This window comes from Nocardioides bizhenqiangii, assembly GCF_034661235.1.
Taxonomy (GTDB): Bacteria; Actinomycetota; Actinomycetes; order Propionibacteriales; family Nocardioidaceae; genus Nocardioides; species Nocardioides bizhenqiangii.
The window spans coordinates 2,644,691-3,098,462 of record NZ_CP141059.1; the positions used below are offsets into that span (position 1 = coordinate 2,644,691).

Here is a 453,772-nt window from a genome sequence, read left to right on the forward strand (position 1 = left end):
GATCATGAAGGCGACGAACATCGTGGCCACCACCCGGGGCGCGACCAGCCGCTCGAGCGGGTCGATGCCGAGGACCTCCATCGCATCGATCTCCTCGCGGATCTTCCGCGCGCCGAGATCGGAGCAGATGGCGGAGCCGGCGGCACCGGCGATGATCATGGCCGCGGCGATCGGCGCGGCTTCGCGGACCGTGGCGAGCACGGCCGTGGCGCCGGCGAAGGACTGAGCACCCAGCTGCCCGGTCAGGTTGCCGACCTGGAGCGAGATCACCGCCCCGAACGGGATCGAGACCAGGATCGTGGGCATCAGGGTCACGCTGGTCACGAACCAGGCCTGCTCGACGAACTCACGGAACTGGAACGGCCGGGTGAAGATCCGCTTGGTCACCTCGACCGTCATCAGTGCCAGTTCGCCGGGACCACGAATGACCGAAGCAGCGCTGAACGCCAACCCGGTCACCTCCCCCGTCGCCCGACGGGCACAATAGTAGAACGTGTTCTCGTTACGTGGTCAACGAACCATACTGTGACCCGTTACACAACCGCTAACGACCCCGGCTCGGCGTCCGTCACGCTAGCGGGACGAATGACCTGGATCCCCTGTTCCCGGGAACCGGATGTGATCACCGTTAGCATCTCCGAGCGTGAGCACTCCGACGACTGAGGGGCTACGGACGCTCGGGCGGCATCCCTCCGCGATCCTGCTCGCCGCGCAGCTCCTCGTCGTGCTGATCTACCCGTTCCTCGAGGACTCGACCGCGGGTCGCGCCGTCGTCGGCGTGGTGCAGATGTGCGTCGTGTTCGTTGCCGCCTGGGCGGTGCGCGCCACCCCCGTGCTGAGTTGGGTCGCCGTCGTCCTCGGGCTCCCTGCCATGGTGTTCTCGGTCCTCGAGGCGGTCAGCCGGGACTCCGACTGGATCGTGCTGACCTCAGCCGTGTTCCACGTGCCGTTCTACCTCTTCGTCTCCTACGCGATGATCCGCTACCTGTTCCACGACGACGTCGTCACCCGCGACGAGCTGTACGCCGTCGGCGCCGCCTTCACCGTCGTCGCCTGGGCCTTCGCCTACCTGTACGCCGCCGCCCAGGTCCTCTGGCCGGGGTCGTTCGTCGCGTACGGCGTCGAGGCCGGGACGGACGTCGACTGGTTCGAGCTGCTCTTCCTGTCCTTCACCACGCTCACCAGCGTGGGGCTGTCGGACGTCTACCCGGTCCTCGACAACGCCCGGTCGCTGGTCATGATCGAGCAGGTCGCGGGTGTGCTCTACGTGGCGCTGGTGATCGCTCGCCTGGTCGGGCTCAGCCAGCTGCGCAAGCTCAAGCGCTGATGGGCGCTCGCGCCGTCACTTCGTCGCCAAGAGCTCGCTGCGCTCGCTCTGGCTCCCGCGCTCGCGTTCAGCGCTTCGAGCTCGTTCCTCGCTCGGCGCCGACGCTCACTTGGTCGCCTCGACCATCTGGCGGAGCTCCTTGCGGAGGTCGGAGATCTCGTCGCGGAGCCGGGCGGCCAGCTCGAACTGGAGCTCCGCCGCCGCACCCTTCATCTGGTCGGTGAGGTCCTGGATCAGCTCGGCGAGGTCGGAGCTGGGAAGCCCGGCCAGCTGGGTGGCGTGCTCGCCTGCGGCCCGCTCGCCGAGCGTGGGCACCGGCGCCCTCCGTCCCTTCACCCCGCCGGCGCGGCCACTGACGCCGGCGTCGGCCCACGTCTGGAGCAGTGCCTGGGTCGTCTCGTCCTCGCGGGCCAGCATCTCGGTGATGTCGGCGATCTTCTTCCGCAGCGGCTGCGGGTCGACGCCGTGGGCCTTGTTGTAGGCGATCTGCTTGTCGCGCCGCCGGTTGGTCTCGTCGACCGCGGCCGCCATCGACGGCGTGATCCGGTCGGCGTACATGTGCACCTGCCCGGAGACGTTGCGGGCGGCGCGGCCGATGGTCTGGATGAGGGACTTGTCGGAGCGCAGGAAGCCCTCCTTGTCGGCATCGAGGATCGCGACCAGCGAGACCTCCGGAAGGTCGAGGCCCTCGCGGAGCAGGTTGATGCCGACCAGCACGTCGTAGGCCCCGAGCCGCAGGTCGCGCAGCAGCTCGATCCGCTTGAGCGTGTCGACCTCGGAGTGCAGGTAGCGGGTGCGGACGCCGGCGTCGAGCAGGTAGTCGGTGAGGTCCTCCGACATCTTCTTGGTCAGCGTGGTGACCAGCACCCGCTCGTTGCGATCGGTGCGCAGCCGGATCTCGTGGATGAGGTCGTCGATCTGGCCCTTGGTCGGCTTGATGACGACCTCCGGGTCGACCAGTCCGGTCGGCCGGATGATCTGCTCGACGACGTCGCCCTGGACCTTGTCGAGCTCGTAATCGCCGGGGGTCGCCGAGAGGTAGATGGTCTGGCCGACCCGGTCGAGGAACTCCTCCCACCGCAGCGGTCGGTTGTCCATGGCGCTCGGCAGCCGGAAGCCGTGCTCGACCAGGTTGCGCTTGCGGGACATGTCGCCCTCGTACATCCCGCCGATCTGCGGCACCGCCACGTGCGACTCGTCGATCACCAGGAGGAAGTCCTCGGGGAAGTAGTCGAGCAGGCAGTTGGGAGCCGAACCGCGGGACCGGCCGTCGATGTGCATCGAGTAGTTCTCGATGCCCGAGCAGGTGCCGATCTGGCGCATCATCTCGATGTCGTAGGTCGTCCGCATCCGCAGCCGCTGCGCCTCGAGCATCTTGCCCTGCCGCTCGAACGTCGCCAGCTGCTCCGTCAGCTCGGCCTCGATGCCGTTGATCGCGCGCTCCATCCGCTGCGGACCGGCGACGTAGTGGCTCGCAGGGAAGATGTAGAGCTCGTGGTCCTCGGTGAGCACCTCCCCGGTGACGGGGTGCAGCGTCATCAGCCGCTCGATCTCGTCGCCGAAGAACTCGACCCGGACCGCCAGCTCCTCGTAGACCGGGAAGATCTCGAGCGTGTCGCCCCGCACGCGAAACGTGCCGCGGGTGAACGACAGGTCGTTGCGGGTGTACTGGATCTCGACCAGGCGCCGGAGCACGGAGTCGCGGTCGTGCTCGTCGCCGACCTTCAGCCGCACCATCCGGTCGACGTACTCCTGCGGGGTGCCGAGGCCGTAGATGCACGACACCGTCGACACCACGATCACATCGCGTCGCGTGAGCAGGCTGTTGGTGGCCGAGTGCCGCAGCCGCTCGACCTCCTCGTTGATCGAGCTGTCCTTCTCGATGTAGGTGTCGGTCTGCGGGACGTAGGCCTCGGGTTGGTAGTAGTCGTAGTAGGAGACGAAGTACTCGATCGCGTTGTTCGGGAACAGCTGGCGCAGCTCGTTGGCGAACTGCGCCGCGAGGGTCTTGTTGGGCTGCATCACCAGCACCGGCCGCTGCACCTGCTCGGCGACCCACGCGACGGTCGCCGTCTTGCCCGTGCCGGTCGCACCGAGGAGCACGACGTCCTGGGTGCTGGCCTGCAGGCGACGGGTGATCTCGGCGATCGCTGCCGGCTGGTCGCCGGACGGCTGGTAGTCGGACTCCACCTTGAACGGAGCAACCCGACGCTCGAGGTCGGTGATCGGACGCATGCGACGAGCGTACGGGCGCCCGCCGACATCCGAGTCCAGCGGGCGCGAGCTTGCTCGCGGCCGCGTCGGACGAGGAGGTCGAGTGGCCGCTCGGCTGAGCTTGTGAAGCCGAGACCGGCTGTATCGAGACCCGGTGAGCCGAAAAACTGCCGTCAGCGCCGCGGTCGGTCCGGCCGGACCCGCAGGGTGTGCAGGACGGTCGCGAGCATGCGGTAGTGACCGACGAGCATCAGGACCTCGATGGCGATCCGCTCGTCGTGCTCCTGGCGCAGCGCGGCCCAGGTGGCGTCGGTGACGTCCTCGGTCGACAGCAGCTCGTCGGCGGCGGCCAGCAGGACCCGGTCGGCACCGGTCCAGCCGTCCAGGCCGCCGGCCTCGACCCGGGCGATCTCATCCGCGCTCAGCCCGGACCGGCGTCCGATCCGGCGGTGCTGGGTGAGCTCGTAGTCCGACCCGCAGGTCGCGGCGACCCGCAGGATCAGCAGCTCGGTCTGGCGGCGCGGCAGCCGACCGCCCGGCATCAGCCGGCCGGCGAAGTGCAGCCACCCCCAGAACAGCCGCCGGTTGCGCCCGAGGGTCAGGAACACGGCCGGCGGCTCGGTGCCGGACACCCGGCCGAAGACCCGCGAGAGGAGCGCGATGTCCGGGCCGACGTCTCGCCAGCCACCAGGAGTGATTCGCGGCTCGCCGCCGCTCATTTCGGGGTCCCTGCGAAGTTGTTCGGGGGAGCGAAGCGGAGGAGAAGAACTTCGTGGGGTGAGTTCATGCCAGGTCCGACCGGCGGGCCTGGTCGACCGCGGGCAGCACCCGGTGCGCACCCCAGCTGAAGATCCGCATGGCCAGCGCGTAGCCGGGCGGGTAGTAGCGCTGCAGCCAGTGCACGAGGCGGATGTCGGCCGAGGTGTAGACCCAGTAGCGGTTGCGGCGGACGCCCTTCCAGATCGCATCGGCCGCCCGCTCGGGCGAGACCGCATGGTGCTGGAACCTGCGCCGCGCCCGCACGAACCGCCGGTCCTGGGCGTCGACACCGGCGATCCGGATCGTCTGGACCAGGCCCGTGTCCACGCCACCGGGACACACCAGGGTCACGCCGATCCGGTGCCGCCGGAGGTCGTAGCGCAGCACCTCCGAGATGCCCCGCAGGCCGAACTTGGTCGCGCTGTAGGCGGCGTGCCACGGCATCGCGATGATGCCCGCGGCCGACGACACGTTGACCAGCTGGCCGCCGCGCCCGGCGTCGATCATCGGGGGCAGGAGCTCCTCGATGACGTGGATCGGTCCCATCAGGTTGACCTCGACCAGGGAGCGCCAGTGCTCGTGCTCGAGGCCGCGCACCGTGCCCCAGATCGCGATGCCGGCCACGTTGAGGACGACGTCCATCGGACCGGACGCCTCGGTCACCCGCGCGGCGAGGCGTCGTACGGCGTCGCGGTCGGTGATGTCGGCGGGCTCGGCGAGGGCCACCCGCCCGCCGGCGGCGGTCGCCTCCTCGGCGACCTCGGCGAGCAGGTCGGCCTGGATGTCGGTGAGGTGGAGCACCGCACCCTCGGCGGCCGCCTGGAGGGCGACCGCTCGGCCGATGCCGCTGGCAGCCCCGGTGACGAAGACGTTCTTGCCGGAGAGGTCCTTGACCGGCCTCACAACAGCGTCCTCAACGGCTTGAGGAAGGCCTCGGTGAACTTGCGGTGCAGGTCGCGCGCCTCCCACTCCTCGCTGGTGAGCTCGAGGCAGTTGGTCTCGTCGACGAGGAAGACCTCCTCGAGCTGCTTGGCCAGGTCCTTGTCGATCGCCTCCAGGTTGATCTCGTAGTTGCCCTGGAGGCTGAGGCGGTCGATGTTCGCCGTACCGACGGTGCACCACGTGCCGTCGACGGTGGCCGTCTTCGCGTGCACCATGGCGTCGCGGTAGCGCAGCACCCGGACCCCGGCGTCGAGGAGCTGGCTGAAGTATCCGCGGGAGATCCAGTCCGCGACGATGTGGTTGGACTTGAGCGGCATGAGGAGCCGCACGTCCACCCCGCGCCGGGCGGCATCCTTGAGAGCGTCGACGAAGTCCTGGTCGGGCATGAAGTAGGCCTGGGTCAGCCACACGTTGGTGCTCGCCCGGTTGATCGCCTCGAGGTACATCCCCCGGATCGGGAAGACCCACAGCCGCGGGATGTTGCGCTGGATGCGGATCAACGGCTCCCACGTCGATGCGGTCTCCAGGAGCAGCGGCCGCTCGGAGGCGCGGAGCCGGCGGCGCCGGTTGAGGTTCCAGAAGTCCGCGAACGCGCGCTTGAGGTCCCACACGGCGGGTCCGGTCACGCGGACGTGGGTGTCGCGCCACTCCGTCTCGTAGGCCGACCCGATGTTGTAGCCGCCGATGAAGCCGGTGCGGTCGTCGACGACCAGGATCTTGCGGTGGTCGCGGCCGTAGCGCCGGAGGTCGAAGAACCGCCAGCCGGCCGCGTAGACGGGGTAGCGCAGCACCTTCATCGAGGCCGGGAAGCGCTTGAACGTCGGTGCGACCACCAGGTTCGCGAACCCGTCGTAGATGCAGTAGACCTCGACGCCCCGGTCCGCCGCAGCCGCCAGGGCGCGCTTGAACCGCTCTCCGGTGGCGTCGCCCTTCCAGATGTAGGTCTCGAAGAGGATCTGCCGCTGGGCGCCGTCGATCGCCGCGATCATGTCTTCGTACAGGTCGCGACCGTAGGTGTACGTCGTCACCTCGCCGTCGCCCACCGTGACCGTCGCGGGCGCCCTCGTCGGGAACGGCTTGGGCCGTTTCCCGCGCCGACGGTAGGAGTCGACCAGCGACATCGTGACCGCGAGCCCGATCTGGATCCCGAGGACGGTCAGCAGCACTCGGCGGAGCAACCGAGGCAGCCTCAGGCCGTCGCGCTGTCCGTCCCGCCGTCCCACGGCAGTCAATCTAGTCGGAGACCGATTTGAGGTGGCGGTGCGACCCGCGGGTCACCGCATCACGACGACGGTGGCGGGACGTTCAGTGGCGTGATCATCTCGATCAGCCAGGTGTCACCGTCGCGGACCATCGTGAGCGAGGTCCACTGCTCGTCCAGGACGCCCTTGCGGTTGTCCTCGTTGGAGAGGCTCTGCCTCACGAACGCGATCACCTGGACCGTTCCGCTGTCGACGATGTCGTAGGCGGACTCCGCGACCTCACCCTCGGCGGTCATCCGAAACCGCCGGATCACCTTGCGGAACGTGGGGACGAGGTCGTCCTCGTACTGCGTGCGCAGCTCGCCCGCGAAGTGCTGGGTCCAGTCGAACTCGTCGTCGAGATCGCGGTAGTCGTACGAGATGATCTCGCCGAGAGCCTTCTCGGCGGCGGCGAGCGCATCGGGTCCCTCGGCGTACGACGCGACGTCGGCCTCGGCCTGGTCCAGGTCGTCCTGGAGGCTGTTGTTGCCCTGGACCAACCAGACCACGGCCGCCAGGGTCGCGACGAGCGCGCCGACGAGCATGAGGATGACCAGCCGCAAGACCTTCTCGCGCTGCTGGTGATCCTCGGCGGTGGTCTCCACCCTCGTGACGCTCATCGGACCGGTCCAGGAGCGTGCGCGGCGCCGCGTTGGAGGCGGGCGAACGAGGCCGCGCACCGGCCGTCGGTCTGGAAGGCGTGACGCTCCGGGTCGAAGCCGTCGCGCCGAGTCGTGCCGTAGTCGCACCGGGCGGTGCGGACAGGGATCAGGTGGAGATTGATGCGCTCGTTCCTGATGGCGGAGGCCAACGCTCCGATACCGGGCGCGTACTCCCGCAGCAGGGTCCGCAGGTGCGGCTCGTAGGCCATCGCGATGTCGGTGAAGCTCACTCCCGTGTCGAGGAAACCGGGGAGCACGTCCTCGGCGTCGCGGATCAGCGCCTTCAGGTCCTCGATCTGGCCGGGGGTCCGGTCGAGGACCTGCTGCCACTCGGGCTCGTAGCTGCGCAGGAACGCCGCGAACTGCTTGGCCCGGTTGCCGAGGACGCGCAGGCTGCCCTCGTTGTCGCTGACGATCCGGAGGACGGTGCCGGCGTTGGTGATCACGCGGTCGGTCTCGGGCCACACCTCGTCGAGGGTAGCGAGCAGGTCCGTGCCCTGGTCGAGGATCCTCCCGATGTCGTCGCCGGTGCCGGCCAGCGCTGTGCTGAGCTCGCGGAGCACGACCCGGAGCTTCTTGTCGTCGATCTGGCGGAGCACGTCGTTGACCGCGACCACCGTCTCGCTCAGGCTCTCCGGCAGGTCCGTCGACTCGGCCGCGACGGTGTCGCCACTCTCCAGGAAGGGGCCGTCGGGCGAGTCCGGCTGGAAGTCGAGGTACTGCTCGCCGACCGGCGACAGGCTGCGCACGCGGGCGAGCGAGTCCTTGGGGATGTCCGTACCCGCGTTGATGCGGATGCTGGCGAGGACGCCCTCGTCGGTGGGCACGATCGTGGTCACCTTGCCGACCTTGATGCCGCGGTAGGTGACCGCGGACCCTTCGAACAGGCCGCCGGTCTGCTCGAGCTCGACGTCGACGTTGACCGGTCGCGACGTCAGCGGCTGGTCGAGAACCGCGGCGAAAAGGTAGGCGACCGCGATCAGGAACACCACGACGATGCCGACCGCGCTGAGGTAGAGGCGGTCGCTGAGGATGCTGCGCACGCTCGTCATGTCAGCCCCCTCCCCCGAGCACGCCACCGAGCATGCCGTCGAGCGACAGCAGGTGGGGTGGACGTTCCCGGCCGCCGCGGCCACCGGGTGGGGTGGTGTCGGACGACGAGCCGGGATCCGTGGTGGCCTGGCGCGGGAGGAGGCCGCCGCCGAGCAGGTCGCCGAGCCCGAGCTCGTCGATCACGTCAGCGATCGGGGCCGTGATGCCGATCAGGTCGAGCAGACCCTGGAGCGCCGGCAGGTTGCCGGCCTGGATCCGGTCGAGGTGGAGGTCGATGGAGATCGACGCGTAGTCACCGGGGACGACCTCGCGGAGGGCACCGGCCGCCTTAACGAGCCGCTGCATCATGTAGCCGAACCGCTTCCGGTTGGACGCGAGCTCCGCGAGCACCGGCTCGGTCTCCGCGAGCAGCGCGAACAGCTGCGACCGGGTGGCGGTGACGGTGTCGTTCGCCGCCGACGAGAACCGCTCGACCGCCTTCAGCAGCGCCGTCAGCTCCGGGGTCGCCCGGCGCAGCACCGCCGCTGCGGGCCGGATCTCCTTCATCGCCCGGTTGATGACCTGCTCCCGGTCGCTCAGCGTGCCCGACAGCGAGTTAAGCGAGGTGAGGACGGCGTCGATGCTCGCCGTCGTGGCGTTCGCCTGGGTGAGGAACGTCGCCGCCTGGTCCAGCAGCAGCCGCAGGTCGTCCTCGTTGCCGCCGAGAGCGGTGTTGAGCTCCTCGGTGATGGTCTGCAGCTGGTCGAGCCCCCCGCCGTTGATGAGCAGCGACGCCTGCGCGAGTGCGTCCTCGACCGTCGGAGCCGTCTCGGTCTCCTTGAGGGTCAGGATCGTTCCTTCCTCGATCTCCTCACCTTCGGCCGGGTTGGTCACGTCGACGAAGAGCTCCCCCAGCGGTGTGGTGTAGCGAAGCCGGGCGGTGGCGCCCTCGTGCAGCTCGGCGTCGGTGCGGATGTCCATCGTGACGACCGCCGTGTAGTCGTCGATGGTGATCGAGGTGACCTTGCCGCTGTCGACACCGTTGACCTTGACGGGTGCGCCCTCGGCGAGGTTGAGCGCCTCGTCGAACTTCGCCTTGATCTCGATCGTGTCGCCCGACACCCCCGTGCCGGGGATCGGCAGGTCGCGCATGGTGGTCGAGCATCCGGTCGCGGCGCACAGCACGACAGTGGTCGCGGCGGCAGCCGCGGCGGCCCGGATGGCGCGGCGGCTCATCAGTTGCCTCCGAGCGGGTCGGTCCCGAACAGCTGACAGATAGCCGGAGGCAACCGGTCGCAGACCTGGTTGATCGTCTTGCCCAACGGGGTCAGGACGACCGGGTCGAACGTCACGGGGATCCGGTCGCCGATGCGAGCCCGCTGGAGGTTCTGGAGGGTGAGCGGCATGACCCGGAGGATCTCGGTCAGGTTGCGCTGTTTCTGCAGGATGGTGCGCATCAGCCGCGTCGACCCGTTGACGGCCTCGACGATCTGGTCGCGGTTGTCGACGGCGAACTCCGCGACGACCGTCACGGCGTCGTCCAGCGAGCGCAGCGCGGTGGCGAAGTTCTCCCGCTCGTCGGCCAGCAGGTCGGCGGCCTCGGTCACCCGGCGGATGAACTCCCGCGCCGTCGACTCGTTGGCCGAGACCGCGGCGAGCAGCACGTCCAGGGATCGCAGGGTGGATGTGATGCTGCCGCGCTGGGCATGGATGCCGCTGACGCCCTCCTGCAGGGCGTGGATCGTCTGGTTGATCAGCGGCCCGTTGCCCCTGAGCGCCTCGGTGCCCTGGTCGACGAACCGCTCGATCGCCTTCGTGGCCTTCTTCGAGCTTGCGATCCCCGTCGCGAAGTCGTTGAGCGAGGCCAGGACCTGGTCGAAGTCCACCGGGGCGCGGGTGCGGTCGATCGGGATCTCGTCGCCGTCCTCGAGGGTCGGGCCCTTGGAGTAGACCGGGGTCAGCTCGACGTAGCGGTCGGTCGCCACCGACCGGGCGACCACGACGGCACCGGCGTCGGCAGGGACCTGGTGGTCGTCGTCGATCTCCATCGTCACCTTGACCTGCTCACCGTCGGGGTCGATCGAGGTGATCTCACCGACCGGCACGCCGAGGATGCCGACGTCGTTGCCGACGAACAGGCCCGCGGAGTCCTCGAAGTAGGCGACGACCTCCATCCGGCCTCCGCTGGAACCGGGCAGGGCGCTGCACGCCGATGCCATCATCAGCACGACGGCCAGCAGCGCGAGACGCACAGGCCTCGCGAGACCGGGCGCGCCACCGCGCGTGGCGTCGTCGACGACCGTCACGGTCACCCGCTCGTTGCCCCGACCGGTCATCAGCAGTCACCCCGCAACCGGCACCTGGCGTCGTCCGCCGGCAGGGCGTACGGGGTGAACAGGTCGACCCACGGACCGTTCCCGCTGGCGTTGGCGACGTAGCGGACCGCCGGAGCCATCACGTCCAGCACGTGCAGCAGCTGGTCGTCCTGCTCGTTGAGGAAGGCGATCACGTCGTTGAGGTCGCGGAGGCCCGGCGCCAGCTTGCCGCGGGTCGACTCGACGATCGCACGGAGTGCCCGGGCCAGCTCGGTCGTCTCGACCAGCAGCCGGTGGATCGCCTGCCGACGGGACGTGACCTCGGTGAGCACCAGGTTGGTCTGCCTCATCATCGCGACGATGTCCTTGCTGCTCGTCGCAAGCTGGTCGGTGACACTACGGGCGGCGGTGAGGAGCTGACCCGTCTGGTCCGAGCGCGACGCGATCATCTCGGAGAGCCTGGCCACCCCTTCGAGGGCGGGTCGGACCTCGTCCTGGGTCGCGCCGAGGGTGCTGGCCGTCTGGGTCAGCGCCTCGGCCAGCAGCTCGGGGTCGAGCTCGTCGAGCGCCTCGGCGCCGCTCTCCAGGACGTCCTGGAGGTTGTAGGGGACGGACGTACGGTCGATCGGGATCGTGGCATCGGTGAGCTCCCCCGACCCGGCCGGATCGACCTCGAGGTAGTGGCTGCCGAGGAGGGTGGCGACCTTGACGGTCGCCACCGTGCGCGAGCCCAGCTCGATCTCGCTGTCGAGCACGAAGCGCACCAGGACGCGGTCGTCCTCGAGCTCGATGCTGGAGACCTCGCCCTTGCTGACGCCGTGCACCTGCACGTCCTCGCCGACGCGGAGGCCTCCGGTGTGCTCGAGGACGGCGGTGTAGCTGTTCGTGCCGAAGCTGGCGACGCTGAAGAAGATCACGGCGGCGCCGACCACCCCCATGAGAGCGATCGCGACCAGCCCGGTCTTGAACGGGTCACGGGCGTTCATCGGCTTCATCGGCAGACCTCCGACCACGGGCCGTGCCCGCCCGCCGGGTTGATCAGCTCGTCGCCGAGGGCGAGCGCAAACGTGCACGCGTAGATGTTGAGCGCGTTCTCGTAGGACCCGGCGCGACCAAGGGACTCGAAGATGGTGCCGAACGCCTCCAGCGAGTCCTCGAGGTCTCCGCGTGACTCCTTGAACATCGCGGCGACGGTCGCGAGCCGGTCGCTGGTCCGCGTCATCGGCACCTTCGCGTCGCGGAGCAGGTCGCTGGTCGCCCCGACCAGCTGGCTGATGCCGTCGATGGACGCGCCGATCGCCTTCCGGTCCCGGGCCAGCCCGGTCATCAGGTCCCTGAGCTCGACGACGGTGGCTCGGAGCTCGCCGCCCTGCCCGGCGAGGTTCTCGAGCACCGGCGTGAGGTTCGTCATCACCTCGCCGATCACCTCGTCCCGGTCAGCGACGAAGCTCGTCAGCTCGGCGGTCTGCCGCAGCAGACCCTCGATCGTGCCGCCCTCGCCCTGGAGCACCTTGATGATGGAGGTCGCCAGCTCGTTGACGTCGCTCGGCTGGAGGATCTCGAACAGTGGCCGGAATCCGTTGAGGAGCTCGGTCAGGTCGAAGCCCGGATCCGTCCGCCACCGGTCACCGGGCGGACCGGAGTCGACCGCCATCGGGATCTCGGCGCCGTCCTCGAGCTCGTCGCCGCGCGCACCCTCCTGGCGGAGCTGGAGGTAGCGCTGCCCCAGCAGGTTCTGGTAGCGCATGATGATCTTGGTCGTGTCGTAGAGCTTCTGCTCGTCGACGAGCACGAAGTCCACCGTCGCGCCCTCGTCGGTGGCCTCGATGCCGGTCACCTGGCCGACCCGGACTCCAGCGGCCTTGACGTCGTCGCCGACCCGGAGGCCGCTGACGTCCGCGAACTCCGCCGTGAACTCGTTGGTGTCGCCGGACACCCCGTTGGCCATCGTGTTGACGAGCAGGATCAGCAACAGGATGGCGGCGAGCGCGAACACCGCGACCTTGGCGGCGACGACCCTGATCCCGGTCACGGGTGACCTCCGACCATCGAGCCGAAGCTGGCGTACGACGGCCGGTCTCTGCTCCCGTAGTACGGGGGGAGGTCGGTGTCCAGGAGGGAGTCGGCCTGCAGGAATCCCTCTTTGACGACCGTCGGGAGCTTGTTGCCCAGGATGATGTTGAGGGTCATCGCGTCGGTGATGCCCGCCCGCCGGTTGTCGTAGAGGATGTCGACGAAGCCGCCCATCCCGCGGATCCACCGCACCAGGCGCTGCTGGTTCCGGGACAGGAACTCGGTCGAGGTCCCGGCCAGCTCGGTGCCGCCGGTGATCAGCGAGGTGATCGCCGCCTCCTGGTTGATGAGGCTGTTGGTGAACACCAGGGCGTCCTCGGTGGCGTCGAGCAGGTCGGGCGCCACCTCGTCGATCACGCCGACCGTCGTCGCCAGCGCCCGGAGGTCCTCGCGCACCGCGGGCATCCGCGGGTTGAGCCGACCCAGGTAGGAGCTCAGCGTGCTCACGGTCGCCGCCAGCTGATCACCGCGGCCCTCCAGCGCCTGCGAGGCGGAGCCGATCGCCGAGGCGAGCTCGCCAGGGCCGAGCGCGTTGACCAGCCGGTCGATGTCGTCGAGCGCCTGCTGGAACTCCAGGGTGTCCTGCGTCCGGTCGGCCTTCACGTCGGCTCCCGGTTCGAGGCTTTCCTCCGACGGTCTTCCGTGAACGACCAGATCGACGAACGTCGTACCGAACACGGTTGCCGGCAGGACCCGCGCGACCACGTTGGCGGGCACGTGCTCGAGATCCTCCTCGGACATCTCCATGTCGATGAGGACGCCGCCGGTGACGTCGCGCTCGACCGAGCTGACCTTCCCGACGAGGACGCCGCCCATCTTCACGTCGGAGCCCTTGCGCAGGGCTCCGCCGGCGTCGGCGACGACGGCCGACACGTGCGGCTCGGAGCCGAAGGTGCCGTTGCTCCTGAGCGAGATCAGGCTGCCGATGAACGCCAGCGCCACCAGCACGATCACCCCGCGCCGGGCGAGGGTGTGACGGGGAAGGTCCCTGGGCATCCGGTCACCTCACCCCGAGATCCGGAAGCCGGGGTCGCCGCCCCAGAAGACCAGGGTCAGGACCATGTCGAGGATGACGATGGACACGATGCTGGCGCGGATCGCCGCGCCGGTGGCCTCGCCCACGGACTGCGGGCCACCCCCCACCTTCATGCCGTACCAACAGTGGATGAGGGCGATCGTGAACGCGAAGATCAGGATCTTGACCACCGACAGGAACACGTCGCGGCCCTGGATGAAGGTCGAGAAGTAGTGGTCGTACTGGCCCGGGGACTGGTGGAAGAGGATCACGACCGACATCTGCGACGCGGCGTAGCTCCCGATCAGACCGATCAGGTACAGCGGCAGGATGGCGAGCATGCAGGCGATCACGCGGGTGGTGACGACGTAGCGCATCGGGTTGACCGCCATCACCTCGAGCGCGTCGATCTCCTCGTAGATCTTCATCGACCCGATCTGGGCCGTGAACCGGCAGCCGACCTGGGCGCCGAGCGCCAGTGCCGCGATGAGGGGCGCCAGCTCGCGGGTGTTGGCGCTTGCGGAGATGAACCCGGTCAGAGGGGCCAGACCGACGATCTCGAGACCGTTGAAGCCCTCGATGCCGATCGACGTTCCGGCCGCGATCGACAGCAGGATCATGACGCCCACCGTCCCGCCACCGACGAGGATCGCGCCGCTGCCCCACGCGATGTCCTTGAGCTGGCGGAGCATCTCGCGCGGGTACAGCGCCAGCGTCGAGGGCACGCCCCTGACGACCTCCAGGGAGAACGACGCGAAGTGGCCGATGACGGCGAGCGCGTTCATCACCGAATCGGTGGCACCGACCAGGCTGTCGGAGAACCGCTCGCCGGCTCCCCGCCCCCGTGGTTGGACGTTAGCCATGGCTCACACCATCCCCTGCGGGACGAGCATCACGTAGGCCTGCGTGATGCCGACGTTGACGACGGCGAGCAGGATCACGCTGAGGACCACCGCCTGGTTGACGGCGTCCGCGACCGCCTTCGGGCCCGCCCGGGCCTGCAGACCCTTGTGCGCGGCGACGATCACCGCGATGAACCCGAAGATCAGCGCCTTGAGCTCGGCGAGGTAGAGATCCGTGGGCTGGGCGAGCCCGACGAAGGAGTCGAGGTAGGTGCCCGAGGAGATCTGCCCCGTGCCGACGACGAGCGCGAAGGCGGTGATCATGGCCGACATCGCGACGATGACGGTGAGCAGCATCGAGATCAGGAGTGCTGCCAGGACCCGCGGTGCGACCAGGCGCTGGACCGGCGAGATGCCCATGACCATCAGCGCGTCGGTCTCCTCGCGCACGGTCCGGGCGCCGAGGTCGGAGCAGATCGCGGACCCGACGGCGCCGGCGATCATCAGGGACGTCACCAGCGGCGCGCCCTGACGGAGGATGCCGATGCCGTTGACCGCACCGATGAACGACTGGGCGCCGATCTGGTTGGCCGCGGCGCCGATCTGGACCGAGGTGATGACGCCGAACGGGATGGACACCAGGATCGTGGGGAGCAGCGAGACCCGGGTCATGAACCAGCACTGGAGCAGGAACTCGGGCCAGGAGAAGCGGCGGGCGAGGATGTCGGTCGCGATGAACCGCACCGACTCCGCCGACAGGATCACCAGGTCCCCGGTCGTCTTGATCCCGGCCTTCGTCCGGCCGTAGAGGTTGTCGAGGACCGCCCGCCCGCCGAGCGTGATGGCCGTCACCGAAGCCTCGCCGGTCCCACGCGCCACCCCTGTCGCTCGGCCTCGATGTTCAGGCGCAGTGCCTGTTGCTCGGTGTAACAGATATCACGGGAAAACGTCACACGGTGGGCAGGTGTCCACGGAGTGACGCGCGATGGCCCCGCCTCGGACGCCGCAGCCGGGCGGCACCGAGGAGCAGCGGGACCCGGCCCCGGTGCGGACGCCAGGGCTCGAGAACCGCGTGCATCTCGCGGTCATCGATCTCTCTGCCGAACAACGCCCATCCGACGTCCTTGGCTACGTGGTAGTCGCCGAAGGAGACCGCGTCGGGGTCACCGAGGGCGCGCTGTCGCACCTCGGCGCTCGTCCACACCCCGAGACCGGGAAGGCTGCGGATCGCGCGGTCCAGGTCGACGGCGCCGCCCGTCCGCGCGGCGATCCGCTCGAGCGCATCGGCGTGCCGCGCCGCGGTGACCACGGCCCGGGACCGGGCGGGGTCGATGTGGAGCCCGAGCCATGCCCACGACGGGATGCGCGCCAGGGAGGCGGCCTCCGGCTGGAGGTGGAGGCCGACGGCCGGACCCGGCGCGGGCGCGCCGTACTTCAGCACCAGCGCACGGAAGCCTGCGAAGGCCTCGTTGCCGGTGACCTTCTGCTCGATGATCGTGGGCACCAACGCCTCCAACGGACGGGCCGTGCGGCCGAGGCGGACGTGCGGGTAGCGACGCCGCGCCTCTGCGACGACGGGGTGCCGGGCCTCGAACCCGGTCCAGTCGTCGGCAGCGCCCAGCAGGTCGGGCAGCTGGTCGAGTGCCCAGGCCGCTCCCGGGCCCCAGGCCTGGGCCCGCACCTCACCGGCCGAGTCGCGCGACTCGATCGCGAGGGTGACCGGCCCCTCCGGTGTCCGGCTCGCGCGCCAGTGCGGCCCGCGCTCCCCCGGCGGAGCCAGCCGCATCGTCGGGTCACCGGCTCCGCGCCGCTGCTGCGCCAGCACGTTGCGGACCGGACACGGCCAGCCAGGACGCCACTTCCTCGTCGCGTCCGGCCGATCCACAGAACAGACACTAGGCTCTACTCCCGACACGAAACCCATTCGCTGCATTACGAGAGACATCCGGGAGGAGACCGCGTGACTTCCGCTCCCGACACCCGCCGTCCCCGACTCGACCAGGAGGCGGTGCTGCAGGCGGCCGAGGTCCTCGTCGACCGCGAGGGGTACGACGCGCTCACGATGACCCTCCTCGCGGCCGAGCTCGACACCCGGGTCTCGTCCCTCTACAACCACGTGGCCAACCTCGAGGACCTCCGCGCGTCGATCCAGGTGCGCGCGATGCGGTTGCTGGGCGAGCACGTGCGCCGGGCGGCGATGGGCCATGCGGGCGCCGACGGGCTGCGGGTGCTGAGCCACGAGCTGCGTGCGTTCGCGCGGTCCAACCCGCAGCGCTACGCGGCGATCACCCGGCCGCCGATCGATCCCGAGGCGTTCTTCGCCGCGGCCGCGGACACGATCGAGGCGCTCGGCGTGATGGTGCGATCGGCGGGGCTGCCCGAGGAGCGGCTGTTGCCGACCGGGATGGCTGTCTTCGCCGCCCTCCACGGCTTCGTCTCGCTCGAGGTCGCCGGCTACTTCGGTGAGGTCGACGACGACCTCGACGAGGTCTACGAGATGGTCATCCGCGGCGCCGTCACGGCGGCCGTCCTCGAGGCCACTCAGATCTGAATTGCCCGAGCGTGTCGTCGCTTCGCTCCGCCACGCTGCCGGGCCGCGGTTGACGCGGTCAGCAGATGCGGTTGTCCGGCGTCTCACTGTCGGCACGCGGAAAGCCCGGCCACGCTGCGGCTCCGGTCGCTCGTTCCTCGCTCCCTGCGCCTCGCCGGCCGGGTTTTCCACGATGGCCTCCGCGACTGTCGCGGTTGATGTGCGCGAGCGCGTCGCAGTCGACGCGCCGCGCTGCCGGGCCGCGGTTGACGCGGTCATTAGTGGCGGTTGTCCGGCGTCTCACCGTCGGCACAGACCGGACTGGGGGTCTCCCCCGGTACCGTCGGCGACGTGCTGCTCAACGAAGTCGTGGAGACCTCTGCGGCGGTCGCGGCCACCCGGTCGCGCAAGGAGAAGACGGGGCTGATCGCCGACCTGCTGGCCCGCACCGAACCGGGCCAACGGGAGCTCGTCGCCTACTACGTCAGCGGCCGGCTCCGGCAGCGCCGCACCGGGCTCGGCTGGCGCGGGCTGCAGACCCTGCCCGAGCCGGCCGACGCGCCGTCGCTCGGCGTCGACGAGGTCGACGCGGCGTTCGAGCACCTCGGCTCGCTCGGCGGCACCGGATCGGTGGCCGCGCGAGCGGCCGCCGTCGCCGACCTGTTCGGGCGGGCCACCGCGGACGAGCAGGATTGGCTGCGGGCGGTGGCGCTCGGCAACGTCCGCCAGGGCGCACTGGAAGCGGTGATGACCGAGGGGGTCGCGCAGGCGGCGAGCGCCCCGGTCGCCGACGTCCGGCGGGCGGCGATGCTCGCCGGCGGCGCGACGTACGTCGTCGACGCGGCGTTCGCCGGACCGGACGCGCTGGCCGCGATCGGCCTGACCGTGGGACGCCCGATCCAGCCGATGCTGGCGTCGTCCGCGCCCGACCTGGAGGCGGCCCTGGCGAAGATCGACGGCCCGCTGGCGGTCGACGCCAAGCTCGACGGCATCCGGATCCAGGTGCACCGTCGCGGCGACGAGGTGCTGGTCGCGACCCGCAGTCTCGACGACATCACCCACCGACTGCCCGAGGTGGTCGAGGTGGTGCGGTCCCTCCCGGCCGAGGAGCTGGTGCTCGACGGCGAGGCGCTCGCGCTCGACGCCACCGGCCGGCCGCGGCCGTTCCAGGAGACTGCCTCCCGCACGGCGTCCGCCGCAGACGGCAGCACGGTGGTCACGCCGTACTTCTTCGACGTGCTGCACCTCGACGGGCGCGACCTGCTCGACCTGCCGGCCACCGAGCGCTGGGCAGCGCTTGAGGCCCTGGTGCCCGAGGCACACCGGGTGCCGCGCTGGCGCGGCACGGACCCGGCGGCCGCCCGGTCGTTCACGGAGCAGGTGCTCGCCGACGGGCACGAGGGGGTCGTGGTCAAGGCAGCAGGAGCGCCGTACGCCGCCGGCCGGCGCGGCGCGTCGTGGATCAAGGTCAAGCCGGTGCACACCCTCGACCTGGTCGTCCTCGCGGTCGAGTGGGGCTCCGGCCGACGGCGCGGGACGTTGTCCAACATCCACCTCGGCGCGCGCGACGACGACTACCCGGAGCGGTTCGTGATGCTGGGCAAGACCTTCAAGGAAACTGGGTTACATACTACTGGCTGGGTGCACGTCGGGAAGACTTTCAAGGGCATGACCGACGAGATGTTGGCTTGGCAGACGGAACGCTTCCTCAAGCTCGAAGTCAGCCGGGACGGTCAGGTGGTCCACGTGCGACCAGAGCAGGTGGTCGAGATCGCGTTCGATGGAGTTCAGCGGTCGACCCGGTATGCGGGTGGCGTCGCCCTGCGGTTCGCTCGCGTGGTCCGCTACCGCGACGACAAGACTGCCGGCGAGGCTGACACGATCGAGAGCCTCAGATCGCTTCTCCCCTGACGGCTACTCAGCCGAAGGTGCCTGTGTCGCGCTTCTGAACCAAGCCACCCGCGAACCAGCCGACAAGGGTCACCGCCATGAGGACGGCGGCCTCAGCCTCGTCGTGGGTCACGTCGGAGTACGCCTCACTACCGTGCCGGTCGCGCTGCCCCCGGTACAGAGACTTGAGCAGACCGAGCAGCACGTCCCGCGACGGGTATTCCGTGTGCTCTCGGACGAACGGCAGTCGCCAGGTAGCGCCCTTTGCTTCGATGGCACGCACCGCGTGGGAGATGTTGGCGTTCTCGTTGGAGATGCCGAGAGCAGGGAACGCCGCCGACTCCACAGCCTTGACGGCGTTCCAGTACGCACCACCATCATCAGGCTCAAGATCGTGAACCTTCACCCACGCCCGCTTGAGAAGCGTGCCGGCAGTTGAGTCGCCGCTCATCACCTCCTCGGCCGCGAGGCGGACACCCTCAGGCACACGTGTGCCAAGCCGGTCGTAGTCCCCGTGATCGACGACAGTGAACCGGGAGCGGCCTGTCTTTAGGATCGTCTCAAGCGCGCTCGATCGCCCGCGGTACTTTCCCTGCTTGAAGACTGTGTAGTCGGCTACCCGTAGCAGATCCCGGTCGGACAATGGCTCCAAGAGGCTGCGGCAGTTCGCCTCGTCAATCAGCCCGGTGTACTCCGGCCTGATGTTGAAGTCCAAGTCCAGAGCGTTCTCCAGTCGCCGGAACGACTCGACGTTCGCGAATCCCCTGTCCAGGTACGTGCCCAGAATCCACGTCGTCAGCGCAGGTCGCATCGACTTGGGGACACCGCCACGCAGCACGGCCCACTGCTCCGCTTCTTCCTCAGTCGCATCGAACGGCACGAAGTCCATGTGAACCAGACTAGGCGAACAGACGTTCGATCCTGCGCGACCTGACTGTCACATTCGACGCCGCTTCGCGCCTGCGCGACGACGGTGCGTGGCGGACTGAGGACGCTGACCTCGCCGACGGCGCCCAACTCAGTTTCTCAAGTCGTCGTCCGAATCGAACGGCGTCTCGCGACCGGTGCGAGGGTCGTAGGCGAACCACCTGCCGCCCGTCATATTGGGCAACTCGGGTTCCGAGGGCAGTACGCGGTCGGGGCTGGGTTCCAGGTCGTACAGGTGGTACACGAGATACTCATACTCGGGAGGCATGGCTGCTAGGCATCTGATGACGTAGCCGGCGATGTCATCGAAGACCCCGAAGGCCACGTACATATCGTCCAGGTCGTCCGGCGTCATGACGACGACGACGGTTCGCCCATCAGCGAGAGTCACAAGGAAGCCACCGTCCCCTGGCACAGCCGACTGTGCCCAGGAGTCAACCTGGCTGACCAACCTGAGCCAGTCGCGACGAGCGGGAGACTCCATAACGGAAGTCTGTCACGCACGCTCACCAGGCAGGAGCGCGCACGCAGGGCGGCAATAGCGTGCGGTTTCGCGCAGCGGCAGATCCCGGACATACGAAGCCCCCGCTCTCGAGCGGGGGGCCTCGTACTCCCAGGAGATTTCTACTGCGTGATGACGAGCTCGTGGTTGCCGCTCTTCGAGGTGCACTCGAACGGGCTGCCCCCTGCGAGGACCTCCGCGATGATCGCTACGGTGACGTTGCCGACGCAGATGTTGGCCGCTGCGTTGATCGGGATCTGGACGGCGACCTCGTTGTTGTTCAGCAGGTTCGTGATCTGAACGTTGACGAGGTTGCCCACCGCAATCGGGGGCTGTGCCTGAGCCGACGCGGTCGATCCGAGCGTCGCTGCCGCTGCGAGCGCTGCACTAGCAGCACCCATGGCGATATACCTCATTAGTTTCTCCTCCTCTGAGCCGACGAAATGTCGGCTTTCCCAAGAACCTCGGTGCCCGTATCCCACGACCAGCAACCTGTTACTGACGGGTACCCTCCATCCGCGTCCGAATGGGGTCCGTGCGAACGGTTCCAGGAGCTGAAGACGCACGAGGACGACTGGACCGTGCACGTCCGGCCGGAGCAGGTCGTCGAGATCGCGTTCGACGGGCTGCAGCGGTCGTCGCGCTATCCCGGTGGCGTCGCGCTGCGGTTCGCGCGGGTGGTGCGCTACCGCGACGACAAGACCGCCGACCAGGCCGACACGATCGAGACCGTGCGGCAGATCGCCACCCGAACCGGCTAGATGTTGCAACACCGAGTTGCACGTCCCGTACAGTTTCCCCATGGCGACTCGCGCACCGCAGACCGACGGCCGACGCAGGGCGGCGGCCGCTCGACGCCGCGCGCGCAAGGAGCAGATCATCGCGGCCACCCGTGAGCTGTTCGACTCCCGCGGCGTGCGCGACGTCCAGATCGAGGAGATCGCCGGCGCGGTCGGCATCAACCGGGCGATCGTCTACCGCCACTTCACCGGCAAGGAGGAGCTGTTCGCGCTCACCCTGGTCGGCTACCTCGACGAGCTCCACGACGCGATGCAGGACGCCGCGGCGTCGAGCACCGAGGCGCCCGACCGGCTGGCCGCCGTCGTCGGCGCCTTCATCGACTACGGCGTAGCGCATCCTGCGTTCGTCGACTGCGCTCAGTCGCTGATGGTGCGCCCCGGTGACGAACTGCTGGACGACATCTCCGACGGTGCGCTGTTCCGCCTCGGGCGCGGCATCACCTCGTGCATGACGATCCTGTCGCAGGTGCTGGCCGAGGGCACCGAGTCCGGAGACTTCACGATGACCTCGGACCCGGTCGTGATGGCGAACACCATGTACGCCAGCGGCCTGGGCGCCCTCCACCTGGCTCGTCTCGGGATCCTGGTCAGCGAGTCGGCGCCCGGTGTCCCGGTGGTCAGCCAGGTCTCCGCCGAGCAGGTCCGCGAGTACGTCGTGTCCTCCGCGCTGGCAGTGGTGATGCGGGGAGTCCGCGCCAGCTGAGACCGCGGGCGCCACCGGCGGGCGTCTCGATACGCCCTCGCCAAGCGGCTCGGGCTACTCGACGAGCGTGACCCGTCAGCGCTCCATGATCGCGACGACGCCCTGACCACCGGCGGCGCAGACCGAGACCAGCGCCCGGCCGGAGCCCTTCTCGGCGAGCAGCTTCGCGGTGTTGGCCACGATCCGGCCACCGGTCGCGGCGAACGGGTGTCCCGCGGCGAGCGAGGAGCCCTTGACGTTGAGCTTGCGGCGGTCGATCGAACCGAGCGGCGCGTCGAGGCCGAGGCGCTCCTTGCAGAAGACCGGGCTCTCCCACGCGGCGAGGGTCGACAGCACCTGCGACGCGAAGGCCTCGTGGATCTCGTAGAAGTCGAAGTCCTGGAGGGTCAGGCCGTGGCGGGCGAGCATCCGCGGCACGGCGTACGCCGGCGCCATCAGCAGGCCCTCGTGACCGTTGACGAAGTCGACCGCGGCCACCTCGGAGTCGACGAAGTAGGCCAGCGGGGTCAGTCCGTGCGCCTCGGCCCACTCGTCGGAGGTCAGCAGCACGGCGGACGCGCCGTCGGTCAGCGGCGTCGAGTTGCCGGCCGTCATGGTGGCAGCCTCGCCCTTGCCGAAGACCGGCTTGAGCGTCGCGAGCTTCTCCAGCGATGAGTCGGCGCGCAGGTTGTTGTCGCGCTCGAGCCCCCGGAACGGGGTGACCAGGTCGTCCTGCCAGCCCTCGTCGTAGGACCGGGCGAGGTTGTGGTGGGACGTGACGGCGAGCTCGTCCTGGGCCTCGCGGGCGATCTGCCACTCGAGCGCGGTCAGCGCCTGGTGGTCACCCATCGACAGCTTCGTGCGCGGCTCCCCGTTGGACGGGATCGCGAGGCCGATGTCGCCCGGGCGGATGGAGGCGAGAACGGCGAGCCGGTCCTTGGTCGACCGGGCGTTGTTGAGCTGGATGAGCTTCTTGCGGAGCTTCTCGGAGATCGCGATCGGCGCGTCGGACGTCGTGTCCACACCGCCGCCGATGCCCGAGTCGAGCTGGCCCAGCTTGATCTTGTTGGCGATGTAGTTGATCGCCTGAAGGCCGGTGCCGCAGGCCTGCTGGAGGTCGATGGCGGCGGTCTCCGCGGCGAGCTTGGTGCCGAGCACCGACTCGCGGACCAGGTTGAAGTCGCGGCTGTGCTTGAGCACCGCGCCGCCCGCGACCTCGCCGATCCGTTCACCCTCGAGCCCGAACCGGGTCACCAGGCCGTCGAGCGCGGCCGTCAGCATCTCCTGGTTGGAGGCGGTGGCGTAGGCGCCGTTGGAACGGGCGAACGGGATGCGGTTGCCGCCGATGACAGCGGCCCGGCGTACGGAGGAATGAGCAGTGTCAGCCATGTTTCCTATCCTCATGCTTCAGGCCCGCCGAGAGAACAGTTTGAGGGCCAAGTCACGAAATGTGGACTCAGAGTTACACATCTAGTTACATAGACGCTGAGCGGGCTCGGCCCGTGGACCTCGATCCAACCGCTGCGGAGGCACTGCACCGACATGAGTGACAAGTACCAGGGCTTCGTCTCGTCCCCGATCGGCAAGCTGCTGGTCAAGAATCTCGGACTTCCCAACCCGACCAGGCTCGAGCGCTACACGGCCGGCGACCCGCTCGTCGACGGCACCGTGCTGGTCGGAGGCTCCGGTCGACTGGTCGAGTCCCTGCCGGGCCTGCTCGACCTCCTCGGGATCGCGTCGACACCGACCTTCGGCGAGGGCGCGCGGCTCAAGGGCATCGTGTTCGACGCGACCGGCCTCAAGGACTCGTCCGCGCTGATCGCGCTGCGCGACTTCTTCACCCCGGTCCTGCGCAGCCTCGACGAGTGCGGTCGCGTCGTGGTCATTGGCACCCCGCCGGAGCTGGCCAGCGGCTCGGAGCGGGTCGCCCAGCGCGCGCTCGAGGGCTTCACCCGCAGCCTCGGCAAGGAGGTCGGCAAGGGCAGCACCGTCCAGCTGGTCTACGTTGCCGAGGGCGCCGAGGCGGGCGTGACCAGCACGCTCGGGTTCCTGCTCTCCCCCAAGTCCGCGTACGTCGCCGGGCAGGTCGTGAGAATCGGCGCGCACGGCAAGGCGAAGGTCACCGAGGTGGCCGACCACACCCAGCCGCTCGTCGGCAAGATCGCGCTCGTCACCGGCGCCAGCCGCGGCATCGGCGAGATGATCGCCCGCGTCCTGCACCGCGACGGCGCGAAGGTCGTCGGCCTGGACGTGCCCCAGGCGGCGAGCGAGCTGCAGGCGCTGATGAAGGAGCTGGACGGCGACTGGCTGACGGTCGACATCAGCGGCGACGACGCTCCGCAGCGGATCGCCCACCACCTCAAGGAGAAGCACGGCGGGGTCGACGTCGTCGTCCACAACGCCGGGATCACCCGCGACCGCAAGCTCGCCAACATGGCGCCCAGCGACAAGGGCGACCGCTGGGCGCAGGTCCTCGGGGTCAACCTGACCGCTCCCGAGCGGATCACCCGCGAGCTGCTCGACCAGGGCATCGTCAACGCCGGCGGCTCGATCATCGGTGTCGCGAGCATCGCCGGCATCGCCGGCAACGTGGGTCAGACCAACTACGCGGCGTCGAAGGCAGGCGTCATCGGTCTCGTCGACTGGCTCGCCGCCGAGCTCGAGGACGGCATCACCATCAACGCCGTCGCTCCCGGCTTCATCATCACCCAGATGACCGCCGCGGTGCCGTTCGCGACCCGCGAGGTCGGCCAGCGCCTCAACGCGATGGCGCAGGGCGGACTGCCGGTCGACGTCGCCGAGACCATCGCGTGGTACGCCAACCCGACCTCCAGCCTGGTCAACGGCAACGTGGTCCGGGTCTGCGGCCAGATGATGCTGGGTGCCTGAGATGGCCATCCCCGTGATGCTGAAAGCGGCGCTCCCTGCGATCCCCGGCGTGAACCAGCTGCCCGGGATCAAGAAGACCGGCCGCACGCTGCCGGACCTCACCCTGGAGCGCAACGACGTAGTCGTCGAGCGACGGGAGGTCGACCGTTACGCGGCGGTCTGCGGCTTCCCGACCAAGGACGTGGCACCGGTCCCCTACCTGCACATGCTGGCGTTCCCCCTCCACATGGCGCTGATGACCGACGCGTCGTTCCCCTTCCCCGCGATCGGCTCGGTGCACCTGGAGAACTCCATCACCCAGCACCGCCCCGTCGCGATCGGCGAGACCGTGTCGCTGTCCCTCAGGGCAGACAACCTGCGCACGAGCACCAAGGGTCGAGCGTGGGACATGAACGTGGTCGGCACCGTCGACGACGAGGTCGTCTGGGAGTCGGTCTCGACGTACCTCCGGGTCGGCAAGGGCGACAAGGAGAGCGGGGATCCCGGCACGTCGTTCACCGCGATCGAGGCCAAGGGCCCGGTCTGGAGCATCCCGGAGAACATCGGCCGCACCTACGGCGCGGTGTCGGGCGACCGCAACCCGATCCACCTCTACCCGCTCACGGCCAAGGCACTGGGGTTCCCGCGCCACATCGCGCACGGCATGTGGAGCAAGGCCCGCTGCATCGCGGCTCTCGAGAACCGGCTGCCGGACAAGGTGAAGGTGGAGGTCGGCTTCAAGAAGCCGATCTTCCTCCCGGGCAAGGCGCGCTTCGGCGCCGAGGCGAACCCGGCAGGCTGGGACTTCGCCCTCGTCAACCCGAAGTCGGGTGCTCCGCACCTGCTGGGGCGTACGACGGCGCTCTGACGCGCTACCCGGCGGGCCGCGTGCGGCTGATGGCCTGCTTCACCCGCTCGATCCGGGGCAGGTGAACGCTCCCGTCGGCGAGGAGGTCGACGTACCGGTCGGCGGTGTCGCGCAGCAGGTCGACCGCGCCGTCGGGGTCGCCCTTCGCCGCCACCAACCGCACCCGCGACAAGGCGAGCAGAAGCTGCCACTCGCGACCGATGGTCTCGACCTCGCCGCCGGACGCGTCGTGGTAGCGGAGGCACTCGTCGAGGGTGGCCTCGGTGAAGGGGTCGTACGTCGCCACGTCCGCCGGAACCGCGGTGGTGCTGCCGTAGACGGCCGACGTCCGGACCTGTCCCTGCCAGCGGAGGTGGCCGACCAGAAAGCCCATCGTGACGTTGACCCACGGCAGCCTGTCGGAGTACACGTCGCGGACGACCAGCGTCGAGGAGCCCGCGATGAGCGCAGGGAAGAACGACGCCGCAATCCTGGCGTTCACGGTGGCGCTCGGCGCCGCGTCGACGAAGGCCAGCTCGATCGGTGAGCCGTCCCAGCCCTGCTTCTCGAGGTCGCCGACGTGCAGCTCGACCAGGTCGCCGTACGGCGCGACGGTGCGGGTGAGGCGCGGCAGGAAGCTGTCGCCGAGCTGGATGGTGACGTCGCCGAAGGTCCGTTCCCGCTTCGCGGCCGGGCCGGGCGGGGCGGGGAGGAAGCCTCGGTCGAAGCCGTGGATCGGGAGCCCGGGGACCCGATGCTCGGCTGCGGAGAACACCGGGTTGGCCCGAAGTCCCTCCGCCTCGGCGACCAGCGAAGCGCCGAGGAAGCTCCCCACGTCGACGATCGCGCCCTCGCCCCGCCAGGTCTTGGCCGCGAGCTCCTCGAGCAGGGCCTGTTCGGTGACCGATGTCTGTCCCGGCACCGTCGGCCGCTCACGAACGCGGGCGCTGGCGGCCGCGAGGTCGACCTCGCGCAGCGCCGTCGTGCCCGCGGCCGCCTCGCCGAGGAGAGGGAGCACGGTCGGGCGTCCGTCCACGGTGTCGTCGACGCCGTCCCAACCCAGCTTCCGGTACAGCACGCCGCTCGTGACCTGGCCGACGCACCGGTCGAGCCGCCGCCGGGCGTCGGGCCCGGTGGCCGGGTCGGTCAGCACGTCGGAGTACTCGACTGCGAGCGAACCCAGGTAGTCGAGGGCATCGGAGCGCCGCCCCTTGTGCGCCATCAGCAGTCCTCGGGACAGGGCCAACCGGAGCTCGGTGCCGCGGCCGATGCCGGGGAACGGCACGGCGTCGTGCAGGCGGAGGCAGTCGTCGAAGGTGCCGTGGAGGAACGGGTCGTACGACGCGACGTCCGCCGGGACCGCCGAGACGTTGGTGTAGACCGAGCTCGAGTTGACCTGGCCCTCCCAGCGGAAGTGGTCGGCCAGGTGGCCCATGGTGACCCGGATCCATGGCAGCCGGTCGAAGAAGAAGTCCTGATGGATGAGCGTCGACGCGCCCGGGACCAGGGCCGTCAGGAACTCGCGGGAGACGTGGGCGTTGAGGCGCGCCGTCTTGCAGACGTCGATGAAGGCGATCTCGATGGGTGAGCCGTCCCAGTGCTGGTCGTTCAGGTCACCGATGTGCAGGGCGATCGCGTCGCGGTAGGGCTCGGTCGCGCGCTCGAGGGCGCTGACGAAGTCGTCGCCGAGGTCGAGCTCGAAGCCGTCGTAGACCTTCCGCTGCCTCTCGCGCGGCCCGCGCCGACCTGGGTGGATCCCCCGCTCGTAGCCGTGGATCGGCTTCCCCCCGGGGAAGCGGGACCAGTCTGCGGCTCCCCCGGCCGGGTTGGCCTGCAGACCCTGCGCCTCCGCGACGAGGGAGGAGCCGAGGAAGCTGCCGCCGTCGATGATGGCGCCCTCTCCCCGCCAGGTCGTCGCCACGACGCGGGTCAGCATCGCGCGCTCCTCGATCGTGAGCATCCCGGGCACCGCGGGTGCCTGCTCGAGCCGGGCGACCGCCTCGGGGATCCCGAGCCGGTCGAGGAAGGGCGAGCGGCTCACACTCGGCGGCGGCAGGGGCAGCAGGTCGTCAGCCATCGTGGTCCGTCTTCGGCGACGCGACGGCGAGCACCACGTTGACGCTGAGATCGCGCTCGGTCAGGTCCGGGACCGTCTGCCGGACCCGATCGAGGATCTCCGGGGTGAGCCGGGCGATCGTCGAGGGCGAGGAGGGGATCTCCTCCCACCGCTCGACCTCGAAGTACCTCTCGGTGATCGCCCGCAGCTCGTCGAGCCGGATCCGGTTGAGGTCGGTCAGGTACTGGTGGTACGGCGGCAGGCTCGGGACCAGGTCGATGTGCCGCCAGTCCGCGATCTGCCGGTGGATCCACAGCGACTCGTCGAGCTGCTCGGGTTGGTTCGGAGCATCGTGGTGCCCGTTCCAGCAGTAGAAGTTGTGGTGGTGGAACACCAGCTTGGTGTCCGGCTTGCACAACGGGACCAGGCCCGCGAACACCCGGTCCAGCTCCTGCAGGTGCTCGGTCACGTTGTGCAGGGAGATGGTGTCGAACGTCTCGTCGAAGGAGAGGTCCTCCGACTTCCCGCGGACCAGCCGGATCGCCGGCAGCGTCTCCGCGATCTCGCGCGGAGTGACGCCCATGTCCGACCAGGAGCGAATGCGCTTGTTCTTGGCGTCCGACGTCTCGAGGTCCATCGCCGGATCGAGCCCGAGGTACGACGTGGCGCCGGCGACGAGGAAACCCATCCCGAAGCCGCCGAAGCCGCACCCGACATCGATCACGCTCCGGCCACGGACGTGCTCCTGGATCCGGCGCGGCCACGTGATGTAGCCGAACTCCGCGGAGACCTCGATCAGGTGCGCGTCGTAGCTGCGGAGCGCTTCGTCGGGGTCGGTGGCGTTGGAGAAGTACGCGACCTTGGCGCGTTCCGGGTCGGCCGTCCAGTCACCGCCCGGATCCATCGCGGAGAGCTCCCGTGCCGCCCTCCGGAGCACGTCGGTCGGCCCCGACCGCCGCGCCTCGAGGTAGCCCGCGTCCACGACGGCGAGCAGCGGCCGCGCCTCCGCCAGCACGTCCGTGTCGCTCCGGCCCGCCCGCACCTTGTCGATCCTGGTCAGCACGCGTCCGGCGGCCGCGGGATCGGGCAGGAGGGCCGCCGCCGTCTCGGCATCGATCCGGGCTCCGCGGAAGTCGCCGGTCGCCAGCTTTGCCCGCGCCCGCAGCAGCGTCGCGCCTCCGTGATGCGGGCGCTCGCCGAGGAACGCGTCGAGCACGGTCAGTGCCACGTCGGGGCGCGCTGCCGCCAGCTCGACGCGGGCGAGGACGATCGTCGCCGGCCCGGCCGGCGTCTCCTCGACGAGAGGCATGAGGAGTCGGCGTGCCTCGTCGTGGTCGCCCCGCGCGAGCGCCTCGCGGCCGGCCTCCAGCGACGTCACCGCGTCCGTGGACGGATCAGGCCCTCTTGGGCGGTGGTCGCGACCAGCGTGCCGTCCTGGGTGAAGACCCGACCGAGCGAGAGTCCGCGAGCGCCGCCGGCCGACGGCGACCACTGGTCGTAGAGCCACCACTCGTCGGCACGGAACGGCCGGTGGAACCAGATGGTGTGGTCGAGCGACGCCATCTGCACCGCCTGCGCGTCGACGTCGTGCGCGGCCAGCGTCGCCCCGAGCAGCGAGACGTCGCTGGCGTAGGTGAAGGCCGCGAGGTGCTCGATGGGGTCGTCGGACAGCCTCCCGTCGATCCGGATCCAGACCTGGGCCTTCGACGGGTGGAGCGGGTCGGGGTCGAGGCCGTAGCGCGAGCTGCCGAGCCAGCGCACGTCGAGCGCCGCCCACTCCTTGCCGAGCCCGTCGTCGGCGCCGCGCTCCTGCATCAGCTCGACCAGGTCGAGACCCTCGTCGGGGCCCTTGACCTCGGGCATCGCGTCCTGGTGCTCGAGGCCGTCCTCGGAGAGCTGGAAGTTCAGCGACTGGTAGTAGATCGGCCGCCCGTGCTGGCGCGCGAGGACCCGGCGGGTGGCGAAGGACTTCCCGTCCCGGATCCGTTCGACGTCGTAGATGATCGGGACGTTGTAGTCGCCGGGCAGCAGGAAGTAGGAGTGCAGTGAGTGGACGTGGAACTCCGGGCCGACCGCGCGCGTGGCCGCGATCAGCGCCTGCGCCGCGACCTGGCCTCCGTAGACCCGCTGCCGGACGGTGTCGGGCTGCTTGCCGCGGAACAGGTCGGTGTCGAGCTGCTCGAGATCCAGCAGCGAGACCAGCCGGCGAGTGGCGTCGCTCCCTGTGACCTCGGGCTCGGCCTCGTGGTCGTCGTGCGAGGTCATCCGCCACCTCCGGTGTCGTCCGGCCGCTCCAGGCCGGCCAGGAACTGCTCGAACTGCTGCCCGATCTCCTCGCCCGTCGGGAGGGGCTGGTCCTCGGCGAGCAGGCTGGAGCCGCGCTCCTCGGCGCGGGCGAACGCGTCGTATTGCTGCTCGAGCGCGGTGACGACCTCTTCGACCTCGCTGTTGGCGGCGAGGTAACGGCCGATCTCCTCCTCGCGCTCCTCGGCCGCGGTGCCGAGGTCGGTGAGGTTGATGGTCAGCCGCGCCGCGAGCTCGACCTGCTCGAGCAGCGCGATCGCCGCGCGCGGGTAGTCGAGCTGTGCGAGGTAGTGCGGCACGTGCGCGACGAAGCCGAGCGCGTCGTGGTCCCACTCCCCCAGCCGCACCTCGAGGAGCGCCTGGGCGCTGCTCGGGATCCGGAGCTCCCCCCGCCACGGGCTGGTGCCGCTGAGCAGGTGGGCGTTGTTGGCGTGGTGGGTGATCGCGATCGGCCGGGTGTGCGGCACCGCCATCGGCACCGAGCCCATCCCGATCACCAGCGACACCGAGAACCGCTCGACGACCTCGAGCACGCCCCGGCAGAAGGCCTCCCAGCGGGTGTCGGGCTCGGGACCGTGCAGCAGGAGGTACGGCGTGCCGCCCTCGTCGCGAAGCAACCGGACGACGAGCCGCGGCGCCTCGTAGGCCTCGTAGTGGTCACGCACGAAGGACATGGGGGGCCGGCGGGCGCGATAGTCGTGGAGCTGGTCGACGTCGAAGGTGGCGACGACCACACCACCGCCGGTACCACCCGAGCCCGGCACGGGGTCGGCGCCTTCGGTCATCAGGTGGCGGGACGCGATCGCACCGGCGTTGCCGGCGTCGAGGAAACCGTCGAGCGCGACGACCATCCGCAGGTCCTCCACCCCGGCGAGCTCCGGCACGTCGTCGACGATGTGCACGAGGCGAGGTGTCGGGGTCACGGGGAAACGATACTGACGACCCCAGGCGGCCTCACTCGTAGGTGCGGCGCATCAGGCCGATGCTCGCCTCGACGAGCTCGGACGTCGTGATCCCCAGCTGGTCGCGGACAACGGCCCGCTGGTCGCCACCTTCGCCGAGCTCGTCGAGCAGGGTCCACAGCGCCGGCTCGCCGTAGGTCGCGGCGATGTACTCGCACATCCACCACGAGACGGCATACCAGCCCTCGGCCTGCGGGCCGCCGAACTCGCTGTCGGCCGGGACGTCGGTGACTCCGCCCGCGACGAGGTCGAGCGCGGTGGTCTGGAGCCGCCGCTCGGCGGGCGCGATCGGCTGGACGGAGACGTACTCGGCCAGGCCCTCGGTGAACCACAGCGGGACGCCCCTGGCGCGTTCGCCCAGGGCGACGTGGGTGAGCTCGTGCCGTACCAGCCGGTCGAGGACCGCCTCGCTCTCGTCGAGGACGTGCGGGCTCAGCATGATCCGGTACGACGACACCGGCCCGTCGGCGTCGTCGGCGTTCCGCGGGACCGGGACGGTCACGCCGTCGAGTCGGTCCGGGTCGCTGACCGGCAGACCGTCGATCGACTCGACGAACTCCTGGTCGGCGAGGACGTAGACGACGACGCCGCCGGGGTCCTCGATGTGGGGCGGCAACACCGAGCGCACCTCGTACCTGGCCTCCGAGACCGAGTCGAGCACTGCGTCGGCCCTCAGCACCGTGGTGGGGTCGAAGATCCCGAGCACGCCGGCACGGTCACGGGCCTCGATCTCGCCGAGGTCCCAGGGCTGCGGACCAGTGCCGGCACCGGCCTCCCAGTCGGCGTCCGTGGTCGACGTCAGCAGGTAGCGACGCTCGTCGCCGGTCGGGACGAACCGCCAGCGGTCCCGGGTGAGCACAGGTGCGACGTCGTACCCCTCGAGCTCGATCCGGATGGCGACCTCCGCCCAGTAGCCGGCGCGGGACCGCTCGATCGTCCGCTCCGCGAGGTCGAAGCGCACGGTGCCGAGCGGCAATTGCGCGACGTTCGCGTAGTAGCCCTCCTGCTCGGCGAGGAAGCCGGGGTCGCGCCGAGCAAGGGTTCGCTCGAACGCCACCGGGTCGCGAGAGAGGATCGCCCGGGCGCGCTGGCGGAGCGTGCGCTGGATCGCCTCGGCGACCCCGGCGTCCGGGTCGTCCGGCGTGTCCGGCGGGTCGTCACCGCAGGCGACGAGGAAGGGCGTCAGCAGGAGGATCGGGAGCAGTGCGGAGAGGTACCTGAGCCGGCCGCCCGCTCGGTCAGCCGTTCTTGTCGGCATCGAGGAGCGTCCGGTCGACCGCCGCGTCCGCGTCGGCGGCATCGACGGCGCCCGTGCCGGTCATCTCGTGCACGATGTCGAGCGCGATCTTCTGGGCCGAGAGGCCCACCCGCTCGAGGATCACGGCCCGCTTCGCGTGGCCGAGGAACTCCTGGGGGATGCCGTGCAGGCGCACCGGCGTGTCGACGCCGGCGGCCGAGAGCGTCTGCAGCAGGACCGCGCCGACGCCTCCGATGACGCCGTTGTCCTCGATCGTCACCACCAACCGGTGGTCGGCTGCCGCCGCCACCAGCGCCGGGTCGACCGGCTTGACCCAGCGCGGGTCGACGACGGTGACGCCGATGCCCTGCGCGGACAGCCGCTCTGCGACGCCGAGTCCGACGCCGGCCATCGAGCCGACGGCCACGACGAGCACGTCGCGCCGCCCGTCGCGCACCAGCACGTCGATGACGCCGTTACCGCCGGTGATCTGGTCGACGGCCTCGATGTCCGCGGGCGGCGGTCCCTTCGGGAAGCGCACCACCGTCGGCGCGTCGGCCACCTCGACCGCCTCGTCGAGCAGCTCGCGCATCCGCGTCACGTCCCGTGGCGCAGCCAGCCGGAGCCCCGGCACGACCTGGAGGACCGACATGTCCCACATGCCGTTGTGGCTGGCACCGTCGTCGCCGGTCACACCGGACCGGTCGAGGACGAACGTGACGCCGCACTTGTGCAGCGCGACGTCCATCAGCACCTGGTCGAACGCGCGGTTGAGGAACGTGGCGTAGACCGCGACGACGGGGTGCAGCCCGCCGAGCGCGAGCCCGGCCGCCGACGTCGCGGCGTGCTGCTCGGCGATCCCGACGTCGAACGTGCGCTCGGGGAACCGGGCCTGGAACTTGTCGAGCCCGACGGGGTGCATCATCGCCGCGGTGATCGCGACCACGTCGGGGCGTCGCGCACCGATCTGCACGATGTGCTCCGCGAAGTGGTCGGTCCAGATGGGACCCTTCGGCTTCTCGGCACCGGTCTGGACGTCGAACGGGCCCGGCGCGTGGAACTGGTCGGCCTCGTGCCGCTCCGCCGGGTCGTAGCCGAAGCCCTTCCGGGTGATGGCGTGCACGATCACGGGTCCGCCGAACTTCTTCGCCTGCAGGAGGGCGTGCTCCATCGCGGCCCGGTCGTGGCCGTCGACGGGACCGACGTACTTGAGGCCGAGGTCCTCGAACAGGCCCTGGGGCGCGAGCGCGTCCTTGAGGCCCTTCTTGACCGCGTGGAGGGCGTCGTAGGCGGTGGGACCGACCGCAGGGACCGCGTTGACCCGCTTCTTGACCATCTCGAGCACCTGCTCGTAGCGCGGGTTGGTGCGCAGCCCGGTGAGCGCGGTGGCGAGACCGCCGATCGTGGGCGTGTAGGAGCGGCCGTTGTCGTTGACGACGATCACCAGCCGGGAGTCGCGCGCGATGGCGATGTTGTTGAGCGCTTCCCACGCCATGCCGCCGGTCAGCGCGCCGTCGCCGATCACCGCGACGACGTGGCGGTCCTCGCCGCGGATCGCGTAGGCCTTGGCGATGCCGTCGGCGTAGCTGAGCGCCGTCGACGCGTGGGAGTTCTCGACGATGTCGTGGTCGGACTCTTCCTGGCTCGGGTAGCCGCTGATCCCGCCCTCGCGGCGCAGCGTGCCGAACTCCGCGACCCGCCCGGTCACGAGCTTGTGGACGTAGGCCTGGTGACCGGTGTCGAAGACCACCCTGTCGCGCGGGCTGTCGAACACCCGGTGGATGGCCAGGGTGAGCTCGACGACGCCGAGGTTGGGCCCGAGGTGCCCGGTGTTCGTGGCGACGGTTCGGATCAACAGGTCGCGGATCTCGCTCGCAAGCGTCGCGAGCTCGTCCTCCGTGAGGTCCCGCAGGTCGCGCGGCGAGGTGATCCGGTCGAGAAGGGCCATGGCGGCGAGTTTAGGCGCTCACCCGACGAGAAACGCGATCGCCGGCTCGGCGACATTCCTCACCGAAGCAGGCTCCGGTAGCGCTCGGAGGCAAGGAACCGCGGGAGTGCTTTCGCCGCGGCAACGGTCAGGTCGAGCCCTCGGGCACGTTCGGGGTCCACGAACACGATCTGCCGACCCTCTTTGCAGTCGACGTCGGCGTTCCCAAGCTCGGTGGGGGCGGTGAAGAGGCAGAACGTGTCGTCGGTGTCGCGATGGGCGTGACGGACCGAGAACTCGTCGAAGAGCTCGAGCCCTCCGCTCAGCGCGATCCCGGTCTCCTCCTCGAGCTCGCGGTAGGCCGCGTCCTCCCACGACTCTCCAGGCTCGACCCCACCGCCCGGAAAGCCCCACTTCTCCGGGTCGATCACGGGGTGCTCGTCCCGTTCCTGGAGAAGTACCCAGCCACGCGGATCGACGAGGGCGATCGAGGAGAACCGGCTCACGCCCGCCACCGTAGCCGCCGCCGGACGCGGCTCAGCCGCCGAGGAAGCTGACCCGCACCTCGCGGACGTCGTTGTCGACGTTGAGGTCGACCAGGCAGACGCTCTGCCAGGTGCCGAGCGCGAGCCGGCCGTCGATCACCGGTACCGAGGCGTACGGCGGCACCAGCGCCGGCATCACGTGAGAGCGTCCGTGCCCGGGCGACCCGTGCCGGTGCCGCCAACGGTCGTCGGCGGGCAGCAGGTCCGCCAGCGCCGACAGCAGGTCGTCGTCGCTCCCTGCGCCGGTCTCGATGATCGCGATGCCCGCCGTCGCGTGCGGGACGAACACGTGCAGCAGCCCGTCGCCGCGCCCGGACACGAAGTCGGCACAGTCGCCGGTGATGTCGAGGACCCGCTCCTCGCCGCCGGTCCGGAAGCTGAGCGCCTCGCTGTCCATGGTCATGCCTCGAGCGCGCTCTCGATCCGCTCCACCTTCGCCGTGAGTTGTCCGGTGTGGCCGGGTCGGATGTCGGCCTTGAGCACCAGGCCGACGCGCGGCGACACCTCGGCGACGACGTCGATGGCCCGCTTGACCACGGCCATCACCTCGTCCCACTCCCCTTCGAAGATCCGCGCACATGGGTCATGGCGTCTCATTTTCCGATTCACCGATCGCCGCTTCGAGCCGCTCGACCTTCGCGTCGAGTTCACCCTGGTAGCCGGGACGGATATCCGCCTTCAGGACGAGGGAGACCCTCGACCCGTATGGCGCGACGGCCTCGGTCGCCCGCTTCACGACGTCTAGGCAGGCATCCCAGTCGCCCTCGATCGTCGTAAACATCGCGTCGGTTCGGTTCGGGAGTCCGGACTCCCTCACCACGCGAACCGCCGCCGCGACGGCATCCGCGACCGATCCATCGGCGCGGCCCGTTCCGCTCGGGGCAACAGAGAATGCGACTAACACGTCGAACTCCTTCGGTAACTGCTCCCAGGTACGCCCCGGACAAGAATCTGAGCGTCGCGCACGCCGAACCTACTCCGCTACCCGACCGCGTATGGCACCGGGCGGGCAGCGGAAGCGAACACCCGCGCACCTTGCGTGAAGGCAAACCAAAGACTGCGGCCAGGTGCGCCGATAGGGTCGAGCAGCACCAGATGAGAACAACGAACGGACGTCTCGATGCCGCAACCGCCCCTGAAGGAACTCCACTTCGGCCATCTCGACGCGAGCGAAGAGGCGATCGACGAACCCGATCTCCTAATGGGCGGCTTCTACGACTACCGCGAGGCGGCCTTCGGCATTACCACTGGGCGCGCTTGGTTGATCCTCGGTCCCAAAGGCGCGGGGAAGTCGGCCGTCCTCGAACACATCCGTTTGTCGTGGGCAGGACGGTGGGATCACTTCTTCTCAGCGTGGAACCTCGCGAGCTTTCCAGTCAACGATGTCACAGCGCTACAGATCGACCAGGCCGCGGGGCCCGCACGCAATCAAGCGGCATGGGAGTTCCTTCTCTTGCTGCGGGTGATCGACTCGCTCAACTCGGATGAAGGTCTCCGCGCACCAGCATCGTTCGGCCGACTGGTCAAGGAATTGAACAAAGCCGGACTCCTTCAAGGCGACTGGGCACGCAAGGTCGCGCAGTGGTCTAAACAGCGAATGACGTTCGACGCCAAGGTCATTGGCGGCGAGGCCGAACGAGACGTCCGCAAAGTCACAGCCCTTGAAGTCTCAGAAGCACTCAAAGCCGAGATGCGCCAGGTACGCACGGAGAGTCGTCACCTGATTGCCCTGGACGGCCTCGACTCATTCTTCTTCGAGGCGGAGGACGAGTGGGCATCGCTCTCTGGTTTGACGCAGGCTATTAAGGACCTCAACCGAAACCTTCGCCAATGGGCACTGCCGGTCAACATCGTCGCTGCCATGCGCTCGGACATCTTCGATGTCCTGCCGGGGGCGGAGACCAACAAGTTGAAGCCCCACTCAGTTCACCTCGACTGGAGCGCGGGAGGAATCGGCGGTCAGAACCACCTCTGGGCGTTGGCAACAAAGAAGGCTCAAGTGACACGTCCCGAGGTGACCAACTTAGTGAAGCAGTATTTCAATGCTCCGATCGCTATCGGTCCTCACACGGAGATGGCTGAGTTCCTTCTGGATAACACTCGACTCCTACCTCGCGACATGATCGCACTCCTTGGCTTCGCCCAGCGAAACTACGGCGGCAGCAAGCAAATGCCCGAGGACAACGCGAAGGCTGCGGTGCAGCAGTACGCGGAGGAGTACTTCGTCGGCGAGATCTTTGACAACCTTGCCGGTGTGCTGCCTCTGGGCAGCGCGCGCAAGGTGGCCAGTTTCCGGGACGCCTTGCGAACGCTTCCGACTCGTCGCTTCGACTTTGCCTATCTGGAGACTGAACTACAAGGTGAACTCGAGCGAAACGAAGTAAGAGCCCTACTCAGGCAGATGTTCGAAACCGGCGGCGTGGGAGTTCGGAATCCCTCAGGCTACCGCGACTACACCGACTTCGTGTTTCGTAAGGTTTCCGGAGCCGGATTCACCATTAGGTATGAGTTCATCCTTCATGACGCACTTGTTCGCGCCTGGAACCGCCCTTGGTCCTAGGTAGCGGGACACGAGGGTCCTTCCGCGAATTCGTGTCCGCACGCACGCCACACGCGCCATGTCTCAATGCGGGGTAGTCGCGCCCTCGATGTTGGTGAACATCGCGTTGGTCTCGTTGGGGAGCCCGGACTCGCGGACGACGCGGACCGCCGCTGCCACCGCCTCGGTGACGCCTCCGGTCTCGTCGGCGGCGGATCCGGACGGGGAGATGCTGAAGGCGACGAGCATGACGCCCACGGTAGTGGGGTCTCGAGGCGGTCGCCGGACGACCTCCTCGACCCGAGGATCAGAAGACGTGGTACTCCAGGGGGGCGAGGAAGAACCCGGTGCGGGCTCCGGTGTCGAGGCAGGTGACGCCGACGGTCTCGACGAGGCACCGGACGTCACCGCTGACCGCGAGCACCCCGTCTCCGGCGATCTCGTCGGCGCCCGGCTCACGGATGGTGTCGGTGTTGCACACCGGTCGGGCACGATCCTCGAAGGTCTCGATCCGCCCGACGCCGTCCGCGGTGCCACCGCCGCACACCTCGGCGTCCTTGATGAAGCCGCGCCGCAGCTCGCAGGCAGGTCCGATCACCAGATCGTCGAGGAGGCAGTAGACGACGTCGTCCGGTGTCGTGAACCGCGCCCGGGTGACCGGCTCGCCGGTGCTCCGGTCGTTCAGCCGGGCCTGCGCCTCGCGGTAGGTCGTCGGTCCGACGGGATCGTCGGTCGGCGGCTCGGGCGAGGGGCCGGCAGTCTCCGTGGGCGTCGGTTCGCTCGTCGCGGGCAGTGTCGGCGTGCTCGAGGTCTCCGTCGTGGCATCGGTCGAGGGGGCGCTGGTCGCCGACGTCGGCGTGCTGGTCGCTGACACCGAGGGCCGCGTCGTGATCGTCGGTACGTCGTCCGCGTCGTCGCCGCCGGACCCGCACCCGGTCAGCACCAGCAGCATGATGAGGACGGTCGCCGTACCGAATGAGCGCATGGCCCCATCGTTCCAAGCGAAGTGGCCGGTGGCCCGCCACCACACCGGGTGACGGGCCATCGGACCGGACGGACTAGCTGCGTCGCAAGTTGCGCAGGACGTACTGCATGATGCCGCCGTTGCGGTAGTAGTTGGCCTCGCCGGGGGTGTCGATCCGGACCACGGCGTCGAACTCGACACTGTTCCCGTCGTCCTGGCCGGCCTTGACCTTGACCGTCCGGGGCGTGTCGCCGTCGTTGAGCTCGGCGATGCCGGTGATCGAGAACGTCTCCTCACCGGTCAGCCCCAGGGACTCGGCGTTCTCGCCCTCGGGGAACTGCAGCGGGATGACGCCCATGCCGATCAGGTTTGAGCGGTGGATCCGCTCGTAGGACTCCGCGATGACCGCCTTGACACCGAGGAGCGAGGTGCCCTTGGCCGCCCAGTCCCGCGACGACCCCGAGCCGTACTCCTTGCCGGCCAGGACCACCAGCGGGATGCCCGCCTCCTGGTAGTTGACCGAGGCGTCGTAGACGGTGCTCACCGGGGCGTCCGCATGGGTGAAGTCGCGGGTGAAACCACCTTCAGTCCCGGGCGCGATCTGGTTGCGGAGGCGGATGTTGGCGAAGGTGCCGCGGATCATGACCTCGTGGTTGCCGCGACGCGACCCGTAGGAGTTGAAGTCGCGTGACTCGACGCCGTGCTCGGTGAGGTACTTGCCCGCGGGCGAGTCCTTCTTGATCGCGCCGGCCGGGCTGATGTGATCGGTGGTCACCGAGTCGCCGAGCTTGAGGAGCACCCGGGCGCCGTCGATGTCGGTGACCGGGGTCGGCTCGTCCGGCATGCCGTCGAAGTACGGCGGCCGGCGCACGTAGGTCGAGTCCTCGTCCCAGGCGAACGTGTCGCCCTCGGGGGTGGGCAGCGACTTCCACTGCTCGTCACCGGCGAAGACGTCCTCGTAGCTCGAGCCGAACATGTCGGAGCTGATCGCCTGGGCGATCACGTCCTCGATCTCCTTGGCGGTGGGCCAGACGTCCTTCATGTAGACGTCGTTGCCGTCGGAGTCCTGTCCCAGCGGGTCCTCGAACAGGTCCACGTCCATCGACCCGGCCAGCGCGTAGGCCACGACGAGCGGCGGGGAAGCCAGGTAGTTCATCTTGACGTCGGGGTTGATCCGGCCCTCGAAGTTGCGGTTGCCGGACAGCACGGACACGACGGCGAGGTCGTTCTCCTGGACGGCCGCGGAGACCTCGGGGATCAGCGGGCCGGAGTTGCCGATGCAGGTCGTGCAGCCGTAGCCGACCAGGTTGAACCCGAGCTTGTCGAGGTAGGGCGTCAGGCCGGACTTCTCGTAGTAGTCGGAGACCACCTTGGAGCCGGGCGCGAGCGTGGTCTTCACCCACGGCTTGCGCTGGAGGCCCTTCTCGACGGCCTTCTTGGCCAGCAGGGCCGCGCCGATCATGACCGAGGGGTTGGAGGTGTTGGTGCACGAGGTGATCGCTGCGATCGTGACCGCACCGTGGTCGATCTCGAACTCGGTGCCGTCCGCGAGGGTGACCGATGCGGGGTTCGACGGGCGGCCGGCGCCCGCGCCGGTCGCGTGGTCGTGCCAGTCGTCCGGGGTGCCCTTGCCATTGCCGCCCTCGGAGTGAGCGGGAGCGTCGCTGGACGGGAAGGACTCGTCGGAGGCCTCGTCGACCTTCGATGCCTCGGCCTCGTCGGGCGTCTCCTGCGAGGGCACGCCCGGCTTGTCCGATCCGCCCTCGGGCGCGCCGTCGTCGGCGTAGTCGGCCAGCGCCGAGCGGAACGCCTCCTTGGCGTCCGACAGCGACACCCGGTCCTGGGGCCGCTTCGGTCCCGCGAGCGACGGCACGACGGTAGCCAGGTCGAGCTCGAGCTTCTCGGAGAACCGCGGCTCGGCGTCGGGGTCGTGCCAGAGGCCCTGCTCCTTGGCATACGCCTCCACCAGCGCCAGCTGCTCGTCGCTGCGACCGGTCATCCGGAGGTAGTCCACGGTCTGCTCGTCGATCGGGAAGACCGCGATCGTGGAGCCGAACTCCGGGGACATGTTGCCGATGGTCGCGCGGTTCGCGAGCGGCAGCACCGAGACGCCAGGGCCGTAGAACTCGACGAACTTGCCGACGACGCCGTGCTTGCGCAGCATCTCGGTGATGGTGAGCACCAGGTCGGTGGCGGTGGCGCCCTCGGGCAGGTCGCCGTTGAGCTTGAAGCCGACGACGCGCGGGATCAGCATCGACACCGGCTGACCGAGCATCGCGGCCTCGGCCTCGATGCCGCCGACTCCCCAGCCGACGACGCCGATGCCGTTGACCATCGTGGTGTGCGAGTCGGTGCCCACGCAGGTGTCGGGGTAGGCCTGGACGACCCCGTCGACCTCGCGGGTGAAGGCGACGCGGGCCAGGTGCTCGATGTTGACCTGGTGCACGATGCCGGTGCCCGGCGGGACGACCTTGAAGTCGGAGAACGCGGTCTGGCCCCAGCGGAGGAACTGGTAGCGCTCGCGGTTGCGCTCGTACTCGATCTCGACGTTGCGCTGGAAGGCCTCGGGCGTGCCGAAGACGTCGGCGATCACCGAGTGGTCGATGACCATCTCGGCCGGGGCGAGCGGGTTGATCTTCGTCGCGTCGCCACCGAGCTCGGCCATCGCCTCGCGCATGGTGGCGAGGTCGACCACGCACGGCACACCGGTGAAGTCCTGCATGATCACCCGGGCCGGGGTGAACTGGATCTCCTTGTCCGGCTCGGCGGTCTCGTCCCAGCCGGCCAGCGCCTTGATGTCCTCGGCGGTGATGTCCGCACCGTCCTCGGTGCGGAGCAGGTTCTCCAGGAGCACCTTCAGCGAGAACGGCAGCGAGGCCTGGTCGAGCCCCTCCCCGGTCACCGCATCGAGGCGGAAGATCTCGTAGGACCTCCCGTCCACGTCCAGGGTGCCCTTGGCGCCGAAGCTGTCCTTGCTGGCCATCCGCGTCTCCGTCCTCGTCGACTTCCGGTCGGTAGGTCTGCCTTCCCATCCTGCCGCTGCCAGCGGCGGAGCGGGTAGTGAGGCTGTCCTAAGTTTTCCGGCATCGCATCGTCAATGTCTCTTGATATCAAGATACACGACACCGAGCCGCTTTGCCACCGCCGGCGACGCACGCCGCCGAGCGCGGGGTGGCTGATTCTCCCGCCGCCGGCTCCCGGTCTCCGTCAAACTTCAGGACGTGCCCCTCCGCGGGCGGCAAGGAGGCAAGCGTGGAGCTCGAGACCGACTACCTCGTGGTGGGCGCCGGCGCCGCCGGGATGGGATTCGCCGACAGCCTCCTCGACTCCTCCGACGCCGACATCGTCGTCGTCGACCGGAGAGCCGCCCCCGGCGGCCACTGGCTGGAGGCCTATCCGTTCGTCCGGCTGCACCAACCGTCCGGCTGGTACGGCGTGGGCGCGGTCAGCCTCGGCGAGGACCGGATCGAGCAGACCGGGCCGGAGACCGGGTGGTACTCACGGGCGTCGGGGTCACAGATCGTCGACTACTTCGCCGGGGTGATGCGTGACCGGCTGCTCTCGTCGGGGAGGGTGCGGTTCCTCGGCCTCGCCGAGCACCTCGGCGACGGGAGGATCCGATCCCTCGAGGACGGCCGGGAGCACGACGTACACGCGCGGCGGGCGATCGTGGACGCCACCTACACGAGCTCGCCGACCCCGGAGAGCTCCCCTGCGCCGTTCCAGGTCGAGGACGGCGTGCGGCTGGTCACCCCCGGTGGCCTGGCCGCACTCGGCGACCTCGGCCGCGGCGTCGTCGTCATCGGCGCGGGCAAGACCGCCTCCGACACCTGCTCGTGGCTGCTCGACCGGGGATGTGACCCCGCCTCGATCACGTGGATCCGCAGCCGTGACATGTGGTTCAACAACCGCGCGTACCTCCAGCCCGGTCGGCTCTCGGGCGGGATCGTGGAAGGCACGGTGCACTGGCTCGAAGCGCTGGCTGCCTGCGGGACCGTCGACGAGGTGTTCGCCCAGGTGGAGAGCCGGGGCGTCATCAGGCGTCTCGACGTCGAGGTCTGGCCCACCGTGTTCCGTGGTCCCACGATCAGCGATGTCGAGATCGCGCAGCTGCGCAGCATCCGCAACGTCGTGCGGCTGGGTCATGTGCGGAGCATCGAGCTCAACCGGATCACCCTTGATGAGGGCACCGTTCCGACCTCGCCCGAGCAAGTCCACGTCCACTGCGCCGCGTCGGGACTGACCTACAACCCGGCGGTGCCGATCTTCGCGTCCGACCGGATCACGGTCCAGTTCATCACCAGGACGAACATCCCGCTGAGCAGCGCGGCGATCGCGCGGGTCGAGGCCCTCGACATCACGGTCGAGGAGAAGAACGCGCTCTGCAGGCCGATCCCGCTCTACGAGACCCCGCTCGGCTCACTGCAGATGCTCCTCGGCGGGATCCGCAGCGAAGGGGTCTGGCGCAAGCACCCGATCCTGGGTCCGTGGCTGGGTGGACACCGCCTCAACCTCACGCGCGACGCCGCCGCCGCGCTCGGTGACGACGCCGCGCACTGGTACGGGCGGCTGACCGCGGCGCTGGCTCCCGCGTACGAGAGCCTGGCCCGGCTGTCGTCCTGACGAGCGGTCTCAGAACCGTCTCACCTTCCTCGACCTCCCGTACACACGCGAGGCCGCCTCCCTAGCCTCGCCACAGGCTCAGGCTCCGTACCAGTGGGCCGGCTACGACCGTGGGGGGCGGAAACCGAGGAGTGGGCAATGAGCGAGGCGCAACGCGACACCGCATCCGCGGCGGCGTACCGCCACCTCCAGGTGGTCGGGCCGGCGTACGCCGAGGCTCCCCCGCCGGCGCTGGCGACGGCCGGGTGGACCGGCCGCCTTTCCCGGCGGGAGAAAGACGTCCTCCGTCTGCTGGCCGCGGGCCAGTCGACCGTCGAGATCGGCAGGACGCTGTTCATCTCCCCCGCCACGGTGAAGTGTCACGTCGCCCGGCTGATCGCCAAGGTCGGCGTGCGCGACCGGGTGCAGCTGGTCGTCGCGGCCTACCGCAGCGGGTTCGTCCAGGTCGACTGACGCCCGACCGGATCAATCAGACCGGCACCCCGTCGCCGGTCTCCGCGAACTGGGTGCGGTAGAGCTCCTCGTAGCGACCACCGGCAGCCAGCAGCTCGGCATGGGTGCCCTGCTCGACGATCTGACCCTCCTCGACCACCAGGATCCGGTCGGCGGTGCGGATCGTGGAGAGCCGGTGCGCGATGACGAGTGCCGTCCGTCCGGCGAGCACCTCGGAGAGCGCCGCCTGCACCGCGGCCTCGGAGGTGGAGTCGAGGGAGGCCGTCGCCTCGTCGAGGACGACGACCCGCGGCCGCTTCAGCAGCAGCCGGGCGATGGTCAGCCGCTGCCGCTCGCCCCCGGAGAGCCGGTAGCCCCGCTCCCCGACGACCGTGGCGAGCCCGTCGGGCAGCTCCCGCACCAGGTCGGCGAGACGGGCCCGCTCCAGCGCGTCCCACACCTGCTCCTCCGTCGCGTCCGGCCGCGCGAACAACAGGTTGCCGCGGATCGAGTCGTGGAAGAGGTGCCCGTCCTGGGTCACCATGCCGACCGCGTCGCGGATCGCCGTCGCGGAGAGGTCCCGGACGTCGACGTCGGCGAGGCGTACGGCGCCCGCGTCGACGTCGTAGAGCCGCGACACCAGCTGCGCGATCGTGGACTTCCCGGCGCCCGACGAGCCGACGAGCGCGATCACCTGGCCGGGCTCCGCCCGCAGCGACACCCCGTGCAGCACCTCCTCACCGCCGCGAGCGTCGAGCGTCGCCACGTCCTCCAGCGACGCGAGCGAGACCCGGTCCGCCGAGGGGTAGGAGAAGCGCACGTCGTCGATCTGCACCGACACCGGTCCCGCGGGCACGTCCCGCGCACCGGGCCGGTCCCGGATCAGCGGCTCGAGGTCGAGCACCTCGAAGACCCGCTCGAAGCTCACCAGCGCCGCCATCACCTCGACCCGTGCGCTGGCGAGGGCGGTGAGCGGCGCGTAGAGCCGGGTCAGCAGCAGCGAGAGAGCGACCACGTCACCGGCGTCGAGCCGGCCGCTCAGGGCGTAGTAGCCGCCGAGGCCGTAGACCAGCGCCACCGCGAGGGCGGACACCAGGGTGAGAGCCGTCACGAAGGTCGTCTGCACCATCGCGGTCCGGACGCCGATGTCCGCCACCCGCCCGGCCCGCGCTGCGAACTCCGCGGACTCCTGGTCCGGCCGGCCGAACAGCTTGACCAGCGTCGCTCCCGGGGCGGAGAAGCGCTCGGTCATCTGACTGCCCATGGCTGCGTTGTGATCGGCTGCCTCGCGCTGGATGCCGGCGAGCCGGTTGCCCATCCGGCGCGCGGGGACGACGAAGACGGGGAGCAGTACCAGGGCCAGGAGCGTCACCCGCCAGGAGATGCCGAGCATCACCACGAGGGTGAGGACCAGCATCACGAGGTTCCCGACGACCCCCGACAGCGTGCTGCTGAAAGCCCGCTGGGCGCCGATCACGTCGTTGTTGAGGCGACTGACCAGCGCACCGGTCCGGGTCCGGGTGAAGAACGCGACAGGCATCCGCTGCACGTGGTCGAACACGGCCGTCCGCAGGTCGAGGATCAGCGCCTCACCGATGCCCGCCGAGAGCCACCGCGTGACCAGGCCCATGGCCGCGTCGAGCACGGCGACGCCGGCGATCACCAGCGCCAGCAGCACCACGACCCGCGGCTCGGACTTGGCGACGATCGCGTCGACCACCCGGCCGGCCAGGACCGGCGTCGCCACCGCGAGCGCGGCGCCGGCCACGCTGAGGACCAGGAACCCGACCAGCTTGCGGCGGTGCGGCCGCGCGAACTCGAGGATCCTGCGAGCGGTCGCGGCGCTGAAGGCGCGCCGGTCGTCCGGCGCGCTCATCCGCCGGTACATCTGGTTCCACGCGATCGACTCCATGCTCATGTTGAGACCCTAGGACTTCAAGCCGACTTGAAGGCAACATCGAGCCCACGGAGCCGGCGCCGAGGCAGATCTGTGCGGGGCCGGTCGTTCCCGGCGCTACGCGCCGGGTTTTCCGCGCTTCGCGCGGGTGGGTTGGTGGGTTGTCGCCTGGTTGGGTGTGGCGGGCGGTGCGGTGGCCTCCGGTTCGGGGCGAGACCCCGAGCGGGCTGCAAACCGTGGCCTGCCGGCCCGGATGCGACACGGGCTGGATGTCCCATGTCATGGGAAAGCCGGATGAGCTTCCTGCGACAGGGCGGACGATGCTGGCCCTGGTCGACTCGAAGAGAGGCCGGCAGGCCCCGACTTGCCCGCCCGGGGTCCCGCCCCGCACCGGCCACCGCACCGCCCGCCACTCCCACGGCTCAGGTCGGTCGGGGTGGATGGGTTTCCCTGTGTCGGACCGGCCGCTCGTGTGGGAGAGGACGACCGAACCCCGTGGTGGGTCCGTCCCTCCCAAGGCGCCGACCCGGAGGACATGGGTGAACCTCATCCACCCCGCGCCTCGAGCCGTGGGTGTGGCGGGCGCGGCCGCCTTCGTGCGGTGCGGGGCGTGGGGCCCGGCGGGCAAGTCGGGGCCTGCCGGCTTGTGCTGATCGCCCCTGTCGCAGGAACCTCATCCGGCTTTCCCATGCCAGGGGCCATCCGGCCCGAGGTGTGGGTCAGGCCGGCAGGCCACGGTTTGCAGTCCGTCGGGGCCCACGCCCCGCACCGCCCCCAACCGGCCGCGCCCGCCACACCCACCAGGCGACGACCCACCAAACCCAACCCGCGCGAAGCGCGGAAAGACCCACGCGCGACGCGCCTCGGCGGACGGCTTCGAGCACCGCGGCAGTAGTACGTTGCTGTCCTCATGCGTGCTGTTCCATCGGGGGTCCGGGTCTACTGGCGCATCCTCGTCGCCGGCTTCCGGCGGCAGTCGGCCTACCTCATGGCGGCGTTCGGCGGCCTGGTCGCCAACACGACCTTCGGCCTGCTCAAGGTGGCGATCCTCTTCGCGACGGTCCGCGCGGCCGGCGGCGAGCTGGAGGGCTACGACGTTGCGCTGATGAGCACCTACATCTGGGTCTCGCAGGGCCTGCTCGGCTCGGTCAACCTGTTCGGGCGCATCGACATCGCCGACCGGATCAAGGACGGGGACGTCGCCGTCGACTTCCTCCGGCCGCTCGACGTCCAGGCGGCAGCGATCACGACCGAGGTCGGCAGGTCCCTCTTCAACCTGATCCCCCGCGGCATCCCGTCGGTGCTGATCGGCGGGCTGGTGGTCGGAATGGCGCTGCCCGACGACCCCCTGGCCTACCTCCTCGGCGCGGTCAGCATCGTGCTCGGCATCGCGATCTCGGCAGCGACGGTCTACCTCGTGGTCGCGACTCCCGGCTTCTGGGTGGTCGAGACCCGGGGGCTCCAGATCCTCTACATGGTCGTCTCGGGCTTCCTGGCGGGACTGTTCGTCCCCATCTGGATCTTCCCGACGTGGCTGGAGGTCGTCGCCCAGGCGACGCCGTTCCCGTCGATGATGATGTACCCCGTCGACATCATCTCCGGCCGAGCCGACACCATCGAGGGGCTGCTGCTGATCGCCGTGCAGGTCGCCTGGCTGGCCGGCGTCGGCGCACTCGGACAGGTCCTGACCCGCGCCGGCCGCCGTCATCTGGAGGTGCAGGGTGGCTGACCTGCTGGCAGGCGACCTGGTCGGGAAGGACCCCGCCCTCTCACGGCTCCGCCCCTACCGGGCGGTGCTCGCATCGCGGGCCCGGTCGCAGCGCGCCTACCGGGTCAGCTTCGGGCTGGACCTCGCCAGCTCGGCACTGATCGGGGTCGTCGAGCTCGCCGAGATCTGGGTCCTCTTCCACAGCGTGACGTCGCTCGGCGGCCTCGACTTCGCCCAGATCCTGCTGGTGTTCGGTCTCGCCGACCTGTGCTTCTCCCTGGCCGACATGACGTTCGGGCACTGCGACAACCTGCCGACGTACCTCCGCGCTGGCACGTTGGACGTCTTCTACCTCCGGCCGCAGCCGCTGCTGCTCCAACTGGTCACCAGCGACATCTCCCTGCGCCGGCTCGCCCGCGCCGCGGTCGGGCTCGTGGCGCTGGTCGCCGGCCTCGCCCTCAACGACATCGCCTGGAGCCCGGCGCACGTGCTGCTGCTGGTCGTGGCCGTCGTGAGCGGCTACGCCGTCTTCGCCGGGATGTTCGTCTGGGCGGGCGGCGCGCAGTTCTTCCTCGTCGACGGAGCCGAGACCACCAATGCCTTCGTGTACGGCGGTCGCTACGCGGCGACCCAGCCGGCCTCGGTCTGGAACCGGCCGCTGTGGGCGGTCTTCGGTTTCTTCTTCCCCATGGCCTTCACCGGGTTCCTCCCGGCGTTGTGGCTGCTCGGCATCGCGCCGCCGTACGGCCTGCCCGACTGGCTGGGCTGGTGCGCGCCCCTGGCCGCAGCGTGGACCTGGTTGCTGGCACTCGCCAGCTGGCGCCTCGGCGTACGGCACTACCAAGGAGGCGGCGGATGATCGACCCCACTGACAGGACCTCGATCATCGAGACCAGCGGCCTGACCCGGGAGTTCCGGGTCAGGGACGGGCTGCGACGCCGCACCGTCCTCGCCGTCGACGACCTCACGCTGCGGATCGAACCCGGGGAGGCGGTCGGCTACATCGGCGCGAACGGTGCCGGGAAGTCGACGACGATCAAGATGCTGACCGGGATCCTGGTCCCGACGCGCGGCTCGGTGTCGACCTGCGGGCTGCGGCCCGTGGAGGACCGCCGGCGGCTCGCCCGCCAGGTCGGCGTGGTGTTCGGACAGCGCTCGCAGCTGTGGTGGGACCTCCCGGTGCGCGAGTCGTTCCGGATCCTCGCGGCGATCCACGACCTCTCCTCGGAGGCCGAGAGGGCGCGGACCGATGAGCTGGTCGAGCGGCTCGAGATGGCGGAGTTCCTGACGACCCCGGTGCGACAGCTGTCGCTCGGGCAGCGGATGCGGGCCGAGGTCGCCGCAGCGCTGCTCCACTCCCCCCGCCTGGTGATCCTGGACGAGCCGACGATCGGGCTCGACGTGCTCTCCAAGCAGCGGCTGCGCGAGTTCCTCGTCGCGGAGCGCCGGACCCACGGCACCACCCTGTTGCTCACCACCCACGACATGGGCGACGTCGAGCGGCTCTGCGACCGGATCCTCGTCATCGACCGCGGCCGGCTGGCCTACGACGGCGACCTCGCCGGCCTCTCCAGGACCGTCGGCGCCGAGCGGGTGCTGGTCGTCGACCTCGCAGAGGCCACCGACGACCTCGACGCCATCGCGGGCACCCGCCACCTCGGATCCGAGGGCCACGGCCTGCGCCAGCGGCTGTCGTTCAACGCCGAGGCCACCACGGCAGCCAAGGTGCTCGCCGCGGTCAGCGAGCATGCCGAGGTGCTCGACCTGGCCGTCGAGGAGCCCGACATCGAGGACGTCGTACGCCGGATCTACGCCGCGCGCCGCTGAGCCCTCGTCGTACTCGGCGACCGGCCGCCGACGGATCCTCGACTTTTTCTGCGGGTGCGTGTCGTTTCCCGGCCACCCCGTTCGTGGTGAGGTAAATCCACCCACTCATCCAAGGAGATCAGATGCGCACCCTGTACGTCACCGAGTTCATCACCCTCGACGGCGTCATCGACTCGCCGGGCGGCGACGAGGGACACCCTCACGCCGGCTGGTCGTTCAAGGACGTCACGCCCCTGCCCGAGGTCTACGAGATGAAGACCCAGGAGCAGGAGGAGGCGGGCGCACTGATGCTCGGCCGGGCCAGCTACGACCTGTTCGCGCCGGTCTGGCCGTCCATGACCACCGAGTTCCCGCGGTACAACGCCATGCCCAAGTACGTCGTGTCCACCACCCTCCAAGAGGACGAGCTCGTCGACAACTGGGGCGAGATCACGATCCTCCGGTCCATGGACGACGTGGCCGCGGTCAAGGAGACCGAGGGCGGACCGATCTCGGTCCACGCCAGCTCCCGGCTGGCGCACTCGCTCGCCGCTGCCGACCTGGTCGACCGCTACCACCTGCTGGTGTTCCCGATCGTCCTCGGTTCGGGCAAGCGCCTGTGGGACGACACCTCGACCGCCAAGCACAAGCTGTCCCTCGCCGAGAGCCAGTCCTACGGCAACGGCGTGCAGAAGCTGATCTACGACGTCGTGCGCTGAGTCGGGCGCCCCCGCGGCTCCAGCAGCGCCACGCACTCGACGTGGTGCGTCATCGGGAACAGGTCGAACGCGCGGAGGCTCGTCAACCCGTAGCCGTGCTCGGCGAAGATCGCGACGTCGCGGGCGAGCGCGGCGGGGTCGCAGGCGACGTAGGCGACCGCGCGGGGGCGGCGGTCCACGACCTGCTCGACGACCTTCCGCTTGGCGCCGACCCGTGGCGGGTCGAGGACGACGAGGTCGAACGGTTCGTCGTACTCCGTCGTCAGCACCGCTCCGACCTCCCCGGCGGTCGCCCGCAGGCCGGGGCAGTTGCGGAGGGCGAGGCGGACGGCGGCCGCGTCCCCCTCGACCGCGCGGACCCGGCCGTCCGGCCCGACCGCGTCGAGGAGGAACCGGCTGAACAGCCCGACCCCGGCGTAGAGGTCCAGCGCCGACTCCCCCGGCTGCGGATCGAGCGCATCGAGGACGGCGGCGACCAGCGTCTCCGGCGCGCCGGGATGCACCTGCCAGAAGCCACCGGCGGCGACCGCGAACGACGCGTCCCGAACCTCGTACCGCGGTCCCTCCGCGGCTTCGATCAGGCAGCGCTCCACCGGGACCACGTCGTGCGACCGGTGCTTGCGCATGCCCCGCCGACCGCCCGGGAGCGCGACGTAGCGCTGCCGGGTCCGCCAGCCGAGTCCGTCGCGGTCCCCCGGCACCGGTTCGACCGCGACGTCGACGTCGACGTCGAGTCGCGCGAGCCGCCGCAGCTGCTCGCAGACCACCTCCGCCTTCAGCGCGCGCTGTGCGGGCAAGGAGACGTGCTGGAAGTCGCAGCCGCCGCAGAGACCGGGCCCGGCGTACGGGCACGGCGCGACGACCCGGTCGGTCGACGCCTCGAGCACCTCCACGGCGTCGCCCCGCCAGAACCGGTCCCCGTCGGAGCCCTCCGTGATCTCGACGACGACCCGCTCGCCGGGCACCGCGTGCCGCACGAAGACCACCCGGTCACCGTCGTCAAGCGGGAGGCGTACGACGCAGTGCCCGCCGTGCGCGATCGGGCCCACCTCGGCCTCGAACCGCTCACCGACCCGGGACCGCCCGCGCTGCTGCCGGACCCGCGGGCGGCGCGGCGGGCTCACTGGACCTGCCGGTCCGTGCCCTCGGTCTGCCCCCGGCGTACGTCTCCGGGGCGGACCCGGGCGTCTTCGCGCTCCTCGCGGTCCCGCAGGATCTGAGAGGACCGGAGCTGGTAGGGCACCGAGGTGACCATCACCCCTGGCGTGAACAGCAGCCGGCCCTTGAGCCGCAGCGCGGTCTGGTTGTGGAGCAGCTGCTCCCACCACCGGCCGACGACGTACTCCGGGATGTAGACGGCCACCACAGACCGCGGGTTGGCGCCCCGGATCGCGGTGGCGTACTCGACGATCGGCTTGACCACCTCGCGGTAGGGCGAGTGGAGGACCTTGAGCGGGACGCCGGTGTTGCGGTCGTCCCACTCCTCCAGCAGCCGCGCGGTCTCGGCGTTGTCGATGGAGACGTAGACGCCCTCGAGCGAGTTGGGGCGGGTCGCCTTCGCGAACGCGAGCGCGCGCAGGGTCGGCTTGTGCAGCTTGGAGACGAGCACGATCGCGTGCACCCGGGTCGGCAGCGCCTTGTCGGTCTCGTCGGCGGCGAGCTCGAGCTCAACGGAGTTGTAGTGGCCCTTGATCTTCCGCATGACGAAGAAGAAGAAGGCCATCGCCAGGATCGTGATCCAGGCACCGGCGAGGAACTTCGTGATCAGGACGACGACAAGCACGACCGCGGTGAAGGTCAGCCCGATCGTGTTGATGATCCGGGAGTTGAACATCCGCCGCCGCTCGGCGGGGTCGCGCTCGGTGGCGAGCGCTCTCGTCCAGTGCCGGATCATCCCGAGCTGGCTGAGGTTGAACGACACGAACACACCGACGATGTAGAGCTGGATCAGCTTCGTGGTCTCCGCCTCGAACGCGACGATGAACGCAATCGCCATCACGGCGAGGAAGACGATGCCGTTGCTGTAGGCGAGCCGGTCGCCGCGGGCACCCAGGGCGCGCGGCGCGTAGCCGTCCTGGGCGAGGATCGAGCCGAGCACCGGGAAGCCGTTGAACGCGGTGTTCGCGGCGAGCACCAGGATCACGCCGGTGACGGTGACGACGAAGTAGAACCCGGGGCTGAAGTCGATGAAGACCGCGCGCGCGATCTGGGCGATCACCGTGTGCTGGTCGTAGTCGTCGGGGAGCGGCTGGCCGTCCCGGGTCAGCTTGTCGATGTCGTGCGGATCGACGTACCTGATGGCCATCTGCCTGGCCAGCACGATGACGCTCACCATCATCGTGATCGCGATCGTGCCGAGCAGCAGCAGCGTGGTCGCCGCGTTCTTGCTCTTCGGCCGCTGGAACGCCGGCACCCCGTTGGAGATCGCCTCGACACCGGTCAGCGCCGCGCACCCGGAGGAGAACGCCCGGGCCAGCAGGAAGAGAAGTCCGATGGTCGTGAGCGGCTGGTCCCAGCCCTCGTCGGGCGCGATCTCGAGGTCGGCGCTCTCGACGTCCGGCAGCGTCCCGGTCGCCATCTGGATGAACCCGTAGAGGCACATGCCGAGGATCGCGAACATGAACAGGTAGGTCGGGACCGCGAAGAAGCTGCCCGACTCCCGGATGCCGCGCAGGTTCATCGCCGTCAGCAGCACGACCATCGCGACCGCGACGATCACCTCGTGGTCGAGGAACGCCGGGATCGCCGCCGCGGCGTACTGCGCGCCCGACGAGATCGACACCGCGACGGTCAGCACGTAGTCGATGAGCAGCGCGCTCGCGACCGTGGTGCCCGCCGTCCGGCCCAGGTTGACGGTGGCGACCTCGTAGTCGCCGCCACCGGACGGGTAGGCGTGCACCGTCTGGCGGTACGACGCGATCACGGCGGCCATCACCAGCGCGACGGCGATCGCGATCTTCCACGACCACACGTACGCCGAGGCGCCGGCGATGGCCAGCATGATGAACACCTCGTCCGGGGCGTAGGCCACGGACGAGAGGGCGTCGCTCGCGAACACCGGAAGCGCGATCCGCTTGGGAAGCAGAGTCTCCCCCAGCTGAGCGCTCCTGAGCTTGCGCCCGAGCAGAATCCGCTTCGAGACGTCGCCGACACCCACGGGCGACACGTTAGGGCATGCCTTCCTAGTCAGCGTCGTCGCGAGCGGTGTTTCCGGCCGATCTGGCAAGGCGGCCGAGCGCTGCCATGCTGGATCGCACGTCGAGCGACGCCACCGCAGCCAGATCGAGGCGGAAACGCCGCGCAGGAGGCGCGGGCTAGGAAGTCATGCGCTGAGGCATAGGCACTCGCTCAGAGCGTCTGGCGCACCACCACGTCGAGCAGCATCGGGTCGCCGTGCCGGATCATCTGCTGCTGCGAGAGCGGCGTCGCCCAGATCTTCTCCAGTGCGCCACGGAACTCGTCGGCCGTGGCGGCGTCGTCGAAGTCGAGGTCGACGAAGACCCGCTGCGGATCGGCGGCGTCGCGCGCGATCCGGTAGGACCGGACCCCGCGCTCCTTCCTGAAGGCCTCGTAGCGGTCGAAGGCCTCCTTCCATCTGTCGTAGTCGTGGACTGTGTTGTCGATGTGCAAGGTGGTCATGCGTTCAGGGTGATGGCCGGCGATGCGCGCCGACATCCCCGACGTCGGGGATCTCTCCGGCCCGGTCCGGGGTCCTACCCTGACGGCGTGGACCTTCTCGTCCGCGTGGAGGCCATCTGCTCCCAGGACCTCTCCGACCGCCTGCTCCGGGAGCGGTTGATAGCGCTCCTGGCCGGGCGGCTGCCGTTCGACGGGCACGTGTTCGCGCTGACCGACCCGGTCACCGGCGTCGGCAGCTCTCCGCACGCGACCGTCCCGATGCTGCCCTGGGACGAGCTGCCCGACCTGTTGCGCCACCGCTACCTCCACTTCGCCGACGACCGGCCGGCGTGGCACGCGTGGCTCGCGCACCTCGGCGTCACCGACACCCTGTTCGTCGACTTCGCGGACCGGTACGGCCGTTGGGGCTTCCTCGAGCTGTGGCGCGCGGGCGGGGCGTACGACGCCCGCGACCTCGCCCTCCTCGAACGGCTCGCCCCGGCGATCAACCATGGCCTGCGGTCGGCCGCCGCGCGCACCTTCCGCGCCGGGGAGGATGGTCTCGCGCAGGTCGAGCCGGGCGTCGTCGTGCTCGACCTGGACCTGCGGGTACGCGGCCAGACCGACTCCGCTGCCGCCGCACTGCTCCGGCTGCTGCCACCCGACGAGCCGATGCCGCCGATCCCTGCCGCCGCCTACAACGCGGGCGCTGCCCTGGTCGCCGTGGAGGCCGGACGCTGGTCGACCGAACCGTCCGCCCGGGTCCACCTCGGCGGCAACCGGTGGGTCACCGTGCGAGCCGCGCGGCTCGGCGACGACATCGCGGTCGCCATCGCTCCGTCGACCGTCGACGAACGCACCGACCTGTTCGCCAGGGTCCACGGCCTGTCACCGCGCGAGACCGAGGTGCTCGGCCTCGCGGTGCACGGGCTCGACTCCCGCGAGATCGCCGATCTGCTCGTCATCGCCCGGACGACGGCCGAGGACCACCTCAAGGCGCTCCTCGCCAAGACTGGCGCGCCGAGCCGTCAGGTTCTCGTCGCCAGGGCGTTGGGCGCCTGAGCACCCCTCGTGGCCACCGCTGCTATAGCGTTCAGATGTGCACGTCGTGATCATGGGCTGCGGCCGCGTCGGTTCGACGCTCGCCCGCAGCCTGGAGGACCGCAACCACACCGTGGCAGTGATCGACAGCGAGCCGGACTCGTTCCGCCGGCTCGGACCCGGCTTCAACGGCGACAAGATCGCCGGGATCGGCTTCGACCAGCAGGTGCTGGAGAAGGCCGGCATCCGGCGCGCGGACGCCTTCGCGGCAGTCTCCAGCGGCGACAACTCCAACATCATCGCGGCACGGGTCGCGCGCGAGACGTTCGGCATCCAGCAGGTCGTCGCCCGGATCTACGACCCCGGTCGCGCCGAGGTCTACCAGCGCCTCGGCATCACCACGGTCGCCACCGTCAAGTGGACGGCCGACCAGGTGCTGCGCCGGCTGCTGCCGGCAGGCGCCGAGCCCGACTTCCGCGACCCGTCGGGCACCGTCCGGATGGACCACATGAGCGTGCCCGAGAAGTGGGTGGGCTCCTCTGTTGGCGCGTTCCAGGAGCAGGCGCGCGCCCGGGTGGCGTGGATCGACCGGCTCGGCGAGGGCATGCTGCCCACCCGCGACAGCGTCGTCCAGGAGGGCGACCTGCTGCACGTCGTCGTGCGCGAGGAGAACGCCGGCCATGCCTACGACGTGCTCGAAGCCGGCCCCGGCCACGTGGACTGAGGAGGACCTGACATGCGAGTCGCCATCGCCGGTGCCGGTGCTGTGGGTCGATCGATCGCCGTCGAGCTGATCGAGAACGGCCACGAGGTGCTGCTCATCGACAAGTCGCCCTCGGCAATCCACCCCGAACGGGTCCCGGACGCGGAGTGGCTGCTCGCCGACAGCTGCGAGCTGTCGTCTCTCGAGGAGGCCCGGCTCGACAAGTGCGACGTGGTCATCGCCGCGACCGGCGACGACAAGGTCAACCTGGTCACCTCCCTGCTCGCCAAGACCGAGTTCGGCGTGCCGCGCACCGTCGGCCGGGTCAACCACCCCAACAACGAGTGGCTCTTCACCGAGGCCTGGGGCGTCGACGTCAACGTCTCGACCCCGCGGATCATGTCCGCGCTCGTCGAGGAGGCAGTCACCGTCGGCGACCTGGTCCGGCTGTTCACGTTCCGCCAGGGCAACGCCAACCTGGTCGAGATGACCCTGCCCCCCGACTCGCCGTACGTCGGCAAGTCGTCGGGACTGATCCCGCTTCCGGAGAACTGCGCCCTGGTCACCATCCTCCGCGACGGCCAGGTCTACGTGCCCACGCCCGAGCAGCCGGTGGAGGCGGGCGACGAGCTGCTGTTCGTCGTACCGGCGGAGGCCGAAGACGCACTCGAGCACCTCCTCGCCCCGGCGAAGCACCCGGGCTAGGACTCCGCAGCGTCCTCCGCGGCGTCCCCTGTCGGCTCCTCTATCGGAGTCGCGTTCCGGGCCAGCAGCCAGATCATCAGCGTCCACGAGCCGATCCTGAGCGCCCAGCCGAGGCCGGTGCGGAGCACGAGGATGATCACGACCGCGACGTCGGCGTCGATCGTGTCGTAGTGGCCGAGCAGCCAGATCGGTCCCTGGCCGAGCACCCCGATCGCGCCGGGGATCAGCATCACCCAGGTGAGCCGGCTGCAGAGCTTCACGACCTGCTTGTTCTTGTGCCAGCCGATCGGGTCCTCGGTGGCCGCGCCGAGCATGAAGCCGAGGACCGGCCAGCCGATCAGGCAGGAGGTGCCGAAGACCACGGTGTAGCCGAGGCTGAGCAGGATCCCCGGCAGGAAGAACGCCAGGGCCTGGTCGGACTCCGAGCCTCCGGACGACTCGGCCCACCGCACGAACACCCAGCCGATGCCGATCCCGAAGATGGCGTTGAAGACGTACTGGGTCGAGCTCCTCTGCAGGAGGCGTACGACGAGCGCCAGCCCGGCGACCGCGAGGCTCGCGATCAGGGCGGCCTCGAGCTCCTTCGTCGGCAACCAGATCGCACTGAACACGATCCCGGGGATCGCAGCCTCCAGCATGCCGCGCTTGCCGCCGAGGGACGCCGAGAGCTGGTGCCGGACGAGCGCCTCGACGGTGTCGACGCCGATCTTCTTGGCGGCCTCGGTCGTGAGCGAGTGGTCCTCATCGTCGGTCCCGGGCTTCACCACCGCCCGCTCCTCCTGGCTCACAGGAGCTCGTAGCGAGGGTTGTAGAGCACCCGCTGTCCGTCGTGCTCGCCGATCCGGCCCGAGACCTCGACGGCACGACCCGGCCCGATGCCGGCGATCCGCCGGCGGCCGAGCCAGATCAGAGTGAGGGTCTCGGTCCCGTCGTACAGCTCGGCCTCGAGGGCCGGGACGCCGCCGCGCGGACGCAGCGTCACCGTGCGCAGGGTGCCGCGCAGCTGGACGGGTGTGCGGCTCGGAGCGTCCGCGATCGTGACCACGCCGCTGCCGGCGAAGGTCCGCCGGAGGTCGCGCGCCTCGGCCTCGGCGGGGTTGGCCCACCGGCTGATCGTGCGCCGGAACCGGCTCTTGGTCGCCACGTGCGCGCCTCAGGCTCCCGGCTGCTCGTCCGAGGTTGCCGCCGCGGCCGCCTGGTCGGCCTGCGCCTGACGGACGTCCTCGGGGAGGTTCAGCGGCAGCTGCTCGCCGACCGGCATCGCCTGGGCGCCGCGGCGTACGGCGACGCCGCTCAGCGCGGTGCTCCACTCGACGAGGGCTTCGGGATCGCGCGCCGGTCGGCCGAGGAAGGTCGCCCGCAGCATCCACCGCGGTCCGTTGAACCCGACCACGCGCGACGTCTGGCTGCCGACCTTCCCGTCGGCCGTCTTGACCTGGACCTCGCAGTGGAGCTCGGTGCCGAACGGACCGTCGTTCTCGGTCGCGGTGCCACCGCGACGCGCCGCGTCGGCCGCGATCTGCGGGCGCACCTCGCTCCACAGGTCGCCGTTGCGCGGAGCCGCGTAGGCACGCAGCTCGACCGCGCCGTCCTTGGCCGCGAGGATCACCGACCGGACGTTGCCGGACTTCTCGTCGACCTGGACCCGCAGCTCACGGCCGTCCGCCGGGGCGACCAGGAGCGCGCCGAGGTCGACCCGCTTGACGTCGTCGTCCGGGAGGTCGTCGGCGTCGCAGGGACCAGCCGGCCCGGCATCGGGCCGGGCATCGACGGCGTCGTCCACGATCTCGTCGACACCCGCATCCGACGGGGTGTCGAGATCGGTCGCGTCGGGCTTGCGACGGAACCTCACTGGCTGCTCTCCTTCACCTGCTGACTCGGAGGGCCGAAGCCTCCAGTAGAACCGTAGCCGCCGGTGCCACGCACACTCTCGGGAAGGTCCTCGACGGCGACGAACCGGGCTCGCTCGAACCGCTGGACGACGAGCTGCGCGATCCGGTCGCCCCGGCTGAGGACGATCGGCTCGACCGGGTCGTGGTTGATGAGCAGCACCTTGATCTCTCCGCGGTAGCCGGCGTCGATCGTGCCCGGGGTGTTGACGATGGACAGCCCGTGCCGCGCGGCGAGACCGCTCCGCGGGTGCACCAGGGCGACGTAGCCGTCGGGCAGCGCGATGGCGACGCCGGTGGGCACCAGCATCCGCTCACCAGGTGCGAGCACGACGTCGACGGTGGTCACCAGGTCGGCACCGGCGTCGCCCGGGTGGGCGTAGGACGGGAGCGGCAGGTCGGGGGTCAGCAGCGCGACCGGGATCTCCAGGTCGGCCGGGCGGTCGGGGTCGTGGGGCACGCACCGACCCTATAGAGGCGCCATCCGGGCCCGGATGGGATCCTTCCTCCCGTGGCCAGGGTCCCGGAGTACGACGAGCGTCTCGCCGTACCGCTGCGTTGGTGGGCGCAGGGCACCATGCTGGTCGCCACCCTGTGGCTGACCGTCGTGGTCGCCGTCCCGGGGCCGACCGCGTGGGTGGTGACGGGCGTCGCGCTGGCGCTGCTGGCGCTCGCGCTCTTCTGGTACGGCGACGCCCGGGTGATCGTGCGCGACGGCTGGTTCCAGGCCGGCCGGGCCCGGATCGAGGCCGAGCACGTCGGCGAGGTCGCGGCCCTCGACGCCGAGCAGACCCGCCTCGTCGCCGGTCGCGACGCCGACGCGCGCGCCTATCTGTTGCTGCGCCCGTACCTGCACCGGGCGGTCAAGGTCGAGGTCGTCGACCCGGCCGACCCGACGCCGTACTGGCTGGTCAGCTCCCGCCACCCCGAGGCGCTGGCGGACGCCCTGACCGCCCTTCCCCGCTCCCGATAGGGACTCGATAGGCTCGACCCATGGCAAAGGGCGACGGTTCCAAGGTGTGGTCGATCTTCTCGCTGGCAGCGGCGCTCGGCGCCGCCGCGGCCACCCGGAAGGGCATCGACAAGTCCTGGCAGGTCAGCACCGGCAAGAAGCCGCCGGAGAACCCCGCCGACCCCGACATCGACCTCTGGGAGGCCGTGGCGTGGGCCGCGGTCACCGGCGCCGCCGTGTCGCTGGCCAGGATGTACGCCCAGCGCCGCGCCGCGAGCTACTACGTCAAATCGACCGGCAAGCTGCCCCCGCCGCTGCGGAAGGACGGGGAGTAGGGGTCTCGATACGCCCTCGCCTAGCGGCTCGGACTACTCGACCAACGAAGGTCGTTCGTTGGTCGAGTAGGCCGAGCGCTCTGCGCGAGGCCGTATCGAGACCTCAAGCACAGTCGCGGCAGATCATCTTCTTGGAGTCGGCCAGCTGTGAGCGGTGGTGCACCAGGAAGCAGCTCATGCAGGTGAACTCGTCCTCCTGCTTGGGCTTCACCTCGACGGCCAGCTCCTCGTGGGAGAGGTCGGCGCCGGGCAGCTCGAACGACTCCGCGGCCTCGGCCTCGTCCTCGTCGACCTTGCCGGAGTTCTTGTCGTGGCGGCGCGCCTTGAGCTCTTCGATGCTCTCTTCGGACTGCTCGTCCTCGTTCTTGCGCGGTGCGTCGTAATCGGTCGCCATGACGCTGCCTCCTCCTCGGTCGCCGTCGGTCGGTCCTCCCTGCCCCGGGACCTGCGATGTTCTGATCGGCGCGGCAGATTGTGCACTATCCCGAGGCCCAGCGATACCTCGGGTCCATGCGAGTCGTCGGAACAGCGCGGGAACGCAGGCTATTCCCTGGTGAAGCCCGCCTTCACGGCGAGGTCGACGAGCTCGTCGAACCCGTGATCCGGGCCACACACGACCAGGTCGGTGCCGCCGGCGCCGGGCAGCACCACGAGCCGCGCGCCGGCGAGCCGCGCGATGAGTCCGCCGGCGGCGTAGTCCCACAGGTTCACACCCTCCTCGACGTACCCGTCGAGGGCGCCCTCGGCCACGTGCGAGAGCTCGAGCGCACACGAGCCGTGCCGTCGGATGTCGCGCACGAACGGCAGCATCCGGGCCACCGCAGCGGCCTGGACGGCGCGCTTCTCGGCGCTGTAGGAGAAGCCGGTCGCGATCAGCCGCTGGCCGACCGGGGCCGGGCCGCGGACGGCCAACGCCCGGCCGTCCCGGGTCGCGGAGCCGCCGCCGGGCAGGGCGGGGTCGACGTAGCCGACGTACGCCCGGTCCTTGGCCGCGTCCAGGACCACGCCGGCGACGACGTCGCCGTCGACCTCGGCCGCGATCGAGACCGAGAACTCCGGCAGCCCGTAGAGGAAGTTCACGGTTCCGTCGATCGGGTCGACGATCCAGCGCACGCCGGTGGACCCGGTCACGTCGTCGCCCTCCTCGCCGAGCACCGAGTCGTCGGGCCGGGCGGCGAGCAGCCGGGACCGGATCAGCTCCTCGGCCGCCCGGTCGGCGAGGGTGACGACGTCCACGTCGCTGGACTTGGTGGCCTCGACATCCACGCCTCGGGCGCCGTGCTCGAGGATCAGCGCGGCGGCCTCGCGCGCGACCGGCAGCGCGAGCTCCGCGAGCTCCTGGGGGGAGCCGCTCATGCCTGGGTCCGCGGCAGGCAGCAGTGCTCCGGGCAGGCCTCGATCGGCTGGTCCAGCGCCAGCTCACGAAGCGCCGCCACGAACCGCGGGTCGTCGCCCGCGGTCCCGGCCCGGCGGGCCTCGATGCGCACCCGCTCCGCCGTGGCCAGCGCCTCGGTGTCGAGGTCGTAGATGACCTCCATGTGGTCGGAGACGAACCCGACCGGGACGAGGACGACCGCCCCCACGCCTTCGCCCGCGAGCTCCTCGAGCCGGTCGTTGACGTCGGGCTCCAGCCACGGGGTGCGGGGTGACCCGCTGCGGGAGCAGAAGGTCAGCTCGTGGCCGCGGGCGTGACCGGTGATCGCCGTCACCCGCTCGGCGACGGCAGCAGCGACGTCGAGGTGCTGGGCCAGGTAGGCGCCGCCGTCGGGGCCGCTCTCGTCGTTCATGGCGGTCGGGATCGAGTGGGTGACGAAGACCAGCCGGGCATCGTCCTGGAGCGCGGACGGAAGCGCCGCGAGCGCCTCGAGAGTCCGGTCCACGACGGCGGCGACGAACCCGGGATGGAACGCGAACCAGCGCACCTTGTCGATCCGCGGAGCGTCGGGAACGGCAGACACGGCCTCCTCGATGTCGTCGAGGTACTGCCGGCAGCTGGACCACGACGAGTACCCGCTCGTCGCCACGCAGGCGACGCGCCGCCTGCCGTCGGCGGCCATCTGCCGCACGGCGTCGACGAGGTAGGGCTCCCAGTTGCGATTGCCCCAGTAGACCGGGAGGTCGATGCCCGCGGCGGCGAGGTCGGCCTCGAGGGCCGCGATCAGCGCCTTGTTCTGGTCGTTGATCGGCGACCTGCCGCCGAACAGGAAGTAGTGCTGCCCGACCTCGGCGAGCCGATCCCGCGGAATGTCGCGACCGCGAGTGACGTTCTCGAGGAACGGCACGACGTCCTCCGGCCCCTCCGGCCCTCCGAAGCTGAGGAGCAGCAGGGCGTCGTACGGAACCGGCGTCCGGGGATTCGTCACCCGGCCATCGTAGGGAGGAGGATCAGAGGGCCATGCCCGCCGTGCTTTCTGGTGCCCTCGCTCCCTACCGTCACATCTTCACGCCGGCCACCTCCCTCTTCAGCCTCACCGGTCTGGTCGCCCGGCTGCCGATCTCGATGGTCGGCCTCGGCATCGTCCTGCTCGCCGAGCACGAGACCGGCTCCTACGCCTTCGCGGGTGCCGTCTCGGCCACGGCGCTGCTCGCCCAGGCGGGCTTCGCTGTGGTCCAGGGCCGACTGCTCGACCGGCTCGGCCAGTCCCGGGTGCTGCCGCTGCTGATCACCCTCTGGGGCGCCGGCCTGGCCGCCATGATGCTGTCGCTGAAGGCGGAGTGGCCGGTCGTGACGACCTACGTCCTCGCCGCCGTCGCCGGCGCCGCACTCCCGTCGGTCGGCACCTGCGTGCGAGCACGCTGGTCGCACTGCCTCAAGGACGACCCGAGCGGACTGCACACCGCCTTCTCGTTCGAGGCGGTCGCCGACGAGGCCGTGTACCTGCTCGGTCCGATCATCGTCACGATGCTGGCCACCGCCGTGGACCCCGTCGCCGGCCTCGGCGCGGCGCTCGCCTTCGGTCTCGTCGGCACCTTCGTCTTCGCCGGCCTCCGTTCCACGGAGCCGCCGGTCCACCCCGCGCCCACGGCCGGCACCCAGCGACCTGCGATGCCCTGGATCGCCGTCGGCGCCCTCAGCGTGCTGACGTTCGCGCTCGGCGTCCTGTTCGGCGCCGCCGAGGTCAGCACCGTCGCGTTCTCCGAGGAGGAGGGCCAGCAGGGCGCCGCTGGGTTCCTGCTCGCGATCTGGGCGCTCGGCAGCCTCGTCGCCGGCCTGATCTCCGGCGCGATCTCCTGGCGCCAGGGCCCGCTGGTCCGCATGCGGTGGGGCGCGCTCGGAATGGCGGCCGCGATGGCGCCGCTCGTGCTCGTGCCGTCGGTCCCGCTGATGGCGTTGGTGCTGCTGGTCGGCGGCTTCGCGATCTCACCGACGCTCATCGCCGCCATGTCCCTCGCCGAGCAGGTGCTGCCACCTGCCCGGCTCACCGAGGGCATGATGCTCCTCCAGACCGGCATCGCGCTCGGCCTGGCGCCCGGCGCGGCCCTCGCCGGTGTGGTGATCGAGGAGTCCGGTGCGTCGGCCGCCTACCTGGTCTCGTTCGGCGGCGGCGTGCTCGCGCTGGCGGCCGCTCTCGCCACCCGGTTGCCCCAGAAAAGTCGACAGATCGCCACGCCGGAAACGCAACCGGATCCTGACCGCTCCCGGGCGTAGTCTCGCCCCAACCGGAGTACATCACCCAGGAGCACGGCGGGCCCGGCGACGGGTCCGGAAGGACGGAGCATGGCGCACCTCGATCTTGCAGGAGTCAGCGCCGACGGCCGGCGCCTCCTCCTGGTGGGTCGGCAGGGCGAGGAGTTCACCCTCGAGATCTCGCCCGCCCTGCGTGCCGCGCTCCGCGGTGAGACCACCCGCATCGGCCAGTTGGAGATCCAGATGACGAGCACCCTCCGCCCCCGCGAGATCCAGACCCGGATCCGAGCAGGAGAGACGCCCGAGGAGGTCGCCGCAGCGGCGCAGACCACGGTCGAGGCGATCATGCCGTTCGTCGGACCGGTGCTGGGCGAGCGCGAGCACGTCGCGGAGCGCGCCCAGAAGTCGTCGCTGCGCCGACCGACCGGAGACGCCGGCTCCGGCACCCGGCTCCTCCGCGACGCCGTCAGCACCCACCTGTCCACCCAGCAGGCCAAGGCCGACGACATCTCCTGGGACGCGTTCCGTCGCGACGACGGCCGCTGGGAGATCGCCGGCACGTTCGAGACGGCACACCGGTCGGGGACGGCGCGGTTCACCTACGACGTCCCTGGCAACTACGTCACCACCGACAACGACGACGCCCGGTGGCTGGTCGGCGACCTGGTCGACGAGATGACCGAGGCCCAGCAGCTCGACGACCTCCAGCAGGCCCGTCAGCGCCGCCTGGCCGCGATCTCCTCCGACGAGCTGCCGCTCGGCGACGACGCGCTCGACCTGGTCGGTGGCGAGGCGGCGCCCCCGACCCACGACGACCCGCTGCGGGACACCTCGGCGGACGTCGCGCCCGACCCGGCGGCGGCGCCGGACGAGACCGCCCCGGTCGAGGCTCCCCACCACCGTCGTCCGGTGGCCAAGAAGCGCGGGCGGGCTTCGGTCCCGAGCTGGGACGAGATCATGTTCGGCGGCGGCGACCAGTAGTTCGAGTGAGTGACGCTGCGCGGCAGCGCAGCGTCACTGCTGCGAGAAGGTCGAGTAGCGCCGCGCGACTGAGCCTGCGAAGTCGCGCGCAGCGCGTATCGAGACCCGGTGAGATGACCACTGACCGTGGGGCAGGCATCGGCGTACCCTCCCCCCATGTCCTCCTTCGTGACCGGCGCCACCGGCTTCATCGGTCGTCATCTCGTCAGTGAACTCCTCGACCACCGTGACGGCCCGATCTTCGTGCTCGTCCGGCCGTCGTCGCTCTCCCGCATGGAGACGATGATCCAGCAGTGGACCCACGGAACGGGCTCCTCGCGGGTCGTCCCGGTCATCGGCGACCTCGGCGAGCCCGGGCTCGGCGTCGATCCCGAATGGATCGCAGAGAACGTCGGGAAGGTCGACCACTTCTTCCACCTCGCCGCGATCTACGACATGACGGCCGACGAGTCCACCAACGACGCGATGAACGTCCAGGGCACGCGTTACGCGCTCGAGCTCGCCGACGCGCTCCAGGTGGGCTGCTTCCACCAGGTGTCCTCGGTCGCCGCGGCGGGCGACTACCACGGCCGGTTCGACGAGACCATGTTCGACGAGGGGCAGCCGCTGCCGTCGCCGTACCACCGCACGAAGTACGAGTCGGAGAAGATCGTCCGCGAGGAGTCGACGGTGCCGTGGCGCGTCTACCGGCCCGCGATCGTGGTCGGCCACTCCGAGACCGGCGCGATGGACAAGATCGACGGTCCCTACTACTTCTTCCCGCTCATCAAGCGGATGCGCGACAGCCTGCCGTCCTGGCTCCCGCTCGTCGGCGTCGACATGGGTGACACCAACCTGGTGCCGGTCGACTACGTCGCCAAGGCCATGGACCACCTCGCGCACCTGCCCGACCGGGACGGAGAGGCCTTCCACCTGGTCAACCCCGAGCCGCAGCCGGTCGTCGAGATGATCAACGCCTTCTGCAACGCCGCAGGCGCGCCCAGGTTCGCCACCCCGATCGACCGGAACTCCGCCGGCGGGGCGACTCGCCTGCTCCCGAGGTCGCTGCGGCCCACGAGCCTGTTCAGCGCGGTGGTGCGCACGGCGCCGGCGCAGGTCGTGCTCGACCAGACCCTCGGCCGGCTCGGCATCCCCGCCGAGGTCGTCGGCCACACCTCGTTCTCCTCCGTCTTCGACTCCAAGGCCACCGAGAAAGCGCTCGCGGGCAGCGGGATCGCGGTCCCCGACCTCGAGACCTACGCGCGCACGCTGTGGGGCTACTGGGAGGAGAACCTCGACGAGACCACCGGCCGCGACAAGCGCAACCGCGCCGCACTCAGGGGCAAGCACGTCGTCATCACCGGCGCCTCCTCCGGCATCGGCAAGGTCACGGCGCTCAAGGTCGCCCAGGCCGGCGGCATCCCGGTGCTCGTCGCGCGCGGCAAGGACAAGCTCGAGGACACCAAGGCGACCATCGAGCTCCGCGGCGGTCAGGCCTACGTCTTCCCGTGCGACCTGTCCGACCTGGGTGCCATCGACGACCTCTGCCAGCGACTGTCCACCGAGCTGCCGTCGGTCGACTTCGTCGTCAACAACGCCGGGCGGTCGATCCGGCGCTCGCTGCGGCTGTCGCACGACCGGTTCCACGACTTCGAGCGCACCATGCAGCTCAACTACTTCGGCGCGATCCGGCTGCTCATCGGCCTGATGCCGAAGATGCACGAGCAGAAGTCCGGCCACATCGTCAACATCTCCTCGATCGGGGTCCAGACCAGCCCGCCGCGGTTCTCGGCGTACGTCGCCTCCAAGGCCGCGCTCGACGCCTGGAGCAACGTCGTCGCCTCCGAGGTCGTCGGCCACGGCATCACGTTCACCAACATCCACATGCCGCTGGTGCGGACGCCGATGATCGCGCCGACCAAGATGTACGACAAGTTCCCCACCCTCTCCCCCGCCCAGGCCGCCGACCTGGTGATCCGGGCGATGGTGGAGAAGCCGCACGAGATCAACACCCTCGCCGGCAACGCAGGGGCGGTCGCGCACACGCTCGCACCCAAGGCGGCGTTCCGGATCCTCAACCTCGCCTACCAGGTGTTCCCCGACAGCGCGGCGGCCAAGGGCAAGGCAGGACCGTCGCACGCCACCCCCGAGCCCGCTCCCGCGCCGCCCGAGGTGGTTGCCGCCGAGCCGGGCGGCCGGGAGTCCGAGCAGATGCTGATGGCCCGGCTGTTCCCCGGGGTGCACTGGTGAGACGCGCAGCGGACCGCGCGCCAGCGCGGGGTGCGTCGCGCGGCCAGGTCGAGTGCGCGTCCGAGTGAGCCTGCGAACCCGGAATCGCGTGTATCGAGACCCGGGTCAGCCCGCTCAGCCGGTCTCGACCGGACGGGCTGGATCGACGATCCACTCGCTCCAGCTGCCCGGGTAGAGGGCGGCCGGGACGCCGGCGATCTCGAGCGCGAGCACGTCGTGGGCCGCCGTCACGCCCGAGCCGCAGTAGGCCGCCACCGTCGCGCCCTCGGTCGCGCCGACCGCCGCGTAGGTCTCGCGGAGCTCTCCGGGAGGCCGGAACCGGCCGTCGACGGTGAGGTTGAGCGCCGTCGGCACGTTGACCGCGCCCGGTATCCGACCCGCCACCGGGTCGATGGGCTCGGTCTCGCCGCGATAGCGGACAGCGGTCCGGGCGTCCACGAGGACGTCCACGGAGCGCACGTCGGCCGCGGTCACGACCGGCATCGCGCCGGGCGCCGCGGTGAAGTCGCCGGTTCCGACAGATCCGCCGGTGCCGGTCTCGACCGGCAGCGCGGCCGCCGTCCAGGCCGACCAGCCGCCGTCGAACACCCGGACGTCCTCGTGACCGTGGTAGCGCAGCAGCCACCAGCAGCGGGCGGCGGCGTGGCCGGCCCAGTCGTCGTAGACGACCACGGGACGGTCACCGGACACACCGACGGCGCGCATCTCCGCCTCGAAGACCTCGGTCCGCGGCAGCGGGTGCCGTCCGCCGGCACCGGGCGCCCCGGCCAGGGCGGTGTCCATGTCGACGTACGACGCGCCCGGCAGGTGTCCCGCGGCGAACTCCTCGGGGCCCCAGGGCCCGCCGCCCGTCCGGTAGCGCACGTCGAGCACGGTGACGCTGCCGAGCAAACGGGCCAGCTCGTCGACGTCGACCAGCGGCCCGCCGCTCAATGCCGCCCCGTGCGCGGCTTGACGGTCAGCACCGGGCACGACGCGTCGAGCAGGACCCGCTGCGCGTTGGAGCCGAGGATCAGCTTGCCGACCGGCGACCGGCGCCGCAGACCGATCACGATCAGGTCGGCCGCGACCTCCTCGGCCAGGTCGACCAGCTGGTCGGACGCGTCGCGGCCGCGCTCCAGCACCCGCAGGTCGTGGTCCACCCCCGCGTCGGCGAGCACGCCCCGCACCTCGCGGAGGTACGCCGGCTCCACGTCGTGGTCGCTCAGGGCGTGCACCACGACCAGCCGCGCGCCACGACGCCGCGCCTCCTCGATCCCGGCCAGCAGGGCCGCTTCGCCCTCGGGCTTCGGTACGTACCCGGTCACCACCGTCGCCATGCCCGCCACCCTATGTCGAGAACGCGCGCGCGGCTCCGTCTCCTCCCCGACCGCGGCCACAATGGGTCGCACCACACCCTGAGGAGACATCACGATGGCCAAGTACCTGTTGCTGAAGCACTACCGGGGCGCACCGGAACCGGCGAACAACGTGCCGATGGACCAGTGGACGCCGGAGGAGATCTCGGACCACATCCAGTTCATGCGTGACTTCGCCTCTCGGGTCGAGACGACCGGCGAGTTCGTCGACGGGCAGGCACTCGCACCCGAGGGCGCCTGGGTCCGGTACGACGGCGAGGGTCGTCCGCCGGTCACCGACGGACCCTTTGCCGAGACCAAGGACCTGATCGCCGGGTGGTACGTGATCGACGTGGACAGCTACGACCGGGCGATCGAGCTCGCAGGCGAGCTGTCGGCCGCGCCCGGTGCCGGAGGGAAGCCGATCCACGAGTGGCTCGAGGTCCGGCCGTTCATGGCCGAGCCTCCCACCGTGACGGAGTGACCCGGATGGAGGCGGCGGTGGACGAGACCCTGCTGCGGTCCCTGACCCCTGCCGTCATCGGCATCCTCGTCCGCCGCGGAGCCGACTTCGCGGCGGCCGAGGACGCCGTCCAGGAGAGCCTGCTCGAGGCGCTGCGGGTGTGGCCGGAGAACCCTCCGCGCGACCCGAAGCCCTGGCTGGTGAAGGTGGCCTGGCGCAAGTTCATCGACGCCACCCGCGCGGACGCCTCTCGCCGGCGGCGGGAGGAGCGGCTCGAGGCCGAGCCGTCGCCCGGCGCCGGCGCGGCCCTCGACGACACGCTCCAGCTCTACTTCCTCTGCGCGCACCCGTCGCTGACGCCCGCCTCGGCGGTGGCGCTGACCCTGCGTGCCGTCGGCGGTCTGACGACCCGCCAGATCGCCGAGGCCTACCTCGTGCCCGAAACGACGATGGGCCAGCGGATCAGCCGCGCCAAGCGCACGGTCGCGGACGTCCGGTTCGACCAGACCGGTGACGTCGCCACCGTCGTCCGGGTCCTCTACCTGGTCTTCAACGAGGGCTACTCCGGCGACGTCGACCTCGCCGCCGAGGCGATCCGGCTGACGCGTCAGCTCGCGACCCTCTCCGACCACCCTGAGGTCGCCGGCCTGCTCGCCCTGATGCTGCTGCACCACGCCCGTCGTCCCGCACGGAAGCGGGCCGACGGCAGCCTGGTGCCGCTCGCCGAGCAGGACCGGAGCCGGTGGGACACCGGCCTCATCGCGGAGGGAGTGGAGATCCTGCAGCGGGCACTTGCCCGCGACCAGGTCGGGGAGTTCCAGGCGCAGGCCGCCATCGCGGCTCTTCACGCCGACGCCCAGCGCGCCGAAGAGACCGACTGGGTCCAGATCGTCGAGTGGTACGACGAGCTGGTGCGGGTGACGGACAGCCCGATCGCCCGTCTCAACCGGGCGGTCGCGGTCGGCGAGGCCGACGGTGCCCGGGCCGGTCTGGCGGCGCTGGCCCGGCTGGACCCCTCCCTCCCCCGCTACACCGCGGTCGCGGCGTACCTCCACGACCGCGACGGCGACCCGGTGACGGCCGCCCGCCTGTATGCGCAGGCGGCCCTGGTAGCGCCGAACCTGGCCGAGCGTGACCACCTCAACCGGCAGGCGGCGCGGATCAACGCGACGGCTCGCCGCTGAGCCGCGGTCAGCCCACCTTGCGGAACGGTGCCGCCTCGAGGTGGGCGAACTGGAAGACGTCGTCGGGGACGCCGGGCGCAGCGGGTGCGGCGTCGCTGCCGACGAGCGTGATCCGCAGCGTGTCGCCCTCGAGCGTGTAGCGGTACTCGTACGACGCGAGCCCGGTCTCCTCGAAGAGGATCCGGTCACCCTGGACGCTGAAGGTGCCCTCCTGTGCCGGCTCGGCGGGGCCGCCGTCGACGCTGACGAGTGCCTGCCACACGTCGCCGTGCAGCTCGAGGATGCTCGCGAGGTGCTGCTCGGCACCGTTGGCCTCGAAGACGAAGCGCGCCGCCTTGCGGCCCCACTCCTCGGCGACCATCGCCTCTGTGACCTCACCGCCCTGCCAGGTGCCCTCGATCGGGCTCGCCGCGCCCGGCTCCTCGGCCTCCGTGGTCTCCTCCGTGGGCGGCGCGGGTGGGTCGGTGATCTCCGGCCCGGTGGTGGGCTCGACCACGACCGGCTCGATGACGTGGTCGAAGGCCACGGCACCGTCGAGGACGGCGTACGCGCCGTACGCCGTCAACGTGGTGTCGCCGTAGTCGTCGATGTCGTAGGTACCGAGCACCGACTCGCGGTCCTTCGTGCCGAAGACCGCCTCCACGACGGCGGCGCGCCCGGCGTCGTCCGATCCGGCGTCGTCACCGGCACGATCGATGGCGTCGAGCACCAGGCTCATCGCCTCGTAGCCGTAGATGGCGTACGGCTCGGGGTCGTGTCCGTACACCTCGTGGAAGTCGCGGTAGAACCGCTGCCCGGCCGCCGGGAACTCCAGCTCGTCGAGCGTCGGGTTGGTGAGGAAGACCCGGTCCTCGACCTCCTCGTCGATCCCGTCGGTGAACGCCAGCTCGGCACATCCGTCGGGGAAGAACATCCGCAGCTCGGGCAGGGCCTGGCCCGCGTCGTTCGCGACCTGGGTGGCGCCGTCCATCGTGATACCGGCGAACAGGAGACAGTCCGGAGCCGCCGACCTCACCTGGCCGAACGACCCGGGCTCGTCCAGGGTGACCCGACCGACGACGTCCAGGCCGGCATCGGCGGCGCTGCGCTCCACGGCGTCGGCCAGCCCGAGACCGTAGGTCTCGTCGTGGTGGACGATGAACACCGTCGAGCACTCCCGCTCCCTCATCTCACCGACGAGCGCGCCCGCCTGCACGTGGTCCGCCGGGACCACGCGTGCGTAGGTCCGCTTCCCCGACGGGTAGTAGACGTCGGGCTCCCCGGGCTCCCCGCCGTCGCTGCGGGTCAAGCCCGCGTAGGTGTTGGAGGGCGAGACCTGCGCGATGCCGGCATCGTTGAGGATCGGGAGCGAGACCATCGTCGCATCGGAGTTGAAGTCACCGAGGTAGGCGACGGTGCTCGGGTCGTTCGCGGCCTCCCAGGCGTTGGCCGCGACCCGCTCGGGCGTCCAGGAGCCGACCTCCGGGTCGGCGTCGTCGAGCGACACGTACTTGATGTCGTAGCCACCCGCACGCCCCTCGCGCTCATCCAGGGCGAGCTCGAAAGCGCGCACGATGTCCTCGGACTGCGGACGGGAGTCGCCCTGCAGCGGGAGGCTCGAGTAGATGGTCAGCTCGCCGCGGCTCTCCGGACGGTCCGCGGACTCGTCCGTTCCGCACGCCGTGAGGACTCCGACCTGGACGATGCCGACGATGACGGCGATCCGCTTGTCCATCTGTCTTCCTGCCTCCTGGAGGCCTCCCCGGTTCGGAGGCTAGTCCTGAGCGGTGGGGGTCGTCGACCGTTCGTCGAAGGTGAGGCTTGTGGAGGAGCGCGGCGGGGACGGTCACGATCGGGCAGGCTGCCGCGCATGGGGTACGACGGCGCGGGTGGGCTCCGGGAGCCCGTCGACCGGACCGTGCAGCAGCTGCTGCGCCGGGCCGTCGTCGACCACGCTCTCGCGGAGCGCCGCCGGGAGTTCCCTCCGGCACTCAACGTCGGCGTGCCCGGCGTCCGCTCCCGACAGTTCGAGATCACGCCGCCGCTCGACCACGCGGTGCGCACCGACATCGTCGAGGCGATGCTCAGGCCTGCGGTCGAGAAAGGGGTGGTGCCCCTGCTGTGGCTCACCCGGCGCGGCGACACCGCCCCGCACGACGTCGACGGCGCCTGGTCAGCCGCGGTGCACGCCGCAGGGGGCGAGCTCGGGCTCGCGCTCGGCCTGGTGATCGTCACCCGGCGCAGCTGGCACGACCCGCGGACCGGCGTGTGTCGCACCTGGAAGCGGATCCGGGTGCGGTGACGCGCTTGCCTCTACGCCCGTCGTCTACCAGCGGTGGACGGGGACGTTGGCGTGCATCCCGTCGCGGTAGACGGCAAGGACCGACCGGATCGCGTCGTAGCGTTCCTCGTCCTCGCGCTCGGCCATCTGCCGGACGAACCACTCGGCTCCGTTGGTGTTGGTCAGGCAGCGGCCTTCGATGATCGCGAGGTAGTGCTCGGCCTCCGAGCGGTCGACGCCCCAGGCAGCCAGCCCTTCGTAAGCCATCGGCAGCAACCGGCGCAGCACCAGCTCGGTCGCGCGCACCCGGCCGACGCCCGGCCAGTAGATCTCGGCCTCGATCCCGTCGCGGGCCGCGACGTGGAAGTTCTCCTCCGCCGCGCTGAACGACATCTGCGACCACAGCGGGCGTTGGCTCTCGGCGAGGGTGCGCACCAGCCCGAAGTAGAACGCGGCGTTGGCGACGATGTCGGCGACGGTCGGTCCGGCCGCGAGCGCGCGGTTCTCGACGCGGAGGTGCGGCCTCCCGCCGGCGATGTCGTAGACCGGACGGTTCCACCGGTAGATGGTGCCGTTGTGGAGCCGCAGCTCCGAGAGGTTCGGCGTGCCACCTGCCTCGAGGACCGTCAGCGGGTCCTCGTCGTCGGTCACCGGCAGCAACGCCGGGAAGTAGCGGACGTTCTCCTCGAACAGGTCGAAGACCGACGTGATCCAGCGCTCCCCGAACCACACCCGCGGCCGCACGCCCTGGGCCTTGAGCTCCTCGCTGCGGGTGTCGGTGGCCTGCTCGAAGAGGGGGATGCGGGTCTCCCGCCACAGCTGCTTGCCGAGGAGGTACGGCGAGTTCGCCGCGAGGGCGACCTGCACACCGGCGATCGCCTGCGATGCGTTCCAATAGGCGGCGAAGCGATCCGGCGGGGTCTGGACGTGGAACTGAGTGCTCGTGCACGCGGCCTCGGGGAGGATCGAGTCGGCCGTGGTGCGGAGCAGGTCGGCGCCGCGGATCTCGATGGTGATGTCCTCGCCCCGGGCGGCCAGCACCTGCTCGCTCAGGAGGCGGTAGCGCGGGTTGCTGCTGATGGCGTCGATCGAGAGGTGTTCGTCGGTCAGGGTGGGCAGGATGCCGATCATGACGATCTCGGCCCCGACGTCGGCCGTGCGCCGCTCCGCCTCGTTGAGGCTTCGTCGCAGTCCCTCCTCGAACCCGGTCAGCCCGCCACCGCGCAACGTCGCGGGCGCCGAGTTCATCTCGATGTTGAACTGACCGAGCTCGGTCTGGAAGTCCGGGTTGGCGATCACCTCCAGCGCCTCCGCGTTGCGGAGCGCGGGGTCGCCGACCTTGTCGACCAGGTTGAGCTCGACCTCGAGCCCGGTCATCGGATCGTCGGTGTCGAACGCCGCTTCGCGCAGCATCCGCGCGAACACGTCGAGGCATCGACGGACCTTCACGCGGTGCCGGGTCCGGTCCGCGCCGGTGAACTCCTGTGCGTCGACCTCCTCGCCCATGGAGCGACAGTAGCCATCTTTCAGGCGGGCAACCCCTCGTCCCACGCGAAGTCCGCCTCGACCGCGCCGGGCGGCACCGCCTGGTCGAGGCAGTGGGCGAGGATCGCGGCGACGCCGTAGGCCGGATCGACCTCGCGACAACGGTCGATCGCGATCCACGCCAGCGCACCGTGCCCGGCCTGCCACGCGGCCCAGCCGAGCAGCGCCGCCGGTGCCGGCACCAGCGGCTCGGGGGTCCGCCGCACCGCCTCTGCCCAGAACGCCTGGTGCCGGTCGGCGACCGGTCGTCGGATCAGTGCCCAGGCGGCGTCGCGGACCCGGACGTCCTGCATGCACCAGCCGATCCTGGCCAGTTCATCGTCGCTCGCGACGGCTCCGCGGGCGGTGTGGTCTCCGACGACCCGCTGCAGCCAGTCTCCCCAGCGGCGGCGGTCGGTGCCGGAGTGCGGCGGCTGCGCCGCGTCGAGGCCGGCCCGGGCGAGCGCCGCCTGGACCGCACGCTGGGCGTCGCGGTCGGGCGCGACGGTCGCGACCACCGTGTCGCGGTCCTTCTCGACCACGATCCCGTGCAGCACGGCCTGGGCCGCGAACGGGTGGCCCGCGACGTCGTAGCTGATCCCCACCTCCCGGAGGTCCTTGTCGCCGAACAGGGGGTAGTAGCGCCGGCCGTCGACGCGGACCGCATCGACGATCCGCAGGCGTGCGCGCTCGCAGCCGTGCCGGAGCGCGGTCCAGACCCGCCCCACGACCCGCTCGTCGTCGCTGTAGAAGAGGAAGACGACGCGCCGGACGCCGTTGCGCCGGGCGGGACCGATCAGCTTCTGGGCGACGTCGGTGGCGGCGGTCCGCGGGTCGGCACGGGTGGGCAGGCTGGTGCGTGCGTGGAAGACGTGCTCTCCCCCGGCGGTGATCATGACGACCGAGTCCGCCGGTCGGAACCCGAGAACGACGGGCGCCGCGGCGATCAGGTCTTCGGTGCAACGGACGTGAAGGGTCATCGGGGTCGAGGTCATGGCACCACCGTCGGGCGCGGTCCCGACGGCCGGGATCCCCGCGGCCGCCGCCTGTGGACAGCGCGTGTCGCGCACAGGTGCCGGGACGGTAGCCGGCCCGTCGTACGGTTCCAACGTGCGCGCCCAGGCATCGGTCCTCCACCTGGACCTCGACGCGTTCTTCGCGGCGGTTGAACAGCGCGACAAGCCCTCGCTGCGCGGCAAGCCGGTCGTGGTCGGCGGGATCGGCGGCCGGGGCGTGGTGTCCACCGCCTCCTACGAGGCCAGGGCGTACGGCGTGCGCTCCGCGATGTCGACGCGGGAGGCCCGCGCCCGGTGTCCTCATGCGGCGTACCTGTCGGGTCGGTTCGACGCCTACCGGGCGACCAGTGCGGCGGTGCTGGGCCTGCTGCGCTCCTGCTCGCCGCTCGTCGAGCCGCTCTCGCTCGACGAGGCGTTCGTCGACCTGGCGCAGGCCCGGCTGGCGGACCTCGACGTGGCGACGGTGACGGCCTTCGCCGAGGAGCTGCGCGCCAGCGTGCGGGAGGTCACCGGTGGCCTGACGGCGTCGGTGGGCGTGGCCAGCTCGAAGTTCGTGGCCAAGGTCGCCAGCGACCTGGAGAAGCCGGACGGGCTCGTGGTGGTGCCGCCCGGCACCGAGCAGGACCTGCTCCGGCCGATGCACGTGTCGGTGATCCCGGGCGTCGGCCCGGCCACCGTCGAGCGACTTCGCCGGGTCGGCGTGCACACGATCGCCGACCTGCAGCAGATCAGCGAGGACGAGCTGGTGCGGATGCTGGGGAAGGCGCACGGCCACCTGCTCCACGACCTCGCCTTCGCCCGGGACGACCGGCAGGTCGAGGCCCAGCGGGAGACCAAGTCGGTCAGCGTCGAGGGCACCTACGAGCAGGACCTCACCGACCGCAAGCTGATGGAGAGCCTGCTGACCCGGCAGGCCGCGGACGTGGCCCGGCGGCTGCGCAAGAACGGCATGTCCGGCCGCACGGTCACGATCAAGGTGCGGCTCTACGACTTCACGACCCTCAACCGGTCGGCCACCCTCCCGTCTCCGACGGACGACGAGGCCGTCGTCGCGCGGCTGGCCCGCCGCCTGCTCGAGGACCTCGACACGTCCGGGGGCGTCCGACTCCTCGGCGTCGGCGTCTCGGGACTCGCCGACTGGGTCCAGGAGGAGCTCTTCGGCCACGAGGACGACGATCCCGAGGCCGACGCCATCGCGGAACCCCCGGCGCCCGACCGGGCCGGAGCCGCCGTACCCCCGCCCGCGGACCCGCCCGCCGACCCGACCGGCGGCTACCGGCCCGGCATGGACGTCGTCCACGACGAGCACGGCCGCGGCTGGGTCTGGGGCTCCGGCAAGGGCGTCGTGACCGTGCGGTTCGAGACGGCCGAGACGCCGGTCGGCCCGGTCCGCTCCTTCGCCGTCGGCGACCCCGCCCTGACCCGCTGGCAGCATCCCCCGCCCGACGAGATGCCGACCGATCCGTAATCCGCCCGCAAAGCGCCCGTCGCACTCCCGTCACCCGCGGGCAGTAGCGTGCGGTGTGCGACACGCTCGCACAGGCAAAACTAGGTGAGGGCCTCTTGATGGTATGAGCATCAGGAGGCCCTCGGCTTGATCGGCTGCGGTGGCCCCGATCGACCCGGACTTCCGAACTCTCCGCCGGACCCGCCACCGTGGCCGACGCCCGCAGGTTGCCCCGCAGGTAAGAGAGGACTTCCGTCCGACTCCCCGATCCTTCTCGCCTGGCCCGGAGGCCCTGCGATCCGTTTCGGTAGGGAGAGTTCTACGCTGCGCCGGAGCGCCCGCACAACCCCTTTCTCGGAAGATTTTCGACATTCTTCGAGTCCCACAGGCTCCTCCACAGGAGCGGCGTACTTCCTCCACAGAATCTGCTCGCACTCCACAGGAATCCGCCGGTGCCTGTGGATCCCCGCTCGCCGGATACGGTGACCGACGTGTCCGCACTCCCCACCGATTCGTCGGCCCCGATCGCCGCTCGCCGGCCGGTGACCGCCACCCACCACGGCCGGTCTCGCACCGACGACTACGAATGGCTCCGGGCCAAGGACGACCCCGAGGTGATCGCGTACCTCGAGGCCGAGAACGAGCACACCCGGACCCGCACCGCACACCTGGCGGGCCTTCGGCAGCAGATCTTCGACGAGATCAAGTCCCGCACCCTCGAGACCGACCTGTCGGTGCCCACCCGGGTCCGCGGGTACTGGTACTACGGACGCTCGTTCGAGGGCCGGCAGTACGGCGCCAGCTGCCGGGTGCCGGTCGTGGACCCCGCCAGCTGGGCTCCCCCGCGCCCCGCCGAGGCCGCGCGGCCGGACGAGCCGGCGCTGCCGGGCGAGCAGCTGCTGCTCGACCTCGACGCGTTGGCGGAGGGCCACGAGTTCTTCTCCCTCGGCGGCTCCTCGATCAGTCCCGACGACCGGCTCCTGGCCTACTCGACCGACGTCGTGGGCGACGAGCGCTACACCGTGCGGGTCAAGGACCTCGCGTCGGGCGACCTGCTCGAGGACCAGCTGACCGGAGTGCTGGGCGGTGTCACCTGGGGCGCGACCCCCGACCACTTCTACTACTCGACCGTCGACGAGACCTGGCGGGCCGACAAGGTGTGGCGCCACCGTCTCGGCACCGACCAGGCCGCCGACGACCTGGTCTTCCACGAGCCGGACGGCAGGTTCTGGGTGGGCGTCGGCCGCACCCGCAGCCGGCGCTACGTCGTCGTGGCCACCTCCGCCAAGAACACCTCCGAGTACCACGTCCTCGACGCGGCGGACCCGACCGCGGAGCCGTGGTGCTTCGCCGAGCGCGAGGAGGGCGTCGAGTACGCCCTCGAGCATGCCGTCATCGCGGGCGAGGACACCTTCCTGGTCCTCCACAACGCGACCGGCCCGGAGTTCGAGCTCGCCACCGCTCCTCCGCGGCCCACCAGCCGCTCCGAGTGGGTACCGCTGCTGGCCCACGACCTCGAGGTCCGGCTCGAGGACGTCGACGCCTACGCCGGCCACCTGGTCGTCCAGCAACGCAGCGGCGGCCTGCCCCGGGTCAGGATCCTCGACCTCGGGCCGGACGGCATCGCCGACGACTGGCTGGTGGAGTTCCCCGGTGAGCTCGCGACGTCGGGCGCGGGCAGCAACCCGTCGTTCGAGCAGCCGACGGTGCGGGTCGGCATGACGAGCATGGTCCAGCCCGCCTCGGTCTACGACCTCGACGTCCGCACCCGCGAGCGCACGCTGCTGAAGCAGGCACCGGTCCTCGGCGGCTATCAGCCGGCCGACTACGAGGAGCACCGGCTGTGGGCGACCGCGCCCGACGGCGCACAGGTCCCGATCTCGCTCGTCGTCCGCTCCGACGCCCGCGGTGCTGGTAGCTCGGGGGGCACGGCACCCGTGCCCCTGCTCCTCTACGGCTACGGCGCCTACGAGGCGTCAATCGACCCCTACTTCTCGGTCGCGCGGCTCTCCCTGCTCGACCGCGGGGCCGGTTTCGCGATCGCGCACGTCCGCGGCGGCGGCGAGCTGGGCCGGCACTGGTACGACGACGGCAAGCTCGAGCGCAAGCAGCACACCTTCGACGACTTCGTCGCGTGTGCGCGCCACCTGGTCGCGACCGGGTGGACCACTCCCGATGTGCTGGTCGCCGAGGGCGCGAGCGCCGGCGGACTGCTGATGGGCGCGATCGCCAACCAGGCACCGGAGGCTTTCGGCGGCATCGTCGCGGGGGTGCCCTTCGTCGACACCCTCACCTCGATGCTCGACTCCAGCCTCCCGCTCACGGTCACCGAGTACGACGAGTGGGGCAATCCCGAGGCCGACCCGGTCGCCTACGACCTGATCGCGTCCTACTCGCCCTACGACAACGTCGCCGACCTGCCCTACCCGCCGATCCTCGCCGAGACGTCCCTCAACGACACCCGGGTGCTCTACGTCGAGCCGGCGAAGTGGATGGCCCGGCTCCGAGCGACCGCGCCGGACGCCGACGTGCTGCTGCGCACCGAGATGGCCGCCGGCCACGGCGGCGTGTCCGGCCGGTACCGCGCGTGGCACGACCGGGCGTTCACCCTCGCCTGGATCCTCGACCGGATGGGCATCTCAGGCGTGGGTACCCCACCGTCACCTCAGGGTTGATCACTGAGAAGTCCCTGAGAGTTGCGGATTGCGGCAACTCTCCGGCCCGCTGACACGTCTGAGGAGTCGAGAGCACTCTTCGGGCGGCCCCCCAGGGAACACGGCAATCCGGAGATGCGTTGGAGACGAAGTACAGGCGTTGGGACAGCGTCGGTACGCGAAGGAGGGTCGCGATGGCAACAGCAGTGGTCACCAAGCGCGGAGGCCGGGAGATCGAGGGCCGCGACAGCGTCGGGCTGTACCTCGACGAGATCGCGCGCACCCCCCTGCTCGACGCCGCCCGCGAGGTCGAGCTCGCGAAGACCATCGAGGCCGGTCTGTTCGCCCAGCACCTGCTCGACCAGGGCCGCATCGCCCGGGCCAAGGGCGGAGCGCCCAAGCGCGCCACCCAGGAGGAGCTCGAGTGGCTGGCCGAGGAGGGTCGCAAGGCGACGACCGAGTTCATCAACGCCAACCTGCGGCTGGTCGTCTCGATCGCTCGCAAGTACGGCCGCGCTCAGATGCCGATGCTCGACCTGATCCAGGAGGGCAACACCGGCCTGATCCGCGCCGTCGAGAAGTTCGACTACGCGAAGGGCTACAAGTTCTCGACCTACGCGACCTGGTGGGTCCGGCAGGCGATCACCCGCGGCATCGCGCAGCAGGCGCGCGTCGTACGGCTCCCGGTGCACGTCGTCGAGGAGCTCAACCAGGTCGGCGGCGCCCGCCGCACCCTCGAGCGTCAGCTGGGTCGCGACCCGGAGCCCAGGGAGATCGCGGTCGAGCTCGGCATGGACCTCGACCGGGTCCTCGACCTGATGTCGTGGGGCCGCGAGCACGTCAGCCTCGACACGCCCGTCGACGAGGACGGCGACACCTCGCTCGGTGACCTGATGGCGCAGGAGACCTCCCCCAGCCCCGACCTCACGGTCCTCGACACCGAGGCCCGCGACCGGCTCAACCGGCTGGTGGGGCAGCTCGACGAGCGGGCCGCCGACATCATCCGGTCTCGCTACGGACTGGTCGACGGCCGCCAGCACAAGCTCGCCGACATCGGCGCCAAGCACGGCATCTCCGCCGAGCGGGTCCGCCAGCTGGAGCGCGAGGCGCTCCAGAAGCTGCGCCGGCTGGGCGACCCCGACCTCGCGGCCTGACGGCAAACTGCTGGCCGCAACCAGAGGCGGCGGCGAGCGAAGCGAGCCACGGCGCAGCAGCCGACCCGGCGGAAACTTCGCCCTCGCGAGCGAAGCGAGCCGCCTCGAAGCTTGCGCCGTGTCGGCGGGCGCCAGTCTCAAGCGCGCTCGCGCGTGAGCTCCGCGTGAACCTCGCGCACCCGCGCCCGCAGCTCCTCCAGCGTCCCCGTGTTGTCGATGACGTACGTCGCAACGGCCCGCCGGTCCTCCCGGCTGGCCTGAGCGGCGATCCGGGCCTCGGCCTCCTCGCGGGTCCAGCCGCGGTCGCGGACCATCCGCTCGACCTGGACCTCCGTCGGGACGTCGACCACGATCACCGCGTCGAAGGTCTCCGCCCGCCCGGACTCGGCGAGCAGCGGAATGTCGTGGACGACGAGGTCGGCGCCGCTCGCGGCCTCCTCGAGCGCGACGATCCGCTCGAACACGAGCGGGTGCACGATCGACTCCAGCACCCGCCGGCGGTCCTCGTCCGCGAACACGATCGACCCGAGCTCGGCCCGGTCCAGGTCGCCGTCCGCCGTGAGCACCTCCGGCCCGAACGCCTCGACCACCTGGTCCAGGCCGGGCGTTCCCTTCTCGACCACCTCGCGCGCCAGCTGGTCGGCGTCGATCACCACCGCGCCGAGCTCCCGCAGGATGTCCGACACCGAGCTCTTCCCCGAGGCGACACCCCCGGTCAGTCCGACGCGCACATCCGGACCCTACTGTGATCCGCATGAGGAGTGGTGCTGTCCTCGAGGGTGACCGCGTGGCCCTCCTGGTCCGGGGATCTCAGGCGTACCTCGACGTCGTGGTCCGCCTGCTGACCGCCGGCGTCTTCCCGATCCCGCTCGACCCGCGTCTCACCACGACCGAGCGGCAGCGGATCCTGTCCGGGCTCGACCCGACCCTGGTCATCGAGGACGAGCGGGCGCTGGCGGATCTCGCCGCGACCCTCCCGGCGCCCGGACTCCCCCGCGGCCGGCCGATGCACTGCACCAGCGGGACGACCGGCACGCCCAAGGGGGTGTGGTCGGGTCTCCTCGACGAGCACGCGGCGACCGCGCTCGTCGAGGAGGAGCGCGAGCTGTGGGGCTTCCGGCCCGGGGACGTCAACCTGGTGCTGGGCCCGCTCTACCACTCCGCGCCGCTCCGCTTCGCAATGGGCACGGCGCTGGCCGGCGGCCGGGTCGTGATGCCGGGTCCCTTCGATCCGGAGACGGTGACGGCGGCGATCGAGAGCGAGCGGCCGACGACGATGTTCTGCGTACCGACGCACCTCCAGCGCCTCTTCGCCCACTGGGACGCCCTGATCGAGTCCGGGGGGAGCCCGCCCGACCTGTCGTCGTTCCGGCTGGTCGCCCACGCCGGCGCGCCGTGCCCGAGCGACGTGAAGCGACGGCTGATCGAGCGGTTCCCTCCCGGGTCGACGTGGGAGTTCTACGGCTCGACCGAAGGACAGTTCACCGCCTGCCGCAGCGAGGATTGGCTCGACCGGCCTGGCACCGTCGGGCGCGCCCGGCCGGGACGGCGGCTGACCGCGGACCCGGACGGGACGCTGTGGTGCGTCGTCCCGGAGCACGCCCGGTTCACCTACTACGGCGACCCCGAGCGGACGGCTGCCGCGTGGCGGGACACCGAGGAAGGGCCGGCGTTCACCGTCGGCGACCACGGGCGGATCGACGCCGACGGCTACGTCTACCTCGACGGGCGGAGGGAGGACCTCATCATCAGCGGGGGCGTCAACGTCTACCCGGCCGAGGTGGAGCAGGTGCTGGGCGCGTGCCCGGGGGTCGTCGAGATCGCGGTCTACGGCGTGCCCGACCCGGAATGGGGACAGCGCGTCTGCGCTGCGGTCGTGGGCGAGGTCGACGAGAGCGCGCTGACGTCGTACGCCCGGAGCCGTCTGGCACCGCCGAAGCGACCGAAGACCTACGTCTTCCATGACGCGCTGCCCCGCACGCTCACCGGGAAGGTGCGCCGCACGGAGCTCACGGCCGGATAGAGCTAGCCCGGGAGATGGGCGAGCAGCCAGCGGGTCCCCTGCCGGAAGTGGGCCCAGGCGTGGCGCGGATGTTACTCGCAGCTTCCGGCCGACCTGCCCCGCAAGACCCTGATCCGCTCCGCCTGTCCGGCGACGTCGCGGTGCCAGGCCCGCACCCGGAACTGCCACGCGGGAACGTTCGGCAGCCGCTCCGCGATGAACCGCGGCCGTTGCGTCGAGCCCAGGGCTCGCCAGCCGGAAGGGGTCCGTCGAGCCACGGTGTAGCGCGTCGCAAATGCCGGCTCCCGCCAGGTGAGCGTCGTGCAGCGCTGCCGCGGCTCCGCCCGCAGTCGGGACGGTGCCGCCGGCGGCCGGAACGGGACCGCCGTGATGATGTTGGAGAACACTGCTCCGTCCGGCGCGTCGTCACCCTTCATCGGCTGCAGCCGGTACCGGTATCGGTGGCCGTTGGTCAGGTAGTGGGCGGTCCAGGTCACCCCGGTGACCGGGAACGGGAACCGGTGCCACCGTTCGTCCGCTGTGACGTCCCTCCCCCAGACCAGCTGTGCCGTCGCGCCGGGAGGACCGGTCCACGCGAGCGTGATGAAGCCGTCGCCGGCGACGGCGGTGACCTCGGCACCGCTCCGGGGTCCGACCGGCACGGCGGGAAGCGGTCGAGAGGCCGGCGGACCGACGCCGACCTCGGAGAGCCCGTCAGCGACGGCGGCCGCGATCTTGACCTCACCCTGCGCATTGGGGTGAGAGGTGTCCCAGGTGTCTGCGTCCGACGCGTATCGCGCGGCCGTCCGTGCCACGACGACCTGGCCCGTAGCGTCATCGACCTCGGAGGCGACGTCATCGAGGAGGTCGTTGAACTCGGTCACGCCGGGGAACCAGGTCTGGGTGGCCTCGGCGAGCACCACGTCGACCTCCAGGTCGGCCGCGTGCACCTCGTCGACGAGCTCAACGGTCCGACCGGCAACGGCCTCCGGTGAAGCGCCGTACAGCAGGTCGTTGACGCCCAGCATCACCACCACCACGTCCGGTCGGTGGTCCTCCACCAGCCGGCCGGCGGGGACGTCAGGGACGAACGCCTGCATGCCCCAGCGGGCGGCGTGATCCTTGTCGAACCGCGGGTCGGCGTATGCCATCGATCCGGGCTGGTCGGTGAGGTTGTCCCACAGGTCGCTGCGCGGTCCGACGAAGTCCACCGGCACCCCGGCTGCGACGAAGTGTCGCCAGAGCCGGTACCGCCAGGTCCAGTCTCCGGAGGACCCCTGGGTCACCGAGTCGCCGACCAGCAGGATCCGGACCGGGTCCGGCGACGTCGCATCGACGGCGCGTGCCGACGGTCCCGGCCCCAGGCCGGCGAGCAGCATCACGCCGGCCAGTCCCAGTGCCGCGCGCATTCGAGAGCCCTCCCGCGCACGAGACTAGGTGGTCGGCTGCGGGGCCGCTGGGTTTCGCCTCAGGCGGTCGCCTCGGTGGGTGCCGGGCAGAACGTCCGCCGGTACTGCAGCGGACTCACGCCGCGGACCCGCTGGAAGTGGTGCCGGAGCGCGGCGGCGTTGCCGAAGCCCACCTCGTTGGCGATCCACTCGACCGGCTGCTCGGTGGTCTCGAGCAGCTCTTCGGCGGCGGCGACCCGCTGCGCGGTCACCCAGCTGTGCGGGGTCGTGCCGGTCTCGTCGCGGAACCGCCGGGCGAAGGTGCGGGGTGACATCAGCGCACGCCGCGCGAGCGAGTCGACGCTGTGCTCCTCGGCGATGTTCTCGAGGATCCAGGTCAGCAGCGGCCGCAGGGTGTCGGCGTCGCAGTCGGGCACCGCGCGAGCGATGAACTGCGCCTGGCCGCCGTCGCGGTGCGGGGGTACGACGGCGCGCCGGGCGACCATGCTCGCCACCGCAGCGCCGTACTCCTGCCTCCAGATGTGCAGGCAGGCGTCCAGGCCGGCCGCGGTTCCGGCGCTGGTCACGACCTGGCCGGTGTCGACGTACAACACCTCGGGCACGACCTTGGCCTCGGGGAACCGGGTCTGGAGCTCCTTGGTGTACATCCAGTGCGTGGTGCACTCGCGGCCGTCGAGGAGGCCGGCGGCGCCCAGCGTGAACGCCCCGCTGCAGACGGAGAGGATCCGGGCGCCCCGGTCGTAAGCCTCACGGATGGCGTCGATCACCGGCCCGGGCGCCAACCGACCGCGCGGCGTCGCGGGGACAGCCACGAGATCGGCGTCCCGCACCCGCTCGAGGCCCTCGTGGACCTGGAGCGAGAAGCCCATCGACGTGGGGATCGGGTCGGGCGACTCGGCGCAGACGGCGAACTCGAGCTTCGGGACACCGTGCGCGGTGCGGTCGAGGCCGAACGCCTCGCACAGCACGCCGAGCTCGAAGGGGGCGACACCCTCGAAGGCCAGAACGGCCACGTTGGTCAGCATCCGCCCATGCTGGCACCTCAATGGCAGAAAATCAACGTAGTCCGGCATTTCTGCCACTGGTGGCAGGATTCCATCACGGGCAGACTTTCTGCCATGACCTACTTCATCCTCCTCGTGATCGTGGCAGCCGTCGCAGCCACGGTGCACGCGATTGTGCGCGACGACCGCGGCCAGCTGCCGCCCCCCACCTCCCACTCCGTCGACCAAGCATTCCGCCCGCCCGCCAGCCTGCTCAACCGGCGCTGACCCGCCGCAGGGCTGACAACGCGAACGGCCCCCACGTCCTCGGACGTGGGGGCCGTTGTTGCGTTCAGCGTGCGGCGATCAGGCGCTGCCGCCGGTCAGCTTCTCACGGAGCGCCTGGAGCGCCTCGTCCGACGCGAGCGAGCCGCCCGCGTCCTCGGCCACCTCGGTCTCGTCCGAGGCCGCGCCGGCGCCGGAGGAGTACGTCGTCGCCTCGCCGGCCTCGATCTCGGCCTGCTTGGCGTCGGCCTGCTGCTTGACGTGCGCCTCCCAGCGGGCGTGCGCCTTGGCGTACTGGTCCTCCCAGAGCGCGCGCTGGTCCTCGAAGCCCTCGAGCCACTCGCCGGTCTCCGGGTCGAAGCCGTCGGGGTAGACGTAGTTGCCCTGGTCGTCGTAGGTCGCCGGCATGCCGTAGAGGGTCGGGTCGAACTCCTCGACGTCGGAAGCGGCGGGGTTCTCGTTGGCCTGCTTCAGCGACAGCGAGATCCGGCGACGCTCGAGGTCGATGTCGATGATCTTGACCATGACGTCGTCGTTGACCTGGACGACCTGCTCCGGGATCTCCACGTGGCGCTCGGCCAGCTCGGAGATGTGGACCAGGCCCTCGATGCCCTCCTCGACCCGCACGAACGAGCCGAACGGCACCAGCTTGGTGACCTTGCCGGGCACGATCTGACCGATCTGGTGGGTGCGGGCGAAGTGCTGCCAGGGGTCCTCCTGCGTCGCCTTGAGCGACAGCGAGACCCGCTCGCGGTCCATGTCGACGTCGAGCACCTCGACGGTGACCTCGTCACCGACGGTGACCACCTCGGACGGGTGGTCGATGTGCTTCCACGACAGCTCGGAGACGTGGACCAGGCCGTCGACTCCGCCGAGGTCGACGAACGCACCGAAGTTGACGATCGAGGACACGACGCCCTTGCGGATCTGGCCCTTCTGCAGCTGGGTGAGGAAGCCGTGGCGCACCTCGGACTGGGTCTGCTCCAGCCAGGCGCGGCGCGACAGCACCACGTTGTTGCGGTTCTTGTCGAGCTCGATGATCTTCGCTTCGAGGGTCTGACCGACGTACGGCTGCAGGTCGCGCACGCGACGCATCTCCACCAGCGAGGCGGGGAGGAAGCCGCGGAGCCCGATGTCGATGATCAGGCCGCCCTTGACGACCTCGATCACGGTGCCCTCGACGACGCCGTCGGCCTCCTTGATCTCCTCGATCGTGCCCCAGGCGCGCTCGTACTGGGCGCGCTTCTTGGACAGGATGAGGCGGCCTTCCTTGTCCTCCTTCTGGAGGACCAGGGCCTCGACCTTGTCGCCGACCGAGACGACCTCGGACGGGTCGACGTCGTGCTTGATCGACAGCTCGCGCGAGGGGATGACGCCCTCGGTCTTGTAGCCGATGTCGAGCAGGACCTCGTCCCGGTCGACCTTGACGATGGTGCCATCCACGATGTCACCGTCGTTGAAGTACTTGATGGTCTGGTCGATCGCGGCCAGGAAGTCCGCCTCCGAGCCGATGTCGTTGACCGCCACCTGAGGGGCGTCGTCGTCGTATCGGCTGGCCAGCGGGGTCGAGAGGGTGCTCGTCATATGGAGAGGTCAGTCCTTGGATGGGCAGATGTAGAGGGCATGGAACGACCGCGGTCGGGAGACCGCAGACTTGTCCAGGGTACGCGGCCGCCGACGCCGGAGTCCAACTGAGCCCGGTTCCAGCGACGGCGGCCGTCGCCGGCTCCGGGCTCGCGGCGTACCCTCTCCCGCGTGGAGCAGGCTGGGCAACCCAGGCAGGAGCACTGGCCCCATCCGCCGGTGACCGCCCATCGGCGGGCAGTGTCCGAGGACGAGTCCCGCCAGGCCAACGGCCCGGACTGGGACCGCTACGCCGACGAGTACCAGGCGACCCACGGTGACTTCCTCGGGGACGTGGGGTTCGTGTGGGGCCCCGAGGGCCTGACCGAGGCGGAGGCGGGCGTCCTCGGCACCCTCGCCGACCGCGACGTGCTCGAGGTCGGATCCGGTGCCGGTCAGTGCTCGCGGTGGATCCGCAGCCAGGGCGGCCGGGCGTTCGGCCTCGACCTCTCGCACCGTCAGCTCCAGCACTCCCGGCGCATCGACGACGCCACCGCCATCGCGGTGCCGAGCGTGCGGGGCACCGCGACCGCGCTCCCGTTCGCCGCGTCCAGCTTCGACGTGGTCTTCTGCGCCTTCGGCGCCCTCCAGTTCGTGGCCGACATCGAGCAGGCGGTCGCGGAGACCGCGCGAGTGCTGCGTCCCGGCGGTCGGTTCGCGTTCTCGATCACCCACCCGACGCGGTGGATGTTTCCGGACGACCCCACCGAGGAGGGGTTGACGGCGAGCCAGTCCTACTGGGACCGGACGCCGTACGTCGAGGTCGACGACACGACCGGAGTCGTCGCGTATGTCGAGCACCACCGCACGCTGGGTGACTGGGTCGGCCTGCTCGCCGCCGGTGGGTTCCGGCTCACCACCCTGCTGGAGCCGGAGTGGCCGGCCGACCACGACCGGCTCTGGGGCGGGTGGTCCGCCGTGCGCGGGCGGGTGACGCCGGGCACGGCGATCTTCGGGGCCGACCTCCTGGGTTGAATGGGCCGAGCGTGTCTTCGGAGGAACCGCCCGGCATTGGGCAGGCCGTCGTCGGCTCACGGTCGGGTGACGGGCGGCACCTCCGCCCGCCACGCTGCCGGCCGCGTTGAACGGGCCGGCCTCCCCTAGAGTCACGGGGTGGACGACGAGGAGATCGCCAAGTCGGCGGCGCTCGAGCAACGGCACTGGTGGTACGCCGAGCGCCGGGCGATGGTGCGACGTACGGCCTCGCGCTGGCCGGCGGGGCGGGCGCTCGACGTCGGGTGCGCCGGGGGCGGCAACACCGCCGTGCTGCGGGAGCTCGGGTGGTCGGCGACCGGGCTGGAGTACTCCGCCGCCGGCGCGGAGATCGCCGCCTCCCGCGGCCTGGCCGTCGTCCGCGGCGACGCCACGGCGATGCCCTTCGACGACGCGACGTTCGACCTGGTCATGTCGACCGACGTGTGGGAGCACATCGAGGACGACGGTGCGGTCGCGAGCGAGACCGCCCGGGTGCTGCGGCACGGTGGCCGGGCGCTGATCGCCGTCCCGTGCAGCATGAAGCTGTGGAGCGGCCACGACGTCGCCCTCGGGCACGTCCGCCGCTACGAGCGCGACCAGCTCGCGGCGGTGGTCTCGGGCGCCGGCCTCGAGATCGAGGACATGTGGTCGTGGAACGTCCTGCTGCGGCCGGTGGTGCGGGCCCGGCGGCGGAGGCGGAGCGAGGCCGAGAGCGAGATGGACCCGGTCCACCCGGTCCTCAACGCCGGGCTGCGGTCGGCGGTCGCGCTCGAACGGGTGTTGCCGCTGCGCCGGCTGCCCGGCGTGAGCCTGGTGGTCTCGGCGCGCAAGCCGTGACCACGCCCACGACCGGGCACTGGGTCGCCGACCCGTCGATCGGGTGGCGGATCCTGCTGACGGCGACGCTGCCCGACCAACCGCAGGTCGACGACACCGTCCGAACGGCAACATCGACCGCCGAGCTGCGTCGAGCGTTGGTCGCGCCCGATCCGCAGCCGGTCGTCGTCGGCGTCGCCGGCCACGACCTCGTGGTGTCCGCCCACCACGCCGCCGTCGACGGTCTCGGTCTGTTGCGCATCCTGGAGCAGCTCGGCCACGGGCCCGTGACGTCATCGGCGCGCGGCGTGGGCGATCGCTCCGCCGGCCACGGGTACGCCGGCACGGTCGTCCGCCGGCTCGTCGAGGCTGCGCTCCGCCCACCAGCCCGGATCCCTCCGCAGGGCCGCGGACCGGCGGCCGGCGACGTCATGGTCGAGATCGAGCTTCCCGGCTCGTTCCGCACGGGGCAGATCGTGCACGCCGCCGTCGCGGCGCTCGCCGACCTCGGCGCCGGACCGCATGTCGCCGTGGCGGTCGGCGTCACCCGCGACCCGGATCCCAACGGGTTGATCGAGGACCGGAGCGCCCTGCTGCGGCTGCGCGACGTCGAGCGGCTCGAGCTGCCCGAGATCGAGCGTGCCCTGCGGGAAGCGCCTGTCGAGCGCCCGCCGGGCACCCGGTCCGGCAGTGTCAACCGGGCGGCCGCGATCGCGATGCGACTGCTGGCGCGCCGACTCGGGTCGACGCTGCTGGTCTCCCACCTGGGCGAGGTGACCGCGCCGGCCATCGACCGCCTGGTGTTCCACCCGGTGACGGCCGGGGGCACCGGCATCGCGCTCGGCGCGGTGGGTCATGGCGGCCGCACGGTCCTCACGCTGCGTGCGCGTGCGGCCGACTGGCACGCCGACGGCCTCGAGCGAGTGCTCGAGGCCGTCGGGGGCAGGCTGGCCTAGCCTCGGGGCTGCCAGCCCGCCCGCCCCCTCCTCGGGAGGTCCAGTGGCTGCGTCAGGCCGAGACCAAGGGCCGGTCCTGGTGGGTGTCCTGGTCGGCGTCGCTCGACAGCCGCTTGTTGAAGATGAGTCCGAGACCGAGCAGCACGCCGCCGAGCACCAGGAGGATGACCGGGTACAGGACCCGTGCCCCTCCGAGGAGCGACGCCTTGTTGTCGACCTTCTCCACGTTGTCGTCGACCTGGGCGTCGGTGTACTCGACGGTCCCGACGAAGGCAGGCACCCGCACGCCGTCGTACACCAGCTCCTGGGTGCGCTCCTCGACCCGGTCGATGGGCGAGCCGGTGACCGGCTCGACGTAGAAGGTGCGCGTCATCGCGTAGACCATCTCGGCCTGGACAGACGGCTCGTCCGATCCGAAGACGGAGCCCGGGACGTCGCGGGTCTCGATCACGGTCGGCTCGATCTCCTGCACGAACTTGTAGACGGCGACGCCTTGGACGTCCTCTTCACCCTCGTACGTCGCGGGGAAGCTCTCGCCGAGGGTGCCGTCCCACTGGTCGTAGTCCTTGCGCTCTGTGTTGAACGGGAACTTGTAGACCTGTCCCTCGAACGTCGTCGACACCCGCTCGGCGCTGTCGTCCGCGATGTCCCGGACCTCGATGAACTGGTCGCACTCCTCGCAGTCGACCGCTTCGCCGGTCACCTCGTCGAAGGCCACCTGCTCTGTCGCCTTCTGGAACTCGGTGCCGTCGCCGCGCTTGATCGTGGTCAGGTTGACCCACACCACGACGCCGTCAGGTGCGTCGGCGCTCACGTTCTCGTGGGTCTTCGAGGTGATCGAGAGATCGTGGGTCTCAGGCGCAAGGACGTCGAGACTGGAGTTGAACACCTGAGCGTCGTTCGCCTCCAACTTCGTGGTACTGCTGTATCCGGCGGGCACCTTGGCGAGCGCCGGGTAGGCGTAGAAGCGCACCAGGCCCGCGGCCACGATGAGGAACACCCCCAGTCCGACGAGAACCGGTCCGATCATTCGACGCATGCAGTTCCTCCAATTACGGCCACGCGTTCTTCTCGCGGGCGGTGTTGAGCGTCGGGCACGGTGGTGCTCGCCGCGGGTTCGTTGATGCCCAGCTCGCCGGTGACCAGGTCGAGCGCCTGCCGGCGCATCTCCGACCAGTCGAACCGGTGGGCCCAGGCCTGGCAGGCCTGGAAGTGGCGGGCCCGATCCGCCGGGGCCGCGGTCTCGGCCAGTGCTGCGCGCACCTGGGCCGTCAGGCGGCGGCCGACCTCCTCGAGGTCGTCGGCGTCGGGCACCAGCCAGCCGGACTCGCCGGCGACCACGGAGTCGCGGAGGCCGGGGACGTCCCTGGCCACTGTCGGCACGCCGTGTCCGGCTGCCTCGACCACGGCCTGGCCCCATCCCTCTGCATCGGACGCGCAGACGTGGACCGAAGCGCGCGCCAGGAGCGCCGCCTTGGTGTCGTCGTCGACGAAGCCGTGGAAGGTCACCCGATGGGCGAGGCCGAGCCGGGCGACGAGGCCCTCGAGCTCGCGTCGCTCGGGTCCCTTCCCGATGACGTCCAGCCGGAGGCGGGGGTGGTCCGTGCGCAGCGCGTCGAGGGCGCGGATGACCAGGTCGACCCGCTTGTGCGCCACGAGCCGGCCGAGCACGGCGATCCGGTCGGGGTCCTTCGCCTCCGGGTCGCCGGCGCCGAGCGGCGGCAGGTCCGCTCCGTTGGCGAGCAGGCCGACGGATCCCTTCCAACCGAGCTGTCGGCGCATCTCTTCGGCGGTCGAGGCCGACACGGCGACGACCCGGCGGCGGCGGTAGACCATCGGCATCGGCACCCGCTCGAGCCACCGGCCGAGCGCAGCGACGGGCGCGGGGAAGTGCGTCGAGAACTGCGCCTGGTGGACGTGGTGCATCACCAGCACCACGGGGGTCCGGCGGCGCAGGAACAGTGGCGCGAAGGACGGCAGACCGCACGAGGGGTCGATCACGGCGTCGACCCGGCGGCGCCGGGCGAGCAGCCGCAGCGCCGTGTGCGGGTAGAACGAGAACGGACCCCCGCGCCGGCGTACGACGATGCCGTCGCGGACGACGGTCGCCTCCTGGCCGGGCTCGCGGGCGGTGAGGAACTCGACGTCGGCACCACCCTCGCGCAGCGCGCGAGCGAGCTCCCAGGCGTAGATCTCCGACCCGCCGGCCAGCGAGTGCTCGGTGTCGCGCCAATTGACGATCGCCACCCGCCGTCCGGCGAGTGGGGTCGACATCGGCCGGATGGTCATCTCAGGCCTCACCCAGCAACGACGCGGCGGCCGGGACGGCCAGGGCGACCGGCAGGGCGACGGGGGCGGGAAGCGGCATGGGGGACTGCGACCGCGCCCCGACGGTCGCCCTGCCGGCGACCGGGGCGCCGAGGTGCCGCGTGCGCCAGGCGATCGCAGCAAGCTCGGCGAAGGCGCCGGCACCGTGGCGGGCCGGCACGAAGGTGGACCCGGGCACGTCGGTCCAGGTCACGGGGATCTCGTCGATCCTGGCGCCGGCCGCGCGCAGCCGGACGAGGAGCTCGACGTCGAAGGAGAACCCAGGGGCGACCAGGTTCGTGGCGACCGCGCGGGCGAGCGCACCGTGCATCACCTTGAAGCCGCACTGGGTGTCGGCGACGCCCGGCACCAGACGGCGGGCCACGCGGCGGTAGCAGGCCGCGCCCGCCGTGCGGGTGCGGCAGCTGCGGACGTCGGCGACGGAGCCGTCGAGGCCGCGGGAGCCGATCACGACATCCGCGCCGAGGTGGAGGCGATGCCAGGCCGCGTCGAGGGCGGCAAGGTCGGTGGCGCCGTCGGCGTCCATGAAGGCGACCAGGTCAGCGTCGCTCGCGAGCAGACCGGCGCGGACCGCGGCGCCCTTGCCGCGGCGCAGGCAGCGGACGACCCGCACCGGCATCGCGGGAGTGGCCGCGGCGAGGGCGACCTCAGCCGTGCGATCGGAGCTGTCGTTGTCGACGACCAGCACCTCGACCCCGCCCCACATCGACGTACGGTCGGTGGCGAAGCGGCGCAGCGCGCGCAGCGTACGCGGCAGCCGCAGCTCCTCGTTGTACGCAGGAATGACGATATGAAGCATCCGGACCCTCCCAAGCCGTCAGCGTCGTGACCCGCCCCGCTCCCTTGGGGCACGTCGTGGTTCGGCTGTCCGCGCGCTCCCCGCTGCGGACGGCCGTGCTGACTACTGGCTCGAGTAGGTGTAGAGCTCGTTCTTGCTGACCGGCTCCTGGTCGGTCCCGCTCTGGTAAGCCTGGACTCCACCGACGAGCACGGCACCGGACGCCAGCGCGCCGACGATCGAAGAAATGATCACGTTCATGCGAAAGGTCCCCTCCCAAAGACCTTGCGACCCGGTGAACAGGTCGCGTGACCCGCATTGTGACGGAACGCACCTACCAAAAGCAAAACCATCGAAGCGGTGTGGCCGGTAACGATCAGGACAATTGTCCCGGAACTGTTATCACCGTAGATACCTCCCGGGGCCGACCCCGAGGAGGACAGCTCCACCAGGGAAAGCTCGTCGCCGTCGTACGCCAGGTCGCCCTCAGGCACGTCGATCCCGGGCCGGCCCTTCTCCACCAGCACCCAGCGCACGCCGAGCGACTCGAGCGCGGCTGCCGGATCGGCGGCATCCAGCGCGCGCCGTACCTCTTCCACCCGCGGGTCCTCGGCCGGCACGGCGCCGTCGTCGAGGAGGACCCGGTCGTCGACGAGCACCTCGCCCGGGAAGTAGCGCGGCGCCGGGTCGAGGACCGCGCGCCGGTGGTTCCAGTCGTAGCCGCGGTAGGCCCCCTCCCACGGGAGCACGACGACGCGCCCCGGGGCGTCCCCGAGCAGCGCCGCGACCTCCTCCCACTCCGCGGGGTAGGACGACCGCTCCAGCTCGCCCGCGGCCCCCCAGGCCAGACCGGGCAGCAGCAGCACGGGGGCCGCGACGATCAGTCCGACGACCGACCACAGTGCGCCACGACCCGGCCGGACCCGCTCCCGGACCGCGGTCGCCGCACCGGCTGCGCCCACCGCGAGCACCACGCCGAGCGGCGCGAGGAACCGGTGGGAGTCCCGCAGCAGCGCGAGCCCCGGCAGCCGCGCCGCCAGGTCCTCGAGCGCCTCGGCGCCGCCCGGCACGGCCGGGGCCGCCGCGACGGCGAGCGCCGCGAGTCCGAGCCCGGCCAGGCGCGGCCACTCCCCCGGGTGCTTCCTCACCGCGCGGCGGAGGCCGGCAGCGGCGGCGACGGTGAGCAGGCAGGAGAGGACGACCAGGGCGGCGCTGGTGCGGGCCTCGGGCAGGATCGACGTCTTCCAGATGCCGCCGAGCGAGACCAGGCTGGGCAGCAGCCCGGCACCGGACTCGCCCCGAGCCGCGAACGCGGCGAACACGCCCTGCGTCGACACGTCGGTCGCGGCCGCGGTGAGGGCGGGCACCACCCAGGTCAGGTTGCCGACCACCCCGACCGCGGCGGTGGCCATCCAGGTTCGGCGGTCGCGCGTGGTGCCGAGCACGGCGAGCACCGCCACCGCCATCACCCCGCTCGACGGACTGCAAACCGCCGACACCGTGACCGCGATCGCTGCCTCGGCCCACCCGTTTCGTGGCTCGTCACGGAGCCGGCGGGCGGCGAGGACGACCCACGGCAGCGCCAGGTAGCCGAGCAGGATGGCCCACTGGCCGATCAGCAGCCGTTCGTAGACCCAGGGGTTCCACAGCAGCAGGGTGATGGCGGCGGCCCGGGCGTACCACGCGTGCGCGCGGACGACCCGGCCGATGCCCACGCCGCCGAGCAGGAACCCGCCGACGAGCAGCCCGCGCTGGACCCAGCTGCCGGGCACGAACTGGGTCGCGACCGAGACGAGGGCATCCATCGGCACCGCCCGCGGCAGGGCGCCGTCGAGTCCGAGCCAGGCGGGCTTCCACGGCTGGTCGGGCACGAAGACCATGTCGCCGACGAGCCAGTACCCGCGACCGGCGAGCAACGGTCCGAACACCGCGAGCGCGAGCGCGGTGCTCCAGGCCAGGTCGACAACCGTCCCGCGGCCGGGCTTGATCACGGCTGCTCCGGGAGGCCGGCGAGGACGTCGGTCACGCAGACCTCGGCCCGGCCGTCACCCACCAGCCCGATGTCGGTCACCGCGCCCGGGACGTCCGGCAGCACCAGCCAGAGCTCGTTGGGGCCGCGCCGGGCGAGGAACTCCTCGGTCCAGTCCTCGGCGCTCGCAGTCACGGTGGACTCGGCCCCGGCGTAGTAGCGGACCCGGAGCAGGACCCGGCCCTCCACCGGCAGCGCCATCTCGACGTCGACGGGCGTCGTCGACACCTCGTAGCCGCACTCGCCGTCCGGCCCCGCGACGCTCGACACCCCGCCAGACATCTCGACCTGCCCGAGCCGGCCGTCCGGCCCCACCGCACGCAGACGCGGGGACGGCTCGTCGAAGGCCGGCAGCTCGGGGAGCGGTCCGAGGATGACGGAGTACCGGTTGTCGTCGCCGACCAACGGCAGCACCAGCTCCTCGGGCGCCGGTCCGTCCAGGATGACCTGGGTGGGATCGGCCGCGAGGTCGTCGCGGAGATGGGTGATGAACGCGCGGTCCTGCGTGTTCTGGAAGTGCGGCACCAGCAGCGCCGTACCGAACGCCGATGCGACGCCGTACGCCGCCAGCAGCGCGCCGACCACGAGCGCACGGCTGCGCTTCGCCGCGAGTGCCGGCCACGAGGCGCCGCGGAGGCAGAGCGCGACGCAGACCACCGCGGCGTGGAGGGTGTCGGAGGAATAACGCGGGTCGAGGCCGATGACCTGCCCGAACCCGGAGCGGCCGGCGAGCAGGAGCCCGAGGTCGGCGGCGACGTACCCGGCGAGCACCGCCAGTCCCCAGCGGCGCGCCGGCCCGCCCCGCCACAGCAGCAGTCCGACGACGGCGACGACCAGCCCGATGCTCGCCACGGTGACCCAGGCTGCCGGGACCACCGCACCGCCGATCGTCCGGCCCGCCCACGGGCCACCGACCAGCCCCGGCACCACGCTCCGGCCGACGAACGACCACGACACCTCGACCTGCTGGCGCGCCGTGCCGCCGCCGCCCTCGACGTCGGTGAGCAGCCCGTGGACGACGAGGAAGCCCACCACCGCGCCCGCCATCCCGAGCCACAGCCAGCGGAACCGGCCCAGCGCGGCAGTCAGCCGCCGCCACCCGGTCGCCTCGTCCGCGAGCGCCACCGCGACGCCGAAGACCAGGGGCAGGATCAGCACCGCCCGCTCGTGCCAGAGGAGGGCGGCCGCGGTGACCAGCACGATGCCGACGCCGTTGACCCACGCGCTCCCGTCGCCCTGGCGCCAGCGGACGAGGAGCCAGATCGCAGCGAGGGAGCCGAGCACGTGCGGCCACAGGAACATCGCGGCGCTCCACCACAGCGTCGGCACCAGGGTCATCGGCGCCCACGCGAAGACGGCGAGCAGGACCACCCGCGACCACTGCCGGTCCAGCAGCCGCGACAGGATCAGCCAGACCAGCACCGTCGCGGCGAGGTTGACGGCGAGGATGGCGGTGGCGATGACCGGCCAGTCGTACGGCGCGTGGTGGGCGACCACCCACAGCGTCAGCTGCTGGAACGGGTTGACGTGACCGGCGAAGTCCGAGAACAGGAAGTCCCAGGAGAGGTCGGACCGGTAGGCCCGGCCGGTCATGTAGAAGTCGTCCTGGTTGAAGTAGGAGCCGGCCAGCAGCCGCCCGCGCACGACCAGCATCACCACGATCACGGCGATCGCGGCCGCGCCCTGGGGGCCTCGCCAGCTCCTCATGCCGTGCCCTCGCCCGCCGTGAGCCGCGGCGGCCGGCGCTGCGGCAGCCCGAGCACCAGCCCGGCCACCAGGCCGACACCCAGCGCGGCCGCGAGGTCGGCGGTGGTCTCGAACGTCTCCGGCCTGCCGAGCGCGTCGAGCAGGCCGGACAGCGCGATCAGGGCGCCACCGGCGCCCGCGACCCGAAGCAGCCACCGTCCACCGACCGCTCCCGCGACCACCCCGACCGCGGCGACCGGACCGAGCAGCAGCAGCGCGGCACCGACCGCCGCGGCCCACACCACACGGTCCGGCGCGTCGGCGGCCGGCCAGGCGACGTCCGGAGCGGCTGACGGGCGGCGTCCGCGGATCCTTGCGACGAGGCCCAGCACGGCGATCACCAGGGCGCCCAGCAGCAGCGCGCCGCTGACGGCCAGCCCGAGGGGCAGGATGACGTCGTACGTCGCCTGCGGGCGGTAGCGAAGCTCGACGGTGACCTGCTCCCCCGCCGGCAGCACCCAGCCCTGTTGCCACCCGTCGACCCGCACCGGCGTCAGCTCTTCCCCGTCGACCTCGGCGACCCAGCCGTCGTTGTAGTTCTCCGGCACCGAGAGCAGGGTCTCCTCGCCGGCACCGACCTCCGCGGTGCGCTCCGAGCCGTCCCAGCGCTCGATGCTGACCTCCCGCCGCGGGGAGTACGGCGGCAGCGGCCCTCCGCCCGCCCGCAGGTCGATGACCTCGAAGTCGGCAGTCGGCGTCGCGTGCAGCCGGTGCTCGCCCTCCCCGACATCGATGTCCACGGGAGCGCCGGTCCTCTCGTCGCACGCCTCGAGCGCGAGCGGACTGCCGTTGACGACGTCGGCCATCGTCCCGGTCACCCGGGTCGCAATCTGCCGACCGTCGAGGGAGAGCACCGGACCGAGCCCGCAGACGGCGCCGGTCCGCAGCTCCGGATCGAACGGTCGGGTCACGTCGAGCCCGGCGATCTCGATTTCCGGGACGACCACGTGCGAGGCCTCCGGCGGCTTCTCGAAGCGCACCACCAGGCGATGGGTCCGCACCCGTTCGAGCGCGATCTTGGTGTCGCCGCTGAGCCTGACCCGCTGGGTGCGGCCGTTCGCCGTGACCACGGCGCCCACGGGGGCCTGCTCTCCCGACGCGACGGTGATCCCGGTGATCGTCCGGAGCTTCCGCCACCGGAACGTGAGCGTCGGGTAGAGATCGCCGTCGTCGGAGACCCATGCCGTGGTCCGCTGGCCGTCGTACGCGAACCGCGGGGCGACCCGCGGGTCCTGACCGTAGGTCGACGAGGCGATGATCGGAGGCCGGCGCTGGATCAGGTCGAGGAGCCGGGCCGCCTCCGGCGTGCTGCGCGCCACCACGTGCCCGGTGAGCGACACCTGCTGGCGCCCGTCGAGCGTGAAGGTGCGGTCCAGGCCGGCCTTCTCCTCGGAGACCCGGATCCGCGCGACGTCGCAGTCCGGGGCGCCGAGAACGACGAAGCAGGCGCGCCGGCCGGGCGTCGTGCTGAAGGCCCACCCCGCCGTGCCCGGGACGCTGCCGGGCAGGACGAGCGTCCGCTCCGGACGGAGCCCGTCCACGGCGACCTCGCGCAGACCGACCCGGGCACCACGGTCCGCGGTGGCCGCGGCGAGCACCCGGATCTCGACGCTGTCGACCTCGCTGCCGTCGAGCTCGACGACCGCCGGAGCACCCGAGGTGTTGACGCCGACGCGGATCCGCTGCGAACCGGCGACCACCTCGAGGGTCCGGATCGGCACCACCGCCGGGTCGTCCGCCACCGGCGTGATCGTCACCTCCCGGACCGGTCGGGCCTCGTCGAAGTCCAGCCGGAGCCACTGCTCGTCGGGCTCGCCGGCGACCGAGCTGACCCACTGGGTGTCGATGTCGCCGTCGACGGCCGCCGCCGGACCCGCCTGGACCAGGACCGGCCCGTAGTTGTCCGCATAGCCCTGTGCGGAGGAGGCTGTGACCGACGCGAGGCCGTCGTACCTCGCGACCACCTGGTCGCCCGGGCCGCCCGGGAAGTCGTGCGCGGCTCGGTCCACCCGCCACGGCTCGGTCGCGGTCATGATCGCGGAGAGCGACTCGTCGTTGTTGCCGAAGGCTCGCTCGCGCCGCTGGTCGCTGTCGGTCACCACCGTCGCCGCGCGCTCCCAACCCGGCTCCCCCTCGAGCACCGTCGGCGCGTCTGCCCCGACCAGACCGCCGCCCTCGACCGCGAGCACGCTCTCCGCCGCCCCGCGCACGGTGACCACGTCGTCTGCCGGCGTGGCCCGCAGCAGCGGCAGCTGGTCGGGGACCTCGAAGACCTCGACCTGGGCCGCTCCGTCCACGCCGCGGCCGAACCCGGCCACCCGCTCGAGACCCGCCCGCGCCAGCGAGACCGCGGACGCGCCGGGGTGAGGAGAACCGGTCACCCCGCGGAGCAGGTCACGGCGGAGCACGACGTGGGTGACCCCTGCGCGGGCCAGCTGGCCGACCAGCGCCTCGGTCGCCCGGCCGGTCGCGATCAGCTGGTCGAGGGCGGAGAGGTAGCGGATCGACTCCCCCGGTATCAGCGGGACCTGGCTCCGACTGACCATCGGCGCGTCACCGAGGATCGCCAGCGGCTCGTCGAGCGTCCAGCCCCACTCGTGCTGCGCGAACCGTGAGCCGGGGACGACGAGCGTCCGGCCACCTTCGACACCACCCGGGGCGTGCTCGGCCAGGTAGGACCGGGTGTCCTGCCAGTACGACGGGATCTCGTCCCAGCCGGGCGTCCGGGCGTCGGCCTGCAGGTAGGGCCGGCCGAGGACCAGCACCACCAGCAGCGGAGCCAGCAGCAACAGCCGCTCAGCCGTGCGGAGCCCTGGAGCACGCTCGACCAGCAGCTGCACTCCCCGGGCGACAGCACAGCCGAAACCGATCGCGATCGGCAGCCGGACCACGGGATCGATCTTGTGCACGTTGCGGAAGATCTGCAGCGCCCCGTCGAGGAGGCCGCGGACGACGTCCGCGACCGGCGCGCCGGCCGGTCCGCCGTGGGCGATGGTCAGGCATCCGAGGCCGAGCACGACCGCCAGCATCAGCGGTCGCTTGATCGCGCTGTCGAGGAGGGTCAGGCCGAGCAGACCCACCCCGGCCACGACAGCGGCGACGACGACCAGCACCGGGTCCGTCGCGAGATGGAACGCCGCCGGCCACCACGGCTGGTCCCCTGACACCAGGTAGGCGATCCACGACGAGTCGCCCCGGGACGCCTCGGACCAGCCGATGAGCGCGGTCGTGTCCTGCGCGCTCTCGACGTACTGGTAGAACGGCGGCGCGAAGCGCGCCAGCACCAGCAACGGCAGCGCCCACCACAGGCAACCGGCCACGACCGCGGCGAACCAGCCGACGGCGGCACGGACGCTGGTGAGCCTCCGCGTCACACCCCAGACGACGAGGATCATCGCCAACGGCAGGCAGGCCGCGGTCTCGACCGCATTGACCCCGCCCATGCACACGACCGCGGCGCCGCTCAGCACCGCCGTCCGCAGCGGTGACAGCAGCCCCCGCAGGTGGAGGATCACCACCAGCACCAGCCAGGGCATCACCGCACCCGGCAGCGACTCACCGGTCTGGACGGCGACGGTGCCGAGCAGCCGCGGCGAGAACGCGAACACCACACCCGCCAGCAGCGCGGGGAGGTCGCTCAGGCCGACCGCGCGCGCCACCCGGCGCGCGCCCTCGCAGGCGACGATCAGGATGAGCGCGGACCACAGCCGCTGGCTGACCCAGCCGGGAGTGCCGATCGCGTCGGTTAGGACGAACCACGCGCCCTGCGGGAACAGGTAGCCGTAGGCCTGGTTCTGGAACTCCCCGAGGTTGGCCTCCGGGTGCCAGAGCGTGAACGCGCCCGACAGGAAGCTGCCAGGTCGCTCGGTGAGCTCGGCACGGGTGTCGTAGGTCGTCGCGCCGGGTTGCTGGACGAGCATGAAGAAGGCGATGACGGCATAGAGGCACGACGCGATCGCCGCCCCCGTCGCCGATGCCTCCCTCGTGTCCCGCATCCGCCCTCCTCGATGGCGGAGGTCACTGTATTCGGCGGACCAACGACCTCCGGCATCACGGCACGGCCAGGTTCGGCGGGCGTGCGGGATGCCGTCTACGCTTCGAACGTGTCGAGCACCGTGGACCGCACGCAGCCCGGGGACACCACGTCCTCGTCGGTCGGCGGCTCACGCCTGCTCAAGGTGCTCCGCGGCAGCGCCGGCATCGCGATCGCGATGGCGGTCATGAACGTCGGAACCTACGCGTTCCAGATGGTCGCGGCCCGGTTGCTCGGCCCGAGCCAGTACGGCGCGGTCGCGGGCCTGATGGCGCTGCTGATGGTGCTGTCCGTCGTGCAGCTCGGCCTGCAGGCGACCGCGGCCCGCCGGATCGCCGCCGCACCCGACGACGTCGCCGCGATCGAGCAGACGGTGCTGACCACGACCTGGCGCGCCGCCCTCGTCCTCGGCGGGCTCGCCCTCGCCGCGTCCCCGGCCGTCTGGTGGTTGCTGCGCCTCGACGGGCTGCTGCCCGCGGTGCTGCTCGGGCTGTGCGTCGTACCCGTCACGGTCATGGGCGGCCAGGCCGGCGTCCTCCAGGGCGAGCGCCGCTGGCTGCCGCTGAGCCTGGTCTACCTCTCCGTCGGGGTCCCCCGCGTGCTGGTCGGCGGTCTCGCGCTCGCCATCTCCGCAACCGAGGCGAGCGCGATGGCCGGCGTGCTCGTCGCCTCGTGGCTGCCCGTCCTCGTCGGCAGCTGGGCGCTCCGCAACCGGAAGCACGGGGCCATCGTCACCGCCCACGACCGTGAGGTCCGCCGCGACGTACGCCGTGAGACCTACGCCAGCTCGATCGCCCTGCTCGCCTTCGTGGCCCTCTCCAACCTCGACATCGTCGTCGCCCGCCAGGTCCTCGACGACCACCAGGCCGGCCTCTACGCCGGCGGACTGATCGTCACCAAGGCGGTCCTGTTCCTGCCGCAGTTCGCGATCGTGATCCTGTTCCCGTCGATGTCCACCGCCGGCGAGAGCCGGGCCGCCGTCCTGCGCGGGCTCGCGTTCCTGACCGCGCTCGGCGCGGCCTGTGTCGCCGGCGCCTACCTGCTGAGCGGCGTCGCGCTCGTCTTCATCGGCGGCGACGACTACGACGGCGTGCAGGACGAGCTCTGGCTCTTCGCCGTCCTCGGCGGCCTGCTCTCCGTGCTCCAGCTGCTCGTCTACGCCGGTCTCGCCAAGCGCGGCCGCTGGACGAAGTACCTCGTCTGGCTCGGCGTGATCGCTCTCCTCGGTGCCGGCGCTCTCGCCACCTCGGTGACCGCCCTCGCTGTCACCGCTGCCGTCATCGACCTGGCTGTGGTGGCCTTGCTCGTCGCGCTCCAGGTGTTCCGCGGCAAGGCCGGTACCGAGACCCTCCGCTAGCACATTTTCCTCGCCAGCCGGCAGTCCCGGTGCGACGATGGAAGGCACCCCAGGAGGGATGCCACATGCTCCAGAAAATTTCCGTGGCCCTCGGACTAGTGATGGCTGCCTTGCTGCTGGCCGCACCGGCGGCCCACGCCGAGGACGAGATCACCATCAGGATCGCCAAGCAGGCCAGTCTGGGAGCCGACGGCAGGGTGATGATCACCGTCTTCGTGCGGTGCGGACCGCTGCCCGGTGCGGAGGACTTCATCGAGGCGCACGCCGGCGTCGGTCAGGCGAGGACCGGTGCGGGTGGCGAGGGCGGGCTCGACGGCACCGTCGTCTGTGACGGGGTGGAGCGTGTGCACACGGCGCACTTCTCCCCGTTGGACGGGGCGTTCCGGCACGGGCCGGCCGTGGCGAACGTCTCGATCTTCGCCTGCCGGCTGGTGGGCGACGACCAGGTCTGCTTCAGCGCCAACACCTCGCGCCGCATCATCATCACCGGCCGGCGGTAGTCGAGCGCGCGCTTCGCGCGCGGGGCTTCCGCGCTTCGCGCGGGTTGGGTTGGGTGGGTTATCGCCTAGTTGGGTGTGGCGGGCGGTGCGGTGGCCTTCTGGTGAGGGACGGGACCCCGAGCGGGCTGCAAACCGTGGCCTGCCGGCCTGGATGTGACACGGGCTGGATGTCCCCTGGCATGGGAAAGGGTGGATGGCGTTCCTGCGACAGGGCGGACGAAGAGAGGCCGGCAGGCCCCGACTTGCCCGCCCGGGGTCCCGCCCCGCACCGGCCACCGCACCGCCCGCCACTCCCACGGCTCAGTGGCGTTCGGGGTGGATGGGTTTCCCTGTGTCGGACGGCCGCTCGTGTGGGCGAGGACGACCGAACCCCGTGGTGGGTCCGTCCCTCCCAAGGCGCCGACCCGGATGACATGGGTGAGCCTCATCCACCCCGCCCCTCGAGCCGTGGGGGTGGCGGGCGCGGCCGACTTCGTGCGGTGCGGGGCGTGGGGCCCGGCGGGCAAGTCGGGGCCTGCCGGCCTGTGCTGATGGCCCCTGTCGCAGGAACCTCATCCGGCTTTCCCATGCCAGGGGGCATCCGGCCCGAGATGTGGGTCAGGCCGGCAGGCCACGGTTTGCAGCCCGTCGGGGCCCATGCCCCGCACCGCCCCCGACCGGCCGCGCCCGCCACACCCACCAGGCGACAACCCCCACACATCCCCGCCGCGAAGCGGCGGAGAACCCGCGCGCGAGCCCGCGGCAAAGACGCAGGACTAGTGCGCGGCCTCGTGCCAGCTCCTGCCCGTCCCGACCGAGACGTCGAGCGGGACGGCCAGGTCGGCGGCGCCGCCCATCCGCTCGCGGACGACGGTCTCGAGCGCGTCACGCTCCCCCGGAGCAACCTCGAACACGAGCTCGTCGTGCACCTGGAGCAGCATCCGCGACCGCAGGCCCTGCTCGTCGATAGCCTGTTGCGTGTGCAGCATCGCGACCTTGATCAGGTCGGCGGCGGACCCCTGGATCGGAGCGTTGAGCGCCATTCGTTCGGCCATCTCGCGCCGCATCCGGTTGTCGCTGGTGAGGTCGGGGAGGTAGCGACGGCGGCCCATGATGGTCTCGGTGAAGCCGGTGCGGCGCGCCTCGTCGACCACGCCGGCGAGGTAGTCGCGGATGCCGCCGAAGGTCTCGAAGTACTCGTCCATCAAGCCTCGCGCCTCGGCCGGCTCGATGCCCAGCTGCTGGCCCAGGCCGAACGCAGACAGGCCGTAGGCCAGCCCGTAGTTCATGGCCTTGATCTTCGCCCGCATCTCGGTGGTGACGTCGTCGGCCGGGACGTCGAACACCCGCGACGCGGTGGTCGAGTGGAAGTCGCGGCCCGACCGGAACGCCTCGATCAGGAGCTTGTCCTCGGAGAGGTGCGCCATGATCCGCATCTCGATCTGGCTGTAGTCCGCGGTCATCAGGGACTCGAAGCCGTTGCCGACGACGAAGCCCTCACGGATCCGGCGGCCCTCCTCGGTGCGGATCGGGATGTTCTGGAGGTTGGGCTCGGTGCTCGACAGCCGGCCGGTCGCGGCGATCATCTGGTTGAACGTCGTGTGGATACGACCGTCGGACTGCACCGTCTTGAGCAGACCCTCGATGGTCTGGCGGAGCCGGCTCACGTCGCGGTGCCGCAGCAGGTGGAGCAGGAAGGGGTGCTCGGTCTTGACGTAGAGCGCCTGCAGGGCGTCGGCGTCGGTGGTGTAGCCGGTCTTGGTGCGCTTCGTCTTCGGCATGCCGAGCTCGTCGAAGAGCACGACCTGCAGCTGCTTCGGCGAGCCGAGGTTGATCTCCTTCCCGATCACCGCGAACGCCTCTTCGGCTGCGTTGCGCACCTCGTCGCCGAAGTGTCCCTCGAGCGAGGTCAGGTGGTCGAGGTCGACCGCGATGCCGGTCTGCTCCATCCGGGCCAGCAGGTGCACCAGCGGCAGCTCGACCTCGGTCAGCAGCCGCGAGCCCCCGGCCCGCTCCAGCTCGCCCTCGAGTGCCGTGGACAGATCGATCACGGCGCGGGCGTAGAGCATCGCCGTCGAGGCGGCGTCGGCCGCTCCATCGTCGAAGAGCGCGCCCTGGTCGCTCTCTGCCTCGCCCTTGAGCTCGCGCCGCAGGTAACGCAGCGTGAGGTCGGCCAGGTCGTAGGAGCGCTGGTCGGGGCGGGCGAGGTAGGCCGTGAGCGCGGTGTCGCTCACGACCCCGGCGAGCACCCACCCGTGCGCCGCGAGCGCGAGCTCGGGACCCTTGGCGTCGTGGAGGACCTTCGGCCGGGCCGGGTCGGCCAGCCAGCCGGCCACCGCGGCCTCGTCGTCGGGACCGAGGCCGGTCACGCCCACGAAGGCCGCCTGGCCGTCGGCGACCGCGAAGCCGAGCCCGTCGACCGATCCCGTGCCGGCCGCCCAGCTGCCGCGCACGTGGAGGCCCACCACCTGGTCGCCGAGGCCATCGAGGAAGTCCTTGACCTCGCCGTCGACCAGGGTGCGGCCGGCCAGCTCGAAACCGCCCTCCTCGATCGGCTCCTCGTCGGCCAGCGTCTCGATGGTGCGGGTGCGGAGCTCGCCGCGGAACTCGAGCTCGTCGAAGAGGGTGAGCGCGGCCTGCCGGTCCCACGGCTGGAGCACCAGCTCGGTCGGCCGGACGCCGAGGTCGAGATCGGTCACCAGCGCGTTGAGCCGGCGGTTGCGGATGACGTCGCCGAGGTGCTCGCGAAGCGCGTCGCCCTTCTTGCCGGTGATCTCGTCGGCGTGGGCGATGACGTTGACGAGACCGTCGTAGGTGTTGAGCCACTTGGCGGCGAAGCCCTGGCCGACTCCCGGCACACCCGGGAGGTTGTCGGACGTCTCGCCGACGATCGCGGCGAGCTCGGGATAGCGCTCGGGCGGCACGCCGTACTTGTCCACGACCGCCCCGGGGGTCATCCGGGCGAGGTCGGAGACGCCGCGCATCGGGTAGAGCACCGTCGACCGGTCCGTGACCAGCTGCAGGGAGTCGCGGTCGCCGGTGAGGATCAGCACCTCCATGTCGGCGGTCTCGTCTGCGAGCGCCTGGGTGACCAGGGTCGCGATGATGTCGTCGGCCTCGTAGCCCTCGGCCTTGAGATAGGGGATGGCGAACGCGTCGAGCATCCGCTCGATCAGCGGGAGCTGGCTGCTGAACTCGCCCGGGGTCTTGTTGCGCTTGGCCTTGTACTCGGAGTACTCCGCCAGCCGGAAGGTCTGGCGGGAGACGTCGAACGCGACCGCGGCGTGGGTCGGCTGCTCGTCGCGGAGCACGTTGACCAGCATCGAGGTGAACCCGTAGACCGCGTTGGTGTGCTGCCCGGTCGCGGTCGAGAAGTTCTCGACCGGGAGGGCGAAGAACGCGCGGTAGGCCAGCGAGTGGCCGTCGAGGAGGAGCAGGCGCGGGCGCACGTCGGGAGACTCAGGCACCCGACGACTCTAGCCATCCCTGCCGACAGCAGAATGGCCCCATGACCCAAGAGCCCGGAACCGCCGACGCAGCGCCGATCGACATCGCGGACTTCCTCGCCTCCCTGCCCGACGGCGCCGGTCGGCTCAACGAGAAGCTCGGCGTGCAGCTGGTCGAGATCTCCGCCGAGCGGGTGGTCGGCACCATGCCCGTCGAGGGCAACACCCAGCCGTTCCGGCTCCTCCACGGCGGAGCGTCGGTCGCCCTCGCCGAGACGCTCGGCTCGGTCGGGTCCGGCCTCCACGCCGCGCAGTACGGCAAGGTGTCGGTCGGCGTCGACATCAACGCGACCCACCACCGCGCCGCGACGTCCGGCACCGTGACCGGTACCGCGACGGCGATCCACCTCGGTCGCTCCAGTGCGGCCTACGAGGTCGTCATCGTCGACGAGCGGGGGAAGCGGGTCTGCACGTCGCGCATCACCTGCGCACTGATCGACCCGCGCTGACCCGCACTGACCCGCGCTGACCCGTGCTCGCTCAGTCCGGGAGCGACACGTCGGACTGGGTGGCCCGGGCGCGGCGCTGGTTGCGGCGGGCGACGAGGATCCGCGGTGTGCTGCGCCCGTGGCCGGCGGGCGCGGACGGTGTCAGCCGGCTTCGCACGACGGCGGTCGGCGCGATGCGGAAGGTGGCCGCCGGTGCGAGCGCGATCCGCGCCATGAACCGGTTGGCGTCGCGAGCGGTCGCCGGCACCGCGGTCGTCACGTGCAGCACGCCGTTCTCCTCGGCGAACGCGACCGCGGCCTCCATCAGCGTGCGGCCGACGCCGCGCCGCCGGTACTGGACGAAGACGCGGGGCTGGATCGACTGCACGCACGGCTCGAGGTTGATCGGCGACACCGTGGTCAGGCGCAGGAAGACGCTCCCGGCGACATGGCCGTCGTACTCGACGACGATGAAACGCTGCTCCGGCGAGGCGGCCGCACCCTTGATCACGAGCTCGAGGTCGGCGATCTGCTCGGCTCTGTCGACGCGTCGCAGCACGTCGCTCCAGAGGTCGGCGAGCTCGGGCGCGTCCTCGCTGCGGGCGATCCTGGGCGTCAGGCCGGGCCGGCTCATCACGTCTCCCCTCGTGGGTCGGTTGTCCTGGATGCACCCTACGCTCGCACCCGGCCGGGTCAACACGCCCCGTGCTCGCAGGCGGTCCTGGCCGGACCACCCGGTTTTGTTGTAGGACCGTTGTCGTTTTCCGGATCGCACCTGCCTCGCGTGGGCCTAGGGTGGCTGCTGCGGTGGGCCAGGCTGGGTGTGACCCGGGTCACGCTATAGTCCGCTGGTTGGCCCGCCGGGAGGATCCCGGTCACGAATCGACAGGAGCCCGGATTTGTCCTGGACCAGGACCATGCGCCTTCTCGCCCTGGCGCTCATGACTTTGGCTTTCCTCGGCGTGGCGGCACCGGCCCAGGCCGGTGATGTCTCTGCCGAGGAGACCGCGACCGAGTGCGCGCTGGTCAAGCCCACCGACGACGACACGATCTCCATCCTCGGCCGCATCTGCGACCGCCGCGAGCGGCCGCCCATCGCGGTGCCCGACGTCACGGTGACCGTCGAGGACTCCGAGGGCAACGAGATCGGCGAGGCCACCTCGGCAGCGGACGGGACGTTCGTGGTCGACCTGCCCGGGGCTGCGATCGAGCACCTGGGCAAGTCGTACACGGTGATCCTGGACGAGTCGACCCTGCCGGAGGGCACCAAGCCCGAGATCACGAGCCGCACGATCAACATCAACATCGACAACGACCAGACGGTGATCTTCCCCGTCGGTGACGCTGGGCCGTCCGCGCCCGGCAAGTTCACCGAGGCGTTGCAGCTGGCGGTCGGCGGGCTCGTGTTCTCGGTCCTCCTGGCGATGGCCGCGCTCGGCCTCTCCATGATCTTCGGCACCACCGGCCTCACCAACTTCGCGCACGGCGAGCTGATCACCTTCGGCGCGCTGGCGGCCTTCTTCATCGATCGGCTGCCCGGGCAGATCGAGGTGGGCGGGGCCGACATCACCGTGATCCTCGGTGTCCTCTCGGCATTCGTCCTCGGCGGCGTGTTCGGCTGGCTCAACGACACCGCGCTGTGGCGACCGCTGCGCCGGCGTGGCACCGGCCTGGTCGCGATGATGATCGTGAGCATCGGGCTGTCGCTCTTCCTGCGCAACGTCTACCAGTACTTCGCGGGCGCGCAGCAGCGCAACTACTCGCAGTACGGCGCCGTGGAGCCCTGGGAGATCGGCGACATCCTGCTGACCCCCAAGGAGCTGATCGTCATCGTGCTGGGCCTCGCGGTGCTGGTCGCCGCGACGAGCCTGCTGCAGTTCACCCGCCTCGGCAAGGCGACCCGGGCTGTCGCCGACAACCCCGGGTTGGCCGCGTCGACCGGGATCAACGTCGAGCGGGTCATCAACATCGTCTGGATCGGGGGTGCGGCGCTGGCCGGGCTCGCAGGGGCGCTGCTGGGGGTGACCCAGGGCTTCGACTTCCAGGTGGGCTTCCGGATCCTGCTGCTGGTGTTCGCCGCCGTGGTGCTCGGCGGGCTGGGCACCATCTGGGGCGCCATCCTCGGCGCGTTCGTCATCGGCCTCTTCACCGAGCTGTCGACGCTGTACATCGATCCGGAGTTCAAGTTCGTGGGCGCACTGGTCCTGCTCATCGTCATCCTGCTGATCAGGCCGCAGGGCCTGTTGGGCAGAGCGCAGAGAATCGGCTGAGGAGGCCTTCGGATGGACTGGAACGAGCTGCTGACCGGTTCGCTGCAGCAGGCGCTGGGGCCGACGGCCGCGGTCTACTGCCTGGCCGCGATCGGCCTCAACATCCACTTCGGTTACACCGGGCTGCTGAACTTCGGACAGGCCGGCTTCATGATGGTCGCGGGCTACGCCATGGTCACCATGTCGACGATCTGGAGCCAGAGCCTCTGGCTCGGCGTCCTCGTCGGAATCGTCCTGACCGTGATCCTGGCGCTGCTCCTGGGTGTGCCCACCCTGCGGCTGCGCGCCGACTACCTCGCGATCGTGACCATCGCAGCGGCCGAGATCATCCGGCAGGTGATCAGTGCCGCCAAGTTCTCCGACGATCTCGGTGGCCAGGACGGGCTCACGGGGTTCATCAAACCCTTCCGTGACAAGAATCCGTTCTCGGAACCCGTCGGCATCGACGGCCTGGTGACGTGGAGCCCGAACGACTTCTGGGTGATGACGGTGGGCTGGGGGCTGGTCGCTGTCTCGTGCCTGGTCGTCTGGCTGCTGATGCGCAGCCCGTGGGGCCGGGTGCTGAAGTCGATCCGCGAGGACGAGGACGCCGTCCGCTCGCTCGGGAAGAACGTCTACTCCTACAAGATGCAGTCCCTCATCATCGGCGGCCTGTTCGGCGCGCTCGCCGGCTTCGTCGTGGCACTGCGGTCGGCGACCGTGGGCCCGTCCTTCTTCGCCACGGACGTGACCTTCTTCGCCTACACCGTGCTGCTGATCGGCGGAGCGGCGCGGGTGCTCGGGCCGGTGGCGGGTGCGGTCATCTTCTGGTTCCTGATCACCGTGCTCGACCTGTTCTTCGGTCAGGCGACCGCCGGTGCCAACCCGATCATCCCGACGTGGATCATGAACGACACGCAGGCCAGCCTGATGCGCCTCATCTTCATGGGTCTCGGTCTGATGCTGTTGATGATCTATCGACCACAAGGAATCTTCGGCGACCGAAGGGAGCTGGCGCTCGATGCCCGATGAGCAGCACGAGGCGCTCGACACCAATGAGTCCGACGTGGTGATCGCGCCGCCGAGCCCGCGCACGACAGGGCGGGTCTTCGACGTCGATGTCGAAGCGGCGCGGCGCGCGCTGGCGGACGTCGAGCGAACGCCGGGCGTCGCCAAGCCCGACCCGATCCTGGTCGCGGACCAGATCACGCGGACCTTCGGCGGCCTCACGGCCGTGAACGTCGAGCACCTCGAGGTGCAACGAGGCGTGATCACCGGGCTGATCGGTCCCAACGGAGCTGGAAAGACGACTCTCTTCAACCTGCTCACCGGCTTCGACCGCCCGGACACCGGCTCCTGGTCCTTCAACGACCGGTCGCTGAACCGCGTGCCGGCGTACAAGGTCGCCCGGCGGGGCATGGTGCGCACGTTCCAGCTGACCAAGGTGCTGTCGAAGCTCACCGTCATCGAGAACATGCGGGTCGGAGCCACCGGCCAGCGGGGAGAGGGCCTGTTCGCCGCGATGATCGCGCCGCTGTGGAGGTCGCAGGAGACGGCCAACACGGCGCGGGCGGACGAGCTCCTCCAGCGGTTCATGCTGGACAAGAAGCGGGAGGACTTCGCGGGTTCCCTGTCCGGCGGCCAGCGCAAGCTGCTCGAGATGGCGCGGTCGTTGATGGCCGATCCTGAGCTGGTCATGCTCGACGAGCCGATGGCCGGCGTGAACCCCGCCCTCAAGCAGTCCCTGCTCGGGCACGTGAAGTCGCTGCGCGACGAGGGACGGACCGTCCTGTTCGTCGAGCACGACATGGACATGGTGCGCGACATCTCCGACTGGGTGGTGGTGATGGCGCAGGGCAAGATCGTCGCCGAGGGTCCGCCCGAGGCGGTGATGGCCGACCCCGCGGTGATCGACGCCTACCTGGGGGCGCACCACGACACCGAGCTCACCTTCGAGGCGGAGGAGCGGATCCTCGCCGAGGCGGAGGCCGAGATCGAGCAGGAGGCACAGAGCAATGACTGACGGAGCCACGCTCACCCCCGAGCAGGACGGCCACGCCGCCGCGGCGGAGGGCGCGGTCCTGCGCGCGGACGGCCTGGTGGCCGGCTACCTGCCGGGAGTCAACATCCTCAACGGGTCCGACTTCTACTGCCAGGAGGGTGAGCTGGTCGGCATCATCGGACCCAACGGAGCCGGCAAGTCGACGTTGCTCAAGGCGCTGTTCGGTCTGGTCCGGATCAGCGAGGGCACGGTGCGGCTGAAGGACAAGGACATCACCAACCAGCGAGCCGACGAGCTGGTGACCGCCGGCATCGGGTTCGTGCCCCAGACCGAGAACGTGTTCCCGTCGCTGACCATCCAGGAGAACCTGGAGATGGGCTGCTACCAGCGCCCGAGCAGCTTCCGGAAGCGCTTCGAGTTCGTCGGAGATCTGTTCCCCGCGCTCCTGGCTCGGCGCAACCAGCGGGCCGGCTCCCTCTCCGGAGGCGAGCGGCAGATGGTCGCGATGGGACGCGCCCTGATGATGGAGCCTTCGGTCCTGCTCCTCGACGAGCCCTCGGCCGGTCTCTCGCCGGTCCTGCAGGACGAGGTGTTCGTGCAGACGCGGAGGATCAACCGGGCGGGGGTCTCGGTGGTGATGGTGGAGCAGAACGCTCGCCGCTGCCTGCAGATCTGCGACCGCGGCTACGTGCTCGACCAGGGCCGGAACGCCTACACGGGAACCGGTCAGGAGCTGGGCCGTGACCCGAAGGTGATCGAGCTCTACCTGGGGACGCTCGGCGGGCACTGACCTGGAAGAGGACAAGCGAAAGGGCCCGGCCGGAGCCGGGCCCTTTCTGTGTTGTCTTGCTAGCGGCTGTTCAGATCACTCGCTCTGCGGCACGACGCCGGAGACCGTGTCGATCTGCTCGTAGGCGTTCTCGCCGCCGCTGTACTCGTAGATGCCGTACGTGCCGGCCGCCAGGCTGCCGGTGTCCGTCATGTCGGCCTGACCGCTCTTGCCGTCGTAGTCGATGTCCTCGCCGTCCTCGAGCAGCGTCTTGCACTCCTCGAACGTCGTGCACTTCGTGCCCTCACGAGTGACGTCGACGATGTTGGCGCCGATCGCCTCACCAGAGTCGTCACCGGCCGCGATCGCAGCGAGCGCGCTGATGATCACCGCGTCGTAGCTCTCCGGTCCGTAGAGAACCGCGTCGTCCGGCCCCATCGGGGGCGTCTCGAAAAGACGGGCCTCGAACTCGGGGTCGGGCGTTGCGGAGGTCGGAGCCGTGCCCTTGACCCCGTCGAGGTTGAAGTCCTCGTCGGGGTAGTTGGACAGGTTGCCGTCCACGAAGTACAGCTGCACGTCCTCCGGACCGAGGCCCTTGGCGATCAGCTGCGGGATGATCGTCGTGATCTCGGCGAAGGTGACGAGCACGATGGCGTCGGGCTCGGCCGCGGCGACCTTGTTGATCTCCGCAGTGAACGTCGTCGCGTCCTTGTTGTAGAGGAGGAACTCGCCGACCGTGGCGCCCTTCTCCTCGAGGACGTCCCGCGTCCGCTCGGCCAGACCCTCGCCGTAGAAGTCCTGGCGGGCCATGATCGCGACGTTGTCGAAACCGTCCTCGATGACCTCGTTGGCCAGGACCTCGCCCTGCAGGTAGTCGGACGGGGCGGTGCGGAAGTACAGACGGTTCGGGTCGATCTCGTCGGTGTCGAAGCCGGCCGCCGTGTTGGCGGGCGAGAACTGCACCGCGCCGGCACCGGTGATCTTGTCGATGACCGTGATCGAGACGCCGGACGAGGCCGCGCCGACGATGACGTCGGAGTCGGCGGCGAGCAGCTTGTCGACCTGGGCACCCGCGATGTCCGGCGTGCCGTCACCGGAGTCGCCCTTGACCTGGACCACGTCCTGGTCGAGCACGCCACCGGCGGCGTTGATGTCTTCGACGGCCAGCGTCACTCCGGCGAACTCCGGGGGCCCGAGGAACGCGAGGTCACCGGTCGCCGGCAGCAGGGTGCCGAAGGTCAGGGTGCCGTCGCCCTTGGGCTCGACTGTGGGCGACTCATCGCTTCCCTGCGGTTCGTCATCACCGCCATCACCGTCGTCACCGCATGCGGAGAGAACGAGGGCGGTTGCTGCAAGCACTGCCGCGATGCGACGGGCAGGTGTTGGGCGGATCATGGGACCTCCGGCTCACTAGGAACTCCGGACATCGTCCGGAATCGAACTGCAGGTGCAACCTAACGCCGAAGAGCGCCTTTGTGACTGCCGATGCGAAGGATCGTCCGCGTCGTTGCTGATTCGTGACCTTCGGTCAGCGGTCACGAAGGGCGGCCGCGGACCCCTGCCCCGTGCTCGACCACGCCTTCGGCGACCTCGCGCATGGACATCCGGAGGTCCATCGCGGTCTTCTGAACCCACCGGAACGCCTCGGGCTCGGTCAGCTGCAGCTGCTCCATGAGGATCCCTTTGGCCCGGTCGACGGCCTTGCGGGTGTCCAGGCGGTCCTGGAGGTCCTCGACCTCGGACTCGAGCTGCCGGACCTCCCCGAACCGGCTCACCGCCATCTCGATGGCCGGCACCAGCTCAGCCTGCGTGAACGGCTTGACCAGGTAGGACATCGCCCCCGCGTCGCGGGCGCGCTCGACCAGCTCCCGCTGGGAGAACGCCGTCAACATGACGACCGGCGCGATCCGCTTCCCCGCGATGGCCTCCGCGGCCGCGATGCCGTCGAGCACCGGCATCTTCACGTCGAGGATCACCAGGTCCGGGCGCAGCTCCTCGGCGAGCTCGATCGCCTTGGCGCCGTCTCCGGCCTGGCCGACGACGTCGTACCCCTCATCGACCAGCATCTCGGCGAGGTCCATCCGGATTAGGGTCTCGTCCTCGGCGATGACGACGGTGCGGGGCACAGGCGCTTCGGTCACGGGCCAAGGCTATCCGGCGTCGATGTCGGGGACGTATCGCCACTGCGGCCGGGGCTCGTGCCGCACGACGGGGAACCGTCCGTTACGGTTTCCGGTGCTGTCGCCCCGGTAGTCCAACGGCAGAGACAATGTGCTCAAACCACATCCAGTGTGGGTTCGAATCCCACCCGGGGCACTTGTGTCGGACGTCGTGATGACCCTCGAGCCATGTACCCGGCGAGCATCAGGAACGAAGCTACAAGGCTCCGTGACGCTGGCGAGTCCTGGTCGGGCATCGCTCGAAAGCTCGGCGTCCACCGCTCTACTCTTCGCGACTGGCAAGCGGGACGCAGCGCACGGACCAACGACTGCGCGATCTGTGGTCCGTGCGAGCTCGATGAGGAGGCGTACGCCGGCCTCCTCGGGTTCTACCTCGGCGACGGTTGTGTCTCTCGTGCGGCGCGCACCTACTTCCTGAGGGTCGCCTGCGACGCCACACAACCGGGTGTCATTGCAGACGTCACCGATCTGATCCGTCGGGTGCGACCCGAGGGTCGCGTCTTCCACCCTCGAGCGCCGGGGGTCACCGTCGTCCAGAGCAACTGGCAGCACTGGCCCTGCCTGTTCCCCCAGCACGGTCCGGGCCGCAAGCACGAGCGCCCGATCGTCCTGGAGGAATGGCAGCGGCGCATCGTCAAGGCTCATCCAGCGTCGTTCCTGCGCGGGCTCTTCCACTCCGACGGTTGCAGGGTCATCAACTCGACCAAGCGGCCGGTCGCAGGCGTGATGAAGGAGTACCGCTATCCGAGGTGGCAGTTCGTCAACGCGTCGGGCGATATCCGCGAGCTCTGCTGCTGGGCGCTCGACCTTGTCGGCGTCGCGTGGCGTCGGTCCAACCCCCGCGTCATCAGCGTCTCCCGGCGAGAGGCGGTCGAGGCGCTGGACGCGCTGATCGGACTCAAGTCATGACTATTTGCGCAACCGGCCTCACGGCCTAGTCTGCCGAGATGGGCATGCGGACCGAGGCGACGGACAAGTGGGTGCGGGGGTACGTCGGCAGCGAGGCGATCGTGGACAGCCACGACGCGCTGCTGTTCTGGGAGGAGAGGTTCCCGGTGCCGGGATACGCGTTCCCGCGTGACGACGTCCGCACCGAGCTCTTGCAGGCCTCGGCCGGTCCCCCGACCAAGCGCTCGTTCTACACGGCCAAGGGCCCGGTTTCGGAGTGGTACGACGTCGTGGTCGACGGCCGGGTGATCCAGCACGCCGCATGGGTCCGCGACGACCCGGCCGTCGGCGACCGGATCGTGCTCAGCTGGGAGCCGGGCGTGCTCGACCGCTGGCTCGAGGAGGACGAGGAGGTCATCGCCCACCCGCGGGACCCGCACAAGCGGGTCGAGGCGCTGGCGAGCTCGCGGCACGTGGAGGTGTCGCTCGGCGGCACGCTCCTCGCCGACAGCCGCTCCCCCGTGCTTCTCTTCGAGACCGACCTGCCGACCCGCTACTACCTGCCGCGGGAGGACGTCCGGCTCGACCTCCTCGTCCCGACGGCCAACAGCAGCGTGTGCCCCTACAAGGGTCTCGCCGAGGACTACTGGAGCCTTCCCGGGGTGCCGGGCGGCGACAACGTGGCGTGGTCCTACGCGATGCCGTTCCCCGCCGTCGGCAAGATCCAGGACCGGGTCGCGTTCTACAACGAGCTCGTCGACATCTCAGTCGACGGCGTCCCGCAACAGCGGCCCGAGTCGGTCTTCAGCAAGGCCGGCAACCGGCCGACCGATTGACGATCGCCGGAGTCGTCTCGTCGGGGGTCCGCCCGGTCGTACATTGGTCGCATGCGGGAGCGTCGAGCGATCGCTGGCGCCGGCGCAGCACTGATGGCGTTCGCGGTGGCCGGGTGCAGTGGTGGTGCCTCGGAGGACACGGGCGACGTCGCCATCGATGACGCCCAGGGGCTGGGAGTCACCGCGCGATGCGTGGTCGCTGATGCCGCGGGTGGCCTGGTCCTGTACCCGGGAGCGTTCACCGCGATCGGGAGGACGCGACTGGTGTCGGTGGTGCTCGACGGTGAGGAGAACCTGAAGGTGATCGAGGAGTCGGTGCTTGACTACCGCGGCCCGGACGACCTGCAGGGCGTCGTCGACGAATACCCACCGGCGTCGACCAGCTTCATCTCTGCGCTCGCCGACTGGGAGACCCGGCGTCCAGCCACCGGACTCGTGGTCCGTCCGCGCGACGGCAAGCAGGCCGTGCTGGTCGCTGTCCGCCTCGAGGATCCTGGCCAGCCCGGCCACGTCCGCGGCGTGACGATCAGGGCCCGCACTCCTGCTGGTCCGCGCACGTGGGCGTGGGAGCAGCTCGTGCTCGCTGTGCCCGACGGCGAAGCCTGTACGCCCGACGTGGTGGCGGAGACGACCGAGTGGACCGGCTGAGGGTCAGCCTCGTCGGTAGGCGGGCGCGACCTCGTTGATCGCGTCGCCCATCCGGTGGATGCGGAGGGCGTTGGTCGAGCCGGGGATGCCGGGCGGGCTGCCGGCGACGATCACGACGAGGTCGCCCTCCTGGACCCGCCCGATGCGCAGCAGCTCCTCGTCGACCTGACGCACCATCTCGTCGGTGTGCTCGACGGTGACGGTCTTGAACGCCTCGACGCCCCAGGTGAGCGAGAGCTGTGACCGGCAGCGGGACTCCGGGGTGAACGCGAGCACGGGGATGCTGCTGCGGTGCCGCGCGAGGCGCCGGGCGGAGTCGCCGGACTGGGTGAACGCGACGACGAACTTCGCCCCGATCCGCTGGGCGACCTCCTCGGCGGCCTTGGTGATGATGCCCGCGCGGGTGCGCGGGGCCCAGTCGATCCGGCCGAACCTGCTGAAGGTGTCGTCGCCGAGCGCGTGCTCCTCGGTCGCGGCGACGATGCGGGCCATCGTCTCGACGGTGTGGATCGGGTGCTCACCGACGCTGGTCTCGCCCGACAGCATCACCGCGTCGGCGCCGTCGAGCACCGCGTTGGCGACGTCGCTCGTCTCCGCCCGGGTCGGGGCGGGACTCGTGACCATGGACTCGAGCATCTGGGTCGCCACGATGACCGGCTTGGCGTTGCGCCGGGCGGCGACGATGACCTTCTTCTGCAGGAAGGGCACCTCCTCCAGCGGGCACTCCACGCCGAGGTCTCCACGGGCGACCATGAACCCGTCGAACGCCTCGACCAGCTCGTCGAGGTTGTCGATCGCCTGCGGCTTCTCGATCTTCGCGATCACGGGGAGCATGACCTCCTCCTCGCGCATGATCTTGCGGACGTCCTCGGCGTCGGCTGCGTTGCGCACGAAGCTCAGGGCGATGTAGTCGACGCCGAGCTTCAGCGCGAACCGCAGGTCCTCCGCGTCCTTCTCGGAGAGCGCAGGCACGGACACCGCCACGCCCGGCAGGTTGATGCCCTTGTTGTTGCTCACCTGGCCGCCGACGAGGACCTCGGTCTCGACGTCGGTGTCGGTCACCGCCACCACCCGCAGCCGGACCTTGCCGTCGTCGATGAGGATGGGGTCGCCCGGTCCGACGTCGCCGGGGAGGCCCTTGTACGTCGTGCCGCAGATCTCGGCGTTGCCGTCGACGTCGCGCGTCGTGATGGTCCACCGCTGGCTGCGGCGCAGCTGCACCGGGCCGTCGGCGAACCGCTCGAGCCGGATCTTCGGGCCCTGGAGGTCGGCGAAGATGCCCACCCCGCGTCCGCTGGCGTCCGAGGCCTCCCGGACCAGGCGGTAGACCTCGGCGTGGTCCTCGTGGCTGCCGTGGCTCATGTTGAGCCGGGCGACGTCCATCCCGGCGTACACGAGCTCGCGGATCCGCCGCTCGGAGTTGGTGGCCGGACCCAACGTGCACACGATCTTTGCTCTCCGCACAAGCACCAGCCTAGTGGGCCCTGGAACGTTCAAACGAGCAGCCCCGTGCGAGGAACGAGCACCGGGCGTCGCGAGTGCAGGTCGAGCAAGCCCGCGACCGAGGAACGAGGTCGCGACAGGCGCGTCGAGACCGGGTGAGGATGAAGCGCACCTCAGCCTGGGCCGCCCAGCTCAGACCGCGAGCGGCCGCTCGGTCGGCGGGATCGGCACCGGCAACGTGGTCGAGCCGGTGAGGTACTCGTCGACGGCGGCCGCTGCCGCGCGGCCCTCGGCGATCGCCCACACGATGAGGGACTGACCGCGGCCCGCGTCGCCGGCGACGAAGACACCCGGCACCGACGACATGTACGACGAGTCACGCGCCACGTTGCTCCGGCCGTCGAGCTCGACGCCCAGCTGCTCGACCACGCCCGGCCCCTCGGGCCCCAGGAAGCCCATGGCGAACAGGACCAGGTCGGCCGGGATCTCGCGCTCGGTGCCCTCGATCTCGATCAGCTGACCGCTCTCGAACGTCACGTCGACCAGGCGCAGCGCCCGCACGTTGCCGTCGTCGTCGCCGAGGAACTCCTTGGTCGACACCGAGTACACCCGCTCGCCGGCCTCCTCGTGCGCCGAGGACACCCGGAAGACCATCGGGTACGTCGGCCACGGCTGGCCGTCGGGCCGGTCGACCGACGGCTCGGGCAGGATCTCGAGCTGCGTGATCGACGCCGCGCCCTGGCGGGTCGACGTGCCGAGGCAGTCGGCGCCGGTGTCGCCGCCGCCGATGATCACGACGTGCTTGCCGTCCGCGCGGATCTGCTCCTCGCCCGGCAGCTGAGGCTGACCGAGGGCGGCCCGGTTGGACTGCGGCAGGAACTCCATGGCCTGGTGGATGCCCTTGAGGTCGCGGCCGGGCACCGGCAGGTCGCGCGGCACGGTCGCGCCGATGGCGAGCACCACGGCGTCGTACCGGTCCCTGAGCGCGCGGCCCGTCAGGTCACCAGCGCCGACCTCGACGCCGGAGCGGAAGACGGTGCCCTCGCGCTTCATCTGCTCGAGGCGGCGGTCGAGGTGCTGCTTCTCCATCTTGAACTCGGGAATGCCGTAGCGGAGCAGGCCGCCCGGCTTGTCGTCGCGCTCGTAGACGGCGACCGTGTGGCCGGCGCGGGTCAGCTGCTGGGCCGCCGCGAGACCGGCCGGGCCGGACCCGACGACGGCGACCGTCCTGCCCGACAGCCACTCCGGCGGCTGCGGGGAGACGTAGCCCGCCTCCCACGCCTTGTCGATGATCGAGACCTCGACGTTCTTGATCGTCACGGCCGGCTGGTTGATCCCGAGCACGCAGGCCGTCTCGCACGGGGCGGGGCACAGCCGACCGGTGAACTCCGGGAAGTTGTTGGTCGCGTGCAGCCGTTCGATCGCACCCTTCCAGTCGTCGCGCCAGACCAGGTCGTTCCACTCCGGGATGATGTTGCCCAGCGGGCAGCCCTGGTGGCAGAACGGGATGCCGCAGTCCATGCAGCGCCCGGCCTGCTCGACGATGATCGGCAGCAGCGCGCGGCCCGCCCCGCCGGGGTAGACCTCCTGCCAGTCGTTGACGCGCTCCTCGACCGGCCGTCGCTCGGCGACCTCGCGGTCGTGCTTGAGAAAACCCTTCGGGTCAGCCATTCTGCGCTGCCCCCTTCATTCCTGAGCGGCGGTACGCCGTCGATGGTTGCTGGGGGGTCCGCCGCTCATCCATGAAGGCTCTCCATCATCGCGTTGGCCACGCCGTCCTCGTCGAGCCCGTCGGCCTCGGCCTTCGCCTTCGCCTCGAGCACGATCCGGTAGTCGCGCGGCATGACCTCGGTGAACCGGGTGAGCGCGGTCGGCCAGTCGGCGAGCAGCTCCTCGGCGACCTCGGAGCCGGTCTCCTCGAAGTGACGCTTCACCATGCCGTGGAGCACGTCGTCGTGCACCTCGGCCACGGGGCCGAGCTCGACCAGCTCGCGGTTGACGCGGAACTCCTTGAGGTCGAGCACCCAGGCGACGCCGCCCGACATGCCGGCCGCGAAGTTGCGTCCGACCGGACCGAGGACGGCGACCTTGCCGCCGGTCATGTACTCGCACCCGTGGTCGCCGACGCCCTCGGTGACCACGGTGGCACCCGAGTTGCGGACGCAGCAGCGCTCGCCGACACCACCGCGGATGAGGATCTCGCCCGACGTGGCGCCGTAGGCGATGGTGTTGCCGGCGATGATGTGCTCGTTGGCGTTGAACGGCGCGGTGCGGTCGGGCCGGATCGCGATCCGGCCGCCGGAGAGGCCCTTGCCGACGTAGTCGTTGGCGTCGCCCTCGAGCCGCAGCGTGATGCCACGCGGGACGAACGCGCCGAAGGACTGGCCCGCTGACCCGATGAACGTGATGTCGATGGTGTCGTCGGGCAGGCCGGCGCCGCCGTACTTCTTGGTCACCTCGTGGCCGAGGATCGTGCCCACCGTGCGGTTGACGTTGCGGATCGCGAGCTGGGCGCGCACCGGCTCTCCGTCGTCGATGGCGGCGGCTGCGATCGGCAGCAGCTCGGTGACGTCGAGCGACTTCTCCAGGCCGTGCTCCTGGGTGCCGGTGTTGCGCACGTCCTGGTCGGGGAAGTGCGTGTCAGCGACGTGGACCTGGTGCAGGATCGGCGCCAGGTCGAGACCGGAGGCCTTCCAGTGGTGCTGGGCGTCGAGGGTGTCGAGCGCCTGCACCTGGCCGATCGCCTCGTCGAGGCTGCGGAAGCCCAGCGAGGCGAGCAGCTCACGCACCTCTTCGGCGATGAACTCGAAGAAGTTCACGACGTGCTCGGCCTTGCCGGTGTAGCGCGAGCGCAGCACCGGGTTCTGGGTGGCGACGCCGACCGGGCAGGTGTCGAGGTGGCAGACCCGCATCAGGATGCAGCCCGACACCACGAGCGGCGCGGTCGCGAAGCCGTACTCCTCCGCGCCCAGCAGGGCCGCGACGACGACGTCGCGACCGGTCTTGAGCTGACCGTCGGTCTGGACCACGATCCGGTCGCGCAGGCCGTTGAGCAGCAGCGTCTGCTGCGTCTCGGCGAGCCCGAGCTCCCAGGGACCGCCGGCGTGCTTGAGCGACGTCAACGGGGACGCGCCGGTGCCACCGTCGTGGCCCGAGATGAGTACGACGTCCGCGTGCGCCTTCGAGACGCCCGCAGCCACCGTGCCGACGCCCACCTCGGACACCAGCTTCACGTGGACGCGGGCGCCCGGGTTGGCGTTCTTGAGGTCGTGGATCAGCTGCGCGAGGTCCTCGATCGAGTAGATGTCGTGGTGCGGCGGCGGGCTGATCAAACCGACGCCGGGCGTCGAGTGCCGGGTCTTGGCCACCCACGGGTAGACCTTGTTGCCGGGCAGCTGTCCGCCCTCACCGGGCTTCGCGCCTTGCGCCATCTTGATCTGGATGTCGTCGGAGTTGGTGAGGTACTCCGAGGTGACACCGAAGCGACCGGAGGCCACCTGCTTGATCGAGCTGCGGCGCTCGGGGTCGTAGAGACGGTCGGCGTCCTCGCCGCCCTCCCCGGTGTTGGACTTCGCCCCCAGCCGGTTCATCGCGATCGCGAGCGTCTCGTGCGCCTCGCGGCTGATGGAGCCGTAGGACATGGCGCCGGTCGAGAACCGCTTGACGATCTCGGAGACCGGCTCGACCTCGTCGATCGAGATCGGCGCCCGGCCGAAGTCCGACGGGTCCTTGAACCGGAACAGCCCGCGCAGGGTCATCAGCTTCTCGGACTGGTCGTCGACGGCCTGCGTGTACTGCTTGAAGATGTCGTAGCGGCCGGTGCGGGTCGCGTGCTGCAGCCGGAACACCGTCTCCGGGTTGAACAGGTGCGGCTCGCCCTCGCGGCGCCACTGGTACTCGCCACCGATCTCGAGCTCGCGGTGTGCGGGCGCGATGCCGCCGCGGGGGTAGGCGGTGGCGTGCCGCCGGGCCACCTCTTCCGCGATGGTGTCGAGCTCGACGCCGCCGAGCTTCGAGGTGGTGCCGGTGAAGTACTTGTCGACGACGGCCTGCGACAGACCGATGCACTCGAAGATCTGGGCACCGGTGTAGGAGGCGACCGTCGAGACGCCGATCTTGCTCATCACCTTCACGACACCCTTGCCGAGCGCCTTGATCAGGTTGGCGACGGCCGCCTCGGGGTCGGCCTTGACGAAGTAGCCCTCGCGAGCGAGGTCCTCGACCGACTCCATGGCGAGGTAGGGGTTGACCGCCGCGGCGCCGTAGCCGACGAGCAGCGCGACGTGGTGCACCTCGCGGACGTCGCCGGCCTCGAGCAGCAGGCCGACCTGGGTGCGGGTCTTCTCGCGCACCAGGTGGTGGTGCACCGCGCCGGTCAGCAGCAGGGACGGGATCGGGGCCAGGTCGGCGGTCGAGTGCCGGTCGGAGAGCACGATGATGCGCGCGCCCCCGGCGATCGCCTCGCTGACCTCCTGGCAGATCTCGGCGAGCCGCTTCGCCATCGCCGCTCCCCCGCCCTCGACGGGGTAGAGCCCGCGGGACACGTGGGTGATGAAGCCCGGCATGTCGCCGTCGCGGTTGATGTGGCGGATCTTGGCCAGGTCGTCGTTGGAGATGACCGGGAACGGCAGCACGACCTGGCGGCACGACGCGGGCGTCGGCTCGAGCAGGTTGGCCTCCGGCCCGATGGTGCCGTTGAGGCTGGTCACCAGCTCCTCGCGGATCGCGTCGAGGGGCGGGTTGGTGACCTGGGCGAACAGCTGGCTGAAGTAGTCGAACAGCAGCCGCGGCCGGTCGCTGAGCGCCGCGATCGGGGTGTCGGTGCCCATCGAGCCGAGCGGCTCGCCACCGTTGCTGGCCATCGGCGTGAGCAGGATCCGCAGCTCCTCCTCGGTGTAGCCGAAGACCTGCTGGCGGCGGGTGACCGACGCGTGGGTGTGCACGATGTGCTCACGGTCGGGGATGTCGTCGAGGTGGATCAGACCGGCGTGCAGCCACTCGCCGTACGGATGCTCGGCGGCGAGCTCCGCCTTGATCTCCTCGTCCTCGATGATCCGGTGGTCGTCGGTGTCGACGAGGAACATCTTGCCGGGCTGGAGGCGTCCCTTGCGGACGATCGTGGCCGGGTCGAGGTCGAGCACGCCGACCTCGGACGCCAGGACGACGAGGCCGTCGTCGGTCACCCAGAAGCGGGACGGACGAAGCCCGTTGCGGTCGAGCACGGCGCCGATCTGGGTGCCGTCGGTGAACACGACGCACGCCGGGCCGTCCCACGGCTCCATCAGGGCGGAGTGGAAGCGGTAGAAGTCGCGCCGCTTCTCCTCCATCTCGGTGTGGTTCTCCCACGCCTCGGGGATCATCATCAGCACCGCGTGGGGCAGGCTGCGCCCGCCCATGTGCAGCAGCTCGAGCACCTCGTCGAACGAGGCCGAGTCGGAAGCGCCCTGGGTGCAGATCGGGAAGAGCCGCTCGAGGTCGCCGGGGATCACGTCGCTGGACAGCAGCGCCTCCCGGGCCCGCATCCAGTTGCGGTTGCCCATCACGGTGTTGATCTCGCCGTTGTGGGCGATGAACCGGAACGGGTGCGAGAGCGGCCAGCTGGGGAAGGTGTTGGTCGAGAAGCGCGAGTGCACCACGGCGAGCGCCGATGCCATCCGCTCGTCGACCAGGTCGGGGAAGAAGTTGTCGAGCTGGTCGGTGGTGAGCATGCCCTTGTAGATCAGGGTGCGCGCGGACAGCGACGGGAAGTAGACGTCGGTCTCGCGCTCGGCGCGCTTGCGCAGGCAGAACGCGCGGCGCTCGAGCGCCATGCCGGTCAGGCGCTGGCCGGCGCCCTGGACGAAGACCTGGCTGAACGTCGGCATGACGCTCGCCGCCATGGTGCCGAGGATGTCGGGGTTGACGGGCACGTCGCGCCAGCCGACGACGGCGAGGCCCTCCTCGGCCGCGATCTCCTCGATCCGCGCCCGGGTCTTGGCAACCTGCTCCGCGTCACCCGGCAGGAACGCGGTGCCGACGGCGTAGCACCACCGCTCCGGCAGCTCGAAGCCCGCCTCGCGCGTCACCTCGCGCAGGAACCCGTCCGGGACCTGCAGCAGGATGCCGGCGCCGTCACCCGAGTTGACCTCGGCGCCGGCGGCGCCGCGGTGGTCCAGGTTGCGCAGTGCGGTGAGGGCCTTGACCACGATGTCGTGGCTGGCCACGCCGGTCATCGTCGCGACGAAGGCGACGCCGCAGGCGTCGTGCTCGTTGCGCGGGTCGTAAAGACCCTCGGGCGGCGGGAACGCGTGCGAGTAAGGCACCAGTGTTCTCCCGTCGGCTTCGTCTGCGGCCTGCTCCAACGATCTCAGGCAAGGGTCCACAGAAGGTGGGGCGCAAGGGACGTCACTGGCCCACGCGGCGGAGCCCTCAGGTTACCACCGCGTGACATCGGGAAGTCACGCGTCAGTCCTCGGTGGACACCTTCCGGGCCGCGGGCGCATCGTCGCCGGATTCGTCCTGCGGATCGGCGTCCTCGGCCGGATCGGTCCCGGCTTCGGGCTCGTCCGCGGTCACGTCCTCGGCATCCGGCTCGGGTCCCCTGCCGTCGCGGTAGACCGACTCCTCACGACCCGGATGACGTCGCATGGAGACGACGAAGTAGATCGCCGCGGCGACGAACAGCACGATCGAGGTCCACACGTTGAACCGGAGCCCGAACACGTTCTCGAGCTGGACGTCGTCGATCCGGAGGTACTCGATCCAGCCGCGGCCGGCCGTGTAGGCCATCACGTAGACCGCCATCACCCGGCCGTACCCGAGCTTGAACCGACGCTCGAGCCAGATCACCAGCACGAAGGCGGCCAGGTTCCAGAGGCACTCGTAGAGGAACGTGGGGTGGAACGTCGTACCGACCTCGAAGGTGCAGGTGCCCGAGCCCTCCGGGTAGTCGCATTCGGTCGGCCAGTGCTCCCGGTCGATCTCGAGGCCCCACGGCAGGTCGGTGGGCCGGCCGTAGAGCTCCTGGTTGAACCAGTTGCCCCACCGCCCGATCGCCTGCGCGACGAGCACGCCCGGCGCGAGGGCGTCGGCCATCGGCAGGAACCGGATGCCCTTGGCGCGGCACCCGAGGTAGGCGCCGACCGCGCCGAGCGCGACGCCACCCCAGATCCCGAGGCCGCCGCGCCACACGTAGAGCGCGGTGACCGGGTTCTCGCCGTCGCCGAAGTAGCGTTCCCAGTCGGTGGCCACGTGGTAGAGCCGCGCGCCGACGATGCCGAACGGCACCGCCCAGATCGCGATGTCCTGGACGTCGCCGGGCCTCCCTCCGCGGGCGACCCACCGGCGCTCGCCGATCCAGATCGCGGCGACGATGCCGAGGATGATGCACAGGGCGTAGCCGCGGATCGGGACCGGGCCGAGGTCCCAGACCCCGTCGTCGGGGCTGGGGATCGTGAAGATCAGCTCGGGGATCAGCGCAGGAAGCACAGGTCAGTCCTCTGACAGCAGGGTGTGGATGTCGTTGGCGAACTCGACCGCGGACGTCTCCTGGTTCCAGACGACCACGGCTTCGGCCTCGTCGTCGATCCCGAGCACGAAGGTCGAGTGTCCGCCGAGATCGTAGCCACCACTGGGCAGCTTCTTGCCGTCGTTGACGTAGAGGTGCAGCGGATCACCGGCCGCGACGATGTCGTCGAGCTCCCCGGTGAGGCCGATGAAGCCCTCGCCGTAGTCGTCGAGGTAGTCACGCAACGCGGCCTCGTCGTCGCGCTTCGGGTCGGTGGTCACGAACACCATGTCGACCTGCTCGCGGTCGTCCTCGTCGAGCCGGTTGAGACCGGCTGCGATGTTGTTCATGACCAGCGGGCAGAGGTCCGGGCAGTGGGTGTAGCCGAAGAACACCAGGGTCATCGGCTTGTCGGTGTCGGCCGCCAGGGAGTACGGCGCTCCGTCGGTGTCGGTCAGCTCGACCGTCGGGGCCGCATAGGGCTGGTCGAGCCGCGCACCGGTGAACTCCTCCTCGTCCCCGGACCCGCCACAGGCGGACACCAGGCAGGCCAGGACGGCGACCACTCCGAGCAACAAACCGCGCCGCATCTACTGACGCACTCCCCCGGCCAGGTCCTCGGTCAGCGCCGCCAGCGCACTGCGGCCGGCGTCGAGGTCGTCCGGGTGGTCGAGCAGGACGCGGACGAACGCGGACCCCACGATCACGCCGTCGGCGTACGACGCCACCTCCGCGGCCTGGGTGCCGTTGCTGACGCCGAGGCCGACCCCGACCGGCAGCCCCGGCGCCCCCGCTGAAGCAGTCTCGATCGCCCTTTTGGTCCGGGTCACCAGCGGCCCGGCCAGGTCGCTGGTCGCGGCACGGGCGCCGGTGACGCCCATGACGGCGGTGGCGTAGACGAATCCCCGGCAGGCAGCGGTCGTCATCGCGATCCGTTCGTCGGTCGAGGACGGAGCGACGAGGAACACCTTGTCGAGACCGCGGGCGTCCGCGGCCGCGATCCACTCGGGGGCGAAGTCGGGGGTCAGGTCCGGCGTGATCAGCCCGGCGCCGCCGGCGTCGTACAGGTCCTGCGCGAAGCGCTCCACGCCGTACCGCTCGACGGGGTTCCAGTAGGTCATGACCAGCGTCGGGGTACCGGTCGCGGCGACCGCCTCGACGGTGCGGAGCACGTCGACGGTGCGGACACCGGCGTCGAGCGCCTGCTGCGCGGCCGCCTGGATGGTCGGGCCGTCCATGACCGGGTCGCTGTAGGGCAGGCCGATCTCGATGACGTCACAGCCGGCCTCGACCATGGTCCGGAGCGCGGCGATGCCGCCGTCGACCGTCGGGAACCCGGCGGGCAGGTAGCCGACCAGGGCGGCGCGGCCGTCGGCGCGGGCCTTCTCGTAGGCGATGCCGGCGCTGGTGGTCACTGGTCGGCCTCCCCGGCCGGCTCGCTGTCCGGCGTGCCGAGCCCGAAGTAGTGGAGTGCCGTGCCCATGTCCTTGTCGCCCCGACCGGACAGGTTGACCAGGATCGTCTGCCCCTGCCGCTCCTCGGCCACCTTGAGCGTGCCGGCGATCGCGTGGGCGGACTCGATCGCCGGGATGATCCCCTCGGTGCGCGCGAGCAGCGCCATCGCGTCCATCGCCTCGGCGTCGGTCACCGGGAGGTACGACGCCCGGCCGCCCGCCGCCAGCGCGGCGTGCTGGGGTCCGACGCCCGGGTAGTCGAGGCCGGCCGAGATCGAGTGCGACTCGACGGTCTGGCCCTGGTCGTCCTGCAGCACGAAGGTGCGCGCGCCGTGGAGCACGCCGATGCTGCCGGCGAAGATCGTCGCAGCGTGGCGGCCGGTCTCGACGCCGTCGCCGCCCGCCTCGAAGCCGTAGATCGCGACGTCGGGGTCGTCGAGGAAGCCGGCGAACAGGCCGATCGCGTTGGACCCGCCCCCGACGCAGGCCGCGATCGCGTCGGGCAGTCCTCCGGTGAGGTCGAGGCACTGGCGGCGTGCCTCGTCGCCGATGCCGCGGACGAAGCTGAGCACCAGGCTGGGGAACGGGTGCGGTCCGGCTGCCGTGCCGAAGAGGTAGGCGGTGTGGTCGACGCTGGCGACCCAGTCACGCAGCGCCTCGTTGATCGCGTCCTTGAGCGTGCGCGAGCCGCTCTTGACCGGCACCACCTCGGCGCCGAGCAGCTGCATCCGGGCGACGTTGAGCGCCTGGCGCTCGGTGTCGACCTCGCCCATGTAGACCGTGCAGTCGAGGCCCAGGTAGGCCGCGGCGGTCGCAGAAGCGACGCCGTGCTGACCGGCCCCGGTCTCGGCGATCACCCGCGTCTTGCCCATCCGCTTGGTCAGCAGGGCCTGCCCGAGCACGTTGCGGATCTTGTGGGCGCCGGTGTGGTTGAGGTCCTCGCGCTTGAGCAGGATCCGGGCTCCGGCGCGCTCGGAGAGTCGGTGCGCGTCGTAAAGCATGCTCGGGACGCCCGCGTAGTTCTGCAGGAGCCCGTCGAACTCCTGGTGGAACGCCGGATCCAGCATCGCCTTCTGCCAGGAGATCTCGAGCTCGTCGAGGGCGGCGATCAGCGCCTCCGGCATGAACCGGCCGCCGAAGCTGCCGGCTCCGCCGTACCAGCCGTGGAGGTCGACGTCGTAGTCGGTCACGCCTCGACTCCTGTCATTGCTGAGACCGTCGCGCGCGGGGCACCGTCCTTGACCAGCGCCTCGCCGACGAGCACCACCCGGGCGCCCTCGGCGACGTAGCGCTTCACGTCGGTCGGCCCGCTGATGCCCGACTCCGCGACGAGCACGCGGTCTGCGGGGACCAGCGGCGCCAGTCGTCCGAACGCGTCGGGATCGACCTCGAGCGTCTTGAGGTTGCGGGCGTTGACGCCGATCAGCTCCGCGCCGAGCACGACCGCGCGGTCGGTCTCGGCCTCGTCGTGCACCTCGACCAGCACGGTCAGCCCCAGCTCGCGAGCGGTGTCGTGGAGCCGGCGCAGCTCGTCGTCGGTCAACGCGGCCACGATCAGCAGCGCCAGGTCGGCTCCGGCCGCGCGGGCCTCGAGCAGCTGGTAGTCGCTGACGATGAAGTCCTTGCGCAGCAGCGGTACGTCGACCGCGGCCCGCACCGCGCGCAGGTCGTCGAGGCTGCCTCCGAACCGGCGTTCCTCGGTGAGCACGCTGATCGCTGCGGCCCCGCCGGCGGCGTACTCCCGCGCCAGGGCAGCCGCGTCGGGGATGTCGGCGAGGTCACCCTTGCTGGGGCTGCGTCGCTTGACCTCGGCGATCACGCTCGACCCCGGGCGACGGAAGTGGGGCATCGGGTCGCGCGGCTCCGGGGCGTCGGCCAGCCGCGCGCGCAGCTCCTCCGCCGGCACCGCAGCCTCGCGGGCAGCGAGGTCCTCGCGGACACCGGCGACGATGCCGTCGAGCACCGACATTGCGCCTCCGTGACTGAGCTTTCTCCGACCCGAACACTCCGGTCGGCGGACGTCCAAGTCTCCCACGCGGGCGGCACCGTCATGACATCGCCCGGGATGCGGCCGCCCCGTTCGAGAGCCGATCCGGGACACGTCCGCGCACCCGGTTGCCACCGCCGCGAGTGCGACTAGAGTCTCTGCCGTCGCCCGGGAGGTGCCCGGGCCCGTGCCGAAGGGGCATCACGTGAGCTACGAACCACCCAACTACGGCAGTCCCCCGCCTCCCCCGCCCGGCGGTGGTGGTGGGTACGGCGCGCCCCCGCCCGGTGGCGGCTACGGCGCGTCCGGCCCCGGGTACGGCGGCGCCCAGCCGCAGAGCACCTCGGTGATGGCGATCATCTCTCTCGTCACCGGCATCCTCAGCATCGTCTGCTGCGGAAGCTTCATCTTCGGCATCGCTGCCGTGATCCTCGGCTTCCTCGGCCGCAAGGAGATCAACGAGTCCAACGGGGCCAAGAAGGGCGCCGGGATGGCGATGGCCGGCCTGATCCTCGGCGCGGTGGGCATCGCGGTCTCCGCGCTCTACTGGATCCTGGTCGTCGCGGGCAGCTTCGACGGCTACTACGGCTGACCTCTGAGGGACGTGCCCGGCGGCGCGGCCGCTACGGCGCCAGCCAGGCTCCCGCCGGCACGTTCCTCAGCACCGTGAACACGGCCAGCACGACCACGAGGGTCAGCCCCGACCAGTTCATGGCGCGTTCCGACGGGTCCCACGACCGTCCGCGCCAGCGGCCCAGGCTCCACCGCGCGAAGACGTAGGCGAGCACCGGGATCGCCGCGACGAGGAGCAGGTTGCTCGAGGCCGCGTCGACGAGCTGCAGGTTGGTCAGGTCGTTGACGGCCCGCAGGCCGCCGCAGCCCGGGCACTCGATCCCGAAGACGGCCTTCGTCGGGCAGATCCCCCACGTGCCCTGCACGTGCGGGTCGCGGACGTGGAGGGCGACCGTCGCCGCAGCCACGGCGCCGACGGCCGCCGTCGGCAGCATCAGTCTCCGCCACCGCGGTCGGACGTCCCCGCGTTCCGCCACCACCCGGTGGTCGGGTGGCGTCGCGGGCGCGGTGGTCACGGCATCCGCCGGCCGTCAGTGACCGGACTGGTGCAGGCCGGCCTTGTCCATGGCGACGAACACCACGCCTGCGGCGATCACGATGACCACGCCGATCCAGAACAGCACCATGCTGACGGGGCTGAACATCAGGCCGACGCCACCCACGACGAAGCCGGCCAGCGCCACGACGACGGCGGTCCAGGCAGCGGGGGTGTTGCCGTGGTTGTCAGACATGCACGCGCTCCTCGGTTCGGGTTCGCAAAGATTCTAGGGGCCGGTCGTCCGGTCGTGGTCCGTCGGGTCGTCGCCCTCGTCCATCGACTTCCAGAGGTCGAGGCTGGTGCGCTCCTCGGGAGGGGCGTCCGACGGCTGGGCCTCGTGGGACGCCGGTGCGTCGTACCGACTGCCCATCTCGGGCCACTCGGGCGACCACCACACGGCGGCGACGGCAGCGACCAGCGCGACGACGGATGCTGCCATCGCCAGCCAGAACCAGCCGGTGTACTCGATGGGTGCTCCGAGCTCGACGACCACCTCGTCGCTCTTGACGAGGCCCTCGACGACCAGGGTCAGCACCAGCGCCGCCGCCGAAGCGGCGGCCAGCGCCGCCACGATCCGACGGAGCAGACCGCCGGTGACGAGGACGACGCCCCAGCACGCGAGCATGACGAGGGCGAAGGCACCGGCGAGGGGCAGCTCCTTGATGTGCTCGCTCTGCGCGATCGCCCCGGCGCCGAGCTGCTCCAGCCGCGCCTCCTGCACCTGCATCAGCGGGCGGTGACCGGCGAGCGCCGACAGGCCGCTGGCGGCGATCCCGACGAGGACCACCGGCCAGAACGCGCGTCTCCCCGTCACGCCCTGCGGCGTCACCCGAGCAGCCCGTCGTCGAAGCAGGTGCGGGTGCCGGTGTGGCACGCCGGACCCTCCTGGTCGACCTTGACCAGGAGCGTGTCGCCGTCGCAGTCCATCCGGACCTCCTTCACGTGCTGGCGGTTGCCGGAGGTCTCGCCCTTGACCCAGTAGTCCTGCCGCGAGCGGCTCCAGTACGTCGCCCGCCCGGTGCTGAGGCTGCGGTGCAGTGCCTCGTCGTCCATCCACGCCAGCATCAGCACCTCACCGGTGTCGTACTGCTGGACGATCGCCGGCACCAGGCCGGCGTCGTTGCGCGAGAGCCGGGCGGCGACAGTCGGGTCGAGGGAGGTCACGCCCCCATTATCCGGGGTCGCGCCTCAGCCCTGCTGGGCCATCCAGGACTCGTGCAGGCCGGCGTAGACCGAGCCGGCCTCGCGGACCAGCTCGGCGTGGGGGCCGCGTTGCACGATCCGGCCGCGATCGACGACCACCACCTCGTCCGCGGCCTCGGCCGTGGACATCCGGTGCGCGATCGTGACCGAGGTGCGGCCGGACATCAGCCGGTCCAGCGCCCGACCGATGCGGGTCTCCAGCTCGGGATCGACCGCGCTCGTCGCCTCGTCGAGCACCAGCAGGTCGGGATCTGCGAGCTGCGCCCGCAGCAGCGCGACCAGCTGCCGCTCCCCTGCCGACAAGGACTCGCCGCGTTGACCGACCCGGGTGGCGAGCCCGTCGGGGAGTCCTGCGAGCCAGTCGCCCAGGCCCAGCTCGGCGGCGGCGGCGACGATCTGGTCGTCGGTGGCGTCGAGGCGGCCGTAGCGGGCGTTCGCGGCGAGGGTGTCGTCGAAGAGGAAGCCCTCCTGCGGGACCAGCACCACGCTCGACCGCAACGACGCCTCGGTGATGTCCCGTACGTCGACCCCGTCGAGCAGCACCCTGCCCTCGGTGGGGTCCATCAGCCGGGTCAGGAGCTTGGCCAGCGTCGACTTGCCCGACCCGGTCTCGCCGACGACCGCCACCCTCCGGCCGGCGGGGATCGCGAGATCGATGTCGTGCAGCACCGGCGGGCCGCCGGGGTAGGAGAACCCGACGTCCTCGAACGCGACGTCCAGCGCACCCGCGGGCAGCACCTGGCCCTCCGGCCCCGGGTCGACCAGGTCGGCCGGGGTGTCGAGGATGCCGATCACCCGGCGCCAGCCGGCGATCGCGTTCTGGGCGTCGGTGAGCACCTGGGTGCCGAACTGCACCGGGCCGACGAACAGGGTCACGATGAACGCGAACGCCAGCACCTCTCCCGCGGTGATGTCGCTCGACCAGAGCCGGCCCTGGCCGAGCCAGATGCCGACGATCAGCACCCCGGCGTTGGCGAGGCCGGCGGAGATGCCGCCGAGCGAGAAGGAGAACGCCGTGAAGCCCTGGGCGCGGGTCGAGGCCGCCTGGTGGGCCGCCACTGCCGTGTCGATCCGCTCCTGGGTCCGCGCCTCCACCGCGTAGGAGCGCACGACCGCGGCACCGACCACGGGTTCGGAGATCGCCGAGAGCAGTGCGCCGACCTGGCGTCGTACGGTCGCGTAGGCGGCGGAGAGCTTGCGCTGGAAGTACCGCAGGCTGAGGAAGAGCGGCGCGAAGCACAGCCACACCACCAGCGCCAGCTGCCAGCTGTAGACGACCATCAGCACCGTCGCGACCAGGATCTGGCCGATGCTGACGATGAACAGCAGGCCGCCGAAGACCAGGAACTGGCTGACCTGGTCGACGTCGCTGGTCACGCGGGAGACCAGGGCGCCGCGGCGCTCGGTGTTCTGGGTGAGCAGGGGCAGGTCGTGAACGTGGCGGAACGCCTTGACCCGCAGGGTGGCGAGGCCGCGCTCCGAGGTGGAGAAGAGGCGGGCGGTCATGGCGTACGACGCCCAGCTGGTCAGGACGATCGCGGCCGCCGCCGCCAGCGTCAGCCAGGTGGTGAAGGTCGCGTCCGGTCCGTCGGGGCCGCGCAGGCCGCGGTCGATCGTCTGCTGCACCGCGATGGGTACGACGACCTGGCCGACCGAGGCGATGACGGCGAGCACCAGGGTCTTGCCGATGCCGTCGACGAGCTCGGGCGAGTGGGCGACGCCGCGCCGGATGGTCTCCCAGGCACCGATGTCCTCACCGGTGACCATCTGGGTGCCGGACGTCCGGGTGGGGGTCACAGCGCTCATTTCGCGGCCACCTCCTCCGGCTCGCCGAGCACGTGCTCCTGCTGCTCGTAGGCGTTGACCAGCCGGGCGTAGTCGGCGTTGCGCGCCACCAGCTCGTCGTGACGGCCGCGATCGGCGATCGCGCCGTCGGAGAGGTACAACACCTCGTCAGCGAGGCCGATGGTCGCCTTGCGATAGGCGACGACGACCAGGGTCGCGTCGCGGTCCTCGCCCCTGAGGGCGGCGAGGATCCGCGCCTCGACCTCGGGATCGACCGCGGAGGTGGCGTCGTCGAGCACCAGCAGCCGCGGGCGGCGCACCAGCGCCCGCGCGAGGGAGATCCGCTGCCGCTGTCCCCCGGACAGCGAGGTGCCGCGTTCACCGAGCCGGGTGTCGAGACCTTCGGGCAGCGCGGCGACGAAGCCGTCGGCCTGGGCGGTGCGCAGGGCGGCCCACACGTCCTCGTCGGGCACGTCCGCGCCCAGCGTGACGTTGCCGCGCACCGTGTCGTCGAAGAGGAACGCAGTCTGCGGCACCACCGAGAGCACCTCGGCGAGCGCACCGCGCTCGAGGTCGCGCAGGTCGGTGCCGTCGACGCGGATGGCGCCGTCGTCGACGTCGACGAGACGGGTCAGCAGGTTGGTGAGCGTGCTCTTGCCCGATGCCGTGGCGCCGACCAGCGCGACGGTGCGACCGGGCTCGACGGCGAAGGTCACGTCGCGCAGCAGCGGCCGGTCGGGCTGGTAGCCGTAGCGCAGGCCCTCGACCTCGAGCCGCGCGCCGCCGGGCGCGGTCGGCGCGGGCGCGTCGCCGTACTTCATCGCGCCGCGGGCGCGCAGCACCGCGTCGACGCGGCGGTAGCCGACCACGCTGCGCGGGAACTCCCCCAGCAGCCAGCCGATCGACCGGATCGGGAACGAGACGATGGTCAGCAGGTAGGCGACCGTCACCACGTCGCCCGCGACGGTGGCGCCGGACAGCACACGGTGCACGCCGAGCACGAGCACGATGAGGACCGCGAGGTTGGGGAGCGCGGCGAGGGTGGGGTCGAAGGCCGCGCGGATCCGGCCGACCTTGATGTTGACCTCGCGGAGCTCGGTGGCCTTGGCGCGGAACCGGGCGGTCTCCTCGGGCTCGCGGCCGAGCGTCTTGACCACCATCGCGCCGTCGAACGACTCGTGCGCGATCTCGCTGAGCTCGGCGCGCAGCTCCTGGGCGCGCGTGGCCCAGCCCTGCGCGAGCCGCTGGTAGACGACGTTGGTCGCGATCACGAGCGGGAACACCAGGAGGCCGATGACGGCGAGCACCAGGTCGGCGAACAGCATCTGGACGACCGCGATCACCATCATCGCGACGGTGCCGACGGCCATCGGGAGCGGCGCAATCGGACCCCACGCCGCCTCGACGTCGGAGTTGGCGTTGGACAGCAGCTCACCCGTCGGGTGCCTCTGGTGCCACTCCATCGGGAGCGAGAGGTACTGCCGGGTGACCGCGCGGCGGGTGCGGGCCTGCATCCGGTACTGCATGACACCGGCGCCGAGCCGGCGGGCCACGATCCCGACCGCGCGCAGGATGGCGACGCCGAGGAAGAGACCGAGCACCGCCCACAGCATGTCGGCGCCGATCTCGCCGTCACGGAAGGCCGGCAGGACGACGTGGTCGGTCGACCAGCCGAGCACCCAGGCGTCGGCCACGGTGAGGGCACCGAACAGCAGGCTGCCGATCGTCGAGACCGCGAAGATCCACGGCTCGCGCTTGATGGCGACCCAGAGCACGGCGAAGCCGGCGCCCGTCGTGCCGGCGCCACTGCGCTTGTCGTCGCTCACCAGTCCCCTGCTCCCATGGCCGTACCCACACCCAACCAGCCGGACGAAGCCGACTATTCCCCGAGCCCCCTCCATCGTCGCCGGACGCCTGCGCGCTGAGGACTCCGGTCATGCGATCCTGCCCGCATGACGTCCTTCGCGCGCGCCGAGCGTGACCGCCTCTGCGATCTCGCCCTCGAGACCGGCCCGGGCGCCCCGACCCTGTGCGGTGACTGGACCGTGCGCGAGCTGATGGCACACCTGGTCGTGCGTGAGAACAGCCCGCTCTCGGTCGGCATCGTGGTGCCGCCGCTGGCCTCGATCACGGAGAAGGAGACCGAGCGGGTCGCCAGGAAGCCGTTCGACAAGCTGGTCGACAAGGTCCGGAAGGCCCGCAACCCGCTGGCGCTGCCCGGCATCGACGCTGCGGTCAACACCGCTGAGTACTTCGTGCACCACGAGGACGTCCGCCGCGCGGCGGACGGGTGGGTGCCGCGCAGGCTCGAGCCGGAGGAGCAGGACGCCCTATGGCGGGTGGCCCGGGTCTCCGGGAAGGGACTGATCCGCCCGGCCGGCGTACCGGTCCTGATCCGTCGTACCGACACCGGCACCCAGACCAACCTGCGGGCCGGCTCCGACCCGGTCGTGATCAGCGGCCTGCCGTCCGAGATCGTGCTCTTCCTCTACGGTCGACGGGAGACCGACGGCCTGAGCTTCGAAGGTCCCGAGGACCGGGTGGCAAAGCTCCGCGACTCGGACCTCGGGATCTAGGTCGGCCGGGCCGGTCCCCGTCGCCCGACCGCTACGCGTCGCCGATGTGCTGGACCACGCGCACGCTCATGTGGAACGTCGTCATCGCACCCTCGATGACCGCCAGGAACCCGTCGGGACCGTCGCGGAACACCCGTCGGCCCTGCGGCGAGAAGGGGTCGGGAGGGTCGTAGGAGAAGGCCTCCTGCTGTGCCGCGGCGAGAGCCTCCTCGCGCGTCGGGTGGGACCTGCCACGGACGCTCACGATCGTCGGCGGCTTGGCCTGTCCCTTGTTGGAGTACTCGACGGCGACCATCCAGCCGCCGTCGACGTCGTCGGTGCGAGGTTCGACCGGATCCTCGCGAAGCTCCCACGGCACCTCGCCGCCGCCGGCGTCATAGACCTCGTAGTTGCTCACGGCGCCGTCCTACCCCGTCGCTCGACCGGATAACCCGGTGGAGCTCACACTGCCCGCCGACGGGTTGGTCGATCAGCTGCCCGGTGGTCATCCCAGAGCCGGGACGACTTCAGCAGCCATCAAGGTCATGGACCCGAGCGCGTCCCGCAAGGGAGTCGCTGCGCGATCGCGGACGATGAACTCGTCCACTTTCGCGTCCCGGTAGTCGCCGAGTCGGTGGGCAACGAACTGGGCCGTGCCGACGATGTCGGAGTCGTCGTGGACCGGGTTCCCGCGGGCGAGCACGCGGACAACCTGGCCGGTCAGCCGGCGGACTTCCGAAGGTGCGCGTCCGGCCACTCGGCACGCTTCGTCGAGGATCTCGCTCTTGCGCTGGAACTCCGGGGGCGCAGCCCAGGTGTGCCAGGCATCGGCATGTCGAACGGCGAGCGGGATGGTGCGGCGTTCCCCGGCCCCGCCCACGAGCAACGGCAACGGGGTCTGGACGGGCGGCGGTTGGCAGCGAGCCTGGCTGAGCCGGTAGTGGGCTCCTGCGAAGTCCGAGACCTCGGATCGCAGGAGCAGCGAGACGACTTGCACCGCCTCCTCGAAGCGATCCAGCCGATGACCGGGGTCGGGAAGATCGATGCCGTACGCCTTGTGCTCGTTGGGCTGCCAGCCAGCGCCGAGGCCCAACAGCGCCCGCCCGGCGCTGATCTGGTCCAACGTGGCGGCCATGTTGGCGACGACGGCGGGGTGCCGGTAGGTGTTTCCGAGGACGAGGGTGCCGAGGCCGATCCGGGTCGTGCTCACCGCGAGGGCGCTCAGGACGGTCCAGCACTCATGCACGTTGCCTGGAACCGCAACCGACGGGTCGTAGGGCATGAAGTGGTCCGGGACGTAGATCCTTTCGAAGCCCGTCTGTTCGGCATGGCCGGCCAGGGTGAGCAGGTCTCCCCAGGGCCGCCCGGTGTCCAGGCACACGCTGATGAGCACACGTCACTCTAAGAGCCCCACGCGGACGGCGAACCACGATTCGCACAGCTCACTGCCCGACCACGGCGGCCGCCGGCGCGCCAGGCGAGGTTCAAACGGATCCTCGCGAAGCTCCCACGGCATCTCGTCGCTGCGGGAGTCATCGACCTCGCAGTTGCTCCGCGTACCCCGTCGCATGAGCAGATAACCCGGTGCCAGGATGGCGTCATGTCAGCGCTGACGACCTTGGGCCGTGTGACCGGATGGACGTGTATCGCGATCGGTGGTGTCCAGCTCGTCGGTGGGGCGCGTGGGGAGCCCGGCATGGACGGCGACGCGACGGTGGACTCACATGTTCGCTTCATGGGGCCGGTCTTCGCCGGCTACGGACTGGGCTGGCTCGACGCCGCGGCATCCCCCGAACCGGACCTGGGCCGGATGCGGCTGCTCGCCGGGCTGATGGCCATCGGGGGCATCGGGCGGCTCGCGACCCGCGCCACCCTGGGCCGACCGCACCGCTTCCACGACCTGCTGCTCGCCGTGGAGCTCGCCGCGCCCGTCGTGGTGGAGGCGTTGGGCCGGCGCGAGCGCACGACACCTTAGTTCGAAAGGCTCTACGCAGCTTCCCCTACGGTCCGATGCTCCTCGAGCAGCTCACCGAGCTCCTCGACCACCGCCAGGTCACCGTGCAGCCGATCATCGACCTCAACCAGGCTCACTCGGTCAACGGCTACGAGCACCCGACCCTGGTCAAGCACCGCACCCTGCTCCGGATGCTCGGCGACGTGTTCCCCCACTCCACCAACACTGGCTACCGCCGGCTCGACGACGACCACCCCACGCCCTACGTCCCGCCCGATCGCGGCGGACCACCCGGCCAGACCGGCGACCACAACGACGGGCACCTCACCCGCACCCACCATCGGGTGAAAACGCCCAAGCCCGGCTACGACGTCTGCCAGCTCGGCCTAGGCGTCTACCGCTGGGCCACACCGCACGGCCTGGCCCGATTGGTCACCACCACAGGAACACGCAGGATCAAGCTGATGCGCAATGACGACGGTCAGATCATCGGCGAGATCTACTACCCCGACAGTGGACCAGCGCCCCTGGCTTGAACGCCGACGGCCAGGTGCCGCAACTCAGCGCCAAGCGTCCCTCCCCGCGCGCACTTGCGGCGGAATGACGTACTGCTCGGATCGCGGGCGTTCGGGATGGCCGCGGCGCAAGCCATATCCGGCTTGAACGGGCACTTTGGAATGGTGGGTCACGAATTGCTCAGCTGGCGAGTGAGTCCGGTGAGCGGCTCCCGCGCTGGCTGAGCCAGGTCGCTGCTTGGGTACGGTTCTCCAGGGACAACTTCGTGAGGATTCGGCTCACGTGGTTGCGCGCAGTCACTGGAGAGATGAAGAGCCGTTCGGCGATCTCTCGGTTGGTGAGTCCTTCGGCCACCAGCTCGAGGACCTCGCGTTCGCGTGGGGACAGCTCCGGCGTGTCGACGTTGGACCAGTCGATGCCGATCGGTTCAGGGACCCGGAGCAAGGTGACGGTGATCCCTGCTCCGAGCAGAGTGGCACCGAGGGTATCGAGCGCGTCGGCGGCTGCCGGCCAGAAGACGTGGCCTCCGACCGCGAGAAGTGCAAAGCCCGCGACACCCCAGAGGAGCGCTGCGAGGTTGGTTCGGTCAGCGGGGCGGCGCAACCGGAACACGACGGCCGCGATCGCGAGCAGCAACGGACCTTGGAGTACCCAGCTACCGATCGTGTCGACGGCCCCTGCCCAATCAGCCGGGAGGACACCGATCGGGTTCGGTGAGGCGGGACTTCCCCTGACCAGGGTCCACGCGACAATGACGGCAAGTTGGGCGCACACGACGGCGACAGCCACCGGACGCCACCGCGGCGAAGGCAGACGGCCGTCGGGCACGAGCAGCAGAGCGAGAACGGTGAGTGGCACGACGATCGCGCCGACTCGATCCACGGCCAACGTGGCCCATGAACTCTCGTGTCCTGCATCCAGCCACTGGCTGGCCAACCCGAGGCTGGCGAAGGCGAGGGCGACCGCCAGCAGAAGCCATCCGACGGCGTTGCGCGGGTGCAGGGTGGCGCTCAAGGCGCCGGGCAAGCCAAGAGCGAGGGCGATCAAAACCAGCTTCCACAGGCCGGTATCAGCGCTGATCGCCACCGTGGCAAGGAGGATGGCCAGGGTCACCGTAATCGCGGCCCAGGCAATACTCGGGCGGGAAATCACCCGCCCAGTATCAATCGGTGACGGCGACGTGTCTCGGGTTCTGCCAGACCGCCTGCGGTAGCCGTAGAACGTGGATTCCGAGCCACCCGAGCGCAACCGCCAGCAGCAAGTGAGCCTCGAGCGGACCGAGGGCCGGCAGGAAGAAATCCCACACCAGAAACACGATCAGCAGCGCCAGTGGAATCCGCGGCAACAGGCCACCGCGCATCCCGGCGATGGCCAGCAATAGCAACCCGAAGAACGAACCGATCAAGTGCGGCAGCAGGGCCGTGACGATCGTCCCGGTGTGCTCGACGTAGCCGTCGTTGAGGGCGACCGCTGCGTCGGCGCCGATCGCGTCCGGCCCGGCGGTTCCAGCGCCGTAGCCGAGCGCGACGACATTGTGGAAGCCCCACATGCCCCACAGGGTCAGAACGATGGCGACAGCCGTCAGTCGCGGCGCCGTCCAGCGCGTGATACTCGCCAGCCCGAGGAAACCGAGTGGCAGGAACAGCATGCTGACTAGGAGCGCGGTCTGCTCAGTGACGTGAACTCCCGGGTGCTCAACACCCCAGCGAATCTGGGCGCTGAAGTCCTCCAATTGGTCGGGCTTGAAGACCTCGCCCAGGTACTGCGCCAAGCCATTGGTGAGACCAGCAACCACGAGACTCATGCCGACTCCGATGCGCGCGGCACGGGAGAGTGGAGAGGTCAGGGTGGTCACGGCCGCGGTGGTTGGTGTCATGCGCTCACGTTCTCTGAACCGGCGCTTCCAGCGCATGGTGCACCTGCACCAATTCGGCGAATCTCGGGACAGCCGGCGGACACGCGTCCGCGCATCGGCAGATCCGGACGTCCGCCTCGCGGCGGAACACCGGTAGGCCAGGGCGGGACGCCGCCCCTTCGCGGCGGAATGACGCTGCCGCCTCATAGAGTTGCGGGAAGCTTCAGTGGTCGGCGTAGGTGTCCCCATTTCGATCTGGCTGGCCGCTCCGACCGGCGCGAGTGACAACTAGGGTGCACATCGTGACCCCAGGTCGACGCATCCCCGAGCCGCAGGACAGCAGCGACTCGGCCAACCGCCGCACGGTCGACTCCTACGAGCGGATCGCCCGGGAATACGCCGATGACACCGCCCCTGACTCCTCTGGCGCTGCAGAGTTCAGCGGCGAGGGCCTGCGTCGCCTGGTCGACGCCGTGCCCGCCTGCGGTACTGCGCTCGAAGTGGGCTCGGGACCCGGTTGGGACGCCGACTTCGTCGAGTCGCAGGGCGTCGCAGTGCGGCGGACCGAAGTCGCGGCCGCCTTCATCGACTTCCAGGCCGACCGGGGCAAGCACATCGACAAGCTCGACATCACTAGCGACGAGTTGGGCGGCCCGTACGACGCTGTGATCGCGCTGGCCGTGCTGCAGCACGTCGAGCGGGCCCAGATCCCAGCGTTCCTACGCAGAGTTGCCGCGGCGCTGCGGCCCGGCGGAGTCTTCCTAGTCGCGATCCGCGAGGGTTTCGGTGAGCGCTGGGAGGTCGGTGACTCGGGCAACTCCTACTTCACCGTGCTCTGGAGCGAGTCCGCCTTCCGCACCCTGCTGGACGACGCCGGGCTCGGAGTCGAGTGGAGATTCCCCGGCGAAGACTCCAAGGAGGGCCGCTGGCTGATGCTCCTGGCGCGCAAGGAGTCCTGACGCCTCCTCGGACACCGACGGAACCGCGGCCGACCAGTCGATGGCTGGGGCCAGGTTGTCGCTGATCTCGTGTGCGTGCTCGCGCTGGCGGTCGGTGGCAAGATTGCACACGAGGCGAGTGAACCTGCCTGGGTTCTACTGGCCATCGCGGGGCCCTTCGCAGTGTCCGCTGTATTGGCGCACGTAGGGTGACGTCATTGGGGCGCCGGACTGGCCGGGTCTGGCCGGAGGGTGCTTTTATCCTGGCTGCGACCTACGTGGTCGGCATGTTCCTGCGCGCTCTCGCTGGCCGCAGCCTTGCTCCCGGCTTCCTCGTGGTGGCTGCAGTGTTCCTGACTCTGACGATGCTGGGCTGGCGTGGAGTGGTGCAGCTCGCAACGCGTCAGCGCGCCGCGCGGTTGTAGTAGCCGACCGTTGACCGTCACTTGGTCAGATTGCAACCTACGCATCGGTAATACCTACGGTCGCTCTCGAGGGAGCCGTCCCTGTCTCTCCTCCCAGAATCAGGGACGTTCAACTCAGCAGAGGGCGCCCCGCCCTTCCTTCGGGACGGCGGGGCGTCCTCTCGCGTCCTGGGATGGATCGCGGCTGGCGTGGTTCCGTCGGTCTGCGGGTGGCACCCGCATTCTGCTCGGCCGCGCGCGAACTGCGGCTCACGTGGGCTGGGAGCCGAAGGAACCAGGGCCTCGCAGTCCGCGGGCAGTACAACCAGCGAGCGCCGACTGGCGGCGCAAAGACGCTGGGGTGTCAGTGCTCGGACGACGGCTTGGCGTGTCTTCGAGTGATCAGAGCGGGCCCGGCAGCGCGTCGGCTACCGCGATTGAGCGACGAGCTCGCGCAGCTTCTCGAAGCCGTCTGTCCAGCCGTCCCTGTGCAGTTCGAGTCGCCCCGGGGTCGCAAACTCACCTTGCGACAGAGCCACGTCCGTCGCTTCGCCCGCGGCAGCGAGTGACAACGTGACGACGGTTTCCCGGTCATCGGGGTCAGGCTCCTCCCAGCGGAAGGTGTAGACGACCCGGCGCGGCGGGGCTATGTCGAGGAACTCGCCCGAAAGGTGAAACAGGTCGCCGTCGGGTGGCTGCATACCAAAGCGATAGTTCCCTCCGACCCTGAGGTCGAGCTCGATCTCGGGCGTGGTGAAACCATGTGGCCCCCACCATTGAGCCAGGTCCGCTGGCTCGGTCAGGCTCCTGAAGGTCCGTTCGGGCAGCGCATCCACTCTGCACTTCAGTTCCAGGACCAATCGGTCCGGCTGACCGTCCATAGCCAAACTTTCCCAGACGAGCGAGGGCCGCACTATCGGCCGCTTCGGCGGGCCGAGAGGCGGCGCAATGACGCGCGCAGAACGACCGGATCGCGGCAGACCCGGATGCGGGGTTCCCGGGGTTCGCAGTGATCCGAATCGCCCGGCGCGCTGCTACTTCTTCTTGACCGAGTCCTTCACGTTCTCGCCAGCCTGCTTCAGTTTCGACTTCGACTGCTGACGCTTCCCCTTGTTCTTGAGCGGCTTGTCCCCGCGAACCTCGCCGCCGACCTCCTTGGCCTTCCCGCCCACGTTCTCGGCCGCATGCTTGGCCTTGTCTCCGACGCCCATGACCTCTCACCCCTCCCTGAATCTCGACAGAGACCGCGTTTTCGATCTCGCCGGACACCACTCCGGTGCCCAAAGCCGTGCGTCGCATTCGGTCTTGAGCGGTGAGCCGTCTGCCGATGCCGTGACTCGCGCTGGCCCGCAGCGCCTTGGCATCGGCAGGTCCAAAGGGTCGGACGCCGCCAGGCGGCGGTATGACGTGCTAGGTGTTGCGTCGTCGCTATCGGCTGGGTGTCGGCCTTGGTACCGGGCCAGTCAGGGTGGTCACTGGCGGCTCGCTGGCAAGGCAGGGAGTCCTGCCGTGCTCGACCCGGCAGGGGAGTCGGACCCCTGCGCGGGTCGTGCGTGGCGGGTGGGGCTGCGGTCAGTGCAGGCCATTGGGGCAGGTTGGTTGAGGACCGTCCAGGGACTCGTTCCAGTTCGCGCGAACCATAAAGCAGGGACGCTCCTCAGTGGCGGGGACGACCTGGTGGGGGCTGGAGGTCCTGGGGTTGATCGGGTCGGGCCTGGCGTTCGCGGCGGAGCAACAGAGCGACGCGGCGGCGAGGATCGCGGTGGCGGTGATGGTGATGTGGCGGGTGGTGCGGTTCATCGTGGTCTCCTTGGTGAGGGGCCCACGTCTTGCGGGCCGGTATGGATCCACGCTCGGCCCGTCCGCACCCTGGTTGACGGCATGTGACGCAACGTGACAGCTGACCGGATTCCAGTGGACAGTCGGCTGGGCGGGAGGGACGCTGGGAGCGGGAGGACGTGTTGGGTGGTCTGCCTAGATCCGACATCCCGCCGGGAGGCCAGCGGGACCTCAACGCAGCGCTCCACGACCTCCACCACCGTGCGGGGTGGCCCAGCCTGCGTGTCCTGGCCCGCGAGGCCGGGTGCAGCCACACCACCGTCTCCCGGGTGTTCTCAGCCCGCCAGCTACCGGCATGGGGGGTGTTGGAACTCGTCGTCGAAGCCCTCGGCGGAGACGTCGGGGCGTTCCACCGACTCTGGCTTGCCGCCAGCAGCCCCGAGCAGACGCCGGCGCCGGGCCACGGCATCGCCGGGCGACGCGAAGAGCTCGCCAAAGTGCGCCGCCACCTGGCGACCGGTACTGGTCTCCTGCTGATTACGGGGGAGGCCGGCATCGGCAAGACCAACCTGTTCCAAGCCGCCCGCACCGGCAGCGACGCCTTCCTCGCCCCCGGCAGCGGCCTGCCTCTGTCTAACGCGGTCCCGCTGCTGCCGGTCGCCTCGGCGTTGCGTGAGATCTTCGACCACGACGACGGCCGGTGGCTCGGGCAGGCGCTCCGGGTGGCGCCGTCCTACGTCCGCGACACGTTGGTCGGCTTGTTGCCCGAGCTGAGCGAGGGCGGCCCGCCTCTGGTCGGCGAGGCCGAGTGGGCCAGGCACCGTCTGTTCACGGCGATTGAGATCACGCTCGCCAAGCTGGCCGGCGTCCGTCGGCTGGCGTTGTGCCTGGAGGACCTGCACTGGGCCGATCTCGGCACTTTGGAGCTGCTTGAGCACCTGCTTGCCCGCGGGCTGGGACTCCCGGTCGTGGGCACCTACCGGTGCGACGATCCTGCTGTCCCGGAGCCCGTCGGCGAGTGGTTCAACCGCATCCAACGCCTCCCCGACGTCGCGGTCATCGAGTTGGCGCCGCTGTCCCGGGAGGAGACCTCAGAGCAGTTGGCGCTGCTGCACGGCAGCACGACAGCTGCCGGGGTCGTGGACCCCATCTACTCCCGCACGTTGGGCCACCCCCTGTTCACCGAGCAGTTGGCCGCGCAAGCTGAGGAGGGTCAGCCGCTGCCCCGGCTGCTCGTCGACCTCCTCGACCGGCGCCTCGCCGATCTGGACGACCACAGCCGGACCCTCGCCCGTGCCCTCGGTGTGGCCGACAAGCCCTTGGACGACCCGGTGCTGCGGCAGGTCACCGAACTCGACGCGACTGATTTGTCCGCGGCGTTGCATGACCTGGACCGGCGCCGGCTGCTGGCCGCCTCCGACGGCGGAGGAGAGGTCCAGCTGCGGCACCCTCTCCTCGCTGAGGCGGTACGCCGCGACCTGCTCGCCGGCGAGGCTCCCCAGATGCACCGGCGCCTGGCGATCGCCATAGGCGGTTCGCCCGGTGCGTCTGCCGCGGAGGTCGCGGCCCACTGGCAGGGTGCGGACGACCCGCGGCAGGAGCTGACCTGGCGGATCCGGGCCGCGGAGGAAGCCGCGTTGCGCTTCGACGCCGGGCAGGAGGCCGAGCAGTGGCTCAAGGTCTTGGCGCTCTGCCGCCGGGGCTGGGGTGCCAGCAGGACGCTGGAGGTCCGGGCTCGATTGGCCGCGACGGACGCCTTCAAGTCATCGCTCCAGTTCGATCGCGCAGCGGCGCTGATCGAGGACAGCATGGCTCGGTTGGAGGAGTTCGAGCCTGCGGAGCAGGCGGAGATCCTCCGGCGCGCTGCCGGATTCCGGGCCAACACCGCCGGGGACGCGACGGTGGGCCTAGAGCTGATCGAGAGGGCGCTCGCGATCTACGTCGAGCTGCCCCCATCCGACGGCTATGCGGAGGCGTTGGATCGCCAGGCAGGCCTCCTCGAGGCAGCCGGGCGGCTCACCGCGGCCTCCCATGTGGTCCGGCGCGCAGCAGAGGTCGCAGCACCATCCTTGGACCTATCCACCCGCCGGCGTCTCCTCGGCAGTCGGGCATGGGCCGAGGCACTCGGCGGTTCCGTGCCGACGGCCCTGGCCACGATCTCGGACGCGACCCGGCTGGCGCCGCCGCACACGGACCCCCTCGGCGACATCTGGGTGGCCGACATCCACACCGGCATCTTGCTGAGAGCGGACGCATCCGCCGGGGAGGTCGTAGCGGCTGGCCGCCGCGGCCTCGAGGCGGCGGCCGCGACCGGCATCGAGAACTACTCCTCCCTGATGGTGCGATGGCACACCGCCGAGGCGCTTCTCCGCGAGGGACTCATTGAAAGAGCGGCAGATCTCATCGACGCATTGACAGAGGGTCCCTTCGACCTCGATCGATGGCCTGTCCATCTCGCCCGCGCCCGCCTCGACATCATGCGCGGCGACCTCGTCAGCGCGGCCGCGCACATCGAGTCTCCCGAACCGGTGTACGTCGTCGAGATGCTGGCGGTCAACGCGAGCCGGTACGCGGAGGTCGAAATCTGGGCCGGCCGGCCCGAGCCCGCGCTTCACCGGCTGCTCCCAGCGTTGGAGGCCGCCGCACCGACCGAGGCTGTTTCGCTCCTCGCCGACACCTTCGTCCTCGCGGCCCGCGCAGCCGGGGATGCCGGCGGAGCCGAACCGCGGCGTCGCCGGCGCGCCGAAGCCCTCACCAACCTCCGCAACGCCGCTCCTGTCGATCCTTTCGACCCGCGTCGGTGGCCCGCCAACGTCGCCGACCGGGCCACGTGGGAAGCCGAGCTGGCACGGCTCGTCGGGTCCTTGACGGTGGAACCGTGGGTCGCGGCCGCGACCGAGTGGAACAAGCTGAACCGCCCGTTCGAAACCGCCTACTGCCGCTGGCGAGGCGCCCAGGCTGCCATGGCATCCGGCCACGGCACCCTCTCGAAGCAACTCCTCCAGCGAGCCGCCCACGGCGCCCGGGGTCACGTGCCGCTGAGCGCCGCCATCCGTGACACCGCGACCACCCTGGCGCCATCAGTCGGCCCTGCCTAGGGAGGGGGTCATCGCGTCAACCCGCTCACCACAGCAAGACGAGACCAGCCTCCCGCGGCCCGAAATTTCCCGGAAGAGTGGCGGCGGTCAGCAACGCATCCGGGCTCCCGCGCGGGCAGGTGACCGCGCGGCCATCCGCTGAGTAGTCGGACCGACCTTCATCCTCGGCGCATAGATGCGGCGGTATGGGTCGGGTGGATCGCCCGCCGCCGAACCGGCAGCGGCGACTCCCTCGACCAGCGCGAACCGGCGGCGGTGGGGTCTAACGCACCGGATAGCCCGCGTCGCCGAGCGTCTGCTTGACGTCGGCGATCCGCAGGGTGCCGAAGTGGAAGACGGTGGCGGCGAGCACGGCGTCCGCACCTGCGTCGACCGCGGGCGGGAAGTGCTCGACCGCGCCGGCGCCGCCGGACGCGATGACCGGGATCGAGACCTCGCGCCGCACTGCCCGGATCAGCTCGAGGTCGAATCCGGCCGTCGTGCCGTCGGCGTCCATCGCGTTCAGCAGGATCTCCCCCGCACCGAGCTCCGCGCCCCGGATCGCCCACGCGATCGCGTCGAGTCCGGCGGCCTTGCGTCCGCCGTGGGTGGTGACCTCGAAGCCCGAGTCCGTGCCCGCGGCCCGGCGGGCGTCGACCGAGAGGACCAGCACCTGGTTGCCGAACCGGTCGGCGATCTCGGCGACCAGCTCGGGCCGGTGGATCGCCGCGGTGTTGACCGCGATCTTGTCGGCTCCGGCGCGGAGCATGATGTCGACATCGTCGACGCTGCGGATGCCGCCACCGACGGTGAGTGGGATGAAGACCTGCTCGGCGGTGGCGGACACCATCTCGAGCGTCGTCGCCCGACCCTCGTGCGAGGCGGAGATGTCGAGGAAGGTCAGCTCGTCGGCGCCCTCCGCGTCATAGGTCCGGGCCAGCTCGACCGGGTCGCCGGCGTCGCGCAGCTCCTTGAAGTTGATGCCCTTGACGACGCGTCCGGCGTCGACGTCGAGGCAGGGGATCACCCGGACGGCGAGGCTCATCGGCGGCCGGCCGGCAAGGTGAGCGCGAGGGCGTCCTCGAGCGTGAACTGGCCGGTGTAGAGGGCGGTGCCGGCGATCGCGCCCTCGACGCCGATCGGCACCAGCTCCATCAGCGCCCGGATGTCGTCGAGGGTCGTCACCCCGCCCGAGGCGACGACCGGGCGATCGGTGGCCTCGCAGACGTCGCGCAGCAGCTGGAGGTTGGGGCCCTGCAGCATGCCGTCCTTGTTGACGTCGGTGACGACGTACCGAGCGCAGCCCTCGGCGTCGAGCCGCGCCAGCGTCTCGTAGAGGTCACCGCCGTCCTTGGTCCACCCGCGCGCGGCCAGGGTCCGGCCACGCACGTCGAGGCCGACCGCGACCCGGTCGCCGTACGTCGCGATCGCCCGGGCACACCAATCCGGCTGCTCGAGTGCGGCGGTGCCGATGTTGACCCGCCGGCAGCCGGTCGCCATCGCGGTCTCCAGCGACTCGTCGTCGCGGATGCCGCCGCTCATCTCGACCTGGATGTCGAGCCTGCCCACGATCTCCGCCTGCAGCGCGCGGTTGTTGCCGTGCCCGAACGCCGCGTCGAGGTCGACCAGGTGGATCCACTCGGCGCCGGCCTCCTGCCAGCGCAGCGCAGCCTCGACGGGGTCACCGAAACGCTGCTCGGACCCGTCGACACCCTGGACCAGCTGCACCGCCTGGCCGCCCTTGACGTCGACGGCGGGGAGGAGTTCGAGGTAGTCGCTCACCCCGGAATCGTAGAGAAGATCCGTCACCGCCAGACCGGAGCGACCCTGCGGTGATACGAGAAGCCGAACACCCGGCTCATGATCGTCACGACCGGAGCGGGCACGGTCGACCGGAGCGCAGCGACCACCTCGGGGTCGGCGCCGTCCTGCAACCACGCGAACAGCTCACCGGCCTCGAACGGACTGCCCTTCCGCAGCTCGGCCTCGACGGTCTTCCACTCCGGGGTGTCGACACGCTCCTGGATCACCGGCGTGATCGCGCGTTCCTCGTGCTCGAGGTGGGAGTCGGTGACCCGGGCGGCCTCCGCGACAGCGTCCGCTGCCGCGGTCGCGCGAGCCGCGGTCGGATCGGCCACGACCGCCTCGATGGCCGCCGTCGCGGCATCGCACGCGGCGGCCATCGCCTGGTGCTCCGACTCCATGGCGTCGACGACCGCCGGCTCCACCACCGCGAGCCCACGGACGTAGGGCCACACCAGCGTGTCCTCACTCTCGTGATGGCGGTGCAGCTGGCGCCACAAGACGTCCCACGCCCGCTTCAGGCCCGCGGCCCGGTCGGCGTCGGCCTCGGCGAGCCCTCGCAACGCGGTCTCCATCCGCGCCAGGTCCCGTCGTACGGCGGCGTGGATGATCTGGTTCATGTCGAGGTCGACCACGGCGCCAACTTAGAGACTCGTCACCCAGTTCCGCAGCAGTTCGGCACCAGCGTCCCCGGACTTCTCCGGGTGGAACTGGGTGGCGCACAACGGCCCGTTCTCGACGGCAGCGACGAACCGGTCGCCCTCCCCCGGCGCGGCTCCGGTCTCGGCCCAGGTCACCCGCGGCTGGTGCGAGTCGGGGGTGCGGTCGTTGGTGACGAGAGTCCAGTCGCGCACGCCGTAGGAGTGCACGAAGTAGAACCGCTCGTCCTCGATGCCGGCGAAGAGACGCGAGCCGTCCGGTACCTCGACCGTGTTCCAGCCCATGTGCGGGACGATCGGCGCCTGCAGCCGCTCGACGACGCCGGGCCACTCGCCGCAGCCCTCCGTCTCGACGCCGTGCTCGATCCCGCGCTCGAACAGGATCTGCATGCCGACGCAGATGCCCAGGACCGGTCTGCCGCCCGCGAGCCGGCGTCCGATCGCCCGCTCACCGCGGACCGACCGCAGCCCCGCCATGCACGCTGCGAAGGCGCCCACCCCGGGGACCACCAGCCCGTCGGCGTCCATCGCGAGGTCGAGGTCGGAGGTCAGGGTGACCGCCGCACCGGCGCGCTCGACCGCGCGCTCGGCGGAACGCAGGTTGCCGGAGCCGTAGTCCAGGACAACCACCGACGGCGACGCCACCTAGAGAGCACCCTTCGTGGAAGGGATACCGGTCTCGCGGGGGTCGATCGCGACCGCGTCGCGGAAGGCACGGGCGAACGCCTTGAACTGGGTCTCGACGATGTGGTGCGGCTCGCGGCCGGCGAGCACCCGCACGTGCAGCGCGACGTGGGCGTGGAACGCGACGGTCTCGAAGACGTGCCGGGTCAGCGAGCCCAGGTAGGGTACGCCGTCGCCACCGCCGCCGAGCGCGACGTACTGCTGTCCCTCGGGCTCGCCCGTGTGCACGCAGTAGGGACGGCCCGACACGTCGACGACGGCCTGCACGAGAGCCTCGTCGAGCGGCACCGTCGCGTCGCCGAAACGGCGGATGCCGACCTTGTCGCCGAGCGCCTCACGCAGCGCCCGACCGAGCACGATCGCCGTGTCCTCGACCGTGTGGTGCGCGTCGATGTGGGTGTCGCCGGACGTCGCGACGGTCAGGTCGACCAGGGAGTGCCGGGCGAACGAGATGAGCATGTGGTCGTAGAAGCCGACGCCGGTGGAGACGTCGTGGCGTCCCGTGCCGTCGAGGTTGACCTCGACGACCACCTTGGACTCGCTCGTCTGCCTCTCGATGCGGGCGGTACGGCTCATGACATCTCCTTGATCACTTCGACGAGGGCGTCCTCGAACGCCGCCATCTCCTCAGGCGTCCCGATGGACACCCGCAGCCAGCCTTCGGGACCGGTCTCCCGGATCAGCACACCCCGGTCGAGCAGTCCCTGCCAGACAGCATGACGATCCCGGAAGGTGCCGAACAAGCAGAAATTGGCGTCGCTGTCGGCGACGCGGTGTCCCTGGTCGCGCAGCCAGGCCACGGTCTTGTCGCGCTGGGCGCGGAGCTGGTCGACGTTGCCGAGCAACTCGGGAGCGTGCCGGAGCGCCGCCAGCGCGGCTGCCTGGGTGACCGCGGAGAGGTGGTAGGGCAGCCGCACGACGCGGATCGCGTCGCAGATCGCCGGGTCCGCGGCCAGGTAGCCGAGGCGCAGCCCGGCCGCCGCGAACGCCTTGCTCATCGTGCGGGTGACCACCAGGTTGCGGTGCGCGGGCAGGAGCTCCAGGGCGCTCGGCACGCCGGCGCGCCGGAACTCGCCGTACGCCTCGTCGACCACGACCAGGCCGTCGATCCCGTCCTCGGCGGCCGACTCGCACAAGGCGGTGACCGCCTCGGGCGGCAGCGCCGTGCCGGTCGGGTTGTTGGGGCTCGGCAGCAGCACGACGTCCGGCCGGACCTCCTCGATCATCGCCCGAGCGCGGTCGAGGTCGAGGGAGAAGTCGTCCTCCCGTCGTCCCGCGACCCACGCCGTCATCGTGTCGCGGGCGTACTCCGGATACATCGAGTACGTCGGCGCGAAGCTCAGCGCCGTCCGCCCCGGCCCGCCGAAGGCCTGCAGGAGCTGCAGCATGACCTCGTTGGAGCCGTTGGCGGCCCACACCTGCTCGACGGCGATCTCGCCGGAGACGTCGCGGGAGAGGTAGGACGCCAGGGCGGCGCGCAGCGCCACGAACTCCCGGTCGGGGTAGCGGTTGAGCGTGCGCGCCGCGTCCGCCGCCGACGCTGCGATGTCGGCGACGCACTCAGCGGACGGCGGGTAGGGGTTCTCGTTGACGTTGAGCTGGACGGGCACCTGGTCGACAGGGAGCTGAGGCGCCCCGTACGGCTCGATCCCGGCGAGCTCGGGGCGGATCGGCGGGAAGGTCACTCGAACCGCACCTTGACGGCCGCCCCGTGGCCGGGGAGGTCCTCGGCCTCGGCGAGGTTGACCACGTGGTCGGCCACCTCGCCGAGCCCGTCGCGGGAGTACTCGACGACGTGCACCGACTTGGTGAAAGCGCGGACCGACAGGCCCGAGGAGTGGCAGGCGCAGCCGCCGGTGGGCAGCACGTGGTTGGAGCCGGCGCAGTAGTCGCCGAGGCTGACCGGCGCGTAGGGGCCGACGAAGATCGCACCGGCGTTGCGCACTCGGGCGGCGTACGACGCCGCGTCGGCGGTGTGGATCTCCAGGTGCTCGGCGGCGTAGGCGTCGACGACGGCGAGGCCCTGCTCGAGGTCGCGCACGAACACGATCCCCGACTGCTGACCGCTGAGCGAGGTGCGGATGCGGTCGACGTGCTTGGTCGCCGAGACCTGCTTGTCGAGCTCGGCGTCCACGTCGTCGGCGAGCGTCTCCGAGGTCGTCACGAGCACTGCCGCCGCCAGAGGGTCGTGCTCGGCCTGGCTGATCAGGTCGGCCGCGACGTACGCCGGGTCGGCGGTCTCGTCGGCCAGGATCGCGATCTCGGTCGGTCCGGCCTCGGAGTCGATGCCGACCTGGCCCTTGAGGATCCGCTTGGCGGTGACGACGTAGATGTTGCCGGGCCCGGTGACCAGGTCGACCTTCGCGCACGGCCCGACGCCGTAGGCGAACATGGCGATCGCCTGCGCACCACCGACCGCGTAGACCTCGTCGACACCGAGGAGGGCACACGCGGCGAGGATCGTCGGGTGGACCGCCCCGCCGAAGTCCTTCTGCGGTGGGCTGGCCAGCGCGATCGACTCGACGCCTGCGGTCTGGGCGGGGACGACGTTCATCAGGACGCTGGACACCAGCGGCGCCAGTCCGCCCGGCACGTAGAGCCCCACCCGGCCGACCGGCACCTTGCGGTGGGTAACCCTGGCGCCGGCACCGAGGTCGGTGACCGCATCCTGCTCGAGCTCGGCGGCGCAGGTCGCCCGCAGCCGGCGGATCGACTCCTCGAGGGCCGCGCGGACGTCCGGGTCGAGCTGCTCGAGAGCGGTGGCGAGGGCCTCGGGCGCAACCCGGATGTCGTCGACGCGGACACCGTCGAACCGCTCGCCCAGCGACCGGATCGCCTCGAGCCCGCCGGTACGGACCTCCTCGCAGATCGCATGCACCGCCGGCACCGCGGCTTCGACGTCGAAGTCGGCGCGGGGCACGGCCGCGCGGTAGTCGGCCGCTGACGATGCAACGTCCGCCTCGCGCAGGTCGATGCGACGGAGAAGGGACATGCGCCGATTCTACGGTCGCATGCCCCTCGCTCCGGCGTCCTCGACGTCAGGCGGACGTCTCGACACCAGGTAAGGCATCCACCTGCCGACCCGATTGCGCCCCGGGTACTGCGAGAGGACCGTGGCAGGCATGGCAACGCCCGTCCGCCCGGCAGTCTCGGTCATCATCTCGGCCGTCCTGCTGGGCGGCGGATGCGCGGAGGACCACGGCGACGACCCGCCTCAACCGTCATCCTCGGAGTTCCAGACGTCCGATGTCCCGCCGGACGCCGTCGTCGAGACCGAGGACACCATCGCCATCGACGAACGCTCTCTCTACCTGAAGTGCTGGGGCGAGCCGGTTCCCGGGGAGCCCACGGTCCTGCTCTTATCGGGGCAAGGCCCGCCGGTGTCGTACTGGGAGCCCATGGCACCCGACCTTGCCACCGAGGGTCATCATCTCTGCGGTTACGACCGGGCAGGAGTCGGACGCAGCGAGGCGCCGCCGGAGGACCGTCGCACTACGGACGATCAGGTGGCGGACCTGGTCGCGATGCTGGACGCAGCCGACCTGAACGAACCGCTCGTCGTGGTCGCCCACTCGCTGGGCTCGCTTCCTGCCATCGCGCTCGCAGACCGGGCCCCCCAGCGGGTCGCCGGGGTCGTGTTCGTCGACCCGTGGGCGCCCCGCGTGAGCAGCACCCTGCTCGCTGCGCTGCCGCCCGAGAAACCGCACGAGTCGGCCGCTCTCATGGAAGAACGCCGGTTCCTGACCGACTTCCTCAATGATCCCGCGCAGAACAGCGAGCGCCTCCTCCTGGCGGCATGCGACGAACAAGCGGCAGCGCTGCTCGACCAGCCCGGACCGATCTTCGGTGACCGTCCCGTCCTCGTGCTCCAAGCTCCCTTCCCGCCTCGCCCGGTCGGGCTTCCCCGCGACTACGACGAAGTGGCGAGGGCAGCCTGGACCAACGGCAACAAGGAGCTTGCGGCGGAGTCGACCCGCGGCGAGGTGATCGAGGTCGAGAACACGGGCCACGACATCCATGCCGACCGGCCGGAGGTCGTGATGGACGCGATCCGCGACGTCATTGCCGGGTAGCCACGCCGCGGACGGCTAGGTTGGGAGCGTGACGGACCGGCTGCCGATGTTCCCCCTGAACAGCGTGGTGTTCCCGGGAGTCACCGTGCCGCTGCACGTGTTCGAGGACCGCTACCGGGCGCTGATGCACCACCTGCTGCGGATCGAGGACCCGGCGGACCGGCTGTTCGGGTCGGTGGCGATCCGGGAGGGCTACGAGGTCGGCGACCACGGTGCACAGTCGCTGTTCCGGGTGGGCGTCCGGCTCCAGCTCACGGAAGCCGAAGCCCGTCCCGACGGGACCTTCGACGTCGTCGCGGTCGGCCGCGACCGGATCCGCCTCGACCGGCTCGAGCGTGGCGACCTGTTCCCGATGGGCGAGGTCGACGAGCTGCCCGAACCCGGCGTCACCGTGCCGGCAGAGCTCGTCCACCGGGCCCGGGCCACCTTCACGGCCTACCGGCTGGCGCTGAGCGAGATCTCCACCGACCCCTACCAAGGCGCTCTGCCGACCGACCCGATGTACCTCTCGTGGGTGCTCGCGGCCTGCGCCCCGCTCCCGATGGCCGAACGCCAACAGCTGCTCGAAGCGTCCGACGCCGAGGAGCGGCTGGTGCTGACCACCGAGCTGCTGCGCACCGAGCTGCGGGCGATGAACGTCATCACCTCACTGCCGGCCACCGAGGTCGCCCGCACCCGTTGGTCCCCCAACTGACCCATGGCGAAGAAGCCCAAGTCGGGCGGCACGCCCGCGACCACCGCGCTGAGCGCGGCCTCGGTCGCGTTCACGGTGCACGAGTACGCCCACGACACCCGGTCCGCGTCGTACGGCGAGGAGGCGGCGGCCGCGCTCGGCATCACCGCCGACCGGGTCTTCAAGACCCTGCTCGCGGACGTCGACGGCGCTCTCACCGTCGCGGTGGTGCCGGTCTCGGGGCAGCTGGACCTCAAGGCGTTGGCGCGGGCGGTCGGCGGTCGGAAGGCGTCGATGGCGGACCCGCAAGCGGCCGAGCGGTCGACCGGCTACGTCGTCGGCGGCATCTCGCCGATCGGCCAGAAGCGGCCGCACCCGACCGTCGTCGACATGACCGCTCTCGACCACGCGACGGTCTTCGTGTCCGCGGGCCGGCGCGGCCTGGAGATCGAGCTCGCCCCGACGGACCTGGTCAGGCTGACCGCGGCGATCACGGCACCCGTCGGCCGTCCGGCTCCCTGACGCGAGCCGGGTGCGGTGTGAGCGGCTCGAGGTCGTCGAGCTTCGTTCGCGTGCTCCCGATCCACGTCATCACGGCGATCGTGAGCGAGAACCCACCGAGTGCCCCGATCGGCCAGCACAGGAAGGGTGTCCACCCGCTCACCTCGATCGCGGCCGGGTAGTCCTTGCAGGGCTCCTCCCGACAGACGTTCGCCTCGGTCGCGTACCGCTCGGGATCCGGCGGGCTGAGCGCGGTGCCGACCACGAAGGCGAGGTACGCCGCGAGCGCACTGCCCACGACCAGCCCGACCAGCGCCGCGATCGCCTGCCGTCGGCCCAGCACGGCACCGAGGATCCCGAGCAACGTGCCGAAGCCGAGCCCGATCACCGCGTACTGAGCGGGACCGTCGAACTGCTGACCCAGACCCTGGTCGGTGAGGTCGATCCACCGCGGTCCCCAGGTGGCGGTGTCGTAGATCGCGCCGGTGTTGGGCGGACCCCACCACTGGTACCAGAGCCAGCCGCCGAGCGCGCCGAGACCTGCGGCGGCGAGGACCACCACCGCCACGACGACCGCGATCGCGCGCCACGGCAGGCGCGAGCGCTCCGTGGCCGGCGCCGGTGGCGACACGGTCTCCTGTTCTGTCACTCCCCTATCCTGCCAGGCAGCCGGGTCCGAGCAGCTGCTTGAGGTCGGCGAAGAGCGCCGGGCTCGGAGAGACGCGGAGCCGGTCGTCGAGCCGCATCAGCTTGGTGGCGTCGCGGGTGAGCAGCCGCAGCCGCACCTCGGTGAGGCCCGGATGGGTACCGAGCACCTCCTTGAGCTGGGCGATGACCGGCGCGGTGCACCGGGTCGCCGGCAGGCTGATCACGACGGGGCCGTCGTTGTCGGTGTCGAGGTCGGGCACCGTGACTTCCATCGCGTGCAGCTCGGGCTGCTCCTTGTTGCGCGACAGCCGGCCCTTCACCGTGATGATCGCGTCGGGCACCAGGTGCGTGCTCGCGAGCTGGTAGGCGCTCGGGAAGAGCAGCACCTCGATGGCACCCTCGAGGTCCTCGAGGGTGATCATCGCCCACGGGTCGCCCTTCTTGGTGATCTTGCGCTGCACGGCGGTGACCAGCCCGCTGACGGTGACCGTTGCCTGGTCGGGCCGCTCCTCGTCGGTCATCAGCTCACCGATCGTGCAGTCGGCGGTGCCGGCGAGCACGTGCTCGAGCCCCAGCAGCGGGTGGTCGGACACGTAGAGACCGAGCATGTCGCGCTCGTGGCCGAGCAGCGTGGTCTTGTCCCACTCGTCGAGGTCGGGGATGGTCACGCTGACGCCGAAGTCACCGCCGTCGAGGTCGTCGAGGCCCGCGAACAGCGAGTCCTGGCCGATCGCCTCGTTGCGCTTGATGTCGACGTACTGGTCGACCGCGGTCTCATGGATCGCGACCAGCGCCCGGCGCCGGTGCTTGAGGTCGTCGAACGCGCCGGCCTTGATCAGCGACTCGATGACCCGCTTGTTGCAGACCAGCGCCGGCACCTTGTCGAGGAAGTCGTTGAACGACTCGTAGCGGCCCTTGCTCTCGCGGGCCGCGACGACCTGCTCGACGACGTTGGCGCCGACATTGCGGATCGCGGTCATGCCGAAGCGGATGTCGGTGCCGACCGGCGTGAAGTTCTTGGCGGACTCGTTGACGTCGGGCGGCAGGACCTGGATCTTGAGCCGCCGGCACTCGCCGAGGTAGATCGCCATCTTGTCCTTGTCGTCCTTCACGGACGTGAGGAGCGCCGCCATGTACTCGGCGGTGTAGTTGGCCTTGAGGTAGGCGGTCCAGTAGGAGATGACGCCGTAGGCCGCCGAGTGCGCCTTGTTGAAGGCGTAGTCGGAGAACGGGAGCAGGATCTCCCACAGCGCGGTGATCGCGCCCTGGGAGTAGCCGCGCTCGAGCATCCCGCTCTGGAAGCCGGCGTACTGCTTGTCCAGCTCCTCCTTCTTCTTCTTGCCCATCGCCCGGCGCAGGTTGTCGGCCTGCCCGAGCGTGAAGCCCGCCAGGACCTGGGCGATCTCCATCACCTGCTCCTGGTACACGATCAGGCCGTAGGTCTCCCCCAGCACCGGCTCCAGCGCCGTCGCCAGCTCGGGGTGGATCGGGTCGATCGGCTCGCGACCGGTCTTGCGGCGCGCGTACTTGTTGTGGGAGTCGGCGCCCATCGGTCCGGGTCGGTAGAGCGCGCCGACCGCGGAGATGTCGGCGAACTTGTCGGGCCGCATGCTGCGGAGCAGCGCCCGCATCGGGCCGCCGTCGAGCTGGAACACACCGAGGGTGTCGCCCGCCGACATCAGCTCGTAGGTCGCCGGGTCGTCGAATGTCAGCTCCTCGAGGACGACCTCCTCACCGCGGTTGGCGCGGATGTTGTCGAGCGCGTCGTCGAGGACGGTCAGGTTGCGGAGACCCAGGAAGTCCATCTTGACCAGCCCGAGCGCCTCGCACATCGGGTAGTCGAACTGGGTGATGACCGCGCCGTCCTGCGGCCGCGCCATGATCGGCACGATGTCGACCAGGGGCTCGCTGGACATGATGACGCCGGCGGCGTGGACGCCCCAGTTGCGGATCTGGCCCTCCAGCCCGACCGCAGTCTGGTAGATCGTGCGCACGTCGGTGTCCTGCTCGTAGAGCGAGCGGAACTCGGCGCCGTCGCCGTAGCGCCGGTGCTCGCTGTTGAAGATCTCCTTGAGCGGGACGCCCTTGCCCATGATGTCGGGCGGGAGCGCCTTGGTGATCCGGTCGCTGACCGCGAACCCGTAGTCGAGCACGCGGGCGGCGTCCTTGATCGCCGCCTTGGCCTTGAGCCGGCCGAACGTCGCGATGTAGGCGACCCGGTCACTGCCGTACTTGTCGGAGACGTACTGGATGACCTCGGTGCGCCGACGCTCGTCGAAGTCGATGTCGAAGTCGGGCATGGAGGGCCGCTCGGGATTGAGGAACCGCTCGAAGATCAGGCCGTGCTCGAGGGGACACAGGTCGGTGATGCGGAGCGCATACGCAGCGATGGATCCGGCGCCGGACCCGCGGCCCGGCCCGACCCGGATGCCGTTGTCCTTGGACCACTGGATGAAGTCGGCGACCACCAGGTAGTAGCCGCAGTAGCCTTTGCTCGCGATGACGTCGAGCTCCATCGCGACCCGCTGCTTGACCTCGGGCGTCAGCCGGTCGCCCGGGTAGCGCGACTCGATCCCGCGCCAGACCTCCTTGACGAACCAGGACTCCTCGATCTCGCCTGCGGGTACGTCGGCACGGGCCATGTAGCCGCCGTTGGACTCGGTGAACTCGACGTCGCACCGCTCCGCGATCAGCAGCGTGTTGTCGCAGGCCTCGGGCATCCCGAACCGGTCGGCCCACAGCTCGCGCATCTCGGCGGCGGACTTGATGTAGTAGCCGCCGCCGTCGAACTTGAGCCGGTTGGTGTCGGACAGCCGCTTGCCCGAGGCGACGCAGATCAGTGCGTCGTGGGCGTCGGAGTCCTCGGGGTTGTTGTAGTGGGAGTCGTTGGTGGCGACCGGCGGGATGCCGAGGTCCTTGCCGAGCCGCAGCAGGTCGTCGCGGACCCGCTTCTCGATGTCGATCCCGTGGTCCATCAGCTCGAGGAAGAAGCTGTCCTTGCCGAAGATCTCCTGGAACTCGGCGGCCGAGCGACGGGCCTCGTCGTACTGCCCGAGGCGCAGCCGGGTCTGGATCTCACCCGACGGGCAGCCGGTCGTGGCGATCAGGCCCTTGGCGTAGGTCTGGAGCAGCTCGCGGTCGGCGCGCGGCTTGTAGAAGAAACCCTCGAGGCTCGACCGGGACGAGAGCCGGAACAGGTTGTGCATGCCCTCGGTCGTCGCGGCCCACATCGTCATGTGGGTGTAGGCACCGCCTCCCGCGACGTCGTCGCCGCCCTCCTCGGCCCCGTTGAAACCGCCGCCCTTGCTCCATTTGACTCTACGGCGCTCGGAGCGGTTGGTCTGCGGCGTGAGGTACGCCTCGAGCCCGATGATCGGGCGGATGTCGTGCTTCTTGGCCTTGGAGTAGAAGTCGTAGGCCCCGTGCAGGTTGCCGTGGTCGGTCATCGCGATCGACGACATGCCGAGGTCGCTCACCCGCGCGAAGAGGCCGTCGAGCAGCGACGCCCCGTCCAACATGGAGTACTCCGTGTGGACATGGAGGTGGACGAAATCAGATCGGTCCCCGGCGGCTGCCATCTGTGCTGAAGACTCCTCAGACATCGTGGACGACGGTCCTGAACAGGTGGGGTCGGGGAAGGGCATCAGCCTACGCGACCGATTGAGGCAGACTAGAAAGACCCACCGACAGAAACGGAGGAACCCCCATGACCGGCAGGATCGTCCACTTCGAGATCCCGTTCGACGACGGCGACCGCGCCCGCGACTTCTACGGCAACGTCTTCGGCTGGCAGCTCATGCACATGCCGGAGATGGACTACACGATGGCCATGACCGGCCCGTCCGACCCCGAGAGCGGACCGAGCGAGCCCGGGTTCATCAACGGCGGCCTGTTCCAGCGCGAGGAGGGCTTCACCGGCCCCGTCGTCGTCATCGACGTCCCTGACATCGACGCCGCGCTCGCGAGCGTCGAGGCGGCGGGCGGGAAGGTCGGGCGCCCCAAGGAGGCGGTCGGCGACATGGGGTTCGCTGCCTACTTCAGCGACACCGAGGGCAACTTGGTCGGCCTGTGGGAGACCGCGACCTGAGCTACGAGGCCGAGGAGGGCGGCCGGGGACCCAGCCACTCCATCCGGATGTCCGGAGCGCGCTCTTCGTTGGTGGAGCCGTCGGTGTGCTCCCGCTCGACGAGGCCGTGCCGGGCGTAGAACCCTCGTGCGGGCGTGTTGGACTCGAACACCCACAGCGAGAAGCCCGCGGGACGGACCGACTTCGCCACGTCGAGCAGCGCGGAGCCGATCCCCTCGCCCTGCGCGTCCGGACGGACGTAGAGGGCGTCGAGCCAGTCGCCCTTGAGCTCGGCGAACGCGACGATGCCGCGGCCGTCCTCAGCCACCCAGCCTTCCCGCTCGCCCCCGACGGGGTCCAGGCCGGCGTAGAACGCGTGGACCTCGTGCGGCGGGTGGATCGACGGCGGCATCGCCGGGACGGCCGCGCCGCGCGCGGCGATGAACAGGTCGGCCATCCCCGACAGGTCCTCGGTGGTGGCCGGCCGGATCGTCAGGTCGCCGTCAGTCGCTGTCACGGATGACGTCGAGCGCGTGCTGGAGGTCGTCGGGATAGCCGGACTCGTACTCGACGTACTCGCCGCTCTCGGGGTGCTCGAACCCGAGGCGAACGGCGTGCAGCCATTGCCGGGTGAGACCGAGCCGTCGCGCGAGCACCGGGTCACCGCCGTAGGTGAAGTCGCCCACGCAGGGATGCCGCAACGCCGCCATGTGCACACGGATCTGGTGGGTGCGGCCGGTCTCGAGATGCACCTCGAGCAGGCTCGCGAAGCGGTGCGCCTCGAGCGTCTCGTAGTGGGTGACGCTGGCCCGGCCGTCGTCCATGACGGCGAACTTGTAGTCGGCGCCGGGGTGCCTGCCGATCGGCGCGTCGACCGTGCCCGAGAGCGGGTCGGGGTGGCCCTGCACGAGGGCGTGGTAGGTCTTGTCGACCGTCCGCTGCCGGAACGCGTTCTTGAGGATCGAGTAGGCGTGCTCGGACTTCGTGATGACCATGACGCCGGACGTGCCGACGTCGAGGCGCTGGACGATGCCCTCGCGTTCCTTGGCGCCCGAGGTCGAGATCCGGAAGCCGGCCCCGGCGAGGTGTCCGACGACGGTCGGGCCGCGCCAGCCGGGGGAAGGGTGCACGGCGACGCCCACGGGCTTGTCGATCACCACGATGGCGGGGTCGTCGTGGATGATCTTGATCCCCTCGACGATCTCGGGGACGACCTCGAGGGGGTCCGACTCCGCCGGGATCTCGACGTCGAGCACCGCGCCCTGGAGCACCCGCTCGCTCTTGCTGACTCCCACGCCGTCGAGGTGCACCCGGCCCTCGGCGATCAGCGCCGCGGCGCGCGACCGGGAGAGTCCGAACAGCTGGGCCAGCGCGACGTCCACCCGCTGCCCGTCCAGCCCGTCGGGGACCCGCAGGCTCCGGTGGTCGACGGCGTTCACGTGTCGTCCTCGACGTCGTGGTCGGGCCGGGTCCCGTCCATCCGGATCCCTCGGAACACCTGGAGGAGGATCAGGCCGGCGCCGACGTTGATGGCGATGTCGGCAACGTTGAAGATCGGCCAGTTCGGCAGCTGGAGGAAGTCGATGACGTGCCCACGGAAGGGGCCTGGCTCGCGGAGCATCCGGTCGGTCAGGTTGCCGGTGATACCGGCCAGCAGCGCACCGAGGCCCGCAGCCCAGACGGGGTCGACCACCTTCCGGCTCACGCCGAGCACGACCACCGTCGCCACGATCGCGAGACACGACAGACCGACGGTGAACCCGGTGCCGAGCGAGAACGCGGCGCCCGGGTTGCGCGTGAGGTGCAGCTGCAGGAGCTCGCCGACGACCTTGACGTCGTCACGGCCGGTGAGGTGCTCGACCGCGGCCCGCTTGGACAGCTGGTCGGTGACGTAGATGACGACCGCGACGACCGCGAACACGGTCCACGCGCGACTACTGGTCAGCACGGTCCGCCGGGGGCCGGCAGGGCCGCTGTCGCTGCTGTCTACCGACGTTCCTCGCGCTGCTTGCATGGCATGCACAGTGTGGCACGCGGAAACGCCATCAACCGCATCTTCCCGATCGCGTTGCCGCACGACTCGCACACGCCGTAGGTGCCGTCCTCGATCCGCGCGAGGGCCCGGTCGATCTGGGCCAGCTTCTCCCGTTCGTGGTTGAGGACGGTCAGTTCGTGGTCCCGCTCGAAGCTGGTCGCGCCGAGGTCCGCCTGGTCCTGGCCGGCGCCGTCCCCGGCGTCGCGCAGCAGGCCGGACAGGTCCTCCTCCTGCTCGGCGACGATCTGACCGCTGTGCTCGCGCTGCTCGTGGAGCTCGGCGAGCACCTCGGCCAGCTCGGCCTTCGACCACGCCTCCTCCCCCTCGAGGACGACCAGGCTGCTGGCGCCGGCCTTCCTGGCCGGCGCGGCCTTCGTGGCCGATGCCTTCCTGGCGGGCGCAGCCTTCTTGGCGGGCGCAGCCTTCTTGGCGGGCGCAGTCTTCTTGGCGGGCGCAGTCTTCTTGGCGGGCGCAGTCTTCTTGGCCGGCGCAGCCGTCCTCGCGGGCGCTGCCTTCTTGGCCGGCGCGGCCGGCGCTGCCTTCTTGGCCGGCGCTGCCTTCTTGGCCGGCGCTGCCTTGGTGGCGGCCTTCTTGGTCGGAGCGGCCTTCTTCACGGGCGCTGCCTTCTTCTTCGCCGGAGCCTTCTTCGCGGGCGCTGCCTTCTTGGTCGCCGCAGTTTTCTTCGCCGGAGCCTTCTTCGCGGGCGCTGCCTTCTTGGTCGCCGCAGTTTTCTTCGACGCAGTCTTCTTCGCCGTCGCTGCCTTCTTGGTCGGCGTGGCCTTCGCCGGAGCCTTCTTCGCCGGAGCCTTCTTCGCCGGAGCCTTCTTCGCCGGAGCCTTCTTCGCCGAAGCCTTCTTCGTGGCCGGGACGGCGGCCTTCTTCGCAGACGTCGCCTTCTTCCCCGCAGACGTGGCGTTCTTCGCCGGCGCCGCCTTCTTCGCGGCCGAATCCGGGCGTCGGCGGCCGATCATCTTGCCGGCCGCGGACACCGTGCGCCCTGCCAACGACTTCTTCGTGGTGCGGGCCATGCTCGGGCCTCCTCCGGACCGTGTCGCCCGCGGCGGTGGCGACGGGCTGCACGGAGGGTAGCCGTTGCGACGTTCGTCACCAAGGTGCCACTCCGCGATGTGGGCCGCGGATGAAATGACCTCGGCCGACCCGCACAGCGGGTCGGCCGATGCCGATGCGTGTGAACGCGACCGTCAGGTCAGCGCTCCTCCTCGCCGAGGATGGACCGGAGCCGCTTCGGCGCCGGCGAGTCGTCGGTCGGAGCGACCGTGTCGCCCGGGGCCTGCAGCGCTTCGAGCTGCTGGGTGAAGTAGCTCTTGAGCCGCGAGCGGTACTCGCGCTCGAACGAGCGCAGGTTCTCGACCTCGACGCTGAGCTTGTCGCGCTCCTTCTCCAGGTCGGAGAAGAGCTGGGCGCGACGCTCGGCAGTCTCGGCGTCGAGCATCTCGGCCCGGGTGCGGGCGTCGGACTCCACGCGGTCCGCCTTGCCCTTCGACTCGTTCTCGAGCCGCTCGGCCTTGGTGCGCGCCTCGCCGACGATGCGGTCGGCCTCGTTCTTCGCGTCCTCGACCAGCTCGTCGGCGTTGCGGGTCGCGATCTCGAGCAGCCGCGCCGCGGCGTTGGACGCCTCGGGGACGGTCTCCACCCGGATGGTCTCGAGGCCACCGGGGATCTCGACGGGCGCGGTCACCGGCGCGGGAGTCTCGGCGACAGGGGCCGGGGGCTCGGGCGCGGGAGCCTCCCGTACGGCGGTGAGCTGGGTCGGCGCGGGCTCGAACGACGGCGAGCCCGACTGGGCCGCAGCAAGCTTCGCACGCAGTTCGTCGTTCTCGGCGGTCAGGCGAGCGAGCTCGGCCTCCACCTCGTCGAGGAACTGGTCGACCTCACCCATGTCGTAGCCCTCGCGGAGCCGGACGGGGGTAAAGCGCTTGTTGCTCACGTCCTCGGGCGTCAGCGGCATGACCTCACCTATCTTTGGTACTGGGACTTGACTGTCCCGCGAACAATAGCGCCTGAGCAGCGCCAACTGAGACTCGGCGACTCACGTGAAGAAGATCTGACGGTTAACGGCTAGCGCCACATAAGCCAGGATCATCACCAGGATGAAGCTCAGGTCCAGCGCGAAATTGCCGATGCGGATCGGTTTGACCACACGCCCGAGCGCCTTGATCGGTGGATCGGTGATCGAGTAGACGATCTCGAGCAGCACGAGCAGCACTCCTCGCGGCTCCCACGACCGAGCGAAGACCTGCACCCAGTCGACGATGAACCGGATCCAGAGCAGCCCGATGAAGGTCCAGAGGACACCCTCGATGATCTGGCCAGCGAGCGACAAAGACAGTTCCTAGCGGTGGCTGATGGGACTGCGGTGATCCTAGGGGGCTGCCCCCAACGGCCGGATGTCGCCCTAACTCTGATTAAAGAAACCGCCTTCGGCGATCCGCTGCTTGTCGGCGGCCGCCACCGTGACGTTGGGCGGGGACAGCAGGAACACCTTGGCGGTCACCCGCTCGATGCTGCCGCGGGTGGCGAAGATCAAGCCGGCAGCGAAGTCGACGAGCCGCTTGGCGTCGGCGTCGTTCATCTCCGAGAGGTTCATGATCACCGGCGTGCCGTCGCGGTACTGCTCCCCCACGGCCCGCGCCTCGTTGTAGGTGCTCGGGTGCAGGGTCGTGATCCGCGACAGCTCGGCCACCACGCCGACGGCGGGGGCAGGGGTCGACCGCCGACGCTCGTTGATGTCGGCGACGGACGCAGAGCGCGCGCGGGGCGCTCGATCCGGACGGGCCTCGCGAGCCGGGGCGGTCTCCTGGGCGTCGTACCCGTCGCCGTCGAACTCGTCGTAACCGGTGTCCTCGAGCAGGCCGAGGTATTCACCGATCCTGCGCATCGCACCGCTCATGGCTGTTGCCTCCGCCTTGTCTTCTTGGCTTTGCGCCCCGGGAGGGACGCCGCATGGCTTGTTGTGGACATTACTGGACCGAGGGCCTCGATCCGAGGACCGCGGTGCCGACGCGCACGTGTGTCGCGCCGGCGTGGATCGCGGCCTCGAGGTCGCCGCTCATCCCGGCCGACAGCCAGTCGGCAGAGGGGTGATCGACGAGGAAGTCACGGCGTACGTCGGACAGCCGGGCGAACGCCTGCGCAGGGTCCTCGTCGAGCGGGGCGACCGCCATCAGGCCACGGAGCCGGAGCACGCCCGCGGCCTCCACGAGCTCGGCCAGGGCCGGCAGGTCGGCGGGGTCGGCACCGGCGCGCCCGGCCCGGTCGGGCGGGTCGAGACTGACCTGCAGCAGCACGTCGATCGGATGGGAGCGGTCGTGAGCGCCGGCATCGAGCCGGGCGACGAGCTTGGCGCGGTCGACGGAGTGCACCACGTCGGCATACGCCGCGACCGCCGCGGCCTTGTTGCTCTGCAGGCCGCCGACGAAGTGCCAGCGCAGGTCCGGTCCCCCGGGACGTCTCAGGTCCGCGCACTCCCGGTGCTTGGCCTCGGCCTCCTGGTGGCGGTTCTCGCCGACGTGGGTGACGCCGAGCTCGGCGAGCAGCCGGACGTCGGACGCCGGGAAGAACTTGGTGACGACGACGAGGGTCACCTCGTCGGCGTCGCGCCCTCCGGCCGCGCACGCGGTGGCGATCCGCTCCCGCACCGCGCCGAGGTTGGCGGCGATCTCGGCCCGTCGTGAGGAGCTCATGGGATCCACACCAGCCCGGCGAACCGACCCGCCCGGGCGCCGTCGCGCCGGAAGGAGTGAAGGGTCTCGTCCTCGAGCGTGCAGCGGCCGACGCGCACCGCCGGCACCCCCGCGGCTGCCAGCTGGGCCTCGATGCCGGCGCCGAGGTCGAGCGCGGGTGTGCCCCAGGAGGTCTCCGACATCGCGGCCGGCACGACGGCGCCCACCTCGCGGCGCATCGACTCCGGCACCTCGTAGCAGCGACCGCACACGTGCGGGCCGATCCACGCGCGGACGTCCGCAGCGCCCAGCGAGCGCATCCGCTCGACGGTCTTGCCCACGATGTCGAGGGCCATGCCGAGCCGGCCGGCGTGGGCTGCGCCGATCACCCCGGCCCCGGGGTCGGCGAGGACGACCGGGACGCAGTCCGCCACCCGGACCATCAGGCCGGTGCGGGGTCGGGTGGTGACCAGCGCGTCGGCGCTCGGCACGTCGTCGGACGGGCCGGCCGGCGGCTCGTCGACGACGGTCACGATGTCGGCGCCGTGCACCTGGCTCAGCCGGGCGAACGGGACGCCGGTCGCCTCCACGACGGTGGCGAGGGCCAGGGCGAAGCCGTCCTTCTCCCCCTGGAGGTCGACCGTTGCGTCCGTGAACGCGACCTCGACCCGGACCCCGTCAAGGAGGTCCGGGTCGAGGGCGCAGGTGTCACGGAAGGCGAACACGAAGTCGGCCGCCCAGCAGGTCGGGACTCACTTCAGGAAGTCCGGCACATCCAGCTCGTCGTCGTCGAACTGCATCGGCGCCACTGCCGGCCGCGCCCCCACGGGGACGGCCTGCTCGGCGGGCGCCTGCTGGGCGGGGGCCTGCTCCTCCGCGGCGGGCTCGGCGTCGCGGCGGTTGGCCACGGCGGCGCGCATCTCTTCCTGGGTCTGCTGGGGACGGGCGTCGCGACGGAGCGAGCTGCCCAGCTCGCGCTTCTTCGGCGGGGTGCCGCCGTCGAAACCGGCCGCGATGACGGTGATCCGGACCTCGTCGCCGAGCGCGTCGTCGATGATCGCGCCGAAGATGATGTTGGCGTCGGCGTGCACCGCCTCCGCCACCATGCCGGCCGCCTGGCTGATCTCGAAGATGCCGAGGTCGGAGCCCCCGGCGACCGAGAGGAGCACGCCGTGCGCACCGTCGATCGAAGCCTCGAGCAGCGGACTGCTCACCGCCATCTCGGCCGCCGCGATCGCGCGGTCCTCACCGCGCGCCGAGCCGATGCCCATCAGCGCCGAGCCGGCGTTGCTCATGACGGCCTTGACGTCGGCGAAGTCGACGTTGATCAGGCCGGGGGTGGTGATCAGGTCGGTGATGCCGGAGACACCCTGCAGCAGCACCTGGTCGGCCTGGCGGAACGCGTCCATGACCGACACGTTGCGGTCGGAGATCTGGAGCAGCCGGTCGTTGGGGATCACGATGAGGGTGTCGACCTCCTCGCGGAGCCGTTCGATGCCCTCGTCGGCCGCCTTCTTGCGGCGCGCGCCCTCGAACACGAACGGTCGGGTCACGACCCCGATGGTCAGCGCGCCGAGCGAGCGGGCGATGCGGGCCACCACCGGCGCCCCGCCGGTGCCGGTGCCGCCGCCCTCACCCGCGGTCACGAACACCATGTCGGCCCCCTTGAGGACCTCCTCGATCTCCTCGGCGTGGTCCTCGGCAGCCCGTCCGCCCACGTCGGGGTTGGCGCCGGCGCCTAGCCCGCGGGTCAGCTCACGTCCGATGTCGAGCTTGACGTCGGCGTCGCTCATGAGCAGCGCCTGCGCGTCGGTGTTGATCGCGATGAACTCGACGCCCTTGAGGCCGACCTCGATCATCCGGTTCACGGCGTTGACCCCGCCGCCACCGATGCCTACGACCTTGATGATGGCCAGGTAGTTCTGTGCAGCAGCCACGCCGTCTTCCCCTCTCAGCTATGGATCGATCAGAACCCTTACCCTCATCCTGAGGGTTATAGTTATGTCAACCTCGTGGTGCCCATGACACTAAGGACGACGGCATCCCCTGCTCGGGAGACACGCCGCAACGACGGGTTCGGATCCCAGAAGATGTGCTACTTCGCGGCCGGCAGGCTGGGCACGCTGACGTCGTACGTCTGCGCCTCCGGCCGGGCGTCGAGCAGGTTGAGGAGCACCACGGCCTTCTCGTCGGACTGCGCCGCGCTCCCCCACCTGACCTCGCGGCCGTCGCGCAGCTCGAGCAGGATCTCGTCCGCGGTCTCGACCTCGATGTGGTCGACCAGCCGCGCGACTTCGTCGTCCAGGCTGGCGACGACGGCGGCGGCCTCCTGCAGCGCCAGTCGGTCTGCCTGGGAGCCCAGCTTGACCTGCGGCAGCGACACCGGCGGCTCCTTCGGCATCTGCTCGAACGTGAAGGTGTCACCGCTCTCGGCGAGGAACGTGAACGAGGACCCCTCGATCACCACCGCGAGCGGGCGCCACTCCTCGATCTCGATCCGGATCTCGTGCGGCCACTGGCGCGAGGCATCGACGGACTTCACGGCCGTGAGCCTGCCGTCCACCCTGGCCTCGATCTCGTCGAGGTCGACCGTGACCAGGGCCTCGTCGATCGGCAGCTCCGCGGCGTCCAGCACCTCGGCCTCGGCGAGCTGGGACGTGCCGCTCACCTCGGCGCCCTCGACCGTGAGCCACGACGAGAAGTAGAGCCCGTAGATGGCGAAGCCGACGGCACCGAGCACGAGCACGGTGGCGAGGACGGGACGCCAGGCCAGCCACCGCCGTGCCCACTGGCGGCGGGCGAACCGGCGTCGGCTCTGGTCCTGCGTGGAGCGGTCAGCCACCGGCTCGCTCCTGCAGCGCCGCCACCAGCTGCGGCGCCAGCGCCGTCACGTCGCCGGCCCCAAGGGTCAGGACGACGTCACCCGGACGCACCCGGTCGAGCAGCACCGCGAGCGCCTGACCGCGGTCGGACACGAACGTCACCTGCTCGGCGGCCAGGGGTACGGCGTCCGCCACCACCGCTCCCGTGACCGACGGGTCGGGCTCCTCCCGGGCGACGTAGACGTCGAGCACGACGACCTCGTCGGCCGCACCGAGCGCGATCCCCATCTCGGCGCCGAGGATCCGGGTACGGGACACCAGGTGCGGCTGGAAGCACACCAGCAACCGGCCACCGACGCCGCCGGCCACCGACCGCGCGGCCTCGAGGTCACCCCGGATCTCGCTGGGGTGGTGGGCATAGCTGTCGTAGACGCGCACCTCCCCGCTCACTCCGCCGGCACCGCCGACTCCCCCGACCCGGCCCTTGAGCTCCATCCGGCGGCCGGTGCCGACGAACGAGCCGAGCCCCTCGGCGAGCCGTCCGGCGTCGTAGCCCAGCTCGACGCCCAGCGCGAAGGCGGCAAGGGCGTCCATCACGTAGTGCCGGCCCGGGATCTGCAGCGAGATCCGCGCCAGCGCAGGCGTTCCGGCCCGGTCCTCACCGGGCACGACGTCGAACGACGTGACGCCGTCGACGACCTCGAGACCGACCGCACGCAGTGTGGCGTCGCCGTCGACGCCGACGGTGATGACCCGACGACCGCGACCGCGCAGCCGGTCTGCCAACCGGGCGCCGCCGGGATCGTCGACGCCGACGACGATCGGCCCTGCCGCGTCGACGCCGTCCGCGAACTCGTCGAACGCCGCCGCGTAGGCCGCCTCGGTGCCCCAGACGTCGAGGTGGTCCGCCTCGACGTTCAGCACGATCGCGCCGAACGTGTCGTAGACCAGGAAGGCTCCGTCGCTCTCGTCGGCCTCGGCGACGAAGAACGGGCCGGCACCGAGGTCGGCGTTGCGGCCGGTCGCGGTGAGCACCCCGCCCACGGCGTACGACGGGTCCGCGCCGGCCGCGATCAGCGCCACCGTCAGCAGGGAGGTCGTCGTGGTCTTGCCGTGGGTGCCGGCGACGGCGAGCACCTGCTGTCCCTCCATCGCGGCCTTGAGGCCTGCCGAGCGCGGGAGCAGGGTCAGCCCGCGGCGCTGCGCCTCGAGCACCTCCGGGTTGTCGTCGCGCGCGGCCGTGGTCACGACCACGGTGTCGGCGTCGCCGACGTGAGCGGCGTCGTAGCCCAGGTGACACGGGACGTCGAGCTCGCGGAGCTGCGCCAGGAACGGGGTGTCGTTGTCGTCGCTGCCGGTGACCGGCACCCCGCGGCGCGCCATCACCCGGGCGATCCCCGACAGGCCGGCGCCACCGATGCCGACGAAGTGCACCCGGCCGAGCTGCTCAGCGGCCGGGATCTCGCCGGGGACGTCGATCCTCATTGCTGCGCCCTCATCCGGACGCCGTCTCGCTGACGATCAGGGCCAGCCGGTCGTCGGCGTCGGCCGGCACCAGGCCGGACGCCGCCGCTCCCATCGCGGCCAGCCGGTCGGGGTCACCGAGCAGCCCTGGGATGCTGTCGGCGACGTAGTCCGCGGTGAACCTCGCCTCCTCGACCACGACCGCCCCTCCCGCGTCGGCCACCGAGCGCGCGTTGAGCAGCTGCTCGCCGTTGCCGTGCGCGAGCGGCACGAAGACGGCCGGGACGCCGGTCGCGGCGGCCTCCACCACGCTCGACGCACCGCCGCGGCACACCATGAGGTCGGCGGCGGCCAGGGCGTAGTCCATCCGCTCCACGAACGGCAGCACGAGGTACGGCGTCCCGGTGTCGGCGGGTTCGACCCACTCCGGGTCCTCCTTGCCGCGGGCGCCGATGACGTGGAGCACCTGCACACCGCTGGCGCCGAGCGCGGCCGACGCCCTCGTGACCGCGCGGTTCAGCTTCCACGCGCCGAGCGAGCCGCCGGTCACGACCAAGGTGGGCAGGTCGGGGTCGAGCCCGAAGAACGCTCTGGCCTCCGCGCGCAGCGCGGGACGGTCGAGCTGCGAGATCATCCGGCGCAGGGGCAGACCGACGTACTCGGCGTTCTTCAGCGGGGTGTCCGGGAAGCTGACGGCGACCCGCTGCGCGATCCGCGCGCCGACCTTGTTGGCGATGCCCGGCAGCGCGTTCTGCTCGTGGATCACCAGCGGCAGCTTGCGGCGGCGGGCGGCGAGGTAGGCCGGCATGGAGACGTAGCCGCCGTAGCCGACGATGACGTCCGGCCGCACGCGGTCGATCACCTCGTGGGTCGCCTTGACCGCGCCGCGCAGCCGGGACGGCACCATGGCCAGGTCCTTGTTGGGGCGTCGCGGCAGCGGGACCGGCGGGATCAGCTCCAGCGGGTAACCGGCCGCCGGCACCACGGTGTTCTCGAGGCCGCGGGGCGTCCCGAGGCAGGTGATCTCGGTCGCCGGGTCGAGTCGCACCAGGGCGTCGGCCGTGGCGAGCAACGGGGAGGTGTGGCCGGCGGTGCCCCCACCGGCGAGCAGGACCTTCATCAGCAGCGAGGCTATCGACGGGCCGACAGCCCGGTCGCACGGGCCCGGCGGCGCTGGGCGAGCGCCCGGGCGGCCGCGGGCTCGCGCCGAGCGAACCCGACCACCAGGCCGAGTGCGATCAAGGTCGGCAGCAGGCTCGAGCCGCCGTAGGAGACCAGCGGCAGCGGGATGCCGATGACCGGCAGCAGCGCCAGCACCATGCCGACGTTGATCATCATCTGGCCGAGGAGCCAGATCACGATGCCGAAGCTGCAGTAGCGGACGAACGGGTCCGTGGTCTGCCGGGCGACGCGCAGCGTCGCGTAGGCGATGGCGAGGAAGAGCCCGATCACGAGGAGGGTGCCGACCAGACCGAGCTCCTCGCCCAGCACCGCGAAGATGAAGTCGGTGTGGGCCTCCGGCAGGGTGCCCCACTTCTGCCGGCTCGCCCCGATGCCCTCACCGAAGATGCCGCCCGTCGCCATCGCGTAGAGGCCGTGGGCGGGCTGCCAGCCGGTGCCGTGGTAGTCCTTGAACGGATCGACGAACGTCGTGATCCGGTCGAGGCGCTCCGGTGACGTCGCAGCCAGACCGAGGGCGAGCACGCTGACCACGCTGAGGCACATCACGAAGAGCCGGGCAGGCGCACCGACCACCCAGAGCATGCCGACCAGGATCGCGAAGAACACCAGCGCGGTGCCGAGGTCGTGCCCGACGACCACCAGTCCGGTCGCGAGCAGCATGCCCGGGACCACCGGAACCATCATCTGGTGCAGGTTGCCGAGACGGCGGTCCTTGTTGGCGTAGATGTGGGCGGCCCAGATGATGATGGCGAGCTTCGCGATCTCCGACGGCTGGATCTGGATCGGCCCCAGCGCCAGCCAGTTCTTGTTGCCGTAGACCTCGATGCCGAACCGCGCCGTCGCGAGAAGAAGGACCAGCGACACCGAGAACGCCGGGTAGGCCAGGCTGCGGACCCACTTGTGGGAGACCCGGGACGCGAGCCACGCGAGCGGCACGCCGATCGCGACCCACATCAGCTGCCGCTTGACGATCGCGTAGGAGTCGCCGTACTTCTCGTACGCCTCGACGCTGGACGAGCTCAGCACCATCAGCAGGCCGATGGTGAGCAGCAGCGCGATCGAGCCGAGCAGGAGGTAGTAGTTGGTGAGCGGGCGCGCCATCGCGTCGCGGACGGCCGTCAACCACGTGGTGCCGCGGCCGTTCCGGAGGAACGCCGGACGAGAGCGCTCGCGGGAGTCGGGGATCGCGGCGGTGATGGCGGCCTCCCCTCTGTCCGGCTGGGTCTCGTGCGGCTTAGCCCAAGGTGTCGTGCTCGGCGATCGCCGCTCGGACCGCTGCTGCGAAGGCGTCGCCCCGTGCGGCGTAGTCGGAGAACTGGTCCATCGAGGCGCACCCGGGCGCCAGAAGCACCGTGTCCCCGGGTCGGGCAGCCGCAGCCGCCGCCCCGACGACGCGTCGCATCAGGTCAGCCCCGTCTACCGGGCCAGTCTCTCCGGCGGTCACCTCGATCACCGGGACATCTGGCGCGTGTCGCGCGAGCGCCTCCGCGATCACCGCGCGGTCCCTTCCGATGAGGACGACGCTCCGCAGCCGGCGGCCGACCTGCCGCACCAGCTCGTCGAAGGTCGCGCCCTTGGCCAGGCCGCCCGCCACCCAGACCACGGGGTCGTAGGCCGCCAGTGACGACTGTGCGGCGTGCGGGTTGGTGGCCTTGGAGTCGTCGACCCAGGTGATGCCCGCGTGCTCGGCGACCACGGCGATCCGGTGCCCGTCGGGACGGAACGCCCGCAGGCCGTCCCGTACGGCGGCCTGACCGATGCCGTGCGCCCTGGCCAGCGCGGCGGCGGCGAGAGCGTTGGCGACGAAGTGCGGGGCGGGTGAGGCGAGGTCGGCGATCGCGCACAGCTCGGCCGCGCTGCTCTGCCGCTCGTCGACGAAGGCCCGGTCCACGAGGAGGTCCTCGACGACGCCCACCATGCCCACCGAGGGGATGCCGAGGGTGAAGCCGATCGCCCGCGCTCCCTCGACGACGTCGGCCTCGCGAACCAGGCGCTCGGTGGTCGGGTCCGCGACGTTGTAGACGCAGGCCCGCGCGACACCCTGGTAGATCCGCCCCTTGTCGCGCGCGTAGTCGTCCATCCCCGACCCGCCGGAGTACCAGTCGAGGTGGTCCTCCGCGACGTTGAGCACCGCAGCCGACTCGGCCGCCATCGTCGAGACGTAGTGGAGCTGGAAGCTCGACAGCTCCACCGCGATCACGTCGTACGGCTCGGGATCCATGACCGCCTCGGTGAGCGGCAGGCCGACGTTGCCGGCCGCGACGCTGCGCAGGCCCGCCGCGCGGAGGATCGAGTCGAGCATCTGCACGGTCGTGGTCTTGCCGTTGGTGCCCGTGACGCAGAGCCAGGGCGCCGGGCGCTCGGGGTCGCGGAGCCGCCAGGCGAGCTCAACCTCTCCCCAGACCGGCACTCCGCGTTCGGCCGCCTGCACCAGCAGCGGTGCGTCCGGGCGGAAGCCCGGCGAGACCACGACCAGGTCGACGTCGTCGGGGAGCGCGGTGGCGGCGCCCTCGCCGACCCGGAACCGGGCACCGAGCGCCTCCAGGAGCTCGGCCCGCGGCTGCAGCCTCGGGCCGACGGCGTCGGCCACCGCGGTGACGTCGGCGTCGAGGTGCAGCAGGTTGTCCACCGCGGCCGCCCCGCTCGCGCCGAAGCCGGCGACGACCGCCCGCACGCCGCGCCAGGAGTCCTTGCGGCCGAGACCGTCGACGTCCGTCACAACCGGGCCACCCACTCGGCGTAGAACACGCCCAGGCCGGTGGCGACGAAGAGCCCGGTGATGATCCAGAACCGGATCACGATTGTCACCTGCTCCCAGCCGAGCAGCTCGAAGTGGTGCTGGAGCGGTGCCATCCGGAACACCCGCTTGCCCACACCGGTGAACCGCTTGGTCGCCTTGAACCAGCTGACCTGGAGCATCACCGAGGCCGTGATGAGCACGAACAACCCGCCGAGGATCACCAGCAGCAACTCCGTGCGGGTGAGGATCGCGAAGCCCGCCAGCCCGCCGCCGAGGGAGAGCGACCCGGTGTCGCCCATGAAGATCTTCGCCGGCGAGGCGTTCCACCACAGGAAGCCGAAGCAGGCCCCGGTGATCGCGGCGGCGATGATGGCGAGGTCGAGCGGATCTCGGACGTTGTAGCAGCTGGCGCCCGCGGCGTCCTCGCAGGACTGGTTGTTCTGCCAGATGTTCACGAGCGTGTAGGCGCCGAAGACCATCACGCTCGCGCCGGCGGCGAGGCCGTCGAGGCCGTCGGTGAGGTTGACCGCGTTGCTGAAGCCGGTGACGAGCAGCCAGACCAGCAGCAGGGCGAGCACCATCGGCAGCGCCAGCCACTCGATCTCACGCAGGAACGACACCTTCTCGGACGCCGGCGGCCGGCCGTTCTCGTCCTCGAGCCACGGCGCCAGGGCGAGGACCCCGAAGACCAGGGCGATCACGGTCTGGCCGACCATCTTGGCCTTGCTGCGCAGGCCGAGGCTGCGCTGCTTGGAGATCTTGATGAAGTCGTCGAGGAAGCCGACCAGGCCCATCCCGACGAACAGGAAGAGCAGCAGCAGCGCCGAGGCGCTGGGCGCGTCGGCCGTGAGCACCTTGGCGAGGCCGTAGCCCAGGACCACCGAGGCGATGATCACGACGCCACCCATCGTGGGCGTGCCGCGCTTGGTGTGGTGGCTGGTCGGGCCGTCGTCGCGGATCTCCTGGCCGTAGCCCCACTTGGTGAACAGGCGGATCGCGACCCGGGTGCCGAGCAGCGAGATCATCAGCGAGATGCCCCCACCGAGCAGGATCGCTAGCACGCCGGTGTCCTCTCACACGCTGTCGTTGTCATCCCGGGTCACCCAGCAACTTCTCGGCGACCCATTCGAGCGCCACCCCACGGGACGCCTTGACGAGGACGACGTCCTCCGGACCGGCATTCTGCCGCACCCAGGCGAGGGCCTCGTCGCGCCCCTCGGTCCTGATCACGACCGGACCGTCGGCGGCGGTGATCGCCTCCGCGATCGGTGCGGCGGGATCGCCGACCACGACGACGACGTCGACCCCGAGCCGGGCGGCGTCGGTGCCGACGGACCGGTGTCCCGCCTCGTGCTCGGCGCCGAGCTCCATCATCTGTCCGAGGACGGCGACGGTACGGCGCCCGCGCGCCCGTCCGATCGCGACCAGGGCCTCCAGTGCGGCGCGCATGGAGTCGGGGTTGGCGTTGTAGGCGTCGTTGACGACGACCATCCCGTCGGACCGCTCCTCCACCTCCATCCGCCACCGCGACGCAGGGGCGATCTCGGACAGCGCTCCGGCGACGTCGGCGAGCGGGAACCCGGCGGCGAGGGCCATGGCGGCCGCGGCGGCCGCGTTCTGCGCCTGGTGCGCGCCCGACTGGAGCAGCTGGACCGGGTGCGCCTCGTCGTGGTGGGCGAGGGTGAACCCCGGGCGACCCAGCGCGTCGAGCTCCACGGCGTCGTACCGGAGCGAGCCGCCGCGGCCGAACGTCACCACCGGCGCCCGGGTCCGCGACGCCATCGCCGCCACGAGCGGGTCGTCGGCGTTGAGCACCGCCGCGCCGTCGGCCGGCAACGCCTCGACGATCTCCCCCTTCGCCAGCGCGATCTGCTCGCGACCGCCGAACTCACCGACGTGCGCAGTGCCGACGTTGAGCACCGCGGCGATCCGCGGGGGTGCGATCTCGCACAGGTAGCGGATGTGCCCGACTCCCCGCGCGCCCATCTCGACGACCAGGTAGTCGGTCGCTGCGCCGGCGCGCAGGACGGTGAGCGGCACACCGATCTCGTTGTTGCCGTTGCCCTCGGTGGCGGCGACCCGGTCGCCGCCGGCGAGGAGCTCGAGCACACCGGCCAGGTAGTCCTTGGTGCCGGTCTTGCCCTGCGACCCCGTCAGCGCCAGCACCGTCGCGGGCGTCCGGGCCACGACGTGCCGGGCGAGCCGGCCCAGCGCCACCACCGGGTCGGCGACCACCACCGTAGGGGCTCCGGTCGGCCGGCTGCCGAGCACGGCGTGCGCGCCGCCGGCGTACTCGTGCCCGTCGACGCGCTCGCCGACGATCGCGACGAAGAGCCCGCCGGGGACGGGCGAGCGGCTGTCGACGTACGCGGTGCCGGTCACTGCCAGCGCCGGGTCGCCGTGCACCTCGCCGCCGACGACGGCGGCGATCTCGTCGAGCCGCATCGGGATCATCGGGCGGCTCCCCGGAGCAGCTCGCGCACGACCTCGCGGTCGTCGAAGGGATGGATCACGCCGTCGATCTCCTGGCCGGTCTCGTGCCCCTTGCCCGCCACGAGCACGACGTCGCCCGGCCCGGCGGCGTCGAGCGCGGTCGCGATCGCGGCCCGGCGGTCACCGACCTCGAGCACCTCGGCCCGCCGCGACGCCTCGACGTCGTCGATGCCCGCCAGCACCGCCGCCCGGATCTCGGCCGGCTGCTCGGTGCGCGGGTTGTCGTCGGTAACGATCACCAGGTCGGCCTGGGCAGCGGCGATCGCGCCCATAGCCGGCCGCTTGCCGCGGTCACGGTCGCCGCCCGCGCCGATGACGACGATCAGGCGGCCGGCCGTCACGGGCCGCAGCGTCGCGAGCACCGCCGTGAGGGCGTCCGGCTTGTGCGCGTAGTCGACGTAGACCGCAAAGCCGACGGTCTCGTCGGACACCCGCTCCAACCGGCCCGGCACTCCTCCGGTCGCCGCCACCCCCGCGACCACCTGCTCGGGATCGAGCCCGGCCTCGGTCGCCGCGGCGACGGCCGACAGCGCGTTGGCGACGTTGAAGTCGCCCGGCAGTGCCACCGACGCCGGGAGCGACAGACCGCCCGGCCCGCGGATCGTGAACGTCGATCCCTCCGGTCCGAGCTCGACGTCGGTCACCGACCAGTCGGCGTCACGGCCGTGCGTGGACATCGTGCGGATGGGGATGGTCGCGGTGGTCACGAGCCGGCGACCGTGCTCGTCGTCGACGTTGACCAGGCCGAGCCGCGCCCGTCCGGGGGTGAACAGCGCCGCCTTGGCGGCGAAGTAGTCGTCGAGATCGGCGTGGAAGTCGAGGTGGTCACGCCCGAGGTTCGTGAAGACGGCGACGTCGAACACCACCCCGTCGACCCGCCCCAGCACCAGGGCGTGGCTCGACACCTCCATCGCGCAGCAGGTGATCCCCTCCTCCCGCATCAACGCGAACAGCCCGTGCAGGTCCGGCGCCTCCGGGGTCGTGAGCGTCGTCTTGAGGTCCGTCCCGGCGAGGCGCGTGCCGACGGTGCCGACGACCGCGGACGCGATGCCGGCCGCGCCGAGGCCGCTGTCGAGCAGGCGGGTGGCGGTGGTCTTGCCCTGGGTGCCGGTGACCCCGATCATCCGCATCGCGCGGGCGGGGTGCCCGTAGATGCCGGCGGAGACGGCGCCGAGCACCCCACGCGGCTGCGCCACGACGACGGCCGGCAGGCCCGCCGGTACGGCGGCCGCGCCGGTCTCGTCGGTCAGGACCACGCTGGCGCCCGCAGCCGCGGCCTGGGTGACGAAGTCGATGCCGTGGGCCCGCGCACCGGGGAGCGCTGCGTAGACGTCGCCCGGCAGCACCCGCCGCGAGTCGAGGGTGATGCCCGTGACCGCCACGTCGGCACCGTCGCCGCCGACCACGCGCGCCTCGTCCTGCTCCCGGACCAGTGCGACGACGTCGTCGAACGAGAGCGCCGCCGGGTGCCGCGGTCGCGTGGTCCCCGTGTCCATCAGGGGTCCCGTCACCACTCGACGGGGAGCTGCGAGGCGCGGGTCCCGGTCGGGGGCACGCCGTACCGCCGGAGAGCGTGGCTCATCAGCTTCGCGAACGCCGGGCCGGCGACGGTGCCGCCGCCACCGGTGCGTGAGTCGTGGACCACCACGTAGACGGTGAACCGCGGGTCGTCGGTCGGGCCGAACCCGACGAACGACGCGGTGTGGCTGCCGTCGTAGCTGCCGTCGACGACCCGCTGCGCGGTGCCGGTCTTGCCGGCGATCCGGTAGCCGGGCACGGCGGCCAGCGGCGCGGCGCCGTCGACCGGGTCGAGCACTCGTTCCATCATCAGTGCAGTCTGCCGCGCCGCCCTGGTGCTGATCACACGGCGCTCGTCGGCCTGCTCGGTGCCGACCTCGGTGCCGTCGTCCAGCGTCGCTCTGCCGTCGACGAGGCTGGGGTCGATCCGCACGCCGTCGTTGGCGATGGTGTTGACCGCGGCGATCATCTGCACGGCGTTGACGGACAGCGACTGGCCGAACGCGATCCGGTCGTCGACCTGGTCGGTCCACTCCGCGCCTTCCGGGAGAATGCCCTTGGTCTCGCCGCGGAGGCCGATCCCGGTCTCCTCACCGAACCCGAAGGCCGTCAGGTAGGAGCGCAGCTCGCCGGGCGCGAACTCGTCGGCGGCGAGGACGGTGCCGATGTTCGAGGACTTGGCGAGGATGCCGGTCAGGGTGAGGTGCTCGACGCCGTGCACCCAGTGGTCGTGGATCGGCTGGTCCTGCCGGTTGAGCACGGGCGGTACGACGTACTGCTGCAGCGGCCGGCCGAGACCGGCGTCGATGACCGAGCTCAGGGTGAGCACCTTCTCGGTCGAGCCGGGTTCGTAGACGTCGGTCAGCGCGCTCGACCTGTAGCGCGACTTCGGCCACTCCTGCGGCTCGCTGGCGTCGTAGCTCGGATAGTCGGCCAGCGCGAGGATCTCACCGGTGCGGCTGTCCATGATGATGGCGATCCCCGACTCCGCGTGGGACCCCTCGACCGTCTGTTGCAGGACACCCTGCGTGAAGTGCTGCAGCCCGTTGTCGATGGTCAGGTTCAGGTCCGTGCCGTCGACCGCGGGGCTCACCGTGTTGTCGCCGAGCGGGATCTGGGTGCCGGCGCCCATCTCGTAGCGGGCCTCGCCGTCCACGCCGGAGAGGTAGTCGTCGAACGCGTCCTCCAACCCGGCGAGGGCGCGCGCCGAGCCGTCCCGGCGTGGGGTGCCGAGGAAGCCCACGAGGTTGGCCGCCAGGTCGCCGTTGGGATAGATCCGCACCGGGTCGCGTTGCATGAAGAGGCCGACGAAGCCCTCCTCCTCTGCCTCCGCGACCACCGCCTCCGCCTGCCACGTCGGCACCTGGCGGGCGATGTACTGGAACCGACTGTCTTCCACCCGGAGCCGCTCGAGCACGCGGACGTAGTCGAGGTCGAGTCGCCTGGCCAGGAACGTCGCGAGCTCCGGAGCGTCGTCGCTCGTCAGCGTCGGATCGGCGATGATCATCCGACCGTCGATCGACTCCGCGAGCGGATCGCCGTTGCGGTCGAGGATCTCCCCGCGGGTGGCGGGCAGGGAGACGATGACCGAGCCCTCGGCGGCCGCCATCTCGGCGTACCGGTCGGGGTCGACTCCCTGCAGCTGGACCAGGCGCGCCGCGAAGACCGACAGCACCATCGCGATGAAGACGAACCCCACCTTGAGCCGCACCTGTGGTGACGCGCGCAGCGGACTACCGGCCGTGCGGGGTCGGCTAGGTCCGGTCACACCCTCAAACCTAGATCGCTAGCGCTGGCGCGCCCGGTCCGGCACGCCGTTGCGGTCGCCATTCCCGCGCCCGCCGTCGCCGCGGTCCCCGCGGGCCCCGATCCGCTCGACAACGGGATCCGGGTCGAGCGCGGCGGGCTTCTTCGGGCTGGGGACGCTCCCCGGCAGATCGAATCCGGGCACCGCCGGCTGCTTCTGGTCGCCGAGCACGTCGCCGGTGGCCAGGTCGAGCACGAGCGGTCCGCCGGCCGGCAGCACCATTTCCATCCGCTGCGCCTCGGTCGCGATCCGCTGGGGGTCGCGCAGCGCCTGGAGCTCGAGGCGGAGCGCCTCCTGCTGGGCGGTCAGGTCGTCGGCCTGCTGCTCGAGCGCGGCCGCGCGGAACGACGCCTGCTGCATGGAGGTGTTGAACATCAGCAGGCCGATGACCCCGGCCAGCAGGATGACGCTGACCAGTGTCACGAACGGCACCCGCGGGGCGCGGGGCTTGGTACGGGGCCGCGGTACGACGGTGAGCCGGGCCCGCTTGACGGCGATCTCGGCGATCCGCGGGAGCCGCGCGCGGACCTGGGCTGCGGTGCTGCTCATGATTTTTCGGGGTCCCTGCGGAGTTGTTCGCTGGAGGACAGAAGGTGCGGGTCGGCGGTCGCCAGCAGACCGCCTGGGGGAGGCGAAGAACTTCGTGGGGTGTTCATGCGGCTCCCTTGCCGTCGGTCCGGGGTCGAACTCGTTCGATGGCGCGCAGCCGCACGGACGCGGCGCGGGGGTTCTCGGCGATCTGGTCTGCGTTCGCCTGCTCGGCGCCGCGGGTGACGAGTCGCAGTGCCGGCTCGTGACCCTCGGGCACGAACGGCAGGTCCTCGGGCACGTCGCTCCGGCTGGCGGCGGTGAACGCCCGCTTCACCACCCGGTCCTCGAGGGAGTGGTAGGACTCGACGACCACCCGGCCGCCGACGCCAATCGCGTCGATCGCGGCCGGCACCGCCCGCTCGAGCACCCGCAGCTCGTCGTTGACCTCCATCCGCAGCGCCTGGAACGTGCGCTTGGCGGGGTGGCCGCCGGTACGACGGGCCGGGGCCGGGATGACGTCGTAGAGCAGGGCCACCAGACGTCCGGACGTGGTGAACGGTGCGCGGGCGCGCTCGCGCACGATCGCGTCGACGATCCGGCGGGCGTGGCGCTCCTCGCCGTACTCCCGCAGCACGCGGAGCAGGTCGGGCGCCGCGTAGGTGTTGAGGACGTCGGCCGCGGTGGGACCGTGCCCTGTGTCGGAGGGGTCCATCCGCATGTCGAGAGGAGCGTCGACGGCGTACGCGAAGCCCCGTTCGGGGAGGTCGAGCTGCATCGAGGAGACGCCGAGGTCGAAGAGCACTCCGTCGACCTCGGGGAGGCCGAGGTCCGCGAGCACGTCGGGGATCTCGTCGTAGACGGCGTGGACCGCGGTGAACCGGTCGCCGTACGGCGCCAGTCGCTCGCGGCTGAGCTCGAGCGCACGCGGGTCGCGATCGATCCCGATCACCCGCGCCAGCTCGCACCGGGCGAGCACCGCCTCGGTGTGGCCGCCCAGGCCGAGGGTCGCGTCGACCAGGACGGCGCCACTGTGGTCGAGCGCAGGTGTCAGGAGCGCCACGACCCGGTCGAGCAGGACTGGGACGTGTCGGGGAGTCGTCATCGCCGGGTGGCCCTCAGTGACCCAACCAGAAGCCGAGCAGGACGATCAGGAAGACCGTGAGGGAGACCCCGGCCGAGAACGCCATCAGGGTCACGGCCTCGCGGGCCAGCTCACGCACCCGGGGTTCGCCGACCTCGGTTGCGGTGCCGACCGTCCCGGCTGCACTCGCGCCCATCACGCTCATGGTTCGACCCCCTGACCCTGCCCGCGAGAAACGAAGAAGCTGAAGAAACGTCTGCTGCTGAACGATCCGCAGGACCAGGTCCCCCGCCCGCTCCCGGTGGGGTTGCCGTCTGGTGCCGGGGAAGGTGCCCCAGAAGGCAGCGGGAGCGGGCCAGAGACCTCGTCCTGCGGATCGCTATGGAGTTGTGCTCCCGGTCGCGCCGACCGGCCGTCGGTGACTCAGTCGTCGTCCTCGTCGAGGTCGACGAAGTCACCCATCGCGTCCTCCTGGAACTCCCGCCAGCGGTCGGGGTTCCAGATCTCCAGCCGGTCGCGCACACCGATCACCACGACGTCGCGATCGAGTCCGGCGTAGTCGCGCAGGTGGGCCGGGATGCCGATCCGGCCCTGCTTGTCGGGGGTGCCCTCGTCGCCGCCGGCGAACAGCACCCGTGCGTAACGGCGTGCGGCGCGGTTGGTCATCGGCCGGGCCGCGGCGCGGTCGGCCTCCTCCGCGAACACGTCGGAGGGCCAGACGACGAGGCAGTTCTCCTGACCCTGCGTCACCACGAGCCCCTCTGACAGTCGATCCCTGAACTTCGCCGGGAGGAAGAGGCGCCCCTTGTCGTCGAGCTTGGGGGTGTAGGTGCCCATGAAGAGCATCGGGCACCTCCTGCTTCCTCCACTTTCCCCCACAGTACTCCACTTTCCCCCACCGTCAACCACCCAACGGCGTGTTTCGCATGGGTGCGGACGCGTTTGCGCAGGCCAGACCCCCGGCAGCCGCGTGGAGCGTGGTGGAGGGGGACGCCGGTCGATGCGAACGCGTGACCGCTCCGTGACCTCAGGAGCCGTTCCCTAGGGTTAGGTTGCTCCGGCGCCGTACCTTTGCCCTACCGCGCGCCCTACGCTGGAAGGGCGCGCAAGAGACGGGAGACCTGCACGTGGAGTCGCCGACCCCTCATCCGACCGCGGGGCAACCGCACCACCCCACCGGGGCCGACGTCGCGACCGTCGCCCGGGTGGCCGGCCGGATCCGCTCCAACATCGAGCGCGTCATCGAAGGCAAGAGCGAGGTCGTCTCCGCCGCGCTCGTGGTGCTGCTGGCCGAAGGGCACCTGTTGCTCGAGGACGTCCCCGGTGTCGGCAAGACCATGCTCAGCAAGTCGCTCGCCCGCAGCATCGACTCGACGGTGCGCCGGATCCAGTTCACGCCCGACCTGCTGCCGTCCGACGTCACCGGCGTCTCCGTCTACAACCAGCAGACCCGCGAGTTCGAGTTCCGGCCCGGCGGCGTCTTCGCCAACATCGTGATCGGCGACGAGATCAACCGCGCCTCCCCCAAGACGCAGTCCGCGCTGCTGGAGTGCATGGAGGAGCGGCAGGTGACCGTCGACAACGTCACCTACCACCTCGAGCCGCCGTTCATGGTGATCGCGACCCAGAACCCGGTCGAGATGGAGGGCACCTACGCGCTGCCCGAGGCGCAGCGCGACCGGTTCATGGCCCGGGTGTCGATCGGCTACCCGGTGCCGGCGGCCGAGATCGCGATGCTCAATTCGCACACCGAGCTCAACCCTCTCGACGACCTCGAGCCGGTCACCGACAGTGCCGAGCTCCGCAAGCTCTGCGGGATCGTCGGCCAGGTCCACGTCTCCGAGGCGGTCCAGCGGTACGCCGTCTCCCTGACCGCCGCCACTCGGGAGAACCCCGAGCTGCTGCTCGGTGCCTCGCCGCGGGCGACGCTCCACCTGGTGCGGGCCGCCAAGGCCTACGCCGCCCTCCACCAGCGCGACTTCGTGCTGCCCGACGACGTGCGCGCACTGGTGCACCCCGTGATCGCCCACCGGCTGCTGCCGAGCGCGGAGGCGGCCGTGGGCGGTCGCGGCACCGGCGCGATCCTCGAGGGGATCGCCGCGCAGGTGCCGGTCCCCGAGATCCGCTCCTGACGGCCGGCGCGGCGCGACATGAGACACGGCGATGCGTGACGGACTGGCGGGACTGACCCTCCGCGGCCGAGCGTTCCTCGCCGCGGGCGTCACCGCGATCTGCTGCGCCGTGCTCCTCGGGCAGTCGACGCTGACCCGGATCGGCGTCCTCGTCGTCGCGCTCCCGCTCGTCTCCGCGTTCGTCATCGGGCGGCGGCGCTACGCACTCGCGGTGACGCGGTCGGTTCACCCGCGGCTGGTCGCGGCCGGGCAGCCCGCGCGGATCGACCTCGAGCTCACCAACGCGGGCCGCCCGAGTGCCGGCGCGATCCTGGTCGAGGACCAGGTGCCCTACGCCCTCGGCACCCGGCCGCGGTTCGTGCTGCAGGGCATCGCACGGCAGTGGCAGCGGCGCGTGAGCTACCAGGTCCGCTCCGACGTGCGCGGCCGGTTCGAGATCGGGCCGCTCACGATCCGCATCGCCGACCCGTTCGGTCTGATCGAGCTCCGCCGGATGGTCCCCGGCGTGGCACCGCTCGTGGTCACGCCCCGGACCGTGGTCCTGCCGCGGATCCCGGTGATGGGCGGCTGGAGCGGGTCGGGCGAGCACCGGCCGCAGGCGTTCGCCGCCGGCTCGGCCGAGGACGTCAGCGTCCGCGAGTACCGCCGTGGCGACGAGCTGCGCCGCGTCCACTGGCGCAGCTCCGCGCGGGTGGGCGACCTGATGGTGCGCCGTGAGGAACAGCCCTGGGAGGCCCGCGCCACGGTCCTGCTCGACAACCGCCTTCGTGCCCACCGCGGGCAAGGCCTCGGCTCCAGCTTCGAGTTCGCGGTGGTGGCCGCCGCGTCCCTCGTGCTGCACCTCGACCAGCACGGCTACGCCGTACGGCTCGTGCTGGCGGACGGCTCGGGCGCGGACGAGACGTCCACCGCCGTCCTCGAGCGGCTCGCTCTCGTCACGACGAGGCAGACCGCCGTCATCGACGTCGGCTGGACCGGCGACCAGACCCGGGGCGGCCTGGTCGTCGCCGTGCTCGGTGGCCTCGAGCAGAGGGACAGCATCGCCCTCCGCCAGATCCGGCACGATGCCGGTACGGCGCTGGCGATGGTGCTCGACGTCGAGCAGTGGGCCGGTCGCGCCGCCCAGGGGCAGCCCGGCCCGTCCCCGTCCGTCGCCGGCCTCGGCTGGCGAACGGTGACGCTCGGACCCCGCGACCGGCTCGACTCCGCCTGGCGCGACCTCGGACGTGCTTCCGGCAGGGCGGCGGCGGCAGCCGGCGTCGCCAGCACCAGGGGCGGCCGATGAAGGGCGGGCAGACGTTCGGCTACACCCTGCTGCTGGCGTTGATCGCGACCGGCACCACGTGGGCTGCCCTGATGGCGTGGCGGGGCTTCCTGACCAACTCCGATTCCTACCTCGCGCCGCTGGCGGCCACGGGAATGGTCGTGTGCCTTGCCGGAGCCGGGCTCCGCTGGCTCGGCAGCCCGGCTCTCGCGATCGTCGCGGTCCAGGCGGCGCTCGCGGTCGCGATGGTCAGCAGCGAGCTGGGCGGCGGTCCGATCCCGCTGGGCGCCACCGGCGACGAGGTCGCGCGGTCCCTCGAGCTGGCCATGGAATCGGCCCGCACCTACGAGGCCCCCATCCAGGCCAACGTGCCCTCGGTCGCCCCGCTCATGATCCTCGGTGGCGCGTTCTTCCTGGTGCTGGTCGACTTCCTCGCCTGCACGCTGCGCCGGGTCCCGGTCGCGGGCCTCGCGCTGCTGGCCATCTACTCCGTGCCGGCCGGCCTGGTCCAGTCGGGCCCGGGGCTGGTCGCCTTTCTGCTCGCCTCCGCAGGCTTCCTGGCGCTGCTGCACCTCGACAGCCGCGACCACCTGCTCCGGTGGGGACGACCGCTCGGACCCGACGAGGCCAACCCGTGGGTCGAGGCCAACCCGGTCGTCGACGCCGTGCGCGTCGGCGCCGGCCGGATCGGCGTGACGGCGACCGTGATCGCGGTACTGCTCCCCCCGTTCGTCCCCGTCCTCAACCTCGACCTGCTCGGAATCGGCCCGGGCGACGGCGACGACGACATCGAGATCCGCAATCCGCGCGCGGACCTGCGCAGGGACCTCGAGCGCGACGACGACATCCCGCTGATCCGGTTCCACACCGACGACCCCTCCCCCGACTACCTCCGGGTCGCGGTGCTCAACCGGTTCACCGGCCTGGAGTGGAGCAGCGGCGATCGCGGTGTCGCCGACGCCAACACCGCCACCGGCGAGCTCCCCGCGCCGGAGGGGATGGACCCCGACGTACCCCGAACTCTCTACGAGTACCAGTTCGAGGCGAGCGACGCCTTCGACTCCTCCTGGCTGCCGACCCAGTTCCCCGCGTCCTCGGTCGAGGCCGTCGGCGACTGGCGCTTCGACGAGGACACCATGGACTTCCTCGCCGTGCCCGACGACCTGACGACCGAGGACCTCGAGTGGTCGGTCCAGGGCATGGAGCCGGACTACGGCACCAGTGGGGAGTTCTTCCTCGACTCCGCGACCGACGCGGTGGACTCTGAGTTCCTCGAAGTGCCGGGCGGGCTGCCGTCGATCGTCCGCAACCTGGCGGTGTCGGAGACGGTCGGCACTCGCTCGGACTACGAGGCGGCGCTGCTGCTGCAGGCGTTCTTCCGCAGGAACTTCGAGTACAGCCTGGAGGACGCCCCCGAGGGCATCGGCGGCAACGTCTTCGAGACGTTCCTCAGCCCCACGGCACCCGACGGACGCACGGGCTACTGCGAGCAGTTCGCCTCAGCGATGGCAGTGATGGCGCGGATCGTCGGCATCCCAGCGCGGGTGGCGGTCGGCTTCCTCCAGCCGGACGACCTGGGCAACGGCAACTACGAGTACAGCTCCTACGACCTCCACGCCTGGCCCGAGCTGTACTTCGAGGGCGCGGGCTGGGTCCGGTTCGAGCCCACCCCGTCGGGCCGCGCCGGGCCGGTGCCGGACTACGCGGCGGTGCCGGTCGACGTCTCGGATCCCACCGACAACACCGGCCCGACCGAGACCGGACCGACCGGCGCGGACATCCCGGAGCCGAGCGGGCCGACCGCGAGCGTCGTGCCGCAGGACCAGGCCGCCGGCGGCGACGACGCCGCAGACGAAGGCGTCGACTGGACCGTGGTCGTGCTCCGGGTCGCCCTGCTGCTCCTGGCGCTCGCCCTGATCGGCGCCCTGGCGCTGGCGCCCCGCTTCTTCCGCGGGCGCGCCCGCACCCGCAGGCTCGCCGGGACGCCGGAGGACGTCTGGGACGAGCTGCGATCGACGGCGATCGACCTCGGGCTCACCTGGCCGACCGGGCGGTCACCGCACGAAGTCGGACGGTTCCTGGTCGACCACCTCGGCGACCGGAGCGACAGCGATCGTCCCGAGCGTCCCCGCACCGGGCCCGACGCCGATCCGGAGGCGGCCGCGGCGTTGGAGCGGCTCGTGTCCGCGCTCGAGCTCGCTCGCTACGCGCGCCCCGGCTCGGCCGTGCCGGACGTCGCGCTGGCCGACGACGCCCGCACCTGCTGCGCGTCGCTGGAGGCCGGGGTCACCCGGAGGGTGGCGTTGCGGGCCCGGTGGCTGCCCCGCTCGCTGTGGCAGCGGTCGACACGAGACTCCGTCGACCACGACCAACTGGTCGGCGTGTAACCGCGCTGCCGCCCACCGACCGTCACCACTGACTGCGTCTACCGCGTGCGCTCGCGCAATCTAAGTCAGAATCCGCGGTTCTTGCGGCGGCGCCACCGCTCCTCGACGCGCTCCATGAAGGAGCCGGAGGACTTGGCCCGGCCGGGGCGGCGGCTGCGGGACCGGCCGCCGTCGATGACACCGAAGCCGGACGGGTGGGCGGCCGCGGCCGCCTCGGCACCGGACTTCTGCTGGCCGCCCAGGCCCTGACCTCGCACGGCGCTGAGGCCGATCGTCGCCGAGCCGAGCATGATCACGAATCCGACGATGCCGATCTGCCAGTAGCCGCTGATCGCGCCGCCCATCAGCACCGCGATCCCGACGGCGAACACGAATCCGGCGAGCAGCGCCCGGCGACGGGCGGCCTGGCGAAGCGTCGTGCCACGGAGGGTCGAGGCGAACTTCGGGTCCTCTTCGACGAGCGCCCGCTCCATCTGCTCGAGCAGTCGCAGCTCCTCTTCGGAGAGTGGCACCGGTTTCCTCCACACATGCGGTCGACGACTGGCGTCGAAGTTCTGAATCTTCAGTGTAGGCAGGCTCCGCGTTGACCGGTAGCCGTCCACGGCATTTCCTCGAGGTGTATTCGAACGGTTGGTACCCATGATCAGCCCGGACCAGTCGCCGCGACGAATCACTTGGGCCACGTTCCTACAGCAGGCTCCCCCGGCGTACGGCGGTCGGGCCGAACCGATCGGTCGCCCGATCGACCGCCCGGTCGGCGTCGGGCCACCCCGGGTCCGGCTCGCCGATGACCAGCTGCCGGCCGCCGATCTCGCGGCGCGGCCGGAGGCCCTCGACCCTGACGCCCACCAGCCGCACTGCCATCCGCAGCGGGAAGACCGCGTCGAGCAGCAGCAGGGCCGCTTCGTAGACGTCGTGGGTGACGTCGGTCGGCTCGGGCAGCGTCCGCGACCGCGAGATGGTGCGGAAGTCGCTCCACCGGACCGTGATCGCGACCGTGCGGCCCACCTTGTCCGCCGCTCGGAGCCGAGCCGTCACCCGGGTCGAGAGGCGGAGCAGCTCGCGCGCGAGCCGGTCGCGGTCACGGGTGTCGGCCGCGAGCGTGTGCTGCGCACCCATGCTGCCCTCAGGCACGCCCTCGCCGAAGCCGAACGTCCCTGCCCCGCCTGGCGAGAGCTCGCTCCGGTCGGCCCCCCACGCGAGGGCGTGGAGATGGCCGCCCAGGTGACCGCCGACCATCCGCCGCAGCTCGGCGACCGGCACCCGGGCGACGTCGCCGACCGTGATCAGGCCGAGCCGGTGGAGCCGCTGGCGGGTCGCCTCGCCGACACCGTAGAGCTCGCCGACGTCGAGCGGATGGACGACCGCGACGAACCGCTCGGGCGGGATGGCGAGCACCCCGTCGGGCTTGGCCCGCCGGCTCGCCAGCTTGGCGACCGAGACCGCAGCGGCGATACCGACCGAGCAGGTGATCCCGTGCTCGGCACGGACGCGGGAGCGGATCCGTTCTGCGATCACCTCCGGCGGCCCGAACAACCGGGCCGCGCCACGGACGTCGAGGAACGCCTCGTCGAGGGACATCACCTCGACCACCGGACTGAACCCACGGAAGGTCTCCATGATCGCCTTCGACACCGGCCGCAGGACGTCGAAGTCAGGGGGGACCTCGACCAGCCTCGGGCAGAGCCGGCGTGCCTCGCCCCCGGACATCCCCGAGCGGATGCCGTAGCCACGGGCGGGGTAGTTGGCCGAGAGCACCACGCCGCGGTGGCCGCCACCGACGACGACGGGCACGTCGTGGAGCTCCGGGCGGTCACGGATCGCCACCGACGCGTAGAACGCGTCCATGTCGACGTGGAGCAGGTGCGGCGCGGTCATCGCGCCGACCGGCGCGGGATAAGGAGACGTGCCCTAGGTCGCCAGCAGGTGGATCTGGGTCGCGAGCGGGAGGTACTCGGGCAGCTCGGCCACCGCGCGCTCGAGGTCGACGAGGGCCGCGACGGCGCCGGGCTCATGGTCGAGGAGCGAGCCCGGCACGAGGTCGGTGAACACCCGGACGGCGTGCACGGCCGACACGGCGAACCCCGCCTGCTCGACCAGCGCGCCGAGCTCGGCGGCGGTGAACCGGCGGGCCGGGCGGGAGGCCCGTCCCGCACGCTCGGCCTGCTCGTCGCCGTCGAGCAACGCCAGCGCCTGGTGGAGGTGGCCGGCCATCGCCCGGGCCACGACCGCCGCGTGCCGCTGCGCGACCAGGATGCTGACGGTGCCGCCGGGGCGCAGGACCTTGCGGATCGTGGCCAGCGCCTCGCCGGCGTCGACGACCTCGAGCAGCCCGTGACACAGGACCAGGTCTGCGCTGTCGGTCCCGACCACGTCGAGCAACCCGGAGACGTCGCCCTGGTGGCCGGCGACCTCGACGCCCACCTCCCGCGCTCGCCGGGCGAGTGCGGCCAGCGCATCGGGGCTCGGATCCACGACGGTGACCCGGTGCCCGGCCTGGGCGACCCGGACCGCGAAGCCCCCGGTGCCGCCGCCGATGTCGACGACGTCGCACGGCGCCGCTGACAGCACCGGCCCGAGCGCGTCCCAGACCACGGCGGTGCGGACCGAGCCCGGGCGCTCGCCGGGCCGCTCACGGGAGACCATGACGGCAACACTAGTGCGAGTGCCGGTGATGCCGACGGGTCCCTCAGCCTGCGGCACGCCCGGCGAGCTGGTCGCCGAGCGGGACGTGCGGGGTCAGGCCGAGAGCCTGCTCGACGACAGCCAGGAACCGATCCGCGTCGCGGACCAGGTCGTCGGCATCGCGCTCGGTGACCGAGCGCGTGGATCCGGACTCGGCGGCCGCCCGCTTGGCGGCGCCGGAGGCGAAGAACGACGCCCATTCCCCGAGCTCGGGGGCCACCTCGGTCAGCAGCACCCACGCGTTCTTCTGCTGGCGCCGGCGGGCCGGCGCGGGGCGCGCCCGGGCGGCGAGGAGTGCGGCCGCGGCGCGCAGCGCGGCCACGTGGGCGCAGGCGTAGCGCTCGGCGACGTCACGCGAGCCGACGGCCTCGCTGAGGGACTCCGCCGCACGCCGCAGGTAGGAGTGGGTGGTGGCGGGCAGGTGGTCGGGGTGTGGAAGCAGGTGCTGCTCGCTGGCCATGGCTGACTCCTCGGATCGGCGTTCGAACATGTGTTCGAACAAGATCAAGGTACACCGCTCCCCCGACACGAGGTCAAGACCTGACGGTGCGTCAGTGGTCAGGGCCGGACGTCGGCCCGGTCGAGGTCCGCGGCTTCGCGGCAGTGGCGCCGCGCGTCGGGGTGCCACAGGAAGACCAGCGTGACCGCGCTCATGACGGCAGCGGCGATGATGAGACCTCGGAACAGCGGCGGGGGCATGGTCCGTACGGTCGCGAGGGTCGAGAGCAGGATGCTGACGGAGATCAGTGCGAGCGCGTGCCGGGCCCAGTTGTGACCGGACCGCAGCAGCGGGATCAGGGTCAACGCGGTGACGGCCACGACGCCGTAGAGCACCAGGATGACCGGCACGAAGTCGAGCGGCTGCACCGTGCTGTCGCCTGTCCTCCCCGGTGACCAGGCCTCCTCGAGGTCGTCCCGGAGGACCACGACGAGCACGCAGACCACCAGGCCCGCGACGACCTGGAGCCAGATCAGCCAGGTCGCCAGGTCGACCGCTGCCGGTCGCTTGCCCATCCGTCCTCCTCGACGTCCTCGACGCACCCGAACCCCGGCGGCACCGTGTCGGCCCGTCCTCTAGGGTCACACCCATGTCGGCCGACCATCCCTCGATCAGCCGGTTCCGCGCCGAGCACGCGCGACGCGGCGGAGCTGGCGAGATCGTCATTCTGCCCGATGCCGTCCACACCGCCGCACTCGCTGCGGAAGCGCTGGGGTGCGAGGTGGGGGCGATCGCCAACAGCCTGCTCTTCGACGCCGACGGTTCGCCGGTGCTCGTCCTCACGTCCGGGGCGCACCGGGTGGACACCGGCAAGACGGCCGCGAGCGTCGGCGTGGCGAAGCTGCGGCGGGCCTCCCCCGAGTTCGTGCGGGAGCACACCGGGCAGGTGATCGGCGGGGTCTCGCCGATCGGCCACCCGGCCCCTGTGCCGACGTACCTCGACGCCTGGCTCCAGCGGTACGACGTCGTGTGGGCCGCGGCCGGCCACCCGGCGGCGGTGTTCTCGACGACCTACGACGAGCTGCTGCGCCTCACCGGCGCCAGCCCGATCGACGTCGAGTGATCGACCGGAGAGGACGCCGATGAGGATCGTCGTCGTCGGAGGCGGGCTGGCCGGGCTCGCGTCGGCGGCCCGGCTCGCCAAGACCGGGCACCAGGTGGTGCTCGTCGAGGCCTCGGCGACGCTGGGCGGTGCGCTCGGCGCGGTCAGCGAGGACGGCTACACCTGGGACGGCTCGGCGACGTCGACCCTGCTGCCAGCGGCCCTGCGCGACCTGTTCCGCAAGTCCGGCCGTCCACTCGAGGCCGAGCTCGGCGGCGAGCTGGAGCCGCTCGAGGTGATCACCGAGCACCGGTTCGAGGACCGCACGTCGGTGCGGGTGCCCGGCGGATCCCGCGCTGCCCAGCTCGCGGCGTTCGACGGGCTCGGCCCCGGGCTGGGCGAGGCGTGGGTGCGCCACGTCGACACCTACGCCCCGGTCTGGGACGTGCTGCGCAAGAACTACGTCGAAGTGCCGTGGGACCCGCGGGACGTCCCGAGCGACCTCGACTCGCTGTTCAACACCCGCGAGACCCTGCACAAGCGGCTGCGCCGCGACTTCCGCGACGACAGGCTCGGCCTGGTCGCCGGTCACCGCGCCGTGGCCGAGGGGCACGACCTGCGCAACGTGCCGGCGTGGGTCGGCGTGACCAACTACCTCGAGCAGTCCTTCGGCGCGTGGACGGTCCCCGGCGGGATGGCCCGGATCGTCGACCTGCTGGCCGCACGTCTCGAGACCCGTGGCGTCACCGTGCTCACCGGTACGGCGGCCCGCGACCTCGTCGTCCGCGATGGCAGGGTGGCGGCGGTGTCCGTCGAGTCCGGCGAGATCGACGTCGACGCGGTCGTGGTCGCGGTCGACCCGCGACGCCTGCCCGCCCTGGCCGGCGTCGTCGAGCGCACCATGCCCGCGCTCCCGCCCGTGGTGGCCCATCTGGGGCTGGTCGGCGAGGTACCCGACCTGCCGGCCGAGCTCGTGCTCCACGCAGACCCGATGATCATCATCCGCACCGGCGGCAGCGCGCCGGAGGGCGGCACCGCCTGGACGTTGCACGGGCGCGGCAAGCTGGCCGAGGACATCCTCGAGGCCCTCGCGCGCCACAAGATCGACGTCCGCGAGCAGGTCGTCACCCGGGTCGACCTGTCCCCGCGCGACCTGGTCGAGCAGTGGCACGGCTCTCCGTGCGGCGTCCTGTGGCAGGGCCGCGGGACGGTCCGCTACCGACTCGGCCCGCGCACGCCGATCGCGGGGGTGTATGCCGCCGGCGCGCACGCCGCGCCGGGCGCGGGGGTGCCGTTCGTCGCCCAGTCCGCCGCGCTGGTGGCGCAGGCGATCGGACCCGCGAAGTAGCCGGCGTCGTCCTCAGACGGTGATCCGGAGCGCCTCGAAGATCTCGAGCGTGGCCTTCGACCGGTTGAGCGTGTAGAAGTGCAGGCCGGGCGCGCCGCCGTCGAGGAGCTCCTCGCACAGCTCGGCCGCCAGCTTGATGCCTTCGGCCCGCACCGCGACCGGGTCGGGGCCGGCCGCGGTGATCCTCGCGACGATCTCGTCGGGCACGGAGGTCCCGATCAGCTCGCCCTGGCGCCGGATAGCGCTCAGGTTCAGGATCGGCATGATCCCGGGGAGGATCGGCATGTCGACGCCGCGGGCCCGCACCCGCTCGACCAGCCCGAAGTAGTCCTCGGCACGGAAGAACATCTGGGTGACGGCGAACTCCGCGCCCGCGTTGGCCTTCGCCACCAGCCGGTCGGCGTCGACGTCGAGCGACTCGGCGTTCGGGTGGCCCTCCGGGAACGCGGCGACGCCGATGCGGAAGTCGCCGCGCGAACGGGCCAGCTCGACGAGGTCGAGCGCGTAGTTGAGACCGCCCGCGGTCGGGGTCCACTCCGCCCGCGGGCCCTCGCGGGGGTCGCCCCGCAGCGCCATCACGTGGAAGACGCCCTCGGCGACGTACGAGTCGAGGATGGCCTCGAGCTCCTCACGGGTGTGGCCGACGCAGGTCAGGTGCGCCATCGGCACCAGCGACGTCTCACGCGCGATCCGGCCGGTGATGGCCACGGTCTTGTCCCGGGTGCTGCCGCCGGCGCCGTACGTCACGGAGACGAACGTCGGGCGGTAGGGCTCCAGCTTGCGGATGGCGTTCCACAGCTGCTCCTCACCCGCCTCGTCCTTCGGCGGGAAGAACTCGAACGAGAACGAGCGATCGCCCTGGCGGATGATCTCGGCGAGGGAGCGGCCACGACCGGTTGTCATGTGCGGGAGTGTAGGTGGCGCCGCTCGGTCGAGCCCGATCGCGGCCACTCCGTGGCCGCTCTCTAGAGTCGGGCCCGTGACCGGGCAGGCGTGGGACCAGGGCGACCAGCAGCAGTTCCGCACCGACCTCCAGGCTGCGATCGACGGCTTCCTCGACGAGCAGGCCGCCCGCCTCGCACCGCTCGGCGACGACGCCGCGCGGCTGGTCGCGGAGGGGCGGGCGGTGGTCAGCGGCGGCAAGCGGTTCCGTGCCGCGTTCTGCTACTGGGGTTTCCGCGCCGCCGCGCGGGAGCAGTACGACGAGCGCACGATCCTGCGCGCTGCCGCGTCCCTCGAGCTCCTCCACGCCAGCGCGCTCGTCCACGACGACCTGATGGACGCGTCCGACACCCGTCGCGGCCGGCCGGCGACCCATCGCGGCTTCGCAGAGCTCCACCGCGACCAGACGTGGCCCGGCGACCCGCAGCAGTACGGCGCCGCCGCGGCGATCCTGCTCGGCGACCTGCTGCTCTCCTGGTCCGACGAGCTGCTCCGCCGGTGCGGCATGCCCTTCGACCGGGTCGGACCGGCCCTCGACGTGCTCGACACCTGCCGGTCGGAGGTCATCGCCGGCCAGTTCCTCGACGTGTCCGTGCAGGCGCGTGGTCGGGCGACGGTCGAGGACGCGATGACGGTGCTGCGCTACAAGTCGGCGAAGTACTCCATCGAACGGCCCCTGCACGTCGGCGCCGCCCTCGCCGGCGCCTCGCCGGACGCCCTGGCTGCGCTCACCGGCTTCGGCCTCCCGCTGGGAGAGGCGTTCCAGCTGCGGGACGACCTACTGGGAGTCTTCGGCGACCCGGCCACCACGGGGAAGCCGGCGGGCGACGACCTGGTCGAGGGCAAGCGGACAGTGCTGGTCGCCCTCGCGCTCGAAGCCGCTCCGGCAGCCGACGCCGCACGTCTCGACGCCGCGCTCGGCACGACGCTGGGTGAGGAGGAGGTCGCCGAGCTGCGCGGCATCATCGACCGCTCGGGCGCCCACGCCCAGGTCGAGGAGAAGATCGACGACCTGGCGCAGCGCGCGGTCACGGCGCTCGCCGAGGCCCGGTCCGCCGTCGGTCTCGACGAACACGCGTGCGCCGTGCTGGAGGGGCTGGCGTCGTCCGCCACCCGCCGCGCGCTCTGACCGGCTGCGTCAGTCCAACGACGTGATCCCGGTGTCCTCCGGTCCGGGGCCGCGCAGCAGCACCTCGAGGGACGGGTCGCCGTTGCTGCGCGTCCCGAGCACGCGACAGACCTTCTCGAACGCGGTCGGCTCGGCCCGGGCCAGGCTCCCCCAGCCGTCCCAGAGCAGCACGGTCTTCGCGCCGAGGTCGTCGAGGCGCTCCTTCAGCGCGTCGACGTCGCCGTCATGTCCCTCCGGGAGCGACAGCGCGGCGCCGATCGCGCCGAGGATCTCCTGTTCGCTCTCCAACGCGACACCGTCCACATAGCCGAACGTCCAGCCTGCGTGTTCGACCGCGTGCTGGACGTCCGGGACGTGGAGGGCGTTGTGCCACCGGTGGACACCGGCGTCGTGCCGCCCCGCGAGAACTGCTGCGAGGCCGCTCATGACGGCCTTCTTGGTGCTTCGGTCATCTCCAGATCACCTCGAACGATTCGTCGGTCCTGTGTCACCATCGGTCATAGTCGCCCGCGAGCGGGGAAGCAACCCCTTGCTACAAAGCCAGGGCCTGGGCCCGGCGCTTGACCTCGGTGCCGCGGTTCTCGCGCAACGCGTCGATCGGCCGGCCGGGCAGGTCCGCGTCGAGGAAGATCCAGGCGATGCACTCGCGGTCGTCGAACCCGGAGTCGTGCATGAGGGTCAGCAGACCGGGCAGGCCCTTCACCGGCAGCCCTTCGTCGTCGATGAACAGCGCGGGGACCATGGGCGGTCGGCCGGGACCGGGTACGGCGGCCGCCAGCTGGTGGTCGCGCACCATGGTGCGGACCTTCGCCGGCGTCACCCCGAGGAGCTCGCCGGCAGCGTCCCAGTCGAGCCACTCGTCGACGAGCGCCGCCAGGTCGTGGTCGGCCAGGCGCGGTGCAGGTTCGCTCATGGACCCATCATTCCAGCCCCGTTTCCGCCCTCCCTGAGTCGGCCCCGGCCAACGGCGTGGTGGCGGGGGCCGTCAACCGCACCCGCGTATCCTGTGGGCTCCGGATCTTCCCCTCCGGAGCCCGACACACCTGCACAGGAGGGTCGCTGTGCACGAGGACACGCATGACCGCGGCGGCAGCCCGCGCGGCGTCGCGTCCCCGGACGACCCCCACGTCGGTCGGCTGCTCGACGGCCGCTACCGCATCGGCCCGCGCATCGCCCGCGGCGGGATGGCCTCGGTCTACGAGGCCCACGACACCCGGCTCGACCGCGCCGTCGCGATCAAGATCATGCATGCCGGGCTCGGCGACGCGACGACGGGTGACGAGCAGTTCGCGGCCCGGTTCGTGCGCGAGGCACGGGCAGCAGCGCGGCTGTCGCACCCCAACGTGGTCGCCGTCTACGACCAGGGCGAGGACCGGGGCACGATCTTCCTCGCGATGGAGCTGGTGCCGGGCCACACGCTGCGCGACACCATCGCCAAGGAGGCGCCGATGTCGCCCGAGCGGGCGCTGTCGATCCTCGACCCGGTGCTCTCCGCCCTCGCGTCGGCCCACCGCAGCGGGCTCATCCACCGCGACGTGAAGCCCGAGAACGTGCTGATCGCCGACGACGGCCGGATCAAGGTGGCCGACTTCGGCCTCGCCCGCGCGGTCAGCGCCGAGACCCAGCACACCGCCACCGGCGGCGTGCTCATCGGCACGGTCTCCTACCTCGCCCCCGAGCTGGTCGTCGACGGCAAGGCCGACGCCCGGGCCGATGTCTACGCCGCCGGCGTCGTCCTCTACGAGCTGCTCACCGGTCACAAGCCGCACCAGGGTGAGTCGCCGATCGCCGTCGCCTACAAGCACGTCCACGAGGACGTGCCGGCACCGTCGGCGGAGGTGCCCGGGCTTCCGGCGTACGTCGACGCGCTGGTCGCGCGGGCGACGACCCGCGACCGGTCGCTGCGCCCGGCCGACGCCGGCGTGCTGCTCCACCACGTGCACCGCGTGACCCATGCGCTGCACCACGGCGTCCGTGACGACGACGACCTGGTCGCCGACCTGTTGCCGACGCCGGCCCGCGCCGAGAGCACGGACACGATGCCGGAGCCGATCCGTGACCTGTGGGACGACGCCCAGGTCGCTCCGCCGGTGAGGATCCTCGAGCCCGTGACGCGGGAGGGCACGACCCAGCTCGAGACCGTCCTTCCGCCACCCCCGCCCCGGCGCACTCCTCCTTCCCCGCCGCGCCCGGCGACCGGTTCCGAGCGGCCGGCGCGGCCGCGACGGCGTCGCCGCGGCGTGGTGCTCCTCGTCCTCGCCGCGGTCGTGGCGGCCGCCGTCGGCGGCGGCGCTTACTGGTTCGGCTGGGCCCGCTACACGAACACGCCGAGCGTGGTCGGCCTGTCCCAGGCCGGCGCGGAGCAGAAGATCGAGGACGCCGGGCTCGAGGTCGAGTACGCCGACGCGGTCTACTCCACCAGCGTCGCCGAGGGCGACGTCGTCGCCAGCGATCCCGGCCCAGGTGAGCGGATCCTGCCGGGCGACGCGGTCACCGTCACCCTCTCCCTCGGCGAGGAGATGCACGACCTGCCCAAGCTGCGCGGGCTCACCCTCGAGCAGGCCACCGACAAGCTCGACGACGTGAAGCTGGTGGTCGGCAAGGTCGAGGAGGACTACTCCGAGGTCGTGCCGAAGGGCAAGGTCATCAGCAGCAACCCGGACCACGGGACGAAGAAGGCCGAGGACCTGCCGGTCAACGCCGTGGTCGACCTGGTCGTGAGCCTGGGACGCGAACCGCTGAAGGTCGGCGACTGGGTCGGCAAGAGCTTCGAGCAGGCCGAGACCGAGCTCGAGGCCCGCGGCCTGGTGGTCAACGTGGTCGGCCGCGAGCACAGCGACACCGTCGCCGAGGGCGACGTGATCAGCCACGAGCCCAGCGGGGGCACGCTGTTCAAGGGCGACAAGGTGGACTTCGTCGTCTCGGACGGCCCGGAGCTGGTCGAGGTCCCCAGCGTGTTCTACGAGCCGACGGACCAAGCCGTCGAGACGCTCGAAGGTCTCGGGTTCGAGGTCACGGTCGAGCACGCGCCGGTCTACTTCACCGGCGAGACCGCCTACTCGACCGACCCGCCGTCGGGTTCCATGGCCGAGATGGGCAGCGAAATCATCCTCTACGTGGTCTGACCCCGCTCCGAAGCGCTGGCATCAGGTCCGGATCGTGAATTGGGAAGCGACGGCTGGGACCGCCCACCTACCCTCGGAGACATGGTCGTGGTCATGGCGCCGGACGCAACGCCGGAAGACGTTGCGCACGTCGTCGAGAAGGTCGAGGCGGTCGGTGGCACTGCCTTCGTCTCCCAGGGTGTGGACCGCACGATCATCGGTCTGGTCGGTGACATCGACAGCTTCCACGGCCTGAACCTGCGCACCCTGCGGGGCGTCGCGGCGGTGCACCGGATCTCCGACCCGTACAAGCTGGTCAGTCGCCAGCACCACCCCGACCGGTCGACGGTGTGGGTGGGCAAGCCCGGCGCCCAGGTGCCGTTCGGACCGTCGACGTTCACGTTCATCGCCGGGCCGTGCGCCGTCGAGACGCCCGAACAGACCCTCGAGGCGGCCACGATGGCGAAGGCCGCGGGTGCGTCGATGTTGCGCGGTGGCGCCTACAAGCCGCGGACGTCGCCGTACGCCTTCCAGGGCCTCGGCAGGCGCGGCCTCGACATCCTCGCCGCCGTCGGCAAGGCGACCGGACTGCCGATCGTCACCGAGGTCATCGACGCCCGGGACGTCGCCGAGGTGGCCGAGCAGGCGGACATGCTGCAGATCGGCACCCGCAACATGGCCAACTTCGGCCTGCTGCAAGCCGCGGGAGAGTCGGGCAAGCCGGTGCTCCTCAAGCGCGGGATGACCGCGACGGTCGAGGAGTGGCTGATGGCGGCGGAGTACGTCGCCCAGCGCGGCAACCTCGACATCGTGCTGTGCGAGCGCGGCATCCGGACCTTCGAGCCGGCCACCCGCAACACGCTCGACATCTCGGCCATCCCGATCGTCCAGGCGGCGAGCCACCTGCCGATCATCGTCGACCCGTCACACGCCTCCGGACGCAAGGAGCTGGTCGTCCCCCTGTGCCGGGCGGCGATCGGGGTCGGCGCCGACGGCATCATGGTCGACGTCCATCCCGATCCCGAGGTCGCACTCTGCGACGGCCCGCAGGCACTGCACGGGCCGGACCTCCGGGCGCTGGCGCAGGCGGTGCGGCAGATCCCGCCACTGGTCGGCCGCAGGCCTGCCGAAGCGGCGACCGCGAACCCTCCGGGTTAGTGTCCTCCTCGAAATGGAGGGGGGTCGTTGGACCAGGCCACGAGGTTCTGCACGAACTGCGGTCACCAGCTCGTCGTGGGCAGGTACTGCACGAATTGCGGTACCCGCGTGTCGGTCACAGCCGGTGACGCCCCCGCACAGCCGCTGCCCGGACCGGCCCCGGCGCCCGCGCGTTACCCGCTCTTCGCCGACACGGTGCAGGCACCCCCGTCACCGGTCCCGCCGCCGGTTCCCCCCGTCACGACGTCGGACGCCGCCGCACCGACCTCCCGCCGGCCGGTCCCGCTGTGGCTGCTCGCCGTGGTCGCGCTCGTGGTCGTTGCGCTCGTCGGTGTCGGCCTGACGCTGCTGCTCGCGCCGTCCGGCGACGACGACGCGGACGACCGTGAACACTACGGCCGGGACGGCAAGGGGAACCGAGGCGCGTCGATCGGGCCGGCGCTGACCCCGACCGACGTCGCGGTGCCGGGCTCCGCCCCGGCCAGCGTCGACGGTGACGGCGACCCGGTGACCTTCGAGGCCGACAACATGCTCGACGCCGACCCGCGCACGAGCTGGCGGATGCCGGGCGACGGCAGCGGATCGGTCATCACCTTCACCTTCGGCGAAGCCGTCACCGTCGCCGAGGTCGGCCTGATCAACGGCTACGCCAAGACCGACCCGCCGCACGACTGGTACGCCGGCAATCGCCGGATCGAGGCCGTCACCTGGGTCTTCGACGACGGCACCGAGGTGACGCAGGAGCTCCGCGAGCGCCCGGACCTGCAGACGATCGGTGTCGACGCCGTCGAGACGGCGACGATCGAGCTGCGGATCCTCGAGGTCACCGGGCCAGGCGATGGTCCGGACGGCCGGGACTTCACCGCGATCAGCGACGTGAAGATCTTCGGCTCCGAGTGAGCGCGTGACCGGACCTCAGCGGCACGCGGCATTTAGGGCGGAACGGCGCCAGGGCAATCGAAGAAGCGTGGTGCCACGCCGCGGTGGTTGCGGTGCGGTTCCCCGGGCCCTGCCCGGGCGCGGGGAGGTCTGGGGTGCTCGTTGTGGTTGCGGCCGCAAAGGGGAGACGGGTGGTGGCGGCAGGTGCGCGGCTTGCGGCTTCAGGACCGGCTTCCGGACCGCCGTGGGCATGCCGTTGGCCCCGCCGGTGGCGGGGTGCGGGGCGGGGTAGCTAGTCCTCGGGCGGCGGTGTGGCGGTGAGTTGGTGGGTGCCGGTGGGGTCGACCAGGTAGGTGCCGGTGGGGAGGGTCCAGTGGTAGGTGCCGGGGGTGAGCATCCGGTAGTTGGCTCGGCCCGAGGTTTTGTACCGGTGGTGGCCGCGGCAGGCCGGGGAGAGGTTGCAGGCGCAGGTCGGCCCACCGCCGGCGTGGGGGGTGATGTGGTCGAGGTCGCAGGTTTCGGCGGGTTGGGTGCAGTAGGGGAAGCCGCAGTGGTGGTCGCGTCCGGTGACCTGGCGGCGGATCCGGTCGGGGATCTCATAGGAGTCGACCGGTTGGTGGCCGGCGAGGTCGACCACCGGCCGCACGATCACGCTGGTGTGGGGGGTGGTGAGCCATTCCTTGACCTGCTCCACGCTGATCGGGGTGCGGGTGTTGCCGAACCGGCCCACGGTCTGGTCGGTGGCGGAGAGGTGGAGGGTGAGCTCGGTCTTCCGGCCGGGGACGACCCGGGTGATCTCCCCGGTGTCGGGGTCGGCGACCTCGAGGTCGAGGACCAGGTCCTCCCGGGCGATCTCACCGAGCGCCTTGGCCCGACGGACGTCCAACGAGTCCTCATCACCGAGCTGGCCGGCGAGCTTGGCGCGGCGGGCAATCGCTTGTTCGAGGTCGAGGGCATCGGCGGCGTCCAGGGTGGCGTCGACCTGCGCGGTGCCGTTGTAGCCGACCCGGTCCAGGCCGGTGTGGACGTGTCGGTGGTCCCGGGACTCCCGCCGGCGGTCCTCCGCCGCGGCGGGGTCGTAGCGGACCAGGGCTTCCTCGACCAGCCGGTCGACCTGCGCCCAGGTCACCCCGTGCGCGAACGGAGCCAGGTGATTGTCGACAAACGAAGCGGCGTCCTGCGGTAGGAGGCGGGTGGCGTCGGCGACCCGGAGTGCTTTCCACACCGGGACCTGGCCGTCGAGGAGGCGGGTCCAGGTCTTGGGGAGGCGGTGGGCGAGCTCGAGGACCTGGCCGACGTAGTTGCGACCCGAGTCCAGCGACCGACCCAACAACGCGGAGAGCTCCATCACCGCGAAGTCGGAGATCAACGGCGCGCCGGGTCCGGCGAGCGGGAGCCCGGTGTCCAGACCCCGCTCGGTCAACGTCGCCACATCACCGGCGTCCTCATCAACGACATGCTCGCCGGCCCATTCGGCGACCGCCCGCAGGGTGGCGATCTCGCGTTCGGCGACCACCCTGCGGTGGTCGCGGATCTCGGCCAGCAGCTCCTGGGACCGGGTGCGGACCGCGGGCTCAACGACCTGGTCCGCCGCGGGGGCGGTGAGGTCGAAGAGGGGTGCGGTCCCGAGATCCATGAGGCCCATTCAACCCCGACCCTCCGACACAACGAAACGCTCAGAACCCCCCTGTGGACAGGCGATCCGCCGTTCGGCGCCTGTGGACGGAAGGTGGTCCGGGCGCCTTGGTTTCGAGGCTCGGCGCTAGCGCTCGTCGCACCTCAACCAGCGGCGTTGGCGCACCACGGTGAGCCGGCCGCGGCGAGGAACCGACAGCCCTCCGCTCCCCGTCCCAAGCCCTGTCGGTCGCAACCCCCTGCCGACCGCAGCCAGCACACATAGGCCCGGGTCTCGAGACGGTCACAGCGCGACCTCCTCGACCACCGACCGAGGCTCCGCCATGAGCCGGACGCGGCGCGCAACGAGCAGCCCCCGCTCCCGTCCAAAGCCTGTCGATCGCACCCACCCACAACCTGCAACCCGCGGCCATGGGCGGTGATCTCGTGACGGTCAGATCGCAGCGAGCACCTTCGCGGCTGCGTCGGTGTCGGCGCGGCTGATGTCCAGGTGCGTGACGAGCCGTACGGTGCGCGCGCCGACGGCGCCGACCAGCACGCCCGCCTCCCGGGCCGCAGCGACGAAGGCGACGGCGTCGGGCCGGTCGAAGGCGACGATGTTGGTGTCGACGGTCGCGGGGTCGACGCCGCAGGCGTCGGCCAGCAGCCGGGCGTGGGCGTGGTCGTCGGCAAGACGTTCGATGTGGTGGTCGAGGGCATGGAGGCCGGCGGCGGCGAGGACGCCGACCTGCCGCATCCCGCCGCCGAGCCGCTTGCGCCGCACCCGCGCCTCGGTCACCAGGTCGGCCGGGCCGACGAGCAGCGACCCGACCGGTGCGCCGAGCCCCTTCGACAGGCAGACGCCCACGACATCGGCGACGGCGCCGTACTCCTCGAACGCGACGCCGGTCGCGACGTGGGCGTTCCAGATCCGCGCGCCGTCGAGGTGGATGGCGGCACCCTGCGCGTCAGCGAAGGCGCGCAGGACCTTGAGGTCGGCGAGGGGCAGCACCGCTCCCCCGGCGAAGTTGTGGGTGTTCTCGACGGAGATCGCCGCGGTGCGCACGAAGAACGGGCCGAGGTCGGGTGCGAACAGGTCTTCGATGGCCGGGAGGTCGACCTGGCCGCGCGGGTGCGACCAGGTGCGCATGGTCAGCCCCGAGACCGCGCCGTGCGCGCCGAGCTCGGCCCGGGCGATGTGGGCGCGCGCCTCGCACAGGACCTCCTGACCCGGTGCGACGACGAGCGCGACCGCGAGCACGTTGGCCATCGAGCCGGTCGGGGTGAACAGCGCCGCCTCGTGCCCGAGCGTCGCCGCCACCCGCTCCTCGAGCTGCCGGACGGTCGGGTCCTCGCCGTAGACGTCGTCGCCGACCTCGGCCCGCGCCATGGCGGCGCGCATCGCCTCGCTCGGCCGGGTGACCGTGTCGGAACGGAGATCGATCACGAGATCTCGCGGGAGAGGATCGGCGACCAGCCGGCCTCCTTGTCGGGAGTGGCCGCGGTGTTCGTGGTCCGCGCCCGCAGCTGGTAGGTCCCTGAACGCGTCCGGTTGAAGAACCCGGTCGCCGCGGCGGTGTCGGTCCGGAAGGTCTGCCATGTCGTGGTGCCGGCCCGGCGGTACTGGACGTCGAAGGCACGCCCGGTCTCGGCTCTCGAGGCTGCCCAGCGCAGGGTCCAGCCGCTACCCGGGGAGCCCGTCGCCAGGATGCGTACGGCGATGCTGCCGTTCATGCCCGCGTGGACCGTGCAGTGGTAGGGGAACTTCCCCGCCGACGGCATCTCCTCGCTGAAGGGTGTCGTGCCCTCCCCGCTGTCCCAGAAGTCCTGGTTGGACGTGGTCGAGTGGTTGCCCTGGAAGGACCACGACACCGACGTCCCCTGCGCGACGGTCGTCTTCGACGGGGTGAAGCTGAAGCCGGAGGCGACGATCGTCGAGCCACCACCCACCGCGGTCGGGGCACCCACCAGGGATGCCGTGATCAGTGCCGCGGCGCCGAGAACCGCCGGCGCGAGAAGGGATCGGATGCGCACCCGATCACCATAGGGCGGTGCTCAGGCGCGGCGCAGCATCTCGGCGACCAGGAAGGCCATCTCCAGCGACTGCACGCGGTTGAGGCGTGGGTCCACGACCGACTCGTAGCGGTGCGCGAGCCCCAGCTCGTCGAGCTCCTCGCCGCCGCCGATGATTTCGGTGACGTCGTCGCCGGTGTTCTCGACCAGGATGCCGGCGGGGATCGTGCCGAGCGCCCGGTGCACGTCGAAGAAGCCCTGCACCTCGTCGAGGACGTCCTCGAACCGCCGGGTCTTGTAGCCGTTGGAGGTCTCGAAGGTGTTGCCGTGCATGGCGTCGCAGACCCAGGCGACGTCGACGCCCTCGGCGGTGACCTTTTCGACCAGGTGCGGCAGGCCCTCCCGGATCCGTCCCGCGCCGAACCGGGTGATGAAGGTCAACCGGCCCGCCTCGTTGGTCGGGTTCAGCTTCGCCGCGAGCGCGAGCGCGTCGTCGGCCGTCGCGTTCGGGCCGAGCTTGCACCCGATCGGGTTGCTGATGCGACTGAAGTACTCGACGTGCGCCCCGTCCAGCTGGCGGGTCCGCTCCCCGATCCAGACCATGTGGGCGGAGACGTTGTACGGGTTCTCGGTCCGCGAGTCGATCCGCGTCATCGCGTGCTCGTACTCGAGCAGCAGCGCCTCGTGCGAGGAGTAGAAGTCGACCCGGTGGAACTCGTCGGGATCGCCGGCGCCGATCGCCTTCATGAACGTGAGCGCGCGGTCGATCTCGGCCGCCATCGCCTCGTAGTGCTGGCCCACCGGGCTGTTGCGGACGAACTCGGAGTTCCACGTGTGCACCTGGCGCAGGTCGGCGTAGCCACCCGTGGTGAACGCGCGGACCAGGTTCAGCGTCGAGGCCGACGCGTGGTAGACGTCGAGCAGCCGTTGCGGGTCCGGACGACGCGACTCCGGGGTGAACTCGAACCCGTTGACCGCGTCGCCGCGGTAGGCCGGCAGGGTCACGCCGTCGCGGGTCTCCATGTCCGACGAGCGCGGCTTGGCGTACTGGCCCGCGAGCCTGCCCACCTTCACGACGGGCACGGACGCGGCGTAGGTCAGGACGACCGCCATCTGCAGCAGCACCCGCAGCTTGTTGCGGACGTTGTCCGCGGTGGCGTCCACGAATGTCTCCGCGCAGTCGCCGCCCTGGAGGATGAACGCCTCGCCGCGGCTCGCCGCTGCGATCTTGGCCTTGAGCTCGTCGCACTCCCCCGCGAACACCAACGGCGGCATGGTCCGCAGCCGGGCGACGGCGGCGGCCACGGCGGCAGGGTCGTCGTACGACGGCTGCTGCGCGGCACCGAGGGCGTGCAGCTGCTCGAGGGTCGGGATCTGACTCACCGGACAAGGGTACGGCGCCCGCCAGGGACCCGCCGATTCAGCGTCCATCCATGGGCAGCCGGTCGCGCGCCTCGAGAACGCCGCGTTCTGGGTTAACCTGCCCGCGTGGGCAAGTTGCGCTCGCTCAAGCAGCAGCTCGACGTGTTGCGCGGACGCTACGAAGGCTTCCGCGTCGAGTCCGCCGCGGACCGCGACGAGTGCATGCGGGTGCTGGACGAGGTCCGCAGACTCGAGCTGAAGCGGGTCAAGGGACGCAGCGTCCTGGAGTCGGCGGCGTTCGTCGACGTCGATGTCGACGACGTGCTCCTCGCTGTGCGCGACACCGCGGAGGACCGGATCGTGGGCTGCATCCGCTCCACGCCTGCCGCCCAGATCGCGACACTGCAGTCCAGCCGCGACGAGTACCAGATCGACAAGCTCGCCCCGGACCTCCTGGACCGCACCCAGGTCCTCACCCGGTTCGCGATGCTCCGCTCGCACCGGAGCACCCTGGCCTCTTACGTGATCATGCGCGAGCTCTACCGCGACTCGCTGGCCCGTGGACTGTTGATCAGCCTGCAGAGCTGCGAGCCCGGTCTGTACGCCACCTACCTGCGACTCGGCTTCCGCCCGATGGGCTCGGTGCACCAGAGCTCGCTCGGCGGCTTCCGGATCCCGATGGTCCACGTGCACCACGACCGCGACCACATGGAGCGCGTCGGTACGCCGTTGGTGAAGGAGCTGCCCCGCGACCGGCCGCTGCCGACCGAGGGCATCGAGTGGTACCGGGAGATGGAGGCCCGTGAGGGTCGGATCGACCCCGGTGTGGCGTTCCACGAGACGAACGACGGCGCCGACTCCCAGGGCGAGGCCGAGGTCCACGCCTGGCTCACCGAGGGGCTCAGCGACAAGGGCCGTGCCGAGCTCCTCCGCAATGCGCTGGAGGTGAATTGCACCGACGGCGACGTGGTCATCGCCGCGGGCGACGGCGGGCGGTTCCTCGGTTTCGTGCTCGACGGTGTCGTGGAGGTCAAGACCGGTGACCGCGTGGTGCGGATGCTGGGCGAAGGAGAGCTGTTCGGCGAGATCGCGCTCGTCCTCGACCGGCCGCGGACGGTCGACATCGTGGCTGCCGGGGACGACACGCGGGTACTGCTGCTGAGCCAGACGGCGCTGACGCGGCTGTCGACCGGCGCCGATCAGGTCCAGGTGTGGCGCAACATCGCCCGGGTGCTGGCTACGCGGTTGCCGTACACGACCTGATGAAGGAGACCAGCTCGGTCGCCAGCCGGTCCGCGAGCTCGAACTGCACGGCGTGACCGGTGTCCACCTCGACGAGGTGGCTCGTGGGAGCCCGCTCCAGCACCGGCGCGATCCACGCGCGGACCTTCGCGTTGTCGACGATGCGGTCGCCCGTAGCCGTGAGTGCGAACACCGGGAGCCGGACGCCGAGGATGGCCTCCCATGACCGCTCCTGGACCTCGTCCATCACCACGACGGACTTCAGGGTGAGCTCGGTCGTCTTGAGTGCGTCGGCATCGATGAAGTCCAGTCCGTCGGGTTCGAGCGTGAAGTCGGTTGCCTGCAGCGGGACGGGCACGAACGACTCGTCGCGGTCGGGACCCAGGTCGAAGTGGGTCAGCAGGTGCTGCACCACCCGCTCGGTCATGTCGATCACCGAGCGGAAGCGGGCGTTCCAGAACAGCCCGGGTGTGACGAGCAGCAGGCTGGAGAGCCACTCCTCGTCCTGGAGCTCGTGGGCCGCCACCGCGGCGTACTGCGCACCCTGGCACCAGCCGGCGAGGTGCACCCGCTGGTAACGCTCGGCGAGGAACCGCAGGTGCTCCTCGACGTCGTCGATCGTGCGGTCGGCACTGCCGAGGTCGCCACGACCGTCGTTGAGCCCGCACCCGCGGCGATCGGGCGCGAAGACGGCGTAGTCCGACCGCGCGGTGATGGCCTCGGCCAGGGGGCGCTGCCACAGCGAGTGGCTCATCCCGCCGTGCAGCACGACCACGACGTCGTCGGCCTGCTCGGGTCCCCAGAGCCGGTAGTGGATGTCGTACCCGTCCGACATCGACTGGACGGCCACCTTCTCTCGCTCCGGCCACGACGTGCTCGGCGCCCGACCGGTCGTGCCCCAGCCGCGGCCCCACGCATCGGGCGGCGTGACCTGCAGGCCTTCGGGGGTCACCTCGGCGTACAGCTGGCTGAGGTCGAGCCGGCCCCCGCGTCCCCAGCGCAGGCTGGGCGTGACCGGTTCGCGTTCGATCAGCCGCGACCCGAAGGCGCCCTCCTGAGCGGCGAGATCGTCCGCCTGCGCGGCGACGAGCATGGCCGCCCGGGTGAGCACCGACGTCTCCCCCACGTGGGCACCGACGATGAGCGGCCATCCGCGCTCGTTGATCGCGTCCACCAGGCGCAGTCCTCGGAGCACCCCGCCGACGCGCGACACCTTCAGGTTGGCGATGTAGGTGCCGGCGAGGCCGTCGTACCGCTCCAGGTCGGCCATCGTGCACAGGCTCTCGTCGAGGATGATCGGTACGCCCAGCTCGACGCTGATCGCGCTCTGCATCTGGGCGTCTCGCGGAGCCACTGGCTCCTCGATGCCGAACAGGGGCGCGTCGAGAGCCTTCAGGTAGCCGAGCGCGTCGGCGGGCGAGTCCGCCCAGAGGTTGTTGGCGTCGACACGGACCCGCCAGGACTCGACGCCGTGCCACGCGGCGAGCTCGGCGATGTCAGCGAGCTTCTGCTGATCGACGCCCAGGTCCCCGCCGAGCTTCACCTTGAAGTCGGTGAGGCCGAGGATGCAGTACTGGTCGATGAGGAACCTGGTCTTCCACCGTTCGTCGTTGCCGAGCACCGCGCTGTAGCGATGCGGCCCCCCCGGTGGCCGGAGCCCGAGCAGACCCTCGACGCTCGCCTCCTGCTCCTGGGCGAACAGGTCGAGCAGAGCCATCTCGACGGCGCACCACGCCGAAGGCGAGGCATCGATCTCCTTCTCGTGCGCGACGGTCCACGCGCGCACGTCGGCCAACGAGCCGCACTCCGCCATGATCTGCGGGCCGCGAGCCCCGAGCCAGGCCCGGACCGACTCTCGCGTCTCACCCGTGACGTACGGCCGCGGGCAGCCCTCGCCGTAGCCGCGCAGCCCACCGCGGGAGGCCTCGACCCACAGGCTCTCGCCGTGCGTGCGTGCGGCCGACGCGTGCCGGAAGGTCATCTTCAGCGGGACCCGAAGCTCGGAGAACTGCAGACGCAGCACGTCGTCCATCCGGAAACAGTGGCACGTCCGGGCGGGCGCCACCAGAGCTCGTGGGCGTTACCTCGGGTCGTCCGTCGGGTCGATGTCCATGTGGTCGATGTCGACGAAGCGTGGCGGCTCCTCGTCCTTGTTCGCCACACGGTTGATCAGCCAGGTCACCACCCAGAGCCCGACGCCGATCACCATCAGCCCGCCGGCGATCTCGTAAACGATCGAGTCGCGATCGACCCACGGACCGGCCAGGTAGAGGCAGAGGATGGCGGCGACCGGCGGCACCACCATCGGCGCCGTGAAGAACGTCTTGTCGTGGTCGGCGCGCTTGCGCTTCAGGACAAGGCAGGCGACGTTGACGACCGCGAACACGCACAGCAGCAGGAAGGCGGTCGTGCTGCTGAGGTTGGCGACCACGTTGCTGTCGGGGTCGCTCGTGACGTACCAGATGAGCAGCAGCGACAGCACGGTCGTGAACAGGATCGCCAGCCAGGGCGTACGACGGCCCGGCAGGACCGCCGAGAGCTGCCGCGGCAGCACCCGCTGCTTCGCCATCCCGTAGACGAGGCGACTCGCCATCAGCATGTTGATGAGGGCGGTGTTGGCGACGGCGAACACCGCCAGGAACGGGAAGACCTTGTCGATCGGGAAGTCGGGTGAGCCGATGTGGACCACCTCGACCAGGGCGCGACCCTCGGACTCGTAGATGTCCTGGAGCTGCTGCTCGTTGAGGACGCTGACCACCGATACGGCGACCAGTATGTAGAGGAGCGCGGCGATGCCGAGTCCGAGGAACATGGTCCGCGGGAAGATCCGCTCCGGCTCCTTGGTCTCCTCCACCATGTTGACCGAGTCCTCGAACCCCACCATCGCGAAGAACGCGATCGAGGTCGCTGCGGTCACGGCGAAGACCCAGCCCATGTCCTGGTAGTCGTCGAAGCTGACCAGGTCCTCCATGTTTGCGTCCCCGCGGGCGACGACGGCGAACCCGACGCCGATGACGATGCACAGCGCGACCATCTCCACCATCGTGAGGACGATGTTGAACTTCACGCTCTCGCCGACACCACGCAGGTTGATGAGCGCCAGCAGGAGCATGAAGCCGAGTGCCACCAGGGTCACCACGCCGGTGTCCACCGAGGTGACGGTGGCTCCGTCGGCCGTCGTCGACCACACGTCGTTGAGGGCCAGGCCGGCGAAGAAGTTCTGCGCGAGCGTGTTGGCCGACGTCGAGGCGCTGGTGATGCCGGAGCACACGACGGCGAACGCCACCATGAACGTGAGGAAGTGGATCCCGAACGCCTTGTGCGTGTAGAGAGCGGCCCCCGCCGCCGCGGGGTACTTCGTGACGAGCTCCAGGTAGGAGAACGCCGTCAGCACGGCGACCACGAAGGCGAGGAGGAACGGCAGCCACAGCACGCCACCGACGTAGCCGGCCATCTGGCCGGTCACCGCGTAGACGCCCGCGCCGAGGATGTCGCCGACGATGAAGAGGAGGAGGAGCCAGGGCCCCATCACCCGTTTGAGCTCGTGCGGCTCCTCAGCTGCCGGAGTCTTCTCAGGCGAGGTCGAGACTGTCATCCGAGATCCTCCAGAGGTCGGGTCCGCTTCCCCAGGACGTCACCATCCCGCAAGAATTCCTGTTTGGGAAGCATCTCGGCGGAGCGCCTCAGACGTGTCGCCCCCTGATCACGACCGTCTGCGGCCGGCCCAGCGCGGCGGGATCGGACTCGATGTCTCCGTCGACGACCAGCAGGTCGGCGTCGTACCCCGCGGCCAGCCGGCCGGTCACGTCCCCGACACCGCAGGCGTCGGCGGCCCCGGAGGTGCCGGCCGCGAGCGCCTCGTCGACCGGGTAGCCACACCGCACCAGGTCGGTGACCGCGATCCAGGCGTTGCCGTGGGCCTTGAGCGGCATCGCGCCCGAGTCGACACCGGGTACGACGCTCACGCCGTGGTCGCGCATCCGGCCCACGTCGACGTAGCGCTGCGCGAAGAAGGCCATGATGTCGAGGCCCAGCCGCTCGATCAGGTCGGCTACCTGGGGCGGAGGCGGCGGCAGTTGGCCGACGAGCGAGAAGTCGTTGCCCATGGTCGGGTCGACGAGAATTCCCGCGGCAGCCACCCGGTCGAGGAGGTCGTCGGAGAGCACGGAGCCCTGTTCGCAGAACCCCGTGAAGTGCTCGATGCCGTCGACGCCGGCCGCCACGGCGTGCTCGATGCCGGCGACGGAGTGCGCATGCGCGAGCACCTGGAGGCTGCGGTCATGAGCCGCCTCGACGAGGGACCGCAGCACGTCGACCTCGTACTGGGCCCCGAACATGTCGGTGCCCGGGGTGAGGAAGCCGCCGCTCGCCATCACCTTGATCACGTCGACGCCACGCTCGTCGTGGTCGGCGACCGCCTGCCGGAGCTCCTCCGGTGTCGCAGCGACGCAGCCGAGGTAGTGGCAGTGGCCGCCGGGGATCGTGATCGGCGGCCCGGCAGCGACGATCCTCGCCTGACCGGGGACGCGCCGGTCCCGGAAGCCGAGTGTCCGGTAGTCGCGGTCGCCAAGGTCCCGCACCGTCGTCACGCCGTGCGCCGCCTGCGCCGCCAGGGATCTCTCGATCTCGCCGTCGATCTCCTCGGGCGTCATCGTGCCGACCCGCTCGAGCGACCCGGGCTGGGCATCGGACACCAGGTGCGCGTGGGCGTCCACGAGGCCCGGCAGCAGCGTGCCGCGAGAGGACGACACCTCGCACCCGTCGGGCACCGGGAAGCCCACCGGTTCGACGCCCACGATCCGCTCGCCCTCGACCAGGACGGTCGCGCCGCCCTCGAGGAAGCGGGCGCCGTCGAACGCATGGGAAGCCCTCAAGGCGAGCACACGTCGAGTGTGGCCGGGCCCGGGCGCGCTGTCATCCGTCGAACGGCGGAAGCATCCGCTCAGCCGAAGAAGACCTCGGCTTCGGCGTACTCCGCCTGGCTGACCAGCTTCAACTCCCCGGTGCCCTCGATCAGGGGGACCCGGACGATGTCCTTGCCGCGCAGCGCGACCATCACGCCGAAGTCACCCTCGGCGACGGCGTCGATCGCCTGCAGGCCGAACCGGGTGGCGAGCCATCGGTCGAACGCCGTCGGCGTGCCGCCCCGCTGCACGTGGCCGAGCACGACGGCGCGCGCCTCGGCGCCCGTGCGCTGCTCGATCTCCTTGGCTACGCGGTCGCCGATCCCGCCGAGCCGGACGTGGCCGAACGCGTCGGTCTCGCCGCTCTGCAGGGTCATCCCGCTGCCGTCGCGGGGCACGGCGCCCTCGGAGACGACCAGGATCGGTGCGAAGCGCGACTCGAAGCGCTTCTGCACCAGGGCGCACACCTCGTCGATGTCGAACGGCTGCTCGGGGATGAGCACGATGCTGGCGCCGCCGGCGATCCCGGAGTGCAGGGCGATCCACCCGGCGTGCCGGCCCATCACCTCCACCACGAGCACCCGGTGGTGCGACTCCGCGGTGGTGTGCAGCCGGTCGATCGCCTCGACCGCGATGTTGACCGCGGTGTCGAAGCCGAACGTGAAGTCGGTGCCTGACAGGTCGTTGTCGATGGTCTTCGGCACGCCGACGACGTTGACGCCCAGGTCGGCGAGCTTGGTGGCCACGCCGAGGGTGTCCTCGCCTCCGATCGCCACCAGTGCGTCGACGCCGCCGGCGGCGAGGTTGTCCTTGATCCGCTGCACCCCGTTGTCGACCTTGAACGGGTTGGTGCGCGACGACCCGAGGATGGTGCCGCCGCGCGGCAGGATGCCGCGGCACTGTTCGATGCCGAGCGGCATCGTGACGCCCTCCATCGGGCCCTTCCAGCCATCGCGGAAACCGACGAACTCGAAGCCGTGCTGCTTGACTCCCTTGCGCACGACGGCGCGGATGACGGCGTTGAGACCAGGGCAGTCGCCCCCACCGGTCAGGACTCCGACACGCATGCGACTCCTTCACCTTGAACGTTCAAGGGTCCCGAGCCTAGCGTCCGGCCGCGGTCCGGGTCATCGCCGATCTCGCTACGGTGAGCGCATGACGTTCTCGATCGTGGCCCGCTCCGCCGACGGTGATTCGTGGGGCGTGGCCGTTGCCTCGAAGTTCCTGGCGGTCGGCTCGGCCGTGCCGGCCGCGGTCGCCGGCGTCGGAGCCGTCGCCACCCAGGCCTGGGCGAACGTGGCCTACAAGGGTCTTGCCCTCGCGCACCTCGACGAGGGCGCCACCGCGTCCATCGCGGTCCAGCGCCTGATCGAGGAGGACGACGGCCGCGACCACCGCCAGGTGGGGATCGTCGACGTCGAGGGCGGCGCGGCGACGTACACCGGCTCGGCGTGCCTGGAATGGGCGGGCGGCCTCACCGGGGACGGTTTCGCGGTCCAGGGCAACATCCTGGCCGGGTCGGAGGTGATCGAGGCGATGCGCGACGCCTTCGAGGCGAGCGACCCCGAGGCACCTCTTGCTCGCCGGCTCCTGGCCGCGCTCGCCGCCGGGGACGAGGCCGGCGGGGACAGCCGCGGCCGTCAGTCGGCGGCGCTGCTCGTGGTCAAGGAGGGCGCGGGTTACGGCGGCTTCGACGACGTTGCGGTCGACCTGCGCATCGACGACCACGAGGACCCGATTCCCGAGCTCGAGCGCCTGCTCGGTCTGCACGAGGCGCTGAGCCCCGACGTCGCCGACGAGGACCAGGTGCCGGACACGCCGGAGCTGATGGCCGAGCTGGACGCGCGGGCCCGCTCGCTCGGGCACCCGCACTTCGCTGCATGGATGGGCACCCACAACCTCGAGGCGTACGGCGGTCCCGACTGGACGGCGAAGCAGGTCATCGAGGAGCTGCGCGCGGCCACGCCCGACTGGACGCCGTAGTCGGGCCGACCGGCCGGCTACCTGCGCAGCTTGTCGAGGGCGGCCTGCGCGGCGTCGCGCTCGGCGGTCGCCGTCCGCAGGGTGGCCGCCGCCTCGTCCCGCACGTCCTCGGCGTCGCCGAGCTCGTCGTCGACCTCGTCGAGCTCGCTCTCGAGCTCGGCGAGGCGCCGCCGCAGCTCGTCGAGCTCGGCCTGCAGCTGGAGCGACCGGGCCGACAGCCGGTCGACGTCGGCCACCGCCTCGGCGTGCGCCGCGTCGGCTTCGTCGTACGACGCCGCGGCCTGAGCGAGACGCTCCGCCGCCGCGGCCCGGGCCTTCGCCCCGGCATCGGGGTCGGGGACCACGCGGAGGGACGGCGGTCCGGGCTCCGGCGCCTCCCGCGCCGACGCCGAGAACCCGAGCGCCTCGGGCGTCGCGAGCGCGGCCGCGAGCGCAGCCTCCCCCACCGCGTCGACGCCGGTCGTCTGCAGCGGGGCGACCAGCAGGCCGCTCCTGACTGCCCGCCCGCAGTCGGCATCGACCATCGCCGCCGTGAGCGTGGCCTCGACCTGGTCGGCGACCGCCTGCGTGACCTTGTGTCCTGCCTCCGCGGCGAGGTGGCGGGCCTGCTGCGTGACCGCCGCGGTGACCTGGCGCCGCTGCTTGGTCAGGGCGCGGAGCTCACCGGCCGACATCGCCGCCTGCGCGTCCCGGAGCGCCGCGCCCACGCTCAGCAGCTGGTCGACCTGGCCTGACTCCCGGCGCACCAGGAGGTTGACGACCCACGCCGCGATGCCCGGCTTCTTCAGCGCCTTGACCGCGGTCGCGAGGTCGGTGCCCTTGAGCTCCTTCGCCTTCGCGTCCCGCGCCGCCGTGAACTCACCCGGCGACAGCGCGTAGAGCTCGTCGGCGATCTCGAGCAGCTCGGCAGACTTGCCGGGGTCACCAGCCATCAGTCGTCCAGCCCCTGCTCGATCACGTAGCGGGTCAGCTCGACCCGGTTGTGGAGCTGCAGCTTGCGCAGGGTGTTCTGCACGTGGTTCTGGATGGTGCGGTGCGACAGCACCAGGCGCTCGGCGATCTGCTTGTAGGACATGCCCTTGGCGACCATCTTGAGCACCTCGGTCTCGCGCTCGGTGAGCTGCTCCCCCGGCGGCGTCTCCGGTCCGGGGTCCTGCGCCATCCGGCGGAACTCCCCGAGCACCAGCCCCGCGAGACCCGGCGTGAACACGCTGTCGCCGACGCCGACCCGCCGCACCGCCGCGATCAGCTCGTCCCGCGAGGCGGACTTGACCAGGTAGCCCGTCGCCCCGGCCTTGACCGCCTCCAGCACGTCGTCCTGCTCGCCCGACGCCGAGAGGATCAGCACCCGCGCCGACGGATCCTCCTGGAGGACGGTGGCCGTCACCTCGACGCCGCTCGGCGCCGGGATCTGCAGGTCGAGGACGACGACCTGCGGCCGGGCGGCCCGGAACCGGGTGATCGCCTCGGTGCCCGTGGCGGCGGTCGCCACCACGTCGAGCCCGGCGGCCTCGAGGTCCTTGGCGACGGCATCGCGCCACATCGGGTGGTCGTCGACGACCATCACCTGCAGCCGAGCCTGTGACTCCAGGGCGTCCATGCCCCGGACCCTACTCAGGGAGGGCCAGGAACCGGCCGCGGCGGTGCAGCAACGGCCTGTCGTCTGAGTCACCCACGGTGATCGAGTCGAGGACGGCCTCGACCTCGACCGACCACCCCACCTCCCGCTCCGCGGCGAGGGAGACCAGTGCGTGGGTGGTGGCGTGCGCCAACAGCGGCCCGTACGGCGTCGTGGCGAACTCCGCCTGGCGGAACGGCCCACCCGGCGCAGGAGCCGTCCCGGCAAACGACTCGGCGAGCTGCCGGTCCTCCCAGGTCAGCAGCTGGACGACCGCCCGCCGGCTCTCGCGCAGCTCGGCGAGCAGGTCGCTGTCGGGGTCGAGCAGCGCCAGCAGGCTCGGCGTCGGCCCGAGCGCGACCATCAGCGACGTCACGGTGAGCCCGGCCCGATCCGCGCCCTCGCCTGCCGTCCAGAGGGTCACCGCGGTGCCGAGCCGACCTCGGAGCCGTCGCGCGGGGTCGGGCTCCGGATCGGCGAACGGATGGCTGCTGTGGATCGTCACGTGACGAGCGTAGGAGAAGGGCGATCCTGCTACCGGGGACGTTCCTCCCGCCCTACAGTCCCGGACATGCCGTCGATCGCGATCCTCGGCGGATCTGTCATCGGCTCCGCCACCGCGCTGCTGTTCGCTCGCGCGGGCTGGACCGCGACCGTGGTCGACCCGGAGCTCCCGCTGCTGGTGCACCCGGACGGCGCCGTCCGGCCGCGGCCCGGTGCTCCGCAGGCCGTCCAGGCGCACGGCCACACCGCACGGGCGACGTACGAGCTCCGGACCCGGCTCCCGGACGTGTACGACGCCCTGCTCGCCGCCGGCGCCAACGAGCTGCCCTTCACTCCCCCGCCCCACCTCGCGACGCACGACAGCCGGACCGCGGACGACCGGCTGAGGGCGGTCCGGACCCGGCGTGTGGTGCTGGACGCGGTCATCGGCGACATCGTGCGCCGCGAGCCGGCCGTCACGACCCTGCCCGTCGCCGCGAAGGGCCTGCTGCTCGAGGAGGGCGTCGTCCCGCGCGCGACCGGCTTCCGGCTCGCGGACGGCAGCACGGTCGCGGCCGACGTCCTCGTCGACGCCGGCGGGCGACGGTCGCCCGTCACGCGTTGGTTGGCGGACGCCGGGATCGCCCAGCCCGAGGAGACCTCCGACTGCAGCCTCGCCTACTACAGCCGGCACCACCGGATCGTCGGAGAGCCGCCGCCGATGCCCGGCTTCGCGATCGTCCTGGAGTTCCCGACACACCAGCTCCTGGCTTTCCGCGGTGACTGCGACTACCTCACGGTCGCGCTGGTCCGGCACACCCGCGATCGCGATCGAGCGGGGTGGCGGGAGGACGAAGCGTTCGACGCGGCGCTGGCGTCGACGCCGGGCTTCGCGGACTCGTGGCGGGCGCTCGAGCCCGAAGGGCCGGTGCTGCCGATGGGCGCCGTCCGCAACCGGATGACCGAGCTCGTCGACGCGGGTCGGCCGCTCGTGCTCGGGCTGCACCAGCTCGGGGACTCGTTGACGACGACCAACCCGAGCCGTGGGCGCGGCATCGCGCTGGGCCTGGCCGCCGCCGGAAGGCTGGTCGACCTGCTGACAGCGGAGGGCGCACCTCCGGCCGCGGACGAGGCGGCGCTCTCCTTCCACGCCTGGCAGCAGGACGTGCTGCGCCACTACTTCCGCGAGACCTGCGTCGTCGACCTGGAGCTGGCCGACCGGATCCACGCGACGCTCACGGGCGGCGAGGCCCCGACGACCGCGCCGGACCTGCTCCTCCCGGACGACCACCCGGTGACCTCGGCGCAGGTAGCCGAGGCGGCGGGGAGCGATCCCGCCCTGTTCCGGCTGTTCGTCTCCGCCTTGCACATGATGGACGACGACCACGAGATCGCCTCGGCGGCGACGGTCGCGAAGGTGAGACAGCTCCTGGCGGAGGCGCAGCCCTCCTGACACAGGGCTCGCTCAGGGCTTGGGGACGACGAGCTCCCACTCGGTGCCGAGCTCGCCGGTGCTCAGCGTCGCCGTACCTCCGAGGTCACGGATCCGGCCCTCGATCGACTCACTGACACCGAGCCGGCCCTCGGCGCGGGCGGCGTCCAGCCGGCCCGCGGGGATGCCGTCCCCCTCGTCCCGAACCGAGAGCGCAACCCGGTCGCCCAGGTCGTCCAGCAGCACCCAGGCGGGAGCGCTCTCGCCGACATGCCGGGTCACGTTGTCGAGACAGGCGCCGACCACGGCCACCAGCTCCGAGACGACCGGGGCCGGGAGGTCGACCGGTCCGCCGGGGAGCGCGACCTCGACACCGGGTCGCGACGAGAGCTCGCCGAGCGCCGCGGCCAGGTCAACTCCACTGGCAGGGTCGGCGGCGGTCACCCGGTCCTGGGTGCGGATCAGGCTCCGCAGCGCCTGCTCCTGCTCGCCGGCCAACCGCCCGAGCTCTGCGGCATCTCCGCCCAGCTCCGAGCCACGACGCTGGACCAGCGCCAGCACCTGGAGCACGCCGTCGTGCACGACCCGGGCCAGCCGCGCCCGCTCGGTGGCGGCCGCGGCCTCCCGCTCGGCGCGATCCCGCTCGGCCGCCATCTGCTGCAGTGACTCGACCAGGTAGCCGACGATCGGGCCGCCCAGCACGATCAGGAAGACATAGCCGTAGTTGCCCTGGTCGAACTCGGTGCGGATCAGCAGGTCGGTGCCGCCCAGGACCACTGCGGCGGTCAGGCCACCTCGCCAGCCGTAACGGATCGCCCAGGCCAGCAGTGCGCCCATGATCCAGAAGCCGGGAATCGTCGCGTTGAACCACTCACCCTTGACGAACGGGGTTGCTGCGAGCAAGCCCACCGTGATGGCGAGGTCGGCCACCAGGAGCCGAACGGTGCGCCGGATCGGCTTCGCGTACGTGACGATCGAGTAGACCGTCCACCCGATCATGAGCGCGACGCACCCCCAGCCGGCGGCCGGATGGTCGAAGTTGTTGCGGTAGGCGATCAGCACCACCGCGTTGACGAGCACGACGACCCGCAACACCGCCAGCGCGCGGAACATCCGGTTCTCGACCGCGACCACCGCGCGGACGGAAGCGCCGGTCACGGTAAGCCCGGTTCCATCGCTGGACGCCGTAGCGAGCGGCGCCAGACGGGTGCGCTGGCAAGGCGGCGGAGCGCTGCCATGCTGGGTGCACGTCGAGCGACGGCAACGCAGCCAGCGTGCCCGTATGGTGTCGCGCAGTAGGCGGCCATCGGTGGAACCGGGCTTTACGCTGCTGGCTTGCGCTGCTCGTCGCCCTTCGCGGAGTCGCCCTTCTTGGACTCCTCCTTGGCACGGGAGGCGTACATGTCGACGTACTCCTGGCCCGACAGCCGCATGATCTCGTACATGATCTCGTCGGTGATCGACCGCAGGATGAACCGGTCGTTCTCCAGTCCCGCGTAGCGGGAGAAGTCGAGCGGCTTGCCGAAGCGGACGTGCGGCCGGGTCCAGCGGCCGAACTTCTTGCCCGGCGGGGCCACCACGTCGGTGCCGACGACGGCGACGGGGATCACCGGCACCCCGGTCTCGAGAGCGAGCCGGGCGATGCCGGTCTTGCCGCGGTAGAGGCGGCCGTCGTGCGACCGGGTGCCTTCGGGGTAGATCCCGAACAGCTCACCCTCGCCCAGGACCCGCTTCGCCGACAGCAGGGCGCCGGCCGCGGCGTCCGCGCCCGCGCGGTCGATCGGGATGTTGCCGGTGCCGCTGAAGAAGGTCTTCTGCAGCCAGCCCTTGACGCCGGGGGTCGTGAAGTACTCCGCCTTGGCGACGAAGCTCACCTTGCGCGGCACGACGAGCGGCATGAAGAGCCAGTCGGCGTAGGACAGGTGGTTGCTGGCGAGGATCGCCGGGCCTTCGGCCGGGACGTTCTCGACTCCGTCGGCGCGCGGCCGGAAGACCAGCTTGAGCACGGGCCCGAGGGCGATGAACTTGAGGAACCAGTAGAACACCCAACGCACCCTTTCCCCGAGACGACGAGCCACAGCCTAGTGCCTTGATCGGGGCGATCGTCACTGGTGCAGAATCGCGGCATGAGCCGTCACCCCGACTTCGAGGCACTGACCGTCGACGCCCGCCCCGAGCTGACCGACGGGCGCCGGATCGGTGTGCTCCTGAGCCACGGTTTCACCGGCTCGCCCTTCTCCATCCGGCCCTGGGGCCGCTCGCTGGCGGAGCACGGGTACGGCGTACGCGTGCCCCTCCTCCCGGGCCATGCGACGACGTGGCAGGACCTCAACACCACGACCTGGGACGACTGGTACGGCACGCTCCGGGCGGAGTTCGACGTCCTGACCGCCGAGCACGACGCCGTCGTCCTCGGCGGGCTGTCGATGGGTGGGGCGCTGGTGCTGCGGCTGGCCGCCGACGTCGGCGACCAGGTGGCCGGCGTCATGGTCGTCAACCCGGCGCTCGCCTCGAAGCGGCTCGACGTCAAGGCGCTGGGTGTCATGAAGCGGCTGGTCCCGTCGACCCCCGGCATCGCCGACGACATCAAGAAGCCAGGGGCCAAGGAGCATGGCTACACCCGCACGCCGCTCAGGGCCATCCACTCGTTCGTGCAGGCCTGGAAGCCGCTGATCGCCGACCTCACGCGGGTGACGGCGCCGCTGATCTACTTCCGGTCCGCGGAGGACCACGTCGTCGACGGAGCGTCGCAGCCGATCATCCTCGGCGGCGTCTCCTCGACGGACGTCGAGGTGGTGGCGCTGCCGGACTCCTACCACGTGGCCACGCTCGACAACGACGCCGAGACCATCTTCGAGCGGTCGGCAGAGTTCGTCGCCCGCGTGACCTCGGCCGGCTGAGCACCACGCTGGCCGTACTCTGGAGGCATGGCCCGCGACGACGACCCGGAGCCTGCCGACCTGGCCCGTGAGCGGGAGCGGGAGTGGCAGGAGATCATCGAGAACTTCGGTGACCGCGCCGTACTCGAGCCGGGGGACGAGCCGGTCGTCGACGCGCCCCGGCGTGCTGCACCCGACGACCTCGACCAGGACGACCTCGGCGCGACCGCCGCGGCCCGGGACCAGGTCCCGCCGGACGAGGAGTTCGTGCCCCCGACCCCGCCGCCCGTCCCCCGCCCGCCGTTCGACCGGCTGCTGGCCTGGACGGGCGTGTTCGGAGTCCCTGCCCTGGTGCTGTTCTTCATCGTGGTCGGTGTCACCCTGCCGGCGTGGACCGGGCTGCTGTTCGCGGCGGCCTTCATCGGTGGGTTCGGCTACCTCGTGATCCAGATGCCCGACGAGCCCCGCGACCCCTGGGACGACGGAGCCGTCCTCTAGCCGTTATCGCCGGCTAAGAGTGAGCCGCCGAGAGCAGGGCGGCGCCGACCGCACCTGCCTCCGGCCCGAACCGGGTCGCCACCAACGGCGGGACCTTGCGGTGGCTGGTCGCCTGGAGCGCATCCAGCAGGCCGCGGCGGGCCGGTTCGAGCAACAGGTCGCCGACCACCGACACTCCCCCACCGACGACGACCATCTCGGGATCGAGGGCCGAGACCAGGCCGGCGATGCCGACGCCGAGCCAAGTGCCGACGGTCGCGAACGCCTGCTGTGCCACCGGGTGACCGTTGCGCGCCAGGTCCGCCACCTCGGGACCGTCGAGGTGCGAGCCGAGGGCGACCCGCGTGACGCGCTCGAGCGCGCGGCCGCTGCAGTACTGCTCCCAACAGCCGCGGAGGCCGCACTCGCAGGCCAGTCCGTCCGGCACCACCTGGATGTGACCGAACTCCCCCGCCATCCCGTTGGCGCCGCGCAGCACCCGGCCGTCCAGGACCACCGCACCTCCGATGCCGGTGCCGACGGTGACGAGGACTGCCGACGAGACCCCGCGGAGGGCGCCGGCGACGAGCTCGGCGTGCGCGGCGCAGTTCGCGTCGTTGTCGAGGACGACGGGCGCGCCGATCCGTTCGGCGAGCCGGTCGCGCACGGGCGCGTCCCGCCACGGCAGATGGGCGGCGAAGCGGACCCGGGCGCCCGAGCGGTCGACCAGGCCCGCGGCCGACAGCCCGACGCCGGACAGGGGCCGGCCGGCCGCGACCTCGAGCACTGCCCCCGCGACTGCCGCCTCGACGTCCGCCTCGGAGGCGGACCGGCCGGGCATGGGGGCCTGGGCGGACGACGCCACGACCACCGCACCGCCTTCTCCGGCGAGCTCGACCGCGAGCACCTTCGTCCCGCCGACGTCCACCCCGACATGCACCGCAGAGGCCCTACGTCCGCGCGAGGTCGGCGGCGCCGATCACACCGGCCCGGTTGCCGAGCACGGCGGGCCGGATCTCGGCCTGAGGCCGGTAGCCACGGCCGGTGAGCGCGTTGGCGAACGTGTCGCGGATCGGGCCGAGCAACAGGTCGCCGGCCTCGCTGACGCCGCCGCCGATGACGATGACCGCCGGGTCGAGCACCGCGACCAGGGACGCGATGCCGTGGCCGAGCCACTGGCCCAGCGACCGGAGCTGCTCGATCGCGAACCGGTCGCCGTCCTGGGCCGCCGCCGTGATCAGGGGGCCGGTGATCGCAGCCGGGTCGCCGCCGGCTCGGTCGAGCAGGTCACGGGCCAGCAGCGACGTGCCGACAGCCGCCTCGCGGGTCGCACGCACCAGTGCCGAGCCGGATCCGTACTGCTCGAAGCAGCCGCGGTTGCCGCAGCCGCACTGGCGGCCGTCCGGCACCACGCAGAGGTGCCCGATCTCCCCGGCGACGCCGTACCCGCCCCGCAGCAGGCGGCCACCGGCGATGACCCCGCCACCGACGCCGGTGCCGACCGTGATCATCAGCTGGTCGTCGACGTCTCGCCCCGCGCCGTACCGGAACTCACCCCACGCTGCGGCGTTGGCGTCGTTCTCGATGGTCACCGGCAGCCCGGTCAACCGCGAGAGATCCGTGCCGAGCGGCTCGTCGCGCCAGGCGATGTTGGGGGCGAACAGGACCGTGGAGCGGTCGGCGTCGATGTAGCCGGCGGCACCGACTCCGACCGCGACGACCGGGTGGCGCGCGGCGAGAGCCGCGACCAGACCGGCGACGGCGGCCTCGATGGCGGTGGGGTCGGTGGCGGGCGACTCGACGCGAGCCTCTTCGAGGATCGCTCCGTCGCCGTCGACCACTGCACCGGCGATCTTCGTGCCGCCGATGTCGATGCCGCAGGTGAGGTCGCCCGTCATCGTGCGTCGACCGGCCCGTCGTCGGTGTCGTCGAGGTCGATGTGCTCCACCTCGGGGCCGCGCCGCGGCCCACCCTTGTCCGGCGGCACCGTCTCGAGGATCCCGGCCGCGGCCTGCAGCAGCGAGCTCGCTGCCGTGAGCAGGTGGGTCCTCACCTCGGGCGAGGTCTCGCGGACGGCGTGGACGACCCGGCAGACGGGGCAGTAGCGGCATTCGGCGCTGCCGGTCGCGATGTGGTCGTTGACCTCCCTGGCCAGCGACGCGGCCTGGTCGGCAACGCCGCCGAGGCCGCCGCCGACGTCCGTCCCCTGCTGGCGCGCCATGTCGGCGAGCGCGCCGAACAGCTTCATCGCCTCCTCCCCGACAGTCCCGATGTCAGGATCGGATCGGTGCTGCGAAGGCTTGTCGTCCTGGGGGTCCCGGGGGTCCTGGGGGTCCTGCGGTCCACTCATCTCGCCGCCTCCCTCTTCGTCATCTGGCCGGGTCCTCGCCACGGAACCGCACCCGGAGCTCGCCGCCGTCCACCCGGGCACCAGCGACCCGGAGCCGTGCCAGCCCGGCCGGCAGGGTGAGCAGCCGGCGGGACGACCCGACAGTGACGACGAGCTCGTCGCCGTTCCGCGCCAGGTCGACCTCGGCACGGGTGACGAACGGTAGCGCCAGGTGGAGCATCGCGTCGCCGTGGGCGTCGCGCGTCACCCGGAACGGGCCGTCGCCCTCGGGACGGACGAGCGGGTCGTCGTCGCCGTAGAGCCGCGTCGCCAGCTCGGTCAGCGCAGGGACGCCGACCGGCTCGGCCGGTTGATACTCCGAGCGCCAGACCGGCAGCCCGGCGAAGGACTGGGCGACCTCCTTCAGCACCGTGTGCTGGGCATCGACCCAACCGGCCCGCCAGGCGTCGCCGTCGCCGGCCGGGAAAACCCGGTTGGCGACGACACCGTCGACCCGGTAGCCGAACAGGGACAGGCTCGTGTAGGCGCGGCGCGCCTCCGCCAGCACGACGTTCTCCGGCGTGAGCACCAGGCGGACGGAGGCTTCCGGTCCCGCCAGAAGCTCGTGCACCTCGTCCAGCTCGGCGTGGAGCCGGGTGATCGCGTCGAAGACGGTGTCGCCCGGCATCGGCACCCCCGCCGCGCGGTTGAGCACCGGCCGGAGGGCCTTGACCAGCCGCCGCTGGATCGGGAGCAGTCGCTCCATGTACCAGCCGAGGGCTTCGGGAAGCGCGAGCAGCCGCAGCGTCTCGGCGGTGGGTGCGCAGTCGACCACGATCACGTCCCAGCGGCCGGAGCGGGCGTGGAGGCGGAGCTCGAGCAGCGCCAGCACCTCCTCGGCGCCGGGGATCACGGTCATCTCCTCGGCGGCGACCGGGTCCATCCCCGCGGCGTCGAGGACGGAGAGGAGGTAGCGCTGGATGTCCGCCCACGACTGCTGGAACCGGAGCTGGGCGTCGACCTGGTGGACGAAGAGCCGGTCCGCGATCTCGGTCGGCTCGGCCTGCACGCGGCCCGAGGCGTCGTACGCGTCGGCCAGAGAGTGCGCGGCATCGGTGGACAGCACCAGCGTCCGGAGTCCACCGGCGGCGGCCAGCGCAGCGGTGCCGGCAGCCACGGTCGACTTGCCGACACCGCCCTTGCCGGTGAAGAGGACGATGCGCACGGGGGAGCTCCGCGGTGACTGCAGGGCGATCAGGCGCCCGACTCGACGCGCTTCTTGAGACCCTTCAACGCCGTGTCGATCAGGATCTTCTCGCCCTTGCGCTTGAGCATCCCGATGAGCGGGATCGAGACGTCGAGGGCGAGCCGGTAGGTCACCTCGGTGCGTCCCGGAATTGTCTCCTCGAGGAGGTAGGCGCCGTCGAGAGACCGCAGCATCTTGCCCTGCACCAGGGTCCAGGTGACCTGGCGGTCACCGTCCCAGACGTAGGAAAGCGTGTACTCGTCCTTGATCGGCGGCACGTCGAGCGCGAAGTAGACCTGCCGGGCACGGCCGTGCGCCGCGGGGTCTGCGTCGTCGTAGGACTCCTTGACGTCGGCCACGGTGACGCCCTTGGCCCAGGCGGGATAGGCCGGGAAGTCGGCGATGACCGCCATCACGTCCGCCGCGGGGGCGTCGACGACGATCGACGAGGACGTCTGCTCAGCCATGGACGGCAGGCTACCGGAGAAGCGGTGCACCCCTGCGCGGCGGTAACCTGCCGTGCGGTCCATCCGAGGAGGAGCCAACCTTGCGCGAGTACTCCACTCCACAGACGGTCGACATCCCGACCAGCGGGAACCTGACCGACGACGTGGTCCGCAACGCCGCCGAGGCGCCGGACGACGTCGTCTTCAGCCGGCCGGGCGGGCGTGCCGGCGAGTGGGAGGACGTGACCGCGGCCGAGTTCCTCCGCGAGGTCAGCGGTGTCGCCAAAGGCCTGGTCGCGGCCGGGATCGAGGCCGGGGACAGAGTGGGGATCATCTCCCGCACCCGCTACGAGTGGACGCTCCTCGACTACGCGATCTGGTTCGCGGGCGCGGTCACCGTCCCGATCTACGACAGCTCGTCGGAGGAGCAGATCGCGTGGATCCTCGGTGACTCCGGCGCCAAGGCCGTGGTCGCCGAGGACTCCGGTCACGTCGCGAGGATCACAGCGGTACGACGCGACCTGGGCGAGCTCCACCACGTCTGGTCGTTCGGCGACAACGCCGTCGACGTCCTCACCCGGCTCGGCGCCGACGTCGGCGACGACGAGCTCGAGAAGCGCCGTACGACCGCGCAACCGGGCGACCTCGCCACCCTGATCTACACGTCGGGCACGACCGGCCGCCCGAAGGGCTGCATGCTCACCCACGACAACTTCCAGACCGAGCTGACCGTCGCGGTGGCCGAGCTGGAGCGGCTGTTCGAGGCCGAGGGCGCGTCGACCCTGCTGTTCCTGCCGCTCGCCCACGTGTTCGCGCGGATCATCCAGGTGGGTGCCGTGAAGTCCCGCACCCGGCTCGGCCACAGTGCAGACATCAAGCACCTCCTCCCCCAGCTCCAGACCTTCCGGCCGACGTTCATCCTGGCGGTGCCGCGGGTGTTCGAGAAGGTCTTCAACACTGCCTCCCAGAACGCCACCGCCGACGGACGAGGCCGGATCTTCGACCGCGCCGCCGACACCGCGATCGCCTACTCACGCGGACTCGACGCCGGCCGGCTCCCGCTGCGGGTGCGCGCGCAGCACGCAGCGTTCTCGAAGCTCGTCTATACCAGGCTCCGCGACGCGCTCGGCGGCCGGTGCGAGTTCGCGGTCTCCGGCGGCGCGCCGCTGGGCGACCGGCTCGGCCACTTCTACCGCGGCATCGGCCTCACCGTGCTCGAGGGCTACGGGCTCACCGAGACCACAGCGGCCCTCACGGTGAATTTGCCCGACGCACTCAAGATCGGCACCGTCGGCCGCCCGTTGCCGGGCACCGCGGTCCGCGTCACCGACGACGGCGAGATCGTGTTCAAAGGAGGTCAGGTCTTCTCCGGCTACTGGGCCAACCCCGACGCGACCGCCGAGGCCATCGACGCCGACGGCTGGTTCCACACCGGTGACGTCGGCGAGGTCGACGACGAGGGGTTCGTCCGGATCACGGGCCGCAAGAAGGAGATCCTGGTCACCGCCGGCGGCAAGAACGTCGCCCCGGCCGTGCTCGAGGACCGGGTGCGCGCGCACGCCCTGATCAGCCAGTGCCTGGTCGTCGGCGACGGCCAGCCCTACATCGCCGCACTGGTGACGATCGACGCAGAGGCACTGCCCGCCTGGGCCGAGCAGCACGACAAGTCCGGGACCGTCGCGGACCTCGTCGACGACCCTGACTTGCGGCAGGCCGTCCAGGATGCCATCGACGACGCCAACCAGGCGGTGTCCAAGGCGGAGGCCGTCCGGAAGTTCGAGATCCTCCCCTACGACTGGACCGAGGAGGGTGGTCAGCTGACCCCCAGCCTCAAGCTCAAGCGCAACGTCGTCCTCCGTGAGTGCCGGGACGAGATCGCCGCCCTCTACGAGGTCTGACGGGGTTCTGACCGGGTCAGCCGCCGATGCCCGACCCGGCAGCCGCCTGATTCGTTCGGATCACCCTCTGACCCGATGTGACTAGGACCCGATGACGTTCGGTTCGGCTTACCCGTTTCCCTAACTGATACCACTTTTTCCTCGATAGCCTCCGATCGCTCGGTGCAGCCAACGGGAGGGTGCCACCGGGCCTGGGACAAGGCTGGACCCGGGGAGACTTCGCGGCGCCGTGCCGCGCGCACCCCGGCATGGGAGCGGGAGGGCTCTTGAGATGGACCGTCGAAAGCTGCTAGTCGTCGTCGCCGCGGTCGTCGCGGTGCTCGGCGTCGCACTCGTCTTCGTCTACGCGAAGGGCGCCGACAAGCGCGCCGCGGAGAAGTTCGACACCGTCGAGGTGTTGGTCGCCACCAAGAAGATCGTGCCGGGTGAGAACTTCGACGAAGCCCTCGAGAAGGGGAAGTTCGAGCTCGCCGACGTGGCGCAGGCGCAGGTCCTCGAGGGTGCCGACAACGAGTCGGACCAGTTCGAGGGATCCGTCGCACTGACCACCCTCTACCCGGGCGAGCAGCTGGTCCCGACCAAGTTCGGCGGCGTGTTCGACGTCGAGGCGCAGACCACACTGCCGATCCCGGACGGCAAGGTCGCGATCTCCATCCTCGTCAACGACGACGGCCGGGTCGGCAAGTTCCTCGCTCCGGGTGCCGAGGTGGCGGTCATCTTCACCGACATCGACCCGACCACCCAGGAGCCGATCCTGACGACGACCCTGCTGAAGCGGGTCATGCTGCTCGCCGCCGGTTCGACGTCCTCGATCTCCGGGGCCAACGAGAACACCTCCGCGGAGGACGCACCTGAGGCGGAGAGCGAGGAAGCCATCCAGCAGCTGCTGACGATCGCGGTCTCCCAGCGGGACGCCGAGCGGGTCCGGTTCGCGGAGAAGGACGGCGAGCTCACGGCCGCACTGCTCAACGGCGCCAGTGACACCGACGACACCACGGACGGCGTCGTCAAGGACACCCTTCTCCAGGTGAAGGACTGATCATGCCCGTCCTCGTCGAGACCGACAGTGGGGTCGTGCCGGCCCTGCTCCGAGCGATGCCCGCCGGCTCCCACGCCGTTGCGGCTGCCGACCGGATGTACGTCTGGTTGGACCAGCACAGCGACGAGTACGTCGTCGCTCTCGGTCCGTCTCTGCCACTGGAGCTCGCTCTCTCCCATGCCGAGGACCTGCGGATCGCCAAGCCCACCGTCAGCGTGGTGCTGCTCCGGGAGGCGTTCGACACCGAGGCGCTCACCCGCGCGATGCACGCCGGCGTCCGCGACGTGGTGGCCTCCGACGACGAGAAGGGACTGACCAAGGCGGTCGAGCGGGCCCACCAGCTCCACCTGGCCCTCCGGGGACCGGGCGGCGCCCGGCAGCTGGGCCGGGTCGTCACCGTCTTCTCGCCCAAGGGTGGTGTCGGCAAGACGACGTCGTCGGTCAACCTGGCGCTGGCGCTCGCCGACAGGGGGGCGCGCAAGGTCTGCCTGGTCGACCTCGACCTGGCCTTCGGCGACATTGCGATCACCATGCAGCTCTTCCCGACCCACTCGATCGAGCAGGCCGTCGGGTCCGAGGACTCGATCGACCTGGCGATGATCGAAGGACTACTGACCAGGCACGAGGACTCGCTCAACGTGCTGGCGGCGCCGGCTCACCCCGACGTCCGTGAGCGGGTGACGCCGCTGCTGATCTCCCGCATCCTGCGCGTGCTGCGCGAAGGCTTCGACTACATCGTCGTCGACACCTCGCCGTCCTTCGACGACGCGACCCTCACCGCACTCGACGAGACCGACGAGTGCGTGGTGGTCGCGACCCTCGACGTACCGACGCTGAAGAACGTCAAGGTCGCGCTCGAGACCATGGACATGCTCAACATCGCGCGCGGGCACCGACACCTCTTCCTCAACCGCGCCGACGACGAGGTCGGCATCGGTATCGACAAGGTCGAGAACATCCTCGGCATGCCGGTCACGGCCCAGGTGCGGAGCGCGATGGACATCGTCGCCGCGACCAACGCCGGCACGCCGATCGTCACTGCTCAGCCGACCCACCCGGCGAGCCGCGCCTACGGCCAGCTGGCCGCCTCGGTCACCGGGGAGCCGATCGGCCCGCCGGAGGCCGCCTTCGCCATTGCCGACGCCACGGCACGGTCCCGTGGGCTGTTCCGCCGCGGAAGGAGCTGATCATGTCGAGTCTCTCCGAACGTCTCGAGGCGGCCCGCAACGAGGCCCGCGGCAAGCACGTGGGCGAACCGGACCCCGGCGCCGCGCAGGACGGATCGACCATCGTCGAGAAGCCCACGCCGGCCGCGGCCCCCGGCCCGGTCCCGGCATCGGCCTCGGCGCCCGCCGGCCCCCTGTCCACGCGCACCGCGGTGTCCGCCGGCGCTCCGGACAACCGGTCCGCCCAGCGCCGCGCTCTCGCCGGCCAGGAGACCGACCGGATCGAGGAGCTCAAGGTCAGCGTCCACGCCGAGCTGCTGAGGGAGCTCGGGCCTCACCTCTACGACGCGGAAATGGACCAGGCCGAGCTCGACCAGCGGGTACGCACGGTGCTGGCGGAGGTGCTGGGCGCCCAGGACCGCCCGCTCAGCAACAGCGACCGGGCTCGGGTCACACAGGAGATCAGCGACGACATCCTCGGCTACGGCCCCATCGACCCCTACCTCCGCGACCCCGAGGTCTCGGAGGTGATGGTCAACGGCTACAACGACGTCTGGCTGGAGAAGGGCGGCCGGCTGACCAAGGCCGACGGCCACTTCGCCGACGAGGCCCACCTGCGGCGCACGATCGATAAGATCGTCTCCCGGATCGGTCGTCGCGTCGACGAGTCCAGCCCGATGGTCGACGCCCGGCTGCCCGACGGGAGCCGCGTCAACGCCATCGTGCCGCCGCTGTCCATCGACGGATCTGCCCTGACCATCCGCAAGTTCGCCTCCGATCCGCTCACGGTCGACGACCTGATCGAGTTCGGGTCGCTGAGCCCGCAGACCGCGGCCTTCCTCGACGCGTGCGTCAGGGGCCGTCTCAACATCATCGTGTCCGGAGGGACCGGTGCCGGGAAGACGACGACGCTCAACGTCTTGTCGTCCTTCATCCCGTCCGACGAGCGGATCGTCACGATCGAGGACGCCGCCGAGCTGCAGCTGCACCAGGACCACGTCGTCCGGCTCGAGTCGCGCCCCGCGAACATCGAGGGCAAGGGCGCGGTCACCATCCGCGACCTGGTGAAGAACAGCCTGCGCATGCGTCCCGACCGGATCGTCGTCGGCGAGGTCCGCGACGCCTCGGCCCTCGACATGCTGCAGGCGATGAACACCGGCCACGACGGCTCGATCTGCACCCTGCACTCCAACGGTCCGCGCGACACCCTCGCCCGCATGGAGACGATGGTCCTGATGGCGGGCATGGATCTCCCGATGCGGGCGATCCGTGAGCAGGTGGCGTCGGCCGTCGACCTGATCGTCCACCAGTCTCGCTTCAAGGACGGTTCGCGGCGGATCACCCACATCACCGAGGTCGAGCGGATGGAGGGCGAGGTGATCACCCTCCAGGACGTGTTCGTGTTCGACAACTCCGCCGGCTTCGACGAGAACGGCCGCGTGCTGGGTCGGCTCCGCAGCACCGGGCTGCGGCCCAAGTTCATCGAGAAGCTCGCCTACGCGAACGTGGCGGTCGATCCTGCTCTGTTCCGGATGGAGCGGCCATGAGGCGCTACCTGCTCGCAGTGCTGGCGGCGCTGGCAGCGATCGTCGTCGTCGTCCTCGCACCGTCCACCGCCTGGGGCGCCGACGACGAACCGTCGATCGCCCACGTCGAGACGACCGACGACGGGCTCCGGGTCCTGGTCAGCGTTCCCCCGGACGCCGACGTCGACCTCGGCGGCGTCACCGGCACCTTGGACGGCGACAAGCTCAGCACGACTGCCACGTCGACCGGCACCGACGCGACGGTCCAGCGCACGACGGTGCTGGCCATGGACACCAGCGACTCGATGGCACGCAACGGGAGGTTCGAGGCGGCCAAGGACGCAGCCCTCACCTTCCTCGAGAGCGTCCCGGCGGACGTCGAGGTCGGCATCGTGACCTTCGACGGTGAGGTGTCGACGGCTCTCGAGCCGACCACGGACCGCGCCGCCGCCGAGACCGTCGTCGCCGGGCTCGAGCTCAGCAAGGGCACGCTTCTGTACGACGGCATCCTGGCCGCCGTCGACCTGGCGGGTGAGAGCGGTCAGCGCTCCGTCCTCGTGCTGTCCGACGGTGCCGACACCGGCAAGGTGACCAGCATCTCCGACGTCACCTCCTCGATCGAGGCGACGGCGACCCTCGTCGACGTCGTCTCACTGGACCAGGAGAACAATCCGAGGGCGAGCGCCGCACTCAGCGACCTGGCGGCCTCGGGGCAGGGCGAGGTCATCGAGTCGACGGGCGACGCACTCGCCGACGCGTTCGCGGCCGAGGCCGAGGGGCTGGCCGCCCAGATCCTGGTCACCGCTCCGCTGCCCACCGGCTTCGACGCCGAGGAGGCAACTGTCACGATCACGCTGCCGACCGCGAGCGGGGAGCTCGTCGCCAGCGCGTTCGCGAAGATCCAGGACGCGCCGGACGGCGCGACCGACCAGTCGACCGAGCCGATCAACCCGGACGACGGACTCCGGTTGCCGGAGTGGGCGCTCTACGTGGGCATCCTCGTGTTCGGCATCGGCCTGGTCACGGCCGCGGTCCTGCTCGTCCCTGGGAAGAAGCAGCCGATGACCATCGCCGAGCGTGTCGCTGCCCACACGGGCGGCAGCGCCGACGCGATGGGCGACGACAAGTCCGGCTCCGAGCCGATGCTCGACCAGGCCAAGGCCGCAGCAGCCGGCGTCCTCGATCGCAACAAGGGCTTGGAGGACAAGCTCGCCATGCGGCTCGCGGCCGCCGGGAGCGCGTACAAGCCGTCGGAGTGGCTGCTGCTCCACGTCGGTGTGGTCGTGGGAAGCGGCATCTTCGGGTTCCTGCTCGGCGGCGGCAACATCGTCGTCGGGATCCTGTTCCTGATCGTCGGATTCTTCCTTCCGAGGGTGTACCTCTCCTTCCTCGCGAGCCGGCGCCGCAAGGCGTTCAACTCCGCCCTTCCCGACACCCTGCAGCTCCTGTCCGGTTCTCTCTCGGCCGGGCTCTCGCTGGCGCAGTCCGTCGACACCATCACCCGCGAGGGCCAGGAACCGATCGCATCGGAGTTCAAGAGGGTCCTCGTGGAGAACCGCATCGGCGTCTCGATCGAGGACGCCTTCGAGGGCGTCGCGCAGCGGTTCAACAGCAAGGACTTCGCCTGGGTCGTGATGGCCATCAGGATCCAGCGCGAGGTCGGGGGAAACCTCGCCGAGCTGCTCACCACGGTCGCCGCGACCATGCGGGAGCGCGAGTACCTCCGGCGTCAGGTCAACGCCCTGGCCGCCGAGGGCAAGCTGTCGGCGCTCATCCTCTCGATCATGCCTCCGGCTGTGTTCGTGTTCGTCCTCATCACCAACGGCGAGTACGTCGAACCGTTGTTCACGGAGGCCATCGGCATCGCGATCCTGACCGGCGCAGGGCTCTGGCTGGGCGTCGGGGTCTTCTGGATGAGCCGCATGGTGAAGGTGGAGGTGTGACGTGACGCTGATACTCGCCCTGGTCCTCCTGCTCGGAGCGGTCGCGATCCTGGGACGCGGGCTCGTGAAGGAGGCGCCGTCGACCGGCCTCGCCCGTTCTCTCGCCACCCTCGAGCAGTCCGCGCCCGGGTCCCAAGAGCCGGCCGAGGACGAGGCTCCGTTCGCAGACCGCGTCCTCGCGCCCCTCCAGGCCCGCGCCCTCCAGGTCGGCAGGCGGATGACCGGCGCCGACAAGGCCGACCGGATCCGGCACAAGCTCGACCTCGCCGGCAACCCGCTCGACTGGTCGGTCGACCGCGTCGTCGGTCTCAAGGTGCTGGCCGCGGTGCTGCTGCCCGCGTGCGGTGTCGCTTACGGCGTGATGGTCGGTGCATCGGCACTGACGCTGCTGCTGATCGTCGCGGTCGCCGGAGCCGTCGGGTTCTTCGCCCCCGACCTGTACCTCTACCAGCGCGCCTACGAACGATCCGAGGCCATCCGGCGCACCCTGGCCGACTCGGTCGACCTCTTGACCATCAGCGTCGAAGCCGGCTTGGGATTCGACGCCGCCCTCCAGCAGGTGGCGCGCAACACCGGCGGCCCGCTCGCCGACGAGTTCTCCCGCGTGCTGCGCGAGATCCAGCTCGGAAAGGGCCGCTCCGACTCCCTCAAGGCGCTGGGCGAGCGGACGAACATCGCCGACCTCAAGTCGTTCGTCGGGGCGATGGTCCAGGCAGATGCGTTCGGGATCTCGATCGCTCAGGTCCTTCGAGTCCAGACTTCGGAGATCCGGGTGAAGCGGCGCCAGTATGCTGAGGCCAAGGCCCAGCAGGTGCCGGTCAAGATCATGGTGCCCCTCGTGGTCTGTATCCTGCCGTGTCTCATGGCCGTGATCATGGGTCCGGCGATCATCAGCATGCTGAAGGCCTTCTCTTGAGTCCATGAAAATGTCCCCCTTCGCCAGCAGCGGCGCGCTCACCGTCGTTGCGGCCTCCCGCCTCTTCGCGTTGCTCGCCATCGGCGCGCCCTCGTTGTGGCTGCAGGACGAGGAGACGCTCTGGGCCCTGCTCGCCCTGGCCGTGCTCTGGATCTACCAGACCGTCACGGTCACCCGTCGCGACCTGGAGCTGACCCTCTCCGCCCCGGTGGAGGCGGTCGCCGTGGGCGTGATCTGCGCCCTCGGCATGCAGGACTCCCCCGCGATCCTGGCGGCGCTGGTCGTCCCTCCGCTCTACGCCACCGCCGCCGAGGGCCTCCGTCCGATGGTGCGCAGCGTCGCCTTCCAGCTCGTGACCGTGGTCAGCATCGGACTCATGTGGCGCCAGGACAAGCTCACCGAGCAGCAGGGGCTGTCGATCTTCTCCTGGTCGATGGTGGGCGTCGGCCTGAGCCTGGTCGCCAGCGTGACCTTCAATTCCGATCGTCCCGTCCGCGATCCGCTGACGCCCTACCGCGACGCCCAGCACCTGATCAAGCAGCTCATCGAGCTGTCCGGTGACCTCAGCTCGGGTCTCGACGTGTCCGCGATCGGCGGCGAGATGCTGGCCGTCGCCGGCGACCTCCTCCCCACCCGCGCCATGGCGCTCTACGTCCCTCGCGGAGATGCCCTCGCCCCGGTCGCCTCGAGCACGGACCTGGACCAGGCGGACGCGGACGCGTGCGAGAAGCTGGCGACCGACGCGTGGGCTCGTGGCGAACCGGTGTCGGCCGGCCAGGGCTTCGCCTTCGCCGCGGGGGACGCGGCGATCGTGGCCGGCCTCCGTCCCGGACGGGACGCGGTGCGGGGGGGCGACCCACCGTTCGAGGAGCTGAAGGCAGCGTTGGCGACGAGCGCGGTGAAGTTCGACACCGCGTTGCTCTTCTCGCACTTCCGCGACGTCGCGACCGCGGACGAGCGGCAGCGGCTGGCGCGCGAGATGCACGACGGCGTCGCCCAGGACATCGCTTCGCTCGGCTACCTCGTCGACGCCCTGGCGGCACGGCCCGCGAACGAGCAGCAGGAGAAGCAGTTCGCGATGCTCCGCGACCGCGTCACCAAGGTGGTCGCCGAGGTGCGGCGGTCCGTGATGAACCTGCGCACGAGCATCGGTGAGAACGAGAGCCTCGGCGCCGCGATCAGCGCGGTCGCCCGGCACCTCTCCGAGGCGTCGGGAATCCCGATCCGGGTGCGGCTCGACGAGCAGCCCACCCGGCTCCGACCCGAGGTCGAGGCGGAGCTCTTCCGGATCGCCCAGGAAGCGTTGAACAACGCCGTGAAGCATGCCCGGGCGACGGCCATCGACGTGCGCTGCCAGGTCTACGCGCCCGATGCGAGGATCACGATCGCCGACGACGGCGTCGGCCTGCAGGGTGGCCGCGCCGACTCCCACGGGCTGAAGATCATGCGCGAACGCGCCAAGCTGATAGGCGCCCAGTTGACAGTGCGCGACAATGCCAGTCGTGGACTCACCGTCTCAGTCGTACTGCGGGCCCCGGGCGGCCCTACCCAGGGCCCGGACCGCACCCTGATGAAGGAGACCCGATGACAAGCGACCCGATCACGATCCTGCTGGTGGACGACCACGAGCTGATCCGCAGCGGACTCGGTGCCGTGCTGGACCTCGAGGAGGACATGCACATCGTCGGCACCGCACCGAGCGTCGCCGAGGCGATCACGGCGTACGACCAGCTGCAGCCGAAGGTCGTGGTCGCCGACCTGCAGCTCCAGGACGGCACCCGGCTCGACATCGTGCGGACCATCCGCAAGAAGAGCGACACGGCCGGCCTGATCGTGCTGACGATGCACTCGGGCGACGACCAGATCTTCGCCGCGATGCAGGCCGGTGCCTCCGGCTTCGTCGGGAAGGATGCGCCGGCCACCGAGGTGATCAAGGCGGCGCGGCATGCCGCCGTCTCGCCGAAGGCCTTCGTGTGCGCCGGGCTGGTGGGGGCGATGATGCGTCGGCGATCCGGCGAGGTGACGGCACTGACCGACCGCGAGCACGACGTGCTCCTGCTGCTGGCCGAAGGCATGAACGCCGCCGCGATCGGGGCGAAGCTCTATCTGTCCGAGTCCACCACGAAGTCCCACATTGCCCGGATCTACCAGAAGCTCGGCGCCGCCAACCGCGCGCAGGCGCTGGTGACGGCGATGCGCATCGGCCTGCTGTCGACGGTGCAGCCGTCTGCCCGCTAGATCTGGACCGCGTTCGGGACTGCGCCGGTAGTCACATCTGACTAACGGCTTCGAGACGAACTCCTGATCCGTCGAGCACGCTCCCACGGCAAGATTTCGGTCATCGGGGGAGACCCCCGGGGACCAGTACAAATACTTGAGGGAGAACTTCGATGATCCAGTACCTGCAGATCCTGCTCAACGCCCACCGTGACGAGGAGCGGGGCGCGTCCGCCGTCGAGTACGGCCTCCTGGTGTCGCTGATCGCGCTCGCGATCATCGTTGCCGTCACCGCCCTCGGCGGCGAGCTCTCCGGGCTCTTCGCCGCGGTCACCGCGGGCATCTGATCTCAACGGAGGCAGTGGCCGCGCGTCCGGTTCGGACGCGCGGCCACTGTCATTCTCGGATCGAACTCCCAGGGGAAGGGCCAGGTGACGTGCGAATGAGGATCTTCGACCGGACCGCGCGGGACGTGGGTGCCTCGTCGGTCGAGTACGCAATCCTCGTCTCGCTGATCGCCCTCGCGATCGCCGTCGCGGTCACGGCCTTCGGCGGAGCGGTTTCCGGTCTCTTCGTCGTGTTCTAGCGCCGCTGATCGACCGACCGGGCGATCGCGATCCGCTCGAGCACCGTGGGATGGGATCCGAACCACCACTGCGACCACCCCGGGGGGGTCGGATCGGCAAGCGACTTGATCGCGAGCCGGCGCTGGAGGGCGACGAATGGCTGGGGGGCGTTCGTCGCCCTCAGTGCGTCCACATCGGCCCGCGTCTCGATCTGCCGACTGATGCCGTTCTGGAGCGGGCTCGCAAGGACCGCGGCGATCGCCGCGAGCGCGAGGATCATCGGCACCGCACCGACCTCTCCCACCCGGGGACGTCCGCGGCGCTCGGCCACTCCGGTCAGCAACCCGAGCAGGCCGACCCCGGCGAGGACGCCGGCGGCACCGAGGAACGTGCCGAGCAGCACGTCGTCGTGGCGGTCGTGCGACAGCTCGTGGGCGACGACCGACAGCGCCTGCTGGTCGTCCAGGTCGTCGACGAGCGTGTCGTAGACGACCACGCGGCGGGTCTCGCCGTACCCGGAGACGTAAGCGTTGAGCGTCGTCGTACGACGCGAGGCGTCGGCGACCAGCACGTCGTCGACCTCGACGCCCTCCCGCTCGGCGAGCTCGAGGATCTGCGTGCGCAACGGCCCGTCCTCGAGTGGCGTGAAGGAGTTGAACAGCGGCTCGACGAGCACGGGGTAGACGAACGAACCGGCGACGACGAAGACTGCCAGCAATCCCCCGGCGATCGCCGGCCAGGCGCGCGTCCACCGGCGGGCGACCGCGAACAGCACGACCAGGGCGATCGACGTCGTCACGACGTCGACCAGCTCGCTCTTGACCAGGTCGAGCGCCCAGGCCGGCCACGACGAGGTGCTGAGGCCGGCATCGAGCTGGAGTCGCCGCTGTGCGATCGCGAGAGGCAGCGTCACGAGTCGACCGATCACCTCGAGGGCCGTGACGACGAGGATCACCCGCGCCCACCACGGACCGGGCATCCGGTCGGCGAGCCGGCGACCGCGCGCGCTGAAACCCAGCCAGCAGACCACGGCGAGCGAAACCAGCAGGGAGCTCCAGCCCCACACGCGGGCCCATCGGGCGTAGTCCTCTGCCCGCTCGACCTGGTCCGGGCGGAAGACCGCATCGGCCGGGACCGGATCCGGCGTGCCGCCCGGCACGGGGTTCCACGGCACCAGCCAGGTGGCGAGCAGCACGAACGCCGCGATGCCGATCATGGTGGTGCCGAGGGCGATCCGCCCCTCCGTGGTGTCGAAGTTCGTCGGCGTCTGCACCTCAGCCACCCACGCTCGAGACCGAGCTGAGCGTGTCCTGCCAGGCACGGGTGAGGTCCCCGATCGTCCAGCCGAAGTGGCGGCGCAGCTCGGCCTCCAGGCCGGCACCATCCACGACCGCTTCGTAGAACGCCACCAGGGCATCCTCTCCACCGTGCTCCGCCAGTGTCACGCAGACCAGCCACGAGGCCTCGTACGCGGCGCCGAGGTGTTGCGCGCGGGTGTCGAGGTCGAGCCGGCTCGGCAGCGCCTCGGGGACACCGTCCCTGCGCACCTGGCCGATGATCTGGCCGGCGGTCCGTGACACGGGGAGGTCGACGTCGCGGAGCGCGACGTAGTCCGCGAAGCCCTCGAGCAGCCAGTTCTCGACGCCGCTCGTCGTCGGTGTCGCGGTCACGGCATGGACCGCCTCGTGGCTGAGCACCACCTGCGCGGACAGCGGCCCCTGGGCGCGGTAGACGTCGGGGTTGATGAAGACGTGGACCGGCGCCCCGGGGACGTTCGCGCCGTCGGCCGTGGCGGTGACCGCGACCACGGCGTCGTACGTCCCCGGCGGCTGGCCGAGGGCTGCGTGCAGGGCATCGCTGGAAGCGGGCACCTCGATCACGAGCTGCTCGGCGCTCCTGCCGAGCACCCGCTGCGCGACCACCAGGGCCTGCTCGCTCACGGTGACGAGGGGTCGCATCGGAACCACGCCGTCGGCGACGAGGACCACCACGTCGTCGGTACGGCGGACGGCCGCCGGTCCGCTGATCCACACCGGGGTCCGGCCGACGCCACCGCCGATCGCACCGACGCGCGTGCCCCCGTCAGCGAACGCGAACTCGATGTCCGCGCGAGCGGACCTCTCGTCGAAGCCGTCGATCCGCCAGGTGGTGGCGATCGCGGCGGTCCAGGAGCCGTCCGCGGCGACCTGCCCGTTCTCCGTCAGGTAGGTGAAGGTCACGTCCACCAGGTCGAGCGCCGCCGCGGTCTCCGCGACCGAACGGAGCAGGTCCTGCGCTGCGTCGTCGGCGCCGAGCTCGGCCGCCGCGTCGGCATCCCGCCGCCGCAGCGCCCGCTCGAGGTCGTCGAGGGTGCGGGTCGCGGCGGCCGGTGCGATGGCATCGGTGGACGCGGTGGGCGTCGGTGCGACGTAAGGCTCGTCGTCCTGGCAGCCGCTCAGCGCCGCGACGGCGAGCACGACTCCCGCCAGCAGGAGCCGTACGGGGGCAGGATCAGCCAGGGCGGACCGCACCGACGTACGGCATCGAGTGGAGATCGGCGACGCGGACGCCGGCACCCGGGTTGGCCGCGCCGGCGATCAGACCGTTGCCGATGTACATCTCGACGTGGCTGATCGGGCTGTAGTAGAAGACCAGGTCTCCGGGCTGGAGCTGGCTCTCGGAGACGTGCGTCCCGGAGCCGTACTGCGCGCTCGACGAGTGCGGGAGGGAGACGCCGGCCTGGGCCCAGGCCATCATCGTCAGGCCGGAGCAGTCGAACGCATCCGGTCCGGCGGCGCCGTAGACGTAGGCGTCACCGACCTGGGCCATGACGTACTGCACCGCGGCGGCGGCACGACCCTCGGCCGGCACGGACGACGGAGCGCGGACGTCGCTGTCGCGGGACAGGATCGCCTCCCGCTCCTCGGCCTCGAGCTCGCCGAGCAGGTCCTCCGCCTCGGCCAGCTTGGCGTCGACGGTCTCCTTCTCGTCCTTGAGCTCTGCCTCGAGGTCGGCGACCTGGTCGCGACGGTCGGAGGTCTCCGTCCGGCGGATCGCGAAGGCCTTCAGCTCGTCGTTGTAGTCGGAGAGCAGGGACTCCTGCAGGTCGCTCACGGTCGTGAACGTCGAGAGCTCGTTGACGAAGGCGTCCTCGTCGGAGTTGAGGAGCTGGGTCGCGGGGCCCAGGGACTGGCCCTGGAACTGGCGGATCACGGAGTCACGGACGTCGGAGCGGACGCGGGCGACCTCGTCGCCCTGGCGCACCTCGTCGGCCTGCAGGGAGTCGAGCTCGTCGTTGAGCTCGACCAGCTCGAGCTTGGCGTCGTGGTAGCGCTCCTGCGCCTGCTCGGCCTCCTGGAAGAGCCGGTCGACGCGCGCACGCACGTCGTCGATGTCGGGCTCGGCCTGGGCGGGCGCGGAGCCGTTGACCATGATTGCGACGGATCCGGCGAGCGCGAGCGCGCTCAGCGCGGAGGCAAAACGTTTGCGGCCGTTCAGCACGTGCTGGCGGTCCCCTCTTGGTGTCGTACGCCTACCGGGTGAGCTGACGGGTTCGGGCACGACTTGCCCTACCCGCACTCCTCGCCACCGCCTGGACGGCCGCGCCTCGTACGGGATTCACCCCAGGATGGTGTGGGTCCCCGGCTCCGGTGCCCCCCAATGCGCAGGCGGCACCGAACTCGACGCGGTGCCCGCGCGGATCGGTCGATCCACTTCCACGGACACCTGAGCGAGCAGCCTAAACCGGACCTCGGAACTCGCCAAACCCCGGGTCGCCGTGTCGATGGCCAAGGTTTGCCCAGCTCTCGTCACACTGGTCACAATCGTTACATCCGTTACATCCGTCACATCCGTCACTCAGGCGGACTCGATCTCCGGACCGTCGACCGGTTGCACCAGCCGCAGCCGTGGCACCAGCCCCTCGTCCGCGAGCACGTCGAGCGCCCGCAGCTCCTCGTCGTCGATGGTCAGCTCCGGCGGCGGTCCGAGCAGGACGGTCACCACACAGTCGTGGCACGCCAGGCCGCGGACCAGGCAGGTGTCGCAGTCGATCGTCGTCGTCATGGATGCACCGTGACAGCAGGCCCCGACACAACGGTCAGGCGTCGGTGCGGGCGACGACCTCGATGGCGTCGTCGCGCCCGCACCACCGGCAGCGCACCGACTCGACGTTCTCCTCGAGCAGCTCGGTGTCGTCGACGGCGTGCTCTCCGGCGAGGTCGAAGTGCCAGAACTCGGTCGTCCGGCGGCTCCGTGTCACGTCGAACCTGGTGAGGTTGCCGCAACCGGCGCACCGCCAGCGCTGGCTCGGGTCCGGGAGGTCGATCACGCCCGGAGTCTAGGAGGCGCGCCTCCCGGTTCTCGTCGGAGGTTCCTCCTACCGTCGGCGCCATGAGCACCGCACCCGTCCGGAGCCCCTGGGAGGACCAGCGCAGCTTCGACGAGCTCGGGCGGCCGCTGCGTGATGTCACCTTCTGCGTGGTCGACCTGGAGACCACGGGCGGGTCGGTCGGCGACGGAGACATGATCACCGAGATCGGGGCCGTCAAGGTCCAGGGCGGCGAGGTGCTCGGCGAGTTCCAGACCCTGGTCAACCCGCACACCGCCATCCCGGCGTTCATCGCGGTGCTCACCGGCATCACCAACAGCATGGTCGCCGACGCGCCGCCGATCACCTCCGCGCTGCCGGCGTTCCTGGAGTTCGCACGCGGTTCGGTGCTGGTGGCGCACAACGCGCGTTTCGACGTCGGGTTCCTCCGCCACTTCGCCCGCCAGCAGGACCTCCCCTGGCCCGACTTCGAGGTCCTCGACACGGTCAAGCTCGCCCGCCGGGTGGTCACCCGCGACGAGGCGCCCAACCACAAGCTGTCCTCGCTGGCCAGGGTGTTCCGGTCGGGCACCACCCCCAACCACCGCGCACTCGCCGACGCGCGCGCGACGGTCGACGTGCTGCACGGCCTCATGGAGCGCCTCGGCGGGCTCGGCGTGCACACCCTCGAGGAGCTGCAGACCTACTCCTCCAAGGTCGCGGCCACGCAGCGGCGCAAGCGGCACCTCGCCGACCGGCTCCCCCACGCGCCCGGGGTCTACCTCTTCTGCGACGACCAGTCCCGGGTGCTCTACGTCGGCACGTCGAAGGACCTGCGCAAGCGGGTGCGCTCCTACTTCACCGCCTCCGAGACCCGCACCCGGATGGGCGAGATGGTCCGGCTCGCCTCGTCGGTCACCGGCATCGAGTGCGCGACCGCGCTCGAGGCCGAGGTCCGCGAGCTGCGCCTGATCGCGGAGCACAAGCCGAGCTACAACCGGCGGTCGCGCTTCCCCGAGAAGGTCACCTTCGTCAAGCTGACCCGCGAGCCGTGGCCGCGGTTGTCGCTGGTCAAGCGAGTGCTCGACGACGACGCCGACTACCTCGGCCCTTTCTCGTCGCGCTCCGCCGCGGAGAGCTGCCTCGCGGCGCTGCACGAGACGTTCCCGATCCGGCAGTGCTCGGACAAGTTCGGCCGTCAGCCGTCGCGCTCCGCGTGCGTGCTCGCCGAGCTCGGCCGGTGCCTCTCGCCCTGCGACGGCAGTGTCGACGCCGACACCTACGCCGCCGTGGTCCGCCAGCTGCGCGACGCCCTGCTGCGGCATCCCGACGACGTCGTCGAGCTGGTCAACGACAAGATGGCGGCCCTCGCCGAGCAGGAGCGCTTCGAGGAGGCCGGCGTCCACCGCGACCGGTTGGCGGCGTTCGTGCGGGCCGCGGCGCGCACCCAGCGGCTGACGTCGCTGACGCGCTGCGCGGAGGTGGTGGCTGCCCGGCGTGACGACCCTTCGACAGGCTCAGGGCAGGCGAGGTGGGAGGTCCACGTGATCCGGCACGGCCGGCTGGCTGCAGCCGGCGTGATCCCCACCGGCGTCGAGGCCCGGGCCTACGTCGAGCAGCTCCGAGCCTCCGCCGAGACCGTCGTCCCGAGCGTGGGCCCGATCCCCGCCGCGACCGCCGAGGAGTCCGAGCGCATCCTGCGCTGGCTCGAGCTGCCCGGCGTGCGACTGGTCGAGATCGACGGCGAGTGGACGTGTCCGGTGCCCGGCGCCGGGCGGCACGCCGAGCGCTACGCGCATGCGTAGGCGCTCGCACCTCAGCCTCACCCAGGCACTGCGCCTATTCTTTGGCAGATGATCACCGCCATTGTCTTCGTCAAGGCCGACGTCGCCCGGATCCCTGAGGTCGCCGAGGCGATCGCCGCGCTCGACGGGGTCAGCGAGGTCTACTCGGTGACCGGGCAGATCGACCTGATCGCGTTGGTGCGGGTCCGTCGGCACGAGGACGTCGCGGGAGTGGTGGCCGAGCAGCTCAACAAGGTGCCCGGTGTCGTCGGCACCGAGACCCACATCGCCTTCCGGGCCTACTCCCGCCACGACCTCGAGTCGGCGTTCTCGCTGGGCCTGGACTGACGTCACACGGCGATCCGCGACGAACGGTCGGATCTCCTAGTCCGTACGGGTCATTTGCCGGCCTTTCGGTTCCGGTACCACCCGGCGCCACATAGCGTCGGGCCGTCATCCGTGATGAGGGTCGCGGACGACGTCACACCGGGAGGGGAACACCGTGGGGATTTCGCGCATGTGCGCGCGCACGATCGCAGTGATCGTGATAGCAGCCGGTTGCCTGGCCGCGGCGCCAGAAACCGCGCTCGCCGTGCCCGGAACGCCCGGCAGCCTCTCCGCGTCGGCATCCAACCCGCCGGTCCTGTCGTGGGATCGGGCGACGTCCGCGGTGAAGTACGAGGTCCAGGTCGACGACGACCCCGCCTTCGTCTCCCCCGAGTTCACCCTGACCACCGTCAACACCCGCGCCGTACCGACGTTGGTCCTCCACGCCGGCGACCAGTTCTGGCGGGTTCGGGCGTACGACGCCACCAACGTCGTCGGCGCCTGGGCGCAGGCTTCGTTCGTGGTCGACCCCGTGCCTGCGCCGACGGGCCTTACCCCCCACGCGACCACGCTGCAGCAGCCGAGCTCGCCGCCGCTCTTGTCGTGGGACGAGGTGCGCGGCGCTGAGGCTTACGTCGTCCAGCTCGACGACGAGGAGGACACCGAGTACGTCGGTGCCCGGGAGTACACCACGAAGGCGACCGCCCTCGTCGTCCCCGAGGCACTCCCCACCGGTGACACCGGTGAGAGCTATCGGTGGCGGGTGAAGGCGATCCGCGACTCGGGTGTGGAGTCGGACTTCTCGGGAGACGCCACCTTCACCCTGTCGCCGATCGCCGCGGTGACCCTGAACACCCCGGCCGACGACGCGGTCGTCCAGGACATCGTCCTCGACTGGCAGCCGCTGCCCGGTGCGCAGTACTACGAGCTCGAGGTCTCGACCGACGACAGCTTCTCGACCTCGACGCTGGTCGAGCCGCGTCGCAAGGTCTACGGCACCCGCTACTCGCCTTCGATCACCTACGACAACAACACCTACTACTGGCGGGTCCGTGCTGTCGACACGTCCGGTAACCCGAGCGCGTGGTCGGACGGCATCGACCTGCGCAGCTTCGTCCGGTCCTGGACCCTGAAGCCGGCGCAACAGTGGCCGGCACCCGGCGCCAACGTCCCGGCGAACCGGATGTTCCTGGAGTGGACGCCGGTCCAGCACGCCACCCAGTACGAGGTCCAGATGGGCTCGGACCAAAACTTCTCGCCCGGGACCTTCTCTGCTTGTCACGTGGCCGGCACGACGTACACGCCAGGCATCGTCGAGGTCAACACAACGACGGCCATCGTCATGAGAGACCCCCACGAGAAGTGCACGCCCCAAGCCGGCGTGCCGACCTACTGGCGGGTCCGCGCCCTCGACCTGCCCTTCACCCGGCCGGGCACCGGTACCTCCGGCGTCCAGGGCCTGTTCTCGGACACCCGCTCCTTCGTCTTCAACCCGGACGCACTCGGGACGATGACCCCGGCCAATGGCGCGACCGTCGACGTGCCGGTCCTGTCCTGGTCCCCCGTCGACAACGCCGCGCACTACGAGGTCTCGCTGTCCGACAACACGGGAAACCCCGTCGTGGCCAAGACCCGCACCTACGCGACGTCCTACGTCCCCATCGTCTCCACGCCGCTGACCGCTGCGAAGAGCCCGTACACCTGGCGACTCCAGGCGATCGGCGCCGACGGTGTCACCCAGTCGCTCATCGCCCAACGCACGTTCTCGATCTCCGGTGAGGCCCCCGACGAGGGGCCGTGGGCGGGTGCCGCCTCGCCCCTCACCCCGCTGACCGCCAACGATCCGGGCTCGTCGTCGATGCGTGCCCCGTTGATGGCGTGGGAGCCGCACCCGGGCGCCGCGAGCTACCGGGTCTTCGCCGGTCCCGCTGGCAGCGGCACTCTGTTCGGCGACACCGCTGACGCGTTCAACGTCAAGCTCAGCCACCCCGCGGTCACCGACATCTGGACCCGGCTGCTCGAGCCCGGCCAGTACGACTGGTTCGTCGAGGCCTACGACGCCACGGGCGTGCCCATCGCCACCGGACCGGTCGCCACCTTCGCGATCGCTCCGATCGGATCTGTCGGGGAGGTGCAGGTGGCGCTGGACGGGACCGAGCTGGCTCCGCCGTTCGCGGGCTCGACCTGTGTCGTCGCGTCGCCGTGCGACAACACCATCGCCACGCCGGTGATCTCGTGGAACCCGGTCCCGAGTGCCTCGATGTACCTGGTTTACGTCTCCGAGGAGTCCGACTTCACCAACGTGGTGGAACCGCTGATCAGCCTTCCGGCAACCACCAACACGATCTACGCACCCACTCTCAGCCAGGAGAAGGCGGCACTCGCCGAGAGCCTGGCCGGCGCGTCGTACTACGTGTTCATCCGACCGTGCCGGACCGTGACGTCCTGCGGCCCCAACCCCGTCTCGGCGTCAGGGATGGCGACCACCGCCTTCGAGAAGAAGTCACCCCGAGCGGTGCTCGAGCAGCCGGTCCCCGGTGCGACGGTCAGCACGTCCGAGATCACCTTCGACTGGCAGGACTACCGCGCCACCAACGCGGCGACCATCTTCGCCGACACCGGTGAAGCCGGCACCCAGTCTGCGAAGTGGTACCGCATCCAGGTCGACGACAACGCCAACTTCTCCTCGCCGATCGAGAGCGTCCGGGTCGACCAGTCGACCTACACCTCGCCGACCACGCTCTATCCCGAGGGCCCGCTCTACTGGCGGGTGCAGGCGATCGACGCGGACGACAACGACCTTGCCTGGTCGGACGGCCGCGTGTTCACCAAGTCCAGCCCCGTGGTGGCGCTGACCAGCCCGCTGCACGGCACCGTCCGCCACGGGACGACCGTCTTCCGGTGGCAGCCACGCGCCTTCGCCGCAAGCTACGACATCGAGCTCTACAAGAACAACGACACCACCTTCTCCAGCGCCAACCGCGTGTTCAGCAAGAACGTGAAGCAGACCGCGTACGTCTGGAACGAGGTCATCCCGTCGAGCACGGTCCCCTACGTGTGGCGGGTGCGCGCGGTCGACCCGTTGGGCAACAAGGGGCCGTGGTCGACCACCCGCGCCTTCACCAACTCCACCGAGGAGCCTCACGTCGAGGGTCCGGCCTCCGGGAGCTACCTCCAGGGCGACGACATCCTGCTCCGGTGGACCTCAGTCCCTGGCGCCACGTCCTACGAGGTCGAGCTGATGGCCCCCACCGGCACCACCGCCGAGCGGACGGACACCAAGGCGACGGCGTACGCGCCGTACCGCACGCTCGTCGACGGCACCTGGCAGTGGAAGGTCGTCGCCGAGAACGCATCGGGCACCCAGATCGGGTCCAGCGGCTGGGCGACGTTCGTCATCGACGAGAACGGCCCGAAGGTCATGACCGTGGCGCCGAGCACGGTCCTGCCGAGGTCGAGCATCGTGGTGACGTTCAACGAGCCGGTGAAGAACGTGACCGGGCGGACCCTCTACCTCAAGAAGAACGGCACCCGGCGCAAGGTCGCAGCGGCCGTCACGCTGTCCGCCGACAAGCTCCGAGCCACGCTCAACCCGAGCCGGAGGCTGGGTGGCTCGACGGTCTACACGCTCAAGCTCACAGCCGGGATCACCGACCTTCGCGACAACAAGCTGGCACCCACCACCCGCAGCATCTTCGTGCGGTAGCCGGGACGCTGCGGTGGCCGTCGACGATTCGAGTACGACGTCCCAACCGGCGTAAAATCACTGGGTGAAGAACCTCCTCGACTGGCTGGCCGACCACTGGGTCGACGCGCTCGGCTGGGGCGGGAGCGCACTGCTCGTCTACTCGCTGCTCCAGCAGCGCGTGCTCCGGTTCCGCACCCTGAACCTCGTCGCCGGAGGCGTGCTGATCGCCTTCAACGCGATCCTCGGTGTGTGGCCGATGGTGGCCCTCAACGCGGTGACCAGCGCGATCAACCTGTGGTTCATCCTGCGGCTGCGGCGGCAGCGGCACGACGCCGCGTCGTTCGAGGTGATCGAGGTCGGTCTGGACGACCAGTACCTCCGTCACGTGCTCGACACCCACGCCGGCGACATCCAGCAGCACCAGCCGACGTTCGCGGGGCGGGCCCTGCCCGGGCAGGAGGCATTCGTCATCGCGAAGGGTGACGAGACGGTCGGGGTCGTCGTCGTCGAGAGGGACGGCGAGGTCGCACGGGTGCGCCTCGACTACGTCACGCCGAAGTACCGCGACTTCACCCCGGGCGAGTTCGTCTGGCGGCGCAGCGACCTGCTCCGGAGCCGCGGCTACCGGCAGGTCGTGACCTCACCGGAGATCGTGTCCCCCTACTACGACCGGATCGGCTTCCGGGCGGAGGGTCGGAGCTTCGTCCTCGACCTCGACCAGCCCGAAGGCGTGGCTGCCGGTAGCTAGGCCGAGGCGGCGGCCACCCAGCGGTCCAGCGCCGCGCGGGCGGCGCCCGAGTCGATCGCCTGGGCCGCGCGGGCGATACCCGCGACGAGCGCCTCGTGCACGTCGGTGCCAGGTGCGTCGTAGACGGCCAGTGCCGCTCCCGCGTTGAGCAGCACGGCGTCGCGCACCGCGCCGGTCTCCCCCGCCAGCAGGCGGCGTACGACGTCCGCGTTGTGCTCGGCGTCACCGCCGCGCAGCGCGGCCCTGTCGACGTGCGGGAGACCGAGCGCGGCCGGGTCGACCGACGTGGTGGTGACCTCGCCGTCGTGGACCACCCAGACCGCGGAGGTCGTGGTGGTCGTGAGCTCGTCGAGCCCGTCGTCGCCGCGGAAGACCCAGGCGTCGACACCGCGAGCCGCGAGCACCCCCGCCATGACGGGAGCTACCCGCGGGTCCGCGCACCCGACCGCCCGCGCCTGCGCGTGGGCCGGGTTTGTGAGCGGGCCGAGCATGTTGAACGTCGTGCCGATCCCGAGCTCGCTGCGCGCCGGACCGGCGAACCGGAGGGCAGGGTGGAACGTCTTGGCGAAGCAGAACGTGATGCCGGCCTCCTCGGCCACCGCCGCCACCCGCTCGGCGGGCAGGTCGAGCCGGATCCCGAGCACCCGCAGCACGTCCGCCGACCCCGACTGCGAGCTGGCCGACACGTTGCCGTGCTTGACCACCTTGGCTCCCGCGCCGGCGGCCACGATCGCGGCCATCGTCGAGATGTTGACCGACATCGAGCGGTCGCCCCCGGTGCCCACCACGTCGAGCAGCCGGCCGCCGACCTCGATCGGGGTCGCGGCGGCGTACATCGCGTCGACCAGGCCGGTGACCTCGGCGACCGTCTCGCCCTTGGCGCGCAGGGCGACCGCGAAGCCCGCGATCTGGGCGTCGGTGGCCTCGCCCGCGAGGATCTCGCCGGTCGCCCAGGCGACCTGTGCGGAGGTCAGCTCGGTGCCGGCGACCAGCGCGCTGAGGACCTCCGGCCAGGTGTGACCGGTGGCGGGATCATTCATCAGGCTGCTGGGACCCGCGACCGCAGCAGCGAGATGACGGCCTCGGCGAGCTGGACGGGGTCGATCGGATGCGGCACGGCGGCATCGGCGCGAGACCAGGTCGCGAGCCACGCGTCCTGCGGGCGTCCGGTCAGCACCACGAGCGGCGGGCACTGGTAGATCTCGTCCTTGAGCTGCTTCGCGATGCCCATCCCGCCGGCCGGTACCGCCTCGCCGTCGAGGATCGCGAGGTCGATGTGACCGGCGTCCATGTTCTGGATCACCACCGGCTCGGTCGCGACCTCGACGTACTCCACCTCGGGCAGGTCCGGGTGGGGCCGACGCCCCAGCGCCAGGATCACCTGCTCGCGGGTGTGGACGTCGTCGCTGTAGACGAGGACCTTGAGTGCCCCCTTGACTGCATGGGTGTCCGTCACGTGCGGGATGTTACTCGGATCGTGCTTCCAGCCGGTCCAGGCGTCGGTCCTCGCGCTCGGCCTCCTTCGCGGAGGCCCGCACCCACTGCACGAACAGCACGACGAAGAACACGATGCCGACCAGGTCGCCCGCGCCCCAGAGGATCCCGCCGGCCAGCTCCTGGTCGGCCCGCGGATCCGGCAGCCACGCCCCCATCGGGCCGTCGTGCAGCGACGGGTAGTGGTCGCCGCCGAGGAGCGCGCTCTGTCCCATGATCGTGACGCCCAGGAAGGCGTGGAACGGCAGCGTGAGCACGGTCAGCAGCACCCGGAACGGGTAGGCGACCCGCCCGGGCAGTGGATCGACCCCCACGATCGGCCAGAAGAACAGGGCGCCGACCACCACCAGGTGCACGTGCATCAGCTCGTGCACGTAGGCGTTGGACAGCGAGGCGTCGTACCAGCCGGTGAAGTAGAGCGCCCACGGCGAGACGACGTACAGGAGGAACGTCAGCGGGGGGAAGGTCAGCACCTTCGCGACGCGCGAGTGGAGCACGGCGAGCAGCCACCTGCGGGGCGCCTTCGGCAGGGTCCGCAGCGCCAGGGTCACCGGCGCACCCAGCGCGAGCGACAGGGGCACCACCATCGACAGCACCATGTGCTGGGCCATGTGCACGCTCAGCAGCACGGTGTCGTAGGCGGCGATCCCGGACGACGTCACCAGGTAGAAGGCCAGCATGCCGGCCCCCCAGGCGACCGACCGACCGACCGGCCACCGGTCCCCGCGCCGGTGCAGCGCCCGCACGCCCAGGGCGTAGAACCCCACGGCCCACACCGTCACCACGAGCGGCAACGGCGCGAGGCTCCACTCGGTCACGAGGGTCGCCCAGGAGAGCGGGTCCACGCCTCGACGGTACGACCCCGCGACACCCCGTCCGATTACTGGGGGTCGAGGAGACGTCAGCGCCCGCTATCGACATAATGACCCCGTGGCGACCACAGCAACGGCATCTCTCCCGGCCTCGCGACTGCACGGCCAGCACGACCGACCCAGCATGGTCGCCGTCGGCACCATCATCTGGCTCTCGAGCGAGCTGATGTTCTTCGCGGCCCTGTTCGCGTCGTACTTCACGATCCGGTCGGTGAGCCCCGACATGTGGGCCGAGAACACCGACCTGCTGAATGTGCCGTTCGCCTCGATCAACACCACGATCCTGGTGCTGTCGTCGCTCACCTGCCAGCTGGGTGTGTTCGCCGCCGAGCGCGGTCAGGTCGGCCGCAAGGGCTCCCTGCTCAAGATCGGCGAGTGGGGGCTGCGCGAGTGGTTCATCCTCACCTACATCATGGGCGCCATATTCATCGGCGGCCAGGCGCTGGAGTACGCCGAGCTGATCCACGAGGGCGTCACCATCCCGCACGACGCCTACGGCACGATGTTCTACCTGACGACCGGCTTCCACGGCCTCCACGTGACCGGCGGCCTGATCGCGTTCCTGTTCGTCCTCGGCCGGACCTACATCGCCAAGCGGTTCACCCATGAGCAGGCGGTCAGCGCGATCGTCGTGTCCTACTACTGGCACTTCGTCGACGTGGTGTGGATCGGTCTGTTCGCGACGATCTACCTCGTGAAGTGATCGCCGTGACAGCAGCGACGTCACCGACGAAGACTGATTGCCGGACCCGTCCGTCCCTGACCTGCAAGGACTGAATGTGCGCCTCCTGAACCGCTCCGCCGGCCGCCTGTCGCGGCATCGTCGCGGACCGATCGCCGGCCTCGTCGTGCTCCTGCTGGGGCTGCTCATGATGGGCGGGCTGTACGCCGTCCTCGCGCCCGCGCAGGCCGACTCCACCCAGAGCCAGGACGAGCTGGTCCAGGAGGGCCGCGAGCTCTTCATCGTCGGCTGTGCGTTCTGCCACGGCCAGAACGGCGAAGGCGTGCTCACCCAGGGCGGCGACCAGTACGGCCCGGCGCTCACCGACGTCGGCGCGGCCGCGGTCGACTTCCAGGTCGGCACCGGCCGGATGCCGATGGCCAACCCGGGCAACCAGGCGCCCCGCAAGGAGGTCGTCTACACCGACGACGAGATCAAAGCGCTCGCGGCCTACGTCGCCAGCCTCGGCACCGGCCCGGCGATCCCGGACCGGGAGCTGTACGACCCGGCCACCCTCTCCGACGAGGAGTACGAGGAGTACGTCGTCCGCGGCGGCCAGATCTTCCTCGCCAACTGCACGGCCTGCCACAACTTCGAGGGCTCCGGCGGCGCCATGCCCCGCGGCGGCTACGCCCCCAAGATCCGCGGGGTCGACCCGAAGCACGTCTACGAGGCGATGCTCACCGGCCCGCAGTCGATGGACACCTTCTCGGACGGCAACATCCCGCCGGACGACAAGAAGGCCGTCATCGCCTACCTGGACACGCTCAACGACCAGCCGGACTACGGCGGTCTCACCCTCGGCGGTCTCGGACCGGTGAGCGAGGGCCTGATCGCGTGGCTGGTGGGGATGGGTGGCCTGGTCGCCTTCGCGGTGTGGATCGCCGCCCAGACGACCCGCACGAGCAAGAAGAAGGACGGGGCTGACGCGTGACCGACTCTCACGGCAACATCGAGCCGGTCGACCACAGCGACGGCCACGGCGGCCACGGGGGCGCGCTCGTCCCTGACGAGCCGATCGCCAACCCGGGCGTGCCGGAGCACCTCCCCCGCCCGACCGACGTCGACCCGGCGAAGGAGAAGCGCGCGGAGCGCCAGGTCGCGGGGTTCTTCGGCCTCTCGGCGATCTGCACGATCCTGTTCGCCGTCTCCTACTTCACCTTCGACGTCGGCGACAACTGGCACGTCGTCGGCGGCCTGGGTGCCTCCACCGTCGCGCTCGGCGGCACGCTCGGCCTCTCGCTCCTCTTCATCGGCATCGCGATCATCCACTGGTCGCGCAAGCTGATGGGCGACGACGAGCTGGTCGAGATGCGTCATCCGGCCTACTCCGGGGAGGCCGACCGGCAGCGCACGCTCGACGACCTCAGGACCGGGTACGAGGAGACGGGCATCGCCCGCCGACCGCTGATCGTCAGGTCGGCCCTCGGCTCCCTCGCGCTGCTCGGCGTGCCCGCGGTGATCCTGCTCCGCGACCTCGGCCCGCTGCCCGGCGACAAGCTGTACCACACGATCTGGGGCCAGGGCGGCCGCAAGATCACGGTCATCGAGGACGGCGAGGAGGTCGAGGTCGAGGTCCCGAAGATGCGGATCTCACGCGACGCCATCGGCACCCCGATCCTCGCCTCGGACCTGGAGATCGGTGACCTCGTCAACGCCCAGCCCGAGGTGCTGTTCAACCCCGAGCGCTACTACGTGCCGCACGCAGAGGTCGAGGGCGCTGCCCTCCAGACCCACAAGAGCAAGGCCTCGCTGATCCTGCTGCGGATGGAGCCCGAGGACATCAAGCCGGGCAAGGGCCGCGAGGACTGGTCCGTCAACGGGATCGTGGCCTACTCCAAGATCTGCACGCATGTGGGGTGCCCGATCTCGCTCAACGAGCGCACCACCCACCACCTGCTCTGCCCGTGCCACCAGTCGACGTTCGACATGACGGACTCCGGCAACGTCATCTTCGGCCCGGCGGGCCGGCCGCTGCCGCAGCTGCCGATCGAGATCGACGACCAGGGGTACCTCGTCGCGCAGAGCGACTTCACTGAACCGGTCGGACCTAGCTTCTGGGAGCGGGACTATGAAGAGCGCTGACGTCGCGTCGACGAACGGCACCGAGCCGGCCACGCCCAGCAAGGGCGCCAAGCGAGCCGGAGCGGTCGCCACCTGGGCCGACGACCGGCTCGGCCTCGCCAAGGCCACCAAGGGCCTGTCGCTGCGCAAGGTCTTCCCCGACCACTGGTCCTTCATGCTCGGCGAGATCGCGCTGTGGAGCTTCGTCGTCCTGCTGCTGACCGGCGTGTTCCTGACCCTGTGGTTCGACCCGAGCATGGCCGAGGTCCAGTACAACGGGTCCTACGACCCGCTGCGCGGCGTCCACATGTCGCGGGCGATGGCCTCGACGCTGGAGATCTCCTTCGACGTCCGCGGTGGCCTGCTCATGCGGCAGATGCACCACTGGGCCGCGATGATCTTCATCGCGGCGATGATGATCCACCTGCTCCGCGTCTACCTCACCGGCGCGTTCCGCAAGCCGCGCGAGATCAACTGGCTCATCGGCTGCCTGCTGCTGCTCCTCGGCACCATCGAGGGCTTCACCGGCTACTCGCTCCCCGACGACCTGCTGTCGGGCACCGGCGTCAGGGCCGCGGACGGCTTCATGAAGGCCAGCCCCGTCATCGGCACCTACATGTCGTTCTTCCTGTTCGGCGGAGAGTTCCCGGGCGACCAGATCATCCCCCGCTTCTACGCCATCCACATCCTGCTGATCCCCGGGATCCTGCTGGCGCTGATCACGGCCCACCTGATCCTGGTCGTCTACCACAAGCACACGCAGTGGCCCGGTCCCGGCAAGACGGAGGACAACGTCGTCGGTCCCCCGCTGCTGCCGATCTACATGGCCAAGGCGGGCGGCTTCTTCTTCATCGTGTTCGGCATGACCGCGCTCCTCGGCGGTCTGTTCACGCTCAACCCGGTGTGGAAGTACGGTCCTTACGATCCGTCCAAGGTGACCGCCGGCTCACAGCCCGACTGGTACATGGGTTGGCCCGACGGCCTGCTCCGGATCATCCCGGCATGGGAGACCCATCTCTGGGGCTTCACGGTGTCGTGGAACATCATGCTGCCGATCCTCATCGCACCTCCGCTGCTGCTGATGGTGCTGATGGTGCTGCCGTTCCTGGAGTCGTGGATCACCGGCGACAAGCGCGAGCACCACCTGCTCCAACGGCCGCGCAACGCACCGACCCGCACGGCGATCATGGCCGCGCTGATCACCTTCTACGGCCTCTCCTGGGCCGCGGGCGGCAACGACATCATCGCGATCAAGCTGAACCTGAGCATCAACCAGATCACGTACTTCCTGCGCGGCGCCGTGATCATCGGACCGATCATCGCCTTCATCATCACGCGCCGCTGGTGCATCTCGCTCCAGCGGCATGACGAGGCCAAGCTGCTGCACGGCTACGAGACAGGCGTCATCGTCCGCTCCCCCGACGGCGGGTACGCCGAGAAACACCTGCCGATCAGCGAGGCCGACGCCTACGTGCTCACCGCTCGCGACCGGGAGGAGGTCTACTCCTCCAACGGTGCGGCCGACGAGTCGGGGGTGGCCGCTCCCGGCGGCAGGCGCGCGGCGGTGATGAACAAGGTGCGCAGCCGGCTGTCGGTCCTCATGTTCGCCGACAACGTGCAGAAGCCGACCGCCGAGGAGCTGCACGAGGCTCAGCACCACTCCGAGCACGAGCTGCACGAGCTGGAGCACCAGATCTCCACCGGTCCCAACAAGCACGGCCCGACCTCGGACCAATGACCCGGTATGGCCGAGCCCGGCCAGGACCTCCCGGTGCCGCCTGGCCCGGGGCTGCCGTCCGGTGCGACCATCCCGGCGGGCGAGCTGGTCGAGCGCTTCTCACGCTCTCCCGGCCCGGGCGGTCAGGCGGTGAACACCAGCGACACCCGTGTCGAGCTGCTCTTCGCCCCGGGCAGCTCCACCGCTTTCACGGACGCCCAGCGGGCTCGTCTGGTCCGCCACCTGGCCGACGCGATGACGCGGGGGCACGTCTCGGTCGTGGCGTCGGAGCACCGCTCCCAGCTGCGCAACCGCATCGCCGCCCGCGAGCGCCTGGTCGCCCTGCTGCGGGAGGCGGTGGCACCGCCGCCGCCACCCCGCCGAAAAACGAAGCCGAGCCGCGCCTCCCAGCGCAGGCGCGTCGAGGAGAAGAAGCAGCGCGGACGCACCAAGACGCTGCGGGGCCCCGTCCGCGACGAGTGAGCGGGGGGTCGGCCCCGGCTGGGGGTCTAGAGCGCGGAGCTGGCCTTGTAGTCCGACCAGGCGATGTTCCAGTCGCCGTAGCCGTTGTCGGGCTCCATCGGCCGGTCGGTGCCGGTGTACTCGACCACGTCGCCGCGCAGGGTCATCGCGTAGAGCCAGGCGGCGTCCTCGGTGCTCATGCCGGTGCAGCCGTGGGACACGTTGGCGGAGCCCTGTGAGCCCACCGACCACGGCGCGGCGTGGATGAACTCGCCGGAGTTGGTCACCCGCATCGCCCACTGCACGTTGTCGATGTCGTAGGCCTCGGAGCCGGTGATGCCGACGGTCTCGGAGTTCATCCGCTTGGACTCGAACTTCTCCATGATCACCTTGACGCCCGAGCGCGTCGTGAACGCGGGCTGTTCGCCGGTCGTGATCGGGATGGTCCGGAGCAGCGTGCCGTTGGAGTAGACGTCCATCTGGTGGGTCTGCGCGTTGACCTTGTAGACGTGGGCGTCGCCGATGCTGAAGGTGAGCCGACGGTCCTCCTGGCCGTAGATCCCGCCGCCGGCGTCGACGCCGTTGACGTCGATGTCGACGGTGACGTCGGTGCCGGCCTGCCAGTACTTCTTCGGCCGGTAGTGGACCTCGGTGTCGCTGACCCAGTGCCAGGTGCCCGGCTGGCCCGGGTTGGTGGTCACGTGCATGTGGCGCTCGAAAGCCGCCTTGTTGGTGACCGGGATGTCGAACGTGACGACGACGGGCATGCCGACCCCGACGGTCTCACCGTCGAGCGGCGCCACCGACGGGTAGGTCTGCTGGTCGAGCGTCAGCGCCTCGGTGGTGAAGCTCGACGTGGTCCGCACGGTCTCGCCGTCTGCGCTCCGGCCGACCGACTTCACGGTGTAGGTCATCCCCGGCTCGAGCCGGTCCGCAGCGGTCCAGCGGGTGCCGTTGTCGGCGAGCGTGCCGTCGAGCGTGCCGTCGCCGTAGGTGACGGTGACCTTCTTCAGCGAGGCGTCCTTCGCGTCGACCTGGAGCTCGGTGTCGACCGGGACGTTGGTCGCGCCCTTCTTGACACTGGTCTTGATGACCGGCTTCGCGGCCGGGGGCGCCGTCGTCTCCTCGTCGGTGTCGTCGCCGACACCTGCCGAGGACAGCGCATCGTCGGCGGCGCTGCACCCGCTCACCAGCACGGCGGCGGCGACCAGCGCTGCGAGTCCACGACGGGTCGCGGGACGGCTGCGGCGGGCGCGGAACGGCAGGGCATGCATGCGGCTGGTGTCTCTCTTCCGGGATCGAGCGGCACGACGCCGCCAGAAAAGAGTAACCCGAGGCCCCACCAACAAACGCCATCCGCGGCGTTGCCTATCTCACGCGCCGCCGATGCAACCTGTGCCGGACCAGCTAGTGCGCGTGTTCTCCGCGGTAGTACTCGAAGATCCAGCCGGAGAGCGTCAGCACGCCGAGAGCCGCGCCGAGGACCACCATCCACCACTGGGTCATCGCCGTGGCCAGCACGATGATGCCGAGCGTGCAGGCGCACCAGAACGGCCACCAGGAGTACGGCGGGAAGAACCCGAGCTCACCGGCGCCGTCGGCGATCTCGCCGTCGATCCGGTCCTCCGGACGGGCATCCATCCGCCGGGCGTGGAAGCCGAGGTAGAGGGTGACCATCGCGGTCAGCAGCGTGGTCATCACGAGCGCGGAGGTGCCGGTCCAGTCGGCGCAGGAGACGCCCGGGTCGGCGTTGCAGTCGGTGGCCGCGTCGGTGATCAACCAGTACGCCGGTGTCACCAGCACCAGGAAGATGGTGGTGATGCCGAAGAGCCAGGCCTCGACCTTCATCAGACCTCACCCTCCGTCTCGTCGTGCTTGTAGCTGTGGCTCTTGGGGTCGCCGGCGTCCTTCTGGGCCTGCTGCTGGGCGAGGTGCTCCCGGAGTCCGCGCGAGTCCGGAGCATCGGCGGCCTCGTCGGTCCCTTCCTTCGGGTTGGCATCGAGCTCGATCGCGGCGATCTCGGGATGGTGCAGGTCGAACGCCGGCGACTCCGAGCGGATCCGCGGGAGGCTGGCGAAGTTGTGGCGCGGCGGCGGGCAGCTGGTGGCCCACTCCAGCGAGCGCCCCCAACCCCACGGGTCGTCGACGCCGACCACCGGGGTCTTGCGGGTGATCCAGACGTTGTAGAAGAACGGCAGCATCGAGGACGCGAGGATGAACGCACCGATGGTCGACACCTGGTTGAGGACGGTGAACCCGTCGTCGCCGAGGTAGTCGGCATAGCGCCGCGGCATGCCCTCGATGCCCAGCCAGTGCTGGATGAGGAACGTGGTGTGGAAGCCGATGAACAGCAACCAGAAGTGGATCTTGCCGAGCCGTTCGTCGAGCATCTTGCCGGTCAGCTTCGGCCACCAGAAGTAGAAGCCGGCGAACATGGCGAACACGACCGTGCCGAACACCGTGTAGTGGAAGTGCGCCACCACGAAGTAGGAGTCGGACACGTGGAAGTCCAGCGGCGGGCTGGCCAGGATGATGCCGGTCAGGCCACCGAACAGGAACGTCGTGAGGAACCCGATGGACCACAGCATCGGGGTGTCCATCCGCACCGACCCGCCCCACATGGTGCCGATCCAGTTGAAGAACTTCACCCCCGTCGGGACCGCGATCAGGAACGACATGCCGGAGAAGAACGGCAGGTTGACCGCACCGGTGACGAACATGTGGTGCGCCCACACCGCGACCGAGAGGATCGCGATCCCCATCGTCGCGCCGACCAGGCCGATGTAGCCGAAGATCGGCTTGCGGCTGAAGACCGGCAGGATCTCGGAGATGATGCCGAAGAACGGCAGCGCGATGATGTAGACCTCGGGATGCCCGAAGAACCAGAACAGGTGCTGCCACAAGATCGCCCCGCCGTGGGACGGGTCGAACACATGGGCACCGAGCTGCCGGTCCGCCTCGAGCGAGAGCAACGCGCCGGCGAGCACCGGGAACGCGATCAGCACCAGCAGGCTGGTGATCAGCACCGTCCAGGTGAAGATCGACATCCGGAACATCGTCATCCCCGGTGCGCGCATGCAGATGATCGTGGTGATGAAGTTGACCGCACCGAGGATGGTGCCCAGACCCGCCATCCACAGGCCCATCACCCACAGGTCTCCGCCGACTCCGGGGCTGTTGACCGAGTCCGACAGCGGCGTGTAGGCGAACCAGCCGAACGACGCCGCGCCGTCCGGCGTCAGGAAGCCGGCTCCGGCGATCAGGCCGCCGAACAGGTAGAGCCAGTAGCTGAACATGTTCAGCCGCGGGAACGCGACGTCCGGAGCGCCGATCTGAAGCGGCATGATCGCGTTGCCGAACGCGAAGAACAGCGGCGTCGCGAACAGCAGCAGCATGATCGTGCCGTGCATCGTGAACAGCTGGTTGTAGGTCTCCTCGTTCACCACCTGGCTGCCCGGGTAGGCCAGCTCGGAGCGGATGAGGAGGGCCATGATGCCGCCCGCCATGAACCACGCCATGGCGGTGACGAAGTAGAGGTTGCCGATCACCTTGTGATCGGTCGTGGTCATGACCCGCACCAGCAACTGGCCGAGCGGCTTGCGCTCGGTGAGCTCGGCGGACCGGGCGACGGTGGCGGTCACTCGTCCCCTCCCTGGTCGTTGAGGTCCTCGAGGACAGGCGTGTAGGCGTAGGACCCGCCGACGATCGGCTCCTCGCTCACGTGGTCGGGGTCCGATGCCAGTTCGTCCAGGTAGGCGTCGTACTCGTCCTGCGACACGACCCGCACGTCGAACAGCATCCGCGAGTGGTAGGTGCCGCACAGCTCGTAGCACTTGCCCTTGAACTCGCCGGTCTCGGTGGTCGTCACCTGGAAGGCGTTGTCACGACCGGGCATCACGTCCATCCGCATGGCGAACGCCGGGACGCCGAAGTCGTGGATCACGTCGGGGCTGTAGAGGTCGAACTGGATGGTGCTGTCGACCGGGAGCACCAGGGTGGGCATGTCGCTGCCGGTGCCGGAGACCCAGACGTTGGTGCCGTCGGGCGTGTCGACCGAGTCGGGGTAGTTGAAGGTCCACTGCCACTTCTGGCCGACGACGGTCACCGTCACGTCCGGCTCGGGGTCCATCTCGAGCATGGTGTTCTGCACCCGCACCGTGTGCGCGAAGAACACGACGACCATGATGATGGGGAAGATCGTGTAGAAGATCTCGACCGGCAGGTTATAGCGCGTCTGGACCGGGATCTCGTCGTCATTGCGGCGCCGGAAGTACCAGGCGGCGCCGAGGATGAACGCCCAGGTGACGACTCCGGTCGCGAGCGCGGCGATCCAAGCGCCCTGCCACAGGTGCAGGTTGTCCTGCCCCTGCTCGGTCACGATCTCGGGCATGCCGAGCCGGCCCGCCTCGGTGTCGTCCGAGCATCCGGTCAGCGCCAGCGCGAGTACGACGACGACGCCGGCCAGCCCGGCCGCGCGGCGCAGGCGCCGGGCCGATCCACCCGTGCGCTCGGGGTGCCTCAAGCCCACGAACGAGCCTTCCTCTCGACGATCACAACTCCTGAGAACACTATCGGAACCAGGCCGTCCTGAGAGCACAGGGTCTGAAACATGGCGGCGTCCAGACGGCCGCCTAGATTAGGGAGCGTGACCAGTGCCCGCGGCTACCTCGACACGGCGTCGGCGGAGCCCCTGCACCCCGCTGCGCGCGAGACCCTGATCGCCGCCCTGGAGCGCGGCTACGCCGACCCGCGCCGCCTGCACGGGGCCGGCCGCGACGCCCGACTGCTGCTCGACAACGCCCGTGCCGTGGTCGCGGAGTGCCTGGGGGTGCACGCCGACGAGGTGGGCTTCACTGCGTCCGGCACCGACGCGGTCCACCGCGGGCTGCTCGGCCTGGTCCGGGCCCGCTCCGGCGACGGTGTGGTGCACGGTGCGGTCGAGCACTCGTCGGTCCTGCACGCCGTCACGTGGCAACCCTCCCCCGCCCACGCGTCGATCGCGGTCGACGCCACCGGCAGGGTCGACCTCGACGCGATGGCCGCCGCCGCCCGACAGCCCGGCGTCGCGGTCGTCGCCCTGCAGGCGGCCAACCAGGAGGTCGGCACGGTCCAGCCGGTCGACGCACTGGACCTGCCCGACGACGTCCCCCTGTTCGTCGATGCCGCGGCGTCGGTCGGGCGGCTCCCGTTGCCCGCGCGGTGGACGGCGCTGGCAGCGTCCGCCCACAAGTGGGGTGGTCCGGGGGGCGTCGGCGTGCTCGTCGTACGTCGATCCGCCCGCTGGACCACGCCGTTCCCCGGCGACGACGGCATCGACCACCTCGGCGGCGAGTCGGCGGTGCCGGCGGCGCTCGCCGCGGCCGCCGCGCTGCAGGCGGTGCTGTCCGAGCGCGACGAGACCGCGGGCCGCCAGCACCGCCAGGTCGAGCGGATCCGGGCGTGTGCCGGCTCCCTCCCCGACACCGAGGTCGTCGGCGACCCGGTCGACCGGCTCCCCCACCTGGTGACGTTCTCCGTGCTCTACGCGAGCGGCGACGAGCTGGTGGCAGGACTCGACCGCCGCGGCTTCGGCGTGGCCAGCGGCTCCGCCTGCACGGCGTCGACGCTCGAGCCGAGCCACGTGCTGGCGGCGATGGGCGCGCTGACGCACGGCAACGTGCGGGTCTCGCTCCGCCGTGACACCACCGACGACGAGGTCGAGGCGTTCTGCGCCGCCCTCGTCGACGTGGTCACCGACATCCGCGCCGGGATCGGCTTGACCACCCCACGACGTTCTCCGTCTCCCCCGCTGCGCTCCTCCGACGAACAACGCCGCGGGGACCCCGGATGAGCGGCCCGGTGTCGCACGAGCTTGACTGCCGGGGGCAGGTCTGTCCGCGGCCGATCATCGAGCTCGCCAAGGCACTCCCCTCCGTCGCCGTCGGGGAGCTGCTGGCGGTCGTCGCCGACGACCCGGCCGCCCGGCACGACGTGGCGGCGTGGTGCCGGATGCGCGGCCAGGAGTACGTCGGCGAGGAGCTCACCGCCGACGGGGTCGCCCGTTACGTCGTGCGCAGGACAAGCTGAGCGTCAGCTGACGAGCGGCAGCGTGGCGCACAGCGGGCGAAGCCCGCATCGTGTGGCGCCCCTGGGCCGAGCGCAGCGATGGTCCGGGCGGTGCCGCACGATATGCGACACGCTCGCGCATCAAAACTGCTTCGCGACCTCGTCGGCCGCCTCGTCGCCGTAGGACGACCGGAGCCGCTCGACGAACTCGGCGGGAGTGAACGCGTACTCCTGGGGGCCGACGGTCTCGACGACGTACGCCGCGAGAACGCAGCCCACCTGTGCCGCACGCTCGAGCGCGAGTCCCCACCCGAGCGCGGCGAGGAACCCCGCGCGGAACGCGTCGCCGACACCGGTCGGCTCGACGGGCGTGACGTCCTTGCACGCCGGCACCTCGATCAGGTGCTGGTCCGTGCCGACGATGCGCACGCCGTCCGCCCCGAGCGTGGTCACGTGCAGGCCGACCCGGGCCCGGATGTCGGCGGCGGTCCAGCCGGTCTTCTTCTCGACGATGTGGGACTCGTACTCGTTGGTCACCAGGATGTCGGCGCCGTCGATCAGCTGCCGGATCAGGTCGCCGTCGCCGAACGCGAGCTGCTGCGACGGGTCGGCGACGAACTTGTAGCCGCGCTGGCGGCACTCCTCGGTGTGGCGGAGCATGCCCTCGGGGTCGTCGGGCCCGATCAGGACGTACGCCGGCTCGCCGACCGTGTCGACGATCGGCTTGAGCTCGATCTCGCGCGACTCGCTCATCGCGCCCGGGTAGAACGAGGCGATCTGCGCGTGCGTGGAGTCGTTGGTGCACACGAACCGGGCGGTGTGCCGGGTCGGCGACACGTGGATGTGGTCGCAGTCGACGCCGTGCCGCTCGAGCCACGACCGGTAGTCCGCGAAGTCCTCGCCGACGGCACCGACGAGCACCGGCCGCACGCCCAGGACGCCGAGCCCGAACGAGATGTTGCCCGCGCAGCCGCCCCGCCGTACCTCGAGGTCGTTGACGAGGAAGCTCACCGAGAGCTTGTCGAGCTGTTCGACGACGAGCGAGTCGGAGAACCTGCCCTCGAACGTCATCAGGTGGTCGGTGGCGATGGAGCCCGCGATGAGCAGGGAGCCGGTGGCAGCAGTCACGACACGGAACACTACCGGCCGGTACCGCTGGGTCTACCTGTCAGTAGGCCCTAGCGTCGACGACATGACCCCTTACGAGGAGATCGAGACCCCTGCCCAGCTGCGGGCCGATTGCGAAGCGGTCAACAGCCGGCTGGCGCGCGCCGCGCGGAAGGTCACCGAGGCCCCGCCGAGCATCCACTACGACGAGTTCCCCCGTGAGATCCCCAAGAGGGACATCCAGATCTCCGAGGCTGCCCAGCGGCTGGCCAACGCGCTGCACCTGCACCTCGACTGACGCCCGAACGACGAACGCCCCTGCCGATCCGGCAGGGGCGTTCGTCATGCTCGGGCTCAGTGGAAGGAGTCTCCACAGGCGCAGGAGCCGGTCGCGTTGGGGTTGTCGATGGTGAAGCCCTGCTTCTCGATGGAGTCGACGAAGTCGATCACCGCACCGTTGAGGTAGGGGACGCTCATCCGGTCGACGACGACAGCGACGCCGTCGAAGTCGGTCACGACGTCACCGTCGAGGCTGCGCTCGTCGAAGAAGAGCTGGTAGCGCAGACCGCTGCAACCACCGGGCTGCACGGAGATCCGCAGCGACAGGTCGTCGCGGCCCTCCTGCTCGAGCAGGCTCTTGACCTTGGCCGCTGCGACCGGGCTCAGGTTGATCTGGTCCTCACGACGGTCCACCTTCACAGGGGCGGCAACCGTCGCGGTCGCCGTGCTCGTCGCAGTGGCTGTGTCAGAACCGTGGCTGTGGCTCTGTCCGTGGCCGCCGCATCCGCACTGGTCGCTCATGCTTACTCCAGACAAATCTCGGGCTAAGTAGGTCGTGGGTCGACAGTTCCAATGGTCGCACACCTGGGGTTATTCCCCACGTCGGCGCGGTCACCAGGTGAGGACGGCCTTCACCACCTTGCCCGCGGTCGTGTCCGCGATCGCGTCCGCGATCCGCTCGAAGGGGTACGTCGTCACGAGCTGGTCGACGTCGAAGGTGCCCGCGGCGCGCCTGCGGATGAGCTCGGGGACCATCTGCAGCGGATCGGCGTCTCCCTCGACCGAGGACCGGACGATCTTCCCCGACTGCAGCAGGTCGATCGCGTCGATCGGGTACTCCGGCGCGCCGAGCCCGAGCGCGACCAGCGTCCCGCGGGAGCGGAGCGCGTGCTGCGCCTGCTGCACGACGGGCGCCAGCGCCGTGGTGTCGATGGCGTACGACGCCCCGCCGCCGGTCAGCTCCTTGACCCGCTCGGCCACCTCCGAGCCGGGTTCGAGCACCGTGGCGCCGTACCCCTCCGCCAGCCGGCGCCGGGCGGCCACCGGATCGACGGCGATCACGGTCCCCACCCCGGCGCCGCGCGCCGCAGCGATGGCGGCGAGGCCGACGGCACCGGCGCCGAACACGACCAGGCTCTCCTCCGGGGCCGGGCGCAGCACGTTGAGCACCGTGCCCGCCCCGGTCTGGAAACCGCAGCCGAAGGGCGCCAGGAGCGCGAGATCGAGGTCCTGAGGCACGACCACGCAGTTGTCGGCGTACGCCAGCGCGTGCCGGGCGAAGCTGGACTGGCCGAAGAACGACCCGAAGACCGGCTCCTCTCCGCGGCGCATCGTCGTCGAGCCGTCCGCACGCATCCCCATGTAGTTGAGCAGGAGCGCCTGCTCGCAGTAGCCGACGTCGCCGGCCCGGCAGGGCCCGCACGCTCGGCAGGACCGGAAGCTCATGACGACGTGGTCGCCGACCTCGATCCCCCGCACCTCGGAGCCGACCGCCTCGACCACGCCGGTGCCCTCGTGACCCATGACCGTCGGGAACATCTCCGCCGGCAGCATCGCCGGGACGGTCAGGTCGGTGTGGCAGAGACCCGTCGCCACCACCCGCACCAGCACCTCGTCGGGCCGCGGGTCGTCGATCTCGACCTCGGTGAACTCGAACCCGTACTCGTGCGAGCCGGGTGTGAACGGAGCGCTCGCGAGCGCGACAGTGGTCTGCACGGGCTCAATCTAGAACAGGTTCTCGTTTCCGGTTGGCAAGCTCGTGCGGCGCCTAGTCGGACCAGGTCCGGGCCACCCGCTCGGTCAGCAGCGCCAACGCTCCTCCCGGGTCGCGGAACGCCTCCTCCTCGCCCACGAGGTCGACGATCGAGTACGCCGCGTCCATTCCGAGCGCGCGCGTCTCGCGCGATCCGACGAGCACCTGGCCGGCCAGCGCGATGCAGGGCCGCAGCGCTTCCGAGGCGACGGCGGCCACGCCTGCCGGGACCTTCCCGGCGCGGCTGCTGAAGTCGAAGGCGCCTTCACCGGTGATGACCAGGTCCGCCTGCCGGGCGCGGTCGGCGAGGCCGACGGCCCGCGCGACCAGCTCGATCCCGGCCTGCCGCTCCGCGCCGAGGAGGAACAGGCCGAAACCGAGCCCGCCGGCCGCGCCCGCGCCCTTCTCCAACGAGGTCCGGAAGTCGGTGATGGCGGCGAAGCTCTCCAGGAGGCCGTCGACGAAGGGCATCCGCTCCTCCGCGATCCCCTTCTGGGCCCCGAAGGTCCGCGTCGCCCCGAACAGCCCGGTCAGCGGACTGTCGACGTCGGTGGCGGCGACCAGGCGGGCCGCCGTCGTACGACGGCGGGCGGGCTCGAGGTCGACGTGTCGCGCTCCATTGACGCCGGACGCTCCCTTGTCCAGGGGTACGTCGGCCGCGGCGCCCAGCGCACCCAGCATTCCGGCACCTGCGTCGTTCGTGCCGCTCCCACCCAGGCCGACCACCACGGCGCGGGCGCCCGCATCGATCGCCGCGGCGATAAGCTCGCCCACGCCGGCGGTGCCGGCGTGCTCAGCCCGCTCGCCACCGGTCAGGTGGACCCCGCACGCCTGCGCGCTCTCGATGTAGGCCGTGTCCCCGACGATCAGCACGGTCGCGGGCACCGTGTCGCCGAACGGGCCCGCCACCGACTCGACGAGCAGCTCACCCCCGAGCGCCGCGTTGAGCACGTCGACGAACCCCGGGCCGCCGTCGGACATCGGCGCCAGGTCGATCTCGTCGCCGGGCGCCTGCCGCCGCCATCCCTCGGCGATCGCCTCCGCCGCCTCGACCGCGCTCAGTGTCCCGGCGAACTTGTCCGGCGCCACCAATATCCGCATGCGGCTCATCCTTGCGGACTCCTAGGCTCCGGCCATGCGCGACGTCGAGATCCGCCCGATGGTCGCCGACGACGTGCCGGTCGCGGAGCAGCTCAGCGACGAGGCGTTCTTCGAGCTCGACCAGCGGACGACCCCTCGCGACTGGCCCGCTCCGCAGCGGAGGACGCCGGAGCACTCCGCGACCTGGATCTCGCGCACCCGTCGGTTCCTCGAGCACGACCCCGGCGGCTGCTGGGTCGCCGAGGACGGGTCGGGCACGGTGGGCTTCGCCACGTCGTTCGTCCGCGAGCGGGTCTGGTGCCTGGCGACGTACGCCGTCCGGCCCGGGCTGCAGGGAGCCGGGATCGGCCGCCGGCTGCTGGAGGCAGCCGAGGGGTACGGCGCCGCCTGCTCGGCGGGGTTGCTGTCCGCCTCGGTCGACCCCCGGGCGGTGCGGCGCTACTGGAGGTCGGGGTTCGACCTGCATCCGCAGATGCTCCTGCGCGGCACCGTCGACCGGCAGCGGCTGGAGACCGTCGCCGGGGTCAGGGAAGGCAGGCCCGACGACGTACCGTTGATGGACCGGGTCGCCCGGGACATCCGCGGTGGCGGACACGGCCCCGACCACGCAGGGCTGGCCGAGCTGGCCCGGCCGCTCGTGGCCGAGACGGCGACGGGACGCGGTTTCGCCTACACCGACGGCACCCGCCTCGCCGTACTGGCGGCGACCGACGAGGCCACCGCGCGGGCGCTGCTCTGGACGTGCCTGGCGGATGCGGGTCCGGAGTACCTGGTGCCGCATGTGACAGCGGCGAACCAGTGGGCGATCGACGTCGCGCTCACCGCCGGCCTGGAGCTGGCCCAGTCGGGATATCTCGGGGTCCGCGGAATGGCGCCACCCGCGCCGTACGTTCACAACGGTGCCCTGCTGTAGATCCGGACCCCCGCCACGAATCGGCGCCCGCCCGGGCGCGGAATAGGATTCGACCATGACCACCGTCGACCTCCCGCTGCTGCCGCTCGGCCGCGGCACCGACCCGCTCTCGGAGCGTGGCGTCGAGTGTCCGGGCGACCTGCCCGCGGCGTCCGACCCCGATCTCGTCGCCCGTGCGCGAGCGGCCAAGGAGGCGCTCGGCGACAAGGTGTTCGTCCTCGGGCACCACTACCAGCGCGACGAGGTGATCCAGTTCGCCGACGTGACCGGCGACTCGTTCAAGCTCGCCCGCGACGCGGCGGCGCGCCCCGAGGCCGAGTACATCGTCTTCTGCGGCGTGCACTTCATGGCCGAGTCGGCCGACATCCTCACCGGCCCGCAGCAGCAGGTGATCCTTCCCGACCTGGCCGCCGGCTGCTCGATGGCCGACATGGCCCGGATCGCACAGGTCGAGGCCGCCTGGGAGGCGATGGCCGCGGCCGGCGTCCAGGACCAGGTGGTGCCGGTCACCTACATGAACTCCACCGCCGCGATCAAGGCGTTCTGCGGGCGCAACGGGGGCATCGTCTGCACGTCGTCCAACGCCGAGGTGGCGCTCGACTGGGCCTACGAGCAGAAGGGGCCGGATGCCAAGGTCCTCTTCCTGCCCGACCAGCACCTCGGGCGCAACACCGCGGTGCTCAAGCTCGGCCTCAGCCTCGACGACTGCGTGCTGTGGAACCCGTTCAAGCCCAACGGCGGGCTGACCGCGGAGCAGTTGCGGGACGCGAAGATGATCCTGTGGAAGGGCCACTGCTCGGTGCACGGCCGCTTCTCTGCCGACGTCATCGACGACCTGCGCGCGAAGATCGACGACCTCAACGTGATCGTCCACCCCGAGTGCCAGCACGAGGTGGTGCTCAAAGCCGACTTCGTCGGGTCGACCGAGTACATCATCAAGACCATCGAGGCGGCGCCGTCCGGCTCGAGCTGGGCGATCGGCACCGAGCTCAACCTCGTGCAGCGCCTGGCCGACGCGCACCCCGACAAGAACATCGTCTTCCTCGACCGCAACGTCTGCTACTGCTCGACCATGAACCGGATCGACCTCCCCCACTTCGTGTGGGCGATGGAGTCGCTGGTCGAGGGTGTGGTGGTCAACCGGATCGAGGTCGACCCGCAGACCGAGCAGGAGGCGCTGGTCGCGCTGCAGCGGATGCTCGACCTACCGGGCAAGAGCCACCGAGACTGACGATGGGAATTCTGTGCCGATGAGCGTGTTCCGCCGTACCAAGTCCGAGGCCGAGGTCGTCGATGTCGTCGATCCCAAGCCCGGCGGCAAGGGCCGCCCCACCCCCAAGCGCAAGGAGGCCGAGGCACTCGCGAAGGCTCGCGCCCGCACTCCGCGCACCCGCAAGGAGATGGCCGCCCGGGCCCGCGAGGTGAAGAGCGAGAACAGCCGCACGATCCGCGAGGGGATGAAGTCCGGCGACGAGAAGTACCTGCTGCCGCGCGACAAGGGGCCGATGCGGCGCTTCATCCGCGACTACGTCGACAGCCGGTTCAGCATCGTCGAGCTGCTCATCCCGCTGCTCGTCGTCACCATGATCCTCGGCTACTCCGGCAACCCGTCGATGGTGCAGGCGAGCTACATGGTGATGATGGCGACGTTCCTCTTCGTGTTCGTCGACATGGTCATCCTGCGGTTCCGGCTCCGCAAGGAGCTCGCCCGCCGGTTCCCCGGCGAGTCGGTCAAGGGCACCACCTACTACGCGATCATCCGCTCGCTGCAGATGAAGTTCATGCGGATGCCCAAGGCCCAGGTCAAGATCGGTCAGGACCTCCCGGACACCTACCGCTAGAGCTGGGGCGACCTGGTCAGCGCCGGGTCCGAGGTCACGACCGGCCCCACCACCTCGTCGATGGCGTCGAGCGTCGCCTGGTCGAGCTCGACGCCCGCGGCCTTGACGTTCTCGGTGACCTGCTCGGGGCGGGAGGCGCCGATGATCGCGGCGGAGACGTTGTCGTTCTGCAGCACCCAGGCCACGGCCAGCTGGGCCTGGCTGAGCCCGACGCCGTCCGCGATCGGGCGCAGCTGCTGGACCCTCTCCAGCACGTCGTCCTCCATCCAGCGCGAGATCATGTCGGCGCCGCCCTTGTCGTCGGTCGCCCGCGAGCCGGCCGGCGGCGCCTGGCCGGGGAGGTACTTGCCGGTCAGCACGCCCTGCGCGATCGGCGACCAGACGATCTGCCCGATGCCCAGCTCGCGACAGGTCGGCACGACCTCGGGCTCGATCACCCGCCAGAGCAGGGAGTACTGAGGCTGGTTCGACACGAGGGGGACCCGCAGCTCGCGGGCCAGCTCGGCGGCCGCCCGGATCTCCTCGGCACGCCACTCCGAGACACCGATGTAGAGCGCCTTGCCGGCCCGGACGACGTCGGCGAACGCCACCATCGTCTCCTCCAGCGGGGTGCCGTGGTCGTAGCGGTGCGCCTGGTAGAGGTCGACGTAGTCGGTGCCCAGCCGGCGCAGCGAGCCGTCGATCGACTCCAGGATGTGCTTGCGCGACAGGCCCTTGTCGTTGTGGGCGCCCGGGCCGGTCGGCCAGAAGACCTTCGTGAAGATCTCGAGGCCTTCGCGCCGCTCCCCCGCCAACGCCTTGCCGAGGACGCTCTCGGCGGCGGTGTTGGCGTAGACGTCGGCGGTGTCGAACGTGGTGATGCCCTCGTCGAGGGCCCGCCGGACGCAGGCGAGCGCGGCGTCCTCCTCGACCTGGGAACCGTGGGTGAGCCAGTTGCCGTAGGCGATGGCCGAGATCTTCAGGCCGCTTGCACCGAGGTTGCGGATCTCCATGTCGCCGACCCTATCCAGGGCGGGAAAGGCCCCCTGCGAGGATGAGTGCATGACCACCGCCGACGTCTCCGTCCGCGTGGCGTGGTCCCAGGACGCCGCCGCGATCGCCGCCGTCCAGCTCCGCGCGTGGGAGCGTCGGTACGACGCACTGCTGCCCAGCCTGCTCGCCGAGCGCGGGCTCGACCCGGAGACCCACGCCGCCGCGTGGCAGGCGTCCCTGACCCGTCCGCCGGAAGCCCGGCACCGCGCACTGGTGGCCCTGGAACGGGTGCGGGTGGTCGGCTTCGCCCTGACCGGCCCGGCGACCGACCCCGACGCCGACCCCGCCGTCGACGGCGAGATCGGCGAGTTCACCATCGACCCCGGTCACCTCCGGCAGGGCCACGGCTCGCGCCTGCTCCAGGCGGCCGTCGACACGCTCCTCGCCGACGGCTTCACCCGGGTCACCACCTGGGTCGACAGCACCGACGACGCCTTGCGTGCGTTCCTCACCAGCGCGGGCTGGGACGCCGACGGCGCCACCCGCGAGCTCGCCGACGAAACCGGTGCCGGCACGGTGAAGCAGGTGCGGCTGCACACCGCGACCGCCTGAGCGTCGCACCCTTTGCTCGCGTCGCGATCGGCGACGTTCGACCCGCCGTGCGCGTCGTTACGCCCACAACGACGCATCGTCGAACAATGCCGTAGCACGGCGGCCGACGAGAGGCGCGGCCGGGCCGTGGGCGACGCGGGCGGCGAGATCGTCGACGCACACCGGTTCGACCTGGTTCGCGCAGCTGCACGTCCCCGAGATGTCCTGAAGGCCACGCGTTTTCGACCGGGCCCGTCTCGCGGGAGGGCGCGCCTTCGGCGCAGACGTGGTCGGTCTGCCCGGGTTTGTGGCGTGGCCGGGCTGGCACGGCGAGACTGCCTTCATGCCATCGTCGCCGCTTGAGATTTCTCCCGACGAGTTCGCCGAGCTGGCCGGTCGGGTCAGTGCGGAGGTTGTTCGTCACCTGCACGGCTTGGACTCGGCGCCGATCCGACCCGCGACCACCGGGGCGGAGAGCATGGCCCTGTTTGCCGGCCCGGCTCCCGAGCAGGGCCTGGGAGCGGCCGCGCTGGACGAATTGAGCGAGGTGGCCCGGCACAGCAGGGTCGGCAACGGTCGCTTCTTCGGTTACGTGATGGGCTCGGGCGAGCCGGTGGCGGCGCTGGGCGACTTCTTCGCGTCGGTGCTCAACCAGAACGCGACCGCCTGGCGCTCCGGACCTGCCACCGCGGTCATCGAGCGCAGCTTGATCGGTTGGCTGACTGACGCACTTGGCTGCCCCGGTTTCTCCGGAACCCTCACCAGCGGCGGATCTCTGGCCAACCTGATGGGGCTGGCCATGGCCCGGGAGGCTAAGGCGCCCGCCAACGAAACGGGAAGGCCGACTGGGGTCGTCTACGCCTCCAGCGAGGTGCACATGTCGGTCGGCAAGGCAGTGGCGCTGCTGGGGCTCGGTCGCGAAAACCTTCGCCTGATCCCGCCCGACGCGGCTATGCGCCTGGATCCTGGCGCCCTACGGCATGCCATCTCTGCGGACCGGGCCGCCGGTCGTACGCCGATCGCGGTGGTCGCCAACGCCGGCACCATCGTGACCGGCGCGATCGACCCCCTCGCCGCGATCGTCGAAGTCGCCAGGGCAGAGGACCTCTGGGTCCATGTCGACGGCGCTTACGGCGCCCCCGCGGCCATGGTGGCACCGGAGCTGTTCCACGGGTTGGGTGATGTGGACTCGTTGTCCCTTGATGCGCACAAGTGGCTCTACCAGCCCCTGGACTGCAGCGCGCTTCTCTACCGCGACCCAGATGCCGCCCAGCGTGCGTTCTCGCTCACCGATGACTACGCCGCCTCGCTCAGCGCCGACCCAGTCGAGGGACAAGTGTTCTTCGAGGAGACTCTGGAGCTCTCCCGGCGGGTGCGGGCGCTCAAGCTCTGGCTCTCGCTGCGTTATCACGGCCTTGAGGCCTTCCGGGATTCCATCGCCGACAACATGAGACAGGCCCGCCGGCTCGCTGCACTGGTCGACGCCGAGCCCACCCTCGAGCGACTTGCCGAGGTTCCGCTTTCGGCGGTCTGTTTCCGTTGGGTCGGCGGCGACCCGGCCACCTTGGACGTGGTCAACGCCGCGATGCTCGACCGGATCAACCGACGAGGTCGCGTCTACCTGTCCAACGCCACCGTTCGCGGGCACTTCGTACTGCGTGCCTGCATCACCAACCACCGCACCACCGACGCCGACATCGTTGCTGTGATCGGGGAGGTCCTTCGTGCTGCCCCACCAACCGGCACTCGTCCGTCGTCCTCGTGAGCGACGGAAGACGTACGTCATTCCGCGTGCGGCTGTCCACGTCCGCGACTCTTCGAACCCAAGCTCAGGTGAGTCAGCCCTGCGGTCGGAGCAAGAACTTCTCCCCGGTTGCCTGGCGCGCGTATCGCTGCAACGTCTCCACGTCCAAAGCCTCGCGCAACGAGATCTGGTCGGTGTAGTGACTAGCGAACGTCGTGGTGAGCTCGGCGGCGACCCGCTGCCGCAACCGGACCAGGTCCTCGCCGCTGGTCCGCGCGAGGAACGGCGTCAGCAGCCAGCCGCCAACACCCCAGGCGAAGCCGAACCGGCGGCGTAGTTCGATGGGCCGCGGGTCCAAGGCGCCGTACACATAGACCTGTTTGTGCACGTCGCTGCCGTAGCGGCTGTATGGCGCGTCGGGCGCCACGATGGCCGCCTCCATTGCGTTGAGGATCTGGCCAGCCAACGTCCCGCCGCCGACCGCGTCGAACGCCAGGGTCGCCTTGGTGTTCTTGAGCGCCGTGACCAGATCGACCTCGAAAGTCGACTCGCTGGAGTCGCATACATGCACGGCCCCCTGCTCCCGCAGCAGCCGGGCCTGCTCGGGACGCCGGACGATGTTGACCAGGGGTACGCCGTCGGCCAGGCAGATCCGGTTGAGCATCTGCCCGAGGTTGGACGCGGCCGCGGTGTGCACCAGCCCGGTGTGCCCCTCGTTGCGCATGGTCTCGACCATCCCCAGGGCGGTCAGTGGGTTCACGAACGACGATGCTCCGTCAACCGCGTTGGCGCCCTCGGGCAGCTGCAGGCACATCCGCGGCGAGGCCAGGCAGTACTCGCCGTACGTCGCGCCGCCGATGAACCCCACCTTGTGGCCGAGCAGCGCTTCTGCCTCCGGCGACGCCCCCGCCGCGACTACGACACCGGCCCCCTCATTGCCCACGGTCATGGCCTCGCCGACCCTCGCCGCCAAAGAGCGCATGACCGGCTCCGGGATCGGTGCCGTCACGGTCGGGTCGTCCAACGATCCGCCCGCAACCGCCTGAGAGACGTCGGCCATCGCCAGCAGGAGCCCCAAGTCGGAGGGATTGACCGGCGCCGCCTCAACCCGAACCAACACCTCCCGCTCCCCCGGCGGCGGTGTGTCCACGGCCTCCACCGACAGCCGCAGCTCGCGCTCCGGTGTGACCAGGCTCCGGAGCTGGCGCATGGTGGCCGGTATCTCGGTGATGGCGGTTCCTTCGCTAGAGAGGTGGACTCGCCGGCAGCCTATTCCGCGACACTCGCGCCCTCCGCCGGAGACCGGCGACCATTGACTCGAAACGAACCATCCACCGATGGACCGGCGTCTTTCCGCTTAAAGGCCGGTCGCGGACCCACGCACGAAGAGCCCCGACCTCGCACGCGGGTCGGGGCTCTTCGCGGTGGAATCAGGAGACGCGGACGTTCTCAGCCTGCGGCCCCTTGGGGCCTTGGGCGAGGTCGAACTCGACCTTCTGGTTCTCGTCGAGAGACTTGAAGCCGCCGGACTGAATAGCGGAGAAATGGACGAAGACGTCCTCGCCGCCGCCATCCTGCGCGATGAAGCCGAAACCCTTGTCGGCGTTGAACCACTTGACGGTTCCCTGAGCCATGATCTTTTCCCTTGTTTCCGTGTCGGGGGCATTGTGCCCTCGAGGCGCTGAAGACATCCACCTGTGCTGATGTCCAGCGAACCGAAAACCAGGGGTACTAGATACGAGCCGCGACATCGTGTGCGGCCAGGACGGCTTGCACAGCCGTCCCTTCAACAGGGTCCACGATAGGGCATCGGTTGCGTGTTCAGGACTTCGGCGGAACTCGCCCGAGCCTGGCCGCATGACCCGCGCTCCCGCCACCCGGGTCATGCCGCTGCGAACGGCCTGCGCCGCCGGATGATGCTTTGATGCGGTCATGAGTGATCCCGTCGAGCTCGTGTTGGCCTACGTCGAGGCCGCCCAGCGAGCGCGAACCTCCGGCGTCGAGGATGACTTCGAGGCGATCCGCGCCTACCTCGCGGACGAGGTGGAGATTCGGCTTGTTAGCCCTTGGACCAACGAGCCATGGCGAACAGCACACACCGGGGCTGACGCCGTGGTCGCCCGACTGCGCGCTGGCACGAACGCCAGCGCGCGCCTCACGACCGAGACCGTCAACGCCGTAGCCGCTGGCGGCGACGTGCTCATCGAGCAGGTGTCCACCCTGCACACCGATGAGGGGGACAAGGTGAGCGGCGTCGCCCACCTGTTCACCGTCGTCGACAACCAGATCGCGAGGATCCGGACCTACCGGAACGACGCCGGGCTTCCCACGGTTGAGCGACCGCGTCGCATGTGAACCTGCGTCACTTCGCCGCGAGTCGGGTCGACTACAGATCCGGATCTGTCGAATCTGGGTCGCCTCGAGCGGAGGCTGAATGAACTATGCTCCGGCGATGGACGTGTTGCTTCCCGCAGTCTGGATGGTCGTTTTCATGTCGGCTTCACCTGTCGGTGCTTGGTACACGAACCGCCACCCGGCCGTTCGCAACGACACCTGGGGCGGAGCACTCGGCCTGTTCCTGAGTTGGCCCGGGTTCCTGCTCGCAGTGGCCTTCTGCGCTTGGCGCGGCACGCGGTTGCGCGACAGCCTCGCGGCGGACGTCAGCGGCGACTGACAACACCGCTCGGGACGAAGTCCGCCGCACCCGCCCGGATCTAGGCCCGATCCATGCATCGAACGACCTGCGTCACACCGCCGCGTACGGTGTCTCGAACCGGCCGGCATTTGTGCGGGTTCAGGGGGTTTGGCCTGGAGCCAGACCCAGCGAGCGGACCATGCTGGGTAAGTGGCACTCGCCGTTTGCCTGCTCTTCGACACCCGGTCGGACCGCCTACTACGGGACCTGTGGTCACGACTGGAGGATGCGGGCGTCTCCACACTGGCTACCCACACGCATCGCCGCCATCACCCGCACTTGTCCTATGTCGTGCTTCGCAGCTGGGACCTGGCGCGAGCACAGCAGGCGCTCTCCGCACTTCCAGCCGCCGAGCCCTTCACGATGTCGTTCCACGGCACGCTCGCCTTCCCGCGTGGCCGGGCGGCGCTCGCGCCGGCGGTCACCGCCGACATGGCCTTGCGCCAATGGCGCATCGTTACCGCACTCAAGGCCACTGGAGCGGAGTTGCACCGCAACTACGAAACGGGCCACTGGGTGCCGCACGTCTCGGTTGCAACGCGCGCCCAGGGCGCCCAACTGGCCACCGTGGTCAAGGCGATCGCCGACGTCCTGCCGCTGACCGTCCGCGTCAACAGAGCCGCAATCGTCGACAGCGCCACGGGCCAGACCTGGCCGCTGCCCCACATCCCGTGACCCACGTGCTGAACGTGCGTTGTCCGCCGCGAAACGGCAGGGTGCGGTGCTCACACTTCAAGCTCGTCCGGAGTACTTGCTTGCAAGGCGGCGCTGAGTATCCGCAGGAGGTCGGCCGCCGCTGACCGCAACGGTTGCGCAGGCAACCCGAACTGTCGTGCCATCCTGATCGCATCGTGCATGGTGGCGAAGTTCCGCTGGCGCATCGCTTGGGTGATCACGAGGCCACACAGCATCGGGGCCATCATGCGCTTCTCTGCCTCGTTCCTGCGGTCGAACACGGGCAACCAGTCGCCCGGATGATCGTCGAGCATGGCGCGGAGCGCTCGCCACGCGTTGTCCGGGTACTCCGGTGCGACAAAGGCAGTGGGCGGCTGGACTTCGCCACGGAGCGTAACTGCACAGAGGAAGCCCATGACGAAAGCGGTGTGGTAGGAGGCGGCGCGGGCGTACCGCGTTCGCTCTGTGCCCGCAAGGCTGGCGAGGCGCTCAGGGTCGATGTTCCCGCAGGGTAGGAGGCCGACTTCGTCTTCGACGTGGGCGAGCACGTCGAAGGCGAACGCGGCCACGGGCGACCACGCCTCATGCAACTGGGGCCACGCCATCAGCAGTTCGCCGACGAGGTCGTAGTCGCCGTGGTCGAGGTATCGAAGGACCAGCGCTTCGACTTCGGCCAGGATCGCATCGCGGGTGCGGCCGAGCTCCGGGTTGGCTGTGCGGCCGAAGTCGGTGACGTAGAACAGCAGGTGGGTGAGCCCGTAAGGGTCCTCCCGGGAGCCGACCAGCAGGTCGAACGGGTGCGTAAGGACGGTGCCGGAAGGCGGGTACGACACGGTCGGAAGTCGACGACTCCACACGGAGGTGATCCAGCGGCGCTCCGCGAGCACGGTCGTGGGCTGATCGACGGCGTGGGAGAGGACGCGGGCGCACACGTCGGACGCGAACGCGTCGAAGGCGTCGTCGGGATGGCCCATTGCCGTAAGGAGTACGTGGGGAACGGCTCGCCGGAAGACTTGATCCGGATTCAAGGCCATGTCGGCGAGCGCTCGCGGCGACCGCACCAGCGGGTCGAGCTGCCGGACGAGGGCCGTGACACGGTCGCCTACTGCACTCGAGTGGCTCGCCCCGTGCGCCGCATAGGCGAGCATCGCAGCCTCCGCCACCACCTTCTCGGGCCCGAAGCTGAGCGCCGGCCGCACTGCGTCGTCGTACCCGGTCTCGCCAAAATCGGACACCGCGACAGCCGCGAAGTCCAGCGCGTTGACAAGACGCTGCTCAAGATCCGCTGTGGGCCAGACCGCGACGCCTGCCGCGGCCTGGCCCTGCGGCGTCGACTGATCGACGCAGAGCATTGTCAGCCGTTCTGCAGATCGACGGCCTGCGCCAGCCCGGCGCCACCGCGCAGGCCACCGAAGACATTGCCGAGGTCGTCGGCGCGGAGGAAGCAGGCGAGCATGTTGAACCGTCCGTAGATGACGCCGTGCAAGCCGTCGTCACGCGTCGCGAGCTCGGGGCCGATCTTCGACACGAACGCGCCGACGGCGTCGAAGTCCAGCGAACCCGACTCGATAAATCGAGCCGCGATGTCCTCGTGTGAGATTGAGTTGTGCATGTTCGTTCTCCTCTGTGAGCCGGCAAGCGAGCACCGGCAGGGTTGTGACCGGCGGCCGCCGGTATCAGATAGGAGAACGGGAGTGCGGCTCTGATACACACGCATGTCGAACAAGGGTGGCGGAGGCTCCGCGGGACTACTGCCCCGTCTTCATAGGAGCTCCGAGGCGCTCGGCCTCAGCGCGGAGTGGTCGGCTCTATCTGCGCGAGCTGTTGGGTCAGGTAGCTGCGCATCCGATCGCGAAGATCCTGCTCAACCTGCTGCAGCCGCGCGACCTCGGCCTCCAGAGCGGCCTTCTGCTCAGCCAGGTCGCCGAGCACGGTCGCGCGCTGCCGGTCGAGCTCGGCGCTCTGCTCTGCCCGCGCCTCCTCCAGTTCGGCGCGCACCCGCTCGGCCTCTGCGTGGGCCTCAGCCAGGACTCGGTCGGCCTCTGCACTGGCCGACGCCTTCAGTTGTTCCGCCTGAACCTGGCTCGACCCGGTGAGCCGGTCCGCATCGCTCTGCGCCTTGGCCGCGATCGAGGCAGCCTCGGCCCTCGACTCCGCGAGGAGCTCGTCGGCATTGCGGGCAGCGACCTCGAGCAGCCGGGCGACTGCGCTGGTGCCCTCTGCAGCCCGGCGGGCGTCCTGCTCTGCCATCGTCATCATGCCCCCTACGGATTAGTGCCACCGTACGGTCCGCGCGCCGGGCGACACAACGCCCCACTCAACCCGTACCGCAACTGACAATAAGGTGCGCCAACTCCTTGCAGGGACTGTCCGGCCTTTGTGGCGCTCGCGGGTCGAACTGCAGCGTCGAGTCGGTGGATCACCCTTGGTCCAGCGCCGGGGCGTGATGTGCTCTCCGGCGCTACGCTGAGCCGGTGACGGACACCGTCGCAGTCCTCGATCGCGGACGGAAAGCCTATGTGCGGGCGGCCTGGCGAGAGGCGTTTCAAGCGCTGTCCGAGGCCGATCGCGCGGCCGCTCTGTCCGCGCAGGATCTCGAGGCGCTGGGTCGGTCCGCGTACATGGTTGGTGACACGGACGCCTACGTGGCCGCCCTCGAACGGGCATACCGGGCGCATCTCGAGGCCGGTGCGGCGTTGCCCGCGGTCCGGCTCGCGTTCTGGATCGGCCACAGCCTCCTGTTTCGAGGTCAGACCGTCCCCGCCGGCGGTTGGTTCGCTCGTGCGCAGCGAATCTTCGACGAATCCGGCGAGGACGGCGCCGAGCGAGGCTGGATGCTCATCCCCGCCTGGTTGCAGCAGATGGGGATCGGGGACTATGAGTCGGGCTACGCGACGGCTGGTGAAGCCGCGGACATCGCCCGCCGCTTCGACGACGCAGACTTGCTCTGGCTCGCCCGCGGGGATCAGGGACGTGCCCTGATCAACATGGGCCGGGTAGCGGACGGGCTGCGACTGGTCGATGAGATGTTCGTCGTCGCCATCGAGGGCCAGCTGTCGCCCGTGGTTACCGGGATCGTCTACTGCAACACGATCGCGTACTGCGTTGACGGTTACGCCTTGGACCACGCCCGCGAATGGACCGAGGCGCTCACCCGTTGGTGCGAAGGCCAGCCGGAGATGGAGGAGCACTTCGGGTTCTGTCTCGTCCACCGGGCAGAACTGCATCACCTGAGCGGCTCCTGGGCGATCGCCCACGAGGAGAGCGAGCGGGCCGCGGCCAGACACACCGTTGCGGGCCAGCTGAACCAGCTCGTTCGGGGGAAGGCGGCCTATGTGCAGGGCGAGATCCATCGTCTTGCGGGTGACTTCGCCGCGGCCGAGAGATCCTTCCGCGAGGCGAACGCGTTGGGATTCGAACCACAGCCCGGCCTTGCCCTGTTGCGCCTGATGCAGGGCAGCAGGGATTCCGCCGCGGCCGCCATCCGGCGAGCGACCGGGGAGTCGACGCAGATGCTGCGTCGCGCCCGCCTGCTGCCCGCGTTCGTGGAAATCACCGTCGCGGTCGGCGAGCTCGATCGGGCCCGAGCGGCGGTCGACGACCTCGAGGCGATCGCGTCCACGGTCGGTGGCGCCGTCGCGGCGATGGCGGACTGTGCCAAGGGCGCGCTCCTCGTGGCGCGCGACGAGCCGCGGGAGGCATTGATGGCACTGCGACCCGGGCTGGCGGCGTGGCAGCGTCTGGGGGTCCCCTATGAAGCAGCCCGAGCCCGGGTTCTGATCGGCCTGGCATGTCGCGGCCTGGGCGATCACGACACTGCCGAGCTCGAGTTGGACACTGCTCGGGCGGCGTTCGGTCAGCTCGGCGCCAAGCCCGATCAGGCGCGGGTCGATGCGCTGGTCGGGCGCGACCGCATGGACGATGGGCTCACCGTTCGCGAGATCGACGTGCTCCGTTTGGTGGCGTCCGGCCGGTCGAACAGCGAGATCGCGGCGGCACTGGTCATCAGCGAGCACACGGTCGCACGCCACCTGCAGAACATCTTCGGCAAGCTCGGAGTCTCCACGAGAACCGCGGCGGCGGCGTACGCGTTCGAACACCGCCTGACCTGAGGCAACTACTCAATCCTCACCATCCCCGGGCATCGCAAGTTGGTCAGTTCCGTCGATGATCTGGGCCCCTGCCCGCTCGTACGGTCGTGACGTCCAACAGCCGATCAAGAGAAGGAGCAGGCCATGTACGTCGTCGTTCAGCACACATTCCTCAATCCCTCCGACGCGTTCTCCCGCGGCGAGAAGCTCATCAAGAACGAGGAAGCCCCTCACGGGACAACCGGGCTGCAGTTCTACCCGGCGCGGGACGGGTCGGGTGCGACCTGCCTGTGGGAGTCGAACAGCGTCGCAGACGTGCAGTCGTACGTCGACGACACGCTTGGCGACTCGAGCCGCAACCTCTGCTACGAGGTAGACGCTGCAAACGCGTTCGCCCGCCAGCCGCTCGGGATCGCCGAACGGCCCACACTCGTCACGCAGTAGGCCCCGCATGCAATGACGAGCAGTTGCTCGTCACACGACTGCCGCAGGATCATGGCTCCACATCCCGCGCCCGCTGCTCAACCCGCCTCGGTCACGCCGCAGCTGACCCGCGCAAAGAGCTGCGCCGCGCCCTCTGGGGGAGGGGCGCGGCGCAGCAGCTTTCAGGTGATCGCCAGGATCAGTTCACGTTCACGGCGCTCCAGGCTGCGGCCACGGCGGCCCGCTGGGCGCTGCCGGCACCGAACAGGTCGGTGGCGGCGTTGAGCGTCGCGGTGCGAGCTCCGGCGTAGTTGGTGCCGGAAGTCATGTAGACCGTCAGCGCCCGGAACCAGATCCGCTCGGCGTCGGCGCGGCCGATGCCGCCGATCGTCGAGCCGTTGCAGGTCGGCGAGTTGTGGGCCTTGTCGCCGATCACCTTCGGGCCGGAGCCCTCGGCGAGCAGGTAGAAGAAGTGGTTGCCCACGCCCGACGAGTAGTGCACGTCGACGTTCTTGGTGCTCGTGCTCCAGCAGGAGTGCGAGCTGCCGTCGAGGGACGGGTTGTCCATCCGCCGGAACCCGTCGTGCTGGGCCAGGTCGAACTCCTCACCGATGTAGTAGTCGGCGGGGTCGTTGGCGTTCGCGGCGTAGAACTCGACCATGGTGCCGAAGATGTCGGACGTCGCCTCGTTGATGCCGCCGGACTCGCCGGAGTAGGTCAGCCCGGCGGTGTTCTCCGTGACGCCGTGCGACATCTCGTGGCCGGCCACGTCGAGCGACACCAGCGGGCCGAACGAGACGCCGTCGCCGTCGCCGTACGTCATCTTGGTGCCGTCCCAGAACGCGTTGGCGTAGTTGTTGCCGTAGTGGACCCGGTTGTACGACCCACTGCCGTTGCCGAAGATGCCGTTGCGGCCGTGGACCTGCTGGTAGTAGTCCCAGGTCACGTTGGTGCCGTACTGCGCGTCGACCCCCGCCGTCTCCCGGTTGCTGTTCGAGCCGTTGCCGAAGAAGGTGTCCGTGCTGCTGAAGGTCGTGCCCGGCTTGCACCCGGACCCGAACAGCTGGCAGAACAGGCTGTCGGTCTTGTTGCCCATGTCGGTCGTGTAGGTGCCGCCACGGGTCGGGTCCTTGAGGAGGTACGACGTCCCGGACGGCGTCACCTCGAGGTCGACCGTGCCGCTGTAGAGCGAGCTGCCCTCACCGTCGGTCGTCTGGATCCGCTCCTCGCGCCGGATGACGTTGCCGGTGCGGGCGTCGACGTAGGTCAGCAGCCGGCTGGGGGTGCCGTCGGCGTGGCGGCCTCCGGTCGTGAACTCCCACGCGAGCCGGGGCGCGCCGGCGATGGCGTCGACAACGAGCCGCGGGCTGCCGTCCACCCGGAGCTTGCGGATCGACCGGGTCACCCGGTCGGTGGCGATGACGGCGAGCTCGGCGCGCGCCTTGCTGACAGCCGGGCGCACCGAGACGCGCACCGGGGCGTCCAGCGTCTGGCTCACCCCGTCCCACACCGCGTCCGGCCCCTGGTGGACCACGAGGTCACCGCCGATGACCGGCAGCCCGCGGTAGGACCGCTGCACGCGCACGTGCGTGCTGCCGTTCGCGTCGCGGATCGTGGCCGTGGCCCGGTATTCCTGGCCGGGTGTCGCTCGAGCGACGAGGGGGTGCGCCTTCAGTGAGGCGATGGCCTTCTCGGCGACCCGGTCGCCGTCCGGCTTGGCGGCGGCCGTCGTCGGCGCGCTGGAGGCGCCGGGCGGGAGGCCGAGGAGGAGGGTGGCCAACGCAGCGGCCGCGGCAGTCGCCGCAGCCAGTTGGGACCGAGATCGGGACCCGAGGTTCGACACGGTTGTGCTCCTTGCTCAGACGGATGCGGGCACGGACGACGTGCCCGGCGAGCAGAGAGTCCCACCGGCGTGCCGGCACGGCCAGGAATGGGCCGGTGCAGGTTCCTGCAGCGCAGGAACCTGCAACTCAGAGGTCCAGGTAGGACTCGAGCCCGACCGTGAGGCCGGGGCGATCTGCGATCTGACGGACGCCGGTCAGGACTCCCGGCGTGAACGAGACCCGGTCGAGCGAGTCGTGCCGGATGGTCAGCGTCTCCCCCACGCCCCCGAGCACCACCTCCTGGTGCGCCACCAGGCCACGGATCCGCAGGCCGTGGACGTGGATCCCGTCGACCACCGCACCACGGGCTCCGTCGAGGGCGGTCGACGTCGCGTCGGGCACCGGTGGGCAGCCGGCCTCGCGCCGGGCGGCGGCCACGAGCTCCGCCGTACGACGTGCGGTGCCGCTCGGCGCGTCCGCCTTGTTGGGATGGTGCAGCTCCACGATCTCGACCGACTCGTAGAACGGCGCGGCCAGCGCAGCGAACCGCATCATCAGGATCGCGCCGATCGAGAAGTTCGGCGCGATCAGGACACCGGTCGTCGGTGCGTCGCCGAGCCAGCCGTCGATGACGTCGAGCCGGCCCTGGTCGAACCCCGTGGTGCCGACCACCGCGTGGATGCCGTGGTCGATGCAGAACTCGAGGTTGTCCATGACGACGTCCGGGTGGGTGAAGTCCACGACCACCTGGGCACCCGACGACACGAGCAGGTCGATCGGGTCGTCGTGGTCGACGGCGGCCGCGAGTGCGAGGTCGGGCGCGTCCTCGACCGCCGTGCACACCGCGGACCCCACCTTGCCGCGGGCACCCAGGACACCGACCTGGATCTGACTGCTCTCCACGGCGTCCAACCTAGTGCGTGCGCATCTCGGCAGCCCGTCGGTCCCGCGCTCCGGGCGCGTGTTCTGGCAGGCTGGGCCCATGGCGGTGCAGACGATCCCGGCCCGGCTGCGGTGGGCGGTGGATTTCATCGACGTGCAGCCCCAGGACCACGTGCTCGAGATCGGGTGCGGATCCGGGCAGGCGGCGGACCTGATCTGCCGCCGACTCGAGGGGCGCGGGCGGATGTTCGCCATCGACCGCTCGGAAGCGGGAGTGGACCGGACCAAGCAGCGGTGCGCCGCGCACATCGAGGCCGGCAAGCTGACCGTGCGCCAGATCGACCTGGCCACGCTGCGGGTCCCGGTCAAGCGGCTGACCAAGGTCTTCGCGTTCGACGTCAACCTGTTCTGGGTGCGCGACTGCAAGGACGAGGTGGCGCTCCTGCACGAGCGGGTGCTCCCCGGCGGCTCGGTCAACCTGTTCTTCGACACCACCCGCCCCGATCAGGTGCCCGAGATCATCTCCAAGACCGCGGCGGCCCTCACCGAGGGCGGCTTTCGCGTCTACATCGCGACGTCGGACAAGCCGCCCGTCGTCGGGATCATAGGGAGACGTTAGAACTCGCGCCCGCCGACACGGCGCAAATTTCTGAGGCGGCTCGCTTCGCTCGCGAGGGAGAAATATCCGCCGGGTCGGCTACTGCGGCATTGCTCGCTGCGCTCGCCGCCGCCCGTGGTCGAGGTGTGCTCTCGGCTGTCAGGGGCCGACGATGGCAAGCAGCTCGGGCCGCCCGAACACGTCACGGCCCACGGCCCGGACGTCGTCGAGGGTGACCGCGTCGATCCGCGCCATCACGTCGTCGATGCCGAGGACGTCGGCATAGACGAGCTCGGCCTTGCCGAGGCGCATCATCCGCGATGCGCTGTCCTCGAGCCCGAGCACCAGTCCCCCGACCAGCTGGCCCTTGCCGCGGGCGAGCTCCTCGGCGGTGATGCCGTGGGCGGCGATGCGGGAGAGCTCGACCCTGACGACCTCCAGCACGTCGTCGAGCCGGTCCGGCAGGCACCCGACGGCGACGCCCACGAGGCCGGAGTCGGCGTAGTGACTGGCGAACGAGTAGACCGAGTAGGCCAGGCCGCGGTGCTCGCGCACCTCCTGGAAGAGCCGGCTCGACGTACCGCCCCCGAGGGCGGTGTTGAGGACGCCGAGGGCGAACCTGCGGTCATCGTCGCGGGTGACGCCCTCCGCGGCCAGCACCACGTTGACCTGCTCGAACGGACGGGAGATCCGGCCCTCGCGCCCGCTGACCCGGGGGTGCCGGCGGCTGGCGCGCGGGCCGACCGGCTCGGCCGTGCCCGCCAGGAAGCCGTGCCGGCCGAACGAGCGGCGGACGGCCTTGACGACGTCGGCGTGCTCGACCGCGCCGGCGACCGAGAGCACCATGTTCTCGGGGCGGTAGTGCTTGCGGTAGAAGCGCTGGATCTGCGCGCGCGTCATCGCCTCGATCGAGTCGGTGGTCCCCGCGATCGGGCGGCCGAGCGGCCCGCTCCCCCATGCCAGCTCGGCGAGCAGGTTCTGTACGACGTCGTCGGGGTCGTCCTCGTGCATCGCGATCTCGTCGAGGATGACGTCGCGCTCCGCGTCGACGTCGTGCGCCTCGAGGAGCGAGCCGGTGATCATGTCGCCGAGCACGTCGACCGCGAGCGGCAGGTCCTCGCCGAGGACCCGCGCGTGGAAGCAGGTGTACTCCTTCGCGGTGAACGCGTTGAACTCACCGCCGACGGCGTCGAGGGCGATCGAGATGTCGAGCGCCGACCGCTCGTCGGTGCCCTTGAAGAGCAGGTGCTCGAGGAAGTGAGAGGCCCCGTGGGTCGTCGCGGTCTCGTCGCGCGAGCCGACGCCGATCCAGACGCCGATCGACGCCGACCGGGCGCCCGCCATCTGCTCGGTGACGATCCGCAGCCCGGACGGCAGGGTGGTGCGCCGGATCCGCGAGGTCACGTGACCGGCGGCGTCGCGCACCGTCGCGAGGGTGCTGGTCGACGCACGCCCCGCCGAGCTGTTCGGGAGAGCCGACGGCCGGCCAGCGGTGCGCTGGCCGGCCGTCGTGAGGGACTCACTCACTGAAGGGTCACTCCGCGTCCTCGGTGACCTCGGCGTCGGCCGGAGCCGCCTCCTCGACCACCGGGACCAGCGAGAGCTTGCCGCGGTCGTCGATCTCGGCGATCTGGACCTGGATCTTCTGGCCGACCGAGACGACGTCCTCGACGCTCTCGACCCGCTTGCCGCCGGCGAGGTCACGCAGCTTGCTGATGTGCAGCAGGCCGTCCTTGCCCGGCATCAGCGAGACGAACGCACCGAAGTTCGTCGTCTTGACGACGGTGCCGAGGTAGCGCTCGCCGACCTCCGGCATGGTCGGGTTGGCGATCGCGTTGACGGCCTGCTTCGCCGCCTCGGCTGCCTCGCCGTTGGTCGCGCCGATGTAGACGGTGCCGTCGTCCTCGATGGACAGCGTCGCGCCGGTGTCGTCCTGGATCTGGTTGATCACCTTGCCCTTGGGCCCGATGACCTCGCCGATCTTGTCGACCGGCACCCGGATGGTGATGATCCGCGGAGCGTGGACCGACATCTCCTCGGGCTCGTCGATGGCCTCCGCCATCACGTCGAGGATCGCGATCCGGGCGTCCTTGGCCTGGGTCAGCGCGGACCCGAGGACCTCGGCCGGGATGCCGTCCAGCTTGGTGTCGAGCTGGAGGGCGGTCACGAACTCGCGCGTGCCGGCGACCTTGAAGTCCATGTCGCCGAACGCGTCCTCGGCGCCGAGGATGTCGGTGAGCGCGACGTACTGCGTCTCACCGTCGACCTCACCGGAGACCAGACCCATCGCGATACCGGCGACGGCGGCCTTCAGCGGGACACCGGCCTGCAGCAGCGACATGGTCGAGGCGCAGACCGAGCCCATCGAGGTCGAGCCGTTGGAGCCCATGGCCTCCGACAGCTGGCGGATCGCGTAGGGGAACTCCTCACGCGACGGCAGCACGGGGAGGAGAGCCCGGCGAGCGAGCGCGCCGTGGCCGACCTCACGCCGTTTCGGCGAGCCGACGCGACCGGTCTCGCCGGTCGAGAACGGCGGGAAGACGTACTTGTGCATGTAGCGGCGGTGCTTCTCCGGGGAGAGCGTGTCGAGCTGCTGCTCCATCTTCAGCATGTCGAGCGTGGTGACGCCCAGGATCTGGGTCTCGCCTCGCTCGAAGAGCGCCGAGCCGTGCACCCGCGGCAGGATGTCGACCTCGGCGTTCAGCGGCCGGATGTCGGCGAGGCCACGGCCGTCGATGCGGATCTTGTCGCGCAGGATGCTCTCGCGCACCAGCTGCTTGTTGACCGAGCGGAACGCCGCGCCGATCTCCTTCTCGCGGCCCTCGAACTGCTCGCCGAGCTGGGTGAGCACGCTCTCCTTGAGCTCGTCGGTGCGGTCGTTGCGCTCCTGCTTGTCGGCGATCTTCATCGCGGCGGCGAGGTCGCTCTTCACCGCGGCCTCGACGGCGTTGAAGACGTCGTCCTCGTGGTCGAGGAAGACCGGGAACTCCTGAACCGGCTTCGAGGCCTCCTTGGCGAGCTCCGCCTGGGCCTCGACCAGCTGCTTGATGAACGGCTTGGACGCGTCGAGACCGCCGGCGACGACCTCCTCGGTGGGCGCCTGCACGCCGTCCTGGACCAGGGTCCAGGCCGACTCGGTGGCCTCCGCCTCGACCATCATGATCGCGACGTCGCCGGAGTCGGTGACGCGACCGGCGACGACCATGTCGAAGACGGCGCCCTCGAGCTGGCTGTGCGACGGGAACGCGACCCACTGGCCGTCGATGAGCGCGACCCGCACGGCACCGACGGGACCGGAGAACGGCAGGCCGGAGAGCTGGGTCGACAGCGAGGCCGCGTTGATCGCCAGCACGTCGTAGGGAGCGTCCGGGTTGAGGGACAGGACGGTGATGACGACCTGGACCTCGTTGCGCAGACCCTTCTTGAAGGTCGGGCGCAGCGGCCGGTCGATGAGGCGGCAGGTCAGGATCGCGTCCTCGCCCGGGCGACCCTCGGAGCGGAAGAACGAGCCGGGGATCTGGCCCGCGGCGTACATCCGCTCCTCGACGTCGATCGTCAGCGGGAAGAAGTCGAAGTGGTCCTTCGGGTGCTTGCCGGCGGTGGTCGCCGACAGCAGCATGGTGTCGTCGTCGAGGTAGGCGGTCACCGAACCGGCGGCCTGACGGGCGAGCAGCCCGGTCTCGAACTTGACGGTACGGGTGCCGAACTTGCCGTTGTCGATAACGGTCTCTACGGCGGAGATGACGGGTTCAGTCAACGTTTGACTCTCTCGTTCGCGGTGCGATCCGCGACGGCCGCGTCTTGTGATCCGATCTTCGATCGAGGCATGCAGGACCCTGCTGGTTGATCAGGGGGCCTGACTGCCACTACCGAGGATCGGGACCGTGGTTGACGCGGATCGCTCCTGTGGTTGTTTGTTCAGTTAGGGGCCGGACCGCGATGGTCCTGCCGCATGTAGCGAAGGGACCCACCGTGCGGTGGATCCCTTCGCAACGATTCATCGGCGGAGGCCGAGGCGCTCCACGATCGAGCGGTAGCGCTCGATGTCGGTCTTCTTCAGGTAGTTGAGCAGCCGACGGCGCTGGCCCACGAGGAGCAGCAGCCCGCGGCGGCTGTGGTGGTCGTGCTTGTGCTGCTTGAGGTGATCGGTCAGGTGGCTGATCCGGTGGCTCAGCAGTGCGACCTGCACCTCCGGCGAACCGGTGTCGCCCTCGGTCGTGGCGTACTCGGAGATGATCTTCTTCTTGGTCTCCGCGTCGGTACCAATAGCCATGCTTGTTCGGGGTCCTTCCGGTTCGTTGCGCGGCGCGCCCGGGCATGTCCACCGGGGCACTCTGGATCCGCGGCCGTCAAACGGCAACCGGTCAAGGCTAACAGCGGTGCTGAACATCACCCAATCCGGGGACCGGCCGCCAGCGCCTCCTCGAGCAGGTCCAGGAAGCGGTCGTGGTCGGCCCCCAGAGCGACCCGGACGGGCGCGCCGACGGGCTCGTCGCCGGCGAAGGTGAAGCGGGTGGCACCGTAGGTCGTCGGGTCGGTCCGCTCCACCGTGGTCCAGGCTTCCCGGACCTCCACGACCGCGGGGTCGAGCAGGCAGGCGACGGCCAGCGGGTCGTGCAGCGGCGCGGCGCCGAGGGCTGCCATCGCCGGGTCCCGGCGGTACCAGTCGATCCTGGCGTCGACGAAGTCGGCGGCGGTGGCCGCGGCGACCGTCCCGACGGCCCGGAGCCGCGCGGTGTCCGCAGCGGTGAGCGGCGCCGAGAACGTCGCATCCATGGTGACGAGGAGGACGTCCCGGAAACCGGCGGTGAGTACGTCGTGCGCGGCCTCCGGGTCGCACCACACGTTGCGCTCGGCGTACGGCGTGACGCCGCTCTCCCGGTGCGTACCGCCGAGGACGACCAGGCCGCCCACCGCCTCGACGATGCCGGGATCGGCGGCGACGGCCGCGGCGAGGTTGGTCAGCGGTCCGGTCGGGACGACCGTGACCGGACGCGTCGTGCCGCGCAGCGTCTCGACCAGCCACTCGACGGCGGGGCCGCGGGCCGCCGTCGCCGACGCGGGGACCGGGAGGGTGGCCGGCAGGTCCGCCCGTCCGGTCGGCAGCTCCTCGAGCCGCGGCCGCACCGGACCGTTCCACCCGGGGTGGACGCCGACCCCGCCGACACCCCCGCGGCCCACCAGGTCGAGCACCCGCAGCGAGTTGTCGGTGGTGTGGCGGACGTCGTGGTTGCCCCACACCGTCGTGACGCCGAGCAGCTCGAGGCCCGGGTGCAGGGCGGCGACCATGATCGCGACCGCGTCGTCGGTCCCGGTGTCACAGTCGAGGACCACCGGGACCGACATCGCGTTCCACCCTTCGTCAGTACTCAGTCAGCGCCCAATCAGTGCTCCGTCACCGCCCGGCGACCGCGAGGGCCGGGTCCGGCTCCACCACCGGCGAACCCTGCGGGCGCCGCGGCCGGCGCGGCCACCAGGCCCGCTCGCCGAGCAGGACCAGCGCGGCCGGCAGGATCACCAGGCGCACCAGGGTCGCGTCGAGCAGGATGGCAGCCGAGAGGCCGACGCCCATCATCTTCATCTCCAGCATGCTCAGTGTCGCGAAGATCGCGAACACCGACACCATCACCGCGGCGGCACTGGTGATCACGCCGGCCGTCTCCGACACGCCCCGCTGCACCGCCAGCCGCGCGGGCAGGCCGCGCTCGACATGCTCGCGGATCCGGCTGACCACGAACACGTGGTAGTCCATCGACAGCCCGACGAGGACCACGAGGACGAACAGCGGGATCCAGTCGATGACGAAGCCCGGGCTGGTGAAGTCGAGCAGCGACTCCCCCACGCCGTGCTGGAAGACCAGCGTCATCAGGCCGAACGCCACCGCGACCGAGGCGAGGTTGAGCACGGTCGAGATCAGCGCGATCGGCACGCTCTTGAACGCGAACACCATCATCAGGAAGGTCAGCACGAGCACGAACGCGATGATCAGCGGCAGCCGGTCGGACATCCGCTCCTGCGCGTCGAGGGACTCGGCGGGTCCCCCGCCCACGGCCACCTCGGCGCCGGAGCTGTCGACGGACGCCGGCACCAGCTGGTCGCGCAGCATCAGGAGCGCCTCGTCGACCTCGTCGTCGGACTCCTCGAACGGCATGGCGAGCTCCAGGACCGACGTACGACCGTCGTCGGAGTTCTCGACCGGTGCGCTCGGCGCCCGGAACATCCCGCTGGCGGCCGCCCGGCGACCCAGGTCGTCGAGCTGTGCCGCGACCGCGGCCTGGTCGTCCGCCGGCGCCCGGACGACGACCTGCGCCACCGGACCCTCGGACGGGAACTCCTCGATCACGGCCTTGATCGTCTGCACCTCGGCGATGTCGCCGGGCAGCGTGTCGAGGTTGCCCGAGTGCGTCTTCATCCCGAGAGCCGGTACGGCGAGCGCACCCACGACGGCAACGCCGACGATCAGGGCGACGACGGGGTGCCGGAGCACCGGGCCGAGGACGCGACGGCTGATGCCGCCCTCACCCAGCCGACCGCTCAGTCGCCGGTTGAGCCGCCACAGCAGCGGCACTCGCGGACGGTCGACCCAGCGGCCGAGCTTCGCCAACAGCGCGGGCAGCACCGTGATCGAGCCGAGGACCGCGATCGCCACGACGAGGATCGATCCCATCGCGAGGCTGTTGAACGTCACGTCGGTCATCAGGAACAGGCCCGCCATGGCGCAGATGACCGCTCCGCCGGACACCAGGATCGAGTGCCCGGACGTCTGCGCCGCGATCTCCACGGCGTCTCGTGTGCTGCGCCCGCGGGCGCGCTCCTCGCGCTCCCGCTTCAGGTAGAAGAGGGAGTAGTCGACGCCGACGGCCATGCCGATCAGCACGATCATGCTGGTGACCGTGGGTTCGGCGGGGAACAGGTGCGAGAGCGGCGCGCTGATCCCGATCGTGACCGCGACGCTGGTCGCGGCGAGCAGCACGGGGATGCCGGCGGCGATGAGGGCACCGAACGCCAGCAGCATCAGCACCAGCGTGATGGGGAGGCTGATCCCCTCGGCCGAAGAGAGGTCGTCGGCAACCCGCTCGTCGATCGCGTCGTCGAGGGAGAGGTCACCGGTCTGCCGGACGTCGAGGTCCGGGAAGTCCGACCGCACGTCGGCGACGGCGGCGACGATCGGATCGGCGTCGTCGTGGTCCCGGGCGAGCTGGATCGAGATCAGCATCGCCGTGCGGTCCGGGTTCCACTGGGGCTCGGACACGCCGTCGACGCCCTCGAGCGTGCCGACGGCGTCGACCAGCCGGGCGCCGGCCTTCTCGGCCGTGGACTGGTCCAGGGGCCCGTCGGCTGCGTCGTCAGCGGTCACCAGTACCTCTTCGGAGTCCGGCGCGTCGAGGCCGGCCTCGTGGACCCAGCGGTCGGCACGGCCGGACTCCCCGAGCCGGTAGTCCTCGTCGGAGGCTTCCTGGGGCGAGACCGTGGCGGCGAGGCCGACCGCGATCGCGACGAGGAGGAGCCAGCCGCCGATCGCTCGCCAGGGGTGGGTGGCACTCCAGCGCGCCGCGCGCATGGACACCGAGGTCAACGGGTTGGGAGACATGACGATCCTTCGGTCGAGTTCTGTGGGACCGCTCCAGCCTCGCGATCGGTGGCGCCCGCGGCAGGAGCGCTGACACCCGGGTGAGAAGTGGTGCCTGCACCACCGATTCCCTGGCCGGCGTCGGGGAGGATGGCGACGTGTCCGACCGCCCGCTGCTCCCCGACCGCCCCAGCCGCCTCCGGCTCACGGGCTTCGCTGCCCTGCAGGCCGTGTCGATCGTGCCGCTGGTCGTGCTGTTCGCGTTGTGGGTGGTCGGCGGGGTGCTGATGATCGTGTGGGTCGGTGCGCTGCTCCTCGCGGTCGCGATCCCGTCGACACGCTGGCTGGCCAACGGCCACCGCCGGATGGCGGCCTCGGTGCTCGGCCAGACGCTGCCGGCGCCGTACGTCCCGCTGAAGGGCCGCCCGGTACTCAATCGGCTCCGCGCGGTGGCGACCGACCCGATGACCTGGCGCGACCTCGGCTGGATGCTGGTCGCGATGACCCTCGGCTTCGTGGTCTCCCTGATCGTGGTGGCGCTGCTGCTCGGTGTGGTGACCTTCTGGATCTGGTACTACGCCGTCGGTCCGCTGATGCGGCTGCGCGCCGCCGCCGACCGGTGGCTGCTCTCCCCCGGCGTCACCGAGCGCCTCGAGCGCCGGGTCGAGCAGCTGACCGAGACCCGCGCCGACGCCGTCGACCACTCGGCCGCGGAGCTGCGGCGGCTCGAGCGCGACCTCCACGACGGCGCGCAGGCACGCCTGGTCGCGCTGTCCTTGAGCCTCGGCATGGCCGACGAGATGTTCGACCGCGACCCCGACGGCGCCCGCCGGCTGGTCACCGACGCCCGCGAGACCACCGACACGGCGCTCGCCGACCTGCGCTCGGTCGTGCGAGGCATCCATCCCCCGGTGCTGGCCGACCGCGGCCTCGTCGGCGCCGTCCAGGCGCTGGCACTGGACATGGCGGTCCCGGTCCGGATCGACGTGTCGCTCGACGGTCGGCTGTCGGCCCCCGTCGAGTCGGCCGTGTACTTCGCGGTGGCCGAGTGCCTGGCCAACGTCGGGAAGCACTCCGGCGCCGAGAACGCGTGGATCCGCGTCGAGCACGCCGACGGCGTGCTGCGGGTGGAGGTCGGGGACGACGGGCGCGGCGGCGCCGACCCGACCAGCGGCACCGGGATGACGGGGATAATGAGGCGACTCCGCACCTTCGACGGCACCATGATGGTCTCGAGCCCGGTCGGAGGGCCGACGATCGTCACCCTGGAGGTCCCGTGCGTCTTGTCCTCGCCGAGGACCACGCCCTCCTCCGCGCCGGCCTCACCCAGCTCCTCGAAGGCCACGGATTCACCGTCGCCGCAGCCGTCGCCAACGCCGCAGACCTAGACGCGGCGCTGGCGGACGCCGACGTCGACGCCGCCGTGCTCGACGTACGGCTGCCGCCGATGCAGACCGATGAGGGGTTGCGGGCGGCGATCGCCGTGCGCAAGCAGCGGCCGGGATTCCCGGTCATGGTCCTCTCGCAGTACGTCGAGCACCTCTACGCCCGCGAGCTGCTCGCCAGTGGTGAGGGCTCGGTGGGGTACCTGCTCAAGAACCGGGTTTCCGACGTCGCGGAGTTCGTCGAGGGGCTCCAGCGCGTCGTGGCGGGCGGCACCGTCCTCGACCCTGAGGTGGTCGCGACGGTGATGGCCCGGCAGCAGCCGGTCGACCGGCTCAGCGCACGCGAGCGCGAGGTGCTGGCGCTGATGGCCGAGGGCCGTTCCAACGCGGCCATCGCCGAGCGGCTGATCGTCACCGAGAAGGCGGTCGCCAAGCACATCAACAGCATCTTCACCAAGCTCGACCTGCCGCTCGGCACCGACGACCACCGTCGCGTGCGTGCCGTGCTGACCTGGCTCCGCCTGTAGCGGCCACCGAGGAGTAGTGGCGCCGACGGGCGTGCAGCGGCAGGATGCCGCCATGGAGAAGCGCCTGGCGGTCTGCAACCTGTGCGAGGCCGTCTGCGGCCTCGTGCTCACCATCGAGGAAGGCCAGGTCACCGGCGTCCGGGGCAACCCCGACGACCCCCTCTCCCGTGGCCACATCTGCCCCAAGGGGGTGGCGATCGGTGACATCCACGCGGACGCGGACCGGTTGCGCCGTCCCGTCCGGAGGGACCGGACGACCGGCGAGTGGACCGAGATCGGCTGGGACGAGGCCTTCGATCTGGTCGCCGACGGGATCGCGACCGCGATCAACGAGCACGGCAAGGACGCGCTCGCGATCTACCTCGGCAACCCCAACGTCCACAGCCTCGGCGCGATGACGCACGGAGGCCCCCTGGTGCAGTCGTTCCGGACCCGCAACAAGTTCAGCGCCACGTCGGTCGACCAGCTCCCGCACCAGCTCATCGGCCACCTGCTCTACGGCCACCAGCTGCTGCTCCCGGTCCCGGACATCGACCGCACGTCGTACTTCCTGGTGTTCGGTGCCAACCCGATGGCGTCCAACGGCTCACTGATGACGGTGCCGGACTTCCCGGCGCGGTTGCGCGAGCTCGACGCGCGAGGCGGGCGGATGGTCGTCTTCGACCCGCGCCGCACCGAGACCGCCAGGGTCGCGTCCGAGCACCACTTCATCCGGCCCGGCACCGACGCGTGGGTGCTGCTCGCGATGCTGAACGTCCTGTTCGCCGAGGGACTGACGACGCCGCCGCCGTACGTCGACGGCCTGGCCGAGGTCGAGCGCATGGTCTCCGACTTCACCCCCGCGGCCGCTGAGCGCGCGAGCGGCGTGCCCGCGGAGGTGGTCGCCCAGGTAGCGCGGGAGTTCGCCGCCGCAGAGACGGCGGCGGCCTACGGGCGGATCGGCGTGTCCACCCAGGAGTTCGGGCTGGTCTGCCAGTGGGCCGTCCAACTGCTCAACCTGGTCACCGGCAACACCGACCGCGTCGGCGGCGCCCTGCTCACCTTCCCGGCCATCGACGCCGTCGGTCGCGGGCTGATCGGCCGCGGGCACTTCGACAGGCACCGCTCGCGGGTCCGGCAGGCGCCGGAGTTCGCCGGGGAGCTGCCGGTCGCGGTGCTGCGCGAGGAGATCGAGACCCCGGGCGACGGTCAGGTGCGCGCCCTGCTGACCCTCGCCGGCAACCCGGTCCTGTCGACTCCCGACGGCGCGGCCCTCGACCGGGCGGTCGAGGGCCTCGACTTCTACGCGGCCGTGGACTTCTACATCAACGAGACCACCCGGCGCGCCGACGTGATCCTCCCGCCGACGAGCCACCTCGAGCGTGACCACTACGACCTGGTGTTCCACCTGCTGGCCGTGCGCGACACCGCCCGGTTCACCCCGGCGGTGTTCCCGAAGGGACGCGACCAGCGGCACGACTGGGAGATCTTCCGCGAGATCAACGTCCGGGTGACCCGGCGGCTGCGGCACAAGCCTTCGCTCAGGCGCCGGCTCAAGAAGTCCGCCCGGCTCGGGCTCAGCCCCACCTTCATCATCGCGACCCTGCTCCGCACCGGTCGGTCCGGCGTCACCATCACCCAGCTCCGCAAGCATCCCGAGGGCGTCGACATCGGTCCCCTGCGGCCCGGCCAGCTGCCCGACCGCCTGTTCACCAAGGACAAGCGGATCCAGGCGGCGCCCGCGATCGTGGTCGGCGACCTGGCGAGGGTGCGCGGCCAGGATCTCCCGGATGAGGACGAGCTGCTCCTCATCGGGCGACGTCACCAGCGTGACTGCAACTCCTGGATGCACAACACGGACCGGCTCACGAAGGGCCGCCCGCGGCACCAGCTGCTCATGCATCCCGACGACCTCGCGGCCCGCGGCCTGACGGACGGCTCCCTGGTGACCGTGACCTCACGCGTCGGATCGGTCAAGGTGGACGTGCAGGCGACGGCGGACATGATGCGGGGCGTGGTCTCGCTCCCCCACGGCTACGGTCACCAGCGGACCGGCGTCCGCCTCGGCGTGGCCGACAAGGTCGCCGGAGCGTCGATCAACGACCTCACCGACCCCGAGCGGCTGGACGCCTCGGGCAACGCCGCACTGTCCGGCGTTCGGGTCACGGTCGGGTAGTGCGACAACCACGACGGCCGGTCAGGGTAAGGAGTTCACCAGTTCCTCGATCGACGGCCCATTGCTCCCAGAGCCGCGCATGATCACCATGGTCGACCGTGGATCTTCAATCCTCACGATGGCAACCTGGAACGCGTTCGCGCGCTCCACTATGCGAAAGAGCCGGGCTCGGCTGTCCCGGACGGTCAACGTCCCGTCTAGTCGCCCGCGTGGCAGACGATCACGAGGCGCGATGACGATCGCAACGCTGTCCAGGCGCAAGGCCTGAACACACGATAGGTCGATCTGCGGGACGAGGATGACCGACCTCCGATGCTCGACCGCGTCGAAACGGCGGCACGAAGCTGGCCGCGATACCGGCCAGCGGCGCGTCGCCGTGGGGCGCAGCCTCAAGAGGTCGCGTGACAACTGGTCGCTCACCGGCGTCGCCGAGTCGGGTTCGGACGAGTCCTGAGTGGCGGCCGCCGGCGTCGTTGCGTCTGTGTCGGCCGCGTCCCGAGGTCCGCCCGATGCTCCGCCCGATGAGCATCCGACGAGCAACATCGCGAAGCACGCCACTAGACTCTTCACGGGTGAACGGTACCGCCGAACGTTCGCCATCTGGCGCTTACACCGCCCGCAGATGAAACCGCCCGCGGGAGTCGATTGACTCCACCCACGTGCCGCCCGGCCTTGTGGTAGCCAGCCATTGTTCAACGGATCGGCCGTCGCTAGCGGACCGGGCAGCTTCCGCCGCTCCGGTCTCGAGACCAGACTGACGCGGGATGGCGTCCGAGACCACTGCGGCAACGGCCGCGAAACCTGAAGCCAGTAAGAATCGTCGATCGATCATCGCCGCACTCCTTTCAAGAGTCAGTCTATGCGCAGGGACGTGACTTCCGGCGCAGTGAAATACGTGTCCACTACCTGCCAATAGTCGTAGTGGAAGAAGGGATCGGAGAACGTCCGGTCCGCATTCTGAACCGAGGTGATGTAGTTGCCACTGGCGTCCTTGTTCGTCGCCGGGGTTTCACCTGCCTTGTGACACCAGCGCACAGCGTTAGTCGAGGTCACGAGATTCTTGCGGTAGAAATGGAAGTCCCAGAACAGGTGACCATCGCTGTGACGGGTTATCTTGGCCATGACGGCAGTGATCCGAAGACTTTTTCCCGTGCACCCGGTCCGCCATCCATCTGCGCGCATGGCTTCGGTGAACTCGCCCGCCGTTGGCTTGTCCCGATAGTTGATCGTCCGAGAACCGAGGAGGAGGCCCTGCCCGGCCTTCCGCCCAGGCATGCCGAAATGATTCGCGGCGTAGTTTGCGGCGTAGCAGTAGCAGTTGTTGTTTTCTTGTCGACTGCCGTTCCAGAAGCTGAAGTCGTTCCAGCGCGTATAGGCCAAGCTGCAGGTCCCGGGAACCGGTCGCGGCAGCCCGTCGAACTCATCGATCGTTTCTTCGCCATCTTCAGGTTCAGAAGCCAGGGTCTGTCCTTCGAAGCCGGACAAGGCATCCTGCTCGGAGGGAGCCAATTCCTCAGGCAATGACGAGATTCGAAATACTGGCGGTATTCCCGACGCGGCCAGACGACGCGCCGTCTCGCCATAAGCGCGAACAATATAGCCGCGATATCCGAGAACAGGACCGATCGAACGCAAGGACCGTACTTGTCTACGGTTCGCCACGATTCTTGCAATGAATGCGTCGGCCTCTTTCCCCTCCAGCTCCCACCGAGGATTCGGCAAGCCCGAAAACATGTCCAACTCGATCTCGAACATCGATCCCCTATTGGTCAACTGGACAGCCGCTCCGCCATCCTCAGCGTCGCAAAGAGTAGGTACCAGGATCACCTCGGTCAATGGACAAAGGTGACTAGGTCATGTGGTCACCGGCTTCAGGCCCGAGGGGAATCACGGGGGAAGCGCCGCCAGCTCGGTTCCGTACGACTAGTCAGCGTCGTGGGTCCGCATCGACCGGTACGCGACCCGGGCGCTGACGGCGCGCTCCAGCTCCCGGATCACGCTGGAGAAGAACTGCTTGCGGTAGACGTCGTCGGTGACGGCGTAGACGGTGAAGTAGAGGCCGCTGAACGCAGCGAGGAACACCGACACCTGCACCAGCTCGCGGCTCAGCCGGTCACCGTCCCAGGCGCCCATCGAGGACACGACCGGGTCGAGTGGCCCGCCAGTCCACGACGCGACCACTCCAGGGTCCATCGCCACCACGCCGAACACGATGAAGAACGCGAAGACTGACAGCGCGAGCAGCAGCACCTGGACCGCCTGGGAGACCAGCAGGACCAGCACCAGGTTGGCCTTCTGCAGCCCCGCCACCTCGGCGTCGACCCTGCCGACCCGCTCGACCCGGCCGGCGATCGCCTCGGCGGCCGTCTCCAACGGCGTGCCGCGGCAGGCGTCGAGCAGCTCCCGGCTGTCGACCTCGTCGTCGACGGAGTCCAGCTCCTCGGGCAGCCGGGTGAGCAGGAAGCCGACCGCCACGCCGGCGAAGAGCATGACCGTCACCCACAGCACGCCCCCGTCGAGCGCGGCGGACACCTGCCACACCTCCGCGTTGATGAACAGGAAGGTGATGAAGAGCAGCAGCAGCGGCAACGCCCTGGTCACCAGCGGCAGCAGCAGCCCGAGCGAGCGGAAGGTACGCCGGATCGCCCAGCCGACGATCAGCCAGGCGCGCAGCGTCACGACGGCGTACACCGCCAGGACCAGGCCCACCGCGCTGAGCGCCGCCCCGATGCCAGCCGCGGCGCTGAGCGGGATCGCGGTGACCACGCCGACGACGGCCCCGACCACCACCGCGACCAGCAGCACGACCGCGATCCGGCCCCGCCGGAGCCCGGCCGCGACGCCGGCGCGGTAGGAATCGACGAAGTAGGGCAGGCCGTGGGCGACGAACCACTGCTCGGCAGGACTGAGCGAGTCACGAGGAGGCATGAGGCTCCGCTTCTCCGAGGATCTCGCGGGTCCGCTCGACGTCGTCGGCGATCGCGGCCATCAGCGCGTCGATCCCCTCGAACCGCACCATCCCCCTGATCCGCTCGACGAACTCCACCTCGACCCCGACGCCGTAGAGGTCGAGGTCGGTGCGGTCGAGCACGTACGCCTCGACCCGTCGGTCGCGCTGGCCGTCGAACGTCGGGTTGGTGCCGACGCTGATGGCGGCGGGGTGTTTCGCTCCCCCGTCGACGCCGTCGAGACGGCGCAGCCAACCGGCGTAGACGCCGTCGGCGGGGGCGGCCGCGCCCGGCACCACCGGCACGTTGGCCGTCGGGAAGCCGAGGTCGCGACCGCGCTTGTCGCCTTCGGTCACCACGCCACGGGCGACGAACGGGCGACCGAGCGCCTCGGCCGCCCCGGCGACGTCGCCGGCGGCGAGACAGGTCCGGATGTACGTCGACGACCACACCTGCGGTCCGCCGTCCAGCTCGACAGCCTCGAGCACGAAGTCCTGCTCGGCACCGGCCTCGCGCAGGGTCTGGCGGTCACCGGCCGCGCGGTTGCCGAACCGGAAGTTCGCGCCGACCACGACCGCCTTCGCGTGCAGCGCGCCGACCAGGACCCGGTCGATGAAGTCCAGGGGCGACCACGCCGCGATGTCGCGGGAGAACGGGATGACCAGCACCGCGTCGACTCCCGCCTCCCCGAGCAGCCGGAGCCGCTCGTCGATCGTCGTCAGCGTGGGTGGGGCGTGCTCGGGCCGCAGCACGGCGATCGGGTGCGGGTCGAAGGTGACCGCGACGACGGTGTCGACGTCGACCTCCTGAGCGACCTCGCGGGCCCGCTGCACGACGTGCTGGTGCCCGAGGTGCATCCCGTCGAAGTTGCCGACGGTCACGACGGTCCGCCCGAGGTCGTCGGGTACCTCGTCGAACGAGCGCCACACAGCCACGGCGAGCAGACTACTGACCTCCTCGCCGATCGGGTCAGCGCCCGCCGACGAGCCTCTTCGCAACTCGTTCGGTGAGCGACGGACGGAGCCGGTCGAAGTTCCACCCGCCGGCCGCGCTGCGATAGTGGTTGGTGACCCAGAACAGCCCGGCGCGACTGCCGGGCAGCCGGGCGAGCTCGGCATAGGACCAGCCGTTGCCACCGTTGTGCCAGTCGACCGTCCCGAACGGTGTCTCCGCGACCACCCAGCCGAACGCGTACCGCGTGTCCCCGCCGGGCTCCTCCAGCACGCGCGGGCGGAACAGCTCCGCCTTCGCGCCCTCGTCCAGGACCCGCTCGCCCTCCAGCGCGAGCAGCCACCGGCCCATGTCGTCGGCGGTGGAGAGGATCCCGCCGTTGCCGCGGAGGTTCCAGTACGGCCCGTCCGCAGCCCAGGGATGCTCGAACGGCCGGCCTTGTGAGCGGTCCTCGTCGTCGTACTCGACGGCGACGTCGGCGGCATCCCAGTCCGGCAGCACGTAACCGGTGTGCGTCATCCCGGCCGGCTCGAAGAGCTCCTTCACCAGGTACTCCTCGTATCCCGTGCCGGACGCTTCCTCGACGATCGCGGCCAGCAGGCTGTAGCCGAGGTTCGAGTAGTGGTAGCGAGTGCCGGGCTGCGTCCTCAGCTCCGACGCCAGCGCGCCGGTGATCATGGCGCGCCGCGTCAGCGGGTCGTAGTCGTCGCCGAGCGCGTCGATCAGGCCCGCGGTGTGGGTGAGCAGGTGCCGGACCGTGATGCCGCGCTTGTCCTTCGGCACGCCGGCGAAGTAGTCACCGAGTGTGTCGATCACCCGCAGGCGACCCTGCATCTGCAGCTTGACCACGGCCGCGGCGGTGAACTGCTTGCTCACCGACCCGATGTCGTAGACGGTGTCGCACCCTGCCGGCGTGGCACTCTCGTGATCGGACTCGCCCCAGCCGCGACAGGTGACGACCTCGCCGTCCGCGACGGCGACCAGGCTGCCGCTCGAGCCGTCGGGTACGTCGGACGCGCGGAGCACGTCTGCCCGCTCCGGCTGCTTCTCCGGCGGCGGTTGGTCGGACTCGCACGACGAGAGCAGCACGGAGGCCACGACGGTCGCGGCCGCCCACCTCAGTCGCGGGTGCATCGCCAGGTGACGGGTGGCCCGCGGTGCTCGGTGCAGGTCCAGCCGTCGCCGACCCTGGACTCCACCTCTGCCGGGATGTCAGGGCAATCCCCTGCACACGAGAACACGTCCTCCTCGACGCGTCCTCCCTGAGCCGTCGCCGTCCACGTCAGCGCGGCCAGGACGAGCGCAGTAGCGGCCACCACCGCCGCGACGGCGCGGCGCGTCCGGCCGTGCCGGCGACGCTCGGCCATCCCGCCACGCAGCAACCCGAACGCCTCTCGTGCCACGCCGTGGGTGTCGGCCAGCTCGAGAGCGAGGCCGAGGAGATGGTCACCGTCGCGCCGGCGGACGGCGCGCGGGTAGGCGAGCAGGGTCAGCTCCAGGACCCGCCGCCTCATGCCGGCCCCGGGGCCGTGCGCGTGGACGGCAGACGTGCGCCGAGGGCGGCTGCGGTCGAGCGCAGCCGCTCCACCTCCTCGGCGAGCGCCAGCTCACCGGCGGCGGTCAGCCGGTAGTAGCGGCGGCGCCGGCCTTGGACATCCCGCTCGCCCGCGGGCTCGACGAGCCCCTCGTCGGACAGCCGGCCGAGGGCGCCGTACAAGGTGCCGGCGGTGAGCCGGATCCGCCCTCCGGACAGCTCCTCGGCGTCGCGGGCGATGCCGTAGCCGTGGCACTCACCTCTCGCCAGGCTCGCGAGGATGTACATCGCCTGCTCCGTCACGATGACCACCATACATCGTCACCCGATGCATCGGAACCACACCGGTCAGCCGACGAAGACCGCCACCGCCCGGGCCGCGCCGTCGCGCGGCGCGTAGAGCGCAAGGAACTCGCCGTCGGGGGCGAAGACCGCAGTCAGGATGTCGAGCTCGAGCGGGAGAGGGCGCCCGTAACGGACGGCCTGCGCCTGCTCCGCATCCAGGTCGTACGACGGGAACGCGGCGCGGGCCGCGTCCGCCAGTGGCATGACGGAGAACTGCTCCGCGAGCTGGTCGAGGGTCCGCGCGTCCGGCAGCCGGTAGGGCCCGACCGCGGTGCGGCGCAGGGCGGTGAGGTGGCCGCCCACCCCGAGGGCGGCGCCCAGGTCGCGGGCGATGGCGCGGACGTAGGTGCCGCTGGAGCAGCGCAGCGCGACGTCGACGTCGACCGACGCCGGACCTTCGCCCGACGACCGCCGGACGGCGCCCACCGTGAGCTCGTGGATGGTCACCGGACGCGCCTCGAGAGCGACCTCCTCGCCCTCGCGCACGCGCTGGTACGAGCGCTTCCCGTCGACCTTGACCGCCGACACGGCGGTCGGCACCTGTTCGATGTCGCCGACGAAGCGGGCCAGCGCTTCGCGGACCTGCTCCTCGTCGATCCCGTCGACCGGGGCGACGGTGAGGACATCACCCTCGGCGTCGTCGGTGACCGTGGAGACGCCGAGCCGGATCGTGGCGTCGTACGCCTTCTCCGTCAGCATCAGGTGGCCGAGCAGCCGGGTCGCGCGGCCGGTGCCGAGCACGAGCACCCCGGTGGCCATCGGGTCGAGGGTCCCGGCATGTCCGACCTTGCGGGTGCCGGCGAGCCGGCGTACCCGGGCGACGACGTCGTGGCTGGTGAGGCCGCCGGGCTTGTCCACGACGACCAGGCCGTCGCTCACAGGTCGTCGGCGTCCTCGTCGGCCGGGATGTCGCGCGGCTTCTTGTAAGGGTCGGGCTCCCCGGCAGGCTGTGCGCCCTCGCGGGCGGCGGCGACCGCGGCGTCGGCCTCGCGAGCCTTCGCCAGCACCTCGTCGAGGTGACGGGCGCTCTCCGGGATGACGTCCAGCTGGAAGGCAAGGGTCGGCACCAGCCGCATCCCGAGCTGCTTCCCGACCTCGGACCGCAGCACCCCCTTGGCGGACTCGAGCGCGGCCGCCGTGGCGACCTGCTCCTCGTCCTCGCCGAGCACGGTGTAGTAGATCGTCGCGTGCTGGCTGTCGCCGGAGAGCCGGACGTCGGTGACGGTGATGAACCCGAGCCGCGGGTCCTTGATCCGCCGCTCGAGCATCTCGGCCACGATGACCTGGATCCGGTCGGCGATCTTTCGGACCCGCGGGTTCGTCATTCTCAGTTCCTATCAGTACGGCTGTGCCGCCCGCCCCGGACGGGGACGGGCGGCACCGCGCAGAGCGCTCAGGCCCTCGGGATTTCCTTCATCTCGAAGGCTTCGACGATGTCGCCTTCCTTGATGTCCTGGTAGTTCCTGAGCACGAGACCGCACTCGAAGCCCTCCCGGACCTCCGACGCGTCGTCCTTCTCCCGCTTGAGCGAGGCCAGGTCGAGGTTGTCGGCGACCACGGCGCCGTCGCGGAGCAGGCGCACCTTGGCGTTGCGCCGGATGACGCCGCCGATGACCATGCAGCCCGCGATGTTGCCAAGCTTCGACGAGCGGAAGATCGCGCGGATCTCCGCCTGGCCGAGCGTCGACTCCTCGTACTCGGGCTTGAGCATGCCCTTGAGCGCCGCCTCGATCTCCTCGATGGCCTGGTAGATGATCGAGTAGTACTTGATCTCCACGCCCTCGCGGTCGGCGAGCTCGGTGGCCTTGCCCTGGGCCCGGACGTTGAACCCGATGATGATCGCGTCCGACGCGGCCGCCAGGTTGACGTTGGCCTCGGTGATCGCACCGACACCGCGGTCGATGACCCGCAGCGAGACCTCGTCGCCGACCTCCAGCGCGGCGAGGGCGTCTTCGAGCGCCTCCACCGAACCGGACACGTCGCCCTTGAGGATGAGGTTGAGCTCCTGGCTCTCGCCCTTCTCCATGGAGGCCATGAAGTCCTCGAGGGTACGACGGACCCGCCGCTTGGCCTGGAGGGCGGCGCGCTCGCGCGCTTCCCGCTTCTCCGCGATCTGGCGCGCGACGCGGTCGTCCTCGACCACGATGAAGTTCTGGCCGGCGCCGGGCACCGAGGACAGACCCAGGACCATCGCCGGACGTGCCGGGTCGGCCTCGGTCATCTCGTCGCCGTGCTCGTCGAGCATCGCCCGGACCCGCCCGTAGGCAGGACCGGCGACGATCGAGTCGCCGACCCGCAGGGTGCCGCGCTGGACCAGGATCGTCGCCACCGGACCGCGACCGCGGTCGAGGTGTGCCTCGACCACGAGGCCCTGGGCGTCCTGGACCGGGTTGGCCCGCAGGTCGAGCGACGCGTCGGCGGTCAGCACGATCGACTCGAGCAGCTTGTCGAGGTTGAGACCGGCCTTGGCCGAGACGTCGACGAACATCGACTCGCCGCCGTACTCCTCGGGCACCAGGCCGTACTCGGTCAGCTGGCCACGGACCTTGGTCGGGTCCGCGTCCTCCTTGTCGATCTTGTTGACCGCGACCACGATCGGCACACCGGCGGCCTTGGCGTGGTTGAGCGCCTCGACCGTCTGCGGCATCACGCCGTCGTCGGCCGCGACCACCAGGACCGCGATGTCGGTCGCCTGCGCACCACGCGCACGCATGGCGGTGAACGCCTCGTGACCCGGGGTGTCGATGAAGGTGATCCGCCGGTCGTTGCCGTCGACCTCCGTGTGGACCTGGTAGGCACCGATGTGCTGGGTGATGCCTCCGGCCTCCTTGTCGACGACGTTGGCGTCGCGGAGCGCGTCGAGCAGCTTGGTCTTTCCGTGGTCGACGTGACCCATGACGGTCACGACCGGCGGCCGGATGACCAGGTCACCCTCGTCGCCCTCGTCGGAGCCGAACTCGAGGTCGAACGACTCGAGCAGCTCGCGGTCCTCGTCCTCGGGCGAGACGACCTCGACCTTGTAGTTGAGCTCGTCGCCGAGCAGCTCGAGGGTCTCGTCGCCCACGGACTGGGTCGCGGTGACCATCTCGCCGAGGTGGAAGAGCATCTGCACGAGCGACGCAGCGTCGACGCCGACCTTGTCGGCGAAGTCGGACAGCGAGGAACCGCGCGCGAGACGGATGGTCTCGCCGTTGCCCTTGCGGACCCGCATGCCGCCGATCGTCGGGGCCTCCATGGCCTCGAACTCCTGGCGACGCGCGCGCTTCGACTTGCGGCCGCGACGGGCGGGACCGCCCGGACGACCGAACGCACCCTGCGTCTGACCGCGCTGGCCGGGACGACCGCCACCAGGACGGCCACCGCCACCGGGGCCGAACCCACCGGGTCCGCCACCGGGGCCACCACGACCGGGAGCGCCGCCACCTGGGCCACCACGGCCGGGCGCGCCGGCACCGACGCCACCGCGACTCGGGGCACCGCCGCGGCCGCCGCCGGGGCCGCCAGGACCACCGGGACCACCGCGGCCGGGGCCACGACCACCGGGACCCTGGCCGAACGTGGCCGGGCTCTTCGGCATCATCGCCGGGTTGGGGCGCGGCATGCCGGGCCGACCCGGGCCGGCCGGCGGACGCGGACCGGCGGGTCCGGCGTCGCCCTCACGCGGCGGGGGCGCGGGGCGACGCCCCATGCCCTGGCTGGGAGCGAACGGGTTGTTGCCCGGACGCGGGGTCCCGCTCGGCTTGCCGACCGGCCGCGGCGCAGGCGCCTTCGGGGTCGGTCCCTGGGCGGAACCAGGCTTCGGAGTCGCCGGCTCCGCGGTCGGCTCCGTGTCCTCGGGAGCCGCAGGCGCCTCGACCTCCGGCGCGACCGGTGCGGGCGCGGCAGCGGCCGGCTCCTCGACCGGGGCGGCAGGCTCTGCCGTCTCGGGCTCAGCAGCCCTGGGCTTGGGACCGGGCTTGGGGGCCGCGGCCTTCTTGGCCGCCGGCTTGTCGGTCGTCTTCTCGCCGGCACCGTCCCCGGAGGGGCTCATTCGCGCCAGGAGCTCGGCACCGTAGGTGTCCTCGAACTTCTTGACGGCGGGGAGCTCGATGCTCGAGGAAGCAGTCTTGGCGAACTCGCCGATAGCACCGAGCTTCTCCAGCGCTTCCTTGCTGGGGATGCCGTACTTTTTCGCGAGCTCGGAAACTCGGGTCTTGGCCACGTTTCTCCTTCTGGCCCAAGACCCTTGTCAGGTGTGTCTCAGACCGTCGTTGGATGTTGCAGAACGAACTGGCTCATCGCGAGGTACTCATCGAGTGCTCATGAGCTGCTGCTCCAGTCTCTTTCGGTCGGTCATGCTGGATTTGTTGCTGGGTTGTGGTGCGAGTCGAGGTAGTCACCCACCGGTGCGCTGGACAGCCCACCCTCACCGCCCCGCCCGCTGGGGAACAGGGCTCGGGAGAAGGCTTTCCGGCGTACCGCGAGGTCGTAACAACCCGAGGTGGGGTGCAGGTGCGCTCCCCTCCCGGGTGCGGTGCCGTCGGGATCGGGTGCGACGACCGCGTGGCCGTGCGCGTCCGAGCCGGCGATCACTCGCAACAACTCGCTCTTGGCGGCCCGCTTCCGGCATCCGATGCAGGTCCGGACCGGCCCCTCGGGGAGGAGATCGTCCGACGACATCGAGATATTCCTTCGGCCTGCCACCAACAGACAACCTTACCTGTTGTGCGGCACGGAATCCGAACCGGCAGCCTTTGTGCATTCCGGTGGGGCCTACCGTCGGACCATGGCCCGTCCCTTCGCGGACCGCTTCACCGGTCCGACGCTCGACACCTCCGTGTGGCTCCCCCACTACCTGCCGGCGTGGTCGTCCCGGGCGGCGACGGCAGCGAGCTACCGCCTCGACGGCGCCGGTCTGGTGCTCGACGTGCCCGTCGACCACCCCGTGTGGTGCCCTGGTGACCACGACCCGCCGCTGAGGGTCTCCGGCGTCCAGTCGGGGAGCTGGTCCGGGCCGGTCGGGTCGCCGTACGGCCAGCAGCGGTACCGCCCGGGCCTGACGGTGCGGGAGGAGCAGCCATGGTTCGAGGGGTGGCTGCCGTCCTCAGGCCGGGTCGCGGTTGCCGCGCGGATGGCGCTCTCGACCCGCTCGATGGCGGCGCTCTGGCTCAGCGGCTTCGAGGACGACCCCGACCAGCTGCAGTGTGGCGAGCTGTGCGTGTTCGAGGTCTTCGGGCGCGCCCTCGGGCCCGCGTCGGACCCGTCGGCCGAGGTCGGGGTCGGCATCAAGCCGTTCCGCGACCCGGCCCTGGTCGACGACTTCGCCGCGCCGCGGATCTCGATCGATGTCTCCGAGCCCCACACCTACGCAGTCGACTGGGACGCCGACGAAGCGGTGTTCACCGTCGACGACGAGGTGGTACGACGCTGCGCGAGCCCCCCGCCGTACCCCCTGCAGCTGATGCTCGCGGTGTTCGACTTCCCGGAGTGGTCGGTGGGAGACGACGACGACCTGGTGCCGTCGGTCACGGTGAGCGAGATCAGCGGTTGGTCGTCGGCCTAGCCTGGAGGCATGAGCGACCTCCAGTGCGCGGCGACGCTGCTCCTGGTGCCCGACGGCCAAGTGGAGGACTTCGCCCGCTCACTGGCCGGCGCGCGGATCGGCCACGTCTGGACCGGCACCTCGGACCGCGCAACCGGGAGCGGGGAGCTCCTCGCAACCGATCTCGGCGTCGGTGTCACCGCGCGGAGCGAGCTGGACGATCCTCAGCAGATCGACCTCGCCCTCGGCGAGATCGCGGACGAGCATCGTGGTGAAACGGTCGTGGTCGTCGTTCCTGGTGGTGCGGTCACCGAGATCGTCATCGACAGCGACGGCTGGCGACGGCAAGCGTGGGGCGCGGATCAGGGCTGACAGTCGGGTCGCGGGTCGGCTTCGGGCCGCCGACACGGCGCAAGCCGCCTCCGGCTCGCTTCGCTCGCGAGCGTGCGTTTGCGCCGGGTCGGCTGTTGTTCACTCGGACTCGTCAGCCGGCTGCGCCGGCTTCCTCGTCCGAGTGAATATCGATCCGCCAACCGGTGAGCCGCGCGGCGAGCCGGGCGTTCTGGCCCTCCTTGCCGATCGCGAGCGAGAGCTGGAAGTCCGGCACCACGACCCGCGCCGACTTCGCGGCGGCGTCGACCACGGTGACCGAGCTGACCTGCGCCGGTGACAGCGCGTGCGCGACCAGCTCCGAGGGGTCGTCGGACCAGTCGACGATGTCGATCTTCTCGCCGTGCAGCTCGGACATCACCGAGCGCACCCGCTGGCCCATCGGGCCGATGCAGGCGCCCTTCGCGTTGACCCCGGCGACGGTCGACCGCACCGCCATCTTCGTGCGGTGGCCGGCCTCCCGGGCGATCGCGGCGATCTCGACCGTGCCGTCGGCGATCTCCGGCACCTCGAGCGCGAACAGCTTCTTCACCAGGCTGGGGTGCGACCGCGAGAGGGTGATCTGCGGTCCGCGCATGCCCTTGCGGACCGAGACGACCAGGCACTTGATGCGGGTGCCGTGCCGGTAGTCCTCACCGGGCACCCGCTCGCTGACCGGCAACAGCCCTTCGACCTTGCCGAGGTCGACGAGCACGTCGTCGGGGTTGCGGCCCTGCTGGATGACGCCGGAGATGATGTCGCCCTCCTTGCCGGAGAACTCGCCGTACTTGATCTCGTCCTCGGCGTCGCGCAGACGCTGCAGCATGATCTGCTTCGCCGTCGTCGCCGCGATCCGGCCGAACCCGTCGGGGGTGTCGTCGTACTCCCCGATCGTGTTGCCCTCCTCGTCGAGCTCCGCGGCGAGCACCGTGACGTGCCCGCTCTTGCGGTCGAGCTCGACGCGCGCGTGCTCCTGGGCGCCGGGCGTCTTGTGGTACGCCGTCAGCAGTGCCTGCTCGATCGCCTCGACGAGGACGTCGAACTTGATCTCCTTCTCGCGCTCCAGCATCCGCAAGATGTTGAGGTCGATGTCCACTAGTCCTGGTCCTTCCGGTTGAACTCGATCTGCACGAGCGCCTTCGTGACGTCCGCGTACGGCACCGCGCGAGCCGAGCCGTCGACGTCGAGGGAGACCTGCTCCTCGTCGGAGTCACCGATCCGGCCGGTCAGCTCCGAGCCGTCCGCCAGCGTGACCTTGACCAGCCGGGACCTGTTGCGCCGCCAGTGGCGGGGCTGGGTGAGCGGCCGGTCGACTCCGCGAGAGGTCACCTCGAGCGTGTACGGGTGCTCCCCCATCACGTCGGAGGAGTCGATCACGTCGTTGATGGCGCGCGTGGCCGCGGCGACGTCATCGAGGGAGACGCCGCCGTCCTTGTCGATCGCGATCCGCAGCACCCGCCGCTTGCCGGCCGGCGTCAGCTCGACCGCCTCGAGGTCGAGTCCCAGCTCCTGCAGCCGGCCGCTCACGGCCGCCGACACGGCCGTCACGGTCGTGTCTGCCCCGGGGCGCTGGCTCGAGCTCATGGGTGAGACCCCTTTGTCCTGTTGTGGCGAAGCGGTTGTGGTGCTGCGGTCTTTCCACGATACCGGCTGTAACCTCGGCGGGCGTGACTGCTTGGCTTGCGGCGTCGCGAGCGGCCTTTCCGGCCGATCGGGCAAGGCGGCGGAGCGCTGGCATGCTGGGCGCACGTCGAGCGACGCCAACGCAGCCAGGTCGAGTCGGAAACGTCGCGCAGCAGCCGCTAGCCAAGGAGTGACGCCCCAGTGTCCAGCCCAGTCCCGCGCACGTCCCGGCGCGCCGTGCTGACCGGCGGCACCCTCGTTGGCGTGACGCTGGCCACTGCCGGATGCGGCGCGACGCGGGCGCAGGACAGGGCCGCAGCGACTGCCGACGACCCGACCGCTCCAGCGGTCGACACCGACAGCGATCTCGTGGAGTCGGTCGGTGGCCGGCTGGCGACCGCGCTCGCGCTGGCCGCGGCGACCGGGCGATCGGCCCCGCAGCTGCGTCCGCTCGCCCGGCGGCTGTCGACGCTGCACCGGGCGCACCTGCGCGAGCTGAGCCAGCCCGACGACGTGGAGGACGGCGGCAGGGTCGCCGGCAGCACCGCCACTGCGCGGGCCCGGCTGCTGCGCTCGGAGGAGAAGCTGCAGCAACAGCTGGTCGGGGCGGCGCTCGCTGCTGAGAGCGGGGCACTCGCCCAGGTCTTCGCTTCAATGGCCGCGGCGGTGGCGCAGGAGCGGGCGGTCGCATCGTGAGTCCGCCGCGCGCCGCGAGCGCTCCCATCGACGCCCTCCAGACGGCGCTGGCCGCCGAGCACGCCGCCGTCTTCGTGTACGGCGCGCTGGGCGGCCAGACCTCCCAGTCCGACGACCCGACCCTCTACGCCGAGATCACCGACGCCTACGTGACCCATCGGGGCCGCCGGGACCGGCTGGTCCGGGTCATCGAGGCGGCCGGCCGCCAGCCGGTTGCGGCGGAGCCGGGTTACGACCTGCCCGTCGATCTCTCGACGCCGATCGCGGTGGCCGACCGCGCGCTCCAGCTCGAGCGGGCGTGCGCCGCGACGTACGCCTTCGTCGTCGCGTCCACGAGCGAGGACGACCGCAGGTGGGCGGTCGACGCCCTCCTCGACACGGCGGTCCGGGAGCTCGGCTTCGGCGGAAGGCCGGAGCGCCTGCCCGGTCTCTGACCCACGTGCACCCGGCCAGGACCTGGGGCGAGACCTGGGCAAAAATGCCTAGCGGTCCGCGACTCCGGCTTCGGGGAACTCCCGAGACGTCCCCCGAAGGTCGGGGCCGCGGACCGCACATGGCCGGGGACAACGGCCATAGCAGGCGCTGGTGAGGTGGGGCTCACCAACTGCTGTGCACGATCATGCAACAACAGCAGGCGGAGTTCCCGATCCTGCGATCCTCATAAAAGTGCAGTGCAGGAACCTGCAAAGCAGGTCAGGCCCGAGAGGGGTTCCCTCAGCCGCGGTAGGCAGCCCACATGGACTGTGCTCGCGACGCCTGGCCGGGGGTGAACTCGGTGTAGCAGTCGTCGAAGCTGTAGTCCATGAAGTTGTGGATCGGGTCGAGACCGGGCAGGACGCAGGAGTCTCGTCCGACGGGGCACCCGGAGGTCGGGCTGCTCTGCGCGGGCGTGTCCGCGACCTCGTCGTTCAGCTCCGTGCATCCTCCCTGGAACGTGTGGTAGAGCCCGAACCAGTGACCCGCTTCGTGGGTCGCGGTCTCACCCTCGTCGTAGTTGGCGATGTCGCCACGCGGCAGCGAGCCGTAGTGCACCCGGATGCCGTCGATGGCGCTGTGCCGGTCGTAGTCCCAGGGGAAGGTGGCGATGCCGAGCCACTTGAAGTCGACCAGCCACATGTTGAGGGCGTTCGCGCCACCCTTGCGGGTGGCGGCGCGGTAGTTGGCGCTGGACCGGTCCTTGTGCCAGGTGTCGTTGAAGAAACGGTCGACGCCCGCGAGCCGGAAGGAGAAGCCGGTGTCGGCGGCGTCCGCGGACTTGGCGCCCGCGAAGCTGCCGTTGAGGACCGCGATCTGGGCGGCGATCTGGCGGTTGGTCACGTTGCCGGTGCCGTCCGCCGCGGCCATCACGTGCACGTAGACCGGGACGGACACGCTGGTGGCCCTCAGTTCGGCCCGGGTCACGCCCTTGGCGTGCAGCCGGGCCCGGGTCTCGCGGGCGATCGCACGCTGCTCCTTCGCGGAGACCTCGCGGTGGTCGGGTCCGTGGCCCCCACGGGCCGAGGACCCTTCTCCCTCGATGCAGGTGGTGCCGATGCGTTCGGCAGCGGGGCGGGCGTGCGCGGGCGCGGCGAGGACGACGTTGAGCGACGTGGCACCCACCACCATCGCGAGGGCGAGCAGCTTCGTTGTGCGCATCGGTGTACGACCTTCCAAGCTCAAGATCGCCCTGGGTGGGCGGGCATCCCTGAGCATCTTCCGGCCAGATCGCACATCTGCGCAAGAACCATCGGGAGCCGGTCGGTCAGCGCCACTCCTTGATCAGGTCCGGGATGTCGGCGAGGCGGTGCGCGACGGCGTCCGGCCGACCCTCGGTGTGGCCGACCTGCGAAGGCGGGATCGCCGAGTGCGGGACGTGGATCGCGCGCATCCCGGCGTTCTGGGCTCCCCAGACGTCGTCGAAGAGCCGGTCGCCGACGTAGACGCAGCGGGCGGGGTCGGTCGCGCCGACCGCCTCGATCGCCGCCGCGAACGCGCGCGGCGACGGCTTCGTCCAGGGGATCTCGCTGGTGTAGACGTCGCCGTCGATCAGGTCGGCGACCCCGTCGCGCTCGAAGAAGCCGACGTGCCACTCCCGTGGCCAGATGGTGTTGGAGAGCACGCCGACCTTGATCCCCTCGGTGCGCAGCCACTCCCACAGCGGCCGCACCTCGCGATCCGTCTCGGTGTGCGGCACCCAGAAGTCGTAGTAGGCGTTCAGGAGCTCCGGGTCGTGCTGGAGCCCGGCCTCGTCGAAGAGGTCGGCGATGGTGGCGCTCTCCTGGCGGTCGCGGCTCCTGCCCCACACCGCCTCCCCCGCCTCGTGCAGCCGCCGCGCGTGGAGGTGACGGTCGTCGTCCTTGCTCGGCGTCGCGACGACCGCGGCCGCCAGCGCCAGGGACTCGGCGTGGAAGTCGATGTCGTGCCAGCGGGTGAGCGTGCCGCCCCAGTCGAAGATGACGGCTTCGATCACCTTTGGGGTGTTCACGCTCTGACGACCCCAGTCAGATGCTCGGGTGCGTCGGCGACGGGTACGTCGGTTCGCTCGCCGGAGCGGCGGTCCTTGACCTCGACCACCCCGTCGGGGAGGCCGCGGCCGACCGTCACGATCGTGGGCACGCCGATCATCTCGGCGTCCTTGAACTTCACGCCGGGGCTGACCTTGGGCCGGTCGTCGTACAGCACCGCAACGCCGCGGGCGTCGAGGTCGGCCGCGAGCCGCTCGGCTGCCTCGAACACGGCCTGGTCCTTGCCGGTGGCGACGACGTGGATGTCGTACGGCGCCACGTTGCGCGGCCAGCACAGGCCGATCTCGTCGAGGGTGTTCTCGGCGATCGCCGCGACCGCTCGCGACGGACCGATGCCGTAGGACCCCATCGTGACCGTGACCAGCTTGCCGTTCTCGTCGAGGACCTGCAGGCCGAGGGCGTCGGCGTACTTGCGGCCGAGCTGGAAGATGTGGCCCATCTCGATGCCGCGCGCCGACTCGAGGGTGCCTCCCTCCTCCAGCGAGCATCGCGGGCAGGGGTCGCCGTCGACGATGTTGGCCGCCTCGATCGTGCCGTCCGGTGTGAAGTCGCGACCTGCGACCAGGTCGATCACGTGGCTGCCGTCGACGTTGGCGCCGGTGACCCAGCGGGTGCCGGTCACGACGCGGGGGTCGACCAGGTAGCGGATGCCGCTCTTGCCCTCGCTGCCGAGCACCTCGGGGCCGATGTAGCCCTTGACCAGGTCGGGGTGCTTCTGGAGCTCGTCGTCGTCCATCGGCTCGACCTCCAGCGGCTCGAGCTGGCCGCCGAGGCGCTTGAGGTCGACGTCGCGGTCGCCGGGCAGGCCGATGGCCAGCGGCTCCTTCGTCCCGTTGGGGTGGACCAGCAGCACCAGCACGTTCTTGAGGGTGTCTCCCGCGGTCCACGGGCGGTCATCCCTGGGGAGCTCCTGGTTGAGGTGGTCGACGAGGGTCGCGATGGTGGGGGTGCCCGGGGTCGCCTCGGCGTGCGCGGCGGGTGCGTCGTCGTAGGGCACCGCCTCCGGTGCTCGCACCTCGACCGCCTCGACGTTAGCGGCGTAGTCGCAGCGGGTGCAGCGGACGTAGGTGTCCTCGCCGACGTCGGCCTTGGCGAGGAACTCCTCCGACTTCGAGCCCCCCATCGCGCCCGAGGTCGCCTTGACGATGACGTACTCGAACCCGAGCCGGTCGAAGATCCGGATGTAGGCGTCGCGGTGCGCCTGGTAGCTGGCGTCGAGGCCGGCGTCGTCGATGTCGAAGGAGTAGGAGTCCTTCATCGTGAACTCGCGACCGCGCAGCAGTCCGGCGCGGGGTCGCGCCTCGTCCCGGTACTTGGTCTGCACCTGGTAGATCGAGAGGGGCAGGTCCTTGTAGGAGCTGTAGAGGTCCTTCACCAGGAGCGTGAACATCTCCTCGTGGGTGGGGCCCAGCAGGTAGTCGGCGCCCTTGCGGTCCTTGAGGCGGAACAGGCTGGCGCCGTACTCGGTCCACCGGTTGCTCGCCTCGTAGGGCTCACGGGGCAGCAGCGCGGGGAAGGACACCTCCTGAGCACCGATCGCGTCCATCTCCTCGCGGATGACCGCCTCGATCCGCCGCAGCACCCGCAGGCCGAGCGGGAGCCAGGTGTAGATGCCCGGCGCGTTCCGGCGGATGTAGCCGGCCCGGACGAGGAGCCGGTGGCTCGGGACCTCGGCGTCCGCAGGATCGTCACGAAGCGTGCGGACGAACAAGGTCGACATCCGGGAGATCATGGGCACAGGTTAGGCGGGCGGCTCCGTGCGCCGGAAACCAGTTACCGCCGCCCGCGGCCCGACCAACGACCCTCAGCCGCGTCCGGCCTGCCAGGCGCCTCGGATGGGCTGGCCTCTCGTCAGAACATCACGGTCGCGAACCGGGTGGTCTCCCGGAAGCCGACGCGCTCGTAGGCCCGGCGGGCCGGCGCGTTCCATTCATTGACGTAGAGCGAGACGGCTGGCGAGATCCGGTCGCGCACCAGCGAGACGACGGCTGCCATCCCGGCCACCGCGAGACCTTCGCCGCGGCGGTGGGGCGGGACCCAGACCCCCTGGATCTGCGCGGCATCGGGGGTGGCGCACGCCACCTCGGCCTTGAAGACGAGCTCGCCACGGTCGAAGCGGGCGAACGACCAGCCGCGGCTGATCAGCTGCAGGACTCGCGTGCGGTAGAGCTCGGATCCCCCACCGGTCTCGGGCGAGACCCCCACCTCCTCGGTGTACATCGCCACGCAGGCCGGATAGAGGGCGGGGAGGTCGGTGCGCGCCGTCACCCGGACCGCCGGGTCCGGCGCCACCTGCGGTTCTGCGTCGATGACCAGGTGCCGCTGGTCCCAGCGCTCGTCCCGCGGTCGGCCCCAGGACTCGCCGACAAGGTCCCAGAACGCGCGCACCGCGTCCTGGGGCCCGACGATCGTCGAGGCGGTACGACGGCGCGCCAGCGCCCGCTCGGCGAACACGGCCGCGTCCTCGGGACCCGCCTGGACAGGCACCAGGTTGGCGGCGACGTGACAGGCGGAGACCAGGCGGCCACCGTCGAAGCGGCCCCACATCTCACCTCCGAGCCAACGCGGCTCGAGGCTGGTGGTCTGGGCACGGTGGATGGCGAACACGTTGACGACCGGGTCCTGGTTGGCGAGCGCCAGGAACTCCTCCAGGTCGGCCGCCGCGAGGACACGCACACCGTGGCGGGTCGTCAGCACGGGGCGAGCCTACGACGTACGAGCCGGCTTCGGCGGACCTGTCAGCGGCTACGGGGCCGTTCCGGCGCGACGGTCATGGGTGACCAGCAACCGCGGAGTGATCACCGGGCGCGCGCATTGTATCCGATCCGATAACTTGACCTCCGCGCGATAATTCGGGCCCGATCGCGCACGGACCGAGCGTCGGCGCCGCCGGGTGGGCTCGAGGTCCCAGAGGGAGAGCAACATGTTGCCTGTCGGTCGTTCGTCCAGATTCCTCGCGGGTGCCGCGCTCGTCGGCACGTTGGTCACCGGCTACCTGCAGACGGCGTCGCCGAGCGTGAGCGCGGCGCCCAACAAGCCAGGAGACGGGGTCAGGGCCGCGGCGACGTACGACGCGTGCGGCGAGGTCAGGACGAAGGTCGACGGCACGCCGTGGACGTGCACGTTCGCCGACAACTTCAACGGCAAGTCGCTCGACGGCGGCAACTGGCTCGTCGGCGAGACCGCCTTCTCCGGCTTCACCACCGGCAGCACCTGCTTCACCGCCAGGAACGTCGCCGTGCGCTGGGGCATGCTCCGGCTGACGGCGCGGGACGAGGGCTACCCCTTCACGTGCCGCTCGCCGAACGGCTCGTTCGTGACCCGCTACACCGGCGGCCACATCGGGACGCGTGGCCGCTTCACCCAGACCTACGGGAAGTTCGAGATCCGTGCCCGCTATCCCAGGACGACTGCCGGCGTGGGGATCGGCTACTGGCTCTACCCCGCGAAGCTGACGTACGGCGCCTGGCCCGCGTCCGGCGAGATCGACATCGCCGAGTGGTGGTCCAACGTCCCCAACACCACTCTGCCGTCGCTGCACTACCCGGGGAGCAACCCCTCGGTCGACTCCGGGTGGGGCTGCACCGTCGCCACCCCGACCTACTTCCACACCTACGGCGTCGAGTGGTCGAGCACCGAGATGGTCTTCAAGATCGACGGCCAGGAGTGCTTCCGGAGGTCGTGGACACCCGCGTGGCCCCTGGTCGCGCCGCAACCCTTCGACCATCCGTTCGAGATGGTGCTCAACGCGGGCGTCGACCGGACGACCGGTCCGAACGCCGTCACAGCGGCGACCGTCCTGCCCGCGACGTACGAGGTCGACTACGTGAAGGCCTGGCGATGAGCGCCGCTCTCACTTCAGGACCGACTCGAGCAGACGTCGGACGACGGCGAGCTGACGCCGCATCTGGGTGGGGTCGCCGGTCGTCCGGGCCAGGAGGTAGGCGCCTTCGAAGGTCACGAACACGTGGTCGGAGAGCGCCGGCACGTCGATGTCGGAGCGGTCGCCCACCGCTGCGGTGAGCAGCTCGGCGTAGCGCTCGCGCCAGATGGTGACCGCCTTGGTGATCGGGTCCGACGTCCCGGCGTCCACCAGGTCCATCTCGGCCAGCACGGAGGTGTAGAGGCAGCCCGTCGTGCCGGTCATGATCTCGTCGGCCATGTCCTCGTAGAAGCGCACGAACGCGACCGCGCGATCCGCCGGGCCGGGCCCGGCGTCGTACGCCGCAGCCATCCCCTGCTCGAGCATCTCGAGGTCGTCGGCGACGTACTCCGCCACGAGCGCGTCGGCGAGGTCCCGCTTGCTCGGGAAGTGGTGGAAGAAGGCGCCCTTCGACGACCCGGACGCAGCGATGACGGATTCCACGGTCGTCGCGCGGAACCCGTTGTCGATCACCAGGCGGCGCGCCGCCGCGAGGATCCGATCTCGGGTAAAGCTTCCGTCCCGGGGCACGAAACCCATTGTTTCAGACCGTCTGGTCTGATACAAACCTCGTTCCAGACCAAACGGTCTGAAACGATGGAAGGAGCACCCCGTGACCCACCAGCTGCTGACCGATGGCGGCCTCGAGACCGAGCTCATCTTCAACCGAGGGCTCGACCTCCCGGAGTTCGCGGCGTTCCCCCTCGTCGACACTGACGAGGGCAGGGACACGTTGCGGAGCTACTACGCCGCCTACGTCCGGATCGCCGTGCGCGCCCAGGTGCCGATGCTGCTCGAGACGCCGACCTGGCGCGCCAACCCCGATCACGGCGCTGCGCTCGGCTACGACGCCACCGCGCTCGACCGCCTCAACCGGCGCTCGGTCGAGCTGATGAACGAGATCGCGAACGAGCACGACGACGAGCTCGTCGGGTGGCAGGTCGGGGGGATCCTCGGGCCGCGCGGCGACGGCTACCTGGCGGCGGGCGGTGTCGATCCGGCCGAGGCCGCGAGCTACCACCGTCCCCAGCTCGCCGCGTTCGCGGCAGCGGGCGCCGACCGGGCGACCGTGCTCACGCTCACCGACGTCGGGGAGGGCATCGGGATCGCCCGAGCGGCTGCGGACGTCGGCCTACCCGTCGTCATCGGATTCACCGTCGAGACCGATGGGCGGCTGCCCGACGGCAGCCCCCTCGCCGCGGCGATCGAGGCGGTGGACGCGACAGCCGCGCCGTCGTACTTCCTCATCAACTGCGCGCATCCCACGCACATCACGCACGCGGTGGACGACGGTGCCTGGCAGCAGCGGATCGGCGGCCTCCGCGTCAACGCGTCGACGATGAGCCATGCTGAGCTGGACGTCGCGGAGGAGCTCGACGACGGCGACCCCGCGCGGCTGGCGACGGATCAGCTGCCGCTGCTCACCGCCTTCCCCAACCTCGAGGTGCTCGGGGGCTGCTGCGGCACCGACGCCCGCCACGTCGCCGAGATGTGGGGCGTAGGTGAGCGACCGAGGGCGGTCAGCTGACGCTGACCGAGGGCTCCGCGCCCTCGACCGGCTCCATCGACTCGGCGATCCGCAGCGCCTCCTCGATCAGGGTCTCCACGATCTGCGACTCGGGCACGGTCTTGATCACCTCGCCCTTGACGAAGATCTGGCCCTTGCCGTTGCCGGAGGCGACGCCGAGGTCGGCCTCACGCGCCTCGCCGGGTCCGTTGACGACACAGCCCATCACGGCGACCCGCAGCGGCACCTCCATGCCCTCGAGCCCCGCGGTGACCTGCTCCGCCAGCGTGTAGACGTCGACCTGTGCGCGGCCGCAGCTCGGGCAGGACACGATCTCGAGCTTGCGCTCGCGGAGGTTGAGCGACTGGAGGATCTGGAGTCCGACCTTGACCTCCTCGACCGGCGGCGCCGACAGCGACACCCGGATCGTGTCTCCGATGCCCCGGGACAGCAGGGCACCGAAGGCGGTCGCGGACTTGATCGTGCCCTGGAAGGCCGGACCGGCCTCGGTGACGCCGAGGTGGAGCGGCCAGTCGCCCTGCTCCGCGAGCAGCTCGTAGGCGCGCACCATCACGACGGGGTCGTTGTGCTTGACCGAGATCTTGAAGTCGCGGAAGCCATGCTCCTCGAAGAGGCTGGCCTCCCAGACCGCCGACTCGACGAGCGCCTCGGGGGTCGCCTTGCCGTACTTCTCGAGCAGCCGCTTGTCGAGCGACCCTGCGTTGACGCCGATCCGGATGCTGGTGCCGCGGTCGGTAGCAGCGCGCGCGATCTCCTTGATCTGGTCGTCGAACCGCTTGATGTTGCCGGGATTGACGCGCACCGCGGCGCAACCGGCGTCGATCGCGGCGAAGACGTACTTCGGCTGGAAGTGGATGTCGGCGATGACCGGGATCTGGCTGTGCTGGGCGATCTCGGGGAGCGCCTCCGCGTCGTCCTGGCTCGGGCAGGCGACCCGCACGATGTCGCAGCCGGAGGCTGTCAGCTCGGCGATCTGCTGGAGCGTGCTGTTGACGTCGGCGGTCAGGGTCGTCGTCATCGACTGGACCGAGATCGGGTGGTCGCTGCCGACGCCGACCTTGCCCACCTGGATCTGCCGCGTCTTGCGGCGAGGAGCCAGCACCGGCGGGGGTGCTGCGGGCATGCCGAGGCTGATCGCGGTCATGGCCCCAGGGTACTTCCGGGGCTTGCCTCGAGCGTCATCGAGAGGTCAGTGCGGCATCGATCAGCTGCCGTCGAGGTGGACGGGCACGACGAGGTCGCCCACGATCAGCACCACGCCCATGACCAGCATCGCCGACGCGACGACGTAGGCCACCGGCAGCAGCTTCGCCGCGTCGACGTAGCCGGGATCGGGACGACCGCGAAGCCGTGCCAACCCGCGGCGCAGCGCCTCCCACAGGGCGCTGGCGATGTGGCCGCCGTCGAGCGGCAGGAGCGGGACGAAGTTGAACATGCCGATGAAGAAGTTGAAGCCCGCGATCAGCATCAGCAGCGAGATGACCTTCTCGTCGACCTGGATCTCCTCGTGCGCTGCCGTCTCGCCCGCGAGCCGTCCGCCGCCGACGATGCTGACCGGCCCCGCCGGATCGCGCTCCTCGAGGCCGAAGATGGCCTGGCCGACGTCGAACACCTTCATCGGGAGGGTGCCGAGGGCCTTGACCACGTCGACGGTCATGCCGCCCATCTGCTCGAGCGTGTAGAGCGGTCCGCCGGTGGTCGCGTACGACTCCGGACGAACACCGAGGAAGCCGACCGGCTCCGGTTCGTCCGCGTCCTCGCTGAGGAACCGCGGCGTCACCGTGGTCTCGGTGACGATCGTCATCAGCTCGCCGTCGCGCTCGATCACGATGTCCGCGCGGCGGTCCTCGTTGTCACGGATCAGCTGCTGGACCTGCTCCCAGTCCTCCGCCTCGACGCCGTTGAAGGAGACGATCCGGTCGCCGGCCTCGATGCCGGCCTCGAAGGCCGGAGTCGGCTGGTCGCGGATCTCCTCGTCGGTGCACACCCGACCGGACTCCTCCGCCGGCACGACGCACGCCTGCACCTCCTCGATCGTCGTGGTGGCCGACTGGTCGGCCGCGTTCCCCCAGGTCGCGAAGACCGCCGCGAAGATGCCGAACGCGATCAGCAGGTTGACCGACGGGCCGCCGGCCATCACGACGACCTTCTTCCAGGACGGCATCTTGTAGAACAACCGGTCGGCGTCGCCGGGACCGACCAGCTCCCACTCCGCGGCGCGGGCGTCCGAGATCAGCTGCGTGAACATGCCCGTGTTGGACTTCCGGACCCGGGTGACCTGCCGGCCCTCCGCGTCGTACGTGACCTCGTCGGCGAGCTCGGCAGCCGCCGGCGGCAGCATCCCGACGATCTTGACGTAGCCGCCGAGCGGGATCGCCTTGACGCCGTACTCCGTCTCGCCGACCTGCTTGCTCCACACCGTGGGGCCGAAGCCGATGAAGTACTGCGTGACCTTCCCGCCGAACTTCTTCGCCGGGATCATGTGGCCGAGCTCGTGCAGCCCGATCGAGACCAGGATCGCGACCACGAAGACGAGCACCCCGAGGGTGTAGAGCAGGGCGGCGGTCATCGCTGGGTGGAGGTCCTCATCGATCCGATGGTGCGGGTGGCGGCTTCGCGGGCCCACGCGTCGGCGGCGAGGACGTCGTCGAGCGTGAGCTGCTGATCCGAGGGTACGTCGTGGTCGGCAAGCACGCTGCCGATGACGTCGACGATGCCTGGGAACAGGAGCCGGCCGTCGTGGAACGCGTCGACGCAGACCTCGTTGGCGGCGTTGTAGACCGCCGGCGCGGTGCTTCCGCGGCGACCGGCCTCTCGTGCCAGCACGACGGCCGGGAACGCGACGTCGTCGAGCGGCTCGAACCGCCAGTCGGCGGTCTTGGTCCAGTCCACCGGCGTCTCCGCGTCGGGCACCCGGTCGGGCCAGGCCAACCCGAGCGCGATCGGGACCAGCATGGTCGGGAGCCCGATCTGGGCCACCACCGCGCCATCGACGAACTCGACCATCGAGTGGATGAGCTGCTGCGGGTGGACGACGACGTCGATCCGGTCGAACGGCACGTCGAAGAGCAGGTGCGCCTCGATCACCTCGAGACCTTTGTTGACGAGGGTCGCCGAGTTGGTCGTGATCACCCGGCCCATCGCGAAGTTGGGGTGCGCGAGCGCCTGCTCCGGCGTGACGTCCGCCAGCTCGGCGAGGCTACGGCCGCGGAACGGGCCGCCGCTCGCGGTCAGCACGAGGCGACGTACCTCCTCGCTGCGTCCGCCCCGCAGGCTCTGCGCGATCGCGCTGTGCTCGCTGTCGACCGGCACGATCTGGCCGGGTTGTGCCCGCTGCTTGACCAGCGGGCCGCCGATGATGAGCGACTCCTTGTTGGCCAGCGCCAGAGTGCGGCCGGCGTCGAGGGCGGCCAGCGTCGGCCGCAGGCCGACCGCACCGGTGATCCCGTTGAGGACGACGTCGCACGTCAGCTGTGCCGCCTCGACCGATGCCTCCGCGCCCAGACCGGAGAAGGCCCCGGGGTGGTGGGCGGTGACCTCCTCCACCTGCCGGTCGAACAGCTCTCGGTTGCCGCCCCCGGCCGTGATCCCCACGACCCGGAACCGGTCGCGGTTGGCGCGCACGATCTCGAGCGCCTGGGTCCCGATCGACCCGGTCGAGCCGAGGATGACGACGTCTCTCACAATCGCCCATCCTTCCAGCCGACGACTGGCATCCTCGAACCGTGCCCCTCCGCGCTCCTCGCGCCGCCGTTCTCGTCGGCGTGGTCGGTCTCCTCCTGACGTCCGTCGTCGCACCGCGCGCGGACCCAGCAGCCGCGCAGGTGGCGGGCTCGCGCGGCGGCTGCACCGGCCGGATCGCGCTCACCTTCGACGACGGGCCGGCGAGTGGACCCACCGACCAGCTGCTCCGGATCCTGCGCGACCGCGGCGTCCCGGCGACGTTCTTCATGGTCGGCCAGCGCGTGGTCGCCGCACCACGGCTCACCCGCGCGGTCGAGCGCGGCGGCTTCCTGATCGCCAACCACTCGTGGGCGCACGTCCGGATGACGACCCAGACGCGTTCGGAGGTGGCGGCGTCGCTGCGGACCACGACGCGCGCCCTGCGCCGGGTCGGCACCCACCCGACGGGGTTGATGCGGCCGCCGTACGGCGCCCTCGACGCGGCCGCGCGGGACGGCGTCCGCGACGCCGGGCTGGTGCCGGTGCTGTGGAACGTCGACTCCCGCGACTGGGAGAGCGGCACGGCCTCCCAGATCGCGGCACGAATCCTCGCCCAGCTGCGACCGGGCGCGAACATCGTGCTCCAGCACGATGGCGTCACCCGGTCGCCGATCTCGATCGCCGCGGTGCCCAGGGTCGTGCGAGGCGCCCGGCAGCGTGGCTACTGCTTCACCGCACTGGACGAGCGCGGTCGGCCCGGGTTCCCCACGCCTCGGGTGTCGGTGTCGGTGACCGATGCCGCCGAAGGACGCCACGCCGTGGCGACGATCCGGTTGACCAGACCGCCCGGGCGCACGACGTCGGTGCGGGTGCGCACCGTCTCGCGCACAGCCCGGATCGGGCAGGACGTGCAGCGGATGACCCGCCGGGTCGGAGTGCCGGCCGGCCGGCTCACGGTCCGGGTGCCGATCGCAGTGGTCCGCGACCGCACCGACGAGCCGCTCGAGAGGTTCGCGGTCCGGATCACCCGGCCGCGCGGCCTCGCGCTGGGGCGGGACGTCGCCGTCGGGCAGGTCCGCGACCGCAACGTTCCTCCTCTGGTCCGTGGCGCCGACGTGACCGTGCCGGAGCCGGCGGCGGACACCGTCGTCCCTGTCACCTTCACGCTGGCGCGTCCGAGCGGCAAGCAGATCCGGTTCGTGCTGCGGACGGTTGCCGGGTCGGCGGACGGCACCGACTTCGTCCGCACCCGACAGGACGTCGTGCTGGCGCCTGGAGAGACGTCGGTCGAGCTGCCGGTGACGGTCCTTGCCGACAGCCTCGGCGAGCCGGACGAGACCTTCCGCGTCGAGGTGGTGCGGGCCCGGAACGTCCGGATCGGGCGTCCGTCGACGGTGACGATCGCCGCTCCGCAGCCGTAGCCGGTCAGTCGTCGAGGAGGCCGTCTGCCGCCGCGTAGGGGTCGGACTCCCCCGCCACCACCGCGGCTGCCAGGCCATCCAGCCGGTTTCCCTCGTCGACCGAGCCCCAGCGCTCACGGAGCGCGGTCAGCGCGATCGCCTCGATCTCGTCCCGCGCGCGCCGTACCCGTCGGCGCTCGAGCTCACCGCTCTCCCCCGCCCAGGCGCGGTGGGCGTCGATCGCGTCGACGACCTCGGCGGCTCCCTCGCCCGCCGAAGCGACGGTCTTCAGCACCGGCGGCCGCCAGGCGCCCTCCGGACGCTCGGCGAGGGCGAGCATCGACCGCAGGTCGCGCCGGACCTGGTCGGCGCCGTCCCGATCGGCCTTGTTGATGACGTAGACGTCGCCGATCTCGAGGATGCCGGCCTTCGCGGCCTGGATCCCGTCGCCCATGCCCGGTGCCAGCAGCACGATCGTGGTGTCGGCGAGCCGGGCGATCTCGACCTCGCTCTGCCCGACGCCGACGGTCTCGACCAGGATCACGTCGCAGCCGGCCGCGTCGAGCACCCGGAGTGCCTGCGGGGTCGCCCGCGAGACGCCGCCGAGGTGGCCCCGTGCGGCCATCGAGCGGATGAAGACGCCGGGGTCGGTGGCGTGCTCGGACATCCGGATCCGGTCGCCGAGCAGGGCGCCGCCCGAGTACGGCGACGACGGGTCGATCGCGAGCACCCCGACCCGGAGGTCGCGACCGCGCAGCTCGGCGACGAGCGCGTTGGTCGAGGTCGACTTGCCGACGCCCGGCGAGCCGGTGAGACCCACGACGTGCGCCCGCCCGGCGTACGGCGTCAGCGCCGCCATCACCTCGCGAAGAAGCGATGAACCGTCCTCGACCTGCGAGATCAGACGGCCGATCGCCCGGGCCTCGCCGTCGCGGGCCCGGGCGACCAGCTCGTCAGGTGACTCAGTTCGACGGGACACGCACGATCAGGGCGTCGCCCTGGCCGCCGCCTCCGCACAGCGCGGCCGCGCCGGTGCCGCCGCCCCGGCGCTTGAGCTCGAGCGCGAGGTGGAGGACCACCCGGGCGCCGGACATGCCGACGGGGTGGCCGAGCGCGATGGCGCCGCCGTTGACGTTGACGACGGCGTTGTCGATGCCGAGCTCCCGTGCCGACGAGATGCCGACAGCTGCGAACGCCTCGTTGAACTCGACCAGGTCGAGGTCAGTGGGGGCGATCCCTTCCTTCTCGCAGGCCTTCGCGGTCGCGACGGCCGGCTGGAGCTGGAGGGTCGAGTCGGGGCCGGCGACCTGGCCGTGCGCACCGATCTCGCAGAGCCAGTCGAGCCCGAGCTCCTCGGCCCTCGCCTTGCTCATCACGACGACGGCGCAGGCCCCGTCGGAGATCTGCGACGCCGAGCCGGCCGTGATCGTGCCCTCCTTGGAGAACGCCGGGCGCAGCTTGCCGAGCGACTCGGCGGTGGTGTCGCCCCGCACGCCCTCGTCCTCCCGGACGATGACCGGGTCACCCTTGCGCTGCGGGATCTCGACGGGGACGACCTCCTCGTCGAAGACGCCGTTCTTCCACGCGACGGCCGCCTTCTGGTGCGACTGGGCCGCGAACTCGTCCTGCTCCTCGCGGCTGAGGTTCTGCGCCGCGGCGTTGCACTCCTCGGTGAGCAGGCCCATGGCCTGCTGCGTGAACTGGTCGAACAGCGCGTCGTAGGCCATCGAGTCGACGAGACTCACGTCGCCGAACTTGATGCCCTCGCGGGACTTAGGCAGGAAGTGCGGGGCGTTGGTCATCGACTCCATGCCACCCGCGACCACGACGTCGACCTCGCCCGCACGGATCAGCTGGTCGGCAATCGCGATCGAGTTGAGGCCGGAGAGGCAGACCTTGTTGATCGTGATCGAGGGGACGCTCATCGGGATGCCGCCCTTGTGGGCAGCCACGCGAGCAGGGTTCTGACCGGCGCCGGCCAGGATGACCTGACCCATGATCACGTAGTCGACCTGGTCGGGGCTGACGCCCGACTTCTCCAGCGCGCCCTTGATGGCAACGCCACCCAGGTCCGCAGCGGAGAGGCTCTTGAGACCGCCGCTGAGGCGACCGATGGGGGTGCGGGCACCGGCGACGATGACGCTGGGGTTGTCGGACATTCTTCCTCCGTGAAGACGAACGGGTGAAACCTTGTCGACTGTACTCGCGGGCGTCACGGGCGGGCGAGGGGTCTCAGTCGGGCTGGGATGAGTCGCTCGTCACAGCGGCCGATCGGCACAATGACGCCATGAGCCTGAACGACGTGCAGCACCTCTTCACCGCCATCGACCACGTCGGCATCGCCGTGCCGGACCTCGACGAGGCGATGGCGTTCTACACCGAGACCTATGGCATGACGGTGGCGCACGAGGAGACCAACGAGGAGCAGGGCGTCCGCGAGGCCATGGTCCGGGTGGGCGAGAGCGACTCCATGATCCAGCTGCTCGCACCCCTCTCCCCCGACTCGACGATCGGCAAGTTCCTCGACCGCAGCGGACCGGGTCTGCAGCAGCTCGCGTACCGGGTGGCCGACATCGACGCGGTCTGCGCGACGCTCCGGGAGCGCGGCCTGCGGCTGCTCTACGACGAGCCGAAGCGCGGCACGTCGAACAGCCGGGTCAACTTCATCCACCCCAAGGACGCCGGCGGCGTGCTCGTCGAGCTCGTGGAGCCGGCCGGCAACGGTCACTGAGCCCAGGCGAACCTGACCTCCTCCCCCGGCCGCAGCTGGGCGAGCCGGTCGGAGTCGTCGTCGACGACGACCGCCATCACCGGGTAGCCGCCGGTGACCGGGTGGTCCGGCCCGAACACGACGGGCTCGCCGCCGGACGGGACCTGGATCGCGCCGCGGGTCGCGCCCTCGCTCGGGAGCTGTCGCGTCGGGTCGAGCAGGTCGATCCGGCCACCCGTGAGCCGGATCCCGACCCGGTCCGACGCCGGCGCGACGGACCAGGTGGTCGCGACGAGCGTGGCAGGGTCGCGCACCCAGTCGTCGCGCGGACCACGGACGACCCGCAGCACCGGGCGGTCGCCGTACCGCATCGCGGGGACGGCGTCGACGCGCATCTCGTCGGCCGTCTCGCTGCCGACGGGCAGCGCGTCGCCGACGGCGAGCGGCGCCGGCCCGAGCCCGGCGAGGGTGTCGTGCGAGCGCGAGCCGAGGACCGCCGGGACGTCGATGCCGCCCCGCACGGCGAGGTACGACCGGAGGCCGCTGGCCGGCAGTCCGAGCGCGAGCCGGCTGCCCGGCCGCAGCGCGAGCACCGCGCCCGTCGGCTCGGGGCGGCCGTCGAGCCGGAGCGGCGCCGGCGCGCCGGCGCCTGCGAGCCAGACCGTGCCGTCGACCGCCTCGACCTCGAGGCCGCCGAGCACGACCTCGAGGGTCGCGGCGCCGGCGGTGTTGCCGACCAGCCGGTTGGCGAGGGCGTACGACGACCGGTCGGCCGCGCCCGACCGTCCCACCCCGATCGCGGCCTGTCCCGGGCGGCCGGCGTCCTGGACCAGGGCGAGGCCGACGCGACGGACGAGCAGGGAAGTCATGTCCGGGAAATCATGCGCGCAGGAACCGCACCGTCGCGCCGGCGTAGAGCAGCGCCGGCGGATCGCGGTCGAGGTCCCACATCGCGACCTCCGTCCGCCCGATCAGCTGCCAGCCGCCGGGCGACTCCCGCGGGTAGACGCCGCTGAACTCCCCCGCCAGCCCCACCGCTCCCGTGGGCACCTGGGTCCGCGGCTCGTCCCGCCGCGGCACCTCCAGCCGCGGGTCGCCACCGACCAGGTAGGCGAACCCCGGCGCGAACCCCCCGAACGCCACCCGCCACGGCGTTCCCGTGTGCGCCGCCACCACCTCCTCCTCGCTGAGTCCGGTCATCCGAGCCACCTCCGCGAGATCGGGCCCGTCGTACGTCACCGGGATCTCGACGGTGGATGGTCCCTGACGATCCGCCGGTGATTTCGACGGATCGAGCCGCAGATCGTCAGGGACCATCCCCGTTTCGGCCCTCTCGCGGATCTCGGCCGGATCGACGCCAGGGCGGGCGAGGAGGAGGACCGAGCGGGCGCCGGGGACGACGTCGTCCACCAGGTCGGCCAGCGGACCGGACCGGACGGCGTCGGCGACCAGCACCACCTCGGAGACCTCCTCGACCTCAACGAGCAGGGCGCGGTCGCCGTACGGGAGGAGGCGGGGGGTGTTCATGCGAAGGATGCGACCTGCACCCCGGCGTCGGAGAGCGCGGCGCGGACGGCGGCCGCGGTCTCCACCGCGCCGGGAGAGTCGCCGTGGACGCAGAGGGAGCGCACCTGGCCGGCGCCGGCCAGCCGGACCGCCTGCTCGGCCGCGGCGCTCGGGTCGTCCAGCACGGCGCCGGGCTCGCCGCGGGGGACGAGCGAGCCGTCGGGCAGGTAGGCCCGGTCGGCGAATCCCTCGGGGACCGTGGGCAGCCCGGCCTCGGCCGCGATCGTCAGGAGCAGCGAACCGGGGAGGCCGAGGACCGGCAGGCCGCCGTACGCCATGACCGCCTCCACGACGGCTCGCGCCTGGCCCTCGTGCGCGGTCACCGCGTGGTAGAGCGCACCGTGCGGCTTGAGGTAGCCGACCCCGCCGCCGGCCGCGCGGGCGATGCCGTCCAGGGCGCCGAGCTGGTACAGGACGTCCGCGGCGAGCTCGTCCGGCGGTACGTCGACGAACCGGCGGCCGAAGCCCACGAGGTCTCGGTAGCCGACCTGGGCGCCGATCGCGACGCCGTGGTGCACCGCGCCCTCGCAGGTACGACGCAGGGTCAGCGGGTCGCCCGCATGGAACCCGCAGGCGACGTTCGCGCTGGTCAGGTGCGGGAGCAGTGCCTCGTCGTCGCCGAGCCGCCACCGTCCGAACGACTCCCCCACGTCGGCGTTGAGGTCCAGCGTGGACGGGGGGCCCGGTGGCAGCGTCACCCGCCTATCGTGGCCCATGCTCGCGGCCGTCGGTGATGAGATCACCCTCACAAGGTGCTGAACCTGTGGTTACCGACCGGTATCTTTCGCCCCGGCCGCCGAAACGAACCACAACGACGCAGGAGATCGATCCCCGTGCAGCACATCCTCGACGCCATCCTTGCCGGAGACACCTCCGCGGAGGACTTCGCCAACCTCGACCTGCCCGAGTCCTACCGGGCGGTGACGGTCCACAAGGACGAAGTAGACATGTTCGAGGGCATGGCCTCGAAGGAGAAGGACCCGCGCAAGTCGCTGCACATCGACGACGTGCCGCTGCCCGAGCTCGGTCCCGGTGAGGCGTTCGTGGCGGTGATGGCGTCGGCGATCAACTACAACACCGTCTGGACCTCGATCTTCGAGCCGGTCTCCACCTTCGGCTTCCTGGAGCGCTACGGCCGCGAGTCCGACCTCGGCGCCCGCCACGACCTCGACTACCACATCGTCGGCTCCGACCTCTCCGGCGTCGTGCTCGCCACCGGGCCCGGCGTCACCAAGTGGAAGCCGGGCGACCGGGTCGTCGCGCACTGCCTCTCCGTCGAGCTCGAGGCCCCCGACGGCCACAGCGACACGATGCTCGACCCCTCCCAGCGGATCTGGGGTTTCGAGACCAACTTCGGCGGCCTCGCCGACGTCGCCATGGTCAAGGCCAACCAGCTGATGCCCAAGCCCGAGCACCTCACCTGGGAGGAGGCCGCCTCGCCCGGCCTGGTCAACTGCACCGCCTACCGCCAGCTCGTCTCCACCAACGGCGGCAACATGAAGCAGGGCGACAACGTGCTGATCTGGGGCGCGTCCGGCGGTCTCGGCGGCTTCGCGACCCAGTACGCGCTCAACGGCGGCGCCAACCCGGTCTGCGTGGTCTCGAACGAGGAGAAGGCCCAGATCGTGCGCAACATGGGCGCCGACAAGGTCATCAACCGCTCGGAGATGGACTTCAAGTTCTGGAACGACGAAGGCACCCAGCAGAACCCGAAGGAGTGGCTGCGCCTCGGCAAGGCCATCCGGGAGCTGACCGGCGGCGAGGACATCGACATCGTCTTCGAGCACCCCGGCCGCGAGACCTTCGGCGCCTCGGTGTTCGTGACCCGCAAGGGCGGCACCATCACCACTTGCGCGTCGACCTCGGGCTACATGCACGAGTACGACAACCGCTACCTGTGGATGAACCTCAAGCGGATCATCTCCAGCCACTTCGCCAACTACCGCGAGTCGTGGGAGGCCAACCGGCTGATCGCGCAGGGCAAGATCCACCCCACCCTCTCCCGCACCTACCGACTCGAGGACGTCGGCCAAGCCGCCCTCGACGTGCACCACAACCTCCACCAGGGCAAGGTCGGCGTCCTCGCACTGGCACCCGAGGAGGGACTCGGCGTCCTCAACACCGAGCTCCGCGAGCAGCACATCGACAAGATCAACCTGTTCCGCGGGGTCTGAGACCCACCCTCACCGGTTCCGTCGTTCGACGGAAGCGCGGCCACCCCCGGCGGCACTAGATTGCGGTGGTGATCGACCGCTGGGCCGGGATCGTCGGGCGGCATGCCCGACTGGTCCTGGCTGTCGCGGTGCTGGTGGTCGTGGGTGCCGCGGTGTACGGCGCCGGCGTGTTCGACTCGCTCGGCCGGGGCGGCTTCGAGGACCCCGACTCCGAGAGCTATCGCGCCGCCGTGGTCGAACGGTCGGTGTTCGGCAACTACGCGCCCGACGTCGTCGCGATCTACTCCAGCGACGACCTCACTGCTGACGACCCGGAGTTCCGTCAGGCGGTCGAGGACGTCGTGGCCGACCTCGCCGTACCCGAGGTCGTCCGGGTGGTCCCGTACTACGGGGTGCCCCCCGAGGCCGGCCTGGTCACCCCTGACGGACACGCCGTCCAGGTCCACGTCTCGCTCGCCGGTGACACCCTCAACGAGCAGCTCATCAACTACGACGAGATCGAGCCGTCGCTCCACGCCGACGGTCTGGAGACGGACCTGGCGGGGCTCTATCCCGCGCACGCCGACATCAACGTCATCACCGAGGAGGACCTCAAGCGGGCGGAGCTGCTCTCGCTTCCGCTCGTGGTGCTGCTCGCGCTGCTCATCTTCGGCAGCCTCACCGCCTCCGCGATGCCGGCCCTGCTCGGCATCATCGCCCTGCTCACGTCGATCGCGGTGATGCGGCTGCTCACGCTCTTCACCGACGTCTCCATGTTCTCGATCAACGTCATCTCGCTCCTGGGCATCGGGCTGGCGGTCGACTACTCGCTCTTCATCGTGAGCCGGTTCCGCGAGGAGCTCGCGTTGCTGCCACCCGACGACCCGGCCAGCCCGCGGGTCGCGGTGGCGCGCACACTCGCCACGGCGGGCAGGACGGTGATGTTCTCCGGGCTCGTGGTGGCGGCGTCGATGTCGAGCCTGCTGGTGTTCCCGCAGGTCTTCCTCCGGAGCATGGGGTACGGCGGCATCGCGGCGGTCCTGATCGCGATGCTGGCCGCGATCACGGTGCTGCCGACGATCCTGGTTCTCCTCGGGCGGCGGATCGACTCCGGCCGGCTGCCGTGGCGGCGGAAGTGGGACATGCCCGAGCCGGCCGGCGACCACGGCCGGTGGGCCACCCTCGCCCGCGGCGTGATGCGGCACCCGGTCGCGGTCCTCGCCGTCACGGCGGTGTTCCTGCTCGCGGTGGCGTCGCCGTTCCTGGGAGCGAAGTGGGGCGGCATCGACCACCGGATGCTGCCCGAGGACGCCCCGTCCCGGGTCGCGGCCGACAAGCTCCTGGAGTTCGGCCCGGAGCGATCCATCGCGAGCGTCGTCCTCGGGGACGCCGACGCGGACGCCGCCGCGACGTACGTCGCCGAGGCCGAGGACGTCGAAGGGGTCGACCAGGCCGTGATCCTCGCGCAGGAGGGCGACTCGTTCCTGGTGCGCGTCGTCTGGCAGGGCAACAGCCAGACCGAGGACTCGCAGGAGATCGTGAAGGAGCTGCGGGACATCGAGCCGGACGCCGGCACGGTGCTCGTCGGCGGCCTCACCGCCGACACGGTCGACCTGATCGCCTCGGTGCACGGTCACCTGCCACTGATGGCCGGGATCGTCCTGGCCGTGATGCTGGTGCTGCTCTTCATCGCGTTCGGCTCGCTTGTGCTGCCGATCAAGGCGATCGTCATGAACGCTTTCTCCATCACCGCGTCGTTCGGTGTCGTCACCTGGATCTTCCAGGAGGGACACCTCTCAGGCCTGCTGGGGTTCACCTCACCCGGCTTCCTCGAGGTCACGAACCCGATCCTGATGCTGGCGATCCTGTTCGGCCTGTCGATGGACTACGAGGTCTTCCTGCTGTCCCGCGTGCGCGAAAGGTGGGACGCGACCGGCGACCACGAGCTGGCAGTCGCGAGCGGCGTCCAGTCCACAGGCCGGATCATCACCTCCGCCGCGCTGCTGCTGGGTGTCGTCATCGGGGCGTTCGCGACGGGCGACATCGTGCTGATGAAGATGCTGGGCGTCGGCATGGTGGTCGCGTTGATCGTCGACGCGACCATCGTCCGCGCGCTGATGGTGCCCGCGACCATGGCCCTGCTCGGACGCTTCAACTGGTGGGCGCCCGGCCCTCTGCGCAGGTGGTGGGAGCGCTACGGCTTCCGGGAGGGCGCGGCCCACCTGGCGCCCGCCGGTCCGCCGCTTCCGGCGACGGTCCCGCCGCCGCCACCGCCCCCGCCCACCACACCCCCGCCGCCCCTGCCCGTCGGCACGGATCTCGGCCAGCAGCTGCGCGCCGCCGGCCCCCTGCCACTCCGCATCGCGGTCGAGGCCGTCGCCGGGATCGCCCGCACACTTGCGGACAGCCCGCCGCCCGGTGGCGCCCACGGTGAGATCCGCCCCGGCGCCGTGCTCCTCCGCCCCGAAGGGGCGACGCCGCGCGCGGTGCTGACCCCGCCGACCCGGGCGATCGGGCCGGACCCTGCGTTCGCTCCTCCCGAGCCGCTGTCCGCACCCACACCCGCGGCCGACGTCTACGCCCTCGGCTGCCTGCTGTGGACCGCGGCGACCGGCGAAGCGCCGTTCACCGGGACGACGATCGAGACCGTGCGGGAGGCCCACCGGACCGAGCGGGTCCCGCAGCTGCCCGGCCGCGAGCCGTTGACGCTGGCGACCAACCGGGTGCTGCGGCTGGCGCTGAGCAAGGACCCGATGCGGCGCTACTCCGGGGCGGAGGCGCTGTACGCGGACCTGGACGTCGCGCTGGGCCTCCCCGACACCGCCCCGCCGACCGCCGTGCCCGTCAGGTGAGCCGGTCCGCGGAGTGTTCCACCCGATTTGCGCGGACCGGGGTGGGGAAACCGGAGTGGATCAGGGATCATGGTCCGGACCTCGTTCCACTCGACCGCAAAGGGAGCTTCCCCCAAATGAGCGACCAAGGTCTTTCGATCTTCGACAACGAGCCCGGTAGTGCCCCTCCGGATTCACCGCCGAAGAGCCCCCCGACCGACAACGAGACCACCCAGGTGATGCCCGTGACCCCCTCCGCCCCCACCCAGCAGGCGCAGCCCGCGCCTTCTGCGCCCCCGAGGAACGCGCCGACCGGCGCGCTCGGGGCTTCGACAGCCGCCCTGCCCGTGGTCCGCCGCGGCGGCTACGACCAAGCGGCGGTCGATGCGCAGATCCGGCAGCTCGCGAGCGAGAAGGCTGCGCTGGGGGCGAGCCTGACCGAGTCGGAGCAGCGGGTGATCGAGCTGGAGTCCGCGCTCGCCGAGGCGAAGGCCGAGCTCGCCGAGACGGACAACCCTTCGTACGCCGGGCTGGGGGGCCGGGCGAGCGCGATGCTGCGGCTGGCCGAGGAGGAGACCGAGGAGATCCGGGGGGTCGCCGAGCGCGATGCTGCCGAGATCCGCGAGCAGGCCGCACGCGACGCCAAGGCGATCCGCGCCGAGGCCGCGCGCGAGGCCGAGGACATGCGCGAGGTCCAGCTGCGTGAGCTCGAGGAGAACCGCACCCGGCTGCTCGCGGACGCCGAGCAGGAGCTCGCGCTGGCCCGGAGCACTGCTGCCGACGAGCTGGCTGCCGCCAAGCGCGAGGCCGACCAGCTCCGCCTCGCCGCACAGCAGGAGGCCAGCGAGCTCCGCAGTGCCGTGCAGCGCGAGGTCGAGCAGGCTCGTGCCGGCGCCGACCGTGAGGTCCAGGAGGCGCGGCGGATGCTCGCGGTGGAGAAGGAGAGGCTGGCCCGCGAGGCGACCGACCACCACAACACCGCGGTGGCTGAGACCCGGAAGCTGGTCGACGAGGCCGAGCAGCGAGCGGCCGCCGCCGAGCAGCGGGCGGCCGAGGCGTCCCGCCAGGCGGCTGAGAACCGCGCCGCCGCGCAGGCCGAGTCCGAGGCGTTGCTGAGCAGGGCGCGCCGCGAGGCCGAGCAGATCGTGGCCTCAGCGCGCACCCAGGCCGAGTCGATCACCGCCAGCGGTGAGGCCGACGCCCAGCGGCAGCTGGCCGCGACCCGGGCCGAGCTGGACCGGGTCTCGAAGCGCAAGGCCGCGATCACGGCGCAGCTCGCGTCGCTGGCCGACCTGGTCGCCGGGTTCGACCAGAACGAGACCGAGGACGAGAGTTGAGGCTCGGCCGGCGGCAGGATGCCGCCCAGGGGGAGGGCGATCCGTCCGCCGCCGGCCAGCAGGACCAGTCGACGGACGAGCACCCGCCCGTCGACGGAACGGACGCCGCAGCGATGCCGTACGGCGAGCCGGGCCGGCCGTTCGACCACAAGTCGCCGTTCTACATCGGATTCGTCGGTGGGCTCGGCGTGCTGCTCGCGTACTGGCTGTTCCAGGCGCTGATCGGCATCGGCTCCGTGCTGTTGCTCGTCGTCGTGTCGTTCTTCCTCGCCGCCGGGCTCAACCCGTCGGTGGAGTTCCTCGAGCGCCGGGGAATCCGGCGCTCGTTCGCGTGTGGGCTGGTCATCATCGCGGCGCTCAGCACGCTCGCCCTGTTCATCGTCGCCATCGTGCCGGTGATCGCCGACCAGATCCGGCTGCTGACCGACAACGCGCCGATCTGGTTCGACGAGCTCCAGCGGAACCGGCAGGTCCAGAACCTCAACGAGGAGTACGAGATCGTCGACAAGGCCCAGGACTTCGTCAGCAACGGAGACTTCGTCTCCGCGCTGTTCGGTGGCGCCCTCGGCTTCGGTCTGAAGATCATCTCGGCGCTCTTCAACGCGTTCATCATCCTGGTGCTGACGCTCTACTTCCTGGCGTCGCTCAACACCACCACCCACGCCATCTACCGGCTGGCACCGGCCTCACGCCGTGAGCGGGTCAGCAAGCTCGGCGACAAGATCATCCACAACATCGGCGGCTACGTGTCCGGTGCGTTCGTGGTGGCTCTCTGCGCCGGCATCTCCTCGCTGATCTTCCTCTGGTTCACCGAGGTCCGGGAGTACGCCGTCGCGCTCGCCTTCGTCGTAGCCGTGCTCGACGTCATCCCGATGATCGGCGCCACCCTCGGTGCCGTCGTGGTGTGCGCGATCGCGTTCGCCACCGACGTGAAGAGCGGGATCGCGGCCGTGATCTTCTACATCGTCTACCAGCAGGTCGAGAACTACGTGATCTACCCGCGGGTGATGGGCCGGACGGTCGACCTCCCAGGAGCGGTGATCGTCATCGCGGCGCTCGTCGGCACTGCCCTGCTCGGGATCGTCGGAGCCCTGCTGGCGATCCCCGCCGCCGCAGCCGTCCTGCTGATCATCCGCGAGGTAGCGGTGCGACAGCAGGATCAACGCTGAGGAAGCGCCGGCTGGCAGCTCTCCTGACCGGCGCGGTCGTGACCACGCTGGGGCTGGTCGGTGCCGGCCGGCCGACCATCTGGTACGACGAGGCGGTCACGCTGAGTCTCCTGCAGCGCCCGTTCGGGGAGCTCTGGGGCGTGCTCCGCGAGATCGATGCCGTGCATGCCTTCTACTACGTGGTGCTGCGCGGCTGGAGCGCGGTCCTGGGCGACTCGATCGGGTCGGTCCGGGCGTTCAGCGCACTCGGCGTCGGCGTGACCGCGGCCCTGGTCGTGCTCCTCGTCGCACGTCACCAGCGGCTCCGGACCGCCGTGGCGAGCGGGCTGTTCACCGGAGTCGCGCCGGGGTTGGCCTGGGCCGCGCTCGACGGGCGCAGCTACGCCTGGTCGGCCGCGTTCGCCGTGCTCGCCACCCTGGCCCTGGACTCGGCCTGCCGCCACCGCCGGCGGAGGGACTGGCTCCTGTACGGCCTGGTCTGCGTGCTGGCGTGCTGGTGGCACCTCTACCTCGTGATCCTCGTCGCCGCGCACGGCATCGCCGTCATGGTCGGGTTCCCCAAGGGCCGGCTGTCGTGGACCCTCACCGCGGCCGTGACGGCCGTCGGCGCCCTCCCTCTCGCGGTGATCGGCTGGCGTCAGCGGGACCAGGTCTCCTGGTTGGCCGACACCAACTACACCTGGCACCGGATGCTCCTCAACCAGCTCGCCAGCGGGCCGGCGAGCGACCTGCGCACGCTCCGCATGCTGGTCGTGGGTGCGCTGCTGGCGCTCGGCGCGTACGGCGTCGTCCACCTGTGGCGCAAGGGCCGCCGTTGGCTCCCGGCGGTGCTCGCTCTCTGGAGCGGCCTCCCCACCGTCGTGGCCATGATCAGCACCTTCGTCGGCGGGGGGATGCACCCGCGCTACGTCGCGTTCGCGGTGCCGGCGTTCGCGATCGCCGCGGCGATCGGGGTGCTCGCGCTGCCGAAGTGGACTCCTGCCGTCGCCGGGGTCGCGATGCTCGTCGCCATCAGCCCCCTCGTCGTCGAGCAGCGCGCACCGAGCGCCAAGCCGGACGATCTGCGCCGGATCGCCGCGACGGCCGGCGACGAGGATGCGGAGGCGGTCTACTTCACCGTCTCCAAGGCCCGCAGCATCCAGTCGGCCTATCCCGAGCACTTCGACGGCCTCGTGGACGTGTCGGCGCCGGTCGACGCGACGCCGGATCCGTTCTTCGCCGGCATCCGCGACCCCGAGACGATCAAGGGCGTCGACGTGGACGGACTGCGGGTGCTCGTCTACGGCACGCGTGCGGCCCGCGGCGCCGAGCGGCTGCGGCAGCTGGGCTGCCGCTCCGAGCCGGTGACCGGCGACCGCCACTTCGCGGTCACGCTCTACACGTGTCCGAGCCTGACCGACCCCTGACCGCGCCCTCAGACCGGGCGGTAGACGCGATTCAGGTGCATTCTCTGCGCGAGCTCGTAGCCGATCGACAGCACGTTGTCGGCGAACCAGTCCTCGTCGAGGAAGGCGTGGCTCGGCTGCTGCTCGAGGACCAGGATCGGTCGACAACGCCGGATGGTCGCGAACGCACCGGTCAGTGCCTCGCGCTCGTATCCCTCGACGTCGAGCTGCAGGATCCCGACCGTCCGGTCCGCCGGGACGACGTCGTCGATCGCGACCACGTCGACCGACTCGGCGGTGGCTCCGGGGAGGACCTCCGACACGATGCGCGACGTACCCCCGAGCGCGCGGCCGCGAGCGTTGGTGGTCTGGACGAACGACGTCGACGACGTCGCCCCCAGACCGGCGTGCCGCAGCTCGACGTTGGCGATGCGGTTGAGCAGCATCGTGATCTCCGCGCAGCGATGGCTCTCGCTGTTCGGCTCGAACGCCCACACCTTGGCGTCGGGGCTGATCGCGGCGGACAGTGCCGGGAGGAAGTCGCCGAAGTAGGTGCCGGCGTGCACGATGTCGTGGTCGCCGCAGTGGGCGGTCATGAAGGCGATCGTGTCCTTCTCGTAGACCTGACCCCGCAGCACCGCCTGGGCCGCCGGTCGCTGCGCGGACGACGCCGGCACGCAATAGGTGCCGTATCGGTTGGCAGTGATCTTGCACTCGAGCACCGCGGGGGTCTCGCTGCCGACGGCAGGATCCTTCATCGAGAGAGGCACCTCAGGGAATGGTGGGCGGACGGGCAGGCGACGCCGACGATAGCGCGGCCGTCCGGAGCGCCGACAACTCCACCATCCCCCGCCGTCACTCAGCCCTGGGGCCCGATGAACGAGTCGATCATCGCGCCCTTGCCGCCGGTCGGGCCGTGGACGACCGCGGGGATCCCGTTGCGCGCCCACGGCGCGACCGACTCCGGCGTCAGCTCCCGCGGCGGCCCGTCGTCCAGCCGGATCGAGCCGCCGCACTCCATGCGGTAGACCGCAGTGCGATCGAGGACGTCGTTGGGGAACTCGTCGTTGTAGGTGGCGTGGAGGAGGACGAACTCGGTCGGGCCGTCGACGGGATCGCAGGATCGAGACACTCCTGGTGCCCGTTCGGCGGCCGCGAACGCGACCTCGGCAGCGGCCGGCTCGAGCTCCACCGCGTAGGACAGCTGGTAGCCGGAGCCGGTGCGGCGGTACGCACAGACCTTGGCGCGGATGAGGCCGCCACGACGGTCACTCGCAGCGCCTACGCGGGGTTCCGGGATCGCCCCGACCTCCGATGCGCACCGCTGCCCGGGCCCGACCGACGCCAGGATCTGCTCCCGCAGCGCCGGGTCGTCGGTGCCGACGGTGACGGTGGTGCCCTCCGCCGCGATCGTCTCCTGCACGTAGCCGTTGCCGTAGTCATAGGTCCCGGGTTCGACTCCCGCGCCCAACCAGACGTACGGCGCCTGCGGCTCCCACGCCCGGGGGACGGACGCACAGACGTCGGTCCCGGCGATCGGCCTGCCGACCCAGCCCCGCTCGTGGTCGCCTCCGCCCCCGATCTCCTGGCCGTCGGGTGAGACCGCGGCGATCGGGTAGCACGCCGTGCCCGACGCGTCCGGGGCCCCGCCGTACCCCCAGTCGGGCGGTACGTCGACGGAGACGCCGGCCCAGAACTCGGTCCGCCACGACATCAGGTCGGCCGGACGCGGACCGGACGCGGTCGGTGTGCTCCCGGGCGGAGGCTCGTCCGCGCCGTCGTCACCACCGGCGGTCGCGACCGCGATGCCGCCGACCACCAGCACCACAGCGGCAGCGGCGGCCCCGACGCTCCAGCGGGCTCGCCGGCGGCGGCCGACCTCGGCTCGCGCCCGGTCCACGACCGGGGCGGTCACGTCGGCGTCCATCGCCTTGGCCTCGAGCCCCGCCCGCATCCTCCGCTCGACCTCACGATCGTCCATCACTCGTCCTCCTCAGCACCCAGCTCGCGACGCAGCGCCGCGAGCGCACGGTGGACGTGGGAGCGCACGGTGGGCGCGGCGACGCCGAGGATCGTCGCGATCTCGTCGTACTCGAGGTCCTCGTAGAACCGCAGCACCACAGCAGCGCGCTGCTGCGGCGGCAACGCCACGCAGACCCGCCACACGGCGTCGTGCTCGACGACGACCTGGGCCGGGTCGGCGTTCGTCGCGTCCCGGACCTCGGCGACGGGCAGCTCCCGGCGCCCGCTCCGCCGCCACGCCGAGATGTGCGCGTTGACGACCATCCGCCGCACGTAGGCGTCCGGGTCGCCACGCCGGCTGACGGTCGACCACTTCTCGCACGCACTGGCCAGCGCCGACTGCACGGCGTCCTCGGCCGCCTGCTGCGACCCGGTGACCAGGAAGGCGAACCGGAGCAGCCCAGCGACCCGCACCTCGACCCACGAGTCGAAGCCGGCCTCGGCGGCGGTCCCGCGGTCGGTCACCCCTACATCCACGCACGACTCACGCCGTCAGGCAGGGATCTGTTGCACCCCGACCGCGGTTTTCTCGCCGAGCTTGACCCCGACCACGCCGGCCAGGACCAGCAGGCCGCCGACCAGCTGCAACAGACCCGGCAGCTCGCCGAGGAGCAGCCAGGCCCACAGCACGCCGGCCACGACCTCCGACAGTGCCACGAACGACGCCAGCCGCGAGCCGAGCATCCGGGCGGCGGCGATCCCGGCCACGTACGACAGCGCGGCCGTCACCAGGCCGAGCAGCAGCAACGGGACCCACCAGGCCACCTCGACGTCGGCGTACGTCACCGCAGCGCGCTCGGCCCGCATGGGCAACACACCGACGAGGCCCAGCACGGCGAGCGCCACACCTCCGACAACGAGTCCGCCCGCCGCGAGGGTCAGCGGCGGCAGACCGGTGCTGTCGTCGGCCGAGATCACGAAGTACGTCGCGGCGCCGACCATCGCCGCCAGTGCCCAGGCGACACCGCCGGCGTGGAGGCCGAAGCCGGCGAACACGTCGAGGACGAACAGCAGACCGAGCCCCGCCACCGCGGCGCCGGCGATCGTCAGCCGGCCCGGACGCTGGCCGTGGCGGGCCCACATCCAGAGCACGACCGCCGCAGGCGCGGTGTACTCGATGAGCAGGGCCGGGCCCACCTCGAGGTGCTGGACGGCGGAGAAGTAGCAGAACTGCGCACCGGCGACGGCCAGCAGGCCGTACACCAGGACCAGCGGGAGGTTGCGCCGCAGCAAGTCCCAGCGGCCGCGGAGCGCGGCCAGGCCGAACGGGAGCACGATGATCGCGGCCGAGCCGATCCGGACCAGCACCACCGCGCCGGCGCTCCACCCGGCGTCGAGCATCGGGGACGCCAGCGCCCCGGACAGCGCGAACGAGACCGCAGACAACAGCGCGACGATGATCCCGGTCGCAGCCCGGGGCGGGGTCGCCACCGGTGCGTCATGAGTCATCGTCGTCATGACACATGACACTACGACGCGTGCGGTAACCTGTCAACGTGGTTTTTGCTCATGACACGGCGATGGCGCTGCAGGCGGCCGTGACCCTGGTCAACTCCGCTCTCGAGCCGGTCACGCTGAGCAGCCCCGAGGAGCTCGACGAGTTCCTCTCCGACTTCGGCTACACCGGCCGCCACGACGGCGACCAGGCCGAGGTCGACGCCGTACGCGCGACGCTCCCGCGCCTGCGCGAGCTGATGACGAGCGACCGGGACCACGCCGCCGCCCTCGTCAACGAGATGCTGTTCGAGGCCAAGGCGCTCCCCCAGCTCTCCCGGCACGACGGCTTCGACTGGCACCTCCACGCCGTCGCTCCCGACCGCCCGCTCGCCGACCGGATCATCGTCGAGACCGCGATGGCGATGATCGACGTGATCCGGGCGGACGAGCTGTCGCGGCTCGGCGTCTGTGCCGACGACGACTGCAAGGGCCTGGTGCTCGACCTGTCCCGCAACCGCTCGCGGCGGTTCTGCTCGACCGCGTGCGGCAACCGCAATGCCGTTGCCGCCTACCGGGCGCGCCAGGCCGCGACCTGATCAGACCTCAGGTGCACACCGACCCGAGGACGCGCCTCGGCCGGCTCAGCTCCCCGAGTGCGCTCTGCCGGGCCGCCCGGTGGGTGCGGCCGAAGCCCCAGGAGTACCGGATGACGAACCCCTCCCCGTTGACCTTGGCAGCGGTCGCAGCGCACTGGTTCCGCACCCAGACGGTCACGAAGCACCGTCGCGGGTAGTGCGACCTCTCCCTGCACTCACGCAGGGCCCGCTGCTGGGCGGTCCGCCTGGTCGGGTAGCGGTAGCTGAGTCCCACGGCTTGGTCGACGCTGATCGCGATCGCGCCGAAGTCGCCGCGGGCACGCGCCTGCTCGTCGCTCGGTGCCGCCGACGAGGCGGAGGGGGAGACGACGAGGAGGGCGGCGAACGCGACGACGGCGGCGACACCGCCGAGGACGAGGAGACGGAAGGTCCGGATGTAGGTATGAGTCACGATGACCGCATCTACCCCCACCGATCGCGGGCTACACCTCCGGGCTCAGTCCAGGAAGCGCCGCAGCACCTCGAGGAACACCGCCGGCTGCTCGGAGTGCACCCAGTGCCCGGCGCCCTTGACCGTGACCCGGCGGACGCGTGGGAAGTACCGCTCCATCGCCCCGGCGTAGTCGTCGAGCACGTAGCGCGAGTCCGAGCCCCCGATCCACAGCACCGGTCCGTCGTACGACGACTCGTCGAGTGACTCGGCCGGCCAGCCGCCGACCTCGTCGATCTCCTCGCGCAACAGCTCCAGGTTGGGCTGCCACCGCCAGTCGTCGCCCTCGCGGCGGAGGTTCTGCAGCAGGAACCCGCGGACGCCGTCGTCCGGGACGGCGTCCTGCAGCGCCCGATCGGCCTGGGCGCGGTCGGCCAACGTGGTGAGGTCGATCGCGAGCATCGCGTCGATGTAGCCCACGAACTCCGAGGCGTGCGGGTAGGCCACCGGCGCCACGTCGACCACGCACAGCCGCTCCACCAGCTCGGGATGCCGCAGCGCGAGCACCATCGCGGCCTTGCCGCCCATCGAGTGCCCCACCAGGGCGACCGGGTCGTCCGCGCTCATCAGCTCCGCCACCTGGTCGGCGGCCGCGACGAAGTCGAACCGCTCGCTCCACGGCGAGCGCCCGTGGTCCGGCATGTCGACCAGCAGCACCCGGTGGTCGGCCGCGAGCGCCTTGGCGTGCTGGGTCCAGTTGCGCCCCTGCCCGAACAGGCCGTGGCAGAAGACGACGGGGCTGCCGTGGTCGCCGTACGACGTCGTGTGGAGCGGCACGGACGCCAGTCTGTCAGGCACCCGACACCCGGCCCGGCGCGGCACCGACAACGTCCGTACGGCGAAACACCTGCCCAAATGGCCCGCACTTTCCCGACATGGGTCAAGATGGAGCCTGAGGTCTTTGCCATCGACCCCCGGGGAGAAGTCTTGCGATCCGCTCTGTTCGTCCGCGCCGTCCTTGCGGTTGCCGCTGCCTTCGTGCTCAGCGGCACCCTCCTGGCGGCGCCCGCCACGTCGATCCCGTCCGACCGGGTGACGGTCTCCCAGGTGAGCGCCCGCGCCCCGGGCTGCCTCCCCCGGTGCTGGGTGGCGGTGGGCTACAACTCCGCCACCGGGCGCAGCGGTTGGACCCAGCCAGGGAAATGGGGCACCAAGGCCGGCGCCATGAGGTCGGCCCACGCCCACTGCCGGGCCCGCGACGTCAACGTCGGTCACGAGCGTGCGTGCGTCTGGCCCGGCAAGCGCAACGTCTACGCAAAGAACGCCTGCGTCGCGATCGCGAAGCTGACCCGCAACGGGACCATCGTCCAGTGGGCGGTCGGGCGGGCCTACGGTCCGAAGAAGGCGATGCGGCTCGCCAAGCGCAAGCTCGACGGCCGCGGCACTCGGACTGCCGGGTTCGCCTGCCCTCCGCGGAAGTTCTGACGGACCGCCGAGTCACTCACGCGAGCGGCCCCGCACCCTCAGGGGTGCGGGGCCGCTTCGTCGTACGACGGTCGGCTAGGCGTAGTCGTGGAAGCCCTTGCCGGTCTTGCGACCCAGGGCACCCTCGGCGACCTTCTGCTCGAGCAGGGCGGCCGGGGCGAAGCCCGGCTCCTTGAACTCGGCGTAGAGCTCCTGCTGGATCGCGAGCGACACGTCGTTGCCGACGACGTCGAGCAGCTGGAACGGTCCCATCGGGAAGCCCGCCTGCTCCTTGATCGCGGCGTCGATCTCGTCCATCGACGCGGCGCCGGACTCGAGCAGGGTGACGGCGTCGTTGAGGTAGGGGAAGAGCAGGCAGTTGACGATGAAGCCGGCGCGGTCACCGCACGAGACCGCGACCTTGCCGACGTTCGCGCACAGCGCCAGCACCGTCTCGTCGACGTCGGCGGACGTCGCCTCAGTGGTGACCACCTCGACCAGCTTCATGACGGTGGCGGGGTTGAAGAAGTGCATGCCGATGACCGACTCGGGGCGCGACGTCGCGTCGCCGAGCCGCGTGATCGGCAGCGACGACGTGGTCGTCGCCAGGATCGCGCCTCGCCCCTCATTCCCACTCCGACAGATCCGGTCGAGGTCCTTGAAGAGCTGCGTCTTGATGTCGAGGTCCTCGGCGATGGCCTCGACCACGATGTCGACGTCGCCGAGCGCTTCCCGCTCGGTGGAGCCGGTCAGCCGGTCGAGCACGTCGGACTTGCCGTCCTCGTCGATCTTGCCCTTCTCCACGAGCTTGGAGAGTCCCTTGTCGACGGCGGCGATGACCCCGTCGACCTTGTCCTGGCCGCGACCCACGAACACGACGTCGTAGCCCGCCTGCGCGAAGACCTGGACGATTCCCGACGCCATCGTGCCGGTGCCGACCACCCCGACCTTGCGGATCTCCAGCTTGAGCGCCGGAGCAGCGCTGTCCGCCCCGGCCCCCTCCTCGGCGAAGGTGCGACCCTCCGTGGCGAGCTTCTCGAGGAGCTCGGCGGGCTGGTGCAGGTGGTCGCCGGTCTCGGCGTACCGGGCAGCGAGCTGGTCCCGCACGGTGGCGGCGCCCAGCTCGTCGATCACGGTCAGCGGTCCCGCCGGGTAGCCGCAGCCGAACCGCATCGCGGCGTCGATGTCGCCGCTGGAGGCGTACGACGCCTCGTACATGCGAACCGCGTGGTTCAGGTACGGCAGCACCAAGGTGCCGAAGATCTGCTCGTTGGTCAGCGTCATGGAGGCATGATCGCAAAACCTGCGACACTTCGTACCCGCTGGTAACTATGCGAGACAGGCTGGCCCCCGGCGGACCTGACCGCCACGGTAGCCTCGGGCGGCGTGAGACTCGTCGTCGCGCGCTGCCAGGTGGACTACGCCGGTCGCCTCACCGCCCACCTCCCGATGGCGACCCGGGTGCTGATGATCAAGGCCGACGGGTCCGTGCTCGTGCACTCCGACGGCGGCAGCTACAAGCCTCTCAACTGGATGTCGCCACCCTGCACGGTCCGGGAGGGCACGACCGAGGACGGGGCGGTCGAGTGGACGGTGACCGCGAGAGCCCCCAAGGGCGCGACCCCGGACACGCTGCGGATCCTGATCGAGGAGATCCACCACGATTCCAACCACGACCTGGGCATCGATCCCGGTCTGCAGAAGGACGGGGTGGAGAAGCACCTGCAGGAGCTCCTCGCCGAGCACCCGGGCACGCTGCTGCCCGGCCTGGCTCTGGTACGGCGGGAGTACCCGACCGCGATCGGACCGGTCGACCTGATGTGCCGCGACGCCGACGGCGTCAGCGTGGCGGTGGAGATCAAGCGCCGCGGCGAGATCGACGGGGTCGAGCAGCTGACGCGGTACCTCGAGCTCCTCAACCGGGACCCGCTGCTCGCGCCGGTCCGTGGGATCTTCGCCGCGCAGGAGATCAAGCCGCAGGCGCGCGTGCTCGCCGGCGACCGCGGCATCACCTGTGCGCTCGTCGACTACGACGCCCTCCGCGGCCTGGACGACCCGACCGACCGACTGTTCTGAACGCCTCGCGCGCCCGACCGGCGCTCAGTGTCGGGCATGCCGTCGGTGTCGGCCACCGTCGCCCGCAACCAGGCGGTGAGCTCGGCCCACACGCCCTGCCCGTAGCGGAAGTGGTGGAACTGGTACATGGCGCCCTCGGGCGTCAGCCCGGTGAGGTCGGCCGGGAGCACGTTGAGCATGTGCTCGAGACCGGGGTAGACGCGGATCTCCGACTCCCGCCCGGCACCGGCGATCGCCCGGCGGATCCGTTCCACGGACACTTCCACCGGGACGCTGGTGTCGTCCGCGCCGTACTGGAGGAACACCGGGCAGTCCAGCTCGGCGTAGTCGGTGACGGGATCGTAGGTGACCTCGGGGTCGCGGGTGTCGCCGAGCAGCTCGATCAGGGCGGCAACGGGCAGCAAGGGCGGGATCGGCGAGAGCATCGGGTTCTCACGGACGTAGTCGGGGATCTCGTAGAGGCCGAGGTCGGGCGCGGCCGCGATGGCGTCGAGGGCGAGCCGCAGCCGGTGACGGACCGGTCCGGTGGCGCCCTCGCCGACGATGGCGAAGATGCAGCGCCACGCCTCGCCCACGGCCGCGACGGTGGCCGTGCCGACGCCCGCATCCCGCAGCACCTTCGTGCGGCGGTGGACCTCCGCCTCGCCCATCGACACCCCGGCGGAGCCGACACCGGTGACGAAGGCCGCGCCGGTGCGGGCGGCGATCATCGGCACCGCCCACATTCCGTTGGAGAACCCGGCCAGCCCGATCCGCGCCGGGTCGATCCCTGGATGCCTGGCCAGCTCCCGCATGGCGGCCTCGCCTGCGTCGGCCTGGTCGAAGACCGAGGGCTCCCGTCCGCCGGAGAGGCCGTGACCGGCCTTGTCGTAGATGAGCACCGCAACACCGGCGGCCAGGATCGGGTCGGCATGCAGCCGGCAGAAGTCGCGTTGGCCGCCCGCCGCACCGTGCAGCAGGACCGCGGCCGGGTGCGGACCGGGGCCCGGCGGGAGGATGACCGTACCGGCCAGCAGCACGTCGCCGACGGTGAAGGTCACCTCCTCCTCGCGGCGGTGTGACCACCGCGGGAGCGTGACGACCTCGCCGCGGTCCGTCACCCGGAGGAGCCAGTCGTCGGCGAGGTCGATCGACTCGCCCTCCTCGGTGAGCAAGCGGCCCTCTCCCACCGCATACGCGCGGACCACGCGCTCGCCCTCGGCCACCAGGACCATCGGTTCGCCGAAGTAGGCCTCCGGTACCTGCGTGAGCAGGATCCGGCGACCGTCGTAGCCGTACCACCCGGTCAGCTCCGCGAGGCGCGCGGGCAACGGCGCGACCCGACCGAGGACGACACCGTCGACGACGAGACGCCCGTCTTCGAACTCAGGCGGCTCGGGTTCGCGGAAGGTGCGGCGGGAAGGGCGGTCGACGAGCACCTCCCCGGTCCGCACCCGCGCGACGACGACTCCGTCCGGGGTCTCTGCGATCCAGGTGCCGTCCGGCGAGGTTTCCATTGGTCATTCCTTCGGGTCGGGGGCGGTGCCGTCGGTGGGGAACGCGAAGAGCGCCAGTCGCACGGCCCGGTGGTCGGCTACAGCCGACCGGTCACGTGCCGCGTCGGTCCAGTGCCCGACCAGCTCCAGGTAGGCCCGGGCGAGCTCGGCGAGCTCCTCGGGGGCGAGGGTGAGCGTGGCCTGCGAGAAGAGGGCAGCGTCACGCCACGCCGGGCTGAGGTCGTCGCGACGGAGGTAGCCGTCGACCGAGGCGGCCAACCCGGCGAGCCGCAGGTCGATGACCGACTGCGCCAGCGCGGGAGCGGAGGAGTCCTGCGGGTCGCGGAAGCGCACGTCGCCGGCGACGGTGCGCCAGTACTGCGCTCGTCCGCGCGTCACGTCGCGCTCGACGAGTCCGGCCTTGGCCAGCTCGCGCAGGTGGTACGACGTCACGCCGGTGTTGGAGTCGAGGGCGCGCGCCAGCATCGCCGACGTCGCCGGCCCCTGGCCGAGCTGCTCCAGGATCGCCTGCCGCACCGTGCTGCCGAGGGCCCGCAGGACGGCCAGCTCGGAGTGTTCAGGAACCATGAGTGCATAATAGTTTATGCATAGAGATTTGTGCAAGAGTGGGCGCTGCCTTGGCCTGGTGCTACTGCTGGGCGACGGCCTGGAGTCGTCGCCGCACCACACGCCGTCGCAGGGTGGGTGAGGCCACCACCTCGTAACGGGCTGCGAGGAAGACCTGTAACAACCCGACGGAGGCCTCGTCCCAGATCACCGACGCGCCCGGGGGTGGCTCGATGGGGTAGCCCTCGAGGACCTGCGCTCCAACCTGCTCGCCGTACTCGACGGTGGCGGTGGCGAGCTCGTAGGTCAGCCCCGACTGGCGGCGGCCCTTGCGTACGACGAAGCAGGTGACGGACCAGACGCCCGCGAGCTCGGGGTCCATTCGCATCCACGGCTGCTTGCGGCTCCACAGCCTGGGGTAGTTCTCTCGCGGCTCGACCGCGACCCAGCCGGCCGCCTCGCCGTCGACGTACCCGATCAATCCAGACGTCGCCCCGGTGGTGGTGCCGCAGGCCGTTTGCTCGAGCAGCGCTGCGTCCCTCTGCTCCTGGGTGGTGTCGCGCCAGATCCAGCCGGGCACCTTGAGCGCTTGGCAACGGCACTTTCGGGCGCCCCCCGTGGCAAACACCGCCTCGACGTCCTCGGTCGATGCTTGGTTGGCCGGGAGCCAGCTGAAACCGGGCATGCGCCGACCCTAGGTGCGTCGGCGGAACCTGATGTCGCCATTGGGGAGTCTTTCGGTGGTGTACCTGGGGTCGTGGGCGCGGTGGTGGTGGAAGCTGCAGTGCAAGACGCCGTCGTCGAGGTCGGTCTTCCCGCCGGCGGCCCAGGGTTCGAGGTGGTGGGCTTCGCACCAGGCGGCGGGGATGGCGCAGCCCTCGGCCCGGCAGCGTTGGTCTCTGAGCCGTATGGCTCTGCGTTGGGCGGGTGAGAAGAGGCGTCGGCTGCGGCCCAGGTCGAGGATCTCGCCCTTCCCGCCGAGGACGACCGGGATGATCGCGGCGTTGCACGCCAGTCGGCGGATCGCGGTGGCCGACAACGACTCGCCGCCGACGATGCTGCCGGCGCCCAGCTCACTGCGCAGCGAGTCGAGACCGATGGTGACCATCACCGTGGTCGCATCCCCGCCGTGCTGGGGCAGCTTGGCCGGGTCGAGGTGCTCCAGCAGCGCGCAGAACGCCTGGCCGAGGCGGCGGGGGTAGGGGATCCGGTCTTCCTCCCCACCAAGCGCGCCGGGGGCGTCGTGGTGTTTGCGGGGTGAGGTGAAGGCTTCCAGGTAGGTCCGCAACCGCGCTGCCTCGGCATCGGGCAGCAGCCCGGACAGCCGGGTGCTGCCCTCCCCGGTGGTGCGCAGGGTGAGCCGGCACTTCTCACGGGCTCGGTGTTCCTCGTCCTCGAGTCGTTTGGCCAGTTCCGCTTCGGCGATGTCGGGGGCGACGACCTCCAGGATCCGCCGGCCGAGGCGGCGTAGCGCGGCGGGGTGGAACTCTGCGCACCACTTGATCAGTCGGGCTTCGGCGTCCTTGAGCAGGTCGGGGTCCAGGTCGCTGGGTAGCGCCTCCAACGCGTGGACGACGACCTGGGCCTGGGCGAGCGAGACGCGTCCTTCGGCCATGCCGACCGCGGTCTGGGTCCAGCGGCGGTCCAGGGCATCGGCCAGCCGGGCATCAGCCCTCGCAGCGGCGACGTCGGCGCGGGTCAGGTGCGCGGTCCAGGCTCCGACGTCGCGGGCGCCGGCGGTGTTGGCTTCGTCCTCGGCGGTGGCCACGATCCGTAGCTGGAGCTCGGCGAGCATTGCGGCGGCCTTGTTGAGCTCGACCACCGCGGTCTTCTTCTCGGCCGGGGACATGTACACCGGCTGTACGTCGCGGACCTCGTTGATCGCGGCGGTGAGCTGCTCGGCGCAGGCCAGGATCGGGTGCGGCTGGGGCATCAGCTGCGCGACCATTGGCTACCTCCGGAGAACTGCCTTGTGGGTCCTAGTCAACCCCCGACGTCCGACACGACGAAACGCTCAGAACCCGCTTGTGGACAGGGGGAACACGCCATCGGGACTGTGCACAGAAAGTGGCCGGACCCTCCCCTCGCTGCCATCCGTGAGCCGGCCACGGCGGGCAACCCACAGCCCTCCGCTCCCCCTCCCAAGCCCTTTCGGCCCTATCCCTCGCGGCCGCAACCTACAGGCACTGAGCACTCCTCGCCCGAGCCCGCAGCCGCTAGCCTCGGCCGCACGATGGCCACGATCTTCCACCTCGCCCTCGCGTCGGACTGGGCGGCCGCGCAGGACGCCGGCGCCTACACGACGTCGACCCGCGGACGCACGCTCGCTGAGGAGGGCTTCATCCACTGCAGCCGCGGAGACCAGTGGCCGGCCGTCCGCGAGCGCTTCTACGCCGACGTGGCCGAGCCGCTGCTCCTGCTCCAGCTCGACACCGACCGGCTCGACGTACCGGTCGTCGACGAGCCCGGTGCGCCCGGCTCGACCGAGACGTTCCCTCACGTCTACGGCCCGATCCCTCTCGACGCGGTGGTGAAGGCGATGCCGGTCCCGGGACGCGGGACGCCGCTGGCGCCACTCGCAGCACCAGCGGGGTCTCGACAGGCTCGACCAACAAGCAGCGAGTCGTTCGGCCGCACCTTCCTGACCGAGATGTTGGTCAACATGGCGCTGGTGGTCCTGATCCTCGTGACGACCGCCATCGGCCTCGGCGTTGGCAATGCGCTCGGCGACGAGGTCGCGCCGCTGGTCGGCGTCGCCGTCGGGGTGCTTGCCGGGTGCGGGATCGCCCGCTGGCTCTACGTCAGCCGGCACGCCTGACCGGCGACGGTCAGCCGCTCCCGACGAGCTCCACGACCTCGTCGGCGCACCCCCAGCTGAGCGTGATGCCGGCTCCGCCGTGCCCGTAGCAGTGCACGACGTCGCCCTCCCGCTCGAGCCGGACCGACGGGCGGGCCGGCCGCAGGCCGACCTTGTGCCGGAGCACGGTCGCGTCACGCAGCGCAGGCACCAAGGTGGCCGCGCGGTCGAGGATGTCCCGCGCGGCGTCGGGGTCGGGAGTGCGGCTCCACTCGCCGTGCTCCTCGGTGCCGCCGACGACGATGTCGGACGCCCGGGGCACCACGTACGTCGGTCGCTCCCCTGCTGTGTCGAGCCACCACTCGCGCAGTCCGACCTGCCGGAGCAGCACGACCTGTCCCCGGACCGGGACCACGGTCCGGTCCTCGGCGAACAGTCGCGCTCCGAGGCCGGCGCAGGCGACCGCGACGTCGGCACCGCCGCCTCCGGTGGCGGCGAGGCCACCGAGGGAGAGGCGGGTGAGGGTGCCGCCGAGCTCGGTGAGCCGGGCGACCAGCCAGTCGAGGTACACCGGCATCTCGACCACGGGAGTGACGAACGTCCAGCCGTCGACGTACCCGTCCGGAAGGCCGTCGCCGGCGGTGACGCGCCGCAGCGCCGGCACCGCGTCGAGCCACCACGGATCAGGGGTCACCTCGCGGAAGACCTCGGTGCCGGACTGCATCCGTACGCCGCTCGCCGGCTGGGCGGCGAGGGCGGCGAACGCCTCGTAGGACCGCGCGGCCCACGCGGTGACCCGGTCCTGTGGGAGGGCGAGGTAGGGGTACCAGAGTGCCGCCGCGACCGCCGAGGTGGTCTCGCGCGGCAGGTCCCGGGCGAGCACGTCGACCCGGTGGCCGGCCTCGGCGAGGCGGACCGCGCTGGTCAGGCCGATGACGCCGGCACCGACGACGATCACCCTGGCCATGACGACGACTCCGGCGTCAGGCCCCGGCGGCGGGTGGCGCGGTCGGGTCGGCGGCGCCGCGGCCCTGCTCGCGCGCGACGTACTCCTCGATGTCGTTGAGGTCGTCCTTGCTGCGGGTCACGATGGCGAGCAGGTCGCTCATGGTGGCGACCTCCTCGACCTGTTCCTTGATGAACCACTGCATGAACTGCTCGGACGCGAAGTCGCTCTCCTCGCGGGCGATGCGGAGCAGTCTGTTGATCTGCTCGGTCACCCGCCTCTCCTGGGCCAGGGCGAGCTCGATGGGCGCCACGACGTCGGCGAACTCCGAGACGGGTGCGTCGACGCCCGGGATCTGCACGGCCGCGTCGGTGTCGAGCAGGTACTGCACCATCATCAGGGCGTGCTGGCGCTCCTCGAGCGCCTGCGCGTAGAAGAACGCGGCCATCTGCGGCATCGTCAGCGCGTCGTAGTGCACCGCGCAGGCGAGGTACTGATTGTGCGCGGCGAACTCATTCCCGATCTGGGCGTTGAGCTGCTCGGCGAAGCGGGTGGCGGCCATGGTCGGAACCCTATCGAGGTGGCCGGTCAGCCCGGTCACGCAGCCTTCTGCAGGTCCTTCTTGGAGACCTTCTTGCCGTTCTCGGCGCTGACCAGCACCCGCTTCTTGACGGTGTAGCCGGCGGGCAGGCTGCCCTCCTTGAGCATTCGGAGGGGGCACCGGCCGCACTTCGACTTCGAGACGCAGCACTTCGTCTTCGGCAGCTTGCGCGCCTTCGACTTCTTGCCCTTGCCCACGGCGGTGAGCATAGGTGGCTAAGGCTTGCCTCACCTAAAGCTTGAGGCGCACCTCACACCAGCCCGCTCCGGGTCTAGGGTCGGTCCGTGATCGAGATCTGGTTGAACCCTGCCTGCTCCAAGTGCCGGACGGCCGTCAGCGAGCTCGAGCGGGCCGGGAGTGAGTACGTCGTACGCCGCTATCTCGACCAGCCGCCGACGACCGCGGAGCTGGAGGACGTCTTGGCGCGGCTCGGCCTGGAGCCCTGGGACATCACTCGCACGGCTGACGCCGCGAAGCTCGGCGTCACCTTGCCGGCCAAGGACCTCGACCATCGGCACGCCTGGCTGGAGCTGATGAGCGACCACCCCGCCCTGATCCAGCGACCGATCATCACCGCCTCGGACGGCACGACCGTGGTCGGCCGCGACCCCGAGTCGCTGGAGAGGGTGATCGACGCCGGCTGACCTACGTCAGTCGAGCCCGTTGGCCTTGCGGATCACCTGGACGATGCCGCCCATGATCTCGGTGAGCCCGTAGTCCTTGGGCGTGTAGACCGCAGCCACGCCGAGCTCGACCAGTCGCCTGCCGTCGGACTCGGGGATGATGCCGCCGACGATCACCGGCACGTCGCCCATCCCGGCGTCCTCGAGGCCCTCCAGCACGCTCGGCACCAGCTCCATGTGCGAGCCGGACAGGATCGAGAGGCCCACGCAGTGGACGTCCTCCGCCACGGCGGCCGCGACGATCTGCTCCGGGGTGAGCCGGATGCCCTGGTAGATCACCTCGAAGCCTGCGTCCCGCGCTCGTACGGCGACCTGCTCGGCGCCGTTGGAGTGCCCGTCGAGCCCGGGCTTGCCGACCAGCAGCCGCAACCGGCCGCCCTCGCGGCCGGCGAGCTCCTCGCCGGTGCGCTTCACTGCCTCGCGGACCGTCGTGAGCTCGGCCCCGGCTTCGGCCACACCCACGGCGCCGGACACACCGGTCGGTGCGCGGAACTCGCCGAACACCTCGCGCAGGGTGCCGGCCCACTCCCCCGTCGTCGCACCGGCGCGAGCGGCCGCCAGCGTGGCCGTCATCAGGTTGACGCCGCTCTTGGCGTCCTCGGCGAGCTTGGCCAGCGCGTCGGCGACCTCGGCCTCGTCGCGCTGCTCCTTCCACGCCTCGACGGAGGCGAGCGCCGACTTCTCGGCCTCGGGGTCGGCGGCCATGATCGCCGCGTCCAGGTCGGCGGTCAGCGGGCTGGGCTCGGTGGTCTCGAACCGGTTGACCCCGACGATGATCTCGTCACCGGCCTCGATCCGCCCGCGCCGGGCCGCGTGCGCGGACACCAGCTCCTGCTTCATGTAGCCGGAGTCGACGGCGGCGATCGCGCCGCCCATCGCCTGCACCCGGTCGATCTCAGCGCGGGCACCCTCGACCAGCTCGCTGACCTTGGCCTCGATGACATGGGAGCCGTCGAAGATGTCGTCGTACTCGAGCAGGTCGGACTCGAAGGCCAGCACCTGCTGCAGCCGCAACGACCACTGCTGGTCCCAGGGTCGGGGAAGGCCGAGCGCCTCGTTCCACGCCGGGAGCTGCACCGCGCGGGCGCGGGCGTTCTTCGAGAGCGTCACGCCGAGCATCTCCAGCACGATCCGCTGCACGTTGTTCTCGGGCTGGGCCTCGGTGAGGCCTAGCGAGTTGACCTGGACGCCGTAGCGGAAGCGGCGCATCTTCGGGTCCTCGACGCCGTACCGCTCGCGGGTGATCTCGTCCCACAGCTGGTTGAAGGCGCGCATCTTGCACGTCTCCTCGACGAAGCGGACTCCGGCGTTGACGAAGAACGAGATCCGCCCGACGACCTTCTCGAAGTCCTCCTCGTCCACCTGCCCGGAGCTCTTCACCTGGTCGAGCACCGCGATCGCGGTGCACAGTGCGTAGGCGAGCTCCTGGGTGGGGGTGGCGCCCGCCTCCTGCAGGTGGTAGCTGCAGATGTTGATCGGGTTCCACTTCGGGATCTGGTGGACCGTGTACGCGATCATGTCGGCGATCAGCCGGAGGGAGTGCTCGGGCGGGAAGACGTAGGTCCCCCGCGAGAGGTACTCCTTGATGATGTCGTTCTGCGTGGTGCCGGCCAGCTGCGCGGCCACCTCGTCGGGGGCCAGGTCGGAGTTCTGCTCCTCGGCGACCACCTGGTACATCGCGAGCAGCCACATGGCGGTCGCGTTGATCGTCATCGAGGTGTTCATCTCGACGAGCGGGATGTCCTTGAAGAGCTTCCGCATCTCGCCGAGGTGCGGCACCGGTACGCCGACCTTCCCGACCTCACCGCGCGCGAGCGGGCTGTCGGGGTCGTAGCCGGTCTGCGTGGGGAGGTCGAACGCCACCGAGAGGCCGGTCTGTCCCTTGGCCAGGTTGGTCCGGTACAGCGCGTTGGACGCCTCGGCCGTCGAGTGGCCGGCGTAGGTGCGCATCACCCACGGTCGGTCCTTCTGCGGCGGGGTGTCCCGCGTGCTCTGCGACTCGCTCATAGGGGCAGGATAGGGCGGCCGCTACCGCACGGTAACCGTCCGGACGTGTGGGGTTCCCGACACGGAAATCCCCGGGTCAGGCGGGGATCGCGTCCCGCTCGACCTCGAAGAACCGGATCAGGTGGCTCAGGTGGAGCATCCGGCGGACCGCCGGGCAGGTGCCCCGGAGGACGATCCGCTGTCCTCCGCGGAGGGCGAACCGACTCGCGACCGCCAGCACCTTGAGCGCGGTGTGGTCGATGCTGTCGACCTCGGTCAGGTCGATCGTGATCGCACCCTCGTCGTTGCGGCGGAGGTGTTCGTAGACGGCGTTGCGGACCTCGCCCGTGCTGCGCACGTCGAAGTCTCCGCTCAGCACCAGGGTCGGGCCGTCGGCCGTGATCCGCATGCCTGCCCTCCTCCTGATGGCTCGCACGCAAGCACTGCGTGCTTTGTCCTCTACCCACCATGACGCCGGACAGACCGATTCGGTTGCATGCGAGGCCCAACTCGTTCCGGTGTGTCGTCGGTCACACCGGGCCCGGCCGTAGGCTCGGGCCATGGTCAACCTCACCCGCATCTACACCCGCACCGGCGACGCCGGCGAGACCCGGCTCGGCGACATGAGCGTCACATCGAAGAACGACCCGCGGTTGGTGGCCTACGCCGATGTCGACGAGGCGAACGCACACCTCGGCGTCGCCGTCGCGAGCGGCGGCCTCGACGACGACGTCGTCCAGGTCCTCGTCCACGTGCAGAACGACCTGTTCGACGTCGGCGCCGACCTGTGCAACCCGGTGACCGACAGCCCCGAGTACCCGCCGCTCCGGATCGAGCAGGACTATGTGGACCGGCTCGAGGCGTGGTGCGACCACTACAACGAGCTCGTCCCGAACCTGCGGTCGTTCATCCTCAACGGCGGCACGCCGGCCGCCGCGCACCTGCACGTCGCACGGACCGTCGTACGACGCGCGGAGCGAGCCGGCTGGGCGGCCTACTCCCTCCACGGCGACACCATGAACAAGCTGGCCATCACCTACCTCAACCGGCTGTCCGACCTGGTCTTCATCCTCGCCCGCTACGCCAACCGCGAGAGCGGCGACGTGCTGTGGGTCCCCGGCGGTGACCGGAGCAAGTGAACCGGCTGCTCGCAGCCCTCGTCGCCGGCGTCCTCCTCGCCGGAAGTGCCGGGTGCAGCGAGGACCCGGACGACCCGTCCGACACGACCTCACAGCACGACCGGAAGAGCGAGCGGGCGAGCGAGCGGAAGACTGAGAAGCCTGGGGAGCCTGGGGAGCCTGGGGAGCAGGACTCCACCGCGGAGCCGAGCGGCGAGCCCCTCCCGAGCGCGCCACCCGTCACGGCCGAGTTCGTGCCGGCGACCAGTGCCCGCGAGCTCGCCGCCCGGCTGACCACCGCGGAGGACCTGGTCCGCGACCGGAGCGCGGACGAGGACGTGCTCCAGGCCGCGGCGTTCGAGGCCCAGCTGCTCTACCGCCAGCTCGCCCGGACGCCTGCCTGGGAGCAGGTCGTGCGCAGCGGCGTACCCGAGCGCTACCGGGTCGACGTGGACGCGCACCTCACCGCCCGCCGCTCCCTGCGCAGCGTCCTGTCGACGTTGTCCGACGAGCTGCCGGCGTGGCGGATCATCGACCCCGCCTCCACCGCCGACCTGCTGCGGTTCTACCGCGAGGGCGAGCGGACCTACGGCGTCAGCTGGGAGGTGCTGGCGGCGATCAACCTGGTCGAGACCGGCTTCGGCAAGATCCGGGGACTGTCGACCGCGGGCGCGCAGGGACCGATGCAGTTCATCCCGTCGACGTGGGCGGCGTACGGCGAGGGCGACATCAACGACCCCCACGACTCGATCCTGGCTGCGGCGCGCTACCTCGCCGCGAACGGCGGCGACACCGCCGCGGGCATCGAGAGCGCGCTGTACCGCTACAACAACCACCCGGGCTACGTCGCGGGCATCCTCGCCTACGCGTCCGTCCTCCAGCGGGATCCCCGGGCCCTGCAGGGACTGGTGCGGTGGCAGATCGTCTACCTGTCGACGATCGGCGACCTGTGGCTGCCGGTCGGCTACTTCGAGACCTCACCCGTGCCCGTGCGTCAGTACGTCCGAGAACATCCCGAACGCCACCTGGGCACCGCGACCGACTGAGCGCAGCGACGCTGGTCGGGGAAGTCGCGCTAGCGACTGTCACGAGACCCCTGTGGAGAGAGGCCGTCGCTGTCGCACCCGCGTGGAACGATGGTCGGGCCGTGGACGTACTCGCCTCCCTGACCGACGACTTCCTCGAGGAGCACTTCGCCCCCGAGACGCTCGAGCGCGCCCGCGGGTACCTCGACCGGATCGACGGGCCGCCGCACCTCCAGCAGCTGAGCGCGGGGTCGGTCACGGCGACGGCGTACGTCTACGGGTCCGCCCCCACGGCCTACCACGTCCAGCTGCACTGCGAGGTCGGCCGGCCCAGCGGGCGCAGCCGGGCGCGCACCCACGGGTGGATCTTCAGCCTCTGCACCTGTCCGGTCCGCAACATGTGCAAGCACGGCGCTGCGGTCGCCCTGAGCATGCGGGAGGGCCACGTCTCCGCCGATCGGGCGCCGGAATGGGAGCGGCGGCTGGGATCGCTCGTCGAAGACCTGTCGCGCACCGCCGACCCCGAGGTCGAGCCGTTCCCGCTCGCACTGCAGTTCACCCTCGAGCACCGCCGCGTCTACTCCTACCGCGACGAGGGGCCGCTGCTGTGCCTCCGACCGCTGCGGCCGGGCGCCAAGCAGGCGTGGATCAAGGGCGGTGCCGACTGGTCCGACATCCCCGGCGCGGTCCTGGCCCGGACGCTGCTGCCCGATCAGGCCGACGCCGTCGGCGCCCTGCACGGAGCCCTCCAGCGCCACCGCGGCTACCACGTCGCCGGCACCGCACCGACCCTCGCGCAGTTCGGACCCCACCTCCCGAGGATGCTCCGCGCGGCGGAAGCCGCCGGTGTCGAGCTGGTCCCGGTGCCGCCGCTGGCGGCGGTGACCATCCGGGAGAAGCCGGTGGGCATGACGGCCGAGATCACGAGCGACGACACGGTGGCGCGGATGACGCTCGGCGTCGACGTCGACGGTGAGCTCTGGCGCGGTGAGCAGGTCCGGTTCCTCGGCAACGACCGGGTCGTCGCCCTCCTCCACGAGGGTCACCTGCAGATCGCCGAGCTCGACCGCGACGCCCCCACGGTCGCCCGCCGGCTCATCGAGGAAGAGCCGCTCGAGGTGCCGGCGACAGAGCTCGACGCGTTCCGGGGCCGGCTCGCCGGGTTGCTCCGGCACCTGACCGTCCGCTCCCCCGACGGGTCCGTCGACGTGCCGGCTCCGGTGCGGCCGATCCTCGTGCTCAAGGTCACCTGGCGCTCGTCAGCGGCGGCGGACCTCGACTGGGGGTGGCGCTACGACGACCAGCGTTGCGACCTCAACAGCCGGGACCGGCTCGGCGGGCTGCGCGACCGGCGCGCCGAGGCGACCGTGCGCGACTCGGTGCCGGCCTCCCTTCTCGGACGCGACGAGGTCCGCGACGGCGACGCGCTGGAGCTCGCGATCCACGACCTCCCCCACCTCCGCGACCTGCCCGACGTCGAGGTCACCGAGGTGCAGCGGCCGGACTTCCGGGAGGCGACATCCGCGCCGGAGATCAGCTTCGACGTGGTCGAGCCGGACGACGACGCGGGCTACACCGACTGGCTGGACCTGGAGGTGACGGTCAACGTCGAGGGTGAGCGGGTCCCGTTGCCCGACGTGATTGCCGCCCTCACCCTCGAGCACGAGTTCCTGGTCCTGCCGAGCGGGCTCTTCATCACGACCGACCGGCCGGAGTTCGACCGGCTCCGCGAGGTGGTGACGGCTGCCGCCGAGCTCCGCGAGCGCGATGGCGACCGGATCGGCGTCGGCACCCACGACCTGGGCCTGTGGGCACAGCTCGCCGAGACCGGCATCGTCGACGCCGAGGCCGCCGCGTGGGTCGCCCGGGCCCAGGCGCTGCGCGACCTGGTCGAGATCCCGCGGCCCGACGTGGTCGGGCTGACGACCGAGCTCCGGTCCTACCAGCGCGAGGGGTTCTGGTGGCTGGCCTTCCTCTGGGAGCACGGCCTCGGCGGGATCCTGGCCGACGACATGGGGCTCGGCAAGACGCTCCAGGTGCTGGCGCTGGTCCAGCACGCGCGCCGGCGGCGCCCCGACGTCGGACCGTTCCTCGTGGTGGCTCCGACGAGCGTGGTGACCGCGTGGGCCCACGAGGCCGAGCACCATGCGCCGGAGCTGCGGGTCGGGCTCTGCGGGCGCCGTACCGACGACGTCGCGGCGATCGCCGCCGACAGCGATGTCGTCGTGACCACCTACACGGTCCTCCGGCTGGCCCATGCCCGCTACGCCGCGGTGCCGTGGGGTGGCCTGGTGCTCGACGAGGCGCAGCAGGTCAAGAACCACCAGAGCAAGACCTACGCAGCGGTCCGCACGATCGCGGCGCCGTTCAAGCTCGCCGTCACCGGCACGCCGTTCGAGAACCGCCTCATGGAGCTGTGGGCGCTGCTGTCGATCACGGTGCCGGGGCTGTACCCCTGGCCGCGCCAGTTCAACGAACGCGTCGTCCGCCCGGTCGAGCGCGCCGGCGACCGCGTGGTGCTCGACCGGTTCCGCAGCCGGATCCGGCCGTTCCTCCTGCGCCGCACCAAGGAGCTGGTCGCCAGCGACCTGCCGCCCAAGCAGGAGCAGGTGCTCGACGTCGTGCTCGAGCCCCGGCACCGCAAGATCTACGACACCCACCTCGCCAGGGAGCGCCAGCGGATCCTCGGCCTGGTCGACGACTTCGACCGCAACCGGGTGGCGATCTTCAGCGCGCTCACCAAGCTGCGGCAGCTCGCGCTCGACCCGGCACTGGTCGACCCGGCGCACGACGCGGTCGGGTCGGCGAAGCTCGACCTGCTGGTCGACCACCTCGAGGAGATCACCGCCGAGGGGCACCGGGCCCTGGTGTTCAGCCAGTTCACGTCGTTCCTCAGCCGGGTCCGCGACCGGCTGGCTGCCGAGGACATCGGCGCGACCTACCTCGACGGCTCCACCCGCGACCGGGCGGCGGTGATCGACGAGTTCCGCGCCGGCGGGGCGCCGGTCTTCCTCATCTCGCTCAAGGCCGGAGGGGTCGGCCTCACCCTGACGGAGGCCGACTACGTCTTCGTGCTCGACCCCTGGTGGAACCCCGCCGCCGAGGCGCAGGCGGTCGACCGGGCGCACCGGATCGGCCAGACCGCCCACGTCCACGTCTACCGACTGGTCGCGAGCGACACCATCGAGGAGAAGGTGATGGAGCTCAAGGGACGCAAGGCCGAGCTGTTCGCCCGGGTCATCGACGGTCAGGGCGCGATGGCGCAGGGCATCGACGCCGACGACATCCGCGGGTTGTTTGAGTGAGCAGCGACTCGGCGACGAAGGAGCCGAGGCGGGTGGCGAACGAAGGTCGAGTAGCGCCGCGGGTGAGGAACGAACCCGCGATGGCGCGTATCGAGACCCGGTGACATGACCGCTAGCGGTGAGCGGACACAGTTGCGGCGTCTCGATACATCTTCGCTCGTGCCTCGCGACAGACCGCCTGGCGGCTCGGGCTACTCGACGAGCGGAGCCCGCTCGGGCTACTCGACGAGCGAAGGACTACCGGTTCCAGTCGGTGCCGGGCGGCTTCGCCTCGAGCCACGCCTGGAAGCCGGTGAGGGAGGCCGGGCTCATCGCCAGCTCCACCTCGCCCGCGGGCGAGGCGCACCGGATCACGACGTGGTCGGGATAGAGCGACGCCTGCTCGGCGCCCAGCGGTTCGCGACGGCCGTCGTAGGCCAGCTGCTCGCGGAACCAGACGCGCTTCGGCTTGGGCCACAGCGTGAAGATCCGGAACCACTCGAGCTTCTCGCCCGAGTAGCGCCCCATGCCGAGCACCCAGCCGCGGCCGGACGGCGCCGGATCGAGGCGGTGGCTCAGCTCGAACGTCCCGCCGTGGCGGGCCAGGAGCCGCCGACGGACGACCAGGCCGACGCCGTACACCAGGAGCAGGAGCAGCACGATGCCCGAGACATCGAGCAGCCACTCCCACCAAGCCATCGACGTAGCAGCTAGTGGCTGGAGCTGACGGAGCCTGAGGAGACCTTCTCGGCAGCGCGGAGCCGCGCCTCGGCACGTCGCACCCGGCGCTCCGCCTCGTTGTTGGCGCCGATGAGACCGCGCGCCTCCTCGAGCTCGGCCTTGGCCTTGTCGACGTGGACGTCCTCACCGAGCTCGATGTGCTCGGAGAGGATCGACACCCGGTTGTTGGCCACGGAGAGGAACCCGCCGTCGACGGCAGCGACGACCACGTCGTCGGTGTCCTCGACCTGGATCTCGACAACGGCTGGGGCGAGCAGCGATAGCGTCGGCGCGTGGTCGCGCAGGACACCGATGTCGCCCTCGGTCGTCCGCGCGATCACCATCGCCGCGTCACCGGACCACACCGTGCGGTCCGCTGCGACGAGCTCGACGTGCAGCGCCTCGGTCTCAGCGCCCGTTCGGTCAGCCATGTCAGAGGTTCTTCTGGATCTCGGCCCACCTGGCCTCGACGTCCTCGAGGCCACCACACATGAAGAACGCCTGCTCGGCCACGTGGTCGTACTCGCCGTCGGCGATCTTGTTGAACGCCTCGATGGTGTCCGAGACGGGGACGGTCGAGCCCTCGATGCCGGTGAACTGCTTGGCGACGTAGGTGTTCTGCGACAGGAACCGCTGGATCCGGCGAGCGCGGCTGACGATGACGCGGTCCTCCTCGGACAGCTCGTCGACGCCGAGGATCGCGATGATGTCCTGCAGCTCCTTGTTGCGCTGGAGGATCTGTTTGATCCGGATCGCGCAGTCGTAGTGGTCCTGACCGATGTACTGCGGGTCGAGGATCCGCGAGGTCGAGGTCAGCGGGTCCACGGCGGGGTAGATACCGAGCGACGCGATCTCGCGCGAGAGCTCCGTGGTGGCGTCGAGGTGCGCGAACGTCGTCGCGGGCGCCGGGTCGGTGTAGTCGTCGGCCGGCACGTAGATCGCCTGCATCGAAGTGATCGAGTGACCACGCGTCGAGGTGATCCGCTCCTGGAGCGTGCCCATCTCGTCGGCGAGGTTGGGCTGGTAGCCCACCGCTGACGGCATCCGGCCGAGCAGCGTCGAGACCTCCGAGCCGGCCTGCGTGAACCGGAAGATGTTGTCGACGAACAGCAGCACGTCCTGCTTCTGGACGTCGCGGAAGTACTCCGCCATCGTCAGCGCGGACAGCGCCACCCGCAGCCGGGTGCCCGGCGGCTCGTCCATCTGGCCGAAGACCAGGGCAACCTTGTCGAACACCTCGGCTTCCTGCATCTCGTGGATGAGGTCGTTGCCCTCACGGGTGCGCTCACCGACGCCGGCGAACACCGACACGCCCTCGTGGTCCTTCGCGACGCGGGCGATCATCTCCTGGATGAGCACGGTCTTGCCCACACCGGCACCGCCGAACAGGCCGATCTTGCCGCCGAGGACGTACGGCGTCAGCAGGTCGATGACCTTGATGCCCGTCTCGAACATCTGGGTCTTCGACTCCAGCTGGTCGAACGCCGGCGCCTTGCGGTGGATGCCCCAGCGCTCCTCGACCTCGAACTTCTCGCCCTCCTCGAGGTTGAGGACGTCGCCGGTCGCGTTGAAGACCTTGCCGAGCGTGTTGTCACCGACCGGCACCGAGATCGGGCCGCCGGTGTCGGTCACCGGGGCGCCGCGGACCAGCCCGTCGGTCGGCTTCAGCGAGATGGCGCGGACCAGGCCGTCGCCGATGTGCTGGGCGACCTCGAGCGGGAGGACGGTGGTCTCGCCCTCGAGCGTCACCTCGACCTCGAGCTTGTTGTAGATCTCCGGCATCGCGTCGGCCGGGAACTCGATGTCGACGACCGGGCCGATGACCCGCGCGATCCGACCGGTGGTCTCGACGGCCTCTTCAGCGGTTGCAGTCATTGTGTTCTCCCAAAACTCTGTGGGTCAGTACTTCGTGGGTCGGTCGGTCAGTCGTTCGCAGCGGCTTGAGCGTCGGCCAGCGCGTTCACGCCACCCACGATCTCGCTGATCTCCTGGGTGATGCCAGCCTGGCGGGCCTGGTTGGCGATACGCGTGAGCTTCTTGATGAGCTCGTCGGCGTTGTCGGTCGCGGCCTTCATGGCCTTCTGCCGGGCAGCCAGCTCGGAAGCGGCGGCCTGGAGCAGGCTGTAGAAGATCCGGCTCTGGACGTACTGCGGCAGCAGCCCGTCGAGCACCTGTCCGGCCGACGGCTCGAACTCGTACAGCGGCAGCAGGTCGGCCTCGTCCGGGGCCTCCTCGCCCTCGACGACCTCCAGCGGCAGCAGGCGGATGGCGGTCGGCTCCTGCACCAGCATCGAGCGGAACCGGGTGTAGACGATGTGGACCTCGTCCACGTCGCCCTCCTCGCCCTGCTCCTTGAGGAACGCCTCGATGAGGGCCTTCCCGATCTCCGCGGCGCTGTCGTAGGTCGGCTGGTCGGAGAACCCGGTCCAGGACTCGACGAACTTCCGGTCGCGGAACTTGAAGTAGGCCTCTGCCTTCCGGCCGGCGAGGAACCACTCGATCTCCTTGCCCTCGTCCCGCAGCCGTCCGGCGAGCCGCTCGGACTCCTTGAGCACGCTCGACGAGTACGCACCGGCGAGACCGCGGTCGCTCGTGATCACGAGCACCGCCGCCCGCTTCGGGTTCTCCTCCTCGCGCGTCAGCGGGTGGTCGACGTTGGAGAACGTCGCGACCGCCGACACCGCCCGGGTGAGCTCCCGCGCGTACGGCGCGGCCTGCTGTGCTCGCTGCTGCGCCTTGATGATGCGGGACGCAGCGATGAGCTCCATGGCGCGCGTGATCTTCTTCATCGACTCCGTCGACTTGATCCGCGCGCGGTACTCCCGCAGCGATACTGCCATGGCTTTTCCTCAGCCTCGCTTCTGCTTGACGATCTGCTCCTGCTCGAGCTCGTCGTCCTCCATCGCCTCGGCCTCGGGTTCGTGGCCGACCTTGATGCTGCCGCCCTCCGAGGTCTCGAACTGGTCGAGGAAGGAGTCGTACGCCGCAGCGACGCCGTCCTCGTCCTCGAACTTCTGCGACTCCCGGATCCCGGCCAGCAGTCCCTCGTGCGAGCGCCGCAGGTAGTCGAGGAACTCGTGCTCGAACCGCAGCACGTCCTCGGTCGGGACCTTGTCGAGCCGGCCGCTGGTGCCAAGCCACAGCGACACGGTCATCTCCGGCAGCGGGTAGGGGCTGTAGGCGGGCTGCTTCAGCAGTGCCATCAGCCGCTGCCCACGGGCCAGCTGCTGGCGGGAGGCGGCGTCGAGGTCGGACGCGAACATCGCGAACGCCTCCATCGCGCGGTACTGCGCCAGGTCGACCTTGAGCGAGCCGGTGACGGCCTTCATCGCCTTGGTCATGGCCGCGCCGCCCACGCGGGACACCGAGATGCCGACGTCGATCGCGGGCCGCTGGTTGGCGGCGAACAGGTCGGACTGCAGGAAGATCTGGCCGTCCGTGATCGAGATGACGTTGGTCGGGATGTACGCCGAGACGTCGTTGGCCTTGGTCTCGATGATCGGCAGGCCCGTCATCGAACCGGCACCCAGGTCGTCGGAGAGCTTCGCGCAGCGCTCGAGCAGCCGGGAGTGCAGGTAGAAGACGTCACCCGGGTAGGCCTCGCGGCCCGGCGGACGGCGCAGCAGGAGCGACACGGCACGGTAGGCCTCGGCCTGCTTGGTCAGGTCGTCGAACACGATGAGGACGTGCTTGCCGTCGTACATCCAGTGCTGGCCGATCGCCGAGCCGGTGTAGGGGGCGAGGTACTTGAAGCCCGCCGAGTCCGACGCCGGCGAGGCGACGATCGTCGTGTACTCCAGCGCGCCGGCCTCTTCGAGCGCACCACGCACGGCGGCGATGGTCGAGCCCTTCTGACCGATCGCGACGTAGATGCAGCGCACCTGCTTCTCGGGGTCGCCGGACTCCCAGTTCTGCCGCTGGTTGATGATCGTGTCGATCGCGACCGTGGTCTTGCCGGTCGAGCGGTCGCCGATGATCAGCTGACGCTGGCCACGCCCGATCGGGGTCATCGCGTCGATCGCCTTGATGCCGGTGGCGAGCGGCTCGTGGACCGACTTGCGCGCCATCACGCCGGGCGCCTGCAGCTCGAGGATGCGGCGACCCTCGGCCTCGATCTCGCCCATGCCGTCGATCGGGGTGCCGAGCGGGTCGATCACCCGACCCATGAAGCCGTCGCCGATCGGGACGGAGAGCACCTCGCCGGTGCGGCGGACCGTCTGGCCCTCCTCGATCCCGGCGAAGTCACCGAGGACGACGACACCGATCTCGCGCTCGTCGAGGTTGAGGGCGAGACCACGGGTGCCGTCCTCGAACTCCAGGAGCTCGTTGGCCATCGCGGACGGCAGGCCGCTCACGCGGGCGATGCCGTCACCGGCGGAGGCGACGGTGCCGACCTCCTCCTTGCTCGCCGCGCCCGGCTCGTAGTCGGCGACGTACTTGTTGAGGGCGTCGCGGATCTCGTCCGGACGGATGGAGAGTTCTGTCATCGGAAGTCGCCTTCTCTCTTCTCTGCTCTAAGTCTCGTAGTCAGGGGTGCCGGTCAGCCGGCGAGCTTGCGGCGGGCCGCGTCGAGGCGGCTGGCGATGGTGCCGTCGATGACGTCGCCGCCGATCTCGACCTTGACGCCTCCGATGACGTCGGGGTCGACGACGACGTTGAGGTGCACGGGGCGGCCGTACTGGGCGGTCAGTGCCTCGGACAGCCGCCGGGCCTCGTCGTCGCTGAGCGGCTGGGCAACCCAGACCGTCGCGACGTCGCGGTCGTGGACGTCGGCGGCGACCTTCTCGAACTCCTCCAGCGCGACGGCGACGCTGCGGTGACTGCCGGTCAGCGCCTGCTTCACCAGGAGGATGGTGGCCGGGAGCGCCTTGCCGTCGAGCAGGCTGTCCACCAGCGCCGCCTTGTCCGACGCGCTGCGAGCGTGGTCCGACAGGGCGTTGCGGAGGTCGGCGCTGTCGTTGACCAGGGTCCGCACCGCGAACAGCTCGTCGACGACCTGGTCCGCGCTGTTCCGCGAGGAACGGACCGCCGCCACGACGCCGACGTACTCGAGCGCATCGGCGAGGTCACGGGAGCGCGTCCACCGACGGCTCACTGCGTCCTTGAGCAGCTCGAGCGTCGCCGCGTCGACCTTGCCGTCGTAGAGCTCCGAGACCAGCCCGACCTTGGCCTCGCTCGGGAGGGCGAAGTCGGTGGCGAACCGCCGCAACGCACCTTCCGAGCGGAGGTTCGCCGCGACCGCGAACAGGTCGTCGGCGACGGTGGCCGACCCTTCGACCCGGTCGACCAGCGCGGCTACGGCTTCGGTGGACGCCGCTCGGAACGACAGCATCAGTTCGCCCCCGGGGCCTGTGTCGATGGCGTCTCGAGCTCGGCGAGGAAGCGCTCCACGACCCGTCCCTGCCGCGCGTCGTCGTCGAGGGACTCGCCCACGATGCGACCCGCGAGGTTCGTCGCCAGGGTGCCGACCTCGGCCCGCAGGGAGGTGACCGCCTGCTGGCGCTCGGCCTCGATCTGCGCCTTGCCGTGCTCGACGATGCGGGTCGACTCGGCCTGCGCCTGCTCGCGCATCTCGGCGATGATCGCCGCCCCCTGCTCGCGCGCCTCCTCACGGATGCGCGCGGCTTCGTGCCGGGCGTCGGCGAGCTGCGCCTCGAGCTCGGCGAGCTTGGCGTCGGCCTCGGCCTGCTTCGTCTCGGCGGCGGCCAGGCCGCCCTCGATCGCCTGCGTGCGCTCGGCGAACGTCTCCTCGAAGTTCGGGGCGACGAACTTCCGGATGAGGAAGAAGAGGAGACCGAACACCACCAAGGAGATGGCGATCTCTTCCCACAAGGGGATGAGGGGGTTGTGCTCCTCGCCCTCAGCCGCAGCGAGGATCAAGAGTGACTTCATAGGCTTGACCTTGTCGATCTAGTGGATGCGGTCGTGATGGCCTGGGCTGGACGAGCCCTAAAGGACGAACGCGAGCGCGATACCGATGATGGCGAGCGCCTCGGCGAGTGCGAATCCGAGGATCGCGATCGACTGCAGACGGCTCTGTGCCTCCGGCTGGCGGGCAACGCCGTTGATGTACGCGGCGAAGATGAGACCGATCGCGATGCCCGGGCCGATGGCGGCCAGGCCGTAGCCGATCATGTTTGCGGAGCCTTCCACGGCTTCTTCCTTTCGGTTGTTACTGCATAGTGGGACAAGTCGGTGCTGGACCAGGACTAGTGCTCGTCGGAGAGCGCACCCTGGATGTACATGGCGTTGAGCAGCGTGAAGACGTAGGCCTGCAGGAACTGGACCAGCATCTCGAGGAAGCTGACCGCGATCGCGAGGACCCAGGCCAGCGGACCGGCGACGTAGCCGATGCCGCCCTGCTCGATCAGGTAGAGGCCACCGGTCGCGAAGAGGACGAGCAGGATGTGGCCGGCGAACATGTTGCAGAACAGACGCAGCGCCAGCGTGACCGGCCGCACCAGGATGTTGGAGAAGAACTCCAGCGGGACCAGGAGCGGGTACATCACCGGACTGACGCCCGACGGCACGCACTGGACCTTCAGGTAGCCGATGAAGCCGTGCTTGGCGATGCCGACGGCGTTGTAGATGATCCATGACAGGCCTGCGAGCGCGTAGGCCATGCCGGCCCGGCTGAAGGTCGGGAACTGGAAGAACGGGAGGCTGGCGAACAGGTTGTTGACCAGGATGAAGAAGAAGACGGTCACCAGGTAGGGCACGAACTTCTGGAAGTCGCGGCTGCCGATGATGTCGCGACCCACGCTGTTGCGGACGAAGCCGTAGGCCCCTTCGCCGGCGAACTGCAGCCTGCCGGGGACCAGCGAGCGCTGACGGGCGGCGACGTAGAGGAGCGCGAAGACGAGCAGCGCCGCGACGAGCAGCTGCAGCATCGGCTTGGTGACGCCGAAGCCGGCGATCTCGAACACCGGCGGCAGCTCGAAGATGGCCGGGCCCGGCGCGTGGAACTCCTCCGCGGAAACGGTGGCTTCGGTGGCTACGTTCATCACCGGAGTCTCCTTACTCGTCGTTCTGCTGTGGGTCCTGCGGGTGCCGCGCTGCTGGGTCGGGCCGGAAGCGGGCAAAAGTCATGTAGATCCCGAAACCCGCGCCCGCAATGATGCCGACGGCCACCAGGTAACGGGTGCCCAGCCACTGGTCGGCCAACCACCCCAGGAACCCGTAGAACGCGACCCCGGCCACGATGTAGCCGAATGCATGCCACGGATCGCCCTTCGGCTGCTCCTCGGGCTGACTCATCGCGCCCCGGACAATAGCAGGGGGTCGACGTCATCGCGCACCGCCCTCTCCTGCCGGACCGACGCCCTCGGAGGGCCTGTGGAACGGCTCCTCGTCGGTGGTCTCGTAGGCCGGGATCCGAGCCCTGGCGGAGGCAGTCAGCTGCGCGAGCGTCCATGCCAGGGCCCCGGCGATGATCGCCCCGCCGAGCCACGTCCGGTCGAGGCCGTCGTCGAGGACACCCGACCGGGTGAGGCCCACGAACACGACGAGCATCAGCAGGACCTGGAGCGTGTAGGTCAGCAGCGCGACCATCAGCGACGCCGCCGGCATCAGCCGGGCCACGGCGTCGACCGTGAACGCCCCGAACGCAAAGACGACCACAGCGATCCCGGCGCCGACCAGTGCGCCGTACGCCGCTGACCGGCCGTCCGTCAGCGCTGCGACGAGGACGACCAGCACACCGACCGTCACGGTCACCGCGACCGCGAGGGCCAGGGGTCCGGAGGTGGTGGTCGTCGACATCGGCGGCCGCCCTTCAGGTGACTTCGGGAGGGTGATCAGGGGTGCTGCGTGAGCACTTCCTGATCGCTCGTGAAAGTTATCACAAAGTCTGAGGAGCCTCCGAATCGGGGTCCTCGTGACGGTTCGCCGCCAGCTCGTCGAGCTTCCGCCGGACGGGCAGCAGGGGCACGAGGAAGGTGAGGCCGACGGTGATCGCGAACGCGACGCCGATGCCGATGTAGACCTGCACGTCGTCGTAGAGGCTCCCCGCGACCGTGCCGAACGCGATCAGCCCCGCCCACAGCCACATGATGATGACGGCGCGGCGGTGGGAGTGGCCGATCTCGAGCAGCCGGTGGTGCAGGTGCTGCTTGTCGGGCGCGAACGGGGACCTCCGGGCCGCCGTGCGGCGTACCACGGCGAGCACCAGGTCGGCGAGCGGCACGACCAGGATCAGGATCGGGAGCGCCACCGGCAGCAGCATCGGCAGCAGGCTGGCACGAGCGCCGTTGGCGCCCTCGGCGATGTCGATCGCCGCGAACTGGGTGGTCACCGTCAGGCCGGTCGCCGAGAGCACCAGCCCCAGCAGCATCGAGCCGCTGTCGCCCATGAACAGGCGCGCCGGGTGGAAGTTGTGAATGAGGAAGCCGGCGCAGACCCCGGCCAGCGCGGCCGACAGGAGCGCTCCGGTGGTGGCTCGTTGCACCTCGTTGATGACGGTCAGCCGGTAGCAGAACAGGAAGAAGGCGAGTGCGCTGATGCCGATCACGCCGGCCGCGAGCCCGTCGAGACCGTCGATGAAGTTCACGGCGTTGACCGTCGCGAGCACGATCACCGCGGTGAGCAGCGCGCCCTGGGTCGCGTCGAGCGCGAGCTGGGAGCCGTCGGACTGGAAGAAGTAGCGGAACTGGATCCCGGAGTAGACGAGCACCCCGACCGCGAGCACCTGGCCACCGAACTTGGTGAGGGCGTCGAGGTCGAAGATGTCGTCGAGGACGCCGACCGCACAGACCAGCGCACCCGCGACCAGGACCGACAGGGCGTCGTCGAACACGAACGACTGGCTCGCCGACAGGAACGGCAGCTCGCGGGCGACGAGGAACGCGGCGAACAGGCCGCCGAGCATCGCGATGCCGCCGAGGTACGGGACCGGCTCCGCGTGGACGTCGCGGTCACGGACCTTCGCGACGGCTCCGGTGCGGACCGCGATCTCGCGGGCGACGACCGTCAGCAGGTAGGTCACCGCTGCGGCGACCAGGAAGACGATGACGTACTCGCGCATCGGTCAGCTGTCTGCGCCGTCTGCGCCTGCGCTGTCGCGGGCGTCCCTGGCGTCGGCGACGGCGTCGGTCTCGACGGTGAGCCCGGTCCCAGTCATCGCCTCGTCGAGCTGGGCGACGGTGATCATGCCGAGGCGCAGCAGCCGGGGACGGTCACCGGTGACGTCGACGATCGTCGAGGGCACGGCGCCGTCCGTCGCGCCACCGTCCACGACCACGGCCACCCGGTCCCCCAGCATCTCCACCGCCGCGGCGGCGTCGGTGGCGGCCGGGCTGCCGGTCAGGTTGGCCGAGCTGACCGCCAACGGTCCGGTGCGGTCGAGGATCTCGCGGGTGAGGTCGTGGTCGGGCATCCGGACCGCGACCGTCCCGTGGGTCTCCCCCAGGTCCCACCTCAGGGACGGCTGGTCGTGGCAGACCAGGGTGAGCGGCCCGGGCCAGAACGCCGCCGTGAGCGCGCGGGCGTAGTCCGGCACCTTGGTCGCGAGCGCGTCGAGGGTGGTCGCGGTGCTGACCAGCACCGGCGGCGGCATCTCGCGGCCACGTCCCTTCGCCTCCAGCAGCCGGGCGACGGCGTCCGGGTCGAACGCGTCGGCCGCGACGCCGTAGACGGTGTCGGTGGGGAGCACGACGAGACGGCCGCGCTGGATCGCGAGCGCGGCGGCGTCGACGGCCACCTCCCGCTCCTCGTCCGAGGTCGCGTCATAGACCTGTGCCGAACCGGACTGACTCACGGCGCCCATCCTGTCACTCCCCGGGGCCGGGCCTGCGAACTGCCCGTCGCGCCGTGACGAACCTCGGACGGTCGGCGAGGTCGCGGTGGTCGCGGACCTCCTCCCACCGCCCCTCGGCGGCGAGCACCGCCGGTGCCGACTCCCCCTGCACGTCGGCGTGCTCGACGCCGACGACGCCGCCCGGACGGAGCAGGTCGGCGGCACGGACCGCGATCGCGCGGATCGCGTCGAGGCCGTCGGCGCCGGAGAACAGCGCGAGGTGGGGGTCGTGGTCGCGAGCCTCGAGCGCCACCGACTCCCAGGCCTCGAGCGGGACGTAGGGCGGGTTGCTGACCACGACGTCGACGGTGCCGAGCAGGTCGTCGAACGCGGTCCGGAAGTCGCCCTGCCGCAGGTCCACGTCGGTGCCGGCGAGGTTGCGCTCGGCCCAGGCGTGGGCCGGCTCGTCGAGCTCGACGGCGTGCACCTCCGCGTGCGGGGCCTCGTCCTTGATCGCCCGGGCGATCGCCCCGGACCCGGTGCAGAGGTCGACGACCACGGGTGCCTCGAGCGCCAGCGCGCTCTCGATCGCCCAGCCGGCAAGCAGCTCGGTCTCGGGACGTGGGACGAACACCCCCGGTCCCACGGCGAGGGTGACGTGGCGGAAGTGGGCGAGCCCCGTCAGGTGCTGGAGCGGCACCCGCGCCGCGCGCCGCTCGACCAGCCGCTCGAGCTCGGCTGCGGCCTCGGGAAGGACGCCGCCGAGGGCGGGCAGCTGCGCCCGCGTCGTGCCGAGGACGTGGGCGAGGAGCTCGGCGGCGTCGTGCTCGGGACTGGCGACGCCGGCCGCCCGCAACCGCTCGGCGGCCCCGCGGACGGCGTCCCTCGGCGTCACTTGCTTTCCCGGCTTCGTTCGCTCAGGCGCGAGCCTTCAGTTGGCAAGCCGCCGTCGGGTGCACGTCGGCTCCGTCCGCGCACTTCGCTCACGGGTCGAGCGCCTCGAGCCGGCCCGCCATGTCCGTGTCGACGCAGGAGTCGATGACGGGCTGGAGGTCACCGTCGAGGACCTGGTCGAGGTTGTAGGACTTGTAGCCCGTGCGGTGGTCGGAGATCCGGTTCTCCGGGAAGTTGTAGGTGCGGATCCGCTCGGACCGGTCAACCGTGCGGACCTGGCTGCGCCGGACCTCGCTGGCCTCCGCGTCGGCCGCTTCCTGGGCGACCGCGAGCAGCCTGGCCCGCAGGATCCGGAGCGCCTGCTCCTTGTTCTGCAGCTGGCTCTTCTCGTTCTGGCAGCTGACGACGATGCCGGTCGGCAGGTGCGTGATCCGCACCGCGGAGTCGGTGGTGTTGACGCTCTGTCCGCCCGGGCCGCTGCTGCGGAACACGTCGACCCGCAGCTCGTTGTCGTGGATCTCGACGTCGACGGCCTCCGCCTCCGGCGCGACGAGCACGCCGGCCGCGCTGGTGTGGATGCGACCCTGCGACTCGGTCACGGGCACCCGCTGCACGCGGTGCACGCCGCCCTCGAACTTGAGCAGGCCGTACGGCGCCTGCCCAGGGCCGGCGCCGGTGCCGGATCCTGCCTTCACGGCGACGGTGACGGACTTGTACCCGCCGAGGTCGGACTCGGCGGCGTCGAGGATCTCCGTCTTCCACCCCCGCCGCTCGGCATAGCGGGTGTACATCCGCAACAGGTCGCCGGCGAAGAGCGCGCTCTCCTCGCCCCCCTCCCCCGACTTCACCTCCAGGATCGCGTCCTTGTCGTCGACCGGGTCGCGCGGGACCAGGAGCCGGCGGAGCCGCTCGGCGGCCTCCTCCTGCTTGGCCCGGAGCTCGGTCACCTCGGCGGCGAACGCGGGGTCGTCGGCGGCCAGCTCCTCCGCGGCGCCGGCGTCGTCGTCGTACTGCTGCCACTCGCGCCAGGTGCTGATGATGCCGCCGAGCTCGGCGTAGCGACGGTTGAGCGTGCGGGCGAGACGGGCGTCGGCGTGGGTCTCGGGCAGGCCGAGCCGACCCTCGAGCTCGGCATGCTCGGCGAGCATGCCCTCCACTGCTTCGAACACCGTTGCTCCGATCGCTGGTCGCTGGTCGAGACCCGAAATGACGAGCGCCGACCGCCCCGCGGTGCGGGAAGGTCGGCGCTCGAGGACAGCTACTTCTTGGCGTCCTGCTTCTTGGCGTAGCGGGCCTCGAACCGGGCCACGCGGCCGCCGGTGTCGAGGATCTTCTGCTTGCCGGTGTAGAACGGGTGGCACTGCGAGCAGACGTCGGCGTGGATCGAGCCGGAGGTCGCGGTGCTACGGGTCGTGAAGGTGTTCCCGCAGGTGCAGGTCACCTCGGTCACGACGTAGTCCGGGTGGATGTCCTTCTTCATGGTGTCCTCATCTCTAAGGGGCGCCGGGTCGCCTTGCCTCTTGCTGGCGTGAACCGGAACCGACGAATCAGTGTAGAAGCGCTGGAACGCTCCCGCCTATTCCGCGTTACTCGTCTCCCTGGCCGGGTGCCGGAGTCGTCTTCTGGACCTGCATCAGGAAGTCGATGTTGGTCGTCGACTTCCTCAGCTTCTCGAGCAGCACCTCGAGCGCCTGCTGCCCGTCGAGCGCGGAGAGGACGCGGCGCAGCTTCCAGACGATCGCCATCTCCTCCTTGCTCATGAGGAGCTCCTCGCGGCGGGTGCCCGACTGGATGACGTCGATCGCCGGGAACAGGCGCTTGTCGGCGAAGTCACGGCGCAGCCGGATCTCCATGTTGCCGGTGCCCTTGAACTCCTCGAAGATCACCTCGTCCATCTTGGAGCCGCTGTCGATGAGCGCCGTGGCGAGGATCGTGAGCGAGCCGCCGTTCTCGATGTTGCGGGCGGCCCCGAAGAACTTCTTCGGCGGGTAGAGCGCTGCGGAGTCGACGCCGCCGGACAGGATCCGGCCTGAAGCAGGAGCAGCCAGGTTGTACGCCCGGCCGAGCCGGGTGATGCCGTCCAACAGGACGACGACGTCGTGGCCGAGCTCCACCAGCCGCTTGGCGCGCTCGATCGCCAGCTCCGCCACGGTGGTGTGGTCGCCGGCCGGACGGTCGAAGGTCGACGAGATGACCTCGCCCTTGACCGAGCGCTCGAAGTCGGTGACCTCCTCGGGGCGCTCGTCCACCAGCACCACCATCAGGTGGCACTCGGGGTTGTTGGTCGTGATCGAGTTGGCGATCGACTGCATGATCATGGTCTTGCCGGCCTTGGCGGGCGAGACGATGAGACCGCGCTGGCCCTTGCCGATCGGTGAGGCGATGTCGATGACCCGGCCGATCATGTTGCTCGGCTCGGTCTCCAGGCGCAGCCGCTCGCTGGGGTAGAGCGGGGTGAGCTTCGCGAAGTCGACGCGGTGCCGCGCCTGCTCGGGGTCGACGCCGTTGACGTTGTCGATCCGCACCATCGGGTTGAACTTCTCGCGGCGCTCGCCCTCGCGGGGCTGGCGCACCTGGCCCACGATCGCGTCACCGCGGCGCAGCCCGTACTTCCGCACCATGGACAGCGAGAGATAGACGTCGTCAGGCCCCGGCAGGTAACCGCTGGTGCGCACGAACGCGTAGTTGTCGAGCACGTCGAGGATGCCGGCGGCCGGCACCAGCACGTCGTCCTCGAGGATCGTGGTGTCGGGCTCGTTGCGCCCGCCGGTCGTCGTGGTCCGGTTGCGGTCGCGTCCGCGTCGACGACGGTTGCGACGGCTGCCGCCCTCGCCGTCCTCGCCGGCCTGGCCGTCCTGGTCCTTCTGGCCCTGGTCCTTCTGGCCCTGGTCCTTCTGGCCCTGGTCCTTCTGGCCCTGGTCCTTCTGGCCCTGGTCCTTCTGGCCCTGGTCCTTCTGGCCCTGGTCCTTCTGAGCCTGGTCCTTCTGGCCCTGGTCACGCTGGCCCTGCTGACCCTGGCCCTTCTGCTGACCCTGGTCCTTCCTGCGACCCTGGTCCTTCTGCTTGTCGTCGGCCTTGGGCTTGTCGTCGTCCTTGGCCTTCGTCTCAGCCTTGGGCTGGCCGTCGCCCTTGGCCCGGTCGTCGGCGGGGGCGTCCTGGCTCTTCGGCTTGGCCTGGGCCGCCTTGATGGCGCTGACCAGGTCGGCCTTCTTCATGCTGCCCGCACCCGCGATGCCCATGCCGCCCGCCATCGCCTTGAGGTCGGCGAGCAGCATGGTGTTGAGTCCGCCGCTGCGCTTCTTCGGCGCGGTGGATTCGAGAGTTTCTGTCACGTGAGGTCCTTCCCACGTAATACGGCCGCTCCGCTCCGCTGGGGATGAAGGGCATTGGTCGGATCTTCCTCAGGTGGACGTAAGCCGACCGGAGCGAGGAAGGAGATGCGCGCGATCATCGCGCGGCGCCGAGAACCGAGGGATCGGCGAGTTGACGCGCCCTGAGAATACCACCGCGTCGCAGCGCGATGACATTTACCAGGCAACCGCGCCGCGGGAGTCGATCCCGAGCCGCAGCGCGGTCCACCCCTCGGGGCACCTGGCCGTCAGCCCGTCGGTGGTGTCGGTGAACGCGAGCACGGTCGGCCCCGCACCCGAGACGATCGCAGGGACGCCGTCCGCGCGCAGCGCGTCGAGCAGCGCGAGGCTGGCCGGCATCGCCGGGCGCCGGTAGTCCTGGTGCAGCCGGTCGGCCGTCGCGCGCCACAGCTCCTCGGGCCGGCCACCGAGCGCGGCGACCAGCAGCGCCGCCCGTCCGGCGTTCGCCGCGGCGTCGGCGTGCGACACCTCCGTCGGGAGCAGCCCGCGGGCGGTCTCGGTGGAGACCGGCTCCGGCGGGATGTAGACGACCGCGCCGATCCGCGGGTCGACCTCGGATGGCACGGCGTAGAACGACCCGTCGGCGTCCTGACCCGCGATCACGAATCCCCCGAGCAGAGCGGGCGCGACGTTGTCGGGGTGGCCCTCGATCCGGGCGGCCAGGTCGAGCAGGCCCTCGTCGCCGAGCAGCAGCCGACCACCGGCGACCAGCTCGCGGGCGAGCCACACGCCGGCGACGATCGCGGCCGAGGAGGACCCGAGCCCGCGCGCGTGTGGGATCACGTTGACGCAGCTGAGCCGGATGCCCGGCGGCTGGACCCCGAGCTCGTCGAACGCCGCGCGCATCGCCCTGACGACGAGGTTGCCCTCGTCGAGCGGCACCTCGTCACTGCCGACGCCGTCGACCTCGACCACGAGCCCACTCTCGGTGACCTCGGCCTCGAGCCGGTCGCGGAGGTCGAGGGCGAGGCCCAGGGTGTCGAAGCCGGGTCCGAGGTTCGCCGAGGTCGCCGGGACGGAGACCCGCACCGGTCCCGTGGCGAACGTCGTCACAGCCCGGCAGCCTCGGCGACCGCGGCGACCTCAGGCACGACGACGTCGTCCACCACGGTGCCGCCGCTCTCGGTGAAGCCCTCGAGCGCGGTCGCGGTGTCCTTGAGCCCGTGGCCGGTCACCGTGATGACGACCGTGGTCCCGGTGTAGGACTCGCCCTGCTCCAGCTCCTGGAGCAGACCGGCAACACCGGCCGCGCTGGCCGGCTCGACGAAGACGCCCTCGTTGCGGGCGAGCTCGCGCTGGGCGTCGAGGATCCGGTCGTCGGTCAACGAGGCGAACCGACCTCCGGACTCGGCGGCGGCCGACTCGGCAAGCTTCCACGAGGCGGGGTTGCCGATCCGGATCGCGGTCGCGCGGGTCTCCGGGTCGTCGAACGGCTGACCGGTGACCAGCGGGCTGGCGCCGACGGCCTGGAACCCACGCATCACCGGCTTGCGGGTGATCCGGCCGAGGTCGGCGTACTGCCGGTAGCCCAGCCAGTAGGCCGAGATGTTGCCGGCATTGCCCACCGGGAGGAGGTGGTAGTCGGGAGCGTCGCCGAGGAAGTCGGCGATCTCGAACGCGGCCGTCTTCTGACCCTCGAGGCGCACCGGGTTGACGGAGTTGACCAGGGCGACGGGGTACGACGCCGCGAGCTCCCTCGCCAGCCGCAGACAGTCGTCGAAATTGCCCTTGACCATGATCACGTGGGCGCCGTGGAGGATCGCCTGGGCCATCTTGCCCGCCGCGATCTTCCCCTCGGGCACCAGCACGAGCGGGTTGAGCCGGGCCTTGGCGGCATAGGCCGCCATCGACGCCGACGTGTTGCCGGTCGAGGCGCAGACGACGGCCTCGGCGCCTTCGTGCTTGGCGACCGAGATCGCCGCGGTCATTCCGCGGTCCTTGAACGAGCCGGTCGGGTTGTCGCCCTCGACCTTGAGGTGGACCTGCGCGCCTGTGACCTCGGAGAGCCACTCCGAGTGCACCAGCGGGGTGCCGCCCTCGCGGAGCGTCACCGCCGGCGTGTCCGCCGGGATGTCGAGCAGCTCGCGGTACTCCTCGATGACGCCGCGCCACTGGCGGCTCCGGACGGCAACGTCTCCGGCGCCCCTGCTGCCGCTCACTCGTCGGTCCCTTCCACCCTCATCACCGAGGTCACCTCGCGCACGATGTCCATCTCCCGCAGCTCGGCCACCGTCGCCGACAGCTGCGCGTCGGTGGCCTCGTGCGACACCACGACCAGCTGGGCGTCGTCGCCGCGCCCCTCCTGCCGCACCGTCTGGATCGACACGTCGTGCTCGGCGAAGGCGTTGGCGACCGCGGCGAGCACGCCGGCGCGGTCGTCGACGTCGATCGCGACGTGGTAGCGGGTGCGGGTCTCCCCCATCGGCAGCACGGTCCGGTCGGCGTACGCCGACTCCCCGACGCCACGGGTGCCCTGACGGTGGTTGCGCGCGACGGTCACCAGGTCGCCGAGCACCGCGCTCGCGGTCGGCGCGCCGCCCGCGCCCGGGCCGTAGAACATGAGCTGGCCGGCGGCCTCGGACTCCACGAAGACGGCGTTGTAGGCCTCACGCACGCTGGCGAGCGGGTGGTCCCTCGGGATCATCGCGGGGTGCACGCGGACGCTGACCGCCTCCTCACCGGACTCGCTCGTGTTGAGCTCGGCGATCGCCAGCAACTTGACCACGCTGCCCATCTCGCTCGCCGACCGGACGTCCCCGGACGTCACGTCGCTGATGCCCTCGCGGTGGACGTCCGCGGCGGTGACGCGCGAGTGGAACGCGAGGCTGGCGAGGATCGCCGCCTTGGCGGCGGCGTCGAAGCCCTCGACGTCGGCGGTCGGGTCGGCCTCGGCGTAGCCGAGCGCCTGTGCCTCCTCGAGGGCCTCCTCGAACCCGGAACCCTGGGTGTCCATCTTGTCGAGGATGAAGTTGGTGGTGCCGTTGACGATGCCGAGCACCTTGGTCACCTTGTCGCCGGCCAGCGACTCGCGCAGGGGGCGGAGGATCGGGATCGCGCCGGCGACCGCGGCCTCGTAGTAGAGGTCGCGGCCGGCCTTCTCGGCCGCCTCGTACAGCGTCGGGCCGTCCTCGGCGAGCAGCGCCTTGTTGGCGGTGACGACGGACGCGCCGTTCTCGAGCGCGGCGAGGATGAGCGAACGTGCCGGTTCGATGCCTCCGATCACCTCGACCACGACGTCGATGTCGCCACGGATCACCAGCCCGAGCGCGTCGTCGGTCAGCAGTCCGTCGGGGACGTCGACGTCACGCGGGGCGTCGAGGCGGCGTACGGCGACCCCGGCGAGCTCGACGGGGGCACCGACCCGGGCGGCGAGGTCGCCCGACTGCTCGTCCAGCAGCCGCACCACCTGGGAGCCGACGACGCCGCAACCCAGCACCGCCACCTTGAGGGGCTCGTCGCCCCCCAGTTGCACCGCATTCACCGCATTCACCCGACATCCGTCGCCAACAGGTCGTCCTCAGTCTCCCGCCGCACGACCACGCGCGCGACTCCGTCCCGTACCGCGATCACCGGGGGGCGCAACGAGTGGTTGTAGTTGGAGGCCATCGAGCGGCAGTAGGCACCGGTCCCCGGCACCGCCAGCAGGTCACCGGCGACGACGTCGCCCGGGAGGAACTCGTCGCGGACGACGATGTCGCCGGCCTCGCAGTGCTTGCCCACCACCCGCGCCAGCACCGGCGCGGCCTCGGACCGGCGGTCCGCGAGCGTGCACGAGTAGTCGGCGTCGTAGAGGGCGGTGCGGATGTTGTCGCTCATCCCGCCGTCGACGCTCACGTAGGTGCGGACCGCGCCCGCGTCGAGCGTGACCGGCTTGACCGTGCCGACGGTGTAGACCGTGCACATCGCCGGGCCGACGATCGCGCGGCCGGGCTCGATCGAGAGCCGCGGCTCCTCGAGGCCGAGCGCGCGGCACTCGTGCTCGACGATCTTGCCCATCTCGGTCGCGAGCTGTGCGGGGTCGGAGGGGTCGTCCTGGGTGGTGTAGGCGATGCCGAAGCCGCCGCCGAGGTCCAGCTCCGGCATCGTCACCCCGAGCTCGTCGGACACGCGGTGGTGCAGGGCGAGCACGCGCCGGGCAGCGACCTCGAACCCGGAGGAGTCGAAGATCTGGCTGCCGATGTGGGAGTGGAGGCCGAGCAGGTCGATGCCGGGCGCGGCCTCGAGGCGTCGTACGGCCTCGAAGGCGTCGCCCGAGGTGATCGAGAACCCGAACTTCTGGTCCTCGTGGGCGGTCGCGATGTATTCGTGCGTGTGCGCCTCGACGCCGGCGGTGACCCGGACCATCACCCGCGCGCGCATCCCGGTGTCCTCGGTGACCATCACGATCCGGTCGATCTCCTGGAAAGAGTCGACGATGATCCGCCCGACGCCCTCGCTCACCGCGCGCCGCAGCTCGGCGACCGACTTGTTGTTGCCGTGGTAGCCGATCCGTGCCGGGTCGAAGCCCGCGCGCAGCGCCACCGTCAGCTCACCGGTCGAGCAGACGTCGAGGGAGAGACCCTCTTCTGCGATCCACCGCGCGACCGCCGTGCAGAGGAAGGCCTTGCCGGCGTAGTAGACGTCCCAACCCCCGAACGCGTCGCGAAAGGCGCGGGCGCGCGCCCGGAAGTCGGCCTCGTCGAGGACGTACGCCGGCGTGTTGTGCTCGGCCGCCAGGTCGGCCACCGGCACTCCCCCGACGACCAGGTCGCCGGCTTCCGTCTTGTGCGCGGTGCTCGACCACAGCTGCGGCACCAGCGCGTTGGCGTCGCGGGGCGCCTGCAGCCAGGCGGGGCCGCGCAAGGCGCCGGGCGCGTGCGCCCAGCCGGCTTCGTGGGTCATGTCGTCTCCCCCGCGCTCACATGCGCTCGGGCGCCGAGACGCCGAGCAGGCCGAGACCGTTGGCCAGCACGACCCGGGTCGCCTCGACCAGCATCAACCGCGCCCGGTGGAGGTCGCTCACGTCCTCGTCGCCACGCGGCAGCACCCGGCAGTTGTCGTAGAAGCGGTGGTAGACCCCGGCCAGCTCCTCGAGGTAGCGCGCCACCCGGTGCGGCTCCCGCAGCTCGGCCGCCGCCTTGACCACACGGGGGAACTCGCCGAGTGCCCGGAGCAGCTCGCCCTCCTTCTCGTGGGTGAGCAGCTCGGGGTGCGACTCGGCCGCGACACCGAGGTCGGTCGCGTTGCGGAGCAGGCTCGCGATCCGGGCGTGCGCATACTGCACCGTGTAGACCGGGTTGTCGTTGGTCGCACGCGCCCACAGGTCGAGGTCGATGTCGATCGGGCTGTCGCTGTGGTAGCGGGCCAGTGCGTAGCGGGCCGCATCGACCCCGATCGCGTCGACCAGGTCGTCGATCGTGACGACGGTGCCGGCCCGTTTGGACATCCGCAGCGGCTCGCCGCCCTTGAGCAGGTTGACCAGCTGTCCGATCAGGATCTCGAGGTTCACGTGCGGCTCGTCGCCGAAGGCGGCGCACATCGCCATCATCCGACCGACGTAGCCGTGGTGGTCGGCGCCGAGCATGATGAAGCAGCGGTCGAAGCCGCGCTCCCGCTTGTCGAGGTAGTAGGCGAGGTCGCCGGAGAGGTAGGCGCCGTTGCCGTCGGACTTGATGACCACCCGGTCCTTGTCGTCGCCGTACTTCTCTGTGGCGAGCCAGAGGGCGCCGTCCTTCTCGTAGATGTTGCCGAACTCGCGGAGCCGTTCGACCGCACGCTCGACCGCGCCGCTCTTGTGGAGCTCGTCCTCGTGGAAGTAGACGTCGAAGTCGACGCCGAAGTCGTGCAGCGACTTCTTGATCTCGTCGAACATCATGTCGACGCCGAGGGCGCGGAACACCTCCTGCGCCTCGTCGGGGGGCAGGGCGAGGACGTCCGGGCGTTGCTGGACGACGGCGGCGGCGATCTCGTGGATGTACTCGCCGCCGTAGCCGTCGTCAGGAGCCGGCCCGCCCGTCGCGCTCGCGAGCAGCGACCGCGCGAACCGGTCGATCTGAGCGCCGTGGTCGTTGAAGTAGTACTCCCGGGTGACCTGGGCTCCGGTCATCTCGAAGATCCGGCCGAGCGCGTCGCCGACGGCCGCCCAGCGGACGCCGCCGAGGTGGAGCGGGCCAGTCGGGTTGGCGGAAACGAACTCCAGGTTGATCTTCTCGCCCGCGAACGCGTCGGACGAGCCGTACGCCGGGCCGGCCTCGACGATGTCGGCAGCCAGCTGGCCCTGCGCGCCCGCCTCGACGGTGATGTTGAGGAAGCCCGGCCCGGCGACCTCGACCGCGGCGATGCCGTCGGCCTGCTGCAGCTGCGCGGCGAGCAGATCACCGAACGCCCGCGGGTTCATGCCGGCCTTCTTGCCCAGCTGCAGCGCAACGTTGGTCGCGTAGTCGCCGTGCCCCTTCTGGCGCGGCCGCTCGACCGTCACCTCGGCGGGGACGCCGTCGGGCAGGGTGAGCGCACCCTCGTCGACGAGCGCCGACAGACCGTCGACGATGGTGCGGGAGAGCTGCTCAGGGGTCACCGGCCAAGGGTATCGGCGGCCTCCGGTTTCTCTTGCACGGATATCGACGGGTAAGGTTCCTCACCGCGCCAGCTCTGCCCATCGGGCAGGCGCAGGCCTCCGTAGCTCAGGGGATAGAGCACTGGTTTCCGGTACCAGGTGCCGCAGGTTCGAATCCTGCCGGAGGCGCCCTGTGATGGATTTCGTCGAGCGTCAGCAGCGCTTGATGGTGGCGTCGTTGCGCGCGTCGTCGCCGTAGCGCTTCGCGGTGCTGGTGTTGGGGAGGACCACGCTGGCGGCGCCGACGTTGCCGATGCCCCCGGGCACCACGCAGTTGGTGATCTTCCTCGGGTCGACCTGGGCGACCGCCTGGGCGATCGCGAACAGCTCGGCCGGGTCCAGGTCGGTGTGCACGTTGTCGATCACCGAGAGCACGCCGTTCTCGATCCAGCCCGGCTTGTCGGCGTTCTCGGCCACCTTGGCCTGGAAGCCCTTGAGCACCCGCTGCTGGTTGGCCGAACGGTCGAAGTCGCCGCCGGCGAGGTTCTTCCGGATCCGGGCGAACGACACGACGTTGTAGCCGCTGAGGACGACCTTCCCCGCCTTGAACCCCTTCGGCTTGAGGTAGGGGTCGGAGAACGAGACGGGGTTGTCGACGGTGATCGGACCGATGTCCTTGGCGACCTGCTCGACACCCCAGAACGACGCCACGAAGACATAGTCCGGCTCGATGCCGATCAGCCCGGCGACGGTCTCGCCGAGCAGCTGCGGGCCGCCGAAGTAGAGGGCGGCGTTGACCCGGTTGGAGCCGTACCCGGGGATCGAGACCCAGCTGTCCCGCGGGATCCCGATCGTGGTCGCCGCCCCGGTGCGGGTGTCCAAGCCGACCAGCTGCAGCGTGTCGCCGCGGCTGCGCAGCGGGTCCTGACCCCGCCGGGCGTCCGAGCCCACGGCCAGGATCCAGATCACGTCGGGATCGGTGTCGACCCCCTCGGCGTGCTCGAACTTCACCAGGGAGAAGTACGTCGGCGCCACCCCGCTGTTGGGCACGACGAAGGCCACCACGGCGAGGACGGCGGCCAGGATGCCGGTGCGGAGCAGCCGGCCCCAGCGCCCGGGCTGCCGGGTCTGCCTGGTCTGCCGGTTCTGTGCGGTCCTCGACATCAGCCCTTCACCGCCGAGCGCTCGATGTCGAACCCGAACACCTGCCACCCACGCTTCGCCGGGGTCAGCACCACCCGGCCGCGGATCTGGTCGGTGCGCTCGACCTCGCCGGCCAGCTCGATCACGAGGTTGACGTGAGCCGTCGCTCCCGCGGGCTTGCCCTTCGGGGCGAGGACGTCGACGCGGACGACGCGCCGGGTGACGGTGACGCCCTCGACCTTGGCGCCGACCGCCTGGTTGCTCATCAGGCCGCGCTGGCGCCCGGCGAGGGTGGCGGCATCCTTCGTGAAGCCGGGGAACGCGTCACCGAACTTCGAGCGCGGGTAGTCCCCGGCGACGTACGCCGCGTCCAGCCAGCGATCGACGACCTCGGCCACGTCCGCGGCGACGTCACGCGCCGGAACCTTGCCGAGGCTGCCGACGACCTCGCCGACCTCGACCCGGGTGTCGATCCCCGGCTCGGCGGGCGCGCCGCTCGCCGACTGCTCGCCGTCGCCGCCGGGGTCATCGTCGTCGTCGCCGCTGCACCCGGCCACGCCGAGCACCAGTCCCAACACCGTCGGCGCCACCAGGATGGCGGCTCGGGTCGGTGTTCCTGGCAATCTGCGCACGACTCGCGACTCCTCTGCTGGGACAGGCGGCCACAAAACTTCCTCGTGGGACTAGCCTTGACACCGGTCTTCGTCCAGGTCGGACAGACCCTACGCCAGCAGCTCACCGGAAGAGGCGAAGCACGTCGTGTCGCAATCGACAGGCCCATCGACAAGCAGCGAGTCCAGCTCGCAGGACTTTGGAGCCAACGAGTGGCTCGTCGAGGAGATGAAGGAACGGTTCGACGCCGATCCGGCATCCGTGGATCCCGCCTGGGCCAAGTACTTCGGGGGCGCCGAGTCCAAGTCCGGGGGCAACGGTCAGCCGTCCGCGTCGGCGCCCGCCGCCAAGTCGGCGGACACCCCGAAGAAGGAGCCGGCGAAGGAGGCGCCTTCCAACGAGAAGCCGGCTCCGAAGGAGGCGCCCGCGTCCGAGGGCACCCGCCAGGCGGCGAAGGCGAAGGCGAAGCCCGCGCCGCAGGTGAGCCCCGCCTCGCAGACCACCCCGACCCCGTCGACCGACGCCAAGCCGACTCCCAAGGACGCGCCGCGTCCGACGCCCGCCGCAGCCAAGGACGAGCCGACCCACACCGTGCTGCGCGGCATCGCCGCCGCGACCGCGAAGAACATGGACGTCTCGCTCACCGTGCCGACCGCCACCTCGGTGCGCCAGGTCCCGGTGAAGCTGCTGTGGGACAACCGGATCGTCATCAACAGCCACCTCGCCCGCGCCCGCGGCGGCAAGGTCTCCTTCACCCACATCATCGGCTACGCGCTCGTGCAGGCGCTGAAGTCGATGCCGGAGATGAACAACTCCTACTCCGAGACCGACGGCAAGCCGACGATGGTGAGCCCGGCGCACATCAACCTCGGGCTCGCGATCGACCAGCAGAAGCCGGACGGCACCCGCCAGCTCGTGGCGCCGTCGATCAAGGCCTGCGAGACCATGGACTTCGCGGCGTTCTGGACCGCCTACGAGACGATGATCCGCAAGGCTCGTGACAACAAGCTCACGATGGAGGACTACACCGGCACGACGGTCAGCCTGACCAACGTCGGCGGCCTCGGCACCGTCCACTCGGTCCCGCGCCTGATGGCCGGCCAGGCGGCGATCATCGGCGTCGGCGCGATGGAGTACCCCGCCGAGTGGCAGGGCGCCTCCGAGGAGGCGATCGCGCGCAACGGCATCAGCAAGGTGATGGCGATCACCTCGACCTACGACCACCGCGTCATCCAGGGGGCGCAGTCCGGCGAGTTCCTCAAGCGGGTCCACCAGCTGCTGCTCGGCGAGGACGGCTTCTACGACGGCATCTTCCGCTCCCTGCGGATTCCTTACGAGCCGATCCGCTGGAACTCCGACATCGCGACGTCGCACGACGACGAGATCGACAAGCAGGCCCGGATCCTGGAGCTGATCCACGCCTACCGCGTGCGCGGCCACCTGATGGCCGACACCGACCCGCTCGAGTACAAGCAGCGCAGCCACCCCGACCTGCGGATCGAGTCCCACGGCCTGACCCTGTGGGACCTCGACCGCGAGTTCCCCACCGGTGAGTTCGGCGGCTCGGGCCGGCGCTTCATGAAGCTGCGCCACATCCTCGGCATCCTGCGCGACTCCTACTGCCGCACCACCGGCATCGAGTACATGCACATCATGGACCCCGAGCAGCGGCGCTGGATCCAGGAGCGGGTCGAGCGTCCGCACACCAAGGAGCCGCGCGAGGAGCAGCTGCGGATCCTGCAGAAGCTCAACCAGGCCGAGGCGTTCGAGACGTTCCTGCAGACCAAGTTCGTCGGCCAGAAGCGGTTCTCGCTCGAGGGCGGCGAGACCACGGTCCCGGTCGTCGACGAGATCTGCGAGGCGGCCGCCCAGGCCGGCCTCGACGAGGTCACGATCGGCATGGCCCACCGCGGCCGGCTCAACATGCTGGCCAACATCGTCGGCAAGTCCTACAACCAGATCTTCCGCGAGTTCGAGGGCAACATCGACCCGCGCACGGTGCAGGGCTCCGGCGACGTGAAGTACCACCTCGGCGCCGAGGGCGAGTTCTCCGCCGGCACCGGCGAGAAGATCAAGGTGTCGGTCGCCGCGAACCCGAGCCACCTCGAGACGGTCGACCCGGTGCTCGAGGGCATCGCTCGCGCCAAGCAAGACGTCCTCGACCAGGGCGAGGCCTTCCCCGTGCTGCCGCTGCTGCTGCACGGCGACGCCGCGTTCGCCGGCCAGGGAGTCGTCGCGGAGACCCTCAACCTGTCCCAGCTCCGCGGCTACCGCACCGGCGGCACCGTGCACCTGGTCATCAACAACCAGGTGGGCTTCACGACGTCGCCGGGCTCGTCGCGGTCCTCCCTCTACTGCACCGACGTCGCGCGGATGGTGCAGGCGCCGATCTTCCACGTCAACGGCGACGACCCGGAGGCGTGCATCCGGGTGGCCCGGCTGGCGTTCGAGTACCGGCAGGCGTTCCACAGCGACGTCGTCATCGACCTGGTCTGCTACCGCCGCCGCGGTCACAACGAGGGCGACGACCCGTCGTACACGCAGCCGCTGATGTACGACCTGATCGAGCAGAAGCGCTCTGTGCGCAAGCTCTACACCGAGTCCCTCATCGGTCGTGGCGACATCACGATCGAGGAGGCCGAGCAGGTCATCCGCGACTACCAGGCCCAGCTGGAGCGCGTCTTCACCGAGGTCCGCGAGGCCGACGCCACCCCGACGTCGTGGACGACGGTGCCGGACTACCCGGACAAGCCGGCGGGCGAGACCCAGACCGCGGTGCCGTTCGAGACGCTCAAGGCGATCGCCGACGCCTACGTGTCCCCGCCGGACGGCTTCACCGTGCACCCGAAGGTGATGCCGCAGCTCCAGCGCCGGGCGGCCGCGATCACCGACGGCCCGATCGACTGGGGCACCGGCGAGATGCTCGCGTTCGGCGCGCTGCTGATGGACGGTCGCCCGGTGCGGCTGGCCGGGCAGGACTCGCGCCGCGGCACCTTCGTCCAGCGGTTCGCGACCATCATCGACCGGATCAACGCCGACGAGTGGACACCGCTGTCGAACCTCACCGAGGACCAGGCGAAGTTCCACGCCTACGACTCGCTGCTGTCGGAGTACGCCGCTCTCGGGTTCGAGTACGGCTACTCGGTCGCCCGGCCCGAGGCGCTGGTGCTCTGGGAGGCCCAGTTCGGCGACTTCGTCAACGGCGCCCAGACGATCATCGACGAGTACATCTCCGCCGGCAAGACGAAGTGGGGCCAGGACTCCGGCGTGGTCCTGCTGCTGCCGCACGGGTACGAGGGCCAGGGTGCCGACCACTCCTCGGCGCGCATCGAGCGGTTCCTCACCCTGTGTGCCGACGAGGCGATGGTGGTGGCCCAGCCGTCGACGCCGGCGTCGCACTTCCACCTGCTGCGGATGCACTCGCTCGGCGATGAGCACAAGCCGCTCATCATCTTCACGCCGAAGTCGATGCTCAAGCGCAAGGAGGCCGCGTCGCAGCCCGCCGACTTCACCTCCGGCTCGTTCCGGCCGGTGATCGGCGACGACAAGGTGGAACCGGACAAGGTCAACACGGTCCTGCTGGTGTCGGGGCGGCTCACCTGGGACCTGGTCGTCGAGCGCACCAAGAGCAGCCGTGAGGACGTCGCGATCGTCCGCATCGAGCGGCTGTACCCGTGGCCGGTCGAGGAGCTCAACGCCGAGCTCGCCAAGTACCCGAACGCCAAGGTCAAGTGGGTCCAGGACGAGCCCTTCAACCAGGGCCCGTGGCCGTCGTACCACCTCAACGTGGTGCCCCAGCTCGACCGGGAGGTCGAGCCGGTCACCCGGGAGGCCTCGTCCACGACGGCGGTCGGCACGGCGAAGCGCCACCTCGAGGAGGCCAAGGTCCTCATCGCCGAGGCGTTTGCCTGAGCGGCACGGTCCGAGGGACGAGGACGGTGCCGACCTCAGGCAGGTCGAGCGAGCGCGCGAGCGAGCTCGCGAGCTCGCGACTGCGGGTCGAGACCCAGTGAGTTAGGCAGGGCAGCAAGCATGTACTTCACCGACCGCGGGATCGAGGAGCTCGAGCAGCGCCGGGGTGACGAGGAGGTCACCTTGGCGTGGATCGCCGAGCGCCTGCAGGAGTTCACCGACGTCCATCCCGAGTTCGAGACGGCCGTCGAGCGGTTCGCGACCTGGCTGGCCCGGCTGGACGACCCGGAGGACTAGCGGACGCTAGGTTTGGCCCCCGTGAGCGAGGAGCTGATCGACTACCGCACCTGGGGCGTCGAGTTCTTCCACCGGGCGGTGACCGCCGAGCGGGTGCTGCGGGGGGTGAACGTGCTGTCGGGCCGGGCGATCGACGTGGGTCCGATGGGCGTCGGTCCGGGTCGCCTGGTCAAGGTGACGGCGAAGGGCCGGATCGGTACGGCGACCGGGCACCGGGTCGGCGACGAGCCCGTGTCCTTCCAGGTCAGCCTGCCGGTGCCGATCGAGTTCGTGATCGACCTCGGGGTGGACAAGCACCGGTTCAACGCCGACATCGAGGTGCCGCTCGCCATCGCGGCGCGGGCTCGCGACGACCTGGCGATCGTCCTCGAGATCACGCCGCCGACTGCTGCGCAGGTGCAGGTGCAGCTGCAGGCCCAGGGCATGCGCGCCCAGCTGGTCCAGCTCGCCGCCGGCGTCGAGGGCGAGCTCAAGCGGTTCATCGCCAAGTACGTCAGGAGGGAGCTGTCGAAGCCCTACGTGCAGGAGGCGACGACCATCGACGTCGGCGCCGCGATCGAGCGGGCCTCGCGCGGCCTCGGGCCGAAGGACCCCGTGGGTGACGGAGCGGCCGCCGCCGGCACCTAGGGCACGTCTCCTTATCCGGCGGCGTCGCGAGCGGCGTTGCCGGCCGATCTGGCAAGGCGGCGGAGCGAAGTCGTGCTTGCCCGCCCATCGAGCGACGCCAACGCAGCCAGATCGTGTCGGAAACGTCGCGTAGCAGGCGCGGGATAAGGAGACGTGCCCTAGGCGGGGTCGGGGACGTCCTCGGCGTCGAGGTCCTGCTCGACGAGCGCGGCGATGGCGGCGACGTCTGCCTCGCTGTCACCCGAGACCTCGACGACGGCGCCGTTGCCGGCCCCGAGCGTCATGATGAGCAGCGCCGAGCTCGCGTCGACCGGCTCGTCGCCCGGGTTGCCGATCAGCACCTCGGAGTCGAGCTCCGACGCGGCCTCGGAGATGATCGCGGCCGGGCGGGCGTGGAGGCCGATGGCGGAGCCGACGACGACGGACTTGGTGGGCATGGTGTTCCTCTCGTTGGGGACTGGCTTCAGGCGGCTACGGGCTGGGCGTCGGCGGCGCGTGCGCTGCTGCCGATGGACTTGAGCGCGATCACGCTCGCGGCTGCGACGAGCACGCCGGCGACGAGGGCGATGACGAAGCCGAGCACGCCGTCGACGGCGAACAGGACGAACACGCCACCGTGCGGTGCCCGGAGGCTGACGTCGAAGGCCTGCGAGAGACCGCCGGTGACGGCGCTGCCGAGCATGATCGACGGGATCACCCGCACCGGGTCGGCCGCGGCGAACGGGATGGCGCCCTCGGTGATGAAGGACGCACCGAGCAGCCACCCGGCCTTGCCGCTCTCCCGCTCGGCCGGCGAGAAGAGACGGGGGCGCACCACGGTCGCGAGTGCCAGTGCGATCGGCGGGACCATGCCGGCGAGCATCACCGCGGCCATGACCCTCAGCTCCGGGGCGTCGGTTGCCGTCGACGCTGCGGCCAGGCCGGTCGTTGCGAAGGCGTAGGCCACCTTGTTGAGGGGTCCGCCCATGTCGAAGGCCATCATCAGGCCGAGCACGACACCGAGGATGATCGCGTTCGAGCCGCTCATGTCGTTCAGGCCGTCGCTGAGCCGCTCCATCAGCCAGCCGAGCGGCCGAGCAAGGACGCTGACCATCACCAGACCAGCGACCAGGGTCGCCAGGAGGGGGATGACCAGGACCGGCATCAGGCCGCGCGCCCAGGTGGCGACCTTCCAGCGGGTCACCCACAGCGCAACGACACCGGCGAGGATGCCGCCGACGATGCCCCCGAGGAATCCACTCTGCGCAAGGCCGAAGCCGCCGAGGTCGACGGCGAGCGCCCCCATCACGAACCCGGGCGCGATGCCGGGTCGGTCGGCGATCGCGTACGCGATGTAGCCGGCCAGCGCGGGCACCAGGAACTTGAACGCGGTGGCCCCGAGCACGAAGAAGATCGCACCGAGGTAGGCGAGGAACCCGCTGTCGAGCAGCGCGTGCGGCAGACCCGACGCATCCGGGTCGGGCAGGTCGAAGAACGTGTTGTTGGAGACGATCTCGCCCCCCGGTCCGGTGATCTCGTAGCCGGCGAGCAGGAACCCGAGCGCGATCAGCAGGCCCCCGGCGGCGACGAACGGGATCATGTAGGACACGCCGGTCATCAGGATGCGCCGGACCCGGCCGCCCCACGACTCGCCGGCGGTCGCCGTACTGCTGTCAGCGTCGGCGCCGCCGCCCTCGACGCGCGGCGGGTTGGGGTCGTCGGCGTAGCGGAGCGCCTCGGCGATCATGGCGTCACCCTCGTCGATCGGCCGCTTGACGCCCGACGTCACCACCGGCTTGCCGGCGAACCGCGCCCGGTCGCGCACGCCCACGTCGGCGGCGAAGATCACCGCGTCGGCCGCGTCGATCGTCGCCCGCGCGAGCGGCTTCGCGCCGGCCGAGCCCTGGGTCTCGACGGCGATCTCCACGCCGGCGCGGCCGGCGGCGGCCTCGAGCGCCTCGGCGGCCATGTAGGTGTGCGCGATGCCGGTCGGGCAGGAGGTCACCGCGACCAGCCGGCGGACGGAACGGGCAGCGGGCCTGCTCTCGGCCGGCGCCGTGGCGGCGGCAGGTGCGTCGGCGACGACACCGCCCACGATCGCGACGACGTCCTCCGGCGTCGCGGCCGTGCGCAGGGCGTCGGTGAACTCCGGCTTCACCAGCGCTCGGGCCAGCTTGGTGAGGATCTGCAGGTGGGTGTTGCCACCGCCCTCGGGTGCGGCGATGAGGAAGATCAGCTCGGCCGGGCCGTCCTTGGCGCCGAAGTCGACGGGTGGCGCGAGCCGGGCGAAGGCGACGGTCGGGACCGACACGGCTTCGGTTCGGCAGTGCGGGATCGCGATGCCGTCCTTCATGCCGGTGACGGCCTTCGCCTCGCGGGCGAGCAGGTCGCGCTCGAGCACGGCGACGTCGTCGGCGCGGCCGGCCTCGGTGACCACGGCCGCGAGTGCGGCGATCACGTCCTCCTTGGCACCGCCGAGGTCTGCGTCGAGACGGACCAGTTGCGGTGTCATCAGTTCTGCCATGAGGGGGTTCCTTCGGTGAGGGGGCTCGGCGGGATGTCGAGCTGGCTGACCCGGACGTCGGCGGTCCGGACATCGGTGGGAGCCGGCGGCGTGGTGCCGGGAAGGCCGGCGGCGGCGGCGCCGTACGCCACGGCCGAGGCGAGCCGCTCGGGGGCGGCTGCGCCGCGGAGGTCGGCGAGCAGGTAGCCGAAGAGGCTCGCGTCGCCGGCACCGACGGTGCTGACGACGGTGGTGGGCGGAGGGGTCGCGTGCCATGCGCCGTCCGCGTCGACGAGGACCGCTCCGGCCGCCCCGAGCGTGGCCAGCACCGTGCCCGCGAGCCGACCGGCCAGCGTCGCCGCCGCGGCGGCGGCCGCCGCCGGGTCCGTCTCGAACGCGGCCGGGTCACCAGCGGTGACGGACGCGAGCTCCTCGGCGTTGGGCTTGATCAGGTCAGGGACGACATTGCCGTCCAGCAGCGCGGCCAGCGGGGCGTCGCTGGTGTCGACCGCGAACCGGTGCCCGTCGGCGTGCAGCGCGGCCCCGACGCCGGCGTACCAGTCGGCCGGTGCGCCGGGCGGGAGGGACCCGGCGAGCACGACCCAGCCGGGCCGGGTCTCGGCGGCCACTCCGAGGACGATCTCGGCGAGCCGCGCGAGGTCGTGCTGCTCGACGCTCGCGCCGGCGGTGTTGATCTTGGTCGTCGTGCCGTCGGGCTCGGTGATGGTGAGGTTGATGCGCATCGGTCCGGTCGGCGGTGCCGGCCGCACCTGCACCCCCATCTGTCCGAGCTCGGCGACGAAGCTGTCGTCGGCGGCGACGGGGAGCACGGCGATCGTGGGCACGCCCGCAGCGACGCATGCGCGGGAGATGTTGACGCCCTTGCCGCCCGGCTGGAACAGGACGGCGTCGGCGCGGTGCACAGCGCCGCGGCGGAGGGTCGCCGGGAGCATCACCGTGCGGTCGATGCTCGGGTTGGGGGTGACGGTGAGGATCACGCGACCACGACCTCGACCGCGGCGGCGGCCGGATCCTGGCGCCGCGCGTCGTCGATCTCGCCGTTCGTCAGCAGCACGTCGTGGACCTCCGGTTTCGTAATCTGTGTTTCTGTTGTTTAGTGCCCGTTTGTGTTGCTTGTCAAGCCCTGAGCGGGTTAGGTTGTGAACATGGTCACCTCGATCCAGGGCACGCCGGTGGTCCCGGGCCTCGCGTTCGGCCCCGTCCTCGTCGCCAGCGCCGACGTCTCCACGTCGGCCGTCGAGGCCTTCGGCGGCGGCCCTGCCGACCCAGCCGCGGCCCTGGCAGCGTACGACGACGCGGTCGGCCTGGTGGCCGACGGATTTCGCGCGCGGGCCACTGCCGCCACCGGCGCGACCGCCGAGGTGCTGACCGCCAGCGCCGGCCTCGCGACCGACCGGGGCATGCGCGCCGCCGTCCGCAAGAACCTCAACGCCGGCCAGCAGCTGTTGCCGGCGCTCGACGCCGCCGTCGAGCAGTTCGTGACCGTCTTCGCCGGGATGGGCGGCCTGATGGCCGAGCGGGTGACCGACCTGCGCGACATCCACGCCCGCGTCCTGGCCCGCCTCGTCGGGGAGCCCGAGCCCGGCGTACCCGTCCCGACGACTCCGTCGGTCCTGGTGGCCGGCGACCTGGCGCCGGCCGACACGGCCGGCCTCGACCCCTCGCTGGTCGTGGCGATCGTGACCGAGCGTGGCGGGCCGACCAGCCACACCGCCATCATCGCCCGCCAGCTCGGCATCCCCTGCGTCGTGGGCGCTGCCGGTGCGATCGCCGAGCTCGACGGGCGCACCGCCCTCGTGGACGGACAGACCGGCACGGTCCAGGCCGACCCCGACCACGCCGAGGCCGAAGCGCTGGTGGCCGCCGACCGCGCCGAACGGGCCGCGCTCGCGTCGTGGTCGGGCCCCGGCCGCACCGCGGACGGTCGTCCGGTCAAGCTGCTGGCCAACGTCGCCGACGCGGCGTCGGCGCGGGCGGCGACGAGCGAGCCGGTGACCGGGATCGGACTGTTCCGCACCGAGCTGAGCTTCCTCGACCGGGAGACCGAGCCGAGCGTGGACGAACAGGCCGCGATCTACGCCGACGTCCTGGAGCCGTACGCCGGCGACGGCCGCCACGTCGTGGTCCGCACGCTGGACGCCGGGTCCGACAAGCCGGTCGCCTTCGCGTCGCACCCGGACGAGGAGAACCCCGCCCTGGGCGTGCGCGGGCTACGGCTCGCCTTCGCCGATCCCGGCCTGCTGCACCGTCAGCTCGACGCGATCGCGATCGCAGCCGAGCGCACCGGCACGGAGTGCTGGGTGATGGCGCCGATGGTGGCCACCGTCGCCGAGGCCCGCGACTTCGGGGTCGCGGTCCACGAGCGCGGTCTCAAGGCCGGGGTGATGGTCGAGGTCCCGAGCGCGGCCCTCCTGGCGCACAAGGTCCTCGAGGAGGTCGACTTCCTCTCCATCGGCACCAACGACCTGACGCAGTACACGATGGCGGCCGACCGGATGGCCTCCGACCTCGCCCACCTGACCGACCCGTGGCAGCCGGCCGTGCTGCAGCTGGTGGCGATCGCGGCCGAGGCCGGCCGTCGTGCCGACAAGCCGGTCGGCGTCTGCGGCGAGGCGGCGGCCGACCCGCTACTGGCCTGCGTGCTCGTCGGCCTGGGCATCACGTCGCTGTCGATGGCGGCCGCGGCCGTCCGCCCGGTCGGAGCCCGGGTCGGCGGCGTGACCCTCGGGCGGTGCGAGGAGATGGCGGAGGCGGCACTCGCGGCGGAGGACCCTGCCAGCGCACGTGAGGCCGCCCGCGTCCTGTTGCCCTAGCTCCCCGGCGTCCCGGGCTCGTCGCCGTGCTGGTCCATCGCCCGCCGGGAGGCTTCCCGGATCTCGAAGAGCTCGGTCGCCAGCCCACCGAGCGCCCCCGCGATGTCCTTGACCGCCCCGGTGACGATGGTCGCGACCTCGGCGACCGTGCCGATCGCCGCCTCGGCGCCCGACTGGACCGCGTCCTTGCCGATCTCGGCCTTGCTCAGGTGGTCCTGACCCTCGGAGCTCATGCGATCAGTCTGCCGTCTCCGGGTCATGCCGCCAACGGGTTGTCGGTCACATCGCCGGCCGGGTCCGGCGCGGTCGACGGCTTGCGGTCCGGGAGCGCCATCCGGCAGATCTTCTTGAAGACGCTGCCGAGCTGGCGGTGCAGCGGGCCGGTGTTGTACGGCAGGCCGTAGCGCTCGCAGATCTCCTGGACCTCGACGGACAGCTCCGGGTAGCGGCGCGCCGGGATGTCCGGGAACAGGTGGTGCTCGATCTGGTGGCTCAGGTTGCCGCTCATCACGTGCATCAGCTTGCTGCCGGTGATGTTGGCCGAACCCAGCAGTTGGCGGTAGTACCAGCCGCCGCGCGACTCGTTCTCGGTCTCCTCGACGGTGAACGTCGCGACGCCGGCCGGGAAGTGGCCGCAGAAGATGATGTTGAACGTCCAGACGTTGCGGATCAGGTTGGCGACGGCGTTGCCGGCCAGGGTCGAGAGGAAGAACGGGCCGGTCAGCAGCGGGAAGACGATGTAGTCCTTGGCCACCTGCTTGCGCACCTTGCGCCAGATGCGTCCGGCGATCTCGCGGTTCTCCGCCCAGGTACGGCGGCCGGCGATGAGCTCCTCGGTCTCCAGGTCGTGCAGGGCCACGCCCCACTCGAAGAAGGTCATCAGCAGGAACGCGTAGAGCGGGTTGCCGAGGTAGTAGGGCCGCCACTCCTGGTCCTCGTCCATCCGGAGGATGCCGTAGCCGACGTCGCGGTCCTTGCCGACGATGTTGGTGTAGGTGTGGTGCATGTAGTTGTGGCCGTACTTCCAGTTCTCGCTGGGAGCCATCGTGTCCCATTCGAACATGCGCGAGTTGAGACCCGGGTCGCCCATCCAGTCGTACTGGCCGTGCATGACGTTGTGGCCGATCTCCATGTTGTCGAGGATCTTCGACACGGAGAGGGACGCGACGGCGGCCGGCCACAGCGGCGGCACGTAGAACATCAGGCGGCCGGCGACCTCGAAGCCGCGCTGGTACTTCACGACCTTGCGGATGTACTGCGCGTCCACCTCGCCGAGGTCGGCCACCACGCGCTGGCGGATCGCGTCCAGCTCGTCACCGAACGCGTCGAGCTGCTCGGCGGTGAGCGTGTACGTCGGGCTGAGCTCCTGGTCGGCGGTTCCTGCGTCGTTCGTCAAGGTGAGGCTCATATCGGCTCCTTGTTCCTGGTTGGTCTACGCCGACACGGCGCAGATTCCGGATCCGGCTCGCTGCGCTCGCTTGGGCAGAATTTGCGCCGGGTCGGCTGATGCTCGGGGTGCTCTCAGATCTCCACAGCGCAGTCGCCCTCGGGCGAGCTGACGCAGATGCGGATGTCTTCGTCGGGCAGGGAGGAGGTCTCGCCGGTCAGGACGTTGCGGACCGTGCCTTCCAACTTGTTGGACGTGCAGGAGAAGCAGATGCCCATCCGGCAGCCGAAGGCCGGGTTCAGCCCGGCGGCCTCGGCCTGCTCCAGCAGGGTGGCGCCGGAGTTGGCGGCGGTGGTGCCGGCCCGCGTGAAGGAGATCTCACCCTCGACGCTCCCGTTGCTGACCCTCGGCGGCTTGAAGTACTCCACGCGGAGCGCGTCCGACCCGTCGTACGCCGCCTGGACGGCCTCGATCAACGGCGCCGGTCCGCAGGCCCAGGTCGGCAGGTCGCGGTACCCGGGCACCAGGCGCTGGAGGAACGCCGGCGACAGTGCCGGGTCGCCGAGCTCGGGGTGGAGGAGATGCACGTCGATGCCGTAGCCGGAGCGACGGATCTCCTCCAGCTCGGCCGCGAAGATCTGGTGGGCGGGGCTCTGCGCATAGTGCAGGAAGGTGATCCGCCCCCGGTGGGTGCGACGCTGCAAGGAGCGCAGCATCGACATCACCGGTGTGATGCCGGATCCGCCGGAGACGAACGCGATGTGGTCGGGCACCTGGTCGGGGAGCACGAACTCCCCCTGTGCCTGGGACAGGTGCACCATGGTGCCGACCTCGGCCCGCTCCACGAGGTAGCGCGAGACGACGCCGTCGGGGTTGGCCCGCATCGTGATCGTGAACCGGTCGCCCGCTTTCGACTCCGGGCTGGAGACGGTGAAGACGCGCGTCGTACGACGGGCGCCGTCGACCTCGACGCCGAGCTGGACGTGCTGCCCGGCCCGGTGGCCGCGCCAGGTGGAGGTGGGCTGCAGGGTGAGGGTGGCGACCGGCGGGTGGCCGGGGACGTCGACCTCACGGGTGATGTCGACGATCCGGGCGCGGACCTCGTTGGCGGCCCACATCGGGTTGACCAGCTCGAGATAGCGGTCCACCCCGTGCGGGGTGGCCAGCGCGGCGGCCACACGGGAGCGCAAGACCCGGGTGGTCGCGTCGGCGACGATGCTCATCGGGTTCCTCCGAAGTTTCGGTGTACGTATGTACACCGACGAGATTGCCGGACCGGCAGGCGCGTACGCAAGGACCTCGGCACGTGAGGGTGCACACATGTCCACTCACGGTAGAATGGATGGGTGACCGAGACCCGCGTCGAGCGCAAGGAACGCACCCGCCGGGCGATCCTCGACGCCGCGCTCGAGCTGTGTGAGACGCAGCCGCTCGCCGCCCTCTCGCTGCGTCAGGTCGCGAAGGAGGTCGGCATCGTACCGACGGCGTTCTACCGCCACTTCGACTCGATCGACCACCTCGGGCTGGAGCTCGTCGACGAGTCGTTCTCGTCACTGCGCGCCCTCCTCAAGGACGCGCGGACGTTCGACGCTCCGCCGGCCACCGACCGGGCCCTCTTCCTGGCCATCGTCGACAACTCCGTCGACGCCCTGGTCACGCACGTGCCGAATGCCGAGCGCCACTACCGCTTCATCGCCCGGGAACGGCTGGCCGGACCGAAGCCGGTGCGGGAGGCCGTCCGTCACCAGCTCGAGCTGATCGAGCGGGAGCTGGCCACGGACATCGCCCAGGTGCCGGGCGCCGGCCGATGGTCCGGCGAGGACCTGCGGATCCTCGCCAACCTCCTGGTCAACGCGATGCTGTTCCACGCCGAGGAGCTCGCGCTCGCGGGCGGGCGGCCGGACGTCGTACGACGGACCCAGACCACCGCTCGTCGCCAGCTCCGCATCGTGCTGATCGGCGCGTTGAGCTGGGACTCCTCGCGCTGAAATGACGCCGACCCGGCTCGTTTGAACGAGCCGGGTCGGCGTACAGACGCGCCGGGTCGGCGCACAGACGCGCCGGGTCAGTGCGCGACCGGAGCGCCCTCCGGTGCCTCGACCTTCGCAGGCAGCAGCAGCGAGAGCACGATCACCGCGACCCCGATGACGGCTCCGACGACGAACGCCCACTGCAGCCCGCCGACGAACGCCTCTCCCTGGGTCGATCCGGACGCGGCCAGCGACTCGGACCGGTTCTCCATGACGACCACCAGCACCGCGGTGCCGACGGCGCCGGCGACCTGCTGCAGCGTCCCGAGCAGCGAGCTGCCGTGGGAGTAGAGCTGCGGCGGCAGGTCACCGAGACCGAGCGTGAACACCGGCGTGAAGATCGCGGCCAGGCAGGCCATCAGGACGACGTGGACGCCGAGGATCATCCAGTACGGAGTGTCCGCTCCGATCCGGCTCAGCGCGGCCAGCGCGACGACCATGCCGATCGAGCCGGGGATCACCAAGGGTCGTGAGCCGAACCGGTCGTAGACCTTGCCGACCTGGGGACCCAGCAGACCCATCGCGAGACCACCCGGCATGACCAACAGACCCGTCTGGAGCTCGGTGAGACCGCGCAGGTTCTGCAGGTACAGCGGCAGCAGGATCATCGAGCCGAGGAAGGCCATGAAGGCGGCCGACATCAGCAGCAGGGAGACCGCGTAGGTCCGGTGCTTGAGCGTGCGCAGGTCGAGCAGCGGCACGTCGGTGCGCTGCAGCCGCAGCTGGTAGAGCACGAACGCGCCGACCAGCAGGGCGCCGGCGACGATGAAGGTGGTCACCGACCCGGTGGAGCCGTGGCCGATCTCGCTGAGGCCGTAGACCAGCGTCGCGAAACCGCCGGCGGCCAGCAGCACGCTGAGCCAGCTCACCGAGCTGACCTGCGGCTCGCCGATGTCCTCCAGCTGGCGCATGCCGGCCAGGGCGACGAGAGCGGCGACCGGGAGCACGAACACGAAGATCAGCCGCCACGAGCCGAGCTCGAGGATGACACCGGAGACGGCCGGGCCGAGCGCCGGGGCGCACGAGATGGCCAGGGTGACCTGGCCCATCACCCGGCCACGGTCGGACTCGGGCACGACGGTCATCAGGGTGGTCATCAGCAGCGGCATCATCACCGCGGTGCCGCCGGCCTGGATCACGCGGCCGGCCAGCAGCACCTCGAACGTCGGCGCGACCGCGGCGAGCGCGGTGCCGGCGCAGAACGTCGCCATCGCGACGGCGTACGCCGTGCGGGTGCTGACGCGCTGGAGGAACCAGCCCGTCAGCGGGATCACCGCCGCCATCGTCAGCATGAACACGGTCGACAGCCACTGGGCGCTCCGCGGCGTGATGTCGAAGTCGGCCATCAGCGTCGGGATCGCGTTGATCATGATCGTCTCGTTGAGGATCACGACGAACGTCGCTGCCACGAGCAGCTTGATCACGAGCGGCGTCTTTCCGGGAGTGCCGGCGAACTCCTGCTCGAACTCGGCGACCTCGGCTTCCGGGCACTCCTCCGGGGTGAGGCCTCCTGCCTCGGTGGGCACAGTCATCTCGGTGTCCTGTCTAAGTCGGGGGTGCGGGAGCCAGCGTCGGTGCCGGGCCCGCCGTTCATGGAGTCCACGAACGGGCGACGCCCATTTCGACACCTCGGCACACGATTTCTCATCGTTCGTGCCGCAACGCGCTTGCAGGCGCCATGCTTCCCGACGGCACCGACAGCGCGCCAAGCATTTCTTGCTCTCCCCAAGGGCGGGGTGACGCAGGCCTCAGCGGAGCCGGGTCAGAGGGTGAAGACGATCTTGCCGAACACGTCGCCGTCGGCGAGAGCGGCGAACCCGTCGCGGGCCTCCTGCATCGGCAGGGTCCGGTCGAGCAGCGGTCGCACGCCGGTCGCGTCGAGCATGGTGGCAAGGGCAGCCAGCTCGTCGCGGGTGCCCATGGTCGAGCCGATGACGCTGAGCTGGAGGAAGAAGATGTTGGTGAGCATCGCGTCGTCGAGCTTCGGTCCTGAGGTGGTGCCGGAGATGACGATCCTGCCGCCGGGGCGCAGCGACCTGATCGAGTGGGCCCAGGTCGCGCGGCCCACGGTCTCCATCACGGCGTCGACCTTGGCCGGCAGCCGCTCGCCGGACTCGAACACGTCGTGGGCGCCGAGCTCGAGCGCCTTGGCGCGCTTCGACTCGTCGCGGCTGGTCGCCAGCACCCGCAACCCACCGGCCCGGGCCAGCGAGATCAGGGCGGTCGCGACGCCGCCGCCGGCGCCCTGGACGAGGACGGTGTCGCCCGCCTTGAGGCCACCCTGCGTGAACAACATCCGGTAGGCGGTCAGCCAGGCGGTCGGGAGGCAGGCTGCCTCCTCGAACGACAGCGACGGCGGTTTGGGCACGACGTTGCGGCGCGGGACGGCGACCCGCTCGGCGAACGTGCCCTGGTACCGCTCGGACAGGAGGGACCGCCGCGGGTCGAGCGTCTCGTCACCGGTCCAGTCCGGGCTGCTCACGACCGCGTGGACGACGACCTCGTTCCCGTCCTCGTCATGGCCGGCGGCGTCGCAGCCGAGGATCATCGGCAGCGCGTCCTCCTTGAGTCCCACACCGCGCAGCGACCAGAGGTCGTGGTGGTTGAGCGACGCCGCCTTCACGGTGACCGTCGTCCACCCGTCGGGCACCTCGGGGTCCGGCCGCTCGCCCAGGACCAGGCCGGACAGCGGGTCGTCGGTGCTGAAGGACTGGGCGGTGACGGCGAACATGCGGGGAACGCTATCGGGCCACGCTCGCCGAGCTTGTCGAGGCGCCTCGACAAGCTCGGCGTGCGTGGGTCAGGCGCGTGCGACCCCGTCGCGCCGCGCAGCCGCGGCGACCGCGGCCGCGACGGCCGGTCCCACCCGTGGGTCGAAGGGAGAAGGGATCACCATCTCCTCGGTGAGGTCGTCGCCCACGAGCTCGGCGAGGGCCTGGGCGGCCGCGACCTTCATGCCCTCGGTGATCGCCGAGGCGTGGACGTCGAACGCGCCGCGGAAGATGCCGGGGAAGGCCAGCACGTTGTTGATCTGGTTGGGGAAGTCAGATCGGCCGGTCGCGACGACCCGGGCGTGGCGATGGGCGACGTCGGGGTGGACCTCCGGGTTGGGGTTGGCCATCGCGAAGATGATCGCGTCGTCGGCCATCGTCGCGACGACCTCCTCCGGAACCGTCCCGCCGGAGACACCGACGTAGACGTCCGCTCCCGCGAACGCGTCGGCGAGCGTCCCGCTGCGACCGCTCCGGTCGGCGGTGAGCTCGGCGAGCGCCTTCTTGGAAGGGGTGAGGTCGTGGCGGTCCGAGCTGACCACACCCTTGCGGTCGGTGACGACGACGTCCTGGACGCCGGCCTCGAGCAGGATCTTCGCGATCGCGACGCCGGCGGCGCCCGCGCCCGAGATCACGACGCGCGTCGACTCGGGCCTGCCGTGGGTGAGCGTGAGGGCGTTGGTGAGGGCGGCCAGGGTGACCACGGCGGTGCCGTGCTGGTCGTCGTGGAACACCGGGATGTCGAGCCGCTCCTTGAGGCGGTCCTCGATCTCGAAGCAACGCGGGGCCGAGATGTCCTCGAGGTTGATGCCGCCGAAGCTCGGCGCGAGCCGCACGACGGTCTCGATGATCTCCTCGACGTCGGTCGTCGCGAGGCAGATCGGGATGCCGTCGACCCCGCCGAACTGCTTGAAGAGGACGGCCTTGCCCTCCATCACCGGCATCGCTGCGGCCGGGCCGATGTCGCCCAGGCCGAGCACCGCGGTGCCGTCGGTGACGATGGCGACCGTGTTGGGCACCCACGTGTAGTGCCGGGTCAGTGCCGGGTCGGCCGCGATCGCCTCGCAGACCTCGGCGACGCCCGGGGTGTAGGCCAGCGAGAGGTCCGCCTTGTTGCTGAGACCCACCGTCGCGGTGATCTCCATCTTGCCGCCGCGGTGCAGGTCGAAGACCGGCTCACCCGCGCGCGGGTCGAAAGGAGGGACGTCGGCGGCCACGAGGATCGATTCTCCCACAGCAGAGGGCGCGCCCGCTCCGAAGTGCCGCGGCCGGGCACACCGCGGTGACCGGGCTCACAGGCGTCGCGGGCGCGGCCACAACCGGGCCAGGACGACGCCGATCACGTCGTCCCCGGGCACGACGCCCCGGTGTCGTGAGTCCACGCCGTCGGCGGTGTTGTCCGACAGCAGCCACCAGCCGCCGGGTCGTTGCTCGACGGCCCGCTTCACCGCCACCGTCCCGTCGGCGAACCGACCGACCACGACCTGCCCCGGTCGCGGCGTTCTCCGGTAGCGCACCAGCAGCCGGTCCCCCGGCGCCAGCGTCGGCCGCATCGACGCCCCCCGCACGACCGCCAGACCGAGCGGTACGACGGACCGCCGGCCGGCCGTACGCCCGTCGTTCCGGCTGGCAGGGTGGGACTCCATGTCCGGCGCCGTCGCGAGCGGTGTTTCCGGCCGATCTGGCAAGGCGGCGGAGCGACGACGTGCTCGTCCGCCCTTCGAGCGACGCCAACGCCGCCAGGTCGAGTCGGAAACGCCGCGCAGCAGGCGCGGGGCGTGGAGTCGCGCCCTGGTCACGCCGAGTAGTCTCCCAGCCGAGGGGTATCGCCCTCCTACACCCATGAACACGAGGAAGGACCCGCATGCTCTCGCGTCTCTTCGCCCCCACCATCGAGGTGTCCGCCCACTGCGACCTGCCCTGCGGCGTCTATGACCCGGCCCAGGCCAGGATCGAGGCGGAGTCGGTCAAGGCCATCATCCAGAAGGCGCTCGACAACGACGACCCGGACTTCCGCACCCGCGCGATCCTCATCAAGGAGCAGCGCTCCGAGCTCGTGAAGCACCACCTGTGGGTGCTGTGGACCGACTACTTCAAGCCCCCGCACTTCGAGAAGTACCCCGAGCTGCACACCCTCGTCAACGAGGCGACCAAGCTCGCCGGCGCCACCGGCACCAAGGGCACCCTCGACGCCGGCAAGGCCGACGAGCTGCTGGCCAAGATCGACGAGATCGCCAAGATCTTCTGGGAGACGAAGCAGGCATGATCGCGAGCGGCGTGGGCGCCCGATCCGACGTCGAGCTGCGGCTGCCGGCGGACGGCGCCTACGCCGCTGTGCTCCGCACCCTCACCGCCGGCCTCGCGGCGCGCCTCGACTTCACGATGGACGACATCGAGGACCTGAGGATCGCCGTGAGCGAGGCGACGGCGATGGTGCTCGACCAGGCCGACGCCGGCGCGGACCTGGTCTGCAAGTTCCGCCTCGAGCCCGGAGAGCTCCGGCTCGAGGTCGCCGCCGCGGCGGAGTCGCCCGCGGCGCCGGACTACGACAGCTTCGGCTGGCAGGTCCTCACCACCCTCACGAGCGCTGCCAGCGTCGAGGCGACGCGCGGTCAGTACGCCGTCCTCATCTCGGTCCACTCCTCGCTCGACCCTTCGGCCGTCGACGGAGCCGGACTCTGAGATGACGGAGGTCGGTTCTCGGGACAGTGGCCGATCCGCTGCTCTCGAAGAGACCAGGCGCGAGAACGCCCGGCTGTTCGCGGTCTTCCGCGACCCCGACGTCTCCGACGCCGAGCGCGACGGCGCCCGCGAGGCCCTCGTGCACCTGCACCTGGCGCTGGTCGAGCACTGCGCGCGCCGGTTCCGCAACCGCGGCGAGCCGTTCGAGGACCTGGTGCAGGTCGGGACGATCGGCCTGATCAAGTCCGTCGACCGCTTCGACACCGATCGCGGCGTGGAGTTCTCGACCTACGCGACTCCCACGATCATCGGCGAGATCAAGCGTTACTTCCGCGACAAGGGGTGGGCGATCCGCGTCCCGCGCCGGCTCCAGGAGCTGCGGATGCAGATCAGCGCGTCGACCGCGGAGCTCACCCAGTCGCTCGGCCGCTCCCCCACGCCCCGCGAGATCGCCGAGGCCATCGGCTGCTCGGTGGAGGAGATCGTCGAGGGCATGGAGTCGAGCAACGCCTACGCCACCCTCTCCCTCGACGCCACGGACGACTCCGACGACGGCGGCGGCGGGCAGAGCATGCTCGACGCGATCGGCATCGACGACGACGCACTCGAGCAGGTCGAGATCCGCGAGTCGGTCAAGCCGTTGCTCGAGAGCCTGCCGCCGCGTGAGAAGAAGATCCTGCTGCTGCGCTTCTTCAAGAACATGACGCAGTCGCAAATCGCCGCGGAGATCGGCGTGTCCCAGATGCACGTGTCGCGGTTGCTCACCCGCACCCTCGACCAGCTCCGGGAGTCGCTGGAGGCCGACGACTGACCTGTCCCGGCCCTTCCGAGTGCTACTCCTCGCCGGACAGGGCGGCGATGGAGTCGCGGTGCAGGACGCCGGCGAGCACGACGAGCGCGACCACCGCGACGGCGATCGCGGCCACCAGGTGCTCCCGGATGTTCCACGCCAGGCCGAGCCAGATCAGCTGCGTGATCAGCGCCGGACCCCGCGACCAGGTGGCCCGACGCCACAGCCCCCAGCCGGCGAAAAGCAGGAGGGCGCCGTACCCGCCGAAGAAGACGGCCGTCGACAGTCCCATCGCCCGGCGGCCGGCATCCAGGTCCGCGATCTCGGCGACTGCGAGCACCACCAGCACCATCCCCTGGACGGCCACCAGGGACGCGGCCACCGTCAGTGGCGGGGGCGCGACGGACGGCGGCGGCGGGTCGGACACCCGCGCGAGCCTAGACGACCCGAGGCGTCTGGAGGGTGGACGCGACCGCTGCCCGGCGGCCGTGCGCCGTACTGTGACCCAACAGACCGTCGCTAGCCCTTGATTCGCGGGCGTTTCCTTGGAACCCTTGCAGGGCGATCGTGAAACCGTTCACTTTTGCGGTCATTGTCGCGCCCGCAGGCCGCAAGGCGCACCAGAGCTTCGCCACGGCCTGCACGCACCGAGGAAAGAGGGATTCCCCACCCATGGATTGGCGTCACCGTTCCGCATGCCTCGACGAGGATCCGGAGCTGTTCTTCCCGATCGGCAACACCGGTCCGGCCATCCTCCAGATCGAGGAGGCCAAACAGGTGTGCCGACGCTGCGACGTGCGCGAGCAATGCCTCGCGTGGGCGCTCGAGGCGGGACAGGACCACGGCGTCTGGGGCGGTCTCAGCGAGGACGAGCGACGCGCCCTGAAGCGGCGCAACGCCCGGGCACGGGTCCGCACGTCGGTCTGACCGAGCCGGTCAGTCGAGCGGTATCGACAGGTCCGCCCGGGTCCCGCCTGCGGGCGACGACCCCAGGGTGAGGTGTCCGCCGAGCTCCGACTCGACCAGGGTCTTGACGATCGACAGGCCGAGGCTCGGTGAGCTGTCCAGCTCGAAGCCCTCCGGGAGACCGCGGCCGTCGTCGTCGACGACGATCTCGAGCTGGTTGCCGCGCCGCTGCGCGGACATCACGACCTCCCCCACCTCGTCCGGGGCGGTGTCGTCGGTGGGATAGCCGTGCTCGACTGCGTTCTGCAGCAGCTCGGTGAGGACCATCGCGAGCGGCGTCGCCTGCTCCGAGACCAGCATCCCGAACCGACCCACGCGGCGGATCCGCACCGACGCCAGCCCGACGTCGGTGACCAGCCGGGCCAGCCGGTCGGCGATCGCGTCGAAGTCCACGGCTTCCTCGACCGCCTGGCTCAGGGTCTCGTGGACGATCGCGATCGAGCCGACCCGGCGTACTGCCTCCTCCAGAGCGGCGGTCGCGTCGGCGGAGTCGATCCGCCGCGCCTGCAGGCGAAGCAGCGCGGCGACCGTCTGCAGGTTGTTCTTCACCCGGTGGTGAATCTCTCGGATGGTGGCGTCCTTGGAGATCAGCTCGCGGTCGCGGCGCCGGAGGTCAGTCACGTCGCGCAGCAGGATCAGGCCACCGATGTGCTCGCCGTCCGGTCGCAGCGGGATCGCGCGGACGATCAACGCGATGTCGCCCGACCCGATCTCGGTGTCGCGGTGCGCCCGCGCGCCGAGCACCGCGCTCAGCGTCTCCTCGTCGGGCCGCTTCCGTGGCGGCACCAGCTCGCGGGTGAGGTCGGTGAGCAGGTGTCCGGCGAGGTCGCCGGCCAGACCGAGCTTGCGATAGACCGACAACGCGTTGGGGCTCGCGTAGACCACCCGGCCGCTCTCGTCGACCCGCAGGAAGCCGTCGCCGACCCGGGGCGAGTCCGCATGGTCGCTGCGCTGGCCGGACGCCGGGAAGTGGCCGGACGCGATCATCTTGGTCAGGTCGCCGGCGGTCTGGAGGTAGTTGATCTCGAGCCGGCTCGGCGTCCGGACACCGAGCAGGTTGGTGTTGCGCGCGATCACCGCGATCACCCGGCCGTCCCGGCGAACCGGGATCGCCTCGACCCGCACCGGCACCTCGTCGCGCCACTCCGGGTCGCCCTCCCGCGCGATCCGGCCCTGCTCGTACGCCGCGTCGACCAGTGGTCGGCGTCCGGTGGCAACGAACGAGCCGACGATGTCGTCGACGTACGCCGTCGGCCCGGTCGTCGGGCGCATCTGCCCGCCCGCCCAGTAGCCGCCGCCCTCGCGGTCGGGCATCCACATCACCAGGTCCGCGAAGGACAGGTCGGCGATGATCTGCCAGTCCGCGAGGATCCGCTGGAGCCACTCGATGTCCTCGTCGTCGAGGTCGGTGTGGCGCCGGGCGATCGCGGGGAGGGACGGCACGGGCTCACGCTAGTGGACTCCGTCGTCGGAGTGGTTGCCGTCGCCGGGCCCGGTCCGGACCGGTCTTAACCGTTTGGCAGGATGTGCGTTATGCCCCCCATTGTCGACTGGCGACACGTGTCTGCAGCCGACTTCAGAGTGCCCGCCGACCGCAGGCTGTCCGACCTCACCGCCGAGCTGACCGAGCTCCTCGGCACCCCTGATTCCGAGCTCCGGGAGCTGGCCCTCGCGGTGCTCTGCACGTGGATCGAGCGTGGTGTCTACGACGACCTGCTGCCTGGCCTGGGCGACGGGATCGCAACCGGGTTGCTCACCGGCATCGGCGAGAGAGGCACCGACACCGTGTTCCGTCGCAGCTTCTCGGCACTCGTCGTCGCTGAGGTGATCGATCGGGACACCCGCAAGCCCCGGGTGACCCGCGCGAAGGTCCACGAGTGGGGTGATCGCCTGGCGACCTGGTTCCTCATGGAGCGCGACGAGCGCGGCTGGGTGGACGACCAGGGCTGGGCGCACGCGATCGCGCACGGCGCCGACGCCTTCGGCGCCCTCGCCCGCTCCCCGCACTGCGGCCCGGGCGAGCTGCTCGTCGTCCTCGACGTCATCGGCGACCGCGTGACCCGCACGCCCGGAGCGGTCTGGTACTCCGGCGAGCACGACCGGCTGGCGATGACCACCCTGCACGTCCTGCGGCGCGGGCTGGTGCCCAACGAGCTGGTCGAGGCCTGGCTGGAGCGGATCGCCGAAGCGGCCCGGCCGCGGCGCGACAGCGACGCCAAGTCCGACGTCTACCTGCAGACGGGGAACGCCGCGGCGTTCCTCCGTGCGCTCTACCTCCAGCTGGCGCTCGGGCCCGCCGCGCCGCCCCGGCGCACGGACATGGTCCTGCTGCTGGTCGAGCACCTGAGGCGCACACACCCGGCCTACCTCGGCCCGTCGCACCACCGCGCCGGCCCGCCCAGCGCCGATTGACCTGCCGATTGACCTGCCGATTGACCTGCACGGCCAGTCGGTAGGTTTCCGTCCATGACCTCGCCCGAGACCTCGACCGAACTCACCGGCCACGCCGGACAGCTCGCCGTCGCCGTTGCCCAGGCGCACGGCGTCGAGACCATGTTCACGCTGTCCGGCGCGCACGTCTTCCCGATGTACGACGGCGCGGTGAAGGCGGCCGAGGAAGGGCAGCCGATGCGGCTGCTCGACGTACGGCACGAGCAGACCGCGGCGTTCGCGGCCGAGGCGACCGGCAAGCTCACCCGGGTGCCCGGCCTCGCCGTGCTGACCGCCGGACCCGGGGTGACGAACGGCATCAGCGCGATGGCCCAGGCCCAGTTCGCCGGGTCGCCGATGGTCGTCGTCGGCGGCCGCGCGCCCAACAACCGCTGGGGCACCGGCGCGCTCCAGGAGATCGACCACCTGCCCATCGTCGGGCCGGTCACCAAGCGGGCGGCCACGCTGATGACCGCCGACGACGTCGCCGCCGGCTTCCACGAGGCGTTCACGGCCGCGCGGTCGTCCCACCGCGGGCCGACGTACGTCGACGTGCCGATGGACGAGTTCTTCAACGTCGGCACGGGGGCGGTGCCCGTCGTCGGCGCCGACGCGTTCCGCGGTGCGGAGCCCGACAGCGACGCGGTCGACCGGATCGCGGGACTGATCGCGGCGGCCGCGCGACCGCTGCTGATCCTCGGCACCGACGTCTGGGCCGACGGCGCGGAGACCGCGGCGCTGCGCTTCGTCGAGGCACTCGGCGTCCCCGCCATCACCAACGGGATGGGGCGCGGCGTGATCCCGGGCGGACACCCGCTGCTGGTGACGAAGGCGCGGGGTGCCGCCATCGGCGGCGCCGACCTGGTCGTCGTCGTCGGCACCGCGCTCGACTTCCGGCTCGGCTACGGGATCTTCGGCGGCAAGGACGGCGCTGAGCCGGCCCAGGTCGTGCACATCGCCGATTCCCCTGCCCTGGTCTCCGGGCACGCCGCGCTGGCCGCGTCGGTGGGCGGCGACCTGACCGCGGTCTTCGACGGCCTGCAGGCCGCGCTGGAGCGCGGCAACCGGCCGGACTGGTCCGGGTGGGTGTCGGGGCTGCAGGACACGGTCGCGGCGGCGGCTGCGCGGGACGCCGAGCTGCTCTCCGCCGAGGCCGACCCGGTGCACCCGGCGCGGATCTACGGCGAGCTGGTGCCCCGCCTCGCCGACGACGCGGTCGTGATCGGCGACGGCGGCGACTTCGTCTCGTTCGCCGGCAAGTACGTCGAGCCGAAGCGGCCGGGCTGCTGGCTCGACCCCGGCCCCTACGGCTGCCTCGGCGCCGGGCTCGGCGCCGCGATCGCGGCGCGGGTCGCCCGGCCGTCCTCGCAGGTCGTGCTGCTGCTCGGCGACGGCGCTGCCGGGTTCTCGTTGATGGACGTCGACACCCTCGTCCGCCACAACCTGCCGGTCGTGATGGTGATGGGCAACAACTCCGCGTGGGGCTTGGAGAAAGGTCCGATGCAGATGCTCTACGGCTACGACGTCGTTGCCGACCTCGCGCCGCGGACCGCCTACGACTCGGTCGTGTCCGCGCTCGGCGGGGCCGGCGAGACCGTGACCGACCCGCGGCAGATCGGTCCCGCGCTCGACCGGGCGTTCGCCGCAGGCGCGCCGTACCTCGTCAACGTGATCACCGACGTCAACGCGGCGTACCCCCGCAGCACGTTCGGCATCTAGGCCACCGATGACCCAGGTCCCGTCGGCCGAGGCCGCGCTCCACTTCACCGTCACCGACGACGACACCGCCGCCGCGGTGGGGTCAGGGACCTTGCCCGTGCTCGGCACCCCACGGTTGCTGGCCTGGTGCGAGGCCGCTACGTGCGCCGCGATCGACCCGGCGCTCGCGCCCGGCGAGACCAGCGTCGGGACCCGGATCCAGCTCGAGCACCTGGCGCCGAGCGCGGTCGGGCAGGCGGTCGAGGTGACCGCCCGGCTGGCGTATGCCGACGGCCGGCTGCGGCGGTTCTCCGTCGCGGCGCGCAACGTCGGGCCGGAGGGACCGGGCAAGCTCGTCGGCAGCGGCGAGATCACCCGGGTGGTAGTGGACGGCGAGCGGTTCCTGTCCCGGATTTCGGGCTGAACGGCCGGACTGAGAGACTGGAGCGTTACCGATCCCAGGAGGAACCATGGGCAAGACTGGTCGCAAGCGCCGTTCGCGCCGCAAGAAGGCCGCCAACCACGGCAAGCGCCCCAACAGCTGACTTCTGCTGAAGACTGAGCCTCCGGACCGTCACGGTCACGGGGGCTTCGTCGTCTCTAGTGGCGGCGAACGGTGCTGGGTGAGCGCCCCGTGGAGCGCTTGAACGCCCGGCTGAACGCCTCCTCGGACTCGTAGCCGACGCGTCGTGCGACCGAGGCGACGCCCAGGGTGGTCGAGCGCAGCAGGTCGCCGGCGACGTGCATCCGCCACGCGGCGAGGTAGCGGATCGGGGCGAGACCCAGCACCGCGCGGAACCGCTCGTCGAGCAGCGACACCGACACGTTGGCCTCCCGCGCGAGCCCGGCAACCGTCCACCGGTCCTCGGGTGATCCGTGGATCGCGGCCAGCGCCGGCGCGAGCACGGGGTCGGCAAGGGCCTGGAGCCAGCCGCTCTCGACCTGTGGCGCACTCGCCAGGTGGATCCGCAAGACCTCGCGCACCAGCAGCTCGGGCACCTGCGTGGGGCCCTCCAATCCGCCTTGCGAGGCGGGGGACGTTTGCGCCAACGCGTAGTCGATGCTGGCCTGGACCCATCCGCGCGCCGGCGCCTCGCTCGGGCTCACGACGAACAACGGCGGCAGCGCGCGCAGACGCGGGTCGAACAGCGGGTGATCGCTGGTGAGGTAGCCGCACACCAGATCGGTCCGCTCGCCGCCGGACCCGTGCCGCACCACCGGCATCTGAGTCCACGGCGGCATGTCGAGGATCGTCACCATGTCGACGACCTCGGCCGGCTGGGCGCCGCCCATGGTGTGGAGGTCGCCGTACGGCAGCACGATCACGTCACCCTCGTAGGCCCAGTGCTTCTGGCCGTCGGCGAGCATGGTCCAGCACCGGCCGGTCGCAACGACGTGGAACAGGGCGACCCGGGGCGCCCCGGGCTGGAGCAGCGCGGCCGTGTCGGCTGCCGACGGCGAACGGTAGGACCACGCCTCGGAGTACTCGCCGCGCAGGAAGACCGCGCCCTGCAAGTGCATCCGGTCGAGGACGTCGCTGAGTGTGGCGTTGCGGTCAAGTCCGGTGGGGACGCGGTCATGGCCGGAGAGCTGCTCCGACATGAGACTCAGTGTGTCAGAACCCGCCCCCCTCCGAAGGAGACTTCCGATGCCGCTCTTCATGGATGTTCACGAGAACCTGCCCGGCGCGACCGCGAACGACGTCGCCGCCGCTCACAAGAAGGATGTCGAGATCCAGGACCAGTACGGCGTGAACTACCTGCGCTACTGGGTCGACGAGAGCAACGGCAAGGTGTTCTGCCTGGTCGACGCTCCCGACGCCGACGCGGCGGCCGCGGTCCACAAGGAGGCCCACGGCCTTCTGGCCGACCACCTCTACCCCGTCGTCGAGGGCAGCTGAGTCCTACTTCGGTTGTGGGAACTGCGACTTCATCGCCAGGTCCCACATCCGGTCGGGCATCATCCGGCGGCTCGCGATCGCGCCGTACGCCGACGGGGTGACCAGGTAGCGCGACCTCGGGTGAGCCTTGGTGAGGGCCTTCTCGATCACCTTCGCCACCGCCTCGGGCGGGCCGCCGAGCCTGGCCATCGGACCGTCGTACACCTCGGTCGTGTTCTTCATGACGGCGGCGTTGAAGTCGGCGTACGGGCCGTCACCCTCGAGGTACTCGGACATCTCCGCCGCCGCCTTGGTGTCGAAGTTGGTGGTGATCAGGCCTGGCTCGATCAGCACAACGCGGATCCCGAACCCGGCGACCTCGAACCGGAGCGCGTCGGAGAGGGCCTCCACGGCGTACTTGCTGGCGTGGTAGGCCCCGCCGCCGGGGAAGGTCAGCTTGCCGCCCATCGAGCCGATGTTGACGATCCGTCCCGACCGCTGCTCACGCATGGTCGGGAGCACCAGCTGCGTGAGCCGGAGCAGGCCGAACACGTTGGTCTCGAACTGCCGGCGGACGTCGTCGAGGTCGACGGACTCCAGCGCTCCCGACTGGGAGTAGCCGGCGTTGTTGACCAGAGCGTCGATCCGCCCGGACCCGTCGATCACCGCGTCCACGGCCGTGGTCATCGAAGCCTCGTCGGTCACGTCCAGGGCGAGCGTCGTGCACCCCGCGTCGGCCAGCGCGGTCAGCGTCTCGGGTCTGCGCGCCGTCGCATAGACGTCCCACCCACCCCGAACCAGCCTCTCCGCAGTCGCCTCCCCGATGCCTGACGAACAGCCGGTGATCAGCACGGTCTTAGTCATGGCCAGATCCTCCCAGACCGCGAATCGGGGAAGTTTGCCCGCCGAATCGAGGAAACCTGCCCGCCGAATCCGGGAAGCCCGCCCGCCGAATCCGGGGAGTTCGCCGGTCCAGTCGACCCGGTTCGCCGGGCAAAGTCCCTCGATTCGGCGGCAAGGTCCCCCGATTCGGCGGGCAAGGTCCCCCGATTCGCGTGGAGGGAGGGCCCAATCTCCGTCCACAGGCCGTGAAGGAGGGCGGCTATCCACAGAGGCGTGCGACCGTCGAGCGGGCTGCGTGCGTCGTTGCCGAGGCTCAGGCCATGCACGCGACTCCGCCACCGCACCCGTTCATCCGGACCGACCTGCCCGGCCTCGGGATCACCCCACGACAACTCAGGAACTGGGTCCGTACCGGTCTCGTCCGTCCCGTCTTCTACGGCGGGTATGTCCCCGACGGCGTCACTGACACGATCGATATGCGCGCCGCACTTGTCGCTCGGCTGCTGCCGGACGGTCACATCGTCAGCGGCCGTACGGCGGCCTGGCTGTACGGCGTCGACACCTACGTCTGGGCCGAGGGGTCCGGCGTCCCGCTCATCGACGTGTGCGTGGTCACCGGTTCCGAGCCCAGCGACCGGGTCGGGGTCGTCGGCCACACGCGCGCCCTCGCGCCACGCGACGTGACGAGGCTGTCCGGCATCCTCGTCACGACGCCCCTCAGAACGGTGATGGATCTCGGGTGCATGCTCAGGATGCGCGAGGCGATCGCTGCCATGGACGCTCTCGCCCGGCTGCTCGGCGTGACGGTCGCAGCGATGACGGACGAGCTCCCTCGGTACCGGCGCCGACGTGGCGTCCGGCAGTTGCGCGTACTCGTCCCGCTGGTGGATCCGCGGAGTGAGTCCGCGCGGGAGTCCTGGACCCGGCTAGAAATTCACCTGGCCGGCCTCGCCCCGCCGACCCCGCAGCACTGGGTCGTGATCGACGGCATCCCCACGTACCGGCTGGACTTCGCCTATCCGGAGAGACGGATCGCGGTCGAGTACGACGGGTACGACGCCCACGAGCGGACCGAGGCCATGCGGGAGCACGACCGGCTCCGCCGCCGGTGGCTGCGCGCCAACGGCTGGACGGTCATCGTGATCCGGCGTGGCGACTTCTCCGGCGCCGCCCTGGACCGGTGGCTCGACCAGCTGCGCGCGGCGTTGGCGCCGTCGTACACGCCCGTGCGCAAGCTCGAGCGCGGCGCCGCGCGCGGTTGATCGCCGAATCCGATGAGTCTGCCCGTCGAATCCGGCCGATCGAACGGGCAAACTCCCCCGATTCAACGGGAAAACTCACCCGATTCGTGGGAGAGACGGACCCGCCTACTGCTCGGTGATGCGGACCTGGATCTGCTGGATCTGGACGCGGACGCGGTCGCGGAGCTCGACGGGGGCCGTCTCGGAGCACGAGCGGGCGACGATCGCCTTGACGGTGCGCTGGAGGTCGTAGCGCTCGAGACAGGGGTTGCAGGTGTCGATGTGTGCGCGGACGACCGCGCAGTCACCCTCTTCGAGCTCGTTGTCGATCAGCCGCATGATCCGCTCGAGGAAGTCGACACACTCCTCGTTGGTGGGTCCGTCGTGCGAGTGCGTCATCATCGGCCTCCCTGGACCGGTGCGTCGCCGCCCGAGCGGACGTAGTCGGAGAGCATGTCCCGCAACTGTCGCCGGCCGCGGTGGAGACGAGACATCACGGTCCCGATCGGCGTGTCCATGATCTCGGCGATCTCCTTGTAGGCGAAGCCCTCCACGTCGGCGAGGTAGACGGCGAGCCGGAACTCCTCGGGAAGGCGCTGCAACGCGTCCTTGACCTGGCTGTCGGGCAGGTGCTCGAGCGCCTGCATCTCGGCGGACTTCAGGCCGCTCGACGTGTGCGACTCGGCACGGGCGAGCTGCCAGTCCTCGACGTCCTCGGACATCGACTGCTGCGGCTCGCGCTGCTTCTTCCGGTAGGAGTTGATGAAGGTGTTGGTCAGGATGCGGTAGAGCCAGGCCTTGAGGTTGGTGCCCGGCTTGAACTGGTGGAACGCGGAGTAGGCCTTGGCGAAGGTCTCCTGGACGAGGTCCTCGGCGTCTGCGGGATTGCGGGTCATGCGCATCGCCGCGGAGTAGAGCTGGTCGAGGAAGGGCAGCGCGTCGCGCTCGAACCGCGCGGCGCGCTCGTCCGGGGTCTCGGTGGCGGGGTCGACCGCACCGACGTCGAGATCAGAGGTTTCAGTCATCGCCCCCCAGCGTACGGGGGTTGCCGCCGAAGGGCGCTCGAGGACCGCGATCATGCAGAGTCCAACCGGTCAGCCGGGCACTCCATTCCCGACGATTTCCCGGACCACCCACTCCAGTGCCGCCTCGACCACGATGCCCATCGCGTCGTCCTGGCTGATCGACGCCCGCTTCGGCACCTTGAACCCGTGGTCCGCGTCGGGCACGACGGCGAGGTCGGTGCCTGCGGGCAGAGGGTCGGGAAACTCCTCCGGCGTCCCGAACGGGTCGTTGCCGCCCTGGATGACGAGCGTGGGTACGCCGGCACCGGCCAGCTCGTCGAGACGCGACTTGTCCGGCTTGCCGGGCGGGTGCAACGGGAAGGACAGCGCCAGGCACCCGGCGGCACCGAGCGCCTTGGCCGAGCGGCAGGCGGATCGCGCGCCGGCCGAGCGGCCGCCGAGGATGATCGGCGTGCGGACCCGGAGGGCGTCGACCGCCGCCCGCAGGCCGACGTCGAGCGTGGCCGGCGGGGTCGCGACCTTCTTGCCGGCCCGACGCCAAGGCTGCTCGAAGAGCATCACGTTGACGCCTTGCCGCGGGAGGTACGTCGCCAGTGCGGTCAGGTCGCGTGCCTCGATGCCCCCGCCGGCGCCGTGGCTCAGCAGCACGGTCGCGATCGGCCTGGGCGCGCGGCGGGTGACCAGCCGGCCCTCGCCCACCGGCGTCGACACGACCCGCTCCTCGCTCCGGCTCACAGGAGCGACTCCTCGAACGGGATCGGCTCGACCAGCTCCGGCCCGTTGTTCCGGACGTTGCCGACCGTAGTCGAGACGGGGAACGCCTCGAGCCCGCTCTGCTGGGCCGGCACCAGCCGGCCGGGCAGCTGGTCCTTGGGAGTCTGCGGGTCGAGCCAGGCGGTACGGCGCTCCGGCGTGACCAGGAGCGGCATCCGGTCGTGGATCCGGCCGACCTCGTCGGTCGCCTCGGTGGTCAGCACGGTGCAGGTCCAGCGGAACTTGTCGGGATCGTCGTCGTCGCGGGTGGGGTCCTTCCAGATCTCGTAGAGACCCGCCATCGCCAGCACCGACCCGTCCATCGGCTTGATGAAGAACGGCTGCTTCAGCGGTTTCCCGGACTTGCCCTTCTGCTGGGTCTCGTACCACTCGAAGTACCCGTCGGCCGGCAGCAGGCAGCGCCGGCTGGCGAACGCCCGCCGGAACGCCGGTTTCTCGGCGACCGTCTCCATCCGCGCGTTGATCATCCGGCTGCCGATGGACGGGTCCTTGGCCCAGAACGGCACCAGCCCCCAGCGCAGCACGCGGAGCTGCCGGACCGGGTCGGCGTCCGCCGTACCGCCCTTCTCGTCGTCGGGCCGCGGCGCGCGGTCGAGGACGGCGTAGACCTCCTTGGTCGGAGCGACGTTGTAGTCGGGTGCCAGCGGCTGGTCGAGGCGCGGGTCGACGACCTCGAACTCCTCGGCGAGGTCGTCCGGGCTCCGGCTGGAGGCGTAGCGCCCACACATGGCACTCAATCTATCGCCGGCCGGGGACACGGTTGGGCCACTGGTGACGGGGTAGAGACCAGACATGGCCTTGACCCGAACTTTCGTCCGACCTCTGCTCGGTGCCTTCTTCGTGGCGAACGGCGTGGACTCGCTCCGCAACGCCGAGGCGCTCGCCCGCGAGGCGAAGCCGGTGACGGACCGGTTCGTCCCGCTCGTCGAGAAGGCCGCACCCGACGGCACACCCGTCCCGACCGAGCCCGTGACCTGGGTGCGGATCAACGGCGCGGTCCAGATCGTCGCCGCCGCCGCGCTCGCCACCGGCAAGTTCCCCCGGATCGCTTCCGGCGTGCTCGCCGCCTCGCTGGTGCCGTCGACGGCGACCCGCTACCGCTTCTGGGAGGCCTCCGACCCCGCCGTGCGGCGCGAGCAGCTCACCCACTTCTTCAAGAACGTGTCGCTCACCGGCGGCCTGCTGATCGCGGCGGGCGACACCGAGGGCCGACCCGGCCTGGCCTGGCGCGCCCGCCGAGCCGCGAAGGACACCCGTCGCGAGGCCCGGCACCTCGCTCACGCCGCAAAGCGTGAGGCCAAGCTGGTCAAGGCCGAGCTGACCTGAGCCCCGCCCGCTCCGCGACCCGGGCGAGCCCGTCCTGGTCCGGGGGTAGGTAGCCGCTCGGCAGATCGGCCGCTGCGGCCTGCGCGATCCGGACCAGACCGGCGGCCAATCCGTTGAGGATCGGGTGCCGGATCCCGGGCCCGGCGGCCAGCGCCCAGAGGCCGGGCACGTCGATGCCGTCGAGTGCGGACACGATCTCGTCGGCTGCGCCGGGCACCGCGAGCAGCGCGGTCGTCAGCGCGACGGCCGGGCCGAGGTCGCTGCCCGGCACGGAGTCGAGCGCCCGCACCTCGAGGTAGCGGCCCCGCGGACGGACCGCAGGGAAAAGGGTCGTGAGATGGGCGTCGACGTCGGCGAGCCGTTCGCTCAGGGGCGGTGCGGTCGTCGCGAACCGCAGGTACTCCCCCACCAGGCCCGGCGACCGTCCGAGCCGGCCATACGCCATCCGAGCAGGATCGGTCGCCAGACACACCGCCGTACGGCCGCCGTCGGTGTTCAGCCGTCGCCCCCCACAGACGCGGGAGTTGGCGAAGAGTGCGGCGAGGACGGGAGAGATCAGGTTCGCCGCGCGCCACTGGACGACGCCCTCGACGCCGGGCCGGAGATCCACGCAGACCTGGAGTCCCGCGGTCTGCCGCATGAACCGCCGTCCGGCCGGTCCGATCTTGTCGAAGTGCCGGTCCATGGCGCGGTACCGGTGGTCGGTCAGCTGCAGGCCGAGCCGCTCCGGGCTGCGCCAAGGGTCGAGGCCGACGGCAGCGAGGTGGATCCCTACCGCCGCCAGCGCGGCCCGGGCGGCCCGCTCACGCTCCCTGAGTACGGCGACCGCGGCGGCTGCCGTCTCTGACGGACCCGGGTGCAGCTCGACCTGTCCCCCGGGCTCGAACCCGACGTCCGGCACCCCGGCCAGGGCCTGTCGCAGGTCCGCGACCGGCACCGGCTCGGTGATGTCCGGGGAGTGCCGGTAGGCGATCAGCTCCCGCTCGAGGCCGACCCGGCGGCTGCCGTCGTACGCGCCGTCGAACTGAGCCTCCACGGCCTCCTCGAAGGCCAACTTCTGCGAGCGCATGCCGGTGGTGGTCATGAGCTTCTCCCTTGGGTTGTGTCTTCCATGAGGTCCACGAAGTCGGCGCACAGGGTGCTGCCGAGCAGCCGGTCGCACTCGCGGAGCGCACCGGAGCTGGTGACGTTCACCTCGATCAGCAGGCCGTCGATGACGTCGAGCCCGACGAGGAACAGTCCGAGGTCGCTCAGGCCGGGACGCAGCCGGTCGCAGATCCCCCGGTCGCGGTCGTCGATCCCGACCATCCGCGCGGGCATCCCGACCCGGAAGTCGCCGTTCTCCACGGGGAAGCGCAGCGCGGCGGCGACCGGTTCACCGTCGTGGACGAACAGTCTCTTGTTGCCGTCGCGCACGCGCTCGAGCCACGGCTGGACGACGACCTGGCGGCGCCCGCCATCGGTCGAGAGCTCGATGATCGACGCCGCGTTGGGGTCGTGGTCACCGAGCCGCAGCACCCCGTGACCGCTGAAGCCGTCGATGGGCTTGATCACGCACTCCTGGTGCCGGCCGACGAAGTCGGCGATCAGCTCCGCCGACGCGGTGACGAGGGTGGGCGGGCCGAGGTCGGGGTGCTCGAGCGCCCACAGCTTCTCGTTGGCGATCCGAACGCCGCGCGGGTCGTTCACCATCAGCGTGCGGGCACGGTCGACCCGGTCGAGCACCAGGGTCGCGTCGAGGTAGCGGCGGTCCACCGGCGGCTCGGGCCGGAGGAGTACGGCGTCCGCGTCCTCGAGCCGGGTCCAGCGGGTGTCGCCCCGGCGGACGTCGTAGGTCCGGGCGACCGCGGCGCCGTCGACGATCGCGAGGTCGGCCGGCCCGCACGCCCGGACCCGGTGCCCGCGAGCCACCGCGGCCGAGACGATGCCGAGCGTCGTGTCGACGGCCGGGTCGAGCCGGTCCAGCGGATCGCTGATGACGAGGAGGTCCATCCCGCTCATCGCCGGCTGCCGACGAGGAGGGCGATGCCGACGATCAGCTCGGCCGGCAGCAGCGCGATCGGCGGCACCGGCTCGTCGAACCCCGAAGTCACCAAGGTGACGACGCTGACCGCAGCCAGCACGAGCGCGACGCCGGCGGCGATCGCAGTCGCCCACGGTCGCCATCCTGCGCGCCGCAGACCCAGGGCCGACAGAACGAACGCGGCCACGGCGAGGACGGAGCCGGCGGACACGAGCGGAACGGTGAGCACGTCGAGGTCCCGCGTGAGCGGCGGGAGGGACTCGGGACCCGCAGCCAGGCCGGCGTTGAGCAGGAAGTAGAACCACCACACCGCCGCTCCCAGCCAGGCGAGCCGGACGCCCCACCGCTCCCCCGTCACCGCGCGGGCGCGGCGGACAGCGAGGATGAGGAGGACCGGCACGAAGACCAGCACCAGGGCGGACAGGTTGCTCCACGGGTGGTCCGCGGTGATCTCCGCCAGCGTCTCGGCGGGGAGCCGGTTGACGGGCGTGTCCGTCGCCTCGGAGGCGTCGACGAGTGCCTCCTCGTAGCCGGCGGAGACCGTGAACGCGAGCACGAGGTAGGCGACCCACGACCCGGCGGCGAGCAGGAATGCCTTTCCGACCCGTCGACGCGTCGCCTGGTCGACAGCCGGTCGGGAAGCAGCGACGGTGCTCACGACGCCACCTCCTCGCCGTTCGTTGGGGACGACGTCGGCCGGGGAAGCGGGCGGGGGGCGCAGGTGAGCTGGGCGAGGAGCCGGATCCGCCAGTCGGCGGTCAGGAGCTGGTAGATGGTCATGTCCTGAAGGCGTTCCGTCGCGATGGAACAGTGTTCCGTCTCCCGGGACGCTCAGGACGTGGTGACCTCCCAGGTCACGGCGACGGCGGGATCCGGCTGGTAGCGGCACTGGCGGCCGGTCCGTACGGAGACCTCCAGGTGCGCACCCAGCTCGGGTGCGCTGGCCCCGACCGCGGCGATCGCCCGCTTGATGCTGCGGGTGACGTTGACCCGGGCGCGCTCGTCGGTGGCGCCCTGCGGGCGGTCCCGGCCGGAGAGCCCGACCGCGCGACTCAGCTCCTCGAGGAGCGCGTCGAGCTCCCACCGCGCGCGGCTGGCCCGGTCCGGGTCGTTCATGGCGTCGGCTTCGTCGATCTCCTCGCGAAGGTCGGCGATCCGGCTGCGGTAGGCGCGCTTGGCCTGACTGTCCAGAGCGGCCCCCAGGTCACTCTGGACGGCGATGCTGCCGCCGGAGTCGGCTCCGGCGAGGTCGAGGGCCGAGACCTCCTTGCCGTTGGCCCGCAGCACCTCCACCAGCTGCACCAGCCCGCGCGACTCCTCGACCACACCGGTTCCGAACGGGGTGGTGAACTGCCACCCGACGTCGCTTCGGGTGAGGGTGGCTCGGTGCGGCTCCGCGGCCGATGCCGTCACGTGATCGGCGAGCTCGCGGCACCGTGCCGCCAGCACGGCCGACTGCACGCGGTCCGCGAGCGCGATCCCCTGCCGGTGGTAGCGAACGGCCGCGCCATGGTCGCCCTGGAGGTCGGCCAGCAGCCCGATCGTGGTCGCCGTCGGGAGCAGGACCGACGCGCTTCCCGACGACAGCCTGTCGGCGAACGGCTCCAGCAGGGGCCGGACCGCACGCGCGGCGGGCAGTTCCGCCAGCATTCCCGCGACCAAGCCACACGCGTTGAGCGCGAACAGCGACTCCAGCCCCGTGGCCAGGATGTCGAGGCCGGCGATGGCCAGACCGAGATGGGTCCTTGCCAGCTCGTCCTCGCCGAGCGCCAGCGCACCCAGTGCGAGGCTGGCCCGCACGAACGGTGCCGCCAGGAGCTCGCCGGCCTCCTCGGTCGCCGAGAACCGCTCAGCGAGAGCAGGATCCGGGACGCCGTAGACGAAGGCGGTCGCGGCCCGGAACGTCATCCCGATGCCGACCAGCTCCTGTGGATGGATCCATGGTCCTGCGCTCTCGAACTCGGACGCGAGCACGTCGAGGCACCGGTCCCGGTCGCCGGCCAGGGACACCAGCGTGGCGCGCCGGAGACCGGCAGCCAGCCGCCACCTCGGCGACGAGGACAGGTGCGCATAGAGCTCGAGCCGACCGAGCGCCTCCTCGGCACCCGGGCGGTCGGCGCGCCCCAGCCGCTCACCGAACTGCCACTCGTAGCCGAGCAGGGCGACATCGGGCCGGCCGAGCCGCTCTCCGAGCGCGACGAGCTCGTCGGCAGCGGCCTCGCGGGCTGCCCACTCGGCCGGCGTCACAGGCGCCAGGTGGAGGTCGGCCAGCGCCTGGCTCAGCAGCGCCGGGTCGCCGATCCGGCGCGCCATGGCGACCGCCTCCTCCCCGGTCCGCCGACCTCGCTCGCGCGCAGCCGGATGGGCGATGCTGGCGGCAGCCAGCCGACCCAGGAGCCGGACCCGGACAGCTGTGTCCGCCGGGTCGAGCGCCGCGGCGGTGGCGGTCAGCCGGTCGATCGTGCCGGTGTCGGGGACGAGCGGGTTCACGTACCACGCGCGCCCTGTCTCGGCACGAGCCCGGAGCGCCGGGTCGGCCGGTGCCAGCTCGGCCGCAGCCGCGAAGGAGTGGCCGGCGCCCACCTTCTCCCCCAGCTCGAAGAGCGACTCACCGCGTTCGACGTGAAGGGCGGCAAGGACGTCCGGCGGCGCGCCGTACGTCGCCAGGACGCCGATCGCCGTCCCGGCCAGCGCGCTCGCCGCCGACCCGTCGTCCGCGGCACGTAGCGCGACGACGGCCTCGAGCGCGGCGACCGCCGCGGCGGCAGCGTCGCCGGCCGGGAGCGCGAGCAGACGGAGCTCCGCCGCCCGAGCGCGCGCCGGGCCGCTCCCCTCCGCCTCCAGGGCCGCGGCGAGGGCGAGGCGCAGCTCCCGCTGCGCGGCGGGCGGCACGTTCTCTGCCGCGGCCTCGGCAAGCAGGGCGTGCCGGAAGCGGATGCCGCCCCCGCGCTCGTCGACGACGAGCTCCTCGGCCCGCCCGATGTCGACCGCGCCCGCGACCACCTCGACCGGCCGGTTCAGTGCGCGCGCGAGGACGAGAAGGGAGGTGCCGCCGGGCGCGAGCGCGACCGCCGCGAGCACCCGCGCGTTCTCCGCCCCCAACCGCTCGAACCTGCGTCGGAGCACCTCCGTCGCCCGCGACGTGCCACCTCCCTCGGCGGCGAGCACGGCTGCCTCGCGGACGAACAGGGGCACGCCGCCGGTGCGTTCCCACAGCCCGGCGCCGTCCACCTCGCTGCCCGGAGCCGCCAGCTCGGCCAGCCGGATCGTCTCGTCGCGCGACATCCCGGCAAGCCGCACCACGCGGTCGGCGGAGCTGAGCAGCCGGCCGAGCCGCTCCTGCCCCGGCTCCTCGGACCGGGCGGTGAGGACCACGCATGCGGGCACGCCTTGGAGCTGCCGACCGAGGCGCTCGACGACCCAGGCGGACGACTCGTCGGCCCAGTGGAAGTCCTCGATGATCACCAGCACCGGAGCGCGCGCCTCGATCACCCCGGCGGCCGCCTCGAGCTGGTCCCAGCGGGCGTCGTCCGCCCCGGTGGCGGTCTCGGCGCGCGCCCGCAGCCCGGCGAGCGCCGAGAACGGCCCTGCACCCTCCTCTGCCTCGGTCCAGGCCACGTCGAGACCCAGCTCCCGGGCCTCGGCTGCCACCCGCGCTGCGAGCCGCGACTTCCCGATGCCGGCCTCGCCGATCACGAGACACAGCGACGGGGAGCCGTCCAGGGCGGAGCGGACGGCCTCGGTCAGCCGGGCGACCTCGTCGACTCGACCGACGAACCCCGGATCCGGGCGAGCCCCGGCGGCAGTCATGCGGCACAGCGTGCCAGAAGTTCCTCCTAGACTGTGGCGAGTCATGACCTCTCCTGCCGTCGCGCTCGCCGACCCCTGGCCCGCGCCCGTGGCGACCGGTCCCGTCGACGCGGTGGTCTCGCTGCCCGGCAGCAAGTCGCTGACCAACCGCGCGCTGGTCCTGGCAGCGCTCGCCGATGGGCCGTCCGTCGTACGACGGGCGCTGCGGTCCCGCGACACGCTGCTGATGGCGCGGGCGCTGACCGGGCTCGGTGCGGCGGTCGACTCGAGCGGTGACGACTGGGCGGTCACGCCGATGCCGACCGCGACCCGACCGGCTCGGCGGGCTCCGGCCGAGGTCGACTGCGGGCTGGCCGGCACCGTGATGCGGTTCGTGCCACCGGTGGCGGGGCTGGTGGATGGCGTGGTCGCGTTCGACGGCGACCCGCACATGCGCAACCGGCCGGTCGGCGAGGTGCTGACCGCGCTCACCGCGCTCGGGATGAGGGTCGACGACGGTGGTCGCGGGTCGCTGCCGTTCACGGTCGCCGGTGAGGGACGGGTGCCGGGCGGGACGGTCGTGATCGACGCGTCGGCGTCGTCGCAGTTCGTGTCCGCGCTGCTGCTGGCGGGCGCCCGGTACGACCACGGTGTCGACGTGCGCCACGACGGCAAGCCGATCCCGTCCCTCCCCCACATCGAGATGACGATCGCGATGCTGCGCGCCCGCGGGGTCGAGGTCGACGACACCGACGCGAACCGGTGGGCGGTGGCGCCCGGACCCGTCGCCGCTCACGACGAGACGATCGAGCCCGACCTCTCCAACGCCGCGCCGTTCCTGGCGCTGGCCGCGGTGACCGGCGGCTCGGTCACGGTCCGCGACTGGCCGATCGCCACGACGCAGCCCGGAGATGCGTTGCGCGACCTGCTCGCGCAGATGGGCTGCACGGTCGACCGGGTCGACGACGGCCTCCGCGTGACCGGACCCGCGGGCGGTCATCGCGATCTCCTCGGGCTCGACGCCGACCTGCACGACGTCGGCGAGCTGACGCCCGCGATCGCCGCGCTGTGTGCGCTGGCGTCCACGCCCTCCCACCTGCGGGGCATCGCCCACATCCGCGGCCACGAGACCGACCGGCTGGCCGCCCTCGCGGCAGAGCTCGGCGCCCTCGGGGCCGACGTCACCGAGCACCCCGACGGCCTCTCGCTCCGGCCCGCGCCGCTCGGGGGCGGGGTGTTCCACACCTACGCCGACCACCGGATGGCCCACGCCGGCGTGATCGTCGGCGCGGCGGTGCCCGGCGTCCTGGTCGAGGACGTCGCCACGACCAGCAAGACCTTCCCCGACTTCCCCGGCTTCTGGGCCGCGCTGCTCTGAGGTCGGGGATGAGCGGTCGGTACGGCGAGCACGACGTCGAGCACTACGAGCGGCCGCGCCGCCGTACCCGCCCACGCACCAAGGAGCGCCCGTCGTACGACGACGCGGCCGACGGCACCGTCGTGACCGTCGACCGCGGCCGCTTCACCCTCCTCGTCGAGGGCCGGACCGTGATGGCGATGAAGGCCCGGCCGCTCGGCCGCAAGGGCGTCGTGGTCGGCGACCGGGTCCGGGTGGTCGGCGACGTCTCGGGCGCGGACGGCAGCCTCGCGCGGATCGTGGAGGTCGGGGACCGCAGCACCGTGCTCCGGCGGACGGCCGACGACGACGACCCCGTCGAGCGGGTGCTCGTCGCCAACGCCAGCCAGTTGGTCGTCGTGACCGCGCTCGCCGACCCTGAGCCCCGGTCGCGGTGGATCGACCGCGCCCTGGTGGCGGCGTACGACGGCGGCCTCGCCCCGCTGCTCTGCCTGACCAAGGCCGACCTCGAGGACCCCGAGACGCTGCTCTCGACCTACCGCTCGCTCGGCGTGCCCTGGGTGGTGACCCACCGCGACAGCGACCGCCGGATCGTCGGCCTCGAGGGGCTGCAGGAGCGGCTCACCGGCCACACCAGCGTGCTCATCGGCACCAGCGGTGTCGGCAAGTCGACGCTGGTCAACGCGATCGTGCCTGACGCCGACCGCGCGATCGGCCACGTCAACGCCGTCACCGGGCAGGGCCGCCACACCTCGACCTCCGCCATGATGCTCGCGCTGCCGGACGAGGCCGGGTGGATCGTCGACACGCCGGGCATCCGCTCCTTCGGCCTGGCGCACGTCCAGCCGGAGCACCTGATCGGCGCGTTCCCCGACCTCGACGAGATGACCGAGGACTGCCCGCGCGGGTGCACCCACGGGGACGACGAGCCCGAGTGCGGGCTCGACGAGGCCGTGGCCCGCGGTGACGCCGACGCCGACCGGGTCTCGTCGTTCCGGCGACTCCTCGCCGCCCGCTCCGTCACCGAGTACTGACGGCGCCAGCGGTCAGTCGCCGACTCCGTACCAGGCGATCTGGGCACCGGCGTCGCCGGTGAGCACCGCGTAGACCAGCGTCAGGACCGCCAGCCCCGCGAGGACGATCCCGACCACCACCCGCACCGCTCCCTCGCGCCGGTGCATGCCGGCGGCGAGGAGGGCGACGACCGCGAACCCGGTCGTCGACCAGCGGAACACGTTGGCCCGGCTCTCGTGGGTCTCGAGCAGCTCGGCGAGCGGTCCGCCGTAGGGGTTCCCCTCCACCAGGTCCTCGCCGGTGAGGTACGCCGTCCACACCGCGCCGACCGCGACCAGTGCCGCCACGGCGACCGGCCAGCGCAGCCAGTCCCGCCAGCGGCCCGGGACCGCGTACGCGATGGCGGCCAGCGCCGCGAGGGGAGTGAGCACGACCGCCCCGTGGACCACGAGGGCGTGCAGCGGCAGTCCGTTGATCTCCATGACGAGAGGATGCATCACACAATCCTCTACGGACGCGAGGCGCACCTGGTTCAGTCCGCCGCGCCGATGGCTAGGGTGAGCCCCGTGAGCACCGACTACACCGACGACCTCCGGCTGGCACACCTGCTGGCGGACGACGCGGACTCGCTCACCCAGGCTCGCTTCCGCTCCGTCGACCTGCACGTGATGAGCAAGCCCGACCTGACGCCGGTGACCGATGCCGACCAGGCCGTGGAGGAGTCGATCCGTCGTACTCTCTCGAAGGCCCGGAGCCGCGACGCGATCACCGGCGAGGAGACCGGCACCTCCGGCCACTCGCAGCGCCGGTGGATCGTCGACCCGATCGACGGGACCAAGAACTTCGTCCGCGGCGTCCCGGTCTGGGCCACCCTGATCGCGCTCGCGGTCGACGACGAGGTGGTCCTCGGCGTCGTGTCGGCTCCGTTGCTGCAGCGCCGCTGGTGGGCGTCGACCGGCCAGGGCGCGTGGACCGGCAAGTCGCTGCTCAAGCCCACCCGGTGCCAGGTCTCCGACGTACGACGCCTAGAGGACGCGTCGTTCTCCTACTCCTCGCTCTCGGAGTGGGAGGACCGCGGTCTCGGTGAGGACGTGCTGGCGATGATGCGGCGGGTGTGGCGCACGCGGGCGTACGGGGACTTCTGGTCCTACATGCTGCTCGCCGAGGGGGCCGTCGACGTGGCGGCCGAACCCGCCCTCGAGACCTACGACATGGCGGCGCTCGACATCATCGTGCGCGAGGCCGGCGGCCGGTTCACGTCCCTCGACGGCGTCGACGGCCCGTGGGGCGGCAACGCGCTGGCGTCCAACGGCCACCTGCACGACGCCGCGCTGTCGTTCCTCGGCTCGGTGCCGGACGGCGGCGACGACGACCCGGACTGGCCCGCCAACGGCCCCGGCACGGTTTCGGACATCTGGTCCCGGAGCCCGCGCCGCGAGTAACCTGCTTCACATGCGCATCAACCAGGTCCTCCAGGCCAAGCAGCTGCGGGACGTTGTCACGATCAGCCCCGACGCCGGGGTTCGTGAGCTTGTCGCGACGCTCGCCGAGCACAACATCGGGGCGCTCATCGTGAGTGCCGACGGGAAGTCGATGGACGGCATCGTGAGCGAACGCGACGTCGTCCGCCGGATGCACAGCGACGGCACCGTCATCGACAACACGGTCGGCGGGATCATGACCGAGGTCGTGAAGACCTGCACGCCCGAGGACGAGCTCGACGACGTGATGCGGACGATGACCGAGGGCCGGTTCCGGCACATCCCGGTCTGCGAGGGCGACCGTCTGGTCGGCATCGTCAGCATCGGCGACCTGGTGCGGCACAAGATCGACCGGCTCCAGTTCGAGCGCGACCAGCTGGACAGCTACGTCCACCGGACCTGAGGGGTCTCGACAGGCTCGACCGCCAAGCGGGGGCCTAGGGTGGGCTCATGGACAAGCCTGAGATCGAGTTCTTCGACCCCGAGCCGCCCGCCGACCTCGTGGTCACCGACGTCACCGTCGGCGACGGCGCCGAGGCGACCGCCGGCAGCAACGTGTCGGTGCACTACGTGGGCGTTGCCCACTCGAGCGGCGAGGAGTTCGACGCGTCGTACAACCGGGGTGCTCCGTTGCAGTTCCGGCTGGGCGTCGGCCAGGTCATCCAGGGCTGGGACACCGGCGTGCAGGGCATGAAGGTCGGCGGCCGGCGTCAGCTGGTCATCCCGCCCCACCTCGGGTACGGCGACCGCGGGGCCGGCGGCGCGATCAAGCCCGGCGAGACGCTCATCTTCGTCGTCGACCTGCTCGGCGTCAGCTGACCGACCGCTGGCCCGCAGCCGTGGGTGGCCGGCCAGAACGCGTCATGGCGCGTCTTCACCCTCCGTTGCCACTCGAGAACGTCCCACGCGGGTCGATCGCAGCACGCACCCGGCCCAGCCGGGCCCAGTCCTCGGCGTCGTGGAAGCGGCTGGTGTCCACCCGCACCTCGGTGAAGGTCGGTACCAGGCCGACGCGTGACCAGCGCGCCATGGCACGGACCACGGAGAACGCCGCCGCCCTGCCGGCGACCACGGCCTGGGGCGTGGGCGCCATTGCGATGCAGAGGAGCGCGTAGGCACCGTCGATGCGCGACAGGGCGCCACCGTCCTCGGCGGGCCGTCCCAGTGCGCCCCCGAGGTGACGCAGCTCGGCGAGCATCAGCCCTGCCGACGTACCGGGGCCGACCTGGCTGAGGAACGCCGCCAACGCCTCGTCGTCGAGCTCGCCGAGCAGGGCGTGCTCGCCGACGGCAGGCACGGGCTCCGGCGGGTCCATGTGCACCGCGAGCAGACCCGCTGCCGGCATCCGACCGAAGGTGTCCACCTCGGGCGTCAGCGCGCGGAGCGGCGCGAGCAACTCGGCGGCGGTGACGTCGTCCTCCAGCACCGCACCGTCGATGACGACCAGGTCGCGGCCAGAGAGGAACGGCGGCAGCTCGGGCAGCGGCGGGAAGCTCATCACCCTGAGTGAGGTGGTCACCGAGTCCGGGACCGTCCGGGTCCAGGCCGCCCATGTGGCGACCACCTCGGGAGCCCGCTCCCGGTCCCACAACAGCATGCCGGCGAAGACCTCGGCATAGGGCAGCAGCGTGAGCTCCACGGCGACGACGACGCCGATGCCTCCGCAGCCTCCGCGAGCGGCCCAGAACAGGTCGGCGTGCTCGTCGGCGGTCGCCCGGACGAGCTCGCCGTCCGCCGTCACCACCTCGACCGCGGTGAGGCTGTTGGCGGCGATCCCGTGCTTCCGGCCGTAGAAGGAGAGCCCGCCGCCGAGCAGGTACCCGACGACGCCGACGTCCGGCGCGCTGCCGTGCATCGCGGTCAGGCCGTACGGCGCCGCCGCCGCGACGACGTCCTCCCAGATGGTCCCGCCGAGCACCCGTGCGACGCGGGCGTCGCCGTCGACCGTGACACCAGTGAGTGCCGACAACCGCACCAGCAGGAGGTCGTCGATCGCCGTCTCGGCGAGAGGAGCGCTGCCGTGGCCGGTGCTCATCGCAGCGACCCGGAGGCCGGCAGTGGTTGCGGCGCGGATCACGGCGGCGACGCCGTCGGCCGACGACGGCACCGCGACCGCGGCCGGCCTGAGGTCGACGGCAAGGTTCCAGGCGACGCGGGCGGCGTCGTACGCCTCCGTGCCGGCGAGGTGCACGACGCCGGCAGCGACGAGCTCGTCGAGGGCGGACAGGTCGACGGATGAGGGGGTGGTGGTGAGGTTGATGTCGATCGAGTTCATGCCGACAACGGTCCGGTCCACGGCCCTGTTCGCACCATCCCGATCGACCGGGGACCTGCCGGCCCCTCCCCCTGGGTGGTCCAGACCACCAGACTTCTGGGATGGCGCGGACGGCGCCCCTCCCCGACACTTCGTTCATGCCCTCTGGTCTGACCGCTGCCCGTGTGCGCCAGGACATCGACGTGGTGGCGCGGGCCGGCCTCGACCTCGACAACTTCCTCGCCGAGTCGGTCGAGTCGATCTCACGAGCAGTGCCGTGGGTCGCCGCCTGCATCGCCACCCACGACCCGAGCACGCACCTGCTCACCAGCGCTCGGAAGTACGGTCACCTGCGCGACCGCAACACCCACGACCACGAGTTCGGCATCATCGAGTACGGGACGGTCGAGCCCACCGCGTTCACCGAGCTGGCCGCCGCCGACTCGCCCGCCGCCGGCGTGCACCTGGTCACCGAGGGCGACATCGAGCGCTCGGGCCGGATGGGCAACTTCATGAAACCGCACTTCGCCTTCGCAGACGAGGCCCGGCTGGTCTTCCGCGACGGTCGGCAGGTGTGGGGCGCGTTGGCGCTCTTCCGGGGCGGCGACGACCGGCCGTTCGACCAGCGCGAGGTCGACTTCCTCGCCTCCCTCTCGAGTCCGTTCGCCCAGGGCGTCCGCACCGGCGTGCTGTCGCGGCTCATCGACGCTCCCCCGCCGCCGGCCGTTCGCGGCGGTCCCGCGGTGGTGGTCGTCGGCGCCGACGACGAGATCGTCTCGATGAGCCTCGACGCCGAGGCTCGGCTGTCGGAGCTGGTCGAGGGCGAGGCCGCGGGCGACCCGGTGACCCCCGTCTCGTCGCTGGTGGGTGCCGCCCGGCGCTATGCCCGAGGAGAGACCACCGTGCCGCCGCGGAGCCGCGTCCGCACCCGCAGCGGCATGTGGCTGGTGCTCCACGCCGGACCGCTGCTCTCACGCGACGGTCGTCAGGGTGACGTCGTGATCACCATCGAGGAGGCTCGTCCGCCGGAGATCGTGGGCCTGGTCGTCGCGGCGTTCGGTCTCACCGCACGCGAGCGCGACGTCACCCAGCTCGTGCTCCAGGGCGTCGACACCAAGGAGGTGGCGGCGACGCTGCACCTGTCGACATACACGGTGCAGGACCACCTCAAGGCAGTCTTCGAGAAGGCCGGCGTCCGCTCCCGCAGGGAGCTGATCGCTCGGATCTACTTCGACCAGTACGTGCCGCGCATGGGAGCCGAGCTCGGCCCGTCCGGCTGGTTCGCCTGACCGGGCTCACCAGGGCAGGTTGTCCGGTACGTCGCCACTGGCGACCCGGGCCGACTGCGCCGCGACGGTGACGACGTCGCCGGCCTGGAGCTGCCGGCCCCGACGGGTCTCGACGTCGCCGTTGACACGCACCATGCCCGCAGCGAGCAGCGGCTTGGCCTCCGAGCCGGAGTCGATCAGGTTGGCCAGTTTGAGGAACTGGCCGAGCTTGATGACGTCGTCGGTGATGGGGACGTCGACCGGTTCGGGCATGCGAGCAGCCTAGTGCCGCGGCTGGACCGTTCAGTGCACGGTCAACGACGCGGCGTGGATGATCACGCCGACCAGGCCGCCGACGATCGTGCCGTTGATCCGGATGAACTGCAGGTCCCGGCCGACGTGCAGCTCGATCCGCCGCGAGGCCTCCTTGCCGTCCCACCGCTCGATGGTGTGGGTGATGACCGCGGTGACCTCGCTGCCGTAGCGATCGACCGCGAACACGGCCAGGTCGGCCCCGGCCTGGTCGAGCCGGTTGCGCAGCTCGGCGTCGTTGCCGAGCCGGGTGGCGAAGACGTCGACCTCGAGCAGCAGCCGCTGGTAGACGGCGCCGCTGGGGTCGTCGAGGGACTTGACCAGGGCTTCCCGCAGCGCCGTCCACAGGGCGATCGCGGTCCGGATCACCGCGGGATGGTCGAGCACCCGCTCCTTGAGCCGCTCCGCCCGCTCCTGCGTGGAGGGATCGGTCAGCAGGTCGGTCGCGAGCTGGTGCAGCATCGAGTCCAGTGCCCGGCGGGCCCGGTGCTCGGGCTGGCTGCGGATCTCGGAGAGCCACCGCACCATCTCGAGGTGCAGCCGGTTGATGACGTAGTTGTTGACGCTCTCGGGCGCCCACCACGGCGCCCGCTCACCGATCACCTCGTGCACGGTCTCCGGGTTGGCGACCAGCCAGTCGTGGAGCTCGGTGAGGGCGAGGTCGACGAGGCCGTGGTGCAGGTCGTCGGCGAGCGCCTCCTGGAGCAGGCCGCCGAGCAGCGGCGCGACCGGCTCCTCCCGGAACCGCGGCGTCAGCGCGTCGTTGACGAGCGACTCGATGTGGTCGGGACGCACCTTGGACAGGGCGATCGCCGCGAGGTCGGCGGCCTCCTCGACCACGCGCTTCGCGTTGGCAGGCACGACGAGCCAGTTCGCCACCCGCTGCGAGATCCCGACCGCCAGGATCCGCTCGCGGATGATGTCCTCCTGGAGGAAGTTCTCCCCCACGAACTGCTCCAGCCCCCTGCCGAGGTCGTCCTTGCGCTTGGGAATCAACGCGGTGTGCGGGATGGGCAGGCCGAGCGGATGCTTGAAGAGCGCCGTGACCGCGAACCAGTCCGCGATCGCGCCCACCATCGAGGCCTCGGCGCCGGCGTTCACGAAGCCCCAGAACCCGTCCTGGTCGAGGGTGGCCACGTAGACCGCTGCGGCGAACAGCAGCAGCGACACCGCCACGGTGCGCATCCGCCGCAGCGCGCTGCGACGTTCGGCGTCCGTGGCGTCTCCCACCAGCGGGTCGGTCGGCAGCGTCGGAACGGTCACGGCGTCATTATTGATGGTCGCTTCACGCGGACCCGCTCGTTCCTCGCTCTCCGCGCTCAGACGACACTCCCCGTGCGGCGCGTCGTCCCGTGATCCGATGCCTCGTCCGCGACGCTGGTCGACGTGTCCTTCCCCGCACACGTCGCTGCCGCCTGCCTTCTGGCATGCGTCCTGACCGCCGTCGGCGGCCCGGCGGTCGTCCGAGCCGACGACCAGGCGCACGATCCGGACCAACGACACGCCACTGACACGCCGTACTCCACGCTGGCGATGCGCGACCTCTTCGTCGCCCGGCCCCGGCTCGGCATGCTCGAGTCGCTGGTGGCCAACGCGCTGCTGGCCCGGCCGACCGACGGCGAGCAGGACCCGGGCGGCGACGGCTACCGCGGCCCGAGCCAGAAGCGCTGCGGGAAGAGGATCTGCGTCCACTACGCAGTGCGCGGTGCCGACGCGCCACCGTCGCGGCGATGGGTACGGCGGACGCTCCGGGTGCTCGGCAGCGTCTGGGACCACGAGGTCGGCGACCTGCGCTTCCGGCCGCCGCCGGCCGACCGGCGCCGCGGTGGCGACAGCCGGTTCGACGTCTACCTCGCGGACGTCGGCCGCCGCGGCCTGTTCGGCTACTGCACGCCCGAGCGGCGGTTGCGTGGCGAGCGGTTCGCGGCGTCCAGCTACTGCGTGGTCGACGACGACTTCGCCCGCCGGCAGTTCGGCGCCCGTCCCGTCGACAGCCTGCGGGTGACGATCGCCCACGAGTTCTTCCACGCGATCCAGTTCGGCTACGACTTCCGCGAGGATCCGTGGCTGCTGGAGTCGACCGCCACCTGGATCGAGGAGACCTTCGCCGACCGGGTCGACGACAACCGCCGCTACCTGAGGTTCGGCACCGTCCACCGGCCGGCCGTGCCGCTCGACGACTTCTCCAACGACCGCTACGCGCACTACGGCACCTGGGCGTGGTGGGAGTACCTGTCCGACCGGCACGGCGGCGGTCTGGTGCGAGCGGTCTGGCGGCAGGCCGACACCGTCGGCGACGCCCCCGACCACTACTCGGTCGACGCCCTGGAGGCTGTGCTCCAGCGGCACGAGGGGCTGCCCCGCGCGCTGACGTCGTACGCCGTCGCCAACCTCTGGCCCGCGGACACCTACCCCGAGGGGAGCCGGTGGCCGGCCGCCCGGGTCGGCCGGGCGGTCCGCCTCGGCCAGGCGCAGCGGAGCGACGCAGTGCGGGTCCGCATCGACCACCTCGCCGCCCGGCACCTCGCGTTCGCGCCGGCCGGCGACCTGCGGAGCCACCGGTGGCGGCTCCGCGTGACGGTGGACGCGCCCCGTCGGCGGGCTGCGGCGCGGGTTACCGTGGTCCGCAGCGGCGGTCGCCGCGCGACGCACGCCGTACGTCTCGACCGGCGCGGTGACGCCGCGCTGACGGTGCGGTTCGACCGCCGTGCGGTGGCGCGGGTGGTCGTCACCCTGGTCAACACCTCGTCCCGCTACCGCTGCGGCCGGCGCACGATGTTCGCGTGCCGCGGCGTCCCCCGCGACGACGACGCCCGGTTCCAGGTGATCGCCCGCCTGATCCGGCGGTAGGGCGATCTCGTCGGTGGTCGTCTCGTTGGTGGTCCTCGACCAGGCAAATGGCATCCTGCTGCGGTGCGTCTCCCCCGTGCTCTCGTTGCCCTGTCCGTCACCCTGATCCTCGGTCTCACCCTCGGTGGGCCGACCGCGGTCGCGGATCCGCCCGCGCCGCCCGGGACGAAGGCGTCCGTGATCGGTCAGGACCATCGTTCCGACCAGGCGGAGGCGACGCTGGCTCGCGTGCGGACCCTGGTCGAGGGCCTCGGGGTCTCGTCGCGCGGCGGTGCCGACGACAACCGCGGCCTGACGCTGGCCCTGCGCGACCTGGCACTGCAGATGGATGCTCTGTCCCCCTCGGACGAGCGGGTGGCCGAGCGCTACCTCCTGCGCCCCGGACAGGGCTCGGATCCCTTCATCCCGGTCGCGCTGCCGTTCGTGACCTGCTCGGCGGACATCTGTGTCCACTGGAGGGAGTCCGGCGACCACGCGCCCAACGGATCGGACGGCGACGGCTCCACCGTCCCGACCTACGTCAACCGGGTCCTGAACACGATCCAGCGGGTCAACAACGACTACGTCGCCGCGGGCTATCGCCGCCCCAAGTCCGACGGCACCGCCGGGGGCGGCACCGGCAAGGTCGACATCTACATCGGCGATCTCGGCGCCAACGGCGGTCTCTACGGCTTCTGCTCCACCGACCGGCCGAGAGTTCTCGACGCGCCCGACGACTACAGCAAGGCGGCCTTCTGCGCCCTCGACAACGACTACCGCCCGGGTCAGTTCCCGACCAACACCCCGCTCGAGAACATGCAGGTCACCGCGGCACACGAGTACTTCCACGCGGTCCAGTTCGGCTACGACTTCTACGAGGACGGCTGGATCCTCGAGTCGACAGCCACCTGGGCCGAGGACGAGCTGTTCGACGATGTCAACGACAACCGGAACTACCTCCCGACCAGTCCGCTGCGGCGTCCGCACGTGCCGCTCGACACCTTCGGCGGCAACTTCCACTACGGCACCTGGATCTGGTGGCGCTACCTCACCGAGAAGTTCCCGGCCGAGGTCGGCAAGCTGCCCCGGCTGGTGCTCGACGTCTGGAAGCGCCTCGACGGCAGGCCCGGAGCCCCCGACAGGTACTCCACGCAGGGCCTGGCTCAGGCCCTCAACGGCCGCGGCACCACGATCAAGAAGGAGCTCCAGCTCTTCTACGGCGTCAACCGGCACCCGCGCACCTACTACGACGAAGGCGCCGCCTACAACCCGTCGCCGTCCTCGCTGAACGTCGCGTTCAGCGGCGCCCAGCAGCAGAGCGTGGTCCGCAAGCCGCGACACCTGTCCTCCAGCACCGTGAAGCTCGTCCCGAACGGGCTGAGCCAGAGCGACTGGAGGCTCCGGCTCCACTTCAATGCGCCGGACACCGCGCGGGGTGGTGCCTTCGTCGTGATCGTCTACAAGAAGGCCGGCGGGCTCTCCACGTCGCTGGTCCGACTGGACCGCAACGGCGGCGGCTCGAGGACGGTGCCGTTCAGCAGCCAGAACATCGACCACGTCGACGTCCTGTTCGTGAACACGAGCACCCGGTTCAACTGCTGGGAGGACACCGTGCTGTCCTGCCAGGGCAAGCCGAAGGACGACGGCCTCCGGTCGGAGCTCACCGCCAGGACGTTCCGCTCCTGACGGTCAGCGCGTCGGCGAACTAGTCGCGAAGCTGTCGACCGAGGCCAGGTCGTAGGACCCGGCGTCGGTCGACATGCCCTGTGCGACCTGGGCGGCGGTCGCGTTGCCCAGGGTCGCCGCGGCGACCAGGTCGCGGCCGTTGGCGCGACCGAGCAGGAAGCCGGCGGAGAAGGAGTCGCCGCAGCCGGTGGTGTCGACCACCTCGATCTCGAAAGCCGGCACCCAGCCGGTCTCGTCCACCGTCGCGACGTAGGCGCCGCGAGCGCCCGCGGTCACCGCCACCCATCCGACGCCCTTGTCGAGGAGCGCCTGCGCGCCGTCCTCGAGGGTCGTGGTCGCGGTCAGCCCGAGGAGCTGCTCGTCGTTGGGGAGGAACAGGTCGACCAGCGGCAGGCAGCCGGCGATCGCGTCCAGCCACATCGGCTCCCCCGGCGCGAGCATGTCGACCGACGTCGTGACGCCGGCGCCCCGTGCCGCCTCGAGCACGGCGACCGCGGCGTCACCGAGGAACTCCGGACCACCGACGTGCACGTGGTCGGCGGACCGCACCAGGTCGAGGTCGATGTCCTCGAGCGTGAGGCTGCCGTTGGCGCCGATGCAGTGCCACGCCGGCCGGTCGCCGTCGCCGTTGATCGGCAGCACGCTGGCCGACGTCTGCACGTCGTGCTTCGTCGTGATCCGCGCCGTGTCGACCCCGTTGGCCCGGAGCAGCTCGACGAGCACCTTGCCGATGGGGTCGTCCCCGATCGCGGCGACGCTGGTCACCTCGGCGCCGAGCTTGCTGAGCACGATCGCGGTGCCGCCGGCGGTCCCGGCGGGTGACATCCGGATGGTGTCGACCAGCGCACCACTCGATCGCTCGGGGATCGTGTCGACCGTCGCGACGTGGATGTCGAGCACGTGGACTCCGATGCAGACCACCTTGGTCGGCTGGGTCATCGGTTCTCCTCCTGGGGCGCCTGCTGGACGCTGCCGTAGTTGCGGGCGATCGCCGCTGCGATCACGTCTTCCTGCTGCTTGCGGGTGAGCGTCGCCGGCTTCCCCATGGCGAGCGCGTCGCGGTAGACGGTGCACAGCCACTCGAGCAGCAGCGCGTTCTCCACCGCCTTGTCGAGGGTGGCTCCGATGGCGATCGAACCGTGGTTGGCCATCAGCGCGGCGGTGCGGTGCTCGAGCGCAGCCACCACCCGCGTCGCGAGCTCGGGGGTCCCGAAGGTTGCGTACGGCGCCACCCGGATCGCGCCGCCGAGCAGCAGCTGTTGGTAGTGGATGACCGGGATCTCGCCGACGGCGATGGACGCGGCCGTGCTGACCGGGGCGTGGGTGTGCACGACGGCGGCGACGTCGTACTGCGCGTAGACGGAGAGGTGGAGGTAGACCTCGGACGTCGGCACCGGACCGCCGCCCACCTGGTGGCCGTCGAGGTCGACCTCGACCACCTGGTCCGCTGTGAGCTCGCCGAGCACGGCTCCGGTGGCGGTGACGGCCACCCGGTCGCCGACGCGGACGCTCACGTTGCCGGCGGTGCCGATGAGCAGGCCCTCGGCGGCCAGCCGGTGGCAGGCCCGCACCACCTGCTGCACGGCGTCGTCTGTGACCACAGCAGGACATTAGACCTACATCGCCTAGCCTGGGGAGGATGACCATTCCGACCTACGAGCTGAACGACGGCCGCTCCATCCCCGCGATCGGGTTCGGGACCTACCCGCTCCGAGGGAGCGAGGCGGTCGACGCGGTGGTCAGCGCGGTCGAGGTCGGCTACCGGTTGATCGACACCGCGGTGAACTACGACAACGAGGAGTCGGTCGGCGAGGCGCTGCGCCAGTGCGGCGTGCCGCGCGAGGAGCTGTTCGTCACCAGCAAGCTGCCCGGCCGGCACCACGGCTACGACGAGGCGATCACGTCCGTCCAGGGCTCCCTCGACCGGCGCGGCCTCGACTACCTCGACCTCCACCTCATCCACTGGCCGAACCCGTCCGTGGATCGGTACGTCGAGGCGTGGCGGGCACTCGTCGAGCTGCGGTCGCGAGGGCTGGTGCGCTCCATCGGCGTCTCGAACTTCACCCGCGCCCACCTCGACCGGATCATCGCCGACACCGGGGTGACCCCGGCCGTGAACCAGATCGAGCTGCACCCGGCGTTCCCGCAGGTGGGGATGCGCGCGTCGAACGCCGAGTTGGGCGTGCTGACCGAGGCATGGAGCCCGCTGGGCAAGCGGGCGGCGCCGTACGGCGAGCCGGCGGTGGTCGCGGCAGCCGCGCGAGTCGGCGTCACCCCCGCCCAGGTGATCCTCCGCTGGCACGTGGAGATCGGCTCGGTGCCGATCCCGAAGTCAGCGACCCCTGCCCGGCAGGCGGAGAACCTCGACGTCTTCAGCTTCTCGCTCACCGCCGACGAGGTCGCGGCGATCACCGCGCTCGGGCGGCCGGACGGCCGGCTGTTCGGCGGCGATCCGGACGTGCACGAGGAGATGTAGCTTCGGGTCAGCCCTGCCCGCCCCGGTGCCGATCGACCAGCTCCTGCGGCGCCATCGCCAGCCACGCGTCGAGGAGAACGTCGCGCAGGTCGTCGCCGCTGATCCGTCCCAGCTCCACGAGCACGCCGGCGTAGCCATTGAAGTGCGGGATGTGGAACACGCCGGGCGGCGGATCCGCGAGGATCGCTTCCTTCTCGACGAGGCCGTCGGTGCGGACGCCGAGCACCGGGAGCTCCGGCGGCACCTCGTCGCCGTACCGCTTGATGTCAGCCTTGCTGAACGGCCGCTCCCAGGCGAAGGTCTTGCCGCGCACGCTCCACGCCCGTCGGTCGCGGTAGTCCGTCTCGACCACCTCCGGAAGTGCGAGCGCCAGCTTCGCGACATCGTCGAGAGTTGCCATGGCAGCAAGGTACGACGCCACACGGCTCTCGGTGTCCGTGACGGGACCTAGCCTGACCACATGACCGACGCAGAGGCGGTACGCCGCGTGGCCTCTGCGCTTCCCCGCGCCTACGAGACACAGGTCCGCGGCCGCTGGAAGTTCCGGGTCGGGCAGATCGTCTTCGTCGCGTTCTCGAAGGACGAGGAGCAGTTCGGGTTCGGCTTCCCGAAGCTCGAGCGCGACGCCCTCATCGCCTCCGCACCGCACGCCTTCTTCCTGCCGCCGCCGAGCGACCTGCGCTACCAGTGGGTGTGCGGCCACCTGGCCGCGATCGACGACGAGGAGATGACGGAGCTGGTCACCGATGCCTGGCGGATGTGCGTGCCGGCGATGCTGCACGACCTGCCCGAGCTCCCGCCGCCGACCGCGAAGGTGTGGTCACTGCTCGACGACGACGCCTACGCCGACGCCGCTCCCCTGCTCCACCCGCACCTGCACTGGCAGGACCGTGACGTCGTCCTCCGCGGCCGCAACAACGTGCTCGCCCACCTCCGTCACCACCCGCGGCCGCGGCCGCCGCGAGAGGTGGAGGTGCGGGAGGGGCAGGTCTACCGCTGGGTCCGCTGACGAACCAACGGCTCACTACCCGACCTCATCGGCTCCGAACGTCTCGGTGACCAGCTGGGTGTCCATGTACTCGCGGACCTCCTGGATCAGCCCGTCCTGGAACCGAAGCACCCAGCAGTAGTTGTTGTCATACCGGCGGCCGTCGGGCAGCTCGTTGCGTCCCGAGTGCTCGACGACCACGCAGTCGCCGTCGGCGTGGACGTGGCGCACCTCGACGCTGGAGGACGGACCGAGTGTCTCGGTGGCTCCTCCGAAGAGCGTGTCCACCACGATCTGCTTGCCCTCGAAGGTCCGGGACCACTGGTCGACACCCATCCAGCGCCAGGTGACGTCCTCGGCCATCGCTTCGAGGAGCGGGGCGACCCTGCCTTCCGCCATCGCGCCCATGGCCTCCAACACGCGCTGCTTGTGGTCCATGCGCAGCCACTGTAGGTCCGGCGGCTCAGTCGAGACAGAACTCGTTGCCCTCGACGTCCTGCATCACGAGGCACGACTCGTTGTCCTCGTCGGCAACCAGCAGCTGCACGCGCTTCGCCCCGAGGGCGATCAGTCGTTCGCCTTCGGCCTCGAGCGTGGCCTGCCGCTCCTCACCGACCAGCCCGGTGCCGACCCGTACGTCGAGGTGCACCCGGTTCTTGACGACCTTGCCTTCGGGGACGCGCTGGAAGTACAGGCGCGGGCCGACACCGTTCGGATCGACGCAGGCGAACCACGAACCCTGGTCCGCGGGCTTCTGCGAGCGGTCGAAGTCCTCCCACGTGGCGAACCCCTCCGGTAGGGGCGGTGCGACGTACCCCAGCACGTCGCACCAGAAGCGACCGACGCGCTCAGGTTCTGCGCAGTCGAAGGTGACCTGGAACTCTCTGACCGATGGCATCCGGTCACCCTAGAGGCGCGGCCCAACCGTCGTCGCGCGGATTTCCCGGACGCCCGCCGGTTCACCCGACGGCGATCGTGGTCACGGGCCCGGGGCTAGGAGTGCGCGGAACAATCCGGACGTCGCGAGCGGCCGCAACGCCGCGGAGCGCCCGCGGGGCGTCGCGCAGCAAGGCGGATTGTTCGGCGGGCTCCTAGGCCGCGAGGGAGACCAGGAGGCCACCCAGAGCGAAGGTGAGGATGCCGACGACCAGGGTCGAGGTGGCGATGGTGGGGATGAACCGACGCCAGCCGGAGGCCGCCTCCGCGCCGTGGTAGCCGTGCGTCAGCGCATGTCCCTTGCCGCGCCCGAGCAGCCACAGGTTGACGGGGTACGCCGCGACGAACGCCGCGCTCAGGGCGATCACCAGGCCGACCCAGAAGGTCGGGTTGACCAGGCCGGCATCCATGGCTCCGGGGATCAGTGCGATCACGGTGTTGTCGACCAGCTCCATGATCGCGATCGACAGCGTGTCGGCGGCGAGGACGACCGACAGTGCGGCGCCGACGCCGAGACCGGCCTTGAGCAGGGGCAGCGTCGAGAGCAGGTAGCCGAAGAGGAAGGCCAGCGAGACGGCCAGGACGATCGTCCACCCGGCCGACAGCCCGATCGCCGTACCGATCACCAGGCCGAGGATCTCGCCGATGGCGCAGCCGGTGAGGCAGTGCAGCGTCGCGCTGAGAGCGAGGGTGCGGTTGCCGGCAGTTGCGTGCGGGTGGGGTGCGTGGTCCATGTCCCGAGGAACTATACCCCCCATGGGTATATTCCCGGTTGTCGGCGGCGTTCTCTACGGTTGAGGGGACCGTTCAGACAGGAGCGAGGTGCGCGCATGACCAGCACGACCGACCTGGGGCAGAGCTGGGACCCCAACACCCTTCAGAGCAGGTACGACGAGGTCCGGGCCTACACCGAGACGCTGGCCGCACCTCTGTCCCCCGAGGACCAGACCGTCCAGTCGATGCCGGACGTCTCTCCCACCAAGTGGCACCGGGCGCACGTGACCTGGTTCTTCGAGACGTTCGTGCTGGCCGACAACGAGCCGGCGTTCACGCCATTCCAGGACAAGTACTGGTTCCTGTTCAACAGCTACTACGAAGGCATCGGCCCACGCTACAGCCGGCCCGACCGCGGGCTGATCAGCCGTCCCGGCGCCCACGACGTGGGCGTCTACCGGAGCAACGTCGACGACCGGATGCGCGACCTGCTCGCGACCCTCGACGAGGGCACGCTGTCCAAGCTGGCGAGCACGATCGAGCTCGGCTTCCACCACGAGCAGCAGCACCAGGAGCTGCTCCTCATGGACATCAAGCACGTGCTCTCGCGCAACCCGCTCCAACCTGCCTACGCCGGCTCTCCGACCGAGACCGCGCAGAGCGACGCACTCGGCTGGGTGGAGGTGGACGGCGGCCTGGTCGAGGTCGGCCACGAGGGTGACGGCTTCTGCTTCGACAACGAGCTGCCCCGGCACGAGCAATGGCTGCGGCCGTTCCGGATCGCCGACCGGCTGGTGACCAACGGCGAATGGCTCGAGTTCATGGCCGACGGCGGCTACCGGCGCCACGAGTTCTGGCTGTCCGACGGCTGGGCCAGGATCCAGGCCGAGGGCTGGCAGGCGCCGTTCTACTGGACCGAGACCGACGGGGTCTGGTTCGAGCACACGCTCCACGGCACCTGGCCGGTCAACCCAGGTGTGCCGGTGAGCCACGTCAGCTTCTACGAAGCCGAGGCCTACGCGAGCTGGGCCGGCAAGCGGCTGCCGAGCGAAGCCGAGTGGGAGCACGCCGCGCGGGTCTCGACAGGCTCGACCACCGAGAAGGTCTCCGGCAACCTCGCCAACACCACGAGCTGGCACCCCGAACCTGCCATCCCCGCCACCGGCGGGCTGCGGCAGATGTTCGGCGACTGCTGGGAGTGGACGTCGTCGGCCTATCACCCCTATCCCGGCTTCCGACCACCCGCCGGCGCGATCGGTGAGTACAACGGGAAGTTCATGAGCAACCAGATGGTCCTCAGGGGTGGCTGCGCATTGACGCCCGCCGGCCATGCGCGGGCGACCTACCGCAACTTCTTCCCCCACGCATCGCGATGGGCGCTGTCCGGCGTCCGCCTCGCCGACGACGGCGCCGCAGCATGACCGGCAACGGCGAGGGTCCGAAGGTCGACGTACTCCTCCAGAGCAACTGGGCCGAGGCCGGCCTGGTCCAGGACGTGCGACGAGGGCTCGGCTCCCAGCCGCGCACCCTCCCACCCAAGTGGCTCTACGACGACGCCGGCTCGCGCCTCTTCGACGAGATCACGCGGCTGCCGGAGTACTACCCCACCGAGTGCGAACGGACCATCCTGCGCGAGGCCGCCGCCGACATCGCCGCGACCTCGCGGGCCACCACCGTGGTCGAGCTCGGCAGCGGCACCAGCGACAAGACCCGGGTGCTCCTCGACGCGTTCGCGGATGCCGGCCGGCTCGAACGGTTCGTGCCGGTCGACGTGTCGGAGGAGACGTTGCGCGGGGCCGCCCACATGCTGGCCGCCCGCTACCCCGAGACGTCGGTCGAGGCCGTCGTCGGCGACTTCACCCTGCACCTCGGGCACCTCGCCCGCTACCGGCACAAGCTGGTCGCGTTCCTCGGCGGCACCATCGGCAACCTCTACGTCGAGGAGCGGGGCGCCTTCCTCGGCGCCCTCGCCGACTCGATGGACACCGGCGACGAGCTGCTGCTCGGCACCGACCTGGTCAAGGACGCCGACCGGCTGATCACGGCCTACGACGACCCCGGCGGCGTGACCGAGGCGTTCGTGAAGAACAGCCTGCACGTGCTCAACCGCGAGCTCGACGCCGACTTCGACGTGGACGCGTTCTCCTACGTCCCGTTCTGGGACCGGCGGATGGAGCGGATGGACCTGCGGCTGCGCGCCGAGATGCCGCAGCACGTCACCGTCCCCGGGGCCGACCTCGAGCTCGACCTGGCGTCCGGCGAGGAGATCCGGGTCGAGATCTCGACGAAGTTCACGCACGCGCGGCTGGAGGACGAGCTCGGAGCCGCCGGCCTCGAGATCGCGCGGATGTGGACCGACCCCACCGACAGCTTCGCGGTCACGCTGGCCAGGAAGAGCGGCTGAGCCTCAGCCGCACGGCGCGCCCTCGCAGCACGGCCGGATCCACCCGCAACCGTCGCACCGCTCGTGCGACGTCTCCCAGCGCAGCATCGTGCCGCAGTTGGGGCACGGGTCCGTCAGGTCAGCCATACCGACCACCCTAGGCACCTTGGTGCGGGACTCCCAGGACCGCTAGGGCGTGTCCTCCGCGCTCCAGCTGACACCGTCCCGGAGCACCCTGGCCGGGCAACCGCCCACCGCTGTGTTCGGCGGTACCTTCTGGCCGCGCACCATCGCCCGGGTCCCGACGACGGCACCGTCGCCGATCTCGCAGTGGCCGGTCACGATGGCGTCGCGACCCAACCAGACGTGGCGACCCAGCCGGACCTGCGCGCCGTACGGATTGATCCGGGCGCCGGTGTCGAGGTCCTCGAGCCGGTGCATGTCGTCGGTGGCGACGTAGACGTTCGCGGCCCAGAGCTGGTCGGCCTCGGCTACGACCGACCCGCCGTTGCGGGCGTCGACGATCGCGCACCGGGTCGCGATCACCTCGGCGTTGAGTACGACCGTCGAGTAGGCGCCGCAGAAGATCTCGGTCGCGGTGAACGCGCTCCGCGGGCCGAGGAACACGGTTGCTCCGTCACCACCAACCAGCAACGACGCCACGTTGTTGCAGGGACTGGCGGCCACCAGGAGGACCTCCGAGAACGAGTAGTAGGCGAGGGTCTCGATCAGCTGGGGCGGCAGGTCCGCCGCGTCGACGTCGTCATCGAGGTAGAGCGCGTTGCCCTGCTCCTGCCACCAGTCGGGGAGCGGGCCGGTCACGAGGCGCAGCGAGGTCGACGCGAGGACCTCGCCGTCGACGCCGGCGGCGATCAGGCGGGCGCGGTGCTCGGCCGTGAGCGCCGCCGCGCGGGTCCACGGCATGGCGGACAGTGTGCCGTACAGCCGGCAGCGAGGCGGGAGGACGGGCCGTCCGTCGCCTGGCGTGAGACGACACGCTCGGCCAGAGGGCTCAGAAGAGGGCGGTGGCTTCCCGCTTTTCCAGCGCACCCGTGAGGAGTCCGACCAGCGCCTCGAGCTGCAGGTCGAAGCCGGCGTCACCCTCCTCGACCTCGGCGTCCAGCGCCCGCGCCGCGAGGCCGGCCTTGCTGCCGATCAGCTCGGCGACCCGGGTGTCGATGGTCTGGGTGGCGATCACCCGCCACGCCGTGACCGGCTCCGTCTGGCCGATGCGGTGCACCCGGTCGATCGCCTGAGTCTGCTCGGCGTCGGTCCACGACAGCTCGGCCAGCACCAGGTTGGACGCCACCTGGAGGTTGATGCCGACGCCGGCCGCGGTCAGCGAGCAGACGATGACCTGCACGTCCGGGTCCTTGGTGAAGGAGTCGATCGCCTTCTCGCGTGCCGACTTGGTCTGGTCGCCGCGGATCGAGACGGACGGGATCCCCCGCGAGGCGAAGGTCTCCTCGGCGGTGTCCATGACGTCGATGTGTTTGGCGAAGAAGACGACCTTGCCTGCGCTGCGCGCCAGCTGGGCGGCGTAGTCGGCGGCGAGCCCGGCCTTGGCCTGGCCGATCCGGCGGAGCATGCCGAAGACGTTCTCGCCCGAATCGGTCGAGATGTCCTCGCGCTCCCAGGTCGCGACCTGGCGGACCAGGTCGTGGTCGATCCCCTCGACGAGCGACTGGTTGCGGCGCGTCTCCAGCGCCCGGTCGTAGCGCTCCACGAGCCGGCGGGCGAGGTCTTCCTCGGCCTTCCGGATCGAGCGACCGGCCTCGCCCTCGAGCTCCACCGGCACGTCGGCGATCCGCCTGGCCGGGATGTCGGAGGCCACGTCGACCTTGCGCCGGCGGACGATGCCCATGTCCACGACGATCTGCCGGGCGACCGGGTAGAACTGGCGGTCGGCGGGCGTGAGACCGGTGTCGTCCAGCTCTGCCATCAGCTCGCCGAGCGGCTTCTTGTCGTCGATCCACCCGAGGAACTGCCAGATCGCGCGGAAGTCCTCGATGTCGTTGATCAGCGGCGTGCCGGTCAACGCCATCAGCAGCGGCCGCGGGACGCGGGTGCGGATCCGGGCGGCGAGCTCGAGCACGTTCTGCGATCGCTGGGAGCTCTTGTTCTTGATGTAGTGCGCCTCGTCGACGATCATCCCGCGGAAGCCGTGCTGGCCGAGCCAGCCGAGGTGGCGGTCGAGGATCTCGTAGTTGACGACGAAGACGTCGGCGAAGCCGTCGACGTCCATCGCGTCGCCGTGGAGCACGGTCGATCGGCGGCTGGGTGTCCAGAGCTCGACTTCGCGGGCCCAGTTGGTCTTCACGACGTTGGGCACGGCGACCAGCAGCGGGTAGGCGTCGGCGACCTGCGCGGCAAGGAGCGCCTGCGCGGTCTTGCCGAGGCCGGGCTCGTCGGCGAGCAAGAAGGTGCGGTGGCCTTCGGCAGCGGCCTCGACCATCCGCGCCTGGTGCGCCATCAGCTCCCGGCCGGGCGGCAGCATGATCAGCCCGGCGTCCTCGGGCTCGGGCAGGTCCATGCAGACCGGCGCCCCGGGCGTGGTGTCCTCGAAGGACCGGAACAGCGGGCCGAGCAGCTCCCACGTGGCGAGCCGACCGCTGGTCCTGCGCGTCGCGACCGCCGCGTCGAAATCCGGCACCAGGAACGGGTTGGCCAGCTGCCGGGCGATCACCGACTGCGGGATCGCACGCCGCTCGGCGAGCACCTCGGCCGGATCGACCGCGGGCTCGGGCTCCGGGTCCGGTACGTCGTACCCGGCACGGCGCTGGAGCTCGCGCTTCAGCTCCTGGGCCGAGTCGGACACCTCGGCGTCCTCCGCGAGCAGGTCGAACAGCCGGGGGTCCGCGGCAGCCGTCTGCGCCAGGATCGTCGCGATCCCGTCGAGGCGCTTGAGCTCCTCGCCACGCCGCGCGTCCGAGAGGGTGTCGTCGGCACGCACCCGCGTCCGCTCCTCGCGGGCGAGCAGCGCCACCACCTGGAACTTGGTGCGCACGTCCGGCATCGCCGAGCGCCGCGCCACGGCGGCCTCCACCTCGCGGACGACGCGCGCCAGCACCGGGATGATCCCGGTCTCGTCGCGCCGAGCGGTCTTCGTCGCGCCGCCGCGGCGGTTCTGCGCAGGTCTGCGCTGGCTTCCTCGAGCCACTGATGTCCCTACCCTCGATGCCGACCGGTCGCCCGTCGGCTGATCATGACGCGGACTGCGGTCCGCTGGCCGCGGGCCAGGCACTCAGAGGGCCAGGTGTCCTGCGGCGGGGTCAACGATAGCAACAAGCCGTCCTGTCGGGTGCTTCCCGGTCGGCCCGATCAGGGTTGGCGAGCGTCCAACTGGGCCAGGAGGCGCTTCGGCGCGACCTGCCGGTAGGAGGCATCGACGAGCTCGGCCACCTCGACCCAGTCGGTCGCGGGGTCGGCCAGGTCGATCGCACGGGCGCCGTAGGGGCCGTAGTAGGCGGGCACGAAGAACCGGTCGTCCTCGTCGAGCGCAGGGAGGTCGACGGCGTCGGGTGAGAAGATGAGGGCGCTCGGCACCTGGCGGTGGTCGCCGGGGCGCAGCTTCTCCGATCCGCCGTAGACGGCGAAGATCTTGCCCGCGCGGAAGGTCGGGCGTCCGTGCGAGACACGCTCCTCGACACCCGGCAGCGCCCGACAGATGTCCCGCAGTCGGCGGAGCAGCGGGTCGTCGTCGCTGAACATGACCGGGTGGGTCATTCGGCGACCGCCATGGTGGTGCCGAGGCCGACCATCATCACGCCGCCGGACGCACCGAGCCGGTCCAGCCGGTGCGGGCGCCGGGCGAACCAGTCGCGCGCCTTGCTGGCGGCCAGCGCCCACACACTGTCCGATGCGATCGCCATCGCGGCGAAGACGAGGCCGAGCACCGCGAGTGCGACCCCGGGACTCCCGGCCGACTCGTTCGTGAACTGGGGGAGGAACGCCACGAAGAAGACGATCGTCTTGGGGTTGGTCGCACCGACGATCAGTCCGGTGCGCACCGAGGTGAGCGCGTTGGACCGCACCGGTCGGTCGTCCGCACTCCGATCGAGCGCCAACCTGGCGTCGCTGCGGTGCCGGATCGCCTGGATGCCGAGGTAGATGACGTAGCCCGCGCCGACCAGCTTGATCGCGGTGTAGGCGGTCGCCGAGGCAGCCACCACCGCTCCGAGGCCGACCGCCACCAGGAGCACCTGGACCATCAGCCCGAGCCCGTTGCCGACCACCGAGAGCAGGGCGTCACGGCGGCCGACGGTCAGGGCGCGGCCGATCGTGAAGAGCAGGCTCGGACCCGGCACCTGGATGAAGAGGATCGAGGCGACGACGAAGGCGAGCCATTGGCTGGACGACGGCACGCGGCGATCATCTCAGTCGGTGCCGACAGCGAGCCAGCCGTTAATCCCGACCCGGCTCATCCGTACGCCGACCCGGCTCGTTTGAACGGGCCGGGTCGGCGTACAGATGCGACGGGTCGGCGTACAGATGCGACGGGTGGGGGGCTACGGGGCTTCGCCGGCCTCGATCTGCTGGGCGAGGTACTGCTGGACGCCGACACGGTCGATCGCGTCGAGCTGGCTCTCGAACCAGTCGGCGTGCTTCTCCTCGTCGCGGACCATCTCCTCGAAGACCGCCGCCGATCCGTGGTCGCCGAGTTCGTGGCACTCCTTGGCGGACGCGTTGAACTGGGCGACCGCTGCCTGCTCGCTCTCCAGCGCCAACCGGAGCATCTCCTCGGCGCTCTCGCCGACCGTGATCGCGTTGAGCTTCTGCACGTTCGGGTGACCGTCGAACATGAGGATCCGGTTGATGATGTCGTCGGCGTCCTTCATCTCGTCGATCGACAGCTCGTAGAACACCTTCCCCAGCTTGGAGAGCCCCCAGTTGTCGAGCATCCGGGCGTGCAGGAAGTAGGTGTTGGTGACGGTGAGCTCGAAGGTCAGGGCGTCGTTGAAGAGCTCGATGATCCGAGGACTAACTGGCTGCACCGTCTACCTCCGGGGAGTTGTGGTTCGTGAAGGCCGATCGTGGCACCTCCACCCCCGCCTTAGGCCAGACTCAGACCGAAACCAGCGACGTCAGCTGGCTGCACCGTCCGCAATGAGAAGTGCGTCCTGCCGCGCATGGTGCTCGCACACCAGTGCCTTCACCGTGAAGATGCAGGAACCGCAGTCCTGGGCGGCTCCGGTCGTCCGGCACACGGCGCTGACCGAGCGGGCACCGTCGGCGAGCGCGGCGTCGATCGCGCGGTCGCTGACCACCCGGCACTGGCAGACGATCACGCCGACTCCTGGGTTTGCTTAGGCTTGCCTGACTCAACTCAGGGTAACCTAAGCCGCCGTGCCTGAGAACAGTGGCACTCGTCACTCGCGCCAGCCACTAGGGTCGGCGCCCGTGAGCACCTACGCCGTCACCGGCGCCGCCAGCGGCATGGGTCGCGCCGTCGCCGAGAAGCTGACCGCTGCCGGTCACACGGTGATCGACGTCGACATCGCCGAGGCCACCGTCCAGGCCGACCTGTCCACGCCGGTCGGCCGCCGCGAGGCTGCGGCTGCAGTGCTCGAGCGGTGTGGCGGGCGGCTCGACGGCGCGGTGATGGCCGCGGGCCTCGGTCCGGCGCCCGGCAGGGAACGGCCGCGCCTGATCGCCGAGGTCAACTACTTCGGCGTCGTCGAGCTGCTCGAGGCGTGGCGCCCGGCCCTCGCCGCGGCGGACGACGCCAAGGTCGTCGTGTTCTCGAGCAACTCCAGCACGACGGTGCCGATGGTGCCCGGGCGAGCGGTCCGCGGGCTCCTCGACGGCGACATCGACCGCGTCCTCGGTGCGCTCCGCATCTTCGGCAAGCAGGCACCGACCTTCGCCTACGCCGCCAGCAAGATCGCGGTCAGCAGGTGGGTGCGTCGTACGGCGGTCACGTCGGGGTGGGCGGGTGCCGGGATCCGGCTCAACGCGATCGCGCCGGGCGCCGTCCTCACTCCCCTGCTGGAGAAGCAGCTCGCGACGCCCGCCGAGGCGAAGCAGATCAAGCGGTTCCCGGTGCCGATCGGGGGCTTCGGCGACCCCGACCACCTCGCCGACTGGGTGGTGTTCATGCTGTCCGACGCCGCTGCCTTCCTGTGCGGGAGCGTGGTCTTCGTCGACGGCGGCTCGGACGCCTGGTTCCGTGCCGACGACTGGCCGCGCGGGGTGCCGGCGCGGCGGCTGCGCAGCTACCTCAACCGGATGCGGGAATTTCGTCGATGACGTCCTCGCGGAACCGCCGGATGCCGTCGACCTTCTGGTCGACGGTCGCGTTCGGCCCGTAGTAGTAGAGCCACGGCATCGTCATCACGAGGGTCACTCCCCCGGCGGCAGCGCGGGTGAAGTCCGCCGGGGTCACCGCGTCCGTCAGCGCGACCACGACGTCGTACGGCGCAGCCGGGTCGCGCCCTGCCTCGGCCCGCAACGCTGTCAGCCGGGCCGCGGTTCGGATCGCCTCGTCGACCGTGGACACGTCGCTCACCCAGCCGTCGTGCCGAGCGGCGCGCCGCAACGCCGGCTCGGAGATCCCGCCGACCCAGATCGGGATCGGACCGGGCGGCTCGGGCTTCATCACCAGCCGGTCGCACGAGTAGAAATCACCGTCGAACTCGGTCCAGCCGGGGCGCCACAGCTCCTTCATCAGGGCCAGTGCCTCGTCCGTGCGCCGACCGCGGGTGCTGAAGTCCTGCTCGAGCAGGTCGAACTCCTCCCGGCACCAGCCGACGCCGACGCCGAGGGAGACCCGGCCGCCGGCCAGGGCGGCCGCCGTGCCGACGGCCTTGGCGACCACGAACGGGTTGCGCGCAGCGGCGACGTAGATCGAGGTGAAGAACTCCAGCCGGCTGGTGACCTGCGCGAGCGCCCCCACGGTCACCCAGGGGTCCGGCCAGTCGACGTCAGGCGTCCAGCGGCGCTCGCCGCTGGCCTGGTAGGGGTACGGCGTCGCGAGCGTCTCGAGGTCGACGACGTGGTCGGCGATGCTGAGCGCCCGGAACCCCTGCTCCTCGGCGGCGCGCGCGAGCGTGACCAGGTCGCCGATCGGCTGATAGGCGGTGACGACTGCGAAGTCCACGGGAACAAGGTAGAACATGTTCTATGTCTGCCCCTCCGTTTGACCGTCTGCTCTCGCCGGGCCGGATCGGCACGATGGCGGTGCGGAACCGGATCGTGATGTCGCCGATGGAGACGATGTACGGCACCGCGGAGGGACTGCCCTCGGATCGCACGGTGGCCTACTTCACGGCGCGCGCCGAGGGTGGGGTCGGGCTGATCACGGTCGGCGCGACCGGGATCGACCCGCTCCATCCGGAGACGCCGGGCGGGCTGCAGATCGGGACCGACGCCGCGGTCGCCGCCCACCGGCGGCTGGTGGAGGCGGTGCACGACCACGGCGCACGGATCCAGCCGCAGGTCGTGCACGCCGGTCCGGACGGCCTCGGACCCGAGATGCACGGGGTCACCTCGCTCGGACCGTCCGTGATCCCGTCGTACCTCACCGGCAGGCCGTCGGCCGAGGCGACCAAGGAGCAGATCGCGGGGATCCTCGACCAGTTCCGGGCGGCGGCGGTGCGCGTCCGCGAGGCCGGGTACGACGGCCTCGAGCTGCACGCCGCGCACGGCTACATGTTCCTCGGCTCGTTCCTGGCGCCGCAGCGCAACCGCCGTGGCGACCGCTACCGCGGGACGTCGGTCGAGGGAAGGGTCCGGGTCGTGCTGGAGGCGCTGGCCGCCATCCGCGGCGAGGTCGGCAGCGACTTCCCGATCACGTTGCGGATCTCCGGCTACGAGCGGGTCGCGGCGGGTCGACCGGTCCACGACACCGCGGCGATCGCGCCGCTCCTCGTCCAGGGCGGGGTCGACGCGTTCCACGTGAGCGGTGGGGTCATCGACCGGCTCGTGACCGGCATGGTCAACGCCGCCGACGCCGGCGACGGGCTCAACGTCGGGGCCGCGGCCGCGGTCAAGGAGGCGGTCGACGTGCCGGTCATCGCGGTCGGGCGGCTCCACGATCCCATCCTGGCCGAGGCGGTGCTGGCGGACGGGCGGGCCGACTTCGTCGCGATGGGACGCCCGCTGCTGGCGGATCCGGACCTGCCGAGGAGGCTCGCCCACGGGGAGCCGGAGCGGGTGCGCCGCTGCATCTCGTGCGAGAACTGCATCGACACCCTCGAGGAGAAGCTCGCGACCGAGTGCGCGGTCAACCCCTTCACCGGCCACGAGCTCGACCGGGTGGCACCCGTCGCGGTGCTGTCGCGGCGGGTGGTGGTCGTGGGCGCCGGGCCGGCCGGGCTCGAGACCGCGCGCCTGGCCGACGCGGCGGGTCACGACGTCGTGCTCCTCGAACGGACGGGTCGGCTCGGCGGCGCGCTGGTCGCCGCGTCCGCCGTCCATCCGGAGAACCGGCCGTACCTCGAGTGGCTGGCCGCCGAGGTCGAGAGGTCCGGCGTCGCCGTACGGCTCGACTGCGCGGCGACCCCCGACGTGGTGGCGGACCTGGCGCCGGACGCGGTCGTGGTGGCCACCGGCGGCGCCGTGGTCTACCCGGCCATCGCCGGCGACGACCTCGGTCACGTGAGCCGTGGCCTCGACCCCGACCAGGTCGCCGCCGGGCGCCGGGTCGTGGTGGTCGGCGGCCGGCTGGCGGCGGTGGAGTACGCCGAGATGCTGGCCGCGCGGGGACGGTTGGTCGCGCTGCTCGAACCCGGTCCGGAGATCGCGCCCGAGTTCGGGCTGAAGCGACGCACCGAGCACTTCGACCGGATCGACCGGCTGGGCATCACCGTCCACGTCGACTGTGCCGTCGAGGAGATCACCACCGGCTCGGTCCGCTACACGCCGGCTCACGGCACCAGCCGCGCCCTGCCCGCCGACGCGGTCGTGCTGGCCGGGACCGTTGTTCCGGACCTCGCGGTGGCGGACGCCGTCGTCGCTCGGGTTCCCGCAGCCGCGGTGCACACCGTCGGAGACGCCATCCTCGGGCCCGGCCTGATCCGCGGCGCCACGGCCACCGCGGCCCAGGTCGTGCAGACGATCGGCGAGGGCAGGCCCTGATCCTCACGACCGCCACTACAGCGTGCGCCGGCCGTCACCCCACCACACCTACGCTTCGGTCATGGGACCGGAGCGTGGGGCGCGGACGACGGTCGGCACGGTGCTCCTGATCGTGGCCCTCGCCAGCCTGGTGGGCTGCTCGTCAGGTACGGACGCGGCCACCGCTCCCGCGACCACCGACATCGGAGCCACGTCCGACCCGAGCGACACCACGACACCGCGCGGCCCGCGCCCCACCCGCTACCAGCCCTTCCCCTCCGAGATCGACGGCGCCGCGAAGCTCGCCGCCGCTCGCGCCGTCGAGGCACTGCCCGACGTGCGGCAGGTGACGTACACGCAGTACTTCGGGTACCTGCCGCCGGACGCCAGCATCCTGGTCGAGGCCGACTTCGTGGACGGCGGCGGCACGACGTACGACGTGCGGCTCAGCCAGAGCCGGCAAGGATGGCGGATCGATTCGGTCCTCCCCGCCACCGCGATTCCGCCCCTCCAGAATCCGGGTGCCTTGATCCGGCGCGTGCTGACGAGTGACCGGATCACGCTGCCGTGGGCCGGTCGCGTGGACGTCGCCGCCGGACTGGTCTCCGACGCGGTGCTGCGATCCATGCTCGCGGTGGCGGAGCGGCACCGGATCGACGTCAGCGTGCTGGTCTCGGCCCACCCGGTGCAGGTCTTCGGCACCGACCGGCGCAGCAACCATCCGGACGGACTCGCCTACGACGTCGGGAGCATCGACGGCCGGCTCGTCGTCGACCCCGCCGCAGCCGGGCTGGTGCGTCAGGTGATGCGGATCGCGGCGGGCACCGGTGCCCGTCAGGTGGGGGGCCCGGACGACCTGGACGGCGGCGGCAGCCAGTACTTCTCAGATCCGACGCACAGCGACCACGTGCACGTGGGCTTCGACCGGTAGCCCAGCAGACCAGTAGCCCAGTAGCCCGGTAGCCCAGCCTCCCGGGGCTAGTGCCCGTCGGGTTGGTCAGGCGCGAACGGCCACTCCTCGAACGAGGAGCAGCGACCGTCGTCGCCGAACCGCACGACCCACAGGTCCCGCCACGGCCGGCTGCCGGGAGCGCCGTACTCGATCAGGACGCGGACGACGGCTGTGTCTTCCTCCACCGCCACGATGTCGCTCGACATGGTGAACTCCTCGTCCGGGCCGTCGCGCTCGGCGTCCCAGAAGCGCGCGATCTGGTCCAGGCCCTCCATGGGTCGGGCCCACGGCGAGGGGAGGTAGGTGGCGTCCGGCAGGAACAGCTCCGCCAGCCGCGCGGTCTCCGGTGTCCGCCAGAGCCGCTCGTAATCGGCAACCCACTGCTCGACAGCTCTGCGATCCACGGCTCCGCGCACGGCTCCATGCTCGCCGGTCGGTTTCGCTACAGTCCAGGGATTCACCGGGGGCTTGCACCTTCGGCGCACCATGACGAAGGAGTGAGCAATGACCCAACCTCCGCCCCCTCCAGGTTCAGAGCCCGTCGATCCTCCGGCCGGCCCGCCTCCCTCGGGCCCGCCCCCTTCCGGCCCGCCTCCCTCTGGTCCGCCTCCTTCCGGCCCGCCTCCTTCCGGCCCGCCTCCTTCGGGTCCGCCTCCTTCTGTTCCGCCCTCGTCCGCGCCGGCAGGCACCGGGAGCGCCGGCCTCGGCACGGTCGACGTCCGCGCGATCGCGACGCGCGTCCTCACCGGCAATTGGATCGGTTCCGGAGTCGTCGCCGCGCTGACGCTGGCGACGGCCGGCCTGCTCAGCCTCGTCCTCGGGCTGATCGCCAAGCCGCCGGACTTCGGCATCGACAACAGCCTGACGTTCGGAGCCGTGATCCTCGCCGGTGCGTTCGGTGCCGACTTCTTCGTCCGCGGCGAGCCCGAGGACTTCGGCGGCGAGACGTGGGAGTACAGCCTGTCGGTCGCCGCGTTCCCACTGACGATCACGATCATCTCCCTCGCCGTGGCGGTGATCGCGTTCCGTCGGATGGTCCGCGACTACCCGAGCCCGCTGCCCGCGATCGGCGACGCGGTCCGGATCGCCCTGTTCGTCGCGCTCCCGCTGCTGGTCGTCTCGCTCGTCTTCCGTTCCGACTTCGACGAGCTCGGACGGGGTTGGTTCGCCGACGCCGCCCGGGGCCTGGACTTCGGTGGTGAGTCGACCTGGGGAGCCACTGCGCCTGGGGCGTTCTTCATCCCGCTGTGCCTGGTGTTCCTCGTCCTGGGGCTCGCATGCGTCGCGCGTCGCGAGTGGTGGTCCGGATGGGCACGCACGGTCGCAGAGTGGGCGGCGCCGCCACTTCACGGGCTGGCGACCCTCACGATCCTGCTCCCCGTCACGGGCCTCATCGGCGTCGGCCTGCTCATGTTCGGCGGTGACCGGGTCGACGAGGACGTCGACACCGGCGACACCGCTGCGGCGTGGGCGGCGATCGCGGCGTTCCTCGCCAACGGGGGCTTCGCCCTGCTGGCGCTCGGTTCGGGAGCCGAGGTCGGCACGGCCAGCGAGGAGGTCGGCGAGGGCGAGGAGGGCTCGTCGACCGACTGGCACCGAGTCGGCTGGTACGCCGGCGACCGCGGCGACGAGCCGGCGTTGTGGGCGGCACCCGTGGTTCTCCTGGCGGTGCTGGTCGCGGCAGCATGGGTCGTTGCGCGTGTCAGCGACCGGGCCCACCTCCTGCGCAACCTGCTGTGCTGGGTGGGATCCCTCCTCGTCTTCCTCCCGATCATGGCCCGGCTGGCCAACGGTCACGGGGTCTTCGAGCTCGAGGCCGGGAGCGAGGAGTACGAGTCGAGCGGAGTGATGGGGGTCGAGGGGCTGCAGACGACGTTCTTCATCACGGGGATCGCACTGCTGGTAGCGGTCGGCGTGGCACTTGCCCGCGGTGGGATCAGCAAGGAATCGCTCGCCGCGTTCAAGGGCTTCCAGACCAACGCGGGTCGATCGACCGGGAGCGCCGCGCCGACGGCTCCGCCGCCAGGGATGCCGCCCGCGCAACCGCCGACAGCGATGCCGCCCGCGCAACCGCCGACAGCGATGCCGCCCGCGCAACCGCCGACAGCGATGCCGCCCGCGCAGCCCCCGACAGCGATGCCGCCCGCGCAGCCCCCGACTGCGATGCCGCCCGCCGAACCGCCGACGACGCAGGAGCTGCCGAAGACGCCACCGCCGCCGCCAAGCTGAACGGGCGGCCGCCGGCCCGCCTACCCGCGCCCGACCAGCCCCAGCAGTCCGCGGTGCAGCTCGGGCACGGCGGCCTCGTGCTCGGGCTTCATCAGCACGCTGCGCAGGATCCGTCCGGTCGGGACGTCGAGGTCGAGGTGGTGGCCGCGGGCGGCCAGGGCCGGTCCGTCGACGGTGTACGTCGCCAGGTGCAGGGACTCGGCCGGAGGGCGGGCCATCCCGGCGGCCAGCGCCGCGGCGCTGGCGGCGTCGACCTCGGACAGCCGCTGGCGGTTCGGGAAGTAGGCGACGATGTCGAGCTGGGGCGGCTGGTAGAGCCGCAGCTCGTCGCCGGCCTCGATCCGCGCCGCCCAGTCCAGCGCGGCCTGCCGGCCCGGGCGCAGCACCGCCCCCAGGCCGTCCGCCGTCAGCGGCAACAGCCGGAGCGTCAGCCACAGGGCGGCCGCGACCGCTCCGGCGCGCGAGCACTCGATCGAGATCTCGCCGAGGTGCAGGTCGTCGGAGGTGAAGTAGGTGTACGGCGAGTCGTGCAGGTAGTGCTGGGCGACGCCCGCGTCGCGGAACAGCACGGCGCCGCAGCCGTAGGGCTGCAGGCCGTGCTTGTGCGGATCGAGCACGACGGAGTCGCAGTCGGCGATGGCGAGGTACGGCGCCGCCACCACCCCGCCCGGCTGGTCGTCGGCGATCAGCCGGAAGAACCCGCCGTACGCCGCGTCGACGTGCACTCGGACGCCGTGCCGGCGCGCGATCGGGACGATCTCGTGCACCGGGTCGACCGCGCCCAGGCCGGTGGTGCCCGTCGTGGCGACGACGGTGCCCACCCGGCCCTGGCCGAGCACGGCGTCGAGCGCGTCGAGGTCCATGGTCCCGTCGGCGGTGGTGGGTACGGCGACCGCCTCGATGCCGAGCAGGTGCGCCATCCGCGCGTGGGTGTAGTGCGCGTCGGCGCTGTGCGAGATCGCCTTGCCGGGATGGGTCTCCCGCGCCACGAACAGCGCCTCGAGGTTGGCGATCGTGCCGCTGCTGGTCAGGTGGCCGAGGTGCCCCGGTGCTTCCGGGAAACCGAACATCGCGGCCAGCTGCCCGACCACGTCCTTCTCCATCGCAGCCGTCGCCGGCCCACCGTCGAGAGCGTGGTTGTTGGGGTTGACGAGCATCGCGGTGACGTAGCCGATCACCGCGGCCGGGTGTGGCGGCTTGAGCATCTGGCCGGCGTAGCGCGGGTGGTGGAACGGGTAGTTGTCGCGCAGCCGGTGCCGCAGCTCGGCGGTCGCGGCTTCCAGCTCGGACAGCGGCACGTCCTGCGACGAGTGGGCCGCCACGTCGCCGTACTCCCGCATCCAGGACGCCATCTCGGCGACGGCCCGGTGCAGCTGGTCGCCGAGCTCGATGGCGCCGGCGGGCATCGTCCGGAGGACAGGCTGCTCGGGCATGGGTGAACCCTAGACGGGTAAGTCCAAGGGATCGCGCGAGCGAGCGGCGCTCAGCGCCGCGCTGGCAAGGCGCCGATGCGAACGGCAGACTGGGCGTCTTTCGAGCGTCGGCAACGCCGCCAGCGCGGATGATGAGCGCCGCGCAGCGTGCGAGACCTTGGACTTGGTCGTCTAGTCAGCGACCCGCGACCACCGACGGGCGCGGCGCGCGCCGCACCGCCTGCACCGAGAGCAGCGAGCCCACGGCGGCCAGCCCGGCGAGGACGGCGAACGTCTCGGGATAGCTGCCCGTCACCGCGGCGATACCGGCGCCGGCGAACGGCCCGAGCGCGGTGGCCACCGAGACGGGCGCGCCGAGCACGCCGTTGATCGCGGCATAGCGCTCCGGGCCCCACAGGTCGGTGACCAGGGTGGCGCCGACCAGGGTGTAGAGACCGCGGGCGGCGCCGGCGACGATCGAGACGCCGATGAGGAGGAAGGCCGGGCCCGGGACGAGCGCCAGCGCCAGGGTCGTGAGGGCCATCGCGATGGTCCCCCAGAGCACCCGCTGCCGGACGTCGGTCACGTCCGTCAGCCGCGGGAAGGCCAGCCGTCCGAGGACCTGACCGGCGCCGCCCAGACCGAGCGCCCACGCCGCCAGGGTCGGCGTCATCCCGCGGCCGACGAGCAGCGGGATCAGCGCGACCAGCGCGGCGAACATCGCGAGCGTGGTGAGCGTCGCGCCGGCGGCGGAGAGCACGAACGCCGGGCTCCGGATCACCTCCCGGTCCGGCGTGACGTCCGCACCGCCGGCCACCGCGGGCCACGGGTGCCGCAGGGCGACCCAGTGGACCGGGACGGCGACGACGAGGAGGAGCACCGCGAACACGACGTACGTGGTGCGCCAGCTGGTCTGCTCCGCGATCGCGGTCGTCAGCGGCGCGAAGACCGTGCTGGCGAACCCGGCGACCAGGGTCAGCGTCGTCAGGGCACGGACCCGGCCCGCGCCGTACCAGTGGGTGAGCGCGGCGAACGCGGGCGCGTAGAACAGTCCGGCGGCGCCGGCGCCGCACAGCAGCATCGCGGCCACGAACCAGGGGTACGACGGCGCGCTCGCGACCAGGGCGAGCCCCGCGGCACCGACGACCGCACCGACGACCATGGCACCACGCGGTCCGCGCGACTGGATCGACCGCCCGACCACCACCCCCACGAGGCCCGTCATCAACAGGCCGAGCGAGAAGGCGGCCGTGATCGCCGTCAGTGACCAGCCCGTGTCGGCCGTGATCGTCGGCGCGAGGACCGCGAACCCGTAGTAGAGCGTGCCGTAGCTGATCGTGACGGTGATGCAGAGGGCGGCGAGGACGCCGCGGGGTGGCGCGCTCAGGACGTCACCGGAGCCCCGATCGTGAGCACCTCCGGCTCGGCGGCGCCGCAGCAGCCGCCCTCGTTGCCGGCGGGCTCGTCGAACAGGCCGGCGCCGCCGCACACCCCGGTGTCGGGCAGCTCCAGCTCGACGCGCTGAGCGGCCTCGTGGTCGCCGGCGAGCTCGGCGACCACGCTGCGGATCTGCTCGTAGCCGGTCAGCGCGAGGAAGGTCGGCGCCCGGCCGTAGGACTTCATGCCGACGAGGTAGAGGTCGGGCTCGGGCTGCGCGAGGTCGGCTGCACCGGTCGCGCGGACCGAGCCGCACGAGTGGATGTTGGGGTCGATCTCGACGGCGATGTTGCGCGGCGCCTCGAGGGTCGGGTCCAGGTCGAGCCGCAGCTCGGACAGGAAGGAGAGGTCAGGGCGGAAGCCGGTCAGCAAGACGACGTTGTCGGCAGGCGCGAGGGCGCGGCCGTCCTCGGACCACACCACGGCAGCGCCGTCGGAGACGGCGAACCGCGATGTCCGGAATCCGGTGAGCAGCTCGACGGCGCCGTCCTCGACCGCCTGCTTCGCGCGCAGCCCGAGCGCGCCGCGCTGCGGCAGCTGGTCGGCGGCACCGCCGCCGAACGTCGTGCCCGAGACGGCGCGACGCAGCGCCCATGTGATCGTCGTGCCCGGGTGGGCGGCGGCGATCCGGGTGAGCTCGATGATCGCGTTGAACGCCGAGGCACCGGCGCCGATGACGACCGTGTGCTTGCCGGCGTAGCGCCCGGGGTGGGCGGAGTCGGGGACGTCGTAGGAGACCAGACCGGCCGCGGTCGCGGCGGCCTCTCCCAGCGCCGGGATCCCGTCGGCTCCCGCGGGGCTGGGCTTTCGCCAGGTGCCCGAGGCGTCGATGACGGCCCGCGCCTCGAGCCGTTCCTCGACACCAGCGGCGTCGGTGACGTGCACCGTGAACGGCTGCTCGGAGCGGCCGGCGTCGACGAGCCGGTCGCGTCCCTTGCGCGAGACGGCGACCACGCGGGCGTCGTACCGCACGTGGTCGCGGAGCTCGGTCGCCAACGGGGCGAGGTAGCCCGCGATCCACTCGGCGCCGGTCGGGTAGCCGGACGACGGCGCGGTCCAGCCCGTCGGAGCGAGCAACCGGGCGCTGGCCTGGTCGACCAGCTCGGGCCAGGCCGAGAACAGCCGGACGTGGCCCCACTCGGCCACCGCGGCCGCCGGGCCGACGCCCTGCTCCAGCACGAGAGGGGTCAACCCGCGCTCGAGCAGGTGGGCGGCGGCGGCCAGGCCCTGCGGGCCGGCACCGATCACGACGACGGGGTGTGCGGTCATGGTTTACCTTCTCCTCATATTCACGAAGTTCGATACAACGACGCTAGCTCGTCATATCGACAACTGTCAATATGTCTTCTAGGATGGATCCATGACCATCGAGCTCCCGTTGCTGCCCGACCTGGCGAGCTGCTGCTCCCCCGCCACCGGTGGCCGGATCGACGATGCCGCGGCCGAGGCGCTGGCCCGGATGTTCAAGGCCCTCGCCGACCCCAACCGGGTCAAGCTGCTCTCGATGATCGCGGCCGCCGACGGCCAGGAGGCGTGCGTCTGCGACCTCACCGCACCGGTCGGACTGGCGCAGCCGACGATCTCGCACCACATGAAGGTCCTCGCCGACGCCGGACTGGTGGCGCGCGAGCAGCGCGGCAAGTGGGCCTACTACAGCCTGGTGCCCGGCATCCTCGAGTCGCTCGCCGACGCCCTGGCGCCCGGCCGCTGACCCGTGGATCCGCTGAACGAGCCCCTAGGTCCACTTACCCACTAACTATGGTTGTATTTCGCCATCGACATCAAGGCTGACGTCATCCCGCTCGGTGAGGCCACCCGGGCGTGGTTCGCCATCTCCTTGCAGACGTTCGGCGGTCCGGCCGGCCAGATCGCGGTCATGCAGCACAAGCTGGTCGACGAGAAGCGGTGGATCGGGCAGCAACGGTTCCTCCACGCACTCAACTACTGCACGCTGCTGCCCGGACCGGAGGCGCAGCAGCTCGCGATCTACACCGGCTGGCTGCTCAACGGCACCCGCGGCGGCATGATCGCCGGGTCGCTCTTCGTCCTGCCCGGCGTGATCGCCCTGCTCGTGCTCTCCGCCATCTACGTTCGGTTCGGCAGCACCGACGTCGTCTCCGCGCTCTTCGCCGGCGTCGCGCCGGCCGTGATCGCCATCGTCGTCCAGGCGGTACACCGGATCGCGAAGCGCGCGCTCAACCACGTCGCGCTGATTGCGATCGCGGTCGGCGCGTTCGTCGCGCTCACGGTGTTCGCCGTGCCGTTCCCGCTGGTCGTGCTCGGCGCGGGCGTCGTCGGCTGGGCACTGGGCCGGGCCATCCCGGACTTCGCCCGCGGCTCGAGTCACGGCGACACGAGCGACGGGCCGGCGCCCCTGATCAGCGACGCCGACCTCCACCACGAGCTGCCCTCGAAGCGGCGGTCGCTCGGCATCGTGGCGCTCGGGCTCGTCCTGTGGTTCGCGCCGGTGGCCGCGTTCGCGGTCTTCGTGTCGTCGACGGACGTGTTCGTCGACCAGGGACTGTTCTTCTCCGGTGCTGCGGTCGTGACGTTCGGGGGCGCCTACGCCGTGCTGGCGTACGTCGCCCAGCAGGCGGTCTACGTGTACGGCTGGCTCGCGCCGGGCGAGATGGTCCGCGGGCTGGCGCTCGCGGAGACCACGCCGGGGCCGCTGATCATGGTGGTGCAGTTCGTCGCGTTCGTCGGCGCCTACCGCAGCCCCGGCAGCTTCGACCCGTGGGTTGCGGCGGTCCTCGCCTCGCTCCTCGTCACCTGGGTGACGTTCGTGCCGTGCTTCCTCTTCGTGCTGCTCGGCGCGCCCTATGTCGAGCGGCTCCGGCACAACCGGCACCTCACGTCGGCACTGACCGGCGTCACCGCTGCCGTCGTCGGCGTGATCGCGAACCTGGCGGTCTTCTTCGCCCTGCACACGCTCTTCGACCGCAGCCGCGAGGTCGACGCCGGACCGGTCCACCTCGACGTCCCGGTGGTCTCCGAGTGGGACCCGGTGGCGTTCGCGATCACGGGCGTCGCGCTCGTGGTCATGTTCTGGCGCGGCTGGGGGCCCATGCGCACCCTCGGCCTGTGCGCACTGCTCGGGCTCGGGGTGTTCGCGGTCGAGCTGGCGGCTTGATCCGCTAGCCGCTGGAGCTCATTCGATGCCGCCCGTCAGGGAGAGCCCGCCGTCGATGACCAGCAGCGCACCGGTGACCCAGGCCGCGTCCTCGGAGAGCAGGAACGCCACCGGGCCGGCGACATCCTCGGGCTCGCCGAGGCGCTTGAGCGGGTACGCCGCAGCCACCTCGTTCTCCCGCCCTTCGTAGAGCGCGGTCGCGAGCCGGGTCTTCACGACCGCCGGCGCCACCGCGTTCACCCGTACGTCGGGGCCGAGCTCGACCGCGAGGGTCTGGGTCAGGTAGGTCAGCATCGCCTTGCTGGCGCCGTAGAACGCGATGTTGCTGGGCGGACGGAGGCCGGCGACCGACGAGACGTTGACGACGCTGCCGCCGTGCTCCCCCATCCAGGCGCCGTGGACCTGCCGCACCCACGCGAGGGCGGCGAGGCAGTTGACCTCGACGATCTTGCGGGCGGCACCCGGGTCGACGTCGAGCAGCGGGCCGTAGGACGGATTGATCCCCGTGTTGTTGACCAGGAAGTCGACGCTGCCGAAGGTCTCGAGCGCCCTCCGGACGGTGTCGGCCTGGTGCTCGGTGTCGTCGGCCTTGCCCGCGACCGGCAGCGCGACCTCGGCCCCACCGAGGCGGGCGGCCGCTTCGTCCAGCGTCTCCTGGTTGCGGGCGGTGATGACCACCCGCGCCCCGTCGGCGACCAGCCGCTCCGCGATGCCGAGCCCGATGCCGCGGCTGGCGCCGGTGACGATCGCGGTCTTGCCCTCGAACCTCTTGCCCACGGGGTGCCTTTCCATCGTGACAGTGCGACTGTCATAGTTCAGCACATGCAGACGCCGAGGCTAGTGGACGCGGGCGGGCTCACCCTGGCCTACGAGACGTTCGGGTCCCCCGACGCCCCGCCGCTGGTGCTGGTCGTGGGCGTGGCCACCCAGATGCTGGGCTGGCCCGACGGGTTCTGCCAGGCGCTCGCCGACGATGGCTTCCACGTCATCCGGTTCGACAACCGCGACATCGGACTGTCCACCCACCTCGACGACGCCGGCGTCCCCGACCTGATGGCGATCCTGAGCGGCGAGTCGACCGCGGCGCCGTACACCCTGGCCGACATGGCCGACGACACCGCGAGCCTCCTCGACGCACTGGGGCTCGAGCGGGTGCACCTGGTCGGGTGGTCGATGGGCGGGATGATCGCCCAGGAGGTCGCCCTCCGCCACGGCGCTCGCGTGGTCAGCCTGACGTCGATCTCGTCCACGCCCGCGGCCCACATCGGCAAGCCGACGCCGGAGGCATCGGCGACGTTGATGTGGCCGGCACCCAAGAGCGAGGAGGAGGCCGCCGCCCTCATGGTCAACGCCTACCGCGTCCTCGGCTCGCCGGCCTACCCGCACGACGAGGAGTGGCTCCGCGAGGTCGGCGCGGAGTCGTTCCGGCGCAGCAACAAGTCCGCCGGCAAGGTCCGCCAGTTCGCGGCGATCCTCGTGTCGCCCGACCGGCGGCCGGGTCTGGCTGAGCTCACCGTGCCCACGCTGGTCCTCCACGGCGAGGAGGACCCGCTGATCCAGGTCGACGGCGGTCACGAGACCGCGGCCGCGGTGCCCGGTGCCCGGCTCGTTACCTGGCCCGGGATGGGTCACGACCTGCCCAGGGAGCTCTGGCCGACCCTGATCGGCGAGATCGTCGAGCACGCCCGACGGTCCCCCAAGGAGGAGTCGTGAAGACACCCGAGGAGCTCACCCGCGAGCAGCACGCCGTCATCCCGATCCTGGCGGCGATGGGCACCCGCGTGATCGAGGCCGGCGACGGCAGGGGCACTGTGGAGCTCCCGGCCGAGCCCAACGTCAATCACTTCGGCGCGCTCTACGCCGGCTCTCTCTTCACGGTGGCCGAGGTGCTCGGCGGCCTCATCCCGGGGACCACCTTCGACTTCGAGGGTGAGCTCGCCGGGTTCGTACCGCTGGTGAAGTCGGTGGAGATCCGGTTCCTGCGCCCGGCGCTCGGCACCGTGCAGGCGCGGGCCGAGCTGGCACCCGAGGACCGTGAGCGGATCCCGCGCGAGGCGCTCGCGAACGGGAAGTCCGAGTTCGTCCTCGAGGCAGAGGTCGTCGACGCGGCAGGCACCGTGGTGGCTGCGACCCGCGGCGTCTACCAGGTCCGCCGCTTCGGCTAGGCCACGCCGACTAGGGCCGGCCGAGCTGTCCCAGGCCGTCCCACATCAACGCCATTCCGGCGTCGAGGACCGCTTCCCTGGAGATCCGCGTCCGGCCGCTCCACCAGTGCACCGACTGTGTCAGGGCGCCCATCAGCATCTGGACGACGAGGTCCAGGTGCACGTCGTCAGACGTCAGGCCCAGCCGCTCGACGTCCGGGGTGAGCAGGTCGACGACCTGGGCCGACCGCTCGGCCCATGCCTGCTGCCAGGCGGCCTCGGCCACCGCGTCACCGTGCGTCGTGTTGACGTTGAGCAGTCGCCAGGCCATCGGGTGGTCCTCGGCGAACGCGAGCACGGCGTCCATCGTCGACCGCATCCGCTCCCGGGGCGATCCCTCGGACACGATCCTGCTCTCGAGGTGCCCGAGGAAGAGGGCGCCCTGCTCGACGAGGACGGCGACGTAGAGGTCCTTCTTGGACGCGAAGTGGTCGTAGACCACGGCCCGGGTGACGCCGCTGGCGTCCGCGATGTCGGCCATGCTCGCCGCGGTGTAGCCGGTCCGGGCGAACACCCGCAGGCCACCCTCGACAACCAGCGCACGGCGGGCGGGTGCCCGCAACCGCCGGCGAGGTCCCGTGTCCGGGCTGGTGGAGGTGGCCACGCCTGCATGCTAGCCAGCAAGCGACACTGGCGTCGGTTACCGGCCGGGTCGAGCCAGGAAGGTGCGGGCGAGGGTGTCGGTGAGCCAGTCCTCGAAGCGGTCCCGGCTCCAGCCAGCGCGCACCATCGACAGGTACGTCGCACTGCTCCCGTACATCAGCAGGATGTCGGTCGCGTCGTCGAGACTCAGCCCGGGTCGCAGAGCGAACCGCTCGGCGACGGTCGCCAGCATGTCCCGGTAGCCGTCCCGCCGCAGTCGTTCGCTGTTCTTCACCACTGCGGCCGCCTCGGGCTCGTGCAGCGCGGCTCGCGCCACCTCGTCCGTCGTCGCCACCCGCTCGAGGATCGCGGTGTTGCCGGCAACGAGCGCGCGTAGCGCAGCCCGGCCGGATCGCGCGGTGGCGATCTCGCGGAAGGGCGTCTGCTCGGGCGGGACAAGCCGTTCGGGCCCGAGGACCGCATAGTCGAAGCAGGCCTGGAGCAGCTCGGGCTTGGTGTGGAAGACGAAGTAGACCGTCTGCACGGCAACCCCGGCGCGGGCTGCGATGTCGGCCATCCTGGCGCCGACGTAGCCCGCCTCGGCGAACACCTCGATCGCGGCGCGGAGCATCCGCTCCCGCGTCGCTGCGGCCTTCTCCCGGCGAGTTGCCCCGACTCTCTTGACAGCGCTCATCCCGAGGAGCAGATTATCAGAGTCGTTCACTAGTGATGGTCACTAGTGAGATCATCTACTAGGTAGAAGCTCGATG

General features: G+C 70.9%; 446 protein-coding genes, 2 tRNA genes, 1 pseudogene and 1 riboswitch (2 of these 450 cut by a window edge). Of the genes and pseudogenes, 164 read left to right on the plus strand and 285 right to left on the minus strand.

Going from position 1 to position 453,772, the window contains the following annotated elements:
- Positions 1–399, minus strand: the 5' portion of a protein-coding gene (locus tag SHK19_RS12875) for an MlaE family ABC transporter permease (protein WP_322455365.1). The gene continues 324 nt to the left of window position 1, outside the view; 399 of the gene's 723 nt are visible here — the first part of the coding sequence; the start codon lies at positions 397–399; its stop codon lies beyond the left edge, outside the window.
- A gap of 244 nt (positions 400–643) precedes the next feature.
- Between SHK19_RS12875 and SHK19_RS12880 the strand changes: the two genes are divergently transcribed.
- Positions 644–1,327, plus strand: coding sequence for an ion channel (locus SHK19_RS12880; RefSeq protein WP_322455366.1), 684 nt, complete (start codon positions 644–646; stop codon positions 1,325–1,327).
- Between the two features lie 105 nt (positions 1,328–1,432).
- Here SHK19_RS12880 and uvrB read toward each other — a convergent pair whose 3' ends face one another.
- The 14 genes from uvrB to SHK19_RS12950 form a co-directional block, all read right to left on the minus strand.
- On the minus strand, positions 1,433–3,562 hold the full coding sequence (gene uvrB / locus SHK19_RS12885; protein ID WP_322455367.1) for an excinuclease ABC subunit UvrB: 2,130 nt from the start codon (positions 3,560–3,562) through the stop codon (positions 1,433–1,435).
- Between the two features lie 152 nt (positions 3,563–3,714).
- The gene (locus SHK19_RS12890; RefSeq protein ID WP_322455368.1) at positions 3,715–4,260 is read right to left on the minus strand and encodes a carboxymuconolactone decarboxylase family protein; all 546 of its coding nucleotides are present in this window, start codon (positions 4,258–4,260) and stop codon (positions 3,715–3,717) included.
- A gap of 64 nt (positions 4,261–4,324) precedes the next feature.
- Positions 4,325–5,203: an SDR family oxidoreductase gene (locus SHK19_RS12895; RefSeq protein ID WP_322936458.1), complete on the minus strand. Its 879-nt coding sequence runs from the start codon at positions 5,201–5,203 to the stop codon at positions 4,325–4,327.
- Positions 5,200–6,465, minus strand: coding sequence for a phospholipase D-like domain-containing protein (locus SHK19_RS12900; protein WP_322455370.1), 1,266 nt, complete (start codon positions 6,463–6,465; stop codon positions 5,200–5,202). The genes SHK19_RS12895 and SHK19_RS12900 overlap by 4 nt, the downstream gene beginning before the upstream one ends.
- Positions 6,466–6,524: 59 nt before the next feature.
- Positions 6,525–7,103 (minus strand): hypothetical protein, encoded by a 579-nt coding sequence (locus SHK19_RS12905; protein WP_322936459.1) that lies wholly within the window; start codon positions 7,101–7,103, stop codon positions 6,525–6,527.
- Positions 7,100–8,197, minus strand: coding sequence for an MlaD family protein (locus tag SHK19_RS12910; protein ID WP_322455372.1), 1,098 nt, complete (start codon positions 8,195–8,197; stop codon positions 7,100–7,102). Before SHK19_RS12910 ends, SHK19_RS12905 begins: the two co-directional genes overlap by 4 nt.
- A gap of 1 nt (position 8,198) precedes the next feature.
- Complete coding sequence (locus SHK19_RS12915) at positions 8,199–9,413, minus strand: MCE family protein (protein ID WP_322455373.1); 1,215 nt, start codon at positions 9,411–9,413, stop codon at positions 8,199–8,201.
- On the minus strand, positions 9,413–10,513 hold the full coding sequence (locus SHK19_RS12920) for an MCE family protein (protein ID WP_322936460.1): 1,101 nt from the start codon (positions 10,511–10,513) through the stop codon (positions 9,413–9,415). Before SHK19_RS12920 ends, SHK19_RS12915 begins: the two co-directional genes overlap by 1 nt.
- A complete protein-coding gene (locus tag SHK19_RS12925; RefSeq protein WP_322936461.1) occupies positions 10,513–11,487 on the minus strand; it encodes an MCE family protein in 975 nt (324 codons plus the stop codon). The genes SHK19_RS12920 and SHK19_RS12925 overlap by 1 nt, the downstream gene beginning before the upstream one ends.
- Positions 11,484–12,524, minus strand: coding sequence for an MCE family protein (locus SHK19_RS12930; RefSeq protein WP_322455376.1), 1,041 nt, complete (start codon positions 12,522–12,524; stop codon positions 11,484–11,486). The genes SHK19_RS12925 and SHK19_RS12930 overlap by 4 nt, the downstream gene beginning before the upstream one ends.
- Positions 12,521–13,561 (minus strand): MCE family protein, encoded by a 1,041-nt coding sequence (locus tag SHK19_RS12935; RefSeq protein ID WP_322936462.1) that lies wholly within the window; start codon positions 13,559–13,561, stop codon positions 12,521–12,523. Before SHK19_RS12935 ends, SHK19_RS12930 begins: the two co-directional genes overlap by 4 nt.
- Before the next feature lie 9 nt (positions 13,562–13,570).
- Positions 13,571–14,443, minus strand: coding sequence for an MlaE family ABC transporter permease (locus SHK19_RS12940; protein ID WP_322455378.1), 873 nt, complete (start codon positions 14,441–14,443; stop codon positions 13,571–13,573).
- A gap of 3 nt (positions 14,444–14,446) precedes the next feature.
- Positions 14,447–15,274, minus strand: coding sequence for an MlaE family ABC transporter permease (locus tag SHK19_RS12945; RefSeq protein WP_322936463.1), 828 nt, complete (start codon positions 15,272–15,274; stop codon positions 14,447–14,449).
- A 97-nt stretch (positions 15,275–15,371) separates the two neighbouring features.
- Positions 15,372–16,307 (minus strand): DNA-3-methyladenine glycosylase family protein, encoded by a 936-nt coding sequence (locus SHK19_RS12950; protein WP_322936464.1) that lies wholly within the window; start codon positions 16,305–16,307, stop codon positions 15,372–15,374.
- A gap of 75 nt (positions 16,308–16,382) precedes the next feature.
- On the opposite strand from SHK19_RS12950, the gene SHK19_RS12955 reads away from it, so the two are divergent.
- The gene (locus tag SHK19_RS12955) at positions 16,383–16,973 is read left to right on the plus strand and encodes a TetR/AcrR family transcriptional regulator (RefSeq protein WP_322455381.1); all 591 of its coding nucleotides are present in this window, start codon (positions 16,383–16,385) and stop codon (positions 16,971–16,973) included.
- Between the two features lie 330 nt (positions 16,974–17,303).
- On the plus strand, positions 17,304–18,863 hold the full coding sequence (locus SHK19_RS12960; RefSeq protein WP_322936465.1) for an ATP-dependent DNA ligase: 1,560 nt from the start codon (positions 17,304–17,306) through the stop codon (positions 18,861–18,863).
- 7 nt (positions 18,864–18,870) lie between these two features.
- Here the strand turns inward: SHK19_RS12960 and SHK19_RS12965 are convergent, their stop codons facing one another.
- The 3 genes from SHK19_RS12965 to SHK19_RS12975 form a co-directional block, all read right to left on the minus strand.
- Positions 18,871–19,731, minus strand: a complete 861-nt coding sequence (locus SHK19_RS12965) for a hypothetical protein (RefSeq protein ID WP_322936466.1) — start codon at positions 19,729–19,731, stop codon at positions 18,871–18,873.
- Between the two features lie 129 nt (positions 19,732–19,860).
- Positions 19,861–20,253: a hypothetical protein gene (locus SHK19_RS12970; protein WP_322936467.1), complete on the minus strand. Its 393-nt coding sequence runs from the start codon at positions 20,251–20,253 to the stop codon at positions 19,861–19,863.
- Between the two features lie 140 nt (positions 20,254–20,393).
- Entirely contained in the window at positions 20,394–20,672 is a 279-nt protein-coding gene (locus SHK19_RS12975) for a hypothetical protein (protein WP_322936468.1), read from the minus strand.
- A 42-nt stretch (positions 20,673–20,714) separates the two neighbouring features.
- Between SHK19_RS12975 and SHK19_RS12980 the strand changes: the two genes are divergently transcribed.
- Positions 20,715–21,032 carry an ATP dependent DNA ligase gene (locus SHK19_RS12980; RefSeq protein WP_322936469.1) on the plus strand — a complete coding sequence of 106 codons (318 nt, stop codon included), beginning with the start codon at positions 20,715–20,717 and terminating at the stop codon, positions 21,030–21,032.
- A 40-nt stretch (positions 21,033–21,072) separates the two neighbouring features.
- Positions 21,073–21,774, plus strand: coding sequence for a TetR/AcrR family transcriptional regulator (locus SHK19_RS12985; protein ID WP_322936470.1), 702 nt, complete (start codon positions 21,073–21,075; stop codon positions 21,772–21,774).
- 75 nt (positions 21,775–21,849) lie between these two features.
- Here SHK19_RS12985 and SHK19_RS12990 read toward each other — a convergent pair whose 3' ends face one another.
- Positions 21,850–23,142, minus strand: a complete 1,293-nt coding sequence (locus SHK19_RS12990) for an acetyl-CoA C-acetyltransferase (protein WP_322936471.1) — start codon at positions 23,140–23,142, stop codon at positions 21,850–21,852.
- A 153-nt stretch (positions 23,143–23,295) separates the two neighbouring features.
- On the opposite strand from SHK19_RS12990, the gene SHK19_RS12995 reads away from it, so the two are divergent.
- Together SHK19_RS12995 and SHK19_RS13000 are read left to right on the plus strand one after the other, a co-directional pair.
- Positions 23,296–24,642 carry a 3-oxoacyl-ACP reductase gene (locus tag SHK19_RS12995; RefSeq protein WP_322936472.1) on the plus strand — a complete coding sequence of 449 codons (1,347 nt, stop codon included), beginning with the start codon at positions 23,296–23,298 and terminating at the stop codon, positions 24,640–24,642.
- Between the two features lies 1 nt (position 24,643).
- On the plus strand, positions 24,644–25,489 hold the full coding sequence (locus SHK19_RS13000) for a MaoC family dehydratase (protein ID WP_322455607.1): 846 nt from the start codon (positions 24,644–24,646) through the stop codon (positions 25,487–25,489).
- 4 nt (positions 25,490–25,493) lie between these two features.
- Here the strand turns inward: SHK19_RS13000 and SHK19_RS13005 are convergent, their stop codons facing one another.
- The 10 genes from SHK19_RS13005 to SHK19_RS13050 are packed head-to-tail and all read right to left on the minus strand — an operon-like array spanning position 25,494 to position 35,403.
- Entirely contained in the window at positions 25,494–27,545 is a 2,052-nt protein-coding gene (locus SHK19_RS13005; protein WP_322936473.1) for a hypothetical protein, read from the minus strand.
- Positions 27,538–28,902, minus strand: a complete 1,365-nt coding sequence (locus tag SHK19_RS13010) for a methyltransferase (RefSeq protein ID WP_322936474.1) — start codon at positions 28,900–28,902, stop codon at positions 27,538–27,540. The genes SHK19_RS13005 and SHK19_RS13010 overlap by 8 nt, the downstream gene beginning before the upstream one ends.
- A complete protein-coding gene (locus SHK19_RS13015; protein ID WP_322936475.1) occupies positions 28,899–29,789 on the minus strand; it encodes an acyl-CoA thioesterase in 891 nt (296 codons plus the stop codon). The genes SHK19_RS13010 and SHK19_RS13015 overlap by 4 nt, the downstream gene beginning before the upstream one ends.
- On the minus strand, positions 29,786–30,751 hold the full coding sequence (locus SHK19_RS13020; RefSeq protein WP_322936476.1) for a proteasome assembly chaperone family protein: 966 nt from the start codon (positions 30,749–30,751) through the stop codon (positions 29,786–29,788). Before SHK19_RS13020 ends, SHK19_RS13015 begins: the two co-directional genes overlap by 4 nt.
- Positions 30,752–30,782: 31 nt before the next feature.
- A complete protein-coding gene (locus SHK19_RS13025) occupies positions 30,783–32,048 on the minus strand; it encodes a gluzincin family metallopeptidase (RefSeq protein WP_322936477.1) in 1,266 nt (421 codons plus the stop codon).
- Positions 32,029–33,975: a 1-deoxy-D-xylulose-5-phosphate synthase gene (gene dxs / locus SHK19_RS13030; protein ID WP_322936478.1), complete on the minus strand. Its 1,947-nt coding sequence runs from the start codon at positions 33,973–33,975 to the stop codon at positions 32,029–32,031. Before dxs ends, SHK19_RS13025 begins: the two co-directional genes overlap by 20 nt.
- A gap of 59 nt (positions 33,976–34,034) precedes the next feature.
- Positions 34,035–34,460, minus strand: a complete 426-nt coding sequence (locus SHK19_RS13035) for an NUDIX domain-containing protein (protein WP_322455392.1) — start codon at positions 34,458–34,460, stop codon at positions 34,035–34,037.
- A 31-nt stretch (positions 34,461–34,491) separates the two neighbouring features.
- Positions 34,492–34,902 carry a secondary thiamine-phosphate synthase enzyme YjbQ gene (locus SHK19_RS13040; protein ID WP_438862033.1) on the minus strand — a complete coding sequence of 137 codons (411 nt, stop codon included), beginning with the start codon at positions 34,900–34,902 and terminating at the stop codon, positions 34,492–34,494.
- Positions 34,899–35,096 (minus strand): thiamine-binding protein, encoded by a 198-nt coding sequence (locus SHK19_RS13045; protein ID WP_322936479.1) that lies wholly within the window; start codon positions 35,094–35,096, stop codon positions 34,899–34,901. Before SHK19_RS13045 ends, SHK19_RS13040 begins: the two co-directional genes overlap by 4 nt.
- A complete protein-coding gene (locus SHK19_RS13050; protein WP_322936480.1) occupies positions 35,083–35,403 on the minus strand; it encodes a thiamine-binding protein in 321 nt (106 codons plus the stop codon). Before SHK19_RS13050 ends, SHK19_RS13045 begins: the two co-directional genes overlap by 14 nt.
- Before the next feature lie 216 nt (positions 35,404–35,619).
- On the opposite strand from SHK19_RS13050, the gene SHK19_RS13055 reads away from it, so the two are divergent.
- A complete protein-coding gene (locus SHK19_RS13055) occupies positions 35,620–37,059 on the plus strand; it encodes a P-loop ATPase, Sll1717 family (RefSeq protein WP_322936481.1) in 1,440 nt (479 codons plus the stop codon).
- Positions 37,060–37,137: 78 nt separating this feature from the next.
- Here the strand turns inward: SHK19_RS13055 and SHK19_RS13060 are convergent.
- The 3 genes and pseudogenes from SHK19_RS13060 to SHK19_RS13070 form a co-directional block, all read right to left on the minus strand.
- A pseudogene (locus tag SHK19_RS13060) lies at positions 37,138–37,287 on the minus strand (thiamine-binding protein); the annotation flags it as partial.
- Positions 37,288–37,345: 58 nt separating this feature from the next.
- Positions 37,346–38,023 (minus strand): hypothetical protein, encoded by a 678-nt coding sequence (locus SHK19_RS13065; protein ID WP_322936482.1) that lies wholly within the window; start codon positions 38,021–38,023, stop codon positions 37,346–37,348.
- Positions 38,024–38,096: 73 nt separating this feature from the next.
- The gene (locus tag SHK19_RS13070) at positions 38,097–40,985 is read right to left on the minus strand and encodes an aconitate hydratase (protein WP_322936483.1); all 2,889 of its coding nucleotides are present in this window, start codon (positions 40,983–40,985) and stop codon (positions 38,097–38,099) included.
- A 269-nt stretch (positions 40,986–41,254) separates the two neighbouring features.
- Here SHK19_RS13070 and SHK19_RS13075 point away from each other — a divergent pair, with 269 nt between their 5' ends.
- Together SHK19_RS13075 and SHK19_RS13080 are read left to right on the plus strand one after the other, a co-directional pair.
- Positions 41,255–42,625, plus strand: a complete 1,371-nt coding sequence (locus SHK19_RS13075) for an NAD(P)-binding protein (protein ID WP_322936484.1) — start codon at positions 41,255–41,257, stop codon at positions 42,623–42,625.
- A gap of 138 nt (positions 42,626–42,763) precedes the next feature.
- Positions 42,764–43,078 (plus strand): helix-turn-helix domain-containing protein, encoded by a 315-nt coding sequence (locus SHK19_RS13080; protein ID WP_322455397.1) that lies wholly within the window; start codon positions 42,764–42,766, stop codon positions 43,076–43,078.
- 16 nt (positions 43,079–43,094) lie between these two features.
- On the opposite strand, the gene SHK19_RS13085 is transcribed toward SHK19_RS13080, so the two are convergent.
- Positions 43,095–44,975, minus strand: a complete 1,881-nt coding sequence (locus SHK19_RS13085; RefSeq protein ID WP_322936485.1) for an ABC transporter ATP-binding protein — start codon at positions 44,973–44,975, stop codon at positions 43,095–43,097.
- An 889-nt stretch (positions 44,976–45,864) separates the two neighbouring features.
- On the opposite strand from SHK19_RS13085, the gene SHK19_RS13090 reads away from it, so the two are divergent.
- From SHK19_RS13090 to SHK19_RS13105, 4 genes are all read left to right on the plus strand, one after another.
- The gene (locus SHK19_RS13090) at positions 45,865–46,683 is read left to right on the plus strand and encodes an ABC transporter permease (protein WP_322455399.1); all 819 of its coding nucleotides are present in this window, start codon (positions 45,865–45,867) and stop codon (positions 46,681–46,683) included.
- Entirely contained in the window at positions 46,676–47,521 is an 846-nt protein-coding gene (locus SHK19_RS13095; RefSeq protein WP_322455400.1) for an ABC transporter permease, read from the plus strand. The genes SHK19_RS13090 and SHK19_RS13095 overlap by 8 nt, the downstream gene beginning before the upstream one ends.
- Entirely contained in the window at positions 47,518–48,489 is a 972-nt protein-coding gene (locus SHK19_RS13100; protein ID WP_322936486.1) for an ABC transporter ATP-binding protein, read from the plus strand. Before SHK19_RS13095 ends, SHK19_RS13100 begins: the two co-directional genes overlap by 4 nt.
- A 122-nt stretch (positions 48,490–48,611) precedes the next feature.
- A complete protein-coding gene (locus tag SHK19_RS13105; protein WP_322936487.1) occupies positions 48,612–49,187 on the plus strand; it encodes a dihydrofolate reductase family protein in 576 nt (191 codons plus the stop codon).
- Here SHK19_RS13105 and SHK19_RS13110 read toward each other — a convergent pair.
- The 3 genes from SHK19_RS13110 to SHK19_RS13120 all read right to left on the minus strand — a co-directional run bounded on the left by SHK19_RS13110 (position 49,169) and on the right by SHK19_RS13120 (position 52,826).
- Positions 49,169–50,311, minus strand: coding sequence for a class I SAM-dependent RNA methyltransferase (locus tag SHK19_RS13110; protein ID WP_322936488.1), 1,143 nt, complete (start codon positions 50,309–50,311; stop codon positions 49,169–49,171). The two genes, SHK19_RS13105 and SHK19_RS13110, sit on opposite strands and share 19 nt — an antisense overlap.
- Positions 50,308–52,344 carry an APC family permease gene (locus tag SHK19_RS13115; protein ID WP_322455404.1) on the minus strand — a complete coding sequence of 679 codons (2,037 nt, stop codon included), beginning with the start codon at positions 52,342–52,344 and terminating at the stop codon, positions 50,308–50,310. Before SHK19_RS13115 ends, SHK19_RS13110 begins: the two co-directional genes overlap by 4 nt.
- A gap of 191 nt (positions 52,345–52,535) precedes the next feature.
- On the minus strand, positions 52,536–52,826 hold the full coding sequence (locus SHK19_RS13120) for a hypothetical protein (RefSeq protein ID WP_322455405.1): 291 nt from the start codon (positions 52,824–52,826) through the stop codon (positions 52,536–52,538).
- Between the two features lie 87 nt (positions 52,827–52,913).
- Between SHK19_RS13120 and SHK19_RS13125 the strand changes: the two genes are divergently transcribed.
- From SHK19_RS13125 to SHK19_RS13135, 3 genes are read left to right on the plus strand one after another with little or no spacing between them, the layout of a single operon-like run.
- Entirely contained in the window at positions 52,914–53,867 is a 954-nt protein-coding gene (locus SHK19_RS13125) for a helix-turn-helix transcriptional regulator (RefSeq protein WP_322936489.1), read from the plus strand.
- A 52-nt stretch (positions 53,868–53,919) separates the two neighbouring features.
- Complete coding sequence (locus SHK19_RS13130) at positions 53,920–54,570, plus strand: potassium channel family protein (RefSeq protein WP_405030502.1); 651 nt, start codon at positions 53,920–53,922, stop codon at positions 54,568–54,570.
- Between the two features lie 12 nt (positions 54,571–54,582).
- Positions 54,583–55,254: a potassium channel family protein gene (locus SHK19_RS13135; RefSeq protein WP_322455408.1), complete on the plus strand. Its 672-nt coding sequence runs from the start codon at positions 54,583–54,585 to the stop codon at positions 55,252–55,254.
- Here the strand turns inward: SHK19_RS13135 and SHK19_RS13140 are convergent.
- From SHK19_RS13140 to dut, 4 genes are read right to left on the minus strand one after another with little or no spacing between them, the layout of a single operon-like run.
- Positions 55,251–56,042: a DUF3159 domain-containing protein gene (locus tag SHK19_RS13140; protein WP_322455409.1), complete on the minus strand. Its 792-nt coding sequence runs from the start codon at positions 56,040–56,042 to the stop codon at positions 55,251–55,253. The genes SHK19_RS13135 and SHK19_RS13140 overlap by 4 nt on opposite strands.
- Positions 56,039–56,398 (minus strand): OB-fold nucleic acid binding domain-containing protein, encoded by a 360-nt coding sequence (locus tag SHK19_RS13145; RefSeq protein WP_322455410.1) that lies wholly within the window; start codon positions 56,396–56,398, stop codon positions 56,039–56,041. The genes SHK19_RS13140 and SHK19_RS13145 overlap by 4 nt, the downstream gene beginning before the upstream one ends.
- 9 nt (positions 56,399–56,407) lie before the next feature.
- Positions 56,408–57,106, minus strand: a complete 699-nt coding sequence (locus SHK19_RS13150) for a DUF3710 domain-containing protein (RefSeq protein WP_322455411.1) — start codon at positions 57,104–57,106, stop codon at positions 56,408–56,410.
- The gene (gene dut / locus SHK19_RS13155; protein ID WP_438862036.1) at positions 57,103–57,573 is read right to left on the minus strand and encodes a dUTP diphosphatase; all 471 of its coding nucleotides are present in this window, start codon (positions 57,571–57,573) and stop codon (positions 57,103–57,105) included. Before dut ends, SHK19_RS13150 begins: the two co-directional genes overlap by 4 nt.
- 81 nt (positions 57,574–57,654) lie before the next feature.
- Between dut and SHK19_RS13160 the strand changes: the two genes are divergently transcribed.
- Together SHK19_RS13160 and SHK19_RS13165 are read left to right on the plus strand one after the other, a co-directional pair.
- The gene (locus tag SHK19_RS13160) at positions 57,655–58,116 is read left to right on the plus strand and encodes a DUF3093 domain-containing protein (RefSeq protein ID WP_322455413.1); all 462 of its coding nucleotides are present in this window, start codon (positions 57,655–57,657) and stop codon (positions 58,114–58,116) included.
- Between the two features lie 20 nt (positions 58,117–58,136).
- Positions 58,137–58,430, plus strand: coding sequence for a DUF4235 domain-containing protein (locus tag SHK19_RS13165; protein WP_322936491.1), 294 nt, complete (start codon positions 58,137–58,139; stop codon positions 58,428–58,430).
- 103 nt (positions 58,431–58,533) lie between these two features.
- Here the strand turns inward: SHK19_RS13165 and SHK19_RS13170 are convergent, their stop codons facing one another.
- The 3 genes from SHK19_RS13170 to SHK19_RS13180 all read right to left on the minus strand — a co-directional run bounded on the left by SHK19_RS13170 (position 58,534) and on the right by SHK19_RS13180 (position 60,793).
- Positions 58,534–58,824 carry a DUF4193 domain-containing protein gene (locus tag SHK19_RS13170; RefSeq protein WP_109692743.1) on the minus strand — a complete coding sequence of 97 codons (291 nt, stop codon included), beginning with the start codon at positions 58,822–58,824 and terminating at the stop codon, positions 58,534–58,536.
- A gap of 149 nt (positions 58,825–58,973) precedes the next feature.
- Positions 58,974–59,786 (minus strand): inositol monophosphatase family protein, encoded by an 813-nt coding sequence (locus SHK19_RS13175; RefSeq protein ID WP_322455415.1) that lies wholly within the window; start codon positions 59,784–59,786, stop codon positions 58,974–58,976.
- The gene (locus tag SHK19_RS13180) at positions 59,783–60,793 is read right to left on the minus strand and encodes a ferrochelatase (RefSeq protein ID WP_322936494.1); all 1,011 of its coding nucleotides are present in this window, start codon (positions 60,791–60,793) and stop codon (positions 59,783–59,785) included. The genes SHK19_RS13175 and SHK19_RS13180 overlap by 4 nt, the downstream gene beginning before the upstream one ends.
- Before the next feature lie 32 nt (positions 60,794–60,825).
- Here SHK19_RS13180 and SHK19_RS13185 point away from each other — a divergent pair, with 32 nt between their 5' ends.
- From SHK19_RS13185 to SHK19_RS13195, 3 genes are all read left to right on the plus strand, one after another.
- The gene (locus SHK19_RS13185; protein ID WP_322455417.1) at positions 60,826–62,079 is read left to right on the plus strand and encodes an MFS transporter; all 1,254 of its coding nucleotides are present in this window, start codon (positions 60,826–60,828) and stop codon (positions 62,077–62,079) included.
- Between the two features lie 69 nt (positions 62,080–62,148).
- A complete protein-coding gene (sepH, locus tag SHK19_RS13190; protein ID WP_322936495.1) occupies positions 62,149–63,039 on the plus strand; it encodes a septation protein SepH in 891 nt (296 codons plus the stop codon).
- A 156-nt stretch (positions 63,040–63,195) separates the two neighbouring features.
- Positions 63,196–65,268, plus strand: coding sequence for an SDR family oxidoreductase (locus SHK19_RS13195; RefSeq protein ID WP_322455419.1), 2,073 nt, complete (start codon positions 63,196–63,198; stop codon positions 65,266–65,268).
- A gap of 114 nt (positions 65,269–65,382) precedes the next feature.
- On the opposite strand, the gene SHK19_RS13200 is transcribed toward SHK19_RS13195, so the two are convergent.
- Together SHK19_RS13200 and SHK19_RS13205 are read right to left on the minus strand one after the other, a co-directional pair.
- Complete coding sequence (locus tag SHK19_RS13200; RefSeq protein WP_322936496.1) at positions 65,383–66,201, minus strand: sulfurtransferase; 819 nt, start codon at positions 66,199–66,201, stop codon at positions 65,383–65,385.
- Positions 66,198–66,587 (minus strand): universal stress protein, encoded by a 390-nt coding sequence (locus SHK19_RS13205; protein ID WP_322455421.1) that lies wholly within the window; start codon positions 66,585–66,587, stop codon positions 66,198–66,200. Before SHK19_RS13205 ends, SHK19_RS13200 begins: the two co-directional genes overlap by 4 nt.
- Positions 66,588–66,681: 94 nt before the next feature.
- Here SHK19_RS13205 and SHK19_RS13210 point away from each other — a divergent pair, with 94 nt between their 5' ends.
- Positions 66,682–67,089 (plus strand): YciI family protein, encoded by a 408-nt coding sequence (locus SHK19_RS13210; protein ID WP_322936497.1) that lies wholly within the window; start codon positions 66,682–66,684, stop codon positions 67,087–67,089.
- A 5-nt stretch (positions 67,090–67,094) separates the two neighbouring features.
- Entirely contained in the window at positions 67,095–68,252 is a 1,158-nt protein-coding gene (locus SHK19_RS13215; RefSeq protein ID WP_322455609.1) for an RNA polymerase sigma factor, read from the plus strand.
- A gap of 7 nt (positions 68,253–68,259) precedes the next feature.
- Here SHK19_RS13215 and SHK19_RS13220 read toward each other — a convergent pair whose 3' ends face one another.
- Positions 68,260–69,966 carry a branched-chain amino acid ABC transporter substrate-binding protein gene (locus SHK19_RS13220; protein WP_322936498.1) on the minus strand — a complete coding sequence of 569 codons (1,707 nt, stop codon included), beginning with the start codon at positions 69,964–69,966 and terminating at the stop codon, positions 68,260–68,262.
- Between the two features lie 135 nt (positions 69,967–70,101).
- Here SHK19_RS13220 and SHK19_RS13225 point away from each other — a divergent pair, with 135 nt between their 5' ends.
- Positions 70,102–70,533, plus strand: coding sequence for a hypothetical protein (locus tag SHK19_RS13225; protein WP_322455424.1), 432 nt, complete (start codon positions 70,102–70,104; stop codon positions 70,531–70,533).
- A 24-nt stretch (positions 70,534–70,557) separates the two neighbouring features.
- On the opposite strand, the gene SHK19_RS13230 is transcribed toward SHK19_RS13225, so the two are convergent.
- Positions 70,558–72,018 (minus strand): glutamate--cysteine ligase, encoded by a 1,461-nt coding sequence (locus tag SHK19_RS13230; RefSeq protein ID WP_322455425.1) that lies wholly within the window; start codon positions 72,016–72,018, stop codon positions 70,558–70,560.
- A gap of 20 nt (positions 72,019–72,038) precedes the next feature.
- Positions 72,039–73,031 (minus strand): DUF4192 domain-containing protein, encoded by a 993-nt coding sequence (locus SHK19_RS13235; protein WP_322936499.1) that lies wholly within the window; start codon positions 73,029–73,031, stop codon positions 72,039–72,041.
- Positions 73,032–73,146: 115 nt separating this feature from the next.
- On the opposite strand from SHK19_RS13235, the gene SHK19_RS13240 reads away from it, so the two are divergent.
- From SHK19_RS13240 to SHK19_RS13250, 3 genes are all read left to right on the plus strand, one after another.
- Entirely contained in the window at positions 73,147–74,520 is a 1,374-nt protein-coding gene (locus SHK19_RS13240; protein WP_322936500.1) for a DNA polymerase IV, read from the plus strand.
- Positions 74,521–74,990: 470 nt separating this feature from the next.
- Positions 74,991–77,174 (plus strand): S9 family peptidase, encoded by a 2,184-nt coding sequence (locus SHK19_RS13245; protein WP_322936501.1) that lies wholly within the window; start codon positions 74,991–74,993, stop codon positions 77,172–77,174.
- A gap of 173 nt (positions 77,175–77,347) precedes the next feature.
- On the plus strand, positions 77,348–78,307 hold the full coding sequence (locus tag SHK19_RS13250; RefSeq protein WP_322936502.1) for a sigma-70 family RNA polymerase sigma factor: 960 nt from the start codon (positions 77,348–77,350) through the stop codon (positions 78,305–78,307).
- A 137-nt stretch (positions 78,308–78,444) separates the two neighbouring features.
- Here SHK19_RS13250 and coaE read toward each other — a convergent pair whose 3' ends face one another.
- The gene (gene coaE / locus SHK19_RS13255; protein ID WP_322455430.1) at positions 78,445–79,038 is read right to left on the minus strand and encodes a dephospho-CoA kinase; all 594 of its coding nucleotides are present in this window, start codon (positions 79,036–79,038) and stop codon (positions 78,445–78,447) included.
- A 23-nt stretch (positions 79,039–79,061) separates the two neighbouring features.
- Between coaE and SHK19_RS13260 the strand changes: the two genes are divergently transcribed.
- Positions 79,062–80,330 (plus strand): class I adenylate-forming enzyme family protein, encoded by a 1,269-nt coding sequence (locus tag SHK19_RS13260; protein WP_322936503.1) that lies wholly within the window; start codon positions 79,062–79,064, stop codon positions 80,328–80,330.
- A 71-nt stretch (positions 80,331–80,401) separates the two neighbouring features.
- On the opposite strand, the gene SHK19_RS13265 is transcribed toward SHK19_RS13260, so the two are convergent.
- The gene (locus SHK19_RS13265) at positions 80,402–81,718 is read right to left on the minus strand and encodes a GDSL-type esterase/lipase family protein (protein WP_322936504.1); all 1,317 of its coding nucleotides are present in this window, start codon (positions 81,716–81,718) and stop codon (positions 80,402–80,404) included.
- 59 nt (positions 81,719–81,777) lie between these two features.
- Entirely contained in the window at positions 81,778–82,743 is a 966-nt protein-coding gene (locus tag SHK19_RS13270; protein WP_322455433.1) for a GlxA family transcriptional regulator, read from the minus strand.
- Between the two features lie 93 nt (positions 82,744–82,836).
- Here SHK19_RS13270 and SHK19_RS13275 point away from each other — a divergent pair, with 93 nt between their 5' ends.
- Positions 82,837–82,989, plus strand: coding sequence for a hypothetical protein (locus SHK19_RS13275; protein WP_322455434.1), 153 nt, complete (start codon positions 82,837–82,839; stop codon positions 82,987–82,989).
- Positions 82,990–83,067: 78 nt separating this feature from the next.
- Here the strand turns inward: SHK19_RS13275 and rpsA are convergent, their stop codons facing one another.
- Entirely contained in the window at positions 83,068–84,570 is a 1,503-nt protein-coding gene (gene rpsA, locus SHK19_RS13280; protein WP_322455435.1) for a 30S ribosomal protein S1, read from the minus strand.
- A gap of 171 nt (positions 84,571–84,741) precedes the next feature.
- Here rpsA and SHK19_RS13285 point away from each other — a divergent pair, with 171 nt between their 5' ends.
- From SHK19_RS13285 to SHK19_RS13295, 3 genes are all read left to right on the plus strand, one after another.
- Entirely contained in the window at positions 84,742–85,584 is an 843-nt protein-coding gene (locus tag SHK19_RS13285) for a class I SAM-dependent methyltransferase (protein ID WP_322455436.1), read from the plus strand.
- Positions 85,585–85,722: 138 nt separating this feature from the next.
- Entirely contained in the window at positions 85,723–86,421 is a 699-nt protein-coding gene (locus SHK19_RS13290; RefSeq protein WP_322936506.1) for a class I SAM-dependent methyltransferase, read from the plus strand.
- On the plus strand, positions 86,418–87,356 hold the full coding sequence (locus SHK19_RS13295) for a hypothetical protein (protein WP_322936507.1): 939 nt from the start codon (positions 86,418–86,420) through the stop codon (positions 87,354–87,356). The genes SHK19_RS13290 and SHK19_RS13295 overlap by 4 nt, the downstream gene beginning before the upstream one ends.
- A gap of 52 nt (positions 87,357–87,408) precedes the next feature.
- On the opposite strand, the gene SHK19_RS13300 is transcribed toward SHK19_RS13295, so the two are convergent.
- The 7 genes from SHK19_RS13300 to SHK19_RS13330 all read right to left on the minus strand — a co-directional run bounded on the left by SHK19_RS13300 (position 87,409) and on the right by SHK19_RS13330 (position 98,232).
- Positions 87,409–88,386 (minus strand): DUF3068 domain-containing protein, encoded by a 978-nt coding sequence (locus SHK19_RS13300; RefSeq protein WP_322455439.1) that lies wholly within the window; start codon positions 88,384–88,386, stop codon positions 87,409–87,411.
- Positions 88,383–89,630, minus strand: a complete 1,248-nt coding sequence (locus SHK19_RS13305) for a glycosyltransferase family 4 protein (RefSeq protein ID WP_322936508.1) — start codon at positions 89,628–89,630, stop codon at positions 88,383–88,385. The genes SHK19_RS13300 and SHK19_RS13305 overlap by 4 nt, the downstream gene beginning before the upstream one ends.
- A gap of 16 nt (positions 89,631–89,646) precedes the next feature.
- The gene (locus tag SHK19_RS13310) at positions 89,647–90,483 is read right to left on the minus strand and encodes a glycosyltransferase (RefSeq protein WP_322936509.1); all 837 of its coding nucleotides are present in this window, start codon (positions 90,481–90,483) and stop codon (positions 89,647–89,649) included.
- A gap of 102 nt (positions 90,484–90,585) precedes the next feature.
- Positions 90,586–90,723: a hypothetical protein gene (locus SHK19_RS13315; RefSeq protein ID WP_322936510.1), complete on the minus strand. Its 138-nt coding sequence runs from the start codon at positions 90,721–90,723 to the stop codon at positions 90,586–90,588.
- Positions 90,720–92,453: a hypothetical protein gene (locus SHK19_RS13320; protein WP_322936511.1), complete on the minus strand. Its 1,734-nt coding sequence runs from the start codon at positions 92,451–92,453 to the stop codon at positions 90,720–90,722. Before SHK19_RS13320 ends, SHK19_RS13315 begins: the two co-directional genes overlap by 4 nt.
- Positions 92,450–94,198, minus strand: a complete 1,749-nt coding sequence (locus SHK19_RS13325) for a hypothetical protein (protein WP_322936512.1) — start codon at positions 94,196–94,198, stop codon at positions 92,450–92,452. The genes SHK19_RS13320 and SHK19_RS13325 overlap by 4 nt, the downstream gene beginning before the upstream one ends.
- Complete coding sequence (locus SHK19_RS13330; protein ID WP_322936513.1) at positions 94,195–98,232, minus strand: alpha-(1->3)-arabinofuranosyltransferase domain-containing protein; 4,038 nt, start codon at positions 98,230–98,232, stop codon at positions 94,195–94,197. Before SHK19_RS13330 ends, SHK19_RS13325 begins: the two co-directional genes overlap by 4 nt.
- A 108-nt stretch (positions 98,233–98,340) precedes the next feature.
- Between SHK19_RS13330 and SHK19_RS13335 the strand changes: the two genes are divergently transcribed.
- Together SHK19_RS13335 and SHK19_RS13340 are read left to right on the plus strand one after the other, a co-directional pair.
- Positions 98,341–99,627 (plus strand): lipopolysaccharide biosynthesis protein, encoded by a 1,287-nt coding sequence (locus tag SHK19_RS13335; protein ID WP_322936515.1) that lies wholly within the window; start codon positions 98,341–98,343, stop codon positions 99,625–99,627.
- Between the two features lie 83 nt (positions 99,628–99,710).
- Positions 99,711–100,127, plus strand: coding sequence for a hypothetical protein (locus tag SHK19_RS13340; RefSeq protein ID WP_322455447.1), 417 nt, complete (start codon positions 99,711–99,713; stop codon positions 100,125–100,127).
- 755 nt (positions 100,128–100,882) lie between these two features.
- Here the strand turns inward: SHK19_RS13340 and polA are convergent.
- On the minus strand, positions 100,883–103,573 hold the full coding sequence (gene polA / locus SHK19_RS13345; protein ID WP_322936516.1) for a DNA polymerase I: 2,691 nt from the start codon (positions 103,571–103,573) through the stop codon (positions 100,883–100,885).
- 41 nt (positions 103,574–103,614) lie between these two features.
- On the opposite strand from polA, the gene SHK19_RS13350 reads away from it, so the two are divergent.
- Positions 103,615–104,061 carry a hotdog fold thioesterase gene (locus SHK19_RS13350; RefSeq protein ID WP_322455449.1) on the plus strand — a complete coding sequence of 149 codons (447 nt, stop codon included), beginning with the start codon at positions 103,615–103,617 and terminating at the stop codon, positions 104,059–104,061.
- 31 nt (positions 104,062–104,092) lie between these two features.
- On the opposite strand, the gene SHK19_RS13355 is transcribed toward SHK19_RS13350, so the two are convergent.
- Entirely contained in the window at positions 104,093–104,674 is a 582-nt protein-coding gene (locus SHK19_RS13355) for a GNAT family N-acetyltransferase (RefSeq protein WP_322455450.1), read from the minus strand.
- A 265-nt stretch (positions 104,675–104,939) separates the two neighbouring features.
- Between SHK19_RS13355 and SHK19_RS13360 the strand changes: the two genes are divergently transcribed.
- Genes SHK19_RS13360 through SHK19_RS13375 form a run of 4 tightly spaced genes read left to right on the plus strand, consistent with a single transcriptional unit; the run spans position 104,940 to position 109,081 of the window.
- Positions 104,940–106,310 carry an ABC transporter permease subunit gene (locus tag SHK19_RS13360; protein WP_322936518.1) on the plus strand — a complete coding sequence of 457 codons (1,371 nt, stop codon included), beginning with the start codon at positions 104,940–104,942 and terminating at the stop codon, positions 106,308–106,310.
- Between the two features lie 12 nt (positions 106,311–106,322).
- Positions 106,323–107,321 carry a branched-chain amino acid ABC transporter permease gene (locus SHK19_RS13365; RefSeq protein WP_322455452.1) on the plus strand — a complete coding sequence of 333 codons (999 nt, stop codon included), beginning with the start codon at positions 106,323–106,325 and terminating at the stop codon, positions 107,319–107,321.
- The gene (locus SHK19_RS13370; RefSeq protein WP_322455453.1) at positions 107,311–108,312 is read left to right on the plus strand and encodes an ABC transporter ATP-binding protein; all 1,002 of its coding nucleotides are present in this window, start codon (positions 107,311–107,313) and stop codon (positions 108,310–108,312) included. Before SHK19_RS13365 ends, SHK19_RS13370 begins: the two co-directional genes overlap by 11 nt.
- On the plus strand, positions 108,305–109,081 hold the full coding sequence (locus SHK19_RS13375; RefSeq protein ID WP_322455454.1) for an ABC transporter ATP-binding protein: 777 nt from the start codon (positions 108,305–108,307) through the stop codon (positions 109,079–109,081). The genes SHK19_RS13370 and SHK19_RS13375 overlap by 8 nt, the downstream gene beginning before the upstream one ends.
- A gap of 75 nt (positions 109,082–109,156) precedes the next feature.
- On the opposite strand, the gene SHK19_RS13380 is transcribed toward SHK19_RS13375, so the two are convergent.
- Positions 109,157–110,419, minus strand: coding sequence for an ABC transporter substrate-binding protein (locus SHK19_RS13380; protein WP_322455455.1), 1,263 nt, complete (start codon positions 110,417–110,419; stop codon positions 109,157–109,159).
- Positions 110,420–110,595: 176 nt separating this feature from the next.
- On the minus strand, positions 110,596–111,141 hold the full coding sequence (locus SHK19_RS13385; protein WP_405030503.1) for an ANTAR domain-containing response regulator: 546 nt from the start codon (positions 111,139–111,141) through the stop codon (positions 110,596–110,598).
- Positions 111,142–111,303: 162 nt separating this feature from the next.
- Here SHK19_RS13385 and SHK19_RS13390 point away from each other — a divergent pair.
- The 4 genes from SHK19_RS13390 to SHK19_RS13405 all read left to right on the plus strand — a co-directional run bounded on the left by SHK19_RS13390 (position 111,304) and on the right by SHK19_RS13405 (position 113,612).
- Positions 111,304–111,376 (plus strand) — tRNA-Leu (locus SHK19_RS13390).
- A 32-nt stretch (positions 111,377–111,408) separates the two neighbouring features.
- A complete protein-coding gene (locus SHK19_RS13395; RefSeq protein WP_322936520.1) occupies positions 111,409–112,149 on the plus strand; it encodes a helix-turn-helix domain-containing protein in 741 nt (246 codons plus the stop codon).
- A gap of 38 nt (positions 112,150–112,187) precedes the next feature.
- Positions 112,188–112,964: a DUF427 domain-containing protein gene (locus SHK19_RS13400; RefSeq protein ID WP_322936521.1), complete on the plus strand. Its 777-nt coding sequence runs from the start codon at positions 112,188–112,190 to the stop codon at positions 112,962–112,964.
- Between the two features lie 51 nt (positions 112,965–113,015).
- Positions 113,016–113,612 (plus strand): hypothetical protein, encoded by a 597-nt coding sequence (locus SHK19_RS13405; RefSeq protein ID WP_322936522.1) that lies wholly within the window; start codon positions 113,016–113,018, stop codon positions 113,610–113,612.
- A 3-nt stretch (positions 113,613–113,615) separates the two neighbouring features.
- On the opposite strand, the gene pyk is transcribed toward SHK19_RS13405, so the two are convergent.
- The 8 genes from pyk to trpC form a co-directional block, all read right to left on the minus strand.
- Positions 113,616–115,076, minus strand: coding sequence for a pyruvate kinase (gene pyk, locus SHK19_RS13410; protein WP_322936523.1), 1,461 nt, complete (start codon positions 115,074–115,076; stop codon positions 113,616–113,618).
- A gap of 171 nt (positions 115,077–115,247) precedes the next feature.
- Positions 115,248–116,726: a glutamate synthase subunit beta gene (locus tag SHK19_RS13415; protein ID WP_322455461.1), complete on the minus strand. Its 1,479-nt coding sequence runs from the start codon at positions 116,724–116,726 to the stop codon at positions 115,248–115,250.
- A 65-nt stretch (positions 116,727–116,791) separates the two neighbouring features.
- A complete protein-coding gene (gene gltB, locus SHK19_RS13420; RefSeq protein WP_322936525.1) occupies positions 116,792–121,357 on the minus strand; it encodes a glutamate synthase large subunit in 4,566 nt (1,521 codons plus the stop codon).
- 142 nt (positions 121,358–121,499) lie between these two features.
- A complete protein-coding gene (lgt, locus tag SHK19_RS13425; RefSeq protein ID WP_322936526.1) occupies positions 121,500–122,522 on the minus strand; it encodes a prolipoprotein diacylglyceryl transferase in 1,023 nt (340 codons plus the stop codon).
- 3 nt (positions 122,523–122,525) lie between these two features.
- Positions 122,526–123,119, minus strand: coding sequence for an SCO family protein (locus tag SHK19_RS13430; RefSeq protein WP_322936527.1), 594 nt, complete (start codon positions 123,117–123,119; stop codon positions 122,526–122,528).
- Positions 123,120–123,131: 12 nt separating this feature from the next.
- Positions 123,132–123,956, minus strand: a complete 825-nt coding sequence (gene trpA, locus SHK19_RS13435) for a tryptophan synthase subunit alpha (protein ID WP_322936528.1) — start codon at positions 123,954–123,956, stop codon at positions 123,132–123,134.
- Positions 123,953–125,119 carry a tryptophan synthase subunit beta gene (gene trpB / locus SHK19_RS13440; RefSeq protein ID WP_405030504.1) on the minus strand — a complete coding sequence of 389 codons (1,167 nt, stop codon included), beginning with the start codon at positions 125,117–125,119 and terminating at the stop codon, positions 123,953–123,955. The genes trpA and trpB overlap by 4 nt, the downstream gene beginning before the upstream one ends.
- Before the next feature lie 62 nt (positions 125,120–125,181).
- Positions 125,182–125,964 carry an indole-3-glycerol phosphate synthase TrpC gene (trpC, locus tag SHK19_RS13445; RefSeq protein ID WP_322455467.1) on the minus strand — a complete coding sequence of 261 codons (783 nt, stop codon included), beginning with the start codon at positions 125,962–125,964 and terminating at the stop codon, positions 125,182–125,184.
- Positions 125,965–126,187: 223 nt separating this feature from the next.
- Here trpC and SHK19_RS13450 point away from each other — a divergent pair, with 223 nt between their 5' ends.
- Positions 126,188–126,574 (plus strand): DUF4190 domain-containing protein, encoded by a 387-nt coding sequence (locus SHK19_RS13450; RefSeq protein ID WP_322455468.1) that lies wholly within the window; start codon positions 126,188–126,190, stop codon positions 126,572–126,574.
- A gap of 31 nt (positions 126,575–126,605) precedes the next feature.
- Here the strand turns inward: SHK19_RS13450 and SHK19_RS13455 are convergent, their stop codons facing one another.
- The 6 genes from SHK19_RS13455 to SHK19_RS13480 are packed head-to-tail and all read right to left on the minus strand — an operon-like array spanning position 126,606 to position 131,907.
- Complete coding sequence (locus SHK19_RS13455) at positions 126,606–127,070, minus strand: DUF2752 domain-containing protein (RefSeq protein ID WP_322455469.1); 465 nt, start codon at positions 127,068–127,070, stop codon at positions 126,606–126,608.
- Positions 127,071–127,085: 15 nt separating this feature from the next.
- Positions 127,086–127,286, minus strand: a complete 201-nt coding sequence (locus SHK19_RS13460; RefSeq protein WP_322455470.1) for an HGxxPAAW family protein — start codon at positions 127,284–127,286, stop codon at positions 127,086–127,088.
- Between the two features lie 33 nt (positions 127,287–127,319).
- Positions 127,320–127,907 carry a Trp biosynthesis-associated membrane protein gene (locus SHK19_RS13465; RefSeq protein ID WP_322455471.1) on the minus strand — a complete coding sequence of 196 codons (588 nt, stop codon included), beginning with the start codon at positions 127,905–127,907 and terminating at the stop codon, positions 127,320–127,322.
- 11 nt (positions 127,908–127,918) lie between these two features.
- Positions 127,919–128,257 carry a phosphoribosyl-AMP cyclohydrolase gene (hisI, locus tag SHK19_RS13470; RefSeq protein WP_322455472.1) on the minus strand — a complete coding sequence of 113 codons (339 nt, stop codon included), beginning with the start codon at positions 128,255–128,257 and terminating at the stop codon, positions 127,919–127,921.
- 24 nt (positions 128,258–128,281) lie between these two features.
- Positions 128,282–130,102 (minus strand): ABC transporter ATP-binding protein, encoded by a 1,821-nt coding sequence (locus SHK19_RS13475; RefSeq protein WP_322936530.1) that lies wholly within the window; start codon positions 130,100–130,102, stop codon positions 128,282–128,284.
- Positions 130,099–131,907: an ABC transporter ATP-binding protein gene (locus SHK19_RS13480; protein ID WP_322936531.1), complete on the minus strand. Its 1,809-nt coding sequence runs from the start codon at positions 131,905–131,907 to the stop codon at positions 130,099–130,101. The genes SHK19_RS13475 and SHK19_RS13480 overlap by 4 nt, the downstream gene beginning before the upstream one ends.
- A 126-nt stretch (positions 131,908–132,033) precedes the next feature.
- Between SHK19_RS13480 and SHK19_RS13485 the strand changes: the two genes are divergently transcribed.
- Positions 132,034–132,657, plus strand: a complete 624-nt coding sequence (locus tag SHK19_RS13485) for a TIGR03085 family metal-binding protein (RefSeq protein ID WP_322455475.1) — start codon at positions 132,034–132,036, stop codon at positions 132,655–132,657.
- Positions 132,658–132,688: 31 nt separating this feature from the next.
- On the opposite strand, the gene SHK19_RS13490 is transcribed toward SHK19_RS13485, so the two are convergent.
- Positions 132,689–133,054: a hypothetical protein gene (locus SHK19_RS13490; protein WP_322936532.1), complete on the minus strand. Its 366-nt coding sequence runs from the start codon at positions 133,052–133,054 to the stop codon at positions 132,689–132,691.
- A gap of 87 nt (positions 133,055–133,141) precedes the next feature.
- Positions 133,142–134,029 carry a TIGR03560 family F420-dependent LLM class oxidoreductase gene (locus tag SHK19_RS13495; RefSeq protein ID WP_322455477.1) on the minus strand — a complete coding sequence of 296 codons (888 nt, stop codon included), beginning with the start codon at positions 134,027–134,029 and terminating at the stop codon, positions 133,142–133,144.
- Positions 134,030–134,236: 207 nt separating this feature from the next.
- On the opposite strand from SHK19_RS13495, the gene SHK19_RS13500 reads away from it, so the two are divergent.
- Entirely contained in the window at positions 134,237–134,611 is a 375-nt protein-coding gene (locus tag SHK19_RS13500) for a DUF4345 domain-containing protein (protein WP_322936533.1), read from the plus strand.
- A 35-nt stretch (positions 134,612–134,646) separates the two neighbouring features.
- Positions 134,647–135,126: a hypothetical protein gene (locus SHK19_RS13505; protein WP_322936534.1), complete on the plus strand. Its 480-nt coding sequence runs from the start codon at positions 134,647–134,649 to the stop codon at positions 135,124–135,126.
- 160 nt (positions 135,127–135,286) lie between these two features.
- On the opposite strand, the gene SHK19_RS13510 is transcribed toward SHK19_RS13505, so the two are convergent.
- The gene (locus tag SHK19_RS13510) at positions 135,287–136,258 is read right to left on the minus strand and encodes a helix-turn-helix transcriptional regulator (protein ID WP_322936535.1); all 972 of its coding nucleotides are present in this window, start codon (positions 136,256–136,258) and stop codon (positions 135,287–135,289) included.
- 10 nt (positions 136,259–136,268) lie between these two features.
- Entirely contained in the window at positions 136,269–136,982 is a 714-nt protein-coding gene (locus tag SHK19_RS13515; protein ID WP_322455481.1) for a hypothetical protein, read from the minus strand.
- Positions 136,983–137,263: 281 nt separating this feature from the next.
- Between SHK19_RS13515 and SHK19_RS13520 the strand changes: the two genes are divergently transcribed.
- The gene (locus SHK19_RS13520) at positions 137,264–137,920 is read left to right on the plus strand and encodes a class I SAM-dependent methyltransferase (protein WP_322936536.1); all 657 of its coding nucleotides are present in this window, start codon (positions 137,264–137,266) and stop codon (positions 137,918–137,920) included.
- Positions 137,921–138,108: 188 nt separating this feature from the next.
- Positions 138,109–138,324 (plus strand): DUF3054 domain-containing protein, encoded by a 216-nt coding sequence (locus SHK19_RS22105; protein WP_405030426.1) that lies wholly within the window; start codon positions 138,109–138,111, stop codon positions 138,322–138,324.
- Positions 138,325–138,731: 407 nt separating this feature from the next.
- Here the strand turns inward: SHK19_RS22105 and SHK19_RS13525 are convergent, their stop codons facing one another.
- The 3 genes from SHK19_RS13525 to SHK19_RS13535 form a co-directional block, all read right to left on the minus strand.
- Positions 138,732–139,184, minus strand: coding sequence for an SRPBCC family protein (locus SHK19_RS13525; protein WP_322455484.1), 453 nt, complete (start codon positions 139,182–139,184; stop codon positions 138,732–138,734).
- 153 nt (positions 139,185–139,337) lie between these two features.
- Positions 139,338–139,514 (minus strand): CsbD family protein, encoded by a 177-nt coding sequence (locus tag SHK19_RS13530; protein WP_322455485.1) that lies wholly within the window; start codon positions 139,512–139,514, stop codon positions 139,338–139,340.
- Positions 139,515–139,875: 361 nt separating this feature from the next.
- Positions 139,876–140,103, minus strand: coding sequence for a hypothetical protein (locus SHK19_RS13535; RefSeq protein WP_322936537.1), 228 nt, complete (start codon positions 140,101–140,103; stop codon positions 139,876–139,878).
- A 158-nt stretch (positions 140,104–140,261) separates the two neighbouring features.
- On the opposite strand from SHK19_RS13535, the gene SHK19_RS13540 reads away from it, so the two are divergent.
- A complete protein-coding gene (locus tag SHK19_RS13540) occupies positions 140,262–143,180 on the plus strand; it encodes an ATP-binding protein (protein ID WP_322936538.1) in 2,919 nt (972 codons plus the stop codon).
- 262 nt (positions 143,181–143,442) lie between these two features.
- Here the strand turns inward: SHK19_RS13540 and hisF are convergent, their stop codons facing one another.
- The 7 genes from hisF to hisD are packed head-to-tail and all read right to left on the minus strand — an operon-like array spanning position 143,443 to position 149,297.
- Positions 143,443–144,204, minus strand: coding sequence for an imidazole glycerol phosphate synthase subunit HisF (gene hisF / locus SHK19_RS13545; RefSeq protein WP_322455488.1), 762 nt, complete (start codon positions 144,202–144,204; stop codon positions 143,443–143,445).
- A complete protein-coding gene (priA, locus tag SHK19_RS13550; RefSeq protein ID WP_322936539.1) occupies positions 144,201–144,941 on the minus strand; it encodes a bifunctional 1-(5-phosphoribosyl)-5-((5-phosphoribosylamino)methylideneamino)imidazole-4-carboxamide isomerase/phosphoribosylanthranilate isomerase PriA in 741 nt (246 codons plus the stop codon). Before priA ends, hisF begins: the two co-directional genes overlap by 4 nt.
- A gap of 23 nt (positions 144,942–144,964) precedes the next feature.
- The gene (locus SHK19_RS13555; RefSeq protein ID WP_322455490.1) at positions 144,965–145,597 is read right to left on the minus strand and encodes a hemerythrin domain-containing protein; all 633 of its coding nucleotides are present in this window, start codon (positions 145,595–145,597) and stop codon (positions 144,965–144,967) included.
- A gap of 9 nt (positions 145,598–145,606) precedes the next feature.
- On the minus strand, positions 145,607–146,266 hold the full coding sequence (gene hisH, locus SHK19_RS13560; RefSeq protein ID WP_322936541.1) for an imidazole glycerol phosphate synthase subunit HisH: 660 nt from the start codon (positions 146,264–146,266) through the stop codon (positions 145,607–145,609).
- Positions 146,267–146,881 (minus strand): imidazoleglycerol-phosphate dehydratase HisB, encoded by a 615-nt coding sequence (gene hisB / locus SHK19_RS13565; RefSeq protein WP_322936542.1) that lies wholly within the window; start codon positions 146,879–146,881, stop codon positions 146,267–146,269.
- A complete protein-coding gene (locus SHK19_RS13570) occupies positions 146,878–147,990 on the minus strand; it encodes a histidinol-phosphate transaminase (protein ID WP_322936543.1) in 1,113 nt (370 codons plus the stop codon). The genes hisB and SHK19_RS13570 overlap by 4 nt, the downstream gene beginning before the upstream one ends.
- Positions 147,987–149,297: a histidinol dehydrogenase gene (hisD, locus tag SHK19_RS13575; protein ID WP_322455494.1), complete on the minus strand. Its 1,311-nt coding sequence runs from the start codon at positions 149,295–149,297 to the stop codon at positions 147,987–147,989. The genes SHK19_RS13570 and hisD overlap by 4 nt, the downstream gene beginning before the upstream one ends.
- Before the next feature lie 130 nt (positions 149,298–149,427).
- On the opposite strand from hisD, the gene SHK19_RS13580 reads away from it, so the two are divergent.
- The 3 genes from SHK19_RS13580 to ybaK are packed head-to-tail and all read left to right on the plus strand — an operon-like array spanning position 149,428 to position 151,573.
- Positions 149,428–150,378 carry an alpha/beta fold hydrolase gene (locus SHK19_RS13580; RefSeq protein WP_322455495.1) on the plus strand — a complete coding sequence of 317 codons (951 nt, stop codon included), beginning with the start codon at positions 149,428–149,430 and terminating at the stop codon, positions 150,376–150,378.
- Positions 150,379–150,406: 28 nt separating this feature from the next.
- Positions 150,407–151,072, plus strand: a complete 666-nt coding sequence (locus tag SHK19_RS13585; RefSeq protein WP_322455496.1) for an LON peptidase substrate-binding domain-containing protein — start codon at positions 150,407–150,409, stop codon at positions 151,070–151,072.
- Positions 151,073–151,075: 3 nt separating this feature from the next.
- The gene (gene ybaK / locus SHK19_RS13590; RefSeq protein WP_322455497.1) at positions 151,076–151,573 is read left to right on the plus strand and encodes a Cys-tRNA(Pro) deacylase; all 498 of its coding nucleotides are present in this window, start codon (positions 151,076–151,078) and stop codon (positions 151,571–151,573) included.
- Here the strand turns inward: ybaK and SHK19_RS13595 are convergent.
- On the minus strand, positions 151,542–152,201 hold the full coding sequence (locus SHK19_RS13595; protein ID WP_322936544.1) for a hypothetical protein: 660 nt from the start codon (positions 152,199–152,201) through the stop codon (positions 151,542–151,544). The two genes, ybaK and SHK19_RS13595, sit on opposite strands and share 32 nt — an antisense overlap.
- Before the next feature lie 4 nt (positions 152,202–152,205).
- Positions 152,206–155,718 (minus strand): DNA polymerase III subunit alpha, encoded by a 3,513-nt coding sequence (gene dnaE / locus SHK19_RS13600; RefSeq protein ID WP_405030427.1) that lies wholly within the window; start codon positions 155,716–155,718, stop codon positions 152,206–152,208.
- A 188-nt stretch (positions 155,719–155,906) separates the two neighbouring features.
- On the opposite strand from dnaE, the gene SHK19_RS13605 reads away from it, so the two are divergent.
- Positions 155,907–156,287: a VOC family protein gene (locus tag SHK19_RS13605; protein WP_322455500.1), complete on the plus strand. Its 381-nt coding sequence runs from the start codon at positions 155,907–155,909 to the stop codon at positions 156,285–156,287.
- A gap of 1 nt (position 156,288) precedes the next feature.
- Here SHK19_RS13605 and SHK19_RS13610 read toward each other — a convergent pair whose 3' ends face one another.
- The 23 genes from SHK19_RS13610 to mraZ form a co-directional block, all read right to left on the minus strand.
- Complete coding sequence (locus SHK19_RS13610; protein ID WP_322936545.1) at positions 156,289–156,783, minus strand: GNAT family N-acetyltransferase; 495 nt, start codon at positions 156,781–156,783, stop codon at positions 156,289–156,291.
- Positions 156,770–157,705, minus strand: a complete 936-nt coding sequence (locus tag SHK19_RS13615; RefSeq protein WP_322455502.1) for an RluA family pseudouridine synthase — start codon at positions 157,703–157,705, stop codon at positions 156,770–156,772. The genes SHK19_RS13610 and SHK19_RS13615 overlap by 14 nt, the downstream gene beginning before the upstream one ends.
- Positions 157,702–158,214, minus strand: a complete 513-nt coding sequence (gene lspA / locus SHK19_RS13620) for a signal peptidase II (RefSeq protein ID WP_322455503.1) — start codon at positions 158,212–158,214, stop codon at positions 157,702–157,704. Before lspA ends, SHK19_RS13615 begins: the two co-directional genes overlap by 4 nt.
- Before the next feature lie 38 nt (positions 158,215–158,252).
- Entirely contained in the window at positions 158,253–159,329 is a 1,077-nt protein-coding gene (locus SHK19_RS13625) for a TraR/DksA family transcriptional regulator (RefSeq protein ID WP_322936546.1), read from the minus strand.
- A 179-nt stretch (positions 159,330–159,508) separates the two neighbouring features.
- Positions 159,509–160,270 carry a DivIVA domain-containing protein gene (locus SHK19_RS13630; protein ID WP_322455506.1) on the minus strand — a complete coding sequence of 254 codons (762 nt, stop codon included), beginning with the start codon at positions 160,268–160,270 and terminating at the stop codon, positions 159,509–159,511.
- Positions 160,271–160,351: 81 nt separating this feature from the next.
- Entirely contained in the window at positions 160,352–160,645 is a 294-nt protein-coding gene (locus tag SHK19_RS13635) for a YggT family protein (RefSeq protein WP_322455507.1), read from the minus strand.
- 72 nt (positions 160,646–160,717) lie between these two features.
- Complete coding sequence (locus SHK19_RS13640) at positions 160,718–161,212, minus strand: cell division protein SepF (RefSeq protein WP_322455508.1); 495 nt, start codon at positions 161,210–161,212, stop codon at positions 160,718–160,720.
- A 70-nt stretch (positions 161,213–161,282) separates the two neighbouring features.
- Positions 161,283–162,005, minus strand: coding sequence for a YggS family pyridoxal phosphate-dependent enzyme (locus tag SHK19_RS13645; RefSeq protein ID WP_322455509.1), 723 nt, complete (start codon positions 162,003–162,005; stop codon positions 161,283–161,285).
- Complete coding sequence (locus tag SHK19_RS13650) at positions 162,002–162,709, minus strand: polyphenol oxidase family protein (protein ID WP_322936548.1); 708 nt, start codon at positions 162,707–162,709, stop codon at positions 162,002–162,004. The genes SHK19_RS13645 and SHK19_RS13650 overlap by 4 nt, the downstream gene beginning before the upstream one ends.
- Positions 162,710–162,736: 27 nt before the next feature.
- The gene (ftsZ, locus tag SHK19_RS13655; protein WP_322455511.1) at positions 162,737–163,921 is read right to left on the minus strand and encodes a cell division protein FtsZ; all 1,185 of its coding nucleotides are present in this window, start codon (positions 163,919–163,921) and stop codon (positions 162,737–162,739) included.
- 158 nt (positions 163,922–164,079) lie between these two features.
- A complete protein-coding gene (locus SHK19_RS13660) occupies positions 164,080–164,826 on the minus strand; it encodes a cell division protein FtsQ/DivIB (RefSeq protein WP_322455512.1) in 747 nt (248 codons plus the stop codon).
- Positions 164,819–166,291: a UDP-N-acetylmuramate--L-alanine ligase gene (gene murC / locus SHK19_RS13665; protein WP_322936549.1), complete on the minus strand. Its 1,473-nt coding sequence runs from the start codon at positions 166,289–166,291 to the stop codon at positions 164,819–164,821. The genes SHK19_RS13660 and murC overlap by 8 nt, the downstream gene beginning before the upstream one ends.
- Positions 166,292–166,301: 10 nt before the next feature.
- A complete protein-coding gene (murG, locus tag SHK19_RS13670) occupies positions 166,302–167,393 on the minus strand; it encodes an undecaprenyldiphospho-muramoylpentapeptide beta-N-acetylglucosaminyltransferase (RefSeq protein ID WP_449867068.1) in 1,092 nt (363 codons plus the stop codon).
- 8 nt (positions 167,394–167,401) lie between these two features.
- The gene (gene ftsW, locus SHK19_RS13675) at positions 167,402–168,574 is read right to left on the minus strand and encodes a putative lipid II flippase FtsW (protein ID WP_322936551.1); all 1,173 of its coding nucleotides are present in this window, start codon (positions 168,572–168,574) and stop codon (positions 167,402–167,404) included.
- A 112-nt stretch (positions 168,575–168,686) separates the two neighbouring features.
- Positions 168,687–170,171 carry a UDP-N-acetylmuramoyl-L-alanine--D-glutamate ligase gene (murD, locus tag SHK19_RS13680; protein ID WP_322936552.1) on the minus strand — a complete coding sequence of 495 codons (1,485 nt, stop codon included), beginning with the start codon at positions 170,169–170,171 and terminating at the stop codon, positions 168,687–168,689.
- On the minus strand, positions 170,168–171,217 hold the full coding sequence (gene mraY / locus SHK19_RS13685) for a phospho-N-acetylmuramoyl-pentapeptide-transferase (RefSeq protein WP_405030505.1): 1,050 nt from the start codon (positions 171,215–171,217) through the stop codon (positions 170,168–170,170). The genes murD and mraY overlap by 4 nt, the downstream gene beginning before the upstream one ends.
- 64 nt (positions 171,218–171,281) lie before the next feature.
- Positions 171,282–172,646: a UDP-N-acetylmuramoyl-tripeptide--D-alanyl-D-alanine ligase gene (locus SHK19_RS13690; RefSeq protein ID WP_322936553.1), complete on the minus strand. Its 1,365-nt coding sequence runs from the start codon at positions 172,644–172,646 to the stop codon at positions 171,282–171,284.
- On the minus strand, positions 172,643–174,181 hold the full coding sequence (locus tag SHK19_RS13695; RefSeq protein ID WP_322936554.1) for a UDP-N-acetylmuramoyl-L-alanyl-D-glutamate--2,6-diaminopimelate ligase: 1,539 nt from the start codon (positions 174,179–174,181) through the stop codon (positions 172,643–172,645). Before SHK19_RS13695 ends, SHK19_RS13690 begins: the two co-directional genes overlap by 4 nt.
- Positions 174,182–174,192: 11 nt before the next feature.
- Complete coding sequence (locus tag SHK19_RS13700; protein ID WP_322936555.1) at positions 174,193–175,971, minus strand: peptidoglycan D,D-transpeptidase FtsI family protein; 1,779 nt, start codon at positions 175,969–175,971, stop codon at positions 174,193–174,195.
- Between the two features lie 18 nt (positions 175,972–175,989).
- Positions 175,990–176,559, minus strand: a complete 570-nt coding sequence (locus SHK19_RS13705; protein WP_322455521.1) for a hypothetical protein — start codon at positions 176,557–176,559, stop codon at positions 175,990–175,992.
- Between the two features lie 103 nt (positions 176,560–176,662).
- Complete coding sequence (gene rsmH, locus SHK19_RS13710; protein ID WP_322936556.1) at positions 176,663–177,643, minus strand: 16S rRNA (cytosine(1402)-N(4))-methyltransferase RsmH; 981 nt, start codon at positions 177,641–177,643, stop codon at positions 176,663–176,665.
- Positions 177,644–177,656: 13 nt separating this feature from the next.
- A complete protein-coding gene (locus SHK19_RS13715) occupies positions 177,657–177,818 on the minus strand; it encodes a hypothetical protein (protein WP_322936557.1) in 162 nt (53 codons plus the stop codon).
- 227 nt (positions 177,819–178,045) lie between these two features.
- A complete protein-coding gene (gene mraZ / locus SHK19_RS13720; protein ID WP_322455524.1) occupies positions 178,046–178,468 on the minus strand; it encodes a division/cell wall cluster transcriptional repressor MraZ in 423 nt (140 codons plus the stop codon).
- A gap of 275 nt (positions 178,469–178,743) precedes the next feature.
- On the opposite strand from mraZ, the gene SHK19_RS13725 reads away from it, so the two are divergent.
- Genes SHK19_RS13725 through SHK19_RS13735 form a run of 3 tightly spaced genes read left to right on the plus strand, consistent with a single transcriptional unit; the run spans position 178,744 to position 183,405 of the window.
- Complete coding sequence (locus SHK19_RS13725) at positions 178,744–179,754, plus strand: AAA family ATPase (protein WP_405030506.1); 1,011 nt, start codon at positions 178,744–178,746, stop codon at positions 179,752–179,754.
- 31 nt (positions 179,755–179,785) lie between these two features.
- Positions 179,786–181,039 (plus strand): DUF58 domain-containing protein, encoded by a 1,254-nt coding sequence (locus SHK19_RS13730; protein ID WP_322936558.1) that lies wholly within the window; start codon positions 179,786–179,788, stop codon positions 181,037–181,039.
- Positions 181,036–183,405 (plus strand): transglutaminase family protein, encoded by a 2,370-nt coding sequence (locus SHK19_RS13735; protein ID WP_322936559.1) that lies wholly within the window; start codon positions 181,036–181,038, stop codon positions 183,403–183,405. The genes SHK19_RS13730 and SHK19_RS13735 overlap by 4 nt, the downstream gene beginning before the upstream one ends.
- 65 nt (positions 183,406–183,470) lie before the next feature.
- On the opposite strand, the gene SHK19_RS13740 is transcribed toward SHK19_RS13735, so the two are convergent.
- The 5 genes from SHK19_RS13740 to SHK19_RS13760 form a co-directional block, all read right to left on the minus strand.
- Positions 183,471–183,917, minus strand: coding sequence for a DUF3040 domain-containing protein (locus SHK19_RS13740; protein ID WP_322455527.1), 447 nt, complete (start codon positions 183,915–183,917; stop codon positions 183,471–183,473).
- A 175-nt stretch (positions 183,918–184,092) separates the two neighbouring features.
- Positions 184,093–185,283: a DNA polymerase IV gene (gene dinB / locus SHK19_RS13745; protein ID WP_322936560.1), complete on the minus strand. Its 1,191-nt coding sequence runs from the start codon at positions 185,281–185,283 to the stop codon at positions 184,093–184,095.
- Positions 185,284–185,316: 33 nt separating this feature from the next.
- Complete coding sequence (locus SHK19_RS13750) at positions 185,317–186,051, minus strand: methyltransferase domain-containing protein (protein ID WP_322936561.1); 735 nt, start codon at positions 186,049–186,051, stop codon at positions 185,317–185,319.
- 43 nt (positions 186,052–186,094) lie between these two features.
- Positions 186,095–186,550 carry an SAV_6107 family HEPN domain-containing protein gene (locus SHK19_RS13755; RefSeq protein ID WP_322936562.1) on the minus strand — a complete coding sequence of 152 codons (456 nt, stop codon included), beginning with the start codon at positions 186,548–186,550 and terminating at the stop codon, positions 186,095–186,097.
- Between the two features lie 98 nt (positions 186,551–186,648).
- Positions 186,649–187,104 (minus strand): hypothetical protein, encoded by a 456-nt coding sequence (locus SHK19_RS13760; RefSeq protein ID WP_322455531.1) that lies wholly within the window; start codon positions 187,102–187,104, stop codon positions 186,649–186,651.
- Positions 187,105–187,178: 74 nt separating this feature from the next.
- On the opposite strand from SHK19_RS13760, the gene SHK19_RS13765 reads away from it, so the two are divergent.
- Both SHK19_RS13765 and SHK19_RS13770 read left to right on the plus strand, forming a co-directional pair.
- Positions 187,179–187,652: a YbaK/EbsC family protein gene (locus SHK19_RS13765; RefSeq protein WP_322936563.1), complete on the plus strand. Its 474-nt coding sequence runs from the start codon at positions 187,179–187,181 to the stop codon at positions 187,650–187,652.
- A gap of 19 nt (positions 187,653–187,671) precedes the next feature.
- Positions 187,672–188,979 (plus strand): phytoene desaturase family protein, encoded by a 1,308-nt coding sequence (locus tag SHK19_RS13770; RefSeq protein ID WP_322455533.1) that lies wholly within the window; start codon positions 187,672–187,674, stop codon positions 188,977–188,979.
- Between the two features lie 12 nt (positions 188,980–188,991).
- On the opposite strand, the gene metF is transcribed toward SHK19_RS13770, so the two are convergent.
- The gene (gene metF, locus SHK19_RS13775) at positions 188,992–189,882 is read right to left on the minus strand and encodes a methylenetetrahydrofolate reductase [NAD(P)H] (protein ID WP_322455534.1); all 891 of its coding nucleotides are present in this window, start codon (positions 189,880–189,882) and stop codon (positions 188,992–188,994) included.
- Positions 189,883–189,958: 76 nt separating this feature from the next.
- Here metF and SHK19_RS13780 point away from each other — a divergent pair, with 76 nt between their 5' ends.
- Positions 189,959–191,050, plus strand: a complete 1,092-nt coding sequence (locus tag SHK19_RS13780) for a polyprenyl synthetase family protein (protein ID WP_322936564.1) — start codon at positions 189,959–189,961, stop codon at positions 191,048–191,050.
- Between the two features lie 9 nt (positions 191,051–191,059).
- Here the strand turns inward: SHK19_RS13780 and SHK19_RS13785 are convergent, their stop codons facing one another.
- Together SHK19_RS13785 and SHK19_RS13790 are read right to left on the minus strand one after the other, a co-directional pair.
- Entirely contained in the window at positions 191,060–191,476 is a 417-nt protein-coding gene (locus SHK19_RS13785) for a barstar family protein (RefSeq protein WP_322455536.1), read from the minus strand.
- Between the two features lie 106 nt (positions 191,477–191,582).
- The gene (locus tag SHK19_RS13790) at positions 191,583–191,963 is read right to left on the minus strand and encodes an Rv2175c family DNA-binding protein (protein ID WP_322455537.1); all 381 of its coding nucleotides are present in this window, start codon (positions 191,961–191,963) and stop codon (positions 191,583–191,585) included.
- 148 nt (positions 191,964–192,111) lie between these two features.
- Here SHK19_RS13790 and pknB point away from each other — a divergent pair, with 148 nt between their 5' ends.
- The 3 genes from pknB (at position 192,112) to SHK19_RS13805 (ending at position 196,212) form a co-directional block, all read left to right on the plus strand.
- On the plus strand, positions 192,112–194,175 hold the full coding sequence (pknB, locus tag SHK19_RS13795; RefSeq protein ID WP_322936565.1) for a Stk1 family PASTA domain-containing Ser/Thr kinase: 2,064 nt from the start codon (positions 192,112–192,114) through the stop codon (positions 194,173–194,175).
- 81 nt (positions 194,176–194,256) lie between these two features.
- Positions 194,257–195,312, plus strand: coding sequence for a 3-deoxy-7-phosphoheptulonate synthase (gene aroF / locus SHK19_RS13800; RefSeq protein ID WP_322455539.1), 1,056 nt, complete (start codon positions 194,257–194,259; stop codon positions 195,310–195,312).
- Positions 195,313–195,420: 108 nt separating this feature from the next.
- Positions 195,421–196,212: an NADase-type glycan-binding domain-containing protein gene (locus SHK19_RS13805; protein WP_322936566.1), complete on the plus strand. Its 792-nt coding sequence runs from the start codon at positions 195,421–195,423 to the stop codon at positions 196,210–196,212.
- Between the two features lie 271 nt (positions 196,213–196,483).
- Here SHK19_RS13805 and SHK19_RS13810 read toward each other — a convergent pair whose 3' ends face one another.
- The 4 genes from SHK19_RS13810 to SHK19_RS13825 form a co-directional block, all read right to left on the minus strand.
- On the minus strand, positions 196,484–197,827 hold the full coding sequence (locus SHK19_RS13810; protein ID WP_322936567.1) for an HNH endonuclease signature motif containing protein: 1,344 nt from the start codon (positions 197,825–197,827) through the stop codon (positions 196,484–196,486).
- 432 nt (positions 197,828–198,259) lie between these two features.
- Positions 198,260–199,252: a threonine aldolase family protein gene (locus tag SHK19_RS13815; RefSeq protein WP_322936568.1), complete on the minus strand. Its 993-nt coding sequence runs from the start codon at positions 199,250–199,252 to the stop codon at positions 198,260–198,262.
- On the minus strand, positions 199,249–199,839 hold the full coding sequence (locus SHK19_RS13820; protein WP_322936569.1) for a cupredoxin domain-containing protein: 591 nt from the start codon (positions 199,837–199,839) through the stop codon (positions 199,249–199,251). The genes SHK19_RS13815 and SHK19_RS13820 overlap by 4 nt, the downstream gene beginning before the upstream one ends.
- 21 nt (positions 199,840–199,860) lie before the next feature.
- Positions 199,861–201,249, minus strand: coding sequence for a class II 3-deoxy-7-phosphoheptulonate synthase (locus SHK19_RS13825; protein WP_405030428.1), 1,389 nt, complete (start codon positions 201,247–201,249; stop codon positions 199,861–199,863).
- A gap of 57 nt (positions 201,250–201,306) precedes the next feature.
- On the opposite strand from SHK19_RS13825, the gene SHK19_RS13830 reads away from it, so the two are divergent.
- Positions 201,307–202,443 carry a cyclic nucleotide-binding domain-containing protein gene (locus SHK19_RS13830; protein ID WP_322455545.1) on the plus strand — a complete coding sequence of 379 codons (1,137 nt, stop codon included), beginning with the start codon at positions 201,307–201,309 and terminating at the stop codon, positions 202,441–202,443.
- Here the strand turns inward: SHK19_RS13830 and SHK19_RS13835 are convergent.
- The 4 genes from SHK19_RS13835 to SHK19_RS13850 all read right to left on the minus strand — a co-directional run bounded on the left by SHK19_RS13835 (position 202,418) and on the right by SHK19_RS13850 (position 208,393).
- The gene (locus SHK19_RS13835) at positions 202,418–204,454 is read right to left on the minus strand and encodes an alpha/beta fold hydrolase (protein ID WP_322936570.1); all 2,037 of its coding nucleotides are present in this window, start codon (positions 204,452–204,454) and stop codon (positions 202,418–202,420) included. The two genes, SHK19_RS13830 and SHK19_RS13835, sit on opposite strands and share 26 nt — an antisense overlap.
- Positions 204,455–204,502: 48 nt before the next feature.
- Positions 204,503–206,017, minus strand: coding sequence for an APC family permease (locus SHK19_RS13840; protein WP_322936571.1), 1,515 nt, complete (start codon positions 206,015–206,017; stop codon positions 204,503–204,505).
- An 88-nt stretch (positions 206,018–206,105) separates the two neighbouring features.
- The gene (locus tag SHK19_RS13845) at positions 206,106–207,305 is read right to left on the minus strand and encodes an amidohydrolase family protein (protein ID WP_322455548.1); all 1,200 of its coding nucleotides are present in this window, start codon (positions 207,303–207,305) and stop codon (positions 206,106–206,108) included.
- Between the two features lie 59 nt (positions 207,306–207,364).
- Positions 207,365–208,393 carry a 6-phosphofructokinase gene (locus tag SHK19_RS13850; protein ID WP_322455549.1) on the minus strand — a complete coding sequence of 343 codons (1,029 nt, stop codon included), beginning with the start codon at positions 208,391–208,393 and terminating at the stop codon, positions 207,365–207,367.
- Positions 208,394–208,481: 88 nt separating this feature from the next.
- Between SHK19_RS13850 and SHK19_RS13855 the strand changes: the two genes are divergently transcribed.
- Positions 208,482–209,309: a DUF1028 domain-containing protein gene (locus SHK19_RS13855; protein WP_322936572.1), complete on the plus strand. Its 828-nt coding sequence runs from the start codon at positions 208,482–208,484 to the stop codon at positions 209,307–209,309.
- A 17-nt stretch (positions 209,310–209,326) separates the two neighbouring features.
- On the opposite strand, the gene SHK19_RS13860 is transcribed toward SHK19_RS13855, so the two are convergent.
- Genes SHK19_RS13860 through SHK19_RS13870 form a run of 3 tightly spaced genes read right to left on the minus strand, consistent with a single transcriptional unit; the run spans position 209,327 to position 211,432 of the window.
- Positions 209,327–210,241, minus strand: a complete 915-nt coding sequence (locus tag SHK19_RS13860) for a hypothetical protein (protein WP_322936573.1) — start codon at positions 210,239–210,241, stop codon at positions 209,327–209,329.
- On the minus strand, positions 210,241–210,909 hold the full coding sequence (locus tag SHK19_RS13865) for a response regulator transcription factor (RefSeq protein WP_322936574.1): 669 nt from the start codon (positions 210,907–210,909) through the stop codon (positions 210,241–210,243). The genes SHK19_RS13860 and SHK19_RS13865 overlap by 1 nt, the downstream gene beginning before the upstream one ends.
- 10 nt (positions 210,910–210,919) lie before the next feature.
- Entirely contained in the window at positions 210,920–211,432 is a 513-nt protein-coding gene (locus SHK19_RS13870; protein WP_322455553.1) for a flavin reductase family protein, read from the minus strand.
- A gap of 66 nt (positions 211,433–211,498) precedes the next feature.
- Between SHK19_RS13870 and SHK19_RS13875 the strand changes: the two genes are divergently transcribed.
- Complete coding sequence (locus tag SHK19_RS13875) at positions 211,499–212,863, plus strand: hypothetical protein (protein WP_322936575.1); 1,365 nt, start codon at positions 211,499–211,501, stop codon at positions 212,861–212,863.
- 12 nt (positions 212,864–212,875) lie between these two features.
- Here the strand turns inward: SHK19_RS13875 and macS are convergent, their stop codons facing one another.
- Positions 212,876–214,000, minus strand: a complete 1,125-nt coding sequence (macS, locus tag SHK19_RS13880) for a MacS family sensor histidine kinase (RefSeq protein ID WP_322936576.1) — start codon at positions 213,998–214,000, stop codon at positions 212,876–212,878.
- A gap of 164 nt (positions 214,001–214,164) precedes the next feature.
- Positions 214,165–214,887: a lysophospholipid acyltransferase family protein gene (locus tag SHK19_RS13885; RefSeq protein ID WP_322455556.1), complete on the minus strand. Its 723-nt coding sequence runs from the start codon at positions 214,885–214,887 to the stop codon at positions 214,165–214,167.
- Between the two features lie 81 nt (positions 214,888–214,968).
- Between SHK19_RS13885 and SHK19_RS13890 the strand changes: the two genes are divergently transcribed.
- Together SHK19_RS13890 and SHK19_RS13895 are read left to right on the plus strand one after the other, a co-directional pair.
- Positions 214,969–215,742, plus strand: coding sequence for an alpha/beta hydrolase (locus SHK19_RS13890; protein ID WP_322455557.1), 774 nt, complete (start codon positions 214,969–214,971; stop codon positions 215,740–215,742).
- Positions 215,743–215,769: 27 nt separating this feature from the next.
- Complete coding sequence (locus tag SHK19_RS13895) at positions 215,770–216,219, plus strand: hypothetical protein (RefSeq protein WP_322936577.1); 450 nt, start codon at positions 215,770–215,772, stop codon at positions 216,217–216,219.
- A gap of 13 nt (positions 216,220–216,232) precedes the next feature.
- Here SHK19_RS13895 and SHK19_RS13900 read toward each other — a convergent pair whose 3' ends face one another.
- Genes SHK19_RS13900 through SHK19_RS13920 form a run of 5 tightly spaced genes read right to left on the minus strand, consistent with a single transcriptional unit; the run spans position 216,233 to position 220,240 of the window.
- Positions 216,233–217,138 (minus strand): ROK family protein, encoded by a 906-nt coding sequence (locus tag SHK19_RS13900; protein WP_322455559.1) that lies wholly within the window; start codon positions 217,136–217,138, stop codon positions 216,233–216,235.
- A gap of 10 nt (positions 217,139–217,148) precedes the next feature.
- Positions 217,149–218,096: an ROK family glucokinase gene (locus SHK19_RS13905; protein WP_322455560.1), complete on the minus strand. Its 948-nt coding sequence runs from the start codon at positions 218,094–218,096 to the stop codon at positions 217,149–217,151.
- Positions 218,093–218,548, minus strand: coding sequence for a hypothetical protein (locus tag SHK19_RS13910; protein ID WP_322936578.1), 456 nt, complete (start codon positions 218,546–218,548; stop codon positions 218,093–218,095). Before SHK19_RS13910 ends, SHK19_RS13905 begins: the two co-directional genes overlap by 4 nt.
- A gap of 19 nt (positions 218,549–218,567) precedes the next feature.
- A complete protein-coding gene (locus SHK19_RS13915) occupies positions 218,568–219,752 on the minus strand; it encodes an ArsA family ATPase (RefSeq protein WP_322455562.1) in 1,185 nt (394 codons plus the stop codon).
- Between the two features lie 29 nt (positions 219,753–219,781).
- Positions 219,782–220,240 carry an SRPBCC family protein gene (locus SHK19_RS13920; protein ID WP_322455563.1) on the minus strand — a complete coding sequence of 153 codons (459 nt, stop codon included), beginning with the start codon at positions 220,238–220,240 and terminating at the stop codon, positions 219,782–219,784.
- An 80-nt stretch (positions 220,241–220,320) separates the two neighbouring features.
- On the opposite strand from SHK19_RS13920, the gene SHK19_RS13925 reads away from it, so the two are divergent.
- From SHK19_RS13925 to SHK19_RS13970, 10 genes are all read left to right on the plus strand, one after another.
- A complete protein-coding gene (locus SHK19_RS13925) occupies positions 220,321–222,117 on the plus strand; it encodes an AMP-dependent synthetase/ligase (RefSeq protein ID WP_322936579.1) in 1,797 nt (598 codons plus the stop codon).
- A gap of 271 nt (positions 222,118–222,388) precedes the next feature.
- Positions 222,389–223,156 carry a Flp pilus assembly protein CpaB gene (gene cpaB / locus SHK19_RS13930; RefSeq protein ID WP_322455565.1) on the plus strand — a complete coding sequence of 256 codons (768 nt, stop codon included), beginning with the start codon at positions 222,389–222,391 and terminating at the stop codon, positions 223,154–223,156.
- 2 nt (positions 223,157–223,158) lie between these two features.
- Positions 223,159–224,343 carry an AAA family ATPase gene (locus SHK19_RS13935; protein ID WP_322936580.1) on the plus strand — a complete coding sequence of 395 codons (1,185 nt, stop codon included), beginning with the start codon at positions 223,159–223,161 and terminating at the stop codon, positions 224,341–224,343.
- A gap of 2 nt (positions 224,344–224,345) precedes the next feature.
- Entirely contained in the window at positions 224,346–225,869 is a 1,524-nt protein-coding gene (locus SHK19_RS13940) for a CpaF family protein (protein WP_322936581.1), read from the plus strand.
- The gene (locus tag SHK19_RS13945) at positions 225,866–227,791 is read left to right on the plus strand and encodes a type II secretion system F family protein (RefSeq protein ID WP_322936582.1); all 1,926 of its coding nucleotides are present in this window, start codon (positions 225,866–225,868) and stop codon (positions 227,789–227,791) included. The genes SHK19_RS13940 and SHK19_RS13945 overlap by 4 nt, the downstream gene beginning before the upstream one ends.
- 1 nt (position 227,792) lies before the next feature.
- Positions 227,793–228,707 (plus strand): type II secretion system F family protein, encoded by a 915-nt coding sequence (locus SHK19_RS13950; RefSeq protein WP_322455569.1) that lies wholly within the window; start codon positions 227,793–227,795, stop codon positions 228,705–228,707.
- 4 nt (positions 228,708–228,711) lie between these two features.
- A complete protein-coding gene (locus tag SHK19_RS13955) occupies positions 228,712–230,295 on the plus strand; it encodes a sensor histidine kinase (protein WP_322936583.1) in 1,584 nt (527 codons plus the stop codon).
- Positions 230,292–230,945, plus strand: coding sequence for a response regulator transcription factor (locus SHK19_RS13960; protein ID WP_322936584.1), 654 nt, complete (start codon positions 230,292–230,294; stop codon positions 230,943–230,945). Before SHK19_RS13955 ends, SHK19_RS13960 begins: the two co-directional genes overlap by 4 nt.
- Before the next feature lie 152 nt (positions 230,946–231,097).
- Positions 231,098–231,271 carry a Flp family type IVb pilin gene (locus SHK19_RS13965; RefSeq protein WP_322936585.1) on the plus strand — a complete coding sequence of 58 codons (174 nt, stop codon included), beginning with the start codon at positions 231,098–231,100 and terminating at the stop codon, positions 231,269–231,271.
- 95 nt (positions 231,272–231,366) lie between these two features.
- Entirely contained in the window at positions 231,367–231,510 is a 144-nt protein-coding gene (locus SHK19_RS13970) for a Flp family type IVb pilin (RefSeq protein WP_322455573.1), read from the plus strand.
- Here SHK19_RS13970 and SHK19_RS13975 read toward each other — a convergent pair.
- The 5 genes from SHK19_RS13975 to SHK19_RS13995 form a co-directional block, all read right to left on the minus strand.
- Complete coding sequence (locus SHK19_RS13975; protein WP_322455574.1) at positions 231,507–232,772, minus strand: M48 family metallopeptidase; 1,266 nt, start codon at positions 232,770–232,772, stop codon at positions 231,507–231,509. The genes SHK19_RS13970 and SHK19_RS13975 overlap by 4 nt on opposite strands.
- Positions 232,765–234,000, minus strand: a complete 1,236-nt coding sequence (locus SHK19_RS13980; RefSeq protein ID WP_322455575.1) for a hypothetical protein — start codon at positions 233,998–234,000, stop codon at positions 232,765–232,767. Before SHK19_RS13980 ends, SHK19_RS13975 begins: the two co-directional genes overlap by 8 nt.
- Positions 233,981–234,901, minus strand: a complete 921-nt coding sequence (locus SHK19_RS13985; protein ID WP_322455576.1) for a C40 family peptidase — start codon at positions 234,899–234,901, stop codon at positions 233,981–233,983. Before SHK19_RS13985 ends, SHK19_RS13980 begins: the two co-directional genes overlap by 20 nt.
- An 82-nt stretch (positions 234,902–234,983) precedes the next feature.
- Positions 234,984–235,150: riboswitch (cyclic di-AMP (ydaO/yuaA leader) on the minus strand.
- Positions 235,151–235,327: 177 nt separating this feature from the next.
- A complete protein-coding gene (locus SHK19_RS13990; RefSeq protein ID WP_322455577.1) occupies positions 235,328–235,534 on the minus strand; it encodes a hypothetical protein in 207 nt (68 codons plus the stop codon).
- A gap of 34 nt (positions 235,535–235,568) precedes the next feature.
- Positions 235,569–235,799 (minus strand): hypothetical protein, encoded by a 231-nt coding sequence (locus tag SHK19_RS13995; RefSeq protein ID WP_322455578.1) that lies wholly within the window; start codon positions 235,797–235,799, stop codon positions 235,569–235,571.
- 62 nt (positions 235,800–235,861) lie between these two features.
- On the opposite strand from SHK19_RS13995, the gene SHK19_RS14000 reads away from it, so the two are divergent.
- The 4 genes from SHK19_RS14000 (at position 235,862) to SHK19_RS14015 (ending at position 242,325) form a co-directional block, all read left to right on the plus strand.
- Positions 235,862–237,583: a DEDD exonuclease domain-containing protein gene (locus tag SHK19_RS14000; protein ID WP_322936586.1), complete on the plus strand. Its 1,722-nt coding sequence runs from the start codon at positions 235,862–235,864 to the stop codon at positions 237,581–237,583.
- A 48-nt stretch (positions 237,584–237,631) separates the two neighbouring features.
- Positions 237,632–237,910: an Lrp/AsnC family transcriptional regulator gene (locus SHK19_RS14005; RefSeq protein ID WP_322455580.1), complete on the plus strand. Its 279-nt coding sequence runs from the start codon at positions 237,632–237,634 to the stop codon at positions 237,908–237,910.
- A gap of 154 nt (positions 237,911–238,064) precedes the next feature.
- A complete protein-coding gene (locus SHK19_RS14010; protein WP_322936587.1) occupies positions 238,065–241,595 on the plus strand; it encodes an Ig-like domain-containing protein in 3,531 nt (1,176 codons plus the stop codon).
- Between the two features lie 64 nt (positions 241,596–241,659).
- The gene (locus SHK19_RS14015; protein WP_322455582.1) at positions 241,660–242,325 is read left to right on the plus strand and encodes a hypothetical protein; all 666 of its coding nucleotides are present in this window, start codon (positions 241,660–241,662) and stop codon (positions 242,323–242,325) included.
- Here SHK19_RS14015 and trpD read toward each other — a convergent pair.
- From trpD to SHK19_RS14030, 3 genes are read right to left on the minus strand one after another with little or no spacing between them, the layout of a single operon-like run.
- Entirely contained in the window at positions 242,322–243,365 is a 1,044-nt protein-coding gene (trpD, locus tag SHK19_RS14020; RefSeq protein ID WP_322936588.1) for an anthranilate phosphoribosyltransferase, read from the minus strand. The two genes, SHK19_RS14015 and trpD, sit on opposite strands and share 4 nt — an antisense overlap.
- Entirely contained in the window at positions 243,365–243,790 is a 426-nt protein-coding gene (locus tag SHK19_RS14025; RefSeq protein ID WP_405030507.1) for an Rv3143 family two-component system response regulator, read from the minus strand. The genes trpD and SHK19_RS14025 overlap by 1 nt, the downstream gene beginning before the upstream one ends.
- A gap of 1 nt (position 243,791) precedes the next feature.
- On the minus strand, positions 243,792–244,664 hold the full coding sequence (locus SHK19_RS14030; RefSeq protein WP_322936589.1) for a cytochrome c oxidase assembly protein: 873 nt from the start codon (positions 244,662–244,664) through the stop codon (positions 243,792–243,794).
- A gap of 85 nt (positions 244,665–244,749) precedes the next feature.
- On the opposite strand from SHK19_RS14030, the gene ctaE reads away from it, so the two are divergent.
- From ctaE to arfB, 5 genes are all read left to right on the plus strand, one after another.
- Positions 244,750–245,394: an aa3-type cytochrome oxidase subunit III gene (gene ctaE / locus SHK19_RS14035; RefSeq protein WP_438862034.1), complete on the plus strand. Its 645-nt coding sequence runs from the start codon at positions 244,750–244,752 to the stop codon at positions 245,392–245,394.
- A gap of 76 nt (positions 245,395–245,470) precedes the next feature.
- Positions 245,471–246,346, plus strand: a complete 876-nt coding sequence (qcrC, locus tag SHK19_RS14040) for a cytochrome bc1 complex diheme cytochrome c subunit (RefSeq protein WP_322455586.1) — start codon at positions 245,471–245,473, stop codon at positions 246,344–246,346.
- 17 nt (positions 246,347–246,363) lie between these two features.
- Positions 246,364–247,497: a cytochrome bc1 complex Rieske iron-sulfur subunit gene (gene qcrA, locus SHK19_RS14045; protein WP_322938695.1), complete on the plus strand. Its 1,134-nt coding sequence runs from the start codon at positions 246,364–246,366 to the stop codon at positions 247,495–247,497.
- On the plus strand, positions 247,484–249,214 hold the full coding sequence (qcrB, locus tag SHK19_RS14050; RefSeq protein WP_322936590.1) for a cytochrome bc1 complex cytochrome b subunit: 1,731 nt from the start codon (positions 247,484–247,486) through the stop codon (positions 249,212–249,214). Before qcrA ends, qcrB begins: the two co-directional genes overlap by 14 nt.
- Positions 249,215–249,220: 6 nt before the next feature.
- Positions 249,221–249,676, plus strand: coding sequence for an alternative ribosome rescue aminoacyl-tRNA hydrolase ArfB (gene arfB, locus SHK19_RS14055; protein ID WP_322455588.1), 456 nt, complete (start codon positions 249,221–249,223; stop codon positions 249,674–249,676).
- Between the two features lie 26 nt (positions 249,677–249,702).
- On the opposite strand, the gene SHK19_RS14060 is transcribed toward arfB, so the two are convergent.
- The 4 genes from SHK19_RS14060 to ctaC form a co-directional block, all read right to left on the minus strand.
- Positions 249,703–250,929, minus strand: coding sequence for a L,D-transpeptidase (locus tag SHK19_RS14060; RefSeq protein WP_322936591.1), 1,227 nt, complete (start codon positions 250,927–250,929; stop codon positions 249,703–249,705).
- Between the two features lie 133 nt (positions 250,930–251,062).
- The gene (locus tag SHK19_RS14065; RefSeq protein ID WP_322455590.1) at positions 251,063–251,503 is read right to left on the minus strand and encodes a cytochrome c oxidase subunit 4; all 441 of its coding nucleotides are present in this window, start codon (positions 251,501–251,503) and stop codon (positions 251,063–251,065) included.
- On the minus strand, positions 251,503–253,296 hold the full coding sequence (ctaD, locus tag SHK19_RS14070; protein ID WP_449867049.1) for an aa3-type cytochrome oxidase subunit I: 1,794 nt from the start codon (positions 253,294–253,296) through the stop codon (positions 251,503–251,505). The genes SHK19_RS14065 and ctaD overlap by 1 nt, the downstream gene beginning before the upstream one ends.
- Positions 253,293–254,183: an aa3-type cytochrome oxidase subunit II gene (ctaC, locus tag SHK19_RS14075; RefSeq protein ID WP_322455613.1), complete on the minus strand. Its 891-nt coding sequence runs from the start codon at positions 254,181–254,183 to the stop codon at positions 253,293–253,295. Before ctaC ends, ctaD begins: the two co-directional genes overlap by 4 nt.
- A gap of 117 nt (positions 254,184–254,300) precedes the next feature.
- Here ctaC and SHK19_RS14080 point away from each other — a divergent pair, with 117 nt between their 5' ends.
- Entirely contained in the window at positions 254,301–255,485 is a 1,185-nt protein-coding gene (locus SHK19_RS14080) for a cysteine desulfurase family protein (RefSeq protein ID WP_322936592.1), read from the plus strand.
- Between the two features lie 8 nt (positions 255,486–255,493).
- A complete protein-coding gene (locus SHK19_RS14085; protein WP_322936593.1) occupies positions 255,494–255,721 on the plus strand; it encodes a sulfurtransferase TusA family protein in 228 nt (75 codons plus the stop codon).
- Positions 255,722–255,841: 120 nt separating this feature from the next.
- Here SHK19_RS14085 and SHK19_RS14090 read toward each other — a convergent pair whose 3' ends face one another.
- Positions 255,842–256,771 carry a carbohydrate kinase family protein gene (locus SHK19_RS14090; protein ID WP_322455836.1) on the minus strand — a complete coding sequence of 310 codons (930 nt, stop codon included), beginning with the start codon at positions 256,769–256,771 and terminating at the stop codon, positions 255,842–255,844.
- Between the two features lie 121 nt (positions 256,772–256,892).
- Here SHK19_RS14090 and SHK19_RS14095 point away from each other — a divergent pair, with 121 nt between their 5' ends.
- Entirely contained in the window at positions 256,893–257,105 is a 213-nt protein-coding gene (locus SHK19_RS14095) for a hypothetical protein (RefSeq protein WP_322455616.1), read from the plus strand.
- Between the two features lie 56 nt (positions 257,106–257,161).
- Here the strand turns inward: SHK19_RS14095 and erpA are convergent, their stop codons facing one another.
- From erpA to SHK19_RS14110, 3 genes are all read right to left on the minus strand, one after another.
- A complete protein-coding gene (erpA, locus tag SHK19_RS14100) occupies positions 257,162–257,500 on the minus strand; it encodes an iron-sulfur cluster insertion protein ErpA (protein WP_322455617.1) in 339 nt (112 codons plus the stop codon).
- A gap of 198 nt (positions 257,501–257,698) precedes the next feature.
- Positions 257,699–258,802: an NAD(P)-dependent alcohol dehydrogenase gene (locus SHK19_RS14105; RefSeq protein ID WP_322936594.1), complete on the minus strand. Its 1,104-nt coding sequence runs from the start codon at positions 258,800–258,802 to the stop codon at positions 257,699–257,701.
- Positions 258,803–258,854: 52 nt separating this feature from the next.
- Positions 258,855–259,940, minus strand: coding sequence for a glycerate kinase family protein (locus SHK19_RS14110; protein WP_322455619.1), 1,086 nt, complete (start codon positions 259,938–259,940; stop codon positions 258,855–258,857).
- A 34-nt stretch (positions 259,941–259,974) separates the two neighbouring features.
- Between SHK19_RS14110 and SHK19_RS14115 the strand changes: the two genes are divergently transcribed.
- From SHK19_RS14115 to SHK19_RS14125, 3 genes are read left to right on the plus strand one after another with little or no spacing between them, the layout of a single operon-like run.
- On the plus strand, positions 259,975–260,853 hold the full coding sequence (locus SHK19_RS14115) for a GNAT family N-acetyltransferase (RefSeq protein ID WP_322936595.1): 879 nt from the start codon (positions 259,975–259,977) through the stop codon (positions 260,851–260,853).
- 55 nt (positions 260,854–260,908) lie between these two features.
- Positions 260,909–262,084, plus strand: coding sequence for a quinolinate synthase NadA (gene nadA, locus SHK19_RS14120; protein ID WP_322455621.1), 1,176 nt, complete (start codon positions 260,909–260,911; stop codon positions 262,082–262,084).
- A gap of 19 nt (positions 262,085–262,103) precedes the next feature.
- Positions 262,104–262,694: a DUF3043 domain-containing protein gene (locus SHK19_RS14125; protein WP_322936596.1), complete on the plus strand. Its 591-nt coding sequence runs from the start codon at positions 262,104–262,106 to the stop codon at positions 262,692–262,694.
- Here SHK19_RS14125 and SHK19_RS14130 read toward each other — a convergent pair.
- Complete coding sequence (locus SHK19_RS14130; protein WP_322936597.1) at positions 262,691–263,686, minus strand: aldo/keto reductase family protein; 996 nt, start codon at positions 263,684–263,686, stop codon at positions 262,691–262,693. The genes SHK19_RS14125 and SHK19_RS14130 overlap by 4 nt on opposite strands.
- A gap of 49 nt (positions 263,687–263,735) precedes the next feature.
- Here SHK19_RS14130 and SHK19_RS14135 point away from each other — a divergent pair, with 49 nt between their 5' ends.
- Both SHK19_RS14135 and SHK19_RS14140 read left to right on the plus strand, forming a co-directional pair.
- Positions 263,736–264,278: a GNAT family N-acetyltransferase gene (locus SHK19_RS14135; RefSeq protein WP_322936598.1), complete on the plus strand. Its 543-nt coding sequence runs from the start codon at positions 263,736–263,738 to the stop codon at positions 264,276–264,278.
- 322 nt (positions 264,279–264,600) lie between these two features.
- Complete coding sequence (locus SHK19_RS14140; protein WP_322936599.1) at positions 264,601–266,022, plus strand: pyridoxal phosphate-dependent decarboxylase family protein; 1,422 nt, start codon at positions 264,601–264,603, stop codon at positions 266,020–266,022.
- Between the two features lie 73 nt (positions 266,023–266,095).
- Here the strand turns inward: SHK19_RS14140 and SHK19_RS14145 are convergent, their stop codons facing one another.
- Together SHK19_RS14145 and SHK19_RS14150 are read right to left on the minus strand one after the other, a co-directional pair.
- Positions 266,096–267,211 (minus strand): zinc-binding dehydrogenase, encoded by a 1,116-nt coding sequence (locus tag SHK19_RS14145; protein WP_322936600.1) that lies wholly within the window; start codon positions 267,209–267,211, stop codon positions 266,096–266,098.
- Positions 267,212–267,431: 220 nt separating this feature from the next.
- Positions 267,432–267,635, minus strand: a complete 204-nt coding sequence (locus tag SHK19_RS14150) for a cold-shock protein (protein ID WP_183100600.1) — start codon at positions 267,633–267,635, stop codon at positions 267,432–267,434.
- A 319-nt stretch (positions 267,636–267,954) separates the two neighbouring features.
- Between SHK19_RS14150 and SHK19_RS14155 the strand changes: the two genes are divergently transcribed.
- From SHK19_RS14155 to SHK19_RS14165, 3 genes are all read left to right on the plus strand, one after another.
- Complete coding sequence (locus SHK19_RS14155) at positions 267,955–268,356, plus strand: nuclear transport factor 2 family protein (protein ID WP_322936601.1); 402 nt, start codon at positions 267,955–267,957, stop codon at positions 268,354–268,356.
- A 97-nt stretch (positions 268,357–268,453) separates the two neighbouring features.
- Positions 268,454–268,675 carry a hypothetical protein gene (locus SHK19_RS14160; protein ID WP_322936602.1) on the plus strand — a complete coding sequence of 74 codons (222 nt, stop codon included), beginning with the start codon at positions 268,454–268,456 and terminating at the stop codon, positions 268,673–268,675.
- Positions 268,676–268,846: 171 nt separating this feature from the next.
- Entirely contained in the window at positions 268,847–269,371 is a 525-nt protein-coding gene (locus SHK19_RS14165; protein WP_322455625.1) for a 2'-5' RNA ligase family protein, read from the plus strand.
- Positions 269,372–269,421: 50 nt separating this feature from the next.
- On the opposite strand, the gene SHK19_RS14170 is transcribed toward SHK19_RS14165, so the two are convergent.
- The 3 genes from SHK19_RS14170 to SHK19_RS14180 form a co-directional block, all read right to left on the minus strand.
- Positions 269,422–270,723: a DUF6895 family protein gene (locus tag SHK19_RS14170; RefSeq protein WP_322936603.1), complete on the minus strand. Its 1,302-nt coding sequence runs from the start codon at positions 270,721–270,723 to the stop codon at positions 269,422–269,424.
- A gap of 2 nt (positions 270,724–270,725) precedes the next feature.
- The gene (locus SHK19_RS14175) at positions 270,726–270,983 is read right to left on the minus strand and encodes a hypothetical protein (RefSeq protein WP_322936604.1); all 258 of its coding nucleotides are present in this window, start codon (positions 270,981–270,983) and stop codon (positions 270,726–270,728) included.
- 176 nt (positions 270,984–271,159) lie between these two features.
- A complete protein-coding gene (locus tag SHK19_RS14180) occupies positions 271,160–271,621 on the minus strand; it encodes a hypothetical protein (RefSeq protein ID WP_322936605.1) in 462 nt (153 codons plus the stop codon).
- A 224-nt stretch (positions 271,622–271,845) separates the two neighbouring features.
- Between SHK19_RS14180 and SHK19_RS14185 the strand changes: the two genes are divergently transcribed.
- Both SHK19_RS14185 and SHK19_RS14190 read left to right on the plus strand, forming a co-directional pair.
- Complete coding sequence (locus tag SHK19_RS14185; RefSeq protein ID WP_322936606.1) at positions 271,846–273,483, plus strand: helix-turn-helix transcriptional regulator; 1,638 nt, start codon at positions 271,846–271,848, stop codon at positions 273,481–273,483.
- A gap of 123 nt (positions 273,484–273,606) precedes the next feature.
- A complete protein-coding gene (locus SHK19_RS14190; RefSeq protein ID WP_322936607.1) occupies positions 273,607–273,906 on the plus strand; it encodes a hypothetical protein in 300 nt (99 codons plus the stop codon).
- A 178-nt stretch (positions 273,907–274,084) separates the two neighbouring features.
- Here SHK19_RS14190 and SHK19_RS14195 read toward each other — a convergent pair whose 3' ends face one another.
- Both SHK19_RS14195 and dapB read right to left on the minus strand, forming a co-directional pair.
- Positions 274,085–275,728, minus strand: coding sequence for a M4 family metallopeptidase (locus SHK19_RS14195; RefSeq protein WP_322936608.1), 1,644 nt, complete (start codon positions 275,726–275,728; stop codon positions 274,085–274,087).
- Between the two features lie 127 nt (positions 275,729–275,855).
- A complete protein-coding gene (gene dapB / locus SHK19_RS14200; RefSeq protein WP_322936609.1) occupies positions 275,856–276,611 on the minus strand; it encodes a 4-hydroxy-tetrahydrodipicolinate reductase in 756 nt (251 codons plus the stop codon).
- Positions 276,612–276,690: 79 nt separating this feature from the next.
- Here dapB and SHK19_RS14205 point away from each other — a divergent pair, with 79 nt between their 5' ends.
- On the plus strand, positions 276,691–277,209 hold the full coding sequence (locus SHK19_RS14205) for a class I SAM-dependent methyltransferase (protein WP_322455633.1): 519 nt from the start codon (positions 276,691–276,693) through the stop codon (positions 277,207–277,209).
- Positions 277,210–277,347: 138 nt separating this feature from the next.
- Here SHK19_RS14205 and SHK19_RS14210 read toward each other — a convergent pair whose 3' ends face one another.
- From SHK19_RS14210 to SHK19_RS14230, 5 genes are all read right to left on the minus strand, one after another.
- Positions 277,348–278,715: a M16 family metallopeptidase gene (locus SHK19_RS14210; protein ID WP_322936610.1), complete on the minus strand. Its 1,368-nt coding sequence runs from the start codon at positions 278,713–278,715 to the stop codon at positions 277,348–277,350.
- A gap of 7 nt (positions 278,716–278,722) precedes the next feature.
- Complete coding sequence (locus SHK19_RS14215; protein WP_322936611.1) at positions 278,723–280,945, minus strand: polyribonucleotide nucleotidyltransferase; 2,223 nt, start codon at positions 280,943–280,945, stop codon at positions 278,723–278,725.
- 240 nt (positions 280,946–281,185) lie between these two features.
- A complete protein-coding gene (gene rpsO / locus SHK19_RS14220; protein ID WP_369075847.1) occupies positions 281,186–281,461 on the minus strand; it encodes a 30S ribosomal protein S15 in 276 nt (91 codons plus the stop codon).
- Positions 281,462–281,577: 116 nt separating this feature from the next.
- On the minus strand, positions 281,578–282,534 hold the full coding sequence (locus SHK19_RS14225; RefSeq protein ID WP_322936612.1) for a nucleoside hydrolase: 957 nt from the start codon (positions 282,532–282,534) through the stop codon (positions 281,578–281,580).
- A gap of 49 nt (positions 282,535–282,583) precedes the next feature.
- Positions 282,584–284,779 (minus strand): MMPL family transporter, encoded by a 2,196-nt coding sequence (locus tag SHK19_RS14230; protein WP_322936613.1) that lies wholly within the window; start codon positions 284,777–284,779, stop codon positions 282,584–282,586.
- Positions 284,780–284,916: 137 nt separating this feature from the next.
- On the opposite strand from SHK19_RS14230, the gene SHK19_RS14235 reads away from it, so the two are divergent.
- From SHK19_RS14235 to SHK19_RS14245, 3 genes are read left to right on the plus strand one after another with little or no spacing between them, the layout of a single operon-like run.
- Positions 284,917–286,146, plus strand: coding sequence for a sensor histidine kinase (locus tag SHK19_RS14235; RefSeq protein WP_322936614.1), 1,230 nt, complete (start codon positions 284,917–284,919; stop codon positions 286,144–286,146).
- The gene (locus tag SHK19_RS14240) at positions 286,035–286,670 is read left to right on the plus strand and encodes a response regulator transcription factor (protein WP_322936615.1); all 636 of its coding nucleotides are present in this window, start codon (positions 286,035–286,037) and stop codon (positions 286,668–286,670) included. Before SHK19_RS14235 ends, SHK19_RS14240 begins: the two co-directional genes overlap by 112 nt.
- Before the next feature lie 52 nt (positions 286,671–286,722).
- Positions 286,723–288,825: a molybdopterin-dependent oxidoreductase gene (locus SHK19_RS14245; protein WP_322936616.1), complete on the plus strand. Its 2,103-nt coding sequence runs from the start codon at positions 286,723–286,725 to the stop codon at positions 288,823–288,825.
- A gap of 21 nt (positions 288,826–288,846) precedes the next feature.
- Here SHK19_RS14245 and SHK19_RS14250 read toward each other — a convergent pair whose 3' ends face one another.
- The 11 genes from SHK19_RS14250 to SHK19_RS14300 all read right to left on the minus strand — a co-directional run bounded on the left by SHK19_RS14250 (position 288,847) and on the right by SHK19_RS14300 (position 299,262).
- A complete protein-coding gene (locus tag SHK19_RS14250; protein ID WP_322936617.1) occupies positions 288,847–289,395 on the minus strand; it encodes a hypothetical protein in 549 nt (182 codons plus the stop codon).
- Positions 289,396–289,677: 282 nt separating this feature from the next.
- On the minus strand, positions 289,678–290,580 hold the full coding sequence (locus SHK19_RS14255) for a hypothetical protein (RefSeq protein ID WP_322455642.1): 903 nt from the start codon (positions 290,578–290,580) through the stop codon (positions 289,678–289,680).
- Positions 290,581–290,748: 168 nt separating this feature from the next.
- A complete protein-coding gene (locus tag SHK19_RS14260) occupies positions 290,749–291,753 on the minus strand; it encodes a hypothetical protein (RefSeq protein WP_322936618.1) in 1,005 nt (334 codons plus the stop codon).
- Positions 291,740–292,708 (minus strand): bifunctional riboflavin kinase/FAD synthetase, encoded by a 969-nt coding sequence (locus tag SHK19_RS14265; protein ID WP_322936619.1) that lies wholly within the window; start codon positions 292,706–292,708, stop codon positions 291,740–291,742. The genes SHK19_RS14260 and SHK19_RS14265 overlap by 14 nt, the downstream gene beginning before the upstream one ends.
- Positions 292,709–292,742: 34 nt before the next feature.
- A complete protein-coding gene (locus SHK19_RS14270; protein ID WP_322936620.1) occupies positions 292,743–293,858 on the minus strand; it encodes a serine hydrolase domain-containing protein in 1,116 nt (371 codons plus the stop codon).
- Positions 293,843–294,238, minus strand: a complete 396-nt coding sequence (locus tag SHK19_RS14275; protein WP_322936621.1) for a hypothetical protein — start codon at positions 294,236–294,238, stop codon at positions 293,843–293,845. The genes SHK19_RS14270 and SHK19_RS14275 overlap by 16 nt, the downstream gene beginning before the upstream one ends.
- Positions 294,235–294,561 carry a PadR family transcriptional regulator gene (locus tag SHK19_RS14280; RefSeq protein WP_322455647.1) on the minus strand — a complete coding sequence of 109 codons (327 nt, stop codon included), beginning with the start codon at positions 294,559–294,561 and terminating at the stop codon, positions 294,235–294,237. The genes SHK19_RS14275 and SHK19_RS14280 overlap by 4 nt, the downstream gene beginning before the upstream one ends.
- A gap of 45 nt (positions 294,562–294,606) precedes the next feature.
- Complete coding sequence (gene truB, locus SHK19_RS14285) at positions 294,607–295,482, minus strand: tRNA pseudouridine(55) synthase TruB (RefSeq protein ID WP_322936622.1); 876 nt, start codon at positions 295,480–295,482, stop codon at positions 294,607–294,609.
- Entirely contained in the window at positions 295,479–295,928 is a 450-nt protein-coding gene (gene rbfA, locus SHK19_RS14290; protein WP_322936623.1) for a 30S ribosome-binding factor RbfA, read from the minus strand. Before rbfA ends, truB begins: the two co-directional genes overlap by 4 nt.
- Positions 295,929–295,996: 68 nt before the next feature.
- Positions 295,997–298,804 (minus strand): translation initiation factor IF-2, encoded by a 2,808-nt coding sequence (gene infB / locus SHK19_RS14295; protein WP_322936624.1) that lies wholly within the window; start codon positions 298,802–298,804, stop codon positions 295,997–295,999.
- 131 nt (positions 298,805–298,935) lie between these two features.
- A complete protein-coding gene (locus SHK19_RS14300; protein ID WP_322455651.1) occupies positions 298,936–299,262 on the minus strand; it encodes a YlxR family protein in 327 nt (108 codons plus the stop codon).
- Between the two features lie 106 nt (positions 299,263–299,368).
- Between SHK19_RS14300 and SHK19_RS14305 the strand changes: the two genes are divergently transcribed.
- A complete protein-coding gene (locus SHK19_RS14305) occupies positions 299,369–300,145 on the plus strand; it encodes a glycoside hydrolase family 16 protein (RefSeq protein WP_322936625.1) in 777 nt (258 codons plus the stop codon).
- Between the two features lie 9 nt (positions 300,146–300,154).
- Positions 300,155–300,496 carry a hypothetical protein gene (locus SHK19_RS14310; RefSeq protein ID WP_322936626.1) on the plus strand — a complete coding sequence of 114 codons (342 nt, stop codon included), beginning with the start codon at positions 300,155–300,157 and terminating at the stop codon, positions 300,494–300,496.
- Between the two features lie 112 nt (positions 300,497–300,608).
- Here SHK19_RS14310 and nusA read toward each other — a convergent pair whose 3' ends face one another.
- A complete protein-coding gene (gene nusA, locus SHK19_RS14315; RefSeq protein ID WP_322455654.1) occupies positions 300,609–301,589 on the minus strand; it encodes a transcription termination factor NusA in 981 nt (326 codons plus the stop codon).
- Positions 301,589–302,077: a ribosome maturation factor RimP gene (rimP, locus tag SHK19_RS14320; RefSeq protein ID WP_322936627.1), complete on the minus strand. Its 489-nt coding sequence runs from the start codon at positions 302,075–302,077 to the stop codon at positions 301,589–301,591. The genes nusA and rimP overlap by 1 nt, the downstream gene beginning before the upstream one ends.
- 240 nt (positions 302,078–302,317) lie before the next feature.
- Between rimP and SHK19_RS14325 the strand changes: the two genes are divergently transcribed.
- Both SHK19_RS14325 and SHK19_RS14330 read left to right on the plus strand, forming a co-directional pair.
- Positions 302,318–302,812, plus strand: a complete 495-nt coding sequence (locus SHK19_RS14325) for a hypothetical protein (protein WP_322455656.1) — start codon at positions 302,318–302,320, stop codon at positions 302,810–302,812.
- The gene (locus tag SHK19_RS14330; RefSeq protein WP_322936628.1) at positions 302,809–303,246 is read left to right on the plus strand and encodes a ferritin-like domain-containing protein; all 438 of its coding nucleotides are present in this window, start codon (positions 302,809–302,811) and stop codon (positions 303,244–303,246) included. Before SHK19_RS14325 ends, SHK19_RS14330 begins: the two co-directional genes overlap by 4 nt.
- A gap of 280 nt (positions 303,247–303,526) precedes the next feature.
- Here SHK19_RS14330 and SHK19_RS14335 read toward each other — a convergent pair whose 3' ends face one another.
- The 4 genes from SHK19_RS14335 to SHK19_RS14350 form a co-directional block, all read right to left on the minus strand.
- The gene (locus SHK19_RS14335; protein ID WP_322455658.1) at positions 303,527–304,447 is read right to left on the minus strand and encodes a zinc metalloprotease; all 921 of its coding nucleotides are present in this window, start codon (positions 304,445–304,447) and stop codon (positions 303,527–303,529) included.
- Between the two features lie 106 nt (positions 304,448–304,553).
- A complete protein-coding gene (locus SHK19_RS14340; protein WP_322936629.1) occupies positions 304,554–305,276 on the minus strand; it encodes an HAD family hydrolase in 723 nt (240 codons plus the stop codon).
- Entirely contained in the window at positions 305,273–307,048 is a 1,776-nt protein-coding gene (locus tag SHK19_RS14345; RefSeq protein ID WP_322936630.1) for a proline--tRNA ligase, read from the minus strand. Before SHK19_RS14345 ends, SHK19_RS14340 begins: the two co-directional genes overlap by 4 nt.
- A gap of 119 nt (positions 307,049–307,167) precedes the next feature.
- Positions 307,168–308,013 carry a GNAT family N-acetyltransferase gene (locus tag SHK19_RS14350; RefSeq protein WP_322936631.1) on the minus strand — a complete coding sequence of 282 codons (846 nt, stop codon included), beginning with the start codon at positions 308,011–308,013 and terminating at the stop codon, positions 307,168–307,170.
- 226 nt (positions 308,014–308,239) lie between these two features.
- On the opposite strand from SHK19_RS14350, the gene SHK19_RS14355 reads away from it, so the two are divergent.
- A complete protein-coding gene (locus tag SHK19_RS14355) occupies positions 308,240–309,160 on the plus strand; it encodes a glycoside hydrolase family 16 protein (protein ID WP_322455662.1) in 921 nt (306 codons plus the stop codon).
- A gap of 9 nt (positions 309,161–309,169) precedes the next feature.
- On the opposite strand, the gene SHK19_RS14360 is transcribed toward SHK19_RS14355, so the two are convergent.
- Positions 309,170–309,769, minus strand: a complete 600-nt coding sequence (locus SHK19_RS14360) for a TetR/AcrR family transcriptional regulator (protein WP_322455663.1) — start codon at positions 309,767–309,769, stop codon at positions 309,170–309,172.
- Between the two features lie 82 nt (positions 309,770–309,851).
- On the opposite strand from SHK19_RS14360, the gene SHK19_RS14365 reads away from it, so the two are divergent.
- Positions 309,852–310,766 (plus strand): homocysteine S-methyltransferase family protein, encoded by a 915-nt coding sequence (locus SHK19_RS14365; protein WP_322455664.1) that lies wholly within the window; start codon positions 309,852–309,854, stop codon positions 310,764–310,766.
- Here SHK19_RS14365 and ispG read toward each other — a convergent pair.
- From ispG to dxr, 3 genes are read right to left on the minus strand one after another with little or no spacing between them, the layout of a single operon-like run.
- Positions 310,759–311,910 carry a flavodoxin-dependent (E)-4-hydroxy-3-methylbut-2-enyl-diphosphate synthase gene (gene ispG / locus SHK19_RS14370; RefSeq protein WP_322936632.1) on the minus strand — a complete coding sequence of 384 codons (1,152 nt, stop codon included), beginning with the start codon at positions 311,908–311,910 and terminating at the stop codon, positions 310,759–310,761. The genes SHK19_RS14365 and ispG overlap by 8 nt on opposite strands.
- A gap of 60 nt (positions 311,911–311,970) precedes the next feature.
- Positions 311,971–313,335, minus strand: coding sequence for a M50 family metallopeptidase (locus tag SHK19_RS14375; RefSeq protein ID WP_322455666.1), 1,365 nt, complete (start codon positions 313,333–313,335; stop codon positions 311,971–311,973).
- The gene (gene dxr, locus SHK19_RS14380; protein ID WP_322936633.1) at positions 313,332–314,450 is read right to left on the minus strand and encodes a 1-deoxy-D-xylulose-5-phosphate reductoisomerase; all 1,119 of its coding nucleotides are present in this window, start codon (positions 314,448–314,450) and stop codon (positions 313,332–313,334) included. Before dxr ends, SHK19_RS14375 begins: the two co-directional genes overlap by 4 nt.
- 41 nt (positions 314,451–314,491) lie before the next feature.
- Here dxr and SHK19_RS14385 point away from each other — a divergent pair, with 41 nt between their 5' ends.
- Positions 314,492–315,850 (plus strand): polysaccharide deacetylase family protein, encoded by a 1,359-nt coding sequence (locus SHK19_RS14385; RefSeq protein ID WP_322936634.1) that lies wholly within the window; start codon positions 314,492–314,494, stop codon positions 315,848–315,850.
- Between the two features lie 4 nt (positions 315,851–315,854).
- On the opposite strand, the gene meaB is transcribed toward SHK19_RS14385, so the two are convergent.
- Positions 315,855–316,808: a methylmalonyl Co-A mutase-associated GTPase MeaB gene (meaB, locus tag SHK19_RS14390; RefSeq protein ID WP_322936635.1), complete on the minus strand. Its 954-nt coding sequence runs from the start codon at positions 316,806–316,808 to the stop codon at positions 315,855–315,857.
- A complete protein-coding gene (locus SHK19_RS14395; protein WP_322455670.1) occupies positions 316,792–317,988 on the minus strand; it encodes an acetyl-CoA C-acetyltransferase in 1,197 nt (398 codons plus the stop codon). The genes meaB and SHK19_RS14395 overlap by 17 nt, the downstream gene beginning before the upstream one ends.
- A 128-nt stretch (positions 317,989–318,116) precedes the next feature.
- On the opposite strand from SHK19_RS14395, the gene mce reads away from it, so the two are divergent.
- Positions 318,117–318,560 carry a methylmalonyl-CoA epimerase gene (gene mce / locus SHK19_RS14400; protein ID WP_322455671.1) on the plus strand — a complete coding sequence of 148 codons (444 nt, stop codon included), beginning with the start codon at positions 318,117–318,119 and terminating at the stop codon, positions 318,558–318,560.
- Here mce and SHK19_RS14405 read toward each other — a convergent pair.
- From SHK19_RS14405 to SHK19_RS14415, 3 genes are read right to left on the minus strand one after another with little or no spacing between them, the layout of a single operon-like run.
- Positions 318,554–319,408, minus strand: a complete 855-nt coding sequence (locus tag SHK19_RS14405; protein WP_322936636.1) for a 5-oxoprolinase subunit C family protein — start codon at positions 319,406–319,408, stop codon at positions 318,554–318,556. The two genes, mce and SHK19_RS14405, sit on opposite strands and share 7 nt — an antisense overlap.
- Positions 319,409–319,418: 10 nt before the next feature.
- On the minus strand, positions 319,419–320,066 hold the full coding sequence (locus SHK19_RS14410) for a 5-oxoprolinase subunit B family protein (protein ID WP_322936637.1): 648 nt from the start codon (positions 320,064–320,066) through the stop codon (positions 319,419–319,421).
- On the minus strand, positions 320,063–320,797 hold the full coding sequence (locus tag SHK19_RS14415) for a LamB/YcsF family protein (protein WP_322938697.1): 735 nt from the start codon (positions 320,795–320,797) through the stop codon (positions 320,063–320,065). Before SHK19_RS14415 ends, SHK19_RS14410 begins: the two co-directional genes overlap by 4 nt.
- Positions 320,798–320,938: 141 nt before the next feature.
- Here SHK19_RS14415 and ccrA point away from each other — a divergent pair, with 141 nt between their 5' ends.
- From ccrA to SHK19_RS14440, 5 genes are all read left to right on the plus strand, one after another.
- Complete coding sequence (gene ccrA / locus SHK19_RS14420; protein WP_322455674.1) at positions 320,939–322,279, plus strand: crotonyl-CoA carboxylase/reductase; 1,341 nt, start codon at positions 320,939–320,941, stop codon at positions 322,277–322,279.
- Between the two features lie 68 nt (positions 322,280–322,347).
- The gene (locus SHK19_RS14425; protein WP_322936638.1) at positions 322,348–325,110 is read left to right on the plus strand and encodes an MMPL family transporter; all 2,763 of its coding nucleotides are present in this window, start codon (positions 322,348–322,350) and stop codon (positions 325,108–325,110) included.
- 116 nt (positions 325,111–325,226) lie between these two features.
- Positions 325,227–326,426 (plus strand): coiled-coil domain-containing protein, encoded by a 1,200-nt coding sequence (locus SHK19_RS14430; protein ID WP_322936639.1) that lies wholly within the window; start codon positions 325,227–325,229, stop codon positions 326,424–326,426.
- Positions 326,423–327,595, plus strand: coding sequence for an AI-2E family transporter (locus tag SHK19_RS14435; protein WP_322936640.1), 1,173 nt, complete (start codon positions 326,423–326,425; stop codon positions 327,593–327,595). The genes SHK19_RS14430 and SHK19_RS14435 overlap by 4 nt, the downstream gene beginning before the upstream one ends.
- 38 nt (positions 327,596–327,633) lie before the next feature.
- Entirely contained in the window at positions 327,634–329,001 is a 1,368-nt protein-coding gene (locus SHK19_RS14440) for a glycosyltransferase family 39 protein (RefSeq protein WP_322936641.1), read from the plus strand.
- An 8-nt stretch (positions 329,002–329,009) separates the two neighbouring features.
- Here SHK19_RS14440 and SHK19_RS14445 read toward each other — a convergent pair whose 3' ends face one another.
- The 4 genes from SHK19_RS14445 to SHK19_RS14460 form a co-directional block, all read right to left on the minus strand.
- A complete protein-coding gene (locus tag SHK19_RS14445) occupies positions 329,010–329,738 on the minus strand; it encodes an FkbM family methyltransferase (protein ID WP_322455678.1) in 729 nt (242 codons plus the stop codon).
- 101 nt (positions 329,739–329,839) lie between these two features.
- The gene (locus SHK19_RS14450) at positions 329,840–330,961 is read right to left on the minus strand and encodes a hypothetical protein (RefSeq protein ID WP_322936642.1); all 1,122 of its coding nucleotides are present in this window, start codon (positions 330,959–330,961) and stop codon (positions 329,840–329,842) included.
- A complete protein-coding gene (locus tag SHK19_RS14455) occupies positions 330,961–331,467 on the minus strand; it encodes a SigE family RNA polymerase sigma factor (protein WP_322936643.1) in 507 nt (168 codons plus the stop codon). The genes SHK19_RS14450 and SHK19_RS14455 overlap by 1 nt, the downstream gene beginning before the upstream one ends.
- Before the next feature lie 27 nt (positions 331,468–331,494).
- Positions 331,495–332,460, minus strand: a complete 966-nt coding sequence (locus tag SHK19_RS14460) for an EamA family transporter (protein ID WP_322936644.1) — start codon at positions 332,458–332,460, stop codon at positions 331,495–331,497.
- 38 nt (positions 332,461–332,498) lie between these two features.
- Between SHK19_RS14460 and SHK19_RS14465 the strand changes: the two genes are divergently transcribed.
- Positions 332,499–333,035, plus strand: a complete 537-nt coding sequence (locus SHK19_RS14465) for a CGNR zinc finger domain-containing protein (protein ID WP_322936645.1) — start codon at positions 332,499–332,501, stop codon at positions 333,033–333,035.
- Between the two features lie 7 nt (positions 333,036–333,042).
- On the opposite strand, the gene SHK19_RS14470 is transcribed toward SHK19_RS14465, so the two are convergent.
- Together SHK19_RS14470 and SHK19_RS14475 are read right to left on the minus strand one after the other, a co-directional pair.
- Positions 333,043–333,486 carry a DUF4189 domain-containing protein gene (locus tag SHK19_RS14470; RefSeq protein WP_322936646.1) on the minus strand — a complete coding sequence of 148 codons (444 nt, stop codon included), beginning with the start codon at positions 333,484–333,486 and terminating at the stop codon, positions 333,043–333,045.
- A gap of 45 nt (positions 333,487–333,531) precedes the next feature.
- Entirely contained in the window at positions 333,532–334,302 is a 771-nt protein-coding gene (locus tag SHK19_RS14475; RefSeq protein ID WP_322936647.1) for an alpha/beta fold hydrolase, read from the minus strand.
- 150 nt (positions 334,303–334,452) lie between these two features.
- Here SHK19_RS14475 and SHK19_RS14480 point away from each other — a divergent pair, with 150 nt between their 5' ends.
- Positions 334,453–334,950, plus strand: coding sequence for a hypothetical protein (locus SHK19_RS14480; RefSeq protein WP_322455685.1), 498 nt, complete (start codon positions 334,453–334,455; stop codon positions 334,948–334,950).
- Between the two features lie 75 nt (positions 334,951–335,025).
- Here the strand turns inward: SHK19_RS14480 and SHK19_RS14485 are convergent, their stop codons facing one another.
- A complete protein-coding gene (locus SHK19_RS14485) occupies positions 335,026–336,213 on the minus strand; it encodes a 3-hydroxyacyl-CoA dehydrogenase NAD-binding domain-containing protein (RefSeq protein ID WP_322936648.1) in 1,188 nt (395 codons plus the stop codon).
- 102 nt (positions 336,214–336,315) lie between these two features.
- Here SHK19_RS14485 and nucS point away from each other — a divergent pair, with 102 nt between their 5' ends.
- A complete protein-coding gene (gene nucS, locus SHK19_RS14490; RefSeq protein ID WP_322455687.1) occupies positions 336,316–337,005 on the plus strand; it encodes an endonuclease NucS in 690 nt (229 codons plus the stop codon).
- Here nucS and SHK19_RS14495 read toward each other — a convergent pair.
- The 4 genes from SHK19_RS14495 to SHK19_RS14510 form a co-directional block, all read right to left on the minus strand.
- Positions 336,957–338,501 carry an alpha/beta hydrolase family protein gene (locus tag SHK19_RS14495; protein ID WP_322455688.1) on the minus strand — a complete coding sequence of 515 codons (1,545 nt, stop codon included), beginning with the start codon at positions 338,499–338,501 and terminating at the stop codon, positions 336,957–336,959. The two genes, nucS and SHK19_RS14495, sit on opposite strands and share 49 nt — an antisense overlap.
- Positions 338,502–338,504: 3 nt before the next feature.
- Positions 338,505–339,068, minus strand: a complete 564-nt coding sequence (locus SHK19_RS14500) for a winged helix-turn-helix domain-containing protein (RefSeq protein ID WP_322936649.1) — start codon at positions 339,066–339,068, stop codon at positions 338,505–338,507.
- A 61-nt stretch (positions 339,069–339,129) separates the two neighbouring features.
- Positions 339,130–339,732, minus strand: coding sequence for a hypothetical protein (locus SHK19_RS14505; RefSeq protein WP_322455690.1), 603 nt, complete (start codon positions 339,730–339,732; stop codon positions 339,130–339,132).
- A 9-nt stretch (positions 339,733–339,741) separates the two neighbouring features.
- Positions 339,742–340,995, minus strand: coding sequence for an HNH endonuclease signature motif containing protein (locus tag SHK19_RS14510; protein ID WP_322455691.1), 1,254 nt, complete (start codon positions 340,993–340,995; stop codon positions 339,742–339,744).
- 285 nt (positions 340,996–341,280) lie between these two features.
- Between SHK19_RS14510 and SHK19_RS14515 the strand changes: the two genes are divergently transcribed.
- Positions 341,281–341,865, plus strand: a complete 585-nt coding sequence (locus SHK19_RS14515; RefSeq protein ID WP_322936650.1) for a DUF952 domain-containing protein — start codon at positions 341,281–341,283, stop codon at positions 341,863–341,865.
- Positions 341,866–341,875: 10 nt separating this feature from the next.
- On the opposite strand, the gene SHK19_RS14520 is transcribed toward SHK19_RS14515, so the two are convergent.
- From SHK19_RS14520 to SHK19_RS14530, 3 genes are read right to left on the minus strand one after another with little or no spacing between them, the layout of a single operon-like run.
- Positions 341,876–342,811: an FAD-dependent oxidoreductase gene (locus SHK19_RS14520; RefSeq protein WP_322936651.1), complete on the minus strand. Its 936-nt coding sequence runs from the start codon at positions 342,809–342,811 to the stop codon at positions 341,876–341,878.
- 16 nt (positions 342,812–342,827) lie between these two features.
- A complete protein-coding gene (locus SHK19_RS14525; protein ID WP_322455694.1) occupies positions 342,828–343,352 on the minus strand; it encodes a ferritin in 525 nt (174 codons plus the stop codon).
- Between the two features lie 35 nt (positions 343,353–343,387).
- A complete protein-coding gene (locus tag SHK19_RS14530; protein WP_322936652.1) occupies positions 343,388–343,588 on the minus strand; it encodes a hypothetical protein in 201 nt (66 codons plus the stop codon).
- An 87-nt stretch (positions 343,589–343,675) separates the two neighbouring features.
- On the opposite strand from SHK19_RS14530, the gene SHK19_RS14535 reads away from it, so the two are divergent.
- The gene (locus SHK19_RS14535) at positions 343,676–344,035 is read left to right on the plus strand and encodes an ArsC/Spx/MgsR family protein (RefSeq protein WP_322455696.1); all 360 of its coding nucleotides are present in this window, start codon (positions 343,676–343,678) and stop codon (positions 344,033–344,035) included.
- 6 nt (positions 344,036–344,041) lie between these two features.
- Here SHK19_RS14535 and SHK19_RS14540 read toward each other — a convergent pair whose 3' ends face one another.
- Positions 344,042–346,081 carry a protein meaA gene (locus tag SHK19_RS14540; RefSeq protein WP_322455697.1) on the minus strand — a complete coding sequence of 680 codons (2,040 nt, stop codon included), beginning with the start codon at positions 346,079–346,081 and terminating at the stop codon, positions 344,042–344,044.
- A 76-nt stretch (positions 346,082–346,157) separates the two neighbouring features.
- On the minus strand, positions 346,158–346,469 hold the full coding sequence (locus SHK19_RS14545; protein WP_322455698.1) for an STAS domain-containing protein: 312 nt from the start codon (positions 346,467–346,469) through the stop codon (positions 346,158–346,160).
- A 151-nt stretch (positions 346,470–346,620) separates the two neighbouring features.
- Here SHK19_RS14545 and SHK19_RS14550 point away from each other — a divergent pair, with 151 nt between their 5' ends.
- The 3 genes from SHK19_RS14550 to SHK19_RS14560 all read left to right on the plus strand — a co-directional run bounded on the left by SHK19_RS14550 (position 346,621) and on the right by SHK19_RS14560 (position 351,508).
- A complete protein-coding gene (locus SHK19_RS14550; RefSeq protein WP_322455699.1) occupies positions 346,621–347,199 on the plus strand; it encodes a cob(I)yrinic acid a,c-diamide adenosyltransferase in 579 nt (192 codons plus the stop codon).
- The gene (locus SHK19_RS14555; RefSeq protein ID WP_322936653.1) at positions 347,196–348,224 is read left to right on the plus strand and encodes a lytic transglycosylase domain-containing protein; all 1,029 of its coding nucleotides are present in this window, start codon (positions 347,196–347,198) and stop codon (positions 348,222–348,224) included. Before SHK19_RS14550 ends, SHK19_RS14555 begins: the two co-directional genes overlap by 4 nt.
- Before the next feature lie 101 nt (positions 348,225–348,325).
- Positions 348,326–351,508, plus strand: a complete 3,183-nt coding sequence (locus tag SHK19_RS14560; RefSeq protein WP_322936654.1) for a DEAD/DEAH box helicase — start codon at positions 348,326–348,328, stop codon at positions 351,506–351,508.
- Positions 351,509–351,745: 237 nt separating this feature from the next.
- Here the strand turns inward: SHK19_RS14560 and SHK19_RS14565 are convergent, their stop codons facing one another.
- The 22 genes from SHK19_RS14565 to argS all read right to left on the minus strand — a co-directional run bounded on the left by SHK19_RS14565 (position 351,746) and on the right by argS (position 372,758).
- Positions 351,746–352,186, minus strand: coding sequence for a DUF2550 domain-containing protein (locus tag SHK19_RS14565; RefSeq protein WP_322455702.1), 441 nt, complete (start codon positions 352,184–352,186; stop codon positions 351,746–351,748).
- Between the two features lie 11 nt (positions 352,187–352,197).
- A complete protein-coding gene (locus SHK19_RS14570; RefSeq protein ID WP_322455703.1) occupies positions 352,198–352,638 on the minus strand; it encodes a F0F1 ATP synthase subunit epsilon in 441 nt (146 codons plus the stop codon).
- Position 352,639: 1 nt separating this feature from the next.
- Entirely contained in the window at positions 352,640–354,082 is a 1,443-nt protein-coding gene (gene atpD / locus SHK19_RS14575; RefSeq protein WP_322455704.1) for a F0F1 ATP synthase subunit beta, read from the minus strand.
- Positions 354,083–354,129: 47 nt separating this feature from the next.
- A complete protein-coding gene (locus SHK19_RS14580; RefSeq protein WP_322455705.1) occupies positions 354,130–355,047 on the minus strand; it encodes a F0F1 ATP synthase subunit gamma in 918 nt (305 codons plus the stop codon).
- A gap of 9 nt (positions 355,048–355,056) precedes the next feature.
- The gene (gene atpA / locus SHK19_RS14585; protein ID WP_322455706.1) at positions 355,057–356,694 is read right to left on the minus strand and encodes a F0F1 ATP synthase subunit alpha; all 1,638 of its coding nucleotides are present in this window, start codon (positions 356,692–356,694) and stop codon (positions 355,057–355,059) included.
- Positions 356,695–356,747: 53 nt separating this feature from the next.
- On the minus strand, positions 356,748–357,539 hold the full coding sequence (locus tag SHK19_RS14590; RefSeq protein WP_322936655.1) for a F0F1 ATP synthase subunit delta: 792 nt from the start codon (positions 357,537–357,539) through the stop codon (positions 356,748–356,750).
- Positions 357,539–358,099: a F0F1 ATP synthase subunit B gene (locus tag SHK19_RS14595; protein ID WP_322936656.1), complete on the minus strand. Its 561-nt coding sequence runs from the start codon at positions 358,097–358,099 to the stop codon at positions 357,539–357,541. The genes SHK19_RS14590 and SHK19_RS14595 overlap by 1 nt, the downstream gene beginning before the upstream one ends.
- A 57-nt stretch (positions 358,100–358,156) precedes the next feature.
- Positions 358,157–358,342 (minus strand): ATP synthase F0 subunit C, encoded by a 186-nt coding sequence (gene atpE / locus SHK19_RS14600; RefSeq protein ID WP_322936657.1) that lies wholly within the window; start codon positions 358,340–358,342, stop codon positions 358,157–358,159.
- 74 nt (positions 358,343–358,416) lie between these two features.
- Positions 358,417–359,211: a F0F1 ATP synthase subunit A gene (gene atpB / locus SHK19_RS14605; protein ID WP_322455710.1), complete on the minus strand. Its 795-nt coding sequence runs from the start codon at positions 359,209–359,211 to the stop codon at positions 358,417–358,419.
- A 13-nt stretch (positions 359,212–359,224) separates the two neighbouring features.
- Positions 359,225–359,464, minus strand: coding sequence for an AtpZ/AtpI family protein (locus tag SHK19_RS14610; RefSeq protein ID WP_322936658.1), 240 nt, complete (start codon positions 359,462–359,464; stop codon positions 359,225–359,227).
- Positions 359,465–359,494: 30 nt separating this feature from the next.
- Complete coding sequence (locus tag SHK19_RS14615; protein WP_322455712.1) at positions 359,495–359,968, minus strand: hypothetical protein; 474 nt, start codon at positions 359,966–359,968, stop codon at positions 359,495–359,497.
- Between the two features lie 79 nt (positions 359,969–360,047).
- Positions 360,048–361,229, minus strand: coding sequence for a glycosyltransferase family 4 protein (locus SHK19_RS14620; RefSeq protein WP_322455713.1), 1,182 nt, complete (start codon positions 361,227–361,229; stop codon positions 360,048–360,050).
- A 3-nt stretch (positions 361,230–361,232) separates the two neighbouring features.
- Positions 361,233–361,961 carry an L-threonylcarbamoyladenylate synthase gene (locus SHK19_RS14625; protein WP_322936659.1) on the minus strand — a complete coding sequence of 243 codons (729 nt, stop codon included), beginning with the start codon at positions 361,959–361,961 and terminating at the stop codon, positions 361,233–361,235.
- Between the two features lie 13 nt (positions 361,962–361,974).
- Positions 361,975–362,835 (minus strand): peptide chain release factor N(5)-glutamine methyltransferase, encoded by an 861-nt coding sequence (gene prmC, locus SHK19_RS14630; RefSeq protein ID WP_322455715.1) that lies wholly within the window; start codon positions 362,833–362,835, stop codon positions 361,975–361,977.
- 88 nt (positions 362,836–362,923) lie between these two features.
- Positions 362,924–364,003, minus strand: coding sequence for a peptide chain release factor 1 (gene prfA, locus SHK19_RS14635; protein WP_322455716.1), 1,080 nt, complete (start codon positions 364,001–364,003; stop codon positions 362,924–362,926).
- Between the two features lie 89 nt (positions 364,004–364,092).
- Positions 364,093–364,314, minus strand: a complete 222-nt coding sequence (gene rpmE / locus SHK19_RS14640) for a 50S ribosomal protein L31 (RefSeq protein ID WP_322455717.1) — start codon at positions 364,312–364,314, stop codon at positions 364,093–364,095.
- Between the two features lie 106 nt (positions 364,315–364,420).
- Positions 364,421–366,109: a transcription termination factor Rho gene (rho, locus tag SHK19_RS14645; RefSeq protein ID WP_322938698.1), complete on the minus strand. Its 1,689-nt coding sequence runs from the start codon at positions 366,107–366,109 to the stop codon at positions 364,421–364,423.
- Between the two features lie 252 nt (positions 366,110–366,361).
- Entirely contained in the window at positions 366,362–367,258 is an 897-nt protein-coding gene (gene thrB / locus SHK19_RS14650; RefSeq protein ID WP_322936660.1) for a homoserine kinase, read from the minus strand.
- Positions 367,255–368,364 (minus strand): threonine synthase, encoded by a 1,110-nt coding sequence (gene thrC / locus SHK19_RS14655; RefSeq protein ID WP_322455719.1) that lies wholly within the window; start codon positions 368,362–368,364, stop codon positions 367,255–367,257. Before thrC ends, thrB begins: the two co-directional genes overlap by 4 nt.
- On the minus strand, positions 368,361–369,686 hold the full coding sequence (locus tag SHK19_RS14660) for a homoserine dehydrogenase (protein WP_322936662.1): 1,326 nt from the start codon (positions 369,684–369,686) through the stop codon (positions 368,361–368,363). Before SHK19_RS14660 ends, thrC begins: the two co-directional genes overlap by 4 nt.
- Positions 369,687–369,691: 5 nt before the next feature.
- On the minus strand, positions 369,692–371,086 hold the full coding sequence (lysA, locus tag SHK19_RS14665) for a diaminopimelate decarboxylase (RefSeq protein ID WP_322936663.1): 1,395 nt from the start codon (positions 371,084–371,086) through the stop codon (positions 369,692–369,694).
- Between the two features lie 16 nt (positions 371,087–371,102).
- A complete protein-coding gene (gene argS, locus SHK19_RS14670) occupies positions 371,103–372,758 on the minus strand; it encodes an arginine--tRNA ligase (protein ID WP_322936664.1) in 1,656 nt (551 codons plus the stop codon).
- A 95-nt stretch (positions 372,759–372,853) separates the two neighbouring features.
- Here argS and SHK19_RS14675 point away from each other — a divergent pair.
- A tRNA-Arg gene (locus SHK19_RS14675) sits at positions 372,854–372,926 on the plus strand.
- A gap of 24 nt (positions 372,927–372,950) precedes the next feature.
- Here the strand turns inward: SHK19_RS14675 and SHK19_RS14680 are convergent.
- Both SHK19_RS14680 and SHK19_RS14685 read right to left on the minus strand, forming a co-directional pair.
- Positions 372,951–373,901 carry an LCP family protein gene (locus SHK19_RS14680; protein WP_322455723.1) on the minus strand — a complete coding sequence of 317 codons (951 nt, stop codon included), beginning with the start codon at positions 373,899–373,901 and terminating at the stop codon, positions 372,951–372,953.
- Complete coding sequence (locus tag SHK19_RS14685) at positions 373,901–374,512, minus strand: hypothetical protein (protein WP_322936665.1); 612 nt, start codon at positions 374,510–374,512, stop codon at positions 373,901–373,903. The genes SHK19_RS14680 and SHK19_RS14685 overlap by 1 nt, the downstream gene beginning before the upstream one ends.
- Before the next feature lie 208 nt (positions 374,513–374,720).
- Between SHK19_RS14685 and SHK19_RS14690 the strand changes: the two genes are divergently transcribed.
- The 3 genes from SHK19_RS14690 (at position 374,721) to SHK19_RS14700 (ending at position 379,328) form a co-directional block, all read left to right on the plus strand.
- Positions 374,721–378,404, plus strand: a complete 3,684-nt coding sequence (locus SHK19_RS14690; protein ID WP_405030429.1) for a multifunctional oxoglutarate decarboxylase/oxoglutarate dehydrogenase thiamine pyrophosphate-binding subunit/dihydrolipoyllysine-residue succinyltransferase subunit — start codon at positions 374,721–374,723, stop codon at positions 378,402–378,404.
- A 120-nt stretch (positions 378,405–378,524) separates the two neighbouring features.
- Positions 378,525–378,701 carry a DUF6104 family protein gene (locus SHK19_RS14695; protein ID WP_322455726.1) on the plus strand — a complete coding sequence of 59 codons (177 nt, stop codon included), beginning with the start codon at positions 378,525–378,527 and terminating at the stop codon, positions 378,699–378,701.
- A 21-nt stretch (positions 378,702–378,722) separates the two neighbouring features.
- Positions 378,723–379,328, plus strand: a complete 606-nt coding sequence (locus SHK19_RS14700) for a hypothetical protein (protein WP_322936667.1) — start codon at positions 378,723–378,725, stop codon at positions 379,326–379,328.
- A gap of 158 nt (positions 379,329–379,486) precedes the next feature.
- Here the strand turns inward: SHK19_RS14700 and SHK19_RS14705 are convergent, their stop codons facing one another.
- Genes SHK19_RS14705 through SHK19_RS14715 form a run of 3 tightly spaced genes read right to left on the minus strand, consistent with a single transcriptional unit; the run spans position 379,487 to position 382,808 of the window.
- Complete coding sequence (locus SHK19_RS14705; RefSeq protein ID WP_322455728.1) at positions 379,487–379,765, minus strand: HPr family phosphocarrier protein; 279 nt, start codon at positions 379,763–379,765, stop codon at positions 379,487–379,489.
- Positions 379,766–379,791: 26 nt separating this feature from the next.
- Positions 379,792–381,831, minus strand: coding sequence for a PTS fructose transporter subunit IIABC (locus SHK19_RS14710; RefSeq protein ID WP_322936668.1), 2,040 nt, complete (start codon positions 381,829–381,831; stop codon positions 379,792–379,794).
- Positions 381,819–382,808 (minus strand): 1-phosphofructokinase family hexose kinase, encoded by a 990-nt coding sequence (locus SHK19_RS14715; protein WP_322936669.1) that lies wholly within the window; start codon positions 382,806–382,808, stop codon positions 381,819–381,821. Before SHK19_RS14715 ends, SHK19_RS14710 begins: the two co-directional genes overlap by 13 nt.
- A 168-nt stretch (positions 382,809–382,976) precedes the next feature.
- Between SHK19_RS14715 and ptsP the strand changes: the two genes are divergently transcribed.
- On the plus strand, positions 382,977–384,644 hold the full coding sequence (ptsP, locus tag SHK19_RS14720) for a phosphoenolpyruvate--protein phosphotransferase (protein ID WP_322936670.1): 1,668 nt from the start codon (positions 382,977–382,979) through the stop codon (positions 384,642–384,644).
- Here ptsP and SHK19_RS14725 read toward each other — a convergent pair.
- From SHK19_RS14725 to SHK19_RS14735, 3 genes are all read right to left on the minus strand, one after another.
- Complete coding sequence (locus SHK19_RS14725) at positions 384,641–384,877, minus strand: hypothetical protein (protein WP_322936671.1); 237 nt, start codon at positions 384,875–384,877, stop codon at positions 384,641–384,643. The genes ptsP and SHK19_RS14725 overlap by 4 nt on opposite strands.
- A gap of 23 nt (positions 384,878–384,900) precedes the next feature.
- Positions 384,901–386,052 carry a fatty acid desaturase family protein gene (locus tag SHK19_RS14730; RefSeq protein WP_322936672.1) on the minus strand — a complete coding sequence of 384 codons (1,152 nt, stop codon included), beginning with the start codon at positions 386,050–386,052 and terminating at the stop codon, positions 384,901–384,903.
- Positions 386,053–386,165: 113 nt separating this feature from the next.
- A complete protein-coding gene (locus SHK19_RS14735; protein ID WP_322936673.1) occupies positions 386,166–387,254 on the minus strand; it encodes a ferredoxin reductase in 1,089 nt (362 codons plus the stop codon).
- A gap of 123 nt (positions 387,255–387,377) precedes the next feature.
- Here SHK19_RS14735 and SHK19_RS14740 point away from each other — a divergent pair, with 123 nt between their 5' ends.
- A complete protein-coding gene (locus tag SHK19_RS14740) occupies positions 387,378–388,019 on the plus strand; it encodes a TetR family transcriptional regulator (protein WP_322936674.1) in 642 nt (213 codons plus the stop codon).
- A gap of 77 nt (positions 388,020–388,096) precedes the next feature.
- On the opposite strand, the gene SHK19_RS14745 is transcribed toward SHK19_RS14740, so the two are convergent.
- The 4 genes from SHK19_RS14745 to SHK19_RS14760 all read right to left on the minus strand — a co-directional run bounded on the left by SHK19_RS14745 (position 388,097) and on the right by SHK19_RS14760 (position 392,478).
- Positions 388,097–389,593 (minus strand): MDR family MFS transporter, encoded by a 1,497-nt coding sequence (locus SHK19_RS14745; protein WP_322936675.1) that lies wholly within the window; start codon positions 389,591–389,593, stop codon positions 388,097–388,099.
- Positions 389,594–389,823: 230 nt separating this feature from the next.
- Positions 389,824–390,792 (minus strand): zinc-binding dehydrogenase, encoded by a 969-nt coding sequence (locus tag SHK19_RS14750; RefSeq protein ID WP_322936676.1) that lies wholly within the window; start codon positions 390,790–390,792, stop codon positions 389,824–389,826.
- A 69-nt stretch (positions 390,793–390,861) separates the two neighbouring features.
- Positions 390,862–391,977, minus strand: a complete 1,116-nt coding sequence (locus tag SHK19_RS14755) for an NAD(P)-dependent malic enzyme (protein WP_322938699.1) — start codon at positions 391,975–391,977, stop codon at positions 390,862–390,864.
- A 147-nt stretch (positions 391,978–392,124) separates the two neighbouring features.
- The gene (locus SHK19_RS14760; RefSeq protein ID WP_322936677.1) at positions 392,125–392,478 is read right to left on the minus strand and encodes a S24 family peptidase; all 354 of its coding nucleotides are present in this window, start codon (positions 392,476–392,478) and stop codon (positions 392,125–392,127) included.
- Between the two features lie 218 nt (positions 392,479–392,696).
- On the opposite strand from SHK19_RS14760, the gene sodN reads away from it, so the two are divergent.
- From sodN to SHK19_RS14775, 3 genes are read left to right on the plus strand one after another with little or no spacing between them, the layout of a single operon-like run.
- Entirely contained in the window at positions 392,697–393,098 is a 402-nt protein-coding gene (gene sodN / locus SHK19_RS14765) for a superoxide dismutase, Ni (RefSeq protein WP_322936678.1), read from the plus strand.
- The gene (locus tag SHK19_RS14770; RefSeq protein ID WP_322936679.1) at positions 393,095–393,514 is read left to right on the plus strand and encodes an ATP-binding protein; all 420 of its coding nucleotides are present in this window, start codon (positions 393,095–393,097) and stop codon (positions 393,512–393,514) included. The genes sodN and SHK19_RS14770 overlap by 4 nt, the downstream gene beginning before the upstream one ends.
- A gap of 1 nt (position 393,515) precedes the next feature.
- Entirely contained in the window at positions 393,516–394,325 is an 810-nt protein-coding gene (locus SHK19_RS14775; RefSeq protein ID WP_322936680.1) for an RNA polymerase sigma factor SigF, read from the plus strand.
- A gap of 22 nt (positions 394,326–394,347) precedes the next feature.
- Here SHK19_RS14775 and SHK19_RS14780 read toward each other — a convergent pair whose 3' ends face one another.
- Complete coding sequence (locus SHK19_RS14780; RefSeq protein ID WP_322936681.1) at positions 394,348–394,731, minus strand: hypothetical protein; 384 nt, start codon at positions 394,729–394,731, stop codon at positions 394,348–394,350.
- Between the two features lie 245 nt (positions 394,732–394,976).
- Between SHK19_RS14780 and SHK19_RS14785 the strand changes: the two genes are divergently transcribed.
- Entirely contained in the window at positions 394,977–395,231 is a 255-nt protein-coding gene (locus SHK19_RS14785; RefSeq protein WP_141013945.1) for a WhiB family transcriptional regulator, read from the plus strand.
- Positions 395,232–395,240: 9 nt separating this feature from the next.
- Here SHK19_RS14785 and SHK19_RS14790 read toward each other — a convergent pair whose 3' ends face one another.
- Positions 395,241–396,713 carry a histidine kinase N-terminal domain-containing protein gene (locus tag SHK19_RS14790; protein ID WP_322936682.1) on the minus strand — a complete coding sequence of 491 codons (1,473 nt, stop codon included), beginning with the start codon at positions 396,711–396,713 and terminating at the stop codon, positions 395,241–395,243.
- A 117-nt stretch (positions 396,714–396,830) separates the two neighbouring features.
- Between SHK19_RS14790 and SHK19_RS14795 the strand changes: the two genes are divergently transcribed.
- Genes SHK19_RS14795 through SHK19_RS22110 form a run of 4 tightly spaced genes read left to right on the plus strand, consistent with a single transcriptional unit; the run spans position 396,831 to position 399,943 of the window.
- Positions 396,831–397,682 (plus strand): DUF2785 domain-containing protein, encoded by an 852-nt coding sequence (locus tag SHK19_RS14795; RefSeq protein WP_322455744.1) that lies wholly within the window; start codon positions 396,831–396,833, stop codon positions 397,680–397,682.
- Positions 397,683–397,736: 54 nt separating this feature from the next.
- Complete coding sequence (locus SHK19_RS14800) at positions 397,737–399,419, plus strand: acetolactate synthase (RefSeq protein ID WP_322936683.1); 1,683 nt, start codon at positions 397,737–397,739, stop codon at positions 399,417–399,419.
- A gap of 7 nt (positions 399,420–399,426) precedes the next feature.
- Positions 399,427–399,822 (plus strand): thioesterase family protein, encoded by a 396-nt coding sequence (locus tag SHK19_RS14805; protein ID WP_322936684.1) that lies wholly within the window; start codon positions 399,427–399,429, stop codon positions 399,820–399,822.
- 46 nt (positions 399,823–399,868) lie between these two features.
- Positions 399,869–399,943, plus strand: a complete 75-nt coding sequence (locus SHK19_RS22110) for a 50S ribosomal protein bL37 (protein ID WP_376768484.1) — start codon at positions 399,869–399,871, stop codon at positions 399,941–399,943.
- Between the two features lie 55 nt (positions 399,944–399,998).
- Here the strand turns inward: SHK19_RS22110 and SHK19_RS14810 are convergent, their stop codons facing one another.
- On the minus strand, positions 399,999–401,000 hold the full coding sequence (locus tag SHK19_RS14810; RefSeq protein WP_322455747.1) for an AraC family transcriptional regulator: 1,002 nt from the start codon (positions 400,998–401,000) through the stop codon (positions 399,999–400,001).
- Between the two features lie 46 nt (positions 401,001–401,046).
- On the opposite strand from SHK19_RS14810, the gene SHK19_RS14815 reads away from it, so the two are divergent.
- Entirely contained in the window at positions 401,047–401,298 is a 252-nt protein-coding gene (locus SHK19_RS14815) for a DUF4242 domain-containing protein (RefSeq protein WP_322455748.1), read from the plus strand.
- Positions 401,299–401,301: 3 nt separating this feature from the next.
- Here SHK19_RS14815 and SHK19_RS14820 read toward each other — a convergent pair whose 3' ends face one another.
- Complete coding sequence (locus SHK19_RS14820; RefSeq protein WP_322455749.1) at positions 401,302–402,141, minus strand: oxidoreductase; 840 nt, start codon at positions 402,139–402,141, stop codon at positions 401,302–401,304.
- A gap of 299 nt (positions 402,142–402,440) precedes the next feature.
- Between SHK19_RS14820 and SHK19_RS14825 the strand changes: the two genes are divergently transcribed.
- Positions 402,441–403,382 carry a DUF559 domain-containing protein gene (locus SHK19_RS14825; protein WP_322936685.1) on the plus strand — a complete coding sequence of 314 codons (942 nt, stop codon included), beginning with the start codon at positions 402,441–402,443 and terminating at the stop codon, positions 403,380–403,382.
- A 105-nt stretch (positions 403,383–403,487) separates the two neighbouring features.
- Here SHK19_RS14825 and rsrA read toward each other — a convergent pair whose 3' ends face one another.
- From rsrA to SHK19_RS14845, 4 genes are all read right to left on the minus strand, one after another.
- Complete coding sequence (rsrA, locus tag SHK19_RS14830) at positions 403,488–403,760, minus strand: mycothiol system anti-sigma-R factor (protein ID WP_322455751.1); 273 nt, start codon at positions 403,758–403,760, stop codon at positions 403,488–403,490.
- A complete protein-coding gene (locus SHK19_RS14835; protein WP_322455752.1) occupies positions 403,760–404,386 on the minus strand; it encodes a sigma-70 family RNA polymerase sigma factor in 627 nt (208 codons plus the stop codon). The genes rsrA and SHK19_RS14835 overlap by 1 nt, the downstream gene beginning before the upstream one ends.
- Before the next feature lie 69 nt (positions 404,387–404,455).
- Positions 404,456–405,121: an alpha/beta hydrolase family protein gene (locus SHK19_RS14840; RefSeq protein WP_322455753.1), complete on the minus strand. Its 666-nt coding sequence runs from the start codon at positions 405,119–405,121 to the stop codon at positions 404,456–404,458.
- Entirely contained in the window at positions 405,118–405,888 is a 771-nt protein-coding gene (locus SHK19_RS14845) for an SOS response-associated peptidase (RefSeq protein WP_322936687.1), read from the minus strand. Before SHK19_RS14845 ends, SHK19_RS14840 begins: the two co-directional genes overlap by 4 nt.
- A gap of 64 nt (positions 405,889–405,952) precedes the next feature.
- Between SHK19_RS14845 and SHK19_RS14850 the strand changes: the two genes are divergently transcribed.
- Positions 405,953–406,486 carry a DoxX family protein gene (locus tag SHK19_RS14850; protein WP_322455755.1) on the plus strand — a complete coding sequence of 178 codons (534 nt, stop codon included), beginning with the start codon at positions 405,953–405,955 and terminating at the stop codon, positions 406,484–406,486.
- On the opposite strand, the gene SHK19_RS14855 is transcribed toward SHK19_RS14850, so the two are convergent.
- Genes SHK19_RS14855 through SHK19_RS14875 form a run of 5 tightly spaced genes read right to left on the minus strand, consistent with a single transcriptional unit; the run spans position 406,467 to position 412,319 of the window.
- The gene (locus tag SHK19_RS14855; RefSeq protein WP_322936688.1) at positions 406,467–407,570 is read right to left on the minus strand and encodes a glutamate-cysteine ligase family protein; all 1,104 of its coding nucleotides are present in this window, start codon (positions 407,568–407,570) and stop codon (positions 406,467–406,469) included. The two genes, SHK19_RS14850 and SHK19_RS14855, sit on opposite strands and share 20 nt — an antisense overlap.
- Positions 407,567–408,487 (minus strand): ATP-grasp domain-containing protein, encoded by a 921-nt coding sequence (locus tag SHK19_RS14860; RefSeq protein ID WP_322936689.1) that lies wholly within the window; start codon positions 408,485–408,487, stop codon positions 407,567–407,569. The genes SHK19_RS14855 and SHK19_RS14860 overlap by 4 nt, the downstream gene beginning before the upstream one ends.
- On the minus strand, positions 408,484–409,167 hold the full coding sequence (locus SHK19_RS14865; protein WP_322455758.1) for a hypothetical protein: 684 nt from the start codon (positions 409,165–409,167) through the stop codon (positions 408,484–408,486). Before SHK19_RS14865 ends, SHK19_RS14860 begins: the two co-directional genes overlap by 4 nt.
- Positions 409,164–409,289 carry a hypothetical protein gene (locus tag SHK19_RS14870; protein ID WP_322455759.1) on the minus strand — a complete coding sequence of 42 codons (126 nt, stop codon included), beginning with the start codon at positions 409,287–409,289 and terminating at the stop codon, positions 409,164–409,166. Before SHK19_RS14870 ends, SHK19_RS14865 begins: the two co-directional genes overlap by 4 nt.
- A gap of 51 nt (positions 409,290–409,340) precedes the next feature.
- Positions 409,341–412,319, minus strand: coding sequence for an ATP-binding protein (locus SHK19_RS14875; RefSeq protein WP_322936690.1), 2,979 nt, complete (start codon positions 412,317–412,319; stop codon positions 409,341–409,343).
- A gap of 43 nt (positions 412,320–412,362) precedes the next feature.
- On the opposite strand from SHK19_RS14875, the gene aroA reads away from it, so the two are divergent.
- Positions 412,363–413,676, plus strand: coding sequence for a 3-phosphoshikimate 1-carboxyvinyltransferase (aroA, locus tag SHK19_RS14880; protein WP_322936691.1), 1,314 nt, complete (start codon positions 412,363–412,365; stop codon positions 413,674–413,676).
- An 8-nt stretch (positions 413,677–413,684) separates the two neighbouring features.
- On the plus strand, positions 413,685–414,689 hold the full coding sequence (gene rsgA, locus SHK19_RS14885) for a ribosome small subunit-dependent GTPase A (RefSeq protein ID WP_322455762.1): 1,005 nt from the start codon (positions 413,685–413,687) through the stop codon (positions 414,687–414,689).
- 12 nt (positions 414,690–414,701) lie between these two features.
- Here the strand turns inward: rsgA and SHK19_RS14890 are convergent, their stop codons facing one another.
- Positions 414,702–415,166, minus strand: coding sequence for a DUF2231 domain-containing protein (locus tag SHK19_RS14890; RefSeq protein ID WP_322936692.1), 465 nt, complete (start codon positions 415,164–415,166; stop codon positions 414,702–414,704).
- Between the two features lie 51 nt (positions 415,167–415,217).
- Between SHK19_RS14890 and SHK19_RS14895 the strand changes: the two genes are divergently transcribed.
- From SHK19_RS14895 to SHK19_RS14905, 3 genes are read left to right on the plus strand one after another with little or no spacing between them, the layout of a single operon-like run.
- Positions 415,218–416,111: an inositol monophosphatase family protein gene (locus SHK19_RS14895; RefSeq protein WP_322455842.1), complete on the plus strand. Its 894-nt coding sequence runs from the start codon at positions 415,218–415,220 to the stop codon at positions 416,109–416,111.
- A 10-nt stretch (positions 416,112–416,121) separates the two neighbouring features.
- Positions 416,122–416,553 carry a CBS domain-containing protein gene (locus SHK19_RS14900; RefSeq protein WP_322455764.1) on the plus strand — a complete coding sequence of 144 codons (432 nt, stop codon included), beginning with the start codon at positions 416,122–416,124 and terminating at the stop codon, positions 416,551–416,553.
- 47 nt (positions 416,554–416,600) lie between these two features.
- Complete coding sequence (locus SHK19_RS14905; RefSeq protein WP_322455765.1) at positions 416,601–416,969, plus strand: FKBP-type peptidyl-prolyl cis-trans isomerase; 369 nt, start codon at positions 416,601–416,603, stop codon at positions 416,967–416,969.
- Positions 416,970–417,024: 55 nt separating this feature from the next.
- Here SHK19_RS14905 and SHK19_RS14910 read toward each other — a convergent pair whose 3' ends face one another.
- A complete protein-coding gene (locus SHK19_RS14910; protein WP_322455766.1) occupies positions 417,025–418,425 on the minus strand; it encodes an FAD-binding oxidoreductase in 1,401 nt (466 codons plus the stop codon).
- 137 nt (positions 418,426–418,562) lie between these two features.
- On the opposite strand from SHK19_RS14910, the gene SHK19_RS14915 reads away from it, so the two are divergent.
- Positions 418,563–419,693 carry a helix-turn-helix transcriptional regulator gene (locus tag SHK19_RS14915; protein ID WP_322455767.1) on the plus strand — a complete coding sequence of 377 codons (1,131 nt, stop codon included), beginning with the start codon at positions 418,563–418,565 and terminating at the stop codon, positions 419,691–419,693.
- 6 nt (positions 419,694–419,699) lie between these two features.
- Here SHK19_RS14915 and SHK19_RS14920 read toward each other — a convergent pair whose 3' ends face one another.
- Together SHK19_RS14920 and SHK19_RS14925 are read right to left on the minus strand one after the other, a co-directional pair.
- Positions 419,700–419,945: an RNA-binding S4 domain-containing protein gene (locus tag SHK19_RS14920; protein ID WP_322455768.1), complete on the minus strand. Its 246-nt coding sequence runs from the start codon at positions 419,943–419,945 to the stop codon at positions 419,700–419,702.
- A 30-nt stretch (positions 419,946–419,975) separates the two neighbouring features.
- Entirely contained in the window at positions 419,976–421,247 is a 1,272-nt protein-coding gene (locus tag SHK19_RS14925) for a DUF445 domain-containing protein (RefSeq protein WP_322455769.1), read from the minus strand.
- Between the two features lie 123 nt (positions 421,248–421,370).
- On the opposite strand from SHK19_RS14925, the gene SHK19_RS14930 reads away from it, so the two are divergent.
- Complete coding sequence (locus SHK19_RS14930) at positions 421,371–422,834, plus strand: MXAN_6640 family putative metalloprotease (protein WP_322936694.1); 1,464 nt, start codon at positions 421,371–421,373, stop codon at positions 422,832–422,834.
- Between the two features lie 63 nt (positions 422,835–422,897).
- On the plus strand, positions 422,898–424,499 hold the full coding sequence (locus SHK19_RS14935) for an MXAN_6640 family putative metalloprotease (RefSeq protein ID WP_322936695.1): 1,602 nt from the start codon (positions 422,898–422,900) through the stop codon (positions 424,497–424,499).
- Between the two features lie 3 nt (positions 424,500–424,502).
- On the opposite strand, the gene SHK19_RS14940 is transcribed toward SHK19_RS14935, so the two are convergent.
- Positions 424,503–425,438 carry a carbohydrate kinase family protein gene (locus SHK19_RS14940; RefSeq protein ID WP_322936696.1) on the minus strand — a complete coding sequence of 312 codons (936 nt, stop codon included), beginning with the start codon at positions 425,436–425,438 and terminating at the stop codon, positions 424,503–424,505.
- The gene (locus SHK19_RS14945; RefSeq protein ID WP_322936697.1) at positions 425,435–426,100 is read right to left on the minus strand and encodes a class II aldolase/adducin family protein; all 666 of its coding nucleotides are present in this window, start codon (positions 426,098–426,100) and stop codon (positions 425,435–425,437) included. The genes SHK19_RS14940 and SHK19_RS14945 overlap by 4 nt, the downstream gene beginning before the upstream one ends.
- 38 nt (positions 426,101–426,138) lie before the next feature.
- Here SHK19_RS14945 and SHK19_RS14950 point away from each other — a divergent pair, with 38 nt between their 5' ends.
- Positions 426,139–426,975, plus strand: coding sequence for an aldo/keto reductase (locus tag SHK19_RS14950; RefSeq protein WP_322936698.1), 837 nt, complete (start codon positions 426,139–426,141; stop codon positions 426,973–426,975).
- Between the two features lie 7 nt (positions 426,976–426,982).
- Here SHK19_RS14950 and SHK19_RS14955 read toward each other — a convergent pair whose 3' ends face one another.
- Positions 426,983–427,375 carry an MmcQ/YjbR family DNA-binding protein gene (locus SHK19_RS14955; protein WP_322936699.1) on the minus strand — a complete coding sequence of 131 codons (393 nt, stop codon included), beginning with the start codon at positions 427,373–427,375 and terminating at the stop codon, positions 426,983–426,985.
- A 60-nt stretch (positions 427,376–427,435) separates the two neighbouring features.
- Between SHK19_RS14955 and SHK19_RS14960 the strand changes: the two genes are divergently transcribed.
- Complete coding sequence (locus tag SHK19_RS14960) at positions 427,436–427,984, plus strand: MmcQ/YjbR family DNA-binding protein (RefSeq protein ID WP_322936700.1); 549 nt, start codon at positions 427,436–427,438, stop codon at positions 427,982–427,984.
- A gap of 15 nt (positions 427,985–427,999) precedes the next feature.
- Here the strand turns inward: SHK19_RS14960 and SHK19_RS14965 are convergent, their stop codons facing one another.
- From SHK19_RS14965 to SHK19_RS14975, 3 genes are all read right to left on the minus strand, one after another.
- A complete protein-coding gene (locus tag SHK19_RS14965) occupies positions 428,000–428,401 on the minus strand; it encodes a nuclear transport factor 2 family protein (protein ID WP_322936701.1) in 402 nt (133 codons plus the stop codon).
- Between the two features lie 25 nt (positions 428,402–428,426).
- A complete protein-coding gene (locus SHK19_RS14970; RefSeq protein WP_322936702.1) occupies positions 428,427–428,861 on the minus strand; it encodes a VOC family protein in 435 nt (144 codons plus the stop codon).
- Between the two features lie 193 nt (positions 428,862–429,054).
- The gene (locus SHK19_RS14975) at positions 429,055–429,633 is read right to left on the minus strand and encodes a DUF4396 domain-containing protein (RefSeq protein WP_322936703.1); all 579 of its coding nucleotides are present in this window, start codon (positions 429,631–429,633) and stop codon (positions 429,055–429,057) included.
- A gap of 96 nt (positions 429,634–429,729) precedes the next feature.
- Between SHK19_RS14975 and egtB the strand changes: the two genes are divergently transcribed.
- Together egtB and egtD are read left to right on the plus strand one after the other, a co-directional pair.
- On the plus strand, positions 429,730–431,034 hold the full coding sequence (gene egtB / locus SHK19_RS14980) for an ergothioneine biosynthesis protein EgtB (protein WP_322936704.1): 1,305 nt from the start codon (positions 429,730–429,732) through the stop codon (positions 431,032–431,034).
- Positions 431,031–432,017, plus strand: a complete 987-nt coding sequence (gene egtD, locus SHK19_RS14985) for an L-histidine N(alpha)-methyltransferase (RefSeq protein WP_322936705.1) — start codon at positions 431,031–431,033, stop codon at positions 432,015–432,017. Before egtB ends, egtD begins: the two co-directional genes overlap by 4 nt.
- Before the next feature lie 3 nt (positions 432,018–432,020).
- On the opposite strand, the gene SHK19_RS14990 is transcribed toward egtD, so the two are convergent.
- The 7 genes from SHK19_RS14990 to SHK19_RS15020 form a co-directional block, all read right to left on the minus strand.
- Entirely contained in the window at positions 432,021–432,143 is a 123-nt protein-coding gene (locus tag SHK19_RS14990) for a hypothetical protein (RefSeq protein WP_322455782.1), read from the minus strand.
- Positions 432,144–432,185: 42 nt separating this feature from the next.
- The gene (locus SHK19_RS14995; RefSeq protein ID WP_322936706.1) at positions 432,186–432,920 is read right to left on the minus strand and encodes an acyltransferase; all 735 of its coding nucleotides are present in this window, start codon (positions 432,918–432,920) and stop codon (positions 432,186–432,188) included.
- An 88-nt stretch (positions 432,921–433,008) separates the two neighbouring features.
- The gene (locus SHK19_RS15000) at positions 433,009–435,156 is read right to left on the minus strand and encodes a DEAD/DEAH box helicase (protein ID WP_322455784.1); all 2,148 of its coding nucleotides are present in this window, start codon (positions 435,154–435,156) and stop codon (positions 433,009–433,011) included.
- A gap of 161 nt (positions 435,157–435,317) precedes the next feature.
- A complete protein-coding gene (locus tag SHK19_RS15005) occupies positions 435,318–435,722 on the minus strand; it encodes an MmcQ/YjbR family DNA-binding protein (RefSeq protein WP_322936707.1) in 405 nt (134 codons plus the stop codon).
- Positions 435,719–436,360, minus strand: a complete 642-nt coding sequence (locus SHK19_RS15010) for a LysE family translocator (protein WP_322936708.1) — start codon at positions 436,358–436,360, stop codon at positions 435,719–435,721. The genes SHK19_RS15005 and SHK19_RS15010 overlap by 4 nt, the downstream gene beginning before the upstream one ends.
- A gap of 144 nt (positions 436,361–436,504) precedes the next feature.
- Positions 436,505–436,990 carry a bacterioferritin gene (gene bfr / locus SHK19_RS15015; protein WP_322936709.1) on the minus strand — a complete coding sequence of 162 codons (486 nt, stop codon included), beginning with the start codon at positions 436,988–436,990 and terminating at the stop codon, positions 436,505–436,507.
- A gap of 90 nt (positions 436,991–437,080) precedes the next feature.
- Positions 437,081–437,284, minus strand: coding sequence for a (2Fe-2S)-binding protein (locus SHK19_RS15020; protein ID WP_322936710.1), 204 nt, complete (start codon positions 437,282–437,284; stop codon positions 437,081–437,083).
- A gap of 112 nt (positions 437,285–437,396) precedes the next feature.
- Between SHK19_RS15020 and SHK19_RS15025 the strand changes: the two genes are divergently transcribed.
- Positions 437,397–438,245: an SDR family oxidoreductase gene (locus tag SHK19_RS15025; protein WP_322936711.1), complete on the plus strand. Its 849-nt coding sequence runs from the start codon at positions 437,397–437,399 to the stop codon at positions 438,243–438,245.
- Here the strand turns inward: SHK19_RS15025 and SHK19_RS15030 are convergent.
- Complete coding sequence (locus SHK19_RS15030) at positions 438,217–439,095, minus strand: TIGR03619 family F420-dependent LLM class oxidoreductase (RefSeq protein ID WP_322936712.1); 879 nt, start codon at positions 439,093–439,095, stop codon at positions 438,217–438,219. The genes SHK19_RS15025 and SHK19_RS15030 overlap by 29 nt on opposite strands.
- 23 nt (positions 439,096–439,118) lie before the next feature.
- On the opposite strand from SHK19_RS15030, the gene SHK19_RS15035 reads away from it, so the two are divergent.
- A complete protein-coding gene (locus SHK19_RS15035) occupies positions 439,119–441,074 on the plus strand; it encodes an oxidoreductase (RefSeq protein WP_322936713.1) in 1,956 nt (651 codons plus the stop codon).
- Between the two features lie 61 nt (positions 441,075–441,135).
- Positions 441,136–441,984, plus strand: a complete 849-nt coding sequence (locus SHK19_RS15040; protein WP_322936714.1) for a hypothetical protein — start codon at positions 441,136–441,138, stop codon at positions 441,982–441,984.
- Between the two features lie 47 nt (positions 441,985–442,031).
- Here SHK19_RS15040 and SHK19_RS15045 read toward each other — a convergent pair whose 3' ends face one another.
- Entirely contained in the window at positions 442,032–442,421 is a 390-nt protein-coding gene (locus SHK19_RS15045) for a YybH family protein (protein WP_322936715.1), read from the minus strand.
- An 88-nt stretch (positions 442,422–442,509) separates the two neighbouring features.
- Between SHK19_RS15045 and SHK19_RS15050 the strand changes: the two genes are divergently transcribed.
- Complete coding sequence (locus tag SHK19_RS15050; RefSeq protein ID WP_322936716.1) at positions 442,510–444,234, plus strand: hypothetical protein; 1,725 nt, start codon at positions 442,510–442,512, stop codon at positions 444,232–444,234.
- A 20-nt stretch (positions 444,235–444,254) separates the two neighbouring features.
- Here the strand turns inward: SHK19_RS15050 and SHK19_RS15055 are convergent, their stop codons facing one another.
- The 3 genes from SHK19_RS15055 to SHK19_RS15065 all read right to left on the minus strand — a co-directional run bounded on the left by SHK19_RS15055 (position 444,255) and on the right by SHK19_RS15065 (position 448,352).
- Positions 444,255–445,667: a pyridoxal phosphate-dependent decarboxylase family protein gene (locus SHK19_RS15055; RefSeq protein WP_322936717.1), complete on the minus strand. Its 1,413-nt coding sequence runs from the start codon at positions 445,665–445,667 to the stop codon at positions 444,255–444,257.
- Between the two features lie 175 nt (positions 445,668–445,842).
- Positions 445,843–447,135: an MFS transporter gene (locus SHK19_RS15060; RefSeq protein WP_322936718.1), complete on the minus strand. Its 1,293-nt coding sequence runs from the start codon at positions 447,133–447,135 to the stop codon at positions 445,843–445,845.
- On the minus strand, positions 447,030–448,352 hold the full coding sequence (locus SHK19_RS15065; protein ID WP_322936719.1) for an NAD(P)-binding domain-containing protein: 1,323 nt from the start codon (positions 448,350–448,352) through the stop codon (positions 447,030–447,032). The genes SHK19_RS15060 and SHK19_RS15065 overlap by 106 nt, the downstream gene beginning before the upstream one ends.
- Positions 448,353–448,443: 91 nt before the next feature.
- Here SHK19_RS15065 and SHK19_RS15070 point away from each other — a divergent pair, with 91 nt between their 5' ends.
- Positions 448,444–448,794, plus strand: a complete 351-nt coding sequence (locus SHK19_RS15070; protein ID WP_322455798.1) for an ArsR/SmtB family transcription factor — start codon at positions 448,444–448,446, stop codon at positions 448,792–448,794.
- 51 nt (positions 448,795–448,845) lie between these two features.
- Positions 448,846–450,216 carry a chromate efflux transporter gene (gene chrA, locus SHK19_RS15075; RefSeq protein ID WP_322936720.1) on the plus strand — a complete coding sequence of 457 codons (1,371 nt, stop codon included), beginning with the start codon at positions 448,846–448,848 and terminating at the stop codon, positions 450,214–450,216.
- Positions 450,217–450,234: 18 nt separating this feature from the next.
- Here the strand turns inward: chrA and SHK19_RS15080 are convergent, their stop codons facing one another.
- Positions 450,235–451,008, minus strand: a complete 774-nt coding sequence (locus SHK19_RS15080; protein ID WP_322936721.1) for an SDR family oxidoreductase — start codon at positions 451,006–451,008, stop codon at positions 450,235–450,237.
- 30 nt (positions 451,009–451,038) lie between these two features.
- Between SHK19_RS15080 and SHK19_RS15085 the strand changes: the two genes are divergently transcribed.
- On the plus strand, positions 451,039–451,929 hold the full coding sequence (locus tag SHK19_RS15085) for an alpha/beta fold hydrolase (RefSeq protein WP_322455801.1): 891 nt from the start codon (positions 451,039–451,041) through the stop codon (positions 451,927–451,929).
- Positions 451,926–452,381, plus strand: coding sequence for a PaaI family thioesterase (locus tag SHK19_RS15090; protein ID WP_322455802.1), 456 nt, complete (start codon positions 451,926–451,928; stop codon positions 452,379–452,381). The genes SHK19_RS15085 and SHK19_RS15090 overlap by 4 nt, the downstream gene beginning before the upstream one ends.
- 10 nt (positions 452,382–452,391) lie before the next feature.
- Here the strand turns inward: SHK19_RS15090 and SHK19_RS15095 are convergent, their stop codons facing one another.
- Positions 452,392–453,024 carry a TetR/AcrR family transcriptional regulator gene (locus tag SHK19_RS15095; protein WP_322936722.1) on the minus strand — a complete coding sequence of 211 codons (633 nt, stop codon included), beginning with the start codon at positions 453,022–453,024 and terminating at the stop codon, positions 452,392–452,394.
- 36 nt (positions 453,025–453,060) lie between these two features.
- On the minus strand, positions 453,061–453,696 hold the full coding sequence (locus tag SHK19_RS15100; protein WP_322936723.1) for a TetR/AcrR family transcriptional regulator: 636 nt from the start codon (positions 453,694–453,696) through the stop codon (positions 453,061–453,063).
- A 73-nt stretch (positions 453,697–453,769) separates the two neighbouring features.
- Here SHK19_RS15100 and SHK19_RS15105 point away from each other — a divergent pair, with 73 nt between their 5' ends.
- Positions 453,770–453,772 carry the 5' portion of a hemerythrin domain-containing protein gene (locus tag SHK19_RS15105; protein ID WP_322936724.1) on the plus strand. 660 nt of this gene lie beyond the right edge of the window, so only the first 3 of its 663 coding nucleotides appear in the window; its start codon is at positions 453,770–453,772; the stop codon falls past the right edge of the window.

Coding starts and splice junctions, on each gene's coding strand:
- uvrB (WP_322455367.1), bottom strand. CDS start 3,562: ATGCGTCCGATCACCGACCTCGAGCGTCGGGTTGCTCCGTTCAAGGTG.
- SHK19_RS12890 (WP_322455368.1), bottom strand. CDS start 4,260: ATGAGCGGCGGCGAGCCGCGAATCACTCCTGGTGGCTGGCGAGACGTC.
- SHK19_RS12905 (WP_322936459.1), bottom strand. CDS start 7,103: ATGAGCGTCACGAGGGTGGAGACCACCGCCGAGGATCACCAGCAGCGC.
- SHK19_RS12910 (WP_322455372.1), bottom strand. CDS start 8,197: ATGACGAGCGTGCGCAGCATCCTCAGCGACCGCCTCTACCTCAGCGCG.
- SHK19_RS12915 (WP_322455373.1), bottom strand. CDS start 9,413: ATGAGCCGCCGCGCCATCCGGGCCGCCGCGGCTGCCGCCGCGACCACT.
- SHK19_RS12920 (WP_322936460.1), bottom strand. CDS start 10,513: ATGACCGGTCGGGGCAACGAGCGGGTGACCGTGACGGTCGTCGACGAC.
- SHK19_RS12925 (WP_322936461.1), bottom strand. CDS start 11,487: ATGAAGCCGATGAACGCCCGTGACCCGTTCAAGACCGGGCTGGTCGCG.
- SHK19_RS12935 (WP_322936462.1), bottom strand. CDS start 13,561: ATGCCCAGGGACCTTCCCCGTCACACCCTCGCCCGGCGCGGGGTGATC.
- SHK19_RS12940 (WP_322455378.1), bottom strand. CDS start 14,443: ATGGCTAACGTCCAACCACGGGGGCGGGGAGCCGGCGAGCGGTTCTCC.
- SHK19_RS12965 (WP_322936466.1), bottom strand. CDS start 19,731: ATGGACTTCGTGCCGTTCGATGCGACTGAGGAAGAAGCGGAGCAGTGG.
- SHK19_RS12970 (WP_322936467.1), bottom strand. CDS start 20,253: ATGGAGTCTCCCGCTCGTCGCGACTGGCTCAGGTTGGTCAGCCAGGTT.
- SHK19_RS12975 (WP_322936468.1), bottom strand. CDS start 20,672: ATGGGTGCTGCTAGTGCAGCGCTCGCAGCGGCAGCGACGCTCGGATCG.
- SHK19_RS12980 (WP_322936469.1), top strand. CDS start 20,715: ATGTCGGCTTTCCCAAGAACCTCGGTGCCCGTATCCCACGACCAGCAA.
- SHK19_RS12985 (WP_322936470.1), top strand. CDS start 21,073: ATGGCGACTCGCGCACCGCAGACCGACGGCCGACGCAGGGCGGCGGCC.
- SHK19_RS12990 (WP_322936471.1), bottom strand. CDS start 23,142: ATGGCTGACACTGCTCATTCCTCCGTACGCCGGGCCGCTGTCATCGGC.
- SHK19_RS12995 (WP_322936472.1), top strand. CDS start 23,296: ATGAGTGACAAGTACCAGGGCTTCGTCTCGTCCCCGATCGGCAAGCTG.
- SHK19_RS13000 (WP_322455607.1), top strand. CDS start 24,644: ATGGCCATCCCCGTGATGCTGAAAGCGGCGCTCCCTGCGATCCCCGGC.
- SHK19_RS13005 (WP_322936473.1), bottom strand. CDS start 27,545: ATGGCTGACGACCTGCTGCCCCTGCCGCCGCCGAGTGTGAGCCGCTCG.
- SHK19_RS13015 (WP_322936475.1), bottom strand. CDS start 29,789: ATGACCTCGCACGACGACCACGAGGCCGAGCCCGAGGTCACAGGGAGC.
- SHK19_RS13025 (WP_322936477.1), bottom strand. CDS start 32,048: ATGCCGACAAGAACGGCTGACCGAGCGGGCGGCCGGCTCAGGTACCTC.
- dxs (WP_322936478.1), bottom strand. CDS start 33,975: ATGGCCCTTCTCGACCGGATCACCTCGCCGCGCGACCTGCGGGACCTC.
- SHK19_RS13040 (WP_438862033.1), bottom strand. CDS start 34,902: ATGACCATGGACAGCGAGGCGCTCAGCTTCCGGACCGGCGGCGAGGAG.
- SHK19_RS13045 (WP_322936479.1), bottom strand. CDS start 35,096: ATGAGACGCCATGACCCATGTGCGCGGATCTTCGAAGGGGAGTGGGAC.
- SHK19_RS13055 (WP_322936481.1), top strand. CDS start 35,620: ATGCCGCAACCGCCCCTGAAGGAACTCCACTTCGGCCATCTCGACGCG.
- SHK19_RS13065 (WP_322936482.1), bottom strand. CDS start 38,023: ATGCGCTCATTCGGTACGGCGACCGTCCTCATCATGCTGCTGGTGCTG.
- SHK19_RS13070 (WP_322936483.1), bottom strand. CDS start 40,985: ATGGCCAGCAAGGACAGCTTCGGCGCCAAGGGCACCCTGGACGTGGAC.
- SHK19_RS13080 (WP_322455397.1), top strand. CDS start 42,764: ATGAGCGAGGCGCAACGCGACACCGCATCCGCGGCGGCGTACCGCCAC.
- SHK19_RS13085 (WP_322936485.1), bottom strand. CDS start 44,975: ATGAGCATGGAGTCGATCGCGTGGAACCAGATGTACCGGCGGATGAGC.
- SHK19_RS13090 (WP_322455399.1), top strand. CDS start 45,865: ATGCGTGCTGTTCCATCGGGGGTCCGGGTCTACTGGCGCATCCTCGTC.
- SHK19_RS13100 (WP_322936486.1), top strand. CDS start 47,518: ATGATCGACCCCACTGACAGGACCTCGATCATCGAGACCAGCGGCCTG.
- SHK19_RS13105 (WP_322936487.1), top strand. CDS start 48,612: ATGCGCACCCTGTACGTCACCGAGTTCATCACCCTCGACGGCGTCATC.
- SHK19_RS13120 (WP_322455405.1), bottom strand. CDS start 52,826: ATGACCACCTTGCACATCGACAACACAGTCCACGACTACGACAGATGG.
- SHK19_RS13130 (WP_405030502.1), top strand. CDS start 53,920: ATGGGCTGCGGCCGCGTCGGTTCGACGCTCGCCCGCAGCCTGGAGGAC.
- SHK19_RS13135 (WP_322455408.1), top strand. CDS start 54,583: ATGCGAGTCGCCATCGCCGGTGCCGGTGCTGTGGGTCGATCGATCGCC.
- SHK19_RS13165 (WP_322936491.1), top strand. CDS start 58,137: ATGGCAAAGGGCGACGGTTCCAAGGTGTGGTCGATCTTCTCGCTGGCA.
- SHK19_RS13170 (WP_109692743.1), bottom strand. CDS start 58,824: ATGGCGACCGATTACGACGCACCGCGCAAGAACGAGGACGAGCAGTCC.
- SHK19_RS13175 (WP_322455415.1), bottom strand. CDS start 59,786: ATGAGCGGCTCCCCCCAGGAGCTCGCGGAGCTCGCGCTGCCGGTCGCG.
- SHK19_RS13185 (WP_322455417.1), top strand. CDS start 60,826: ATGCCCGCCGTGCTTTCTGGTGCCCTCGCTCCCTACCGTCACATCTTC.
- sepH (WP_322936495.1), top strand. CDS start 62,149: ATGGCGCACCTCGATCTTGCAGGAGTCAGCGCCGACGGCCGGCGCCTC.
- SHK19_RS13195 (WP_322455419.1), top strand. CDS start 63,196: ATGTCCTCCTTCGTGACCGGCGCCACCGGCTTCATCGGTCGTCATCTC.
- SHK19_RS13205 (WP_322455421.1), bottom strand. CDS start 66,587: ATGGCGACGGTGGTGACCGGGTACGTACCGAAGCCCGAGGGCGAAGCG.
- SHK19_RS13210 (WP_322936497.1), top strand. CDS start 66,682: ATGGCCAAGTACCTGTTGCTGAAGCACTACCGGGGCGCACCGGAACCG.
- SHK19_RS13215 (WP_322455609.1), top strand. CDS start 67,095: ATGGAGGCGGCGGTGGACGAGACCCTGCTGCGGTCCCTGACCCCTGCC.
- SHK19_RS13220 (WP_322936498.1), bottom strand. CDS start 69,966: ATGGACAAGCGGATCGCCGTCATCGTCGGCATCGTCCAGGTCGGAGTC.
- SHK19_RS13225 (WP_322455424.1), top strand. CDS start 70,102: ATGGGGTACGACGGCGCGGGTGGGCTCCGGGAGCCCGTCGACCGGACC.
- SHK19_RS13230 (WP_322455425.1), bottom strand. CDS start 72,018: ATGGGCGAGGAGGTCGACGCACAGGAGTTCACCGGCGCGGACCGGACC.
- SHK19_RS13235 (WP_322936499.1), bottom strand. CDS start 73,031: ATGACCTCGACCCCGATGACCCTTCACGTCCGTTGCACCGAAGACCTG.
- SHK19_RS13250 (WP_322936502.1), top strand. CDS start 77,348: ATGGCAACAGCAGTGGTCACCAAGCGCGGAGGCCGGGAGATCGAGGGC.
- SHK19_RS13260 (WP_322936503.1), top strand. CDS start 79,062: ATGAGGAGTGGTGCTGTCCTCGAGGGTGACCGCGTGGCCCTCCTGGTC.
- SHK19_RS13265 (WP_322936504.1), bottom strand. CDS start 81,718: ATGCGCGCGGCACTGGGACTGGCCGGCGTGATGCTGCTCGCCGGCCTG.
- SHK19_RS13270 (WP_322455433.1), bottom strand. CDS start 82,743: ATGCTGACCAACGTGGCCGTTCTGGCCTTCGAGGGTGTCGCCCCCTTC.
- SHK19_RS13275 (WP_322455434.1), top strand. CDS start 82,837: ATGACCTACTTCATCCTCCTCGTGATCGTGGCAGCCGTCGCAGCCACG.
- rpsA (WP_322455435.1), bottom strand. CDS start 84,570: ATGACGAGCACCCTCTCGACCCCGCTGGCCAGCCGATACGACGACGAC.
- SHK19_RS13300 (WP_322455439.1), bottom strand. CDS start 88,386: ATGATCGGACCGGTTCTCGTCGGACTGGGGGTGTTCCTCATCGTGGCC.
- SHK19_RS13305 (WP_322936508.1), bottom strand. CDS start 89,630: ATGTCGACCCCACTCGCCGGACGGCGGGTGGCGATCGTCAATTGGCGC.
- SHK19_RS13310 (WP_322936509.1), bottom strand. CDS start 90,483: ATGCTTCATATCGTCATTCCTGCGTACAACGAGGAGCTGCGGCTGCCG.
- SHK19_RS13315 (WP_322936510.1), bottom strand. CDS start 90,723: ATGAACGTGATCATTTCTTCGATCGTCGGCGCGCTGGCGTCCGGTGCC.
- SHK19_RS13325 (WP_322936512.1), bottom strand. CDS start 94,198: ATGAGGAGCTGGCGAGGCCCCCAGGGCGCGGCCGCGATCGCCGTGATC.
- SHK19_RS13330 (WP_322936513.1), bottom strand. CDS start 98,232: ATGCGGGACACGAGGGAGGCATCGGCGACGGGGGCGGCGATCGCGTCG.
- SHK19_RS13350 (WP_322455449.1), top strand. CDS start 103,615: ATGACCCAAGAGCCCGGAACCGCCGACGCAGCGCCGATCGACATCGCG.
- SHK19_RS13355 (WP_322455450.1), bottom strand. CDS start 104,674: ATGAGCCGGCCCGGCCTGACGCCCAGGATCGCCCGCAGCGAGGACGCG.
- SHK19_RS13365 (WP_322455452.1), top strand. CDS start 106,323: ATGGACTGGAACGAGCTGCTGACCGGTTCGCTGCAGCAGGCGCTGGGG.
- SHK19_RS13370 (WP_322455453.1), top strand. CDS start 107,311: ATGCCCGATGAGCAGCACGAGGCGCTCGACACCAATGAGTCCGACGTG.
- SHK19_RS13375 (WP_322455454.1), top strand. CDS start 108,305: ATGACTGACGGAGCCACGCTCACCCCCGAGCAGGACGGCCACGCCGCC.
- SHK19_RS13385 (WP_405030503.1), bottom strand. CDS start 111,141: ATGGACCTCGCCGAGATGCTGGTCGATGAGGGGTACGACGTCGTCGGC.
- SHK19_RS13395 (WP_322936520.1), top strand. CDS start 111,409: ATGTACCCGGCGAGCATCAGGAACGAAGCTACAAGGCTCCGTGACGCT.
- SHK19_RS13400 (WP_322936521.1), top strand. CDS start 112,188: ATGGGCATGCGGACCGAGGCGACGGACAAGTGGGTGCGGGGGTACGTC.
- SHK19_RS13405 (WP_322936522.1), top strand. CDS start 113,016: ATGCGGGAGCGTCGAGCGATCGCTGGCGCCGGCGCAGCACTGATGGCG.
- SHK19_RS13415 (WP_322455461.1), bottom strand. CDS start 116,726: ATGGCTGACCCGAAGGGTTTTCTCAAGCACGACCGCGAGGTCGCCGAG.
- trpB (WP_405030504.1), bottom strand. CDS start 125,119: ATGCCGGAGGCGCTGATCGCCGCCCTCGACGAGCTCGAGATCTCCTGG.
- trpC (WP_322455467.1), bottom strand. CDS start 125,964: ATGTCGGTGCTCGACGGCATCGTCGCCGGTGTCCGCGAGGACCTCGCT.
- SHK19_RS13460 (WP_322455470.1), bottom strand. CDS start 127,286: ATGTCTGACAACCACGGCAACACCCCCGCTGCCTGGACCGCCGTCGTC.
- SHK19_RS13475 (WP_322936530.1), bottom strand. CDS start 130,102: ATGAGCGCTGTGACCCCCACCCGGACGTCCGGCACCCAGATGGTCACC.
- SHK19_RS13485 (WP_322455475.1), top strand. CDS start 132,034: ATGACGTCCTTCGCGCGCGCCGAGCGTGACCGCCTCTGCGATCTCGCC.
- SHK19_RS13500 (WP_322936533.1), top strand. CDS start 134,237: ATGTCAGCGCTGACGACCTTGGGCCGTGTGACCGGATGGACGTGTATC.
- SHK19_RS13505 (WP_322936534.1), top strand. CDS start 134,647: ATGCTCCTCGAGCAGCTCACCGAGCTCCTCGACCACCGCCAGGTCACC.
- SHK19_RS13515 (WP_322455481.1), bottom strand. CDS start 136,982: ATGACACCAACCACCGCGGCCGTGACCACCCTGACCTCTCCACTCTCC.
- SHK19_RS13525 (WP_322455484.1), bottom strand. CDS start 139,184: ATGGACGGTCAGCCGGACCGATTGGTCCTGGAACTGAAGTGCAGAGTG.
- SHK19_RS13530 (WP_322455485.1), bottom strand. CDS start 139,514: ATGGGCGTCGGAGACAAGGCCAAGCATGCGGCCGAGAACGTGGGCGGG.
- SHK19_RS13535 (WP_322936537.1), bottom strand. CDS start 140,103: ATGAACCGCACCACCCGCCACATCACCATCACCGCCACCGCGATCCTC.
- hisF (WP_322455488.1), bottom strand. CDS start 144,204: ATGAGCCTCGCCGTCCGGGTGATCCCCTGCCTCGACGTCGACGCCGGA.
- hisB (WP_322936542.1), bottom strand. CDS start 146,881: ATGAGCCGTACCGCCCGCATCGAGAGGCAGACGAGCGAGTCCAAGGTG.
- hisD (WP_322455494.1), bottom strand. CDS start 149,297: ATGTCCCTTCTCCGTCGCATCGACCTGCGCGAGGCGGACGTTGCATCG.
- SHK19_RS13580 (WP_322455495.1), top strand. CDS start 149,428: ATGGCAACGCCCGTCCGCCCGGCAGTCTCGGTCATCATCTCGGCCGTC.
- ybaK (WP_322455497.1), top strand. CDS start 151,076: ATGGCGAAGAAGCCCAAGTCGGGCGGCACGCCCGCGACCACCGCGCTG.
- dnaE (WP_405030427.1), bottom strand. CDS start 155,718: ATGTTGGACGGGGCGTCGCTGCTCGACGGCCTCTTCGCGCGGGTGAGC.
- SHK19_RS13605 (WP_322455500.1), top strand. CDS start 155,907: ATGACCGGCAGGATCGTCCACTTCGAGATCCCGTTCGACGACGGCGAC.
- SHK19_RS13625 (WP_322936546.1), bottom strand. CDS start 159,329: ATGGCCCGCACCACGAAGAAGTCGTTGGCAGGGCGCACGGTGTCCGCG.
- SHK19_RS13630 (WP_322455506.1), bottom strand. CDS start 160,270: ATGCCGCTGACGCCCGAGGACGTGAGCAACAAGCGCTTTACCCCCGTC.
- SHK19_RS13640 (WP_322455508.1), bottom strand. CDS start 161,212: ATGAGCGGTGCGATGCGCAGGATCGGTGAATACCTCGGCCTGCTCGAG.
- SHK19_RS13645 (WP_322455509.1), bottom strand. CDS start 162,005: ATGAGCTCCTCACGACGGGCCGAGATCGCCGCCAACCTCGGCGCGGTG.
- murC (WP_322936549.1), bottom strand. CDS start 166,291: ATGAGGATCGACGTCCCCGGCGAGATCCCGGCCGCTGAGCAGCTCGGC.
- mraY (WP_405030505.1), bottom strand. CDS start 171,217: ATGATCTCGCTGCTCGGCACCCGGGTCGCGATCCGCCTGTTCACCAAG.
- SHK19_RS13690 (WP_322936553.1), bottom strand. CDS start 172,646: ATGATCCCGATGCGGCTCGACGAGATCGCCGCCGTCGTCGGCGGCGAG.
- SHK19_RS13695 (WP_322936554.1), bottom strand. CDS start 174,181: ATGGACACGGGGACCACGCGACCGCGGCACCCGGCGGCGCTCTCGTTC.
- SHK19_RS13705 (WP_322455521.1), bottom strand. CDS start 176,559: ATGAGCAGCACCGCAGCCCAGGTCCGCGCGCGGCTCCCGCGGATCGCC.
- rsmH (WP_322936556.1), bottom strand. CDS start 177,643: ATGACGACTCCCCGACACGTCCCAGTCCTGCTCGACCGGGTCGTGGCG.
- SHK19_RS13715 (WP_322936557.1), bottom strand. CDS start 177,818: ATGGGCGCGAGTGCAGCCGGGACGGTCGGCACCGCAACCGAGGTCGGC.
- mraZ (WP_322455524.1), bottom strand. CDS start 178,468: ATGCTCTTCATGGGCACCTACACCCCCAAGCTCGACGACAAGGGGCGC.
- SHK19_RS13730 (WP_322936558.1), top strand. CDS start 179,786: ATGCGTGACGGACTGGCGGGACTGACCCTCCGCGGCCGAGCGTTCCTC.
- SHK19_RS13735 (WP_322936559.1), top strand. CDS start 181,036: ATGAAGGGCGGGCAGACGTTCGGCTACACCCTGCTGCTGGCGTTGATC.
- dinB (WP_322936560.1), bottom strand. CDS start 185,283: ATGACCGCGCCGCACCTGCTCCACGTCGACATGGACGCGTTCTACGCG.
- SHK19_RS13750 (WP_322936561.1), bottom strand. CDS start 186,051: ATGGTCTCCCGTGAGCGGCCCGGCGAGCGCCCGGGCTCGGTCCGCACC.
- SHK19_RS13755 (WP_322936562.1), bottom strand. CDS start 186,550: ATGGCCAGCGAGCAGCACCTGCTTCCACACCCCGACCACCTGCCCGCC.
- SHK19_RS13760 (WP_322455531.1), bottom strand. CDS start 187,104: ATGGGCAAGCGACCGGCAGCGGTCGACCTGGCGACCTGGCTGATCTGG.
- SHK19_RS13765 (WP_322936563.1), top strand. CDS start 187,179: ATGTCGGCCGACCATCCCTCGATCAGCCGGTTCCGCGCCGAGCACGCG.
- SHK19_RS13770 (WP_322455533.1), top strand. CDS start 187,672: ATGAGGATCGTCGTCGTCGGAGGCGGGCTGGCCGGGCTCGCGTCGGCG.
- metF (WP_322455534.1), bottom strand. CDS start 189,882: ATGACAACCGGTCGTGGCCGCTCCCTCGCCGAGATCATCCGCCAGGGC.
- SHK19_RS13785 (WP_322455536.1), bottom strand. CDS start 191,476: ATGAGCGGCCTCGCAGCAGTTCTCGCGGGGCGGCACGACGCCGGTGTC.
- SHK19_RS13790 (WP_322455537.1), bottom strand. CDS start 191,963: ATGAGCGAACCTGCACCGCGCCTGGCCGACCACGACCTGGCGGCGCTC.
- aroF (WP_322455539.1), top strand. CDS start 194,257: ATGGTCGTGGTCATGGCGCCGGACGCAACGCCGGAAGACGTTGCGCAC.
- SHK19_RS13810 (WP_322936567.1), bottom strand. CDS start 197,827: ATGGATCTCGGGACCGCACCCCTCTTCGACCTCACCGCCCCCGCGGCG.
- SHK19_RS13825 (WP_405030428.1), bottom strand. CDS start 201,249: ATGGACGCTGAATCGGCGGGTCCCTGGCGGGCGCCGTACCCTTGTCCG.
- SHK19_RS13835 (WP_322936570.1), bottom strand. CDS start 204,454: ATGGACGACGTGCTGCGTCTGCAGTTCTCCGAGCTTCGGGTCCCGCTG.
- SHK19_RS13840 (WP_322936571.1), bottom strand. CDS start 206,017: ATGACAGTCTCGACCTCGCCTGAGAAGACTCCGGCAGCTGAGGAGCCG.
- SHK19_RS13850 (WP_322455549.1), bottom strand. CDS start 208,393: ATGCGTGTCGGAGTCCTGACCGGTGGGGGCGACTGCCCTGGTCTCAAC.
- SHK19_RS13855 (WP_322936572.1), top strand. CDS start 208,482: ATGACGTTCTCGATCGTGGCCCGCTCCGCCGACGGTGATTCGTGGGGC.
- SHK19_RS13860 (WP_322936573.1), bottom strand. CDS start 210,241: ATGGCTGGTGACCCCGGCAAGTCTGCCGAGCTGCTCGAGATCGCCGAC.
- SHK19_RS13865 (WP_322936574.1), bottom strand. CDS start 210,909: ATGGACGCCCTGGAGTCACAGGCTCGGCTGCAGGTGATGGTCGTCGAC.
- SHK19_RS13875 (WP_322936575.1), top strand. CDS start 211,499: ATGCCGTCGATCGCGATCCTCGGCGGATCTGTCATCGGCTCCGCCACC.
- SHK19_RS13890 (WP_322455557.1), top strand. CDS start 214,969: ATGAGCCGTCACCCCGACTTCGAGGCACTGACCGTCGACGCCCGCCCC.
- SHK19_RS13895 (WP_322936577.1), top strand. CDS start 215,770: ATGGCCCGCGACGACGACCCGGAGCCTGCCGACCTGGCCCGTGAGCGG.
- SHK19_RS13905 (WP_322455560.1), bottom strand. CDS start 218,096: ATGACGGGCGACCTCACCTGCGGCATCGACATCGGCGGCACGAAGATC.
- SHK19_RS13910 (WP_322936578.1), bottom strand. CDS start 218,548: ATGAGTGGACCGCAGGACCCCCAGGACCCCCGGGACCCCCAGGACGAC.
- SHK19_RS13920 (WP_322455563.1), bottom strand. CDS start 220,240: ATGGCTGAGCAGACGTCCTCGTCGATCGTCGTCGACGCCCCCGCGGCG.
- cpaB (WP_322455565.1), top strand. CDS start 222,389: ATGGACCGTCGAAAGCTGCTAGTCGTCGTCGCCGCGGTCGTCGCGGTG.
- SHK19_RS13935 (WP_322936580.1), top strand. CDS start 223,159: ATGCCCGTCCTCGTCGAGACCGACAGTGGGGTCGTGCCGGCCCTGCTC.
- SHK19_RS13940 (WP_322936581.1), top strand. CDS start 224,346: ATGTCGAGTCTCTCCGAACGTCTCGAGGCGGCCCGCAACGAGGCCCGC.
- SHK19_RS13945 (WP_322936582.1), top strand. CDS start 225,866: ATGAGGCGCTACCTGCTCGCAGTGCTGGCGGCGCTGGCAGCGATCGTC.
- SHK19_RS13955 (WP_322936583.1), top strand. CDS start 228,712: ATGAAAATGTCCCCCTTCGCCAGCAGCGGCGCGCTCACCGTCGTTGCG.
- SHK19_RS13960 (WP_322936584.1), top strand. CDS start 230,292: ATGACAAGCGACCCGATCACGATCCTGCTGGTGGACGACCACGAGCTG.
- SHK19_RS13965 (WP_322936585.1), top strand. CDS start 231,098: ATGATCCAGTACCTGCAGATCCTGCTCAACGCCCACCGTGACGAGGAG.
- SHK19_RS13970 (WP_322455573.1), top strand. CDS start 231,367: ATGAGGATCTTCGACCGGACCGCGCGGGACGTGGGTGCCTCGTCGGTC.
- SHK19_RS13985 (WP_322455576.1), bottom strand. CDS start 234,901: ATGGTCAACGGCTCCGCGCCCGCCCAGGCCGAGCCCGACATCGACGAC.
- SHK19_RS13990 (WP_322455577.1), bottom strand. CDS start 235,534: ATGACGACGACGATCGACTGCGACACCTGCCTGGTCCGCGGCCTGGCG.
- SHK19_RS14000 (WP_322936586.1), top strand. CDS start 235,862: ATGAGCACCGCACCCGTCCGGAGCCCCTGGGAGGACCAGCGCAGCTTC.
- SHK19_RS14005 (WP_322455580.1), top strand. CDS start 237,632: ATGATCACCGCCATTGTCTTCGTCAAGGCCGACGTCGCCCGGATCCCT.
- trpD (WP_322936588.1), bottom strand. CDS start 243,365: ATGAATGATCCCGCCACCGGTCACACCTGGCCGGAGGTCCTCAGCGCG.
- qcrB (WP_322936590.1), top strand. CDS start 247,484: ATGAAGAGCGCTGACGTCGCGTCGACGAACGGCACCGAGCCGGCCACG.
- arfB (WP_322455588.1), top strand. CDS start 249,221: ATGGCCGAGCCCGGCCAGGACCTCCCGGTGCCGCCTGGCCCGGGGCTG.
- SHK19_RS14060 (WP_322936591.1), bottom strand. CDS start 250,929: ATGCATGCCCTGCCGTTCCGCGCCCGCCGCAGCCGTCCCGCGACCCGT.
- SHK19_RS14065 (WP_322455590.1), bottom strand. CDS start 251,503: ATGAAGGTCGAGGCCTGGCTCTTCGGCATCACCACCATCTTCCTGGTG.
- SHK19_RS14090 (WP_322455836.1), bottom strand. CDS start 256,771: ATGACGTTCGAGGGCAGGTTCTCCGACTCGCTCGTCGTCGAACAGCTC.
- SHK19_RS14095 (WP_322455616.1), top strand. CDS start 256,893: ATGACCCCTTACGAGGAGATCGAGACCCCTGCCCAGCTGCGGGCCGAT.
- SHK19_RS14110 (WP_322455619.1), bottom strand. CDS start 259,940: ATGCGGATATTGGTGGCGCCGGACAAGTTCGCCGGGACACTGAGCGCG.
- SHK19_RS14115 (WP_322936595.1), top strand. CDS start 259,975: ATGCGCGACGTCGAGATCCGCCCGATGGTCGCCGACGACGTGCCGGTC.
- nadA (WP_322455621.1), top strand. CDS start 260,909: ATGACCACCGTCGACCTCCCGCTGCTGCCGCTCGGCCGCGGCACCGAC.
- SHK19_RS14125 (WP_322936596.1), top strand. CDS start 262,104: ATGAGCGTGTTCCGCCGTACCAAGTCCGAGGCCGAGGTCGTCGATGTC.
- SHK19_RS14130 (WP_322936597.1), bottom strand. CDS start 263,686: ATGGAGATCCGCAACCTCGGTGCAAGCGGCCTGAAGATCTCGGCCATC.
- SHK19_RS14135 (WP_322936598.1), top strand. CDS start 263,736: ATGACCACCGCCGACGTCTCCGTCCGCGTGGCGTGGTCCCAGGACGCC.
- SHK19_RS14140 (WP_322936599.1), top strand. CDS start 264,601: ATGCCATCGTCGCCGCTTGAGATTTCTCCCGACGAGTTCGCCGAGCTG.
- SHK19_RS14145 (WP_322936600.1), bottom strand. CDS start 267,211: ATGCGCCAGCTCCGGAGCCTGGTCACACCGGAGCGCGAGCTGCGGCTG.
- SHK19_RS14150 (WP_183100600.1), bottom strand. CDS start 267,635: ATGGCTCAGGGAACCGTCAAGTGGTTCAACGCCGACAAGGGTTTCGGC.
- SHK19_RS14160 (WP_322936602.1), top strand. CDS start 268,454: ATGGACGTGTTGCTTCCCGCAGTCTGGATGGTCGTTTTCATGTCGGCT.
- SHK19_RS14170 (WP_322936603.1), bottom strand. CDS start 270,723: ATGCTCTGCGTCGATCAGTCGACGCCGCAGGGCCAGGCCGCGGCAGGC.
- SHK19_RS14175 (WP_322936604.1), bottom strand. CDS start 270,983: ATGCACAACTCAATCTCACACGAGGACATCGCGGCTCGATTTATCGAG.
- SHK19_RS14180 (WP_322936605.1), bottom strand. CDS start 271,621: ATGGCAGAGCAGGACGCCCGCCGGGCTGCAGAGGGCACCAGCGCAGTC.
- SHK19_RS14190 (WP_322936607.1), top strand. CDS start 273,607: ATGTACGTCGTCGTTCAGCACACATTCCTCAATCCCTCCGACGCGTTC.
- SHK19_RS14205 (WP_322455633.1), top strand. CDS start 276,691: ATGGCGGTGCAGACGATCCCGGCCCGGCTGCGGTGGGCGGTGGATTTC.
- rpsO (WP_369075847.1), bottom strand. CDS start 281,461: ATGGCTATTGGTACCGACGCGGAGACCAAGAAGAAGATCATCTCCGAG.
- SHK19_RS14225 (WP_322936612.1), bottom strand. CDS start 282,534: ATGTCGGTCCCGGTGGTCCTCGACTGTGACACCGGGACCGACGACGCG.
- SHK19_RS14230 (WP_322936613.1), bottom strand. CDS start 284,779: ATGTCTCCCAACCCGTTGACCTCGGTGTCCATGCGCGCGGCGCGCTGG.
- SHK19_RS14245 (WP_322936616.1), top strand. CDS start 286,723: ATGGAGAAGCGCCTGGCGGTCTGCAACCTGTGCGAGGCCGTCTGCGGC.
- SHK19_RS14255 (WP_322455642.1), bottom strand. CDS start 290,580: ATGTTCGAGATCGAGTTGGACATGTTTTCGGGCTTGCCGAATCCTCGG.
- SHK19_RS14260 (WP_322936618.1), bottom strand. CDS start 291,753: ATGCCTCCTCGTGACTCGCTCAGTCCTGCCGAGCAGTGGTTCGTCGCC.
- SHK19_RS14270 (WP_322936620.1), bottom strand. CDS start 293,858: ATGCACCCGCGACTGAGGTGGGCGGCCGCGACCGTCGTGGCCTCCGTG.
- SHK19_RS14275 (WP_322936621.1), bottom strand. CDS start 294,238: ATGAGGCGGCGGGTCCTGGAGCTGACCCTGCTCGCCTACCCGCGCGCC.
- rbfA (WP_322936623.1), bottom strand. CDS start 295,928: ATGACGAACCCGCGGGTCCGAAAGATCGCCGACCGGATCCAGGTCATC.
- SHK19_RS14300 (WP_322455651.1), bottom strand. CDS start 299,262: ATGTCGTCGGACGATCTCCTCCCCGAGGGGCCGGTCCGGACCTGCATC.
- SHK19_RS14305 (WP_322936625.1), top strand. CDS start 299,369: ATGGCCCGTCCCTTCGCGGACCGCTTCACCGGTCCGACGCTCGACACC.
- SHK19_RS14310 (WP_322936626.1), top strand. CDS start 300,155: ATGAGCGACCTCCAGTGCGCGGCGACGCTGCTCCTGGTGCCCGACGGC.
- rimP (WP_322936627.1), bottom strand. CDS start 302,077: ATGAGCTCGAGCCAGCGCCCCGGGGCAGACACGACCGTGACGGCCGTG.
- SHK19_RS14335 (WP_322455658.1), bottom strand. CDS start 304,447: ATGCGCACAACGAAGCTGCTCGCCCTCGCGATGGTGGTGGGTGCCACG.
- SHK19_RS14345 (WP_322936630.1), bottom strand. CDS start 307,048: ATGATCTCCCGGATGTCGACCTTGTTCGTCCGCACGCTTCGTGACGAT.
- SHK19_RS14355 (WP_322455662.1), top strand. CDS start 308,240: ATGTTGCCTGTCGGTCGTTCGTCCAGATTCCTCGCGGGTGCCGCGCTC.
- ispG (WP_322936632.1), bottom strand. CDS start 311,910: ATGACCGCGATCAGCCTCGGCATGCCCGCAGCACCCCCGCCGGTGCTG.
- SHK19_RS14375 (WP_322455666.1), bottom strand. CDS start 313,335: ATGACCGCCGCCCTGCTCTACACCCTCGGGGTGCTCGTCTTCGTGGTC.
- SHK19_RS14395 (WP_322455670.1), bottom strand. CDS start 317,988: ATGTCCGACAACCCCAGCGTCATCGTCGCCGGTGCCCGCACCCCCATC.
- mce (WP_322455671.1), top strand. CDS start 318,117: ATGAGCCTGAACGACGTGCAGCACCTCTTCACCGCCATCGACCACGTC.
- SHK19_RS14405 (WP_322936636.1), bottom strand. CDS start 319,408: ATGACTTCCCTGCTCGTCCGTCGCGTCGGCCTCGCCCTGGTCCAGGAC.
- SHK19_RS14410 (WP_322936637.1), bottom strand. CDS start 320,066: ATGAACACCCCCCGCCTCCTCCCGTACGGCGACCGCGCCCTGCTCGTT.
- SHK19_RS14430 (WP_322936639.1), top strand. CDS start 325,227: ATGAGCGACCAAGGTCTTTCGATCTTCGACAACGAGCCCGGTAGTGCC.
- SHK19_RS14445 (WP_322455678.1), bottom strand. CDS start 329,738: ATGAAGGATCCTGCCGTCGGCAGCGAGACCCCCGCGGTGCTCGAGTGC.
- SHK19_RS14450 (WP_322936642.1), bottom strand. CDS start 330,961: ATGGACGATCGTGAGGTCGAGCGGAGGATGCGGGCGGGGCTCGAGGCC.
- SHK19_RS14460 (WP_322936644.1), bottom strand. CDS start 332,460: ATGACGACGATGACTCATGACGCACCGGTGGCGACCCCGCCCCGGGCT.
- SHK19_RS14485 (WP_322936648.1), bottom strand. CDS start 336,213: ATGACGCTGACCAACGAGCAGATCTTCGGCACCTTGGTGCTGCCGTAC.
- SHK19_RS14495 (WP_322455688.1), bottom strand. CDS start 338,501: ATGGAAACCTCGCCGGACGGCACCTGGATCGCAGAGACCCCGGACGGA.
- SHK19_RS14500 (WP_322936649.1), bottom strand. CDS start 339,068: ATGGTTCCTGAACACTCCGAGCTGGCCGTCCTGCGGGCCCTCGGCAGC.
- SHK19_RS14505 (WP_322455690.1), bottom strand. CDS start 339,732: ATGCCCGGTTTCAGCTGGCTCCCGGCCAACCAAGCATCGACCGAGGAC.
- SHK19_RS14510 (WP_322455691.1), bottom strand. CDS start 340,995: ATGGTCGCGCAGCTGATGCCCCAGCCGCACCCGATCCTGGCCTGCGCC.
- SHK19_RS14515 (WP_322936650.1), top strand. CDS start 341,281: ATGGCCACGATCTTCCACCTCGCCCTCGCGTCGGACTGGGCGGCCGCG.
- SHK19_RS14520 (WP_322936651.1), bottom strand. CDS start 342,811: ATGGCCAGGGTGATCGTCGTCGGTGCCGGCGTCATCGGCCTGACCAGC.
- SHK19_RS14525 (WP_322455694.1), bottom strand. CDS start 343,352: ATGGCCGCCACCCGCTTCGCCGAGCAGCTCAACGCCCAGATCGGGAAT.
- SHK19_RS14540 (WP_322455697.1), bottom strand. CDS start 346,081: ATGAGCGAGTCGCAGAGCACGCGGGACACCCCGCCGCAGAAGGACCGA.
- SHK19_RS14545 (WP_322455698.1), bottom strand. CDS start 346,469: ATGCGGATCACGGCCGACGGCCCGACCCTGGTGCTGAGCGGAGACTTC.
- SHK19_RS14550 (WP_322455699.1), top strand. CDS start 346,621: ATGGTCAACCTCACCCGCATCTACACCCGCACCGGCGACGCCGGCGAG.
- SHK19_RS14565 (WP_322455702.1), bottom strand. CDS start 352,186: ATGGCTTGGTGGGAGTGGCTGCTCGATGTCTCGGGCATCGTGCTGCTC.
- SHK19_RS14570 (WP_322455703.1), bottom strand. CDS start 352,638: ATGGCTGACCGAACGGGCGCTGAGACCGAGGCGCTGCACGTCGAGCTC.
- atpD (WP_322455704.1), bottom strand. CDS start 354,082: ATGACTGCAACCGCTGAAGAGGCCGTCGAGACCACCGGTCGGATCGCG.
- SHK19_RS14580 (WP_322455705.1), bottom strand. CDS start 355,047: ATGGCAGTATCGCTGCGGGAGTACCGCGCGCGGATCAAGTCGACGGAG.
- atpA (WP_322455706.1), bottom strand. CDS start 356,694: ATGACAGAACTCTCCATCCGTCCGGACGAGATCCGCGACGCCCTCAAC.
- SHK19_RS14590 (WP_322936655.1), bottom strand. CDS start 357,539: ATGCTGTCGTTCCGAGCGGCGTCCACCGAAGCCGTAGCCGCGCTGGTC.
- SHK19_RS14595 (WP_322936656.1), bottom strand. CDS start 358,099: ATGAAGTCACTCTTGATCCTCGCTGCGGCTGAGGGCGAGGAGCACAAC.
- atpE (WP_322936657.1), bottom strand. CDS start 358,342: ATGATCGGCTACGGCCTGGCCGCCATCGGCCCGGGCATCGCGATCGGT.
- atpB (WP_322455710.1), bottom strand. CDS start 359,211: ATGAACGTAGCCACCGAAGCCACCGTTTCCGCGGAGGAGTTCCACGCG.
- SHK19_RS14610 (WP_322936658.1), bottom strand. CDS start 359,464: ATGAGTCAGCCCGAGGAGCAGCCGAAGGGCGATCCGTGGCATGCATTC.
- SHK19_RS14615 (WP_322455712.1), bottom strand. CDS start 359,968: ATGTCGACGACCACCACCTCCGGACCCCTGGCCCTCGCGGTCGCGGTG.
- SHK19_RS14620 (WP_322455713.1), bottom strand. CDS start 361,229: ATGCGCGAGTACGTCATCGTCTTCCTGGTCGCCGCAGCGGTGACCTAC.
- rpmE (WP_322455717.1), bottom strand. CDS start 364,314: ATGAAGAAGGACATCCACCCGGACTACGTCGTGACCGAGGTGACCTGC.
- rho (WP_322938698.1), bottom strand. CDS start 366,109: ATGCTGCTCGCCGACCTCAAGGCGATGGCGGGCGGCATGGGCATCGCG.
- lysA (WP_322936663.1), bottom strand. CDS start 371,086: ATGACCCACGAAGCCGGCTGGGCGCACGCGCCCGGCGCCTTGCGCGGC.
- SHK19_RS14680 (WP_322455723.1), bottom strand. CDS start 373,901: ATGTCGAGGACCGCACAGAACCGGCAGACCAGGCAGACCCGGCAGCCC.
- SHK19_RS14690 (WP_405030429.1), top strand. CDS start 374,721: ATGAAGGAACGGTTCGACGCCGATCCGGCATCCGTGGATCCCGCCTGG.
- SHK19_RS14695 (WP_322455726.1), top strand. CDS start 378,525: ATGTACTTCACCGACCGCGGGATCGAGGAGCTCGAGCAGCGCCGGGGT.
- SHK19_RS14705 (WP_322455728.1), bottom strand. CDS start 379,765: ATGCCCACCAAGTCCGTCGTCGTCGGCTCCGCCATCGGCCTCCACGCC.
- SHK19_RS14710 (WP_322936668.1), bottom strand. CDS start 381,831: ATGGCAGAACTGATGACACCGCAACTGGTCCGTCTCGACGCAGACCTC.
- ptsP (WP_322936670.1), top strand. CDS start 382,977: ATGGTCACCTCGATCCAGGGCACGCCGGTGGTCCCGGGCCTCGCGTTC.
- SHK19_RS14725 (WP_322936671.1), bottom strand. CDS start 384,877: ATGAGCTCCGAGGGTCAGGACCACCTGAGCAAGGCCGAGATCGGCAAG.
- SHK19_RS14730 (WP_322936672.1), bottom strand. CDS start 386,052: ATGAGCCTCACCTTGACGAACGACGCAGGAACCGCCGACCAGGAGCTC.
- SHK19_RS14735 (WP_322936673.1), bottom strand. CDS start 387,254: ATGAGCATCGTCGCCGACGCGACCACCCGGGTCTTGCGCTCCCGTGTG.
- SHK19_RS14745 (WP_322936675.1), bottom strand. CDS start 389,593: ATGACTGTGCCCACCGAGGCAGGAGGCCTCACCCCGGAGGAGTGCCCG.
- SHK19_RS14750 (WP_322936676.1), bottom strand. CDS start 390,792: ATGTTCGCCGTCACCGCCCAGTCCTTCAGCACCGACGACCCGCTGTCC.
- SHK19_RS14755 (WP_322938699.1), bottom strand. CDS start 391,977: ATGGAGATCACCGCGACGGTGGGTCTCAGCAACAAGGCGGACCTCTCG.
- SHK19_RS14760 (WP_322936677.1), bottom strand. CDS start 392,478: ATGGAGTCCCACCCTGCCAGCCGGAACGACGGGCGTACGGCCGGCCGG.
- sodN (WP_322936678.1), top strand. CDS start 392,697: ATGCTCTCGCGTCTCTTCGCCCCCACCATCGAGGTGTCCGCCCACTGC.
- SHK19_RS14770 (WP_322936679.1), top strand. CDS start 393,095: ATGATCGCGAGCGGCGTGGGCGCCCGATCCGACGTCGAGCTGCGGCTG.
- SHK19_RS14775 (WP_322936680.1), top strand. CDS start 393,516: ATGACGGAGGTCGGTTCTCGGGACAGTGGCCGATCCGCTGCTCTCGAA.
- SHK19_RS14785 (WP_141013945.1), top strand. CDS start 394,977: ATGGATTGGCGTCACCGTTCCGCATGCCTCGACGAGGATCCGGAGCTG.
- SHK19_RS14800 (WP_322936683.1), top strand. CDS start 397,737: ATGACCTCGCCCGAGACCTCGACCGAACTCACCGGCCACGCCGGACAG.
- SHK19_RS14805 (WP_322936684.1), top strand. CDS start 399,427: ATGACCCAGGTCCCGTCGGCCGAGGCCGCGCTCCACTTCACCGTCACC.
- SHK19_RS14810 (WP_322455747.1), bottom strand. CDS start 401,000: ATGTCGGAGCAGCTCTCCGGCCATGACCGCGTCCCCACCGGACTTGAC.
- SHK19_RS14815 (WP_322455748.1), top strand. CDS start 401,047: ATGCCGCTCTTCATGGATGTTCACGAGAACCTGCCCGGCGCGACCGCG.
- SHK19_RS14820 (WP_322455749.1), bottom strand. CDS start 402,141: ATGACTAAGACCGTGCTGATCACCGGCTGTTCGTCAGGCATCGGGGAG.
- SHK19_RS14825 (WP_322936685.1), top strand. CDS start 402,441: ATGCACGCGACTCCGCCACCGCACCCGTTCATCCGGACCGACCTGCCC.
- rsrA (WP_322455751.1), bottom strand. CDS start 403,760: ATGACGCACTCGCACGACGGACCCACCAACGAGGAGTGTGTCGACTTC.
- SHK19_RS14835 (WP_322455752.1), bottom strand. CDS start 404,386: ATGACTGAAACCTCTGATCTCGACGTCGGTGCGGTCGACCCCGCCACC.
- SHK19_RS14845 (WP_322936687.1), bottom strand. CDS start 405,888: ATGTGTGGGCGCTACGCCTCCAGCCGGAGCCCGGACGACCTCGCCGAG.
- SHK19_RS14850 (WP_322455755.1), top strand. CDS start 405,953: ATGGCCTTGACCCGAACTTTCGTCCGACCTCTGCTCGGTGCCTTCTTC.
- SHK19_RS14855 (WP_322936688.1), bottom strand. CDS start 407,570: ATGACCACCACCGGCATGCGCTCGCAGAAGTTGGCCTTCGAGGAGGCC.
- SHK19_RS14860 (WP_322936689.1), bottom strand. CDS start 408,487: ATGAGCGGGATGGACCTCCTCGTCATCAGCGATCCGCTGGACCGGCTC.
- SHK19_RS14870 (WP_322455759.1), bottom strand. CDS start 409,289: ATGACCATCTACCAGCTCCTGACCGCCGACTGGCGGATCCGGCTCCTC.
- SHK19_RS14875 (WP_322936690.1), bottom strand. CDS start 412,319: ATGACTGCCGCCGGGGCTCGCCCGGATCCGGGGTTCGTCGGTCGAGTC.
- aroA (WP_322936691.1), top strand. CDS start 412,363: ATGACCTCTCCTGCCGTCGCGCTCGCCGACCCCTGGCCCGCGCCCGTG.
- rsgA (WP_322455762.1), top strand. CDS start 413,685: ATGAGCGGTCGGTACGGCGAGCACGACGTCGAGCACTACGAGCGGCCG.
- SHK19_RS14890 (WP_322936692.1), bottom strand. CDS start 415,166: ATGCATCCTCTCGTCATGGAGATCAACGGACTGCCGCTGCACGCCCTC.
- SHK19_RS14895 (WP_322455842.1), top strand. CDS start 415,218: ATGGCTAGGGTGAGCCCCGTGAGCACCGACTACACCGACGACCTCCGG.
- SHK19_RS14900 (WP_322455764.1), top strand. CDS start 416,122: ATGCGCATCAACCAGGTCCTCCAGGCCAAGCAGCTGCGGGACGTTGTC.
- SHK19_RS14905 (WP_322455765.1), top strand. CDS start 416,601: ATGGACAAGCCTGAGATCGAGTTCTTCGACCCCGAGCCGCCCGCCGAC.
- SHK19_RS14910 (WP_322455766.1), bottom strand. CDS start 418,425: ATGAACTCGATCGACATCAACCTCACCACCACCCCCTCATCCGTCGAC.
- SHK19_RS14915 (WP_322455767.1), top strand. CDS start 418,563: ATGCCCTCTGGTCTGACCGCTGCCCGTGTGCGCCAGGACATCGACGTG.
- SHK19_RS14920 (WP_322455768.1), bottom strand. CDS start 419,945: ATGCCCGAACCGGTCGACGTCCCCATCACCGACGACGTCATCAAGCTC.
- SHK19_RS14940 (WP_322936696.1), bottom strand. CDS start 425,438: ATGACCCAGCCGACCAAGGTGGTCTGCATCGGAGTCCACGTGCTCGAC.
- SHK19_RS14950 (WP_322936698.1), top strand. CDS start 426,139: ATGACCATTCCGACCTACGAGCTGAACGACGGCCGCTCCATCCCCGCG.
- SHK19_RS14955 (WP_322936699.1), bottom strand. CDS start 427,375: ATGGCAACTCTCGACGATGTCGCGAAGCTGGCGCTCGCACTTCCGGAG.
- SHK19_RS14960 (WP_322936700.1), top strand. CDS start 427,436: ATGACCGACGCAGAGGCGGTACGCCGCGTGGCCTCTGCGCTTCCCCGC.
- SHK19_RS14965 (WP_322936701.1), bottom strand. CDS start 428,401: ATGGACCACAAGCAGCGCGTGTTGGAGGCCATGGGCGCGATGGCGGAA.
- SHK19_RS14970 (WP_322936702.1), bottom strand. CDS start 428,861: ATGCCATCGGTCAGAGAGTTCCAGGTCACCTTCGACTGCGCAGAACCT.
- SHK19_RS14975 (WP_322936703.1), bottom strand. CDS start 429,633: ATGGACCACGCACCCCACCCGCACGCAACTGCCGGCAACCGCACCCTC.
- egtB (WP_322936704.1), top strand. CDS start 429,730: ATGACCAGCACGACCGACCTGGGGCAGAGCTGGGACCCCAACACCCTT.
- egtD (WP_322936705.1), top strand. CDS start 431,031: ATGACCGGCAACGGCGAGGGTCCGAAGGTCGACGTACTCCTCCAGAGC.
- SHK19_RS14990 (WP_322455782.1), bottom strand. CDS start 432,143: ATGGCTGACCTGACGGACCCGTGCCCCAACTGCGGCACGATGCTGCGC.
- SHK19_RS14995 (WP_322936706.1), bottom strand. CDS start 432,920: ATGCCGTGGACCCGCGCGGCGGCGCTCACGGCCGAGCACCGCGCCCGC.
- SHK19_RS15005 (WP_322936707.1), bottom strand. CDS start 435,722: ATGACCCACCCGGTCATGTTCAGCGACGACGACCCGCTGCTCCGCCGA.
- SHK19_RS15035 (WP_322936713.1), top strand. CDS start 439,119: ATGTCTGCCCCTCCGTTTGACCGTCTGCTCTCGCCGGGCCGGATCGGC.
- SHK19_RS15040 (WP_322936714.1), top strand. CDS start 441,136: ATGGGACCGGAGCGTGGGGCGCGGACGACGGTCGGCACGGTGCTCCTG.
- SHK19_RS15050 (WP_322936716.1), top strand. CDS start 442,510: ATGACCCAACCTCCGCCCCCTCCAGGTTCAGAGCCCGTCGATCCTCCG.
- SHK19_RS15055 (WP_322936717.1), bottom strand. CDS start 445,667: ATGCCCGAGCAGCCTGTCCTCCGGACGATGCCCGCCGGCGCCATCGAG.
- SHK19_RS15065 (WP_322936719.1), bottom strand. CDS start 448,352: ATGACCGCACACCCCGTCGTCGTGATCGGTGCCGGCCCGCAGGGCCTG.
- SHK19_RS15070 (WP_322455798.1), top strand. CDS start 448,444: ATGACCATCGAGCTCCCGTTGCTGCCCGACCTGGCGAGCTGCTGCTCC.
- SHK19_RS15080 (WP_322936721.1), bottom strand. CDS start 451,008: ATGGAAAGGCACCCCGTGGGCAAGAGGTTCGAGGGCAAGACCGCGATC.
- SHK19_RS15085 (WP_322455801.1), top strand. CDS start 451,039: ATGCAGACGCCGAGGCTAGTGGACGCGGGCGGGCTCACCCTGGCCTAC.
- SHK19_RS15100 (WP_322936723.1), bottom strand. CDS start 453,696: ATGAGCGCTGTCAAGAGAGTCGGGGCAACTCGCCGGGAGAAGGCCGCA.